This is a genomic window from Stenotrophomonas sp. EMP41 (assembly GCF_047495535.1).
GTDB lineage: Bacteria > Pseudomonadota > Gammaproteobacteria > Xanthomonadales > Xanthomonadaceae > Stenotrophomonas > Stenotrophomonas sepilia.
In genome coordinates this window covers 57672-511296 of record NZ_CP179923.1, presented here as the reverse complement: position 1 = coordinate 511296, position 453625 = coordinate 57672, and the positions used below count along the sequence as shown (strand labels likewise).

The following is a 453625-nucleotide window of genomic DNA, read 5'->3' as shown; positions in this document are numbered from 1 at the left end:
CGACAGGCCGCGCTGAGCCAGCACTTCCTTGATCTCGGTGAGCGACTTCTTGCCCAGGTTCGGGGTCTTCAGCAGCTCCACTTCGGTCTTCTGGATCAGATCGCCGATGTAGTAGATGCTTTCAGCCTTCAGGCAGTTGGCCGAACGCACGGTCAGCTCCAGATCGTCGATCGGGCGCAGCAGCACCGGATCCACGCCGTTGTTGGCCGGCTTGGCCGCACCGCGGTCGCGGTGGGTGAAGTCACCGAACACCGACAGCTGGTCGCTGAGGATGTCGGCGGCGGTGCGCACGGCTTCCTCGGCATCGATGGTGCCGTTGGTCTCGATATCGATGACCAGCTTGTCCAGGTCGGTACGCTGTTCGACGCGGGCCGCTTCCACGGCATAGGCGACGCGGCGGACCGGCGAGAACGAGGCATCCAGGACCAGGCGGCCGATGGCACGGGTTTCTTCGTCCGGACGACGACGCGCGGCAGCCGGCTGGTAGCCGAAACCACGTTCGATCTTCAGACGCATGTTGATTGCCGTGTCCTTGGTCAGGTGGCAGATCACATGGTCGCCGTTCAGGATCTCCACATTGTGGTCGACCTTGATGTCGGCAGCGGTGACAACGCCCGGGCCCTGCTTGGACAGGGACAGGGTGGCGCTGTCGCCGGAGTGCATACGGATGGCCACGTCCTTCAGGTTGAGCAGGACTTCGAGCACGTCCTCCTGCAGACCTTCGACCGTGGTGTACTCATGCAACACGCCGTCGATTTCGACTTCCGTGATGGCGAAGCCCGGGATGGACGACAGCAGCACGCGACGCAGGGCGTTGCCCAGCGTATGCCCGTAACCCCGCTCCAAAGGTTCGATAACGACCTTTGCACGGGTGTCGGTAAGGCGTTCGATCTGCGGACCGCGAGGACGCAGAACCTGGTTGGCGGTAACCGTCATGTTGCGGGTTCTCCTAGTGAACCCCCGGCCGTCGCCGGGGGCTCTCCAATGTGAATTACTTCGAATACAGCTCGACGATCAGCGCTTCGTTGATGTCCGCAGGCAGATCCGAACGATCCGGAACGGCCTTGAAGATGCCGGTGAACTTGCCGGAATCCACTTCAACCCACGACGGGCTCAGGTCATGCTGGGCGGCGACGGTCAGGGCTTCCTGGACGCGCAGCTGCTTGGCAGCCTTTTCGGACAGAGCGATGGCGTCGCCAGCCTTGACCTGGTACGAAGCCAGGTTGACCGACTTGCCATTCACGGTGACGCCGCGGTGCGACACCAGCTGACGGGCAGCCGGACGGGTCACGGCGAAGCCCATGCGGTAGACGACGTTGTCCAGGCGGGTTTCCAGCAGCTGCAGCAGGTTCTCGCCGGTGTTGCCCTTCTTGGTCGAGGCCTTCTTGTAGTAGTTGCGGAACTGACGCTCCAGCAGGCCGTAGATACGCTTGACCTTCTGCTTTTCACGCAGCTGGGTGGCGTAGTCGGACAGCTTGCCCTTGCGGGCAGTGGCGCCGTGCTGGCCGGGCTTCTGCTCCAGCTTGCACTTGGAGTCCAGCGCACGCGCCGGGCTCTTCAGGGACAGGTCGGCGCCTTCGCGGCGGGCGAGCTTACAGGTAGGACCGATATAACGAGCCATTTCTTATCGCTCCCTTTAGACGCGACGCTTCTTCGGCGGACGGCACCCGTTGTGCGGGATGGGCGTCACGTCGATGATGTTGGTGATCTTGTAGCCGACGTTGTTCAGCGAACGCACGGCCGACTCACGGCCCGGACCCGGGCCCTTGATGCGGACTTCCAGCGACTTCACGCCGTAGTCCAGCGCAGCACGACCGGCCTTTTCAGCAGCCACCTGGGCAGCGAACGGGGTCGACTTGCGCGAACCGCGGAAGCCAGCGCCACCGGAGGTCGCCCACGACAGAGCGTTGCCCTGGCGGTCGGTGATGGTGACGATGGTGTTGTTGAACGAAGCGTGGACGTGGGCGACGCCGTCGGTGACGACGCGCTTGATCTTCTTCTTGGTCTTAGCAGCGGGCTTAGCCATTTCTCAGTCCCTTACTTCTTGATCGCCTTGCGCGGACCCTTGCGGGTGCGGGCGTTGGTACGGGTGCGCTGGCCACGCAGCGGGAGGCCACGACGGTGACGCAGGCCGCGGTAGCAGCCCAGGTCCATCAGGCGCTTGATCGCGATGCCGATCTCACGGCGCAGATCGCCTTCCACGATGTACTTGCCGACTTCGGCGCGCAGGCGCTCGATTTCCGGCTCCGACAGATCGCGGATCTTGGTGGTCGAAGCAACGCCTGCGACTTCGCAGACCTTCTTCGAACGGGTACGGCCGATGCCGTAAATGCTTTGCAACCCGACCCAGACGTGCTTCTGGGCTGGCAGGTTGACGCCTGCAATACGCGCCATGACGCGGTTCTCCAGCTGAGTGATGGCCGACAGCGCGCCTCGGGCACGCCAATCCGGCAGGATGGATCAAAAAAGTGAACTAGCGATACTAACAAGGTTCCGGTTTACATGGAAGCCCGTGAAACCACTGGTTTCATGAACCCGGCCTGGGGAGTGTGCCCAGGCTCCGGCGCCGGATGGGGTTGGACCTGGGGTTTCCCCCGGGGCCGCCCGCGCTACTCCAGCGCGGGACCACCTCATCACACCCCCACCCGGAACCGCTGCGGGGGCCGCCCTTCGTTTGTGTGGCCGGAGTCCGCGAAGCGGAGGGACCATCACGTCAGGAAGACGAAAGTATAACAGGCCTATCAGCCGCGGGCAAAACCGCCGCGGTTGCCGCCCTTCAGGTTGGCCTTCTTCAGCAGGCTCTCGTACTGGTGGGACATCAGGTGTGCCTGCACCTGGGCGATGAAGTCCATCACCACCACCACCACGATCAGCAGCGACGTGCCACCGAAGTAGAACGAGGCATTCAGTTGCGTGCGCATCAGTTCGGGCAGCAGGCACACGATCACCAGGTAGGCCGAGCCGGCCGCGGTCAGGCGGGTCAGCACGCCGTCGATGTAGTCGGCAGTGGCCTTGCCCGGACGGATGCCCGGAATCAGCGCGCCCGACTTCTTCAGGTTGTCGGCGGTTTCCTGCGAGTTGAACACCAGCGCGGTATAGAAGAACGCGAAACCGGTGATCAGCGCAGCGAACACGATCATGTGCAGCGGTTCGCCCGGGCCCAGGGCATTGGCGACCTTCTGCAGGACCTGGCCAAAGCTGCTCTGGTTGGCGGCCTGGCCGGACCACATGGCCAGGGTGGCCGGGAAGGCCAACAGGCTCGAGGCAAAGATCGCCGGGATGACGCCGGCCATGTTGAGCTTCAGCGGCAGGAACGAGGTCTGGTTCATGTACGCGTTGCGACCGCCCTGGCGGCGCGCGTAATTGACCGTGATCCGGCGCTGGCCGCGCTCCACGAACACCACAAAGAAGGTGAAGGCGAGCACCACGATGGCGATCAGCAGCAGCTGGATGAACTGGATGTTGCCGTCGCGGTAGGCGTCGAAGGTGTGGATGACCGCACCCGGCAGACCGGCGACGATACCAGCGAAGATGATCAGTGACACGCCGTTGCCGATACCGCGTTCGGTGACCTGCTCACCGACCCACATCAGGAACATGGTGCCGGCAGTCAGTGCGACCACCGCGGTGAGCACGAAGCCCATGCCGGGGGCGTACACGACCGGAGCGCCCGACGGCGAAACCTGGCCCTGCAGGGCCAGCGCGATCGAACCGCCCTGCACCACTGCCAGCAGCACGGCGCCGATGCGCGAATACTGGGTGATCTTGCGGCGGCCGGACTCACCTTCCTTCTGCATCGCCTTCAGGGCGGGGAAGATATGCACGGCCAGCTGCATCACGATCGATGCCGAGATGTACGGCATCACGTTCAGCGCAAAGATGCTGAAACGGTGCAGGGCGCCGCCCGAGAACATGTTGAACATGTCCACGATGCCGCCGCCCTGCTGTTGCATCATGGCAAGCATGGCATCGGGATTGACGCCCGGCACCGGCACGTAGCAGCCGATGCGATAGACGATCAAAGCCCCGACGACGAACAGCAAACGTTGGCGAAGTTCAGTGAACTTGCCCATTCCGCCCGCGAGGTTACCGATGCCAGCTTGCGCCATGATTTTCTTACTCCGTTACGCTGCCGCCGGCAGCTTCGATCGCAGCCTTGGCACCAGCCGTGGCAGCAATACCCTTCAGGGTGAACGCCTTGGTCACTTCGCCCTTGACGACGACCTTGGCCTTCTTGGCAGTGCTCGGGACCAGCTTGGCAGCACGCAGGGCGGCGAAGTCGATCTCACCGGCCGGCAGCTTGTCCAGCGCGTACAGCAGCACTTCAGCGGTGTCCTTGGCGATCGGCGAACGGAAGCCGATCTTCGGCAGACGACGCTGCATGGGGGTCTGGCCGCCTTCGAAGCCAGCCTTGATCTTGCCGCCACCCTTACGGGCGAACGAACCCTTGTGGCCGCGGCCGGCAGTCTTGCCCAGGCCCGAGCCGATACCGCGGCCGACGCGGGTGCGCTCGGTGCGGGCGCCCGGTGCCGGGCTCAGTTCATTGAGACGCAGAGTCATGGTCGATTACTCCTCAACCTGGACGAGGTACTGAACCTTGTTGATCAGGCCACGCACCTGCGGGCTGTCCTTCAGTTCACGCACATCGTTGAGCTTGTTCAGGCCCAGGGCACGCACCGACAGGCGGTGACGCGACTGGGTGCCACGCAGGCCACGCACCAGGCGGACCTTCACAGTCTTGTTGGACTCATTAGCCATGGTTGAGTTCCTCCACCTTCTTGCCGCGCTTGGCCGCGATGCGGGCCGGCGACTGCGCAGCAGTCAGGCCCTTCACGGTGGCGCGCACCAGATTGATCGGGTTGCGCGAACCGGTGGCCTTGGCCAGCACGTTCTTCACGCCAACGGCTTCCAGCACGGCGCGCATGGCACCGCCGGCGATGACGCCAGTACCTTCCGAAGCCGGCTGCATGAACACGCGGGCTGCGCCGTGACCATCCTTGATGGTGTGCCACAGGGTGCCGTTGTTCAGGTCAACGCTGACCAGGTTCTTGCGGGCCTGTTCCATCGACTTCTGGATGGCGACCGGCACTTCGCGGGCCTTGCCATAACCGAAACCGACCTTGCCTTCGCCGTCACCGACCACGGTCAGGGCGGTGAAGGTGAACTGGCGGCCACCCTTGACGGTCTTGCTGACGCGGTTGACCGCGACCAGCTTTTCGATCATGCCGTCGTCGATCTTCTCTTCGCGGTTACGGTCGCGATCGCGACCCCGCTGCTGACGCTCTTCTGCCATGTTGATTCCTTGGTTGTTTGGGTATGTACGGCTCGGGGCCGCTTATGGTTGTGAAGTGACGCGTCTTTCCGGTAGGCCACTACAGAAGAGCGGCGCCGTCCAGCCTCACTCAGGCTGGCGAGCAGGTGGGCAGGAGGCCATCGGCCCCCTGCCCTGATCCCTTAGAACTGCAGGCCGGCTTCGCGGGCGGCTTCTGCCAGGGCCTTGATGCGGCCGTGGTAGCGGTAGCCCGAACGATCGAAGGCAACCTTCTCGATGCCGGCGGCCTTGGCGCGCTCGGCGACGATGCGGCCAACCTTGGCAGCGGCATCGGCGTTCTTGCCGTTCTTCAGGCCTTCCTTGATGTCGGTCTGGGTGGTGTTGGCGGCAGCCAGCACCTTCGAACCGTCAGCGGTGAAGACCTGGGCGTACAGGTGCTGGCCGGTGCGCAGCACCGACAGGCGGGCGACGCCGAGCTCACGGATGTGGGCGCGGGTCGACTTGGCGCGACGCAGGCGGGCGATGTTCTTGTTCATTTTGATTGTTCCTTGAAAGCTGAAGGATGGGCTTTTCCCTGAGGAGTCCGCACATGGATGTGCGGGCTCTTGCGAGGGACTCGCACTTACGCCTTCTTGGCTTCCTTACGGATGATGACTTCGTCGGAGTACTTCACGCCCTTGCCCTTGTACGGCTCCGGCTTGCGGAACGCACGGATCTTGGCGGCGACTTCACCGACGACCTGCTTGTCAGCGCCCTGGACCAGGATCTCGGTCTGGGTCGGGGTGGAGATGGTGATGCCTTCCGGCGCCACGAACACGACCGGGTGCGAGAAACCGAGCGACAGGCTCAGGTCCTTGCCCTGCATGGCAGCACGGTAACCCACGCCGACCAGCTCCAGCTTGCGCTCGAAGCCTTCGGACACGCCCTTGACCATGTTGGCCAGGATCGCACGCACGGTACCGGTCAGCGCGACCAGGTCGGCGCTCTCGGTGCTCAGGGTGGCAACGCCGCTGTCGACGTTGATGGCAATACCGGCCGGCTTGACCAGCGACAGGGTGCCCTTCGGGCCCTTGACGGTGACGCTTTCCGACTGGACGTTCAGTTCGACCTTACCCAGGGTGATGGGCTTCTTGGCTACGCGGGACATAGTTCTACTCCTTTCGCCTTAGGCCACGAAGCACAGGACTTCGCCGCCGACGCCCAGCTGGCGCGCCTGCGCATCAGTCATGATGCCCTTGGAGGTGGAAATGATGGAGATGCCCAGGCCATTCATGACCTTCGGCAGCTCGCTCTTGCCGCGGTACTGGCGCAGGCCCGAACGCGAGAAGCGCTTCAGGGTCGCGATGACCGGCTTGCCTTCGAAATACTTCAGCACGATTTCCAGCTCGGCCTTGTTGTTTTCCAGCTGGGTCACGCGCAGGTCGGTGATGTAACCCTCGTCCTTCAGGACCTGGGCGATCGCAACCTTGATCTTGGACGATGGGGCTTTCACCGTCTGCTTGCCAACCGCAGCCGCATTCTTGATGCGGACCAGCAGGTCGGCGATGGGATCAGTCATGCTCATATGAGTACCTTTGAGTGCACCGATATCCGCTTTCGCGAAAATCTGTTGTCTCCTGGAAACGGGCCAGGTCCCTTGATGCAGCGGGCCAGGGCCCACTCCTACAACCCCGTTTGCGCAGGGCAAGACGCGGGAGTATACGCCAAAAGAGCCCGACTTGCGCCGGGCTCTTCGGGTTTTTTCGCAGAAAGGAAGCTGAACGCCTCCCCTCCCCGGTTCAGAAACCCCCGAGGGGGCTCCTGATCGCAGGGCCGGCTGGGATTACCAGCTGGCCTTGCGCAGACCCGGAACGTCGCCACGCATGGTGGCTTCGCGCAGCTTGTTGCGGCCGAGGCCGAACTTGCTGTACACGCCACGCGGACGACCCGACAGCTCGCAACGGTTGCGCTGGCGGCTCGGCGACGAATCGCGCGGCAGCTTGGCCAGCTTGGTTGCGGCGTCGATCTTCTCTTCGTAGGTCGCGTCCACGGAGGACACGATCTTCTTCAGAGCCGCACGCTTTTCAGCGTACTTCTTGGCCAGCTTTTCCCGCTTGATGTCGCGGTTGACCATGGAGGTCTTTGCCATTTCGGTTTCCTCGACAGATCAGTTACGGAACGGGAACTTGAACGCTGCCAGCAGCGCCTTCGCTTCCGCATCGGTCTTCGCAGTGGTGGTGATCGCGATATCCATGCCACGGATCGCGTCGACGGCGTCGAAGTCGATTTCCGGGAAGATGATCTGTTCCTTCACACCCATGTTGAAGTTGCCGCGGCCGTCGAAGGAACGACCGGAAACACCACGGAAGTCGCGCACGCGCGGCAGCGAGATGTTGATCAGGCGGTCCAGGAACTCGTACATCTTGTGGCGACGCAGCGTGGTCTTGCAGCCGATCGGCCAACCATCACGGATCTTGAACGACGCAACCGAGATACGCGACTTGGTGACAACCGGCTTCTGGCCGGAAATCTTGGTCATGTCCGCGACGGCGTTTTCCAGGATCTTCTTGTTGGTGGCAGCCTCGCCCACACCCATGTTCAGGGTGACCTTGACGAGCTTCGGTACTTCCATCGGATTGGTGTAGCCGAACTGCTTCATCAGCGCCGGCACCACTTCTTCCTTGTAGATCTTTTCGAGACGGGAAGTCATCTTCACATTCCTCAGGCGTCGAGCGCCTCACCGCTGGAGCGGAACACACGCAGTTTGCGTCCATCCTCCAGCACCTTGAAGCCAACGCGTTCACCCTTGCCCGAAGCCGGGTTCAGAACGTTCACGTTGGAGATATGGATCGAAGCTTCGCGCTCGACCACGCCGCCGGCAACACCTGCCTGCGGGTTCGGCTTGGTGTGGCGCTTGACGATGTTCACGTTGGCGACGACCACGCGGTCGCCGTCGACGCGGACGACTTCGCCCTGCTTGCCCTTGTCCTTGCCAGCGTTGACGACAACCTGGTCGCCCTTCTTGATACGGTTAGCCATGATTATCTCCTGTCGCTCACAGCACTTCGGGAGCGAGCGAGACGATCTTCATGAACTTCTCCGAACGAAGTTCACGGGTCACCGGCCCGAAGATACGGGTACCGATCGGCTCCTGCTTGTTGTTCAGCAGGACGGCAGCGTTGCCGTCGAAGCGGATCAGCGAACCGTCGGCGCGACGCACACCCTTGCGGGTACGCACCACGACGGCGTCATACACTTCACCCTTCTTGACCTTGCCGCGCGGAATCGCATCCTTCACGGTGACCTTGATGATGTCGCCGATACCGGCGTAACGGCGCTTGGAACCACCCAGCACCTTGAAGCACATCACCTGCTTGGCACCCGAATTGTCCGCGACGTCAAGGTAGCTCTGCATCTGGATCATGATTCAGACTCCTTATTCAGCCGCACGCGTGATGACTTCCACCACGCGCCAGTTCTTGGTCTTGGACATCGGAGCAATCTCGGTCACGCGGACGACGTCGCCTTCCTTGCAGGCGTTGTCGGCATCGTGGGCGTGCAGCTTGGTCGAGCGCTTGATGTACTTGCCGTACAGCGCGTGCTTGACCTGACGCTCAACCAGGACGGTAACCGTCTTGTCCATCTTGTTGCTGACGACACGGCCTTCGACCGTGCGCAGCGTCTTCTTTTCAGTATTGTCGCTCATAGCGGCCATCCTTACTTCGTGCTGCCGAGCAGGGTCTTGACGCGAGCAATCTCGCGACGGACCCGGCGAATGTCGTGGGTCTTCGGCAGCTGGCCGGTGACCTGCTGCATACGGACAGAGAACTGTTCCTTACGCAGGTCGATCAGGTGGGCCTTGAGTTCGTCAGCCGACTTTTCACGGAGAGTTTTGATATCCATCAGCGCACCGTACGGGTCACGAAAGTGGTGGTGACCGAGAGCTTGGCGGCGGCCAGGCGGAACGCCTCGCGAGCCACTTCCTCGGAAACACCCTCGATTTCATAGATCATGCGGCCGGGCTGGATCTGGGCCACCCAGTATTCCACGTTACCCTTACCCGAACCCATTCGGACTTCGATGGGCTTCTTGGTGATGGGCTTGTCGGGGAACACGCGGATCCACATCTTGCCGCCGCGCTTGACGTAGCGGCTGATCGAGCGGCGGGCCGCTTCGATCTGGCGCGCGGTCAGCTGACCGTGTGCGGTTGCCTTCAGGCCGTATTCGCCGAAGCTGACAGCGTTGGCGCTCCAGCTCAGGCCATCGTTACGGCCCTTGTGTACCTTGCGGTACTTGGTTCGCTTGGGTTGCAACATTGTCGTTACCTCGCTTCACGGGCCGGGCGCTGACGGTCACCACGGTCGCCGCGATCGTGACGATCGTTGCGCGACGGGGTGTCGTCCTGCTTTTCCTGGCCAACCTGGGAGAAATCGAAGACCTCGCCCTTGTAGATCCAGACCTTGATGCCGATGATGCCGTAGGTCGTCTTGGCTTCAGCGAAGCCATAGTCGATGTCGGCACGCAGGGTGTGCAGCGGCACGCGGCCTTCGCGGTACCACTCCGAACGGGCGATTTCTGCACCGTTGAGGCGGCCACCGACGTTGACCTTGATGCCCAGGGCACCCAGGCGCATCGCGTTGCCGACCGAGCGCTTCATTGCACGGCGGAACATGATGCGACGCTCCAACTGCTGGGCGATCGACTCGGCAACGAGCTGCGCGTCCAGTTCCGGCTTGCGCACTTCGGTGACGTTGATGTGCGCCGGGACGCCCATCATCTCGCTCACTTCCTTGCGCAGCTTCTCGATGTCCTCACCGCGCTTGCCGATCACCACGCCCGGACGGGCGGTGTGGATCGTCACGCGAGCGGTCTTGGCCGGACGCTCGATCAGGATCTTGCTGATGCCGGCCTGAGCCAGCTTCTTGCGCAGCATTTCGCGCACTTTCAGGTCGGCTGCCAGGTAACCAGCGAACTCGGCCTTGTTGGCGTACCACTTGGAGTTCCAGTCCTTGGAAATGCCGAGGCGGATACCAATCGGATGAACTTTATGACCCATGGTCTTTTCCTTATCCGCTTACTTGGCGGCGCCCACAACCACAGTGATGTGGCTGGTGCGCTTGAGGATGCGGGTACCGCGGCCTTTCGCCCGCGCCATGAAACGCTTCAGGGTCGGACCTTCATCAACCATGATGGTCTGAACCTTCAGCTCGTCGACGTCGGCGCCCTGGTTGTTCTCGGCGTTGGCAATTGCCGACTCCACCACCTTCTTGATCAGGTGGGCAGCCTTCTTGTCCGAGAACTTCAGCAGGTTGACCGCACGTTCGGCCGGCAGACCGCGCACCTGGTCAGCGACCAGACGAGCCTTCTGCGGGGAGATGCGCGCAGTGCGCAGGATGGCTTTCGCTTCCATTGTCATCTCTCCTTACTTGCCCGACTTCTTGTCACCACCGTGACCCTTGAAGGTCCGGGTGATGGCAAATTCGCCGAGCTTGTGGCCGACCATGTTCTCGTTGACGAGAACCGGGATGTGGTTCTTGCCGTTATGCACGGCAATGGTGATGCCTACCATGTCAGGCAGGATCATCGAACGGCGCGACCAGGTCTTGATCGGCTTCTTGCTGCCCGCAGCGGCCTCCACCTTCTTGACGAGGTGGTGATCGACGAACGGGCCCTTCTTGAGTGAACGTGCCATGGTCGATTAGCCCCTACGATCGCGGACGATGAACTGCTGAGTGCGCTTGTTATGGCGCGTCTTGTAACCCTTGGTCGGGACACCCCACGGGGTGACCGGATGCGGGTTACCCTGGCCGGCCTTGGCCTCACCACCACCGTGCGGGTGGTCAACCGGGTTCATGGCAGCACCACGAACGGTCGGGCGGACGCCGCGCCAACGCTTGGCACCGGCCTTGCCCAGCTTTTCCAGGCTGTGCTCGTCGTTGCCGACTTCGCCGATGGTGGCGCAGCACTCGACCGGAACCTTGCGCATTTCACCCGAGCGCAGGCGCAGGGTGGCGTAGATGCCTTCACGAGCCACCAGCTGCACGGCCGCACCAGCGGCGCGAGCGATCTGAGCGCCCTTGCCCGGCTTCAGTTCGATGCAGTGGATGGTGGTGCCGACCGGGATGTTGCGCAGCGGCAGGGTGTTGCCGGCCTTGATCGGGGCGTCCGAACCAGCGATCACCTGATCACCAGCCTTCAGGCCCTTCGGGGCGATGATGTAGCGACGCTCACCGTCGACGTAGCACAGCAGAGCGATGTGGGCGGTGCGGTTCGGATCGTATTCGATGCGTTCCACGCGCGCCGGGATGCCCAGCTTGTTGCGCTTGAAGTCGATGATGCGGTAGTGCTGCTTGGCACCACCACCGACGTGACGCACGGTGATGCGACCGTGGTGGTTACGACCACCCGAGCGGCTCTGCGACTCGACCAGCGCGGCGTGCGGAGCACCCTTGTGCAGGTCGGGGGTGACCACGCGCACGGCCGAACGGCGGCCGGGGGAGGTGGGCTTGAATTTCATCAATGGCATGGGATGTACCTCAGGCCTTGGCCGTTACATCGATCGACTGGCCGTCGGCCAGGCGAACGTACGCCTTGCGCCAATCGCCGCGGCGGCCAGCACGGTTACGGAAGGACTTGTTCTTGCCCTTGACGTTGACCACGTTGACGGCTTCGACCTTGACGTCGAACAGCTGCTCAACCGCGGCCTTTACATCGGCCTTGGTGGCTTCGTTCGAAACTTCGAAGACATACTGATTGGAGAGTTCCTGCAGGCGCGCGGTCTTTTCCGAGACACGCGGGGCACGCAGCACGCTGAAGATTTTTTCGTTGCTGTTCATGCCAGCCACTCCTCGACCTTCTTGACCGCGTCAGCGGTGATGACGACCGTGTCGGCACCCACCAGCGAGACCGGGTCCAGACCCTGCACGTCACGCACCTGCACGTACGGCAGATTGCGGGCGGACAGGTACAGGTGCTCGGACGCTTCCTCGGTGACGATCAGCGGGCGCTTGCCCACTTCCAGGCCGGCCAGCTTGGCGATCAGACCCTTCGTGCTGGTCGCTTCGACATCGAAGGCCTCCACGATGGTCAGACGGCCCTGACGGTTCAGCTCGGACAGGATCGCGCACATGGCGGCACGGTACTGCTTGCGATTGACCTTCTGCTCGAAGCTGCGCGGCTTGGCCGCGAAGGTGACACCGCCGCCGACGAAGATCGGAGCCGTCAGTGCGCCATGACGCGCGCCGCCGCCCTTCTGCTTCTTCGACTTCTTGGTGGTACCAGCCACTTCAGAGCGAGTCTTCTGTGCCTTGGTGCCGGCGCGACCGGCGTTGCGGTAAGCAACGACGACCTGGTGGACCAGATCTTCGCTGAAATCGCGACCGAACACGGCTTCGGAGACCGAGACCTTGTTGTTGCTACCCGTGATAACGAGTTCCATCGTCATCTCTCCTTATGCCTTGCTCGCCGGACGGACGATCACGTCGCCACCCGCCGCGCCCGGAACGGCGCCGCGAACCGCGATCAGACCGCGCTCGACGTCGACCTTGACCACTTCCAGGTTCTGGGTGCTCTGCTGCACCGCGCCCATGTGGCCCGACATCTTCTTGCCCGGGAAAACGCGACCCGGGGTCTGGCGCTGACCCAGCGAACCCGGCGCGCGATGCGACAGCGAGTTACCGTGGGTTGCATCGCCCATACGGAAGTTGTGGCGCTTGATGGTGCCCTGGAAGCCCTTACCCTTGGTGACACCCTGGACGTCGACGATCTGGCCGACTTCGAAGATGTCCGCCTTGACTTCGCCGCCAACGGCGAAATCGCCGAGCTGCGCGTCTTCAACGCGGAATTCCCACAGGCCACGACCCGCTTCCACCTTCGCCTTGGCGAAGTGGCCGGCTTCCGGCTTGTTGACCAGGGCAGCGCGACGCGCGCCGACGGTCACCTGCACGGCGCTGTAGCCGTCGGTTTCGACGGTCTTGATCTGCGCGATGCGGTTCGGGGTTGCTTCGATCAGGGTCACCGGGATGGAGCGGCCATCTTCAGTGAACACACGGCTCATGCCGGCCTTGCGGCCCACGAAGCCCAACGAATACTTCTTCGTCATGGTCGTAGTCCTCAGGTCAGCTTGATCTGAACGTCGACGCCGGCAGCCAGTTCGAGCTTCATCAGCGCGTCCACGGTCTTGTCATTCGGGTCAACGATATCGAGCACGCGCTTGTGCGTGCGGGTCTCGTACTGGTCACGCGCGTCCTTGTCGACGTGCGGGGAAACGAGAACGGTGTAACGCTCGATCTTGGTCGGCAGCGGGATCGGGCCACGCACTTGCGCGCCGGTCCGCTTTGCCGTTTCAACGATCTCGCTGGCCGAACGGTCGATCAGACGATGATCGAACGCTTTCAGCCGGATCCGGATCTTTTGGTCCGCCATGGCGGTAGGTTCCTTCGTTAAAAGAGCGACAGACAAAGCCTCTGGGTTGCTTTGCCCCATGAAATTCCTGAATACGGACGGCCCGCAGTCCTGCAGGCCGCCAAGGTCAATCCATGGACCTCAAAAACGTAGGCAGACCAGTTACCCGGCCTGCCCAGACGTAGAAGCATAATGGCACGCAAGGCAGCTGTCAACAGTCGCCTGTTGACGCCGCCTGAATGGCATTGACCCTTCCTGGTCCGGGGAACACAAGGCACATCCTGTGCCTGCTTTCCCATTTGATACGCCCCGATGCCCTACCCAGGCAACATCGGGGCGCAGATACTACCAGATTACTCGATGATCTTCGAGACCACGCCGGCGCCGACGGTACGGCCGCCTTCGCGGATGGCGAAGCGCAGGCCTTCGTCCATGGCCACCGGGTTGATCAGGGTGACTTCCATCTTGACGTTGTCACCCGGCATCACCATTTCGACGCCTTCCGGCAGCTTGGCGGCGCCGGTGATGTCGGTGGTGCGGAAGTAGAACTGCGGACGGTAGCCGTTGAAGAACGGGGTGTGGCGGCCGCCCTCGTCCTTCGACAGGACGTACACTTCGCCTTCGAACTTGGTGTGCGGCTTGATCGTGCCCGGCTTGGCCAGCACCTGGCCACGCTCGACGTCGTCACGCTTGGTGCCGCGCAGCAGCAGGCCAGCGTTGTCGCCTGCCTGACCCTGGTCCAGCAGCTTGCGGAACATTTCAACGCCGGTCACGGTGGTCTTCTGCACCGGACGGATGCCGACGATTTCGATTTCGTCGCCAACCTTGATCACGCCGCGCTCGATACGACCGGTCACCACGGTGCCGCGGCCCGAGATCGAGAACACGTCTTCCACCGGCATCAGGAACGGCTTGTCGATCGCACGCTCCGGCTCCGGAATCCAGCTGTCCAGCGCGTCGACCAGCTTCAGGATGGCCGGCACGCCGATGTCGCTCTGGTCGCCTTCCAGCGCCAGACGGGCCGAACCGGCGATGATCGGGGTGTCGTCGCCCGGGAACTCGTACTTGCTCAGCAGCTCGCGCACTTCCATCTCGACCAGCTCGAGCAGCTCGGCGTCGTCCACCATGTCGGCCTTGTTCAGGAACACGACGATGTACGGCACGCCGACCTGGCGCGACAGCAGGATGTGCTCACGGGTCTGCGGCATCGGGCCGTCAGCGGCCGAGCACACCAGGATCGCGCCGTCCATCTGGGCGGCACCGGTGATCATGTTCTTGACGTAGTCAGCGTGGCCCGGGCAGTCAACGTGGGCGTAGTGACGGATCGGGGATTCGTATTCGACGTGCGCGGTCGAGATCGTGATGCCACGCGCCTTCTCTTCCGGCGCGGCGTCGATCGAGGAGTAGTCCTTGAACTCGCCACCGAAGCGCTCGGCACCGATCTTGGTCAGTGCGGCGGTCAGCGTGGTCTTGCCGTGGTCGACGTGACCGATGGTGCCGACGTTGACGTGCGGCTTGGTGCGTTCGAACTTACCCTTTGCCATTGTTCTATACCTTGATTGTTCGTAAGTGGTTTCAAGAGAGGCTGAGCGAGGCTCAGCCCTTCTTCATGACGGCTTCGGCGATGTTGGTCGGAGCCGGCTCGTAGTGATCGAATTCCATGGTGAAGGTGGCGCGGCCCTGGGTCTGCGAACGCAGCGCAGTGGCGTAGCCGAACATTTCACCCAGCGGGATCATCGCGTTGATGATGCTGGCCGAACCGTCACCGGTGGTGTCGGAACCCTGCAGCACGCCGCGACGACGGCTGACGTCGCCCATCACGTCACCCTGGTAATCCTCCGGGGTCACGATCTCGACCTTCATGATCGGCTCCAGCAGCACCGGCTTGGCCTTGGCGAAGCCCTGCTTGAAGGCCATCGACGAAGCCAGCTTGAACGCCATTTCCGAGGAGTCGACGTCGTGGTACGAACCGAACACCAGCTTCACCTTGACGTCCACGACCGGGAAGCCAGCCAGCGGGCCGCTGGTGATGGTTTCGCGCAGGCCCTTCTCGACCGACGGGATGAACTCCTTCGGGATCACGCCGCCGGTGATGTCGTTGATGAACAGGAAGTCGTCCTTGATCATCGGAGCGATCTTCGGATCGGCACGGTCGGCAGCGGTGATCGGCGACAGTTCGATCACGACGTGACCGTACTGACCCTTACCACCGGACTGCTTGGCGTGCTTGTAGTCCGACTTGACGTCGGCCAGGGTGATGGTTTCGCGGTAGGCCACCTGCGGCGCGCCGACGTTGGCTTCAACGTTGAACTCGCGCTTCAGGCGGTCAACGATGATGTCCAGGTGCAGCTCGCCCATGCCCGAGATGATGGTCTGGCCGGATTCTTCGTCGGTCTTGACGCGGAACGACGGATCTTCCTGTGCCAGGCGGCCCAGGGCCAGGCCCATCTTTTCCTGGTCCGACTTGGTCTTCGGCTCGACGGCCATCGAGATCACCGGCTCCGGGAACGTCATGCGCTCCAGGATGATCGGGGCGTCCACGGCGCACAGGGTGTCACCGGTGGTGGTGTCCTTCAGGCCCACGGCAGCAGCGATGTCACCGGCCAGAACTTCCTTGATTTCCTCGCGGTTGTTCGAGTGCATCTGCAGGATGCGGCCGATGCGCTCCTTCTTGCCCTTCACCGAGTTCAGCACGGTGTCGCCACCGTTCAGGGTGCCCGAGTAGACACGGAAGAAGGTCAGCGCGCCGACGAACGGGTCGGTGATGATCTTGAAGGCCAGCGACGAGAACGGAGCCTTGTCGTCCGACTTGCGGGTCATTTCGACGGTGTCGTCGTCAACGTCCACGCCCTTCACGTCCGGCACGTCGACCGGCGACGGCAGCAGCTGGATCACGCCGTCCAGCATGGCCTGCACGCCCTTGTTCTTGAAGGCCGAGCCGCAGTACATCGGCACGATCTCGGTAGCCAGGGTGCGGGTACGCAGGGCGTTGATGATTTCAGCCTCGGCCAGCTCTTCGCCGCCCAGGTACTTTTCCATCAGCTCTTCGCTGGCTTCGGCAGCGGTCTCGACCATGAACTGGCGAGCCTCTTCAGCCGGGCCCTGCAGTTCGGCCGGGATGTCGCTGTATTCGAACTTCATGCCCTGCGAAGCCTCATCCCAGTGGATGGCCTTCATCTTCAGCAGGTCGACAACGCCCTTGAAGTTGTCTTCAGCGCCGATCGGCAGCTGCATCGGCACGGCAACCGCACCCAGCTTGGCCTTCAGCTGGCCGACGACCTTCTGGAAGTTGGCACCGGTGCGGTCCATCTTGTTGACGAACGCGATGCGCGGCACGTGGTACTTGTTGGCCTGGCGCCACACGGTTTCCGACTGCGGCTGCACGCCACCGACGGCACACAGGACGAAGACGGCACCGTCGAGCACGCGAAGCGAACGCTCCACTTCGATGGTGAAGTCGACGTGCCCGGGGGTGTCGATGATGTTGAAGCGGTGCTCCGGCAGGGACTTGTCCATGCCCTTCCAGAACGCGGTGGTGGCAGCGGACTGGATCGTGATGCCACGCTCCTGCTCCTGCTCCATCCAGTCCATGGTGGCGGCGCCGTCGTGCACTTCACCGATCTTGTGGCTCTTGCCGGTGTAGAACAGGATGCGCTCGGACGTGGTGGTCTTGCCGGCATCGATGTGAGCCATGATGCCGAAGTTGCGGTAACGCTCGATGGGAGTGGAACGGGCCACGGGAGCCTCTCAGATTTCTTGGATTTCGGATGGCCGAACGCCGCCTTTCGGCGGCCTTCGGATTGGCGCAGTCCTTCTGGGACCGCGAGGCAGCACGCACCGAAGTGGTGCTGCCCTGCCTGTTTTACAAGGCCGTCAAACTCACCAGCGGTAGTGGGCGAATGCCTTGTTGGCTTCGGCCATGCGGTGGGTTTCTTCGCGCTTCTTGATGGCGCCGCCGCGGTTTTCCGAGGCGTCGATCAGTTCAGCAGCCAGCTTCTTCGGCATGGTGTTCTCACCACGCTTGCGCGCGGAGTCGATCAGCCAGCGCATGGCCAGGGCCATCTTGCGCGACGAACGCACTTCGACCGGCACCTGGTAGGTGGCACCACCGACGCGGCGCGACTTGACTTCGACCGCCGGAGCGACGTTGTCCAGGGCCTTCTGCACCAGTTCAATGGCGTTGGCGCTGCTGTTCTTCTCGGTGATCACGTCCATGGCGCCGTACACGATCTTTTCGGCGACGGACTTCTTGCCGCTCTGCATGACCATGTTGATGAAACGGGCGATGGTTTCGCTTCCGTGCTTCGGATCGGGCAGGACGGAACGCTGCGGAGTATTACCCTTACGCGACATTGTGCTCTCTCCTTATGCCTTCGGACGCTTGGCGCCGTACTTGGAACGGGCCTGGCGACGCTTGGCAACGCCGGCGGCGTCGAGCGAGCCACGAACGGTGTGGTAACGCACACCCGGCAGGTCCTTGACGCGACCGCCGCGGATCAGGACCACGGAGTGCTCCTGCAGGTTGTGGCCTTCACCACCGATGTAGGAAATCACTTCTTCCTGGTTGGTCAGGCGGACCTTGGCAACCTTGCGCAGAGCCGAGTTCGGCTTCTTCGGAGTGGTGGTGTAGACACGGGTGCAGACGCCACGGCGCTGCGGGCACTTGTCGAGGGCCGGCGAGGCACTCTTATAGGTGGTCGCTTGCCGCGGCTTGCGGACCAGCTGGTTGATCGTCGCCATCAGTAGGTTCTTCTGATTGGTGGCCGGAAAATCCGGCCAGAGATGCGGAAATGTTAAAGCAGGCCGAAATTTTGGCCTGCTGAGACAGACGATTGTAGCAACCTGCAAGGAAAGCAGTCAAACGCCTCCTGTCAAGCCCGTCCCTGATCCCGGGACGTTACTGGGGGGCCTCCATGTACCCCGTTCAGGTTGGCTGGGTCGATCGCGGACGATCTCCCCTGCCCTTTCCCAATCCCATCGATGGACCGATGGGTGGTCCGGCCTTGCGGCCGGACCGGATACCTCATTCCTCGCCCGAGGCCTGTTCAGCTTCGGCTTCAACCACCGGGGACTCAACCGCAGCCGGGGTGCCGGCCAGGGTCTGCATTTCCGAGTCGGTGAGACCGGAAGCGCCGCGACGGCGGTTGCTGTGGTAGGACAGGCCGGTACCGGCCGGGATCAGGCGGCCGACGATGACGTTTTCCTTCAGGCCACGCAGGTTGTCCTTGGTACCGCGGACGGCAGCCTCGGTCAGCACTCGGGTGGTCTCCTGGAAGGAGGCCGCCGAGATGAACGATTCGGTCGCCAGCGAGGCCTTGGTGATACCCAGCAGGACCGGATCGAAGCGCGCCGGCAGTTCGTTGCGGGTCGACAGGCGCGCATTCTCCTCGATAACGCGCTGGCGCTCCACCTGTTCGCCGTTCAGGAACTTGCTGCTGCCCTGGTCGGTGATCTCGACCTTGCGCAGCATCTGGCGGGTGATCACCTCGATGTGCTTGTCGTTGATCTTCACGCCCTGCAGGCGGTACACGTCCTGGATTTCCTTGACCAGGTAGGCAGCCAGCGGTTCGACACCCAGCAGGCGCAGGATGTCCTGCGGGCTCGGCTCGCCGTCCACGATGGTTTCACCCTTGGTGACATGCTCGCCTTCGAACACGATGACCTGGCGGTACTTCGGGATCAGCTCTTCGTGCTCCGAACCGTCGGTGTCCTTGATGATCAGGCGCTGCTTGCCCTTGGTGTCCTTGCCGAAGCTGATGATGCCCGAACGCTCGGCCAGCACCGCCGGATCCTTCGGCTTGCGCGCTTCGAACAGGTCGGCCACGCGCGGCAGACCACCGGTGATGTCGCGGGTCTTCGACGCTTCCTGCGGGATCTTGGCGACGACGTCGCCCACGCCCACCGGGGCGCCGTCCTGCAGGTTGACGATCGAACGCGGCGGCAGCAGGTACTGCGCCGGCAGGTCGGTGCCCGGGATCGACAGGTCGTTGCCCTTGGCGTCGACGATGCGCACGATCGGGCGCAGGTCCTTGGCCTGGGTACCACGACGCTTCGGATCGGTGATCTCGCGCGAGGCCAGGCCGGTCAGCTCGTCGGTCTTCTCGATGACGGTGATGCCGTCGACGAAGTCGATGAAGCGGATGAAGCCGGCCACTTCCGACACGATCGGGTGGTTATGCGGATCCCAGTTGGCCACGGTCTGGCCCGCCTTGATCGCATCGCCGTCCTTGGACGTGATGGTCGCACCGTACGGCAGCTTGTAACGCTCACGCTCACGGCCGTGCGCATCGAGCACCGAGATTTCGCCCGAGCGCGACACCGCCACCAGCGAGCCGTTGGCGTGCTCGACGGACTTGAGGTTGCTGAACTTGACCGAGCCGGTGGTCTTGACGGTGATGTTGTCGACCGCAGCAGCTCGCGACGCCGCACCACCGATGTGGAACGTACGCATGGTCAGCTGGGTACCCGGCTCACCGATGGACTGGGCGGCGATGACGCCGACCGCTTCACCGATGTTGACCAGGTGGCCACGGGCCAGGTCGCGGCCGTAGCAGCGCGAGCAGACACCGAAGGCCGATTCACAGGAGATGGTCGAGCGGACCTTGATGGTCTGCACGCCGGCATCTTCCAGCTTGGCAACCCAGGCTTCGTCCAGCAGGGTGTTGCGGGTGACGATCGGATCTTCGTCGTTGCCCGGCAGGAACACGTCCTCGGCAACCACGCGGCCCAGCACGCGGTCCTTCAGCGGCTCGACCACGTCGCCGCCTTCCACGATCGGGGTCATGATCAGGCCTTCGGTGGTACCGCAATCCACTTCGGTGATCACCACGTCCTGCGCGACGTCGACCAGGCGACGGGTCAGGTAACCCGAGTTCGCGGTCTTCAGCGCGGTATCGGCCAGACCCTTACGGGCACCGTGGGTGGAGTTGAAGTACTCCTGCACGTTCAGGCCTTCGCGGAAGTTCGCCTTGATGGGCGTCTCGATGATCGAGCCGTCCGGGCGGGCCATCAGGCCACGCATGCCGGCCAGCTGACGGATCTGCGCCTGCGAACCACGCGCACCGGAGTCGGCCATGATGTACAGCGAGTTCATCGACTTCTGGTCGATGGTCTCGCCCTTGGCATTGACCACCTTCTCGGTACCGATGGTGTCCATCATCGCCTTGGCGATGCGCTCGTTGGTGCGCGACCAGATGTCGACCACCTTGTTGTAACGCTCGCCGGCGGTGACCAGGCCCGACTGGTACTGCTCCTGGATTTCCAGCACTTCGGCTTCGGCCTCGGTGAGGATGCCCTTCTTCTCGTCCGGGATCAGCATGTCGTCGATGCCGATCGAGACGCCGGCGCGGGTCGCATAGGCGAAGCCGGTGTACATCAGCTTGTCGGCGAACACGACCGTGTCCTTCAGGCCGAGCTGGCGGTAGCTGGAGTTGATCAGGCGGCTGATGTTCTTCTTGGTCAGCTCGACATTGGCCAGCGCGAACGGCAGGCCTTCCGGCAGGATTTCAGCCAGCAGGGCGCGACCGATCGTGGTGTCCACGATCGAGGTCCTGTTCTGCTTGTTGCCGTCTTCATCGGTCACCACCTCGGTGATGCGGACCTTGACCTTGGCGTGCAGTTCCACCACGCGGTTGTCGTAGGCGCGCTTGACTTCGGCGATGTTGGCGAAGGCCATGCCCTCGCCCTTCTTGTTTTCCAGCGAGCGGGTCATGTAGTACAGACCCAGCACGACGTCCTGCGACGGCACGATGATCGGCTCGCCGTTGGCCGGCGACAGGATGTTGTTGGTCGACATCATCAGCGCACGCGCTTCCAGCTGGGCTTCCAGCGAGAGCGGCACGTGGACGGCCATCTGGTCACCGTCGAAGTCGGCGTTGAACGCGGTGCAGACCAGCGGGTGCAGCTGGATCGCCTTGCCCTCGATCAGCACCGGCTCGAACGCCTGGATGCCCAGGCGGTGCAGGGTCGGCGCACGGTTCAGCATCACCGGATGCTCGCGGATGACCTCTTCCAGGATGTCCCAGACTTCGGCTTCTTCGCGCTCGACCAGCTTCTTGGCGGCCTTGATGGTGGTGGCCAGGCCACGACGCTGCAGCTTGGCGAAGACGAACGGCTTGAACAGCTCCAGCGCCATCTTCTTCGGCAGGCCGCACTGGTGCAGGCGCAGGTACGGGCCGACCACGATGACCGAACGGCCCGAGTAGTCGACGCGCTTGCCGAGCAGGTTCTGGCGGAAGCGACCCTGCTTGCCCTTGATCATGTCGGCCAGCGACTTCAGCGGGCGCTTGTTGGTGCCGGTGATGGCACGACCGCGGCGGCCGTTGTCCAGCAGTGCATCGACCGATTCCTGCAGCATGCGCTTTTCATTGCGCACGATGATGTCCGGCGCGCTCAGTTCGAGCAGGCGGCGCAGGCGGTTGTTGCGGTTGATGACGCGGCGGTACAGGTCATTCAGGTCGGAGGTCGCGAAGCGGCCGCCATCCAGCGGGACCAGCGGACGCAGGTCCGGCGGCAGCACCGGCAGCACGGTCATGACCATCCATTCCGGACGGTTGCCCGATTCCAGGAAGGCTTCGATCAGCTTGATGCGCTTGGTGAGGCGCTTGAGCTTGGTTTCCGAACCGGTAGCGGCGATTTCCTCGCGCAGGCGGGTCATCTCGGACTGCAGGTCGATCGTGCGCAGCAGTTCGTACACGGCCTCGGCGCCCATGGCGGCGTCGAAGTCGTCACCGTGTTCCTGGCGGGCCTGCAGGTACTGTTCCTCGGTCAGCAGCTGGCGGCGCTCCAGGGCGGTCAGGCCCGGCTCGGTCACCACGTACGCTTCGAAGTACAGCACGCGCTCGATGTCGCGCAGGGTCATGTCCAGCATCAGGCCGATGCGCGACGGCAGCGACTTGAGGAACCAGATGTGCGCGACCGGCGAGGCCAGGTCGATGTGGCCCATGCGCTCGCGGCGCACCTTGGCCAGGGTCACTTCGGTGCCGCACTTTTCGCAGACCACGCCGCGGTGCTTCATGCGCTTGTACTTGCCGCACAGGCACTCGTAGTCCTTCACCGGGCCGAAGATGGCGGCGCAGAACAGGCCGTCGCGTTCCGGCTTGAAGGTACGGTAGTTGATGGTTTCCGGCTTCTTCACTTCGCCGAAGGACCACGAACGGATCAGGTCCGGCGAGGCCAGCGCGATCTTGATCGCGTCGAAGTCCAGCGTCTGGCGCTGCTGGTTGAAGAGGTTGAGCAGGTCTTTCATGGTGTTCTCCAGAAGGAGGAATGCTGTGTCGATGGGCTTTCAGTTCACTGCCAGCGGCGCGGCGGCGGACCGCCGCGCCGGCATGGATCAGTTGTCTTCCAGTTCCATGTTGATGGCCAGCGAGCGGATTTCCTTCACGAGCACGTTGAAGGATTCCGGCATGCCCGCGACCATCTCGTGCTCGCCGTCGACGATGTTCTTGTACATCTGGTTGCGGCCCTGCACGTCATCGGACTTCACCGTCAGCATTTCCTGCAGGGTGTAGGCCGCGCCGTAGGCTTCCAGCGCCCAGACTTCCATTTCACCGAAGCGCTGGCCGCCGAACTGCGCCTTGCCGCCCAGCGGCTGCTGGGTGACGAGCGAGTACGGGCCGGTCGAACGGGCGTGCATCTTGTCGTCGACCAGGTGGTTCAGCTTCAGGTAGTGCATGTAACCGACGGTGGTATGGCGGTCGAATGCTTCACCGGTGCGGCCGTCGTACAGCTGGGTCTGGCCACTGCTCGGCAGGTCGGCCAGTTCCAGCATGCGCTTGATTTCCGCTTCGGTGGCGCCGTCGAACACCGGGGTGGCCATCGGCACGCCGTCGGTCAGGTTGCGGGCCAGGCGCAGCAGCTCCTCGTCGCTGAACTGCGACAGGTCGACACGGTTGGCCACGTTGGTGTCGTCGTGGTTGTAGATGTCGTCCAGGAACTTGCGCAGGTCGGCGACCGCCGCCTGGGCTTCCAGCATCGCCTGGATCTTGCGACCCAGACCCTTGGCGGCCCAGCCCAGGTGCACTTCCAGGATCTGGCCGATGTTCATACGCGACGGCACGCCCAGCGGGTTCAGCACGATGTCCACGGTCTCGCCCGAGGCCATGTACGGCATGTCCTCGACCGGCACCACGTTGGACACCACACCCTTGTTGCCGTGGCGGCCTGCCATCTTGTCGCCCGGCTGGATGCGGCGCTTCACCGCCAGGAACACCTTGACCATCTTCAGCACGCCCGGGGCGAGGTCGTCGCCCGCGGTGATCTTGCCGCGCTTGTCGGCGAAGCGACGCTCGAATTCCTTCTCGTGCGCCTGGATCTGCTTCTGGGCGCGCTCGATGGCTTCCGAGGCGTCCTCGTCCTTCATGCGCAGGGCGAACCAGTCAGACTTCTTCAGGCCGTCGAGGAAGGCGTCGGTGATCACGTCACCCTTCTTCAGGCCAGCACCGCCATTGACCACCTTGCCCACGATCTGCGAACGCAGACGCATGTAGATGGCCGCTTCCAGGATGCGGAACTGGTCATCGAAGTCCTTCTTGACGCGCTTGATTTCGGACTCTTCGATCTGGCGGGCGCGCTTGTCCTTCTCGATGCCGTCGCGGGTGAAGACCTGCACGTCGATGACGGTGCCGTCCATGCCCGGCGGAACGCGCAGCGAGCTGTCCTTAACGTCCGAAGCCTTCTCGCCGAAGATCGCGCGCAGCAGCTTCTCTTCCGGGGTCAGCTGGCTTTCGCCCTTCGGGGTGACCTTGCCGACCAGGATGTCGCCGGCGCGCACTTCGGCACCGATGTACACCACGCCGCTTTCGTCCAGGCGGTTCAGCGCCTGCTCGGAGACGTTCGGGATGTCGGCGGAGATTTCCTCCGGCCCCAGCTTGGTGTCGCGCGCGACGCAGGTCAGCTCTTCGATGTGGATCGTGGTGTAGCGATCCTCTTCCACCACGCGCTCGGAGAGCAGGATGGAGTCTTCGAAGTTGTAGCCGTTCCACGGCATGAACGCGATCAGCATGTTCTGGCCCAGGGCCAGCTCGCCGATGTCGGTGGACGGACCGTCGGCCAACACGTCGCCGCGGGCGATGACGTCACCCACCTGGACCAGCGGACGCTGGTTGATGCAGGTGTTCTGGTTCGACCGGGTGTACTTGACCAGGTTGTAGATGTCCACGCCAGCGTCGGTGGCGCCAACGATCTCTTCCTCGTTGACCTTGACCACGATGCGGGCGGCGTCGATCTGCACGATCTCACCACCACGACGGGCGTTCACGGTCACACCCGAGTCACGCGCCACGGCGCGCTCGATGCCGGTGCCGACCAGCGGCTTCTGCGAACGCAGGGTCGGCACGGCCTGACGCTGCATGTTGGCGCCCATCAGTGCGCGGTTCGCGTCATCGTGCTCCAGGAACGGAACCAGCGCGGCCGCGATCGAGACGGTCTGCATCGGCGAAACGTCCATGAAGTGGACTTCCGCCGGCGGCTTCAGCAGCGATTCGCCCTGGAAGCGGCACGGAACGAACTGCTCGGTCAGGGTGCCCTTGGCGTCGGTCAGCGCGTTGGCCTGCGCAATGACGTACTCGTTCTCTTCAATGGCCGACAGGAACTCGACTTCGTCATAGACCTTGCCGTCCACGACCTTGCGGTACGGGGTCTCGAGGAAACCGTACTTGTTGGTGCGGGCGTACACGGCCAGCGAGTTGATCAGGCCGATGTTCGGGCCTTCCGGGGTTTCGATGGTGCAGACGCGGCCGTAGTGGGTCGGGTGCACGTCGCGCACTTCGAAGCCGGCGCGCTCACGGGTCAGACCGCCCGGGCCCAGGGCCGAGACGCGACGCTTGTGGGTCACTTCCGACAGCGGGTTGTTCTGGTCCATGAACTGCGACAGCTGCGAGGAGCCGAAGAACTCCTTGATGGCAGCGGCGACCGGCTTGGCGTTGATCAGTTCCTGCGGGGTCAGGCCTTCCGACTCGGCCATCGACAGGCGCTCCTTGACCGCACGCTCGACGCGGACCAGGCCGACGCGGAACACGTTCTCGGCCATTTCGCCGACCGAACGCACGCGACGGTTGCCCAGGTGATCGATGTCGTCGACCACGCCGCGACCGTTGCGGATCTCGGTCAGGACCTTGATCACGTCCAGGATGTCGGAGCTTTCGCCGTGGGCAGCGACCAGGCGCTTGGACTCTTCGTCGTTGCGCTCGCCGAAGTACTTGCTGTCGTACAGCACGGCTTCGCCGGTGGTTTCCTTGCGGCCCACGCGGCGGTTGAACTTCATGCGGCCGACCGCGGACAGGTCGTAGCGCTCGAAGGTGAAGAACAGGTTGTGGAACAGGTTCTGCGCGGCATCCTTGGTCGGCGGCTCGCCCGGACGCATCATGCGGTAGATCTCGACCAGGGCCTCCAGCTGGGTCTTGGTCGGGTCGATACGCAGGGTGTTGGACAGGTACGGGCCACGATCCAGGTCGTTCACCCACAGGGTGCCCACGGCATCCACACCGGCCTTGCGGAAGGCCTGCAGCTGCTCGTCCGTGATCTCGTCGTTGGCCTGGGCCAGCAGTTCGCCGGTCGAGGCATCGACCACGTCGTGCGACAGGATGCGGCCGACGATGTAGTCGTCCGGCACGGCCAGGGCGGCGATGCCCGAGGCTTCCAGCTGCTTGATGTGGCGCGCGGTGATGCGCTTGCCGGCTTCCACGATGACCTTGTCGCCGTCGGCGAGGTCGAAGCCCAGGGTCTCGCCACGCAGGCGCTCCGGCACCAGCTCCAGCTGGACGCCTTCATCCGGGTTGATGTGGAAGGTGTTGATCTCGAAGAACTCGGCCAGCATCTCTTCGTTGCTGTAGCCGAGCGCGCGCAGCAGGATCGACACCGGCAGCTTGCGGCGGCGGTCGATACGGGTGAACAGCGCGTCCTTCGGGTCGAACTCGAAGTCCAGCCAGGAACCGCGGTAAGGAATGATGCGGGCGCTGTACAGCAGCTTGCCCGAGCTGTGGGTCTTGCCACGGTCGTGGTCGAAGAACACGCCCGGCGAGCGGTGCAGCTGGGAGACGATGACGCGCTCGGTGCCGTTGACGATGAAGGTGCCGTTCTCGGTCATCAGCGGGATTTCGCCCAGATAGACCTCCTGCTCCTTCACGTACTTGATGGCCTTGGTCGACGACTCACGGTCGTAGATCACCAGGCGCACGGTCACGCGCAGCGGGGCGCCGTAGCTCATGCCGCGCTGGCGGCACTCACGCTCGTCGAAGACCGGTTCGCCCAGCTTGTAGCCGACGTATTCCAGGGCAGCGTTGCCGCTGTAGCTGGCGATCGGGAAGACCGACTTCAGCGCAGCGTGCAGGCCGTGGTCCGTGCGCTTGGCCGGATCGACGTTTTCCTGCAGGAATTCACGATAGGAATCCACCTGGATGGCGAGCAGGAACGGCACTTCGAGAATCGAGCGCTGCTTGCCGAAATCCTTGCGGATACGCTTTTTTTCGGTGAACGAATAGGACGTCATGAGGTCTTCCACCTTGTTGTGCGGATCGTGCGCCCACGATCCGAAGGGAACTTGAAATTGTCAGTTGGAAGTCGCTGGTATTGCCGGCACCAGCACGCCTTCTCCCGCTACTTCCAACTGCCAACTCGTCTGCTACCACTCCCCCGCTGCCGCGCTCGGCGCTGGCCTGCCGGGGTTTGACTGCAGCCCGTGTTGGGCTTTTTCCTGCTTTTGAAACGGTAGAGTCGACTGTTAGTCGACTTCCTTCACAGCAGTCGACCAACAGTCGACTCTACAACACCACTACAACGACCAAAGGCCGGGGGCTTACGCCCCCAGCCTTGGCTGCATCGCCGCGAATCGGTGACGATGCAAGGTAACTGCTTACTTGACTTCGACAGTCGCGCCAGCAGCTTCCAGGTCCTTCTTCATCTTCTCGGCTTCTTCCTTCGAAGCGTTGTCCTTCAGGACGCCGCCGGCTTCGGCCAGGTCCTTCGCTTCCTTCAGGCCCAGGCCGGTGATGGCGCGGACGGCCTTGATGACTTCGACCTTCTTCTCGCCGGCAGTCTTCAGGGTGACGACGAATTCGGTCTGCTCTTCAACAGCAGCAGCCGGGCCAGCGGCAGCAGCCACGGCAACCGGAGCAGCGGCGGAGACGCCGAACTTCTCTTCGATGGCCTTGACCAGCTCCATCACTTCCATCAGGGACTTCTCGGCGATGGCGTCGACGATCTGTTCGTTGGTAAGGGACATGATTAATACCTTTGGATGATTTTCTGGGTTGAGGTTCCGTCAGGAACCACGGTAAGTCGAAACTCAGGCGGTCTCGGCGGCCGGCTCGGCAGCGTCAGCGGCGACATCGCCACCCCCCTGCTTCTCGCCAACGGCCTTGATGGCGCGGGCAAACATCGTGACCGGCTCGGTCAGGACGCGGGCCAGCATGGCCAGGGCCTGGTCGCGGGTCGGCAGCGATGCCAGCACGTCGACGTGGCTCGCCGGGAACACTTCACCACCGATGGCGACGACCTTAGCCTTCAGCTTGTCGTTGCCCTTGGCGGCTTCCTTGATCAGGCGACCGGCAGCGCCGGGCTCCTCGAGCGAGAACGCGTACAGCAGCGGACCAACCATCTGGTCCTGGGCGACTGCGAACTCGGTGCCTTCAACGGCGCGCGAAGCCAGGGTGTTCTTGACAACCTTCAAGAAAACACCGGTTTCACGAGCCTGCTTGCGCATCGCGGTCATCTGGGCGACCGTGGTGCCAGCGTATTCGGCTGCGATCAAGGAGTGGGCCTTGGCGGCGACGTCTGCCAGCTCGGCGACTACTTCTTGCTTCTGGGACAGATTGAGAGCCATTGCACTCCTCCTATTGAACTCCGCTTACGGCTCCTGCCGTGTGCGGTCCTGTGCGGCATCCGTCCTGGACGCCGGGAACATCGGGATGATGTTCCGGGGGTGGGCCGTTCTAGACCTGGAGTGGGCCAACCTGGGAAACCCAGACGTGCGTGAACCAGAAAAACTCCAGAAGGGCACCATCTACGCAGGGTGATTCCGGGGAATCGATTAAGCGCTCCTGACTGCTCCGGCGGCGACTCCTTGCCAGATCGAGCTTCCATGCCCGTCGCCGGTATTGCCACGACCGCGCCTGCGGTCTTTGACGGCTACCGCGGGCGATGCACTGCCAGCGATGCCTTCAAATGTCACGGTCACGGCACCCGGGGCACCGTGACCGCTTGAAACAATTACTTCAGGGTCAGCGACGACTGGTCGACGGTGACGCCCGGGCCCATCGTCGAGCTGACCGAAACCTTCTGCAGGTAGGTGCCCTTCGAGGTGGCCGGCTTGGCCTTGATCAGGTCCAGCAGCAGCGCGGTCAGGTTCGACTTCAGCGCGTCTTCGGCGAAGTCGGCCTTGCCGATGGTGCAGTGGATGATGCCGGCCTTGTCGGTGCGGTAACGAACCTGACCCGACTTGGCGTTCTTCACGGCTTCACCCGGGTTCGGGGAAACGGTGCCGACCTTCGGGTTCGGCATCAGGCCGCGCGGGCCCAGCACGGTGCCCAGCTTACCGACGACGCGCATGGCGTCCGGGGTCGCGATGACGACGTCGTAGTTCAGATCGCCGGCCTGCATCTTCTCGGCCAGGTCATCCATACCGACGGCGTCGGCGCCAGCAGCCAGGGCTTCGTCAGCCTTGGCACCGGCCGGAGCGAACACGGCGACGCGGACCGACTTGCCGGTACCGGCCGGCAGCACGGTGGAGCCACGGACCTGCTGGTCGGACTTCTTCGCATCGACGCCCAGGCGCACGGCAACGTCGATCGACTCGACGAACTTGGCCTTGGTGGCGGTCTTCAGGATGTTGATCGCGTCCTCGAAGGCGTATGCCTTGCCCGGAACGACGGCGGCCTTGATGGCCTTCTCACGCTTGGTCTGTGCCATCTTATTAACCCTCCACCACGAGGCCCATGGAACGGGCAGAGCCAGCGATGGTACGCACGGCGGCGTCCAGGTCGGCGGCAGTCAGATCCGGTTCCTTCGCCTTGGCGATCTCTTCCAGCTGCTTACGGGTGACCTTGCCGACCTTCTCGGTGTTCGGGCGCTTGGAGCCCGACGAGATGCCAGCGGCCTTCTTCAGCAGGGTGGTAGCCGGAGTGCTCTTGGTGATGAAGGTGAACGTACGGTCCGAGTAGGCCGTGATGATCACCGGAACCGGCAGACCCGGCTCGAGCTTCTGCGTGGCAGCGTTGAACGCCTTGCAGAATTCCATGATGTTCAGGCCACGCTGACCCAGCGCAGGACCGACCGGCGGCGAGGGGTTGGCCTGACCGGCCTTCACCTGCAGCTTGATGTAACCGACAACTTTCTTTGCCATGTGAGTGCTCTCCGGGTGCTAGCGCCTTTCGACAACAGGCTCCCCATCGGACCGGGAATCACGCGTCCCGGCATCGCGTTTTGAAATCATGCTGAAGGCCACCTTGCGGCGGCCTCGTCCTGCTGGCTTTCCGAGCAGGAAGCCGCGCACTATAACAGGTTTTTTCTTCACATGCCTGAAGCGGCACGTAAACGAACGGAACCGGGCCAGGCCCGGTTCCCTTTGTCGAGTCGAGCCATGCTCGACTACCGCACCATCCAGACCCCGGAGTCGAGCGTGGCTCGACTCTACAGGACAGGTCAGACGGCCTTTTCGACCTGGCCGAACTCGAGCTCGACCGGAGTGGCACGACCGAAGATCAGCACCGAGACGCGCAGGCGGCTCTTCTCGTAGTTGACTTCTTCGACGACGCCATTGAAATCGTTGAACGGACCGTCGGTGACGCGGACCATCTGGCCCGGCTCGAACAGCACCTTCGGACGCGGCTTCTCGACACCTTCCTGAACGCGGTTCAGGATGGCCTCGGCCTCGGAATCGGCGATCGGCAGCGGACGATCGGCGGTGCCGCCGATGAAGCCCATGACGCGCGGGGTTTCCTTGACCAGATGCCAGCTTTCGTTGTCGATGCGCGGAATACCGGCTTCCTCGTGGGTCTCGATCTGGACCAGCACGTAACCCGGGAAGAACTTGCGCTCGGAACGGCGCTTCTGGCCGGCGCGCATCTCGACCACTTCCTCGGTCGGGACCAGGACGTCGCCGAAGCGCTCTTCCATGCCGTCACGGACGATGCGATCGCGCAGAGCCTGCGCCACCGACTTCTCGAAGCCCGAATAGGCGTGAACGACGTACCAACGCTTCATGCAATTCTCCTTAGCGGCTCAGGAACCACTGAGTCAGTTTCTGGATCAGGAAGTCGAAGCCACCCAGCAGAAGACTGAGGATGAGCACCACGACGATCACGACCCAGGTCATGCGGACGGCTTCCTGGCGCGTCGGCCAGACCACCTTGCGCAGTTCGAAGCGCGACTCGGAGAGGAATTCGCGGGTGTCGCGCCCCTTGCCGGTCAGCATGAACACGCCGATACCGCCAACCAGACCGACCACGACCGCCAATGCACGCAGCTGACCCGCCCACGCACCCAGCTGGGCGGCGCGACCGGAGTCGGCGGAGAACCAGAACCAGACGAACAGACCGGCCAGCACCAGCAGCGATGCGGCGACATACTTGACGATATCTCCACCGTTGGCGGAGTTGTCCTTGGAGTGTTCGATCTTGCTATTCATCCGGCTGTGTCTGCTTTAGCGGCCCAGGCCGCTGGATAAGGTGGGCAGATGGCACGCCAGGAGGGACTCGAACCCCCAACCTGCGGTTTTGGAGACCGCTGCTCTGCCAATTGAGCTACTGGCGTACGTTGAAAACTTGCCTTCCCTTAGACGGCGAAGGCGGACCGAGGTTCCCGGCCCGCCATTCGCGTAACCGGCGGCGCTATGCAACCACCGGTACTGCAGGCTTACTCGATGATCTTCGAGACCACGCCGGCGCCGACGGTACGGCCGCCTTCGCGGATGGCGAAGCGCAGGCCTTCGTCCATGGCCACCGGATTGATCAGGGTGACTTCCATCTTGACGTTGTCACCCGGCATCACCATTTCGACGCCTTCCGGCAGCTTGGCGGCGCCGGTGATGTCGGTGGTGCGGAAGTAGAACTGCGGACGGTAGCCGTTGAAGAACGGGGTGTGGCGGCCGCCCTCGTCCTTCGACAGGACGTACACTTCGCCTTCGAACTTGGTGTGCGGCTTGATCGTGCCCGGCTTGGCCAGCACCTGGCCACGCTCGACGTCGTCACGCTTGGTGCCGCGCAGCAGCAGGCCAGCGTTGTCGCCTGCCTGACCCTGGTCCAGCAGCTTGCGGAACATTTCAACGCCGGTCACGGTGGTCTTCTGCACCGGACGGATGCCGACGATTTCGATTTCGTCGCCAACCTTGATCACGCCGCGCTCGATACGACCGGTCACCACGGTGCCGCGGCCCGAGATCGAGAACACGTCTTCCACCGGCATCAGGAACGGCTTGTCGATCGCACGCTCCGGCTCCGGAATCCAGCTATCCAGCGCGTCGACCAGCTTCAGGATGGCCGGCACGCCGATGTCGCTCTGGTCGCCTTCCAGCGCCAGACGGGCCGAACCGGCGATGATCGGGGTGTCGTCGCCCGGGAACTCGTACTTGCTCAGCAGCTCGCGCACTTCCATCTCGACCAGCTCGAGCAGCTCGGCGTCGTCCACCATGTCGGCCTTGTTCAGGAACACGACGATGTACGGCACGCCGACCTGGCGCGACAGCAGGATGTGCTCACGGGTCTGCGGCATCGGGCCGTCAGCGGCCGAGCACACCAGGATCGCGCCGTCCATCTGGGCGGCACCGGTGATCATGTTCTTGACGTAGTCAGCGTGGCCCGGGCAGTCAACGTGGGCGTAGTGACGGATCGGGGATTCGTATTCGACGTGCGCGGTCGAGATCGTGATGCCACGCGCCTTCTCTTCCGGCGCGGCGTCGATCGAGGAGTAGTCCTTGAACTCGCCACCGAAGCGCTCGGCACCGATCTTGGTCAGTGCGGCGGTCAGCGTGGTCTTGCCGTGGTCGACGTGACCGATGGTGCCGACGTTGACGTGCGGCTTGGTGCGCTCGAACTTACCCTTGGCCATGGCTGCTTATCTCGAATTCGTCTGAGAGGTGATGCTTAAGATGGTGCTCACGAAAGGAATCGAACCTTCGACCTCTTCCTTACCAAGGAAGTGCTCTACCGACTGAGCTACGTGAGCCGAGTTTTGCATTATGACATGAACTCGATAATATTCAAAGTTCATTCAATGGAGCGGGAGACGGGAATCGAACCCGCACCATCAGCTTGGAAGGCTGAGGTTCTACCATTGAACTACTCCCGCGCCGGGAATGTCACAACGTGAAACTGGTGGAGGGAGGTGGATTCGAACCACCGAAGGCGTAAGCCAGCAGATTTACAGTCTGCCCCCGTTGGCCGCTTGGGTATCCCTCCTTACCACCCCAACCCGTTGCCGCCGAAGCGTTGCGGTGTGTGGTGGTGAGCCGCTTATTCTGCTGATCGGGCGGGGGGCTGTCAACGCTTTTTTCCATCTTTTTCACACGTTGTCGCAAACCCATTGATACGCAAGGTTATTGCCCAGGGACCGGCAGGGTCTCGCTGGCGAAAATTGCGACATGGGGGACGCCATCGGCGCCGATCCAGCCCCGATACATGCCCTGGGTGTTGAACGGCATGGCCATTTTTCCGTCTGCGGCAAGCACGATCGCGCCGCCGTCGCCGCCCATCTTCGGAATCATCTCGTTGATCACGCCCCTGCCGGCCTGCTCCGGCGTCTGCCGCTGGTAGCGGATGCGCGCACAGATCTCGTGCGCGGCCGCAGTCCGGATGTAGTACTCGCCCCAACCGGTGCCCGATACCGCGCAGCCCGCGTCGGCCCAGGTACCGGCGCCGACGATCGGCGAATCACCCACACGGCCATAGCGCTTGTTGGTCATGCCACCGGTGGAGGTGCCGGCGGCAAGCTGCCCCTGCGCATCCAGCGCAACGGCGCCCACCGTGCCGAAGTGCCTTGCGGTCTCCAGGTCGGCGTGCGCCTGGCCACTGGCTTCTTCCTTCAATGCGCGCTGCAGTTGCTGCCAGCGCTTGTCGGTACGGAAGTAGGATGGATCGACCAGGGTGATGCCCTGCTCCACCGCGAACGCCTCGGCACCCTGCCCGACCATCATGACGTGCCTGGACTTCTGCATCACGGTCTGGGCCAGCAGGATCGGGTTGCGCACCCGCTGCACGCCGGCCACCGCACCTGCAGCCTGGGTGGCGCCGTCCATCACCGCGGCATCCAGTTCGTTGTGGCCGTCATGGGTGAACACCGCGCCCTTGCCGGCGTTGAAGGTCGGATCGTCCTCCAGCACGGTGATTGCCGCAGTGACGGCTGCAAGCGCCTGGCGACCGGCCGCCAGTTCGGCATGGCCCTTCAGCAGCGCCGCGCGCAGCGCGTCGCGCGCAGCCTTCTCCTCAGCCGGCGACAGGTCCTTGCGCTCGACGCCCGCACCGCCGTGGATGACCAGCAACGGCGAGGCGGCCGGGGCGGCCTGGGCAAGCAACGGCAGGGACAGCAGCGCGGACAGCACCAGGCGCAGTTTCATCAGGGACGTCTCCAGAAGGTGTAGTGAGAGGATTGCACCGGTAGTGCCGGCCGCTGGCCGGCACCGGTCGCATCAGGACAGACGGGTTGCCGGCCAGCGGCCGGCACTACCGCGAGGGAAGATCACTGGCGGACGACTTCAATCTCGCCGTCACTGACGTCGGCCACGGCCTGGTAATCGGCCTCGGCCTGGAAACCATCCAGCCGCATGCGGCTGCCGCTGGCCACCACCGTCACCGGCACCGCATGGAAGCGCAGTGGCTCGCCCTCCACCAGGCGGTCGGCACCGCGGCCGGGGCTGACGACCCACACCTTGCCTTCGCCATCCGCGCTGTAGACCCGGGCCCGGCCATCGGGCTCAACGCACAGGGCGGTGTCCTCATCGACGCCGATGCCGACGATGTCAGGGTCGCCGCTGTCCTGGGCGGCACGTGCCACGAACACGATCAGGCGACCGAGCCGGTCACGCTTGTCGAAATGGGTGTCGGTGACCACGCGCTGCAGGTAGGGCATCTGCAGGAAGCCGCTGTCCAGGGTCACGGCACTGCCCATCGGGTCGGCCAGCGCACCGGCCGAGGTGATGCTGCCGCCATCCATGGCGCCATAGGCATAGCCGCCGAGGATGGCCAGGCCAGCGCTGGTACCGGCAATCGGCTTGCCGGCGCGCACATGGGCGTTGAGTGCGCGGTTGAGTGCGGTGCCCTTCCAGAAGCGGATGTAGCGGGACTGGTCGCCGCCGGCAATGAAGATGGCATCGGCCGCGGCGACCACGCGCAGCACCGCCGGATCATCGGCACCGCGGCGGCTGTCGAAGACCAGGGTCTGCACTGCGGTGGTGCCGCCGATCTCGCGGTACAGGCGGTCCTGCAGTTCGTCGCCGCCGGAGGCGCGCAGAATCAACACACGGCCATTGCCGGCCTGCTTCAGCCACCACTGGAACGCCTCCGGCACCCACTCGCCACCGCCCATCAGCATCATGGCGGGCGCGCGCGGACCGGGACGCGGGGATTCCAGATCGCCGACTTGGTAATAGGCGAAGCCGGGGCCCTGCAGGTCCTGCGCGGGCGTGGCCAATGGCCAGCCCAGCACCAGCAGCGCCAGCCAGGCGAAGGGGCCAGGCAGGGTGCGGTCGAGGCGTCGCATCTTGATCTCCCTGAACAAAATCGACTTGCAAGCGTTTTCACTCTTTGCCAGATAGGGGCCCAGTAGTCAAGGACATGAAAAAGGCGTTAAATGCGCGCGCCCATTCCGGAAGTCTGAATGGGGGACAGGGCCCCTCCTCTGCGGGCCGGCTTCTTTTCCGAGAATTCCTCATGCGTAGACAGGCGATGGCGTGGTCGATCCAGCTGGCGTTGATGGGCGTGGCTGCTTCCGCGGCGGCCCAGGCACCGGCTTCCTCTTCGGTGCAGCAACTGGACGCGGTGCAGGTCACCGGCTCGCGCATTCCGCGCGCCCAGGTGGAAGGCCCCGCTCCGATCACGGTGATCAACGCCGAGCAGATCCGCTCCAGTGGCTTCACCAGCGTGCCGGACGTGCTGCGTGCGATGACCCAGAACGGCGGTGAGACGCAGAGCCAGCAGTCTTCCAGTGGCGCCGACTTCTCGCCGGGCGCCCAGCAGGTGGACCTGCGCGGCCTGGGCCCGAACCACACGCTGGTGCTGGTCAATGGTCGGCGCATTGCCGATTTCCCGATGCCGTTCAAGGGCCGCAGCAACTTCACCGATGTCTCCAACATCCCGCTGGGCATGATCGAGCGCATCGAAGTGCTGACCGGCAGCGCCTCGGCCATCTACGGCTCGGACGCGATCGCCGGCGTGGTCAACTTCATCCTGAAGAAGAAGGCCGACGGCACCACGATCGACATGCGCATGGGCACCACCAGCGAAGGCGGTGGCGAGTCGTTCGACATGAGCCTGGCCAGCGGCTTCAGCCGCGGCAACTTCAACGCCGTGTACAGCGTCGAGCTGCAGTCGCAGACCCCGCTGTGGGCCTATGAGCGCGACATCCAGGACTCGACCCAGGATGGCCCCACCGAGGGTTCGCGCATCGCGCGCCGCGCCTATCTGCGCACCGACTACAACGATGACTACCTGGACCCGGGCGCCGCCACCTGCGAAGCGCTGTCCGGCCAGAACCAGGGCAGCACCTATCGCGCCTACCGCCCGAAGTACGGCTACTACTGCGGCAGCGACAGCTCGATCGGCTACGGCACCATCCTCAGCAAGCGCCGCGGTGCCAACGGCTACGCGTCGCTGAGCCATGACTTCGACAATGGCCAGCAGTGGTTCGCCGACGTGCAGCTGGGCTACCACACGATGTCGCTGATGCGCGACGTCACCCAGTGGGGCCGCATGGATGCCAACGGTGATGAGTCGGGTTACTTCAACAACGAAGCCACTGGCGAGATCGAGTTCTGGCAGCGCCAGTTCTCGCCCGAGGAAATGGGCGGCCTGCGCAACGCCATGGTGCGCAGCACGCAGAAGACCTTCAGCGTGACCACCGGCTTCAAGGGCAAGCTGATTGGCAGCTGGGATTACGAAGCGGCGTTGAGCCATTCGCAGTACCAGTCGCGCATCAGCTGGGCACAGATCATTGCCGCCAAGGCCAACGACCTGTTCCTGGGCCCGCAGCTGGGCGTGGATGACGACGGTTTCCCGGTCTACAACGCCGATCCGTCACGCCTGTACCGGCCGCTGACCCGCGCCGAGTACGACTCGATCGCCGCGCGTACCACCTACACGCCGAAGTCGCGCACCGAGACGGCGGCATTCACCCTGACCAACTCGGCCCTGTTCGCCCTGCCGGGGGGCGACGCCGGGTTTGCCGCGACCGTAGAAGTGGGCCAGCAGGCCTACTCGCTGAACCCCGATCCGCTGGCGACCGGGTACTACTACTACAGCTGGAAGGATTCGGACGGCAAGGGCTCGCGCAACCGCTGGGCGACGGCTGCGGAGCTGCGCATGCCGCTGCACGACACGGTCAACCTGAGCGTGGCGGGCCGCTACGACCAGTACCGCTATTCCGGACACACCATCGGCAAGGCGACCTGGAGCGGCGGCCTGGAATGGCGCCCGATCGATACCCTGCTGGTGCGCGGCTCCTACGGCACCGCATTCCGTGCACCGGACCTACACTATGTGTTTGCCGGACCGGGCAACGACGAGACCAGCGCCGAGGATCTGTACACCTGCCGCCTCGAGGAAGCCAGCGACTGTTCCGATTACGAGCGCAACCTGATCCGCAGCCGCACAGGCAACCGCCAGCTCGACCCGGAAACCAGCACGTCGTGGAGTGCCGGCTTCGTCTGGTCGCCGGCGATCGGCCTGGACCTGTCGGTGGACTGGTTTGACATCGACATGCGCAACCAGGTGCAGGACATGGACGTGCGCACGCTCCTGGCCAACGAAGCAAACTGCCGCCTGGGCAGCGCCGACATCAATGCGCCGACCTGCGTGGACGCGCTCGCCCGCATCACCCGCAGCAACGACGGACGCCTGTATGGCGTGCGCGTGGAGCCGATCAACGTCGCCCGCGAATCCACCTCCGGCATCGACGTCGGCCTGCGCTATCGCCTGCAGACGGGCATCGGCGATTTCATCTTCAACGGCACGCACACCTGGGTGAAGAAGCATGATTTCCAGCGCTACCCCGGCGACCGCACCGAAGACCAGTTCGCGGTCAACAGTGGCTTCGACATTCCGCGCACCAAGACCAGCCTGAGCGTGACCTGGGAGAAGGATGCGTGGTCGGCAACGGTGTACGGCTCGCGCCTGGGCAAGCTGCCGACCTCGGACAGCTACGACCAGGTGTTCGACTGGGACAGCGGCGACAGCCCGTACGTGAAGGCGACCTATCGCTACAACGCCTCGCTGCAGTACCGCTTCGACGACCACTCGCGCCTGTCGCTGTCGGTGGTCAACGTGTTCAACAAGATGCCGCCGAAGGACCGTACCTACACCGCTTACCCGTACTACGACGTGTCCTGGTTCGACAGCGTCGGCCGCACGATCAACCTGCAGTACACCCACAAGTTCGGTGGCAGCGCTCTGTAAGTGCCTGGCCAGCGCCGATACAGGAGACCCCCGCTTCGGCGGGGGTTCTCTTTTCCGCCGCCTGAACGGTACCCACGCGCAGGCTCCGGCCTGACCGGCCAGCGGGGGATTTTAGGAAACAGCTGATTCCGCGCTGTCAGCGCCGCTCCCTAGCATCGTTGCATGTTCCGCTTTCCCCGCCCTTCGCTGCAGCAGGCCGTGCCATCGACCACCGCGTCGGTGTTGCTGCGCTGCCTGACCGTCTGCGTCTTCATCTGCCTGGCCGCCGCAGCCGGGTTCTACCTGCTCACGGCATTCACCGAGGACATCTCGACCCATCGCCGCGAGATGAATGCAGCGGCCTACAAGGCACAGATCTATTTCGACCAGCGCGAAGCCCTGCTGCGCTACCTGGGTGATTCGGTGCTGGCCGGCAACCCGGATGCACCGGCCGCAGACAGCGAGGGCGTGCGCCAGGTGCCGCTGGATGGTCCCGGTGGCCAGCCGGGCCTACGGCTGCTGCTGTCAGCACGCGCCGAGCACACGCTGCGGGCACTGCAGACGCACCTGCTGCTGATCGATGCACACGGCGCGCATTGGCTGACCGGGGGCGAGGTTGACGTCGACCTGGTGCACCTGCCATCGCTGCGTGCGCTGCAGGCACGCAGCGGCAGCCTCGAGGGTGCAGACCCGGTGTACTGGCTGCGGCCGGGTGACAGTGGCGTTGCGCTGGCGCAGCCGGTACAGGCGGGCCCCCAACCGGCGCAGTGGCTGGTGCTGCTGCTCGATGGCGCGGCGGCGGCGAGCATGATCGACGGCCAGGGCATTGGCGGTTATGCGCTGCTCGACCGTGCGGGGCAGCCTGCATTGTCCAGCCAGGCGCCGCGGCTGGATGGTGCGGGCTGGAAGACCCTGCGGGAGCGCCAGGACGACAGCTTCGGCACGTTGTGGAGCGGCGGCCTGCCGCGCGGCGTAGCGCTGGTGAAAAGTGTCGGCAATGACGGCTGGCGGTTGGTCTACCACCTGCCGCCGCAGCTGCTGCTGGGCGACCTGGCCGTGCCCCTGCTGGTCTGCGTGCTGTTGCTGCTGCTGGCCGGTGTTGCGCTGCGCCTGCTACGGCATCGCGTGGACCTCCAGCTGATCCAGCCAGCCCTGCAGCAGCACCGCCGCCTGCTGGAGAACCTGGACTTCAGTTCGACGGTGATCGACATGGCGCCGGTCGGCATCTGCGTCCTGCGCCGCAGCGACCGCGCGTTGCTGCTCTCCAACCAGCTGCTGCGCGACTGGCTCGGCGACGAAGGCGAACACAGCGACTGGCAGGCACCATGGCGCGGACATGCCGGCGAACGCGGGCGTGGACTTGAATTCACCGCCCGCGACGGGCGCCAGCTGCAGGTGCTGCACGCGGCCTGCCGCTACCAGGGCGATGACGTGCTGCTGTGCGTCTTCCATGATATTTCCCGGCACCGCCAGGCCCAGGCCGCGTTGTCGTCGGCACGCCAGGCCGCCGATGCGGCCAACCAGGCCAAGAGCGCGTTCCTGGCCACCATGAGCCATGAGATCCGCACCCCGCTGTATGGCGTGCTGGGCACGCTGGAGCTGCTGGGGCACACCTCGCTGGACGCCCGGCAGTCGCAGTACCTGCGCACCATCGAGAGTTCCTCGTCGGTGCTGCTGCAGTTGATCAGCGATGTGCTGGATGTTTCCAAGATCGAGTCAGGACAGCTCAGCCTGGAGCCGACGGCGTTCTCGCCGCGCGAGCTGACCGAGAGCGTGCTGCGCAGCTTCGCCGCGTCGGCCACCTGCAAGGGCCTGCAGATCCTGGTCTGTACCGATCCGCGCCTGCCGACACGGGTGCTCGGTGATGCCGACCGCATCCGCCAGGTGCTGGGCAACCTGCTCAGCAACGCGATCAAGTTCACCGAGCATGGCCGGGTGGTACTGCGCGTGCGCCAGGTGCAGCGCGAAGGTGAATCGAGCGTGCTGGCCTGGCAGGTGACCGATACCGGCGTGGGCATCGCTGCGGAGGAACAGGCGCGGTTGTTCGAACCGTTCCGCCAGGTCCGCGGCGCGGCCAGCGCGCAGGGCACCGGCCTGGGCCTGTCCATCAGCGACCGCCTGGTACGCCTGATGAGCGGTGAGCTGCAGGTGGTGAGCGAGCCCGGGCTGGGCAGCAGCTTCAGCGTCCGCCTGCCGTTGCCGGTGCTGGCCGTTGCCGAGGATGGCCCCACACTTCTGCCGGAACCACCGATCCTGGTGCGCGGCCGCGACCGCGAGCTGGTCGACAGTGCCTGTGGCTGGCTGTGTCGCTGGGGCGCCAACGCGCAGCCCCTGCTTGGCGACCCGGCGTTGCTGGACCATGACGGCGCGATCCTGATGGATGGCGAAGCCGGGATGCCGCTGGCCTGGTCGGGCCCGCGCGTGGTGGCATCGATCGAGGGCGGTGACCAGCCGATCACTGCCGCCGATGGCAGCCTGGTGGTGACCCTGCACGGCATGACCGCGATCGGCAAAGCGCTCGCCAGCGTGCAGCAGCAGCGTGCGGCGCAGCCGGAGGCCACGCGCACGGCACCACCGATGCCTCTGGGCCTGCGCGTGCTGGCCGTCGAGGACAACCCGATCAACCGGGTGATCCTGGCCGAGCAGCTGCGCACCCTCGGCTGCGACGTGGAGCTGGCACAGGATGGCATGGAGGCGCTGCAGCGGTGCCGCGAGCAGTGCTTCGATCTGGTGGTGACCGATATCAACATGCCGCGCATGGACGGCCACGCGCTGGCCCGCCAGCTGCGCGATGACGGCGACCCGGTACCGGTGATCGGCGCCACCGCCAATGCCACCGCCGAAGAGCGCGAGCGCTGCCTGGCCAGTGGCATGCAGGGCTACCTCAGCAAACCCATCGACATCGCCCGCCTGCGCAAGGCGCTCACCGCCCTGCGCCAAGGAGACCCCGCATGACCCAGCGCGTCCTGATCCTGGAAGACCAGCCCTTCCAGCGTGGTTTCCTGGCAAACCTGTTCGGCAGCCGCGCCGGTGTCCAGGTCGATGCCTGCGAAGACGTGGATGCCGCCATCGCACTGTGTGCCTGCCAGCCCTACGACCTGGTGGTCAGTGACCTGCTGATGCCCGGGCAGGACGGCATCCAGTTCATCCAGGCACTGGCGGCGCAACCACGCCCGCCGCGCCTTGCCGTGGTCAGCGCGGCCCCGCGGCGGATGATGACCTCGGCACGGCTGATGGCCGAATCGCTGGGGCTGGATGTGATCGGCCTGCTGCCCAAGCCGGTGGCGGCCGCCGACGTGGACGCCCTGTTCGAGGCGCTGGCGCAGGTGCGCCCGGCCACTGGCAAGGCCCCCTCACTCGCGGCAGCGGCAGTTCCCGAACCGGATGCGTCGCAGCTGCGCCAGGCGATGGCCGATGGCAGCCTGACGGCGTGGTTCCAACCCAAGAAGTCACTGCACTCCGGACGGGTGGTGGCGGCCGAAGCACTGGTGCGCTGGCGCCACCCGCAGCTGGGCACGCTGGCTGCCGGCAGCTTCCTGCCGGCGATCTGCCGCTACGGGCTGGAGGGCGACCTGCTGCGGATGATGCTCAAGGCCAGCATCAGCGCACAGGCGCGTTGGCGCAAGCAAGGCTTCCGGGTACCGGTGTCGATCAACCTGCCGCCTCATCTGCTGGAGCAGTCGGACCTGCCCGATGAGCTGCTGGCGCTGACCCTGGCCCACGGCGGCTCGCCCGGCGAGTTGTGTTTCGAACTGATGGAGAACAGCACCACGCGGCACGTCAGCGACTTCTATGCCGGTGCCTGCCGGCTGCGCATGAAGGGCTTCGGCCTGGCCCAGGATGATTTCGGGCAGGGCCTGAGTTCGGTCCACAACCTGGTCAATACCCCCTTCACCGAGGTCAAGATCGACCGCGCGCTGGTCAGTGGCTGCGCCCGTGACCCGGCCCTGCACCTGACCCTGTCGACGGTGATCGCACTGGCCAACCAGCTGGGCCTGACCATCGTGGCTGAGGGCGTGGAAAGTGATGCCGACCTCGCCGCACTGCGGCAGTTGGGGTGCAGCCAGGTGCAGGGGTTCCTGATCTCGCAGGCGCTGCCGTCGGACGAATTCAACCGCTTGCTGGACGAGGAAGCACCGCAACTGGACGAAAGGCCGCAGGCTGCCCTGCGCTGACGTGGATTCCACGACGGCTTCACAAAAACATCAAGCGGCATTGACGATCCTGTCTGTGCAGTAGCGGCGGACTTCGCGCCGCCACCGGTGCCAATGTCCGCCCCCTGCCCTGAGACCTGCCATGCCGGCCGAGGCCGCTCCTGTACGCCGACTCGCGCGCCGCTCGCTCCGCGTCCATGCCCTGTTGATCGGCGTGGTGGTGCTGGCGACCCTGCAGGCCGGACTGCTGCTGTCGGCCGGCTCGCAGCTGTTGAACGAAGAGCGCAGCAAGATCGAGTACCACTTCCGCCGCCTGGACGGCACGTTGCGCGAGCAGGAGCGCTTCCTGCGCCAGTGGCGGCTGCATGATGTCGGCGTACGAGGCCAGCCGGTTGCCGATGCCAGCGTGGAACTGCAACGCGGTCCGCTGTACGCCAACTTCGCGGTGATCGGGACCGAGGGGGCCGGTCGTTCGCCACCGACCGAGCTGGGCGACCGGTTCCTGCGCTTCTACGGCACGTTCTGGTCCGCTTCGCGCTACCCACCACCGCAATGCCTGCTGGTCGATGGCCAGGGCACACGCGGGCTGCTGGCACCGGTACAGATCGTCGGTACCGATGCGAGCCAGAACAGCCCGCATCACCTGCGCCCGGCGATCGCCGACATCCACCGCGCACTGGGTACGCGGCCCACGCTGCAGCGCGGCGGCATCGTCTGGGTAAGCGTGCCGTGGCGCGACCGGCAGACCTGGCTGCTCGCCATCGCCCACGCCCCGCAGGATGCGCGCCTGTGGGGTGAGGACGGCAAGGATTCGCAGGCCGCGCTGGCGTGCCTGCTCGATCCGGCACGCGTCGATGACTACCGGCAGGTGCTGGGTGTTCCGGTGTTCCAACGGCTGTCGCTGTTCGATGCCGATGGCCAGCGCCTGCTGGGCGATGCTGCAGATGCCAGCAACGCTGGCACCTCCTGGCAGGCAGGCCTGGGAGGCCTGCAGTTCCGCATGCGCAGCGAGCGCGGCTGGCTGGCGGTCTACCACGTCAGCTGGCGGCAGGTATTCCAGCACCCGCAGGGGCCGCTGCTCGGTGCGACGGTGGTGGCCCTGCTGCTGGCACTGGGTGGCACGCTGGTGCTGCGCGCGTATCGGCGCTCGGTCATCGAGCCGCTGCGCAGCAACCACGCGCGGCTGCTGGAAAGCGAAGCCTTCAGCCGCACGATCCTGGACAACGCGCCGATCGGGCTGTGCCTGCTGCGCCGTTCCGATGGCAATGTGCTGCTGGACAACACCCTCGCCCGCCGCTGGCTGGGTGAAGACCATCATACCGGAGGCTGGCACGGCCCCTGGCGGCGCAGCGTGCTCGCCGCTGGAGGCACCACGCTCGGCGATGGGTTGGCCTACACCACGCCCGAAGGCCGCCACCTGCTGGTGACGGCGACGCCGGCGCGCTACCGCGGCGAGCCGGCGGTGCTGTGCCTGTTCATCGATCTCAGCAGCCAGCACGAAGCCGAGCAGGTGCTGCAGCAGGCGCGCCGTGCCGCCGACCAGGCCAACCGGGCCAAGAGCCAGTTCCTGGCCACCATGAGCCATGAGATCCGCACGCCGCTATACGGCGTGCTCGGCACCCTCGAACTGCTCGGACTGACGCCACTGGATGCGCGTCAGCGGGACTACCTGGGGACGATCCAGCGTTCGTCCTCGACGCTGATGCAACTGATCAGCGACATCCTCGATGTCAGCAAGGCCGAGGCCGGGCAACTGAGCCTGGAACCCAGCCCGTTCGATCCAGTGCATCTGACCGAGGATGCGCTCGACTCGTATGCTGCCGCGGCCGCCGGCAAGGGGCTGCAGTTCTACGCCTGCATCGATGCCGATGTGCCACCCGTGGTGTGCGGTGATGCGGCTCGGATCCGCCAGATACTCAACAACCTGATCAGCAACGCGCTGAAGTTCACCGACAGCGGACGCGTGGTGGTGCGCGTTTCGGCACGCTGGCAAGAGCAGCGCTGCTGGCTGCAGTGGCAGGTCGCCGATACCGGCATCGGCATTGCCAGCGAGCACCAGGCACACCTGTTCGAGCCGTTCTACCAGGCCAACCCGGGCACCGATGCGATGCGCGGCACCGGCCTGGGCCTTTCCATCTGCGCGCATCTTGTGGCGTTGATGGAAGGCCGGCTGCGCGTGGTCAGCGAGAGCGGCCTGGGCAGCAGCTTCAGCGTCGAACTGCCGCTGCCCCCGGCGCCGGCCGATCCGCAGCAATCTCCTGCGCCGCAGTTGCCTGCGGGCCTGCAGGTACAGGTGCGGGGCGGTGTGCGCGAGCTGGTCCAATCACTGTGCGACCGCCTGCAGCAGCGCGGTGCACTGGCCAGCGTGTACCGCGATGAAAGCCCGGCGGGCTTGCCGTCGTCCACCGTGCTGCTCGACCTGGTCCTGGACGACGCGTTGCCCGGGTGGGTGGATGGACCGCGCGTGGTTGCCTGCCGCGAAGGCGGCGTGCGGCCACGGCAGATCGATGGCGCCTGGCAGGTTGGCCTGCACCGGTTCGACGCGATCGTGCTCGCATTGGCCGCCGCCAGTGGCCAGCCGCTGGCGGCCAGCACCGAAGGGCGCCTGCCGGCGACGCGCCGTTTCGGCCTGCAGGTGCTGGTGGCCGAGGACAACCCGATCAACCAGGCGATCCTGCGCGACCAGCTGGAACAGCTCGGCTGCCGCGCCGTGGTCGCCAGCGACGGCAATGAAGCGCTGGGCTACTGGCAGCAGGACGAGTTCGCGCTGGTGCTGACCGACCTGAACATGCCGGGGCTGGATGGTTATGGCCTGGCCCGTGCCTTGCGGGCACGTGGTGCCCGCGTGCCGATCCACGGGGCCACTGCCAACGCCGACCCGGCCGAACGCCAACGCTGCCAGGAATCGGGGATGCAGGGCGTGCTGGTCAAGCCGATCACGCTGGAAGCGCTGCAACGCCTGCTGATCGGGATCACCCGGGGCGATGCAACGGTTCCCGCGCCATCGCAAGGACCGGAATCCACCGATACGCTCGATGATGATCTCCCGCTGCAGGTTCCCGCGAAGATGCAGGCGTTGTTCGTGCGGACAATGCAGGCCGACCTGGACAGCCTGCGCCAGTCGATTGCCAGCGCCGATCCCGCGCGCGTGGTGCAGGTACTGCATCGCATCCGTGGCGCACTGGTCATCGTGGGCGCACCCGCGCTGGTGGACAGCGGCCTGCAGATCGAGCACAGCCTTGCGGGCGGCGATGACCTGGCCACCCAGGCGGCGTCGCTTGCCCGCTTCCAGCGACGCCTCGAACAGCTGTTGCATCCGCTGCTTGATGCGGCCTCCCCTTCCCCACCTGACGACCCGACCCCGCCATGACCACACGGATCCTCATCGCCGACGACCACCCGATCGTGCTTGCCGGCATCCGCGACGTATTGGCCGGGGAACTTGACCTGGACGTGGTGGGCGAAGCGGCCGACCCGGCGACGCTGATCGAACTGATGACCCGGACCCGGCCACAGGTCGTGATCACCGACTACAGCATGCCGGGGGGCGACCGCTTCGGGGACGGCATCAAGCTGATCTCGTTCCTGCGCCGCAGCTTCCCGGAGACGCGCCTGCTGGTGCTGACGATGGTGTCCAATCCGTCGTTGGTTGCAGCGATGTATGCCGCCGGTGCCGGCGGCGTCGTGCTCAAGAGCCATGGATTGGGCAGCCTGGTACAGGCCCTGCGCGTGGTGCTGGCCGACCGCGTCTACCGGCCACCGGGCCTGCTGCCGGTCGCGGCGAGCGAACCAGCCGATGCCGATGCGGTCCGTGCACGCCTGTCGCCGCGCGAGCTGGAAGTGATCCGGCTGTTTACCGGCGGCATGAGCGTGGGCGACATCGCACGCCAGCTGCAGCGCAGCGCCAAGACGGTCAGCACGCAGAAGATCAGTGCGATGCGCAAGCTCGGCGTGGACAGTGACCAGGCACTGATCGAGTACTGCCTGCAGGCCTCGTTGTTCGCCTGAGGCCCACTCCAGGCTGAATCCTGCGGGCCCCGTACGAGGGCCTGCGACGGCTTTAGGAAACGCCTGATTCCATAGGACAGTGCCGATTTCTAGGCTGGACGCATCCCGCCATGGTGCGCCTGCCGGCAGCAACCGCGTCGCCGTGGGGGACGGAAGCCCGATGGCGCCTGCAGCTGCCATCGCGTGTGGCTTCCGCAGCGACGCGGCCCTGCCGCGCCAGTCCGCGCAGCCCTGCTGCGCCCTGCCACAGGAAGTCCAACAGCATGTACGCCTCCCCCACTCGGCGCCGCCGTGCGTCCGGGCGCGCGCGCCTCGCGCCTGCTCCCCTCCTTCCCAGCCTGCTGGCAACCGCCCTGTGGGCGGCACTGCCGGTCCACGCCGCCGATCTGACCGGGCCCCTGCAGGTCAGCGATGGCAACAGCCTGCAGCTGGGTACCGATGATGTCCTCACCCATGGCGCGGGCAGCTTCGCACTGGCCGTCACCGGCGCTGGCAGCAGCGCACTGATCGACGGCAGCCGCATCAACGTGACCGGTAATGGCAGCGCCGTGTCTGCCGCCAACGGCGGCCAGGTGCAGCTGCGCGGTGCCACCCTGTCGATCGCACCCGCTACCGGCGCGGGCTTCTACGCGCTGTATGCCAATGGAGCCGGCAGTGTGATCGATGCGCGCGATGTCGACATCGATGCCACGCGCAATGGCAGCGGATTCGGCAGCGTGCAGGCCTACAACGGTGGCGTGATCCGTTACACCGGGGGCCGCCTTTCAGCGACAGGTACCGGTGCGGTGCTGGCCGGTGCGTCCGGCAAGGGCAGTGAACTGCACCTGGCCGATCTGCAGATGAGCGCCGACGGTGGTGCCCGCCTGCGCGCCGACAGCGCAGGCCTGCTGACGATCCGCAACAGCCGCATCACCCTCGCTCCCGGTGGCATCCTTGCAGGCGTGGCGGTCAACGGCGTGGGCAGCCGCGCCGAGTTGTACGACACCTACCTGCAGAACGGCTGGTTCGATATCGACAGCGGTGGCAGCGTGCTGCTGGAGAACGTGGAAGCCCATTCGGTGGGCGGCAGCATGCGCCTGCTCGGCAGCAGCATCAGCAAGACCTATTCCAGTGCAGTGATCAACGGCGGCAGCTTCTCCACCGTCGGCGGCTATGGCGTGAACATCAACAGCTGGGGCCAGCTGACCGCGCGCGACGCCGCGTTCGATGTGCGTGATGGCTACTCCGGATTCTGGCTGGCCAGCGATGCGTCGCGCCTGCAGCTGACCGACAGCACCATCGACACCTGGACCGACACCTACGGCTACGGTGTCGAGATCGCCGGCGGGGTCGCCACCGTGCAGGGTGGCCGGATCACCACGCACGGCGATGCGACCTATGGCGTACGCGTGACCGGTTCCACCGGCAGCACCGCCAGCCGCATTGAAGCCAGCGGCAACGTGATCGACGTGCGCGGCAACGGGGGTGGCGGCGTGTTCATCGGTGGCTCCACCGCCACCGCGCTGCTCGACACCGTTGCGATCCGCGGCGACGGCGAGAACGTGTTCGGCATCGTGCACATGAACACCGCGCGGCTGACCCAGGCCGATCGCCTGGACATCCGCATGACTGGCAGCAACAGTGGTGGCTACCGCTCCTACCTGACCGCGTTCGGCCCGTACTGGAACCGTGCCACCTTCAATGACAGCCACATCGAGACCGCCAGCGGCGCCGCGTTCTGGCTGCAGGGCAGCAACCATGCGTTGACCGTCAATGGCAGCGATGTGACCGCAGGCGACGGCAGCGGGCGCCTGCTGCGGGTCAGCGACACGGTGTTCACCGATGGCAGCAGCGTGGCGACCAGCCGCATCGACTTCAGCGCCGACGCCAGCACGCTGCGCGGTGACGTGGTAGTCGACAGTGCAACGGCTGACGTACGCATGGTGCTGGGCAACGGCACCACGTTCAGCGGTGCTCTGCGCAACGATTCCGGCTACCAGGTCGCACAGCTTGCGCTGGATGGCAGCAGCCAATGGAACGTGCGTGGCAGCTCCAGCGTCGGCGCGCTCGAACATGCCGGCACCATCGCCTTTGATGCCCCGGGGGCAAGCGGCTTCAAGACCGTCACTGTCAGCGGCGACTATGTGGGCAACGGTGGCCAGTGGATTTTCAACCGTGCACTGGGTGACGACACTTCGCTTGGCGACCAGCTGGTCATCAATGGCAACAGCAGCGGCACTGCCAGCGTGAGCGTGCGCAATGCCGGCGGTGCCGGTGCACTGACGCAGGAGGGCATCCGCCTGATCACCGTTGGCGGCCAGTCCGATGCACAGTTCAGCCTGCAGGGGCGCGCGGTTGCCGGTGCCTACGACTACTTCCTGTTCAAGGGCGGCGTGTCGACCCCGGATGATGGCAACTGGTACCTGCGTTCGGAATACGTGCCACCCGTCGATCCGCCGGAGCCGCCGGAACCGCCGATTGATCCGCCGCAGCCGCCGCAGCCGCCGGAGCCGCCGGTCGATCCGCCGTCACCGCCGGAACCGCCGGTGGATCCACCGTTGCCGCCGGAGCCGCCGATCGATCCGCCGCGCCCACAGGTGGAACGCCCGGAACCGGCGGCCTACCTGGCCAACCGCAGCGCCGCGCTGGGCATGTTCCGGCACAGCCTGTACGACCGCGCCGGTGATCCCGCCGCCGAGGCCGGCGCCAGCAGCGATGCCGTGGCCTGGATGCACCTTCGCAGCGCGCAGCCCGACAGCCACGACCGCAGCCGCCAGGTCCAGGTCGATGGGCAGATCAGCAGCGTGCTGGTCGGCGTCGGCCGTCGCTTCGAGGTGGGCGGCGCGGGCGAACTGCAGGCAGGTGCGATGCTGGGCCACGGCCGCGCGCGCAATGACAGCCGCTCGCAGGTGACCGGCTACACCGCGCGTGGCGTGGTCACCGGCACCAGTGTGGGTGCCTATGCCACCTGGCTGCAGGATGCGCGCATGCAGGGCGGCGCCTATGTGGATGGTTGGCTGCAGTACGGCCGCTTCCGCAACAGCGTGCAGGGCGATGGCCTGCAGAAGGAACGTTATGACGCCCGCAACTGGAGTGCATCGGCCGAAGCCGGCTATGTGCTGCCCCTGCGGCGCACCGCGCAGCGCGGCATCTACCTGCAACCGCAGCTGCAGGTGGTGCACAGCCGCTATGACAGCGATCGCGTGGTCGAGGCCAACGGCACGGTGGTCGAAGGCCGCGGTGATGACGAGACCAGCACCCGCCTCGGTCTGCGCCTTTACAGCCGCGGGTTGAGCCCGGCGCAGGGCCAGGTGCATCCGTACGTGGCAGTGAACTGGTGGTCCGGCGGCAACGGCGCGGGCATGGCGATGGACGGCGAGCGGCTGCAGCGGCAGCTGCCGCGCGACATCTACGAGGCCAAGGCCGGTGTGCAGGTGAATCTGTCCGGTGGTTGGCGCGGCTGGGGAGAACTGAGCCGGCAGAGCGGCGGCATGGGCTTCCGCGATGTCGGGGCCCAGCTGGGCGTGTCGTACACCTGGTGATGCGGCAAGTGCCCGGCAAGGGAGTGCCGGGCGCTTTTTCCACATGCTGCGTGGAAAGCGATGGGAGTTTGCTGTGGACAAGTGGCGGTGAGCTCCACGCATCAAGCGTTTCAGGCATTGGCGTTTTTTTGTCCACGCCCATGCGCGGTTTTCCACATCCGCCGTGGAGAGTGATTGGGATTTGGTGTGGACAAGTGGGTGCGAGCATTGCACCGCAGGCGTTTCGAAGCGTGGTGAAAATTTGTCCACGCTGCACAGGCAAGCCTGGCAGAGCCGAGCCCACGCTCGGCTGATGCCCCCCTGAGCCGAGCGTGGGCTCGGCGCTACAGGGAGCTGCGCGTTTTTCCACATGCGGCGTGGAAAGCGATGGGAGTTTGCTGTGGACAAGTGCCGGCGAACGTCACGCCGCAAGCGTTTCGCAGCGTGGTGATTTTTTGTCCATCGCCGGAAACGCGAACGCCCCGCACAGGGCGGGGCGTCCGGGGCCGATCCGTTGCTGCCGGATCAGACGTTGAAGCGGAAGTGCAGGATATCGCCTTCCTGCACGCGGTATTCCTTGCCTTCCAGGCGCAGGCGACCGGCTTCCTTGGCGCCGGCTTCGCCCTTGTACTTGATGAAGTCGTCATACGCGATGGTTTCGGCGCGGATGAAGCCCTTCTCGAAGTCGGTGTGGATGACCGCGGCGGCCTGCGGGGCAGTGGCGCCCTTGCGCACGGTCCACGCACGGACTTCCTTCACGCCAGCGGTGAAGTAGGTCTGCAGGCCGAGCAGGCTGTAGGCCGCGTTGATCACGCGGTTCAAGCCCGGCTCGCTCAGGCCCAGGTCGGCCAGGAAGGTATCGCGGTCCTCGTCGTCGAGCTGGGACAGTTCTTCTTCGATCGCGGCCGACACCGGCACCACCTGCGCGCCTTCTGCGGCGGCATGCGCGCGCACGGCTTCCAGGTGCGGGTTGTTCTCGAAACCGTCTTCCAGCACGTTGGCGATGTACATCACCGGCTTCAGGGTGAGCAGGAACAGGTCGCGCACCAGCGCCTTCTCTTCCTCGTCCAGGCCGGCCGAGCGGCCGGCCTTGCCCTCCGACAGCGCCGCCTGCAGCTTGGCCAGCACCGGCTTGCGCGCCGCTGCATCCTTGTCGCCGCCCTTGGCCGCACGCTCGGCACGGTTCAGTGCCTTCTCGACGCTGTCCAGGTCGGCCAGCGCCAGCTCGGTATCGATGGTTTCGATGTCCGAGATCGGATCGACCTTGCCGGCCACGTGCACGATGTCGCCGTGCTCGAAGCAGCGCACCACGTGAGTGATCGCGTCGACTTCGCGGATGTGCGCCAGGAACTTGTTGCCCAGGCCTTCACCGCTGGCGGCGCCGGCGACCAGGCCGGCGATGTCGACGAACTCGACCGCGGTCGGGATGACCTTCTGCGGGTTGATGATGCCCGCCAGCTCGTTCAGGCGCGGATCCGGCACCGGCACGATGCCGACGTTCGGCTCGATGGTGCAGAACGGGAAGTTCGCCGCGGCGATACCCGCCTTGGTCAGCGCATTGAACAGGGTCGACTTGCCGACGTTGGGCAGGCCGACGATGCCGCATTTGATACCCATGGGTTGAATCCGGGTTTGAGTGTAAGTGGATGATTCGGGATTCAAGGCTCGCCTGCGGGCATGCCCTCAATCCCCAATCGTCCTTCCAGTAGCCCAAGCTAGAACGCAGCGTACAGCTTGTGCTTCTCAGCGTAGGCCTGCAGTGCAGCAGAAAGCTCTAGCCTCTCCTCAGTCTCACGAAATCTCTGGCTGAAGCGGTCCAGCAGAACTTCGACACCGTCCGGCAACTCATTATGCTGACCGTACATTTTCTCCCACCGGACACCTTCGTCCTTGGGCACGGCGTCGTCACCGAACAGCACCATCTTGGCTTCTTTGAGCACGTCGCCCAATTCGACCAGCCCCATTTCTTCAAGACCTGCGAGCGTCTCTTCGTAATAGGCACCCGAGTAACTGTCGAAGTACGTACCAATGCCGCCACGCCAGACTTCGCTACTTGTCACCGAAACCGCGAAGTAGCGCTGATCTGGCGTCAGGAGCCCTGAAAATCCACAGCCCGAGCCGCCTTCCTGTTCCACCAGCCAGTTCCAGTGGCGCCCTGCAGCGGAATTCTCGTATCGGTCCAGCTCTTCGCGCATCTCCTTGTTTCGCACCTTCGCCTCTTCCATGCTTTGCCGCGTGCCATTCCGGCACGGCATGCAGAGCCCATCGTTCCGGGCCGCCGTCGCCAGCAGGATCATGGCGCCACACACGGTGCAGGGAGTACGCGGGTCGGTCATGGTCAGCGCGGGGTATGCAGCCGCTTCATCGCTTCGTTGAAATCGCCCTGCACCGCCAGCGGCAGCACGTCGATCGCATCGTCGATGGCGCGTGCGATCAGCACGTCATCCTCCTTGGACGGGCGCCCCAGCACCCAACCCACCACGCGGTCCTTGTGGCCGGGATGGCCGATGCCCACGCGCAGGCGGTGGAATTTGCCATGACCCAGCAGGCGGATGGTATCGCGCAGGCCGTTCTGGCCGCCGTGGCCACCGTCGAACTTCAGTCGCGCCGCACCGGGCGGCAGGTCCAGCTCGTCGTGGGCCAGCAGGGTTTCCTCCGGCTCGATCTTCCAGAACCGCTGCGCGGCGGTGACCGACTTGCCGCTGAGGTTCATGAAGGTGGCGGGCTTGAGCAGCCACACCGTCTGCCCGGCGATCTCGACCTTGGCGGTCTCACCGAACAGCTTGCTGTCCACATTCCATCGCGCACCGGCCTTTTCTGCCAGGGCCTCAACGAAATGAAACCCGGCATTGTGCCGGGTCCGGGCGTGTTCGGATCCGGGATTGCCCAGACCGACGATCAGTCGCAGTCCTGCCATGGTTCCTTCCAGTACGGTGCCTGCCCGGAGGCAGGCACCGCAGCGGTATTACTCGGCGGCAGCCGCTTCTTCGTCAGCCGCGTCGGCCTTGCCGGCCTTGGCGGTGACGATGGCGTCGTCGTGGTCCTTGCCCAGCGCCAGAGCCGGGATTTCCACGCCCTTCGGCAGCTTGATGTCGGACAGGTACACCACGTCACCAGCCTTCAGCTCGCCCAGGTCGACTTCGATCGACTCCGGCAGGTCCTTCGGCAGGCAGGTGATGGTGACTTCCTTCAGTTCGTGGGTGACCACGACATCGGCAGCCTTGCCGGCCGGCGAGGTGTCTTCGTTGACGAAGTGCAGCGGGACCGAAGCGGTCAGGGCTTCGTTCTCGTTCACGCGCTGGAAGTCCAGGTGCATGATCAGCTGCTTGTACGGGTGGCGCTGCATGTCACGCAGCAGGACCTTCTGCACCTGGCCGTCCAGGTTCAGGTCCAGGATCGAGGCATAGAACCACTCGTTCTGCTGGGCCAGCCAGATTTCGTTGTGGTCCAGGCTGATGGCGACCGGCTCGGCGTTGCCGCCGTACACGATGGCCGGGATCACACCAGCGTGACGCAGGCGGCGGCTCGCACCCTTACGCTGCAGTTCACGCTTGGTGACCTTGATTTCATGGGTCTTCGACATTTTCGACTACTCAGGTTGTTGCCTCGCCTTTCGGCATGGCGGTTGAAGATGCTTCCGCGACCAGAAGCATCCGGGTATGCCCCCGCCGTTGCCGGCAGGGGCGAAAAACTCAGTCGACGTACAGCGAGCTGACCGATTCGCCGAAGGCGATGCGGCGCATCGTTTCGGCCAGCATTTCCGCCACGCTCAGCTGGCGGATCTTGCTGCACACCCGCGCCGCGTCCTTCAGCGGGATGGTGTCGGTCACCACCAGCTCGTCGAGCTGGGAATTGGTGATGTTGTCCACCGCCGGGCCCGACAGCACCGCGTGGGTGCAGTAGGCGGCGACCTTGAGCGCACCGCGCGCCTTCAGGGCAGCGGCAGCGGCGCACAGGGTGCCGGCGGTATCGACGATGTCATCGACCATCACGCAGGTCTTGCCTTCGACGTCACCGATGATGTTCATCACGGTGGAGACGTTGGCGCGCGGGCGGCGCTTGTCGATGATCGCCAGATCGGCGTCATCCAGGCGCTTGGCCACTGCACGGGCGCGGACCACGCCACCCACGTCCGGCGAGACGACGATCAGGTTCTCGGTGCCGTAGGCGCGCCAGATGTCGGCCAGCAGCAGCGGGGACGCATACACGTTGTCCACCGGAATATCGAAGAAGCCCTGGATCTGGTCGGCGTGCAGGTCGACGGTCAGCACGCGATCAGCGCCCGCGGTGCTGAACATCTTCGCCGCCAGCTTGGCAGTGATCGGCACGCGCGAGGAGCGCATGCGGCGATCCTGGCGCGAGTAGCCGAAGTAAGGCACCACGGCGGTCACGCTGGCCACCGATGCGCGCTTGAGCGCGTCGATCAGCACCAGCAGTTCCATCAGGTTTTCCGCGCTCGGCGCGCAGGTCGGCTGGATCACGAACACGTCCTGCTTGCGGACGTTCTCTTCGATCTCCACCTGCACTTCGCCATCGGAGAAGTGCGAGACCAGCGCCTTGCCCGGGCGAACCCCCAGTTCCTTGCAGATGTTCTGCGCCAGACGTTTGTTGGCGTTGCCGGAAAAGACCAGCAGGTTCGGGGACTCTTGCATCATGATTGTCTCGGGCGGGGACGAGTGGCGGGGATCCGGGGGCGGCAAGGACCCGGATGGACCCTTGCTGCTGACAACACCGCGGTTGTTTCCACGCCCCGCGCGGGCGATGCGCTGGAAGGCGCGGACACAGCCGCTATTGGCAGGGGCGGTAGGATTCGAACCTACGAATGCCAGGATCAAAACCTGGTGCCTTGGGCCTCTTGGCGACGCCCCTGCATTGATAAATCAGTGTTGCTCGAGTGCATCCAGCAGTGGCGAACGCGCAACGCCCGCTGCCACCCTTGCCCGCAACTCCTTCGGCAATTTCGACCGTCCCTGCTCTGCAGCAGACTGCGACGCGAATTCGACGAAACAACCACTTCCCGAACCGGTCAGCCGCGCCGGGCCGATGTCGCTCAACGCGGCAAGCGCTGCCTCGACGGCAGGCTCACGGCGGCGCAGCACCGGTTCGAACGCGTTCCCGACCAGGGTCCCGGAAGCGAAGTCCTCTATTTTCGCCACTGGGCTGTCGCGCGTCAAATCCGGGTCTGCAAACAGGGCCGGCGTGGGAACATGAACGCCCGGTTCGACCACCACATACCAGGCCGGCGCCAGCGTGATCGGCTGCAGGCGCTCGCCCACCCCTTCGGCCCAGGCGTTGCGGCCGCGTACGAACACCGGCACGTCGGCGCCCAGGCGCAGGCCCAGCGCGGCCAGCGCCTCTTCGTCCAGCCCGGCCTGCCAGAGCCGGTTCAGCACCACCAGGACCGTGGCTGCATCGGACGAGCCGCCACCGAAGCCGCCGCCGGCGGAAACATGCTTTTCAACGATGATGTCCGCACCTTGCGCGACATTAGTCGACTCTCTCAGCAGCTTCGCGGCACGCACCGCCAGGTCATCGGCCTCGGCCACGCCCGCCAGGCCCTCGCCGTGCCGGCGCACCTGGCCGTCTTCACGCAGGCGCAGGCCGATGCGGTCGCCCCAGTCCAGCAGGCGGAACACGGTCTGCAGCTCGTGATAGCCGTCGGCGCGGCGGCCGGTGATGTGCAGGAACAGGTTCAGCTTGGCCGGGGCCGGCCACCAGGACCAGCCCGCGTCATCGCGCCCGACACTCATGGGGCGCCCTGCCCCCACTGATCCACCAGCAGGCGCACCTTGGCGTCACCATTGCTGGCTTCGATCCGGCGCGGCAGCGCCGGACGCCCGGCCTCGGCCGGGTACCAGTCCAGGTACTGCACCTGCCAGCCCATCTGCTGCATGCGGCGCGGCCGGCCGTCAGCGTCGCGTTCGACCGTCTCGGGGCCGGCGGCGTCGCCGGCGACCAGCCCGCGGATCCACTCCGGCAACTGGTTGACCGGAATGTCCCAGCCGGTCGCCTCCAGCAACAGCTGCTGGGCGTCCTCGCCGTCGCGCGGGCCGCCTGCCAGTCCTTCCAGACGGCCAGCTTCGGAATGGGTATCGCCGGTCAGCTTCCAGCTCTGCCGGGTCACCGGCGCGCTCAACTCCACCACGTAGCGGCGGCCTTCCTGCTTCCAGTCGATGCGACCGCTGCCGCCGTCCTTGCCCTTGCTGACCGCGACCCGGCCCTGGAAGGCCCAGTCCGGCTGTGCATGCAGGGCGGCCACGCGCGCGGCTTCGGCCTGCGCCGCTTCGGCCGAGACCGTCTCGACCACCGCCGGTGGCGGGGTCTTCTGCGTGCCCACGCTGGTACAGGCGGTCACCGCCAGGGTCGCAGCCGCCAACAGCAGCGGCCGGATCAGGGAAACACTCATGGATTGAATTTCTCGCGGGCGCGCAGCAGCGCGCGGTTTTCAGGGTCGAGCTTGGCCGCTTCGTCGAAGAAGTGGCGGGCCTCGTCATGCTTGCCCAGCACCCACAGCACTTCGCCGACATGGGCGGCGATCTCCGGGTCCTTGGCCAGGGTCCAGGCCCGGCGCAGCTGCACCAGCGCTTCGTCCTTGCGGCCCAGGCGATACAGCACCCAGCCATAGCTGTCGACGATGGCGGCGTTGTCCGGCTCGGCGACGCGGGCGCGGTCGATCAGCTCCAGCGCCTCCTGCAGGCGCCCGGTACGGTCAGCCAGGGTATAGCCCAGCGCGTTCAGCGCCGGCACGTTTTCCGGGTCGGTCACCAGGATCTTGCGCAGGTCGGCCTCGGCGCGCGGAATATCGTCACGACGCTCCCAGGTGAGCGCGCGGGCGTACAGCAGGCCATTGTCATCCGGGTAGGCGGCCAGGCCGCGGGCCAGCGCATCCAGTTCGCCAGCACTGTCATCGCCGCGCTGGCGCAGCTCGGCCTCCAGCAGATACGCGTCACGGCGCACATCATCATCGACCACCGCGTCGGACTGGATCGCGTGCACCTCATCCAATGCCTGCGGCAGCCGTCCGGCCAGGGCCTGGGCGTTGGCCGCACGCAGGCGCGCCTCGCTCAGCTCATCACCGCCGGGCACACTGTGGTACCACTGCACCGCCTCGGGATAGCGCTTCAGGTATTCGGCGATCTTGCCCAGCAACAGGCGCTGCGCGGGGTCCGGCTTGGCCGCCTGCCGCGACAGTTCGTTGTAGAGGTTGGACAGCGCCGCCTTGTCGCCCTGCTTGGCCAACAGTGAAGCGCGCATGCCCCAGGTCTGCACATCCTGCGGGCCGAATGCCAGTACGCGCTCGGCCGCAGCCGGTTGCCCCAGGCTGTCGTAGGCGATGGCCACCGCATTGCGCAGCTCGGGGTCCTGCCGGGTCTTCGGCTCGACGTCGTGCAGCAGCGACAAGGCCTTGTCGGTCTCGCCCGCCTGCTGCAGCTGGCTGGCACGCAGCAAGGCAACGCGCGGTTCTTCGGGGAAGCGTCTGACCACCTCATCGATCATGCGCCGCGCCAGGTCGGGCTTGTCCATGCGCAGGGCGAGGCGGCCGAACTCCTGCCAGGCCTCGATCTTCGGTGGAATGGCATTGGCATCGACCAGCTCGCCGAGCACCTGCGCAGGCACCGCGGGGTCGCGGCCACCGCCGATCAGCGCGGCCAGGGCGAACTTCCAGCCGCGCTCGTCGGGGTCGGCCAGCAGCGCCTGCAGTTCAGTGCGGGCGGCCTTCACATCGCCCTGGCGCATGGCCAGCGCACCGGCGGCGCTGCGCATGGTCAACGAACGTGGGGCGCGCTGCTGCCACAGGGCCAGGCCCTTGGCGGCGCTGGCGTCATCGTTGGCAAGCATGGAGATACGGGTCGCGCGCTCGGCCAGGCCGGCATCGCCGTCGGTCTGCTGCGCCGCCTGCAGGTACCAGCGCGCGGCCTCCGCCAGCTTGCCGGCCTGCAGGGCGAACTCACCGGCCATCACCGGCTCCAGCGCCAGTTCCTCGGTGGCCGCGGCCCGCACGGGGGCCCTGGCCGGCACCGCCGCCAGAGCCTGGGCGCAGGCCAGGGACAGCAGCAGAACACTGGGGATGCGAATCAATGCGGGCATCGTCGGCATCGGGGCCTTAAAATGTCGTCCAATGGCCAGCAGCTTATCGCAAGCAACTGAACAATGACCCTGTGGGTGCTCGGACTGAATCACCAGACCGCACCGGTGGAGCTGCGCGAGCGCGCGGCCTTCGCCGGTGAGGCGTTGCCGCGTGCGCTGGGCTCGCTGCGCGATACCCCGCAGATCGCCGAGGCGGTCCTGCTGTCCACCTGCAACCGCACCGAGCTGTACGCCGTGGCCGACTCGGCACAGGCGCTGGACCAGTGGCTGCGCAGCCAGGCCGGCGACCTGCAGGGCTATCTGTACCAGCATGCCGATGCCGAGGCTGTGCGCCACCTGTTCCGGGTCGCCACCGGGCTGGACTCGATGGTGCTGGGCGAACCGCAGATCCTCGGCCAGGTGAAGGACGCCTGGTCGACCGCGCGCGACCATGGACTGCTCGGACAGCGTCTGGACCGCCTGTTCCAGCAGACCTTCTCGGTGGCCAAGCGTGCGCGCACCGATACCCAGATCGGCACCAACCCGGTGTCGGTGGCCTCGGCGGCCGTGCGCCTGGCGCAGAACGCGTTCGCCCGGCTGGACGACTCCACCGTGCTGCTGGTCGGTGCCGGCGAGACCATCGAGCTGGCTGCACGGCACCTGAGCGAAGGCAAGGTGCGGCGGCTGCTGATCGCCAACCGCACCCTCGCCCACGCGCAGGAACTGGCCAGCCGCCATGGCGGCGTGGCCCTGCCGCTGACCGAACTGGACCGCCACCTGGGCGAGGCCGACGTGGTGTTCTCGGCCACCGCCGCGCGCGAGCCGGTGATCCATCGCGAGATGGTCGCCAAGGCCCTGCGTGCACGCCGGCACAAGCCGATGCTGCTGTTCGACCTGGCCGTTCCGCGCGACATCGAAGCCGAGGTCGGCACGCTCAATGATGCCTTCCTCTACACCGTCGATGACCTGGAACGCGCGGTGGAAGACAACCGCCGTGGCCGCCGCGAGGCCGCCGCCGAAGCCGAGGCGATCATCGACCTGCAGGTATCGCGTTACGTCGAGACCCAGCAGGCCAGTGCCCATCAGGCGCCTTTGCGGCAGCTGCGTGCGTTCGGCGAGGCCACCCGCGCCGAGTTGCTGGAGCGCGCACGCCAGCAGCTGGCCAACGGCAAGCCCGCCGACGAAGTGCTGGAGCTGCTGGCCCACGGCCTGACCAATCGCCTGCTGCATCCGCCGACCGCCGCACTGCGCGCCGCCGCGCTGAGTGGCGATGCCGACCTGACCCGCGCCGCCGAGCGCCTGTTCCCGGCCACGCCGGGCTACCACCACCCACCCGTGAGACCCGATGACGCCGACCCTGCGCCGTAAGCTGGAAGCGCTGGCCGAGCGCCGCGAAGAACTGGAACGCCTGCTCGCCGAACCCGATGTGGTCGCCGACAACACCCGTTTCCGCGACCTTTCGCGCGAATTCGCCCAACTGGAGCCGGTCGCTGCCGCGCTCGCCGATGAAGCCCGTGCCAAGGCAGACCTGGCCGCCGCCGAAGGCATGCGTGCCGACCCCGATCTGCGCGAGCTGGCCGACGAGGAAATCGCCGCCGCCCAGGCGCGCCTGCAGGAGCTGGAACAGGAACTGGCCCTGTTGCTGGTGCCGCGCGATCCGCGCGACGAAGGCAACCTGTTCCTTGAAGTACGCGCCGGCACCGGCGGCGACGAAGCCGCGATCTTCGCCGGCGACCTGTTCCGCATGTACGCCCGCTATGCCGAGCGCCAGGGCTGGAAGGTCGAGATCGAATCGGACAACCCCGGCGAGCATGGCGGCTACAAGGAAGTGGTGGCGCGTGTGGTCGGCCGTGGTGCGTTCTCGCGCCTGAAGTTCGAATCGGGCACGCACCGCGTGCAGCGCGTGCCGGCCACCGAATCTCAGGGCCGCATCCATACCTCGGCCGCGACCGTGGCGATCATTCCCGAGGCCGACGAAGTCGATGACATCGTCATCAATCCGGCCGACCTGAAGGTGGATACGTTCCGCTCGTCCGGCGCCGGCGGCCAGCACGTCAACAAGACCGAGTCCGCGATCCGCATCACCCACGTGCCGACCGGCGTGGTGGTGGAGTGCCAGACCGAGCGCAGCCAGCACGCCAACCGCGAAAAGGCGATGAAGCGCCTGAAGGCGCAGCTGCTCGATGCCGAGCGCCAGCGCCAGGACGCGGCACAGGCCGAATCGCGGCGCCTGCAGGTCGGCAGCGGCGACCGCAGCCAGCGCATCCGCACCTACAACTTCCCGCAGGGCCGGATCACCGACCACCGCGTGGAAGGCCTGACGTTGTACGACCTGCCCAACATCCTGGCCGGTGACCTCGACCCGCTGCTGCAGCGGCTCAGCCACGAACACCAGGTCGACGCCCTGGCCCAGCTGTCGGCGGGCTGAGCACGATGACGGCCTGGCAGCAGCGGCAGCACCTGCAGCAGGCGATCGCACGCCAGCCCGGCGACTTCGTCGCCTGGGTGATGCTGGCCGACCTGGAACTGGAAGCCGGCGACATCGCTGCCGGCGAGCAGGCCGCACGACGCGCCCTGCAGCTGCGCCCCAACCACCCCGAAGCGCTGGCGCGGCTGGGCCGCGTGGCGTGGATGGCCGGCGCGCACGCCGACGCGGCGAAGCTGCTCGGCCAGGCCTCGGCATTGGCCCCGCAGCACCCGGGCATCGCGCTGTGGCTGGGCCATGCGCTGGAAGATGCCGATGATGCCGAAGGCGCGGCAGCGGCCTATCGCCGCGCGCACGCGCTGATGCCGGGCGAACCCTACATCGCCGCGCAGCGCCTGGCCTGGCAGCGCCGCCTGTGCGACTGGCAGGACGTGGACACGTTGGCTGCGCAGGTGCGCAACGCGCTCGCCGCCGGCCAGGGTGCGGTGGAGCCCTTCGCCTTCCTCAGCGAAGACGCCAGCGCTGCCGAGCAGTTGGCCTGTGCGCGCGCACGCGCCGCGGTCGTTGCGTCGGCGGTGCGCCCCCTTCCTGCAGTGAAGGTTCGCGAGCACGGCGCGTTGCGCGTCGGCTTCCTCTCCAATGGCTTCGGCGCCCATCCCACCGGGCTGCTGACCGCGGCCCTGCTCGAACACCTGCGTCATGACCGGGCGTTGCAGCTGCACCTGTTCGCGCTGAACCACGCCGATGGCAGCCGCATCCGCGAACGCCTGCAGGCCGCCACCCGGCTGCATGAGGTGGCCGCACTGCGGCATGCCGATATCGCGGCCCGCATACGTGCACAGGGCATCGACCTGCTGTTCGACCTGCGCGGCTGGGGGGGCGGCGGCACGCCCGAAGTGCTGGCCATGCGCCCGGCCCCGTTGCAGCTGAACTGGCTGGCCTACCCCGGCACATCAGGTGCGCGCTGGCTGGATGCCGTGGTCGCCGACGAATTCGTGCTGCCGGCATCGCTGGAACCTCACTTCAGCGAACGCGTCCTGCGCCTGCCACGTGCCTTCCAGCCCTCGGACAACACCCGCGTACTGGAGCCGGCACCGTCCCGCGCGGAGTGCAGCCTGCCCGAACGCGGCGTGGTGTTCTGCTGCTTCAACAACAGCTACAAGCTCAACCCGCGCAGCATGGGCCGCGCCTTCGCGGTGCTGCAGGCCGTGCCCGGCAGCGTGCTGTGGCTGCTGTCCGGGCCCGGCAAGGCCGATGCGCGCCTGCGTGCGGCCGCGCAGTCCGCAGGCCTGGATCCAACGCGGCTGGTGTTCATGGCCAAACTGCCGCATCCGCAGTATCTGGCCCGCTATCAGCTGGCCGACCTGTTCCTGGACACGCATCCGTACAACGCGCATACCACCGCGTCCGACGCGCTTTGGGCCGGCTGCCCGGTATTGACCTGCCCGGGCGATACCTTCGCCGCGCGCGTGGCCGGCAGCCTCAACCATCATCTGGGTCTCTCGCGGATGAACGTTGCCGACGATGCGGCGTTCATCGCCACCGCCAGCGCGCTGGGCAACGACCCGGTGGCGCTGGCAGCGTTGCGTGCCGAACTGGCACAGGCACGCGAAGACAGCGGTGTGTTCGACATGGCCGGTTTCGCCCATGACCTTTCCGCCCTGCTGCAGACGCTGGCGGGCGAGCAGGGCTGGCAGGGCGTCGACACCCCCTGAGCAACCCCTGCGTTACGCTCCGGCTTCCTCCCCGCGTGGTGTGACGATGGCCAAGCTCAAGCGCAAGGACTACGACGAACTGCTGCTGCCGCTGCAGCTGGAACTGACCGCAATGGCGCGCTGGGTGCAGTACAGCGGGCAACGCCTGCTGGTGCTGTTCGAAGGCCGCGATACAGCTGGCAAGGGCGGCGCGATCCAGGCCATCAGCCAGCATCTCAACCCGCGCCAATGCCGGGTGGTGGCGCTGCCCAAGCCAACCGACCGTGAAGCCACGCAGTGGTACTTCCAGCGTTACGCCGCGCATCTTCCCGCCGCCGGCGAGATCGTGCTGATGGACCGCAGCTGGTACAACCGTGCCGGTGTTGAACGGGTGATGGGTTATTGCAGCGAAACCGAATACCAGCAGTTCCTGCGCCAGGCACCGGTGTTCGAACAGCTGCTGGTGGACGACGGCATCCTGCTGTTCAAGTACTGGTTGTGCGTGGACCAGGAGCAGCAGGAAAAGCGCTTCGCCGAACGCCATCTCGATCCGCTGAAGGGCTGGAAGCTTTCTCCGGTGGACCTGAAATCACGCAGCAAGTACAGCGCGTACACCGAGGCCCGCGAGGCGATGCTGCGTGCGACGCATCGCGAGGCGGCGCCGTGGACACTGGTGGACTTCAACGACCAGCGGCTGGGCCGGCTGACCCTGGTGCGCAACCTGCTGGACCGGTTGCCGGACACACGGGTGGATGCGCCGTTGCCGGAGCTGCCGAAGCTGAAGGGCAAGCTGCATCGCGAGCACTACGATGTGCTGAAGCCGATCGAGGACTTCCCGGTCGAGGGATAGGGTTGGTCGGCAGGGCCTGCGGCCCTGCACCTGCCGAAGCCAGAGCAACGGCAACAGCCGGCTCTGGGAGTTTTGCTTGTTGGCTGAGGTGGTGTGGGTTGGCAGGACACGCCGTAAACCCATCCATGGGGGCTCGATGGCGCCATCCATGGCGCCAACGGTCCTGCCAACCCACACCACCCCATCCCCGAGGAATTTCCGGTGACGGAAGTAGATCCACGCCATGCGTGGATGAATCTCCATTGAAATCGAATATTTCGACAATTGAACGAAGAGCATCCACGCATGGCGTGGATCTACGTGTCGACCAGGGTCGACACCCACCAACAGCAGCGTGGTCGACACCCACCAAGAGCAGGCCATGCATTCCGACAGATCGCGGCGAACTGTCGAAGGCGGGGTGGGTCCGGTTGCGGGGGCGTGAGCCGCATGGATGCGGCGACCGAGCCTACAGGGACGTATTTACGGCGTCCCCCGCAACCGGACCCACCCCGCCTCCCCACAGGAAACCCGCTTGGGCTGTTGCTGTTGCTGTTGCTTTTGCTGGGGTTGCCGGCCAGCGGCCGGCACTACCGCAGGTGCAGGGCGCAGCCCTGCCGATACCCAACCTACTTGGCGGCCGCGATCTGCTTTTCGATGTCGGCGGCGGTCACCGGGCCGAGGAAGGTATGCGCCAGCTTGCCCTGCGGGTCCAGCAGATGCGTCAGCGGCAGGCCACGCGGCGTGGCGAAGTCGGCCGGCGGATCGAACGGGTCCACGATCACGATCGGATAGGTCACCGGATGCTTGGTCAGGAACGACTGCATCTCCGGCACTTCGATGTCCTCGTAGGCCAAGCCGACCACCTCGATGTTGCTGCGCATCGCATGCAGGGCCGACAGCTCGGGCATCTCCTTGCGGCACGGCGCGCACCAGGTGGCCCAGAAGTTCACCACCACCCACTTGCCGCGATGCGCGGCCAGGTCGTAGTCGCTGCCATCCACCGCCTTCATCTTCAGTGTCGGGAACTCGGCGGTGGTGCGCTCGACCGGGGTTTCCTCGACCGGTGCCGGCGTGCTCGGCGTCGGCGCCTGCGCCGGTGGCTGGCTGCTGGCCGGTGCCGGCTCCTGGGCCGGTTTGCAGGCCGCCAGGGCCAGCAGCAGGGTCAACGGGAGCAGCAGCGGCAACGACGTCTTGCGGGTCATGGGGTGTCTCCAGAGTCGATATAGATATCACTGACCTTGCGCTTCAGGCGTTCGCGCAGGGGCAGTCGCAGGTCATCCAGCGCCGCCAAGGCGGCACGGCCCAGGCTGTCGTCGCGGTACGGCAGGTGCTGCTCGGCTACCGGGATGCGCAGCTGGGTGCATTCGTAAAGATCGGCCAGGCTGACCTGGTCCAGGTCGCGCGACAGCAGCCACTCGCCGCGCTCATCGCGGCGCAGCAGGTCGATCTCCTGCAGGTTGCAGATCAGGTCCTGCAGCAGTGAATCGGTCAGCATCGGCTCCAGCCGCAGGATCTCGTCATCGGCCAGGCCCTTGCCCTTGGCCCGTGCATGCTGGAAGCGGCCAAGCAGGCGCAGCAGTCCATAGAACTCATACCCCTGCGGCAGGCGCAGTTCCACCGGCTGGTAGCGGAAGGCGGCCATCGAGGAGGCCAGCGACGCACCCAGCAGCACCGCCACCCAGCACAGGTAGATCCACAGCAGCAGGATCGGCACGAAGGCGACCGTGCCATACAGCTTCTGGTAGGACTGGAAGCTGCCCAGATAGGCGCCGATGCCCCACTTCACCAGCTCCAGGATCACCGCCGCCAGGATCGCGCCGGGTATCGCGTGCCGCCATTTCACGGTGTGGTGCGGCACCACCCGGAACATCAGCGTGATGCAGACGAACTCGATCAGGATCGGCGCCAGCCGCAGGGCCAGTTCGGCCAGCCAACGGCCCTCCTGGGTACCGAACAATGGCAACGCGAACACCCGCGCCGACACCGCCAGCGACGCAGCGGCGAGCATCGCGCCCAGGGTCAGCACGGTCCAGTAGACCAGGAAGCGGGTCAGCTTGGGCCGGGTCGAGCCGACCCGCCAGATCTGGTTGAAGGTCTCTTCCACGCTGTTGAGCGTGATCAGCAGCGATACCACCAGCGCGATGAAGCCGGCGGCGGTGAGCTGGCCAGCACTGGCCGAGAACTGCCGCAGGTAGCCCTCGGCCGCGCGCGCGGCGTTGGGCACGAAGTTGGAGAAGACGTAGTCGCTGAGCTGATCGCTCCAGCGGTCGAAAACGGGAAAGGCCGAGAGCACGCCGAATACCACGATGGCCAGCGGCACCAGCGCGAACACCGTGGTGTACGCCAGCGCCGCCGCTGCCTGGAACAGGCGGTCGTCGAGGAAGCGATGCCACAGGAAGCGACCGAAACTGATGGCCCGTGCGCGATCCCGCGCGCGCTCCATCCACAGGTTGAGCGTATCCAAAGGTTCCATCGGTGGAAGGGTACCCGATGCGGAATGCTCGCAGGATAGCCATACTGGTGGCCACACGACGAGGAGAAGCGGGCACGATGGGCGAGATTCTGGTGCTGTATTACAGCCGGGGCGGTTCAGTGGCACGGCTGGCGCGCCAGATCGCGCGGGGCATCGGCGAAGTGCCGGGCATGACCGCGCGCCTGCGCACGGTGCCGCCGGTGGCCGCAGTGACCCAGACCGCGCAGCCGCCGGTGCCCGACGATGGCGCCCCCTATGTAAGCGTGCAGGACCTGGTCGAATGCCAGGGCCTGCTGCTCGGCAGCCCGACCCGCTTCGGCAACATGGCCGCGCCGGTCAAGCATTTCCTGGATGGGCTGGGCGCCGAATGGGTCAATGGCACCCTGTCCGGCAAGCCGGCCGGCGTGTTCACCTCCACCGCATCCATGCATGGCGGGCAGGAATCGACCCTGCTGTCGATGCAGGTGCCGCTGCTGCACCATGGCTGCGTGATCGTCGGCATCCCGTTCACCGAACCGGCGCTGAGCCATACCACCAGTGGCGGCACACCCTATGGCGCCAGCCACGTCGCCGGTGCCGCCGACGACCCGCAGCCGACCGACGACGAAGCCGTGCTGGCGCGCGCCTTGGGGCGCCGGGTGGCCGGCATCGCGCAGCGGCTGGCCCGATGACCGCCACACCGCGCACGGTCCTGCTGCTGGCCCTGACGGGGCTGGCCGCGCTGTTCGCCGGCTGGTTCATCAATGACAAGCACTGGCTGGCGACCCAGCTGGTGTTCACCGCGCCGCCGCTGGCGCTGGCCATCGCCGTGCACCTGGGCTGGCGCAAGGCCGGATTCTGGGCCTCGGTCCTGGCGCTGGGCTGGTTCAGCCACGGCGTGATGAGCGCCTGGAGCCATCCGGAAACGCGCTGGCTGGCGCTGATCGAGATCGCGCTGGCCCTGCTGGTGATCTTCAGCGCCAGCCTGCCCGGCCTGCGCGCCCGCTTCGGCAAGCAACGCTGACGCTGCGCCCGCTGGGCCGTATCATCTGCATTCCTGGCCCCGCGCCGCAGTACCTGTCCTGGTTTCGCGCATGCACATGATGGAAGAGCTCCTGGTCGTCACCACCGGTGGCACGATCGACAAGATCTACTTCGACGACAAGTCGGACTACCAGATCGGCGATCCGCAGATCGGCATGATCCTGCGCGAGCTGGGCGTGACGTTCCGCTTCAACGTGATTCCGATCCTGCGCAAGGATTCGCTGCACATCAACGATGAGGACCGCGAGCTGATCCGCGCCACCATCGCCGCGCAGCCGACCCGGCACGTGCTGGTGACCCACGGCACCGACTCGATGGTGCAGACCGGCAAGGTGCTGGCGACGATCCCGGACAAGACCATCGTGATGACCGGTGCACTGAGCCCGGCACGCTTCCGCGGCTCGGATGCGGAGTTCAACATCGGCTGTGCGATCGGTGCGGTGCAGTCGCTGCCGAGCGGCGTGTACATCGCGATGAACGGGCGGATCTTCGATCCGCAGCACGTGCGCAAGAACGTGGCTGCGAACCGCTTCGAGTCGGTCTGAGGAACCGCGGTCGACCAAGGTCGGCACCTGCCAGAGCGCTGCCCTTGTAGTGCCGAGCCATGCTCGGCAACCGCATGCCAGCGCGGCAGAACGGTCCGCAGCCGGAGCAGCCGAGCATGGGCTTGGCTACAGAAGCAAGAACGCCCCGGCCGGAGCCAGGGCGTGCCCATGGAGAGGGTCTTGGGCTCAGTACTGGGCGTTGAGGGTCAGGCCCGAGAAGGTGCTGTACGCCTTCACCCGCACATACCACGTGCCGGCGGCAGGGCTGTTGATCGTGCAGGTCTCGCTGTTGCCGCTCAGGTACGGACGGCAGGTGTAGCTGGTATCGGTCGGGGCACTGCCCTGGCGCACGTACAGGTCGGCATCGCCGCTGCCGCCACTGATCGTCACGCGCAGCTGGCTGCTACCGGCCGGAACGGCGACGGTGTAGTTCAGCTCGGCACCGGTTGCAGCGCCCAGGCCGGTCACCGGCACGTTGTTCTGCAGCACGTTGCCACCCGGGTTCGGGTTGCCACCGCCGTTGATCGCCGCAGCCACGGCCGCGTTGGCGTCGACGATGCCGGCGCCGCAGCCACCCGAGCAGGCGCCCGGCAGCGGGCGTGCAGTGCTCTTGATGATGCTCTCGACCTGCGCCGGGCTCAGCGGGCTTGGCGCGACCGACTGCATCAGCGCAACCACGCCGGCCACGTGCGGCGCCGCCATCGAGGTGCCGTTGTACGACGCGTAGCTGGCGCTGCCCGGCGTGGTGGTGCCGGTGTTGAGCGTGGACAGGATGCTCTGGCCCGGTGCCGAGATGTCGATGCCGGTGCCGTAGTTGGAGAAGCTGGCACGCGCACCGGCCGAGGTTGTGGCCGCCACGGCAATCACGTTCGGGCAGTTGGCCGGCACCGACGAGGACACGTTGGTGTTGCTGTTGCCGGCGGCGACCACCACGGTGGTGCCACGGCTGACCGCGCCGTTGATGGCGTTCTGGTAGGTGGTGGAGCAGCTGCCGCCACCACCCAGCGACATGTTGATGACTTCGGCCGGATTGGCGTTGGCCGGCACGCCACTGACGGTGCCGCCAGAGGCCCACACGATCGCGTCGGCGATGTCGGAGGTGTAACCGCCGCACTTGCCCAGCACGCGCACCGGGACGACCTTGGCATTGAACGCAGTACCGGCCACGCCGGTGCTGTTGTTGGTCACCGCCGCCACGGTGCCGGCGACGTGGGTACCGTGCCAGCTGGAGTTGGAGGCCGGGATGCCCGAGCCGCACTCGTTGGCGCCGTACCAGTCGCCCTCGTCATTCGGGTTGTTGTCGCGGCCGCCGCCATCGCGCGCCATCGCGGCATCGCTGATGAAGTCATAGCCAGGCAGGATGTTGGCGTTGAGATCGGGATGGTTGGTGATGCCGGTATCGATCACGGCCACCACCACGCCGGTGCCGGTGGCCTTGTCCCAGGCCGGCCGCACGTTGATCGACGCGTTGGAGGTACCGAAGCCCCACTGTTCGCTGAAGCGGGTGTCATTCGGGGTCAGCGTCGCACGCATGATCTGGTCGACTTCGACGTATTCCACGTTCGGGTCGGCGGCGAGCTTGCGCATCAGCAGCTCGGATTCGGCCTGGTCAAGCGGCCGATCGGTCCTGACCAGGGTCGGGCCAACGGCCAGCTTGCGGACCTCCTGCAGGCCCAGCGCGCGGCCCTGGCTGCTGGCCAGGCCGGCGGCGGCACTCTTCAGCGAAGAGGCCAGTGCGGTGGTGTTGGCCACCGGCGCACTACCGTCGCGGTACTTCACGATGAAGCGCTGGTGCGTCGGCGCGGACTGCAGGCCGCTGAGCTGGACGTCACCGGCCAGCGCAGGCGTGGCCAGCAGCAGCGATGACAGAACGGACGCACCAAGGACCACCCACACTCGACGCACACGCGGTTGCGTTACCTGGGACATCGTATTTCCCTTTCTTGTGGTGTGAATGCCGGAATCGGCAGAAGCACCGGCCCGAACCCTGGGCTGGCTTGCGTTGGCGAGGTTCGAAGTCCGGTGAGTCAGCGGATCCCCCTAACGATCCGCCGTGCATATGACGCTAATGGCCAGAACCGGACACCACAAGATTTTCAGCGTCTTTTCAGCAAGATGAAATGTTCGTTCTGAGACTTTTCGGGTCGAGGGTTTGTGAAGGTGAAGGAACTTTCTCGTGTCCTGCACAGACCTGACTGGGGCGTCACGTGTCCTGGAATGACTTTGCCGACATCGGCGTTCGGCCCCGGCCCACAACGCAGAAAACCCGTCACGGGGACGGGCTTTCCGGAAGAGCAGCCGAGCGTCGGCTCGGCTCTACAGTTCAGCGTTGGGCGATCAGCCCAGCTTGACCAGCCAGTTGTGGCGGTCCGGCAGGCGGCCGTACTGGATATCGGTCAGCTCCTTGCGCAGCGACATGGTCACTTCGCCGGCCGGCGCGTTGATGTCGCCCACCGAGAAGCCGTCGCCCTTCAGCTGGCCGATCGGGGTGACCACCGCGGCGGTGCCACAGGCAAACACTTCGCTGATCGCGCCGGAGGCGACGCCGTCCTTCCACTCGTCGATGCTGACCTTGCGCTCTTCGACCTTCATGCCACGGTCGCGGGCCAGCTGCAGGATGCTCTCGCGGGTGATGCCCTCGAGGATGCTGCCTGACAGTTCCGGGGTGACCAGCGTGCCGTCCTTGTAGACCAGGAACACGTTCATGCCGCCCAGTTCTTCCAGGTACTTGCCTTCGACCGGGTCGAGGAACAGCACCTGCGAGCAGCCCTGCGCCTGCGCCTTCTGCTGCGGGAGCAGCGAGGCGGCGTAGTTGCCACCGCACTTGGCGGCACCGGTGCCGCCCTTGGCCGCACGCGCGTACTCGGTGGACAGCCAGATCGACACCGGGGCAACGCCCTTGGCGAAGTACGGGCCGGCAGGGCTGGCGATGACGTAGTAGCCGGCCTTGTGCGCGCCGCGCACGCCGAGGAAGGCCTCGTCGCCGATCATGAACGGGCGGAAATACAGGCTCGACTCATCGGCCGAAGGCACCCAGTCACTGTCGACGGCGATCAGCTGCTTCAGCGATTCGACGAAGATCTCCACCGGCAGTTCCGGCAACGCCAGGCGCTGCGCCGAACGCTGCAGGCGACGGCCGTTGGCATCCGGGCGGAAGGTCCAGATCGAACCGTCGGCGTGGCGGTAGGCCTTGATGCCTTCGAAGATTTCCTGGCCGTAATGCAGCACGGCGGCGGCCGGGTCCAGCTGCAGCGGGCCGTAGGCGCGCACGTTGGCATTGTGCCAGCCGGCATCCTTGTCCCAGCGCACTTCCACCATGTGATCGGTGAAGTGCAGGCCGAAGCCCGGCTTCTCCAGGATCTTGGCGCGCTCTTCAGCGCTGCGCGGGTGGTCCGAACGGGTGACGGCGAAGCTGGGGATGGACTGGGACACCGGAGGATTCCTGTTCTGGTTGCGGGTAGTGCCGGGCCCGCGTCACTGCGGGCCCTGGGTCAAAGCATGCCGGTCTCTAGCCGGGCCGCCTCGGACATCATGTGCTGGTTCCACGGCGGGTCGAACACCAGGTCGACGTCGGCCTCGGCCACCGTCGGGATCATTTCAAGCTTGCTGCGCACATCGTCGACCAGGATCTCGCCCATGCCGCAGCCCGGGGCGGTCAGGGTCATCTTCACGTCGATCTCGCGCTTGCCCTCATCCAGATGCTTGATCTCGACTTCATAGACCAGGCCCAGTTCCACGATGTTGACCGGAATTTCCGGGTCGAAGCAGGTGCGCAGCTGCTGCCACACCAGCTGCTCCACCTGTTCATCGGTGGCGTCGGCCGGCAGTTCCAGCGGTGCCGGTGCCTCCTTGCCGATGGCATCGCCGTCCTTGCCGGCGATGCGGAACAGGTTGCCCTCGACGAACACCGAATAACTGCCGCCCAGCGCCTGGGTGATGTACCCATAGCTGCCGGCGGGCAGGGTCACGGTGTCGCCCTGCGGGACCATCACGGCCTCGCAATCGCGTTCGAAGTGGACAGGTTCGCTGCTACGGGAATACATGGGGACCGATATGGGGCCGTGGCCGAAGCCACGCAAGACGGCATTCTAGCCCAGCCGCCCCCGCACCGCCGGTGCACTGCGGCAAACCACAGTATCCTGTGGGTGATCTTCTGGGAGCTTCGATGTCCTCCAATGCCGCGCGTGCCAGGACCGTGACCTGGCTCTGGCCCCTCATGCTGCTGCTGGGCCTGTTTGTCGCTCCCCTCGCCTGGATGGTCCTGGCGCTGATGACCGGCCGGCAGGTCGGCTGGATGGCGGTGCTGGCCGCCCTGGAACTGGTGTTCATGCTGCGCCTGGGCACGCTGGGCCCAGGCCGGCTGCGCGTCGCCCTGGTCGTGCTCGGCACCCTGCTGGTGGCCGCCGTGGCCAACTGGGCCATCGCCAGCGCCTGGATGGGCGGCTCGATCGGCCTGGACCTGTGGGATGCCACCACGCGGATGGGCCCGCACCTGGCCTGGACCCTGATCAGCCTGGCCAACGGCGCGGTGGAATGGCTGTGGCTGGCCGTGGCCGTGGCCGTAGGTGCCTGGCTGGCGCGCTGAGCGCGTAGAGATTCATGGATTCGGCAGTGCGGGCCGCTGGCCGGCAAAAGCGTGCGGACCAAGGTCCGCACCTACCAGCTGCAGCCGCCACGCACGGATGGGGGTAGTGCCGGCCGCTGGCCGGCAAAAGCGTGCGGACCAAGGTCCGCACCTACCGGCTGCAGCCACCACGCACGGATGGGGGTAGTGCCGGCCGCTGGCCGGCAAAAGCGTGCGGACCAAGGTCCGCACCTACCAGCTGCAGCCGCCACGCACGGATGGGGGTAGTGCCGGCCGCTGGCCGGCAAAAGCGTGCGGACCAAGGTCCGCACCTACCAGCTGCAGCCGCCACGCACGGATGGGGGTAGTGCCGGCCGCTGGCCGGCAAGGGGGTCAGAGCCCTTTCCTGCGGAAAGGGATCCGACCCCGGTCCTCAACTCAATGCCCGCCGTCGAGCGCCTTCAGCTCGCTCACCAGCGAGGCCGCCGCTTCGGCGCCGTCGCCATAGAGCATGCGGGTGTTGTCGGCGTAGAACAGCGCATTCTCGATGCCGGCAAAACCGGTGCCCTTGCCACGCTTGATCACCACCACGTTGCGCGCGTTGACCACGTCCAGCACCGGCATGCCGTAGATCGGGCTGGCCGGGTCGGTGCGTGCCACCGGATTGACCACGTCGTTGGCACCGATCACCAGCACCACGTCGGTATTGGCGAATTCGGGGTTGATGTCGTCCATGTCGGCGATCAGGTCGTAGGGCACGCCGGCCTCGGCCAGCAGCACGTTCATGTGCCCGGGCATGCGCCCGGCCACCGGGTGGATCGCGAACTTCACTTTCACGCCACGCTGGCCCAGCCGCTGCGCCAGTTCCCAGATCTTGTGCTGGGCCTGCGCCACCGCCATGCCGTAGCCGGGCACGATCACCACGCGCTCGGCAAAGGCCATCATCGCCGCGACGTCCGACGCTTCGATGGGCTTCTGCGAGCCGGTGATCGCCTGCGCCTCGCCTCCGGCACCGCCGCCGAAGTTGGAGAACAGCACATTGCGGATCGGCCGGTTCATCGCCTTCGCCATCAACCGGGTCAGCAGGATGCCCGCCGCGCCGACCATCATGCCGGCGATGATCAGCGCCTCGTTGCCGAGCACATAACCTTCAAACGACACCGCCAGGCCGGTGAACGCGTTGTACAGCGAGATCACCACCGGCATGTCGGCGCCACCGATCGGCAGCGTCATCAGCACGCCCAGTGCCAGCGCCAGCACGAAGAAGGCGACGATCGCCCAGGTGCTGAGCGTGCTGGCCGCGATGATCGCCAGTACCACCACCGCCAGCGCCACCAGCAGGTTCATCACCTGCTGGCCCGGCCAGGTCACCCGCTTGTCCAGGCGTCCATCCAGCTTGGCCCAGGCGATCACCGAACCGGACAGCGAGACCGCACCGATCGCCGCGCCGACCACCGCCAGCAGCAGCACCGTGCCCGACGGCTGGCGCGCGGCCAGGTCGGCCAGCGCCTGCTCGCTCCAATGGCTGGTATCGCGGTGGGCCAGGAAGGCATAGCGCAGCAGTTCCACCGCACCGATCGCCGCCGCCGAGCCACCGCCCATGCCGTTGTACAGCGCCACCATCTGCGGCATGTCGGTGATGGCCACCTTGCCGGCCGACCACCAGGCCAGGCCCGCGCCCAGCAGCAGCGCCACCAGGATCAGCGGAACGTTGTGAAGTTCGGGAAGGAAGAAGGTCGCCACCGTGGCCAGCAGCATGCCCAGCCCGGCCCAGCGGATGCCGCTGCGCGCGGTCAGCGGCGAAGCCATGCGCTGCAGGCCCAGCAGGAACAGCGTAGCGGCGACGAGGTAGCTGGCCTTGACCAGCCAGTCGAGCAGTTCGACGGTGCTGATGTTCAAGCCTGTGGCTCCTTCGGTTCGTCCCTGCCGCCCTTGGGCGCGCTCGGCTTGAACATCTCCAGCATGCGCGCGGTGACCACGTAGCCACCGGCGGCGTTGCCGGCGCCGAGCACCACGGCCAGGAAGCCCAGCGCCTTTTCCAGCGGCGTCTGCGCATGCCCCAGCACCACCATCGCACCGATCAGCACGATGCCGTGGATGAAGTTGGAGCCCGACATCAGCGGGGTATGCAGTATCACCGGCACCCGCGAAATGATCACGTGGCCGGCGATGGCCGCCAGCATGAAGATGTACAGCGCTACGAACCCGTCACTCACTGGCAACGCTCCCGCTCTGTCTTCGTCGGCCCATCATAACCACGGGCTGAACCCGGCGCGCACCCGGCGTCAACCGCGGCGACGCTCACGCGTTGTCGATGGTGACCCCGAGCGAGGAACCGTACCCTGTGCTGGTGAGCAGCCCCGCCCCCCCGAGCGCCGACACCGATGCCCCGCCGGCATCGCTGGAGGTGTTCCTGGCCAGCGTCGGCCCGCGCGCGTTCCGTTTCGCCGAGGCCGGCCTGCGCCAGCGCGAAGACGCGATGGACGCGGTGCAGGACGCGCTGATGCGCATGCTGGACTACGCCGACAAGCCGGCGGCCGAATGGGCGCCCCTGTTCTGGAGCATCCTGCGCCGCCGCGTGATCGACCTGCAGCGCCGGCGCCGTTTCCGCCTGCCGTTCTGGCGCGACAACCAGGACGCCGACGGAGGCGGGATCGACTGGGCCGACCCCGGCCCGGACCCGGCGCAGGCGCACGAACAGCGCCAGCAGTACCAGCAACTGGTACAGGCGCTGCGTACCCTGCCCGCACGCCAGCGCGAGGCCTTCACCCTGCGCGTGCTGCAGGACCTGGACGGGGCCACCACGGCCCGCGCCATGGGCTGTAGCGAAGGCGCGGTAAAAACCCATCTGGCACGCGCCCGGCAGGCGCTGCAGGACTACCTGGAGACCCACCCGTGAACCGCTCCCTGCCCTCCGATGACATGCTGCGCAACCTGCACGCGCAGTCGCTGCAGGCGCTGTCGCCGGCCACGCTGGCACGGTTGCGCCAGGCCCGCCACGGCGCCAGCGCAGCCCGTCACGGGCGCTGGCGCTGGTGGCTGGCCAGCGCCTGTTCCCTGGTGGTGGCGCTGGGGATCGGCCTGCAGTTCAGCGGCCACAGCCCACTGTCGCCCGCCGCGCCGGCACCGGTGCTGGCCTCGGTGGAAGACAACAGCGTGCTGTACGACGAAAATCCCGATCTGTACCTGTGGCTGGGCGATACCGACCTGGCGATGGAGTGAACCATGTCCCGACTGCATACCCTGCCGCTGCTGTTGACCCTGTTGCTGCTGCCAGCCCTCCCGGCGCTGGCGCAGAGCGCCGCGCCCGCCCCTGCCGCACGCCCCGCGCCAGCCCCACCACTGCCGGCCTGGGAACAGTTGAGTGAAGCGCAGCGGGAATCGCTGCTGGCGCCGCTGCGCGACCGCTGGAACAGCGCCGATGCCGGCCAGCGCCAGCGGATGCTCTCGCATGGCCAGCGCTGGCAATCGATGAGCCCGGAGGAACGCGACAAGGCCCGCCGCGGCCTGCGCCGCTTCGAGCACATGAGCCCGGAACAGCGTGAGCAGGCCCGCGCCCTGTTCGGCCAGATGCGGGATCTGCCGCCCGCGCAGCGCGACGCACTGCGCGAGCGCTGGTCGCAGATGACGCCGGAGCAACGCAAGGACTGGGTGCGCGACAACCCGCCGCCGGCGAAGCCGCGGTAAAGGCAGCGTTCAACCCTTTGCAGAGCCGAGCCCACGCTCGGCTGCTTTATCGCGCCTGCGCAAGCCGAGCACGGGCTCGGCTCTACAGGAGGCACATGAGGTTCACGCCTGCCAGCGCGTCTTCGCCAGCAGTTCGTCGTCCCAATCGAAACCGAGCTGCCCGTCGCGCACGAACAGCGCAACGAAGTTGAGCAGGTTCCGTGCATACATCTCGCTGGCCTGGGTCGCGCCGCGGCTGGCCAGGCCCAGCGGACCGTCGATGGTCACGCCCTGGTGTTCGATGCACTGCCCCGGCAGGGTCAGTGCGCAGTTGCCGCCACTTTCCGCCGCCAGATCAACAATGACGCTGCCGGTGGCCATGCCTTCCACCATCGCGGCGGTCACGATGGTCGGTGCCGGGCGGCCCGGTACCGCAGCCGTGCAGATCACCACGTCCACACTGCGCAGGTGGTCGGCCAGCCGACGCTGCTGCTCGGCGCGCTCGTCATCGGTCAGCGCCCGCGCATAGCCTCCCTCGCCCGCCGCGCTGACCCCGAGGTCGAGGAAGCGTGCGCCCAGTGACTGGATCTGCTCGCGGGTTTCCGGGCGCACGTCGAAGCCTTCCACCTGTGCACCGAGGCGGCGCGCGGTGGCGATGGCCTGCAGGCCCGCCACGCCGGCACCGATCACCAGCACCTTGGCCGGCCGCACGGTGCCGGCAGCAGTGGTCAGCATCGGGAAGAAGCGCGGCGCGCGTTCGGCGGCGATCAGCGCTGCCTTGTAGCCGGCCATGCCGGCCTGCGAACTGAGTACATCCATCGCCTGCGCACGGGTGGTGCGCGGCAGCTGCTGCAGCGGGAACAGCTGCAGGCGACCATCGGCCGCCAGCGCGGCCAGCGCCGGATCGCTGGCCGGGGCCAGCAGGCCGACCACGCTGGCGCCGGGCTTGAGCTGTTCCAGCACCGCCGCAGGGGGGGCCTGCACGCACAGCAGGATATCGATCTCGGCCCAGCGGCCCGCGTCGAAGACGCGTGCACCGGCATCGTCATAGGCGGCGTCGGTGAAACCAGCCGCCAAACCCGCGCCCGCCTCATACCAGACGGCAATGCCCAAGGCCCCGAGCCTGCGCGCGGTCTCCGGCGTCAGTGCCACGCGCCGTTCGCCCGGCGCGGTCTCCTTGATCCCCAGCAACGCCACGGCCATGCAGGTCCCCGCTGATCGGTGAGTTTCCCGATCCTAGCAGGCGGCACCCGCTCAGTGCAGCGTGGCGCTGCCCGGGTCGAGGCGATCGATCACGCCCTGCATGGCGCTGTCGAAGGCGCCATCATCAACGTGGGCACGCAGGCGGCCCAGCCGCATCATCACCGCCAGTTCTTCCGGCGAGGCCACGCAGAAGCGCACGCCGCGACGGTTGACGAACAGCAGGCGCGAGGAAATCGGGCTGACCCAGGACAGCTTGCCCGCCTGCACCTTGCCATCCTTGTCGACGAAGTCCAGCCAGTTGCCGATTTCCATGCGGCGGAAGCGGTCGGCATCGGCGTTGTCGAAATCGTCGGCGTCGATCTGCCCGCCAAGCTCAACCGCCGGCGATTCAGCCACTGGCGGGGCCGGCAAGGCAACCTGCGGCAGCTCCGGCAGCGCACGCTGCAGTTCCGGCCGCGACTCGGCGATGCCCTGCAGGGTGTCATGCAGGGCATCGATGGCGGCGGTTGCCGCATCGCCGTGCACGCCGACGCTGGCAAACACCTTGGCCAGCACCGGCTGCCAGGCCTGCAGCCACGGCTTGCCGACGATCTGGCGGCGGGCCTCGGCCACTTCCTCCAGCAGGCCGTCGCCCAGGCTCAATGCCTCGGCCACCGAGGCGCCTTCTTCGCCCTCGCGCAGCAGCGCCAGGGTCAGGTGGTGCTGCCACGGCTGGCGCAGGAATTCGGCAATGGCCGGCGGCAGCGTGGCGTCACCGATGCGGCGGTCCAGTTCCGCACCGGCCCGGCTGCGGGCCATTTCCAGCTTTTCCTGGCCGCGCTGCGTTTCTGCGGCACGACGCTCGGCGATTTCCACGCGGCGGCGATGCTGCACCAGGAACTCGCGGAATTCCTCTTCCAGGGTCAGGAAGATCGCCAGGTTCTCGTTGAACTCGGCCACCAGGCGCTCGATGATCTCTTCGACCTTGGCCATCAGCATGCGCTCGGCCTGGCTCTCGCCGGTGTTGCCCTCGCAGGCCTCGGCCAGCGAGTTGAGCAGCTTGCGCGCCGGGTGGGTCTTCTGCACGAACATGCGGCGGTCGAGCATGGCGACCTTGACGAAAGGCACCACCAGGCGGCCGATCAGTTCGCGCGAGCGGCCTTCCAGTTCACGCTCGTCCAGCATCACGTCGAACAGCATGCCGACCAGATCGATGGCATCCTCATCCTGCGGGTCCAGCCGGGTCTGGCCCGGATCGACGCCAAGCTGGGTGGCGCTGGACAGCACTTCGCTCTTCAGGCGCTGCGCCAGCGATTCGCCGTCCTCGCCGATGGCCGCGCGCAGGGTGGCGCTGGGCGTGGCCTGCAGCAGCGACAGCACCGACATCATTTCGCGCTGGCTGAGCGGGCGCTGCTGGCCAACCGCCACCTGTGCCGCAGACGTGGCGTCCTCACGCACATGGCGGGTCTGCTGCAGCAGTTCGTGCAGCGCTTCCAGCAGCATGCCCTGCTGGCCAGCGTAGGCCTCGCCGGTGGCGCCGTCATCGCCGCCCAGGTGCTGCTGCATATGCCCGCGGCGCTCGGACCAGCGGGCGGCAAAGCGCTGCGCCCAGGCCGGTGCGGCCTGCTCTTCATCGCTGAACCCCGGATCGACGCCCGCGCCGTGGCGATGCTCGACCAGGTCATCCAGCATCCCGGCCATGCGCGGATCCGGTGCCGGCGGTTGTGGGCGCTGCGGAGCCCCCATCTGCGACATCACGCCGGCTGCGGCCAGCTGCTCGTCCAGCTTCTCGTAGATGCGACCGACCGGTGCACGCAGGTCGCGCTCGCACAGCTTGATCAGCACCAGATGCACTTCCGGGGCCAGTTCACAGCCGGCAAAGGCTTCGTGGATGGCCACGCCCAGGTGTTCGGGGCTGATCGGATTGTGGTCGGCATCCAGTTCCGCGCCGCCGATCAACCGGCCCAGGCGGCGATCCAGCCGCGCCAGCACCGGCTTGAAGTCACGCAGCAATACAGTGGCGAAATTGCGCACCGCCAACCGTGATTCCAGCACATGCTCGGCCAGCAGGCTGAGCCCATCCTCGGCCGGCCCGGACAGGGTCGCCTCGGCTGACAGCGGCTCACCAGCCTCCAATGCGGCCCAGGCCTGCTGCAGGTGGCCGGCGAAAGCGGCCGCGATGTCCTCACGGCGCCGGCGCAGTTCGCGCATCGCGTCCAGGAACAGCAACTGCGACGAGCCGGCATTGCCGGCGCGGTCGAACAGGGCATCGTCGAAACGCGCCAGTGCCGCCCCGAAGGCCTGGCACAGCGCGGGCAGGACCATGTCCCGGGCACGCTGGAGCTGGGCCGGGTCACGGCCCGGCGATCCCATCGGTGTGGGCACGCTCATCATTCGGGAAGGCTCCCCACCTTCTCTGGTACGACAGACAGCATGGACATCGCGGCTTCCGGCACACCCCATGTACCGGAACGTCGATGGTAGGCCGGCCAGCCCGTCACGGACAGTGAAACAGTCCTCACTTCAAACCTCATGACCGGCGGCCCGGCAAGACAGATATCGTAAGCCGTGCAAGGCCCACGAGGCGAGGGGAAGCGGCTGTCCGTTTCCCGCCAGTGGCATGATGTTCATCACAGTTTGGTATTCAGGGGCCGGACGCGACACAGACGGCGTCATTGACCACCCCGACTATAATCAAACGCCCGTGATGACCGGTTCAGACTCCATGCCCGACCCTGCTGCCCTGCTCGCCCTGGATGCCCGCCGCTCGGTGCCCTCGCGGCAACTGGGCGAGCCCGGGCCGGACCCGGCCACCCTGCAGCGGATGCTGGCCTCGGCGGTGCGCGTGCCCGACCACGGCAAGCGCGTGCCGTTCCGCTTCCTGAAAATCGCAGGCGATGCACGTCACACTCTGGGCGACTTCCTGGCTGAACGCAGCCGCCAGCGCGACCCACATGCGGGCGAGGCCGTGTTCGAGAAGGACCGCCAGCGTTTCAGCCACGCACCGCTGGTGATCGTGGTGGTGGCCAGCCCGCGGCCGGACCCGAAGGTGCCCGAGCAGGAACAGCTGATGACCGCCGGCTGCGTCTGTTTCGCCCTGCTGCAGGCCGCGCAGGCGCTGGGTTTCGGCGCGCAGTGGCTGACCGCCTGGATGGCCTTCGATCCGGCCGTGCAGGCCCACCTGGGCCTGGTCGACGGCGAACGCATCGCCGGCTTCATCCACATCGGTACGCCCAAGGCCGACGTACCCGAGCGCGAGCGCCCCGACCCGGCAACCCTGCTGCGGGACTGGACGCCGCCGGCATGACCCTGCCGGCACCGCCGCCGTCGCTGTACCTGGTCGATGCCAGCATCTACGTGTTCCGCGCCTGGCACTCGCTGCCGGACCAGTTCCAGGACGCGCAGGGCTGGCCGACCAATGCCGTTCACGGCTTCGCCCGCTTCCTGCTGGACCTGCTGGAACGCGAGCGCCCGCAGCACATCGCCATCGCCTTCGACGAAGCGCTCGACAGCGGTTTCCGCCACCGCCTGTATCCGGCCTACAAGGCCAACCGTGATCCGGCACCGGAGGCGCTCAAGCGCCAGTTCGTGCACTGCAAGGCGCTGTGCGCGGCGTTGGGCCTGGCGGTCCTGGCCCATCACGACTACGAGGCCGACGACCTGATCGGCAGTGCCCTGCACGTCCACCGCAGCAGCCATCGCGGGGTGATCATCTCCGCCGACAAGGACCTGTCGCAGCTGCTGGCCGACCATGACGAGCAGTGGGACTACGCCCGCAACCAGCGCTGGAACGTGGCCGGGGTGAAGGCCCGGCACGGCGTGCATGCGCACCAGATCGCCGACTACCTGGCGCTGTGCGGTGATGCGGTGGACAACATTCCCGGGGTCAGTGGTGTCGGCAGCAAGTCCGCCGCCGTGCTGCTGGCCCATTTCGGCAGCATGGATGCGCTGTTCGAACGCCTGGACGAGGTACCGTTCCTGCGCCTGCGTGGCGCTGCACAGATGGCGGTGCGCCTGCGCGAGCAGCGCGAGCACGCCCAGCTCTGGCGCCAGCTGACCACCATCGCGCTGGACGCGCCGTTGGAGGGCAGCGAGCCCGGCCTGCTGCGCCAACCGGCCGACCCGGAACTGCTCGATGGCCTGTGCCAGACCCTGCGCTTCGGCCCGATGACCCGCCGCCGGCTGTTCGGTGCCGCCGGCGTGGCCGACCCCGTTCCCACTCCTTCCTTTTCCAATTCCAGCGAGCCCGCATGAGCCAGCGCAACACCGAAGCCCCGCGTGTCGTCTATGAAGGCAAGTACCAGCGCATGGTGGTGCGCGGCACCTGGGAATACAGCGAACGCACCCATGCCGGTGGCCTGGCCGCGATCATCATCGCCGTCACCCCGGAGGACAAGGTGCTGTTCGTCGAACAGTTCCGTGTACCGCTGCAGGCGCCCACCATCGAGATGCCGGCCGGCCTGGTCGGCGACATCCACGCCGGCGAATCGATCGAAGTCTCGGCCGTGCGCGAGCTGGAAGAAGAAACCGGCTGGACCGCCGACCATGCCGAAGTGCTGATGATCGGCCCGACATCTTCCGGCGCCAGCAGCGAGAAGATCGCCTTCGTGCGCGCTACCGGCCTGCGCCGCATCGGCGAAGGTGGCGGCGATGACAGCGAGGACATCACCGTGCACGAGATTCCGCGCAATGAGGCTGCAGCGTGGCTGGTGCAGAAGATGGGCGAAGGCTACGAGCTGGACGCCAAGCTCTGGGCTGGGCTGTGGATGATCGAGCACCACCTGGACGGGCGCCCGCGTGGCTGACGCTGACCTGCACAGGCTGCCTGCGTTGCTCGGCGCCGACGACCCGGCGATCTACGCGATCCACCGGGCGCAGGGCGCCTCGCCATACCTGCTGCTGGCCGACCACGCCGGCCAGCAGGTGCCGCGTGCGCTGACCGCGCTCGGCCTGCCCCAGGCCGAGCTGGACCGCCATATCGGCTGGGACATCGGCATCGCCGGCACCACCCGTGCACTGGCTAAACGGCTCGATGCCTGGGCGATCGAACAGACCTACTCGCGGCTGCTGATCGACTGCAACCGTCCACTGGCCTCACCGACGCTGATTCCGGAGGTGAGCGACCACACCGTGATCCCGGGCAATGCAGGGCTATCGGCGGCGCAGCGCCAGCAGCGCATCGATGCGATCCACGCGCCCTACCATGCACGCATCGAGACCGAGCTTGATGCGCGCCGTGATGCCGGCCAGCCGACCCTGCTGGTGATGATGCACAGCTTCACTCCCGTGATGAACGGCACGCAGCGACCGTGGCATGCCGGCGTGCTGTATCACCAGGACACACGTTTTGCCCATGCCCTGCTGCAGGCACTGCGCGAGGAAGGCGATCTGGTGGTGGGTGACAACGAACCGTATTCGGTCAGCAGCACCAGCGACTACGCGGTCCCGGTGCATGGCGAAGGCCGCGGCCTGGTGCATGTGGAACTGGAGATCCGCCAGGATCTGATCGCCGATGTGGCTGGGCAGCTGGCGTGGGCGGAGCGGCTGGCGCGGATCTTCGGCGCGCTACAACCGGAGTTGCTGGCGCTGGGTTGAACGAGCGTGGTTCCATCCCGTATCGGTAGTGCCGGCCGCTGGCCGGCAACCCCAATGATCCAACCACCCCGAGGTTGCCGGCCAGCGGCCGGCACTACCACAGGCGAGGCACATCCGCCACGGCAGCGCCCTCAATCATGCCTCGTTGGCCGGGCAGACGGTGGCGGCCGATTCGGCCGGCGCCGGGCGCAGGCCCAACGCGATCACCACGCCGAACAATGAAAACAAGGCGGCACCGTACTCGGCGCGCACCAGCCCGGCCAGTGCACTCGGCGAACCGGCTGCACCCGCATCGGCATTGGCCACCATCACCAGCACCGCCAGGCCCAGCGCACCACCGATCTGCTGCGCGGTCGCCGCCATGCCAGATGCAACGCCCTGCTGTGCGGACGGCACGCCCTGCCCGGCCACGATCCACATCGAGGTCCAGGTCATGCCCTGGCCGATGCTCAGCACTACCACGCCGGGCAGCAGCGGCCAGAAGTTCGCGCCGTGCGGCAGCGTCGCGGCCACCCAGGCGATGCCGACGGCGCCGGCCAGCTGGCCGAGCACAAGCACCTTGCGTGCACTCCAGCGCTTCAGCGCCCACTCGGCCAGCTGGATGCCGACCGTGCACACCGCCGTCGCCGGCAGGAACGCCAGGCCGGCCTGCAGCGGGCTCCAGCCGTAGCCATCCTGGAAATACAGCGCCATGAAGTAGTACTGCACGCCGTAGCTGCTCATGAAGGCGAAGGTCAGGCCGAGTGCCGCGCGCAGGCCGGGCAGGCGCAGCAGCGCGAACTGCATCAGCGGATCGCGGCTGCGTTGTTCGATCTGCACGAACGCCACCAGCAGCAGCGCCGACAGCAGCAGGCAGCCCAGCGTGGCCGGCGCCGTCCAGCCCCACTCCGGCCCTTGCACGAGGGTAGTGACCAGCAGGCTGCCGCCGGCAGTGACGGTGATGCAGCCGGCCAGGTCGAACGAGCGGCCCTGCGCACGCGGGCCATCGGCCGGCAACCACGCGCCCGCAGCGACCGCGCAGGTGGTGGCCAGCGGCACGATCACCGCCAGCACCGCCGGCCAGCCGAACGCCTGGGTCAGCACGCCACCGAGCAGCGTGCCCAGCGCCAGGCCGACCGCACTGGCCATGCTCCAGATCGCAAGTGCGCGGTTGCGCACCGGACCTTCCGCATACAACGTGTTGATCAGCGCCAGCGTGGCCGGGAACAGCAGTGCCGCGCCGATGCCCTGCGCCGCACGCGCGATGATCAGCAGGGTGGCGTTCGGCGCCAGCGCGCCGAGCAGCGACGCCAGTGCAAACAGCAGCATGCCCAGCCGGTAGAAGCGGCGACGGCCGATCAGGTCGGCGGCGCGGCCCCCCAGCAGCAGGCTGCCACCGAAGGCCACGGTGTAGGCACTGACCACCCACTGCAGCTGCTGCGCGTTGATCTGCAGCGCGCGGCCCATGTCATGCAGGGCGACGAAGATGATGGTGGCGTCCAGGGCGATGATCAGTTGGGCGGTGGCCAGCAGGGCCAGCGCCCAGCGCGGGTACTTGAGGGGAGGCATCGACGGTCCGGTGCTGTGGGGAGCGCAGTCTCATTGATGCAGAGCTATCAATAAACCCCTTTCCAGCCATATCTGTCATGATTTTCAGCATGAATGGAACCTCGATGGACCTCAATGCCGTGCGCATGCTGGTGCAGGTGGCCGAAGCACGCAGTTTCACCGTCGCCGCCGGGCAGCTGGGCCTGAGCCAGTCAGGCCTGTCGCGCGCGATCAGTCGGCTGGAGGCCATGCTGGGGGTGAAGCTGCTGCAGCGGAACACCCGCAACGTGGCACTGACCCCGGATGGTCGCCAGTTCGTCGATCAGGTCGCTCCTCTGCTGTGCGGTCTCGAGGACGCCGAACGCCAGTTGGCCGACCGTCCGTGCACACCCTCGGGCACTCTGAAGATCAGTGCGCCCTCGATGTTCGGGCGCAAGGTGCTGGTACCGCTGCTGGGGCCGATGCTGCAGCAGCACCCACAACTGCAGGTGGAAGCCGTGCTCAACGACCGCCTGGTCGATCTGGTCGAGGAAGGCTTCGATGCCGCGCTGCGCACCGGCGTCATCGCCGACCAGCGCATCGTCGCGCGGCCACTGCGGCCGCTGCGCTGGGTGACGGTGGCCAGCCCCGGCTACCTGGCCCGCTGTGGCGCACCGGACGATGTGGCGGCGTTGCAGGGCCACGCGTGCCTGGCCGTGCGCAACCTGCGCAGTGGCCGGCTGGTGGATTGGCAGTTCCTGCAGGACGGCCAGCTTCATGATTTCACGCCACCGGCGCGGATGGTGTTCGACAGCGGCGATCCGCTGGTGGAAGCGGCGATCGCCGGCATCGGCATCGTGCAGGTGATGGATTTCGCGGTGGCCGATGCGTTGGCTGACGGCCGCCTGCAGTGCGTGCTGCAGCCGTTCGAAGGGCGCAGCCGCGCGTTGTCGCTGATCTACCCACCGTCGCGCCAGCATTCGCCGAAACTGCAGGTGCTGGCCGACGCATTGCTGGCCGGGGATTGGTAGCGCCGGCCGCTGGCCGGCGTCTGCACGGTTCCAATGGATTCCGGTCTGCCGGCCAGCGGCCGGCACTACCAAGCTGCGGTAGATCCACACCATGCGTGGATGTGGACTTCGGTGCAGAGCCAGCGCGCGACGCACCAAAAAACTGATTCAGCCCAATTGGAGAAAGAACGCCCCGGCGCGTCCTTCCGGAGAAAAATCATGCTTATTCCGGAGGAACAGATACGCCATGCCATCGGACAGTACACCTTTGTGCGAAGGCAGAATGCCGTCGATGTCCGCGCCGTAGAGCATCAAGCGACGGCGACCGCCATTCCACGTCAAAGTTGATTGCAGCCATGCATCGACTCCATCCAGCTTGGAATCCAGGTTCTCATCATCGTCAGGTTCCAAACACTCCACCCGCTCGATACGGCCGCGCTCAAGCGAGTCGCTCATGCATCGGCTTCTGGATGCGGCGCCACGCCTGTATGCGAGCACAACTGCGTCGCTGGCTCCCTGCACCGCGCGCAGCCGACGGAAGTGGGAATGATCCCGGGTATCGGTGGGGATGAAGACTGAGAACCAGAAATCCTCAGCAACGCCCTGCGGATAGAACCAATGTGCAGGGAGTGCCATCAGGTGAAAGAGCGCACGGCCTTCAACACAGGCTGGCCAACGTATGTTCTCTGGAAGAAACGCACCGCCGCCAACGTATGCATCGGTTGCAGAGGCCTTTTCCTTGGTCAACAGCAGGCGAGTGTACATGCTGGGGTTGCCGAAAATTGCACGGACGTCCACGGTGCCAGCCCGCCTCGCCCCGGTTCAAGGCCAATAGCGACAGCCTTGAACAAGGGAGAGAATCGCCGCCGGGCATGGCCCGGCGCTACCGGTAGAGCGTTGCCGGCCAGCGGCCGGCACTACCGGGTGCAGTAGATCCACGCCATGCGTGGATGGGTTCCACACCGGGGTCAGAGCCCTTTCCGTGGGAAAGGGATCTGACCCCTCGCCGGCCAGCGGCCGGCACTACCGATCAGGCGAAGCTATCGGTGGCGCGCACCAGCGCGTCCACGTTCTCGGCCTCGAACGCCGAGTGGCCCGAGGCCGGGGTGATTTCCAGCTTCGCCTTCGGCCACACCTTGGTCAGGTCCCAGGCGTTGGCCAGCGGGCAGACCACGTCGTAGCGGCCGTGCACGATCACGCCCGGGATGTCGGCGATGCGGTGCGCGTCGCGCAGCAGCTGGTCTTCCACCTCGAAGAAGCCGCCGTTGACGAAGTAGTGGTTCTCGATGCGGGCGAAGGCCAGCGCGAAGTGCGGGTCTTCGTGGCTGTTGATGAAGTCATCATCGACATGCAGGAAGCTGGTCGCGCCTTCCCACACCGCCCACGCCTTGGCCGCTTCCAGGCGGGTTGTTTCGTTTTCACTGGTCAGGCGGCGGTGGAAGGCCGAGATCAGGTCATGACGCTCCACCGGCGGAATCGGCTTGAGGTAATGCTCCCACGCATCCGGGAACAGGCGGTTGGCGCCTTCCTGGTAGAACCATTCCAGCTCCCAGCGACGCAGCATGAAGATGCCGCGCAGGACCAGTTCGGTCACGCGCTGCGGATGGGTTTCGGCATAGGCCAGGGCCAGGGTCGAACCCCAGCTGCCGCCGAACACCTGCCAGCGATCGACCTTCAGGTGCTCGCGCAGCTTCTCGATATCGGCAACGAGGTCCCAGGTGGTGTTGTCCACCAGGTCGGCGTGCGGGGTGGAACGGCCAGCACCGCGCTGGTCGAACAGGATGATGCGGTACTTGGAGGGGTCGTGGAACTGGCGCATCTTGTCGCTGCAGCCGCCGCCCGGGCCACCATGCAGCATCACCACCGGCTTGCCTTCCGGGTTACCGCACTGTTCGAAGTACAGCGTGTGGCGGTCGTCGACCTTCAGGGTGCCGACGTCGTAGGGGGTGATGGCGGGGTACAGCGTACGCATGCTTGCAGCTCCAGGGTGATGCCCTGCCGGGGCAGGAGAACCTCCATTCTAGGCCGGACGCCGGCCCAGGGTGATGCGGTCGCGCTGCTCCAGGTCCTGCACGGTCTGCACCTCGACAAATCCCGTCGCCTCGAACAGTGCCCGGATCGCGGCGCCCTGCTCCCAACCGTGCTCGATCAGCAACCAGCCGCCGGGCCGCAGGTGGGCCTGGCCGCCATCGACGATGCGGCGGATGTCATCCAGGCCGTCCATGCCCGAGGCCAGCGCGGTAGACGGTTCGAAGCGCAGGTCGCCCTGTTCCAGGTGCGGGTCGTCGCTGGCGATGTACGGCGGATTGCTGGCGATCAGGTCGAAGCGCACGCCCTGCAGCGGCGCATACCAGTCGTGCCCGCCCTCGGCGAAACGGACGTTGCCCAGTTCATGGCGGGCGGCATTGCGTGCGGCCACGGCCAGCGCGCCCGTGCTGGCATCGGTGGCCAGCACCTGTGCCCGGGGCCGTTCGCTGGCCAGCGCCAGTGCGATCGCACCGCTGCCGGTACCGAGGTCGGCCAGCTGCAACGCCTGGTCCGGCGGCAGTCGCTCCAGCGCCAACTCGACCAGCAACTCGGTTTCCGGGCGCGGGATCAGTGTTGCCGGGTCGACCTCCAGATCCAGCGTCCAGAAACCGCGACGCCCGATCAGGTAGGCAACCGGCTCACCGGCCACACGGCGGGCCAGCAAGGCTTCGAAGGTGGCCTGGTCGGCGGCGGCCAGCGGATCGGTGGCATGGGCGAACAGCCAGCTGCGCGGGCGGTCCAGTACATGCAGCAGCAGCAGTTCGGCTTCGTGGCGGGCGTCGATGCCGCCAAGGCGGGCGCTGGCTTCAGCCACCAGCTGGCGCAGGGAGGGTTCTGTTTTGAAGGGCATGCTGCAATTGTAGAGCCGAGCCCACGCTCGGCTGCTTCTGGAGCAACCGAGCGTGGGCTCGGCTCTACAAGACCGGGATCCGTTCAGGTTCTGGCCAACGGGATAAGGAGGGGCTATCGGCCGGGTTCCCCTGCTGCGGAGGATTTTCCTTGTCACACAATCAGTTGCAGGATGGCGATGGCAAGGTTCAGTGCCTGCTCATGGCTATTTGATAGGCTGCATCTATCAAATAGATGCAATCAATGGATTGTTCTTATCGCGAGCGAATGGGTAACCTAGCTCCTGTCGATTCACCCACTCCCCTTCACCAAGAGGAAAAATGATGTCCCTCATCAACACCCAGATCCAGCCGTTCGAAGCCAACGCCTACCACAACGGCGAGTTCATCAAGGTTTCCGACGCCAGCCTGAAGGGCCAGTGGTCCGTTCTGATCTTCATGCCGGCCGCCTTCACCTTCAACTGCCCGACCGAGATCGAAGACGCCGCTGACCACTACGCCGAGTTCAAGAAGGCCGGCGCCGAGGTCTACATCGTCACCACCGACACCCACTTCTCGCACAAGGTGTGGCACGAAACCTCGCCGGCCGTCGGCAAGGCCCAGTTCCCGCTGGTCGGCGACCCGACCCACCAGCTGACCAACGCCTTCGGCGTGCACATTCCGGAAGAAGGCCTGGCCCTGCGCGGCACCTTCATCATCAACCCGGAAGGCGTGATCAAGACCCTGGAGATCCACTCCAACGAGATCGCCCGTGACGTGTCCGAGACCCTGCGCAAGCTCAAGGCTGCCCAGTTCACCGCCGCCAATCCGAACCAGGTCTGCCCGGCCAAGTGGAAGGAAGGCGAGAAGACCCTGACCCCGTCGCTGGACCTGGTCGGCAAGATCTAACGCAGTACCGGCCTGCCGTGGCCCCACGCCACGACGCGCCCTTCATCCCCGTGCCGGTCCCCCCGCCGGCGTGGGGGTGAACCCAAGACAGCCAACGCGCGCCAGCTTTGGCCAGCCAGCCCCTTCCACGGTCGCTGTCTTGGGTTCACCCCTACCCCCAGCTGGTCCGCTACCTTGTATAGCGGTGCCACGCCCCCTGTTTGCCTGAAGCCAGGAGATGACCCGATGTTGGACGCCAACCTGCAGTCGCAGCTGAAGACCTATCTGGAGCGCGTGACCCGCCCGATCCAGATCACCGCGCACGCCGACGACGGCGCCAAGTCGCAGGAAATGCTGGACCTGCTGCAGACCCTGGAAAGCCTGTCGGACAAGATCACGCTGCGGGTCCTGCGCGATGGCCAGGGCCGCGTGCCGTCCTTCGACCTGGGCACGCCGGGCCAGGACATCCACCTGACCTTCGCCGGCCTGCCGATGGGCCACGAGTTCACCTCGCTGGTGCTGGCGCTGCTGCAGGTCGGCGGTCACCCGTCCAAGGCCACCGCCGAGCTGATCGAGCAGGTGCAGAACCTGGAAGGTGAGTACAGGTTCGAAACCTACTTCTCGCTGTCGTGCCAGAACTGCCCGGACGTGGTGCAGGCGCTGAACCTGGCCGCGGTGCTCAACCCGCGCATCCAGCACGTGGCCATCGACGGCGCGCTGTTCCAGGACGAAGTCGAGAAGCGCGAGATCATGTCGGTGCCGACCGTGTACCTCAACGGTGAAGTGTTCGACCAGGGCCGCATGACCCTGGAGCAGATCGTGGCCAAGCTGGACACCAATGCCGGCAGGCGCGATGCCGAGAAGATCGCCGCCAAGGACGCCTTCGACGTGCTGGTGGTCGGCGGTGGCCCGGCCGGTGCAGCAGCGGCGATCTACGCCGCGCGCAAGGGCATCCGTACCGGCATCGCCGCCGAGCGTTTCGGTGGCCAGGTGCTGGACACCATGGCCATCGAGAACTTCATCTCGGTGAAGGAGACCGAGGGCCCGAAGCTGGCCACGGCACTGGAACAGCACGTGCGCGAGTACGACGTGGACATCATGAACCTGCAGCGCGCAAGTGCGCTGGTGCCGGCCGGCGAAGACGGCCTGGTGCAGGTGCAGCTGGAGAACGGCGCGGTGCTGAAGTCGCGTTCGGTGATCCTGTCCACCGGCGCGCGCTGGCGGCAGATGAACGTGCCGGGTGAAGACCAGTACCGCAACAAGGGTGTGGCCTACTGCCCGCACTGCGATGGCCCGCTGTTCAAGGGCAAGCGCGTGGCGGTGATCGGCGGCGGCAACTCCGGTGTGGAAGCGGCCATCGACCTGGCCGGCATCGTGTCGCATGTAACCCTGCTGGAGTTCGATTCCAGCCTGCGTGCCGACGAAGTGCTGCAGAAGAAGCTGCGCAGCCTGGGCAACGTCACCGTGCTGACCAGCGCACAGACCACCGAAGTGCTCGGCGACGGCAGCAAGGTCACCGGCCTGGTCTACAAGGACCGCATCGGCGGCGATGCCCACCGCGTCGAGCTGGAAGGCATCTTCGTGCAGATCGGACTGCTGCCCAACACCGAGTGGCTGAAGGATGTGGTGGCGCTGTCGCCGCGTGGCGAGATCGTCATCGACGATCGCGGCCAGACCAACCTGCCGGGTGTATTTGCTGCTGGCGATTGCACGACGGTGCCCTACAAGCAGATCATCATCGCCATGGGCGCCGGTTCCACTGCCGCACTGAGCGCGTTCGACCACCTGATCCGCTCGTCGGTGAGCAACAGCAGCGGTGCCGTTGCTGAAGCGGCCTGATCCACCGTTCCCAGATCACCGGGAACATTGTCTGCCTGTCGGGTAACCACGCCGTCAGCCGGTCCGTTACCCCTGGGGTGTAAGGATGAACCTACGTGATCTGAAGTACCTGGTAGCCCTGGCCGACCACAAGCATTTCGGCCGGGCTGCCGCTTCCTGCTTTGTCAGCCAGCCGACGTTGTCCACGCAGATCCGCAAGCTGGAGGAAGAGCTCGGCCTGCCGCTGGTGGAACGCGCACCGCGCAAGGTGATGCTGACCCCCGCTGGCCAGGAAGCAGCAGCACGGGCACGGGTGATCGTGTCCGAAGTGGAACAGCTGAAGGAAGCGGCGCGACGCAGCCGCGATCCGGAAGCCGGCACGGTGCGCCTGGGGATCTTCCCGACCCTCGGCCCATACCTGCTGCCGCATGTGATCCCGCGCATCCGCGAGCGCTTCCCGGAGCTGGAACTGCTGCTGGTCGAGGAGAAGAGCGACGTGCTGCTGGACCGCCTGCGCGAAGGCAAGCTCGATGCTGCATTGCTGGCGCTGCCGGTGATCGACGACCAGCTGCATGCCGAGTTCCTGTTCGAGGAACCGTTCCTGCTGGCCGTCTCCGGTCGCCACCCGCTGGCCCGTCGCGAGCACCTGGACGTGCAGGAACTGGCCACGCAGAAGCTGCTGCTGCTGGAGGACGGCCATTGCCTGCGCGACCAGGCGCTGGAAGTCTGTCGCCTGTTCGGCGCCAACGAGAAGTCCGAGTTCCGCGCCACCAGTCTGGAAACGCTGCGGCAGATGGTCGCCGCCGACGTCGGCATCACCCTGCTGCCGAGCCTGTCGGTGCAGCCGCCAGTGCCGCGCTCGAACAACATCCGCCTGCTCGACTTCACCGGCGAAGGCCGTCCCAGCCGCCGCATCGCCATGATCTGGCGCCGCAGCTCGGCCATGAACGACTTCCTGATGGACCTGGCCGACCAGTTCAAGCGTCTGCCGCAGGCGCTGTTCACGCTGGAAGCGCTCGATGCCGGCAGCGATGCACCGGCCCTGCCCGGCCCCGCGCTGAACGGCTGAGCCCCCGCAGTACCGGCCTGGAATCGGCAGGAGTCGATTCCGGCCGCATTTGTCCCCACAATACAGACAGGCGGCGCCAGCAGGTGCCGCCTTTTGCATGGCTTTCAACCAAGGAGCTTCACCATGAACACCGCCAGCGGCCTGCCGCCGTCGATCACCGTTTCTACCTTCGACATGGACCGCCTGGACGCCATGCTCGAATCTCCCGCGCTGAGCCAGACGCCTGCCGCGCTCGCGCTTGCTGAAGAACTCAACCGGGCCACCGTGCTGGCACCGGACCAGATTCCCGAAGGCATCGTCATGATGCATTCGCGCGTGGAGTGCGAAGATGAGGTGTCGGGCGAGAAGCACGTCCTGACCCTGGTCTTCCCCCGCGAAGCCAACGTCGATGAAGGCAAGGTTTCCGTGCTGGCCCCGGTCGGCAGTGCCCTGCTCGGCCTTTCGATCGGCCAGAGCATCGACTGGACCGCGCCCGGCGGCCGCAAGCTGCGCCTGCGCGTGACCGCGGTCCACAACGACCGCCCCTGATTACCGCTGCGCACCGCGCGCGATTCGATCCCCCTGCCCCAGGAGCCGTAATGAGTACCCCGTCCAAACTGTCCCAGCTGCGCGAACTGTCCGTGGTCGTTGCCGATACCGGTGACTACGAGGCGATCAAGCGCCTGCAGCCGGTGGACTGCACCACCAACCCGACCCTGGTGAAGAAGGCGCTGGACCTGCCGGTCTACGCCGAGCTGATCGAACGCGAACTGGCCTGGGGCCGCCAGCAGACGGGCGACCGCGAAGCCGTGGTGCACGCCGTGGCCGACCGCCTGACCATCGGCGTCGGCGCGCTGCTGAGCACGCTGGTACCGGGCCGGGTGTCCACCGAGGTGGATGCCGACCAGGCGCACGACACCGCCGCCACCGTGGCCAAGGCCCGCCAGTTCATCCAGATGTACGCCGACGCCGGCGTGCCGCGCGAGAAGATCCTGATCAAGATCGCCGCGACCTGGGAAGGCGTGGAAGCCGCGCGCATCCTGCAGGCCGAGGGGATCGACTGCAACCTGACCCTGATCTTCAACCCGACCCAGGCGCTGGCCTGCAGCGAAGCCGGCGCGTTCCTGATCTCGCCGTTCGTCGGCCGCATCCTGGACTGGTACGTGGCCAACGGCCAGACCCCGGCCAGCATCGACGAAGACCCGGGCGTGAAGTTCGTGCGTGGCGTGTACGCCGAATTCAAGCGTCGCGGTTCGCCGACGGTGGTGATGGGCGCCTCGTTCCGTTCTACCGCGCAGATCGAAGCGCTGGCCGGCTGCGACCGCCTGACCATTTCGCCGGACCTGCTGGAGAAGCTGGACGCCGACCACGGCGCGCTGCCGCGCAAGCTGGTGGCCGGTGCAGCGGACGGCGCGGCGGTGACCCCGATCGACGCGGCGAAGTTCGCAGCAGACCTGGCAGCCGATCCGATGGCCACCGAGAAGCTGGCGACCGGTATCGATGCGTTTGCCAAGGATCTGGAAGCACTGCGCGAGCGGATCCGCGCGGCACTGTGATTCCGGCCAACGGCTGAGCCCCTCGTGGCGGGTCGGTTGGTCGCGAAAGGCATGAAGCAACAGCCGTGCTGGGTCGGGCGGGTTGGGTTCGCGGGGGACGCCGTGAACCCGTCCATGGGGGCTTGGCCGCGGCATCCATGCCGCGGACACCCCCGCGAACCCAACCCGCCCGCCCTCTGACAGTTTCCGGTGGCCATCCGCCACGGAAGAAAGAAAGAAGAGCAACAGCGGGTCGCGCGCTTCGCTTGCTCGCAGCCGAGCATGGCTCCGCTCTACAGAAAGCACTGCAGGACCAAACAAAAAGGACGCGGCGAACGCCGCGTCCTTTTTCTTTTCCATCAGTTCGTCACCAACCAATGCTCTTGCCCACCGTCACCGGGAAACTGTCGAAGGTGGGACGGGGGCGGCTGGCAGGACCGTTGGAGCCTTGGGCCCGAGGCATGCCTCGGGCGGGTTGGGCAGGACGCCCAACCCCGGTCTTGCCGTGTGCGCAGGACAGCGCACACGAGCAAGGCGCCATCGAGCCCCCAGGGACGGGTTCACGGCGTGTCCTGCCAACCCACACCGCCCCACCCAACAATCAGCAACCCAGAGCCGCTTTGGCTTTGGCTTTGGCTTTCAGCCGTTGACGTTGCCCGCCGCAGGCGGACCACCGCGCGTCAGCGCGGCCCCTCCACATCCAACCCGATCGGGCAGCTCACGCCGGTGCCGCCGATGCCGCAGTAGCCGTTCGGGTTCTTCGCCAGGTACTGCTGGTGGTAGTCCTCGGCGTAGTAGTACGCCGGTGCCGGGTACACGATCTCGGTGGTGATCGGGCCGTAGCCGGCCGCGGCCAGCTGCGCCTGGTAGGCCTCGCGGCTGGCCAGCGCGGCCTTGTACTGGGCCTCGTCGGTGGCATGGATCGCCGAACGGTACTGGGTGCCGGTGTCGTTGCCCTGACGCATGCCCTGGGTCGGGTCGTGGCTTTCCCAGAACAGCTGCAGCAGCCGCTCCAGGCTCACCACCGCCGGGTCGAACACCACCTGCACCACTTCGGTGTGGCCGGTCAGGCCCGAGCAGACCTCTTCATAGGTCGGGTTCGGCGTGATGCCACCTGCATAGCCGACCGAGGTGCTGTACACGCCCGGCTCGGTCCAGAACTTGCGCTCGGCGCCCCAGAAACAGCCCAGCGCAAAGCGGATCTGCTGCAGGCCGGCGAAACGGTCCTTCAACGGATGGCTGTTCACGAAGTGCTGGTTGCTGTGCAGCGGCAGCGGCTGGTCACGCCCCGGTAGCGCCTCTTCCGGACGGGGCAGGCGCTGCTTGAAGGCGCCGATGCCGAGGATGCCCTGGCCAATTCCCAACATGATGCGCTCCTACGCCGGAAGGCCGGCAATGTCGTCTGCATCGGAAATGGGGTCGGACGGGGCCTGGCCCAAGTCCAGCGCCGCCACGATGTCCTCGGCCTGCGGCCGCGCCGCATCGGGGATGCCGACCCGCAACACGCCAAACAGCGGCAGCTCTCCCATCCCGCCCAGCAGCTGCTCGCCGAACACGAAGGCCGGGATGCCGGCGTCTTCCAGCGCGTGCTTGACCAGATGGGCGTCGAACAGGTTGTCGGCCTTGTACACGATGTGCATGTGGCGGCTCCTCGGGGCAAGGGTCCAGCATACGCCTGGGGGCTGAATGGTGGCGGTGACAGCCGGATGCCGGCCATGCAGGTAGTGCCGGCCGCTGGCCGGCATACCATACCCCGCCGGGCAACCCCGCCCGGTACGCGCTAGACTGTTGGTCTTTCTGCCTTTCTTTTCGCCGACTCATGTCCGAGCACACCCCCGCCAGCCCCGAGACCCCCGCCGACAGCCACGAGAAGCGCGATTTCATCCGCCAGATCGTGCGCGAGGACCTGGCCAGCGGAAAGCACCAGGCGATCAAGACCCGCTTCCCGCCCGAGCCGAACGGCTACCTGCACATCGGCCATGCCAAGTCGATCTGCCTGAACTTCGGCATCGCCGGTGAATTCAGCGGCGTCTGCAACCTGCGCTTCGATGACACCAACCCGGCCAAGGAAGATCCGGAATACGTAGCCGCGATCCAGGACGACGTGCGCTGGCTGGGCTTCAGCTGGAACGAGCTGCGCCACGCCTCGGACTACTTCCAGGCCTACTACCTGGCCGCCGAGAAGCTGATCGAACAGGGCAAGGCCTATGTCTGCGACCTGTCGGCCGAAGAAGTGCGCGCCTACCGCGGCACCCTGACCGAACCGGGCCGCCCGTCGCCGTGGCGCGACCGCAGCATCGAGGAGAACCTCGACCTGTTCCGCCGCATGCGCGCCGGTGAATTCCCCGATGGCGCGCGCACCCTGCGCGCGAAGATCGACATGGCCAGCGGCAACATCAACCTGCGCGATCCGGCGCTGTACCGCATCAAGCACGTCGAGCACCAGAACACCGGCAACGCGTGGCCGATCTACCCGATGTACGACTTCGCGCATGCACTGGGCGATTCGATCGAGGGCATCACCCACTCGCTGTGCACGCTGGAATTCGAAGACCACCGACCGCTGTACGACTGGTGCGTGGACAACGTCGATTTCGCCCATGACGACGCGCTGACCCAGCCGCTGGTCGATGCCGGGCTGCCACGCGAAGCGGCCAAGCCGCGGCAGATCGAGTTCTCGCGCCTGAACATCAACTACACGGTGATGAGCAAGCGCAAGCTGATGGCGCTGGTCACCGAACAGCTGGTGGACGGCTGGGAAGACCCGCGCATGCCGACCCTGCAGGGCCTGCGCCGCCGTGGCTACACCCCGGCCGCGATGCGCCTGTTCGCCGAGCGTGTGGGCATCAGCAAGCAGAATTCGCTGATCGACTTCAGCGTGCTGGAAGGCGCACTGCGCGAGGACCTGGACAGCGCCGCGCCGCGCCGCATGGCGGTGGTCGATCCGGTCAAGCTGGTGCTGACCAACCTGCCGGAAGGCCACGAAGAACTGCTGACCTTCAGCAACCACCCGAAGGACGAGAGCTTCGGCAGCCGCGAAGTTCCGTTCGCCCGCGAAGTGTGGATCGATCGCGAGGACTTCGCTGAAGTGCCGCCGAAGGGCTGGAAGCGCCTGGTCCCGGGCGGCGAAGTGCGCCTGCGCGGCGCCGGCATCATCCGCTGCGACGAAGTGATCAAGGATGCCGACGGCACCATCACCGAACTGCGCGGCTGGCTCGATCCGGAATCGCGTCCGGGCATGGAAGGCGCCAACCGCAAGGTCAAGGGCACCATCCACTGGGTCAGCGCCGTGCACGGCGTGCCGGCCGAGATCCGCCTGTACGACCGCCTGTTCTCGGTGCCGAACCCGGACGACGAATCGGAAGGCAAGACCTACCGCGACTACCTGAACCCGGAATCGCGCCGTACTGTCACCGGCTATGTCGAGCCGGCCGCAGCCAGCGCCGCTCCGGAACAGTCGTTCCAGTTCGAGCGCACCGGCTATTTCGTTGCCGATCGCCGCGACCACACCGAAGCCAAGCCGGTGTTCAACCGCAGCGTGACCCTGCGCGACACCTGGTCGGCCTGAGGACCTGCGCGGGCGCCGGGATGGCGCCCGCACGACCGCGACGATGATCACCGCCCTGTCCGCCCTGCTCTGGTTCATCTCGCAGCATCCGCTGCTGACGTTCTTTTCGGCAATGGTGCTGGCCGGGCTGGTCTCGTGGTGGCGGCGCTTTCCGGGCTACGCCATCGTGGTGTTCCCGCTGGCGATGCTCAACATGTTCCTCGGCCACTTCCTCAATGCCGCCTTCCTCAACGTGGTGGGCGAGCGTGGTGAAGCGGTTATCGTCAAGGCCGAGCGAACCAGCTCGACGCTCAACGAACAGTACATCTGGCGCTACGAAGGGGTGCTGCGTACCGCCGAGGGCCGCGATGTGGAAGTGGTGTTCCACACCAACACCGCCTCGCTGTGGCCGCTGGAAAACGCCATCCGCATCCCGGCGCGCGACCAGCCGTTCGTGGTCAAGTACACGCCGGGTTTCCCGCGCAACTTCGTCATCCTCACCAACGAATCACCCCACGGCATTGCCCAGGCCCAGGCCAGTGCGCGCGAGCGCGTGGAGGTAGCGGCGCGCAAGCTGCACTTCAGCCCGGGCAATGCCGAGTTCCGCGCGGACTATCGCCGCGAACTCGAAAGCTGGCTGCGCGACCACGGCAACGACCCGCAGCAGCAGTCTGACGCGCAGCGGTATCGCGCCGAACTTGACGCGCTCGACCGCTAGCACCAGGCCCGGCCTGGATGCTCCACCCGATCCATCCAAAGGCCTGACATGACCACGACGTCCATCGCCCTCCTCCCACTGCTGCAGCAGGCCCTGCAGGACGCCGGCACCGCCAGCCGCGTCGACGGCAACGCGCTGCTGCTGGACAGCGGACTGCGCCTGACCCCGCATGCGATGGCCGCACACGCGCGCGACAACGGCGGCTGGCAGACCTCCACCGTCGTCGAAAGCCAGCATCCGCGGCTGTTCGCCGATGGCCTGTTCGAGTACCAGCACGCCAACGGTACCGATGAGCAGGCATCGCTGCTGTCCGGCTTCCAGGCCTGGGTACGGGTAGACCTTGCGACCCTGCAGACCGCGATCGGCGCCGAAGACGCGCAGGGGCTGCCGATGATGGGCCTGACCTATCCGGCCGGCGATGACGGCCAGGAACACGAACGCACCGTGGTGCTGGGTCCGCTGGCGCATTACCGCGAGCACGAGGTGGACGCCAGCAGCTGCAGCGAGGACGACCATGGGTCCTGTCCGTGCTGCCTGTTCACCAGGAGCATGGACGCCTTCGACGAGCTGCTGAAGGCGCGCCCGTTCCTGGCCATCCGCCTGTTCGCCTCGCGCGATGCCGATGGCCTGTGCGAGGCCGACTGCCGGGTCAACGGCCACGACTTCCCTGCGGCCCTGCCCCTGCTGCGTGCCTATGCTGCGCGCTGGCCGCAGGCCGGGCTGGAATTCCGCAAGCAGTACGTCGTCGTCTGCAACGACATTGAAGACTGAGCAGACACCTCAGGTGCACCCCTGTGCCGCTACACTGCGCTCCGGTTTCCCAAGCAACCGCACTTTTCCCATCCCACACGAGGCACCCCCGCGATGCTGTACGCGCAAGTCCACCTGACCCTTCCCGCCTGGATCCACGACCAGATCGACCTGGATCGTCGATATCCGGGCGATGAGGCCAAGGTCGCGCTGGCGATCGAGCTGTCGCGGCTGAACGTCGAGCACGCCAGTGGCGGCCCGTTCGGCGCCGTGGTGTTCGGCCCGGATGACAAGGTGATCGCCGCCGGCGTGAACCGGGTGATGCCGCACGCCACTTCGCTGGCGCATGCCGAGAACATGGCCTACATGCTGGCCCAGCAACGCCTGCAGACCCCGCGCCTGAACGCGGTGCTGTCGCCGGTCACCCTGGCCACCAGCTCGCAGCCGTGCTGCCAGTGCTACGGCGCCACCGTGTGGGCCGGCATCGACCGCCTGCTGATCGGTGCCAGTGCAGCCGATGTCGAAGAACTGACTCCGTTCGACGAAGGCCCGCTGCCGGCCGACTGGGTCGGCGAGCTCAACAAGCGTGGCATCGAAGTGGTGCAGGGCCTGAACCGCGACGCCGCGCGCAGCGTGCTGCGTGCCTATGGGGAAAGCGATGGCGCCCGTTACTGAAACCGGCATCGGCCTGCTGTGCCTGTGCCGGCAGGGTTTCGAGCCCGAGCTGGCCGGCGAACTGCAGTTCCGTGCCGGCGAAGCCGGTTTCGCCGGTTATGCCCGCACCCAGCGCAATGACGGCTACGTGCTTTTCATGTGCGACGAGGCCGCGGCGCTGGCACCGCGCCTGCGCTGGCGCGAACTGATCTTCGCGCGCCAGAAGCTGGTGGTGCTGGCCGAGCTGCCACAGCTGGATCCGGCCGACCGCATCACGCCGATGCTGGAGGTGCTGGCCGATGCGCCGCGCTTCGGCGACCTGTGGGTGGAGCATCCCGATTCCGACGCTGGCAAGCCGTTGTCCGGGCTGGCGCGTGCCTTTGGCAATGCACTGCGCCCGGCGCTGCGCAAGGCCGGCAAGCTCAGCGACAAGCCGAACACCCGCCTGCCGCGCCTGCATGTGGTGTTCGTCGACGGTACCCATGCCTTCGTCTGCGTGGCCGACCCGGCCGACAGCGCGCCGTGGGCACTGGGCATTCCGCGCCTGAAGCTGCTGCCCGAAGCGCCTTCGCGTTCGGCGCTGAAGCTGGACGAAGCGCTGCTGACCCTGCTGACGCCGGAAGAACGCGAGACGCTGGCCAAGCCCGGCATGCGTGCGGCCGACCTGGGCGCCGCCCCCGGCGGCTGGACCTGGGTGCTGACCCGCCAGCACATGCACGTGCTGAGCATCGACAATGGCCCGCTGCGCCAGCACGTGCTGGACACCGGCCTGGTCGAGCACCTGCGCGCCGATGGCTTCCACTGGCATCCGGAACAGCCGCTGGACTGGATGGTCTGCGACATGGTCGAGCAGCCGCGCCGCGTCGCCGAACGCATGGCCACCTGGTTCCGCGAAGGCTGGTGCAGGCATGCGATCTTCAATCTGAAGCTGCCGATGAAGAAGCGCTGGGACGAGACCCGGCTGTGCCTGGACCTGTTCCAGGACCAGGCCGGGAAGGCGCTGGTGGTGCGTGCCAAGCAGCTGTATCACGATCGGGAAGAAATCACGGTGCTGGCCTCGCCGCTGCGCTGATCCGTCATCGGCGGCACAGGTTGCCGGGAGTACGCTCCCGGTACCCTCTGGCAAGGAGCCTGTCATGAACATTCCCCGTTCCGCCGTGCTGGCGGCCACCCTGCTGGCCTCGGTACCGGCGATGGCCCAGCATGGCCCGTCCACCCCCGCGCAGAGCCAGCCGCTGGGCCCGACCGGCGGCGCGATCCGTCAGCAGCCGCTGGATGCCGGCCGGGTCACCGGCAGCGTCGACATTCCGCAGCCGGTCGGCGAGGCACAGGTGACCGTGCGCTCGCTGGAACCCAGCAGCGTGGTTGGCCAGTACCGCATCCGCTTCAGCGACCTCGACGTGAATGGCGACGGTTTCATCAGCCGCGAGGAAGCACAGGCCAATCCGGCGCTGGCCGACGAATTCAATTCGCTGGACCGCAGGCACCGCGGCAAGCTGGACCGCACCGACCTGGCCGGCTGGCTGGTGGATTGAAAAAGGGGACGGAGGGGATTAAGTCGTATGTGCACAAACGACTTAATCCCCTCCGTCCCCTTTTTGCTTCAGACGCCGGCGGCGCGCTTCCAGAACGCCTGCACCAGCGGCGGCCATCGGCCGACGCAGCCCAGCGCACGGCCCCGGGCCAGGGTCAGGTGCATTTCGTCGTTGGAGAACAGGCGGTTGATCGCATCGAAGCTGTAGGCGGCGATGTGGTTGTCGCTGCGCCGTTCGCGTGCCCAGCGCTGCAGGCGCTGCGGCGACAGCCGCGGTTGGCCGCGGCGCTCTGCCGAGGGCGCCAGCCACTGCTGCAGGGCGGCGACATCACGCAGCCCCAGGTTCACGCCCTGCCCGGCCAGCGGATGCACCACATGCGCCGCGTCACCCAACGCCAGCACACGACCGGCCACGTAGTGACGGGCCAGCTGGCGGCGCAGCGGGAATGCCGCACGCGGTGAGGCCAGCCGCAGCTCACCCAGGCGTGCCGCGAAGGCGCGGGTCAGTTCGCGGTTGAAGCTGTCCTCGTCCAGTGCCAGGACACGCGCCGCCTCGTCCTCGGGCAGGGTCCAGACGATCGAGCTGCGGCGCTCGGCCACCGGCAGCAACGCCAGCGGCCCGCTCGGCAGGAAGCGCTGCCAGGCCGTGGCCTGGTTGGGAAGATCGCTGTCGACGTAGGCCACCACGCCACGCTGGTGGTAGTCATGGCGTTCCACCTCGATCCCGGCCAGCTGGCGCAGGGTCGATTCGGCGCCGTCGGCGGCCACCGCCAACGCCGCTTCCAGGCGACGCCCGTCGTCCAGGCGCAGGCGCACGCCATCCTCATCCTGCTCCAGCGCGTCCACCCGTGCCGGGCAGTGCAGCTGCACACCCGCCGCCGGCAGCGCCGACCACAGGCGGTCCTGCAGCAGCCCGTTCTCGACGATGTAGCCCAGTTCGCGACGGCCGAAGCGATCGGCGTCGAACAGCAGATCCTCGCCACCGGCCGCGTCCCACACCTGCATGCGCCGGTAGGGCCATGCACGGGCCTGCGCGATCACCGGCCACACGCCCAGGCGGTTCAGCAGCTGTACGTTGTCGGCAGCGAAGGCGAACACGCGCAGGTCCGGCTGTGCGGCCTGCCACGGCGCCGGTTCGCGACCTTCCACCAGCGCGACCGACAGGCCAGCATCAGCCAACGCAAGCGCACAGGCGGCACCGACCACGCCACCGCCAACGATGGCCACATCAAGACGCGCACGCCGGCTCATGCCGCTTCTCCACGGCACAGCCGCGGCACCTCGCCGCGGAAGCCCATCGCGCCACCGACCAGCATCGACTGCACCGAGGCGCGCTGCGCGGCCACCAGGCCGAGGCTGCGCAGCGGCCGCATCAGCGGCGCCGGATTGCTGGTCAGGCGCGCCAGCCCGCCGGAGAATGCCACCGTCTGCCGGCGGTCCTCCTCGCGGCGCGCGACATAGGCCTGCAGCAGTGCATCGCTGCCGGCATCCTCACGCGCATCCTCCAGCAGTTCGGCCAGGGTCAGCGCATCGCGCAGGCCAAGGTTGAAGCCCTGCGCACCCAGCGGATGGATGGTCTGCGCGGCATTGCCGAGCAGCACCGCACGCTCTCCGGCCAGCGCGCGCGCCAGCACCTGGATGAGCGGATACGCACTGCGCGGGCCGGATTCGAGCAGCCGGCCTGCGCGCCAGCCGATCGCGTTCTGCAGGCGTTGCAGCCAAGCCGCATCGTCCAGCGCCATCACCGCATCGGCCTGGTCGCGCGCAACACCGTGCACGGTGCCGAAGTGGCGATCGCCACGCGGCAGCAGGGCGGTCGGGCCGGTATCGGTGAAGCGCTCCCAGGCGGTGCCGTCCGGCGCACGCTGGCTGCGCACGCGGGCCACGAACAGGGTCTGCCGGAAATCATGGCGGTCGACCTCGATGCCCAGCGCGCCGCGCACGCCACTGGTCGTGCCATCGGCCCCCACCACCAGCCGGGCCAGCAGCACGCGCTCGCCGGTCTCGTCGGCCACCCGCACCTGGCGGTAGCCGTCGACCACCTCGCCCAGGCCCAGGAAGCGCATCGGCCGGTAGCGCCGCAGCCGCGGCAGCTCCTGCAGGCGCGCTTCCAGCGCCTGGCCGAAGTCCCGCGCCACCACTACCTGGCCGAACCACGGCCGGTCGTAGTCGGAAGCCTCCAGCTGCACGCGGCCGAAGTCGCCGGCGCGGCTGACGTGGATGCGGCGGATCGGGCCCGGCGCCATCGCCAGCTTCTGCATGACCCCCAACGCGGTCAGCGCATTGACCGTGGCAGCGGCAAAACTGAGGTTGCGCTGGTCGAACACCGCTGGCAGCTCGCCGGCCGGGCTGGCCTCGAGCAGGCCCACATCGCGGCCCAGGCGGTCCAGGGCGATGGCCAGGCTGGCACCGACCAGGCCACCACCGACGATCAGCACGTCATGTCGTTCACTCATGATGTTCATGATACGCGCTCGCCCTGCCCGAACACCCAACACCACCCGACCTGCGCCAACCGGCGCGGCGGGCTAGAATGAAACCTGAATCCGCTCCGGGCCCGCTGCCATGTCCGCCACCGCCAACCGCGCCTTCGTCCTGTCCGTCCTCGTGCTGTTGCTGGCGGCGACCCGGGTCAACCACTTCGCGGCGATCCCCGATGCCTCCTGGGCGGTGTTCTTCATCGGTGGCTTCTACCTGGCCACGTGGACACGCTGGGCGTTTCCGCTGCTGATGGTGTTCGCCGTGCTGGTGGACTGGATCGTGATCCGCAGCAGCGGCCTGGATTTCTGGCAGCACTACTGCGTGTCGCCGGGTTACTGGCTGCTGCTGCCGGCGTACTTCTCGCTGTGGGCCGGCGGCATGCTGCTGGGCCGCAACTACCAGGGCGCGCGCTGGCCGGTGCTGGCCAAGGGTGCGCTGCTGCTGGTGGCGTCGGTGGCGGTCTGCCACCTGCTGGCGCAGGGCGGCTTCTACTGGACCACCCGCAACGTCGCCGAGCCGACGCTGGCCGGCTGGGCGCAGAACTACGCACAATGGTTCGGCCCCTACCTGCGCACCACCGCGATCTACGTGGCGCTGGCGGCGGCATTGCAGCTGGCGGTGGAGCAGGTACTGAAGCTCCAGCAGGCCCGCCGCGACATCCGGCACTGAGCCGCGCCATGGGTCATCGCCTCTCGCGCATCTACACCCGCACCGGCGACGACGGCAGTACCGGCCTCGGCGACGGCCAGCGCGTCGCCAAGGACGACGCCCGGGTGGCGTCCTACGGCACCGTCGATGAAGCCAACGCTGCGCTCGGCCTGCTGCTTGCCACCGCGCTGCCCGAGGATGTCCGCGCGCTGGTGGTGCATCTGCAGCACCAGCTGTTCGACCTGGGCGCCGAGCTCTGCATCCCGGGCCACGCCGCCATCCACGCCGCCGATGTCTCGGCACTGGAACAGCAGCTGGACCACTACAACGCCCACCTGCCGATGTTGAAGGAGTTCATCCTGCCGGCCGGGGGCGAGGCCGCCGCACGCTGCCACCTGGCCCGCACCATCGTCCGCCGCGCCGAGCGCGAGACGGTCACCCTGGCCCGCCACGAAGCCGTGCGCAGCGAGGCGTTGCAGTACCTCAACCGGCTGTCGGACCTGTTGTTCGTGCTGGCCCGCGTACTGGCCCGCGCCGACGGCCATGGCGAAGCGCTGTGGCAGCCACAGCAGCGCCAGCGCTGAGTCGGCACGATGCTGGTCTTCACCCATCCGTCCTGCCTGCTGCATGACCCCGGCCCTGGCCATCCGGAGTGCCCGCAACGCCTGCAGCATGTGCTCGATGCCCTGCACACCGCGTTCCCCGGCCAGCTGGACTGGCGCGAGGCGCCGCCGGCCAAGTTCGGCGAACTGACCCGGGTCCACGACAGCGCCCTGCTCGACTTCGTGCTGCAGCCGCAGACCGCGCCGCTGCGCCAGCTGGACATGGACACCTGGACCTCGCCGGGCTCGGCCAGTGCCGCCGTGCACGCCGCCGGCGCCGGGGTGGCGGCGGTCGATGCGGTGATGCTGGGCGAGGACCCGCTGGCCTTCTGCGCGGTGCGGCCCCCGGGCCACCACGCTACCAGCAGCACGGCGATGGGCTTCTGCCTGCTCAACAACATCGCCATCGCCGCCGCCTATGCCCGTGACCGCCATGGGCTGGAGCGGATCGCAGTGGTCGATTTCGATGTCCACCATGGCAACGGCACCCAGGACATCTTCCAGCACGACGCCCGGGTCTCCTACTACAGCACCCACCAGGCCGGGCTGTTCCCCAATTCGGGCCTGCGCCGCGACCGCGGTGCCGGCAACCTGATGAACATCCTGCTGCCCCCCGGCAGTGGCGGTTTCCGCTTCCGCAACGTGTGGGCCGACGAGATGCTGCCGGCCATCGACGACTTCCGCCCGCAGCTGCTGCTGATCTCGGCCGGCTTCGATGCCCACCTGCGCGACCCGCAGGCCGACCTGATGCTGGAAACCGATGATTTCGCCTGGATCACCCGGGAACTGCATGCGCTGGCGCGCCGCCATGCGGCCGGCCGGGTGGTCTCGATGCTGGAAGGCGGCTATGACCTGCAGGCGCTTGCCGAGTGCAGCGTGGCCCATGTCCGGGCCCTGCTGCCGCCCCCTCCCGGCAGCGTCTCCGGATGAACCCGAACCGGCAGGCTCCGGCGTCCTTCATTGCCCCTATGCAAGGGATGGGGCAAGCTACCGTCCGTTTTCGCCCGAATCCGAACCGCGTGCGCCGAGCCCTCCGCCTGCTTCCCCTGCCTCTGAGCATCGCCATCTGCCTGCCGGCAATGGCCGATGAAAAGCCGCTCAACTGGGGCCTGTGCCCGGCTACCGACGTGATTCCCGCGTTCACCGATGCCCCCACCCCGGTCCCGGGGCAGGACAAGGCGGCCGCCAGCGCTGCGCGCGAGCAGCAGCCGACCGACATCGAGGGTGACCAGCTGCTGGGCACGACCACCGTGCCGCAGTACGAAGGCAACGTGGCCCTGCGCCGCGGCGACCAGTTCGTCGGCACCGACAAGCTCAGCTTCGATACCGAGAGCGGCAACTACATCGCCGACGGCAATGTCCGCTACCAGGACTCCTCGATCCGCATGGTCGCCAAGCGCGCCGAGGGCAACCAGGAAAGCGACACCCACAAGATCACCGACATCAAGTACCAGCTGGTGTCGCGCCGCGGCAACGGCGATGCCGAGTCGGTTGACCTGCAGGGCGCGGTCGGCCAGATGCACCGCTCCACCTACACCACCTGCGACCCGTCACAGCCGGTGTGGAAGCTGTCGGCGCCGCAGATCGAAGTGGACAACGACGAGGGCTTCGGTACCGCCCGCAACGCCGTGCTGCGGATCGGCAAGGTGCCGGTGCTGTGGGCGCCGTACTTCAAGTTCCCGATCGATGACCGGCGCAAGACCGGCCTGCTGTTCCCGCAGCTGGGCATGTCCGGACGCAACGGTTTCGACTACGCACAGCCGATCTACTTCAACCTGGCGCCGAACTACGACGACACGTTGACCCCGCGCTACATGAGCCGGCGCGGCCTGATGCTCGACAACGAGTTCCGCTATCTCTACAACGGCGGCCGCGGCGAACTGCTGACCGCGTTCATGCCCAATGACAAGCTGCGCGACCGCGACCGCGGCCGGGTGATGTTCAGCGGTTACCACAACGTGGACAGCCACTGGCAGGCCCGCGCCAACCTGGCCTGGGTCAGTGACGAGCGCTATGTCGAGGACTTCGCCAACCGCCTGGTCGGGGTGACTGCCTCGAACCTGCAGAGCACCGTGGGCCTGTACGGCACCGGCAGGAACTGGACGGCCGGCATCATGGCCGACCGCTGGCAGCTGACCGACTACACGCTCAATGAAAGCGCGCTGCCGTACAACCGCCAGCCGCGCCTGTACCTCAACTGGGACAAGCCGGTCCTGCCGTGGCTGGAAACCGGCATCTATGCCGAAGCCGTGCGCTTCACCCACGACGACATCAACTTCAAGTACGGCGCCGATGCGGGGCCCGACCTGCAGTACACGCGCAACGGCCAGACCCAGCGCATGTACGGCGGCTCGCGCCTGGACGTGAAGCCGTACGTGTCGTTCCCGATCAGTGGCGCGGCCTGGTACGTCACCCCGACCCTGGCCTACCGCTACACCGGCTACGACCTGGACCAGGGCCTCGCTGACAGCGTCCGCCGCAACGTGCTGGCCTCGCAGGGCATCGACCCGAACACCGCCACGCCGGAGCAGCTGCGCGGCAACAAATCGCCCAGCCGCAGCCTCCCGATCGGGAGCATCGACGCCGGCCTGTTCTTCGATCGCGAGACCACCATCGGCGGCAAGTCATTCCTGCACACGCTGGAACCGCGCCTGTTCTACCTGCGCACGCCGTACCGCAACCAGGACGAGCTGCCGATCTTCGATACCCGTGACTTCACCTTCAGCTGGGGCCAGCTGTTCCGCGACTCGCGCTACACCGGCGCCGACCGCCAGAACGATGCCAACCAGCTGACCCTGGCACTGGGCACCCGCTTCATCGACCAGACCACCGGCAAGGAACGCTTCTCGGCTGCCATCGGCCAGATCCAGTACTTCGACGAGTCGCGGGTGACCGTCACCCCGGGCGGCGCGCCGGTGGAAAAGGGCAAGTCGGCGTGGATCGCCGACGGCAACTACATGATCAACGACCGCTGGACCCTGGGTGCCACCTACCAGTGGGACCCGAAGTACAAGCGCGAGGATCTGGCCAGCGTCCGTGCCCGCTACCTGATGCCCAACGATGGCGTGATCAACCTCAGCTACCGCTACCGCATCAACTCGGGCGCCCCGGCCACCGCCAACAAGCACGACCGTACCCTGCTGGAACAGGCCGACCTGTCGTTCCTGTACCCGCTGAATGCGCGCTGGAGCCTGGTCGGCCGCTACTACTACTCGCTGCAGGACAAGGAACCGCTGGAAATCATCGCCGGCGTCCAGTGGGACAGCTGCTGCCTGGCCGTGCGTGCGGTCGCCCGCCGTTACGTCCGCAACCGCGAAGGCGAGATGAACAACGCCATCCAGCTGGAGTTCGTACTCAAGGGCCTGAGCTCCCTGGGGCAGGACACGGACCGTACCCTGCGCCGTGCTATCCTCGGCTACAACCGCGACGACCTCTATCTCGTGCCGCCGAGCAACACCGGGGCGACCCGGGATGACTACGATCCGAACCTGATCCCATGACCAAGCGCTTCCCCGTTCTTCTCGCCTCGCTGCTGGCGGTGTCCAGCGTGTCCGCCCCCCTGCAGGTGCTTGCCCAGGAGGCGCAGCCGCTTGACCGCATCGCTGCCGTCGTCGATGAGGACGTGATCCTGCAGAGCGAGCTCCAGCGCGCGATCGCCAACATCAAGGCGCAGTACGCCGGCCGTGAAAACCAGCTGCCGCCGGAAGACGTGCTCAGCCGCCAGGTGCTCGAACGCCTGGTGCTGGTCAAGCTGCAGGTGGCCCGCGCCCAGGGCAGTGGCATCCGTGTCAGCGACCAGGAGCTGAACCAGGCGATGAACGCCATCGCCCAGCAGAACGGTTCGAACCTGGATGCCCTGCGCCAGCGCCTGGCCCAGGACGGTATCGATTTCAACGATTTCCGCGCGTCGGTGCGTGACGAGATCACCGTGCAGCGCCTGCGCCAGAGCTTCGCGCAGAGCCGCATCAGCGTCAGCGAGGGTGAAGTCGACGCCGCGCTGAAGCAGCAGGCCACGGTAGGCAACCAGTACCACCTGGCGCACATCCTGATCGCCCTGCCCGACGGTGCCAACGCCGACCAGATCGCCACCGGCCAGAAGAAGGCCGATGGCGTGAAGGCCCTGCTGGACAAGGGCGAGCTGGACTTCAACGCGGCGGCCGTGCGCTATTCGGACAGCCCGAACGCACTGGAAGGCGGCGATCTGGGCTGGCGCAGCCTGGATGAAATCCCGCAGGCCTTTGCCCAGTTGATGGAAAAGATGAAGCCGGGCGAAGTGGTCGGCCCGATCCGCGGCCCGAGCGGCTTCCAGCTGCTGAAGCTGGTGGAAGTGCGTGACAGCAGTTCCGCCGCCGGTGAGCAGACGGTCACCGAGTTCCACGGCCGCCACATCCTGGTCCGCGTGGACGACCACCAGACCGATGCCGCTGCCAAGGCCAAGATCGACACCCTGCGTGCCCGCATTGCCGGCGGCGCCGACTTCCAGACCGTTGCCAGGGAGTCCTCCGAGGACAACAACAGCAAGGGCCAGGGCGGTGATCTCGGCTGGTTCCCGGCTGACGCGTTCGGCCCGGCCTTCGGCCAGCAGGTGAGTGGCCTGCAGGATGGTGGCGTCAGCCAGCCGTTCCGCACCGACGCCGGTTGGCACATCGTGCAGCGCGTGGCGACCCGCCAGACCGACGTGACCACCGACAACCAGCGTGCCCAGGTCCGCGAAACCATCGGCCGTCGCAAGCTGGAAGACGAGTACAACCGCTTCCTGCAGGAACTGCGTGGCGAAGCCTACGTCAGTTTCCGCAGCGGCGACCGCGCGGAAAACACCGCCACTCCGCCGCAGTCCTGACCGATGCGCCCCGAGCTCGCTCTGGTACCGGGCGAGCCCGCCGGGATCGGCCCGGAGCTGTGTGTCCGCCTCGTCCAGCAGCCGCGTGAAGATTGCCGGCTGCTGGCCTTCGCCGACCCGGACACCCTGCGCGCGGCCGCAGCCGCGCTGAACCTGCCCCTGCAACTGCTGCCCGAGGACGCCGAAGCACGCGCCCCGGGCGATCTGCGCCTGCGCGCCGTCCGCAACGCGGCGCCCAGCCACTTCGGCCAGGCCGATCCGGCCAATGCCAGCGCGGTCATCGGTGCCCTGCTCGGCGCCGGCCAGGCCTGCCTGTCCGGTGAGCTGCACGGTGTGGTGACCGGCCCGGTACACAAGGCGGTCATCAACGAAGGCGGCATTGCCTACAGTGGTACCACTGAACTGCTGGCCGACCAGGCCGGAGTGAAGGTGGTGATGATGCTGGCCAATCACATTGTCCGCGTGGCGCTGGCCACCACCCACCTGCCGCTGCGCGAGGTGGCCGATGCGATCACCGCGCCCAGCCTGGAACACACCCTGCGCACGGTGCATGCCGCGCTGCGCCGCGAGTTCGGCCTGCCTGCGCCGCGCATCGCGGTGCTCGGGCTGAACCCGCATGCCGGCGAAGACGGCCACCTGGGCCGCGAAGAACTGGACCTGGTCATCCCGCTGCTGCAGCGCCTGCGTGCGGAGGGCATGGACCTGGTCGGGCCGCTGCCGGCCGACACCGCCTTCCTGCCGGCCAAGCTGGCCGGTTTCGACACCGTGCTGGCGATGTACCACGACCAGGGCCTGCCGGTGCTGAAGTATTCCGGCTTCGAGCAGGCGGTGAACCTGACCCTGGGCCTGCCCTACCCGCGCGTGGCGGTCGACCATGGCACCGCGCTGGACCTGGCCGGCCGCGGCATCGCCGATCCTTCCAGCCTGCAGGCGGCAACGACGCTGTGTGCGCAGCTGGCGCGGCAACGTACACTGAGCGCATGAATTCCCCGCATTCCCCCTCCGGCCCGGTGTTCACCGCACCGGCCAAGAAGCAGCTTGGCCAGCATTTCCTGGCCGATCGCCACTACATCGACAAGATCGTGATGGCGGTCAATCCGAAAGATGGTGACCGCCTGGTCGAGATCGGACCCGGCCAGGGCGCCATCACCCTGCCGCTGCTGCGCGTGCACCCGAAGCTGACGGTGATCGAGTTCGACCGCGACCTGATCGCGCCACTGACCGCTGCCGCCGAGCCGCTGGGCGAGCTGACCATCGTCCATCGCGACGTGCTGCGCGTGGACCTCACCGAACTGGCCGACGGCCAGCCGATCCGCCTGGTCGGCAACCTGCCCTACAACATCTCCTCGCCCATCCTGTTCCACGCGCTGGAGCATGCCGCGGTGATCCGCGACATGCACTTCATGCTGCAGAAGGAAGTGGTCGACCGCATGGCCGCCGGCCCCGGCAGCAAGGTGTATGGCCGCCTCAGCGTGATGCTGCAGGCCTACTGCCAGGTGACCTCGCTGTTCGTGGTGCCGCCGGGCGCGTTCCGGCCGCCGCCGAAGGTCGATTCGGCCGTGGTGCGGCTGGTGCCGCGTGATCCGGCCTCGATCAACATCAACGACCACACGCGCTTCGCCGAGGTGGTCAAGGCCGCCTTCGGGCAGCGCCGCAAGACCCTGCGCAATGCCCTGAACAACGTGGTGTCCGCCGAGCAGTTCATCGCCGCCGGCGTGCGTCCCGATGCCCGCGCCGAACAGCTGGACGTGGCCGAATTCATCGCTTTGGCCAATGCCTCCTGATTACACTGCCGGTATGGAAGACGCTGACGTATATGCCATCTCCGTCGAAGTCGCGCCGCGCTTCCTCGACGATCAATCCGCGCCGGAAGACGGTCGCTTTGCGTTCGCCTACACGATCCGCATCCACAACCAGGGGCGGGTCGCCGCACGCCTGGTCGCACGCCACTGGCGCATCACCGATGCCAACGGCCGTGTCGAGCATGTCGATGGCGACGGGGTGATCGGCGAGCAGCCGCGGCTGCGCCCCGGTGAAGACTTCCGTTACACGTCCGGTGTCATGCTGGGGACCGATCACGGGACGATGCAGGGGCACTACGACATGGTCGCCGACGATGGCACCGAATTTGCCGCGCCGGTCGCACCGTTCGTGCTGGCCGTCCCGCGTACCCTGCACTGACACGGAGGCCGAACGATGAGTGTGTGGGCGATCGGCGACCTGCAGGGCTGCTACGACGTTACCCAGCGGTTGCTGGAGAAGATCCGCTTCGACCCGGCCCAGGACACCCTGTGGTTCTGCGGCGACCTGGTCAACCGTGGCGGCCAGTCGCTGGAAACGCTGCGGCTGGTGCATTCGCTGCGCGAGCACAGCGTGGTGGTGCTGGGCAACCATGATCTTTCGCTGCTGGCCGTCGGTGCACGCACCGAAGAGGAGCAGCGCAAGGTCAACCCGGACCTGCTGCGCATCGTGCAGGCCGAGGACCGCGACGAACTGCTGGACTGGCTGCGCCTGCAGAAGCTGGTGCATGTGGATCGCGAGCTGGGCTGGATGATGGTGCACGCGGGCCTGGCGCCGAAGTGGACCACGCAGATGGCAGAGAAGCACGCCGCCGAAGTCGAGGTGCAGCTGCACGGCGCCGGCTACCGCAAGCTGTTCCGCAACATGTACGGCGACAAGCCAAGCTGGGCGCCGAACCTGTCCGGCTACGACCGTTCGCGCGCGATCATCAACGTGCTCACCCGCATGCGCTACTGCACCCCGCGCGGGCGCATCGGCATCGAGGACAAGGGCACCCCCGGCACGCAGGAACAGGGACTCTACCCCTGGTTCGAAGTACCGGGCCGGGTCGAGCGCGACCTCAAGATCGTCTGCGGCCACTGGTCGGCGCTGGGCCTGACCATCACCCAGGGCGTGCACGCCATCGACACCGGCGCAGTCTGGGGCGGCAAGCTGACCGCGATCCAGCTCGATACCGACGAGCTGCGCGTGGTGCAGGTGCCGGGCCGCGATGTACCGGCACCCGTACCCCACGCCCGCCCGCCGGCGCGACCGGCGCACGAGCGCCCCTCCGCTGCGGTGCAGGGCAAGGAACAGGGCGGCGGCAACGCCGCTGCTGCCAGCCCGGGCAACCGTGGTCCGCGCCGTCGTCGCCGTCGAGGTGGTGGTGGTGGAGGCTCCGGTGGACCCAACAACAACGGCGCCGCGCCGCAGGCATGACGCGGCGCGGCTGGGCACCAAGGAGGGTGCTGCTGCTGACGCTGGCCCTGGTCAGCGGCTGCCAGCCTGCTTCGGCCCCGGCTCCCACCGGCGGCGGAAATGCCGCCCCCACGCCATCGCAGCCACAGGCGCCTTCGCCGCCACTGGTGGCTGCAGCGCGTGCGCAGATCGGCGTCACCACCCGTTACGATCCCGCCTACCAGGTCCTGTCCTATCCCGGCGGCGACGTCCCGCTTGATCGCGGCGTGTGCACCGACGTGGTGGTGCGCGCCCTGCGCAGCCAGGGCCTGGACCTGCAGGCGCGCGTGCACGAAGACATGCGCGGCAACTTCAGCGCCTATCCGGCGATCTGGGGCCTGTCACGACCGGACCGCAACATTGATCATCGCCGCGTACCGAACCTGATGCGCTGGTTCGAACGGCAGGGCTGGCAGCAACCGATCACCGCCCTCGCCACCGACTATGCGGCCGGTGACATCGTGGCCTGGAAGCTCAACGGCAACGGTCTGCTGCATGTCGGCATCGTCTCCGACCGGAGGCTGGCCAATGGCACACCGCTGGTGCTGCACAACATCGCACGCGGCACGCGTGAAGAGAACCTGCTGTTCCAGCACGCGATCATCGGGCACTACCGGAGGCCGTAGGCAGGGCCACGCTCACCTACGGGAGGGGTCAGGCAACAGCAGCCGAGCATGGCTCGGCTCTACAGGAAACCATCCTCAGCGGCGCACGTAGTGCACGAAACGGAACGCGTAGGCATGGCGTTCATCGGCCGGGTGCGGCTCGCTGCTCACTTCCCGCCAGTCCTGCACGTCCACCTCGGGGAAATGGGTATCCGCGGGGACTTCGGCATCGACCCAGGTCAGGTACAGGTCGCTGGCCTGGTCGAGCAGCTGACGGAAAATCTCACCGCCGCCGATGATGCACAGCTCGCTGGCGCCCTCGCCTTCGGCAATCGCCTTCGCCTCGTCCAGCGACGCCACCGCGCGCATGCCCGCGAACGGCACCTGGCCGCTGCGGGTCAGCACCAGGTTGGTCCGCCCCGGCAGTACGCGGCCGATCGACTCGGCCGTCCTGCGCCCCATCAGGATCGGCTTGCCCAGGGTGAGCGCCTTGAAGTGCTTGAAATCATCCGGCAGGTGCCAGGGCATGGCATTGCCCTGGCCGATGCCCCGGTTGCGGTCCAGCGCCACGATCATCGAGAGCTTCATGGCACTCACACCGCCACCGGCGCCTTGATCGCCGGGTGCGGGTCATAGCCGTCGATGCGGATGTCGTCGAACCGGAAGCCGAACAGGTCGGTCACCTCCGGGTTCAACCACAGCCTCGGCAGCGCGCGCGGTTCACGCGAAAGCTGCTCGCGCGCCTGCTCGAAGTGGTTCGAATACAGGTGCGCGTCGCCCAGCGTATGCACGAAGTCGCCCACGCCCAGGCCGGTGGCCTGCGCCACCATGTGGGTCAGCAGCGCATAGCTGGCGATGTTGAACGGCACGCCGAGGAAGATGTCGCCGCTGCGCTGGTACAGCTGGCAGCTGAGCTTGCCGTCCACCACGTAGAACTGGAACAGGTTGTGGCACGGCATCAGCGCCATCTGCGAAAGCTCGCCCACGTTCCAGGCGCTGACCACCAGCCGGCGCGAATCGGGGTTGCGCTTGATCTCGTCCACCAGCCACTGCATCTGGTCGATCTCGCGGCCATCGGCGGTGGCCCAGCTGCGCCACTGCTTGCCGTAGACCGGACCGAGGTCGCCGTTCTCGTCGGCCCACTCGTCCCAGATGCGTACCTGGTTGTCCTTCAGGTAGCCGATGTTGGTATCGCCCTTCAGGAACCACAGCAGCTCGTGGATGATCGAGCGCAGGTGCAGCTTCTTGGTGGTGACCAGCGGGAAACCTTCATTGAGGTCGAAGCGCATCTGCCAGCCGAACACGCTGCGGGTGCCGGTGCCGGTGCGGTCGCTCTTCTGCGCGCCATGTTCCAGCACATGCGCGAGCAGGTCCAGGTAGGCCTTCATGCCTTGCCCTCCGCTGCCATCACCGGTTGCGGCTGCAGCACCGGCGCGCGGCGCGACATCGCCAGCAGCACCAGGCCGAAGGCGATGAGCGGCAGGCTGAGGATCTGACCACGGGTCAGCCAGTCGAAGGCCACGTAGACGCCGTTGTCGGGCATGCGTACGAATTCGACGGCGAAGCGGAACAGGCCGTACATCAGCGCGAACAGGCCGCCGACCAGGTAGCGGTGGCGCGGCTTGGCCGACACCGTCCACAGCACCACGAACATCACCAGGCCTTCCAGGAACGCTTCATACAGCTGCGAGGGATGGCGGGCGAACTGGTTCAGCGCGCCGGTGGCGAACTGCGCCTGCAGGGTCGCGTGGTCGAGCTGGTTTAGCGGCGCCGGCAGGCCGGACGGGAACACCACGCCCCACGTGCCGTCGGTGTACTTGCCCCACAGCTCGGCACCGATGAAGTTGCCGATGCGGCCAAAACCCAAGCCCAGCGGTACCAGCGGCGCCATGAAATCCATGGTGTCGAAGAAGTGCAGCGCGTGCTTGCGCGACCACCACCAGCAGGCACCCAGCACGCCCAGCAGGCCGCCATGGAAGCTCATGCCACCGTCCCACACCTTGAACAGCAGCAGCGGGTTGTGCAGGAAATCGCCCAGCGCGTAGAACAGCATGTAGCCGATGCGGCCGCCCAGCACCACGCCGAGCATGGCGTAGAACAACAGGTCGGAGAAGCCGTTGGCATCGACGCCCGGCAGGCGCCCGGCCGCGATGCGCGTGCGGCCCAGCAGCCAGGCCGCAGTGAAGCCCAGCAGGTACATGATGCCGTACCAATGCACCTTGATCGGCCCCAGCGAGAGGGCGATGGGGTCGATGTCGTGGAAATAGATCATGGAAGGTGCCTTGCGGTTGAACGCCTATTCTCGGGCCAGTGCCGCCCCGGCTCAACCAAGAAGCTGGGGCGAGTTCGGCAACGCGTCATCGTTCGACCGCGTCGAGGCCGGAAAGTGCCCTTCGATCAGGCTGGAGACCTCGTCGATGGCATCCTGCAGCGCTTCCACCGGATGGGAACCACGCAGGCCCTCGCGCAGATGGGTGCAGACCCGCTGCCACTGCGCCGGGCTGACCCGGCCATGCAGGCCTCGGTCGGCGACGATCTCGATGGCATGGTCGGCCAGCAGCAGGTAGATCAGCACGCCGTTGTTGTGGGCGGTATCCCAGGTGCGCAGGCGTGCGAAGGCATGCTCGGCGGCCTGCCTCGGGGTGACCTTGTGCCACAACGCGGCCAGCGGCAGATCGGCCTCCACAGCGAACATCACCTGACCGCCGTGGCACTGCTCACCGGCGGCGATGGCCTCGGTGATCGCCTGCAGCGTGGCTGGCGGGAAGGCACGCCGTACCGAGGGCGAGAATACATGGCGGAACAGACGTTGGATCATCACCAGCCTCCCGAAGCGCCACCGCCACCGGAACGGCCACCGCCGCCGCCCCAGCCGCCACCACCGCCGAATCCACCACCACCGCCGAAGCCGCCTCCCCCGCCCCAGCTGCCGCCGCCCCAGCCACCACCGCCGGCAAAGCGCCCCGGATGGCCGGACAGCATCGCCACGATCAGGCCAACCACGCCGGCCAGGCCACTGGCCAGCAGGGTGGAGGTGAACAGGAACGCCGCCACGGCTGCGCCAGCGCCGCCGAGCAGGCCACGCAGCGGGCGCGGCACGCGCGCGAACACGCCGCGCAGGATGCTGCCGGCGAACACACCGATGAACAGCGCCAGAAACCAGGTATCGCCGCCGGCACCCGGCTCGCGCCCACGATGGCCACTGACCGGTGCCGGCAGCGTTTCGCCATCGATCAGCTTGACCAGCACGGCGGTGGCATCGGTGATGCCCCCGGCGTAGTCGCCGGCGCGGAAGCGCGGCACCAGGTACTCCTGGATGACCCGGTTGGCGATGGCATCGGGAATCGCGCCTTCCAGGCCGTAGCCCGGCTCGATCCGCACGCGCCGGTCGTCCTTGGCCACCACCAGCAGCACGCCGTCATCCACGCCCTTGCGGCCGATCTGCCACTGGTCGAAGACCCGCGTGGTGTACTGGGCGATGTCTTCCGGCTGGGTGGTGGGTACCACCAGCACCTGCAGCTGGCTGCCCTTGCGCTGCTGAAGGTCAAGCGCCTGCTGTACCAGCACCTGCTTCTGCGCGGCATCCAGCGTGCCGGTGGTGTCGACCACCGGCGAATCCAGCGTCGGAACCGGCGCCAGCTGCTGGGCGTGCGATGCCAGCGGCAGCCACAGCAGCAGGGCCAGCAGCGCAGTGGTCAGGCGCATCGGTCAGTGGCCCGGCTGCGGTGCCGGCTGCTGCTGCGGCGCGTTGCCGAAATCCACCGCCGGTGCGTTGGAGATCTGCGCTTCGTTGTCCACGGTGAAGTTCGGCTTGGTCTTGTAGCCGAAGATCTTGGCGGTGATCACCTGCGGGAACGAACGGATGTAGGTGTTGTAGTCCTGCACCTGCTGGATGTAACGACCACGCGCAACCGTGATCCGGTTTTCGGTGCCTTCCAGCTGGGCCTGCAGGTCGCGGAAGTTCTGGTCGGACTTCAGCACCGGGTAGTTCTCGGTCACCACCAGCAGCCGCGACAGCGCGCTACCCAGTTCGCCCTGGGCCTGCTGGAACTGCTTGAGCGAGGCTTCGTCGTCGGCGTTGACGTTGATCTGGCCGACGCGCGAACGGGCGTTGGTGACTTCGGTCAGCACGCGCTCTTCCTGGCTGGCAAAGCCCTTCACCGTCTGCACCAGGTTGGGCACCAGATCGGCGCGGCGCTTGTACTGGTTGAGCACTTCTGACCAGCTGGCCTTGACCGCCTCATCCTTCTGCTGGATGGCGTTGTAGCCGCAGCCGGACAGCAGGGAGGCCAGCAGCATCAGGGGCAGGACACGGGTGAACAGGCGCATGGCGGAGGTTCCGGGTGGGCTTGGCGCCGAGCATGCCATGGTCGGTGTTAATGAGCGTGTGGAGATGAACAGGAATCCTGCAGGGCCAATGGGTCCAGGCCAGCAGGGCGCTGATGCCAACGGTCTGGCGCATTGCCTGGGCTGGCTCAGAGCGCCCGCGCCGGGCCCGCGAGCGGCCCTGCCTTTGGCTTCCACCTCCCGCCGGCAAGGTCCCCCGAGCGGTCGATTGCGAGCCCATTTCGTACTTGTTGCATGGCCCAGCACAAATTCCGCATCAGATAGTACAGGGATCCCGCACGTGAACCGCCTGCTCCGCTCAGAGGCAGCAGCCATCGGTCGGGAAATGGACATCGACCTCGATCATGCACAAGATTCTTCCAACAGCAGCGATCATCGCTCTGCTCATGCCAACGGCTTGCGCCCAGCCAGCCCCGGATCCCACGCGGGGCGCTCCGACGTCCACGCCCGTCCTCATTGCGCCAGACGATACCCAAGCCCGGGACATGCTGCTTCACGTGGGGCGTGACAGCTACATGGGCAGGGCCTATATCGTGTCAGCGTCGACGCAGGAGGTCAGTACCACGCTCCGCGCGCGAAGCTATTTTTCCAGCGCATTCCGCCTGAGGGATGACACTCAACCTATCCTGGGAGACATGGAGCGGGAGTGGATGAAGGTCTACGGACACTTCCACCCTGGGAAGAGTGCAGTCGCGTTTGCGCAGAACCTTGCTGCAATTGATGTGGCGGCATCGACGGGGGTCATTGCGCCCGAAGAGAAATCGCGCTGGCGCACTCACATGGAACAGCTGTCTCCATCCGACCTCGATCCCACGGGCGCCGAATTCACTGATCTGACTGTGGATCGGCGGACATTCTCCAGTTCTTACACTGACACCTCGCGACGCAGGTCAGGCGATAAGCACGTTGTCCTGATCGATCTCACGGATCTGGCAGGCACTCCTTCGCAGACGCTGGTCTGGTATGCAGAGAGGCGCCATGAGCAGCGACGCCTCAAATGGAAAGCCTTCGCCTCCATTCCCGGGGTCACCGCTGTCCCCTACCCTCACTGGGAAACCCAGCTGATCACCGAAAATGACGCCAGCCAGGAGTTTGCAGCCCAGGTGCGGGCGCTGGTGTCGACCTTCCCGGCGGGCCCCGAAGCTTCATTGGATGTCCTCTCGGATCTGCTCAGTTCAAACGACGAGCCACCGGTGCAGCACATCGCCCCGCGCGCGCCCGTGGATGGCGCGACGATGATGCTGCGATGGCTTCCGATCCAGGGAATTCAACCAGGCAGCAGCTCTGGCCAGATTCGTTCGCTGGCCAAGGATCAGTTCCATGTGACGTCAGGCACCGACAGTTCATACGGTTACATCGTCGCGAAGAAGGATGAGGGCATCGACGCCTGGCAGATGGATGAAAGCCAGCGGGTCATCCAGACGAAGGTCGACCAGAAGGGACGCTTATGGGTGCTGACAACAATCGAACCGCGCCTGACGCGACAGATTCTCACGGTCTGTCCTGTACGGATCAACGGCAATGCGAATGGGTCGATCCGAAGCGACCGTTGCATGCAGAGCACCATGGATCAGCGGTGGCACCTCGATCGCGACGGCAACTCCTATCTTTACTCGGAGTCTCATATGGCGACGGAGGAGCGCTTCCCCGAGCGGATCATGGACACAGGATCAGGAGACGCCATCGAGATGAAGGCGCTCTGGAAAGACAGAACCAACTTGAGGCGGCGCGTCTTTGGCTGCATGCAATCCTGCTCCTCAGGTCCGGCACCGGATCTGGGTGACGGACTGTTCTGGTTCACGAGTTGCGGTCTGGTTGGTGTTGCACCTGCGTCAGGCGATGTGGCCAACAGCTTTCCACTGAGGTCGGCAGGCACTGAACGCTTGGTGTTTGGGAGCGCTGCGGGCGACTGGGTCGCCGAAGAGGTTCGTGATCCACCAGAGCAGAGGGACGTTCTTCGCATTCATCGTCTTTCCACCGGGGAAGCGGCATTTGAGGTGGAACGAAAAACCGGTACTCAGGCACTGGCACGCACGGCTCACGGCAGGCTGCTCGCGATGACGGTTACAGGCGCTTCGCCGGGCCGTTACGTCGATGTCTGGCGCATGGATTCCGGCAGGCACGTCTCACGTCTCGGCGTTCCTGAGGGAATCGCATTGAAATCCCTTGCATTCAATCGAGCCGGGACGGAGCTGTGGGTTCATGCGCATCGACTCGCCGGCGAGGACGCCGGCGTACTTATCTGGCCGGTGCCGGAATCGCTGCAGGACCCTGCTGACGGAAACTGGAGCCCTGATGAGGCCGTATTGGAATAGCACCAGGCAGTCAGTTCCATCCACGCAGTCGTCCCGGCAGAAGCCCATGCTCCAGGCATTCGTGCCGACCAACGGTCGGCACCCACCATCAGCAGCAGGTTCCAACAACTCGCAGAAAACTGTCGAAGGCTGGGTGGGTCCGGTGGCGGGGGTGTCCGCGGCATGGATGCCGCGGCCAAGCCCCCAGGGACGGGTTTACGGCGCCCCCCGCCACCGGACCCACCCCGCCATCCCACGGATAGCCAGCTTTTGACGTTGACGTTGATTGCAGCGGGTGCAGGGCTGCAAGCCCTGCCGGAAACCCTCTCCCCTCAGCAGGCCTCGGCCACCGCAGTGCGGGGACGCCCCAGCCACGCCAGCAGCAGGCCCGATGCCGCCAGCAGGCCACCGGCCACCGGAATCGCGGCGTAGCCCAGGCCCGAGCTGATCACCGCACCGCCCAGCGCCGCACCCACCGCATTGCCCAGGTTGAACGCCCCCACGTTGATCGACGACGCCAGGCCCGGCGCCTCGCTGGCCACCTGCATCACCCGGATCTGCAGCGGCGGCACGAGGGCGAAGGTCGCCGCACCGAACAGCAGTACGCCCAGCGCCGCAGTGGCGTGGCTCATGAAGGCCAGCGGCAGCACGAACATCAGCACCGCCAGGGCAGCCAGCAGGATGCGGGTGGCGCCATCGAGCGACCAGTCAGCCATGCGCCCGCCGATGCCGTTGCCGAGGGTGAAGCCGATGCCGATCAGGGCCAGCGACATCGCGATGAAGGCATTGGACGCACCGGTCAGCTCGGTCAGCACCGGTGCGACGTAGGTGTACAGCGTGAACATCGCGCCCGCGCCCAGCACGGTGGTGGCCATCGCCAGCAGCACCTGCGGCTGCAGGATCGCCTTCAGTTCGCGGCGCACGTCCGGGCGCGGCCCCGGTGCGGACGCCGGCAGCGCCAGGCCCAGCGCAGTGATCGCGACCAGGCCCAGCGCCGCAGTACCGGCGAAGGACAGGCGCCAGCCCAGCTGCTGGCCGACCCAGGTCGCCAGCGGCACGCCGCCGATGTTGGCGATGGTCAGGCCCATGAACATGGTGGCCACGGCCGCAGCCTGCTTTTCCTTCGGCACCAGGCTGGCGGCGACCACCGCACCAATGCCGAAGAAGGCACCATGGTTGAGGCTGGTGACCAGCCGCGACAGCAGCAGCAGTCCGTAGTTCGGGGCCAGCGCGGACAGCAGGTTGCCGACCACGAAGATCGACATCAGCAGCATCAGCGCGGTGCGCTTGCCGAAACGGCCCATCAGCAGGGTCATCACCGGCGCGCCCAGCATCACGCCCACGGCATAGGCGGTGATCAGCATGCCCGCAGTGGGGATGCCAACGCCGACGCCGTCGGCGATGACCGGCAACAGGCCCATCGGGGCAAACTCGGTGGTTCCGATGGCGAAGGCGCCAACGGCAAGCGCCAGCAAGGCGGCTCTGGAATTCATGGGGGCAGTCCTGGGGGGCGGGAATCGGGAGTGCGTAGCCTGCGCGCTTTGCTGCGCCGGATTAAGCCTCGCCCCGGGAAAACACTGTTGATCCTGGTTCACAAGTGGAGGCCGGAACGCAGCCACAAGTGCAAAAACCGCAGTGCCGCTGCAGAGCCAAACCTCCCCCACAACGCAGAACCCCCGGCATTGCCGGGGGTTCTGAGGGACGCACACGCCTGTGGCGCGCTTACCAGTTACCGGCGCCCGGAACGTTGTGCTCGCGGGCGCGGCGGCGCATCAGCAGGTTCAGCCACTCCACCAGCACCGAGAAGCCCATCGCGGCGTAGATGTAGGGCTTGGGCACGTGTACGTCCAGGCCATCGAGGATCAGCACCGCGCCGATCATCAGGATGAAGGCGAGCGCCAGCATCTTCACGGTCGGGTTGGCATCGATGAAGCGGCCCAGCGGGTTGGCGGCCAGCAGCATCACCATCACCGACAGCAGGATCGCGGCGACCATCACCGGAATGTGGTCGGCGATGCCGACGGCGGTGATCACCGAGTCCAGCGAAAACACGATGTCGATCACCGCGATCTGCGCGATCACGTAGCCGAACACGGCCGAGGCCTTGGTGGTGCTGGGATCTTCATCCTCGCCACCGCTGATCAGTTCCTTGATCTCCATGCAGCCCTTGATGATCAGGAACAGGCCGCCGACGATCAGCACCAGGTCACGGATGGAGATGCCCATGCCGGCCACGGTGAACAGGTTGGCCGCCATGTGCGCCAGGTAGGCCAGCGAGACCAGCAGGCCGATGCGGGTAATGCAGGCCACCGCGATGCCGAGCTTGCGGGCGAACGGGCGGCGCTCTTCCGGCAGCTTGCTGACGGCAATGGAAATGAACACCAGGTTGTCGATGCCGAGCACGATTTCCAGCGCGCTGAGCGTGAACAGGGTCACCCAGGCATTGGGGTCGGCGAGGAACTCAAAGGACATGGAAACTCTTCAAGGCAGTGGGGGAATGGGGTTTCAGCCGTAGGTGCCGGCCAGTGCGTGCGGAACCACGACCAGCGCCCAGCACAGCAGCACGTTCATCATCAGCACGAACACCGCCGCCGAGCCCATGTCCTTGGCGCGGCCGGCCAGTTCGTGAATCTCGCTGCCGTAGCGTTCGATCACCGCTTCGATGGCCGAGTTGGCCAGCTCCATCGCCAGCACCAGCAGCATCGAGCCGATCAGCAGCGCGCGTTCGACCGGCGTCTGGCCCAGCCAGACCGCGATCGGCGTCAGCAGGATCAGCAGGTAGACCTCAAGCCGGAACGAGGACTCGTGCAGCCAGGCAGCGCGGAGGCCCTGCCAGGACCAGCGGGCGGCCTGGAAGATGCGGCGCGGGCCGCGCGGCAGGTGGCCGAACTGATCAGCCACGGGTGGGATATCCAGCAACGGGGGCGCGGCGCAGCGACCGCTCAGACGCACGGCAGGGAATCATGGGTGCACAGGAATAGGCAGATGGCGGCCATTTTGCCACAAGGCCGCCAACCGCAGCCCGCGCCGGCCCGCTGAAAGGCCTGCCAGGGGCAAGCACCGGCCCGGGCATGCTCCTATGATGGGTGCCCCCTTGCCTGCTGGAGCGCCTGATGTCCCGTCGCCGTACCTGCCTGCTGATGCTGGGCCTGCTGACTGCCGCACCGCTGGCCCAGGCGCTGAGCCCGGCCAAGTCGCCCCGGGTGCCCGAACAGGTCTCCAACGTGGCCTGGGCCGGTGACATGGCCCGCTTCGTCGGCGCCGACCAGTCCAACCCGCCGCCGCGCGGTGGCATCGAGTTCATCGGCAGCTCCTCGATCCGCTTCTGGGAGAGCCTGGCCACCGACTTCCCTGGCCAGCCAGTGTTCAACCGCGGCTTCGGCGGCTCGGAAGTACGCGACAGCACCTGGTACGCCGACCGCATCGTGGTGCCGTATGCGCCCTGCAAGGTGTTCTTCTACGCGGGCGACAACGACCTCAACAGTGGCCGCAGCCCCGTGCAGGTGCGCGACGACGTGGTTGCCTTCGTGCAACGCGTGCATCGCGACCTGCCGAAGACCAAAGTGGAGTACCTGTCGATCAAGCCGAGCCCGTCGCGCGCGCACCTGCTGCCGGCGATCAACGAAGCCAACACGCTGATCAAGGCTGCACTGGCGAGGCTGCCCAATACCGGCTTCACCGACATCTACACGCCGATGCTCGGCGCCGATGGCCAGCCGGATGCGACGCTGTTCCGCGAGGACATGCTGCACATGACCCCGGCCGGTTACGCAATCTGGACCAAGGCGCTGGCGCCGAAGGTCAACTGCAACTGAGGGACTGCGGACGCCGCAACGCGCCCGCGCACGCCTTCCGGTCGATGCCAACCTTGGTTGGCATCGGGCACCGGCGTGAATCCTGTTGAAAGCGCCGACCAAGGTCGGCATCTACCGAGGCAGCAGGTGCCGCGTCAGCGGAATACCACCGTGGCCTCGGTGCCCTTGCCCGGCTCGCTGGCCAGGCTGACCTTCCAGCCAAAGCGGTCGCACAGCCGGCGCACGATCGACAGGCCCAGGCCGGTGCCCTGCGGACGGCTCGGCTCGGCGCGGTAGAACGGTTCAAACGCGCGCGACAGCGCCTCGGCGGACATGCCGATGCCGGTATCGCGCACCACCACCCGGTCATTGAGCACGTGCACGTCGATACGCCCTTCGTCGGTGTAGCTGCAGGCATTGCGCACCAGGTTGCTGACCACCACCTGCAGCACCCGCGGCGGTGCGTGCAGCTGTACCGGGCCTTCACCGTGCAGGTGCACCGATACGGGCCGGTTGCCCAGCAGCTCGTTGGCATTGTCCACCTCGTGGCGGACGATGTCGTTGACGTCGAACAGCTCGATCTGCGGTTCGACATCGGCCTCGCGGGCCAGGATCAGGAACGCGTCGATCACCGCTTCCATGTCACGGCCGGCGCGCTGGATGCGCTGCAGGCTGCGGCGCAGGCGCGGCTGCAGGGTTTCATCGCCCAGGGCCATGTCGCTGGCCACGCGGATGACGGTCAACGGCGTGCGCAGCTCATGGCTGGCATCGCGGGTGAAGTTGCGCTCGCGCGCGACGTGCGCGCTGACCCGGTTGGCCAGCGAATGCAGCGCAGCGGCCAGCTGCCGGGTCTCGCCCTGCATGTCCGCCGGCAGCTTGTTCGGCTCCAGATCGGCCGCTTCGGGGTGGCCCGGGTCCCAGCGCGAGACGCGCCGCGCCAGCCAGTTCACCGGCGACACCAGTCGCTTGGAGGCACGGTAGGTGACCCAGCTGGCGCCATACACCGCCAACAGGGTCAGCAGCACCGGCACGATGCCGAACCAGAACGCCAGCATCTCCGCGCGCGAGCGCAGGAACACCAGGTACAGGCGACCGGCAGGGCGCACGTCGACCAGCACCAGCTGGTCGTCCTGGGGCAGCTCGTGGAAGCCAGGCTCCAGGGTGCGCAGGTTGGCCGGCAATGACAGTGCCGACTGCCCGCTTTCCAGCAGGTAGCCGCGGATGTTGTGGGTGTTCGGCGGCGGCTGCACCGGCGACGCCTCGTGCAGCGTCCAGTAATAGGCCGCTTCCTCGCGCAGGGCGGCACCGACCAGGCTGTGCTTGATCACCAGCGAGACCAGCCAGGCACCGAGCAGGATGCCCAGGCTGGCCAGAACTGCCTGCAGGATGAAGGCGATACGGATCTTGCGCGGCAGGCCGTGCGGCATTGCGGGGTCCCGGTCAGAGCGCTGCGATTATAGGCAGCGCGCTGCGCCGTAGTCGTGCACGGAGGATGACCGGCGGCAACGCCGGCCGGTCACCCGTGCCCGGTGCGGGGTCGTTGCCCGGCCGGGCCTGATGCTGCACAGGCCGGGCCCCGATCAGGCCATCGGCTGGGCAATATCGGCAATGCGGTAGCCGGCGCTCTGCACGGTGTGCAGCAGCGGACGGTCGAACGGCTTGTCGATGATCTTGCGCAGGTTGTACAGATGGCTGCGCAGGGTGTCCGAATCCGGCAGGCCATTGCCCCAGATCTCGCGTTCGATCTCCTGGCGGGTGACCACGCGCGGCGATTCGCGCATCAGGATGGTCAGCAGGCGCAGGCCGATCGGCGACAGCTGCAGCTCGGTGCCGGCACGGGTAGCCCGCATGCTGACCGGATCGAGCACCAGGTCGGCGACCTTGAGCACCTCCGAACCGACCTGGCGGCGTTCGCGACGGATCAGCGCGCGCAGGCGGGCTTCCAGCTCCTGGATCGCGAACGGCTTGGTCAGGTAGTCATCGGCGCCGAACCCGAGGCCGGTGAGCTTGTCGTCCAGCGTGTCGCGTGCGGTGAGCATCAGCACCGGCGTGGACTTGCGCGCGTCGTTGCGCAGGCGACGGCACACTTCGATGCCATCCAGGCGCGGCAACATGAGATCGAGCACCACGACGTCATAGCTGTTTTCCGCCGCGAGGCGGTAGCCATCCAGGCCGTCCTGTGCATAGTCGACTTCGAAGCCGCGACCTTCCAGGTATTCGCCGATCATCTCGGAGATGTTGCGGTTGTCTTCGACCACCAGCACCAAGCCGGAGGTCTCCTTCGTCTGACGCATGTGATTCCCTCTAACTTCAGCTTTGTGAAACATGCCGGATCGACGGTGGACGCGATGTGAAGTTCCGTCAAGAGGTACACAAACGGTTCAGAGCAGCGGCCTGAGCAGCGGCCAGACATTGTCCAGCAGCTTCGGCTGCGCCTGCGCCGTGGGGTGCAGGCCGTCGGCCTGCATCATGCCCGGCTGCAGGGCCACGCCCTCCAGCAGGAACGGCAGCAGCGGCACCTTGTACTGCGTGGCCAGCGCCTTGTAGGCCGCGGCCAGGCGCTGGCGGTAGGCCGGTCCGTAGTTGGGGGGCACGTCGATGCCCAGCAGCAGCACCTTGGCACCGGCCTTCTGGCTGGCCTGCACCATTTTTCCCAGGTTGCCCTGCACCTGCGCCGGGGTCAGCCCGCGCAGCGCGTCATTGCCGCCCAGCGCGATCACCACCACGGTCGGCTTCTCCCTGGCCAGCAGGCCCGGCAGGCGGGTCAGCGCGCCGGCGGTGGTTTCCCCGCTCATGCTGGCGTTGACGATGCGCGCCGGGGTTTTCGACTGCTGCCTGACCCGCTGTTGCAGCAAGCTGACCCAGCCGGCGTCGGCAGGGATATTGTGGGCGGCACTGAGGCTGTCGCCGAGCACCAGCACGGTCCCGGCCGGACCTTTGGCACAGGCCAGCCCCGGCAACAGCAGCAACCCTAGCAGCAGCACCATCATCGCGCCGGCTCGCCGGCTCCATCCCGTCTTGCGCATTGGAGTCTCCTCATCGACAGCCTGTCCCCCCGCAGCGCGCCCGTCGCCATCGCCGTCGACCAGGTCGGCAAATCCGTGCAGGGCCCGGAGGGTGAAGTCCACATACTGGACAACATCACCCTGACCGTCCATGAAGGCACCAGCGCGGCCATCGTCGGCGCCTCCGGTTCGGGCAAGACCACCCTGCTCGGCCTGCTGGCCGGGCTGGACCTGCCCAGCCGCGGCCGCATTGCGCTGTCGGGCCAGGACCTGGGCGACCTCGATGAAGAAGCGCGGGCCCAGCTGCGCGCGCGCGAGGTTGGCTTCGTGTTCCAGAGCTTCCACCTGCTGCCGGCGCTGACCGCCGCCGAGAACGTCGCGCTGCCACTGGAGCTGGCCGGACGCGAGGACCGCGCGCGGGTGGACGAGGTGCTGGCGCAGGTGGGCCTGGCCCATCGTGCCCGCCACTACCCGCGCCAGCTGTCCGGCGGCGAGCAGCAGCGCGTGGCACTGGCACGTGCCTTCGTCACCCGCCCGCGCATCCTGTTCGCCGACGAACCGACGGGATCGCTGGACCATGCCACCGGCCAGCACATCAGCGACCTGCTGTTCGAACTCAACGCCGGCAGCGGCACCACCCTGGTCCTGGTCACCCACGACATGCGCCTGGCGCAGCGTTGCCAGTACATCCATCGTATCGACGACGGCCGCCTGCTGCCGGTCGAGCGCGGAGCCCAGGCATGAACCTGCTGCGGCACGCGTGGCGCGCGCTGCGTCGCGAGGCCCTGGCCGGTGACCTGCTGACCGTGTTCGCCGCACTGGTGCTGGGCGTGGCGGTGATGACCGCGGTGGGCACGCTGGTGAACCGGGTCAACCTGGCACTGACCGGCAGCGCGGCGGAAATGCTCGGTGGCGATCTCGGCATCGCCGGGCGTGATGACCCGCCGCAGGCATTCGCCGACGAGGCACAACGGCGTGGACTGGCGCATACCCGCATCGCCAGCTTCGGCAGCGTGCTGTTCAACGGCGATGCCAGCCAGATGGCCAGCATCAAGGCGGTGCAGGCGGGTTATCCGCTGCGCGGCACGCTGCGGGTTCGGGCCACGCCCGGCGGGGCGCTGATCGCCGATGCCGGCATGCCGCCCAAGGGCCAGGCCTATGCCGACCCGCGCCTGCTGCAGGGGCTGGGCCTGAAGGCCGGCGATGACCTCGAATTCGGCGCCGGCACGCTGCGCATCGCCGGCATCATCGAGGCCGAGCCGGACACCGGCGGCGATCTGCTGGCGCTCTCGCCCACCCTGCTGGTCAACCGCGCCGATGTGGAAGGCACGGGACTGCTCGGCCCGGGCAGCCGCATCAATTACCGGCTGATGTTCGCTGGACCGGCCGATCAGATTGCCGCGCTGCGCCAGTGGCTGCTGCCGCAGGTCAAGGGCCTGCGCCTGCTGAGCGTGGACGACACCCAGCGCGGCGTGCGCCAGGCCTTCGATCTGGCCGGGCGCTTCCTCGGCCTGAGCGCGCTGCTGGCGGTGCTGCTGGCCGGCGTGGCCACGGCACTGGCGGCCAACCGCTTCGCCCTGCGCCGCATCGACCAGGTCGCGATCCTGCGCTGCCTGGGCGCGCGCCAGCGCGACATCCTGCTGGGCCTGGCGCTGCAGCTGCTGATGCTGGCGGTGCCGGCCTGTGCGCTCGGCATCGGCCTGGGCATGGCCGCGCAGGAAGGCCTGGTGCAGGTACTGGGCAGCCTGGTGCCGCAGCGCCTGCCGCTGCCCGAGGCGATGCCTGCGCTGACCGGCGCCGGCATCGGCCTGCTGTTGCTGTTCGGCTTCGGCCTGCCGCCACTGCTGCGCCTGCGTGGGGTGCCGCCGATGCGGGTGCTCAACCGTTCCTTCGCTGCCCTGCCGCCGGCGTCACTGCTGGCCTATGTGGCAGCGCTGGCAGCCAGCCTGCTGCTGGCCGTACAAGTCACCGGCGACCTGAAGCTGGCGCTGTGGGTGCTCGGCGGCCTGGCCGCGCTGGCACTGGCCGCCGGCGTGGTCGGCTTCGTGCTGCTGCAGCTGCTGCGCGGCCTGCAGCACCGCCTGCACGGCCACTGGCGGCTCGGCCTGGCCGCGCTGACCCGGCGCCGGATGCTGGCAGTGATGCAGCTGGTCGGGCTGTCGCTGTCGTTGTGCGCGCTGCTGTTGCTGGCGGTGACCGGCCCCGGCCTGCTGCAGCAATGGCGCGAGCGCCTGCCTGCGGATACGCCCAACTACTTCCTGATCAACATCCAGCCCGAACAGCGCGACAGCGTGCTGGCCGCGCTGCGCGGACTGGGCGCCGACGACGCCAGCATCGAACCGATGGCCACCGGACGGCTGATCGCGATCAATGGCAAGCCGCCGCTGCGCGTCGATCGTACGCCTTCGCAGGACGGGCAGCCGTCGCAAGGCGAAGGCCAGCGTGAGGATGATGATGAAAACCGGCCGTTGAACTTCAGCTGGCGCAGCACCTTCCCCCCCGCCAACACGCTGGTCAACGGCACCTTCTGGATGCCTGACAGCACTGCGGCGGAGGCGTCGGTGGAGATCGGCTGGGCCAAGCGTTACGGCGTGTACCCGGGCGATCGCATCACCATTGCAGTGGGCGAGCAGGAACGCGAGTTCACTGTCACCAGCGTACGCAAGGCGGACTGGAACACCTTCCGGCCGAACTTCTTCGTATTGCTGAACCCGAATGCAGTGGGCGACACCCCGCACAACCTGCTGTCGGCCTTCCATCTGCCGGCCGGCAAGGCGGCGGGCCTGGGCGAGCTGGTGCGCGCACAGCCCAACCTGTCGCTGCTGGACGTGGACGCGGTGATCTCGCAGGTGCGCGATGTGATGGAGCGGGTGGCACAGGCGGTGCAGCTGGTGATGGTGTTCAGCCTGCTGGCCGGCGTGCTGGTGCTGCTGGCCGCGCTGCAGGCCACCGCCGGCGAGCGCCGCTACGACAGCGCGGTGCTACGCACGCTGGGCGCGACCCGGCGCCAGTTGCGCGGCGCGGTACTGGTGGAGTTCGGCGCGCTGGGCACGCTGGCGGCGATGCTGGCGGTGGGCGCAGCGGCTGCCATCGGCGTGGCGGTCTCGCAGAAGGTGTTCGAACTGCCCTTGCTGCCGCCGTGGCCGGGGCTGCTGATCGGCGGCGTGGTCGGCATCGGCTTGAGCCTGCTGGCGGGCTGGTGGGGTACGCGGGCGATCCTGCATACGCCGCCGGCGTTGGCGCTGCGCGAAGCCTGAGGCGGTTGCGCCTCCGGATGGCGTGCCGAGCAAGCCCGGCCCCCACCGGCAGCCGGTGGATGCGGTGCCGGGTACGCCCGGCACCCATCTCCATCGCGGCGATCAGCCTTCCTTCGGCGCCTTTTCCACGTACTTGGCGAACACCTCGTCGATCTGCGCGTCCTTCACCTTCTTGCCGGACTGGATCGCTTCGGCCTGGGTGAACAGCGGAATGATCATCGCCATGCCGTCGAGCTTGGTCTTCAGGTGCACGCCCGGGGCCTGGCCGAGGAAACCGTCCCAGCGCTGGCGCACCTTGGCCCAGTAACCGGCAGTGGCCTTCCAGTAATTGCGGGCCGGGGTGAAGTTGATCTCGGTGGTTCTCACGTAATCGTTGAAGCCGAACTCGCGTGCGATCTCCACCTGGCTGCCATCGGCGTTGCGCTGCACCTTGGTGTTGAACTGCTCGTGGGTCCAGCCATTGGGCGTGAGCGTGTGGCGGTTGACCACGGCCAGCGCGTTGTAGTCGCTGCGCTTGGTGTACTCACGACGCGGCAACGGCCGCCAGCTCAGGTCGCTGGTCCAGCTCGGCACGTTGTTGGTGTACGTCCATTTACCGGTGCCACAGTAGCGCGGTGCATCGCTCACTTCATACACGCACTGGGTCCAGGCGCCCTGGTTCACCGCCGACGGAATACTGCGCACCTGCCAGGTCTGGTCGGCGCTGAACTCGAAACGGTTCGGTGCTTCGTAGACCCAGTCCTGGCGCCAGTGCTTGGTGATGTGGCCGCTCTTCTCGTCCAGCAGCAGGTGCTGCAGCACAATGCGCTGCGGGGTGTCCTCGACCACGATGACCACTTCGCTGCCGCCGCTGCGCATCGCCGGCGCACGCTCGTAGCCGGGCTTGAGCAGCACGGTCTCGTCGAACGCGAAGTCGACGGTGTACTCGCCCTGCATGGCGAGGATGCTGTCGTGGTCGCGGGCGATGTCGGAGGGCTGCGCGCTGGCCACGCCGCTGGCAGCGAGCAGCAGCATGACGCTGGCTGTCTGGAACTTCATCGGGGTCTTCCTTCGGGGTTGCAGGTTCGTTGAGAGGCCTTCCAGGGCCGTCGGGCGTTCCATCAGGAAAGGATCACAGGCGGATCAGCGGCAGGTCGCCGGGAATACGCGGTGTCGGCCGGCGCGCGGCGTCGGCGCAGCAGCAATCGTCGATCGCCAGCTCGCCTTCGGCACCCTCCAGCCGCGCGATGCGACGCGCGGTGGCTGCGCCCAGCGAGGACAACGTCGACAGGCTGGCCGCCAGCGTGCGGCCCTCGTCCGCGGCATGCAGGCGCAGCGGGCACAGGCGCCAGCGCTGGCCACCGAGGTGCCCGGCCAGGCGCCGCCAGAGGCGTTCGCCGACACTGCCATCGCTGTCGTGCTTCGGGCCCGGCGGCAGCGCCGCGACCAGCCGGTCCCAGGCCAGGAAATCGCTGTCGGGCAGCAGGTACAGGCGCCACACGCAGCGGCCGCGGGCATCAAGGAAACACAGGCTTTCGCGTATGCCCTCGCTGTCCACGCCCTGGCAGGCGTGCACGCGCACCGCCTGGCGCCAGCCACCCAACTCGTTGCCGTCGGCGTGGTACAGGCACAACACGGTGCCGAGCGTGGCCAGCTGTGCCGGGGTCGGCCAGGCCGCGCTGCCCTGCACGGCGATGGCGTCGTTCCTGCGTGCGGACAAGGCTCGGCTCATGAGGTCACCAGGAAACGGCAAGGCTGGCGGAAAGGGTGCGGCCCGGGCTGGTGTAGCGATCCAGCACGCGGCTGGTCGGCGACAGCGTCGAACCCACGTTGGACCAATCGATGTAGCGCTTGTCGCCCAGGTTGAACACGCCGACGTTGAAGGTCGCGCCCGGGGCGAAGTTCCAGTGCGCCATCAGGTCGGCCACGCCGTAGCCGGCCGGGCGGTACACCGTCGCTGCGGTGACGCGGTCCTTGCGCTTGACGAAGGTGCCGGCCAGTTCGACGCCCCAGGTGTCGGTGTCGTACATCAGGCCGACGGTGCCGTGCAGCGGGTCGACCGAATCCAGCGGCGTGTCCTCGGTCCTGTTGTCGCCGCGCGACCAGGCCACCGAGCTGCGCAGCGCCCAACCCTGCAGCGCCGGGTTGATCTGGCCGAAGTCAACGCCAGCCTTCAGTTCGGCGCCGTAGATGCGCGCATCGGCGATGTTGCGCGACTGGAACACCATCAGGCCCTGCGCGTTTGTACCGACCAGCGACTGCGACTCGATGAAGTCCTTGTACTCGTTGTAGTAGCCGCTGACGCTGACGTAGGCGGCCGGTGACAGGAAGCGCAGGCCCAGCTCCATGCCATCACTGGTTTCCGGTTTCAGGTCCGGATTGGGAATGGCGGTGTAACCGAAGGCGAAGTTGGTGAAGCCCAGGTTGACGTCGTTGTACGGCGGCGAGCGGAAGCCATGCGAATAGCCGGCAAACAGCGACCATTCGTCGCTGAAGCGATAGACCATGCCCAGCTTCGGCGAGACGCTGGTCTTGGTCAGCCTGGCCACCGCAACGCCGGGATTGTCGTCGGCGAAGATGCTGTCCACTTCCGGCTTCAGCTCGTAACGATCCACACGCACGCCCGGCACCAGCGACAGCCTGCCGTCGGCCATGCGCATTTCATCCTGCGCGTACAGGCCCAGCTCGGTGGTCTTGCTGATCGGGAAATCACGTACCGGGAAGGCATCGGGCAGGATGGTGGTGCTGGCCTGTCCATTGGCCAGGACCTGGTAGCCGTCGCGCTTCTGGCGGATCTCGGTATGCGCACCTTCGAAGCCGTAGGTGAGCGCATGTTCGACACTGCCGGTGCTGAACGCCTTGTTGAACTGTGCCTGCAGGCCGTACACGCGCTGATCGAAGTTGAACTCGCGGTGGCGGCGGCTGCGGTTGGCGCGGTCCTCGTCGGTGATCTGGGTGGTTTCGCTGTGCTGGGTATACAGCTGCCAATGCAGGCTGTCGGCGAAGCCCTTGTCCAGCGCATCCATTTCATGGGCGAACGACACGCGGGTGCGGTTCTGCGTGTCGCGCGCCTTCATGCCGGTGGTGGTGGTACGGTCGATCGAAGACAGCACGTTGGTATCGGTGTTGTCTTCGTTGCCTTCCACGGTCAGGCGGAAGCGCTGGTCCTCGCTCGGTGCATAGACCAGCTTGGCCAGGCCACTGCGACCGTCGCGGTCCTGCGGGTTGGGCGCGGTACGGGTGTTGTCGAGGCTGCGAACATCGCCCTTGTTGCCGGTTTCCTGGCCCTGGCGATGGTTGATGTTGACCATGCCGCTCCAGTGTTCGCCGCCGAACGCGCCGGTCACGCCGCCGAGCAGGCCCTTCCACTCACCGTCGTAGCCGAACTTCAGGCCGACGTAGCTGTCCTTGCCATCCTTCAGGTAATCGGCCGGATCCTTGGTGACGAAGGCCACCACACCCCCGAGCGCGTCGGAACCGTACAGCGAGCTGGCCGGGCCGCGCACGATCTCCACGCGCTTGAGCGTGTCCAGATCGGTGAAGTTGCGGTTGGCGTTGGAGAACGAGCCGATGTTGAAGCTGGTGGGCATGGCGATGCCATCGGTCTGCACGCGCACGCGGTTGCCGTCCAGGCCACGGATGCGGATGCTGCCAAGGCCGAAGCGCGCGGCGCTGCGGCTCACCGACAGGCCCGGCTCGTAGCGCAGCAGATCCTTGATGTCCTGCACCAGGTGCCGGTCCATCTGCTCGCGGTCGATGACATCGACGGTGGCCGCCACGTCACTCACTGCCCGCTCGGTGCGGGTGGCGGTGACCTGCACGCGGTCGAAGTCGCGCGCCTCGGGGGTGGCAGTGGCCGCGGCGGCAGCGTGGGCGGACAGCGGCAGGGCCATCCAGACGGCGAGGCAAAGGGCGGTAGGGCGGGTCATCGGGTTCGTTCGGTCAGGCAGGGGAACCCCCGGTTACCGGCACACCCGGGAGGTGCACGCGGTAGACCGAGGGGGAGAGAGCGGGCGCGGACGGGTCGCCCACCCTGCCGGCGCTGCCGGCAGGAGGGAGGGAGGCGGGCGACCAGGCCGCGATTACTTGGTCAGGATCAGCTTGTCGTTGCTGGTGTGCCGCAGGCGGTAGAAGCGGTCGCCGTGCTGGATCAGGATTTCACGACGGCCCTTGAGCAGGGCTTCGCTGTCGATCACCTCTTCCGGCGGAACGACGCGGACCGGTCGATCGCGGAGGGTCAGCGTTTCGGGGCGCAGCAGTACAGGTTGAGCATTCATGAGCATCTGGACTCGTGCGAGGGACGAGTTAAATGATAATGATTCTCAGTTGACAATCAACAACCATTCTCAATTTGATTGATGAGATTAATGATCGAATTCTGAAATTCGATAGATCATGTCAATCAAATGGCGACACAGCCGTGTAGAGTCGACTGTTGGTCGACTGCTGATGCTCGAAGCAGTCGACTAATCAGTCGACTCTACCGAGGCCCGAGCCCGAGCCGGCCCGACCGAGGCCCCCAAGGCCCGGTCGGCCCCGGGGTTCAGGCAAAGGCGGCTTCGACCTGCGCCCAGCCAGCCGCATCGACCTGCTCCAGCACCTCCAGCGCCTGCAGGTTCTGCAGCAGCTGGCTGACCCGGCTGGCGCCGAGGATCACGCTGGAGACGTTCGGATTGCGCAGGCACCAGGCAATCGCCAGCGTGGCCGGGGCGTGGCCCAGCTCGCGCGCTGCTTCGCTGAAGCGGCGCACCTGGGCCAGGCGGGCCTCGGCGTCGTCACCCAGCACCAGCGCCTGCAGCCATTCCATGCCTTCCCGGCCCAGCCGCGCGTCGGCCGGAATGCCCTGGTCGTACTTGCCGGTCAGCAGGCCCGAGGCCAGCGGCGAGAAGATGGTGGTGCCCAGGCCGGCACCGGCATACAGCGGCGCATACTCGACCTCGACGCGTTCGCGGTGCAGCAGGTTGTACTGCGGCTGCTCCATCGATGGGCCCTGCAGGTTGCGTGCTCCGGCGATGTCCAGCGCCTGCTGGATCTGCACCGCCGACCACTCCGAGGTGCCCCAGTAGAGGATCTTGCCCTGCCGCACCAGGGTATCCATGGCATGCACGGTCTCGGCAATCGGTGCATCCGGATCCGGGCGATGGCAGTAATAAAGGTCCAGGTAGTCCACCCGCAGGCGCTTGAGCGCGGCATGGCAGGCGTCGGTCACATGCTTGCGCGACAGGCCGCGCTGGGTCGGCCGTGGGTCCCTGGCGCTGCCGAAGAACACCTTGCTGGAGACGCAGATGCCGTCGCGCGGCAGGCGCAGGTCGGCGATCACATCGCCCATCACCTGTTCGGCGCGGCCGTTGGCATAGCCCTCGGCGTTGTCGAAGAAGTTGACGCCGTGGTCCCAGGCGGCAGCCACCAGGTTGCGGGCCTCGTCGCGCGGGATCTGGTCACCGAAGGTCACCCAGGCGCCGAAGGACAGGGCGGAAATCGGCAGGCCGGTGGAGCCCAGGCGACGGTATTGCATGCGAATCTCCTGCTGCGGGCCCGCATCCGGGCCGGGATCGAGCCCCATTCTACCTGCCGCCGCCGGCCGCAAGCCCTTGCCGTTGCTGGCCTGATCGGTACCGATGGGCGCGCGCACGCTGCTTTTTCTTGCCCCGGCCCCTGCCCTGCACTAGGCTTCCCGTTTTTCGCGACGCCCCAGGGGAGTCACTCACATGGTCGAAGGTTTGGGCAGGATCGGCTTCGGCCTGTTCGGGTTGGCGGTGCTGATCGGCATCACCTGGTTGTTTTCCAACAACAAGCGTGCGGTTGACTGGAAGCTGGTTGCCACCGGTATCGCCCTGCAGATCGCGTTCGCGGCGCTGGTGATCCTGGTGCCGGGCGGGCGCGACGTGTTCGATGCGCTGGGCAAGGGCTTCGTCAAGGTCCTGAGCTTCGTCAACGAGGGTTCGGGCTTCATCTTCGGCTCGTTGATGGACACCAAGAACTACGGCTTCATCTTCGCCTTCCAGGTGCTGCCGACCATCATCTTCTTCTCGGCGCTGATGGGGGTGATGTACCACCTCAACGTCATGCAGGCGATCGTGCGCGTGATGGCCTGGTCGATCACCAAGGTGATGCGCGTGTCCGGCGCGGAAACCACCAGCGTCTGCGCCAGCGTCTTCATCGGCCAGACCGAGGCGCCGCTGACCGTGCGCCCGTACATCGCCAGGATGACCCAGTCCGAGCTGCTGACCATGATGATCGGCGGCATGGCGCACATCGCCGGCGGCGTGCTGGCGGCCTACGTGGGCATGCTCGGCGGTGGCGACCCGGTGCAGCAGGCCTTCTATGCCAAGCACCTGCTGGCGGCGAGCATCATGGCCGCACCGGCCACCCTGGTCGTGGCCAAGCTGCTGATTCCGGAAACCGGCACCCCGCTGACCCGCGGCACGGTGAAGATGGAAGTCGAGAAGACCTCCAGCAACATCATCGACGCGGCCGCTGCCGGTGCCGGTGACGGCCTGAAGCTGGCGCTGAACATCGGCGCGATGCTGCTGGCCTTCATCGCCCTGATCGCACTGCTGAACGCCCCGCTGACCTGGATCGGCGATGTGACCGGCCTGGCCGCTGCCATCGGCAAGCCGACCAACCTGTCGACCATCTTCGGCTACGTGCTGGCCCCGATCGCCTGGGTGATCGGTACCCCGTGGGCTGATGCCACCACCGTCGGTTCGCTGATCGGCCAGAAGGTCGTGATCAACGAGTTCGTGGCCTACACCGAGCTGTCGCAGATCGTGAACGGCCAGGTGGCGGGCGTGAGCCTGTCCGACGAAGGTCGCCTGATCGCCACCTACGCGCTGTGCGGCTTTGCCAACTTCAGCTCGATCGCGATCCAGATCGGCGGCATCGGCGGCCTGGCGCCGGAACGTCGCCACGATCTGGCCAAGTTCGGCCTGCGCGCGGTGTTGGGCGGTACCATTGCCACCTTCATGACGGCGACCATCGCCGGCGTGCTGACGCACTTCAGTTGAACCCCTGGTTGAGAAAAGATTTCCTATGAGCAGCAGTGTCGTTGTCGTCGGTTCCTTCAATGTCGATCACGTGTGGCGGTGCGAGTCGCTGCCGGCACCGGGTGCGACCATTGCCGGCCGCTACAGCACCGGCCCCGGTGGCAAGGGCTTCAACCAGGCGGTCGCGGCCTGCCGCGCCGGCGCCGACACGCACTTCGTGTGCGCGCTGGGCGATGACGCTGGTGGCGCCACCGCGCGCGAGCTGGCTGCGCAGGACGGCTTCGGGCTGATCGCCGAAGCCAGCAGCGAGCCGACCGGCACTGCGGGCATCTACGTGGACGCGCGTGGCCGCAACACCATCGTGATCGGCCCGGGCGCCAACGCCGCGCTGAGCACTGATTTCCTGCAACAGCAGCAGGCCCTGCTGACCAGCGCCAAGGTGGTGCTGGTACAGCTGGAATCGCCGGTGCAGACCATCGAAGCGGCGCTGGCCACGGCCCGCGAGGCCGGTGTCACCACCGTGCTCAACACCGCACCGGCCGACGCGCCCTCGACCATTGGCCTGCTCAAGCTGGCCGATGTGATCACCCCGAACGAGACCGAGTTCGCCGCGCTGCTCGGCCGCCATGTCGGTGAGCGCGTGGATGCCAACGATGTCGCCGCACTGGATGGCGCCAGCCTGCACGCGCTGTGCCGCAAGCTGGTCGGCAACGGTACCGTGGTGGTGACCCTGGGTTCGGTGGGCGTGTTCGTGTCGCATGCCGACGAGAACCTGCGCGGCGATACCCAGCCGTACTACCGCGTGGGTGCCGAACAGGTGCAGGCGATCGACACCACCGGTGCCGGTGACGCCTTCAACGGTGCGCTGGCCGCGTCGCTGGCGCAGGTGGCCGACGCCCCGTTCGCCCGCCACGTGCGCTTCGCCAACCAGTTCGCCGGTCGTTCAACCGAGAAGGAAGGCGCTGCAGCGGCGATGCCGCGCTTCACCCCGGCCGACGCCGAAGCCAAGTAATTCCACGCCACGCGTGGATGACAAGGCCCGGGTGCACAGGCACCTGGGCCTCTCTTTTGCCCATTGCCCGGCCCCTGCGACCGCCTGTCGCATTGCCCACATCCTGCCCCTGGCCCACCATCCGCGCAGCTTCCTTGCACGGGCAGGACATGGACGGATTCCCCTGGTTGCTGTTCGCGGCCGCCGGCAGTGCCATTGCAGCCCTGCTGCATATCGGCTGCATCGCCTTCGGCGCCCCTTGGTACAGGTACTTCGGTGCTGGCCAGCGTATGGTCCGGCTGGCACAGGCCGGGCATTGGTGGCCGCCGCTGATGACCGCCGGCATCACTGCCGTGCTGGTGGCCTGGGCGCTGTACGCACTGGCCGCCGCGGGCTGGCATTCGCCGCTGCCGGCAAGCCGCCTGGTCCTGACGGGCATCGCCCTGCTGTTGCTGCTGCGCGCGGCGATGGGCTTCGGCCTGGCGCTGCTGCGACCCGGCTACAACGGCCGGCGCTTCTGGGTGGTCAGTTCGCTGGTCTGCCTGGGCCTGGGGCTGGCCTTCGCGCTGGGGACCCGGCAGGCCTGGCAGAGCCTGGGCTAGCCGCCTACCATGGCCCGCCCCTGGGGGCGACGGAAGCAACCGTCAAGCATCTGCTGATGCCGGTACGGCATGAGGTCGGTGCCGATCGGCCTGAACCGGACCGTACCCGACACGGCCGTACCGCCGCCCGCGCCCTACAATGGGCGCATGCAGATCGGCCCGTACACCATTGCCCCCAACGTCGTGCTGGCCCCCATGGCCGGCGTCACCGACAAGCCCTTCCGCCTGCTGTGCAAACGGCTGGGTGCGGGACTGGCCGCCTCGGAAATGACCATCAGCGACCCGCGCTTCTGGAACACGCGCAAGTCGATCCACCGCATGGACCATGAGGGCGAACCGGCACCGATCAGCGTACAGATCGCCGGCACCGAGCCGCAGCAGCTGGCCGAGGCCGCGCGCTACAACGTCGACCACGGCGCGCAGATCATCGACATCAACATGGGCTGCCCGGCCAAGAAGGTGTGCAACGCCTGGGCCGGCTCGGCGCTGATGCGCGACGAGCAGTTGGTGGCGCGCATCCTCGAAGCCGTGGTCAACGCGGTGGACGTGCCGGTCACGCTGAAGATCCGCACCGGTTGGGACTGTGACCACCGCAATGGGCCGGTGATCGCGCGCATCGCCGAGGACAGCGGTATCGCTGCACTGGCCGTGCACGGCCGCACCCGCGACCAGCATTACACCGGCCAGGCCGAGTACGCCACCATCGGCGAGATCAAGGCCGCACTGCGCATTCCGGTCATCGCCAACGGCGATATCGATTCGCCGCAGAAGGCCGCCTACGTGCTGCAGCAGACCGGCGTGGACGCAGTGATGATCGGCCGCTCCGCGCAGGGCCGGCCGTGGATCTTCCGCGAAGTGGCGCACTACCTGGCCACCGGCGAGGAACTGCCACCGCCATCGCTGGCGGAAGTGCGCGACATCCTGCTCGGCCACCTGCACGCGCTGCATGCCTTCTATGGTGAACCGCAGGGCGTGCGCATCGCGCGCAAGCACCTGGGCTGGTATGCCAAGGATCGTCCGGAGAACGCCGCGTTCCGCGCGGTGGTCAACCGTGCCGAAGACCCGCAGAGCCAGATCGCGCTGACCACCGAGTACTTCGACCGCCTGATCGCCGGGGAACCGGCGCTGTCTTCGGCGGCCTGAGCAGCCAGCCCCGCGTTTCCGAACAGTCGAGCCAGCTCGACGCTACAAGAGCCCGCCGTCATGACCCCGCCGATCTCCTCTCCGACCTACCTGCACGGGTTTTCCGGCACCGAACAGCAGCGCCTGATGACCCAGGCACGGCTGCTGGAATCGAGCATCTTCGGCCAGATCGACTACAGCGGCGCGCGGCGTCTGCTGGAAGTCGGCAGCGGCGTCGGTGCGCAGACCGAGATCCTGCTGCGCCGCTTCCCCGAGCTGCACGTGACCGGCGTGGACCTGAGCGAAACGCAGCTCGCCACAGCGCGCGAGAACCTGGCGCGCACGCCGTGGTGCAGCGACCGCTACACCCTGCAGCAGGCCGACGCCGGCGAGCTGCCGTTCGAGGCACGCAGCTTCGACTCGGCGTTCCTGTGCTGGGTGCTGGAACACGTGCCTTCACCAGCGCGGGTGCTGAGCGAAGTGCGCCGCGTGCTGGCACCGGGTTCGCCGGTCTACATCACCGAAGTGATGAATGCCTCGTTCCTGCTCGACCCGTACTCGCCGCACATCTGGCGCTACTGGATGGCCTTCAACGACTTCCAGTACGACCACGGCGGTGACCCGTTCGTCGGTGCAAAGCTGGGCAACCTGCTGCTGGCCGGCGGCTTCCGCGACGTGCACACCGAGATCAAGACCATCCACCTGGACAACCGCGAACCGGCGCGTCGCAAGACGATGATCGCGTTCTGGGAACAGCTGCTGCTGTCGGCCGCCGACCAGCTGCTGCAGGCCGGCTCGGTGGACGAGGACACCGTGGAAGGCATGCGCCGCGAGTTCCGCCTGGTGCAGAACGACCCGAACGCCGTGTTCTTCTACTCGTTCGTCCAGGGCCGCGCGACGGTGTATTGAGCCGACGCGGCGCTGCCGATGGTCCCGCCATCCACGCATGGCGTGGATCTACGGGTGCGCCGCACCAGTCGCGGAGGCCGCCGGCTCCTGCCAGATCCGCTGCCACATCGCCGCCAGGCGGCGACCGGCGTCGGCACGCGCGGCGGGACTGCTGTAGTCCACCCGCACCTGCTCGGGAACGATAGCCCGCCACTGCCCGTCGGCCTGCCCGGCGACGACGAAATTGAAGGTGTAGTCCGGCTCCAGCCCCATGCGCAGGTCGCTCAGCACCAGCCTTCCGTCCACGACCTGCGCACGCATGAAGCCACGGTTGAACCATTGCAGCTGCTGCACCGCCGGGATGGCCTGCGCTTCGCGCAAGGCCTGTACGTTGGACGCATGGCCTTCGAACCGCATCGGCCCGTGGTCGGCCACCAGCGAGCGGTCGCCCACCACGTAGCCGCTGGGCGTCATCGCCACCACCCGCCACAGCAGGGTGTTGAACGGCATCGGCACCGAGAAGCGCGGCGCATCGCCCAGGCCCATCGCGGCCAGGCTCTGCTGCGCGGCCCGATCGACCTGCGCCTTGGCGATCAGCCCCCAGCCCAGGTAGGCACTGCTGACCAGCAACGCCACACCCAGCACCTTGCCAGCCCAGGGGCGGGCGCGGCCAAACCAGGCCAGCACGCAACCCAGCAGCAGCCATACCGTGTAGCCAGGATCAATGATGAAGACACTGGAACCCATGGTCGGCTGTGGCCGCAGCGGCCACCACAGCTGGGTGCCGTAGACGGTGAACGCATCCAGCACGGGATGGGTGACCAGCGCCAGCTGGATCGCCCAGAACCAGCGCAGCGGTGACTGCGCGACCCGGCCGTTGCCGAAGCGCTTGAACAACCACCAGATCAGTGCAGCCACCCAGGGCAGCACCAGCAACGAATGGCTGAAGCTGCGGTGCTCGATCATGTTCGCCACCGGGTCGGCCGCAGTGAAGCCAAGCCACAGGGCGTCGAGGTCCGGCAGGGTGCCGAGCGCGGCACCGGCCAGTAGGGCCGCGCGGCGATGGCCGGGCGGAGCGATGGCAGCAGCGACGGCGCCACCGAGCACGATCTGGGTCAATGAATCCATGGGCCGATGCTAGCGGCTTGCGCGCGGTGTATGTAGAGCCGAGCCCATGCTCGGCTGCTCTTCGTTGCGCGTAACGGCAGCCGAGCGTGGACTCGGCTCTACAGCGGGACAGACGCGGGCTATGCCGCCTGCGACAACCGCGCGCCGGGCAGTTCCAGCAGGGTCTGGCCGCTGTGGTCGAGCAGGCGCAGCGCGCCATCGTGGTCTTCGGCCAGTGCGGTCAGGCTCTCCACCCAGTCGCCGTCATTGGCATAGACCAGGCCATCGCGTTCAATCAGCGCCGCGCGGTGGATATGGCCGCAGACGATGCCGTCCAGGCCACGCCGGCGCACGTCGTCCAGCCCGGCCTGCACGAAACGCTCGATGTAGCGTTCAGCGGCGCCACTGCGCTTCTTCAGGAACTCCGACAGCGACCAGTAGCGCATGCCCAGCCGCCGCCGCACTGCATTCAAGGCTTGGTTGCCGGTGAGGATGCGGTAGTACAGCCAGTCGCCGAACTTTTCCTGCAGGCCGCCGAAATGGGTCACGCCGTCATACTCGTCGCCATGCGCGACCAGCAGCCGGCGGCCATCGGCGGTCACGTGGATGGCACGGCGGCGCACCTGCATGGCCGGCAACATCAGCCCGCACACCTGGCGCAGCGAGGCATCGTGGTTGCCGGGAATGTAGATGATCTCGGTGCCGGCACGGCGCAGCGCGTGCAGCGCCTGGATGACCTCGCTGTGCGACTGCCGCCAGGTCGCACGGCGGTGCGCCATCCACCACAGGTCGATGATGTCGCCCACCAGGTACAACCGCTCGCAGCGCAGCTGCGAGAGGAATCGCGCCAGCTCGGTGGCATGGCAATGGCGCGAGCCCAGGTGCACATCGGAGACGAACACCGCGCGCCGGTTCGGCGACAGGTTCGCCAGCATGCTCATGCCGGCGTCCCCGTGCCGCGCAGGTAGCGTTTGCGCTTGTTCGGCCGGACCGCGCACAGGTCCACCTCGATCAGGCCGTCGATCGAATCGCTGAAGTCCGGGTCCACACCGAAGGCGAGGAAGCGCGCGCCGCCGGGTTCGCACAGATCGGTGTACTGGCGGTACAGCGTCGGCACGCCGGTGCCGAGTGCGGCCAGGTTGGCCTTGAGCACATCGAATGCGGCACCCGCATCCAGCTCGCCGAAACTCGGCGGCGCAGCGAAGTACTGGAAGGGGCGGTTCGATTCGGCCAGGCCCGCGCTACCGCTGTAGTAGCGCTGGTAGTACGCCACCAGCTGCTCGCGTGCGTCGCGTGGCAGGGCCGCGCTGATCGACACCGCGCCGAACAGGTAGCGGATCCCCGGCCGGCACTGCAGGTAGGCACCAATGCCCTGCCACAGGTAGTCCAGGCTGCGGCTGCCCCAGTAATCGGGCACCACGAAGCTGCGGCCCAGTTCCAGGCCCTCCGCGATGTGGGTGATGGCATCGTCGGAATAGCGGAACAGCGACGCGCTGTAGAGCCCGGACAGGCCGTGCCGGGCCAACGCGTGGGCACCACGCATGATCCGGTACGCGCCAGCGATGCGCTGCGCGGCGGCGTCCCAGATCACGATGTGCTCGTACTGCGGGTCGTAGTTGTCGAGGTCACGGCTGCGGCCGGTGCCCTCACCCACCTGGCGGAAGGTCAGTTCGCGCAGGCGGCCCAGTTCCAGCAGCAGTGGCGAATCGGCAGTGCAGGTGGCCAGCAGGATCTGCTTGCCGTCGGCGGTCTGGCCCAGCTGGGTGGCGGCAGCGATTCCAGCGGCGACCTGCGAAGGTGGCACCGGGGCGGCCAGCGGCTCAGGGCCTGCGCACGCAGCGGCATTGCCGGCCGCGCCGTTGCGGCCCAGCGCGTACAGCGCGCGGCGCACCGCCAGCAGCTGTGCGCCCGGGTCACCGCCCTTGCCCAGCTGCATCGGCTCGCCGATGCTCAGCCGCAGCGGGCGGCCACGACGGGTGAACATCTCGCGCGCCAGCAGCGCGGTACCGGCCGGCTTGAACAGGGTTGATGCGCCGTAGAACAGCGCTGAGTTGCGCGCTTCCACCCGCACCGGCAGCACCGGCGCACCGGCCGCGCGGGCAAAGCGGACGAATCCCCGCTGCCAACGGCCATCGCGGATGCCGCGCAGCGACAGGCGCGAGACCTCGCCGGCCGGGAACACGATCACGCACTGCTCGGCGGCCAATGCTTCCTCCACCGCATGCAGGCTGCCGCGCTGCGCCTTGCCACCCAGGATGCGCACCGGCAACAGCAGATCCTGCAGCGGCGCGATCGCGCCCAGCAGGTCGTTGGCCACGATCCGCACATCGCGGCGGATACGGCCGACCGCGTCCAGCAGGGCCAGTGCATCCAGCGCTCCGGAGGGGTGGTTGGCGACGATCAGCAGGCGACCGGTGGCCGGGATCTTCGCCAGCGCGGCCGGATCCACCTGGTACTGGCCGCCGATGAACTCCAGGCCGGCGGCGACGAAGCCGAATCCGCGCAATCCTGCACTGCGCTGCAGGAAGGCCTCGATCTGGTCCAGGCGCGACCAGCGGCCGACGCTGCGCAGCAGCGGCCGTGCCAGCTGGCCACGGCGGCCATGGAACCAATCGGGGAAACGTTGCTGGAGACGCTGTTCGAGTTCCTGCATGGCGGATCCACGGATGCCCGGCGGCCGGATTGGCCGACAGCCTGCGCCCGGCAGGCGGCAGCCAGATGGCGGTTTCGGGGCAGAACGATGACGGCCGGGTCGCGGCCTGCGCGGTCGGGGGTTGGCCAGCCCCCGTCTGTTGTCACGCTGGTGGAACACTGGGCCTCGAGGCTGGCCCCCAATCCCGTCATGACGGCCGCTGCCGGGCCTACGCGGGCTTAACCACCGGCAACCGGTACGGGTTCACAATGCACAGGCGGCGCACCCCGTGTATCATGCGCGCCCATCTTTCCATCCGAATCAAGGGATATTACGCCTGATGTCCAGCTATCTCTTCACCTCCGAGTCGGTCTCCGAAGGCCATCCGGACAAGGTTGCCGACCAGATCTCCGATGCGGTGCTGGACGCGATCCTGACCCAGGACCAGCGCGCCCGCGTGGCCTGCGAGACCATGGTCAAGACCGGCGTTGCCATCGTGGCCGGTGAAATCACCACCAGCGCCTGGATCGACCTGGAAGCGCTGACCCGCAAGGTCATCACGGACATCGGCTACGACAGCTCCGACGTCGGCTTCGACGGCGCCACCTGCGGCGTGCTGAACCTGATCGGCAAGCAGTCGCCGCACATCGCCCAGGGCGTGGACCGCAAGAAGCCGGAAGAAATGGGCGCTGGCGACCAGGGCCTGATGTTCGGCTATGCCACCAACGAGACCGACAGCTACATGCCGGCCGCGATCCACCTGTCGCACCGCCTGGTCGAGCAGCAGGCCAAGATCCGCAAGAAGAAGAACTCGCCGCTGTCGTGGCTGCGCCCGGACGCCAAGAGCCAGGTCACCCTGCGCTATGAAAACGGCGTGGTCTCGGCCATCGACGCCGTGGTCCTGTCGACCCAGCACGCCCCGGGCATCAAGCAGAAGGACCTCATCGAGGCCGTCCGCGAAGAGATCATCAAGCCGGTGCTGCCGGCCAAGTGGCTGCACAAGGGCACCAAGTTCCACATCAACCCGACCGGCAAGTTCGAGATCGGCGGCCCGGTGGGCGACTGCGGCCTGACCGGCCGCAAGATCATCGTCGACACCTACGGCGGCTGGGCCCGTCACGGTGGTGGCGCGTTCTCCGGCAAGGACCCGTCCAAGGTCGACCGTTCGGCCGCCTACGCCGCCCGCTACGTCGCCAAGAACGTGGTTGCCGCCGGCCTGGCCGACCGTTGCGAAGTGCAGGTCTCCTACGCCATCGGCGTGGCTGAGCCGACCTCGATCTCGGTCACCACCTTCGGCACCGGCAAGATCAGCGACGACAAGATCGAGAAGCTGATCCGCAAGCACTTCGACCTGCGCCCGTACGGCATCATCAAGATGCTGGACCTGATCCACCCGATGTACCAGCAGACCGCGGCCTATGGCCACTTCGGCCGCAAGCCGAAGGAGTTCAGCTACCTCAACGGCGAAGGCGAGACCGTCAACGCCACGGCCTTCTCCTGGGAGAAGACCGACCGCGCCGCCGCCCTGCGCGCCGATGCGAAGCTGAAGTAAGCAACACGAAGGGCCGCTCACGCGGCCCTTCTGCTTCTGGTAGAGCCGGCCGCTGGCCGGCTTTTTCATGGCCTCCGGAAACAACCGCGTGGTTGCCGGCCAGCGGCCGGCACTACCGGTTGCCGATACAATCGCCGCATGTCGACCGAACTGAAAACCCACCAGCTGTCCATGACCGTGCTGATGTCGCCGGAGATGGCCAATTTCTCCGGCAAGGTCCATGGCGGCGCCATCCTGCGCCTGCTTGACCAGGTGGCCTACGCCTGCGCCAGCCGCTATGCCGGCAGCTACGTGGTCACCCTGTCGGTGGACCAGGTGATGTTCCGCCAGCCCATCGCGGTGGGCGAGCTGGTCACCTTCCTGGCCTCGGTGAACTACACCGGCACCTCATCGATGGAGATCGGTATCAAGGTGGTGGCCGAGGACATCCTCAAGCGCAGCGTGCGTCACGCCAACAGCTGCTTCTTCACGATGGTCGCAGTGGATGAAGAAGGCCGACCGACGCCTGTCCCGCCCTTGCAGCCCGCAACGTCCGACGAAAAGCGCCGCCAGGCCGCAGCACAGATCCGCCGCCAGCTGCGCCAGGAAATGGAACAGCGCCACCTGGAACTGCTGGCATCGAACCCGCCGTCGCCGGAGGAATGAGGTAGTGCCGGCCGCTGGCCGGCAACCTCGCGCGTGCTGCCGGAGATCATGAGGTTGCCGGCCAGCGGCCGGCACTACCCTTTCGAATTCGCCGGGCCATGCCCGGCGGATGCGGATCAACCGGTGTTCTGCACACCCTGCGAAACGCCGTTCACGCACGCCACCAGTGCGCGCAGCAGATCGTCATCCTCGCGCCCGCTGGCCCGCCAGCGCTGCAGCAGATCCACCTGCAGCACGCTGATCGGATCGACGTAGGGATTGCGCAGGCGGATCGACAGCGCCAGCCGTGCGTCGTGGTCCAGCAGCGTCTTCTGGTCCATCAACGCCAGCAGCCAGCGCCGGGTGAGCTCCAGTTCGCGCTGCACCTGCGGGAAGAACCGGCCGTGCAGGTCGCCCGACAACCGCGAGAACTGCTCGGCGATGGTGATATCGCCCTTGGACAGCACCATCGCGATGTCGTCCAGGAAGGTGCGGAAAAACGGCCAGTCTCGCGCCATGTCGCGCAGGGTCTGTTCGTGGCCGGCATCGACCGCGGCCTGCAGGCCGCTGCCCACGCCGTACCAGCCGGGAATGACGGCACGCGCCTGGCTCCAGGCGAACACCCACGGAATCGCACGCAGGTTGCCCAGTGCGGCGTCCTGGCCGAGACGACGCGACGGCCGTGAGCCCAGCGTCATCCGCTCGATCACGTCGATCGGCGTAGCGGTGCGGAAGTAGTCCATGAAACCGGGCTGGCCGACGAACGCGCGATACACCTCGCTGCTGGCCGCAGCCACCGCATCCATCACCGGCCGCCAGCCGTCCTCGCGCGGCTCGGCGGCGCGCGGGCGCAGGCTGGCGCGCAGCACCGCGCCGGTGGCCTGCTCCAGTGAACGCAGTGCCAGCGCCCGGATGCCGTACTTTCGATGGATCACCTCGCCCTGCTCGGTCACCCGCAGGCGGCCATCGATGCTGCCGCGCGGCGACGCATCGACCGCATGCGTGGTCTTGCCGCCACCGCGGCTGATCGAACCGCCCCGGCCATGGAAGAAGGTCAATCGGATGCCCGCCTCTGCCGCCACCTCCAGCAGTTCCACCTGTGCACGCTGCAGGCCCCAGCGCGAAGCGGCGATGCCGCCGTCCTTGCTGCTGTCCGAATAACCCAGCATCACCATCTGCACGTCATCGCGCGCGCGCAGGTGAGCGCGGTACACCGGGTCGGCCAGCAGGTCTTGCAGGGTCGCCGTACCGCGCTTGAGGTCATCCACCGTCTCGAACAGCGGCGCGATATCCAGCGGCACTGATCCGTTCTCTTCCACCAGGCCACCACGACGCGCCAGCGCCAGCACCGCCAGCACGTCGCTGCGGTCGTGTGCCATCGAGATGATGTAGCTGCCCAGCGCGTCGCCGCCGTGGCGCGCGCGGGCATCGGCCAGTGCAGCGAACACGGCGTCCAGCCGCCGGTTGCCTTCGTCGTCGCCCTTCGGCAACGGCACCTCACCACTGGCATGCGGTGCCAGCAGGCGCGCGCGGCCCAAGGCATCCAGACCGTCCCAGGCCGCGTCGCCGCCCAGCACCGTGGCCAGCGCGCGTGCATGCACGCTCGACTCCTGGCGTACGTCCAACCGTGCCAGGTGGAAGCCAAACGTCTTCACCCGCCACAGCAGGCGTTGCACCGCAAAGCCACCGGCATGTTCGCCGCGGTTCGCGCGCAGGCTGTCGAGGATCAGCTGCAGGTCGTCGATCAGTTCGTCCGGACCGGCGTAGGCGCCTTCGCCGTCATCCAGCGTGGCCTGCAGGCGCGCGCGCATGCGGTCGTTGAGCAGGCGGTAGGGCATGTCGGCATGGCGCGGGCGCGACTGCACCTGCGGCAGCAGCAGCTGGTAGTGCGCCACCCGCGCCTGCAGCGCCTCGCTCACGCCCACCCGCTCGGTGGACTGGCTGAGCAGGCTGGCCAGCTGCAGCAGTTCCTTCTGGTAGCGACCCAGCACGGCCTGCCGCTGCGCGTCCAGCGTCGTGCGGATGGTGTGGGCATCCACGTTCGGGTTGCCGTCCATGTCCCCGCCCACCCACGTGCCGAAGCGCAGCAGGCGCGGCAGCGGCAGTTCTTCGCCATAGGTGTCGCGCAGCGCCTGCTGCAGCGACTCGTACAGCACCGGAATCACCCGGTACAGCACCTGCACCAGATAGAAGCCGACGTGCTCGCGCTCGTCATCGACGGTGGGCCGCACCGGCGAGGAATCAGTGGTCTGCCACGACGCGGTCAGCGCCATGCGGAAGCGCGCAGCATCGGCGGCCGCTTCCCCCGGCGTGCGCTGGCCGTCGAGGTTGTCGACCAGGCTGGCCACCATCAGCTGCTCCTTCTCCAGCAGCGCACGGCGCACGGCTTCGGTGGGATGCGCGGTGAACACCGGCTCGATGTCGATGCGCGGCAGCCACTGCGCCAGTTCGTCCAGCGTCACGCCCTGCGCCTTCAGGTGCTGCAGCGCATCCTGCAGGCCATCGGGCTGCGCGCCTGCGGTACCGGCACGCTGGTAGTTACGGCGGCGGCGGATGCGATGCACGCGCTCGGCAATGTTGACCACCTGGAAGTAGGTGCTGAAGGCCCGCACCATGGTCTCGGCCTGCTGCGGCGTGCGCCCGGCCAGCCCTTCGGCCAGCTCCGACAGCGGCGCCTGGTTCTCGCGACGGGCGATGGCGCGGGTGCGCACGTCTTCGACATCGTCGAGGAAGGCCGCCGATACCTGCTCGACCAACAGGTCACCGACCAGTGCGCCGAGCCGGCGCACGTCATCGCGAAGCGGAAGATCGGGGGAAGCGAACTCGATGCTGCTGCGGTACTCGTTCATCGGCGACGCACAGGCCTCGGTCAACGGATCCAGACCCCAAGCCTAAACCAGAACGGGCAGCGTGCTGCGATGCAAAAATGGTTTCATCTGGTAGTGCCGGCCACTGGCCGGCAACCTCAGGCTGCGTGGGTCCATGAGGTTGCCGGCCAGCGGCCGGCACTACCCGGTCCGGTCAGCGCTTCTTCTTCGCGGTGCCCTGCCCGGCCGGGCCAATGGTCTGCTCCAGCCAGCGCTCGCTCTCGGCCAGCATGGTCATGATCGATTCGCGTGCGCGGTAGGCATGCGATTCGTTCGGCAGCATCACCAGCCGTGCGGTGCCACCCAAGCCCTTCACCGCGGCGAACATGCGCTCGCTCTGGATCGGGAACGTACCGGAGTTGTTGTCGTCCACGCCGTGGATGAACAGGATCGGATCCTTGATCCTGTCGGCGTAGTTGAACGGCGCCATCTTCTGGTAGACGTCCTGCGCCTGCCAGTAGTTGCGCTCCTCGGCCTGGAAGCCGAACGGGGTCAGCGTGCGGTTGTAGGCGCCGCTGCGCGCGATGCCGGCCTTGAACAGGCGCGTATGCGCCAGCAGGTTGGCGGTCATGAACGCACCGTAGGAATGGCCACCGATGGCGATGTGGTCGCGATCGGTCACGCCACGCCGCACCACTTCATCCACGGCTGCCTGCGCGTTGGCCACCAGCTGTTCGATGTAGGTGTCGTTGGGCTCCTTGTCACCCTCGCCGATGATCGGCATCGACGGGCTGGCCAGCACTACGTATCCTTTGGCCAGGAACGCCTGCGGGCCCCAGTAGCTGACCGCGTTGAAGCGGTACGGCGAATCGGTCACCTGGCTGGCCGCGGCCGCGCTCTTGAACTCGCCCGGGTAGGCCCACATCAGCAGCGGGCGCGGGCCGTCGCGCTTGGGGTCGTAGCCCGGCGGCAGCAGCAGGGTCGCGGTCAGGTCGACGCCATCCTTGCGCTTGTAGCGGATCTGCTCCTTCTGCACGCCCTTCAGCTGCGGCAGCGGATGAGCGAAGTGGGTCAGCGCGCGCGGTGCGGCGCTGGCATCGGCCAGCGACTGCACGTAGAAGTTGGCCGGCTCATCCGGGCTCTCACGGCTCAGCAGCAGCGAGCTGCCCTGGTTGTCCAGCAATGCCACCGGCAGCGAATAGCTCGGCGCCTGCGAATGGAACAGGCGCGTCGCCTTGCCCGTGGCGATGTCGAAACGGTCCACGAACGGACGGTCACCTTCCGGCGAAGCACCGGCACCGGCCAGGTACAGGCTGCCACCATCGGGGCTGGTCTGCAGCAGCGAGCGACCACGTTCATCGCTGGCCAGCAGCGGCCGCCCCGGATCGGCATAACGGTCCTGCGCGTCACGATCCCACAGCAGGCGCGGCTCGGCACCGGCATCATCCGGGGCGATCAGCCAGGTCCTGGTCTTGCGTGTCTTCCACCACGACTCGGTCAGCAGGGCCAGGTCGCCACGGCCCCAGTTGATGCCGCTCAGGCGGCTGCCAAGCTGGGCCAGGGTCACCGGCGGCTTGTCGAACGGCGCGGCCTGCATCAGCACCGCATCGCGCACCCTGGCTTCCCGGTTCGGGTCGCCGCCGTCCTGCGCTTCGGCCCAGACCAGGGTGGCGTCGGCATCACCGCGCCAGCTGATGTCGCGCACGCCGGTCACTTCGGCATCGTTGCCGGTCGGCAGGCCTTCCACCAGCGGGCGCACCGCCACGGTATGCACCAGCTTGCCGCTGGCACGGTCGATCACTTCGATGCGGCGCGGGAAACTACTCACCGGCACCACGTAGGAGTACGGGCGCTGCACCGGCTGGCGCAGCACGAAGCGGCCGTCGGGCGACACCGAGAAGCCCATGAAGATGCCGGCTGCACCGATCGCGCGGGTACTGCCATCCAGGCCGACTTCCATCGGCTGGGTAGTAGCGTAGTAATCGAACTGGCGGGCGTCGGCCTCGTTCTTCAGCAGGTCCTGGTAGGTGCGGATCGACACCACGCCGCCGCCCTGGCTGGTCTGCTGCACGGCCGGGCCGGTCGGAACGCCGTCGGCGGCCGGGGCTGGCCCCGGGTTGGCCGGGCGGGTGAACACCACCAGCCCGCGGCTGTCCGGCAGCCACTGGTAGCCGCTGCCGATCACCGTGTTCAGGCCGGCAACCAGGCGACGGGCACTGCCACCGGCCACATCCACCAGCCACAGTTCATTGGCGCCACTGGCAGCGTCGACCTGGTTGAAGGCCAGCCACTTCTGGTCCGGCGACCACATCACGCTGGCGATCGACAGCGTGGCCGGCAGGCCGGTGATCGGCCGCTCCTTGCCGTCGGCCACGTTCATCAGCCACAGCTTCTCGCCGAAGCTGAAGCGGCTGTCGGAGAACGTGCGCGGGTTGATGCGCAGGCCGGCCAGCTTCAGTTCCGGCTGCGCCACCACCTGGATCGACGGCAGCGACGGCATCTGCATCATCGCGGCCACGTCGCGGCGCGGCGACAAAAACAGCGACGGCGCGCGCGGGGCATCGACCACTGCCTGCAGCGCGGCCGACGGCAGTTCGTAGCCGTTGACGCCCTGCGCCTGCGCGGCAACGGGCTGCGGCGCTGCCGCCCAGGCCAGCGGGGCCACCGCCAGCAGTCCCATCGACAGGACCAGGCCGGTCCACCGCCGCGTACGGCGCGCGTGCATGCTCATCGTTCCACCTGTTTGATGCGTGAAAACACCGACCTTAACAGGCCATGCACGCGGCCCCACCTGCCGATGGTTGGGTCATGCCGATGTCACGCTGGGGCCGCGATATAATGGGGGTTCTCCCCTGCCGAGGGGCGCTGCGACCGGATCCGACGAGGCCCGGCCAGGCTCGGTAAGGTGGCTTTGTAACAACGGCGCCCGGCTAGATGCGAGCACCCGCTCGCCCACAACCGGAGCACACGAATGAACGCTGTTGCCAAGACCTTCTCCACCGAAGGTGATTACAAGATCCGCGATATCACGCTGGCCGACTGGGGCCGCAAGGAACTGGACATCGCCGAGCACGAAATGCCGGGCCTGATGTCGATCCGCCGCAAGTACCAAGCCGAGCTGCCGCTGAAGGGCGTGCGCGTGACCGGCTCGCTGCACATGACCATCCAGACCGCGGTGCTGATCGAGACCCTGAAGGACATCGGCGCCGATGTGCGCTGGGCCTCGTGCAACATCTTCTCGACCCAGGACCACGCGGCCGCCGCCATCGCCGCCACCGGCACCCCGGTGTTCGCCTGGAAGGGCGAGACCCTGGAAGAGTACTGGGACTGCACCCTGGACGCGCTGACCTTCACCCTGGCCGACGGCACCCTGACCGGCCCGGAACTGGTGGTCGACGACGGCGGTGACGTGACCCTGCTGATCCACAAGGGCTACGAACTGGAAAACGGCAGCGACTGGGTCAACACCCCCTCTGCCTCGCACGAAGAACAGGTCATCAAGAACCTGCTCAAGCGCGTGGCCAAGGAGCGCCCGGGTTACTGGGGCCGCGTGGTGAAGGACTGGAAGGGCGTCTCCGAAGAGACCACCACCGGCGTGCACCGCCTGTACCAGCTGGCCCAGGCCGGCACCCTGCTGATCCCGGCGATCAACGTCAACGACTCGGTCACCAAGAGCAAGTTCGACAACCTGTACGGCTGCCGCGAGTCGCTGGCCGACGGCCTGAAGCGCGCGATGGACGTGATGCTGGCCGGCAAGGTGGCCGTGGTCTGCGGCTACGGCGACGTCGGCAAGGGCTGCGCGGCCTCGCTGCGTGCCTACGGCGCGCGCGTGATCGTCACCGAGATCGACCCGATCTGCGCGCTGCAGGCGGCGATGGAAGGCTATGAAGTCAACACCATCGAGTCGACCCTGGGCCGTGCCGACCTGTATGTCACCACCACCGGCAACCGCGACATCATCCGCATCGAGCACCTGAGCGCGATGAAGGACCAGGCCATCGTCTGCAACATCGGCCACTTCGACAACGAGATCCAGGTCGACGCACTGGTGTCGTACCCGGGCATCAAGCACGTCAACATCAAGCCGCAGGTGGACAAGTACATCTTCCCGAACGGCAACGCGATCTTCCTGCTGGCCGAAGGCCGCCTGGTGAACCTGGGCTGCGCCACCGGCCACCCGAGCTTCGTGATGTCCAACAGCTTCGCCAACCAGACTTTGGCCCAGATCGACCTGTGGGCGAACAAGGACAGCTACGAGAAGAAGGTCTACCTGCTGCCGAAGAAGCTGGACGAAGAAGTGGCCCGCCTGCACCTGGAAAAGATCGGCGTGAAGCTGACCACCCTGACCCAGGACCAGGCCGACTACATCGGCGTGCCGGTGGAAGGCCCGTTCAAGCCGGACCACTACCGCTACTGATGCCGTGCGCGGTGCCGGCCAGCGGCCGGCACTACCGGTGCATGCAAAGAACGGAACGGGCGCCTTCGGGCGCCCGTTCTGCATTTGCGTGTGGCCGTACACCCCGCATCCAGTCCCCACTGGTAGATCCACGCCATGCATGGATGCTCTCCGGCAGTAGCCTCGGTCAAGGCAACGCGACCAGCGCGCGCTACGATGCCTACATGACCCCGGCCATCAACCTGCTCAAGCGCGAGAAGATCGCCCACACCGTGCGCAGCTACGTGCACGACGCCCACGCCGAATCCTATGGCGGCGAAGCCGTGGACAAGCTCGGCCTCGATCCAACCCAGGTGTTCAAGACCCTGCTGGCCAGCACCGAGACACACGAACTGCTGGTGGCGATCGTGCCGGTGGCCGGCCAGCTGGACCTGAAGGCACTGGCCGAAGCGGCCGGCTGCAAGAAGTGCGAGATGGCTGCTGCTGACGCCGCGCAGCGCGCGACCGGTTACCTGGTCGGTGGCATCAGCCCGCTCGGGCAGAAGAAGCGCCTGCGCACCTTCCTGGACGCCAGCGCCGAAGCGCTGCCCAGCCTGCATGTCAGCGCCGGTCGCCGTGGCCTGGAAGTGGAACTGGCGCCGGCCGATCTGCTGCGCCTGACAACCGGCAACTACGCTGGCATCGGCAAGTCACGCTGATGCGCTGGCCGTGGTCTGCAGCGCCGATGCCCAGGCTCGACGATGCACAGGCCGATGTGCTGCTGCAGGACCTCGTGTCGCGCGATGCAACGCGCATTACCGATGCCGCACGTACGGTCGCACGACTGTTCAGCGCCTCATCGTTGGACGCGTTGAGCGCACATGTGGATCTGATCGAACAACGCTGCCAGGGCATCGCGCTTGGCGGCATGCTGATCAGCAACCAGGCCCACCTCAAGGCGGCCCTGCAACGGCTGCGCTACTGGCAGGCGCGCGAAGGTTGCCTGTGTGCACTCAACCCCCGCTACCCGTTCTTCGATCCGCGTCGCCTGATCGAACAAGGGCAGATGCAACTGCTCTCGTTGCAGGAGGCCGAGGAGGGTTGGGGCGATGGCCACACCGTTGCCTGCACGCAATGCGGCCAGCATTGGCAGGCCATCGACCGCGAGTACCATTACCCGTGGTGGGAATGGAAAGCTGCCTGAAGGCCAAGCGGCCACGCATGGCGTGGCTCTACTGCGGTCCGCGCATTCACGCGATGCGTGGATGACAAATGACGCTCACGGCCGCCAGTTCGCGTTGTTCTCCCAGAACTCGACGGAACGCCGGTAGGCTTCGCGGTCCAGCGGCACGCCGGATCCGCCCTCCTCCACGCCCAGCGCATTGCGCATCATCGTGATCGGTGCCATCGGTACCTCTTCCGGTTCGGCGGTGTAGATGCAGCCGACAATGCCCCAGTCGGCCTCGATCGGCGAGCCTTCCTTGGCCAGCTGCTCGGCGCTGTACAGGATCACCACCAGGTAGTTCGCGCGCGGCGATTCCACGCCCTCGAACCAACGCACCAGCACCGGCAGTTCCTCGCGGTTGCGCGCTTCGTAGCCGCTGCGCAGCAGGTGGCGGTTGGCCTCGGTGACCGGCACGGTCAGGCAGCGCGTGCTGGTCCAGTTCTCGTAGACGAACAGCTTGCAGAACGGGGCGTAGCCGTCGAGTACCTTCAGTGGCGCATGCGCATTGAGATGTGCCTCGAACTGCTCGGCGGTGCAGTCCTGGATGGTGTTGCCACGCGGCACGCGCGGGAACAGGCGGGGACGGGCGAAATCGGTGAGGACGATGGACATGGCGCAGGTGTGATCGGGAGTTCTGCTGCACAGGGTAACCGCCCCGGAGGGAGACAGGGCCGGATGCCGATGGTCACTGGCGCCAGCGTCCCGCTTGCAGCACCCTGCGGGCGACCCACTACAAGGACCGCCGGCTCATGGATGCAGCATGCGCATTGCCCCGTTCCGCCCACCGTCGGCAGTGGCCGATCGTACTGGTCATCCTCATGCTGGCGCCGCCATTGCTGTTCGCCGCCGCTCTGCTCTGGCCGCTGTCGGCTCCGCCGTTGCCCGAACCGGGCAACAGCCGCGTGATCGTCAACGCGCGGGTGGTGGACGTGGCGCGCGGCCAGGTCAGCGAACCCACCACCGTGACAGTGCGCCACGGCACCATCACTGCCATTGGGGAAGATCCGCAGGACGCGCGGCTTCCCGTGCTCGACGCCGGCGGCCGCTGGCTGCTGCCCGGTTTCTGGGACATGCACACCCATGCACTGCAATTGTCGCCGCAGCTGCAGTTCCCGCTGATGCTGGCCAGCGGCATCACCGGCACCCGCGACATGATGGACTGCCCGCAGACCACCGATCCGCTGATCGCCTGCGTGGCCGACAAGCGCCGCTGGACCGCGCAGGCCATTGCCGGGCAGCAGGTTGCACCGCGCTTCGTACAGATCGCCAGTTTCTACTTCGAAGATCCGTCACTCACGCCGGAGGCCGCCGCTGCGCGTGCACGGACGTACAGCGCGCGCGGGGTCGACGCGTTGAAGGTCTACAACCGGCTGCGTGCGGACACCTATCAGCGGCTGGCCACCGAGGCGCAGCAGCTGCGCCGTCCGTTGGTCGGCCACCTGCCCAAGGCGGTGCCTCTGGACGACGCGGTGCAGGCGGGCCAGCGCAGCTTCGAGCACGCCCATCTGTTCGTGCGCCACTGCTTCGACAACGCGGCGGCATGGCGCGGTGGCACGCTCGACGGCGAAGACCCGATCGTACTGGCCGAACGCATGGTTGCCAGCTATCAGCCCACGCTCTGCAACAAGGCGTTCGCTTTGATGCAGGCCAGCGGTGCCGCGTTCGTACCGACCCATGTCACCCGCGAAGAAGATGCACGCGCAAGCGACCCCGCCTTCGTCGACGATCCGCGCCTGGCCTATCTGGACCCGCTTTCACGCTGGGCGTGGCGTGATGACCTGCAGGCCACCGCAGCGCGCTATCCCGGCCGACGCGGCCAAGACGCACTGAAGACCTACTTCGAGCATGGCCTGGCGCTCACCGGTGCGGCCCATCGTGCCGGCGTCACCGTGCTGGTCGGCACCGATACCGGATTGGGCGGCTTTCGCTACCACGATGAACTGCAGTGGCTGCGACGGGCCGGCCTGAGCCAAGCCGACGTGCTGCGCGCAGCTACGCTGCAGGCCGCACGTCATCTGCAACGGCAGGCATCGCATGGAAGCGTCGAGGTCGGCAAAGCCGCAGACCTGGTGCTGCTTGATGGCAACCCGCTGCACGACATCGCCAATACCCGCCGCGTGCATGCCGTGCTGCTGGCCGGCCACCTCTATGACCGTCCGCGGCTGGATGCGCTACAGACTTATGCGCGCAGGCAGGCACGCTCGCCCGCAGTGATGGCACGCCTGCTGTGGGGATTCATCACCAGCCCGGTCAGTGCCGAGCTGTAGCGGCAGCTACAACGCCATCCGCTCGCGCAGTTCACGTGCCTGCCGCCGCGATACCTCCACCTCGCTGCCGTCGTCCAGCGCCAGATCGTAGCCATCTGCAATGCTGGGCGTCACGCCACGAATGCGGCGCAGGTTGACCAGCGTGTTGCGGTTGGCGCGGAAGAACAACTCCGGCGGCAGGCGTGCTTCCAGCGCGCTCAGGCTGCGGGGCAGCAGGGCGTTCTGGTCGCGGAACCATAGCCGTGTGTAGTTGCCATCCACCACCAGCCGACGGATCTCCGAGACCGCGACGAACCAGCAGCGTTCGCCCTCGCGCACGAACACCTGGTCCTGCGCGCCCAGCGTGCTGCGCGGCTCCGGCGTTTCGCCCGCCACCACCTCGCGCTGGCGCGCCCGCTGCAACGCTTCCAGCAAGCGCGGCGCCTCGACCGGCTTCACCAGATAGTCCAGCGCATTGGCCTGGAAGGCGCGCACCGCGTAGGTGTCGTAGGCGGTAACGAACACCACCGCCGGCACCGCCTCCAACCCATCCAGCACATCGAAGCCGCTGCCGGAGGGCATCTGTACATCCAGCAGCACCAGGTCCGGGGCCAGTGTGGCGATCGCCTCGCGTGCAGCGGGCACATCGTCGGCCTCGCCCACGCACTGCACCCACGGCAGCGCCGACAACAGCGTGCGCAGCTCCTGGCGCGCCAGCCGTGCGTCATCAACGATCAACACACGCAGCACGCCACTCATTGCGGAATCTCCAGCAGGGCCTGCATGCGGTCGCCGACCGGCTGCAGGGTGAAACGACCCTGCGTGCCAAGCTGCGCACGCAGGTAGGCAAGGCCAACGCCATGGCCATGGGTGGGCTCGTTGGCGCTGCCCAGCGGATTGTCCACCTGCAGACGCAGCACGTCATTGTCCAGCGTGGCACGGATCTGCACCTCACCGCCGCCCGGGCGGCTGGCGATGCCATGCTTGATCGCATTCTCCACCAGCAGCTGCAGCGCCATCGCCGGCAGCTGTACCTGCAGGGCGTCGGCATCGATCTGCCGGTTCACCTGCAGGCGCTGTTCGAAGTGGACTGCCTCGATGGCCAGGTAGTCGTCCACGACCACCAGTTCCTCGGCCAGGGTGACCTGCTCGCTGCGGTTGTGTGCCAGCGCCTGGCGCAGCGTGCGCGACAGCCGGGTGACCATGTCGCGCGCTCGCTCCGGGTCTTCCAGGATCAGCGCGCGCAGGTTGTTCAGCGCATTGAACATGAAATGCGGGTTGAGCCGTGCACGCAGTGCATCGCGCTCCAGCGCGCTGCGCTCGGCCTCGGCACGCAGGCGCGCCAGTTCCGCACTGCGTATCCGGCGCAGGCTGTGCAGGCCTGCCCAGAGCGCTGCCCACAGGGCCAGCATCACCGCAGTGGTGTACCAGTAGAGCAGCAGCGCCTTGGGGCTGAAGTCGGCCGTCTGCCGCCCCAGGCTCACCCAGTTCCAGGCCAGCGCCGAGTGCAGCGCGATGTTCACCAGCAGCTGCGCCACTGCCGCGCCCAATGCCACCGACAGCGCCAGCCGCAGCAACAGCCCGGCCGTGCCGCGCGCCCACCAGTCGGCACGCAGCGCCAGCGCACGGATGGCACCGCTGCACCCGAACAGGGCCAACGCCAGACCCAGCGTGATCAACACGCCTGCGCTTCCGGCATCGCTGAAATAGGCCTGGCGCAGGCCGATTCCGGCAACGCCATAGAGCGCCCACACCAGCGCATTGAGCAGCCAGAAGCGTACCGTCGAGGAGGAATCCGGCATGTCCATTTCGAGGCGTGTTGAAACTCAGTGGTGGTGGTCGAGGAAGGCCTGCACCTGACCGCGCAGCCAGCGCGGATCATCCCACATCAGGAAATGGAAACCCTGCGCGCTCATCGCGATCTGCACGCCCTGCAGTTTCGCGTACTGCGCCTGGAACACCGCGTGCGTGCTGTCCTCGGTGCCGCCCATCGGCTGGTAGCCGGCCCAGCTGCCCAGCACCAGCGTCGGTGCGGTGATCGAGGCGATGCTGTCACGCAGGTCGGTGGTCATCACCGCATGCATGGCGTCAGCGGTGGTCTGGCGGTCGCTGGCTTCGCCCCAGCGCCCCAGCTCGGCCTGCCGCTGCGGATCGCGGGTCATGCCCGGCAGGCCGGCCTTCAGCTGCGCCTGCCACTGCGCGGCATCGGCGGCGAGCATGCCCTTGCGCAGCTGGTCGGCCATCGGCCGCACGCTATCTGCGGTGGCGTTCGGGTCACGCGCCGCCGGCAGGAACGGCAATGCATCGACCACCACCAGCGCGCTGACTGCCTTCGGCTCGGCCTGCGCCATCTGCAGCCCCAGCAGGCCGCCAAGACTGTGGCCGATCACCACCACCGGGCCCAGCTGTTGGTCATGCAGGTAGGCCAGCAGCTGCCCGCGCATGGCCGGCAGGAATTCGGCCGGGCGCGGGTCGGCGGGCGCAGCGCCGGCAAAGCCCGGCAGCTGCACCAGATGGCACTGCACGTCCTTCAGCGCCAGGCAGGTCTCGCGCCAGACCTCGGCGCTGCTGTTCAGGCCGGGGATCATCAGCAGCGGACGGCCCTTGTCGACCACCTCGACCTGCACCTTGCCGGTGCCGGTGGCGGCCGCCGCATGCGCCGAGCCGGAACCGAGCACGGCCATCGCCATGCCGATCATCGCCAGCCGGGCCAGGGCCTTCATTGCGTACCAGAGTGCCAGGAAGATCTTCATCGTCTGCTCCTTCATTGGGTGGGTGGTGCCGGGATGGGAGCAGCGTGGGCCTGGCGGAGGCACCCCGGTTGCGATTTCGGAGCAGCGGCCGCACGGCGGGGCGAACGGTCGCGGGCCGGGGACGGCGGGCTCTCACGCAATCTTCAAGCATCCATCTTGATGAAGAGATATACTGCTTCGCACCGACCGCCGCCATCCGCGCCATGACTGCCATCAGCTTCGAGTTCTATCCGCCCAAGACCGACGAACAGCGCAGCCAGCTGGACCGTGCTGCGGCCAAGCTGAAGGACTACGCCCCCGAATACGTGTCGTGTACCTTCGGCGCCGGTGGCTCGACCCTGAGCTATACCTCCGAGACCGTGCGCCATCTCAACCAGCACCATGGCTTCGAGGCGGCGCCGCATCTGTCCTGCGTCGGCGGCACCCGCCAGGAGATCCGCGAACTGCTCAAGCTGTACCGCGCCATCGGTTGCCATCGCCTGGTCGCGCTGCGTGGCGACCTGCCCTCCGGTATGGGCTTCCCCGGCGACATGCGCTATGCCGCCGAGCTGATCGAGTTCATCCGCGCCGAACACGGCGATGCGTTCCGCATCGAAGTGGGCGCCTACCCGGAGACCCACCCACAGGCCTCCGATGCACTGGCCGACCTCAAGCACTTCAAGGCCAAGATCGATGCCGGCGCCGACGCGGCGATCACCCAGTATTTCTACAACCCGGATGCGTACTTCCACTTTGTCGATGCCGTGCGCCGGCTCGGCGTGCAGGTACCGATCACGCCCGGCATCATGCCGATCGCCAACTTCAGCCAGCTACGCCGCTTCTCCGAGCAGTGCGGTGCGGAAATCCCGCGCTGGATCAGCCGCAAGATGCAGGCCTATGGCGATGACGCCGAATCGGTGCGGGCATTCGGTACGGAAGTGGTGGCCAAGCTGTGCCAGCGGCTGGTCGAGGGCGGCGCGCCGGGCCTGCACTTCTACACCCTGAACCTGGCCAGGCCGACCACGTCGGTGCTGAAGCTGCTGCACGGCTGAAAGCACGCCATGCCACCGCGATCGGCGCTACCCTGCGTCGATGAACCGGCTTTCCTTCCTGCTGTTGCTGCTGTCATTGTGCTCGGCGTCGAGCGTGGTCCATGCGCAGTCCCCACGCTTGAACCGCTGCACTGATGCGCGGGGGCAGAGCGTGTACACCGACCGCCCCTGCGACAGTGTCGGCGCCCGATCGCGACTGCCACCGCCCGCGCCCACCGGCAGCACCCTGCCGCGCGACACCCTGGGGGCGCGCTGCCCACGGCGCCTGAGCGAGCTGGTGGACGCACTGCGCGTCGGCATCCTCAGCAACGATGTGAACCGGTTGTCGTCGCTGTACCTGTGGGGCGCAGTCTCCGATGCCGGTGCGCAGCGCATCCTCGGCCAGCTGGAATCATTGGTCCGTCGGCCGCTGGTAGACGTGGTACCGGTGTATCCCTCGCAGGCGCTGCCGCAATCGCAGGATGAGGATCAGAGCGCTGCGGCGCAGGGATCCGACCCGGAGCCGTCGGCCGTGCGGCATCCGGTCGGCCTGCGCCTGGAACAGACGCTGCCCGGCAGCGTGTCGCGCGCTTCGACGGTGCTGGGGTTGCGGCGGCAGTATGGGTGCTTCTGGATCACGTTGTGACCGGGAGGGCTCACGCCGGCCACAACCCGCCGATCGCAGCGATACCCTGCCCGCCATGGCGGCGGGCTTCGGCGATATGGCCGGCGGCCATCCCACCCAACGCGTAGATCGGCAGCGACACCTGCGCGCGCAGCGCGGCGAAGGCCTCCCAGCCCAGCGGCTCGGCATCGGGATGGCTGGCCGTGGCCTGCACCGGGCCAAGCACCGCGAAGTCGCAGCCCAGCCGCTGCGCCGCCTGCAGCTGCTCCAGGTCGTGGCAGGACGCGGCGACAAGCTGCCCTTCCGGCAACGGCCGTTCCTGCAGGTCCTGCAGCTGCTCGCTGCCCAGGTGCACACCCACGCCCAGTGCGCGTGCCAGCGCCACATCGCGGTTGAGCAGCCATTGCACGCCGCGACGATGCGCGCGCACGGCCTGTTCGATCATGGCCTGCCGTTGCGGGTGTTCCGGTGGCAGGCGCAGCTGGATGCGCTGCTGCCCCGCGGCTACTGCCCGCTGCAGTTGCTCGTGCCACTGCTGCACGCCTCCGATGCCGTCAGCCGGCGCCGGGGTGATCAGGTAGCGGTCCGGTTGGCGCAGTGCGGCCACCACCGGCAGGTCGGCCGGCGGCATCGAATAGCGGCCCAGCTTGTCCTGCGCCACCCAGGTGATCGCCTGGCCTTCGCGGCCGCGCGGGGTGCCCTTCCAGCTGCGCACATGGCGCACTTCCAGGGTCAGGTGCTTGTCCGGATAGCGCTGCGGCACATCCATCAGCCAGGGCCCGACATCGGCCTCGATGCCCAGCTCTTCGCGCAGTTCACGCGCCAGCGCCTGTTCGGAGGTCTCGCCGGATTCGCGCTTGCCGCCGGGGAATTCCCACAGGCCGGCCATGTCGCGGTTCTCGGTACGGCGGTTGAGCAGCACGCGGCCCCGGGCGTCGGTGATGACGGCGGCCACGACGTGGATCGATCGGGTGGGGGAATGCATGGGGGCAGCATGCCCAGAACAGGGCGACCAGCGCAATCACGGATCCGGGCCGGACGCCGGCTGCAAAGCAGAAGGCCCCGCTTGCGCGGGGCCCTCCGGGGTCAGCTCAGCTGGCCGTGGCAGTGCTTGTACTTCTTGCCACTGCCGCACGGGCATGGATCATTGCGGCCGATCTTCGGCTCGTCGCGCTGCAGCGTGGCCACACCCTGCTGGGCGGCTTCCACCTGCGCGGCTTCCTCGTCGGCACTGTAGCCGCCCGCATCCTGGTGCTGGAACTGCGACTGGCTCAGGCGCGCCTGCGCCTGCTGGCGCTCGGCGGCCTCCAGGGCCTGCACTTCCTCGTCGCTGCGGATACGCACGCGGGCCAGCAGGGTCACCACTTCGCGCTTGACGTTCTCCAGCATGTCCGAGAACAGCTCGAAGGCTTCCTTCTTGTATTCCTGCTTGGGCTGCTTCTGCGCGTAACCACGCAGGTAGATGCCCTGGCGCAGGTAATCCATGCGCGCCAGGTGCTCCTTCCAGCTCTGGTCCAGCACGGTCAGCATCACGTGCTTCTCCAGCGCGCGCATGGTCTCTTCGCCCAGGCTGGCTTCCTTCTCGGCGAAGTGCTGGTTGACGCGCTCCTGGACCTTGCTGGCGATGGCCTCGGCGTCCAGTTCCTCATGCTGCTTGACCAGGTCGGTCAGCGACATCTGCAGGCCGAAGTCCGACTCCAGGGTCGCTTCCAGGCCACGCAGGTCCCACTGCTCGTCGATCGAGTTCGGCGGCACGAAGCGCGCCACGGTGTCGAAGATCACGTCGTCACGGATGCCGTCGACGTTGGCCTTCACCGATTCGGCGTCCAGCAGCTCATCGCGCTGGGCGTAGATCACCTTGCGCTGGTCGTTGTTGACGTCGTCGAAGTCCAGCAGGTTCTTGCGGATGTCGAAGTTGTGGGCCTCGACCTTGCGCTGCGCCTTTTCGATCTGGCGGCTGACCAGGCGGTCCTCGATGACGTCGTCTTCCTTCATGCCCATCATGCGCATGGCCTTCTGCACCCAGTCGGAGGCGAAGATGCGCATCAGGTTGTCTTCCAGCGACAGGTAGAAACGGGACGAACCCGGGTCACCCTGGCGGCCCGAACGGCCACGCAGCTGGTTGTCGATACGACGCGATTCGTGGCGTTCGGTACCGACGATGTGCAGGCCGCCGGCGGCCTTCACTGCATCGTGGCGCTTCTGCCATTCGGCCTTGACCGCCGCCTTCTGCTCGTCGGTCGCGTCCTCGCCCAGGGCGTGGATCTCGGCTTCCAGCGAGCCGCCCAGCACGATGTCGGTACCACGGCCGGCCATGTTGGTGGCGATGGTCACCGCCGCCGGGCGGCCCGCGTTGGCGACGATGGTCGCTTCGCGGTCATGCTGCTTGGCGTTGAGCACTTCGTGCTTCACGCCGGCCTTGCTCAGGTGCTCGGACAGCATTTCCGAGGTCTCGATCGAAGTGGTACCGACCAGCACCGGCTGGCCGCGCTTGGCGCACTCTTCGATGTCGGCCAGCACCGCATTGAACTTGCCCTTGCGGTTGAGGAACACCTGGTCCGGGCTGTCCTTGCGGATGGTCGGGCGGTTGGTCGGGATCACCACCACTTCCAGGCCATAGATGCTCTGGAACTCGAACGCTTCGGTATCGGCCGTACCGGTCATGCCGGACAGCTTCTTGTACATGCGGAACAGGTTCTGGAAGGTGATGCTCGCCAGCGTCTGGTTCTCGCGCTGCACCGGCACGCCTTCCTTCGCTTCCACCGCCTGGTGCAGGCCATCGGACCAGCGGCGGCCGGCCAGGGTACGGCCGGTGAACTCGTCGACGATGACCACTTCGCCGTCGCGCACGATGTAGTCAACGTCGCGCTGGTAGATCGCGTGCGCGCGCAGGGCGGCGTTGAGATGGTGGACCACGGTCAGGTTCTGCGCCGCGTACAGGCCTTCGGTTTCGCCGTTGAGGATGCCGGCTTCCACCAGCAGCTGCTCGGCGTGCTCCATGCCCGCTTCGGACAGGTGCACCTGCTTGCCCTTCTCGTCGACCCAGAAATCGCCTTCGCCGTCTTCCGCTTCCTGCTTGACCAGATGCGGCACGACGCGGTTGACGCGGATGTACAGCTCCGGGGAATCATCGGCCGGACCGGAGATGATCAGCGGGGTACGCGCTTCGTCGATCAGGATGGAGTCGACTTCGTCGACGATGGCGTAGTGCAGGCCGCGCTGGTAGCGGTCGGCCTTGGACAGCGCCATGTTGTCGCGCAGGTAGTCGAAACCGAATTCGTTGTTGGTGCCGTAGGTGATGTCGGCGGCGTAGGCTTCGCGCTTGTCGCTGTGCGGCATGCCCGGGTACACCACGCCCACGCTCAGGCCCAGCCAGTTGTACAGCTTGCCCATCTGCGCGGCGTCGCGGCGGGCCAGGTAGTCGTTCACGGTGACCACGTGCACGCCCTTGCCTTCCAGCGCGTTGAGGTACACCGGCAGGGTCGCCACCAGGGTCTTGCCTTCACCGGTGCGCATTTCTGCGATCTTGCCCAGGTGAAGCACCATGCCGCCGATCAGCTGCACGTCGTAGTGGCGCATGCCCAGCACGCGGCGACCGGCTTCGCGGCAGACCGCGAACGCTTCCGGCAGCACCTTGTCCAGGGCTTCACCGTCAGCGATGCGCTGCTTGAACTCCGGCGTCTTGGCCTGAAGCTGCTCGTCGGACAGCTTCTCGATCTCCGGCTCCAGCGCATTGATCTTGGCGACGATGCGGTTGAGCTGGCGCAGCTGTCGTTCGTTACGACTGCCAAATACGCGGGTAAGCAGGCTGTTGATCATTGAAGGAACCGGGTTGGATGGACACGACGCCCGGCCTCCCCCTGGGGATCCGTCCGCCGCAAACGAAACAGGGCGCCTGGCGCCCTGTCGATGGCAACACCCATTGTAGCTTGGGACGGGCGGCTGAGGTTTCAACCCCGAGGGGGTAGTGCCGGCCGCTGGCCGGTGATCCGCGATGCTGCCGAAGATCATGAGGTTGCCGGCCAGCGGCCGGCACTACCAGATCAACCGCATCGGGTCAGAGCCCTCCCGCGGCGCGGAAGGGATCCGACCCGGGATCAGCCGCGGCTGACCCGGCCGACCGGCGTGTTGCCGCCGTCGCCGAGGAACTTGCGCGGGTTGACCACGTTGCCGTTCTCCCACACCTCGAAGTGCACGTGGGCGCCGGTCGAACGACCGGTGGAACCGGCCTTGGCCACTTCCTGGCCGGCACGGACCAGGTCACCGGCCTTCACCACCAGGCGCGAATTGTGCGCGTAGCGGGTGACATAGCCATTGCCGTGGTCGACATCGACGACATTGCCGTAGCCGCCCTTCACGCCGGCGAAGCTGACCACGCCCTCGGCCACGGCCATCACCGGGTCACCGACCTTTGCGTGGAAGTCCATGCCCTTGTGGGTGGCGGCACCGCGGCCGAACGGGTCGGCACGGGTGCCGAAACCGGACGTCACGTAGCTGTTGCGGATCGGCATGCGCGACGGCACGGCGTTCTGCTGCAGCTGGTGGTCGAACATCAGCGATTCCATCACCGACAACTGGCGGCCTGAAGCAGCGAAGCGCTGCTCCAGCACCTGTAAGTCGGCGTTGACGTCCTTGACCGGGATGTCGCTGGTCGGGCCGCCTGCGTCACCGTCACCGAGGCCGGGGGTCTCGTTGAAGTCGAACTCGCCGTCCTCCAGCTTGCCCATCTGGGTCAGCCGTTCGCCGAGGGCGTTGAGGCGGGTCGCCTGGGCCTGCAGCTCGCCGAGGCGAGCCGCCAGCGCGTTGACCTGGGTCTGCGCATCACGCTTGACCTTGGCCAGTTCCGCATCCTGGCGCTCGACCTTGGCCTGCAGCCGGGAATCATTCAGCGCGCTGGCGCCAATGCCGCCAGCAAGGCCGATAATGCAGCCTACCCCGAGCACGCTGCCCAGCAGGGCACGGGGGCGGTCCTCGAAATAGAACCGCAAACGCGCGATCGGCGACGACTTGGCCTGTCCTTCACGCGTTTTGATTACGATCTTTTTGAATGCCATCAGTGAGTTTTCATGTCTGAGCCGAAATCCAGCGTTCGCCCCGCGTCGGCACCGAAACCGGCGCTGGATGCGGTAATGGCGGACAAAAGCGGCAACCCGCTGCGGCGTGCCTTGTGGCTCGACGCGCTGGACCGTCAGTTGCGCCCCCAGTTGCCGCCACCTCTGCGCAGCCGTTGCCGGCTGGCCAATGTGGACGGGGAACACCTCGTTTTTCTCGTCGAGTCCCCGGTCTGGCATGCCAAGTTGCGGCTTGCCGAAGCCCAGCTGCTCGACGCGGCCCGTTCCATCGGGCTGAAGGCCACCAGGGTGACCATCAAGACTGCGTCTCCCACTCCCACGCGCTCCCCAGCGCTCGACAACCGGAATGGACCCCACGCAGTTTCAGCCGCCACGCACAAAGGGCTACGCGACGCCTTGGCTTGCCTGCAGGACGTTCCTTCGAAGCCGAAGAAACGATCCTGATGGCAACGGAGCATCCGGCTCCGCTCCCCGTCGCGCGTGTCACCACGGCGTGAAACATTTCGGGGGCCGGGTCGCATCCTAGCGGCCATCCGGGGGCCTGTCGTTAGATTGCTGTTAAAACGGCGTTAAATTCAGGCTTCTGATCCAACAGGTTCACAAAACCGTGACCTTGAACCAGCCTTGACGTCTTTCAAGCACGCTGAATGCGTCGCCGACGCCGGAAACAAGAACGCCGCCCGGGAAGGCGGCGTTTTTATATTTAAATTCAATAGCCTACGGAATCAGGCGTACGCCGGGGTAGCGTATTCCACCGGATCCGGCGTGGCCGGCGAGTCGAAGCTGACCCATTCCCAGGCGCTGGCGTCGGCCATCAGGGCCCGTACCAGCTTGTTGTTGAGCGCGTGGCCGGACTTGAAGCCCTCGTAGGCACCCAACACCTGGCCACCGGCCAGATAGAGGTCGCCGATGGCGTCAAGGATCTTGTGGCGCACGAATTCGTCGGCGTAGCGCAGGCCGTCTTCGTTGAGCACGCGGAACTCGTCCAGCACGATGGCGTTGTCCATCGAACCGCCCAGGCCCAGGTTGCGCTCGCGCATGTACTCCAGGTCGCGCATGAAACCAAAGGTGCGCGCGCGGGAGATTTCCTTGGTGTAGGCCAGCGTCGAGAACTCGATTTCCTGGCGCGACTGCTTGGCCGGAATCATCGGGTGGTCGAACTGGATGGTGAAGCCCAGCTTGTAACCCTCGTACGGGGTGAAGCGGGCCACCTTGTCGCCCTCGGTCACTTCCACGGTCTTCAGCACGCGGATGAAGCGCTTGGGCGCATCCTGTTCCACGATGCCGGCCGACTGCAGCAGGAACACGAACGGGCCCGCCGAACCGTCCATGATCGGCAACTCGGCCGAGGACAGCTCGACGATGATGTTGTCCACACCCAGGCCGGCCAGCGCCGACATCAGGTGTTCGACGGTCTGGATCTTGGCGTCGTTGCAGGTCAGGCCGGTGCACAGGGTCACTTCGGTGACCAGTTCGGCCTTGGCCGGCACTTCCACCACCGGGTCCAGGTCCACGCGGCGGAACACGATGCCATGGTTGACCGGTGCCGGGCGCAGGGTCATGTAGACCTTGTCACCACTGTGCAGGCCAACGCCGGTGGCGCGGATCGTGTTCTTGAGGGTGCGTTGCTGGATCATGGGGATGGACCGGAAGTGACACATTAGATTAACACGCGCACTCCCCTACCCTGGCTGAAAAGCCAGTGACAGCCACCGGCAGGACACACCGGCACGCCGCTGGGAAAGCGCGTAAAGCAGGGCGGCCGGGCCCATCCTGGCCCGGCGCCCGCATTTTCAGGACATGGTGGCGCAACCCGGGGAGGACAACCCCGGGCCGCCCCGCTTAGTCCGCCTGGCGGCGCAGGAAGGCCGGGATGTCCAGGTAGTCGTTCGGCAGTTCCGCCGCTGCCGGGGCCGAAGCCGCCGGGGCCGACGTGGCGGACGCCGCCGCGGTATCGCTGCTGGCACGGCGCAGGCCCAGGCCCATGCCGCCCACGGCCTTGGACACGGCGTCGCCACCGTTGTCGAACTCGCCGAACTCCGGCTGGCCGGTGGTGGCGTTGCGGACCAGCTTGATCGGTGCACGCTCGCCCGGACGCTGGGTCTTGCTGGCCGAGACGCGGTTCAGGCCGGTGGCCACCACGGTCACGCGCACTTCGTCCTGCATGTCCGGGTCCAGCACGGTGCCGACCACGACGGTGGCGTCTTCCGAAGCGAAGCCGTCGATGGTGCGGCCGATCTCGTCGAACTCGGCCATGGTGAAGTCGGCGCCGGCGGTGATGTTGACCAGGATGCCGTTGGCACCGGCCAGGTTCACATCGTCCAGCAGCGGGTTCTGGATCGCCGATTCGGCAGCGGCCTGGGCGCGGTCATCGCCCCGTGCGGTGCCGGTACCCATCATCGCCAGGCCCATTTCGGACATGACGGTGCGCACGTCGGCGAAGTCGACGTTGATCAGGCCCGGACGCACGATCAGGTCGGCGATGCCCTGCACGGCGCCCTGCAGCACGTCGTTGGCGGCGCGGAAGGCCTGGATCATGGTCGCGTTGCGACCCAGCACGGTAATCAGCTTCTCGTTCGGGATCGTGATCAGCGAGTCGCAGTGCTGGCTCAGTTCCTCGATGCCCTTCAGCGCCACCTGCATGCGGCGACGGCCTTCGAACGGGAACGGCTTGGTGACCACGGCCACGGTCAGGATGCCCATTTCCTTGGCCAGCTGCGCCACCACCGGCGCAGCGCCGGTGCCGGTGCCGCCGCCCATGCCGGCGGTGATGAACACCATGTCCGCGCCCTGCAGCGCGTCCATGATGCGCTCACGGTCTTCCAGCGCGGCCTGGCGGCCGACTTCCGGGTTCGCGCCTGCGCCCAGGCCCTTGGTCACGTTGGTACCCAGCTGCAGCTGCAGCTTGGCACCACAATTCTTGATGGCCTGCGAGTCGGTGTTGGCGGTGATGAACTCCACGCCGTCCACCGCCGAGTTGACCATGTGCGCCACGGCATTGCCGCCGCCGCCGCCCACGCCAACCACCTTGATCACCGCATTGGGTGCCATCTTTTCGATCAGTTCAAAATGCGCCATGTCCGTGTCCTCGTTGTATCCGCTTGTCGGTGGCATGGACGGTCGGGCCTCCTGCCTTCGCGTGTCATGTTGCCGTTGCGGCTGTGTGGGTTGTGTAGTGCGTTGTTGCGTTGTGATGCGGGTACTGCGGGTGTTGCGCCGGGCCGGGCCCGGAGTTACGGGTTCCGCGTCAGAACTCGCCGCGGAACCAGGTCTTGAGTTTCTTGAACATGCTTCCAGCGCGCCCGGTCGGCAACGACGGCCGCCGCGGGTGCTCGATCTGGCTGCCCATCAGCAGCAGGCCCACGCCGGTGGCGTGCACCGGGTTGCCGACCACTTCGCCCAGGCCGGTGACGTGCTGCGGGATGCCCACGCGCACCGGCATCTGCAGCATTTCCTCGGCCAGTTCGACCACGCCTTCCATCTTCGAAGCGCCACCGGTCAGCACCATGCCGGCGCGCACCAGTTCCTCGAAACCGGAGCGGCGCAGTTCGGCCTGCACCATCTCGAAGATTTCCTCGTAGCGGCCCTGCACGGCCTGCGCCAGCGAGTGGCGCGGCATGCGGCGCGGCGGGCGGTCGCCGACCGACGGCACCTGGATGCTCTCCTCGGCCGTGGCCAGCTGGGCCAGGGCGCAGGCATAGCGCACCTTGATCTGCTCGGCTTCCGGGGTCGGCGTGCGCAGCATGTGCGCGATGTCGTTGGTCACGTGGTCGCCGGCGATCGGCAGCGAGGCGGTGTGGCAGATCGCGCCCTGCACGAACACCGCGATGTCGGTGGTACCGGCGCCCATGTCGACCAGCACCACGCCCAGCTCGCGCTCGTCGGCGGTCAACACCGCCACGCTGGAGGCCAGCGAGGACAGCACCAGGTCGTCCACCTGCAGGCCGCAGCGCTGCACGCACTTGCTGATGTTGGCCGCCGCCGACTGCGCGCACACCACCAGGTGCGCATGCACTTCCAGGCGCACGCCGGTCATGCCGACCGGGTTGCGGATGCCTTCCTGCGAATCGTCCAGCACGTACTCGCGCGGAATCGCGTGCAGGATCTTCTGGTCGGCCGGGATCGCCACCGCCTTGGCTGCGTCGAGCACGCGATCCAGGTCGCCCCAGGTCACTTCACCGTCGCGGATCGGCACGATGCCCGGCGAGTTCTTGCACTGCACGTGGTTGCCGGAGATCGAGGCGTACACCGAACGGATCTCGCAGCCGGCCATCAGCTCGGCTTCTTCCACCGCGCGCTGGATCGACTGCACGGTCGATTCGATGTCCACCACCACGCCACGCTTCAACCCGCGCGATTCGTGCGAGCCGATGCCGATCACTTCGATCGGGTTGCCCGGCGAATACTCGCCCACCAGCGCCACCACCTTGGAGGTGCCGATGTCCAGGCCAACGATCAGCGATTTGTCACCCTTGCGATTCATGTCCTTTCCTGCGTGCTTCTGGCCGTGGTCGCCGGCGTTTTCGCCGGCGTGGCCGGGGTACCCCAGCTCAGCGTGAAACCATTGGTGTAACGGAGGTCGGCGCGCTCGATCGGCGCGTCCTGGCGGTTGAGCTGCGGCAGCACCTTGACGAAGCGCTGCATGCGCGAGCGCGCGTCGTCACGACCGACCACCACTTCGGTGCCGTTGCTCAGCACCAGCGACCAGCTGCCGCGTGCATCCATCGTCACCCGGCGCACGTCGACGCCGGCCGGTGCGAACAATGCACGCGAGTCGCTGTACAGCTTCATCACTTCCTGGGTCTGGCTGTCCGGGCCATCCAGCTCCGGCAGTTCCAGGTCGGACAGTTTCTTCGGCGTGGGGAACAGCTTGCCCTGCTCGGAGACCAGGCGGTCGTTGCCCCAGCGTGCGAACGGCTTGTGCTCGACCAGGGTCACTTCCAGCACATCCGGCCACTGCTTGCGTACCTGCGCGCTTTCCACCCACGGCAGCTTTTCCAGCGCGTCCTGCGCATCCTGCAGCTTGACTGCGAAGAAGCCGGCGCGCGCGTACGGCAGCAGCACCTGCTGCAGCTGTTCGGCCGGCACCCGCTTGAACTCACCATGCACGCGCAGCTTCGCCAGCGGCCAGCGCTCGGCGCCGACCCAGCCATTGACCACGGCCACCACCGGCAGTGCAACCACCGACAGTGCCAACAGCCAGACGAAGATGCGCAGCAGCGCGTTCATGCGTGCGCGGCCTCCAGGGTCTGTTCCAGCACGCGCCACACCAGTTCCTCGAAACCGATGCCGGCCTGGCCGGCCGCCTTGGGCACCAGCGAATGGCTGGTCATGCCCGGCGCGGTGTTCACTTCCAGCAGGAAGAAACGGCCGCTGGCCCGGTCACGCATCACGTCCACGCGGCCCCAGCCACGGCAGCCGGCGGCGCGGAATGCGGCCAGCGCGATGCGGCGGATCTCGTCTTCGTCGCCACCGTCCAGGCCCGGGCACAGGTACTGGGTGTCCTCGGCGATGTACTTGGCGTTGTAGTCGTACCACTGGCCCTTGGGCACGATGCGGATCGACGGCAGGGCGACGTCGCCAAGGATGGCCACGGTCAGCTCATCGCCCACCACCATCTGTTCCATCAGCAGCTGGCCGTCGTAGCGCGCGGCCAGGGCCACGGCCTCATCCAGGCCCGCCTCGTCGGTGACCCGGCTGATGCCCACGCTGGAGCCTTCGTTGGCCGGCTTCACCACCACCGGCAGGCCCAGCTCGGCGGCCAGCGCATGCACGTTCGACGCGTCGACCTTGCGGTACTGCGGGGTCGGCAGGCCCAGCGACAGCCACACCTGCTTGGTGCGGATCTTGTCCATGCTCAGCGCCGAGCCCAGCACGTCCGAGCCGGTGTACGGCACGCCGAAGGCGTCCATCAGGCCCTGCACGACGCCGTCCTCACCGCCACCGTTGTGGCCATGGAGAATGTTGAACACGCGGTCGATGCCACCGGCGGCGAGCGCGCTGGCCAGCGCCGGAATGCCATCGACGGCGAAGGCATCGACGCCGCGCGACTGCAGGGCTTCGAGCACGTTGCGGCCCGAATCCAGCGACACCTCGCGTTCACTGGAACTGCCGCCGAGCAGCACGGCGACGCGGCCGAACACGGCCGGGTCGGTCACGCGCAGCGGCGGGAAGGTCAGCGCGCTCACGCCTGGCCCTCCCCCTGGAAGCCTTCCACGGCGATGTGGGTAGCCACGGCACCGATGTCGCCGGCCCCCATCATCAGCAGCAGGTCACCGTCCTGCAGTACATCCGGCAGCACGCTGGCCAGCTCGGCGGCCTTGCCCACCACCACCGGCTCGCTGCGGCCGCGTGCGCGGATGGCGCGGGCCAGCGCATGTGAGTCGGCACCGGCAATGGGTTCCTCACCGGCCGGATAGACCTCGCTCAGTACCAGCGCGTCGACGCTGGACAGCACCGCGGCGAACTTGTCGAACTGGTCGCGGGTACGGCTGTAGCGGTGCGGCTGGAAGGCCACTACCAGGCGCTTGTCAGCCCAGCCGCCGCGGGCGGCGGCGAATACCGCCTCCAGCTCGCTCGGGTGATGGCCGTAGTCGTCGATGATGCGCACCTTGGCACCGCTGGCGGTGGTCACTTCGCCCAGATCATTGAAGCGGCGACCGACACCGGCGAAGCCTTCCAGCGCGCGCGCGATCGCGTCCGGTGCCACGCCCAGCTGCCAGCCCACCGCGGCGGCAGCCAGCGCGTTGAGTACGTTGTGCCTGCCCGGCAGCGCCAGCACCACTTCCTGGCTGGTGCCCTGCGGCAGGCGCAGGGTGAAGCGCATGCGCGAGCCTTCCTGCACCACGTTCTCGGCGCGCACGTCGGCCTGCGGGCTCATGCCGTAGCTCATCACGTGGCGCGGGGTCTTGGCGGCCAGCGCGGCCACTTCCGGATCGTCGATGCACAGCACCGCCAGGCCGTAGAACGGCAGGCGCTGCAGGAATTCGGCGAACGCCGCCTGCACGCGGGCAAAGTCGTTGCCGTAGTTTTCCAGATGATCCGCATCAATGTTCGTGATGATCGACATCAGCGGGTTCAGGCGCAGGAAGCTGCCATCGCTTTCGTCGGCCTCGGCCACCAGCCACTGCCCACCGCCCAGCTTGGCGTTGGCACCGGCAGCCAGCAGCTGGCCACCGATCACGAAGGTCGGGTCCAGGCCACCTTCGCTCAGCACCGCCGCGGTCAGGCTGGTGGTGGTCGTCTTGCCATGGGTACCGGCCACGGCGATGCCGCGGCGGAAGCGCATCAGCTCGGCCAGCATCGCCGCGCGCGGCATGATCGGAATGCGCTGGCTGCGCGCTTCCATCAGTTCCGGGTTGTCTTCGCGGATGGCACTGGAGACCACCACGCAGTCGGTGCCCAGCACGTTGGCTGCAGAGTGGCCGCGCATGATGCGCGCCCCCAGGCTGGCCAGGCGGCGGGTTGCCACGTTGTCGGCGTTGTCCGAACCGGACACTTCATAGCCCAGCGTCAGCATCACTTCGGCGATACCGCTCATGCCGGTGCCGCCGATGCCGACGAAATGCACGCGCGGGAACGCGCGCACCAGGTCGTTGGTGTCGTGCAGGCGACGGATCATGCGCGGCCTCGCGCAGGGCAGGCGCGGTGGCATGCCTTCTTCATACAGCTTCCTCGAGAATGATATCGGCGATGCGCTCGGCGGCATCGACCTTGGCCAGGGCACGCGCGGCTTGCGCCATCTGCATGCGGCGGGCGGGATTTTCGGACAGATCGCGCAGCAGTGCGGCAATGCCGTCGGCCAGCGTTCCGTCCTGCTTCAGCAACACCGCCGCGCCGCGCTCGACCAGGTACTCCGCGTTGCGGGTCTGGTGATCGTCGACGGCAGCGGGGAATGGCACCAGCACGCTGCCGACACCGGCCGCGCACAGCTCGGCCAGGGTCGACGCGCCGGCGCGGCAGACAACCAGGTCAGCCCAGGCGAAAGCCTCGGCCATGTCGGCGATGAACGGGGTGATTTCCGCCTGCACGCCGGCCTTGGCATATGCCTCGACCGCTTCGGCATGCATCTTCTCGCCGCTCTGGTGGCGCACCTGCACCGGCACGCCGGCACCCAGCGCGGCGATCGCCTGTGGCACGCCGGTGTTGAGTGCACGCGCGCCCTGGCTGCCCCCGACCACCAGCACGCGCAGCGGGCCGTGACGGTCGGCGAAGCGCTGGTCCGGCGGCGCAATGGCGGCGATTTCCGCACGCACCGGGTTGCCGACGAATTCCTCGCGCTGGGCGAAGGTACCCGGGAAGCCGGTCAGCAGCCGGCGCGCATAGCGCGACAGGATGCGGTTGGTCAGGCCGGGCGCACGGTTCTGCTCATGCACGATCAGCGGCATCCGGTGCAGGCGCGTGGCCATGCCACCAGGGCCGGAGGCGAAGCCACCGAAGGCCACCACGGCACGCGGCTGGCGCTTGCGGATGATCATGCCGGCCGCGCGCAGCGCGCGCATCAGCCGCCATGGCGCCGCCAGCAGCGCCAGCTTGCCCTTGCCGCGCAGGCCGGTGATCGCCAGCGTGTCGATGGCGATGTCGTGCTGCGGCACCAGGCGGGTTTCCATCGCGCCTTCGGCGCCCATCCAGGTGACCGGCACGCCGCGCTCGCGCAGCACGCGGGCCACGGCCAGGCCGGGGAAGATGTGACCGCCGGTGCCACCGGCCAGGATCATCACCGGGCGCCCCTTCTCGTCGGCTGCACTCATGACAGCCTCCCGAAGGTCGGTTCGATGCGCGACTGCAGGCGGCTGGTGCCGCGCGCGGCGTTCGCCGCCGCGGCAGCCGTCGGCTCGGCGCTCACCGGCACGCTGGCGGCTGCCGGCGTGGCGGCGGCGTCCATCGGCTCGGCAGTGGCTTCTTCGGCGCCACCGATGCGCACGGCCTGGCGACGCTCGGCGCGCTTGAGCTCGTAGGACACGCGCAGCAGCAGGCCCATCGCCACGCAGGTCATCAGCACCGACGAGCCGCCGGAGGAGATCAGCGGCAGGGTCAGCCCCTTGGTCGGCAGGATGCCCAGGTTCACGCCGATGGAAACGAAGGTCTGCATGCTGATCCACAGGCCAATGCCGAAGGCGATGTAACCGGAGAAGTGGCGCTTCATTTCCACGCAGCGCATGCCCAGCCAGAAGGTACGGCCGACCAGCAGCGCGTACAGCGCCACGATCACACAGGTACCCAGGAAACCGAATTCCTCGGCGGTGACCGAGAAGATGAAGTCGGTGTGCGCTTCGGGCAGGTAGTACAGCTTCTGCACCGAATTGCCCAGGCCGACGCCGGTCCACTCGCCACGGCCCACCGCCATCAGCGCGTTGGACAGCTGGTAGCCGTCGCCCTGCTGGTCGGCCCACGGGTCCAGGAACGAGGTGATGCGGCGCATGCGGTACGGCTCGATGATCGCCAGTGCGCTCATGCCGACCAGGCCGATGACCACCGGCATCGACATGCGCGGCATGTTCACCCCGCCCAGCACCAGCATGCCGGCGGTGATCGCCAGCAGCAGGGTCGAAGAACCGAAGTCCGGCTGCAGCAGCAGCAGCACCACCAGCGCACCGGCCACGCCCAGCGGCTTGAGCATCGCCGGCCAGGTTGCATTGACCTCGTCGCGGAAGCGCACCAGGTAGCTGGACAGCCAGACGATGTACAGCACCTTCACCGCCTCGACCGTCTGGAACTTGGAGATGCCCAGGTTGATCCAGCGGCGTGCGCCGTTGACCGTGCTGCCCAGGCCCGGCGCGAACACCGCCAGCAGCAGCACGAAGCAGCCCAGCAGCAGCATCTGGTTGTACTGCTCGATGGACTTCAGCTCGGTGCGGGCGGCGATGACCGCCAGCACGATACCCACCGCCAGGAAGATCAGGTGGCGGTTGAGGTAGTAGAACGGGCTGCTCATCAAGGCGATCGAGCTGGACGCCACCATCACCACGCCCACACCGGTGAGCGCGATGATCGCGCCCAGCAGCCACTTGTCGTAGCTGCCTTCGATGGCTTCAAGGCGTGTTGCCTGGCGGGACAGGTCGTTCATCTCAGCGCACCTTCAACGTGGCCAGGCCGATCAGCACGAGCACGACGGAGATGATCCAGAAGCGCACGATCACGCGCGGCTCCGGCCAGCCCTTCAGTTCGAAATGGTGGTGGATCGGCGCCATGCGGAACACGCGCTTGCCGGTCAGCTTGAACGAAGCGACCTGGATCATCACCGACAGCGTTTCGATGACGAACACGCCGCCCATGATCACCAGCACCAGTTCCTGGCGGGTGATCACCGCGATCGTGCCCAGCACCGCGCCCAGCGCCAGCGCACCGATGTCGCCCATGAAGACCATGGCCGGATAGGTGTTGAACCACAGGAAACCCAGGCCGGCACCGGCGATGGCCGCGCAGATGATGACCAGTTCGCCGGCGCCCGGGATCTGCGGGATCTGCAGGTAGTTGGCGAACACCACGTTGCCCGAGGCGTAGGCGAACACGCCCAGCGCGCAGGCTACCAGCACGGTCGGCATGATCGCCAGGCCGTCCAGGCCGTCGGTCAGGTTCACCGCGTTGGAGAAGCCGACGATCCAGAAGTAGGCGATGGCCACGAAGCCGATGCCGGCCAGCGGCAGCGCGACCGACTTGAACATCGGGATGTAGAAGGTCAGCGCTGCCGGCACGTCGGCCGTGTAGAACAGGAACAGGCCCGCAGCCAGGCCGAAGATCGACTGCAGCAGGTACTTCCAGCGCGACTTCAGGCCGTTCGGGTCACGGCGGACGATCTTGATCCAGTCGTCATACCAGCCGATGGCGCCGAAGCACAGCATCACCGCCAGTACCAGCCACACGTAGCGGTTGCGCAGGTCCGCCCACATCAGCACCGACAGGGTGATGGTGAGCAGGATCAGCGAACCGCCCATGGTCGGCGTGCCGGCCTTGGAGAAATGGGTCTGCGGACCGTCCTGGCGAATCGGCTGGCCGCCCTTGAACTGGGCGAGCTTGCGGATCATCGCCGGGCCGAGCCACAGCGACAGGAACAGGGCCGTCAGCGCGGCAAGGATGGCGCGGAACGTCTGGTAGTTGAACAGCCCGAACAGGCTCTCCAACTGCTGCAACCATCGAGCCAGTTCATACAACATGCGGGGATTCCTCTCCTTGCGCCAGCAGCGCTTTGACGATCAGGTCCATGGCACTGCCACGGGAACCCTTGACCAGGCAGCGCACACCAGCGTGCAACTCGTCCTGCAGCGCCTGTGACAGCGCACCATGGGTAGCGAAATGGCGTCCGCCTTCACCGAAGGCGGCCGCAGCGGCGGCACTGAGCGGACCCAGTGCATACAGCCGCGTCAGGCCGGCGGCGCGTGCACGGATGCCGGCCTGCGCATGCAGCGCCTCGCCGTCCGGGCCCAGCTCGCGCATGTCGCCCAGCACCAGCCAGCCCTCTTCCGGGGCGGCGGCCAGGGCGTCGATGGCCGCAGCCAGCGAGCCGGGATTGGCGTTGTAGCTGTCGTCCACCAGCACCGCGCCGTTGCGCAGCTGATGGGCGATCTGGCGTCCCGGTACCGGCTGCGCCTCGGCCAATCCGGCCGCAATCAGCGCCAGATCGACACCGGCCGCCAGCGCCAGGCTGGCGGCGGCCAGCGCATTGCTGACGTTGTGGCGACCCGGCAGGCCCAGCACCACGCGGGCCTCGCCGGTCGGCGCGACCAGGGTGAACTGGCTGCCCTGCGCACCGGCGCGGATGTCGCGCGCGGTCACGTCCGCCGAGTGTTCCAGGCCATAGCGCAGCACGCGGCAACGCGCCGGAGTGCCGACGAAGTGCTGTTCGAACCAGCGGCCGTAGGCATCGTCGGCGTTGATCACCGCCACGCCATCGGCCGGCAGCGCGGCATAGATCGCGCCCTTGGTCACCGCCACGCCGAGCAGGCTGCCCATCCGCTCCAGGTGGGCGGGGGCGATGTTGTTGACCAGCGCATAGCGCGGGCGGGCGATATCGGTCAGGTAGGCGATGTCGCCCGGCTTGCCGGCGCCCATCTCGTAGACGGCGTAGTCGGCGTCTTCCGGGGCATCGATCACCGCCAGCGGCAGGCCGATCTCGTTGTTGCGGTTGCCCGGGTTGGCGTAGACCACCTTGTGCGCGTGCTGGGCCACCTGCTGCAGGATCGACAGCAGCAGGCTCTTCACGCTGGTCTTGCCATTGCTGCCGGTGATCGCGAACACCTCGGTGCTACGGTCACGCTGCATGCCGGTAGCGATCTTCGCCAGCGCCAGTTCGCTGTCGGCCACCAGCACCTGCGGCAGTTCGACCGGCAGCAGGCGCTCGACCAGCAGCGCACTGGCACCGCGCGCCTGCGCGTCGGCCGCGAAGTCATGGCCGTCGAAACGCTCGCCGCGCAGCGCCACATACAGGCTGCCCGGGCCCAGGTTGCGGGTGTCATTGCTGACCGCATCGATGGCCACGTCGTCGCCGTGGATCTCGCCACCGGCCCAGTGTGCGATCAGCGAAAGCAGGGTGCGCTTCATGCGGCGCCCTCCCCGGCCTGTGCCTGCAGGACACCGGCCTTGGCCGCCAGTGCAGCGGCAGCCACTTCGGTGTCGTCGAAGTCATGGCGCACGCCATTCACTTCCTGGTACGGCTCATGGCCCTTGCCGGCAATCAGGATGATGTCGCCGGCGCCGGCACGCTTCACCGCCAGGCCGATCGCACGCGCGCGGCTGCGCTGCACGGTCACGGCATCAGCGCGCTGGAAGCCGGCCAGGATGTCGGCCACGATCACGTCGCCGTCTTCGCCACGCGGGTTGTCGTCGGTGACGATGACCTGGTTGGCCAGGCGCTCGGCAATCGCCGCCATCTGCGGACGCTTGCCGGTATCGCGCTCGCCACCACAGCCGAACACGCAGAACAGCGTGCCCTGCAGATGGCCGTGCAGGCTGTCCAGCGCCTGTTCCAGCGCGTCCGGGGTATGCGCGTAGTCGACCACCACGGTCGGCAGGCCGTCTTCGCCGCCGAGGCGGTTCATGCGGCCACGGATCGGCTGCAGCGCCGACAGCACCTCGGCGATGCGCGGCAGCGGCTGGCCCTGCGCGTGCAGGGTGCCGGCCACGGCCAGCAGGTTGTCCACGTTGAAGCGGCCCAGCAGCGGCGACTGCACCGCGGCACGCTGGCCGTCGACGACCAGCTCGAAGGCAATACCGCGCCCATCCAGCTGCAGCGCTTCGGCGCGCACGCTGGCGTCAGTGGCACCGCGCGAGCTCAGGCCGATCGGTTGCACGCCGGCAGGCAGGCCGGCGAACAGCTGGCGACCGAAGGCGTCGTCCAGGTTCACCACCGCCGCCTTCAGGCCCGGGCGATGGAACAGCCGCGCCTTGGCCGCGCCGTAGCTGGCCATGTCACCGTGGTAGTCCAGATGGTCGCGGGTGAGGTTGGTGAACACCGCCACGTCGTAGTGCACGGCATCCACGCGGCCCTGGTCCAGCGCGTGCGAACTGACTTCCATCGCCACCGCGCGCGCACCGGCGTCGCGCAGCTGGGCCAGCAACGCATGCATCTGCAGCACCAGCGGCGTGGTGAAGCCGGTCGGCTCGACCGCACCATAAAGTCCGGCGCCCAACGTGCCGATACTGCCACTGGGCGTTCCGAGCAGGTGCCAGGCCTGGGCCAGCAGCTGCACGGTGGAGGTCTTGCCGTTGGTACCGGTCACCCCGACCATCGCCATCGCCCGCGACGGCGCGCCGTGGAACTGGTCGGCCATCGCCCCCATGCGCGCCCGCAGGCCCGGCACGGCGATCGCATCGGCCGGCGCCGGGAGCTCGGCCGGTGCCGGTGGCTCGAACAGGATGGCGCTGGCACCGGCCGCACGGGCCTGCTCGACAAAGCCCAGGCCATGCGCGCCGAAACCGGCGATGGCGACGAAGGCATTGCCGGGGCGCACGGCGCGGCTGTCCAGCACCAGGCCGGTCAGAACGGGATCATGGCCCGCCAGGGCCACATCCGGAAGCAACTGCGAAAGCAACATCGAAGGACTCATTGCGTGCCTCCCGTAGCGGGCGGCGTCTGGGCTTGCGCGCTCGGCAGCGCGGCATCGAATTCAGCGGCGGCATCGACCGGCAGCGCGGTCTCGGCCGGCGGTGCGGGCAGGATCGAGGCCGAATGGCCGACCTTGCCCGACTGCTGTGCGGCCAGCCACGACTGCAGGTCATCCAGCGGCACGTCCATCAAGCGCAGGGTGCCTTCCATCACGTTGTGATAGACCGGCGCCGACACCAGGCCACCGTAGAACTTGCCGGCCTGCGGATCGTTGATGACGATGACGGTGGCGAAGCGCGGGTTGGTGGCCGGCACCACGCCGGCGAACAGCGCGTTGTAATGGCCGCGCTCGTAACCGCCCGGACCGGCCTTGCGTGCGGTGCCGGTCTTGCCGGCCACGCGGTAGCCCAGCACCGCCGCCTGCTTGGCGCCGCCCTGGGTGACCACCGTTTCCATCATCGCCACCACCTGCCTGGCGACGTTCTCGTCGATGATCTGCTGGCCTTCGTTGCGCTGGCCCTTGACGAAAGTCGGCGCGATCAGGCGCCCGCCGTTGGCCAGCGCCGAGTACGCGGTGGCAATCTGCAGTGGCGTGACCGACAGGCCGTAGCCGTAGGACATGGTGGTCTTGGTGGTCCCCGACCAGCGCGCCGGACGCATCACCACACCGGCCGATTCACCCGGGAAACCGCTGTGCGGCGCCGAACCATAGCCGAAGCGGCGCACGCCGTCATAGAAGGTCTGGTCCGGCATCTTCGCCGCAACCTTGGCTGCACCCACGTTCGAACTGCGGGTGATCACGCCGGTCACGTTCAGCACGCCGTTGTTGCGTGGCACGTCGTGGATGGTGAAGCGACCCAGCGTCATGTAGCCCGGGTTGGTGTCGATGATGGTGTCCTTGGTCACCGCACCGGCCTGCAGCGCGGTGGCGATGGTCAGCGGCTTCATCGTCGAACCCGGCTCGACCAGGTCGGTCACCGCGCGGTTGCGGCGCGTATCAGGGATCGCGCCGGTCAACGAATTCGGGTTGTAGGTCGGCAGGTTGACCATGGCCAGGATCTCGCCGGTGGTCACGTCCATGATCACCATCGAACCGCCGGCCGCCTTGTTGGCCACCAGCGCGTTGCGCAGTTCCTTGAAGGCCAGGTACTGGATGCGGCGGTCGATGCTGAGGGTCAGGTCCTTGCCCGGCTCGGCGGCGCGCAGCAGATCGCTTTCGACGGTCTCGCCCTTGCGGTTGCGGATCACCCGCTTGGCACCCGGCTTGCCGCGCAGCCATTCGTCGAACGCCAGCTCCAGGCCTTCCTGGCCGCGGTCGTCGATGTTGGTGAAGCCCAGCACGTGCGCCATCGCCTCACCCTGCGGGTAGAAGCGGCGGAACTCGCGCTGTGCGGCCACGCCCGGAATCTTCAGCGCCACCACCTTCTCTGCCTCGTCCGGGTTGATCCGGCGGCGCAGGTACATGAATTCCTTGTCCGACTTCTGCGACAGGCGGCTGCTCAGCTCATCCACCGACATGCCGACCGCCTGGGCCAGCTCGGGGATGCGCTCGGGCGAACGCAGCAGGTCCTGCGGGTTGACCCAGATCGAGGCAACCGGCGTGGACACCGCCAGCGGCTCGCCGTTGCGGTCCGTGATCATGCCGCGCGAGGTCTTGATCGGCAGCTCGCGCAGGTAGCGGGCCTCGCCCTGGCGCTGGTAGAAGTCGCTGTTGATGATCTGCACGTAGGCCGCGCGGCCGACCAGCGACACCGAGCACAGGCCAAGCGCCAACGCGACCCAGCGCAGGCGCTGGCGCAGGTTGAAGGCGTTGCGCGGGCGGTTGCGGCCGGTCTTGCTCATGGGCGCACCACCACGATGTCGGCGGCCTCGGGGAACTTCATGCCGAGCTTCTCGCGGGCGATGCGGTCCACGCGGTTGGCTTCGGCCAGGGTGGCCTGTTCCAGCTGCAGGCGGCCGAACTCAAGATTGATGTCATCGCGCTTGCGCTCGGCACGCGACAGCTCGATGAAGGTCTGCCGGTGGCGGTGGCGCACGAACACCACGCCGATCGCCGAGGCGACGGTGCAGGCCAGCAGGATGATCAGCAGCAGCCGGCTCATGCGTCGGCCTCCCGCTTCTGGGCCACGCGCAGCACAGCGCTGCGGGCGCGCGGGTTGGCGGCCAGCTCTTCGTCGGTGGCCTTGATGGCGCCGCCGATCAGGTCCAGCGTCGGCACGAACGCAACGGCCTCGGGCAGGCGGCGGTTGGCCGGCGGCGCCTTGGCCAGGCGGTTCATGTACTGCTTGACGATGCGGTCTTCCAACGAGTGGAAGCTGATCACCGCCAGGCGGCCGCCGGGCTTGAGCCGTTCCACGGCCGCATCGAGACCGGCTTCCAGATCGGCCAGCTCGCGGTTGATGTGGATGCGGATGGCCTGGAAGCTGCGCGTGGCCGGGTGGATCTTGTCTTTCCCACGCGGCATCACCGAGGCGATCAGCTCGGCCAGTTCGGCGGTGCGGGTGAACGGCTGCTTCTCGCGGCGGGCCACGATGGCGCGGGCGATGCGCCGGCTCTGCCGCTCTTCGCCGTAGGTCCACAGCACATCAGCGATCTCGCGCTCTTCCACGCGGTTGATCCACTGCGCGGCGCTTTCACCGCTGTCCGGGTCCATGCGCATGTCCAGCGGGCCGTCCTTGCCGAAGCTGAAGCCACGTTCGGCCACGTCCAGCTGCGGCGACGACACGCCCAGGTCGAACAGCACGCCGTCCAGGCCTTCGGCCGTCGCATCCCACTGCAGCAGCTGGGCGAAGCTGCCACGGAAGATGGACACGCGCGGGTCCGGCGCGAAATCGCGCTCGGCAACGGCGATGGCTTCCGGATCCTTGTCCATGACCAGCAGGCGCCCCTCGGGACCGAGCTGGGTGAGCACGCCACGTGCATGACCGCCACGACCGAACGTGCCATCCAGATAACGTCCGTTTTCGATCACCCTCAGGCCTTCAAGGACCTGGGTGTACAGGACCGGCAGGTGCACCGCCGGCGACTGCGACACCGGAAGGTGACCGGCCTGCGCTTCTGGGCGCATCCGGGCACCCCGGCTCACAACTTCAGGTCGAGCAACCCATCACCCAGATCCTCGTCAGACAACGTCTGCTGGATCAGGGCCCGATGCGCCTGCTCGCTCCACAATTCGAACTTGTCGCCCATGCCGAGCAATACCGCCTTCTTCTCAATGCCCACCGCACCGCGGTGGCTGGCGGGGATGCTGATGCGACCGTTGCCGTCCAGTTCCAGATGGGCGGCCGAGCCGACCAGCTTCTGCTGCAACAGGCGCACGACGCGCTGGGTGTTGGGCTTGGACATCACATCGTCGCGGACCCGCTCCCATTCCGACTCTGCGTACAGCCACAGGCAGCCGGCTTCGAACGGGTTGTAGGTCAGCACGAGACGGTTGTTGCTAGCGCGCGCGACGAGGTCGCGGTAAGCGGTGGGAACCGCCATGCGCCCCTTGTCGTCAACTGTGATGGCCGTCTCGCCCTGGAACACGACGCCTGCACCTTGTCCTTCGCCCGGTGAAACATTGAACCACGAAAACCCACAAAACACCCGGATTTCCCTCTGATGCCCACCTTAGCAGCGGGCGGAGGGTTGTCAACAACTTTTCAGCAGGGAAATCGCCAGCCGCATCAATGGCTTGCAACAACCTTTAGAGAATTGTTCAAGGCTTATCCACAAGTTGCTGATCCGTCTCAATTTTTGAGATTGAACGGAAGTTCAGGGGCGTGGACAGGGCGTGAAACATCAGCCGCGCATTCATCCGGAGCGCGCCGGAAACGGCGCCAGACTGCGCAAACCGTGCACAATGAAGCCATGTGCCTGCTCGCTCTTGGCTGGATGCACCACCCGCGCTGGCGGCTGGTGATGGCCGGCAACCGTGATGAGTTCCACGCCCGTCCGACGGCGGCGCTGGCCCCCTGGCAGGATGAGACGTCTGTCATCGGCGGTCGCGACCTGCGCTCCGGCGGAGGCTGGGCCGGGGTTGGCGCCTCGGGCCGGATGGCGGTGGTCACCAACGTCCGCGACCCGCTGGCGGCCCAGACCGGCCCATCGCGGGGCGCGCTGGTGGCCGACTTCCTGCGCGGCCGCGACCCGGCGGCCGTGCATATCGACCGCTTGGCGACCGTGGCTGGCGCCTACGCCCCGTTCAATCTCCTGCTGGCCGATAGCGACAGCCTGGAGTACCTGGGCAACCATCCCGCCGAACGGCAGACGCTTGGCCCGGGCGTTCACGGCATGTCCAACGGCGCGCTGGACGCCCCCTGGCCGAAGACCCGGCGGCTGATGGCGGCACTTGAAGCCTGGCTGCAGAAAGACGGGGGCAGATCCCTTTCGCAACGCGAGAGGGATCTGACCCCAGACCTGACCCCGCTCTGGAATGCCCTGGCCGATGAACACCGCCCCGCCGACAGCGACCTGCCCGACACCGGCATCGGCCTGGAACGCGAGCGCTGGCTGAGCCCGGCCTTCATCCGCGGCGACGACTACGGCACCCGCGCCAGCACCGTGCTGCTGATCGACGCCGACGGCCACGGCGAGATCCACGAACGCCGCTTCGGCCCGCAGGGCGTCCCCAGCGGACAAAGCCACGTCATTTTCTGACCCGGTCATGACGGCCCCTGGCCGGCATCTCTTTCCAGCAGGGTAGTGCCGGCCGCTGGCCGGCAACCTCCGGATCTTCAGGCAGGCCACACAGCTGCGGGCCAGCGGCCGGCACTACCCGCTCCAGGACTGCCAACGGCGTCATTCAGCTTCCCGGCGCAGCGCCTTCTCGCCCGCACCACAGGGCCTGCGCCACCGCGGCCATCCCACTGTGCCCTTTTTGCGTCTGCCACTGTGTCTATAAATGCCGCCCGCAACCTCCCAGGGTGGTCGCGCCCGGCAGCACGCCGCGCGATCGACCGCAACCACAAGGAGGCCCCATGCGCCGCATCCTCATTCTGCTCGCCACCCACCTGCTCACCCTCGGCCTGGGCTTCGGCCTGGGCGTCTACTTCCTGCCGCTCCTGATCGCCCCCGATGACCCGCCGACCACCCAGGTACAGGCCGCGATGAAGGACGCCACCTACCGCACCACCTTCCGCCGCGACCTCAAAGGCAGCGATGCGGTTCACTGGGCCGAAGGCGACCTGGGTCAGCGTCAGCGCCACCCAGGTCGCCTTCGACGGGAAGATGGGACCGGGCCCGGATTACAAGGTGTACCTGGTGCGCGACTTCGTCGACAACAAGGCCGACTTCCTGAAGATCAAGGCGCAGGCCCAGCGCATCGGCGAAGTGAAGACCTTCAACCGCTTCCTGGTCGAGGTGCCCGCGAACGTGGACGTGGACGACTACACCACCGTCGTGGTGTGGTGCGAGCGCTTCTCGCAGTTCATTTCCGCCGGGCAGTACCGTACGCCGGGCTGAGGACCGCGCGACGTCGAGGTAGTGCCGGCCGCTGGCCGGCGGCACTCTGTCCGCCGCTGCGGGCATCGTGAAGCTGCCGGCCAGAGGCCGGCACTACCGATGCGCGGTCCATGCCTATGGAAGAAAGAGGCGGAGCCGGCCGATAAGCCGGGTTCTGTCGTGGACAGTCATTCCTCTAGGCGTTACGTCACCGCAACGCTCAAGCAACCTACCCGGATCCAACGCGGGCCGCGCCAAAGGATCCCTATTTGGTCTTGCTCCAGGTGGGGTTTGCCGTGCCGGTCTGTTGCCAGACTCGCGGTGCGCTCTTACCGCACCATTTCACCCTTACCGGCCTTCCGAAGAAGACGTAGGCGGTATCTTTCTGTTGCACTTTCCGTCGGCTTGCGCCGCCCAGGCGTTACCTGGCACCTTGCCCTATGGAGCCCGGACTTTCCTCGGCACCCCCGAAGGGATGACGCGACTGTCTGGCCGGCTCCGCCAGCGCACATTCTAGCCTACGCACGCCCGTCCTGCCGTGCCGATCGCGGCATCCGGTTCATCCACGCGTGGCGTGGCTCTAGCGGCCCTTCGCCCTCGCCATCACCGCCGCCCGCGACTCCAGCACCACACCTACGATCAATTCCCGCACCTGCGGTTGCGAACCGTCCCATTCAATGCGGCGAACGCGCACGTCCACGCGATCGCCAGGCGCGTGGGCTTTCAACGCTTGGCCGACACCGAAGACGGTCTTCACTCGGGTACCCGCCACGGCCAGCACCTCATCCCCCTTGCGCAGGCCGGCGCGATGGGCCGGACCCTCGTCAGGCTCGGATTCGATCACGGTCGCGCCCCCCATTTGAACGCCGAGGACCGGGCGCAGCGCATCGCTACGCGAATCCCCTTCCCCGGCCTGCTCGCGCGCCAATTCGGTGGCGCCCAGCAGTGCATCGTCCAACCCCGCATCGAAATAGGGCGCGTTGTCCACGAATGCGGCGCATTGCCACGACGCGCGCTCGGGCACCGGCTCGCGCCCCGCACGCAGGGCCTGCCGCAGGTCGTGCCATTGCGCCGCGCTGACGTACCGCTGCTGGCTGTTCACCAACTGCTGGTAGGCCGCCTCGATCTGTGCGTGGTTGTCGGCCCCCACTTGCAGACATGCCTCGTAGCTCTCCAACGCGTCACGTGCCGCGCGGTAGGTCAGGTAATTGCCGTAATCGCGAACCGACTGCAGCCGATTGAATTCGACCAACCCCGGATCGAACAGCAGGTAGCCGACATAGTCCGGGCCCAGGTCGGCTTCGGTAATGGCTGCGGGCGGCGGCGCTGCAGCTGCAGGAGCTGGCGCATCGGCCAGAGCGAACAGCAGGAACAGAGCCTTTTCAAGCATTTGTCTTTCCTCCCTGGAGGAAATCTGAGAGCTTCGCCCCTTCGCCCCCCGGAATTCGGCCGCTGCCGTGTTCCAGCGTCCCAGTCTGTGAATGAGCCATGCAGGTCTGCACGCCTTTCAGGACTTTTCGCCCAGCTCCCGGCGAAGATCGTCGACCAGTCGCTTTCTGCTGCTACGGTCATACTCGGCCGGCGAAAACGGCATCGACGCACGCGCATAATCGTCGATCAATGCCAGCAGCGCCTGCCTGTCGACACGCGCGTCGAGAGGCGTGTGGGTGTCACTGGCGAGTGCGACCAGTTGTTCCTGGAGCAGCTCCTTTGTTGCGATGCCTGCGCCGGTGGACGGATCTGCGATACACAGACCGAAGGTCCCGTTGAAGAAGTGCGGGAGCAGCAGTTGCGCCTTGTCGTGCGCAGCGTTGGCATCCCCAAGCACGCCTGCCATGTAGCCCTCGAGCTCCTGCAGCAGAACGTCGACCACAGCCGCCCGTTCACTGCCCGGTGGTGCATGATCGGCGATGCGTGTCCAGCGTGCGCAATCGGTACGGAAGTACTCCCCCACAAGGTCTTCGCTGATGGGAATGGAGCCAAACACTGCAGATCGGATGGTGCCTTCCTCGCAGGTGTAGGTGGGCTGGGGCACCGCGCCCACTGCAATCAGGCGACTGAGTCTTTCTTCTGACACATTGCAGAATGCGGCGAACGCATCCTTTGGCAGGAAATGAGCTTGAAGGTAGGCTGTCAATGCCATCTCGAACAATTACTCCCAAGTGGGGGATGAAGAGGCGTGTGCCGGAGCGTCTTCGCCCAAGCCAGGCGTTTGAAGACCTCCCGAGCACCGGTCCTCACGCGTCAGAGGCCTCGGAAATGGGGTCACACTACGGACACCCTTCCGCATCGGGAGTATCCGCACGGGCTCGACTGATCTCAATGTCGCTCTGCAGGACGTCCCGTCATGCCAAAGGCTGCTGGGTTCGTACGATCATCAGTGGGTCGATCATTTGATGCTCATCACGACATTCCCTAGCCCCTGATTCGCCCCTCAGCTGCGCACGTGAGCACATTCACTCGCCAGAGATCGGCGACCCTCCGGCGGATCTGAACCGTTTCGCATTTCGCGCCGCGCGCTGCCCAGGCATGGCCCGGAGCGAGCGATCAACTCCCGTACAGCGCCTTGCGCGGTGCGCCGGTCAACTCAGCAGCCAGCTTGGCAGCGGTCGACGGCGGCAGGTGCTCGCTCAGCTTCGCGTAGACACGGCGACCATGCGCCAGCTGCGCTTCCTCGTCGTCACCAGCACCCTGCACCATCACCACGAACTCCCCCTTGCGCTGGTTGTCGTCGGCCTCGACCTGGGCCAGCAGCCCCGCCAGGTCACCATCGAGCACGGTCTCGAACAGCTTGGTCAGCTCGCGGGCCAGCACCGCCGGGCGCTCGCCGCCGAAGATCGCCGCCATGTCGGCCAGCGACTCGGCGATGCGGTGCGAGGATTCGTAGAACACCATCGTGCGCACTTCGCCAGCCAGCGCCTGCAGGCGGTCGCGGCGGCCGCTGGCCTTGGCCGGCAGGAAGCCCTCGAAGCTGAAACGGTCGCTGGGCAGGCCGGCCACGCTCAGGGCAGCGATGGCGGCGCAGGCGCCGGGCACCGGGCTGACCTTGATACCCGCCGCGCGCGCGGCACGCACCAGGCGGAAACCGGGGTCACTGACCAGCGGGGTACCCGCATCGCTGACCAGCGCCAGCGACTCGCCGGCCTGCAGACGCGAGACCAGGCGCTGCGCCAGGGCCTCTTCATTGTGTTCGTGCAGGGCCACCAGCGGTTGCTGGATGCCAAAATGGGACAGCAGCTGGCCGCTGCGGCGGGTGTCCTCGGCACAGATGGCCGCCACCGAACGCAGCACCTCCTGCGCGCGCGGGCTCAGATCGGCCAGGTTGCCGATCGGGGTGGCGACGACGTACAGGGTTGGCACACTCATTTCAGCGGTACTCACGGGGCAAGGGTAGAATCGTAGCGTGTACCCGGCCAAGGCCGCTGCCCTCATCGCATGGACCCGATCATGAACAAGCCCGCCGCACGGATCTCCGCCCTGTCGTTGTCGCTGATGCTGTTGGCCGGTTGTGCCACCACCAGCCTGACCAGCACGCCCGATTCGCCGGCCCAGAGCCAGGCGCTGGCGCTGATCGAACAGGGCAAGCCGCGCGATGCCGCGCTGCAGCTGGAAGGCCTGGCCTCCACCCTGCGCGGCGGTGCCCGCAGCAACGCACTGGCCGATGCGGCCTGGGCCTGGCACCTCGCCGGTGACAGTGCCCGCGCGCGCAGCCTGCTCGGCCAGCTCACCGCACGCCAGCTGTCCGGCGCCAGCCTGCAGCGCTACCAGCTGACCAGTGCCGAGCTGGCCCTGACCGACAAGCAGCCGGCGCAGGCGCTGACCCTGCTGAAGGACCACGGCGACAACGTGCTTCCGGCCCTGCGCACGCGCTGGTACCTGGTCCGTGCCAGTGCCCTGCAGGGCACCGGCGATGCCTTCGGTGCCGCCACCGAGCGCGCCCGCGCCCATTCCAGCCTGACCGGCAGCGCGCGCAGCGAGAACCAGGCCGCCATTGCCGGCCTGCTCGGTACCCTCGACGATGCCACCCTGCGCAGCCGTGCCGCCGCCCTGCCGGCCAACGACCCGCTCTACAACTTCGCCGGCCGTGCACTGATCGCGCGCGGCCTGCCGCTGCCGCGCCCGTTCGACCGCGATGGCGCGGCCCAGTTCGACACCAGCAAGCGCCCGCCGGCAATGAGCGACGGTTACCGCCCGCCGGCCAAGCTGGCCGTGCTGCTGCCGCTCAGCGGCCGCCTGGCCACCGCCGCACAGCCGGTGCGCGATGGCCTGTTGAGCGCTTATTACGGTGAAAGCCGCCGCCGCCCGGACATCAACTTCTTCGACACCGCCGGCACCCCGGCCGGTGCCCTGGCCGCCTATGACAAGGCCGTCGCCTCCGGTGCCGACTTCGTGGTCGGTCCGCTGGGCCGCGACGAAGTGGACGCCGTGTACGGCCGCCAGCAGCTGCAGGTGCCGGTGCTGGCCCTGAACCGCGGCAAGGACGCACCGCCGGCCGGCAGTGCCGGCTTTTCGCTGGCACCGGAAGACGACGGCATCGTCGCCGCCGAGTACCTGCGTGGCCGCGAGCGCAGCAAGGCGCTGGTGATCAACAGCGCTGACGACACCGGCCGCCGTGCCGCCGCCGCCTTCGCCCAGCGCTTCGCGCAGCGCGGTGGCCAGGTGGTGGCCACGATCGGCGTCACCGATGCCGTCGGCGATGTCGGCGCGCAGGTGCGCAACGCCGGCCAGGTCGATGCCGTGTTCCTCGCCGTGCGCGCGCCGCAGGCGCGCCTGCTGGCGCCGCAGCTGGCGCTGGCCGGTGCAGGCGGCGCGACCCGCGTCGGCACCTCGCAGCTGACCGTTGGCAGCGGCAAGGTGGAAGAAGACGTGGCGCTGGACGGCATCGTCTATCCGAACGAAGCCTGGAACGTGCGCAGCGTGTCCGGCCTGCCGTCGGCCAGCCAGGTGGCCAGCACCCTGCCGAGCGCACGCGGTGCGGCCGGCCGCCTGTTCGCCTTCGGTGCCGACGCCTGGAAGATCACCGCCTACCTGGACAAACTGTCCAACGAAGGCGGCCTGGACGGTGCCACCGGCACCCTGTTCCTGGACAGCAACGGCAACATCCTGCGCCAGCCGGCCTGGTCGACCTTCAATGGCGGCCGGCCGATGCCGATCGTCGGTGGTCGCTGAGCGCAGCCAACGTGGCTCGGCGGTGGAAGCGGCCGCCGAGCAGCATCTGCAACTGGCCGGACTGCAGCCGCGTGCACGCAACGTGCGCTATCGCGGCGGCGAACTGGACCTGGTGATGGACGATGCCGGCACCGTGGTGTTCGTGGAAGTGCGCTACCGCGCGCGATCCGATTTCGGCGGTGGCGCGGCTTCGGTCGATGCGCGCAAATGCCGGCGCCTGGCCCACGCCGCGCAGCTGTATCTGCAGGACAACCCGGTGCTGGCCAATGCGCCCTGCCGCTTCGATGTGGTCGAAGCCACCGGCGAACCGCCGCAGCTGCACTGGCTGCGGGATGCGTTCCGATTGGATGACTGCTGATGGCTACTCTTTGCCGGCCAGCGGCCGGCACTACCCGTCGGACCTGCAGCCGGCCAGTGGCCGGCACGACCCGTCGGGCCTGCAGCCGGCCCGCGGCCGGTACGACCATGGTGCGTGACTGATGCCGTCGATCATCACCCATGCCGCTGTACCGCTGGCGCTGTGGTGCGCCGCTGATCGTGGCCGCATCCCACCGCGCCTGCTGGCCGCCGGCGTGATCGCAGCGATGCTGCCCGATGCCGATGTACTGGCCTTTGCGCTGCACATTCCCTATGCCGATGCCTTCGGCCATCGCGGCGCCAGCCACTCACTGCTGTTTGCCGGCGTGCTGGCAGCATTGGCCGCGGCGTTGGCGTTCTTGGGTAGTCGCCGACCTTGGTCGCCGGGTGTGTGCCAACCAAGGTTGGCATCTACCGTACAAGCGGCTGTATTCGTGTTCATCTGTGCCGCCAGCCATCCGCTGCTCGATGCGATGACCTCCGGTGGCCTCGGCGTCGCGCTGGCCTGGCCGTGGAGCGAACACCGCTTCTTCGCGCCGTGGCGACCGATCCGCGTTTCACCCTTCGCCCCACAGTTCTTCAGCGCACGCGGCGTGGCTACCCTGCTCTCCGAACTGCGCTGGGTGTGGCTGCCACTGGCCGGCGCCGTTGTCGCCTGGAAACTGATCCAACCCGCTCCTGCTGCCCCACGAGACCTGTCATGAGTCCTGCCCTGCCCACCGATTTGGTTACCGAACTGTCCACCCTGCTGGGCACGGAGGGCTGGCGCATGGATGACGGCGCGCTGGAGGCGAATGCGCAGGACAACTCATGGCGCCATCAGCGGCCGGCTGCAGTGGCGTTTCCGGCGGACATCGAGCAGGTGCAGGCGCTGGTGCGTGCCTGTCGCGCGCATGGCGTGGCGCTGGTCGCGCGCGGAGCTGGCACCGGCACTACCGGTGCAGCGGTCCCGCAGCCGGGCAGCATCGTACTCTCGTTCACCCGCATGGACCGCATCGTCGAGATCCGCGCCGGTGATCGCTGCGCGGTCGTGCAGCCGGGCGTGTTGAACGGCACGCTGCAGCAGGCGCTGGCGCCGCACGGCCTGTTCTGGGCGCCGGACCCGTCCAGCGCCGAGATCTGCAGCATCGGCGGCAACCTGGCCTGCAATGCGGGCGGCCCGCGCGCGGTGAAGTACGGCACCAGCCGCGACAACGTACTGGGCCTGGTGGCGGTGACCGGCACCGGTGAGGTGATCCGCTGCGGTGGTGCCTACACCAAGGACGCCACCGGCTACGACCTCACCCATCTGCTGGTGGGCAGCGAAGGCACGCTGGCACTGATCGTGGAAGCCACGCTGAAACTGACCCCGCTGCCGGTCAGCCAGGCCGGCCTGCGCGTGCTGTACCGCGATGCCGATGCTGCGGCGGCCGGCGTGTCGCGGTTGATGTCGCAGCCGGTGGTACCCACCCGCCTGGAATTCATGGATGCGCGCAGCCTGGAGCTGCTGCGGATGAATGGTGCCGATGTGCCGGAGGCAGGCGCGATGCTGCTGGTCGAGGCCGATGGTGACCACGACACGCTGCCCTATCTGTTGCAGGCATTGGCCAGCGCCGCCGAAGGCGACGGCATGATCGAGCTGGACGTGGCGATGGAAGGCCGTGCACGCGACCAGCTGTGGGCGGCGCGCAGGGCGCTGTCGCCTGCGCTGCGCAGCGTCGCGCCGGGCAAGATCAATGAAGACGTGGTGGTTCCGGTGTCGCGCATTCCCGAACTGGTGGCCGGCGTGCAGGCCCTGGCACGTGACTACGCGCTCACCATCGTCACCTTCGGCCACGCCGGCAACGGCAACCTGCACGTCAACATCCTCTATCACCCGGAGGATGCCGACGAAAACGCGCGCGCGCATGCCGCGCTGCCGAAGATCTTCGAGCTGACACTGGCACTGGGCGGCACGTTGTCGGGCGAACACGGCATCGGCCTGGCCAAGCGCGATTTCATGCCGCAGGCGTTTACACCGGCTACGCTGGCGACGATGCGCGCGATCAAAGCCGCGCTTGACCCGGACGGTATTCTCAACCCGGGCAAAGTGCTGCCACCGGCGTGACAGAGGCGGGGCAACGGTCCTGCCGGGGGCAACCGGGAGGCTCTGGAACCGGGCGACCGTCCACATCTGGCTGTCGGCGCCCAGGTGCTAACCTCACATCAGCCCCGATTTCATCTGCAACGTGTTGTAGTGACATCGCATGGTCATCGTGTTTCCCTTGGGGAAACCAGAATCGAGGATCATCATGGAATTCAGGCAACTGCCGGCAGATGCGCCGGAACGGATGCAGCTGGCGCGGTGGTACAACGCACAGTGGGGTGGAAACGCCGGAATGTCGCTGGAACAGGAAATCCAGTGGCTGAACCGGGAGCAGGACGCTGAAGGATTTCCGCACTTGATTGCAGCGTTCGACGGCGACCAACTGGTCGGCGCCGTCCAGCTGAAGCGCCGGGAACTGGCGTCATTCCCACAGTACGAGCACTGGCTGGGCAGTGTTTTCGTTGCCGATACGCATCGGGGCCAAGGGCTGGCGGGCAAGCTGGTCGAGCAGGCGGCGGCGCAGGCAATGCGCATGGGCGTCTGCCATCTCTACCTGCAGACCGAAGCGCTGGACGGCGGCCTGTACGCCAGGCTGGGCTGGACACCGTTGCAGGAGACCGATAACAAGAATTATCGCGTGCTGGTGATGGTCCGGAATCTGTAAGCCGTAGTCACGCCTGCATGCGCTCCTGCCTGGGATACCGGCGGAGCATTCGCGTTGTCGCCGGAAGCCCTTGCATGCCAGGTGCGGCACCACGCCTGGCCGCCAGCCTTGCCCGCTTCGGCACCTGACGCTGGCGTCAGATGGCGCGCTATCCGGCGAAAAACGAAGTGGCCTGGCCAAGCGCGATTTCATGGTGCAGGCGTTCAGTGCTGCCACGCTGGCGACGATGCGCGCGATCAAGGCCGCGCTAGACCCGGACGGCATCCTCAACCCGGGCAAAGTGCTGCCACCGGCGTAGGCCGCGCGCTCCCGTAGAGCTGAGCCGGTGCTCGGCTGCTCTCCATTCCGTTCGCGAAACTCCCACGCTGCGCGCGAAAGCCGAGCGTGGGCTCGGCTCTACACCGGCGTGTCGCCTGCAATATCGATCAGGGTCTGCCGGAAACTGGGCAGCAGCACGCGGTTGCCATGCCCGCTCAGGTGATCGTTGTCGAAGAACAGCGGTTCGCCCTCTTCCACCGCCGAACAGGTCTGCGGCCCGCACAGCAGCGGCAGCGGATCCCACACCGTCAGTGACGGGTAACGTGCCGCCAGGTCATCCAGCAGCTCCATCTGCGGCACGCGCAGCATTTCCAGATCCGCACGCGGCATGCTCAGACCGCCGGCACACGCCGGATTGCGGCGGTTGAACCAGTCCGAACAGCGGTACGCACCGGCCTTGAACAGCGGCAGCGGCGCGTCGATCACCACGTGCACGCCCAGCTTCTGCAAACGCCCCAGCACGCGATCGGCTTCGTCGCGTGCAGCCTGTGCATGCGCCGGCGTGCGCTCGGCCAGCAGCTGTTGATAGATCTGCTGTGCATCCTGCCGCTGCCAGTCGAACCCGCGCAGCTCCGGCATGCGCAGGGCCGCCAGCAGCACGAAGTCACCCGGGCGCGCCTCGCGTTCGATGGTCGACAGCGTGTCTTCAATGAAGTCCTGGCAGTCGGCCGGGCTGGCGCGCAGCAGGTTGACGAAACTGCAGCCGCCGCGGTCCTGCTGGCGCACCTCCATGCCGGTCTGCCGCGCGACCATGCTGGTCATCGTGCGGTAGGCCGCCGCATGCGAATCGCCGGCCACGAACAGGCGCCGCCCTTCAAGCGCGGGCGCACTCACCGGTTCCAGCGGGCGCCACGCCGGGTAGCGGCGCGCCTGCCATGCATAACCGTCACGGGTAACGCTCAGCGAGACCTGCTCGTGGTACTCCACCGTGGCCCAGGCGCCGGCACCGCACAGCGCCACCAGCGGCAACGCCATCGCCAGTACCTTCGCCGGTGCCAGCCGCAGCAGCGGCGCCGCACTGCGCAGCGGGCGCTCGATGAAGTGATACGACACGGCGGATACCGCCAGCAGCAGTACCGGATACAGCCACAACGCGGCACCGTGCAGGCCATACGTCCAGCGCAGCAGCACCAGCAGCGGCCAATGCCACAGGTACAGTGAATACGACAACCGGCCCAGGTAGGCCAATGGTGCGCAGCCCAGCGCACGGGCGATGCGCGATGTCCCCGCTGTCGACACGCTCGCCAACAGCAGCAGGGTTCCGGCCACGGTGGCCAGTACACCCGGCACCGGCATCGCCAGCTGCGGGGCAATCAACACGCCTGCGGCCAGCAGCGCCAGCCCGGCCGCTGCAACCGCGTCACCGTTCCGGCCCGGTGTGCGCGTACGCATCCACTGGTACAGCAGCGCACCTGCGGCCAGCTCCCAGAACCGTGCGGGCAGCAGATAGAACGCTGCCGCCGGTGCCGTTTGCGCCTGCCAGCCTGCCCACGCCAGCGACAGCACGGTGAGCACCGGCAACAACCAGCGCGTCCACGGCCAGCGCTCACGCCCACGCAGCCACACAAAGAACAGCAGCGGGAAGACCAGGTAGAACTGCTCCTCTACCCCCAGCGTCCACGTGTGCAGGAACGGGTTGAGTTCGGTGCCGGGTGAGAAGTAATCGTCCTGCTGGCCGGCCAGCACGATGTTGCTGAAGCCGACCAGCGCGGCCCAGCCGGTCTGGTCGAACTGATCATTGCGCCACGCGCGTGGAATGAACAGCGCCGACAGCACGAAGGTGGCCATCAGCATCACCAGCAGCGCCGGCAACAGGCGCAGCACGCGGCGACGGTAGAAGTCGAGCAGCAGTGCGCCAAGTGATGCGTTGGCACGCGAGGCCAGTGACTGGCTGATCACGAAGCCGGACACCACGAAGAACAGGTCCACTCCGGTGAAGCCGCCGGGCAGCCACGTCGCATTGGCGTGGAAGACCACCACGGCCAACACCGCCAATGCACGCAGGCCATCGATGGCGGCGTTGTGGGAGCGTTCGGGAGGGGACATGCAGGCAGCCGGCAGAAGACAGGGCGGCAGCATCGCCACCGTTTGCGCAGTCATTCAATGGACAATCGCGACAGGCCAGCTATGTATTTAGGTTCGATGCAGCCTGTCAGCCACTGTAGAGCCGAGCCATGCTCGGCTGCCCTTCGTCCAGATCGCAGTGAGCCGAGCATAGGCTCGGCTCTACAGCAGCCGTCGGGTCGGATCCCATTGCCGTGGCTATGGGATCCGACCCCGCTGCGCACCCGCTTACCAGGCCATGCGCAGGCCCACTTGGCCACCCACGTTGCGATAGCCGCCGTCACCACGCTGCACGCTCACGCCACCCCACGCGCCCCAGCGCTGGCCCAGCTTCAGCTCGGCACCGGCCTGCATCTCATAACGGTTGCGCGGTACGTCCGCGCCCAGCCTGTCACCGTTGAACTGCAACGTGCTGGTGCCGCTGCCACGCAGCCAGTTCACGCCCAGGTACGGCTGCACGGTGTTGCCGGCTTCCGTGCCGTGGCCGAACACGCGCACGCCCAGGCGCCCGCTCAGGCCACCGGCGTCGGCATGGTCGATCACCGTGCCATTGCTCTCCACGTGGCGATCGGAGCGGAAATCGACATGGCTCAGCTGCAGCTGCGGCTGCACATACAGTGCGCTGGTGCTGCCCTGCCATACGTTGAAGGTGTAGCCGGTCTCCAGCGACGCACTGGCCGCGCGCGAATCGTAGTGCTCCGGCTCCAGGCCGATGCCCTGCACCCGGTTATCGAAACGGCCGTACTGCAGGTTCGCATCCATGTACGCACCCTGCGTGCCGTCAGCCGCCTGCAACCAGATGCCGTACACGCCCACCGCGCGGCCACGCACCCGCCCCTTGGCACTGTAGCCGGTCAGATCGGACACTGCGCTGCTGTCAGCACGCCCCGTGCCCAACATCACGCCGAACGCTGCATTGCCTCGGCGGAGCAGATCACTGCCGATCTGCAGCACCGAGGTGTTGCCATCAATCGACAGCTGGCCACCGACCGCGCTGAAGTCCGCCTGCTGCCGGCCCACGCGCGCCCACGCGGCACGGCCTTCATCCAGCGAGACGGCCCCGATACGGTCGTTCATACGATGGGAGAACATGTTGATGGCTGCCGACTGGTTTGCCAGGTAGGCACCGGCTTCCGGGCGCAGTACCGGCGGCGGCAGGATCGGATTGATCGGATCCACCGGATCGACGGGATCCGTCGGGTCGATCGGATCCGGGCCCGGATCGACCGCGCATCCCGGCGCAGCCGGGTTGTCCTGGCAGACATCGAACCACTGCGAACGCAGGTACCAGTTGCCATCGGAAGGATCGGCCAGGCCGCCCTGGAACAGGAAGTACTCGTACGATCCGCCCACCGCGCGGCCGCTCAGCGCGTAGCTCGCCAGCGATGCACCGTCGATCTCGATCAGCGGGATGCCATCGACCGTCGGCGCGCCCACGCCACCGATGTTCTTCACCGCAATCAGCGCATCGCCGGAGGTGTCGCCGCGCACGTGCAGGCGGTCCATGGCGCTGTCATCGCCGGCCAGCGCGCCCTGGAACAGGAATGTCGCGCCCTCGCTGTGCAGATCGCCGTCCACGGTGAGCGTATTGAAGCGCCCACTGCCGTCGGACAACGCCACGCCACTGTTGAGCACCTGCAGTTCGCCCACCGTGGCATCACCGGTCAACGTCCACTGGCTGCCACTTTCAATCGCCATCGTCTGCACCAGATCCGACGAACCCTGCCACAGCGATCCATCCGCCAGTCGCACATGCACGTCCGACTGTGGTGGCAGGCCTGCGTCCTCGTCTTCCGGGGTAATGACGATGTCGCCCTCCATCTGCGAACCGCCCTCCAGCACCACGTCGAAGCGTCCGGCCACTGCGGCATCCAGTGCCAGCGCGATGCCGTTGCCGCCCGATACCAACGCGCCATTGGACAGAGTCAGGCCCGCATCGCGGCTGCTACGCAGCCACACACCGCCATGCTGCGCGCTCACCAGCGAGCCACCGTCGATGCGCATCCGACCGTTGTCATTGATCACCGCCGCCCACGCGCCCTCGCCTTCGGTGCGCACGTGGGTGTTGTTCAGCGTCATTTCACCCGTGCCGCCAGACAGCACACCGTGTGAGTTGACGCCCGTGGTGCGCACCACGCTGTCGGCCAGATGCACGGTGCCACCCAGGCGCGCGATCGCACCGATGGCGCCCGGGCCCTCGGTCAGGATGTCGATCACGCTGGCAGTTGCGACCGGACGAACACCCGCCGCGCCTTCTGCATACAGGCCATGGCCGTTCTGGCCAAGAGTGCGCAAGCGGCTGGAGGTGACGTGAGCGGTGCCACCCAGGACTGAGATCGCCTGCCAATAGGTGCCGTCAGAAGTAATGGTCGAACCCTCGACCATCAGGTCTCCGTTTTCCACCAGAATGCCGACACCGTTCTGGGTGGTGATCGACGAGCCGGTCACCTTCGCCACGACATCGCGCTGGTTCATGTTGATGCCCGTTGAAACACTGTCGAGTTGACTGTTCTGGAGGGTCAGGTCAGCGCCTTCGGTCATATGGATGCCGTAGTGACCGGACACCTCCACTCCCATCAGACGCAGCACACCGCCACCACCGGTCGCGAAGCTGACAGCACTGGCGTTGTCGCCACGCGCATGGACGCTGCCGCCACGCATCTCAAGCTCTCCCCCTACGAACAAGCCCATGCCCGAGCGTTCGTGGGTGAGATTGATGTCCACATCTTCCAGCAACACCTTGCTGCCCAGGCCTACCAACACGCCCGAGGCACCTGCACCACTGCCGTCGATCTGGACCGAACGCAGCGTCACATCGCTGCTGCCCTCTGCCCACAGTCCCTGCCCGCTGCTGCCTACTTCGATGCGAACGCGTTCTGCCTGAAGCGTTCCGCCAACAGCCTCCAGACCATGGGACTGGCTGCCGTGGACGGTGATGGTGCTGTCATGGATCTGCGCCTCGCCCCCGCGGACTGTCACACCGTGTGACAGTCCGCCACGGGTGACGATATCCACACCCTCCAGTTGGATGCGCCCGGCGAGCGACTCGGCGCCGTGCGAGGTGGTGCCCAACGTCTCGATGCGCGTACCAACGGCCTGAACGTGCCCCCCGGCGGATGCCGATAGACCCGCGGCGCCATGGCCGGTGGTCATGACCTGCCCGCCGGTGAGCTGGATGCTGCTGCCCACGCCCTCAGCCCGTGCGGCGGCGGCACGCAGGCCGTCGGTGCGCAGATTGACCTCGCCGGCAGGAATGATGGTGCCGCCGTTTACGGCAAGGAACGCATGACCCGCCGGATTGCCGGGCTCGACCGGCTCGGTCGTGGCGTAGTCGCCGGCCGCCGGGTTCTGCTCATCGCCATCGGCAATGACCTGCTGCGCCATCGCTGGCGAAACGATGGCCAGTGCGAGGGCCAGTGCCGAGTACAGGCGGCAACGCGAATGCGGTAGGTGCATGATAGCTCTCCGTGAAAAGAGGGCCATGCTCGGCAACTGCGGGGCAATCGAACATCGAATGCGTTGCAATGCCGGTGCGGCGCATTGCCGCAGCTGAAGTGCTGTCTGAACGGCCGCCACCCAGAGCAAGGGATGCAAGCACGCTTTGCAACTAATTGCATGGGAACAGAGACGACAGCAGCCGAAACTGCGCCCCGTTCGAGACACGCATTGTCGCCATCGACCCATCACTAAGCCTTCACGCGGTCGAAGCGTATACGTCACCCGCCTGAACAGGGGCCGGCAACCGCAGTGGCAGTGCAGTGTCCCATCCGTTTCCCTTGTAGAGGACCAGACCATGCGTCTAGATCGGCCCCGCACTTCTCTTCCCTGCCTGCGCCCGCTGGCACGCGGCCTGCTGCTTGCATTGGCGGTAGTGCCTGCAGCTGCTGTATTTGCAGGTGACCTGGACAATCAGCATGCCGATGTCGGTCCCGGCGATCCGATCGAAGCCTGGACGCTGCGTAATGACTCATGGCTGAGGGTGCTCGGCGGTGAGACGCAACGCATCCAGGCCACGGATTCCACCCTGTACATGGAGCGCGCGGTGATCAACCAGAGCGGCGCTGATGCGCTCTCGGTCCAGTTGCTGGGCGCGTCATTGCTGCAGGCGCAAGGCACTACCTTCCGCGGCGGCATCAGTGTCGGTGATTCGTCCCAGGTACATCTGGTGGACAACCATATCGTTCTGGACTCCGCCGACATTCCGGTGGGCGCGGCCAGTTCGATTGGTGTCGATCTCGACAGATCGCTGTCCGGCACAGGCAGCGGCTCGCCGCAGGCGATTCTCGATAGCACCCGAATCCAAGTGGCCGAAGCACCCGGTGCAGCCGAGTACAACAGTGGATTGGGAGTGCGCCTGCAGGGAGGGCAAGCGGACATCGTCAATGGCTCGCAGATTCTCGCGGCCAATGTCGGTGTCATGCTTTGGTCGCTGGTTCCCGGCGCCACGGCCCCCATTCGCCTCAATATCAATGATTCCAGTCTGCAGTCCGGGCGCGGCGCGGCGATACGGGTCATGCCGGGCCTGGAGGGTACTTACGAAATCAATGTGGCCAACGATTCAAAGCTGATCGGTGGCGATGGCAACCTGCTGCTGGTGCAGGCCCCCACCGTCGCGAGCACCGCACGTACCAACGTCATCTTTACCGTTGATGACTCACGTTTGGCGGGCAACGTGACCTTTGATCCCACAACCGTATCCAACGGTACGCTGGACGCGATCCTGCGCAACAAGGCCCAGATCGACGGCCGCTTCCTCAACGTCACTGCGGCCAGCATCGACAGCGACAGCACCTGGCTGATGACCGGCGACAGCACTGTCGGCCACCTCGCGCTGGGCAACACCGGCACCGTGGCACTCGGCAATGGCAGCACCTTCAACACCCTCACTGTGGATACCTTCGATGGCGCCGGCGGCACCCTGCTGTTCAACACCCAGCTGGGGGACGACAGCTCGGCCACCGACACGCTGATCATCAAGGGCGATTCGACCGGCCAAGCGAACGTGCGCGTGCTCAATGCCGGTGGCGCAGGCGCGAAGACCGACAAGGGCATCGAGCTGATCCGCGTGGGCGGTGCGTCCAATGCGCAGTTCGACCTGCAGGGCCGCGCCGTGGGCGGGCAGTACGAGTACTTCCTGTTCAAGGACGCGACCAACGGCGGCTGGTACCTGCGCTCGGAACTTGCCGGCACGCCGGACCCGTGCCTGGTGGATCCCACGCTGCCGGAGTGCACGCCGGTCGATCCGGTGGACCCGGTCGATCCGGTCGACCCCACGCCGGTGCTGCGCCCGGAAGCCGGCGCGTACCTGGCCAACCAGTTCGCGATGGACCAGCTGCTGCGCCATGGCTGGCGCGACCGTCAGGGCGGCAACACCTCCGCCATTGATGGCGTGCGTGGGTGGGCTCGCGTGGATGCCACGCAGAGCACGCTGTCGGCGGTGGAAGACCAGCTGGACCTGCGTGTGGACCGCTCGCGCCTGCAGCTGGGTGCAGACATCGGCTTGTTCGACAACGGCCAGGGCCGCGTCGGCGTGATGGGTACGCTGGCCAAGTCCGATGCTGCTTCGCGTTCGCAGCTGACCGGCTACAGCGCACGCGGCAAGGTCAACGGTGGTGCGCTGGGCGTGTACGGCAACTGGAGCAACGATGCACTGTATGTGGATGCCAGCGCGCAGCGCGGCAAGTTCCGCAACCGCGTGCAGGGCGAAGGCCTGGCCGAAGAGCGCTACGACTCGGACATCTGGCAGTCGTCGCTGGAAGCCGGCTATCGCTTCGGCATCGGCCAGATCGGCAGCACCGCGCTGAGCCTGCAGCCGGAACTGCAGCTGGTCTACACCGACGCCAACACCGATCGCCACGAAGAAACCAATGGCACCGTGGTGCGCAGCCTGGGCGACAGCGGCCTGTCCGGCCGCGTGGGCCTGCGCCTGCAGGGTGAAGGGCGCAGCGCCGCCGGTGCGTCGGTCAGCCCGTATGTGGTGGCCAACTGGTACCGCGACGGTGCCAGCAACGGCATGGCGTTCGATGATGAAGCGCTGAAGGCCGGCGTGCCGCGCAACCGCTACGAGTTGAATGCAGGTGCGCGCGTGGACTTCCGCTCCGGGTTGAGTGCCTGGGGTGGCTTCGGCGTGATGCGCGGTGACCATGGGTACCGCGAGGCGACGGCCAATCTGAGCATGTCGTACAAGTGGTGAGGTAATTGAAAGAACGGCGCCGGATGTTTCCGGCGCCATTCTCTTTTGCCCGGCGCGACGTCTTTGTAGAGTCGAGCCATGCTCGACTGCATCGATCAGATCGCGATGAGCCGCCGGCTGGATCCGGCCTTAGTGGAGACGATCATGCATCGTCCCGGATCGGGGAAATACCGTGCTATTTCATGGTCGCAGTGATAATTGCCTCGCCCACGATGTCACCCGCACTCAAGGCATCACCGGTCCGGATATAACGGGCGGACAGCCCCTGGTCAGTCCAGGTGGCCCCATCGGTGAACATCCACCGGCTTCCCATCGGCAAAGGCACACCGTTGCGCAGAATCTGCAGACCCACGCCCGTTGCACTGGTACCCGCAGCCGGTGTCAGGACGCTGCTGGTGTTGCCCATATCCAGTGCATCGTCAATGCCGACCTCGGCCACTACGCCATCCCGCGAACAGCGCACGCGCGCCGGAAGGGGTTCTTCCCCGGCCGTATCGCCCGGGCGCTGGAGTTCCGGTTGCCGGGCCGGATCCAACATCACCCCTGCGCCATCCGCGCGCACCCGGCATGAATCGACAGCTGGATTCACTTCGACGCTTCCGCTGTTGGAAACCACGGCAGACGGATTGTTCAGCAATGAGGTTTCCACCACACCGAGTGCTTCGGTTTCCTTGATGATGGTACCGCCGCGCGCCACCAGCCCGACTCGAAGTGTCACCGCGAACTCGCCAGTAGGCCCTGCCAGGATTCCCTGTTGTGACGTCTTGTCGATCTTGAGCGGGAAGCGCCAGATTCCCAAGCCGGAGCCGGAGTAAACCTGAAATCCAAAAATCACCAACGATGATGTTGCATTCCAGCCATAGGCGGGATAGGTGAGTCCATCGATGACCACGTCCCTCACATAGGTAAGGCCCGGCATCATCGGCTTTATCTGCAGCTGGAGTGGCTCCCCCGGCTTGCAGTTCCTGAAACGGGTTGCTCCACCTGGCCAGGGACCATGCAGAACCGTACCCGCTGACGCCTCGTTTTCAGTATTCACCACCAGATCCGTGGAGGAACTCGCCGTCTGCACGGCGCAGGTAGACTGCGCGGCGACACCGCCGACGAAGCAGAGCGTCAGCCCTACTGCCCAGCCCAGCCCGGTGCAGCGCTTGACCATGGCACTCACTGGTAGTCCGCCGTCACCACGATCTCGGTGGATACTTCCCCCGCGTTCGGCGTTTCGCCGGTGGGCAGGAAGTAGGCCGCCCGCAGGTCGTATCGCGCGGTGGCGCCAGTCACCGGCACATCGATGCCGGTGTCGCCATCCTTCAAATAGGTGCTGCCGGTGGTACCGGACAGCAGCGAGATCGACACGCCTTCGGCCGCATCGCTCGCAGCGGTGTTCTTCCAGCGCGTAGCATCGCCGTCGGCGGCGGTACCGGCGAAGGACAGCACGGCCTTGCTCACGCCAACGCAGCCCGCGAACTGCAGGGCACCCGCCTTGATCTGCGCATCGGCGCCGGGCGTCAGGTCGCTGGCCTTCACCGGGTCAAGGGTGATCGGCGCTGCGGTGAGCGTGCAGGTGCCGGCCAGCACCTTGCCGCTGATGGTGAGGGTAGCAGTGTCAGCCAGAGCCAGCGGTGCGACAGCCAGCAGTGCGGTGCACAGGGTGATGCGGTTGAACGGGTTCATGAAGGAACTCCTTGGGTTGTAAAAATGAAATCAGGACATCAGAACGAAGTGGCTTCGACCGCATCCAAGGCGGCCTGTAGCCCGGCGCTCGGGACCGGCAACGGCATGCACACCGCTTGGCTCCACGACAGGCCGTAGGCATCGGGGGCATCTGGCGTGGCGTACTCCAGTCGGCACCGATGCGCGCCATCCGGATCGACAATCAGCTGGCCCTGTTCGGGCGCGCCGCGCAGCTGGATCACGCCGCCCTGACCCACCGCTCCCCAGCCGCGTCCGGCGTCATCTTCGATGCGCGCGGCAAACGGCAGCGGCTGGCCCAAGGCATCGGTGGCGTCAATGAACAATGTGCGTTCGCGCTTGGCATTGAACGCAACCCGCACGATGCTGCCTGCTGTTGGCGCAATGCGTTGTGAGGTCTGCAGCAGTTCCACATCCATCGGCAGGCCCGACGGGTCCAGTTCGATCTGGTTCCAGCGGTAGGGGCTGACGTGCGGCAGCAGCGCATAGCCGTTACGACCGATGCGCACGTCGCTGCCGTAGCCGATGCGGGCGCCCTGCGCGCCATCGGCCTGTACCAGCACGAAGCCATCGCCCACCGGCGCACCGAAGTTGATGCCACCGCGATGCAGCGCCACGATCCCGGCAGCGCTGGCATTGAAGGCGTTGTAATCACCCGAGCGGCTGTAGCCAGCGGTTATCGTGCCATGCCCACCACGATAGGACGCGTAGGCATCGGCGCTGCCCGCCCCCTCACGGGTCTCGCTGGTAGACAGGCTGTAACTCAGCTGCTGATCAGTGCCCAGCGTTCCGTTCAGACCCAGCTGACCCACTTCACCACGAGCCGAATGGGCCAACTGCGTGCTCAAACGCGGCGCGCGCGGGGCTGATCCCAACGGAATGCTGAGGGTTGCCGCATAGCGGCTGTCCTGACGGCCATCGCCCATCTGCAGACGCATGGCAGACAGGCTCAGATTGGCGCGGCCAATGCTGGTCTGGAAGCGCAATTGCAGATCGTTGTGCTGCTGCGCGCTGTCCCAATAGCGCACCTGACCGCCATTGAGCGAGAGCGTGCTGCGCTCGCCGATGCGCTGCGAGAAATTCACCTGAAAGCGCTGGCGCGCACGGCCACTGACGCCCCAATCATCGTTGTACGCCTGCGCGAGATCATTCAGCGAGAGATAGCCGCGCGTGCTGTAACGCAGCGCTGCCAAGCCGAAGTTGGTACCCGTTGCGGTGATATATAGCGCTGGTAGTTCAGCCGGAAGCTGTTGCCGGTTACCTGTTCGTCATTGGCCAGGCGTGCGCGCGAATGGGTAACGTCGGCACCGAACGCACCAAGCGGCGTATTGATTGCTCCGCCGAACAGCGCGGACTGGAAGCCTTCGGCAATCTGCATCCCGCCCAGCGCGGTGAAATGGTTGCTGATGCCACGTGCGTAGGTGCCTTCTGCAAAGCGCAGTGCTTCATACACACCGCGTGCGTCGCGAAGTTCGCCTGCGGTGGCGCTGAAACGGCTGGCGCCGGGGCGCAGCGCCTGCGGCACTGCGGAGAAGCTGACAGTGAACTGCTGCTGGCGGCCATCGGCTTCGGTGACGGTGACGTCCAGGTCGCCACCGAAGTTGGTCGGGTAGAGGTCTTCGATGGAGAACGGCCCCGGCGCCACGCTTACTTCGTGGATGACGTAGCCATTCTGGCGGATGCTGACCAACGCGTTGGTTTCGGCGACGCCTTGCACCACCGGCGCGAAGCCGCGCAGCGAGTCCGACAGCATGCGCTCATCGCTGGCCACCCGCACACCGGCAAATGACAGCGACTCGAACAGTTCGCCACCGGTCGTACCCTGCCCAAACAGCAGCTGGGCATTCCATGCCGGAAGATCGCGCTGCAGCGTGCTGCTGATCACATCGTGACGCGAGCCATGGCTGCCCTGGCTGAAGGACGAACGATGACGCAGCCGCCACGCGCCCAGGTTCACGCCCGTGTTCAGCCCCAGATAGGTCGCCTGCTGGTCCTGGTTGCGGTTGTGGTTGATGTTGTAATCGAAGAAGGCGGCCGTGACGCCATGGTCGCGCTGTGCAGGTGCCACGTAGCCGCGCGCATCGCGCGCCTGTGCTGCCTGCGGCACGTTCACCAGAAGCTGCAGGTTGCTTTCGTCGAACTCGACGGTGGCACCGACGATCAGGCTGGGAAGCGCGACGCAGCTTTCATCCTCCTGGTCCAGCTCGGCCAGGAAAATTTCCTTCAGCGGCAACTGGCGTACCAGCCCGGCGGGCAAGCACGGGGTCGCACCCAGAGGCGCCGGTGCCGCCACGAAGGTGATGTCGCGCTTGTCGTGGAACCGGCCATTGACCACCACCTCCAAGGGATACACGCCAGGCTCCGTGGGATTGCCCAGCGCATAGCGCTGCATGTCGATGGCCCGGCCACCCATCAGGACGCCTTCACTGAACTGCAGGGACTCATCACCCTGCGCATGGGCATGACCGGCAATGGCCAGTGCCACCGCGACGGAAATCGAAAGGCCCAGCACATGAACGGCAGGACGGCGTGATGTCCAACGAGGAAAGGGACAGTTGTTCATGGCTGGCGTCATTCGATGAGGTCGCGGGCGACATCGCTCGTGGTCGATGGGGGCCGCAGCGTAGGCAGCACTCCCCTGCCCTCCCATTGAATTTGTTGCAAAGCGAAGACACCGGACGGAGCGACGCGTTCAACGCAAGCGTCAGCCAACACGCTTGCAACTAATTGGATGTCGGCCCGGTGCCGGCCCGGGAAAACTGTGCGCATCCGCTGGCGCATTCACTGCGGATTCCCTGATTCCCAACCAAGGACAACTCCATGTCGAACCGACTGAACCTGATCGCTGCTGGTGCGCTTGCGCTGGCCCCGTCCCCCACGGCCTTCGCCGAGACCCTGGAAATCACCGGCGAGCTGATGACCAGCACGTGCTCGGTCGATGCTACCGGCGGCACCATCACCGTGCCGATGGGCAAGGTGGATGTGGCCTCGGTCAATGCGTCCGAGCGTGCCGGCATGAAGAACTTCAGCATCCTGCTCGACTGCACTGGCGCTGGTGCCGCCCAGGATGTCGGTGTGCGCTTCGGCGGCACCCCGGACGGCAGCACCGGCAATCTGGCATTGACTGCGGCGTCCACGGCCACCAACGTGGGCGTGGCGCTGTATGACGCTGCGGGCAACCACCAGAAGCTGGGCGAGGACCCGCTGCAGTGGGTGAACATTCCGGCGGCCGGCAAGGGCCAGCTGGACTACAGCGCCTGGTATTCCTCGGCAGGCCAGAACGCCACTGCCGGAACCGCCAACGCCTCTGGCGATTTCGTGGTGCTTTACAAGTAACCCGCGCCCGTGTGCGCCGCCTCGCGGTGGGGTGGCGTACGCTTTCGGAGGATGAGCTGATGAAAATCCGAGCAACGCCGTGGATGGTCGCACTGTTGGCTGGCGTCGTGGCGCTGCCGGTGTCGGCAGCGGTCACGCTGCAGGGCACGCGTATCGTGCATGACGCGGCGCAGGGCCGCGATGTAACGGTGAAGGCGACGAACGCAGGCAACCAGGTGGCCATGGTGCAGGTCTGGATTGACGATGGTGACAGCCGTGCGCGTCCTGAAAACGTGCGCACGCCCTTCCGCCTGACGCCGGCCGACCCTCGCCTGCTGCAGGCCCACCAGGGGCAGGCGTACCGCATTACTTACGCGCCGCGCCCGTCGGAGACACCGCTGCCAACGGATCGTGAATCGCTGTTCTACTTCAACCTGCTGGACATTCCGCCCAAACCCACCGATGCCGCCAGCAAGAACCTGCTGCAGTTCGCGGTGCGTACCCGGGTGAAGCTGTTCCATCGCCCGGCCGGCCTGCCCGGCAAGCCGCGCGATGCCGCCGGGCAACTGCAATGGCGTGCGCGGGCCGGCGCCCTGCAGGTAAGTAACCCCAGCGCCTACCACGTGACCCTGAGCACGTTGACACTGCCCGACGGCCGCACGGTGGAAGCAGAGATGATCGCACCGGGCGCGCAGGTACGTCTGCCGCTTCCGAGTGGTGCGGCGATGCCCACGTCGGTGACGTTCCAGTGGCTGGACGATTACGGCACGCCGCGTGATGCCGAGGCGAAGATCTCCCCTTGAGCGCAGCCTGACGCGCGAGCCGTCTTCTGTAGAGCCGAGCCCATGCTCGGCTGCTTTGCGGCCAGATCGGGCTGAACCCCGTGCATTGCGCTATGAGCCGAGCATGGGCTCGGCTCTACATGCTTTGTCGTAATTGACGCGCTCCCGTGCGAGCGGAACATTTGCAACGCTTTCGAACTTTCCAACAATTCTCATTGGCAGCATTGGCGCTCCATGCAAATCATGTAGCGCCACCGACAACGGGTGGCACGGGCTTGCAATCCCGTTTGATCGATGTTGTTTACGCTTGCCTGCCGGCGTCGCCTCCTTCCCCTTGCCTGGGCGGCGTCGGCAGGCATTCCGTCTCTGCCTACATGGCGGACGGTGCGCGGGGGCCTCGTGCCCGCCGGCGTTTCTACATCGGTCACCGGTATTGCAACCACGCACCGTCCGCCACCCTTGCTGTTAAGCAGGGTGGCCCCTTGCCGCTTGCACAAGGACGCCGCCATGACCGCTTCCGCCTACCCACACCTGTTCGCCACCCTGGGCGAGGCCGCCACGCGCCTGCCCGATGACCTGGCCCGCACGCTGGAAGACACCTTCGTTGCGCTGCAGACCGGTAACAGCCCTGGCGCCATCACCCTGCAGGCCTGCCTGCAGTACATCCGCCAGGGCGATGCCGCCGATGGCCAGCCGTGGCCCGGCACCAACCGTACACCCGGGCAGCGCCTGGCCTTGGCGCGCATCGACCGCGCCAATGCGGGACTGGGTTTCCTGCTGGAACTGCTGCACGCCAGCGAACGCGTCCGCGTGGACGGGGATATCGACCAGCACATGGATGACGGCGCGCGCGAAGGGCTGTTGCTGGCCTGCCGTGGGCTGGCCGAGTATGTGGATGTGCAGTTGCGGGCGGTGTAATGGCATCTGTAGAGCCCAGCCCACGCTCGGCTGCAATCCGATTGGATCGTGATGAGCCGGGCGCGGGCTCGGCTCTACAGATGCCGCGTCAACCCAGGCCCGACGGAGGACGGTCGCCCTCCGCCAGGACCGTGAGTGCCCCTACCAATAGTCGACATTCAGCACGGCCTCGCCCTTGATGACGCCAGGCTTCAGTGCTTCGTTGGTGCGGATATAGCGCGCAGTGTAGGTAAATTCATGCACGCCACCACCGCCAGGATTGAAGAACCATGGCGTACCAAACTGCACTTCGCCGGCCCCGCTCAGCAACTGCACACGCACACCTTCCGCAGTCGAGTCCACACTGGGCGTCAGCATGCTTCCCGTATTGGCAAAGTCTCCCGCATCGTTCAGCACGATGTCGGCGCGTGGCTTCACAATGCCGCAGTCCATCAGCAGCGAAACCTGCTTCTCCATCGCCGTATCACCCGCATTGGCCAGCTGCGCGAGTGATACATCCTGCAACACCTCCGATACGTCCTGCATGCGGCACGTGGTAGGCGGAAATCGCATGTTGATACTGATGGGCACAGTATCCCCAAATGCCGGATGTGCGGGCGCGCTCAACTGCATGGCCACCTGGGTCTGGAAGTCCGCCATCCTGCTGCCGCGACTGAGCACGAACAACAAGGGAACCACACCGCCGTCACCGGGAACCTGTACCGCGTTGGAACCCTGGCGAAAGGGGTGCACAGCGCCGCCAATCATGAGTCCAAATCCCATTAGCGCCGAGTCCGGGCCGCTTTCATAGACAGGCAGTTTTCCCAGAACAGGATACGCATCAAAGTCGATATCGCCAACCCAGCGCAGATCGGCACCTTGCAGATCCACCTGCAACTCCAGCGGTGCACTGCTGGGACAGCCGCTGATCGAGACGTTGGTGCCATCGTCCCAGATCATCCGCACCGCCTCCGTGTAGCCCGGCCTGTCCCGATCGACGACGATCGGCGCCTGCACTTTTACCTGACACGCCTGCGCCGCACCGCTCGCCACCATCATTGCCATGAAGGGCAACGCCAGGATTGATGTCGGACGGCGGCGTGTACGCTGGTCCCTGCGGGCAAGCCACCCACTCATCGGGCAGGCCACGCGGCCGTGGGATTGACCTGGGTACGGTTGTGCTGTTGGCCGCTTGCATCCCTCAAGGCGCACTTCATCTTTACGGGACCTACTCATAGTCGGCCGTCACCACGATCTCCGTGGAGACCTCACCCGCGCTTGGCGCCGAACCACTGGGCTGGAAGTAGGCCGCGCGCAGGTCGTAGCGTGCCACCGCGCCGGTAACCGGCACATCAATGCCAGTGTCACCGTCCTTCAGATAGGTGTTACCGCTTGTGCCGGCCAGCAACGAAATGGACACACCGCTGGCAGGATCGCTGGCCGCCGTGTTCTTCCAGCGCTCGGCGTCGCCATCTGCAGCGGTACCGGAGAAGGACAGCACCGCCTTGTTGACACCCATGCAACCGGTGAACTCCAACGCGCCTGCCTTGATCTCACTGTCCGCTCCCGGGGTCAGATCACTGGCCTTGACCGGGTCCAGCGCTATCGGTGCGGCGTAAAGGGTGCAGGTGCCGGGCAGCACCTTGCCACTGATGGTGAGGGTGGCACTGTCGGCCAGAGCCAGTGGCGTGGCCGCCAGAAGTGCAATGCACAGCGCAGCACGGTGGAACCTGTTCATGCGGGTGTTCCTTGGAGTGGTAAGCGGGTGGGAGGAATCAGAGCTGCGTGGCATCGGTCGTACTCAATGCGGCCTGCAATCAAGGGCTGGGCAGTGGCAGCGGCATGCACACCGCTTGGCTCCACGAAAGGCCGTAGGCATCGGGGGCATCCGGCGTGGTGTACTCCAGTCGGCACCGATGCGGGCCATCCGGATCGACAATCAGCTGGCCCTGTTCGGGCGCGCCGCGCAGCTGGATCACGCCGCCCTGACCCACCGCTCCCCAGCTGCGTCCGGCGTCATCTTCGATGCGCGCCGCAAACGGCAGCGGCTGGCCCAAGGCATCGGTGGCATCGATCAACAACGTACGTTCGCGCGTCGCATTGAATGCCACGCGCACGACGCTGCCGGCGGTCGGCGCAACGCGTTGCGAGGTCAGCAGCAGGTCCACATCCATCGGCAGCCCGGCTGGATCCAGCTCGACCTGGTTCCAGCGGTAGGGGCTAGTGTGCGGCAGCAGCGCGTAGCCATTGCGTCCGATGCGCACCTCATTGCCGTAGCCGACACGGGCGCCCTCTGCGCCGTAGGCCTGAACCAGTGCGAAGCCATCACCCACCGGCCCACCAAGATTGATGCCATCGCGGTGCACCACCACGCTGCCTGCGGCGCTGGCGTTGAAGGCTCTGTGGTCACCCGACCGGCTGTAGCCAGCGGTGATCGTGCCATGCCCACCGCGATAGGACGCATGGGCGTTGGCACTGCCAGTCCGATCACTGGCGGCGCTGGCAGACAGGCTGTAGCTCAGCTGTTGCTCGGCACCCAGCGCGCCGTTCAGGCCCAATTGCCCTTGTTCACCCCGTGTCGAATGGGTCAGCTGGGAACTCACGCGCGGTGCCTTGGGCATTGCGCCCAAGGGAATGCTGAGGGTGGCCGCATAGCGGGTGTCCTGGCGCCCATCGCCCACCTGCAGGCGCAGCGCAGACAGGCTCAGATTGGCACGGCCCATGCTGGTCTGGAATCGCAGTTGCAGGTCGTTCTGCCGCTGTGCGCTGTCCCAATAGCGCACCTGCCCACCATTGAGCGAGAGCGTGCTTCGCCCACCGAGACGTTGCGAGAGATTGATCTGGAACCGTTGCCGCGCGCGGCGGCTGAACCCCCAATCGTCGTGGTATGCCTGCGCGTAATCATCCAGGGCAAGATAGCCATGCGTGCTGTAGCGGAGTGCGGCCAGGCCAACATGCGTGTCCGTTGCCGTGATGTAGCGCTGGTAGTTCAGGCGGACGCTGTTGCCGGCCACCTGTCCTCCCTTGGCCAGGCGCGCACGCGAATGCGTGATGTCAGCACCCAGCGCGCCGACAGGTGTGTTGATGGCACCGCCGGACAGCACGGACTGGAAGCCCTCGGCAATCTGCACTCCGCCCAGCGCCGTGAAATGATTGCTGACGCCACGGGCATAGGTGGCCTCGGCGAAGCGCACGGCTTCACGCGTACCGCGCGCATCCCGCAGTTCACCTGCAGTGGCACTGAAACGGCTTGCACCGGGGCGCAGGGCCTGCGGCACCGCAGAAAAATTGACCGTGAACCGTTGCTGGCGGCCGTCGGCTTCAGTCACGGTGACCTCCAGGTCACCACCGAAGCTGGTCGGGTACAGATCCTCGATCGAGAACGGACCCGGTGCAACGCTCACTTCATGGATGACATGGCCGTTCTGGCGAAGGGTCACCACGGCGTTGGTTTCGGCAATGCCCTCAACGACCGGCGCGAAGCCGCGCAGCGAGTCGGGCAGCATGCGTTCATCGCTGGCCACCCGTACGCCCGTGAACGACAGCGCCTCGAACAGTTCGCCACCCGTGGTGCCCTGGCCGAGCAGCAGTTGCGCATTCCAGGCTGGCACGTCGCGCTGCAGGCTGCTGCTGATCACATCGCGATGCGAGCTGTGGATTCCCTGGCTGAAGGATGCACGATGGCGCAGCCGCCACGCGCCCAGATTGACGCCGGTGTTCAACCCCAAGTAGGTGGCCTGCTGGGCCTGGTTGCGGCTGTGGTTGATGTTGTAATCGAAGAAGGCCGCCGTGACGCCATGATCGCGCTGCGCCGGTGCCACATACCCACGTGCATTGCGCGCCTGTGCAGCCTGCGGCACGTTCACCAGAAGCTGAAGGTTGCTGTCATCGAAATCGACCGTTGCACCTTCCACCAGTGCGGGAAGCACGACGCAGCTTTCATCGTCCGGAGCCAGCTCAGCCAGGTACATCGCCTTCAGCGGCAACTGGCGCACCAGGCCAGCGGGCAGGCATGGCGTTGCACCCCGCGCGGCAGGTGCCTCTATGAAAGCGATGTCGCGCTTCTCGTGGAAGTGGCCATTGATCACCACCTCCAGCGGGTACACGCCGGGCTCGATCGGATTGCCCTGCGCATAGCGCTGTAGGTCGATGGCCTGGCCGCCGATCAGGAAGCCCTCACTGAACTGAGGTGGTGCATCGCCACCCGCACTTGCGCGGCCGGCAATCGTCATTGCGATCGTCGCAGCGATCGCCAAGCCCAGCGCGCGAACGGCAGGACGGCGCGATGTCCGTGGTGGGAAGGGGCGGTTGTTCATGGCTGGCGTCATTGGATGAGATCGCAAGCGAGATCGCTCGATGAGGGGCCGCAGCGTAGGCAGCACCTCCCCGCCCTCCCATTGAATTTGTTGCAAAGCGAAGACACCGGGCGGAGCGACGCGTTCAACGCAAGCGTCAGCCAACACGCTTGCAACTAATTGGATGTCGGCCCGGTGCCGGCCCGGGAAAACTGTGCGCATCCGCTGGCGCATTCACTGCGGATTCCCTGATTCCCAACCAAGGACAACTCCATGTCGAACCGACTGAACCTGATCGCTGCTGGTGCGCTTGCGCTGGCCCTGTCCCCCACGGCCTTCGCCGAGACCCTGGAAATCACCGGCGAGCTGATGACCAGCACGTGCTCGGTCGATGCTACCGGCGGCACCATCACCGTGCCGATGGGCAAGGTGGATGTGGCCTCGGTCAATGCGTCCGAGCGTGCCGGCATGAAGAACTTCAGCATCCTGCTCGACTGCACTGGCGCTGGTGCCGCCCAGGATGTCGGTGTGCGCTTCGGCGGCACCCCGGACGGCAGCACCGGCAATCTGGCATTGACTGCGGCGTCCACGGCCACCAACGTGGGCGTGGCGCTGTATGACGCTGCGGGCAACCACCAGAAGCTGGGCGAGGACCCGCTGCAGTGGGTGAACATTCCGGCGGCCGGCAAGGGCCAGCTGGACTACAGCGCCTGGTATTCCTCGGCAGGCCAGAACGCCACTGCCGGAACCGCCAACGCCTCTGGCGATTTCGTGGTGCTTTACAAGTAACCCGCGCCCGTGTGCGCCGCCTCGCGGTGGGGTGGCGTACGCTTTCGGAGGATGAGCTGATGAAAATCCGAGCAACGATGTGGACGACCGCGGTGTTGGCTGGGGCGGTGGCGTTGCCGGTGTCGGCAGCGGTCACGCTGCAGGGCACACGTATCGTGCATGACGCGGCGCAGGGCCGCGATGTAACGGTGAAGACGACGAACGCAGGCAACCAGGTGGCCATGGTGCAGGTCTGGATTGACGATGGTGACAGCCGTGCGCGTCCTGAGAACGTGCGCACGCCATTCCGCCTGACGCCGGCCGACCCTCGCCTGATGCAGCCGCACCAGGGACAGGCCTACCGGATCACTTACGCTCCACGTCCCTCGGAGGCCCGGCTTCCGAGCGATCGCGAGTCGGTGTTCTACTTCAATCTTCTGGACATTCCGCCCAGACCTGCCGATGGCGCCGGCAGGAACCTGCTGCAGTTCGCCGTGCGCACGCGGGTGAAGCTGTTCCACCGCCCGGTCGGCCTGCCCGGCAAGCCGCGTGATGCGGCCGGGCAACTGCAATGGCGTGCGCAGACCGGTGCCCTGATGGTGAGCAATCCCAGCGCCTACCACGTGACCGTGAGCACGCTGACTCTGCCTGACGGCCGCAAGGTGGACGCGGACATGATCGCGCCGGGCGCCGAGTTGCGGCTGCCGCTACCTGGCGGCGCAGCGGTGCCTGCGTCGGTAAAATTCCAATGGCTGGACGATTACGGCACGCCCCGTGATGCCGAGGCCGTCGTCGCTCGTTGAATACAGCCGAGCGTGGGCTCGGCTCTACAGGGTTTGTAGCAAGCGGCACGCTCACTTGCGCGCGGGCCATCTGCAACGCTTTCGAACTTCCCAACAATTCTCATTGGCGGCACTGGCGCTTCATGCAAATGGCGGGCGGTGCGTGGGGCCCCGTGCCCGCCGGCGCTTCTACATCGACCTCCGGTATTGCAACCACGCACCGTCCGCCACCCTCGCTGTTAAGCAGGGTGGCCCCTTGCCGCTTGCACAAGGACGCCGCCATGACCGCTTCCTACGTGGATGTGCAGTTGCGGGCAGTATGACAACCCGCAACCGCAGCCCGCTCAATCGTAGAGCGCGGTAACCGTAATGGCCGTCTGAATCGCACCCGCGTTGACGCCGCTGGTCGTGGGCAGGTAATAGCCCGCACGCAGCGTGTAGCTGGCAGTGGCGCCGGTCACGGGCACTTCAATGCCGGTGTCGCCCTTCTTCAGATAGACGTTGCCCGTGGCCCCGGCCAACAGGGCGACCGAAACGCCTCGCGCCGGGTCGGTGCTGGCCGTGTTCTTCCAACGCTGCGCGTCGCCATCGGCAGCCGTTCCATCGAAGGACAGCGTGGCCTTGGCAACGCCAATGCAGCCCGTGAAGTTCAACGTGCTTTGCTTCAGCAGGTTGTCGCCCACCTTCAGCTCATCGGCCTTCACGTTGTCCAATGTGATGGCCGGTGCCGTCAACGTACAGGTGCCGGGCAATACGCGGCCGGAAATGGTGAGCGTGGCGGCCGCTGCACTGCCGATGGGCAGTGACAGCGCCAGAAGGGTGAATGAAGGTAACAGCAAGCGTTTCATCGGGCACTCCAGAAGATCAGTGGATAGATGGGCTGGCGCCAGCCAGCTCGGGTGAGTCAGCAAAGGGTTGGCAGGTGGCCTGGGCCCACGAAAGGCCGTAGGCATCGGGCGCATCAGGCAGTTGATAGGCCAGGCGACAGCGTTGCGGCCCATCCGGGTCAACGATCAGCGCGCCTTCGGGCGGCGCGCCACGCAACTGGATGACACCGCCCTGCCCCACCGCGCCTGCAGGCGTGCCATCCTCGCGCTGCACGCGTGCGGCGAACGGCAGTGGCTGGCCCAATGCATCGGTGGCATCGATGAACAAGGTGCGCTCGCGGCGCACTTCGAACGGTACGCGCACGATGCCACCGGCGGTGGGCGCAACACGCTGCGAGGTCTGCAGCATTTCCACCTCCAGTGGCAGCCCTGAAGGGTCCAGATCGATACGGTTCCAGCGATAGGGGCTGACGTGCGGCAACAACGCGTAACCGTTGCGTGCCACGCGGATATCCACACCCGTACCCACCTGTGCGCCTTCTGCGCCCGGTGCATGCACCAGCGCGAAACCGTCGCCTGCCGGCGGCCCCATGTTCAGGCCGCCGGCGTGTAGCACCAGCGCGCCGGAAGCACTCAGGGTCTGGCTGCTGTGCCCGGTCGCGCGGCTGTAGGCGGCGTTGACGTTGGCGTAGTGGCCCTGGTAATCCAGATAGGCACTGCTGCTGTTGCCACCCTCGCCTTGGGTGCTGGACACCGAATAGTTCATCGCGCGCCGCTCGCCCAGGTAGCCGCTCACCCCCGCCTGCACCTGCTGCCCGCCACTGGCGTGACTGATCTGGGTGCTCGCCCTCGGCGCATTCTCGCTACGGCCCAGCGGCACTGCGAAGGTGAAGGTATAGCGTGTGTCAGGGCGGCCATTGCCCAGCCGGTAGCGGAACACCGAAACACCGTAGTTCGCGCGCCCCACGGTGCTGCTGAAGCCGAACTGGAAATCGGTCTGGCGCTGCGCGGTATCCCAGAAAGCCACGTGACCACCATTGAGGAACAGCTGGCTTGCCGCCCCCAGGCGCTGGGAGAGATTGGCCTGGTAGCGCTGTCGGGCGCGGCCGGCGTAGCCCCAATCGTCGGAAGCAGCGCGGGCCACGTCGTTCAGGGTAAGAAATCCGCGCGTACTGTAGCGGTACGCCGCCAGACCCACGTTGGTTCCGGTACTGGCCACGTAGCGCTGGTAGTTCAGCCGCAGGCTGTTGCCGGCAACGCTGGGGCGTCCGGGCAGCTCTGCCTGCGAGTGGGTGATGTCGATGCCGACGGCACCCACTGGCGTGTTGACAGCGGCACCGGCAATCGCAGCGCGATAGCCCTGCGCGATCTGAATACCCCCCAACGCGGTGAGGTGATTGCTGAGACCGCGTGCGTAGGTCCCTTCGGCGAAACGGAGATGGGCCAGACGGCCTCCGGCGTCGCGCAGCGTTCCCGCACTCGCGCTGAACCTGGACGTACCTGCGCGCAACGCCTGTGGCACGGCGGAAAAGCTCACGTTGAACCGCTGGCTGCGCCCGTCCGCCTCGGTAACCACCACTTCCAGATCACCCCCGGAGTTGGTCGGGTACAGATCGTCGATGACGAACGGCCCGGGCGCGACGCTGACTTCATGGATGACGATGCCGTTCTGGCGGATGCTGACCACCGCGTTGCCCTCGGCGATGCCGCGCACGGCCGGTGCATAGCCACGCAGCGAGTCGGGCAGCATACGTTCGTCGGTGTACAAACGAGCCCCCATAAACGGGACACTGTCGAACAGCTCGCCAGCGGTATTGCCCTCGCCCAGCAACAGCTGGCTGTTCAGCGCTGGCAGATCCCTTTGCAGATGGCTGCTGATGGTTCGATAGCGGGAGCCCTGGCTGCTGTGATTGAACGAAGCGCGATGGCGCAGGCGCCAGTCGCCCATATTGAAGCCCGCACTCACGCCTACGTAGCTGCTGTCGCGATGGGTGCTGCGGTAGTGATTGGCGGTGTAGTTGACGAATCCGGCCGTGATTCCGGAGTCGCGCTGTTCAGCCGGCACATGGCCACGCGCACGCCGTGCCTGCATCGCCTGCGGAACGGTCAGCTGCAACTGCAGCGCACTGTCGTCGAAGGTTGCGGTGGCGCCCTCGATGGCGGTTGGCAGATCGATACAGCCGACGTCGGCCACCTGTGCGTGAAGGGCCTGGCGGTGATCCTCACGCAACTGCAGTGCATCCAGCAGGTCTGCAGGCAGGCACGGGCGCGCATGGGCTTCGCCCTCTGACGCCTTGAACGTGACGTCGCGGGTCTGGTGGAACTGTCCATTGATCCACACATCCACCCGGTGCTGGCCTTCCTCGACCGGATTGCCCTGCGCGTAGCGGCGCATATCGATGGACTGCCCGCCGATCAGGAATCCTTCGCTGAACTCGATGGCTGGTGCGGCAGCGGCTGCAAACGGAAGCGAGATGGAGAGCACCCCTGCAATCGCGCACGGCAGATGGGAGAGGGCGAGTGCGCGGAAACGCGCGCAGGAGCGAACGGTGGTCATGACAGGGGACGCATGAAGGCGCGCAGCGAGATGCGGCGCGATGGCAGGAAAAGGAAGGCGTGCGCAGGCATCAGTAGTAGTCCGCCAGCAGCGAGACCTCGCCAAGGATGCTCCCGGTGCGAAGTTCCGCAGGCGTGCGCAGATAGCGGGCGCTGAACGGCACGGACATGACCGTGCCGGTGGTGGTGCCGTAGCTCCAGGGCTGCTGCATGCGCACCGGCGTACCGCCCTGCAGGACCTGCAGCGCCACGCCGGTTGTGGTGGAGCCCGGCGCGGGCGACAGGACATCGCCGGTGTTGGCCAGGTCGTGCACGTCGCTCATTTCCAGCACCAGCGGGCGACCGCTGGCACCGCAGTTGACCGCGACATTGAAGGACTTCTCGCCTGCACTCTGTTGCTGATCCAGCGTGCGGGCGTCGATCGGGTCGAGCGTTACAGACTGGGGAGTGACCGCGCAGGTCTGGGCCTTGAAGCGCACCCCGATGTTCAGATGGTGGCGCCCCACGTTGCCCGACTGCATCGTTGCCGTCGATCCGATCGAACGCTTGGGCGTGGACACCATCTGGCCACCCCGCGAATAGACATCCACCCAGACCAGAACCTCTCCCTCGCGCCCGTTGCCCATGCGGTCCAACGGCTCCCCCCTGCCGTCGCGCAGGGAGTAGCCGCCTGCCTGACCCTCATCAATGGGACAGTCATCTCCCGGGAGACAATCCATGTATGACAGCGACTCGAATCGGAACATCAGCAATGCGGATTCCGGCCCCATCGCGTACGCCGCTGTCATCGCCGTATTTGCTTCGTTGTAGACGTCGCCGACATAGGACAGCCCCAGCAGACTGGGCACGATGGTGCCCTGCGTCTCACCTGCGGAGTCGCAGGCGAACTTCAGGGTTCCCTGCACCGAGGCCAGTGGGCGATGAAGGTCGGGCACGAAGGCCACATCGAACTCGTGGTCGATGAACGTATCTCCGCCCAGGAGGCGGCAAGCGGCCTGAGCGTCGAGCGCGGCACATGACAGGAGCAGTGCGGGAAGCACCAGCGGTCGTGGCAGAGGGGATTTCATGCGGAACTCCTGCAGGGCGCCGCGTCAAATGCGCGTGCGCCGCTAGGGGTTGGAGGGCTTTCAAGGGCATGCACGATAGTTCGCCCTCTCCTCCGGCCCCATACAAAAAGTTGTATCCGCCGCCAAGAAGAAACCGTTTACAACAAGTTGCATGGTGATGCGGCTGCGCGACATCGACACTGCGCATCGTTCGGCGGCCCTCGGCTGCCGGCGCATCCCATTCCGCAACGAGAAGAACGTCGATGTCGATCAAACTGAACCTGCTGGCGCTGTCTGCGCTGGCGATCATGGCCGCGCCTGCGGCCCACGCCGAACAGCTGGAAATCACCGGCGAACTGATGACCTCCACCTGCAGTGTCGGCTCCGCAGGCGGCACCCTCACCGTGCCGATGGGCAAGGTGGACCTGGCATCGGTCAATGCCGGTACCCGTGCCGGCCAGAAGAATTTCAGCATTGCCCTGGACTGCACCGGCTCGGGTGCGGCGCAGGAAGTCGGGGTGCGCTTCGGTGGCACGCCGGATGGCAGCACCGGAAATCTGGCTCTGACTGCTGCTTCGGGCGCGAGCAATGTGGGCGTAGCGCTGTATGACGCCGCGGGCAATCACCAGAAGATCGGTGATGACCCGACCCAGTGGGTGACCATCGCCGCCGGTGGCACTGGCCAGCTGGACTACAGCGCGTGGTATGCCTCGCCGGCCCAGAACGCTACGGCCGGCACCGCCAACGCGTCGGGCGACTTCGTGGTGCTCTACAAGTAAACGGTATCCGGCACGCGCGCACGGATGCGCGCGTGCACCTACTGCATGAGGTATTCCATGAAACTCCGCCCATCGTTGTGGCTGCCGGCTTTGCTGGCCATCGCGCTTGTGCTGCCGGCGCAGGCTGCGGTAACCCTGCAAGGCACGCGCATCGTGCACGACGCCAGCAAAGGCCGCGATGTCACGGTCAAGGCCAGCAATGTGGGTGAACAACCCGCGATGACGCAGGTCTGGATCGACGCTGGCGACAGCCATGCGCGTCCGGAGAGCGTGCGCACGCCGTTCCGGCTGACGCCGTCCGAGCCGCGTCTGCTGCAGGCCAAGCAGGGACAGGCCTACCGGATCACCTATGCGCCGCGGCCTTCGGAAGCGCCGCTGCCGACTGATCGCGAGTCGGTGTTCTACTTCAACCTGCTGGATATCCCGCCCAAGCCGGCCAATGCCGGCGACCGCAACCTGCTGCAGTTCGCGGTGCGCACGCGGGTGAAGCTGTTCCATCGCCCCGCCGGCCTGCCGGGCCAGGCGCGCGATGCGCCGGGCCAGCTGCAGTGGCGCATGGCGGCAGGGGCATTGCAGGTAAGCAATCCTACTGCCTATCACGTGACACTGACTTCGTTGACCTTGCCCGATGGCAGCAGGGTGCCGGCGGACATGATCGCGCCCGGTGCACAGGTACGGCTGCCGCTGCCAGCCGGTGCTTCGGTGCCGAACAGCCTGACATTCCAGTGGCTGGACGACTACGGCACCACGCGCGATGCCCACGCAAAGGTCATTCACTGATTGACGCCGGGCAACGGCTCGGCGCTACCTGGAGAGAGAAACACACAACATGAAAAAGATGATGATTCCGCTTACCCGCTATGCCCAGTTCAGCGGGCGCGCCAGCCGCAGTGAGTTCTGGTGGTTCCAGTTGTTCGTCGTGATCGCGTTGATACCGTCGAATGTGCTGGGCTTCGTTGCCGGCTACACCGGTTCGAGCACGCTGGCACTGATATCGACGGGCGTGGGCGCGTTGGTGTGGCTGGCGATCATCGTGCCGATGATTGCAGTGACCGTGCGCCGCCTGCATGACACCGACCGTTCCGGCTGGTGGTACCTGCTGATGCTGGTGCCGATTGTGGGCCTGGTGGTGCTGGTGTTCATGCTGCTGCCGAGCACCCCGGGCGACAACCGCTTCGGTGCACCCGTTCCGCACGTGTAATCGCCCCGCGTTGGCAGGTGTCGACCTTGGTCGACACGGTGCTGCCACGGGCGGCTGACACATCCGTGCCAACCCAGGTTGGCACCTGCCCGAGCGATGCCGAGGTGCTTCACTCGGGGTCAGAGCCCTTTGCGGCGCAAAGGGATCTGACCCCACCCCGAAGCTTGGCACCCCAGTGCAGTCCCGCTGCTACGCGAAGTGCTGGTATCCGCCGTCGGCGGCTTCGCCATCCACGTGTACGCCCTGCCCTTCGGCGATGCGGCCGATGCGGGTGAGCGGCACGTCCAGCGATTCGGCCAGGTAGTGCAGCGCGTCGCGCTGGTCGGCAGCCGCGGTGAAACACAGTTCGTAGTCGTCGCCCCCGCGCAGTGCGCAGTCGCGCGCAGCGTCGCGGCCGAGCAGTTCACGCAGCGCGTGCGAGATCGGCAGCGAATCGGCATCCACATGCGCGGCCACGTTGCTGCGCGTGGCGATATGACCGAGGTCGGCCAGCAGGCCGTCGGACACATCCACCGCCGCGTGCGCGAAGGCCCGCAGGCGCAGGCCCAGGGTCACGCGCGGCGTCGGCCGCAGCAGGCGCAGGCGCAGGCTTTCGTAGTCGGCCAGCAGCGTGGCGGTGGCGATGCTCAACGCCCCTTGTTGCCACAGGCGCAGCGCGCCGGCGGCATCGCCCAGCGTGCCACTGACCCAGACATCATCACCCACCTGCGCGCGGTCGCGCCGCAGGGCCTGGCCACGCCCGACCTGGCCCATCGCGGTCACCGACAGCGACAGCGGACCGCGCGTGGTGTCGCCACCGACCAGCGCGATGTCGTGCTGGTCGGCCAGGGCGAAGAAGCCATCGGCAAAGGCCTCGATCCAGTCTTCAGATGCTTCCGGCAGCGACAACGCCAGCGTGCACCAGGCCGGGCGCGCGCCCATCGCGGCCAGGTCCGACAGGTTGACCGCCAAGGTCTTCCAGCCGATGTCGAAGGCCGGGGTTTCCACCGGGAAGTGCACGCCGCTGTTGAGTGTATCGGCGGTGACCACCAGCTGTTCGTTGGCACGCGGCTGCAGCAGCGCGGCGTCGTCACCGATGCCGAGCAGGATGTCGTCGCGCTCGAGGGTGCGGGCGCGGATGCGGTCGATGAGGGCGAATTCGGCCAGGGACATGGGGCGTTCCCGCTGTTGTACGTGCCGCGCAAGGCGCGGTGGGCGGTAGTGCCGGCCGCTGGCCGGCAACCTCAGGATCCCTGCAGCTGCCGGCCAGCGGCCGGCACTACCACAGGTGGGTCAGTGACCCGATTCGACCTTGCGCCATTCCACGGCGGCACGATCCAGCACGCCGTTGACGTAGGTGTGGCCGTGCTCGGAACCGAAGCGCTTGGCCGATTCGATGGCTTCGTTGATCACCACGCGGTACGGCACGTCCAGGCGGTAGCGCAGCTCGTAGGCGGCCAGGCGCAGCACCGCGCGTTCGATCGCATCCACTTCCTCGATGCCACGGTCCAGGTACGGGCCGAGCGCTTCGTCGATGTCGCGACGGTTGTCGAGCACGCCGTGCACCAGCGCCTCGAAGTACGCCAGGTCGGCAATTTCGCGGGCCTGCTCGTGGGCAAACTGGGCGATCAGCGACTGGGCGTTGCCGCCGGAGATCTGCCAGGCGTAGATGGCCTGCACGGCACGGCGACGGGCGCGTGAGCGCAGCACCGGATCGACGCCATCGCGGCGGACGGGTTTACCGGAGGGCTTGCCCTGGGTGTTCTTGTTCATGGCAGTTGCTCCAGCAGATTGACCATTTCCAGTGCGGCGAGTGCGACTTCCTCGCCCTTGTTGCCGTGGCTGCCGCCTGCGCGGGCCTCGGCGTCTTCCACGCGTTCCACCGCCAGCACGCCGTTCAGTACCGGCACGCCGAAATCCAGCTGCACGCGCATCAGGCCTTCGGCGCAGCGGTCGGCCACGTGTTCGTAGTGGCGGGTGTCGCCACGGATCACGCAGCCCAGGGTGAGGATGGCGGCGTGTTCATGGGCGGCGGCCAGGCGTGCGGCCACCAGCGGCAGTTCCCAGGCACCCGGCACGCGGATCACGTCGATGTTGGCTTCGGTGATGCCGTTGCCGGCCAGGCTCTGGCGGGCGCCAGCGACCAGCGTGTCGGTGATGCGGGCGTTCCAGCGGCTGGCCAGGATGGCGAAGCGCGCCGACTCGGGAGTGCGAAGATCGCCTTCGTAGTGGCTCATATGCGGCTTGGGGGACTCGATAAGGGAGTAATTCTAGCGTGGATGGGCCCCGGCCGTGGCTGGCGGGGGCCCGCAGGGTGTGCCGACCAACGGTCGGCACCCGCCGGTGGCATGGGGTCGGCACCCACCGGTGGCATGGGGCCGGCACCCACCGGTAGTGCCGGCCGCTGGCCGGCAATCCCCATTACAGGGTGACCGTCTCCACCACTTCCAGGCCGTACCCGGCCAGGCCGACCTGGCGGCGGGGAGTGCCCAGCACGCGCAGCTTGCCCAGGCCCAGGTCGGACAGGATCTGCGCGCCGGCACCGTTGCGGCGCCACTGGCCCACATCCTTGTCCTTGCCCGGCACCACCGGCGCCGGCTGCTGGCGCAGGCGGGCCAGCAGGGCTTCGCCATCGCGCGGGGCCGACAGCACCACCATCACGCCGGCGCCTTCGGCATCAATCGCACGCAAGGCATCGGTGGCGGCGACGCCGAAGTCGTCGCGGCGCCAGTGCAGCAGGTCGGCCAGCGGGTTTTCCACCTGCACGCGCACCAGGGTCGGTGTTTCCGCATCCGGCGTGCCGCGCACCAGGGCGAAATGCAGGTCGTGGGCGATGCGGTCGCGGTAGGTCACCAGCTTGAACGGGCCGAATTCGGTGTCGATCTCGCGCTCGTCCACGCGCTCGACGGTCTTTTCAGTGGCCAGGCGGTAGGCGATCAGGTCGGCGATGGAGCCCATCTTCAGGCCGTGCTCGCGGGCGAACACTTCCAGCTCCGGGCGGCGCGCCATGCTGCCATCCGGGTTCAGGATCTCCACCAGCACGCCGGCCGGCTCCAGCCCGGCCAGCATGGCCAGGTCGACGCCGGCTTCGGTATGGCCGGCGCGGGTCAGCACGCCGCCCGGCTGGGCGATCAGCGGGAAGATGTGGCCCGGCTGGTGCAGGTCCGACGGCTTGGCGTTGGGCTTGACCGCGGTGCGGATGGTATGCGCGCGGTCGTGGGCCGAGATGCCGGTGGTAACGCCCTCGGCGGCCTCGATGCTGACCGTGAAGTTGGTCTGGAACTGCGCGGTGTTGGCCTGCACCATCGGCGCCAGGCCGAGGTCGGCGGCGCGGCTGCGGGTCAGCGGCAGGCACACCAGGCCACGGCCGTGGGTGACCATGAAGTTGATGTCCGACGGCTTGACCAGCTCGGCGGCCATGATCAGGTCGCCTTCATTCTCGCGGTCTTCGTCATCGACGATGACCACCATGCGGCCCAGGCGGATGTCTTCCAGGATTTCCGGAATCGGGGCGAAGTTCATGCTGCGTCTCCCTGTGGGTGCTGACCGTTGGTCGGCACACCCATCAATCGCTCGACGTAACGGGCCACCAGATCGATTTCAAGATTGACCGCGCTGCCCACGCCGGTGGCGGAGAACGCGGTGTTGGCCACGGTGTGCGGGATCAGGGCGACTTCAAAACCTTCGTCGTCCACTTCGTTGACGGTGAGGCTGACGCCGTCCACGCAGATCGAGCCCTTCTTGGCGATGTAGCGGCGCAGCGAGGCCGGCGCGGCGAAACGCCAGCGCTGGGCCCGCGCGTCGTCGTGGATGGACAGCACCTGGCCGAGGCCGTCGACGTGGCCGCTGACCAGATGGCCGCCGAGGCGGTCGGTCGGGCGCATGGCGCGCTCCAGGTTGATGACCGCACCGTCGCCCAGCTGGCCCAGCGTGGTCAGGCCCAGGGTCTCGGTGGAGGCATCGGCCTGGAAGCTGCTGGCGTCGAATGCGATGACGGTGAGGCAGACACCGTTGATGGCAATGCTCTCGCCCATCTGCACGTGGTCGAACGGCAGATTCCCGACGTTGAAGGTGAAGCGGACATCGCCGCCGATGGATTCGCGTGCGGCCAGACGGCCGACGCCTTCGATGATTCCAGTAAACAAGAAACGTTCTCCGCGGAAAGTGAGCGAAAAACGCCGCAAGGCAAACAGGCGGGCGCAGGGCCGCGAAGGCCCTGTGGCACCGTCTTCTTTCATCCGGACTATACCGTCGGCTCCGGCATTGGACCGGATCTGCTGACCCCCGGCCGTGGGCCGGGGCGCTCGCGGGCTCGTGCTTGCGCACCTACCGCCGGTGGGGAATTGCACCCCGCCCTGAAGACGTTTGTGTACCGGCGAACCGGCGTGGCTAGTGTACCAGCCCGGGCTGAACGGGGTGGGTTGCCCGGGTCGGATCCCTTTCCGCAGGAAAGGGCTCTGAGCCCGACCACGTCTGGCCAGCCTGTGACGGCGGTCTCTCGCATTTTGTAAAACTTTCATTAAAATCCGCAGCGGACGACATGAGGTCGCCACGGGCAGCCGCGAGGGCAGGCCCGCCAATGGACTGAAATTCACAGGAATTCCCATGCGCAAGATCCTGATCGTGGCCGCCCTGCTGGCCGCCGCTCCGTTCTCGGCTTCGGCCGACGCCCTGAGCTACACCTACGTTGAAGGCGGCTGGACCCAGGTCCAGGTTGACGACAACGTGCTGGACGACCCGAAGGTCGACGGTGGCTACCTGCGCGGTTCGGTCGCGCTGGCCGAGCAGGTCTACGTGTTCGGTGGCTGGTCGCGCACCAGCAAGACCCGCCACTACGGCGAAGATTCGCTGAAGCTGGAACTGAACCAGCCGGAGCTGGGTATCGGCTACCACATGCCGTGGACCGACCGCGTCGACTTCACCGCCGATGCCGCCTGGGTGCGCCAGAACGCCGAATCGACCCTGCGTTATGACGGTGTGCGTTACCACGGCAAGGACCACACCAACCTGGGCCGCGTCACCATGGGCATCCGCGGCAAGCCGTCGCGCATGACCGAAGCCTGGGCCAAGGCCGGCTACATGGATGGCGGCAACAACTACAAGGGCACCTGGGTCGGCACCGTCGGCGGCCAGATCAACTTCACCAGGACCTGGGGCCTGGTGGGCGAGATCTCCGGCTACCGCGACGTCACCCAGTACTCGGTCGGCGTCCGCGCCAGCTTCTGATTTACCGATCGCTCCTCGTCGTGCGATCGAACGGGCCCCGCAAGGGGCCCGTTTTTTGTCCGCTGCACACCGTCACCTGGCTGCATCGCGCCATCGAAAGTGTGGGCAGATGCGCTAGGCTTGCGCGCGTCTGGAACAGGAAAACACCGTCATGAAGACCCCCACCCCTACCCTTCTGGCCAGCGTGCTGCTGTGCGCCCCGCTGATTGCCAGCGCGGCACCGGCCCAACTGACGCCGGAGCAGGCCTTCGACCTGTATGCACGCGTGCTGCTGGAAGACGACGCGGCCGCCACGCGCATGCTCAACGACGCACTGAAGCCGGCGTTCGAGGGCCAGGACGCCGTGACCCCCAACCCGGGTGCGCTGGCCAAGGCCTTGGCCGAACCCTGGCAGACCGTACTGGCCAGCTCCGGCGCCAAGGCCGACGCGGCCGCCACCGAAGCGATGTATGCCAAGGCGCTGCGTGATTCGAAGTGCCGCGCGACCAAGAGCGTGATCGAAGACAACGAGTACGTGGAAGACCAGAAGCTGGCGCGGATCACCTACAGCTGCCAGCTGCCCGACCTGGGCAAGGTGCGCCCGCTGTTCGCCGCCAGCCTGGCCGACGATGCCAGCCCGGCCTCGCGCAAGCAGTTCACCGATGCCTATGCCCAGGCACTGCAGAGTGGCGCACGCATGCCGGTCAGCGGCACCTTTACCCTGTACCCGGCCAAGGACAACGGCTACTGGTACAGCGGCAACTTCGATGACCTGGTGGGCACCGTAGCCGGTGCGCTGGCACCGTTCGAGGACTGGATGCAGGACGCGCAGGCGGCCAACGCGCCGAAAGTGACCGGCGTACCCGGCTGCGACCTGCTGCTGCAGCAGCACCGCGCCTGCGTGGCGAAGATCGCACCCGACCAGATCAACGGCGTGGACGCGATGGCCGAGGAACTGAAGGCCAAGGCGCAGGTGAAGTCGGCCGATGAGATGACGCAGGAGTGCAAGGCGCTGCGCCCGATCGCCGAGATGATGTGGACCGACGAATGCGCATGAGCGGGTAGTCGGTAGCGCCGGGCCATGCCCGGCGACACCACGCTGCCGTCATTCATCGTCATCGTCGTCCGGATGCTCACCAAACTCCGGACGATTCTGCTGGTACTCGCAGCCGTGCAGGGTCTTGCCGGGCGCCCACGCACGTACGATGCGCGCGCGATCTTCCAGCCAGCCATCGGCCGCCGTGTCGGTATCGTAAAAATCTACGAAAGCCGCGTCGCTCCAGCCATCGTAGGGTGGCAGAAGCCATTCTTCGGCCAACGTTTCGGCGATATCCCCGTCCAGCTCTGCGTACAAGGTCTGACCCACCTTGACCAAGCGTGAAGCGGGCCTGCCGGCGATCATGATAGGTGCCGGCGGCACCCACCAGCGATTGCCCTCTTCATCTTCTCCATCCTTCCAGCCTTTGAAACGCGCATCAGTGGTGTGTGCCGACATGGTCACCGCCCAATCGGCCGTGTAATTGCGCAGTGCGTCGGCGTTGCAGGTCAGCACGTCATCCAGCTCCTTCACGACATCGACGCTTGGCGCCAGATAGGTATCCGGCTCCTTTCCGCGCCTGCGCAGCTGCTCCATCCGCGTGTCGTAGCGCTCCTCGCACCCCACCAGTACAGAGTCGGGGTGGGTGGAGACGCGCGACGCCGTAAGTGAACGAACCGAAAAGCCGATTTCGCTGACATTGCGCAAGGACAGGTTCCGCACATGGATGTGAGGCACGGCCGTTGCATGCAGCGGCCTCATATCCAGCTGCTTGGATATCGTCTCAAAGGAGACATCATCCAGGATGGCCATCGTCCCTTCCGAAAGCACTGCAATGCGTTGGGTCCGGTGGCCGAATACAGTGATCGGATCAGGCAGCTCGACCTCATGCAGATAGGAATTTGGCTGTTTGACAACGGTCCACGCATCGAATGGCGGCTTGGCACGCTTGCCATCACCCAGCACGACATCCCACACATTTCGCGACAGCGGCTCGCGCACCGAGGTGGGGGCCCGACACTCGATGACGGCGGCCAGATCATGCAGGGCCTGCGCGCTTGTGATGGCACGCACGGCAGCGGGATCATCGCCATCTGCGAAGGCGGCAGGCGAAACAACCATCCCAAGCGCGAGGAGAGCTGGAAGCATACGGTTCCGGAAAGACTGCGCCACGATGATCACCGCTCTGGGAAACCAAGCACTGTGCACTCGCGTCACGAAGGCGGCTATGAAGAAAGTTTCAATTTTTCCGAGGTTGTTGCCACGAGAGCAATCCATAACTTTCAGACAAGTTGCATGGACCAATGCATGGAGCGCCCTTGATCCTCAGGGACTTCCCCCGCTTCCGTCCACGCCATGTTGAGACTTCTTTTCGCCCTGCTGCTCTGCGTACCGCTGGCCGCAGATGCTGCAGCGCTTTCAATGGAAGACACCTTCGCTGCCTATGCGCGCGTCATCACTCAGAATGACGAGGACGCCAGAACTGCGCTGCGAAACAGCCTGCGCACGGCAGACCCGGACAACTATCCCGACATCGGAGACGTCGTTGACGCACTCTACGCATTCGAGAGTCTTGCCACTGGTTTCGAAGAGCCCGCGGCCAGTGCGGTCAACGCGCGCCAGAAGACCATTCACTGCCGTGCGGTCAGGATCGAGGAGGACAGCTCCTCCCATCGCGGCGTTGTGGACTACCAGTGCGCGCTTCCCGATGTTTCTGGCGCCTTTGACGCTTATCGGGAGAATCTGGCGCGCTCACGTGCCGGGGACCCTGATGGCGATGCTCTCAGAACGTTCCTTGGCATCTATGCGGCAACCCTGCGTGATGCGCCCGACACTACGTACACAGCGAGGGCGGAGTTCTCGCGTGTTGGCGACAATGGTCCATGGAGCAGTGCAGACATGCTGTTCCTCGGCTTGAATCTACTGAAGGAGCTGATGCCGTTTTCCGCTTGGGACGAGCGCATTGAAGCAGAGTCGGTCACTGCCTATTCCGGCATCCCCGCCTGTGACCTGATGTTGGATGCACAGCTGAAGTTCGCCGAGCGCTATGACCCAGATGGCCCGCTGCAGCGGGGCACGACCTTGCAGGACATCGTGGCCGAGAAAGTACGATCACTGGGACCCAGCCTGGCCGAAGCGTACTGCAGGGGCACCCACGATCGGAACCGTGCGGTGTGGGAAGGCCCGATCCGCCAGGAAGACTCTCATCGAGTCCGGACAGAATAAGAGGCTTTCCAGATGCTCACCCACTTCCGCAGTCTCGTACGCGCGGCTCTGCTTCTCCTGCAGGCCTTGCTGCTCGCTGGTTGCTCACAGGCGTCACAGCCGTCAATGGCCGTGCCCGGCTCCGTCGTCAGCCTGTCGCCGCCTCCCGGGTTCGCCCCCGCCCCCAACTTCTCCGGGTTTGTCAGTGATGACGGCCGTGCCAGCATCCTGGTCGCCGAGCTGCCCGCCGAGGCCAGCAGCACAGTCGGCGGACTATTCGTGGATGAGCCCGCCGCGCGTCGCCGCTTCGCCAGCCAGGGCGTGCAGGTCGATCGCCTGGAATCGCTCGGCGTCGAGGGGCGGACGATCCCGGTGGTCATCGGCAGCCAGGTCGCGCACGGTTACACCTTCAAAAAATGGATGGCGCTTTTCAGCGGCTCCCCCACCGTCATGATCACGGTTCAAGCCCCGCGTGACCATGCACTGACGCACAGGCAGGCGATGCGGGCCTTGGCGACCGTAACACTGCGTCCGCAGGCCACGCTTGAGCAGAAGATCGCCGCGATGCCTTTCAGCGTTGAGCCGGCGTCCCCTTTTCGCCTCCTGAACACCCTGTCCGGGTCAGCCGTGGCACTTACGGCCGGTGAACTGGACACTGCTCCAGATGGTCTGCAGCCCCTGGTAATTGTCGCGTCGCAGCTTTCTCTCCCATTTGCCTCTGACGATCCAGAGAAGGTGTCCGATCAGTTGATTGCGGGGACCGTCAGGATTCAGGGCGGAACGATTGTCTCAAGAGAGAACCTGCCGTTCGGCGGTATCACCGGGCACCGGGTTGACGGGGTAACGCCTGACGGACGCCACTACCGCCACTATCTCGCCCTATGGCCAGGTGAGCGTTTCGTTCGTTTGGTTGCCATTCTGCCGGCAGACAGTTCCAAAGAAGTGGAAGACGCGGTTGAGACCATGGCCAAATCGGTCCGATTCCGCGGGTCATGACATGGATGATGTGGACCGACGAATGCGCGTAAGCGCGATGTAACGCCGAGCCTAGGCGCTGCTCAGCGTCGCCGACGGCAAGGGCAACTGCATTTTCAGAACCGTTGCATGGCCCTGCGCGACCTGCATGGTCAATGCTGTTGCCCTCTTCCATCGGGGGCAACCGCATGAAACACCGTATGACGTCGACCGCGATCATGGTGCTGGCGCTGATGGCATCCTGGCAGGCCGAGGCCTCCAGGTTCAAAGCCACGAAGATCATCGTCGTCCAACCCTCAGTCGCCTTCGAGTCGACCCAGCTGAGCGACAGGCATCTGGATGCGTGGATGAGCGAAGACGACGACTGCCACGCGTTCCTGATGTATCACGACCAGTGTGCCGTGCTGGTACTGCCCCATGAGTATGACGACGGTTTCACCCGGCACCAGCTGCGGTTGAAGGCGAGGCAGCTGCCGGGCGAGGCATTGGGCGCGTACTGCCGCAACCTGCATGTGCTGTGGAAGCAGCAGTGGAAAGGCCAATGCCCCGTTGACGAAGAGGACGACGAAGCGACCTGACGCCGATGGCATAGCGCCGGCTCTGCGTTAGTCCCTCACGGGCGCAGCAGCAGCCGGGTGTCCTCGCCCACCTGCCGCTGGTCGACCACGCGCAGGCGACGCTGCTGGTCCATCGCCTCGATGCCGAGGCCAGCCAGCAGCGGGCGTCCGTCGTCGCCCAGCAGCGTGGGCGCCTGATACAGCAGCAGTTCGTCCACCCAGCCAGCACGCAGCAGCGCACCGGCCAGTGTCGCGCCGGCTTCGGTATGCACCTCGTTGATGCCCCGCTCGGCCAGCAGCGCCAGCACTGCCCCCAGATCCAACCGCCCATCAACGCTTGGCACACTGGCGAATTCGGCATCGGCCGCATCCGGTGCGCTCACCGCCGCAGCGTGCAGGTACAGCGTCGGTGCCCCGCCCTCGCGCACGCGGCTGCATTCGAGCGAACGCAGGCGCGAATCGAGCACCACCCGCAGCGGTGGCATCACCTCGGTATCGGCCAGGCGCACGGTCAGCATCGGGTCGTCGGCCAGCACGGTGTCGGCGCCAGTCAGGATCGCACCGGCGCGAGCGCGCCAGTGCTGCACGTCCTCGCGCGCGGCCGGCCCGGTGATCCACTTGGAACTGCCGTCGGCCATCGCGGTGCGCCCATCGAGGCTGGCGGCCAGCTTCACCCGCAGCCACGGGCGGTTGCGCTCCACGCGTGACAGGAAGCCCTTGTTGAGCTCGCGCGCCTGCGCAGCCATCAGCCCTTCGGCGACCTCGATGCCGGCATTGCGCAGCAGATCAAAGCCACCGCCATCGACCTTCGGAAACGGATCGCGCATTGCGGCAACCACGCGCGACACGCCGGCTTCGATCAGTGCCAGTGCACACGGCGGCGTGCGCCCGTAGTGGGCGCAGGGCTCCAGGGTGACGTAGGCAGTGGCACCGCGCGCCTCGCTGCCGGCCTCGCGCAGCGCGAACACTTCCGCATGCGGGCCACCGGCGCGCTGGTGCCAGCCCTGCCCGACCACGCGTTCGCCGTGGGCGATCACGCAGCCGACCATCGGGTTGGGCCGGGTGGTATAGGCAGCGCGCTCGGCCAGGCGCAGCGCGTTGGCCATGTGCAGGTGGTCGAGGACGGAGAACGAAGGGGTCATGCGACCATGGTAACGCTGCCGGCGTTGATCCATGCAGTCGGTGCCAACCCAGGTTGGCACCCACCCGGGCAGAGGCGGTCAGCCCTTCTTCTTCTTGGTCAGGGCGATCACATCGCCCAGCAGCTGCAGCTGTTCGGTACTGGACGGCAGATCGCGCTCGAGCTTCTCGATCTCTTCGCGGAAATCGGCCACGTCCTCGAAGCTACGGTACACCGAAGCAAAACGCACATAGCCGACGTGGTCGAGCTTGCGCAGTTCGTTCATGACGAACTCGCCGACCTTGATCGAGGGCACTTCGCGCTCGCCGCTGATACGCAGCTGGTGCACCACCGCACGTACCGCCGCCTCGATCTTGTCTTCGGGCACCGCGCGCTTCTGCAGCGCGCGGTCGAACCCCGCGCGGACCTTGCGCTGGTCGAACGCTTCGCGGGTGCCATCGCTCTTGACGATGGCCGGCAGCTTCAGCTCGACCGTTTCCAGGGTGCTGAAGCGCTCGCCGCAGGCTTCGCATTCCCGCCGACGGCGAATCGTCGCGCCGTCTTCAGAGACGCGCGAGTCGATGACCCGGGTATCGGCATGTTGGCAGAAGGGGCAATGCATGGAACGCCTGGCTCAGGGAAGTACCTATTGCCACGGTCATGGCAGCGTCGCAAAGGTACCTGAGAAGGGGCGCAGCAGCAAATGCTGCCTGCACGGAAGCGCCTGCAATTCAGCCCGCTAGCGTGCCCGGCGAAGTCGCGACGCGCCGCTCAACCGGGTGCGGGTGCGGGTGGCGGCGATGCGGCCCGTGCCCAGCGCAGCCACGCCAGGTGCCCGGCCATCACCAGCAGCGGCGGGCCAAAGCCGAGGAAGGCCAATGTAGAAATTTCCCCGTGCTTGAAGGTGAAGTACAACGCGGCAGCGACCACGCTCAACGCGGCCAGCACCCCCACCCCCAGCCCTACCCAGGCAACAACCGGTGATTGGCGCAGGCCGGCAACACCGCGCCACAGGAACAGTCCGCTCAGCCACAACCACGACAGCAGGCCGATGATTCCAGCCGACGACCACAGCAGCAACAGCGTGTGCTCGCCGCCCGTCAGGTACTTGCCGTCCCATACGACCATCAGCCCCAGCACGGCCCCCGTGCCGCCTGCTGCCACGGTGGGCAGGCCCACCAGCAGGCCGGTGATCGCCATCCAGCGCTTGTGCAGGCGCTCATCCATGCGTTCGATGTCCTTCCATGGGCCGCGTCATGCGCGGCGCTTGATCCACACCAGCATCGCCGCCGGCACCAGCATCGACGGGCCCAACAGCAGCAGGGCGATGCCTTCGGCGTGGACGGTGATGCCCCACCACAGCGCCAGCCCCAGCGGGGGCACGGCGGCAAGACTGCCGGCCAGCAGCATCCACCACCAGAGGCGATGCACCTGCAGCCCGGCACGTCCCTGCAGCAGATACCCGGCGCTGAGCCACAACCAGGCCAGGCAGCCGGCAATGCCGGCCAGGCCCCACAGCGGCATCAGGGTCACCGCGGCCAGCGTTCCATGGCCGAACTGGCCCAGCCCCGTCAGCAGCAGCATCGTCGCCGCGGCACCACCCGCCACCAGGCTGGGCAGGCCGAAGATCACCGCCAGGACGGCATACAGATACTTGAGGCGGCGCTCATCCATGCGCGGGGTTCCTGGCGACGGGGTCAGAGCCCTTCCGTGCGGGAAGGGATCCGACCCCTGCTTCGATCAGCCGTAGACCGGGTACTTGCGGCACTGCGCGCTGACCGCGTCGCGCACGCGGGCGATGACCGCGTCATCGTTCGGCGCGTCGAGCACGTCGGCGATCCAGTTGGCCAGGTCCACGCAGTCCTGTTCGACGTAACCACGGGTGGTCACCGCCGGGGTGCCCAGGCGCAGGCCCGAGGTCACGAACGGCGAACGCGGGTCGTTCGGTACCGAGTTCTTGTTGACGGTGATGTGGGCCTTGCCCAGCGCGGCTTCCGCGTCCTTGCCGGACACGTCCTTGCCGATCATGTCGACCAGCATGAGGTGGTTCTGGGTGCCGCCGGAGACGATCTTGTAGCCGCGCGCGATGAGCGTGTTGGCCATCGCCTGGGCGTTCTTCACCACCTGCTGCTGGTAGGTCTTGAAGGCCGGTTCCAGCGCTTCCTTGAAGGCCACGGCCTTGCCGGCGATGACGTGCATCAGCGGACCGCCCTGGATGCCCGGGAACACGATCGACTGCAGCTTCTTGACCAGGTCCTCATCGGCACCCTTGGCGATGATGATGCCGCCGCGCGGGCCGCGCAGGGTCTTGTGGGTGGTGGAGGTGACGACGTGGGCGTGGTCCAGCGGGCTCGGGTAGACGCCGGCGGCGACCAGGCCGGCGACATGGGCCATGTCCACGAACAGGTAGGCACCGACCTTGTCGGCGATGGCGCGGAAGCGCGCCCAGTCGATCACCTGCGAGTAGGCGGAGAAGCCGGCCACGACCATCTTCGGCTTGTGCTCCAGGGCCAGGCGCTCGACCTCGTCGTAATCGATCAGGCCCTGGTCGTTGACGCCGTACTGCACGGCGTTGAACAGCTTGCCCGAGGCATTGACCTTGGCACCGTGGGTGAGGTGGCCGCCGTGGGCCAGGCTCATGCCGAGGATGGTGTCACCCGGCTGCAGCAGGGCGAAGTACACGGCCTGGTTGGCCTGTGAGCCGCTGTGCGGCTGCACGTTGGCGTAGTCGGCGCCGAACAGCTGCTTGAGGCGGTCGATCGCCAGCTGCTCGGCGATGTCCACGTATTCGCAGCCGCCGTAGTAGCGCTTGCCCGGGTAACCTTCGGCGTACTTGTTGGTCAGCTGGCTGCCCTGGGCTTCCATCACCGCCGGGCTGGTGTAGTTCTCGCTGGCGATCAGCTCGACGTGGTCTTCCTGGCGCTGGGTCTCAGCGGCGATGGCCTTGGCCAGTTCGGGATCGTAGGTTTCGATGCGGACGTCACGCGGGAACATCGGGTACTCCAGCAGGCAGGGAAAGGGGTACGGCTCAGCCCCTGATTGTAGCCCCGCACCGGCCTGCCGGGGCCGAAAAGGCCGGGGCCGGCACTCCCGAAGGAATCCGGCCCCGTATGGTTTCGAGGGATGTTGTGGGGTCGGAGCCCTTTCCGTTGGAAAGGGATCCGACCCCGGCCGCGATCCTCAGCGACTGTTGATGATGTAGTCGGCGATGATGCCGGTCGCCACCGCCACCAGCAGCATGTTGCCGCGGTCGTCGCGGATCCAGTGGTGCCCATACGGCGGGCGGCGCAGGTGGTAGCGCGGGTAGTCGTTCACCACATAGATCGGGCCGCGGTAGTAATCGCGGTAGCGGTGGCCGACCTTCCAGCCGTAGCCCGGGCCGTAGGCCGGGCGGTAGACCACGCGCGGCGGCGGCGGGGCCGGACGGTAGTAGCGGTCGTGGTCGCGGTGCCAGTCGCGGCGGTCGCGCTCCCAGTCGCGCCGGGCCTCGCGGCGATCGCGTTCCCAGTCACGGCGGTCCTGTCGCCATTCGCGGCGGTCCTCGCGCCACTCGCGGCGGTCATGGCCGCGACGGTGGTCGTTGTCGGCGAAGGCGGGGGCCACCGCGCCGAGCGCCAGCACAGAGGCCACGGCGCTGGCCATTACTCGATTGATGCGCATGTCAGACCTCTGCTTGGGTGGTGGTGAGCCCATATTGCGCACCCGATCTGAACCGTTTCCGGCTGGAAACGCTTCCCGCTGCAGGACTGTGACGCAGTATTCAGCCCACGGCCAGCCGACGGCGCCTGCCCGGCGCGGCCCGGAACCGGTTCCGGCTATAATTGGCGGCATTCCTTTCCAGTCTGTGCCCGCTGCCACAACGGGATGTTCCCGTGATGGGCCGGGCGCAGGGCCGCGCCTACGGAGACCTCATGTCCTCGCAATACATCTACACCATGAACCGCGTGTCCAAGGTGGTCCCGCCCAAGCGGCAGATCATCAAGGACATCTCGCTGTCCTTCTTCCCGGGCGCCAAGATCGGCCTGCTGGGCCTGAACGGCGCCGGCAAGTCCACCGTGCTGAAGATCATGGCCGGCGTGGACACCGATTTCGAGGGCGAAGCCCGCCCGCAGCCGGGCATCAAGGTCGGCTACCTGGCACAGGAACCGGAACTGGACCCGAACAAGACCGTGCGCGAGTCGGTCGAGGAAGGCGTGGGCGAAGTGCTGCAGGCCCAGGCCGCGCTGGAAGCGGTGTACGCCGCCTACGCCGAAGAAGGTGCCGACTTCGACGCATTGGCCAAGGAGCAGGAGCGCCTGGAGGCGATCCTGGCCGCCGGTGATGCGCACACCCTGGAAAACCAGCTGGACGTGGCTGCCGATGCGCTGCGCCTGCCGCCGTGGGATGCCAAGATCGCCAACCTGTCCGGCGGTGAAAAGCGCCGCGTGGCACTGTGCCGCCTGCTGCTGCAGAAGCCGGACATGCTGCTGCTGGACGAACCGACCAACCACCTCGACGCCGAGTCGGTGGAATGGCTGGAGCAGTTCCTGGCGCGCTATACCGGCACCGTGGTGGCCGTCACCCACGATCGCTACTTCCTGGACAACGCCGCCGAGTGGATCCTGGAACTGGACCGCGGCCGCGGCATTCCGTGGAAGGGCAACTACACCGAATGGCTGGTGCAGAAGGATGAACGCCTGAAGCAGGAAGAAAACCAGGAAAAGGCCCGCCAGAAGGCGATCCAGAAGGAACTGGAATGGTCGCGCCAGAACGCCAAGGGCGGCCGTTCCAAGGGCAAGGCCCGTCTGGCCCGCCTGGAAGAGCTGCAGTCGCAGGACTACCAGAAGCGCAACGAGACCAACGAGATCTTCATCCCGCCGGGCGAGCGCCTGGGCAACATGGTGATGGAGTTCAAGAACGTCTCCAAGAAGTTCGGCGACCGCCTGCTGATCGACAACCTGTCGATGCTGATTCCGCCGGGCGCGATCGTCGGCATCATCGGCCCGAACGGCGCCGGCAAGTCGACCCTGTTCAAGATGATCACCGGCCAGGAAAAGCCGGATTCGGGCGAGATCGTGATCGGCCCGACCGTGCAGCTGTCCTACGTGGACCAGAGCCGCGACAAGCTGGAAGGCAACCACAACGTCTTCCAGGAAATCGCCGGTGGCCTGGACATCCTCAACATCAACGGCATCGAGATCCAGTCGCGCGCCTACATCGGCCGCTTCAACTTCAAGGGCCAGGACCAGCAGAAGATGGTCGGCTCGCTGTCCGGTGGTGAGCGTGGCCGCCTGCACATGGCCAAGACCCTGCTGCAGGGTGGCAACGTGCTGCTGCTCGACGAACCGTCCAACGACCTGGACATCGAAACCCTGCGTGCGCTGGAAGACGCGCTGCTGGAGTTCCCGGGCAACACCTTCGTGATCTCGCACGACCGCTGGTTCCTGGACCGCATCGCCACGCACATCATCGCTTTCGAAGGCGACTCGCACGTGGAATTCTTCCAGGGCAACTACCGCGAGTACGAGGAAGACAAGAAGCGCCGCATGGGCGACGACGCTGCGCCGAAGCGCCTGCGCTTCAAGGCGCTGAAGTAAGGCAACCGGAAAGGCCGCGCTCGCGCGGCCTTTCTCCTTCTGGTGGGTCACGACCGTTGGTCGTGACTCGAAATGTACCGACCAGGGGTCGGTACCCATCACACCCGGTCCATGCATGCCGGCCAGCGGCCGGCATCTACCAATGAGCGCCCCCATGTCCCTGTTCGAGCGCATGTTCCAGCTGCAGCAGCACGGCACCACCGTGCGTACCGAGCTGCTGGCCGGTGTCACCACCTTCCTGACGATGTCCTACATCGTCTTCGTCAACCCGGAAATCCTCGGCACCACCGGCATGGATGCGGGTGCGGTGTTCGTGGCCACCTGCCTGGCCGCTGCGCTGGGTTCGGCGGTGATGGCGCTGGCGGCCAACTTCCCGGTGGGCATGGCACCGGGGATGGGCCTGAACGCGTTCTTCGCGTTCACCGTGGTCGGCGCTGCCGGTCTGCCGTGGCAGCAGGCGCTAGGGGCGGTGTTCATCTCCGGCCTGGTGTTCCTGGTGCTGTCGCTGTCCGGTGTGCGGGCATGGCTGGTGTCGGGCATTCCTTCGTCGCTGCGCTCGGCGATCGTGGCCGGCATCGGCCTGTTCCTGGCGATCATCGCGCTGCAGAAATCCGGCGTGATCGTCGGCAACGAAGACACGCTGGTGGCGCTGGGCCCCTTGAACACGGCGCCGCCACTGCTGGCGCTGGCCGGTTTCCTGTTGATCGCAGTGCTGGAAGCACGCCGGATCCGCGGCGCGATCCTGATCGGCATCCTGGCGGTGACCGGTGCGGGCTGGGCATTGGGCGACGTGCAGTACCAGGGCCTGGTCTCGCTGCCGCCGAGCCTGGCACCGACTTTCCTGCAGCTGGACCTGCCGGGCCTGCTGCACCATGACGGCGGCGCACCGATCGCGGTGCTGCTGCAGGTGGTGCTGGTGTTCGTGCTGGTGGAAGTGTTCGATGCCACCGGCACCCTGTACGGCGTGGTCGGCCGCGCCGGCCTGTTGAAGCTGCCGGGCGCGCAGAAGCGCTTCGGCCGCGCGTTGCTGGCCGACAGCACGGCGATCGTCGCCGGTTCGCTGCTGGGCACCAGCAGCACCACGGCCTTCGCCGAGAGCGCTTCGGGCGTGCAGGTGGGCGGGCGTACCGGCCTGACTGCTCTGGTGGTGTCGGCACTGTTCCTGGCCGCGTTGCTGTTCTCGCCACTGGCGGCAATGGTGCCCGGCTATGCCACCGCACCCGCCTTGCTGTTCGTGGCCGGCCTGATGCTGCGCGAACTGGTGGAAGTGGACTGGAGCGACCTGACTGAATCGGTGCCGGCCGCGCTGTGTGCACTGGCGATGCCGTTCACCTATTCGATCGCCAACGGCCTGGCATTCGGTTTCATCGCGTATGCGGCGCTGAAGGCAGGCACCGGGCGCTGGCGCGAGGTGCATCCGGCGGTGTGGCTGGTGGCGGTGTTGTTCGCGCTGCGCTACGCGTTGGAATAATCGGGGGGCGATGCCGGCCAGCGGCCGGCACTACCAGGTGGTGATTCACCTGCCACCCGGGGCGCGATGCCGGCCAGCGGCCGGCACTACCCGTTGCTGGGTTCACCTGCTGCGCACGGTGCTCTGGGATGATGCGGGCATGGTTGCGCCCGTCCTTCCCGCAGATCCGTCTTCGCCGTTGCGCCGCCGCCTGTTGCGCGCGGCAGTGCTGGCGCCGTTGGCCGCTACGCTCGCCACCCTGCCCGGTTGTTCGCCGCCGGTGCAGGTCGACGGCACCTTCCTGCAACCGTGGCGCAGCCATCTGCTATGGGGCCTGGTCGACTGGCAACGCTCGTTGAAGCTGGCCCATGCGTTGGGCTGCCGGCAGCTGGTGCTGCAATGGACCGGCATCGTCGGTGGCAGTGATGGCGACTGGTCGCTGCCCGACGGCAGCCTGCAGCAGCTGTTCACTGCGGCCCGCGAGAACGACATCCGCATCCGCGTTGGCCTGCCCTTCCAGCAACGCTGGTGGCAGGCCATCGGCGCCGACGACGCCACGCTGCAGGCGTTCCTGGCCGACAGCCTGGCGCACGCGCGCAGCTGGTTGGCACAGGCGCCGTGGGCCGAGCAGCCGGCCTTCGGGGGCTGGTATCTGCCCTACGAACTGGAGCAGTACCACTGGGCCGATCCGGCCCGCCAGCAATGGCTGGCGCAATGGTTGCACGGGCTGGCAGACGCCACCGGCGCGCGCGGCGGTGACTGCGCGATCTCCTGTTACTTCAGCCGCCTGCAGTCCGATGGCGACCTGGTCACGCTATGGCAGGCGATATTGGCCAACGCCACGCTGCGACCGATGGTGCAGGACGGCGTGGGCGTTGCCGGCGCCGGCAACGTGCAGCAGCTTCAGCCGTTGCTCGATCATTTCCACGCGCACGACATCGGCTTCGATGCCATCGTCGAGCTGTTCCGCGAACTGCCCGGCAACGCCGCTGATGGCAGCGGGTTCAAGGGCGAGACTGCCGATGCCGCGCGCATCCAGCGGCAGCTGGCGTGGGCACGCGACAGCGGCGCACAGCGCGTGCTGGTCTATGCGCTGGAGCCGTGGCTGACCCAGGACACGCCGCAGGCGGCGGCGCTGCGGCGGCGGTGGGGGCTGCCTCAGTAATAGAGGATGGCGGTGGCGAACAGGCCCTTGGCGCGCTGTGTATCTCCGCCGCCGATCGCGAAGCGGTACTGCACGGTCAGGTCCAGGTAGGAACGCGGGGTGTTGTAGTGGTCCTCGCGGAACCAGTAGCGCACGCCCACGCCCGGTCCTGCGCCGAGTGACCAGCTGCGCTGCGTATCGTTGAGCGCGAACGACTGCGCCGGGAACAGCGGGTAACGGATGTCGCGAACGCGCGAGCGCTGGTCCAGCCAGTCCGCCCCCACCACCACATACGGCGTGGCCACCCAGTGGGTCTGCCCGGCGCCAAAGCGGAAGCTGCGCCCGGCACGCAGTTCAGCGGCAGCGAACCACTGCTCGCGATGCAACCGCCCGTGGGCATCGCCGATCCGCCGCACCGGCGTGCCGTTGGCATCCAGCGCATCGAGCGTGAAGTGGGCGCTGTTGTCGTCCCAGGTGTAACCGCCCTGGGCGTAGCCGCTGACCATCCACCACTGGTTGACGTCGGTGCGCAGGTCGGTGCCGTGGTAATAGCCATAGGTCAGGTAGGACATCCAGCCGCCAGAACCGCTGGCCAGGCGGTAGCGGGCCAGCGTGCTGGCTTCCAGTGGCGGGTTCAGGGCCAGCTGCAGGCGGCACTGCACGGCCGCCGATGCCGGATAGACATCACCCGAACGGGTGGCACTGCCGAGGAACTGGCGGCGCTCGATGCCGGCGCTCAGGCCGGTCTGGCCGAAGGCATAGCGCAGGCCGAACGAGGCGATGGTGGACGGCCAGCCGGTGGTGGAACGCGAACGGCTGAGACGGTCGGCGCGTGCACGTGCGTCGGGTGTCGATTCGCCGGTGCACGGGTCCACCGCGCGGATCGATTCGTAGGTGCCGCCCTCGTCGTACAGGGTGTTGAGCAGCCGGGTGTAGAGCTCCAGCGTGCCATGCTGGTCGTTGAACGCCGGGGGTCGCCAGAACGCCTCCAGCGTGCTGAACACCGAATCGCCCGGCGTACTGATCGCAGCGCCGCCGACATTGGTCGCGGCCTGACGCGCGCCGCGGAAGCCGGCCGAGGCGATCACGCCCCACTCGCGCGAATAGTTGGCGATGGCATTGCGCACGTTGTAGCGCTGATGCGCATCCAGAGGCAGCTCACCGGCGTCGGCGCGATCAATGGCGCTACGCAGCAGCGTCACCGCCTGCGGATGATCGCCGTTGGCCGCACTCGCATACGCCTGGTCGATCACCACGCTCCTGGGTGCCCTGCCGGTGGCCTCGGCGGCACGGAAGTCGGCCAGTGCGCGCGCCGGTTCACGGGCCTTCTGGTTGAGGTAGCCGCGTTGCATCAGCGCCACCGCGTCATCAGGGTGCTGTGCCAGCGTCGCCTCCAGGCGCAGCCGCGCTTCGTCCTGCTGGCTGCGGTTGCCTGCCGCCAGCGTGGTGGTCAGCAACCCCTGCAGGCTCGCGTCCTCCGGTGCGAGCTGCGCGGCCTGCCGCGCCTCGCCGATCGCCTCGGCGTAGTCCTGCCGCGCGTAGACCGCATACGCACGCTGTGCGGCACCACCGTCGCCCTGCAGGTCGACCGGCATCAGCGTGCAGGCACCACCGGTGTCAGCAGGCTGGCAGTGCTGGAATGGCGCCGGATAGGTCTGCGCACTCATGCGCGGAAGCTCGCGACTGGACCCGGTCGCCCTGGCGCGCTGCTCGATGCCCTGCTGCAGAAGCTGCTGCGCGCGTGCATCGCCCACATCCGTGGGCAACGCCGCCTGCAGCGGCGCCAGCAGTGCAGCCGCACGTGTGCGGTCCCCAGCAGCCAGGGCCGCATCCACGGCCAGCAGGCGCACGTTGCGCTGCTGCATGGTTGACCCCGGCGCGGCCAGTGCGAAGTCGAAGTCTTCATTGGCCAGCAGGGTCTTGCCCTGGCGCTGGCGCAGATAACCACGCATCAGCCGGGCATTGAGATCCCCGCCGTCGGCCTGCAGCGCCTGGTCGGCGCTGCGCTCGGCGTCGGCCAGCTGCCCCTGCTGCAGCTGCGCGGTGATCAACAGCAACCGGTACGAAGCAACATCCGGCGCCAGTTCGACGGCGGCCCGCGCCTGCGCGACGGCCGCCGCATCGTTCTGCGTGGACAGCGACTGGTAGGCCTGCTGGGCCTGCAGCAGCGCGCGCTGGCGGGCCAGCGCCACGCGCCGCGCGCGCAGCTCCTCGACGTTCAGTGCGCCCAGCTGCAGCGCCGTGCCGATGGCCGCGTCGGCCCGTTCGGCCTGTTGCTGTGCTTCCAGCGCCGCCACCCACAGCATCGCCCAGGCGCCCTGCTTCGGCTGCTGGCGGAAGGCCTGCTCGGCCTTGCTGGCCGCTTCCCCCATGCGCCCGGCGTCATAGGCAGCATAGGCCTCGGTGGCCAGCGCGTAGGCCTGCTGCCTGGCGCGGTCTGCGCCGCTGCCGGCCGCGCGCGGTGGGGTGGGTGCGCGCCCGCCCCTGGCATCCGGGGGCGTGCTGCGCGCAGCGGTGGCAGCGGCCAATGCCGGCAAGGCCGGATCCTTCATCCCGGCATCCAGTGCACGGCGCGCCTGCTGCTGCGCCTCCGCCGGCCGGCCCAGTTTCTGCAGCGCGTAGATCTGCAGCAGGCGCAGCCGCACCACGTCCGGGCGCAACCGGATCGCTTCGCTGGACTGCTGGTAAGCCGCTTGATAGTCGCCGCGCTCGTAAGCGGCGAAGGCCTGCTCTGCGACGCGGTAGGCCGCACCGGACAGCGGCAGCGGCGCATCGGCCTGCGCCAGCGCCTGTGCCGGCGCGGCGGCCGTGGCCAGTGCCACGGCAATGACGGTGGACAGCAGCGTGGTCTTCATGCCGGCAAGGCTCCGGGAGGCGGCGACTGCAGCGCGGCCGCACGCCGGCGCTGCTCCTGCATGGCCTGGGCCACGGCCTCCTCGGTGGTGATGCCCTGCTTGACCAGGTAATCGCCAATGCGGCCATCGCGCTGCGGCTTGTACGCATCCAGTGCAATCTCGAAGCGCGCGTGGTCGATCAGGCGCATCTCCACCAGCAGGTCGCCCAGCAAAGGCACGTCGTCCAGCTGCCAGTGCTGGTCGCCGCCGATCAGGCGCAGGCCTGCGTTGATTTCGCTTTCGCGGGCGATGCTCTGTTCGATGTGCGCGCTGTGGGTTTCCTGCTTCAGCAACGCCAGCGCGTCTTCGGGCAATGGACTGGCCACGGCCAGCCGCAGTGTCTCCTGCTGCCGCGGCGGTAGCGGCAGCATGCGCCACTGCACGCAGGCATCGGCGCTGACCGGGAATGAGCCCGCGCGCAGGTAATCGACGTCGATGACCGCACGCGGCAGATCGCCCTGGAAGGCGATGGCTTCAGCCAGGGTTTCATCATCCAGCCAGCCCTGGGTCAGCAGGATGCGGCCCAGCGGCTGCCGCCGGCCGGCATGCTGCTGCGCCAGCGCCTGCTGCAGCCGCTCCGGTTCCACCGCCTGCCAGGTGGTCAACAGTTCACCGAGCTGCTTGCGGGTCTGCACCAGCTGTGCCGCATCGGGGAAGTCGTGCATGGTCTTGTCCCAGACCATGCGCTTGCCGAACAGCAGGTAGGCCAGGAACACCTTCCATGCACGGGCGGTGGCCATGAAGTTGATCATGTTGCCGACCACCATGCGCGGGATCGACATCAGCGCATGCTCCCAGCCGTACAAGCGGTTGACGAAGTAGAAGCGCTGCACGACGCGGGTCGCCAGCGCCGCCGTGGTCAGCAGCGCGACATTCATCTGCCAGGTGCCGGCCTGGAACACGCTGGGGAACTGCATCGTCCAGACCCCGGTCATCTTCAACAGCCAGAACAGCAGCAGCTGCAGGAAGATGAGGTAAGCAATGATGCTGACGAACGAGGTGATGATGCCCTTGCGATCGCGCGCCAGCAGGTACTTGGTGGCCAGCGAGCCTCGCCAGCCCAGCGACTCCCAGCTCTGCAGGCCGATGCCCAGCACCCAGCGCGCCTTCTGCCGGTACGAGGCGCGGAAGTTGTCGGGGAAGTACTCACGCACGCACAGCGCCATCTGCTGGGTGCGCTCGCGCACCGGTCCCCAGCCGAACCATGACGGCCGACGCACGCGGAACTGCACCGGGAAGCGGGCGAAGATCGACTGCATGCCCATGGCTGCCAGCCGCGCACCGACGTCGTAATCTTCGGTGAGGCTGTCGGTGTTGAAGGGCTGGTTGTCGGTCTGCGCGCTCAGCGCCAGCAGCGCTCGCCGCGAGAAACAGGTACCAACACCGGCCGACGGCACCATCCCGGACACGCTCTCGCGCACCACCAGATCCTTGGCGTGCCATTCGGCGAATTCGTCCATGTAGACGCCGGCCACCAGTTCGTACCACTCACGGTCCAGCGAGGTGACCGGCAGCTGGATCATGTCCTTGCGCGGCAGCAGGTAGTTGTAGAAGCGCAGTTCCATCGGGTGCAGCACGTCCTCGCTGTCGTGCAGGACCACCCCGGCGAACTCGATGTCGTGGCGCTTCTCGTAGTCGAAGATCGCCAGGATCAACCAGTTCAGGCAGTCGGCCTTGCTGGTCGGTCCGTCATGCGGCACCTCCACGCGGCGCAGGCGCTTGTAGCGTCGGCGCATGCGCTCGACTTCGTCGATGGTCTGCTGGTCGTTGGGATAGGTGCCGACGAACACGACGTACTCGCGGTAGTCGAGCACGTTGATCATGTTCTCGACCATCTGCGCGATGACGTCGTACTCCATCCACGCCGGCACCATGATTGCCAGCGGCTGTTCCGGCCGCTGCAGCAGGTCTTCCTGGGTCAGTGGCCGGTACGCGTCGCGGCGCTTGATGGTCAGCGCGCGCCAGCTCTCGCGCACCCAGTACCAGACATCAATGAACAGGTCATCGAGGCTGGAGATCAGGATCAGCACGGCCACCGCCGCCGCCGTGGTTTCCAGAGCGGCGTAGTAGTTGGCCAGCTGGATGTTCCAGAACAGACCGTCCACGGCGGATCAGTGCCCTGTGTTGGCGGACTTGCGGCGGCGCACCTGGGTGACGCGGGCGGCCAGCAGCGCGAACACGATCACGCCGACCAGCAGCAGCAACCAGACCATGTGCCGTTCCCACTTCGATTGCGGATTGCCGTCGTGCGCGAGGCGCGTGCCATAGGGATCCTGGCGGTCGAATTCGCGCACGACATCAGTACCGTCAAGCACGGCCAGATCGCCGCGCAGCAACCGGAACGGCACGCCGAACGACGGTGCCTGTGCGCCGAGGTCGCTGTAGAGAACGCCCAACTGGCCGCCGGACGATCCCACCTGCACTACCGCGGCGCGATCCAGGCCGCTGACATCCAGCAGCGGTTGCGACATGCCACCGATCCGCAGGTGGCCGTCCTTCAGGCCGGCCACATCGACACCGGCCGGTGCCACGCCGAAGGCCAGCCATGGCGCGCCCGGGCTGACCGCGGCACCGGCGTCGACCACCTTCAGTTCCGACGCCTCCGGCGAAGCGCCCACTGCACTGGCCACCGCGATGACCTTGCCCAGCGAGGCCGGCGCGTCCTGCAGCCACGCGCCGGGCACGAACACCTGGTTACCGCGCGACAGCTGGCTGCTGGCACCGACGAAATCATTGCCCAGCGATCGCTTGGCCAGGGTCAGATGGCTGCTGGGCAGGATCGAGACCGGGTAGCCGGTGGCTGGATCGTGGCAGTAGGGGCGTGCCGGTTGGCGCAGGAAGCTGACGCGGATCTCGTTGCGTGCGGACAGCGCGTAGGCCGGCACCTTGGCCACCAGGCGTTGCGGCTGGCCGTTGGCCGACAGCACCTTGCCGCCCAGCAGGTAGTCGTTGAGGTAGATCGTGGCCACTGCGCCCTGACCCGCCGCGTTGGGGGCCGCCGAGACATCGATCACCACTTGCTCGGGCAGGCGGCCATCGGCCGACAGCGCACCCAGATCGAAGCTGGCACTGCGGTCGGCACGGGTCACCACATCCATGGTTCCGGCGATGTTTCCGAGCCGGCTCAGAAGTACCTGGTCACCGTCAAGTTTGGGCGTACCTGCTGCGTTGACCTGCAGGCTGCGGCCCAGCGCATAGCTGCGCCACTGTTCGGCGAACAACCCGGCGACCTTGCCCGCCGCTGCCGGGTCAACCACCAGCGTCGGACGCCCGGCCACGGCCACCACGCTGACCGACGTGTTGGCGGCGGGCTTCTCCAGGCCGCCCATGCCGGTGCCGCGCCACGCGGCGAACGCCGTGCCCGCATCAGCGCCCGCCGCACCGACCTGTGCGGCCAGCGCATCCAGCGCCGCGCGTACGCCGGCGCGCAATGCATCGCTGCCGATCATCACATCGGCGGCAAGCGGTCCGCTGTCACGCAACGACAGCAGCGCGCCGACTTCAGCCAGGTCCTTGATCGCATGCGCGCGCTCGCCCGTGGCCAGTGCGGCGTAGGCCGGCACGCCCTGCAGGCTGGCCGGGATGCTGATGCCGGCCAGGTCGACGCTGTCGCCGACCTTGGGCAGCGCCACCACCTGCACCTGCTTGCCGCCGGCCTGCAACGCGGTACCGATGCGCCAGGCCGCATCGTAGGCCGGTGCCTGCAGCGCCTTGCCATCCACCAGCAGGCGCACCCGCGGTGGCAGTGCCCCCCAGGCCTTGGCCACGGTATCCACGGCGCGGCCGTCGAAGCGGTAGCTGAAACGCGAGTCCGGCGACAGCCGCAGCACGTTGGCCGGCGCGCTCTGGTCAGCGCACTGGTAATCGGACACGATCGACCACCAGCCGACGCCGACGCGCACGAAGCCGCTCTGGCGGGGTTCGCCGTCGATGGCCAGCAACTGGCTGGCATCGCCCTGTGCATCGGTGATCGAACGCGCCGCGATCGGGTCGCCATCGACCGACCACAACCCCGAGGTACGCCCGGCGTGGCCGCGTACATAGCGCCCATCGAGCTGCAGCTGCGCATCGCGGGTGGCAACACCGGCCGGCACCGGCAGGTAGACCTCGCGCTGGCTCTCCTGCCCACTGAGTACCAGCGGTTGGCGGAAGCCGAGTTCGCGCAGGGTCATCTGCCGGTTCACCGTGCTGTCGCCGCTCCATTCTGCGAACTGGCCGGCGACGCTGTCGGCGGCGTGGGCACTGCCAACCGCGCACGACAGGACGAACGCGGCGGCGGAAACAAACAGGGGACAGCGGCCGGTGTGGCTCATGGCGTCACTTCATGGAGAGGGTGATGGGCGGCACCGCCGCTGCGGAGACCGGGCGAGAATTCGGGAAGGGGGGTGCCACGCAGGGCGGCGACGATGCGGGCGCTGGCGCGGCCGTCGCCATAGGGACTGGCATCGGGGTCGAAACGGGTCGGCTGCGGTGGCTGTGCCAGAGCCGCATTGACCCCCTCGACGATGCGCCACGGCGTGGTTCCGACCAGCGTCACCACACCGGCCTCGACCGCCTCCGGGCGCTCGGTGACGTCGCGCATCACCAGCACCGGCTTGGCCAGGGCCGGCGCTTCCTCCTGCACGCCACCGGAGTCGGTGAGGATGACGTCGGCGCGCTGCATCAGGCGCACGAAGCGCAGGTAGTCCTGCGGCGGCACCAGGTGCACGTTGTCGAGGTTGCCCAGGTGTGCGTTGACCGGGCCCTGCACGTTCGGATTGAGGTGTACCGGGTACAGCACCTGCAGGTCCGGCCGTCGGGCCAGCTCGGCCAGCGCACGGCAGATATCCTCGAAGCCCTGGCCGAAGCTCTCGCGGCGATGGCCGGTGACCAGCAGCAGGCGGCGCCCGGGGTCGAGCATGTGGAAGGGCTCGTCAGCCTGGGCACGCAGTGCCGGATCGGCATCCAGGCGCTGCACGGTCTGCTGCAGGGCATCGATGACGGTGTTGCCGGTGACCAGGATCTGCCCGCCCAGATGCTCACGGGCCAGGTTGGCGCGCGAGCCGGGAGTGGGTGCGTACAGCTGATGACCGACCACGTCGATCACCCGCCGGTTCATTTCCTCCGGCCATGGCCGGTCGATGTCGCCGGTGCGCAGGCCGGCCTCGACATGGCCGATCGGAATGCGGTGGTGGAACGCGGCCAGAGCGGCGGTCATCGCGGTGGTGGTATCGCCGTGCACCAGCACGCGATCCGGGCGGACCTGCGTGTAGAGCGCGTCAAGCCGCTCGAACAGCCTGGAACACAGGCCATTGAGGGTCTGGTTGGGCACCATGACATCAAGGTCATGGTCGGCGGTGATCTCGAACAGCGACATCACCTGGTCGAGCATCGCCCGGTGCTGGCCGGTGATGCAGACCACCGATTCGATGTCCGCGGCCTGGGCCAGGGCGCGCACCAGCGGCCCCATCTTGATTGCTTCCGGTCGGGTGCCGAACACCGACAGGACCTTCACCGGGGTGCTCCGGAAGGACGGTGCTGGAGAATGCCAGGAGCGGTAGCCACGTCTGGATCCTTTCGGCGTTACCGTCCAATGCCCGCAGGCAGGAGACGGTCACCTCATGAGGAAACTCCAAATTCGCGACGTCCATCACATTCGATTGATGGTACGTGCGTCGTGGCACTGATCTTCATCGTTGGGAGATCAAGACGCAGTCAACGCCGCCCGTGGGACGGGCGACGTTGCGGCGGAACCCCGCAGGGGCAGCCGCCCGGGCGGCCTTACTCGTACTGGATGGTGAAGGTGGCCTGGCCGTTCGCGACACCCGCGCCCACCGTGCCGGCCTGGGTCTGCACGTAGCGCGCGCGCAGCGGCAGCGCCATGACGCTGGTCCCCGGCGCCGTGGTGCCGACGTTGATGGTCTGGCCGAAGCGCACTTCGCGCTCGGTGGTGCCATCGCGCTGGACCATCTGGATGCCGATGCGGGTGGCGCTGTTGGCAGCCGCGCTGAGCTTCAGCACGCCCGGCATGTTCGAGCTGTCCTGGTCGGCATCGAGGCGGATGCCGATCTTGCTCTGGTAGGCGGCGACGTTGCTGCCCTGGCAGTTCAGGCGGATCTCGAAATCGCGGTCGACCGCGCGCGAACCGACACCGGTGAAGGTGGTGTTGGGCACGCTGCCGAAGTCGACGGCGATGTTGCGGCTGCCGGCCTGCACTTCGCAGGTCGGGCTGACCACGGTGGTGCCCGAGCCCTTGAAGGTGGAGGTCAGCACCGGGCGACCGGCGCCATCACCGTCGAAGTAGTACGTGGTGAAGCGACCGTTCGGTGCGATCACGCCCGAGCCGGTCTGTGCCGCTGTCTTGATCAGCTGGATGCGGAACGTGCCTCCGACCAGCGAGATGGTGGCGTTGCTGGCGAAGTTGATGGTGTGCGGATAGTAGGTCTGGATCGCGCCGGAGTCGCGGTACAGGCGGATGCCCACGCCCGCCACATCGGTTTCATAGACGTTCGAGAAGCCGGCCACCGGACGCTTCTGCGCGGCGTTGACGTACTCGCCGATGGAACGGCCACCGGACCAGTCGCAGCGCGCCACGCTGTTCTGCTGGTTGATCGGCTCGCTGATCTCCTTGATCACGCCGCCGACCGGTGTGCTGGGCAGGATCACGATCTGGCCCATGTCCATGGTCACGTCCTGCGCGGTGAACCAGCTGGACTGGATGCGGCACGACGCGCTGGCCTGCTGTGCCAGCAACGCGCCGCCCAGCAGTGCAAGGGCCGTGAGAGCCTTGCGGCCACGGGAAGAAATCATCGGCATGCTGCCTCCAGCGGGATGAAGCCGGTCTTGGACGCATCGGCGCCCGCCGGAACCTGGTAATCGATGGTGCAGCGCTGGTCGGCACCGGCGCCCCACTCGACCAGCAGGCGGCCCTGGTTCTTTTCACTGCGCACGTACAGGCGGCCGCCCTGGCTGACCATGCCGACCGGCTGGCCCTGCTCATCCTTGACCTGTGCACCGAACGGCATGCTGCGGCCATCCGGGTTGCGTACCTGGATCAGCAACGCGTTGCCCTTGCGGGTATCGAAGCGCAGGTAGCTGATGGCACCGGCGAACGGTGCGATCGACTGGCTGGTGCTTTCCAGCTCGACGTCGTGGGCCATGCCCTGCGGATCGAGGGTGACGGTGTTGAGGCGGTACGGCGACACGTACGGCACCACGGCGTAGCCGCGGCCATCGACGCGCAGGCCAGGGGCGTTGCTGACGATCGCATCGCGCGCGCCCGGTGCCTCGACCAGCACCATGGTGTCGCCACGCTGCGGGGTGAAAGTGAAGCCACCCGGATGCACCACCACGCTGCCGTTGGCACCGACCGAGGCCTGGCGGAAATCACGCGAGTGGCTGTAGGTGGCGTTCAACGCGGAGTAGCGGCTGCGGTACTCGGCATTGCCGACCGCCGTGGTGCCGCCCTCGCGGGAATCGGACAGGGCCACGCCGTAGCTGAAGTTGTTGTCGACGCCGGCCGAACCGGTGATGCCGACGCGGCTGTTGTCGTAGCCACCGCGGTCGCGCACGCCGAGATCGGCACTGAACGACACCGGGTGGGTACCCCGGCCCAGCGGCACGCTCATCGACAGCAGGTACTGGGTGTCGGAACGGCCGAGCACGCCTTCTTCGGTGCGCAGCGCCGAGAAGCCGTAGTTCACCGAACGCCAGGCGTTGTTGTAGCCCACCTGGTACTGCTTGGAGGTGCCGGAGCGGTCATAGAAGTCACGCACCGAACCGGTCACGTACAGCGCACCGCCGCGACGGCCCAGCGGCTGGTTCAGCGTTACCTGGAACTGGCTGCGCTGGCGACCACGGGTGGTCGGATCGATGCCGCGCTTGTCCGAGTCACGGCCATACAGCGCATCCTGCAGGCTGTAGAAACCTTCGGTCGAGTAGCGGTAGGCAGCCAGGGTCAGGTTGGTGCCGGTCTCGCCGATCATGTTGCTGTAGCTCAAGCGCACGCTGGCGCCAGTGTGGTTGCCGTAGTGGTCGAACGAGGTGCGTGCATGGGTGACGTCTGCCGCGAAGGCACCGACCCGCGTGGACAGGCCGACACCGTACAGCAGCGACAGGTAGCCATCGCTCAGCGCGCTGCCGCCGTACAGGGTCAGCTGGTTGCCGATGCCGCGCTGGTAGGTGCCCTGCACCAGCCAGGGTTCGTCGGCCAGCAGCTTGTTGCGCACCTGGCCGGCGGTCAGCGAGTAACGCGACACGCCTTCGCGCAGCATCTGCGGCACCGAGCCGAACGGCACCTTGAATTCGCGGCGGCGGCCATCGGCCTCGATCACGCTCACTTCCAGGTCGCCGCCGTAGCCGGTCGGGTACAGGTCGTCGATGACGAAGTTGCCCGGCGAAACGGTGGAGGAGTAGATCAGCTGCTGGTTCTGGCGCACTTCGATGCGTGCGTTGGTCTCGGCGATGCCGCGCACGACCGGCGCGTAACCACGCAGCGAATCGGGCAGCATGCGGTCGTCACTGGCCAGGCTGGCACCGCGGTAGCCGATCGAGTCGAACAGTTCGCCGGTGGTGTAGGCCTCACCGATGGTGAGCATGCCGCGCACCTGCGGGATGCCGCGCTGTGCGTAGGTGGCGATGCTCTGCCAATGGCGGCCGTCACCCTCGGACCAGGTCAGGTTGGAGTCGTGGCGCAACTGCCAGCCGCCCAGGTTGAGGCCGGCATTGAGGCCGAGATAGGCACTGCGGTTGCGCTGGCCACCTTCGACACGGCTGTTGCTGTCGATGGCATTGAAGCTGTAGCCGACGAAGCCGGCATTGATGCCACGGTCCCACAGCGCCGGGTTGACGTAGCCGCGCGCCTCGCGGCGCAGGAACACCTGCGGGATGCTGAGGTCGTAGCGCAGGTTGCCGCTGTCGTAGACACCATAGGCATTGGCCATGCGCTGCTGCACCGGCACGCAGCTGGTGGTGTCGGTCGGCAGCGTCGGGTCCTGCTGCAGCAGCACGGCCTCGCTGTCCACGCCCATTTCCTCCAGCATCGGCAGCGGCAGGCAAGCGTCGACACGGCCCTGTGCATCGGCCTTGAACTGCAGGTCACGACGGCCCTGCCAGGCACCGTTGACGTAGACGTCGACACGGTAGTTGCCGGCGACCATCGGGTTGCCGTTGCTGAAGGCCGCCAGGTCGACCTGCTTGGCCTGGCCCGACAGGAAGCTGGAATTGAACTGGGCCGATTCCGGTGCGCGCGCGTTGGCCGCACCACTCTGCGCCATCAGCGCCTGTTCGCCGAGATTGGCCGGTGCCGCCAGCGCCCATCCTGGGCAGGCCGCGCCAACAACCAGCAGGCAAAGCGCCTGATGGATCGACAATGTCAATCTGTTTCCGATCACACTGACATTCCTTCAATTCGCCGCACGGCGGCGGTGGCGGGATGCGCAGGCCCATGGCCGGCGCGGCGCGTTCAGCCCCCGGTGCTGTCGAGGCGGACGGTGTGCTCGACCCGGCCGCCGTAATCATTGATGGTGATGAAGCGCACCTGCTGCGTGCCCGCCGGTGCGGCGAACTCCAGGCTCTGCTTCGGCGCGACCATCGCGCCCTTGTCTTCGACGGCCTTTTCACTGCTGCCGGTCACGGCATGCACTTCGGCCAGGGTGACGTGGAAGGGGCTCGGGTTTTCCACCCGCAGGCGGTCGCCATTGCGGGTCCAGCGCAGCGCTGCCGGTGCGTCGTTGGCGACGCCCTTCAGGCCCTGCGGCCGGTAGAAAAGCTTCAGGCGCGAACGGAACGCGACCTGCAGGTAATTCTGTTCGCCGCTGTCGGCGTTGTCCGGCGACGGTGGTACATCCAGCACGTTGAGCCAGAACACCGTCTCGCGATCGGTCGGCAGCTGTGCGCCGGAGAAGATCAGGCGCAGCGCCTGGCTGCGGCCCGGCTCGACGCGCGCGATCGGCGGCGTCAGCACGAACGGAGCATCACTGGTATCGGCGGTCTGGTTGGCGTCGCCACTGTCGATCCAGGCCTGGACCAGTGCGGGCGAGTCGCCCACGTTGTCCACCTGCACGGTGACTTCGCGCGCCTGTGCCGGGTAGATCACCCGCGTGCCATTGACCACCACGCCGGCCAGTGCGTTCTGGCAGAGGGGCAGCGTGAACGCTGCCAGCAGCAGCGCCCGGGGAAAGAGTGCTTTCATCGGAAGTACTACGCTCGAGGGGTGTGGCCAGGGGCCGCGGAGCACTGGCCGGCGCGTACGCCGGCCAATGCGGGTACGGCTACGATCAGTTGTAGATGATCGTGTACTTGACGCTGCTGGTGACGTCGCCCGGGGTGGCGGCGGCAGTGGCGTAGTACTCAGCGTAGTAGTTCAGGTCGGCCGAGCCGTCGGTGCCGACGGTGACCCACTGCGAGTTGGTCTGGGCCAGGCCAGCGCCGGCAGCCTTGATCGGCAGGAACTGGTTGTTCGAGCCCAGCAGCTGCAGCTGCACGTTGGTGGCAGCGTTGGCCGAGGCCTGGTTGACCAGGCGGCCGCTGTTGAAGTCGACGGTCGAACCCGGCTCGAAGTAGGTGGCGACGTTGCCGGCGCTGCACTTGGTCAGGTTGATGGCGAACGGGGTGCGGCCCGCAACGGCACCGGCGGTAGCCAGGGTGTTCTTCGACACGGTCGGCAGGGTCACGGCGAAGTCCTTGCCGCCCGGGGTCGAGATGGTGCAGGTCTTGTCGGTCACCTTGCCATTGAAGGTGATGGTGCCGTCGGCGGCGTTGGCGGCCAGCGGAGCGGCGGCCAGCATCAGAGCGGCAATGAGGTTGATCTTGTGCATTCGCTTTTACCTAACCCTACTGAAGAGATGAGAAGTAGAGGAGGAAGCAAGGAGCACTGCCGGGCTAACAAGACCCATCCTTGCGTCTCACCTGTGGCCGGACTCGGACGTACCTCTCCCTGAATCCGTGACGCAAGTATATGCACAACTGTGATGAAAGTCTCATTATTTTTCTGAACGCCAATTCATTGACGCCCCAAATGTGACGTGATAGGCGAAATCGCGCCCCTGGGCGCGCGGGAGAATTGACGCAGCCATGGGCGGGTCACAAGCGACCGTAAATGACGCAATGGCTGACGCGTTCGGCGTGCGCGAAAACAGGCTTTTTTCAGGCGGAAATCGCTTTGTTTGATGCGCATCACTCTTTCTCGGTGATGGCCCTAGCAGATTCGGAATCGTCCTATTAAAGGCTGATCGAACCTGTCGCTAACTAGGACACACCGAACCAGAGAACGTGTCATGAGGAACTCCATTCTGCTGTGCGTGGCCCTGATGTCCGTCAGTGCGCTGGCCCAGGCCAGCAGCGGCAGCATCCGTTTCAGCGGCCGCATCGCCGAGCCGGGCTGCACGACGAACCTGTCCCAGGGTGAGCTGAGCCTGGCGGCCTGCCCGCCGTCGGCCAAGGGCTCGACGGTGGAAGTGACGGCACTGGCCGATGGCCAGGCCGCGACGCTGCGCGATGGCAAGCGCCAGGGCCAGAAGCTGTCGGTGTCGGCCAGCGCGATGCGCGCCGGCGATATCGCCTTCTCCGAGCGCTACAGCGTGCAGGCTTCGAAGCAGCAGCCGCTGCAGGGCGCCTACCTGGTGGTGGTCGACTACCTGTAAGCGCCGTTGAGGGCCGGCGGGGTTACGCCGGCGGCAGCTCGAAGACCTGGCGCAGGTAGGCCAGGTAGCCCGGGTCGTCGCACATGCTCTTGCCCGGCGAATCGCTGAGCTTGGCCACCGGCTGGCCGTTGCAGCGGACCATCTTGATGACGATGTTGAGCGGCGTCGGGCCCAGGTCATTGGTCAGGTGGGTGCCGACGCCGAACGCGACCTGGCAGCGGCCACGGAAGTAGTCGTACAGGCGCATCACCTTGGCGATGTCGAGCCCATCGCTGAACACCAGCACCTTGCTGCGCGGATCGACCCGGCGCTGCTGGAAATGCGCCAGCATGCGGTCGCCCCAGTCGAACGGATCGCCGGAATCATGGCGCACACCGTCGAACAGCTTGCAGAAATACATGTCGAAGTCGCGCAGGAACGCGTCCAGGCCGACCACGTCGGACAACGCGATGCCGAGGTCGCCGCGGTACTCGCGCGCCCACGATTCCAGTGCCGCCACCTGCGAATCACGCAGGCGCGGGCCGAGCGCCTGGAACGCCTGCAGGTACTCGTGGGCCATGGTGCCGTGCGGGGTCATGCCGTACAGGCGCGCGAAGTGGACGTTGCTGGTGCCGACCAGCTGCGGGCCGAGTGCATCGCGCAGCAGCGGCAGCAGCCGCGCGTGCCAGTCACGCGAGTAGCGGCGACGGCTGCCATAGTCGGCAATGCGGCATTGCTCGAAGCCGGGGGTATCGCGCAGCAGCGCGGCCTTGGCCTGCAGCCGGCGCTCGCCTTCGGCGAAGTCGGCCGTGGTGGTGTTGCGGAACCAGACTTCGTTGATGATCGCCAGCAGCGGCACTTCGAACAGGATGGTGTGCAGCCACGGGCCGGTGATGTCCAGTTCGATCTCGCCGGGCACGGTCTTCGACGCGCGCAGCTGGATGTACTTGCGGTCGAGGTGGAACAGGCCGAGGAAATCGGCGAAATCCGGCTTCACGAAGCGCAGGCCACGCATGTAGTCCAGCTCCGCGTCGCTGAAGCGCAGGCTGCACAGGTGGTCGATTTCTTCGTCGATCTGGTCGATGTAACGGGCCAGGTCGATGCCGGGCGTACGGCACTTGAACCGGTACTGCACCTGGGCACCGGGGTGCTGGTGCAGCACTGCCTGCATCATGGTGAACTTGTACAGGTCGGTGTCGAGCAGGGACTGGATGATAGGCATGGGGCGGATTATGCGCCCGGCGGCGTGAACCGTGGGCCCGGCTCTACAACGACCTGCGCAGCAGGCGCGGCACCAGCATCGCCGCATGCGCCCAGATCGCGGCCCACACCGCAACGCGTACCGGCAGCGACCGCTGCTTCGCCTCGAACTTCTGGAAGTAGCGCCACAGGCCCTTGTGCTTGTGCCATTCCACGAAGAATGGCCGCGAGCGGCTGGAAACGCCGCGCACGTGGGTGACATGCAGATCGTTGGCGATCGCCACCACCGCGCCGGCCTCGCGTGCGCGGCGGCACAGATCCAGGTCCTCGGCATGCAGGCGGTAACCCGCATCCCAGCCACCGATGCGCTCGAACAGGGCACGCGGCATCATCAGCAGCGCACCGGACAGCGCCGGCACCCGCTGCAGCACCTGCTGCGGGTCACGCGGCACCGCCAGCTTCGAGCCCTTGCCCGGCGAGCGCAGCATCAGCAGGAAATCCGGATCGCGACGGCGCACCGCTTCATCGGCGTGGCCGTGCTCGTCCACCTGCTCGACGCCGAGCAGGCAATCGCCCAGCACCTCGCCACGGCTGCGCAGTTCGGTCAGGGTGTCCGGCTCGACCATCAGGTCCGGGTTGATGAAGGCCAGCCACGGGCTGTGCGAGTCGGCCACGCCCTGGTTGTTGGCGGCGGCAAAGCCGGGATTGTCCGGATTGCCGACGAAGCGCACGCGCGGGTCATGGCTGGCGTGCCGCTGCACGATGTCCAGCGTGCCATCCATCGAACCATTGTCGATCACCCGGATCTCGGCGATATCCTGCGCCTGGCGCAGGCGCGACAGGCAGGCATCGATGGTGCTGCCACTCTGGTAGGTGACGACGATGGCGGCAATGGCTGCTTTCAAACGGGAGGCTCCGGCGCGGGCGGGACAAACAGGTCGCCCTGTTCCTTCGGCATTATCGCCTGCCGCATGCGCTGCTGCAGGTCGGCACGCAGGCCGTGCAGTGGATCGTGCATCAGGAAATCGGCCAGCCGCGGCACCCAGGCCGGCCAGCGTGCCGCCAGGGCCTCCAGGTCGCCATCGCGGCTGACCGCCTCCCCTGCCCGGCTGACGAACGCGGTCTCGCACAACACGTTGCGCCACCCCAGGCCCGCCATGCGCAGGCTGAGGTCGACCAGCGCGGCATTCCAGCCGGCATAGCTGTCCACGTCCAGGCCACCGGCACGGCGGCGCGCGTTGCCACGTACCAGCACCGCGTGGGTGACCGCCGATGGCAGCTCCGGGTGCAGCGTCGGCAACGTGGCGCAGGTATGCGCCAGCAAGGCCGGGTCATGGGGTTCGGGATTGATCTCGCCCAGCCGTGGCCACGCCGCGGTCTCGCCGGCATTGCACCAGGGGGTCGCAGTGGCGATGGCGGCATCGCGGGCGAAGGCATCCTGCAACTGCTGCAACCAACCGGGCGACGGCACGCTGTCCGGCGCCAGCACGGCCACGTCCAGGCCGTCGCAGGCGCGGAGCATCTCGTCCAGATGGGCAACCTCGCCCAGTGGGCGCGCGCGCCGGGTGTACTCGGCCTGCAGCGGCGTATGCGCCAACCAGTGCTCGACCACGGCCTGCGCACGCGGCCCTGCCTGCGCGTCGTCGGCCAGCCAGACCGCAGTGCCCGGCGCGGTGCCGGCATCCAGTGCGGCCAGGCAGCGGTCCAGCGCGGCATCGTCCACGCACAGCGGCAACAACACGATCGCCCCCATCCCGCCTCCGTGGTTGTCGGTGGTCACAGCGTAGCACCGGGAGGGTATCGGCCGGGTTGCACCCGGCACCCGCTTCAGGCCAGGGCAACAGCAACAGCCGAAGCAAGAGCTGGGTTCCTGGGGTTGGCGGGGTGGGTCCGGTTGCGGGGGACGCTGCAAGTACGTCCATGTAAGCTCGGTCGCCGCATCCATGCGGCTCACGCCCCCACAACCGGACCCACCCCGCCTTCGACAGTTTTCCGCGATCTGTCGAGCATTGCCTTCTGTAGAGCCGAGCCATGCTCGGCTCAGATCTCACAGATATCAAAATATTCGATTTCGATGGAGAGTCATCCACGCATGGCGTGGATCGTGTCGACCAAGGTCGACACCTACCAACAGCAGCAGGAAACTGTCAAAGGCGGGGCACTGTGGGTTGGCGGGGTGTGAGCCGCATGGATGCGGCGACCAAGCCTTATCTGATCGGAATCTGGCAGCGTAGGTGTCGAGAGCCGGCGTGGGCCGCCGTGTAAGCCTGGATCTCGACGATCGCCATGTAGCTTGGCGCCCACGCCGGAATCTCCCTTGATCCGCCCGAACAGTTGCTGGAGCTGACACTCGCAGTGATAAGACTGGGCAAGCGGGGGAGCTCTCGACCCTTCCAGACTATACGGAGTCCGGTGATGAACGGGATCGGGATTGATGTCAGCAAGCGCCAACTGGATGTCGGTACGACGGATGGAGAGACCCTGCAGGTCTGGAACAACCGCTCCGGCTTTTCTGAATTGGATGTTTGGCTGAAGAAGCGTCCGGTCAGCCAGATCGTGCTGGAAGCCACCGGCGGTTACGAGCGGCCGGTGCTGGATTTTCTGCACGCAGCGGGCCATCCGGTGGTCCGCGCCAATGCCCTGCGGGCCCGCAGGCTGGCCCAGGGGATGGGCCAGATGGCCAAGACCGACCGGTTGGATGCCTATGCATTGGCGCAGATGGCGGCCTTGGTGAAACTTCCCGCCTACCAGCCGCTGGAGCCTTGGCAGCAGAAAATGCGGGAATTCGTGCGGGCACGTCGACAGGCGATGCACGCGCTGACCATCGCGCGGCAGCAGCAGGAAATGGTCGGTGATCGTGAATTGCGCCGGCTACTGCAGGCCAACATCACCCGCTTGCAGACGCTGGTTGAACGTCTGGGAAAGCAAATTGCCGAGCAGGTTGCCCAGCAGCCTCAACTGGCTGTCCTGAAGTCGATGAAGGGCGTTGGCCCTGGCCTGCAGGCGGTATTGGCAAGCTATCTTCCCGAACTGGGGAGGATCAGTGGTAAGGCCATCGCCAGCCTGGTCGGTGTGGCCCCCATGTCCCACGACAGCGGAACCATGCGCGGCAAACGAAGCATCCATGGCGGCAGGGCCGAGATCCGCCAGGTGCTTTACATGGCCAGCATGTCGGCCATGCGGCATGAACCTCGACTGCGCGATTTCTACCAGTCGCTGCGAGCCCGGGGCAAAGAAGGAAAAGTAGCCATCGTGGCGGTGATGCGGAAAATGCTGGTGATTCTCAACGCCCGGGTGCGCGACGCTGAAAACGGGCTGGTCCCTGCCTAAGGCCAGCCAGGGCGCAGACCAAAGGCTGCCGGCCAGCGGCCGGCACTACCGTGCCCGTCTCCTGGAGGGGCCAAGCCCCTCCATCAACACAGTTGCTACATGGACGTATTCACGGCGTCCCCGCAAACCCACAGTGCCCCACCATCCCTCAGTAAACCCGCTGTTGCTGTTGCTGTTGCTGTTGCCCCAGCTCCGGCCTCTGCGGGTGCCGGGCGCAGCCCGGCCGCAAACCCCTTACTTCTTCGCGCGCGGCTGGTTCAGCGGCTCCATCGCGCGGAAGCGCTTGCTGTACTCATCGGTCAGGTTGCGCGATTCCTGGCTGTTGCGGACGATGGTCGGGGTCAGCAGCACGATCACTTCCGAACGACGGCTGGTGCGGGTCTTCTGCCCGAACAGCGCGCCAACCACCGGAATCCGGCTCAGGCCGGGAATGCCGCTGCTGCCATCGGTGCCCGAATCGGTGATCAGGCCGGCCAGCATGATGGTGTCGCCGCTCTGCACCGCCGCTTCGGTCGATAGCTTCTTTGTGGAAATGCGCGGGTTGCAGTTGCGCTCGTTCGGGTTGCAGGCGTCCGGCACGTCGGAGGCGCTGCTGACCTCCTGCACGATATCCAGGAACACCGTGCCATCGCGGGTCACGCGCGGGCGTACCTTGAGGATCACGCCCGTGTCGATGTACTGCACCGAGCTGTAGGTGCTGGTGCCCACGCCGGTATTCACCGTGGTGGTGTTGATCGGCACCTTGTCGCCAACGTTGAGCGTGGCCTCGGCGTTGTTGCGCACGAACACCGACGGTGTCTGCAGCAGGCGCAGGTCGGTGACCTTGTCCAGCGCGCTGACCACGGCGGCCGCGTTGTGGCCGGTGAACGCCCAGCCCACGCCATCGTTGCCGGTGACACCGCCGGCAAAGGTATTCCACGAACCGCCCGCTGCCGGCGGCAGGGTCAGGCCCGCCAGTGCGCCGGTCAGCGCGCGACCGGCCACGGCGTTGTCGAAGAACCAGTTCACGCCGTACTTCAGGTCACCGGTCAGCGCGACTTCGGCCACCTGTGCCTCGATGTGCACCTGCAGCGGCATCACGTCCAGCTTCTCGATCACCTCGCGGATCGAGCGCCAGGCCTGCGGGGTCGAGCGCACCAGCAGGGTGTTGGTCTCCTCCACCGCCGACACGCCGACGCGGTCGCCCTCCACTTCCAGGCTGACACTGACGTTGCCGGGCTGGCGCTGCGGCAGGTTCAGGCTGCCGTTGCTGCTGCCACTGCCACTGCTCCCGCCCAGCGTCGAGCCAAGGGTGCTGCTGTTGTTGTCCATGCCACGATCGCCGTCACTGCCCAGCTGCGACGGGATGGCGCCCGGCGCCAGCGAGGCCGGGCTGGAGCCGCCGCGGTTGCCACTGCTGGCGAAGGCCTCGCTGAGGCGCTCGGCCAGATCGCGCGCCTTGATGTAGCGCAGCTCGTAGGAGAACAGGCGGGCGCTGCCACCTGCGGTGTCGATGCGATCCAGCCACTGCTGGATCTGGTCCAGGTAGCGTACCTGTGGCGTGATCACCAGCACGGCGTTGGCGTTCTCCAGCGGCAGGAAACGGAACATGCCAGCGCTGGGCGTCTTGCTCTCTTCGCCGAACACCTTTTCCAGGTCGGCCGCGACCTGCTCAGCCTTGCCCGACTGGATCGGGAACACGCCCACCGACATGCCCGACAACCAGTCGACGTCGAAGATCTCGACGGTACGCAGGTAGTTTTCCAGTTCTGCGCGTGTACCACCGAGGGTGATCACGTTGCGGCCGCTGTCCACATTGACGATGGCGTTGGGACGCGCATACGGCTCCAGCACCTTCTTCATCTCGGTGGCGGAGATGAACTGCAGCGGGACCACGCGGACCTCGAAGCCGCGTGCGCTGGCCGCCGGCGCGGTGCTCGGCGCGACCGTGCCGGCCAGCGCCTGGTCGGCGGCGACAATGTTGTAGCGGCCGCCGCTGTAGACCATGCGCGCGTTGTTCCAGCCCAGCACCATCTCCAGCAGGTTCAGCGCCTGCGCCGGCGAGACCGGCTTGGGCGTGGCCAGGGTGACCGTACCCTGCACGCCCGGTGCGATCACGTAGTTCTGGCCAAGCATGTCGCCAAGGATGGCCTTGACCACCGCATGCAGTGATTCGCCTTCGAAGTTGAAGGTGGCCTCGCCGGTGCTGGCGCCATGCAGCGCAGGTGCCGGTGCGCGCGCGGCCTCACGGTTGATCATGGTGCCGGTGCCGCGACGGATCACCGCCTGCGGTGCGCCCTGGCTCTCGCGGGCGGCATCAGCGGCGACGTCGGCCGCTTGTCCGGCAGCGGCACTTGGCGACAGGTTGCCGTTGCGCTGCACGTGCGGCGCGGACACCGTACTGCAGCCGACCAGCAGCGCGAGGGCAAAGGACCAGGGAAGAAAACGCAGGTTCATGCATTCACTCTATCGGTTGGTGCCATCGCCCGGGGGCGGCGACGGTTGTTGCTGCTGTTGCTGCAGCTGGCGGCGGCGGGCCTGGATGCGTTCGCGGATGGCCTGCATCTGCGCCTCGCTGGGACCGTTGTTGTTGGCCGGTGGTGTTTTTGCAGCTGACGCCGCAGGTGTGGGGGCATTGCCGGCGGGCGGCGTCGGTGGGGTTGCCGCGACCGGAGGCGGTGCCGGCGGAGCACCCGCCGAAGGCGGCACAACGATCGCACCTGCAGGCGGTACACCGTTGGCACCGCGCAGCACCGTCGGCGGCTCACCGCCCTGGCCGTTGAACACCGCCAGTTCCAGGACCTGGTTGCCACCGGGGCCGATCACCGTCGCCTGGCGCGGCTGCAGCGCCACCAGCTGCCAGCCATCCACGGCTTCGCCATTGAGACGCAGGCGCAGCGAGCGGTTCTGTTCGGTGGTGAAGGTGGCCATGCCGAAATCGCCGGTCAGCAGCACGCCGGTCAGGCGCAACGCGGCACTGGCCGCCGGTTCGCTGCCACCCAGCAGATAGGGCCTCGGCCTGCGGTCTTCGGCAAACAGCGGGCGCTCTCCGATCGCGCTGTAGCTGTCGGCGCTGGCCATGCGCTCGGCAGCCAGCGGCGGCAGCGATGGCAGCGATGGCGCGGCGTCGGCATCACCGTCGGCGCCCGGCAGCTGGCTGCCCAGCCCGAAGACGGTTGCCAGCCAGACCGCCGCCGCCCAGCCGGCCAGTGCCAGCAGGAAACCGGTACGCAGGCTGATCTGCTCACGCTTCATCGGCCACCTCCTGCCCTTCGGACGGGGGCGCCGGCTGGGGCGCAGGCGTGGCCTCGGCCGGCGACGTGGACGATGCCGGTGCCGCAGCGGGTGCCGGTACCGTGCCATCGGCGGCGGCGCCTGGCAGCAGATAGCCGGCCAGCTCGAAGGACACATCCAGGCCCAGCCCCGATTCGTTCGGCGATTGCTGGAAGCGCTGCGCGATCAGGTTGAGGTTGTCGACGAACAGGCGGGGGCTGCCGGTTTCGAGGCTGTGCAGCACGGTGGCCAGTTCGGCCACGCCGCAGCGCAGGCGCACCTGCATGGCCACGCGCACGAACTCGGCATCGCGCCGGTTGTCGGCCAGTGGCGTGCGGTTGCTGATGGTGCAGCTGCGGTTGCCCGGGCTGGCCATCGCCACCGCATCCTGCAGCCGGGCGCCCAATGCAGCGGCGGCAGCTTCGGCAGTGGCTTCGCGCAGGAAGCCTGGCCGCTGCTGCAGTGCCTCGCGGGTAGCGCGAAGGCGCTGTTCGATCTGCGGCTGCTGCTGCAGCTGCGCCTGCACGCGCGACTCGCGTTCGCGCAGGGCGGCGACATCGGCATCGATCGCACGCAGCGGCTGGGTGAACCAGGGGTGCACCAGCAGCAGATAGGCCAGGCCCAGCACTGCCAGCAGCAGTGCCAGCGCCAACCAGCGATCACGGCGTGCGCTTGGCATCGGCATCGGCCGCCTCCGGGGTCGGTGCTGCGGCCGGCAACGGCTGCAGTTCGGCGGTCATGGTGAAGCGGTCGCGGCCACTGGCCGCGCCATCGGCCTGCAGCACCCCGGTCAGGTTGACCTTGCGCCACTGCGGTGCGTCCTGCAGCAGCTGCACCAGCTGCGATGCCTCGCGGCTCAGGCCGATCAGCTGCAGGTTGTTGTTCTCGATCGCCAGCTTTTCCAGGTAGGTGCCTTCCGGCAGGCGCCGGGTCAGTTCGTTCCAGATCTCCACCGTACCGGCGCGCTGGCTGCGCTGCTTCTCAAGGAATGCAGCGCCATCGATCAGCGCCTGCAGCTGCGCGCGTTCGCTGGCCACGCCACGCGCGCTGCGCGCGCTGCGCTCGACCTGCGCACGCAGTTCGTCGGCGGCGGCCTGGCGGTTGTCCAGCAGCTGCACCGCGGCCAGTACCAGCATCACGACGGATGCCACTGCCAGCAGCAGGTTCCAGCGCCGCATCGGGTCTGGCCGCAATTGGCGCTGCGCGGGCGGCAGCAGGTTCACCTGCAACACGTTACCCTGCGCATCGATGGCATCGACGCCGGCCAGCGCATCGGCCCATTGGCCCACCCGCGTGCGCCATGCCTCCAGCTGCCGCAGTGGCCACGCCACCAGTTCGACCTGCAACTGCCCTTCGCCGCCCGCGCCGAGTTCACGCACGTCATAGCTGACCTGGGACGCTTCGAACGGGGTCTGCCGGTCGATTTCGAAACCGACCACGGCACGCAGGCGGTCGGCCGCCGCGGCGGGCAGGCGCAGCGTGCGCCGCAGCACATCCGCCGCGGGCAGCAGCCACACCCGGGGCAGGCTGCGCAGGCGCGGCTCGAGTACCCGGTCCAGTTCCACCGGAGACAGCGGCCACGGCAGGCGCGCCACCACTTCGCGGCGTTCACCGGCCTCACGCCAGACCTGCAGCTGGTCGCTCTCAGGCTGCAGCAACAGGCGGGCCTGGCCCCAGCCCAACGCCCATTGCCAGCGCACCGGTACCCAGGCCAGCAGCGACTGCCGCCACCAGCGCAGGAAACGGCCAGCGCCCGGGCCGATCCGGCCCTGCACCTGCCGCAGACTGTCCTGCCACGCCGTCATCTTGCTGTCATTCCCTGCTCCCAGCGAAGCACTGTGTAGGTCCGCCCGGGAACCCCGCCCGAGCCACTGCGTACCACTGCCTGCAACACCGACCTGCGTCCACTGCTGTCGATGGCAGCGGACTCGATACTATAGGTGCCGCTGCTGCTGGCAAGCGTTGTCGTACCACCAGCGGAATCTGCATCACGCTCCTGCTGGGCGCGCTGCGCCAGCACAGTATCCGCATCCAGGCCCAGTGCGGTCAGTACCGGTGCGCTGGCGAACTGGGGATCCGGGCGCGCCTGGCGGCTGTACAGGGTCAGGTGCGGCAACATCGCCCGGTACAGCGTGCCGCGCATGCCCAGCACGCGCTGCAGCTCGCCCAGGGTCTCGAACCGCTTGTTGCGTGGGCCATAGGGCAACCCGGCTGCGGCGTAGTCCTGCGCTTCGGCACCACCGCCCGGCTGCAGCAGGCTGTCCTCGTCACGCCAGTCGATGATGGCCCCGGCCAGCTGCCGGGCCTGTGCATCGTCTTCACCCAGTGCCTTGAGGAAAGCGGCCAGCAGCGCGGCATCGGCCAGGTTCAGGTTGATCTTGCCGTTCTCGTCCAGCACCTTGATCTCGATGCTGGCGTCGTCGAACTGCCAGCGATAGGTCCGACCGTCGGCACGCCACGGCGCGCGCTGCGGATCGGCCGACAGGCGCAGCAGTGCATATTCGAGGCCGGCACGCGCACGTTCCTGCCCGCGTGCATCGTCATCCAGCACGCGCTGCTGCAGGTGTTCGACCCGTGCGCTCAGCGCGAATGCGCCGACCAGCGCGGTCATCAACGCGATCAGCCACAGCACCAGCACCAATGCCGCCCCACCCTGACGACTCATCGCGCGCCTCCGCTGCCACCGGCGCGCAGCGCCACCACCAGCGGTGGCCACGGCGCGCCCCGGGCCGGCACGATCTGGATCTCCACCAGCATCGGCAGGCGGCGGGTGTCGTCCCAGCGCGGCATCCAGTCGGTCACCTGCCCGGTGCTGGCATCGATACCCCGATAGCGCAGCTGCACCGACTTCAGGTTTTCCACCAGCACCTCGGGCGGGCGCGGCGGGTTCTCGGCGATGCGCTCGCCTTCCTGCAACAGCACCAGCTCCAGCAGCAGGCGCTGTCGGCCATCGCGTCCGTCGACCTGCAGCGCGTGCAGGTAGGGTCCGCCACGGCCGAGGTAGCCGGGCAGATCGGCGGCGAACAGCATGCGCTGTTCCTCGCCCTGGAAGAAGACCGGCTCGCGGGTGGGATCCGGAACTTCCAGTGGAGTGCGCAGCGCGCCCGCCAGCTGCCTGCGCAGCAACGATTCCACCGCGCGCATGCGTTCGCTTTCGGCGGCGATCTGCTCGCCGCGCTGGCTGACCGCCATCGCCGAGCGCACGCTGGCAAAGGCCAGCGCCAGGCCGCCGGCCAGCAGCACGGTGGCCAGCATCACTTCGACCAGGGTGAACCCTGCGGCGCGGCCCCTCACCGGGCATTCTCCAGGTCGGGCGGCAACAGGCGCAGGCTGCGCCAGCGCAGTTGTTCGCGTTCGCTGTCGCCCCAGCGCACCCGCAGCTGCAGCTCGGCCAGCCATGGGGTGCCCGCTGACGTGGCCTGCACGACGTTGCCGGCGCGTGGCTCCACCCACGGCTGAACCTGCAGTTCCCAGTGATAGCGCCCCTGTTCCCAGTCACCCTGTTGGCTGCCCACCTGCAGCGGTGTGTCGACGCCGGCTTCGGCCAGCAACGACTGGGCGTGCAGCACCGCGCGCGTGCGCAGCTCGGCATCGCGCACCTGTTTTGCGCCGCCGGACAGGCTGCCCAGCAGCAGGGTCAACGCCAGGCCCAGCAGGGCGAAGGCGATGATCACTTCGAGCAGGGTGAAGCCACGCGCGCGCCGCTTCATTGCGCCCGCCAGGGGCCGGAGCGGACCTCGCCGGTGAGCCAGCCGACGTCGACGCGCCATTCGGCGCCGTCGCGCTGCAACCGGATGCGGCCACCGCTGGAGCCACCGTCGGGATGGAATTCGATCACGCCCTGCCCGGGCGCGGTGGCCAGCTGTGCGGCACCTTCGAACTGCACCTGCAGCTGTGCGGGCACCTCACCGTGGCGCTGGTTGGCGCCCTCCCAGCGCCGCCGCGCCGGCTCGATGACGAAGCGCTGCGGTTCACCGCGGGCGATCGCCTGCGCGCGCACCATGCGCAGCTGGCTGGCGATGTCCTTGCCTGCGCTGCGCAACTGCATGCCGGCGAAGCCGCGCGACAGGCCGGCGGCGGTGATCAGGCCGATCGCCGCGATCAGTGCGATCACCAGCAGCATTTCCAGCAGCGACAAGCCCGCCGCGCGCCTGCCATGCAGGCGCGGGTGGGGCAACCGGCGCGGCAGGAAATACGTCATGCGCGGTTACGGCTGGTAGCGGATGTCAGCGTCGACGCTGCTGCCGCCGGCCTTGCCATCCTTGCCCAGGCTGACCAGCTCATAGGGCTGGCCTTCGCCCGGTGCGCGGTATTCCAGGGCGTGGCCCCACGGATCGTTCAGGTCGGCCGGCTTGGCGTACGGGCCGAGCCAGCCGCCAACACCGGCCGGTGCGGTCACCAGGTCATTGAGCGAGCCGGGCAGCTTGCCGGTGTCGATCTGGTAGTTGTCGATCTTGGACGCCACGGTCTGCACCTGCGCCTTGGCGATGTTGGCCTTGCCACGGTCGGCACCGCCCAGTACGCGGCTGGCGACCAGGGTCAGCACCGCGCCGATCAGCACGATGACGATGATGATTTCCAGCAGGCTCATGCCCGACTGGTTGCGCGCGGCAGTGAAGGAAAGGCGGATCGGTCGGCGACGGGCAATCATGGACGGTCCTTTCAGTTGCGGAGTGTCGGGGTTGCAGGGAGTGCCATCGTCAACCGATGGCATTGGTCAGGTCGTACAGCGGCACCAGCACGGCGACGATCACCGCGCCCACCACCGAGGCCAGCACCAGGGTGATTGCCGGCACCATCGCCGCCAGCATGCGGTCGATGCGCCGGGCACTATCCTGTTCGAAGGTGTCGGCGGCCTTCAGCAGCATGGTATCGAGGGCGCCGGATTCCTCGCCGACCTGGATCATCTGCAGGGCCAGGCGCGGGAAGCGCTTGCCGCGCGACAGTGCCAGCGACAGGCCGGCGCCGTTCTTCACCTCATCGGCGGCCGTTTCCACGTCGGCGGCCAGCGCGCGGTTGCCCAGTACGTTGCGGGCGATGCCCAGTGCACCCAGCAGGGGCACGCCGTTGCGCAGCAGGGTGCCCAGCGTGCGCGCCAGGCGCGCGGTTTCCAGTTCACCGACGAGACGACCGATGCCGCGGCGCCGCAGCAGCCAGCCATCCAGCGCCAGCCGGAACGCGGGTTGCCGCGCCTTGCGCTCGAAGAACAGCGCCAGCAGCGCCGGCACCACCAGCAGCAGCACCCACCAGTCGCGCACGAACAGGCCCAGCTGCAGCACTGCATTGGTGAACCACGGCAGCGCCACGTCCAGGCTCTCGTACATCTGCGCGAACTGCGGCACCACGTAGCCAAGCAGGAACAGCAGCGCACCGCCCACCACCACCAGCAGGATCGCCGGGTAGACCAGCGCGTTGATGACCTTGCCCTGCAGCGCGCGGCTGCGCTCGAGGTAGTCGGCCAGGCGTTGCAGGGTTTCATGCAGGCTGCCACCGGCTTCGCCGGCGCGCACCATGTTCACGTAAAGGCGCGAGAACAGCCCATGCTGGCGTTCCAGCGCGGTGGACAGCGGTGCACCGCCACGCACCACGTCGCGGATGTCGGTGATTGCGCGGCGTGATCGTTCGTCCTCGGGCAACCCCAGCAGGATCGACAGCGCGCGGTCCAGCGGCTGGCCGGCACCGAGCAGGGTCGCCAGCTGCTGGGTGAACTGCAGCAATGCAGCGCCCTGCAACGGGCGCTGCTGCAGCAGGTTGCGCCAGCTGCTGCCGCCGATCGCGCCGGCGTCGGCCAGCTGCGTCTCCATCGGCAGGTGGCCCTGGTCCTGCAGGCGCGCGATCAGCTCGGCCTCGCTGGCCGCTTCCATCTGCCCGTCGAAGACCTCACCGTGCGGATTGAGCGCCTTGTAGCGGTAGTTCGGCATGTCAGCCCCGGCGTCCTGCGCGCATCAGCTTTCCTCGGTCACGCGCAGCACTTCCTCGATGGTGGTCTGTCCGCTCAACGCCTTGGACAGGCCATCCTCGTACATGGTGCGCATGCCGGCTTCGCGGGCGATGCGCTCGATCTCGCCCATGCCATCGCGACGCATCACCGCACGCCGCAGCGCATCGTTCATCACCAGGAACTCCATGATGGTGGTACGCCCCAGGTAGCCGGTCGGCGCCAGCGCCGAGGGCTTCGGGCGGTAAAGGTGGATCGGTCCCTCCGGCTGCAGGCGGCGCAGCTCGAAGCGTTCGATCTCCTCTGGCGACGCTTCGTAGCGTTCGGCATGGGTCGGCTCCAGCCGGCGCACCAGGCGCTGGGCCAGGATTCCGTTGATGGTCGAGGTGAGCAGGTAATCCTCCACGCCCATGTCGAGCAGGCGGGTGATGCCACCGGCCGCATTGTTGGTGTGCAGGGTGGACAGCACCAGGTGGCCGGTCAGCGCCGACTGGATGGCGATGCGCGCGGTTTCCAGGTCGCGCATTTCACCGATCATGATGATGTCCGGATCCTGGCGGACGATGCTGCGCAGCGCGTTGGCGAAATCCAGGCCGATCTGCGGCTTGGCCTGGATCTGGTTGATGCCCTCGATCTGGTATTCGACCGGATCTTCCACCGTGATGATCTTGACGTCGGCGGTGTTGAGCTGGCTCAGCGCGGTGTACAGCGTGGTGGTCTTGCCCGAGCCGGTCGGGCCGGTCACCAGCAGGATGCCGTGCGGCTGTTCCAGTACCTTGCGGAACTGCGGCAGGAAGGCGTCGGTGAAGCCGAGCCGGTGGAAATCGAAGACCACCGTTTCACGGTCCAGCAGGCGCATCACCACGCTCTCGCCGTGCGCGGTGGGCACGGTACTCACGCGCAGGTCCAGCTCCTTGCCCTGCACGCGCAGCATGATGCGGCCGTCCTGCGGCAGGCGGCGCTCGGCGATGTTGAGCCGGGCCATGATCTTGATGCGGCTGATCACCGCTGCGGTGAGGTTGGCCGGCGGGCTTTCGCCCTCCACCAGCACGCCATCGACCCGGTAGCGGACTTTCAACCGGCTCTCGAACGGTTCGACATGGATATCCGAAGCGCGTAGTTCCACCGCACGCTGGATCACCAGGTTGACCAGACGGATCACCGGCGCTTCCGAAGCGAGGTCGCGCAGGTGCTCGATATCGTCGACAGCGCCGCCCTCGCCATCGGCGGTTTCCACGATCGCGCCCATCGCGCTGCGGCCCTGGCCGAACCAGCGCTCGACCAGGTCATCGATCTCCGCGCGCATGCCCAGCACCGGTGTCACCGGAACCCCCAGCGCCAACTGCACGGCCTGCTGCGGATAGGCATCGTGGGCATCGGCCAGCCACAGACGCACCCCGTGTTCATCCAACTCCAGCGGGCACACATGGAACTGCTTCAGGAAGCGCAGCGACAGCGGTAGTCCCTCGGCCAGCGCCTGCGGCGGGGCCTCCGGCACCTGCTTGCCCTCCAGCAGCGGCAGGCCCAGCACCTCGGCGCTGGCCTGTGCCTGGTCGCGTTCAGACACCAGGCCCAGGCGCACCAGCAGGCCCAGCAGGCTGCCGCCGGCCTCGGCGTGCAGCGGCCGCGCGCGCGCCAGGTCTCCTTCCTTGAGCCGGCCGCGTGCCAGCAGCGCATCCAGGATGCGGCCTTCGGCATCGTCGGTAACGGTTGCAGCGAGCGCGTTCACGTGACTCTCCTGTCAATCGGACCGACTTTAGCAGTTAAGCCATGATTTCCGCCGCCCTGCGGCCAGCTTTCATAAAAAGACGAAGCCCGTCACACAGGATGACGGGCCTCGGCCGTTCAACTACGACACGTCAGGCTTACTGCGTGGCGAGGATGCTCACGCCGTTGTAGGCCGCTTCGCCCACTACCTTGATGTAGTAGGTGCCTGCCACCGGCTTGTTCACCCGTACCGTTTCGGACGTGCCGGGACGGGTCGACTTGCCATCGTTGTCGCTGGCGCTCGGCTCGCGTCCCTGGGCGATGTAGACCGACACGTTGCCGGTGCCACCGTAGGTGATCACGCTGAGCTGCTTTCCGGCGGCTGCCTCGAAGCTGTACAGGCGGCTGCTGCCGGCCGTACCGTTCAGCCCCCCCACGGCGGTCTTGTTGGTCAGCGGCGTCGCCACCGGCCCGCAGTTCTCGGTGCACGGCTCTTCCAGTGCCTTGGCCAGCGCCGCCTTGGCATCGACGATGCCGGTGCCGATCGGAGTGGCGGTCGGGATGCTGACCGGGAACGGACGCGCGGTTTCCTTCAGCAGCGTGCGCATCGCCGCGGGGGCCAGCGGATCCTTGCCCTTGGCGATCAGCGCGCTCTGCACCAGTGCCGCGACGGCAGCCACGTGCGGCGAGGCCATCGACGTGCCACCCATGCCCATGTAGCTGTAGCTGCCCGACTCCGGCGTGGTGGCCGCATCGGAACCGGACTGCCAGACGTAGCCGCCGGGATTGCCATCGACGCTGCCGCCACCCCCCGGACCGGACAGGTCCACGCGGGTGCCGTAGTTGGAGTAATAGGTGATGCCGCCGGTGATGCGGGTGGCACCGACGGTCACCACGCCGTCGCAACTGGCCGGACGGTACTTGGAGGCGTTGTCGGTCTCGTTGCCTGCGGCCACGACCACGGTGGTGCCCCGCGAGATCGCGCCGTTGATCGCATCCTGGTAGGTCCCGTCGCAGCTGCCGCTGCCGCCGAGGCTCATGTTGATGACCTCGGCCGGGTTGGCATTGGCGGGCACGCCCGCCACCGTGCCGCCGGAGGCCCAGGTGATGGCGTCGGCGATATCGGAAAGGTAGCCACCGCACTTGCCGAGCACGCGCACCGGCAGCACCTTGGCCTTGTGCGCGACACCGGCCATGCCGACGCCGTTGTTGGTCTGCTCGGCCACGGTGCCGGCCACGTGGGTACCGTGCCAGGAGCTGTCCTCCGCGACGGAGCCGGTGTAGCACTCGTTGTCGTTCTCGACCCAGTCACCATAGTCCTGCGCGCCTGGCACGCGATCGTTGGTGGCACGGCGCGACGTCTCGGCATCACTGATGAAGTCGTAGCCTTCCAGCAGGTTGCCGACCAGGTCCGGATGCTGCGGCAGGATGCCGGTATCGAGTACCGCCACCACCACGCCTTCACCCTGCGACACGTCCCACGCCGACGGTGCATTGATGCCGCCGGTGGCGTTGTGCAGGTGCCACTGGTACTGCTGGTAGTACGGATCATTCGGCGCCAGCGCAGGCTGCACGTCACCGGCGCGCAGTTCGCTGCGGCGCAGCTTCACGTCGGCCTCGGCGTACTGCACCGCAGGGTCGGCCTTCAGTTCCTTCAGCACGCGCTGCAGTTCGGCCGGTGCCAGGCGGCCCTGCAGGCGGATCACATCCGCGCCCACGCCCAGCCGGCGTACCACCTGCGGGCCCAGCGTACTGGCGCGCGCGGTACCGCCGGCCAGGCTGGCGCGGGTCAGCGCCGACTGCACGGTGGACAGCTTGGCCGAACGGTCACCGGCTGCAGCGCTACCGGCACGATACTTGACGATGATGCGGTCGGTGCCCGGCTGGGCAGCACTGGCCTGGCGCACCGGTTCGCGGGTCGGCAGTCCAGCGGCGTGGACGGCACCCACCGCGGTCATCGACAGCACGGCGGCGGCAAGCACATTGATGCGAAGGTTCTGCTTCTTGATCACGTCGAATTCCTCTTCTGGGTCATGGATCGAACCAACACTGCGGCCATCATTCCTTGACGACTCCCGGCCGGCCCAGCCGGGATTGCCGTGACCTCCCCCCAGGCCCTGTTTGCAGGTTTGGCGCCGGCGTGGGTGGCCGCCGGCGCGGTGGTTTGGCTTACCAGCCGAAGCCGGCACCGACGCCAACCGAGCTGTCGTCACTGCTGAAGGCACCGCCGAAGGTAACCGTGGCGCGATCGCTGATCGCACGCTGGTAGCCCAGCGACAACGCCGACTCGCCGCCCTGGAAACCGATGCCGACGCCGACCCGGTTCTGGGTGCGGATACCGGCGGCACTGGTAGCCATGTTGAGCATCGCCGCACTCATCGCACCCTGGCGGTCGATGCGACGATCCATGTGGCGCAGGCGCCCGTCGATCTCGCCCTTGAACACATCGAAGCTGTCGGCAACGGCCTGGACGCGGCTGTCGGTGTAGCTGTTGGCGGTGGCCATGCCACGATCCAGCTGGCCCTTGTTGACGGCGTCGGTGGCGGTGGTGCCCGCGGCGACGTTGGTGACCTGGCGCTCGTTGCCTTCGCTGCCCACCGACACCGTATTGGCACGGTCGGCAACCGAGCCCTGGCCCAAAGCCACCGCGTTGGCAGCAGTGGCACTGGCGCCCTGGCCGATGGCGGTGGACGAGGCGCCACTGGCCACTGCGCCTTCACCCATGGCGACGGCATTGAAGCCCGTGGCCGGGGTGCCAACCGGAATCCCGGCGCCGGCGGCAGCGGCAGTCGGAGTGCCCTGCACGCGTGCGGCGCTGGCCGGTGCCGCATCGGCGGTCACCGCTGCGTCGGCGACGCTGGCCAGCGGGCTTTCATCCAGCGACGCACTCATTGCGCGCAGGCTGGAAGCACCTGCGCGCGTGCCACCGGCGGTGCGGCGATCGATCTCGCTGACCTTGCGGTCCAGCGCACCGAGCGCATCGCCGACGTTGCTGTACGTCGCGCCCTGGATCACGTAGTTCGGCGCCACGAACACACCCTGCATGCCGACGCTGGCGCCACCGCCGAGGAAGCTGGCGGCATCACTGAGCGACTGGAACAACTGCCCGCCATTGATCGCCTGGCGGCTGCCGGCGGCGATGCTGCCGGCACCGACGTTGTCGATGGTGGTGCCCTGGAAGCCGGACAGGGTCAGGCGATCACGGCTGGCGTCGTCATAGCCGACCGCACTGGCCGCCGTGGTCTCGACCGTGGCGATGCGCGCATCGAAATCACCCACGCGGGTTTCCACTGCGCCCACGCGCTGGTTGGTGACGTTGAGCTGTGACCCGGTGACCGCATCGGTGCTGCCGGCAGCAATGCGGCCGTCGGCAACATTGACGATCCGCCGCGTGGCCGGACCGGCGGTGCCGTTGCCACCGCCGACCGAGACCACGTTGGCCTCCAGCGCCCGCGAACCGGCACCCAATGCCACTGAGTTGTTGCCGCTGGCGCCGCTGTTGGCGCCCAGTGCCAGCGCCGCGTTGCCGATGGCCGTGGCACCACTGCCCAGCGCATTGCTGCGGCTTCCACTGGCGTTGGCGTTGCCGCCGATGGCGACGGCATCCGTGCCGGTGGCACTGGCGGTACCCGAACCGTTGGCCTTGAAGCGTTGGCCGACCGCATCGGCGGTGGCGGCCACTGCATCCAGCTGGCCCTTGTTCACCGCATCGGTGGCCTGCGTACCGGCCGCGACATTGGTGAGCTGGCGGTTGATCGCGCTGTGGGTGACGCCGGCAGCATCGACCCACTCCTGTGCGGCACCCACCGACACCGTATCGGCGCGGTCGGCCAGCGAGCCCGCACCCAACGCGACGCTGTTGCCGGCGTCCTTGGTGGTCCAGGTATTGCTGCCGAGCACCGTCGCGTTGCTGGCCTGCGCGTAACTGTTGTAACCGACCACGGTGGCACCGTCTTCGGTAGCCCACGCCTCACTGCCGATGGCGGTGGTGAACCGGCCTGCACTGACGCTGGCGGCATCCTGTCCGGCCAGTGCATTGAAGCCGACCGCCACGCCGTTCAATCCGGTCGCGGCGTTGTTGCCCAGAGCGGTGCCGTACTCGCCCGCCTTGGCCTGCACGCCGAAGCCGGCGCCGGCGATCTGCGCAATGGTGCCCTGGCCCACCGCCGTGGACACGTCGGCGGCCTGCGCGGCACTGCCGATCGCGGTGCCGAAGAAGCCGGCGCTGGCGCCTGCACCAAACGCCGTGGCGCGCCAGCCATTGGCCTGTGCGAAGTTGCCGACTGCCGTGGTTTCGCGACCATCGGCGATCGCGCCGTAGCCCACGGCGGTGGCCGCCAGGCCGGCGGCCTCGGCCATGCCGCCGACAGCGGTCGCCCCGATGCCCTGCGACTGCGACTGCGCGCCGATCGCAATGCTGGCGGCGCCGCCGCTGCTGCTCTGTGCACCCAGCGCGACGGCACCGCCTGCGGTGCTGCTGGCACCGCTGCCGATCGCCACACCCTGCTCGGCCGTGGCCAGTGCGTCGACGCCGACCGCCGTGGCATTGGCCGCGACCACCGTTGCGCCGCTGCCCACTGCGGTGGCGCCGTTGCCAATCGCATTGGCCGCATTGCCAGCGGCGAGCGCGTCGTCGCCCTCCACCCGTGCACCGGCTTCGCCATCGGCGTTGCCGCTGGCCTGGAACTGCCGGCCAGTCCTGTCGGCAACGCTGGCAACCGCGTCCAGCTGGCCCTTGTTCACCGCGTCGGTGGCCTCGGTGCCCGCCGCCACATGCGTCACCTGGCGCTCACCGCCCGCGGTGCCCACGGCCACGGTATTGTCGCGCTCGGCCTTGGAGCCGGCGCCCAGCGCCACGCTGTTCAACCCGCTGGCGGTGGCACTGGCGCCCAGTGCCGTGGCATCTGCCGCATCCGCCCACGAATTCCAGCCGATCGCGGTGGCGTAATCTTCGGTCGCCCAGGCGCCGGCACCGAAGGCCGCCGCGCCGGTGCCGCTGGCGCGCGACGGGATCAGGCCGAAGAAGGTGCTGCCACCGATGGCCACGCTCTCGGCGCCACTGGCTTCGCTGGACTGGCCGACCGCAACGGCACCGCTACCGGCCGCGGCGGCGCCGAAGCCCACTGCCGTGGTGTTGGCACCGCTGGCCGCCGAGCCGTAGCCCAACGCGGTGCCGAGGCGACCGCTGGCTTCGGCATAGCCACCGACCGCGGTGGTGCCATCGGCGGAGGCGGCACTGCGGAAGCCACTGGCCAGTGCCTGCGTGCCGCTGGCGTTGGATTCGGTGCCGGTCGCGTTGCTGTACGCACCACTGGCCTGTGCACGCGCACCCACGGCGCTGGCGCCGAGTTCGCTGGCGCTGGCGCCGGTACCGAGCGCAAGGCTGTCTTCGCCGGTGGCCTGTGCGGTACTGCCCAGTGCTGCGGCGTTGTTGCCGGTGGCCAGCGCATCGATGCCGACCGCCGTGGCGTTGGCCGCCAGTGCATTGGCGCCGCTGCCGAGTGCGGTGGCACCGTTGCCGATGGCGTTGGCCGCGTCACCGGCCGCCAACGCGTTGTCGCCCTCGACCAGGGCGCCGGTTTCACCCTCGGCGTTGCCACTGGCCTGGAACTGCCTGCTGGTCTTCTCCGCTGCTGCGGCGACGGCGTCTAGCTGGTTCTTGTTGACCGCATCGGTGCCCTGCGTGGCATCGGCCACGTTGGTGATCTGGCGGGTATTGCCAGCACCGCCAACCGACACGGTGTTGTCGCGGTCCGCAATCGAATCGGCGCCCAGCGCCACGCTGTTGGCCGCGCGCGATTCGGCGGCGTTGCCCAGTGCGGTGCTGTTGATGCCGCCGGACCAGGCGCCGCCACCGACGGCGGTGGAGTAATTGCCCGATGCTTCGGTGGCCAGCACGCCGAACAGCGAGCCGCCGACGGCGACGCTGTTGGTGCCGGTGGCCAGGCTGCCCTGGCCGGTGGCCGTGCTGTAGGCACCGGAGGCTTCCGCATCGCCACCCACTGCCACACTGTTGGAACCGGAGGCATTGGCGAAGTTGCCGAAGGCGGTGGCGTTGAACGCCGATGCCTGCGCATAGCCACCGATGGCGGTGCTGTAGCCACCGGTCGCTTCGGCGCCGATGCCGAACGCGGCCGACGCGGTGCCGCTGGCGATGCTCTCGCTGCCGACCGCGGTGGAGCCGCTGCCGCTGGCGTTGCTGAAGTAGCCCACCGCCACGGCTTCCTCGCCGGAGGCTTCGGACAACACACCGTTGGCGGTGCTGCCGGCGCCGCTGGCGATGCTGGCGGCACCGAACGCCGCGCTCTGCTCGCCGCTGGCTTCGCTTTCCGCGCCCTGTGCGGTGGCGTACTCACCGGTCGCCTGGGCGTTGGCACCGACGGCGCTGGCGTTGGCGGCGCTGGCCAGCGCGTTGAAACCGATCGCCTGCGCGTTGTTGGCCAGCGCGTTGGCACCACTGCCGAGCGCGGTGGCGCCGTTGCCGATGGCGTTGGCCGCATCACCGGCGGCCAGCGCGTTGTCACCCTCCACCAGCGCACCGGCGACGTCGTCACCGCTGCCACTGGCCTGGAAGAAGCGGCTGGTGGTCGTGGCGGTACTCGCGACCGCATCCAGCTGTGCCTTGTTCACCGCGTCCGTGGCTTGGGTACCGGCAGCGACGTTGGTGATCTGCCGCTCGTTGCCGCTGCTGCCCACCGACACCGTGCGTGCACGACTGGCAACCGAACCGGCACCGAGCGCGACAGCATTGCTGGCGCTGGCGTTGCTGCCGGCGCCCAACGCGATCGCGCTTTCACCGCCGGCCACCGTGTTGGTGCCGATGGCAATGCTGTTGAGGCTGTTGCCCAGCGCCTGGAAGCCCAGCGCCACGCTGTTGTCGCCATAGCCGAAGGCACCACGGCCGACCGCGGTGGAGCTGGCACCATTGGCCCAGCTGTTGTAGCCGATGGAGGTTGCGCCACTGCCGCTGGCCCAGGCCGCGTTGCCGAACGCCGAGGCATTGGTGGCGGTGGCCCATGCACCGGATCCGAAGGCGCTCGCACCACTGGCCGTGGCCCAGCTGTAGCCACCGACAGCGGTGCTGTCATCGCTGCTGGCGAAGGCGCTGTCACCGACCGCAACGGCATAGCTGCCGGTCGCACGCGACTTGCCGCCGGCCGCGAAGCTGTTGTCGCCGCTGGCCTTGGCGGCATTGCCGAACGCGCTGCTGGCAGCCCCGGTGGCCTGTGCACCGCTGCCGACCGCCGTGGCATCGGCAACCGCCGTGGTGCCCACCTGCTGCGCCTTGCCGTCGGCGCCGATGATCGGCTGGTTGTACTCATCGTAGGCCTGTCCGAGGCCACCGATGGCAACACCGCCGTTGCCGGTGGCGCTGGTGTTGCGACCCACTGCCACGCTGTCATCACCGATCGCCGACGCGGCTGCGCCATGTGCAACCGCGCCAGCACCGATCGCGTTGCTCGAGGAGCCGGCCGCGACCGCGCCCTCGCCCTCGGCGAACGCACCGACATCACTGCCCGCTTCGGGCTGTGCCTGGAAGAAGCGCGCGGTGCCGTCGGCGGTGCTGGCCACGGCGTCCAGCTGCGCCTTGTTCACTGCATCCGTCGCTTGCGTACCCGCGGCCACGCTGACGATCTGGCGTTCATTGCCATTGGTGCCCACGGCCACCGTATTGGCCCGGTTGGAGCCCGAATAGGCGCCCAGCGCGACACTGTTTTCGGCGCCAGCGGTGGCGTAGTAACCGATGGCCGTGCTGTCCTTGCCGATGGCCCAGGTCTGCGCGCCCAGTGCGCTGGCGTTGTCGCCTGCGGCATAAGCGAAGTAACCCAGCGCGGTGGACTCCGCGCCCACCGCTTCGGTGAAGCTGCCGTTGGCCAACGAGCGGTCACCACTGGCGACCGCACCGCCACCTACCGCGGTGGAGGACACGCCGCTGGCCCGCGTCTGCACATACAGGCCCATGCCCGGCACGATGTCGGCCGGGCCACCGATGGCGACGCTGCCGGCGCCAGTGGCGCTGCTCTGCGTTCCCAGGGCGGTGGCGTTGCTGCCACTGGCGGTGGCCGCCGCGCCGAAGGCCGCGCTGCCCTGCCCCGAAGCCAGCGCATTGCTGCCGACAGCAGTGGCGCTCTGCGCGATGGCAACGGCGCCCGCTCCCAGTGCACTGCTGCCATTGCCGATCGCGTTGGCCGCCTCGCCGGCGGCCAGCGCATCTTCGCCTTCGGCCAGCGCACCGGCATCGCTGTTGCTGCTGCCGGTGGCCTGGAAGTGCTTGGCGGTGGCATCGGCCACGGCAGAGACGTCCTTCAACTGGGCCAGATTGACCGCATCGGTGGCTTCACTGCCCGCGGCAACGCTGGTGATCTGCCGTTCGTTGCCGGCGCTGCCGACCGCCACGCTGTTGGCGCGCACCGCTTCGGAGTTCGCGCCCAGTGCAACGCTGTTGGCACCGCGTGCGGTGGCGTAATAACCGACGGCGGTGCTCTGCGCGCCGCTGGCCCAGGTCTGCGCGCCGAGCGCGCTGGCATTCTCACCCGGGGCGTAAGCGAAGTAGCCGACGGCGGTGGATTCCGCACCGGACGCTTCGGTCAGGCTGCCGTTGGCCACCGCACGATCGCCGCTGGCGATGGCACCGGCGCCGACCGCGGTGGCGGCTTCGCCGCTGGCCTGGGTCTGCACGAAGAAGCCCAGGCCCGGAATCAGGTCGGCCGGGCCACCGATGGCGACGCTGCTGGTACCGGTGGCGGTGCTCTGCGTACCCAGTGCGGTGGAGTAGTCACCGATGGCGTTGGCGACCGCACCGAACGCGGACGACTGCGCACCGGCGGCATACGCGCCAACGCCGTAGGACGACGCCGCAAATCCACTGGCTTCGGCACTGGCACCGACTGCAGTGCCACCGACGCCTGCGCTGGTGGCGCCGGTTTCGACCGGCACGCCACCACTGGTGATCAGTGGATTGCCATCGGCATCCACCGCAGCACCACCGACGGCGACGCTGCCCGGGCCGTTGGCCTGTGCGTTGTTGCCGAACGCGGCGCTGTTCTGGCCTGAGGCGAGTGCGTTGTTGCCCACCGCGGTCGCGTTCTGTGCGACGGCATTGGCGCCCGCGCCCACGGCGGTGGTGCCGTTGCCGATGGCGTTGGCCGCCTCGCCGGCCGCCAGTGCCTCGTCACCTTCGGCCAGCGCGCCCGCATCGCTGTTGCGGCTGCCCGTGGCCTGGAAGTGCCTGGCGGTGGCATCGGCCACGGCGGCCACGTCCTTCAGCTGGCCGACATTGACCGCGTCGGTGTCTTCGGTGCCCGCCGCGACGCTGGTGATCTGCCGGGTCAGGCCGTATTCGGCGGCGCCGACCGACACGGTGTCGACACGGTCGGCCAGCGAGCCGGCGCCCAGCGCCACGCTGCCGGTGGCGACCGCCGCCGAGTTGGACCCCAGCGCGGTGCTGTACTCACCCACGGCGGTGCTGAACGCCCCCACCGCGATCGATGCTTCATTGGCGGCAGTGGCGCCACGGCCCAGTGCGGTACTGCCCGGGCCCATCGCCACGGCACCGCCACCGACGGCAGTGGCGCCATCGGCGGTGGCTTCGGACAACGCACCCAGTGCGGTGGCCGCGCCGTTCTCGCTGGCGGCATAGGCGCTGGCGCCGACGGCGGTGTCACCAAGACCGAACGCTGCGGCGCTCTGCCCGACCACCACGCTGGCGTCGCCGATTGCCAGAGCGCCCTGGCCGAACGCGCTGGCGCCCAGGCCGGCGGCAATCGCCTGGGTGCCGATGGCAGTCGTGGCATTGGCCAACGCCTGTGCACCGGCACCGGCGGCAACCGCGCCCTGCCCGTCGATCTTCGCCGCGTCGCTGTCATCACCGGCGCCATCGGCCTTGAAATAGCGCTCGCCATCGGCGGCCACGTCCGCCAGCGCGACCTGCGTGGCGCGCGCCTGCGCATCCAGCTGTGACTTGTTCACCGCATCGGTGGCCTGGGTGCCGGCGGCCACGTTGGTGATCTGCCGTTCCTTGCCGGCATCGCCAACGGACACCGTGTTGGCGCGGGTGGCCCTGGAGCCTGCGCCCAGCGCCACGCTGTTGGCGGCAGTGGCGCTGCTGTTGCTGCCAATCGCCACCGCGTTGCTGCCCTTGGCACTGGCGGAGCCTTCGACCAGGCATTTTTCCAGCAGCTTGCCGCTGAATGCCACACAGGTGGCGCTGCCGCCGATCTGCACCGACTGTGCGGCGGCGGAACTGCTCATGCCCAATCCCAATACCAGGCCCAGTGCCACCGCCAACAGCGCGGGCGTGGCCGCTGTCGTATCGCGGCGCTGGTCGACAACACCGCCGCTGCTGTCGGAGGAGGCCAGTTCCGAGGCCACCACCAACTGACCCAGTGCTTTGTTCCAGACCTTGCGATAAATCCGATTCATCGGTACGGCTCCTGATTGGACTGGTTTTGGGCAAAGCAACGCCACCGCCGGGCCTTCTGGCCCAACGTCCCCTGGGGGCGTTTATTCGCGTGATTTACTGCGGGGTATTGCCGAACGGCGCGCAGCGACAGAAAACCGAGCGCGTGCGCCGAGCGGTTACTGCGGAATGAATGGTTCTGAAACGGGGTTCAAGTGTTAACGGCAACTTTGCAGATCGTCAAGACTTTGACACGACAAATGCTATTGCCGTGAAGCAGTTCACCATTTCACGTGTTTATAAAAGTATTTTGTTAGGTACACGTGACGGACCGCTGGCGCATGAAAACCGATGTAACTAGCGGGCGCGACAAGGGTTTCACGCGTGCAAAGAAAAACCCGCCGACGAAGCGGCGGATTCTTCCATACGCGGTGGCATTGCAGCCTGCGCGGGACGATGCGATCAGCCGCACCACACCCGCGCGTTGCGGAACATGCGCATCCACGGCGAATCACCCTGCCATTCCGCCGGTGCCCAGCTCAGGTTGAGCGCGCGCGGGGTGCGTTCCGGGTGCGGCATCATGATGGTGACGCGGCCGTCGCTGCTGGTAAGGCCGGTGATGCCGTCCGGCGAACCGTTCGGGTTCAGCGGGTACTGGCTGGCCACCTTGCCATTGCCATCGATGTAGCGCAGCGAGACACGTGCAGCAGCCTGGTCGACGGCATTGTCGAACACGGCCTGGCCTTCGCCATGCGCCACCGCCACCTGCAGGCGCGAACCGGCCATGCCACGCAGCAGGATCGACGGCGATTCCACCACTTCCAGCAGCGCGGTGCGGGCTTCGAACTGCTCGCTGGCGTTGCGGCGGAACTGCGGCCAGTGCTCGGCACCCGGAATGATGTTCTTCAGCTGGCTCATCATCTGGCAGCCGTTGCATACGCCCAGCGCGAAGCTGTCTTCGCGCGCGAAGAACGCAGCGAAGGCATCACGCAGTGCACTGCGCTCCAGGATCGAGGTGGCCCAGCCACGGCCGGCACCGAGCACGTCGCCATAGCTGAAACCACCACAGGCGACCAGGCCGGTGAAGTCCTGCAGGGCCACGCGGCCTTCGATCAGGTCGCTCATGTGCACGTCGAAAGCACGGAAGCCGGCACGTTCGAAGGCGTTGGCCATTTCGATCTGGCCGTTGACGCCCTGCTCGCGCAGCACCGCCACGCGCGGGCGCGCACCGGTGCTGATGAACGGTGCGGCCACGTCTTCGTTGAGGTCGAAGCTGAGCTTCGGCTTCAGGCCCGGTGCGTTGAACGCACGCGCGACCTCGCGCTCAGCATCGGCGTTGGCCGGGTTGTCGCGGCGCTTCTGCATCGCGTGGGTGACCGACCACCAGGCATCGAACAACGCTTCCCAGCGCCACTCGGCCAGGTTCTCGCCGCCCAGCGACACGCGCACCACCGGTGCGGTGGTCGGCTTGGCGATGCGCTGCGCGCATTCGGTCAATGCATGGCGTTCAACCAGGTCGGCAAACGCTGCACGGTCTTCGCGCGCGATCTGCACCACTGCGCCCAGTTCCTCGTTGAACAGGCTGCGGAACGGATCGTCACCCCAGGCATCGAGGGCGATGTCCAGGCCCAGGCGCGAGGTGAAGGCCATTTCGCACAGCGCGGCGAAAGCACCGCCGTCGCTGCGGTCGTGATAGGCCAGCAGCAGGCCGGACTGGCGTGCATCGCGGATCAGTTCGAAGAAACCCCGCAGGCGCTGCGGATCGTCCAGGTCCGGGGCGGCACCGGCGAAGGCCGGCAGGTCGCCGTGGTCGGCATGCACCTGGGCCAGGATCGAACCACCCAGGCGCTGCTTGCCGGCACCGAGGCCTATCAGCCACAGCTCGCTGTCCACCTCCCGGTCGAGCAGCGGGGTCAACTGCTGGCGCACGTCGGCCACCGGCGCGAACGCCGAGATCACCAGCGACACCGGCGACACGCTCTTGTGCGCTTCGCCCTGGTCGTGCCACTGCGCCTGCATCGACAGCGAGTCCTTGCCCACCGGGATGCTGATGTCCAGCTGCGGGCAGAGTTCCATGCCCACCGCCTTCACCGCGTCGTACAGCAGCGCGTCTTCGCCCGGGTGACCGGCCGCGGCCATCCAGTTCGCCGACAGCTTGATCTCATCCAGCGCATCGACCGGGGCCGCGCACAGGTTGGTCAGCGCTTCGCCCACCGCCATGCGTGCCGAAGCAGCAGCATCGAGCAGGGCCAGCGGGGTGCGCTCGCCGATCGACATCGCCTCACCGGCCACGCCGTCGAAATCGGCCAGGGTAATTGCCACATCGGCCACCGGCAGCTGCCACGGGCCGACCATCTGCTCGCGCGCGGTCAGGCCGCCGACGCTGCGGTCACCGATGGTGACCAGGAAGTTCTTCGAGGCCACGGTCGGGTGCGCGAGCACGCGCAGGCCGGCTTCCTGCAGGTCCAGGCCACCGGTCTTCAGCGCCGGCCAGCGCGGTGCCGGCGGGTGCGCGGTATCGCGGTGCATCTTCGGCGGCTTGCCGAACAGCACGTCCATCGGCAGGTCGATCGGTGCATCGGCCGGAGTGTGGCCCGGCACGGCACCGTAGGCCACCACCAGATGTTCCTCGGCGGTGGCCACGCCGACCGCAGCGAACGGGCAGCGCTCGCGGGCGCACAGCGCGGCGAACTCGGCCAGGCGCTCCTGGGCCACGCCCAGCACGTAGCGCTCCTGCGACTCGTTGCACCACAGCTGCATCGGTGACAGCGACGGATCATCGGTGGGCACCTTGCCCAGGTCGATGACACCACCGACGTTCGAGTCGTGCAGCAGTTCGGGGATGGCGTTGGACAGGCCACCGGCGCCGACATCGTGGAAGAACTTGATCGGGTTGTTGGCGCCCATCGCCACGCAGCGGTCGATGACCTCCTGGCAGCGGCGCTCCATTTCCGGGTTGTCGCGCTGCACGCTGGCGAAGTCCAGGTCCTCGGCGCTTTCACCGGAGGCCACCGAACTGGCCGCACCGCCGCCCAGGCCGATCAGCATCGCCGGGCCACCCAGCACGATCACCGCATCACCGGCCTGCAGCGGGATCTTGTCGACCTGCACGCGGTCGATCGCGCCGAGGCCACCGGCCAGCATGATCGGCTTGTCGTAGGCGCGCACCAGGTCGGCGCCTTCCGGCAGCTCGAAGCTGCGGAAGTAGCCGAGCAGGTTCGGGCGGCCGAACTCGTTGTTGAACGCGGCGCCACCGAGCGGGCCGTCGGTCATGATTTCCAGCGCCGGTGCCATGCGCGGATTCAGCGCGCGCGGCGCCTCCCACGGCTGCGGCAATTCCGGAATGCGCAGGTGCGAGACCGAGAAGCCGGTCAGGCCCGCCTTCGGCTTGCCACCGCGGCCGGTCGCGCCTTCGTCGCGGATCTCGCCACCCGCGCCGGTCGAGGCGCCCGGGAACGGTGCGATCGCGGTCGGGTGGTTGTGGGTTTCCACCTTGATCTGGAAGGCACTGGGCACCTGCGCTTCGCGGCGGTACTCGCCACTGGCCGGATCGGGGCGATAGCGCGACGCCGGATGGCCTTCGATCACTGCGGCGTTGTCGCTGTACGCGCTGAGCGTGTGCTGCGGGGTCTGCTGGTGGGTGTTCTTGATCATCCGGAACAGCGAGCGGTCCTGCTCCTGGCCGTCGATGGTCCAGCTGGCATTGAAGATCTTGTGGCGGCAGTGCTCGGAATTGGCCTGCGCGAACATCATCAGTTCCACGTCCGACGGCGAGCGGCCCAGCGCGGTGAAGCGTTCGCGCAGGTAGTCGATCTCGTCCGGGGCCATGGCCAGGCCGAGGCGCTGGTTGGCGGCCTCCAGCTGGTCCACCGGCACGCGCTCCAGTTCACCCCGGGCCGGTGCCGAGAACAGCGCCTGGCCCTGTTCCACGGTCTCCAGCACGGACTGCGTCATCGGGTCGTGCAGCGCCTTGACCAGCGCCTGCTGGGCGGCGGCATCGGCCGGCCAGCCCTGCACGTCGATGCGCAGGCCACGCTCGACCCGGCTGACCGGCTGGCCGGCACCGCGGACCAGTTCGGTGGCCTTGCTCGACCACGGCGACAGCGTGCCCAGGCGCGGCACCACGATGCGGCTGACTGCGCCTTCGGCCACGGCTTCGGCCTGCGGCGCCGCTTCGAGGATGCGGCACAGCGTGGTCAGGTCGGGGGCGGCGCTGCCTTCGGGCTGCACGAAGTAGACGTGCCAGGCACCGCTGATGCGCAGGGAGGGAGCGATGGACTGCAGGCGGGATTCAAGACGTTCGCGGCGGAACGGCGACAGGGCGGGCGCGCCCTCGAGGACCATCATGTCCGGGGAACCGTAGTTGGGAAACGGGCCCGACATTGTACCGGAAGCAGGGGGATGGCTTTGGCCGGGCGGCGCCCGGCACCCCGCCGAGGCCAGGGCAACGGCAACAGCAGCTGCCAAAGCAAAAGCGGGATTTCCGTGGGATGGCGGGGTGGGTCCGGTGGCGGGGGACGCCGTAAACCCATCCCTGGGGGCTTGGCCGCGGCATCCATGCCGCGGACACCCCCGCCACCGGACCCACCCCGCCTTCGACAGATTTCCGCGATCTGCGGTAGATCCACGCCATGCGTGGATGCTCCGCGGTAGTGCCGGCCGCTGGCCGGCAACCAGGAAAATGTCAGAAATCAGGCATTGAAGAGCGAAGCGACCGGCTTTTGCTTTTGATTTCTTGTTCTGTCTTTCGTGGCTGGCCACGCAGGAACCTGTCCGTGGCCGGGCGGGTGGGCTGCGCAGGGGCGTAAGCGCCATGGATGGCGCGCCCGAGCCTACAGGGACGTATTCACGGCGTCCCCTGCGCAGCCCACCCGCCCGGCCAACCCCAGAAATCTGCTGTTCGCGGAAAGCCCCCAGCCACGAGGGGCACCGCCGCTGGCCGCCGACCGCGCGCCAGCGCCGCCCTCCGCCCAAATCCCCGAACCATGCGCTTGCTCACGGATTGACCACGCAATTGATGACAACGTTGTCCCCACCTGGTGCCGGACTCTCTCCCCGGCCTCCCAGGTGCCTCCGTCCGGCCCCTCCGTCGCCTTCCCGGGCGATGCCCGGACCTGCGTCACGCGCGGCGCCATCGGGGCCCGCGCGCCCTTTGATCGGAGACTCACCCATGTACGACCCGATTGTGCGCAGTGCCGAACGTTCGACCCGAAGCTGTCGTCCCCGCCACCTGGCCTGGCTGCTTGCCCTGGCCGCCGGCAGCGCCGCCCTGCCCGGCCTGGCCCAGGCCGCCAGCTGTGCCGGCGTGGCCCAGTGGGACCAGGCCAAGATCTACCGGGCCGGCGATACCCTGCAGAAAGGAGGCGTCCTCTATCGGGCGAACCAGGACATCTGGAACGCGCCGCCGGACCATCCGGCCGGTGCGCCCTACTACACCAACCTCGGTGCCTGCGATGGCAGCGGCACCAACCAGCCGCCGGTGGTCAGCCTGACCTCGCCGGCCAACGGTGCCACCTTCAGTGCCGGCAGCACGGTGAACGTGACCGCCACCGCCAGCGATCCGGACGGCAGCGTCGCCAAGGTCGAATTCTTCCGCGACGGCAGCACGCTCGGCGTGGCCACCAGTGCGCCGTATGCAGCCAGCTGGGCCAACGCCAGCGCCGGCAGCCACACCCTGCGTGCGGTGGCCACCGACAACAACAATGCCACTGCCAGCACGGCGACCATCACCATCACTGTCAACGCCGCCAGCGGCGATACCACCGCACCGAGCGTACCCGGCGGGTTGGCGGCCGGTACGCGCACCGCCAACAGCATCGCGCTCAGCTGGAGCCCTTCCACCGACAACACCGGCGGCAGCGGCATGGCCGGCTACGACGTGTACCGCAACGGCAGCCTGGTCGGTTCGCCGTCCAGTGCCAGCTATGTCGATGGCGGGCTGACTGCGTCGACCACCTACCGCTACCGCGTACGCGCCCGCGACAACGCCGGCAATGCGTCGGCACAGGGCACCGAGATCAGCGCCACCACGCTGGCCGGTGACGGTGGCACCACGGGCAAGCGGGTCATCGGCTACTTCACCCAGTGGGGCATCTACGGCCGCAACTACCGGGTCAAGAACATCGACAGCAGCGGTTCGGCGGCGCGCCTGACCCACATCAACTACGCGTTCGGCAACGTGCGCAACAACCGCTGCGAAGTGGGCATCACCCAGCCGTCGGACCCGAACAGTGGTGCCGGTGGCGATGCCTTCGCCGACTACACCAAGGCCTTCAGTGCCGCCGAAAGTGTCAGCGGCAGCGCCGATACCTGGGACCAGCCGCTGCGCGGAAACTGGAACCAGCTCAAGCAGCTCAAGGCCAAGTATCCGAACCTGAAGGTACTGATCTCGCTGGGTGGCTGGACCTGGTCGCGCGGCTTCTCCAGCGCGGCGCGACCGGAGAACCGCCAGGCCTTCGTTGCCTCGTGCATCGACGCCTACATCAAGGGCAACCTGCCGGTGACCGACGGTGCCGGCGGCGCCGGTGCGGCGCTGGGCGTGTTCGACGGCATCGACATCGACTGGGAATACCCGGTGGCGTGCGGCATCGAATGCGGCAAGCCGGAAGACAACGCCAACTTCACCGCGCTGATGGCCGAGTTCCGCCGCCAGCTCGATGCGGTGCGTCCGGGCCTGTTGCTGACGGTGGCGGTGGGTGCCGGCATCGACAAGATCCGCGTCACCGATCCGGCGGCGTACCACCCGTACCTGGACTACATCAACGTGATGACCTACGACTTCCACGGCGCGTGGGATGCGAAGACCAATCACCAGTCGGCGCTGTTCGATTCGCCGAATGATCCGTCCACCGGCGACCAGAAGCTGTACAACAGCAACGACGCCATCGAGGCCTTCATCAGCCGTGGCGTGCCCGCCGCCAAGCTCAACCTGGGCATCGGCTACTACGGGCGTGGCTGGACCGGCGTGGCCAATGCCAACAACGGCCTGTACCAGACCGCCAGCGGTGCCGCCCCGGGCACGTATGAAGCCGGCATCGAGGACTGGAAGGTGCTGAAGAACCTGGCGTGGCCGGGCTACACCGACAACACCGCCGGCGCCACCTGGATCTACAACGGCAGCACGCTGTGGAGCTTCGACACCCCGGCCAACATCACCCGCAAGATGGGTTACGTGAAGACCCAGGGCCTGGGCGGCGCGTTCGTCTGGGAGTTCAGCGGTGACGATGCGCAGGGCACGCTGACCAAGGCGGTCAGTGATGGCCTGAAGTGAGGAAAAAGCCGGGGATGCGACACGCATCCCCGGCTTCCTGCCTGTAGAGCCGAGCCCATGCTCGGCTGATGGTTGCGCAGCCGAGCATGGGCTCGGCTCTACAGAAAAGGTCGGCGGCGATCAGCGCTTGGCCGACAGCTTTTCCAACGCCGCACGCAGCTGTGCCGGCGGCAGGTACCCCCCCAGCTGGGTGCCGTCCGGCGCGAAGATCGCCGGCGTACCATTCACGCCCAGCTGCTGGCCCAGCGCGTACTGCATCGCCACCGGGTTGGTGCAGTTCCTGGCGGGAACGCTGCCGCCGCGCTTGGCGTTGGTCAGCGCCTGGCGACGATCCGCTGCACACCAGACCGAAATCATGTCGGTGTAGTCCTTGCTGCCCAGGCCCATGCGCGGGAACGCCAGGTATTCGACGGTGATGCCGTTGCGGTTGAGCTCGGCGATGTCCTGGTGCAGCTTGCGGCAGTAGCCGCACTCGATGTCGGTGAACACGCTGATGGTGTACTTGGCGTTCGGCGCGGCGAACACGATGCGATCGCCATGGTTGGCCTTGGCCAGCAGGCCGCGACGGTAGCCGAGCAGGCCTTCGCTGTTGGCCGGGCCCTTGGCACGTGTGTCGTAGGGCTGAGACTGGAACAGATAGCGGCCGTCATCGGACACATACAGAAGCTGGCCTGAAACGACGACCTCGCGGAAGCCGGGGAACGGCGCGGCGCCAATGTAGTCCACCTGGAAACCGGGGTTCAACGCGGTCAGTGCGGCGCGTACCGCCTGGTCGGCGGGCGCATTCGCGGCCGGACTGGCCTTGGCCGCAGCGGCGGCGGGTGCCTTGGCGGCCGGTGGAGCCGGCTGGGCGCAGGCGGTCAGGCTGAGCGCACCGAACACGGCGGCGATGGCAAATCGGAGCATGGAGCGGTCCGCGACAGAAGAAGACCCCGGATTCTGACACAGCCGCCGGTACCGGGCGGCGACGCCCGGCACGGCCCCGGGCAGCGATTCAGCCCGGCGGTCAGCCGCGCGGATGGTGGCGGGCGTGCAGCTTCTGCAGGTGCTCGCGCGCGACCAGGGTGTAGATCTGGGTGGTCGACAAGGAACTGTGGCCAAGCAGCATCTGCAGCGCGCGCAGGTCGGCACCGCGGTTGAGCAGATGGGTGGCGAAGCTGTGCCGCAGGCCATGCGGGCTGATCCGCGCCGGGTCGATGCCGGCCACCTGTGCGTGGCGCTTGACCAGATGCCAGAACGCCTGCCGGGTCAGCGCATGCAGCGTCGGTTCGATGAACAACGGGGTCTGCCCATCCGCCAGGGCATGCACCTTGCCCTTGCCGACCAGCTGCGGGCGCGACTGCTGCAGGTAACGCTCCAGCCAGTGCTGGGATTCCTCGCCCAGCGGCACCAGCCGTTCCTTGCTGCCCTTGCCGGTGACCCGCAGCACGCCCTGGCGCAGGTTGACTGCCGTGGCCGGCAGCAACACCAGCTCGCTCACGCGCAGGCCGGCGGCATACATCAGTTCCAGCATGGCGCGATCGCGCAGGCCCAGTGGGCTGTCGATGTCCGGGGCCGCCAGCAGCGCATCGACCTGGCTCTCGGCCAGGGCCTTGGGCAACAACCGTGGCAGCTTCGGCGGATCCAGCAGCGCACTCGGGTCCTCGCTGCGTTCGCCACGGCGGACCGCATCGGCGAAGAACGCCCGCAACGCCGACAGCAGGCGCGCATTGCTGCGCGGCGACCAGCCATGCCGGGTGCGCCAGGCCAGATACTCGAACAGTCCGGGACGCTCGATGCCGGCCAGGCCACCGTCGCGTCCATCCATCCAGCGCGCCAACCCTTCGAGGTCACGCCGGTAGCTGTCGAGCGTGGCACGGGCCAGGCCGTTCTCGGCCCAGATCGCATCGAGGAAGCGCTGGATGCGCACGCTGTCGTCGGCGCGAAGCTCGGGCAGTTGCTGGACCAGCTGGCGGCGTTCGGCGGGGGTGGAGACAAGGGCCATGCATGCAGGATACGAGGGCCACTGCGGGCACGGCCAGCTTTGCGTATGCTCGGCGCATGTCCCGCCCTGCCACCGACACGGCCCCTGCGGCCGCTACCGAAATGCTCCATCCGCGCGCATTGCTGCTGTGGCGCGTGCTGGCGATGGTCTACGACGCACTGCCGGTGCTGGCACTGTGGATGCTGGCCGGCACGCTGTTCACCCTCGCCTACACCTTCAGCGGCCACGCACAGCGCGAGAACATCGCGCCGTTCAGTGCCTGGCAGTGGCTGCTGTGGGCGGTGTGCTGGGCGGTCACGGGGTGGTACGCCACGGCCAGCTGGCGCCGTGGCGGACAGACCCTGGGCATGCGACCGTGGCGGCTGAAAGTGCAATCAATCGATGGCGCGCCGTTGCGGCGCAGCCAGCTGTGGCTGCGCTTTGCGGTAGGCACGCTGTCACTGCTGCTGGGCGGGCTGGGATTCTGGTGGGCCTGGATCGACCGCCAACGGCTGACCTGGCACGACCGCGCCAGCGGCACCCGCCTGGTGCGCATGCCGAAACGGTAAGGCGCTGTCTGTAGAGCCGAGCCCGTGCTCGGCTGCTTTCCGCACTGTACGTGACAGCCGAGCACAGGCTCGGCTCTACAACACTCAGGATCAGCCCGACTTGCGCCGGAACAGCAGTCCGGACACCGCCAGCATCACGATCGGCGGCAACGCGTAGGCAATGCGGTAATCGAACTTCAGCGCGCCGGCCATGCGGCCGAAGAACAGCTGCAGCAGCCAGAAGCCCAATGCGAACAGGATGCCCAGGAACAGGCGCTTGCCCATGCCGCCGCTGCGCAGCGATCCGAACGCGAACGGCACCGCCGCCAGGCACAGGGCCAGCACGTTCACCGGATAGAACCAGCGGCTCCAGTACACATCCTCGAAATCGCGCGCGTCCAGCCCGTTGCGTTCGCGGTAGGCAATGCTGGTGCTGAGCTCGGACACGCTGAGGTTGCGCGGCTTGGCGATGCCGGTCGCCAGCGCGGCCGGGTCCAACTTCGAGTTCCAGGGCTCACGTGCCACTTCCTGACGGGTTGCCGAGCGCTCGCCAAAGGTGTCGCGGCGCACGCCGGTCAACACCCAGCCGTCCTTGTCGTGCTCGGCGGTGGCGGCGTGGGTCAACGAGGCGATCTTGCCGTCTTCGGCGACCCGGTACAGGCGCACATCGCGCAGGATCAGCCGCGTGCCCTTGTCGCCCACCAGCTGCTCCTCGCCGCTCTGCGCATTGAGGAAGGTGTCGCCTTCGCGCGCCCACAGCCCCGAGTAACGGGTAGTGGCAATATCCCGCCCCCACTTGGCGCTGGACTTCAGCGCATCGGCGCGGTCCTGGCCCCAGGGGCCCAGCGTCTCGGCGCTGAGCACCATCACCGCGGTCAGCAGCGACAGCGCAATCGCCACCGAAACGCTCAGGCGCTTGCGCGACAGGCCCAGTGCACGCAATGCGGTCAGCTCCGAGGTCGCGGCCAGCTGGCCCAGGCCCATCAGTGCGCCGATCACCGCGGCCGTCGGGAACATGGTGTAGGCGCGGCGCGGCACCGTGTACAGCACCCACGCGGCGGCATGCCCCAGGGTGTAGCCGTTCTTGCCGATGTCCTTGAACTCGCCGGAGAAGGCCATCACCACGTCCAGGCCCACCAGCACCGCCCAGGTCAGCAGCACGGTGGTGAACACCGACCGGCCCAGGTACAGGTCGAAACGCATCGGGCGCAGCCTCATGCGCGGGCTCCCTTCGGACGGCCCAGGCGGCCATCACGTACATACATCCAGATCGACAGCGCCAGCAGCGGCAGGGTCAACCACCACAGGCCGAGCGCGGGCGGAATCTTGCCGTTGGCAATCCAGCCGCTGCCGATGAACATCAGGTTGGTGCCCACCATGTAGGCCAGCAGGGCCAGCATCATGCGGCCGTAGCGCTGCTGGCGCGGTGAGCTGCGGCCCAGCGGCACGGTCAGCAGGGCGAACGCCAGCGCGATCAGCGGCGGTGCCAGCCGGCGATGCAGCTGCGCCTGCGCCTGCGGCCGTGCATCGCCGATCAGCTGCAGGGTCGGCATCAGTTCCGGGTCGTCCTCGGTGCGGGTCTGTGCGCCATCGGGCAGGGCCACGTCGTTGCGGGCGAAGGTCGCCAGCCGGTAATCCAGCCCAGCGGCCACCGGGCCTTCCACCTGGTGGCCATCATCCAGCTCCAGGAAACGCTGGCGGGTGCCCTCGAAGTACATGCGGCCACTGTTGGCCGACACCACTTCCAGGCGATCGTCCTTCTGCCGCTGCAGGAACACCTTGCCGAGCTCGGTGCCGTCAGGCGAGATCGAGGACAGGTAGACCACGCCGCCATTGGGCAGCGGCGTGAACCGGCCCGGCTCCAGGCCGGCCATCAGCACGCTGCGGTTGGCCTCGATGATCATCTGCTCGGCCACCCGGCCCGCCCACGGGCCCAGCCACAGCGAGCAGGCGCCGACCAGCAGCACCACCGGCACCACCAGCATCAGCAGCGGCCGCAGCAGTCGCTTGGGGCCGACACCAATGGCGGTGATGACCGCCATTTCCGAGTCGCGGTACAGCCGCGCCACGGCCAGCAGCAGGCCCAGCATCAGTGCCAGCGGCAGGATCAGCGGCAGGTAGGCGATGAACTGCAGGCCCAGCTGGGAGAACAGCAGCTTGGCCGGCAGCCGCCCGTCGGCGATGTTGCCGAGGATGTCCACCAGCACGCCGCCCACGCTGACCACCAGCAGGACGATCAGGGTAGCCAGGAAACTCTGGACGAAATCGCCCAGCAGGTATCGGTCGAGCTTCAGCATGGGGCGGTGGTTTAAACTCTGGGGTTCGTTCGCGGTGCCGCCCAGTCTACTGTCTGGGCGTAAACGGCCTGCGATTGTACGGACTCGCCAATGGAATCTGCTCAATGGCCCTCGAATTCACCCTGAACCACGTTGCTCCGGCCGCCGCCACCGTTGATTGCCTGGTGGTCGGCGCGTATGCCGACCATACCCTGACCCCGGCCGCGCAGGCCCTGGATGCCGCCAGCGGTGGTCGCCTGGCCGCCCTGGCCCAGCGTGGCGACCTGTCCGGCAAGACCGGCGCGACCACCCTGCTGCACGACCTGCCGGGCGTGACCGCCCCGCGCGTGCTGGTGGTCGGCCTCGGTGAAGCCGCCCGTTTCGGCGTGCCGCAGTACCTGAAGGCCGTGGGCGACGCCGTGCGCGCGCTGAAGGCCGGCGCCACCCGCAGCGCGCTGTTCACCCTGTCCGAAGTGGCGGTGAAGGACCGCGACGCGGCCTGGGCGATCCGCCAGGCGGTGATCGCCGCCGATCACGCCGCCTACCGCTACACCGCCACCCTGGGCAAGAAGAAGGCCGACGACGCGGGCCTGGCCCAGCTGGCCATCGCCGGTGACGACGCGCAGGCGCTGGCCCAGGGCCAGGCCATCGCCGCCGGTGTCGAGTTCGCCCGCGAGCTGGGCAACCTGCCGCCGAACTACTGCACCCCGGCCTATCTGGCCGACGTGGGCGTGAAGTTCGCCGGCGAGCACGACGGTGCCGAAGCCGAGATCCTCGACGAGCACCAGATGGAAGCCCTGGGCATGGGCTCGCTGCTGGCCGTGGCCCGTGGCTCGGCCAACCGCCCGCGCCTGGTCGTGCTGAAGTGGACCGGTGCAGGCGACGCCAAGCCCTATGTGCTGGTCGGCAAGGGCATCACCTTCGATACCGGTGGCGTCAACCTGAAGACCCAGGGCGGCATCGAGGAAATGAAGTACGACATGTGCGGTGGCGCCAACGTCATCGGCACCTTCGTCGCGGCGGTCAAGGCCAAGCTGCCGCTGAACCTCGTCGTGGTGGTCCCGGCGGTGGAAAACGCCATCGATGGCAACGCCTATCGTCCGTCGGACGTGATCACCTCGATGTCGGGCAAGACCATCGAAGTGGGCAACACCGACGCCGAAGGCCGCCTGATCCTGTGCGACGCGCTGACCTACGCGCAGCGCTTCGAGCCGGCCGCGCTGGTCGACGTCGCCACCCTGACCGGTGCCTGCATGGTCGCCCTCGGCCACCAGACCGCCGGCCTGATGAGCAAGCACGATGACCTGGCCAACGAGCTGCTGGCCGCCGGCGAGCACGTGTTCGACCGCGCCTGGCGCCTGCCGCTGTGGGACGAGTACCAGCCGATGCTGGATTCGACCTTCGCCGACGTCTACAACATCGGTGGCCGCTGGGCTGGTGCGATCACCGCCGGCTGCTTCCTGTCGCGCTTCGCCGAAGGCCAGCGCTGGGCCCACCTGGACATCGCCGGCGTGGCCAGCGATGAAGGCAAGCGTGGCATGGCCACCGGCCGCCCGGTCGGCCTGCTGAGCCAGTGGCTGCTGGACCAGGCCGCCCGCGCCTGATGCCGTACCCGACCCTGGCCGGCAGATGCCGGCCGGGGCCTCGCCCGGCACTGCCGGGCCCCTGCCTGACCCGGACCCTGCCATGCCCCGCGCCGACTTCTACCTGATCGCCAAGCCCCGCTTCCTGACCGAGCCGCTGCGCCTGGTCTGTGAGCTGGCGCGCAAGGCCAACGACGCCGGGTTGTTCACCCTGGTGCTGGCCCGTGACCAGGCCCAGGCCGAGGAGCTGGACGAGCTGCTGTGGGCGTTCGACAACGACGCCTACATCCCGCACCAGATCGCCGGCGAAGACATGGACGAGGAAGAGGCCTTGGTACTGATCGCGGTACCCGGCACCGAGGCACCGGCGCGTCCGCTGGTGATCAACCTGCGCGACGAGCCCTGGCTGGGCCAGTGCGAGCGCGTGCTGGAAGTGGTGCCGGCCGATCCGGAAGCGCGCGAACCGCTGCGCGAGCGCTGGCGCCAGTACAAGGCCGCCGGTTACGCCCTGAACAAGCACGACATGTGAGCGCGCCGCGGCCCCCTTGATGGGCCGCCGCCGCGCCCTGATCCTTCAACGATTACCTCCTGGTTCCCCCGCATGACCCAACTCGCCTCCAGCTACGACCCGAAGTCCTTCGAGACCGACCTCTACGAGGCCTGGGAGAAGGCCGGCCACTTCAAGCCGTCCGGCACGGGCGAGCCGTACACCATCCTGCTGCCGCCGCCGAACGTGACCGGCACCCTGCACATGGGCCACGCCTTCCAGCAGACCCTGATGGACGCGCTGGTGCGCTACCACCGCATGCGCGGCTACGACACGCTGTGGCAGGTCGGTACCGACCACGCCGGCATCGCCACCGAAATGGTGGTCAGCCGCAACCTGGCGCTGGAAGGCAAGGGCGAGACCCGCGATTCGCTGGGCCGCGAAGGCTTCATCGGCAAGGTCTGGGAGTGGAAGCAGCAGTCCGGCGACACCATCGAACGCCAGATGCGCCGCCTTGGCACTTCCGCCGACTGGTCGCGCAGCACCTTCACCATGGACCCGCAGCCGTCGGCGGCGGTCAATGAAGCCTTCGTGCGCTGGTACGAGCAGGGCCTGATCTACCGCGGCCAGCGCCTGGTGAACTGGGACCCGGTGCTGAAGACCGCCATTTCCGACCTGGAAGTGGAGAGCGCCGAGGAAGACGGCTTCCTGTGGTCGATCGCCTACACGCTGGACGAAGGCCTGAGCTACGAGCACGTCGAGCGCGATGCCGACGGCGTGGAAACCCTGCGCGAAACCCGCGACTACCTGGTCGTCGCCACCACCCGCCCGGAAACGCTGCTGGGCGATACCGCGGTGATGGTGCATCCGGAAGATGAGCGCTATGCGCACCTGATCGGCAAGAGCGTGGTGCTGCCGCTGACCGGCCGCCGCGTGCCGGTGATCGCCGACGACTACGTGGACCGCGCGTTCGGCACCGGCGTGGTCAAGGTCACCCCGGCGCATGATTTCAACGACTACGAAGTGGGCGTGCGCCACAGCCTGCCGATGATCAACCTGTTCACCCCGGTGGCAGCGCTGAACGAAAACGCGCCGGAGCGCTTCCAGGGCCTGGACCGCTACGCCGCGCGCAAGGCGGTGCTGGCCGAACTGGAAGACCTGGGCATCCTGGTCGAGACCAAGGCACACAAACTGCAGGTGCCGCGCGGTGACCGTACCGGCCAGGTGATCGAGCCGTACCTGACCGACCAGTGGTTCGTGAAGATGGACGACCTGGCCAGGCGTGGCCTGGAACTGGTCGAGGACGGAAGCATTTCCTTCGTGCCGCCGAACTGGATCAACACCTACCGCCACTGGATGAACAACATCCAGGACTGGTGCATCAGCCGCCAGCTGTGGTGGGGCCACCGCATCCCGGCGTGGTTCGATGCCGCCACCGGCAGCTGCTACGTCGGTCGCAGCGAAGCGGAAGTGCGCGCGAAGCACAACCTGGGCAGCGACGTGGTGCTGAACCAGGAAAGCGACGTGCTGGAGACCTGGTTCTCCTCGCAGCTGTGGCCGTTCTCCACCCTGGGCTGGCCGAACGAGCAGGCCATGGCCGAGCGCGGCTTCGACCGCTATCTGCCATCGTCGGTGCTGATCACCGGCTTCGACATCATCTTCTTCTGGGTGGCGCGCATGATCATGGCCACCGACAACCTGGTCGGGAAGATCCCGTTCAAGGATGTCTACTTCACCGGCCTGATCCGCGACGGCCAGGGCCAGAAGATGTCCAAGAGCAAGGGCAACGTGCTCGACCCGCTGGACATCATCGACGGCATCACCATCGACGACCTGGTCGCCAAGCGTACCGGCGGCCTGATGCAGCCGAAGATGGTCGAGAAGATCGAGAAGGCCACCCGCAAGGAATTCCCGGACGGCATTGCTGCCCACGGTGCCGATGCGCTGCGCTTCACCATCGCCGCGCTGGCCACCCACGGCCGCGACATCAAGTTCGACATGAACCGCGCCGAGGGCTACAAGAACTTCTGCAACAAGCTCTGGAACGCCAGCCGCTTCGCCCTGATGAACACCGAGGGCGCTGCGTTCACCGGCGTGCCCAAGCCGCGCACCGATGCCGAGCGCTGGATCCTCGCCCGCCTGGCCGCCACCACCGCCGAGGCACAGGGGCATTTCGCCGCCTACCGCTTCGACCTGCTGGCGCAGTGTCTGTACGAATTCGCCTGGAACGCGTTCTGCGACTGGTTCCTGGAACTGAGCAAGCCGGCACTGAACGGCGCCGACGCCGCAGACGCCGAAAGCACCCGCCACACCCTGCTGTACGTGCTGGAAGCGCTGCTGCGCCTGCTGCACCCGCTGACGCCGTTCATCACCGAACAGCTGTGGCAGCAGCTGGCCCCCCGCCTGGGCCTGGCCGAAACCACGCTGTCGCTGCGCCCCTACCCGACCGCCGCCGAATTCGCCGGTGATTTCGCCCAGGCCGAGGCCGACGTGGAATGGCTGAAGGCGGTGATCAGCGCGGTGCGTCGCGTGCGCAGCGAACTGAACGTCGCACCGTCCAAGCAGGTGCCGCTGCGCCTGCAGGCCGGCCTGGCGCAGGACCGCGTGCGCATCGAACGCTTCAGCACCTCGCTGTCGTTCCTGCTGAAGCTGGACAGTATCCAGTGGCTGGCCGAAGGCGAAAGCGCACCGCCGGCGGCCGCCGCGATCGTGGGCGAGCTGAAGCTGCTGGTGCCGCTGGAAGGCCTGGTCGATCTTGATGCCGAGCGCGTGCGCCTGGACAAGGAAATCGCCCGCGTCGAAGCCGAAAAGGCGAAGAGCGAGACCAAGCTGGCCAAGTTCACCGACAAGGTGCCGCCGGCCGTGGTCGAGCAGGAACGCGTGCGCCTGGCCGACTGGAACACCCAGCTGGCCGGCCTGCGCGAACAGCGCGCGAAGCTGTAACGCCGCGCTGCGGTGCGTGCCAACCAAGGTTGGCACCTGCCACGGCGGGAGAGGTTGGCACCCACCCAAGCGGAATGGGAAACGCCGGGCGATGCCCGGCGTTTCCATTTCCCCCGCATGGCATCATCGCCGGATGCCTCTTTCGATCTTCCTGCTGGTTCTCGCCGCTGCGGCACTGCATGCCAGCTGGAATGCGATCGTCAAGCGCGGGCCGGACAAGTTCCTCGGCACCGTGCTGGTCACCGGCAGCGCCGCGCTGCTGTCGGCCGCCGCCCTGCCCTTCCTGCCTTTCCCCGCCGCGCACAGCTGGCCCTGGCTGGGCGCGTCGGTGCTGTTGCAGGTGACCTATTACGGGCTGGTCGCACGCTGTTACCAGCAGGTCGACATGAGCCTGGCCTACCCGCTGATGCGTGGCAGCGCGCCGATCCTGGTCGCACTGGCGGGCACCCTGCTCGGTGAGCCGTTGCCCGCTGCAGCGTGGCTGGGTGTGGTGCTGGTGAGCACCGGCATCCTGTGCATGGCAGTGGGTGCGCGTGGCGGCCAACTGCGCCTGCCGCTGCTGACCGCAGCGATGATCGCCACCTACACGCTGGTCGATGCGCAGGGTGCGCGCCAGTCCGGCAGCGCGCTCAGCTACACGTTGTGGTTGTTCCTGCTGTCGGGCATTCCGCTGCCGCTGTGGGCGTTGTACACGCGCGGCGGCGCGGTGCTGGACTATGCGCGGCGGCATTGGCCGCTGGGACTGGCCGGTGGCGTCGGCACCACCGCCTCCTATGCAATGGCGTTGTGGGCCATGACCCAGGCGCCGGTGGCAATGATTTCGGCGCTGCGCGAATCCTCGATCCTGTTCGCGCTGCTGATCTCGGTGTTCCTGCTGCGCGAGCGGATTCCGCGCGCGCGCTGGCTGGCGGCATCGCTCATCGTCGGTGGCGTGCTGGCGTTGCGGCTGGCGTGAGCAGAGCGTGCCAACCAAGGTTGGCGGCTAGCGGTAGTGCCGGCCGCTGGCCGGCACCCTTCTCCGTCACAGCGGCGGCATCACCTGCAGGTCACCGTCGACCAGCTCGATCGCCATCACCACCGCGTCCTCGCGGCCCTGTGCGGCCGGGTAGTAGCGCGGGCGGCGGCCGATCTCGTTGAAGCCTTCGCTGTGGTACAGCGCCAGCGCCGGCGTATTGGACGGACGCACCTCCAGGAAGACGCGCTGGGCGCCACGGTCGGCGGCCAATTGCACCAGCGCGCGCAGCAGCTGGCGGCCCAGCCCGCGCGACTGTGCCAGCGGGTCGATGCAGATGTTGAGCACGTGCGCTTCATCGGCGGCGATGCTGAGCACGCCATAGCCAATCAGCAGGCCATCGCGCTCCATCGCCAGGCCGGGATAACCGGCGCGCAGGCAGTCGATGAAGATGCCGCGGGTCCAGGGAAAAGGATAGCCGCGCAGTTCGATCGCCATCACCGCATTGAGGTCGCTCTCGCGCAGCGCACGCAGGCTGACCGGGCCGGGCCGGGTCACCGCGCTCACGGCGTGCCCCGCTTGCGCAGGGCACGCAGCTGCGGCCACAGCGCACGCTTGGCGGCCGGGTCGCGGCGCAGCTGGTCCAGCGGCCAGCTGTCCATCAGTACCTGGGTGGCCGGGTCGTTCGGGTTGCAGCCGGAGGCGCGCAGCAGTGCGATCTGCAGGCGATCGGGCAGGCGCACCACCGGCTGGCGTGCGTTGCCGCTGGGCAGCGGGCGCTCAGCCGCCGGCACGGTATCCGGGGCACTGACCGGCGTTTCGCGGCGCGGCGGTGCCGGGCGTTCCGCGCGTACTGCGGTTGCGGGGGCGGCGTGGGCATCGCGCGGCGGCACAGCGGCCCGCACCGGCTCCGGCGGGGCAACACTGGCCTCGGCTTCGGCCACGCTCAACTGCAATGCGGCATCCAGCCCGGCGGCCAGCTGGCCGTCGTGATAGACGGTATAGCCCATGGCCTGCAGCCAGGCCTGCTGGGCCGGTGACCACAGCACGGGCAGGTCCTGGCTCACGCGGCCTCGGGCTTCTTGCGCAGGCGCTGCGCGGCCCACATCACCGGGCCGGACAAGGCGTACAGGATGCCAACCGCGAACAGCACGCGCGGCAGGTCGATCACCGCGATGGCGATGGCCACCGGCACCAGGGCGAGTACCAGGAACGGCACGCGATCCGAACGGGTGCCCTTGGCAGCGCCGCCCTTGAAGCTCCAGAAACGGATACGGCTGACCATCAGCAGCGCAGCGATGATCGTCACCGCCAGCGCCACGTAGCGCAGCTGGTTGCCGTCCCAGCCCAGATTGCCGTCGGCAAACGCCCAGACAAAGGACATCATCAGGCCTGCCGCGGCCGGGCTGGCCAGGCCGACGAACCAGCGCTTGTCGACCACCGCCACCTGCGTATTGAAGCGGGCCAGGCGCAGCGCCGCGCAGGCCGCATACAGGAAGGCCACGGCCCAGCCCACACGGCCCAGCAGCGGATCGTCGAACTTCAGCCACGACAGCGACCAGTGGTACATCACCAGCGCCGGGGCCATGCCGAAGCTGACCAGGTCGGCCAGCGAGTCGTACTGCACGCCGAATTCGCTGCTGGTGCCGGTCAGCCGTGCCACGCGCCCGTCCAGGCCATCCATCACCGCCGCCACGAACACGGCGATGCTGGCGTTGACGAAATCCCCGTTGGCCGCGGCGATGATCGCGTAGAAACCGGAGAACAGGCCGGCGGTGGTGAACAGGTTGGGCAACAGGTAAATCGTGCGCGAGCGCGGCGGCGGTGTGATCGGGTCCATGGAATCCAGTTTAATCGACTTGCCAGCGGTCGGCGCCAATGCTGCAATCGGCGTTCTGCGCCCATTCCGTGGAGTTTGCCATGCGTGCCCTGTCCTGCCTTGGATGCCTGCTGCTGTTGGCCAGTGCCAACGCCGTGGCCGGTCCCGTGTACAAATGGAAGGACGCCCATGGCGTGACCCAGTACTCGGAGACCCCACCGGCGGGCAAGAAGTACGAGACCCGCGAGCAGACCCGCACCCCGCAGGCCGCGGCCAGCACCGAGACCCCGGCCGCGCCGGTTCCCGAGCAGTGCAGCACGGCCCGGGCCAACCTGGCCCTGCTGGACGGCGGTGGCCAGGTGATGCAGGACACCGATGGTGATGGCAAGGCCGATACCCCGTTGACCCCGGAGCAGCACACCGCGCAGAAGGGATTGGCCGAAGCCGCCATCAAGGCGTACTGCCCACCGGCCGGTTAAGGGTATCGGCAGGGCTGCGCCCTGCACCTGCAGAGGCTGCAAGCAACGGCAACGTCAAAAGCGGGCATTCCGTGGAATGGCGGGGCGGTGTCGGATTGCGGGGACGCCGCAAGTACGTCCATGTCGGCTTGGCAGCCGCATCCATGCGGCTGACACCCCGCAATCCGACACCGCACCCCCCCCGACAGATCCCCGGTGGCCAGTAGATCCACGCCATGCGTGGATGAAATCTGTCGGATCTCGAATTGAATCCGGGGTCAGATCCGTTTTCCTGCGGAAAACGGATCTGACCCCAGGAGCCATTCCGACAGCTCGCAGGAAGCTGTCGAAGGCGGGGTGGGTCCGGTTGCGGGGGCGTGAGCGCCATGGATGGCGCGACCGAGCCTCCATGGACGGATTTACGGCGTCCCCCGTAACCGGACCCACCCCGCCATCCCACGGGAAACCCGCTGTTGCTTCGGCTGTTGCTTCTGAGGTTGCCGGCCAGCGGCCGGCACTACCCGCAGGTGCAGGGCGCAGCCCTGCCGATACCCCTCCCCCCGGCCGGGCTGGCAGAATAGACGTCTCTGCCGTTATCCGAAGCCGACGATGCGCCTCTCCCAGTTCCACCTGCACACCACCAAGGAAACCCCCAGCGACGCCGAGCTGACCAGCCATCGGCTGATGCTGCGCGCGGGCATGATCCGCAAGCTTGCATCGGGCCTGTACACCTGGTCGCCGCTGGGCCTGCGCGTGCTGCGCAAGGTCGAGCGCATCGTTCGCGAGGAAATGGACCGGGCCGGCGCGGTGGAATTCCAGATCCCGACCATCCAGCCGAAGGAACTGTGGGAGCAGACCGGCCGCTGGCAGAAGTTCGGCCCGCAGCTGCTGAAGATCAAGGACCGCAAGGACCAGGTGTTCTGCTACAGCCCGACCGCCGAAGAAGCCGCCTGCGACTTCGCGCGCAGCGAGCTGTCCAGCTACAAGCAGCTGCCGGTGAACTTCTACCAGATTCAGACCAAGTTCCGCGACGAGATCCGCCCGCGCTTCGGCGTGATGCGCGCGCGCGAGTTCCTGATGAAGGACGCCTATTCGTTCCACCTGCACGATGAGTGCCTGGTGCGCGAGTACGAGAACATGAAGTCGGCCTACAGCCGCATCTTCACCCGCCTCGGCCTGGACTTCCGCATGGTGCAGGCGGACTCCGGCGCGATCGGTGGCGATGCCTCGCAGGAGTTCCACGTGATCGCCGACTCCGGCGAAGACGCACTGGTGTTCTCCACCGGTTCGGACTACGCGGCCAACATGGAGGCGGCGATCGCCGCCGATCCGGCACCGCGTGCGGCCGCCACCGAAACGATGCGCAAGGTGGATACCCCCACCCAGAAGACCTGCGAGGACGTCGCGGCCCTGCTCGGCATCGACCTGCAGCGCACGGTGAAGTCGGTGGCACTGATCGCCGGCGAAGGCGAGGCACAGCAGTTCGTGCTGGTGCTGGTGCGTGGCGACCATGAGGTCAACGAGATCAAGCTGGCCAAGGTGGCCGGGCTGGACGAGCAGCGCTTCGCCAGCGAGGCGGAAATCGCCGAGTACCTGGGCAGCGTGCCGGGCTTCCTCGGCCCGGTCGCCCCGGCCAAGGCCATCCGCGTGGTCGCCGATCGCGAAGTGGCGGCAATGGCCGACTTCGTCGTCGGCGCCAACGAGGCCGGTTTCCACCTGGCCGGCGTCAACTGGGGCCGCGACCTGCCGGAACCGGAAGTGGCCGACATCCGCAACGTGCGTGCCGGTGATCGTGCCGTGGACGGCGGTGAACTGAAGATCGCCCGTGGCATCGAAGTCGGCCACGTGTTCCAGCTGGGCCGCAAGTACGCCGAAGCGCTGGATGCCACCGTGCTGGATGAAAACGGCAAGGCGGCGGTGATGGCGATGGGCTGCTACGGCATCGGCATCTCGCGCGTGGTGGCTGCCGCGATCGAACAGAACCATGACGAGGCCGGCATCATCTGGCCGGACGCGATGGCGCCGTGGCAGGTCGTGGTGTGCGTGATCAACCCGAAGGGCGATGCCGCCGTGGCCGATGCCGCGGCCAGCCTGCTGCAGGAGCTGCGCGACGCGGGCCTGGACGCCGCGCTCGACGATCGCGGCCTGCGCCCGGGCGCGATGTTCGCCGACATGGAACTGATCGGCATCCCGCACCGCGTGGTGGTCAGCGAACGCGGCCTGGCCGCCGGTACCTACGAGTACCGCGCGCGCCGCGCCAGCGAGGCGGAGAGCCTGGACAAGGCCACCCTGCTGCAGCGACTGCAGGGCTGATCAGCAAAAACGACCGGGGCCTGCCCCGGTCTTTTTTTTGCCGCGGCCTTCCCCGATATTGCAGCGGACATAATCCGGTCAAAATCACCGCGACGGCGTCTGCATGCCGCCACGCCATGACCCGCCTGCATTTGTGCTGTGATTAATTCATCTCTATTCTGTCCGCCGACGCCATGGACTGGCTTGTCCCGTCCACACATTAGTTTCCGGAGTAACCGTAAATGAGCATTGACCTGACCGGCCTGTCAGCACGCGAGCTGGGCGCCCTGATCCGTACCGCGAAGAAGCAGCAGACCATCGTCGCCAAGCGCCGGCCGATCACCAAGGTCCGGGCCCAGCTGACCAAGCTGGCCAAGACCGAGGGTTACACCATCGAAGAACTGTTCGGCAGCGCCCCGGCCACGCGTGCCCGCAAGGCCGCCCCGGCCGCCAAGGCGCCGTCGAAGACCGCCGGCCGCAAGCTGGGCAAGGTTGCCCCGAAGTACCGCAACCCGGCCAACCCCAAGGAAACCTGGACCGGCCGTGGCAAGCAGCCGCGCTGGATGGCTGAACTGACCGCCAAGGGCAACAAGAAGCCGGAAGATTTCCTGATCAAGAAGGCCTGAGGCCGGATCGGGGAGCAATGAAAAACGCCGGCGATAGCCGGCGTTTTTTGTTTGTAGAGCCGAGCCCACGCTCGGCTATCCATATCCGAAGCCGAGCGTGAGCTCGGCTCTACAGGGTCTTGCGCGCCGGCATCAGCAGGTTGCCGAACAGCAGGCCCGCCACCAGCGCCATCACCACGTTGAGCACGGTGAGGAACACGCTCTGGCCGGCGCCCACGTCCTGCTGCTGGACCAGGGTCAGCACGCCACGCAGGCTGGTGCTGCCGGGCACCATCATGATGATGCCCGGCAGGCGGATGATCGCGCCCGGACGCCCGACCAGGCGTCCGAACAGGTTGCCGCCGGCGGTCAGCAGCATTGCCGACAGGAAGATACCGGCCGGTGCACCCCAGGCGTGGCCGCCGAACTTGGAGATCGCATAACCGGCCACCGAGGCGGCAATCACCCACGGATAATCGCGGCGATTGGCCTTGAACAGCATCGCGAAGGCAAACGCGGCGGTCAGCAGCGAGCCCCACTCCACCCACGGCCCCTGCGGCCGCGCGGCCCGGATCACCGGATCCAGGCCGAGCACATCGGCCAGGGTCACCGCGATCATCGCGCCGACGCTGAGCTTCATGATGGTGGTCAGCGCGCCGGCAAAGCGCGCGGTACCCGATACCCAGTGCTGGCTGGCCAGCTCATTGACCGCATTGGTCAGCGACATGCCGGGCAGCAGCACCACCAGCGAGGCGATGATCACCGTATTGAGGTTGAGCGCGCCGATGAAGGACGCCACCAGGGTGGCAACCATGCCGGCCAACAGCGCGGCCAGTGCCTCGGCGGCTTCGCGGGTGGCCGGGCGGCGATCGGTGACCATGCCGAGCAGGCCGATCATCAGGCCGATGACACCGGCGGTGGCGATGTCCAGCCACGGCAGCTTCCACATGCCGGCCACGCCCGCCGCGCCGAGGGTGAACGACAGGATGGTGCGCAGCTTGCCGCGCCGGCCCGGATCCTTGTCCAGCTGGCGCAGCGCAGTGTGGCCCTGGGCGATGCTCATCCGCCCGTTGGACACCTCTTCGGCGATGTGGTCGGCAACGCTGAGCTTGTGCAGGTCGTTCTCACCCGGTGCCAGGCGGATCACGCGGGTGATGTCGCTGGAGCCGATCGCCTGGGCCGGATCGCTGAAGCTGAGAATGATACCGGTGGGATTCGACCACGGTTCACAATCCAGATCGAGCTGGCGGGCCAGTGCAACCACCGCCGTTTCCAGGCGCTGGGCCGTGGTGCCATAGCTGTGCAGGCGTCCGGCGATCTCGGAAACGAAGGCCACGCGCTGTGCGTAGGTGGCCTGGGGCGTGGGGATCGTGTGAGCATCTGCGGACATGCGCCGTAGTATTACCTACGCTGGGGCCCACCGGAGAAATTCATCCAAGTTCGACGCGAAGCCCGATACAGACCGGTTATGCTGCGACCCGAATGGCCCACGTCACCCCGAACCTCGCCCCCCAGCTCGAACAGGATGCCCACGACCCGGGCCTGATCCGCCTGTCCGGCACCTGGACCTTGAAGACCGCGCTGGCCGCGGCCGAAGTCCTGCGCGGCGTTCCCGACGCGCTGACCGGCATCGATGCCACCGGCATCGAGCAGCTCGATTCGGCCGGCGTGCTGCAGGTGCTGCGCGTGGCCCATCGCGCCGATCTCCACGAAGACGCGCTGCAGTTCCGCCCGGACCACCAGGCGCTGGTGTGCACCATCGAGGAAGTGGCCGATGACCGGCCCAAGGCCAAGCGCGATTTCGGCGTGATGGCCGCGCTGGAGCGGCTGGGCGTCAGCGTCCACGCCACCGGCCACAACATCAAGGCCCTGTGCAGTTTCCTCGGCGAGAACCTGGTCAAGGCGGCGCGGCTGATCAAGGAACCCCGCCGCTTCCGGCTGACCGCCACCGTGCATCAGATGGAGCAGGTCGGGCTGGATGCGGTGCCGCTGGTGGCGTTGCTGTCCTACCTGGTGGGCGCGGTCATCGCGTTCCTCGGCTCGACCATCCTGCGCGACTTCGGCGCCGAGATCTACGTGGTCGAGCTGGTCAACATCGCCTTCCTGCGCGAGTTCGCCGTGCTGCTGACCGCGATCGTGCTGGCCGGCCGTACCGCCAGCGCGTTCACCGCGCAGATCGGTGCGATGAAGGCACGCGAGGAGATCGATGCGATGCGTACGCTGGGCCTGGACCCGGTCGACCTGCTGGTGCTGCCACGCTTGCTGGCGCTGCTGGTCACCCTGCCCTTGCTGACCTTCATCGCGATGATCGCCGGCCTGGCCGGCGGCATCACCGTCGGTGCGTTCGACCTCGACATCCCGCCGCAGATGTACATCGCGCGCATGCACGAGACGATGGAAGTGCGGCACCTGCTGGTGGGCCTGTCGAAGGCGCCGGTATTCGCCCTGGTGATCGGCCTGATCGGCTGCCTGGAGGGCCTGAAGGTCGAGGGCACCGCGCAGTCGGTCGGCGAGCGCACCACCTCCAGCGTGGTGCAGACGATCTCGCTGGTGATCATCATCGACGCCTTCGCGGCGTTGTGGTTCATGCACATGGACTGGTGACATGAGCACATCCGCCCTCCCCGAATCCATCGACATGCGCGACGACCAGGGCCACGAACTGGCCATCCGCGTGCGCGGCCTGGTCAACCGCTTCGGCAGCCAGACCGTGCACGAAGACCTGGACCTGGACGTACGCCGCGGCGAGATCCTGGGCGTGGTCGGCGGCTCCGGCACCGGCAAGTCGGTGCTGATGCGCTCGATCCTGGGCCTGCGTGTGCCGGATGCTGGGCAGATCGAAGTCCTCGGCCGCGATGCGCGTGCCGACGACGCCGAGAGCCGCCTGCACATCGAACGCAACACCGGCGTGCTGTTCCAGGACGGCGCCCTGTTCTCGTCGCTGACCGTGGGCGAGAACGTGCAGGTGCCGCTGAAGGAACACCACCGCGAACTGCCCGAGCGCTGGCACTACGAACTGGCGCTGCTGAAAGTGAAACTGGCCGGCCTGCCCGCCGACGCGATCAACAAGCTGCCCTCGCAGCTGTCCGGCGGCATGCGCAAGCGCGCCGGCCTGGCCCGGGCGCTGGCGTTGGATCCGCCGCTGCTGTTCCTGGACGAACCCACCGCCGGCCTCGACCCGATCGGCGCGGCGGCGTTCGACCGCCTGATCAAGACGCTGCAGGAAGCGCTGGGGCTGACCGTGTTCCTGATCACCCACGACCTGGACACGCTGTATGCGATCTGCGACCGGGTCGCGGTGATCGCCGACCGCAGGGTGGTGGCCAACGCCGCCTTGCCCGACATCGAGAAACTGGATCATCCGTGGATCCAGGAATACTTCCACGGACCCCGCGCGCGCGCCGCGCGTGGCGAACAGATCGAGAGTGCCTGAGCCATGGAAACCAAAGCCAACTACGTGCTGATCGGCGCGTTCACCCTGATCACCGGCCTGGCCCTGCTGGCCTTCGGCCTGTGGGCGGCCAAGTACTCCTCCGACCGCACCTGGCAGGAGTACCGCGTGGTGTTTCGCGAAGCGGTGACCGGCCTGTCGGTGGGCAGCCCGGTGCAGTACAACGGCATCGCGGTGGGCTCGATCACCGAACTGAACCTGGTGCCGGACGACCCGCGCCAGGTGGTTGCGCGCATCCGCCTGAACTCCAACACGCCGGTCAAGACCGATACCCGCGCCAAGCTGGCGATCACCAGCCTGACCGGCCCGTCGATCATCCAGCTCAGCGGCGGCACGCCGCAGTCGCCGGCGCTGACCACGGTCAACAAGGATCCGGCACCGATCATCCCGACCACGCCCTCGGCGCTGCAGAACATCACCGACGTCGCCAACCGCATCGTCGAGCGCATGGACCAGATCCTCAGCGACCGCAACGTGGCCTCGATCAACGCGACGCTCGCCAACCTGGAGACGATCAGCGGCGGCCTGGCCGACCGTGACCAGGGCACGCAGGCGCTGCTGCTCAGCGCGCGCGATGCCGCCCGCAGCCTGGACACCACGCTGAAGACCACCAACGGCACCATCGAGCGCCTGGACAAGAATCTTGTGCAGCAGCTGCCCGGCATCATCGACAAGCTCGACGCGACCCTGGCCAAGCTCGATTCGGCCGCCGGCAACGCCGATTCGATCCTTGGCGAGAACCGCGCCGCGATCAACAGCTTCGCCAACGATGGCCTCGGCCAGCTGGGCCCGACGCTGACCGAACTGCGTGGCCTGATCCGCGACCTGCGCCGGGTCAGCGACCGCCTCGAGAACAACCCCGCGCGCTACCTGCTGGGCCGCGACGCACCGAAGGAGTTCGAACCCAAATGAGCCCGACCACCCTTCCGCGCCTGCTGCTGGCCGCTTCGATGGTCACCCTGCTGGGTGGCTGCTCCATCCTCGGCAGCAGCGAGAAAACCGCGGTGACGCTGTACTCGCCGTCCGTGCAGGTCAAGGCGGACCCGGCGTGGCCGCAGGCCAGCTGGCAGCTGGTGCTGGCCAAGCCCAGCGCCGCGCGCATGGTCGACAGCCCGCGCATCAATGTGCGCCCGACACCATCCCAGCTTGAGATCTACAAGGGGGCCAGCTGGGCGCAGCCGGCCACCGACATGATCGAGGACACTTTGCTGCGTGGCTTCGAGGATTCCGGCCGCATCCGCGGCGTGGCCCGCAGCACTGCCGGCATCCGCGCCGACTACAAGCTGTCCACCGACGTGCGCCGCTTCGAATCAGATTACCAGGGGCAGGCCACGCCGACCGTGGTGATCGAGGTCAACGCCAAGCTGATCCACGTCGCCGACCAGCGCGTGGTGGCCGACCGTACCTTCCGCCAGGCGCAGCCGGTCGGCAGCACCGATGTGCCGGCGGTGACCGCGGCGTTCGAGCGCGGCCTGCAGCAGCTGGCACAGGATGTGGTGGGCTGGACGCTGGTGAGCGGGCAGAACGACGCCACGGCGGCCAAGCGCTGACGCGTCGCAGGGGTCAGAGCCCTTCCCCGACGGGAAAGGGATCTGACCCCTTCTTCGTCACCGCGGCGTAATCCAGCGGAACGTCAGGTTGATCCGTTCACCCTGCACCCGTGCCATCTTCGGAAGCGCGTGCTGGTAGAACCTCTGCGTCTGCCCCGCCATTACCAGCAGATCGCCATGGCCGAGCAGGTACTCGGCCTTGCGCGCCGTATCGTCGCGTCGGCGCAGCAGGAAACGCCGCGCGGCGCCCAGGCTCAGCGACGCGATCACCGGGGCCGGTCCCAGCTCCGGCTCGTCATCGCTGTGCCAGCCCATGGAGTCACCCCCGCTGCGATAGCGGTTCAGCAGCACGCTGTTGAAGCGGCCGTGGCCTTCGGCCTGCAGGCGCTCGCGCACGGCCTGCAACACGGGCGGCCACGGATGCGGCACGAACTCGGCACCGGAATAGCGGTAGCGGGCCTGCGGATCGCCGATCCAGCAGCTCAGTCGCGGCGAATCCACCCAGTTGCCGAACATCCGGATGCGGTGGACCTCCCACGGCACGTCGGCCTGCAGCGCCCCCATGAGCCGGTCGGCGTCGGCAGCGGCCAGCCAGCCCGGCAGGTGCTGGACGTCGGCGTCGGGCAGGTCGTGGGGGAACAGCATGGAGCCGCCGGACTGGAAGGGGACAGAGGGGAGCATGCCTGATTTGCCCCGTTCAGGTGCACGCGGGAGAATGGCCCAATGCCCCTGCCACACCAATCCATGCACCTGATGCCTCGCTGTCCACTTCTGCCCCGCCGCTACGGGAGCCTGCCATGAATCCGGCACGCTATCTCGAAGCCGCACGGCGATCGGTACAACGCCATGGCGGCGGCATCGCAGGGCTGGGATTGGTGCTGTTGCGGGCTCTGAAAGTCATTCGTGCCATGGGCGTGCGCGGCTTCATCGCGCGCCTGCGCTCGGCCGGTGCAGTCCGCACCCGTGCCTGCGAGCCTTTCGATGCGCCTCCCCTGCCAGCACCAGTGCCCCTGGAGCAGCTGCAGCTGCGTACAGGCGTGATGGCCCACGTGTTCTACCCCGACCTGATCGACGAGTTTGCCGCCACACTCGGGCGCATGCCGCTGCGCTTCACCCTGCTGGTCTCGGTCATGGATGACAGGGCCGCGGTCAGCGCACGCGAAGCATTCGGCCGCCTCCACAACGTGGAGGATCTGGTCATCCGCCAGGTTGAGAACCGTGGCCGCGACATTGCACCACTCGTGGTGACCTTCCGGGAGGAAATCCTCGCACTCGACCTTGTGTGCCACATCCACACCAAGAAGTCGCTCTACACCGGCAGTGAGCAGGAGCAGTGGCGTCGCTACCTGCTGGACAGCCTGCTCGGCTCGCCTGAGCGCATCGCTTGGCTCGTGGGCATTTTCCAGGCCGACCAGAGGTTGGGCCTGGTCTATCCGGAAAGTTACCCGGGTGTACCGCTGTGGGCGCACACATGGTTGAGCAATGGGGCCGCCTGCGAAGCCCTTGCACAGCAGCTGGGGATCTCCCTGGATGCGCAGCGCTACATTGATTTTCCCGCCGGCTCGATGTTCTGGGCGCGGGTGGATGCATTGCGACCGCTATACGAGCTGAACCTTCCACTGAGCGCGTTCCCGCCCGAGCGGGGACAGGTGGATGGCACCCTGCAGCACGCCGTTGAACGACTATTCGGCGTCATCACCCGCCACCAGGGATTTCGCCTCGGCATCCTGCCGCCCGATGGCACCCTGGCATTGGCTGCCGAAGGCGAGCGCAACGTCGGCGAGGCACTGCAGACCCGCTTGGCCGACCGCGTGACGCTGGCGTCACTCGAAGCGCGCCTGGTTACGGTCGATATCTTCGATACGCTGGTCACCCGCGCCTTCCTGACACCGTCCGCCGCGCGCGACCATCTGGCCTGGCGACTCCATCGGCAGTGGGGCATCAGCGATTTCGCCCGGCATCGCGCCGATGCGGAAAGCAGCCTGCGAGAGCGCTTGCAGCGCGATCCCACCCTGACGGAAATCCATACCGAGCTGGCTGCGCGCCTGTCGCTGCCGGGCGTGGACGCGGACATGCTGGCCGATGCCGAACGGGCGCATGAGCGTGCCGTGCTCAGCCCGCGGCAAGGCGTGCTGGCAGCGCTTGCGCACGCCCAGCTGACGCCACTCACCGCGTTCTCCGACATGTACCTGTCCGGCGATGACATGCGCCAGGTCCTGCCCGACGAGGTGCAGCAGCGTATCTCGCGCTGGTGGATTTCGTGCGAGACCGGCCTGCGCAAGGACGCCACGGGCAGCTGGAAGCAGCTGGCACAGCGGGAGGGCCGTGATGACGGTCTCTGGCTGCATATCGGCGACAACGAACACGCCGACGTCCAGATGCCACAACTGGCCGGGCTGCTCACGCCCGTGCACGTCCTGCGCCCGTCAGCACTGCTGGACGTGGTGCCCGGCCTGCGCCCGCTTCGCCACCCATCGGGCGCGCAGGCACCGTGGCCGGAGCAGCTCTGGCGCGGCCTGCTGGCCAATGGTTTCGCCACCCTCGCCGACACCTCACCACAACGCCTGCTCGGCCGTCCCCAGCTCGATGGGCGCATGCTCGGCCATGCCGTACTCGGACCGCTCGTGCTGGATTTCCTGCTGCATGCCGTCAGCGTCGCCCACGCTCATGACGTTGACCACCTGTTGTTCCTGAGCCGCGAGGGCTATCTGCTGGAGCAGGCATTCACCCGTCTGCAACGCGCACATCCGGCCGCAGCCACGTTGAAGGGCAGCTATTTCCTGGCTTCGCGCCGGGGCACGCTGCTGCCTGCATTGTTCACCACTGCCGATCTGCCACTCATCGTGCAGGGCACGTTCAATGGGTCGCTGCGTGGCCTGCTGCAGGCCCGGCTGGGTGATGAGGCCGCGACCCGGATCGCAACGCTGCAGCCTGGTCTGATAGAGCGCGACGTGTTCTTGCCGGAGATGGCAGGCGACGTGCTGCACTGGCTGGAACCAGCAGCCGATGCGCTGCTGGCGCTGGCTGACCAGCAACGGCAGAGCTACCGCGCCTACTGCGCACGAATGATAGGAACCTCTACACCGATGGTGGTGGATGTCGGCTACTCCGGCAGCATCCAGCGCAATCTGGCACGCCTGCTCGACAGACCCTTGGGGGGGGTCTACATGGCGCTTCGCGCCGGCGCCAGTGCGCTGGCAGACCATGGCTGGGCCGAAGCGCGGTATTTCGATGGCCGTAGCGGCAGCAGCGAGGACGACTCGATCATCCTTGCCAATGATCTGCTGCTGGAATCACTGCTGGCGGCGCCTCAGGGACAGTTCAACGGCTTCGCAGGAAGTCCCGACGAGCCTGCTTTCGGACCGATGGAACTGACTGCACAGGCCGTATCCACACTCGCTGACGTCCACGCCGGGGCCTTGGCCTTCATCGACGAGGCCTGCACCGCGATCGGCCAGGACATCGCCGGGTTGAACCTGGACGCCGAAGGCGTCCAAGTGCCACTGCATTGCCTGGGAAGTGGCCGCTGGAATGCCGATCAGGCGCTTGCCCAGCTGGCCACCGAGGACGCATTCACCGGCCGAGGCACGGTCAGCGCAGCAACGCCGGGTTAACGGCGGAACGCGACGCCGGTCTTTTCCTCCAGTTCTTGATCGCTGACACCCGGCGCGGCCTCCACCAGCAGCAGGCCCTTGTCAGTCACGTCGAACACGGCCAGATCTGTGATGATCCGGTCGACCACGCCCACGCCAGTCAACGGCAGCGTGCATTCGGCCAGGATCTTGTGCTCGCCGTTCTTGGCGGTGTGCTCCATCAGTACCACCACGCGCTGCACGCCGGCGACCAGGTCCATCGCGCCGCCCATGCCCTTGACCATCTTGCCGGGCACCATCCAGTTGGCCAGATCGCCCTTGTCGGTGACCTGCATGGCGCCGAGGATGGCCAGATTGACGTGACCACCGCGGATCATCGCGAAGCTGTCGTGGCTGCCGAAGTAGCTGGCACCCGCACGTGCGGTGACCGTCTGCTTGCCGGCGTTGATCAGGTCGGCGTCGACCTCGGCGTCGGTCGGGAACGGGCCAATGCCGAGCAGGCCGTTCTCCGACTGCAGCCACACATCCACGCCGTCGGGAATGTGGTTGGCGACCAGGGTCGGCAGGCCGATGCCAAGGTTCACGTAGGCGCCATCGGTCAGTTCCTGGGCGGCACGGGCCGCCATTTCATCGCGGGTCCACGCCATGTCAGTTGCCCTCCGCGCGGATGGTGCGCTGTTCGATTCGCTTCTCAGGATGCGCGTTGTGCACGATGCGGTGCACATAGATGCCCGGCAGGTGAACCTGGTCCGGATCAATCGCACCGACCGGCACCACGTCCTCCACTTCCACGATGCAGACCTTGCCGGCCATCGCGCAGGCCGGGTTGAAGTTGCGCGCGGTCTTGCGGAACACCAGGTTGCCAGCCTCGTCGGCCTTCCAGGCCTTGACCAGCGCCACGTCGGCGCGCAGCGCGGTCTCCATCACGTAGTGCTTGCCGTCGAACTCGCGGGTTTCCTTGCCCTCGGCCACCACCGTGCCGTAGCCGGTGGCGGTGAAGAACGCCGGAATACCCGCGCCACCGGCACGCAAGCGCTCGGCCAGCGTGCCCTGCGGGTTGAACTCCAGTTCCAGCTCGCCGGCCAGGAACTGCCGCTCGAATTCCTTGTTCTCGCCCACGTAGGACGAAATCATCTTCTTGATCTGCCGCGTTTCCAGCAGCTGGCCCAGCCCGAAGCCATCGACGCCGGCATTGTTGGAGATCACGGTCAGGCCCTTGACGCCACTGTCGCGCAGCGCAGCGATCAGCGCCTCGGGAATGCCGCACAGGCCAAAGCCGCCCACGGCCAGGGTCTGCCCATCGGCGACCACCCCCTGCAGGGCCTCCGCCGCACTGGCGAAGCGCTTGCCGCGCTTTCCGCCGGAAGTCGATTGCTGCATTGCTGTAGTACCCTGCGAATGGATAAGCGCATTCTAGCCGCAGGCCTGCATCCGGCGGGTTTGCGGCGCAGCAAACCGCGCGGATGCAGCGGCCCGGGGCCGGGATGCCGCTTTCTGGCCCACGACCCAACGCGGATACAATGGTCGATCCCGCCGCGTCAGCCCGCGAACGATGCCCCCAGCGCCTCCTGCCCCCTCCCCTGCAGCCCACGACCGCGCCCTGTGCGTGGACCTGGATGGCACGCTGCTGGACACGGACCTCCTGTATGAGTCACTGCTGGTGCTGTTGGCGCGCAATCCGTTGTACCTGTTCCTGCTGCCGTTCTGGCTGCTGCAGGGCAAGGCCGCACTGAAGCGGCAGATCGCTACACGCGCCACCGTCGATCCATGCCACCTGCCGTACAACCCAAAGGTACTGCAACTGCTGCGCGACACGCCGCAGCGCCCGCGGGTGCTGTGTACCGCCTCGGACCAGCTGCTGGTCGCGCCGATCGCCGCACATCTGGGCCTGTTTGAACAGGTCATCGCCAGCGACGGCCAGCGCAACCTGTCCGGCCCCAACAAGGCGCAGGCCCTGGTGGATGCGTTTGGCGAGCGCGGTTTCGACTACGCCGGCAATGGCACGGTCGACCTGGCAGTCTGGGCACGCGCCGCAGGCGCCTGGGTGGTCAACAACGGCAGCGCACTGGCGGGCGCCGCAGCGCAACGCACGCAGGTACTGGGGCACTGGCCTGCACCGTCCAGGCGGCAGGCGTGGTTGAAGGCGCTGCGTCCGCACCAGTGGCTGAAGAACCTGCTGGTGTTCGTTCCGCTGTTGACCGCCCACCGCTTCCTGGAAGCACCGGCAGTGACCGATGCGCTGCTGGCCTTTGCGGCCTTCAGCCTGTGCGCCTCCGGCGTCTATGTCCTCAACGACCTGCTCGACCTTGATGCAGATCGCCGGCATCCGCGCAAGCGCCATCGCCCTTTTGCTGCCGGTCGCTTGCCGCTGCTGCACGGCCTGGTTGCGGGCCCGCTGCTGACGCTGTGCGGGCTGGCCGTTGCGCTGGCCTGCAGCCCGGCATTCGCCGCAGTGCTGGCGGGCTACTACGCGCTGACCGTCGCCTACTCGTTGCGCCTGAAGCGCATCGTCATGCTCGACGTGGTGCTGCTGGCCAGCCTCTACACCCTGCGCATCATCGGCGGAACCGTGGCCATCGGTGCGGAACTGTCGTTCTGGCTGCTGGCCTTCAGCATGTTCATTTTCCTCTCGCTGGCACTGCTCAAGCGCTATACCGAACTGCACGCGGTGCTGGCACGTGGCAAGACCCGCGCCAACGGCCGTGGCTACGGCGTGGAAGACCTGCCGCTGCTGCAGTCGCTGGGCTCGGCCGCCGGCTACTGCGCCGTCCTGGTGATGGCGCTGTACATCAACAGCCCCGATAGCGTGGAGCTGTACCGCAACCCGAAGCTGCTGTGGTTCATCTGCCCGGTCCTGCTGTACTGGGTCAGCCGCGCCTGGGTGATCGCGCATCGCGGCAACATGCACGATGACCCGATCGTGTTTGCCGCCACGGATCGGCCCAGCCAGGTGGTGGCCGTGCTGTGCGCCGGGTTTGCCCTGGTGGCGATCTGATGCGGGCCGACGCGCATTCCTGGGGGCGATATCCGCGCGCGCCACAGTCGCTGGTCAGGGTGCACGATCGGCTCGCCACGCTGCCAACCTTCGAGGGCACTGCGTTGCCGCATGGTAACGGACGCAGCTATGGCGACAGCTGCCAGAATCCGGGGGCCACCCTGCTGGACTGTCGCGGTCTGGACCGCTTCATCGCCTTTGACCCGACCAGCGGACGGCTGCACTGCGAAGCTGGCGTCACCCTGGGTGAGATCATCGCGCTCGTTCTGCCGCAAGGCTGGTTCCTGCCGGTTACCCCAGGCACGCGTCACGTCACCGTGGGCGGTGCGATCGGCAATGATGTGCATGGCAAGAATCATCATCTGGCCGGCAGCTTCGGTCACCACGTGCTGTCCTTGGAGCTGCTGCGCAGCGACGGCGAACGCCGCGTGTGCCGGCCTGGCGATGGCGACGGTTGGTTCGAAGCAACCGTCGGTGGGCTTGGCCTGACCGGACTGGTCACCCATGCCGAGTTGCAGCTGCGCCGCGTGCCGGGCAGCAGCCTTGAGGTGGAGAACATCCGTTTCTCCAGCCTGGCCGACTTCTTCGCATTGTCACAGGACAGCAGCGAAAGCCATGAGTACAGTGTGGCGTGGATCGACTGCCTGGCACGTGGCCGCGCCCTCGGCCGCGGGCATTTCACCCGTGCCAACCATGCCGTGCAACCGGTCGACGAACGCCCGGCCACGCCCCGCCGGCAGTGGAAGATGCCGCTGACGCCCCCGATATCACTGGTCAACCGGCTCACCCTGCGCCCGTTCAATACGCTCTATTACCGGCGCCAGCCGGCGCAACGCCGACGCCAGGTCTCTCACCTGCTGCCCTTTTTCTATCCGCTCGATGGCATCAGCCAGTGGAACCGGATGTATGGTCCGGCCGGCTTCGTGCAGTACCAGTGCGTGCTGCCACCGCACGCGGCCGCAGATGGAGCTCCCGCCCTGTTGCAGGAAATCGCCCGCAGTGGCCAGGGTTCGTTCCTGGCGGTGCTCAAGCAGTTCGGCACGCGGCCATCGCTTGGCATGTTGTCCTTCCCGCGCCCGGGTACCACCCTGGCCCTGGATTTCCCCAACACCGGCGAGGCGTTGTGGGCACTGCTGCAGCGCCTGGACCAGATCGTCGATGCCGCGGGCGGTGCCCAGTACCCGGCCAAGGATGCGCGGATGACCGCCGCCTCGTTCCAGCAGGCGTACCCGCGCTGGCGGGACTTCAGCCGATTCATCGATCCACGTTTCTCGTCCGGCTTCTGGCGCCGGGTCACGGAGTAAGCATGCAGAACGTCCTCATCATCGGCGCCACCTCCGCGATCGCCGAAGCCGTCGCACGGCGTTACGCCGCACGCGGCGCGGCGCTGTTCCTGGTCGCTCGCCGTTCCGAACGGCTCGCCGCCATCGCCGACGACCTGCGCGTGCGCGGTGCACGCGCCACGCACGCTTCTTCGATGGACATCAACGATCTGGCCGCCCACGCCGAGCTGCTGGCGCAGGCCTGGCAGGCGCTGGGACGGGTGGATGTGGTGCTGGTTGCACATGGCACGCTGCCCGACCAGGCAGCGTGTGAGGCCTCGGTGGAAGCCTGCATGGCCGAGTTCGCCACCAATGGCACCTCCACCCTGGCCCTGCTGGGGCCTGTGGCCAATCGGCTGGCCGACGCCGGCAGCGGCGCGCTGGCGGTGATCACTTCGGTGGCCGGTGACCGCGGCCGCCAGAGCAACTACGTCTACGGCGCCGCCAAGGCTGCGGTCAGCACCTACCTCAGTGGCCTGCGCCAACGCCTGGCCAAGCAGGGTGTGGCGGTGGTCGACATCCGCCCCGGCTTCGTCGACACGCCGATGACGGCCCACCTGCGCAAGGGCCCATTGTGGGCAACGCCGGACCAGGTCGCACGCCGCATCGTCGCCGGCATCGGCCGCGGTACCCCGGTGCTGTATGCCCCGGGCTTCTGGCGGTTGATCATGACGGTGATCCGCCTGCTGCCGCAGGCCCTCTTCAACAGGATCTCGCTGTGAGCACTGCAATGGACTCCGTGCTGGAGCAGAAGATCATCATTCCCGGTGGTGCCGGCCTGGTCGGCCAGAACCTGGTCGCCATCCTCAGGCGCCAGGGCTATCGCCGGCTGGTGGTGATCGACAAGCACGCTGCCAATCTCGGGGTGCTCGCGCGTCTGCATCCGGATGTGGTGACCGAACACGCCGACCTCGCCGAACCTGGCGCCTGGGAGCGCCATTTCGCCGGTGCCGACGCCGTGGTGATGCTGCAGGCGCAGATCGGCGGCACCGATCCGCTGCCATTCGTGCGCAACAACATCACTGCCACCGACCTCATCCTGGATGCCATCGAGCGCCACGCCGTGCCCTACACGGTGCACGTCAGCTCCTCGGTGGTCTGTTCGGTGGCCGATGACGACTACACCCGCACCAAGCGTGAGCAGGAGCAACGGGTCGCCGCGCGCGGCATTCCATCGGTCATCCTGCGCCCGACCCTGATGTTCGGCTGGTTCGACCGAAAGCACCTGGGATGGCTGTCGCGCTTCATGCGCAGGGTTCCGGTATTCCCGATTCCCGGCGATGGCCGCTACATGCGCCAGCCACTGTATGCCGGCGATTTCGCCACCATCATCGCCAGCTGCCTGCGTTCGCGCATTGCGGGTCAGCGCTACAACATCACCGGCCTGGAGAAGGTCGACTACATCGACATCATCCGCCAGATCAAGCGCAGCACGCGTGCCCGCACCCTGCTGCTGCACATCCCCTACCGCCTGTTCCGCCTGCTGCTGAGGACCTGGGCGCTGTTCGACCGCGACCCACCATTCACCGCAGCGCAGCTGCAGGCGCTGGTGGCCCATGATGAGTTCGAAGTCATCGACTGGCCTTCGATCTTCAACGTAAGGCCGACGCCCTTCGCGCAGGCCATCGACGCCACCTTCAACGACCCTGAGTACGGCGACATCGCCCTGGAGTTCTGATCATGAGCGAGCGCATCGCCGTTCTCGGCGCCGGCCCCATGGGTCTTGCTGTGGCTTACCAGCTGGCCCGCGACGGCCATCAGCCCGTGGTGTTCGAAGCCGATGACCGCGTTGGCGGAATGACCGCGAGCTTCGACTTCGGCGGCATGCCGATCGAGCGCTACTACCACTTCCATTGCACCTCCGATCACGATTTCCTGGCCGTACTCGACGAGTTGGGGCTGGGCGAACGCATGCGCTGGACCGAGACCCGCATGGGCTACTGGTTCGGCAAGCGCCTGCAGCCGTGGGGCAACCCGATCGCCCTGCTGCGCTTCAGGGGCCTGGGGCTGATGGCCAAGATCCGTTACGGCCTGCATGCTTTCGTGTGCACGCGCCGCAACGACTGGCGCCCGCTGGACCACGTTGAAGCCTCGTCCTGGATCCGCCGCTGGGTTGGCGCCGAAGCCTATGAAACGCTGTGGCGCCGGTTGTTCGACTACAAGTTCTACGACTATGCCGGCAACCTGTCCGCGGCCTGGATCTGGAGCCGGATCCGGCGCATCGGGCGCTCCCGTTACAGCCTGATGCGCGAAAAGCTCGGGTATCTGGAAGGCGGTTCATCCACCCTGCTCGATGCCCTGCACGCGGACATCCAGCGCCATGGTGGCGAGGTGCGGCTGTCCAGCCCGGTGCAACGCATCGTGATCGAGGAAGGCCGCGTGCGGGGCGTCCAGGTCGGCGGCGAGCATCTGCCCTTCGACAAGGTCATTTCCACGGTACCGCTGCCGTTCGTGCCACGCCTGGCGCCGGACCTGCCGGAGGCGATCCTGGCGACGTTCCGCGCACTGAACAACATCGCCGTGGTCTGCGTGATCGCCAAGCTGCGCAGGCCGGTCTCGGCCAATTTCTGGGTCAACACCAACGACCCGGACATGGACATCCCCGGCATCGTCGAATACACCAACCTGCGCCCTATGGATGCGCATATCGTCTACGTGCCGTTCTACATGCCCGGCGAGCACGAGCGTTATGGCGACAGCGACGACGTGTTCGCCGACAAGGTCCGCCGCTACCTGTGCATGATCAATCCGCAGTTGGGCGCGGATGACTTCATCGACGTGCGGGTCAGCCGCTACCGCCACGCGCAGCCGATCTGCGAGCCGGGCTTCCTGGACCGGCTGCCGCCGCGCCGGCTGCCGGTGGAAGGACTGTGGGTGGCCGATACCTCGCACTACTACCCCGAAGACCGCGGCATCTCCGAGAGTATCGGCTTCGGGCGTGCCATGGCCCGCGAGGCGGTGGCGTGACCCTGTCCCGCCCGTTCCTGCTGTTCCTGCTGGCCGGCGGCATCGCTGCGCTGGCCAACATCCTGTCGCGCATGCTGTACAGCCACTGGATGCCGTTCACACCGGCGATCATGGCCGCCTACCTCACCGGCATGGTCACCGCCTTCGTGCTGACCCGCTGGTTGGTGTTTTCCGGCAGCACCCGGCCCCTGCACCACTCGGCGTTCTACTTCGTGCTGGTCAACCTGTTCGCGGTGGCCCAGACCTGGCTGGTTTCCACCGTGCTGGCCTACCACCTGCTGCCATGGCTGGGCGTGGACGTGCTGCGCCTGGAGATCGCCCACGTGGTGGGCGTGGCGGTGCCGGTGGTGTCCAGCTACTTCGGCCACAAGTACCTGTCGTTCCGATGACTGCTCCCGGGGTGCCGTTTGCGGAAAACGCTTCCCACACATCCATGGCCGTAAACTAAGGCGCTGACCTCACCCAGGATCCCGATCAATGCCCCTGCCCGCCTTCAAGGCCTATGACATCCGCGGCCGCGTGCCGGAAGAACTGAACGAAGATCTGGCCCGCCGCATCGGTGTGGCGCTGGCGGCGCAGCTTGCGCCGGGCCCGGTGGTACTGGGCCATGACGTGCGCCTGACCAGCCCCGCGCTGCAGGATGCACTGGCCGCAGGCCTGCGCGGTACAGGGCGCGAGGTGATCGACATCGGCCTGTGTGGCACGGAAGAAGTCTATTTCCAGACCGACCACCTGGGCGCGGCCGGCGGCGTGATGGTCACCGCCAGCCACAACCCGATGGACTACAACGGCATGAAGCTGGTCAAGGAGAACGCACGCCCGATCAGCTCCGATACTGGCCTGTTCGCGATTTCCGATGCGGCTGCCGCCGATACGTCCGCGGCGCAACCGCCGCGTGCCGCGCAGAGCGTCCAGCACGACAAGAGCGCGTACATCCAGCACCTGCTGAGCTATGTCGACACCGGCAAGCTGCGACCGCTGAAGCTGGTGGTCAACGCCGGCAACGGCGGCGCCGGTGCCATCGTCGATCTGCTGGCACCACACCTGCCGTTCGAGTTCATCCGCATCTGCCACGAGCCGGACGGCAGTTTCCCCAACGGCATTCCCAACCCGCTGCTACCGGAGAACCGCGCCGCCACCGCCGACGCCGTGCGCGATCACGGTGCCGATTTCGGCATTGCCTGGGACGGTGACTTCGACCGTTGCTTCTTCTTCGACCACACCGGCCGCTTCATCGAGGGCTACTACCTGGTCGGCCTGCTGGCCAAGGCGATCCTGGCGCGCAAGCCGGGCGGCAAGGTCGTGCATGACCCGCGCCTGGTCTGGAACACCGTGGACATGGTCGAGCAGGCCGGCGGTGTACCGGTGCAGTGCAAGAGCGGCCACGCTTTCATCAAGGAAAAGATGCGCGCCGAAGACGCGGTGTACGGCGGCGAGATGAGCGCCCACCACTACTTCCGCGAGTTCGCCTATGCAGACTCCGGCATGATCCCGTGGTTGCTGATCGCCCAGCTGGTTTCCGAAAGCGGGCGCTCGCTGGCCGACTGGGTCGAAGACCGCATGTCCGCCTATCCGTGCAGTGGCGAGATCAACTTCAAGGTGGCCGATGCCAAGGCCGCCGTCGCGCGCGTGATGGAGCATTTCGCGGCGCAGTCGCCCACCCTGGACCACACCGATGGCATCAGTGCCGACTTCGGCGACTGGCGCTTCAACCTGCGCAGCTCCAACACCGAGCCACTGCTGCGCCTGAATGTCGAAGCCCGGGGTGATGCCGCGCTGATGCAGGCGCGCACCGACGACATCTCCCGCCTCATCCAGCAGTAACCGAGGAACGCATGAGCAGCATCCAGCCCGTCATCCTGTCCGGTGGATCCGGTACCCGCCTGTGGCCGCTTTCGCGCGAGGCGTATCCGAAGCAGTTCCTGCCCTTGGCGGGTGAACTGACGATGCTGCAGGCCACCTGGAAGCGCGTGGCGCCGATCGCCGCGCGGGGGCCGCTGGTGATCGCCAACGAAGAGCACCGTTTCGTCGCCGCCGAGCAGCTGCAGCAGGTTGGCGCCGAGCCGGCCGCGATCATCCTCGAGCCGGTCGGCCGCAACACGGCCCCGGCGATCGCGGTGGCCGCGCTGGAGGCCACCCGCGACGGTGCCGACGCCCTGCTGCTGGTGCTGCCGTCTGATCACGTGATCACCAACGAGGCCGCCTTCCGCAGTGCGGTGCAGGCCGCAGCCGGTGCCGCCGAGGCCGGCAAGCTGGTGACCTTCGGTATCGTGCCGACCGGACCGGAAACCGGCTATGGCTACATCAAGGCCGCCGAGGGCCAGGGCCTGCGCGCCGTCGAGCGCTTCGTCGAGAAGCCCGACCTGGACACCGCGACCGGCTACGTCAGCAGCGGCCAGTATTACTGGAACAGTGGCATGTTCCTGTTCAAGGCCTCGCGCTACCTGCAGGAACTTGAACGCTTCCAGCCCGCGATGCTGGCTGGCAGCCGCCAGGCCTGGCAGCAGGCGCGCCGCGATGCCGACTTCACCCGCCTGGACAAGGACGCCTTCACTGCCGTTCCGTCCGATTCGATCGACTATGCAGTGATGGAGAAGACCGCCGATGCGGTGGTGATTCCACTGGATGCGGGCTGGAACGATGTCGGTTCGTGGACTGCGCTGCGCGATGTCTCGCAGCAGGACGGCGATGGCAACGCCCACCAGGGCGACGTGATCGCCATCGACTGCCGCAATACCTATGCCTACGGCCAGCGCCTGGTGGCCATGGTCGGCCTCGATGACGTGATCGTGGTCGAGACCGACGATGCGGTGCTGGTGGGCAAGGCCGACCGCATGCAGGAGGTCAAGACCGTGGTGGCACAGCTGAAGGCCGAAGGCCGCAGCGAGGCCACCTGGCATCGCAAGGTCTATCGCCCGTGGGGCGCCTACGATTCGATCGACAACGGCGAGCGCTTCCAGGTCAAGCGGATCACGGTCAAGCCCGGTGGCACGCTGAGCCTGCAGATGCACCACCATCGCGCCGAGCACTGGATCGTGGTCAGCGGCACCGCCGAAGTGACCCGTGGCGATGAAGTGATCCTGCTCAGCGAGAACCAGAGCACCTACATTCCGCTGGGCGTGACCCACCGCCTGCGCAATCCGGGCAAGCTGCCGCTGGAACTGATCGAAGTGCAGTCCGGCAGCTACCTCGGCGAGGATGACATCGTGCGCTTCGAGGATACCTACGGGCGCAGCTGAGGTTTGCCGGGGTCGGATCCGGTTGCTGCGCAGCGGGCTGTGACCCGTTCCTGATCGGCCCGGCCGCGCTGCGTCGCCGGGCATGGCCCGGCGCTACGGCCATCAGGCCAGCTCCGCCATCACCCGCTTCAGGCCGTCCTGCCAGGTTGGCAGCACGATGCCGAAATCCTGCTGCAGCTTGCGGTTGTCCAGCACCGACCAGGCCGGACGCTTGGCCGGGGTCGGATACTCGGAGCTGGGAATCGCCTCGACCGTCGGCACCTTGGCCAACACGCCGGTGGCCAACGCTTCGGCGAAGATCGCCTCGGCAAACCCATGCCAGCTGGTCTGGCCGCTGGCGGTCAGGTGCCAGGTCCCGGACAGCTGCCCTGGATGCTGCAACGCCTGCAAGGTGACATCGGCGATCAGCGCGGCCGGCGTCGGCGTACCGACCTGGTCGGCCACCACCCGCAACGCATCGCGCTCGGCGCCCACGCGCAGCATGGTGCGCAGGAAGTTCGCGCCATGCGATGCATACACCCATGCCGTGCGGAAGATCAAGTGGCGCCCGCCTGCGGCACGCACGGCATCCTCGCCGTCGCGCTTGCTGATGCCATACACGCCCAGCGGTGCAGTCGGCTCGTCCTCGCGATAGGGCGCGCTGCCCTGACCATCGAATACGTAGTCGGTGGAGTAATGCACGAACGGCACGCCGTGGGCCGCGCACCAGCGCGCGATCATGCCCGGCGCCTGCGCGTTGGCAGCGAAGGCCGCATCAGCGTCCTGCTCTGCGCGGTCAACGGCGGTGTAAGCGGCCGCATTGACCACCAGCGACGGCTGCACGCGGTCCAGCAGTGCCGGCAGGCTGTCGGGCTGGCCGAAATCGGCGGTTTCGCAGGCGCTGCCGTCGGGCAGCTGGCCGCTACGGGTGGTGGCAACCACTGCCCCCAGCGGGGCCAGCGCGCGCAGCAGCTCCTGGCCGACCTGGCCGTTGCCACCGAACACCAGCACGGTCATGGCACGTAGACCGGCAGGCGGTCTTCAGCAACGTCCTTCAGGAACGGCGCGTTCTCGTCCTTGGCCGACAACGTCGGGGCACTGATCGGCCAGTCCACGGCGATGTCAGCGTCGTTCCAGCGGATACCCGCATCGGCTTCCTTGACGTAGACATCCGTGCACAGATAGCTGAACAGAGCGCGCTCGGACAGCACGGCGAATCCGTGGGCGAAGCCTTCCGGAATCCAGAACTGCCGCCTGTTCTCAGCGCTCAGTACCACCGCTTCCCAACGCCCGAAGGTCGGCGAGCCGCGGCGGATATCCACGGCGACGTCGTAGACCTCGCCCTCCAGCACGGTCACCAGCTTGCCCTGCGGATGCGGCCACTGGTAATGCAGCCCGCGTAGTACGCCGCGCGCGGAGGATGAGACATTGCTCTGTACGAAATTGCCTGGCAATCCCTGTTCCTGGAAGCGCTCCGCATTCCAGGTTTCAAAGAAAAAACCGCGTTCATCGCCGAACACCGCCGGCTCGATGACCCGGCACCCCGGCAGTGACGTCTCGATCACTCTCACGGAACCACTCCGCGCTGGGCCAGCGTGTGCAGGTATTGGCCATAGGCGTTCTTGATCAGCGGCGCCGCCAATGCCTCCAGCTGCTCGGCACTGATCCAGCCCTTGCCGAACGCGATTTCTTCCGGGCAGCAGACCTGCAGGCCCTGGCGGGTCTGGATGGTCTCGATGAAGTTGGACGCCTCCAGCAGCGACTGATGGGTACCGGTGTCGAGCCAGGCGTAGCCACGGCCCAGGGCTTCCAGATGCAGGTTGCCTTCGGCCAGGTAGCGCTTGTTGAGATCGGTGATTTCCAGCTCACCACGCGGCGACGGCTTGAGTTCGGCCGCATGCGCGCTGGCATTGCCATCGTAGAAGTACAGGCCGGTCACTGCGTAATTCGAGCGCGGTTTCTCCGGCTTCTCGACCAGGTCGATGACCTTGCCACTCTTGTCGAACTCGGCCACGCCATAGCGCTCCGGGTCATTGACCCAGTAACCGAACACCGTGGAGCCTTCCACGCGCTCATCGGCGCGATTGAGCACGTCGCGCAGGCCGTGGCCGTGGAAGATGTTGTCGCCCAGCACGAGGCAGCTCGGCTTGCCGGCGACGAAATCACGGCCGATCAGGTAGGCCTGGGCCAGGCCGTCCGGACTCGGCTGCACCGCGTACTGGATGTCCATGCCCCACTGCGAGCCGTCGCCCAGCAGCTGCTGGAAAAGCGTCTGCTCGTGCGGAGTGTTGATGATCAGCACTTCGCGGATGCCCGCCAGCATCAGCACGCTGAGCGGGTAGTAGATCATCGGCTTGTCGTACACCGGCAGCAGCTGCTTGCTGACGCCCTTGGTGATCGGATACAGCCGGGTGCCGGAGCCACCAGCCAGAATGATGCCTTTACGCTGCGTCATGTCGTCTCCAGGATTCAGGCTGCGGTGCCGATGCGCTGCAGACGGTAGCTGCCGTCCAGCACGCCGTTGACCCAGTCCTGGTTGTCCAGGTACCAGTCGACGGTGAAGGCGATGCCCTGCTCGAACGTGTAGGCCGGTTCCCAGCCCAGATCGTTCTTCAGCTTGGACGCATCGATCGCATAGCGGCGGTCATGGCCGGGGCGGTCGGTGACATAGGTGATCTGGCTGCTGCGCGGCTGGCCGTCCGCGCGCGGGCGGCGCTGGTCCAGCAACGCGCAGATGGCCTGCACTACTTCGATGTTCTGCTTTTCCGAATTGCCGCCGACGTTGTAGGTCTCGCCGACCTGGCCCTTGGCCAGCACGGTGCGGATCGCTTCGCAGTGATCGGACACGAACAGCCAGTCGCGCACCTGCTTGCCATCGCCGTACACCGGCAGCGGCTCGCCGGCCAGCGCCTTGGCGATCACCAGCGGGATCAGCTTCTCGGGGAAGTGGTACGGGCCGTAGTTGTTGGAGCAATTGGTGGTCAGTACCGGCAGCCCGTAGGTGTGGTGGAAGGCACGCACCAGGTGGTCCGAAGCGGCCTTCGACGCCGAATACGGGGAATTCGGGGCGTATGGCGTGGTTTCGCTGAACTTGCCGGTCTCGCCCAGGGTGCCATACACCTCATCGGTGGACACGTGCAGGAAGCGGAAGGCCGCGCCCTGCTCGGCCGGCAGCGCCTTCCAGTAATCACGCACGGCTTCCAGCAGGCCCAGGGTGCCCACCACGTTGGTCTGGATGAAGGCACCCGGGCCATCGATGGAGCGATCGACGTGGCTCTCGGCGGCAAAATTCAGCACCGCGTCCGGCCGGTGTTCGGCCAGCAGGCGGGTCACCAGAGCGCTGTCGCCGATGTCACCCTGCACGAATACGTGGTTCGGGTTGCCGTCCAGGCTGGACAGGGTCTTCAGGTTGCCGGCGTAGGTCAGCGCGTCGAGGTTGATGACCTTGACGCCGCGTGCGACGGCCTCGAGAACGAAGTTACCGCCAATGAATCCGGCACCGCCGGTGACAAGCCATGTGGGCACTACCTGTTCTCCTGATCTAAATTCATCCAAGGGGGCGCTACCAAGCACCCAGCACAGCAGCACAGGATACATGTGGTTCGTCTTCACGACTGCCTGCGCGACGTGAACGGCGCCTCGAATCGGACAAGCCATGCCGCATCGCAACATAACCATACGCATTCGCATGGTCGTCTCAAGCCAGCTAGAATCGGGATCCCACCCCCGAACCGGTCGCTGTGCCAGGACCGGACGTTCTCCCCGTTATTGAAGGACCCCGTACCAGATGAAAATCCTCGTCGCGTACAAGCGCGTGGTGGACTACAACGTCCGCATTCAGGTCAAGCCGGACGGTTCCGGCGTGGTCACCGACGGCGTCAAGCTGTCCCCCAATCCCTTCGATGAAATCGCCCTGGAAGAAGCCCTGCGCCTGCGCGACAAGGGCATCGCCAGCGAGGTCGTGGTCGCCACCATTGCTCCGGCCGACGCCCAGGCGCACCTGCGCAACGGCCTGGCCATGGGTGCAAACCGTGCCATCCACGTCATCACCGACCAGGCCATCCAGCCGCTGACCGCCGCACGCACCCTGCTCAAGCTGATCGAGAAGGAACAGCCGGACCTGGTGATCCTGGGCAAGCAGGCCATCGACGACGACGCGAACCAGACCGGCCAGATGCTGGCCACGCTGTGGGGCCGTCCGCAGGCGACCTTCGCCAGCAAGCTGGACATTGCCGACGGCAAGGCCACGGTGACCCGCGAAGTCGACGCCGGCCTGGAAACGCTGGAAGTGGACCTGCCGGCCGTGGTCACCACCGACCTGCGCCTGAACGAGCCGCGCTTCATCAAGCTGCCGGACATCATGAAGGCCAAGGCCAAGCCGCTGGAGACCCTGCAGCTGGCCGACCTCGGCGTTGAAGCCGCCGATACCTTCAAGACCACCCAATACGCCGCACCGTCCAAGCGCAGCAAGGGTGTGATGGTCAAGGACGCGGCCGAACTGGTGGCCGCACTCAAGCAGAAGGGGCTGCTGTAATGAGCAAGATTCTCGTCATCGCCGAACACCACGACGGCAAGCTCAACGCCGCCACCGCCAAGACTGTCAGCGCCGCCGCCGCCATCAGCGGTGCCAGCGTCGATGTAGTGGTGCTGGCCTCCGATCCGGCCGCCGTCGCCGCCGAGGCCGCGAAGATCAGTGGCGTCGCCAAGGTCCTGACCGTGGCCAACGCTGCCAACGCGCAGGCCATCGCCCAGGTGCTGGCGCCGCAGATCGCGCAGCTGGCCGAGGGCTACACCCACGTGTTCGGCCCGTCGACCACCTTCGGCAAGGACCTGATTCCGTGCGTGGCCGCGCTGCTGGGCGTCAACCAGGTCTCCGACCTGATGACCGTTGAAGGCAGCCATACCTTCAAGCGCCCGATCTACGCCGGCAACGCGATCATCACCGTGGAAGTCCCGGCCGACCAGATCGTGGTCGCCACCGTGCGTGCTGCCTCGTGGCCGGAAGCCGCCCAGGGCGGCAGCGCCGCCATCGAAGCAGCCAGCGTCGATGCTGTCCTGCCGACCCACACCCGCTTCGTCGGCCTCGCCGCAGGTGCCAGCGACCGCCCGGACCTGCAGAGCGCCAAGCGCGTGGTCTCCGGTGGCCGCGGCGTCGGTTCTGAAGAGAACTTCAAGGTGATCTTCCAGCTGGCCGACAAGCTCGGTGCCGCCGTCGGTGCCTCGCGTGCCGCGGTCGATGCCGGCTACGTGCCCAGCGACCTGCAGGTGGGCCAGACCGGCAAGATCATCGCCCCGGAGCTGTATGTGGCGGTGGGCATCAGCGGTGCGATCCAGCATCTGACCGGCATCAAGGACGCCGGTACGATCGTCGCGATCAACAAGGATCCGGATTCGCCGATCTTTGAGATTGCCGATATTGGGTTGGTGGGGGATCTGTTTGCGATCCTGCCGGAGCTGGAAGCGGCGCTTTAATATCCTACAAAGACTCAACTGATATGGCCCGGTGCAACATGTACCGGGCCTTTTTCTTGGGCGACGTGTGAATCAGTATCCATTGTCACGCTGCGGTGCAAGCACCCATACCAGATGCCTGTCGATGATGAGCCATTCTGGAATCTGGTTACGGCCCGAGAGCTCCGCCTCGACCCGATCACAGAGGGCTGGCTGGCATGGAGTGGTGTAGATACCAAATTCCTTGAATAGATAGTTACGCAACGCCCTGTTTCCATGCAGCCACCTCATGGAAGCATTCGAACGGACGTCTCCAAACATGATGACGTCGTCGTACTTCCCTGCATTGGCGGCCTGCACCCGTGCCAAGGTGTTGCCCAACGCATTCATCGCTGGATACACGGTGCGCGTGTTCGCGTATATGGCGTTCCAGCTGGACATGCCGACCATGACCAATGGTATCGCCAGCAACAGACCATAGACATTGGTGCGCCTTTCATGGACAAGAAACACCACAGGAAGACACAGAAGCAACCACAACCAGAGCGTTGAGCGAAGCGGGATCCCTACGCCGGAAAGGATCGATAGGGAAGCATCAATGCCCAGCAGGATCACTCCGTAAAAGAGAGCGGCCATGCACTGGCGAACATGGATGCGGCACAACAGGCAGAGCGCCATACCGATGCCGCCTGCCAGTAGCGCCGGCCAGATCCCCCTAAGCAGCGTGAAATACTGTACATAGCGGCTCACATTCACCGACAACGCCCCTCCGTGCAGCAGTGGAGTCGCGTCACGCCAGGCAGCGGGCCTGATGCCGAAGTTGCCGTGGAAAATGTAGTTCAAGCAGAAAACCAGCAGAACCGCGCAAACGAAAGCCAGCGCATATACAACTGCGCCCATCAGAATGCTCCTGCGCGTACCTGTACAGGCCGCGGCATACATCAACAGGAACAAAGGTCCGAATGATGGATAGAAGAAAAACCCGGCGACCACCGAAACCGCCATTACCAATCGGCGCCGCCCGTCCTCGCGCGCCCGCAGCATGGCGATGCAGCCCAGCAGCGTCACCGCTACACCAGTGACTTGGGTGACGGGCCACTTGGCCGTATCGGCAGTCATCGGAGCAATGAAGAACAGCAGCGCGGCAAAGATGCCCGCCCGAGCTGACACAACACGTGTCATCACCAGGCACATGGCCGAAAACAGCACCAGGTAGATTCCAAATGCCGAGTAAGTGTTGAGGTGGTGACTCACCTGCGACCAGATAAAGTTCCCCCAACGCCCTTCCGAACCAGCCTTGCTCAGCGGAGTTTCAAAACCCTGGTCGAAACCCTTCAAAAGCCAATCGTATTCATCATGCGCAACAAAAGGTGCCGTTAGCTGACCTAGACTGTACATTCCCAGCAGGATCAGTGCGGCGTAGAGCAGGTAGTTCCTGTCCCAGCGCGCAAATGCCACTTCGCAGTAGTGCTTCAGCGAATTCAATCAACACCTCTTGTCCGCGCTCGCGGCCACCAACCCCATGCCCGGGCATGCCATTTGACATGCCGCCTGATCATTCGTGCGCTGCCGTGCAGGGCACAGTCTTCAGCCCTATACTACCCGACTGAGTGAATCCAGCTCTATATCGGAATGGCCATGGCCACCAACACAGCGACTGACGACCCGGCGGGCCAGATCGATCTTTCCATCGTCGTCCCGGCCTACCGCAGCGAGAAGACCCTGGCCGCGCTCGTTGCGGCTATCGACGCCGCCATCGGTGGGCGCTATTCGCTGGAGTTGATCCTTGTCAACGACAGAAGCCCGGACGACTCCTGGAAGGTGGCAAGCGAGTTGGCAACCACCCATAGCTGGGTGCGGGCGGTGAACCTGCGCAAGAACGTGGGCCAGCACATGGCGATCTTCGCCGGGCTGCGTGAATGCCGGGGCCGAGTGATCGTTACCATGGATGATGACCTGCAGCACGCCCCGTCTGACATTCCGACGTTGGTCGAGGCACTTGATGCCGAACATGACGTCTGCTACGGCACCTTCAAGGGCCGCAAGCACGCGGCATGGAAGATCCTCGGGAGCCGCTTCAATGACCGCGTTGCGACCTGGCTGCTGCAGAAGCCTAAGGGCCTGTATCTTTCTCCGTTCAAGGCAATGAAGCGCGGGGTGCGCAACGAAATCATCCAGTTCCGGGGGCCAGCTATTTATCTGGATGGCTTGATCCTGTCGGCAACCTCACGGATCACCACGCGAATGGTCGGGCACCACGCCCGTGAAGACGGTACTTCCGGTTACAGCCTGAAGAAGTCGATCTCGCTGTGGCTGAAGATGGCGACCAGTTTTTCAGTGGCCCCGCTGCGAATGGCATCCCTCACCGGCATGGCGATGTCCGCAGCGGGCTTCCTGTCCGCAGCCTTCATCGTGGTGCATAAGTTATTGGATCCCGGTGTTGCCGTTGGCTGGTCATCGCTTATCGTCGCCATTCTGATCATGGGCGGCGTGCAATTATTGGCATTGGGTGCCATCGGCGAGTACGTGGGCCGCATCCTCCTCAACTTCACCACCCCCACTCAGTACTCAGTGGCGGAACGGGTCAATCCGGGCACGGATCCAGCCCCATGAACATGCTTCAAGCCAAGGAACTGGCCGGCAAGCTGATCAGGTTTGGAGCGGTGGGCGGAACCAGTACCGTGTTGTTTGCTGTGCTGACCTGGCTCCTGGTGGACAAGACCGGCATGCATCCGGTGCTCGCAACGGTGGTCGCGTACCTGCTCCTGCTAGCGCCCAATTTTGCGGCCCACAAGTACTTTACCTTTGGATCCAAAGGCGAAGTCGCCAGTGAGTCGCGAAAGTTCCTGGTTGTCCACGGTCTGAACATCGGCCTGTCAGCGGGAGGCATGGCCGCCATTTCCCACGCCCAACTGGATTACCGCTGGGGCATCCTCTTCTCTGCGGTTGCGGTTCCGGTGATAGTGTTCATCGTGATGAACTTCTGGGTATTCCGGGTTCCGCCGAAGCACTGACGGCTTCGGCAGGACCTCAGGTTTTGGCAGTGGGAATGGCCTGCTGCCAGCGCCACGCATCGGCGCAGATGTCTGCAAGCGACTTCTCAGCCCGCCAGTTCAATACCTTGTTGGCCAACGAAGGGTCTGCCCAGCACTGACCGATGTCACCTGCACGGCGCCCCTGCCGCTGGTAGGGGATCGGGCGCCCCACCACCGCAGAGAACGTATCGATCAGTTCGAGAACGGAGTATCCGCGCCCGGTGCCAAGATTCAGGATCAACTCACGGTCCGATCCCTCCGCCAATGCGTACAGCGCCGCAACATGAGCCTTGGCCAGGTCCACCACGTGAATGTAATCACGGACGCCGGTGCCATCCGGCGTATCGTAGTCGTCGCCGAAGACACGGATGTAGTCGCGTTGTCCGGCTGCGGTCTGGGTGATGTACGGAGCTAGATTGTTGGGCACGCCGCGCGGCAGCTCGCCAATCAGGCCGCTCGGGTGTGCGCCCACGGGATTGAAGTAGCGGAGAATCGCAGCGCCCAGCGTTGATCCCGGCGTCGCCACGCAGTCTCGGATCAGCCACTCACCGATGAGCTTGGTCCGTCCATAGGGATTGCCGGGCTCCACTGCTGCGCTTTCTGGCACCGGGCAGGTCTCGGGTTGGCCGTACACCGTGGCAGAAGAGCTGAAGACAATACGCCTGCAGCCCACCTGCTGCATTGCATCAAGCAGCGTTGCGGTGCCTCCCACGTTTACATCGTAGTAGCGAGCCGGCAGCTCGGTGCTTTCAGATACCGACTTCAGCGCCGCGAAGTGAATCACTGCGTCGGGCATGAAATCCCGCAAGACCTCCAGCAATGCATCACGATCACGGATGTCCAGCTCATCCAGGGCGAGCGCCTTGCCTGTGATGCGCTCGATACGCTCCACAATCCAGCGTTCGCTGTTGCAGAAATTCTCCACCACGTGCACATCATGGCCCGCAGCGACCAGCTCTACCACGGTATGCGAACCCACAAAGCCGGCACCGCCGGTAACCAGCACCTTCATTTCACTTCCTTGCTGTCTGTCATGCTTTGCTTACCTCAGTCGCTGGCTGAATCACGCGCTCAAGGCCGACGTAGTCGTCAAGCTGCCGCAGGCGCGCACTGAACGCCGGCCATTGGCGCTGACGGTCCAGCGACTCGCGCTGGCGCTCCACTCGCTGTTGCCGCGCTTGCGCAGAGTCCCGCAGTGCTTCCAGCTCTCGGACGAAGCCGGCAATGTCCTCCGGATTCGGGACCAGATCTGATTCGGGAAGGAAATCGACAATACCGCCCACCGCTGGCGCGCAGATCGGCAGGCGGGCCGCCGCGACGTCGAACAGAATGGTAGGGGTGCCCTCCCACGCGGTGGTATGCAGGTAGGCGAAGTGCTGCGAAGTAACGACTTCTTCGAGGCGCTTGAACTCGCCGTGCAGGGTCACGTTCTGCAGGGACCTCAGCAAGTCCAAGCCCTGGGCTGCTACCCCGGACATCACCGGGGCACCATACACATCGAAATGCACGGAGGGCATCGCCGCCGCGATCGCCGCCAGCAGATCCGGGCGCTTCTGCCTGTCCAGACGGCCAGCCCACAAAACCCTTCCGGCGTCAGGCGCGGATATCGGCGTGATGGGAAGCGTGGGAATGAGGCCGTCATAAGGGAATGGAATCACCGTGAACAGCGACGCAGGTACGCCAAGTTCACGTGACCATATCTGCGGATAACGTGAGTTGTCGCAGATGACCGTGGCAAGGTAGGGGTAGCAGTAGCGCAGATAGTCGCGAGCATAGCCGACTGGATTCATGCGTTCATCATAGTCATCGCAATAGATCGATGCGAGAAGGCGCGAATGCTGCTTAAGTGCCAGACCATGTCGCTGGACCACCTCCCAGCCCACGCGTGAGTTGATGATGTGAATGACCGGCGCACGCAATTGAACGAGTACGCGCACCATCACCGCAACCTGCAGGTTGAACTCCAGCGTCGCGGCAAGCCGGCCGAATTCGACCAACGTTGCTTGGCTTGGCAGGCGCGATGCCCATGGTGAAGGTGAGTCTTCGGTGGCCAGCACCAGGATGCGCGCCGCGGGATCGGCCTCTGCGATTGCCCGCGCGTGGTAGAGAATGCCTCGATCGGCCCCACCAGTCTTTAACCACGGCACGAGCAGGGCATGAGTGTAGGCCTGCGCACCGATCTGGTCGGACAGCGCTGAATACAGATCGCCCGGCCGGACATCCATCGGTACCGTGTAGAAGGCGTAGCGATTCAGATCGGTTCCGGGTGGCAGCAATTCCGGCTCCATCGCGGCAAGCTTGAGCATTTCTTCCTGGAGCCACAGCGGCATGGGAGGTACGCCGTCCTGCGCGGGGGCGGCGGCTTGCGGAGCAACCGGATCCGGTCCGAACAGCAATCTGTAGGCGCGGCGGGCCCAGTTTGCCAAGCGGCGCGTGTATCGGTTACGCACCCAACGATTATGCGTCCAGCGCTCAAGCATGTCCCTGCCCCTTGTCGGAGCGACGGCCCAGTGCGAACAGGGAGGTGCGGGGAATGACCGTCTTCATTGTGTGACTGGCCTCATTGAGTGAGCCGTACCACTTGCGTCGATAAAAGTAAGCCGTCCCCCAAGCCAGACGATGCATCACTCCACGCGCAATGGTTTCAGAGTTCCAGTACCAGTCCTCGTAGCCGAATCCAGTTTGTTTTGGATAACACGCCACGTAGGGAATGGCCTCGTAGAGCTCACGCGTCGAGAACGATGCACTGATCCATGGATTCACTGCCAGCAGTGCACGTTCGTCGTAGTAACCGCCGGCCTGATCGACCTGCCAGTTGTAGGCGCTGTACATACCGAAGCTCAGCACCATTTCCGGGTGCAGGATGAATCGTCCCTCCAGTTGCCCTGCTTCCTTTAGATGCTTGAGGAAGTAACCGGTTGAAATCAGATCATCGCCGTCCAAGGTACAGATGTACTTGCCCCGGCAAGCGGCAACGCCAGCATTGCGGGCAAGTGCGAGGTCGCCGACCTGGGTTTCGACCACTGTCTCCGAGCCATCAAGGTCGGGATGGTTCAATACAAACGCGCGCGTCTGCTCGTCGGCACGATCAAGTACGAGCACCAACTGGACTTCGATGCCTTCCCCGCGGGCGATGTTTCGCGAAAGTGCATAGGACCGCAGCGACGTATGCGCCAGGATACCCTCACCGTGGAAGGTCACGATGGCACTTAGTACCGGCAGGCTCATGCCCTGCTCCCGCGGCATGACGCGGCTGCATCCTGTCGCTTGCTCTTCGCATTCATTCTGCGCCACCAATTCTCATGGAATACTGACATTATCTGGACCGCGATGGGCGGACAGCCAAGGATGATACGGATGTTCCAGCGGTCCGTATGAACGACTGAACACAGCCGGACGATGTCGGTCACGCCCTGCTTGCCGCTACGTAATACCGGCCCAGGAGCCGCAGCAGGTATCCCTCACCCAGCGGCACGCCGCAGGCCGCTGCCGCACGCTCGCAGTCGCATGTGTCGATGGGGAAGGCCACCCCCTGTTCAAGCACCCGGTAATTGCCCTGGCGCTCAAGCACCGACTCCATCGCGCGGACGATCTCGAGCATGTTGGTTGAACGAACGTCGGCAAGAGGCATCATCCGCGGGTAGTCATCAGGATGACGCAGTACGTGCGTACCCAGCGTTGCAACATCCCGGATGTCGATCAGATTGCGCTCGGCCCGTGCCCACACATCGAACGGCTCGCCCGATTCAATCCGGGCACGCAGGAAGTTGGTAAGGGTGTGCGGGTTGCCGCCCTCGCCCACGACCTGCGGCAGGCGGAAAACACGCCCGCGCGGATCGGCGAGCACGCGCGCCTCCATGCGTGCCTTGTGCTGAAGGTAGGGCGTCTGTCGCTCAGCCGGATTACCAACGGCGCAGCTGCCAAAATAGACGATCCGCTGGATCGACGGCATCCCTTTTATCTCGTCCAGCAATCGTTCCTCGCGCGCGAACGCTGCAGACTCGGTCTCACTCGAGTCTGATACGCCTGCAGCAACGATCACCGTTTCCGGGTCGTCCTGCCAATCCGGAGCAAACGCTGTGGCGACCAGTCCCCTTCCGATAATCACGTTGCGTTTCCTTGGTGTTGGTTGGGAACAATCCCATCGGGTCCACTCAGATAGTATTCAACGGCCTTCACCGCGGCGGTGAACGCCTGCCAGTCCCTTCCCTTCAGAGCGTGGTACTGGTTGCGCCGGCGCGCTTCGCGCAACTCGGGGTCGGCCAACAGTTGGCGCAGCCGCTCTGTGAAGGCGTCCACGTTCTCAGGGTCCTGCACCAGCCAATCGGGATCGATCAAGTCTGGAATGCCGCCGACCGCTGGTGCCACGATCGGAACACCCGCGGCCGACGCATCCAGAAGCAAGGTCGGCAGACCCTCCCATGCGGTGGTAAACAGCAGCGCCACATGGGCGTCGGACACAATGTCCTCAAAGTTCGAGAAGGCCGGCCGGAATGTCACGTTGGGCAGGCTGCGGAGTTGCCCTACTGCCGGATGAGGGCTCCCGACATCCATGACGCCATGAACGTCGAATGCCACATTGGGCAACCGACGTGCAACCGCAAGCAGGATGTCCGGTCGCTTCTGGCCATCAAAGCGGCCGGCCCATAGCACTCGTCCCGACTCTGACAGCACGAACGGTCCGCGCTTTTCATCGATGTAGCGCTCGTAGGGGAACTTCACCACCTCGAAGAGATGGCGATCAACGCCGAGGTCCCGCGCCCAGATTTCGGGATAGACGGTGTTGTCGCAGAAGACGCGTGTCAGATGTGCGTGGCAGCTCCGCAGGTAGCGCCTGGCGTGTCCCACAGGCACGCCGTTGGGATCATGGTCGTCGCAGAACAATGACGCGAACAGACGAGAATGCTGGCGCAAGGCCAACCCGAAGCCTTCAATCGCCTCCCATCCAACAGGCGAGTTGATGTTGTGAACGACCGCTGGCTGCATCTGGATCAGAAGGCGGGTCAACAGCCTGACCTTATCTTCTGACGCGAGCTCCGCGGCAATCTCACCAAACCGGGCGATGCGCACACCTGCCGGCACCCTGTCCAGCCAAGTGGATTGCGCCGGCTCGGTCAGCAACAGCACAACGCGTTCAGCAGACACTGCCTCTACCCACGCCCGCAGATGCAGCAGGGCGCCGCGGTCCGCCCCACCGCGTACCAGCCAGGGCACGATCATCACATGACTACAAGGGGCGAGGCCAACGGCTTCGACCACGCGGCGGTACACCTCGCCCGGCTTCACCAGAAAAGGCACCCTGTAGTAGGCGAAGCGATCCGGCGTGCCGTGGTCACCAAGCAAATCAGGCTCGAGCATCGCCTGTGCCAGCATTTCCTCACGCAACCAGAGCGGGAGTGCCGGATCAGCTCCCTGCGCGGCTGTCCGCGCAGCACGCTGAAGCCGTCGCCCCATCCAGTCCAGCACGCGGCTGAGCTCGCTGCGCGGATTACGCACCAGTTCGCGCAGACTGAGTTTTCTTGCCAGGCGTAAGACGCGCGCGATCATGCTTTACCCCAGGTTCCGAACAAGCGGGTCGGTGGTACGACCGCGCGCAGCGCTGCGGAATTCTGGTTCATCGAACCGGATGATTTGACCCGATAGAAATAGGCGGTTTCAGGCACGACGCGGTGTTCGAGCCCAGCCGAGAGAGTCTGACAGGCCCAATGCCAGTCCTCGAATCCATATCCGGTCAGGCGCGGGAAACAGGCCACATACGGAATCCGCTGAAGCACCTCGCGTCGCGCGAAGATCGCACTGATCCACGGATTGACCACCATCAACAAGTCGTTGGAGAACGGCATGGTGACCGGATTGAGCTGGTGGCTGTAATGCTCGGTGCCACCGAAACTGACGACCAGCTCGGCGTGCAGGATCGTGGAGTCTGGCACGCTACGCGCGTACTCGACATGCCGCTGGAAATAATCGCGGCTGATCAGGTCGTCGCCATCGAGTGTGCAGACATAGGTGCCCGACGAGTGGCTGACACCAATGTTGCGGGCCAACCCGCAATCACCTGCCGATGTATCCAGGATCAGCTCATCGCCGGCAAGGTCGGGATGGTTGCGGACTACTTCGGCAGTCTCGTGATCTGCGTTGTCGAGCAGGAGCAGCATCTGCACGTCAATGCCCCGTTCGCGGGCACGATTACGCGCAAGCAGATAGCTCCTCAACGTCGCGTGAGCCAGCAGGCCTTCGCGGTGGAACGTCACGATCGCGGTGAGGTCGGTGTTCATGCCCGCTTTCTGCCTCCCAACAACACGACAAGGACGTGCAGCGCAGACCGAACAGCCGATTTCCATGGAATCCGATTCAATGCGTCGGAAAGCCGGAACAGTTCTTCCGCGATCGATTCACCAGGCAAACGCGGCTGCGGAACGCGGTCCATGATGCCAGAGGTGGCCGAGGTGAGTTCCTGCGCTGCATCAAGCAAGCGCGCATGTTCGCCTGCGAGGCGAGCGTGTTCGTCCGCAAGGCGCGCGTACTGCGCCCGTTGATGCTCCAGTCGGACGCGCAGACCCGCCTTGTCTGTCTCCGCATGCTGATGCGCTAGACGAAACGCCGCTGCGGAACCCGCGTTGTCCCTTGCCAATGCCGCATTTTCCGCCTGCAACGTTTGAAGGCTCGCTGAGCTGCGGTCAAGCTCCGCGTTCAAGTGATGATACTGCCCGTCCAACCAGTCCTTGGCGTCCTGGAGTTGTTCCTGCCAGGCGAGAAGACGTTGCTGTTCGCCAAGTGTCCGCGACAGCATGGCGTGAACGGACTGGTTGCCCCACTGCCAGGCCAGACCAGGCCGAAGCGGCACTTCCGCCGTTACCCTGAGTGCAGAGGCAAGGCGTCCGGCCTCGTCCATGACAGCGGCAAACTCGGGCATGCCGAAGGTTTCGGGAAATTCGATGTCGCCTACTACCTCGGTCCAGTCGGCATGCGAAGCCAGCCGTCTTGCCTCTCTGAGTCCCTGCAGCCAGGCTTGGCGCGCCGCCGGGAGGTCACCACGCCCGAACAGAATCCAGCCGAGGCGCACGGCGGCTGCGGTGGTTTTTGTACCCAACAACGGGCTGAAGGCAAGTACATCGAATGCGAGCACCTGGGCGTAAAGATCCGCGGCCCGCCCCAGATTACCCGCCGCGTGGTGCAGGGCTGCAGTGGCATAAGTCAACGAAACCTGCCAGCGTAGGACGGTCGGATTGCTGGCCGTCAGCTCAACGTAACGCTGAGCCGCTTCAAGCAACGCGGCGCGGCGCTCACCCTCCAGTGCTGCCGGGTCGTACAACAGGACGCACAGGGCGGCGCCGTGGTCAGCAGAGTCGATCGGCGACGTGGCAAGGAGTTGTTCGGCCAGATGGCGTCGCAACGGGGCCGATTCCAGCCTCAAACCCATTGCGACAATCAGCCTGACCACGCTCGCATCGAGGTAGTCGCGCTGGAACGCGATGATGTTGGGGACGTGAAGTTCCGGATTGCGGGGAACGCCATCGCCACCGGTTTTCACCGCCATGAGCACCAGTGCATCGGCCTGCGCCTTAGCGTCAGGGTCTATCCGTAGACGTCCGGCGCCGTCACGCGAGGCTTCGATGAACTGACCTGCACCGACCGGACGTGAAAGGCTCTGCCACCAGGCCCGATCAACCACCAATCCCAGCGGTTCAAGCGCAAGCAGAAGATCGCGCTCGTCAACATTACGCCCGTCTGTCAGCGGTAAAGCGACAACCAGTCGACCGCTACGCACCAGCGCGGCGGTCGCAATCTCCAGCTCCCGCACCCAGTCCGTGCCATCGTGGCCTATCCGGGTGACCAGCACATCCGCCGAAGGCTCATCCGGCCGCCAAGCACCAGGAGCCCGCCAGATGATTCCGGCCTCTAGAGCCGCAGGGGCCGGCGCGTTGCTCAAAACCTGCAGAGAGCGACAGCGGGTCTGCTGCTGCAGAATCCGCCACAGACCGAGATCTGCAGCGTCAGCCGCCACCACCGCGTCGCCTGGCCGCACGAGCGCGGCTGCCAGGCCGTGATACCCCGCACGCAACATGCCCTGCGGGTCAGGCACAGAGACACCGGCACGCGCAAGCAGCTGGATACGGATTCCATCCCGGCTGGCCGGCAACACGAACGTGGCGGGATGCTGCTGCCAGTTCGCAGCAGCTGCCTGCTCACTGATTGCATGAGCCTCGTCCGCTGGTGTCGACGCTGCGACCAGAACCAGAACATTGGCACCAAGCTCAAACAACGATCGGCATTGCGAACACGACTCCGCCCAAGCGATGACCGTCCCGGTGGCAGCGATGTCGGCAGGAATTTCTTCATGCACGACTACATCACAGCCCGCCGCTCGGAGCGGACCGAGTAGAGGCGCCAACGCCGCCCCCACGAGCAAGACCTGGGTCGGACCCAGTGCCTGGAGGCAGTAGCCGGCAACCTCGTCAGCCTGCAACAAGGATAGTTTGGGCGATGCAGCGTTCGAATCAGGGGCGGTCATCACTACTTCACACAGAATCATCAGGAGCCGGTTGGCGGGCCTGATTCAACCGTTGGATCTCTGCGTTCAGCGCGTGATACTGCCCGTCCAGCCAATGGCGGGCCAGTTCCAACTCTGCCGTATGACTCTCCAGCTCGCTGATGCGTTGCATGTGCTCGTGGTACTTGCCGTCCAGCCATGCCTTCGCATCGATCAGCTGACGTACCTCGCGCGCGCCCATGTTGATCTGCTCGGCACCATCAGCAGGTCCAGACACGACCGCGCGATCCTCGCCGTCGCCCAGCATCGTATCGCCTGCGCCCAGCAGGTCGGATAGCACGCTGGCATGTTGGCGCAGCACCAGGTAGGCATGACCAGGCCGGTCACCTCGGCTTCCATCACACTGAGTAGCGGCCAGATGAAGCAATCCCGCTGCCGCCGCCTCCGACCCGGCACACGATAGCGCCTGACGGGCGGCAGCCTGCACGCGTTGCCAGCGCTGCTGGGCACCGTCGCGCTGGCCCTGCAGCATCAGGATGACAGCAGCAAGCGCCTGCTTTCGCGCATCGCGCAGGGAGTCCGATCCATCCAAGTCGGCATCGAGCTGTGCCAGGGCCGCTTCAGGGTGGCCGTCGGCCAGCAATGTCCTGGCCTGCGCAAGCGGATCCTTTGAGGGCTGGTCGGCGGCGCTGGCCTTTCGCGCCAGCACCAGCAGCCACTCGCCGTCGCCGGTCGGCCCCACTGCCGGATCAATCTCCAGCATGGAGCGCGCCGAAAGATGCCGCTTCTGGCCACCGCCTGCATCCTGCAGCCAGGCTTTCTCGATTACAAATCCGTTGCGTTGAAACTGGGCGATCAGACGCGGCCAATCGTAGACATGGAAATGGAACGGATTGGGGTCTTCGCCGGTTTCGTCCGACCAGTCGTTGGGAACGCTTGCGTAGACTCGTCCGTGTGGCGACAGCACGCGGTGCAGTTCGGCCAGCAGGCGGTCGGGTTCGGGAAGATGTTCCAACGTCTCAACAGACACGGCGAAATCAGCTGATGCGTCGGCCATGCCTGACAGGTTCTGCGCATCACCGACGACGAACGTCATCGGCGTCGGTGACACCGGCGCAAAATTCAGATTGGCATACTCCACCGCGTAGTCGCTGGCATCGAGACCCGTAAACGAGGCAGCGTCGCTGTTGTGGGCCAACTGATAGGAACCGTAGCCAAGGCCGCAGGCCACGTCGATGACACGATCACCCGGTCTGATGAACTGGGCCGCCTGTGCGTAGCGGGTCATGTGGGCATCCGATCGCCGGCCCGGCTCGCGCGTCATATCGGTGTGCAGGTCGCGTTCTTCCTCAAGCGCTTTCAGCGGATACACAGCCAGTGCCGGTGCCGGAACACGCTCGAACGACACCATCAACAGTCCGGTAACGCGGTCGAGTTCGCCGTAAGGCGCGACGCGCTCGTTGAGCGGGTGCTTGCGCCACTCCGCCTTGATGAGCGCGTGCTCCCAGGTCGCGCGATCAATCTGGGCAGCTGCGTCACCCAGCACTACCAGACAAACCGGTCCGGCAACGCCTGTGAGCAACCGTTGCACCTCCGTAGCCGGGGAAGCGCTTGCGTGCGCCATCACAAGCACAGTGGCGGCTGCGGCGCTGCCGTCGCCGTCCGTAGTGACGTTGACTCCCGCCCGCCGCAGTGCGCGTGCGAGAGCCGGCACTTCATCCCCCAGCAGCGACACGGGCCGTGACGGCAGCCAGTTGAGCAGACGGGCGACTGTCACGCGCAGGATTGCGGGCGTCATCGCCGCTTGACGCAGGGGGGTGTTCGTTTCCATCACAGGCGCCTCGATCATTGTGCACCCACAACTTCCGCATGCATGCGGAGGTCGCAGACGCCGCCAAAGGTGTATTCCTTCTGACGCATTCCAACTTGGAAGAAAGCAGCTTCGTCGCGCCAATGCAGCATGCGTTGTGCTCCACCAAAGCGCTCAAGCTCTTCCGACACTGAGACCTGCACTTCGTAGAAGTTCACGCCCAGCGAGCAATCGAACTCAAAGCGCACGGTAAACGGCGTATCGGCCCGGAAGGTGGTGCCCCAAACCCCCGGATCCTGCCGACCTTCCTCCGTCCACAGGCGCACGTCTTGGTTGAGTGTTCCCCACGAGTAGAGCTTGACGCCTTCCTTGTTGCGCAAGCGGACATTCACATTGAGCTTGTCCATGTCACGCACCGGGCGTGCGGTCACCTCGATGACCAGCCTCTCGCGCGGCAGGAAGTAGGCGCATTCTTCGCCCTGACCATCCAGCACCCGAACCCGCTCGACCACGCAATCGTAGTCACCGAAAGAAAGCTTGTCGCTGCGCGCCCCCAGAACGGGGGATCCTTCATGCGGCCCTCCCTCGACAGGCGCATCAGCAGCGGCCTGCGCCTCCACGATCTTCTGCGCGTGCTGCAGATGCTGCGCACTGATGGACGCATAGTAATCACGCTCGTCCTCGTGCAACTGCTTGCGATACTCCAGCACGACGTCGGAAGACGGACCAGCGGCGCGCGCGACGCCGTCTCGCAGAAGAATCGCATGATCGGTCAGAGTACGAATGGACTCCTGGTCGTGCGACACCAGCAGTAGCGTGCAGCCATTGGCTCGCAGGGCTTCCATCTGCTGGAAGCAGCGCTTCTGGAACAGTGCGTCACCGACCGCCAGAGCCTCATCGACAATGAGAATGTCCGGCTCGACCTGCGTCTGCACGGCAAAGGCCAGACGCAACATCATGCCGCTGGAGTAGGTCCGCACGGGCTGGTCGATGAAGTCTCCGATGTCGGCAAACGCCGCAATGGCATCGAAACGCTGTAGCACCTCGCGCTCGGTCAGGCCCAGGATCATGCCGTTCAGCAGCACATTTTCGCGCCCGGTGAAATCTGGATTGAAACCGCTACCGAGCTCCAGAAGGGCAGCAATGCGTCCGTTGACCTGTGCCCGGCCGGTCGTCGGCGCGAGTGTTCCGGCAATGATCTGCAGCAGGGTCGACTTGCCGGAACCGTTACGCCCGATGATGCCCACGGCGTCACCCCGCTTCACCCTCAGGCTGACATCGCGCAGGGCCCAGAATTCACGTCCGCGCTGCCGCGACGACCATTCGCCCGCGCCAGGCACGATCCGCCCCAACCTGGGCAGCAACATCTGCAGCAACCGATCAGATGGCTTCTCGAAAATGTTGAAGACTTTGCTGACATTTTCGATATCAATGACGAGATCATCAGACGACATCGGCGAAGGCCCTCCGAGTACGCTGGAACCACCAGTATCCAAAGAACAGGATGGCCAGCGACCAGCCCAGGGCCCATGCGTAGCGCCCCCAGTCCGGCAAGGTACCGCTGACGATGAGCGCGCGGATCTGCTCCACGTACACCGCAAGAGGGCTCAGCCGCATCCAGGTGCCGATCTTCTCCGGGAAAATGATCGACGGGTACAGCACTGGCGTAAGGTACTGGAGCACACGAGCCAGCAGACCTGCAATCTGGTCCACGTCGCGGAAGAACACTCCCAGCGAAGCAAACAGATAGGACACTCCGAGGGTCAGAGCCAGCAGCGGCAGCACGAGCAGCGGCAACAGCACAATCTGCCAGTGCAGGCCAAAACTACTGAAGATCAGGAACCCGACCAATGCAACACTGGCGACGCCCGCATTGTAAAGCGAGGACAGAACGACCACGGGAGGCAGGACTTCCAGTGGGAATACCACCTTCTTTACCAGATTCGGATTGCTGAGCACCGCACTAGGTGCACGCGTCAACGACTCGGCAAAGAAGTTGTAGACGATCAGTCCGATGAACAGCAGAACGGCATAGTCCACCCTGCTGTGCGTTTCGATGCCTTTCCATTTCGCACTGAAGATGGTGGCAAAGATGATCGTGTAAATGGCCAGCATGATCAGGGGCACAAGCACGCCCCACAGCGCACCCAGCAGTGAATCCTTGTACTTCTTCTTGATGTCGCGCCCGGTCAGGCTGAGCATCAACTCGACGCGCTGCCCCATCATGCCCCGGCGGCCTCCAGCGCCCTTTCCAGATCCACCTGCAGATCCCCCAGCTCCTCAACACCCACGCTCAGCCGCACCAGCGCATCGCTGATCCCCAGCTGCTCCCGGCGCGCGACCGGGATCGAGGCATGCGTCATCACCGCCGGATGGTTGACCAGGCTTTCCACGCCGCCCAGCGACTCGGCCAGGGTGAACAGTTCGGTCTTCTCGCAGAAGCGCTTGGCGGCTTCGAAACCGCCCTTCAGCACGATCGAGACGATGCCGCCGTAGCCCGCCATCTGCTTGCCGGCCAGCTCATGCTGCGGGTGCGAGGGCAGGCCCGGGTAGATCACTTTCTCCACCGCTGGATGCTTGTCCAACCACTGCGCCAGCGCCATCGCATTGGCACAATGCGCCTTCATGCGCAGCGGCAGGGTCTTCAGGCCGCGCAGGGCCAGGAAGCTGTCGAACGGGCCCTGCACGCCACCCACCGAGTTCTGCAGGAACGCCATCTGCTCGGCCAGCGGCGCATTGTCGCCGACCACGACCATGCCACCGACCATGTCCGAGTGGCCATTGAGGTACTTGGTGGCCGAGTGCAGCACAAGATCGGCGCCCAGCAGCAGCGGGCGCTGCAGCATCGGCGAGGCGAAGGTGTTGTCCACCACCACGATCAGGCCATGGCGCTTGGCGATGGCAGCGACCGCGGCGATGTCCACGATCTTCAGCATCGGGTTGGTCGGGGTTTCAATCCAGACCATCTTCGTCTTCGGGGTGATCGAGGCTTCAAAGGCCGCCAGATCGGTCAGGTCGACGAAGCTGAAGTCCAGCCCGGCGGTACGGCGGCGCACGCGCTCGAACAGGCGGAAGCTGCCGCCGTAGATGTCATCCATCGCCACCACGTGGCTGCCGGCGTCCAGCAGCTCGATCACGGTCGAGCTGGCCGCCATGCCCGAGGCGAAGGCGAAGCCGCGGGTACCGCCTTCCAGCGAGGCCACGCAGCGCTCATAGGCGAAGCGGGTCGGGTTGTGGGTACGCGAGTACTCGAAGCCCTGGTGCTCGCCCGGGCTGGACTGGGCATAGGTCGAGGTGGCGTAGATCGGCGGCATCACCGCACCGGTGCTGGGATCGGGCGACTGGCCACCGTGGATGGCCAGCGTGGCCAGGGCCAGCGCGCGGTCGGGCGAAGAGGAGTTGGACATGTCGTTTCCTGAATGGCGCCGACGTGCGGCGCCGTCAAAGGATCGGGAGTCTATCAGCGCAGCCTTAACGAGCTTTGACGCGAATAAACCGGAATTCAGCGGTGAACGGCAGCGATCAGCGGCTTACTGCACGCGACGGCGCAGATAGTTCAGCAGGTCGATGCGGGTGATCAGGCCGAGGAAGGCGTCACCGTCCATCACGATCGCCACCTGCCCGCGGTCGAACACCGGCAGCAGGGCCTCGATCGGCGACTTCACGTCCAACCGGTCCAGCTTGCTGACCATCGCAGTGGCGACGGTATCGCGGAAGCGCGCTTCGTCGCCGTAGACATGCAGCAGCACGTCACTTTCATCGACGATGCCGACCAGCTGGTCGCCGTCCATCACCGGCAGCTGCGACACGTCGTACAGCTTCATGCGCTGGTAGGCGGTGGTCAGCAGGTCGTTCGGGCCGATCACCACCGTGTCGCGCTGGCCGTACGGGCGCAGGATCAGGTCGCGCAGGTCGCCATGCTGCGGGCGCTGCAGGAAGCCGTTGTCCAGCATCCAGTAGTCGTTGTACATCTTCGACAGGTACTTGTTGCCGGTATCGCAGACCAGCACCAGCACCTTCTTCGGCGTGGTCTGCTCCTTGCAGTACTTCAGTGCCGCGGCCAGAAGGGTGCCGGTGGACGAACCGCCGAGGATGCCTTCCTTGCCCAGCAGCTCGCGCGCGGTGTGGAAGCTCTCGGCATCGCTGATGGCGTAAGCCTTCTTGACACGGCTGAAGTCGGAGATCGAGGGCAGGAAGTCCTCGCCGATGCCTTCCACCAGCCAGCTGCCCGACTTGTCGTTGAGCACGCCGTCGTTGATGTACTCGGCCAGGATCGAGCCGACCGGATCGGCCAGCACCAGCTCGGTCTTCGGCGACAGCCTGGCGAACGCACGCGACAGGCCGGTCATGGTGCCGGAGCTGCCGCAGCCGAACACGATGGCGTCGAGGTCGCCGCCCATCTGCTCGAGGATCTCCGGGCCGGTGCCGAACTCATGCGCGGCCGGGTTGTCCGGGTTGCCGAACTGGTTGATGAAATAGGCGCCCGGGGTCTGCTCGGCGATGGTCTTGGCCAGGTCCTGGTAATACTCGGGATGGCCCTTGGCGACGTCCGAACGGGTCAGGCGCACTTCGGCGCCCATCGCCTTCAGGTTGAAAATCTTTTCGCGGCTCATCTTGTCGGGAACGACCAGGATGAGCTTGTAGCCCTTCTGCTGGGCCACCAGTGCCAGGCCCAGGCCGGTATTGCCAGCGGTACCCTCGACCAGGGTCGCCCCCGGCTTCAGGTCACCCCGCTGCTCCGCTGCCTCGATCATCGACAGGCCGATGCGATCCTTGATCGATCCGCCCGGGTTGGCGCTCTCGAGCTTCAGGTAAAGCTCGCAGACGCCGGTGTCCAGGCGCTGGGCCTTGACGATCGGGGTCTGGCCGATGAGTTCGAGGACGGAAGAATGGATGGGCATTCGGAGGACTTTCGATTCGCGCCACGCAGGGCCGGACCGATGATTATCCGACGGATGGCGCTGAATGTCAGGTCGGCGCGGAGATGCCGCCGGCCGGCCCCGTAGAGGGATGCGGACGGCCCCGGATCGACGAGGAGACCGGTACCGCCCGCATCGGTGAGTGGTGCCTGCAGGCCAAGGCACCACCGCCTGTGGTGCCTTGGCGCGGCCGCCTCATCGGCGGTGCCGCGATGCCGGGGCAGGAGCGCCCGGCGGGGCCATCGATGGCCGGGTCACGCCATTCCGGGCGTGACGAAGTGCGTCAAAGCGTGGGGGACGTCGTTGGGAGCGGTGTTTCGTACATTCGCAGAAGACGTTGCTTGGCCAGCAGCTTCTCACGCTTCATGCGACCCAGGGTGACATCATCGATCGGGAGTACACCCAACTCCGCGTCCATGCACTTCTTGTTCAACTTGCGGTGCTGGTCATGGAGTGCCCTGAACTCCGGATCACGCGCGCGACGGGCGTCGATCTCGCTCTGGGGCTGATCTTCAAACATGATGGACCTCCTTCGACAGATACACGAACGCCCCGGCCGCAAGGCACGGGGCGTTGTTCATGGAGGAGTGCCGGTCGATGGCCACCTGGACGCCTGCAACGACCTGCGGCACTGGCCTGCGCACGTCGATCTGCTGCGGTTCGCGCCCTGCTTGCATCGGCCCGGCCCTCCCATCGTCCGGTCCGCGGCATTGCGTCCCGGACGATTGACCCTACGCCTGCTCAGGGCGGGGTACAAGACCCCTGCGACAAAAAGACCGAACCCCGCCGGGGCGGGGTTCAGGCTGAATGCTCATTGCAACGAAAAACAAACGATATCAATGCATTACGGCGCGATGATGACCTCGGCCGAGCGCGCCCGGGTGGACGCAGCCTTCTTGCCACTGACCTGGATCCGGTTGCTGGCGACACCACCCGCGACCAGGGCGTCGCGCAGCGCTTCGGCACGCTTCTGGCCCACGCCGTTGGCACTGTCGTAGGCCTCGATGCGCAGGCGCCCCTTCTTGCCGATGTTCAAGTACTCGGCGAGCGCTTTGGCCTGGTTACGGGCGCCGCCAGACAGGCTGGACGCACCTGCAGCGAACGCGTCGCCCCCGAAGGTGAAGACCTCACCGCGCGCATCGAACCTCGAACCCGGCAGCTTCTGCCCAGACACCAGCTCGGCCTCCTCACGGGCCAGCCTGGCGGCGTTCTGCTGGGCAGCGCTCAGACGCTGCTGCTGCTTGCCGGCCACGCTGGTCAGGGCGTTCTCGGCGTCCTGGCGGGCAAGGGTCTCGGCCTCGGCGGCCTGGCGCAGGCGTTCGGCCTCCTCGGCCTGCATCTGCGCCTGCATGCGCAGCTGCTCGGCTTCCTGGCGGGCACGGGCGGCATCGCGGCGGCTGGCCTCGATCAGCAGGTCGCTGCGGGTACGCTCCAGGCGGTCGACCTCGCGCGCGGCCAGCGCGGTGCGCACGGCGGTCTCGGCAATCTCCACCCGGCGCTCGGCCAGGTACGTGGCCAGCTCCTGGTCGCGGCGCTTGGCCTTGTCCAGGGTGGCGATCGCCTGCTGCGCCTGCATGCGCTCGAAGGCGCCCAGCTCAGCGGTATCGGGGTTGGCCTGGATGGCCATCAGGCGCTGGCTCAGCTGCGCCACCATCGGGTTGTCGGCGGCAGTGGCCAGGGTCGGCAACGCCAGCAGCGCGGCCAGGGTTGCGGCGGTCATCGGCTTCACCGGCGGTCCTCCCCGGTCGACAGCTGGCGCTGCAGCTGGTTGACCTCGTTGCGGCGCAGCTGCAGCTGCGCGGTGACGGTGGCTTCCTCACTGCGGACGCGGGCCAGGTCGGCATCGGCGGCGGCGCGCAGGGCCATCGCCGGGGCGTTCTTGCGCTCGCGGCGGTCGCCGGCGGCGCGCTGGGCCTGCTCCAGCCCCTGCCGGGCCAGCCCGATCAGGTCCGGGGCGTACTGGTCGGCATCGGCCTGGGTGGCCTTGTCGACCGCCTGCCGGGCCTGCGCCAGTTCCAGGGCGGCGTCCTGCGCCCAGGCGGGGGCAGACAGTGCGAATGCAAACGCCATCACATACAGGCCATGGCGCATTCGTGCGAAGCTAAGTCGTTTCATTGGGGAGGCCGTACCGGTTGTCGGTTCACGGCCATTGTCGTCAAGCCGACACCGTGCTGGCAACGGGCGTCGGCCGTTTCGTTGGGGAAAATTCGCAATGGATATCGGCTACTTCCTGAAGCTGATGACCGAAAAGAACGCTTCGGACATGTTTCTGACCACCGGGGCACCGGTCTACATCAAGATCGAGGGGAAGCTCTATCCGCTGGGCAACACCGGCCTGCCGCCGGGCATGGTCAAGAAGATCGCCTACTCGCTGATGGATGAGGGCCAGGTGCCGCAGTTCGAGCGCGAGCTCGAGCTCAACATGGCCATCGCCCTGCCCGATGCCGGGCGCTTCCGCGTCAACGTGTTCAAGCAGCGGGGCGAGGTCGGCATGGTCATCCGCGCCATCCGCAGCCGCATCCCGAGCATCGAGGAGCTGAACCTGCCGCAGGTGCTGAAGGACGTCATCATGACCCCGCGCGGGCTGGTGCTGGTGGTGGGGTCCACCGGCTCCGGCAAGTCGACCTCGCTGGCGTCGATGATCGACCACCGCAACAGCACCACCACCGGTCACATCCTCACCATCGAGGATCCGATCGAGTACCTGCACAAGCACAAGATGTCGATCGTCAACCAGCGCGAGGTCGGCCTGGACACCCATGCCTTCCACAACGCGCTGAAGAACGCGATGCGTGAAGCGCCGGACGTGATCCTGATCGGCGAGATCCTGGATGCGGAGACGATGGAGGCGGCGATCGCCTTCGCCGAGACCGGCCACCTGTGCCTGGCCACCCTGCACTCCAACAACGCCGACCAGACCATCGAGCGCATCCTCAACTTCTTCCCGGAAAGCGCGCACAAGAACGTGCTGATGAACCTGGCGCTGAACCTGCGCGCGGTGATCAGCCAGCGCCTGGTGAAGAACAAGGAGGGCCGACGCCTGCCGGCCACCGAGGTGCTGATCAACACGCCGATGATCCGCGACCTGCTGCGTCGCGGCCAGGTGCACGAGATCAAGGCGGCGATGGAAGCCTCGCTGGAGGAAGGCATGGAGAGCTTTGACCAGTGCCTGTTCCGGCTGGCCAAGGCGGGCATCATCGAGCAGGAGGAAGCGCTGCGCGCAGCCGACTCGCGCGATGGCCTGGCCCTGAAGTTCCGCCTTTCCGAGGGCAGCAGCGGCGAGCACGACCCGTACGCCGATTTCTCGGCGGGCGCGCCCAGCATCACCCACGGCTTCTGATCCCACGAAAAAGGGGACGGAGGGGATTAAGTCGTTTGTGCACTTGCGACTTGATCCCCTCCAATCCCCATTTTCTGAAGAGTTCAGGGGCGGTCTCATCCAATGAGACCCCTCATCCGTAGGTTTCCTCAATGGAAACCATCCGCAAGCTGGCCATTCTGGCTGATGCCGCCAAGTACGATGCCTCCTGCGCCTCAAGCGGCTCGGGAAAGCGCGATTCGCGCGCCAGTGGCGGTATCGGCAGCACCGAGGGCATGGGCATCTGCCACAGCTACACGCCCGATGGCCGCTGTGTTTCGTTGCTGAAGATCCTGCTGACCAACTTCTGCATTTACGACTGCGCCTACTGCGTGAACCGGGTCTCCAGCAACGTGCCCCGTGCGCGTTTCAGCGTGGATGAGGTGGTCACGCTCACCCTGGACTTCTACAAGCGCAACTACATCGAGGGCCTGTTCCTGTCCAGCGGCATCATCCGCAATGCGGACTACACCATGGAACAGATGGTGGAAGTAGCCCGGCAACTGCGCGAAGAGCACCGCTACGCCGGCTACATCCACCTCAAGACCATTCCCGAGGCCTCGCCGGACCTGCTGGCCAGCGCCGGGCGCTATGCCGACCGTCTGTCCATCAACGTGGAACTGCCGACCGAAGCCGGCCTGAGCGCCTTGGCGCCGGAGAAGACGGTTCATTCCATCCGTGGCGCGATGGGGGAACTGCGCTGGCGCATCGAGGAAGCCAAGGAAGCTCGCAAGGCCCCCGCAGCGGTGGCACCGACGGCCAGCCGCAGCACGCGGGCGCGCCCTCCCCGTTTCGCACCGGCCGGGCAGAGCACCCAGATGATCGTCGGCGCGGACGGGGCAAACGACCAGCAGATCCTGGCGAGCGCCGACAGCCTGTACGGCAACTACCGCATGCGCCGGGTCTATTACTCCGCGTTCAGCCCGATTCCGGACGCCAGCCGGCAGCTGCCACTGCAGCCGCCACCGCTGCAGCGCGAACATCGCCTTTACCAGGCTGACTGGCTGCTGCGCTTCTACGGCTACGGCGTGGATGAGATTACCGATACCACCCAGGACGGCATGCTCGACCTGGATATCGACCCGAAGATGGCCTGGGCGATCCGCCACCCCGAGCGCTTTCCGGTCGATCTGAACCGGGCACCGAAGGAAATGCTGCTGCGCGTGCCCGGCCTTGGCGTGCGCAACGTCAAGCGCGTGCTGATGGCGCGCCGCCACGGGCGGCTGCGCGTGGCCGACATCGCGCGCCTGAAGGCACCGATGAGCAAGCTGCTGCCGTTCGTGCTGCTGGCCGACCATCACCCGCGCAAAGCACTGGATGATCCGGCGGCGCTGCGCGCGCAGCTGGCCCCGCCGCCGCGCCAGGGTTCGCTGTTCGATGCCCCGTCCGCGGCCTGACGCGCAGCGCTGGTCGCTGCGGGTGGATCCGCCATGGTCGCTGGATGCCTGGCGCAGCGGTGCGCGCGAAGCCCTGCTGCGCGGCGTCGCGCCGGAGCAGCTGGACTGGCTCGAGGGTAGCGACGCATCACTGCTGGACGCGCCAGCGGTTACCTCGGCGCCCGCACAGGCCGATGCTGGCGCACCGACGGTACCGCGCGACTTCCTGGAGCTGGCGGCCACCTGCCTGTGCCATCGCGACGGACAGCGCATGGCCCTCCTGTACCGGTTGCTGTGGCGCATCACCCATGGCGAACGCTCGGTGCTGTCAAACCCCGCCGATGCCGACGTACTGCGGGCGATGGCCATGGCACAGGCGGTCCGCCGCGACACGCACAAGATGAAGGCATTCGTGCGCTTCCGCGAAGTGCCTGGCCAGCCTGATGCGTTCATCGCCTGGTTCGAGCCACAGCACCACATCGTCGACCGGGTCGCGCCGTTCTTTGCGCGCCGCTTCACCGGCATGCGCTGGGCGATCCTGACCCCTTCGCGCAGCGTCGCCTGGGATGGGCAGGCGCTTGCGTTCGGCCCCGGTGCACGGCGCGAGGATGCCCCGGCCGAGGATGCACGCGAGTCGCTGTGGCAGACCTACTACGCCAGCATCTTCAATCCGGCCCGGCTCAACACGCGGATGATGATGCAGGAAATGCCGGCCAAGTACTGGCGCCACCTGCCTGAAGCACAGTTGCTGCCACGCCTGGTGCGCGATGCGGCCGACCGCGTGCAGGAGATGCACGACCGGCCGGCGCAGGCGCCGCAACGCAGGATTCGCCCACGTGCGAACGCTGCGGCGCCGTCAACCGATGCCAGCAGTCTGGACAATCTGCGCCGACAGGCCAGCGCCTGCCGCCAGTGCCCGTTGTGGGAGCAGGCCACGCAGACCGTGTTCGGCCAGGGGCCGGCAGGGGCCGAGGTGATGCTGGTCGGAGAACAACCCGGCGACACCGAGGATCTGCGCGGGCAGCCGTTCGCAGGACCCGCCGGCCAGGTGCTGGACCGCGCACTGGCGGAGCTGGGAATCGATCGCGCCCAGCTGTACCTCACCAACGCGGTGAAGCACTTCCACCATGAGCGGCGCGGCAAGGTGCGGCTGCACAAGCGACCGGAAAGCCGCCACATCCAGGCCTGCCGCCCCTGGCTGATGGGCGAGATCGCGCGTGTGCGGCCCAGGGTGATCGTGTGCCTGGGCGCGACAGCGGCAGCTTCAGTGTTCGGTCGTGACTTCGACCTCTCGCGCGACCGCGGACGCTGGCACACCCTCGAAGACGGCACCCGCGGCTACGCCACCGTGCACCCGGCGTGGGTGTTGCGGCAGGCCGACGATGCGCGCCGCGAGGACGCCTACCGGGTGTTCCGCGATGACCTGGCCCGTTTGCGGCAGAAAGGGGACGGAGGGGATTAAGTCGTAAGTGCATATACGACTTAATCCCCTCCGTCCCCTTTTTTCAGGCGGCGTCGAGCTGGTGTTCCGGGCGGGCGCGGTCGAAGGCATCCAGTGCCTGGCAGGCCGCTTCGATGCGGCGCAGGGTCGGGTACGGTGCCAGGTCCAGGCCGAAGCGGTGGGCGTTGTACAGCTGCGGCAACAGGCAGATGTCGGCCAGGCCAGGACGGTCGCCGTGGCAGAAGGTGCCGGTGTCGCGGCTGTTGGCCAGTATCGCTTCCATCGCGTCAAAGCCTTCGGCGATCCAGTGCAGGGTCCACTGCGTGCGGGCGTCGGCAGGCAGCTGCAGGTCGCGTTCCAGGTACTGCATCACCCGCAGGTTGTTGATCGGGTGGATGTCGCAGGCTACCAGCTGGGCCAGCGCCCGCACCCGTGCGCGGCCGGCGGCGTCGGCCGGCAGCAGCGGCACCTGTGGGAAGCGCTCTTCCAGGTACTCGATGATCGCCAGCGACTGGGTCAGCGTGTGCCCATCATGCAGCAGGGTCGGCACCAGCTGCTGCGGATTGAGCGCGCGATAAGCCTCATGGTGCTGCTCGCCACCGTCGCGCACCAGATGCACCGGCCGCGCCTCCCAGGCCAGGCCCTTCAGCTCCAGCCCGATGCGCACGCGGTAGGCGGCGCTGGATCGCCAGTAGGTGTACAGCACGATGCCGTCGTCGACCGGAATCTCCATCGCCGCCTCCATGCTCAGGGCTTGGCCGCCTGTTCGATGCGCTGCTCGATCGCACCGAAGATGCTGTTGCCGGCAGCGTCGAGCATCTCGATGCGGACCACGTCGCCGAAGGACATGAATGGCGTGCTCGGCTTGCCGTCACGCAGGGTCTCGACCACGCGCTGCTCGGCGAAGCATGAGGCACCCTTGCTGGTGTCTTCGTTGGCGATGGTGCCCGAGCCGACGATGGTGCCGGCACCCAGCGGGCGGGTCTTGGCCGCATGCGAAACCAGCTGGGCGAAATTGAACTGCATGTCCACGCCCGCTTCCGGCGCGCCGAACCACTGGCCGTTGATGTGGGTCAGCAGCGGCAGGTGCACCTTGCTGTCCTGCCACGCAGCGCCCAGCTCGTCAGGGGTGACGAACACCGGCGACAGCGCCGAGCGCGGCTTGGACTGCAGGAAGCCGAAGCCCTTGGCCAGCTCGCCCGGGATCAGGTTGCGCAGCGAGACATCGTTGACCAGGCCGACCAGCTGGATGTGGCCGGCGGCCTGTTCCGGGGTGGCCGCCATCGGCACATCGTCGGTGATCACCACGATCTCCGCTTCCAGGTCGATGCCGTAGTCCTCGCTGACCACCCTGACCGCATCGCGCGGGCCGTAGAAACCGGCGCTGGTGGCCTGGTACATCAGCGGGTCGGTGTAGAAGCTCTCCGGCACCTCCGCACCACGGGCGCGGCGCACGCGCTCGACATGCGGCAGGTAGGCGCTGCCATCGACGAACTCATAGGCACGCGGCATCGGCGCTGCCAGTGCCTGCGGATCGAGATCGAACACGCCATCGGCGTCGCCGGCGTTGAGCGATTCGTACAGGGCGTTCAGGCGCGGTGCGATGTGGCTCCAGTCCTCCAGGGCCTGCTGCAGGGTGGCGGCAATGCCGGTGGCGCGCACGCCGTGGCGCAGGTCGCGCGAGACAACGATCAGGGTGCCGTCGCGGCCGCCTTCCTTCAAGGAACCAAGCTTCATGGGTGGGTGTCCGGAGTCGTGGGCAAACAAGTTTCAAGTGTAATCAAATCTGCGGCGGCGCCAAGCTGCAGCGCGGCATCGGCCCACCCTACCGTAGTGGGGGGTTCGGCAGGGCTTGCAGCCCTGCACCTGCTTCAAGCCAAGGCAACAGCCGACGCAACAGCAACAGCGGGCATTCCGTGGGATGGCGAGGCACTGTGGGTTTGCGGGGACGCCGTAAACCCATCCATGGGGGCTTGGTCGCGGCATCCATGCCGCTCACACCCCGCAAACCCACAGTACCCCGCCTTCGACAGTAGGCCGGTGGCCAGTAGATCCACGCCCTGCATGGATGAAATCTGTCAGATATCGAATGAAATTCCGGGGTCAGATCCGTTTTCCTGCGGAAAACGGATCTGACCCCATGCCATTCCGACAGATCGCAGGAAACTGTCGAAGGGGGGGTGGGTCCGGTGGCGGGAGTGTCCGCGGCATGGATGCCGCGGCCAAGCCCCCAGGGACGGGTTTACGGCGTCTCCCGCCACCGGACCCACCCCGCCTACCCACAGGAACCCGGCTTTTGACGCTGCTCTGGCCTTGGCTCCGGCCTCTGCGGGTGCAGGGCGCAGCCCTGCAGAGAACCCCTACCTGAACAGGCCTTTTTGCGTGAAGTCTCAAACATCGTTTAGACTTGCGCGGTCTGCAGCGGCCGTCCGTTTCCCTTCGGGATCGCCGGCGACCAGGGTCCGCCCTCTTCGCCCGCCCCCACTCCGACGCCGTTCGTCACGCATTCCAGCCTGCGCTTCGTGCCGGCTGCACCCAATTCTCGCAGCGCGGTTCACGGGAACGCTCCGAGTCAGCCGATCAGTTTGATCTGCCCCCGTCTGTCCGTTCGGACAGGCGTTTCTTGTACCTGGAGCAATCTCAATGTCTTTTGAATCGCTGGGCCTGGCGCCCTTCCTGCTGCGTGCGCTTGCCGAGCAGGGCTACGAAAACCCGACCCCGATCCAGCAGCAGGCGATCCCGCTGGCGCTGGCCGGTCGCGACCTGCTGGCCGGCGCACAGACCGGTACCGGCAAGACCGCCGCGTTCGGCCTGCCGCTGCTGCAGCACCTGGGCACCGCCTCGCAGGAAGTGCGTGCCGGCCCGCGCAAGCCGCGTGCGCTGATCCTGGCCCCGACCCGCGAACTGGCCACCCAGGTGCATGACAGCCTGCGCGGCTACAGCAAGTACCTGCGCATTCCCAGCGCCTGCATCTACGGCGGCGTCGGCATGGGCAACCAGCTGGACATCCTGCGCCGTGGCGTCGACCTGCTGGTGGCCTGCCCGGGCCGCCTGATCGACCACCTGGAGCGTCGCAGCGTCGACCTGTCCGGCATTGAACTGCTGGTGCTGGACGAAGCCGACCGCATGCTCGACATGGGCTTCCTGCCGTCGATCAAGCGCATCCTGGCCAAGCTGCCGAAGCAGAACCGCCAGACCCTGCTGTTCTCGGCAACCTTCGAGGACAACATCCGCCAGCTGGCGCTGGAGTTCATGCGCAACCCGGAACAGATCCAGGTGACGCCGAAGAACACCGTGGCCGAAACCATCACCCATCGCGTGCATCCGGTCGATGCCGGCCGCAAGCGCGACCTGCTGCTGCACCTGCTGGCGCAGGACAGCCGCGAGCAGACCCTGGTGTTCGCCCGTACCAAGCATGGCAGCGACAAGCTGGCCACGTTCCTGGAAAAGTCGGGCATCAAGACTGCGGCGATCCATGGCAACAAGAGCCAGGGCCAGCGCCTGCGTGCGCTGGGCGACTTCAAGGCCGGCCGCGTGACCGTGCTGGTGGCCACCGACATCGCCGCGCGCGGCATCGACATCAACGAGCTGCCGAAGGTGATCAACTTCGACCTGCCGATGGTGGCCGAGGACTACGTGCACCGCATCGGCCGTACCGGCCGCAACGGCGCGACCGGCCAGGCGATTTCGCTGGTGGCGCAGGATGAAGTGAAGCTGCTGCGCGCGATCGTGCGCCTGCTGGGCCGCGACATGGACATCCGCGATGTGCCGGGCTTCGAGCTGCAGACGCCGATCCGCTGGGGCAATAGTGCGCCGGGCAAGGCCGAGCACGATACCGGCGAGCGCGCACCGCGCAAGAGCCACGCACGCCGTCCGCACGGTGATGCGCCGCGGCATGCGCATGCCGGCCCGAAGAAGGCCGGTGGCGGCCGCCGCGAGGGTGGTGGCAACGGCCAGCAGCGTGCGGGTGCAGGCGCCGGTCAGGGCCAGCGTCGTGGCGGTGGCGGTAATGGTGGCGGCCGTGGCCGCGGCCAGGGAGGCAACGGCGGCGGTCGCGCCGGCTGATCACAGCTGACAGCTGTTGTGCTTCCCGTTGCGCGGGAGGCTATCGAGGGACGGCGCTGACGCGCCGTCCTTTTTTGTTGCTGGCTACCGGGTGATGAAGCACGCGGTGGCGGTACCGAGGGCGGATAGGCATGGGGCAGCGCAGAACACGCTGTAAATACGTCCATGTAAGCTCGATGGCGCCATCCATGGCGCCAACGGTTCTGCGCTGCCCCATGCCCATCCGCTTCAAGCATTGCCTGCGCCTTCTTCTCCCGCCGGGTAGCCGGGAGAAGAAAGATCAAATTCAAATTCAAATTCAAATTCAAAGGCAAAAGCCGAAGTCGCGATTCCTGGCTGTGCTTTTGCTTTTGCCCTTGCTCCCGTCTTGGGGTCTGATGCGTCCGCGCCCGCAGGAAACCGTCGAGGGGCGGCCGGGCGGGCTGCGCAGGACCGTTGGCGCCATGGATGGCGCCATCGAGCCCCCAAGGACGGGTTTACGGCGTGTCCTGCGCAGCCCGCCCGGCCGCCCCCACACGCATCAGTCAAGGCGCCAAACGCCTCAACCCCGCGCCTTGCTCGGATTCACCAGATTCCCGAAGAAGATCGCGTTGATCAGCAACCGGTCCGTGCCATGCCAGTACTTGCGATGCGCCGGATCATCGGCAAACAGCACCACGTTGCCCTGCCCCTGCGCCGACACCAGCAGCCACGCGCTGCCGGCCACCCGCGCACGGTTGCGCTCGGAAAGATAGCCATTCACCCGCGGCGGCGTGTCGATGCGTACCACCGTCGAGAATGGGTTCGCACTCGGCTGCAGGGTCACTGTGTTCTCCTTGTTGATCGCCAGTTGCCGGCGCGGCACGCCGAACGCCAGCGGATGACTGGTGTCCACATCGGCGCTGAGGATGTTGCCGCTGACCCGCTCGATCGCGGCGATGTCGCGCTGGTCGCCGAACGCACGGCGGCTCTCGTCGACAGTCTCTTCTTCCTTGCCGAGCTTCTCGCCGTCGGCGAGTTTCTGTTCGATCGCCCACTTCGAAGCACTGCCGTAGGTCACCAGCGAGCCACCGGCCTGCACCCAGCGCTTCAGCGCAGCCACCGCCGTGGTATCGACGCCGGTGTAGGTCCCCCCGGACAGCACGATCGTGGTGTAGCGGTCCAGGGACACTTTGCCCAGCTGCTGCGGGTCCAGCTTGCTGGCTGGCAAGTGCAACTGCTGGTCGAGCAGGAACCAGGCCGAGCCGATCTCGGTGGCGGCCACGCCCTCACCCATCACCAGCGCAACCGCGGGCTTGCGCAGCGCCTTGACGCCGTCACTGCCCAGATCGATGCCTTCGCGGCTGCGGCCACTGGACAGTGCGTGCACCTGCACACCTGCCTCGCGCGCGGCGGATGTCACCGCCTCAAGCAATGCCGCGCCCTGCAGTGTCTGCCCGGAAACCGGAATCACCAGGCTGCCGGCGGCGAAGCTGACGTCTCCCTGCGCGGTCGCCGTGGTGAACGGCTGGAACGCCGCACGTGCGTTCACACCCTTGCCCTGCAGCGCGGCCAGCGCGCGCCCGGCGTTGTAGTCGCGCCAGTCGATCGCGTACGCGAATCCGGCCTGGCCACCCAGCACCGCACCCTGCTCCGCCGGCAGCGCGGTCACGCGTGCGCCACCGTCGACGCGGCTGCGGCTGCCGGCGAACGCCACGCCGTAGGCCGGTGCGATCGCATAGCTGGTGCTGCCGTAGAACACATCCCCCTTGATCGGCGGCGTCTCGGCAAAGATCGAATGCACCAGGCGGAACTGCGCCTGCTGCACCGGCACCACGTAGGCGCTGCCGGCATCGAAGCGCTGCCCATCGACAGTGACTGCACGCTCCAGTGCGCGCACCTCGATGCGATGCAGCAGCAACAGTTCCAGCAGGCGACGGGTCAGTGCCGGATCGTGCGCGTCGCCGAACACGAAGCTCTTCACCGGCTGCTGTGCGGCCTGCTTCAACGCGCTCTGGAAGAACTGCTTCTGCAGGTCGAACAGGCCGCTGCGCTCAGCTACCGCACCACGCACCGTGCCCAGCCCGGTGGCGACCTGGTTGCGGATGGTGAACGGGAAGGTCAGCAGGCCATTCACCGATTCCTGCACGCGGCCACGCGAACTGGCCTGCTCGACGGTGACGCCGACCGCGCCGTGGAAGTCCGGATAGGTCGAGCCATACACCGGCGAGAAGTTGTCGAAATTCTCGCCGGTGTAGTACAGCGAACCCAAGGCATCCAGCGCCTGCGCGTGGTACCTGGCCAGGGTCTTGTTGAACTCGTACGACGGCGCCGGAATCAACGGGCTGTGCATGCTCTTCGGCGAGGGCTCGAAGTAGTACGTGCTGTCCTTGCCCATTTCGTGGAAATCGATCTGCACGTTCGGGTACCACTGGTGGAACACCTCTACCTTCGGCCGTGAGTCCTGCTGGGTCAGGGCAAGCCAGTCGCGGTTGAGATCGGTGAAATAGTGGTTGGTGCGCCCTTGCGGGAACGGCTCGACATGTTCCTTGTCGGCGGGGTCGGCCGAAGCCGGATCGGAGGCCCAGGCATTGTGCCAGTTGGCGGCACGGTCACGGCCGTCCGGATTCTGCGCCGGGTCGAACAGCACTACCGCCTGCTGCAGCCACTGCTGGGTTTCGGCACTGCGGTTGGCCACCAGGTAGTACGCCGTCAGCATCGCCGCCTCGGCACTGGAGGTCTCATTGCCATGCACGCTGTAACCCAGCCACACCACCACCGGGCTGTCGCCGGCCGCTCTGCGTGGTTGCGCCGGATCGGCCAGGGTCGCGTGCTGTTGACGCAGCTGTTCCAGCCGCGCGTGGTTGCCGGCGGCGGTGACGGTGGCGATCAGCAGCGGGCGGCCCTCGTAGCTGCGGCCGATCTCGCGCACGCTGATCTTGTCCGAGCGTCTGGCCAGTTCCTGGAAGTACGCCACCAGCTGGTCGTGCCGGGTGTAGCGGCTGCCGATCGGGTAGCCGAGGAACTGCTCCGGTGTCGGCACCGCTGCATCGAACGCTGCCGCATCCGTGGCCTGCGGGAAGAAATAGGCACTCTGTGCCTGCGCCGGCTGCGGGCAGGACAGTACAGTGGCGGCGGCAAGCAGCAACGGAAGAACGGCACGGCGATGCAAGGACACGGTGACTCCCCTGGAACACAACGGCAGACAGTTGCGCGGCCGGCCCCTTCAGGTGGCCGGCCGCGGCGGATGGATCAGAAGCGGTAATCGAAGCCCAGCGTGAAGTAGCGGCCGCGCAGGTCGTATTGGCTGAAGTCGTACGGCGCGCGGATGCCCGGGAACGAGGCGTCGTACGGCGGCGTCTTGTCGGCGAGGTTCTGCACCTTGGCGTACACGGTCAGCTTGTCGATGCCGGTATAGGCCAGGTACAGGTCGTACTGGCTGTAGCTGCCGACGCGCTGCTGCACGGCCCTGGCCGCGGCGCTCGCTTCCTGGCGGTAGCCGCTGGTGTAGTACCAGGTCACGGCTGCGTTGAAATCGCCGTACTTCCAGTCCAGCGTGGTGGTGGCCTTGTCCTTGGGCAGGGTCGCGCCCAGGTTGCTGCCGGCGTAATCGACCAGCGGGCCGCCGACCACGGTCGGGCGACGATAGTCGCGCACGTGGGTGTAGGCCGAGGACACGGTGAAGTCACCGAGTGCAGCGGTCGGGATGCGCTGGCGCAGCTCGACATCGATGCCCGAGGTCTTCAGCTCGCTCAGGTTCTGGTAGCGGTTGTAGACCGCCTGCAGCTTGCCGCGCTCGTCGCGCTGCACGGCACCGGCCACGTTGTCGTTGACCAGGGTCTGGGTGTTGTTGGTACCGACCAGGTTGTCCAGCTGGATGCGGTAGTAGTCCACGCTCAGGTTGGTGTTGGCCCACGGCGACAGCACCACGCCGAAGTTCACGCTCCTGGTACGCTCGGGCTTCAATGCGTTGTTGCCGACGGTGAAGAAGGTCGGGTTCTGCCGCGAGCCCGGCACGTCCGGATCACGCGGATCGACCACGCTGCCATAGGCGATGCTGGTGCTGTTGGAGTTTTCCGACAGCGACGGTGCACGGAAGCCCTTCGACGCCGAGGCACGCACCAGCAGGAAATCGAGCGGCTGCCAGCGCAGGCCGATCTTCGGCGAGAACGCATCGCCGAAATCGTCGTAGTGATCGGCACGCGCGGCGGCGGACAGTTCCAGGGTCGAGGCCAGCGGCACGTTCACTTCGGCGTAGGCGGCACTGACCTGGCGCTGGCCGTGCACTTCGGCGATCGCCGGGCGCACCTGCAGGCCGGCATCGATCTGCCACGGGTTGTTGGAATCGAGCTTTTCGCGGCGCCACTCGGCACCGGCGGCGAAGCCGATCTCGCCGGCCCAGGTGCGGCCCAGGCTGCCGGAAATCTTGGCGTCGACGCCCTGCAGCTTCGACTCGGCCGGGCGCAGCGTGGCGATGTTGATCGAATCACGTACCGACTGCGGCGTGGCCGCCGGATTCAGCAGGTTGTAGCTGCCGGTGGCCAGCGCGTCGGCCAGCGCCCAGCGGTTGGCGAAGCCGCCGGACACGCTCTCGCGCTCGCTGCTGCGTGCGCCGAATGCGGCCACTTCCCAGTCCCAGTTCGCAGTGGTGCCACGCAGGCCGAACACGCCGCGATAGGCGGTGGAACGGTTGGTCTTGATGGTGCCGCCGAGGTCGAAGAAGGTGTACTCGATCGGGATCGCGCGGCCGTACGGGTTGTACGGATTGTTGGCCGGCAGCAGCGACGACACCGGTTCGGCCAGGCCACTGTTCGCGTTCAATGCGAAGCGGCCGCTCTCCAGGGTGAAGAACGGGCTGCTGCCGAACCAGGCGGCGCTCTTGATCTGGCTGTACAGCACTTCGCCGAAGGCTTCGACATTGTCGTTCAGGCGGAAGGTGCCGTTGGCATAGGCCTGGTAACGCTTGGTCGAGGGGATCAGCGTGGTGAACGGTGCCTGGTTGAAGCCGCAGGTATCGCCGGCCAGACCGTCGATCGGCGCGCTGGCGACGCGGGTGGTGCCGGCCGGGCAGTTACCGTTGGCGTCGAGCATCGGCACCGACACGCCGTTGACCAGGTAGCGCGCGCCCTTGGCCGACCAACCGTTCCAGCGGCCACCGGGCTTGTCGGTGTAGATGCCACTGCGGGTCAGGTTGCGCTCGTCCTGGTCCAGGCGCTCGCGGTTGTAACCCTGCAGGCTGAAGAGGATGTTGTAGCCGTCGGTGTCGAGATCACCGAGGCCGCCGACGAACTTCAGGTTCTGCTCGTGCAGGCCGCCCTGGTCGGCACCGCCGAAGCTGCCGCCGATCTCGGCGCCTTCGAAGTTCTGCCGGGTGATGATGTTGACCACGCCGGCCACGGCGTCGGAGCCGTACACCGCCGAGGCGCCGTCCTTGAGCACTTCGATGCGCTCGACCGCGACCAGCGGCAACGCGTTGAGATCGACGAAGGTGTCGGACAGGCCACCGGCCGGGAAACCGTAGTTGGCCAGGCGGCGGCCGTTGAGCAGCACCAGCGTGTTCTTCTGCGACAGGCCACGCAGGCCGATGCCGGCCGAGCCGGAGGCCCAGCCGTTGTTGGTGGTTTCGTTGGCAGCGTTGCCGGTGTTGGCCGAGATCGAGCGCAGCACGTCGGCCACGGTGGCCTTGCCGGTCTGTTCCAGCTGCTGGCGGCCGATCACCTGCACCGGGTTGGAGGCCTCGGTATCGGTGCGCCTGATGTTGGAACCGGTGACGCGCACGGCGGCCAGGGTATTGGCGTCGCCAACGGCGTCGGTGGAGGTTTCGGCGGCGGCGGACAAAGGCGCGGCCAGAGCGACGGCCAGGGCCGCCACGAGCAGGGTGTGCTTGGGCATGACGATGTGGGGGAGGTGGTGAGGACGACGAAGTTCCGCAGTAGTCCATGCCTGGCCGGCGCCCGGCCAATAACATCTCTTCATACGGATATAAGAGAAACTATCATCTCTTCATCCGGATGGAAAGAGTCACTTCACGGAAGACCAACGTCCGCTCAGGCTGCCGGGCCGCCTGCGGCGTACAATTGCGCCATGGAAATCTTCAAAGTCTTCATGCTCGAGGCGGCGCACCGCCTTCCCAACGTGCCGCCGGGGCACAAGTGCGCGCGCCTGCACGGCCACTCGTTCCGGGTGGAACTGAAGGTCGAGGGCGAGCCCGGCGCGCAGACTGGCTGGATCATGGACTTCGGCGACGTGAAGGCGGCTTTCCAGCCGATCTATGACCGCCTGGACCATCACTACCTCAACGACATCCCCGGCCTGGAGAACCCGACCAGCGAGAACCTGGCGGTGTGGATCTGGAATGAACTCAAGCCCAGCCTGCCGGCGCTGAGCGAGATCACCGTGCACGAAACCTGCACCTCCGGCTGCCGCTACCGCGGTCCGACGTCCTGATCAACCCATTGATCTTAAAGCTTTTTCAAAGGCGCCCTGAGCGCCTTTGTTATTTTTGTTGCATTGCCGCATCAAGGGCGTATGCTGCATTGCATCAAGCCACTCCCTGATGCCCCCATGGCCGCCGCCTTCAGCGATCGCTTCAGTGATGCCACCCGCCAGCTCGCCGCCGCGGCAACGCGTGCGAACCGGTTGGCGTTGGAGAACGCGGAAAGCATGTTCGGCGTGCAGTTGAAGGCGATGGAGCGCAACCTGACCGCGACCGGCGGCTGGCTGGGTGAACTGGCCCGCAGCGACGACGCGGCCGGGATGCTCAACAAGGGCGCACAGCTGTGGCAGGACAACCTGCAGCGGCTGGGCCGGGCCCAGCAGGATGTGGTCGGTCTTGGCCTGCAGGCCAGCAAAGCGTGGTCCGAACTGGTGCAGGGCTACAACGAATCAACGGCGGACGCGAGCAACCACTGACGCGACGCAACGCTCATTGCGTGGGTCCCTCCCCCCACGCAATCCGGACCCGGCAGATCCCTCCCTCTGCCGGGTCTTTTTTTGCCTGGCGTTTGGGTATCGAAGTGCGTCTTCGCCCGACGTCTCGGCCGGCTGAAGGGCCCCGCCGGGGCTCGGCGTGCGGTGAGGAGAGCGCAGCACGCGCGGCCGCCTTTCAAGGAAGCGCCGACGAACTCCGAACGCAGGGCGGAGGCCCTTGCGTACGAAGTAAAGGGGGAGGTGACGGCCAACGGCCGGCGCCGGAGGACATTCGTACGCAAGGGCATCCGCCCGGCGCCGCGCTGAATGAATCCGCGACACGCGTGTCTTCATCCGACGTCTCTGCGGCTGAAGGGCCCCGACGAGGCTCGGTGTGCGGTGAGGAGAGCGCAGCACGCGCAGCCGCCTTTCAAGGAAGCGCCGACGAACTCCGAACGCAGGGCGGATGCCCTTGCGTACGAAGTAAAGGGGGAGGTGACGGCCAACGGCCGGCGCCGGAGGACATTCGTACGCAAGGGCATCCGCCCGGCGCCGCGCTGAATGAATCCGCGACACGCGTGTCTTCATCCGACGTCTCTGCGGCTGAAGGGCCCCGACGAGGCTCGGTGTGCGGTGAGGAGAGCGCAGCACGCGCAGCCGCCTTTCAAGGAAGCGCCGACGAACTCCGAACGCAGGGCGGAGGCCCTTGCGTACGAAGTAAAGGGGGAGGTGACGGCCAACGGCCGGCGCCGGAGGACATTCGTGCGCAAGGGCCTCCGCCCTGCGCCACGCTGAATGAATCCGCGACACGCGTGTCTTCATCCGACGTCTCTGCGGCTGAAGGGCCCCGACGAGGCTCGGTGTGCGGTGAGGAGAGCGCAGCACGCGCAGCCGCCTTTCAAGGAAGCGCCGACGAACTCCGAACGCAGGGCGGAGGCCCTTGCGTACGAAGTAAAGGGGGAGGTGACGGCCAACGGCCGGCGCCGGAGGACATTCGTACGCAAGGGCCTCCGCCCTGCGCCACGCAGAACACGCCACGCAGAACACGCCGCGAAGTAACCTCAGCGCCCGCGATTACCGTGCCAGTGCTGGTGCCACGCCTGGAACATCAACACGTTCCACAGGTGCGTGTGCCACTTGCGCTCGCCGCGCACGAACGCTTCCCAGATGCCGCGCACCCGTGCCGCGTCGAAGCAGCCCTGGTTGCGCAGCAGCTGCGGGTCCAGCAGCGCCTCCGCCCAATCGCGCAACGGCCCCGCCAGCCAGCGCGCCATCGGCGGGCCAAAGCCGCGCTTCGGGCGGTACACCAGCGGTTCCGGCAGGTAGCGCGCCAGCAGGTGCTTGAGGATCCGCTTGTGTTCGCCATCGTGGTACTTCAGGTGCTGCGGCAGGCGCCACGCCAGGCGCACCACCTCCATGTCCAGCAGCGGCGCACGGGTCTCGACACCCGCCGCCATGCCCGCACGGTCGACCTTGGCCAGGATGCCCTCGGCCAGGTCCATGCGGAAATCCAGCAGCTGGATGCGCGCCTCGGCCGGCAGCGCCGTGTCCTGCTGCTGGAAGATCGTCAGCGGCTCACGCGCACCCAGCACGACCTGGGCCGGCTGTCGCCAGCGGGTCACCCGCTGCAGGTAATGCCCCTCCACATCGTTGGCAGCGACCTCGGCCACCAGCGCACGCCAGCCACCGAGGCGACCGCGCTCGGCGTTCAAGCGATTGCCGCTGCGCCGCGCCAGGTCGCGTACCCAGTCCGGCAAGCCACCGCACAGGCGCGCATTGCGCAGCGCGCGGCCATAGCTGGGGTGGCCGAAGAACAGTTCATCGCCACCGTCACCGGTCAGTGCCACCGGCTTGCGCGCCCCCAGCAGTTCACTGGCCAGCAGCGTCGGCAGCTGCGAGGCGTCGGCGAACGGTTCGCACCAGACCTGCGGCAGGCGCTGCAGCAGGTCCAGGCCCTGGCGCGCGTCCATGCGGTGCAGGTGGTGCTGCACACCCAGATGGCGCGCGACCTGCGACGCCCAGTCGCTCTCGTCATGTCCCGGATCGTCGAAGCCGACCGTCCATGCTTCGATTGGCAGGGTGGATTGGGCCTGCATCATCGCCGTCACCAGCGAGGAGTCGGTGCCACCGGACAGGAACGCGCCACAGGCCAGCGGCGAGTGCATGCGTGAAGCGATGGCTTTCTGAAGTACCGCCTCAAGCTGGTCGGTGGCCTGTTCCAGGCTCGGCGCCGGTTGCAGCGGCTCCTGCAGTGCACTCTGCATCGCTTCGCGTGCGCACCAGTAACGCGCCCCCCCCTGCGCGGCCTGGCTGGAGCAACCCGCGGCATGGTCGCTGAGATCGATGCGCAGCATCGCGCCCGCCATCAGCTTGTGGATGCCGCGGTAGATGGTGTGCGGCGCCGGCACATAGTCGTGGCGCAGCAGCAGGCTCAGCGCATCCTGGTCGATGCTCGGTGCGAACCCGGCGAAGGCCTGCAGCGCCTTCAACTCCGAGGCGAACAGGAACTGGCCCTGGTACCAGCCGTAATACAGCGGCCGCTCGCCCACCGGGTCGCGGGCCAGCCACAGCACGCGCGACTCGCGGTCCCAGACGCTGAAGCCAAAGGCGCCCTCGATACGCGCCAGCGCCCGCTGCACGCCCCATTCGACGATCGCCTGCAGCAGCAGCCGTGCATCGCTGCAGCTGCGTGGCAGATCGCGCAACTGCGCCTGCAGGTCAGCGCGGTTGTACAGGCGGCCGTCCAGGCACAGCACGTAGCGACCGCAGCCCGAGCTCAGCGGCTGCAACGGCGTATCGGTCGGCGCCCGGCAGTGGCCCAGCGCGAGGCCGGCCTCGGCGTCGGTCCAGTAGCCGATGCGGCCACGCCCACGCTGCTGCAGCGCCCGCAGCATCGGTGCCAGCTGCTGCAGCAGCTGCTCGTCCTCGGCGGGCGGCAACCAGGCCCCGACCACGCCGCTCATCGGGAGCCTCCGCACTGGCGGCGGCGGGACGGGTTCAGCAGGCAAGAGGCGGCGGGCGACATGGGGACGGCACGCGGAGCGGAGGAGACTCCATGCTCGGCGCCGGGCCGCGCGGCGTCAGTCGCTTTGCTGTCAGCGATCGTCACCCGCCGTATCACGAAGGTAACGCTTTGTAACAGCCTCGGGCTATGCTCAACGCCAAGCTGTTGCCAGGCCTGAAGCGCGGCCCCAGCGCCAGCAACCCCGGCTGAATGGCGCCCACCCGCTGCACCCGGTCGGCCCGCAGGCTGGGATAGCATCGCCGCGCTCGTGCCGTGGCGGTACGTTTGCGTCCACGGAGGCCTTGGAAATGCTGGATATCGTACTGGTCGAAGACGATGCCCGCCTGGGAACGATGGTCAGTGACTACCTGCAACGGCATGGCTACCAGGTGGCCCACGAGCGTAGCGGCGAGCGCGCAGTGGCCCGCATCCTGGCCGAGAAGCCAGCCCTGGTGCTGCTCGATGTCGGCCTGCCCGACCAGGATGGTTTCGAAGTGTGTCGGCAGATCCGGCCCCACTATGACGGCATCATCTGCGTGCTGACCGCCCGCACCGACAACATCGACCAGGTTCTGGGACTTGAGCTGGGGGCCGACGACTACATCGGCAAACCGATCGAACCGCGGGTGCTGCTGGCGCGGCTGCGCGCCCACCTGCGCCGCCACCGCCGGGTCGAACCGCGCGACGGCAGCCTGCGCTTCGGCGAGCTGAACATCGACCCGTCCACCCGCAACGTGCACCTGCAGGGCGGCCTGCTGGAGCTGACCACGGCCGAGTTCGACCTGCTGTTCCTGCTGGCCAGCAACGCCGGCCAGATCCTGGACCGCGACGCGCTGCTGCGCGGCCTGCGCGGGATCGCCTTCGACGGCCTGGACCGTTCGATCGATGCCCGCATCTCGCGCCTGCGCCGCAAACTGGGCGACAACCCCGAGCAGCCGGAACGGATCAAGACCGTGCGTGGCCGCGGCTACCTGTTCAGCCGCTCGGCATGGGGATGAAGCGCACGCCCTCGGCGATGCGCGGCCACGCCTTCCACTTCCTGCGCTACGGGATCGGCTTCCTGGTCGCCCACCTGTTGTTGATCGTGCTGGGCCTGTGGGCCTGGGACGCCCTGCTGGAAGACCGCACCGAAGCCGGACTGCAGGCCGAGATGCGCGGCACGCACGCGCTGCTGCAGCATCGCTTCGCCGAAACCCCGCGCGAGCAGTGGCCGGCACTGGCGCGCGAACTCGACGCCGATTTCGCCTACGCGCTGCGCATGGTGCCGCTGGCCGAGGCGGTGAAGGCGCTGCCGGCCAGCCAGCGCCCGCCGTTCAACAACGGCCGCGTACAGATCGACCTGGAGCACATGCGCAGCCTGCAGCGCATCGGCGACAGCGACTACGCGGTGATGCTGGGGCCGCTGGACGAAGCGCTGCCGGACGAGGGCTGGCAGGACAGCGAAGTGTCCGGCGTGGCGATCCTGCTGCTGATCCTGATGGTGGCGGTGGCTCTGCCGATGTACGTGATGGTCTATCGGTTGTGGCGCGACGTCTCGCAGCTGGCCCAGGCGGCGCGGCGCATGCGCGACGGCCAGCTGGACACGCGTGCGCCGCGCGCCGGCACCGCACTGGTGCGGCCGCTGGCCAATGCCTTCAACCACATGGCCGAGCAGCTGCAGCAGCTGCTGGAAAGCCAGCGTGTGCTGGCGCAGGCGGTGGCGCACGAAGTGCGCACGCCATTGGCGCGGATGCGTTTCGGCCTGGCCGACCTGGAGGACACCGCGCTCGATGATGGGCAGCGCGATGCACTGGGCGGGCTGCGCACCGACGTCGATCGGCTGCAGCACCTGACCGATGCAGGCGTCGAGTACGCCGCACTGGGCCGCTGCCATCAGCTGACCCGGCAGCGCCTGCAGCTGGCGGCACTGGTGCGCGGCGTGGTCGCCCAGTTCGCACCGCTGCCGATGCCGGTGCAGCAGGCGCTGTCGCCGGTGGGCCTGGTCAACGTCAACCGGCACATGCTGGAGCTGGCACTGCGCAACCTGCTCGGCAATGCACTGCGTTACGCGCGCCGGCAGATCCGCATCGCCAGCACGGTCAATGACGGCTGGCTGTGCCTGCAGGTGGAGGACGACGGCCCCGGCATCGCACCCGAACTGCGCGGCCAGGTACTGCAGCCCTACGTCCGGCTGGACCCGGGCAGTCCCGGCTTCGGCCTCGGCCTGGCGCTGGTGCAGGTGGTGGCCGACAAGCATGGCGGCCACGTCGAAGTGACCGATTCGGCGCTGGGCGGTGCCTGCATCCGCCTGCACCTGCCGCTGGAAAACGGCGGCATCGTCGAATGCGAAGCGGCCTGCTAGGCCGCCGGTTCCGCACGCGGCAAGGCAAACACGAACAGCGCACCACGCTCGCTGTCGCGCAGTTCGATGCGGCGGCCATGCAGCTGCACGATGCGCTGCACGATCAACAGGCCCAATCCGCCGTTCTCGCCGCGCCGCGCGCCCAGCGCGGCCGGTGCCTGGAACAGCTGGGTGCGCAACGCCGGCGCCACCCCGGGGCCGTCATCGGCCACGCTGACCTCCACGCTGTCGGAGGTCGCGCGCAGGCGCACCTCGATCTGTCCACCGTCGGGTGCATGCCGCAGCGCGTTGTCGAGCAGGTTGGTCAACACCCGTTCGACCAGGCCCAGGTCGGCGCGGACCAGCGGCAGGCCGGGGGGGAAGGCCGCGTGCAGCTGCTGGCCACGCGCCTGTGCCGCCAGTTCGAACTTCTGCAGCACGTCCTGCAGCAGCTCCGGTAGTGCGAACACCTCCCACTCCAACCGCACTTCGCCATGCTCCAGCCGCGCCAGTTCGAACAGCGCGCGCGCCAGCCGGCCGACCTTGGCGCTCTGTGCCAGCGCAATACCGAGATAGCGGCGGCGCTCGTCCGGTGACAGCGTAGCGTCCTTCAACGCCAGCGTTTCCAGGTAGCCATGCAGCGACGACAGCGGCGTGCGCAGGTCGTGCGAGATGTTGGCGACCAGTTCGCGGCGCTGCAGGTCCTGCTGGCGCAGCTGCTGCCACTGCTCGCCCAGCCGCTGCGCCATCTGCGCGTGCGCGTGTTCGAGGATCACCAGCTCGTCGCGCTCACCGGGGCGCAGCGGCGCCGGCGGCGGCAACGGCGTGGGTGCGTCGATGTCGAAGGCCTGGATGCGCCGGGTCAGCCGCCGCAGCGGACGGGTCACCCAGTAGAACGCCACCAGCCCGGCCAGCAGGCCGAGGCCACCGACCAGCACCACCGACCACAGCGTGGTGTTCCACTGGCTGCCGGCGGCAAGATCGTCGGCCAGCATTTGCCGGTGCTCGCCGACCAGCACCACGTACACATAGCCCGCCGGCCGGCCCTGCACGATCAATGGTGCCGCGCTGAACACCTTGCGGCCATTCGCGCTGCGCGGGTCATCGCCGAGGATCGGCAACGGCGCACCGGCCAGCAGGCGGCGCAGCGGCGCCACGTCCACCCGGTTTCGCACCAGGTGTCCACTGGGTGCATCGTGGCCGAGGATGCGGCCCTGGTCGTCCAGCAGGTAGACCTCGACGCTGGGGTTGACCGCCATCAACTGGCCGAACAGCGCGCGCACCGCGGCATCGCGCATGCCGCTGGTGTCCATCAGTTCGCTGCGCTGGGCGATGTGTTCGGCCAGGCCCAGCGACAGCCGCTGCACGACTTCCTGCTCGTGGCGGGTGTTGGCACGCATCTGCAGTGCCAGCAGCGCCATGCAGCACATCAGCATCAGCGCGGCGGTCACCACCGCCAGCTTCTGCCACAGGTTCGGCTTGATCATGCCGCCGCCCCGGCCGGGTCGACCAGCTTGTAGCCGCGGCCCCACACCGTCAGCAACCGCCGTGGGTTGGCCGGGTCGGGTTCGATCTTGCTGCGCAGGCGGTTGATGTGGGTGTTGACCGTGTGCTCGTAGCCATCGTGCTGGTAGCCCCAGACCTGGTTGAGCAGTTCCATGCGTGCGAACACCTGGTCCGGGTGACGGGCGAAGAACAGCAGCAGGTCGAACTCGCGCGGGGTCAGCTCCAATGGCTTGCCATCCACCGAGGCGGTGCGCGCGACCGGGTCCAGCTGTAACCCGCCCAGCTCGATCGCACCGGCATCGATGCGCGCGCTCTGTGCCATCGCCTCGGCGCGGCGCAGCAGCGCGCGCACGCGTGCCACCAGTTCCGGCATCGAAAAGGGTTTTGCCAGGTAATCGTCCGCGCCCAGCTCCAGGCCGACGATGCGCTGCGTTTCGCTGCCCCGCGCACTGATGATGATGATCGGCACGTAACGCGCCATCGCGCGTGCACGCTGGCAGACCTGCAGGCCATCCACGCCGGGCAGCATCACGTCCAGCACCAGCGCATCCCAGGGACCTTCCTGCTCGAGCAGGCGCAGGCCGGCATCGCCGCTGGCGGCATGGGCGACCTCGTAGCCCTCATCGCCCAGATGCATGCGCAGCAGGTCGGCGATGTGGGCATCGTCTTCAACGATCAGCACGCGTTTGGTCGACATCGGCAACTCGGGGCCAGCGGGGAGGCTGGCTGCATTGTGGCGCGGGACGGCCGCCGATACCTCACGAAAAATTGAATCCTGCGTGAGGATTCGTTGACCCGGGCGGGCGCAGCATGGCCCCGTCGCCCCTTCCCGGAGTCCGCCATGTCCCTCTCCCGCCGCCATCTGCTGGGCCTGGGCGGTGTTGCCACCGCCGCCGGCCTGCTCGGCCTGGGGGCCTGCAGCCGCGCCGCCCCGGCCGCCGCCGAAGCGCGTCCGTCGCGACAGTTCGAGGTCATGCACAGCGATGCCGAGTGGCGCCAACGCCTGACCCCGGCGCAGTACGCGGTGCTGCGCCAGCAGGCGACCGAGCGCCCCTACAGCAGCGCGCTCAACAAGGAACACCGGCAGGGCACCTTCGCCTGCGCCGGCTGCGCGCTGCCGCTGTTCTCCTCGTCCACCAAATTCGAGAGCGGCACCGGCTGGCCCAGCTTCTGGGCACCGCTGCACAACGCCATCGGCGAAGACCGCGACGTGACCTTCGGGATGCTGAGGGTGGAGGTGCACTGCCGCCGCTGCGGTGGCCACCTCGGCCACGTGTTCAACGACGGCCCGCGCCCGACAGGGCTGCGCTACTGCATGAACGGTGCGGCGATGGTGTTCGTTCCCGGCGCCACGGATGGCACCGCCGACGGCTGGCGGGTGCCGGTCGGTTCTTCTTCTGTTTCCGGAGCCTGACCATGCTGCTGTTGCTGCTTGCCTACCTGGGGGGCGCGCTGACCCTGCTCAGCCCGTGCATCCTGCCGGTGCTGCCGTTCGTGTTCGCGCGTGCCGACCGTCCGTTCCTGCGCAGCACGCTGCCGCTGCTGCTGGGCATGGCGCTCACCTTCACCGTGGTTGCCAGCCTGGCCGCGGTGGGCAGCCAGTGGGTGGCGCAGGCCAACCAGGTCGGACGCTGGATCGCCCTGCTGCTGATGGCGCTGTTCGCGGTCGCCCTGCTGTGGCCGCGACTGGCCGACCATCTGCTGGCGCCGTTCCAGCGCGTGGGTGCCCGTCTGAGCGCGCGCGCCGATGCCGCTGATGCCGCTGGGCGCGGCGGCGCGTGGACCTCGCTGCTGATCGGCATCGCCACCGGCCTGCTGTGGGCACCGTGTGCAGGTCCGATCCTCGGCCTGGTGTTGACCGGTGCCGCCCTGCATGGTGCCAGCGTGGGGACCAGCACCCTGCTGCTGGCGTATGCGCTGGGCGCGGTCACTGCGCTGGCGCTGGCGGTGTGGGTGGGTGGCCGCGTGTTCCGTGCGCTGCAGGCGCGGCTTGGCCTCGGCGATGTGCTGCGCAAGGGGCTGGGCGTGGCCGCCCTGCTGGCGGTGGTGGCGATCGGCCTGGGCTGGGATACCGGCCTGCTGACCCGTCTTTCCACGGTCAGCACCGCGCGTATCGAGCAGGGCCTGCTGGACGCGGTACCCGGCGCGCAGCCGTCGGCACCGCCGATGATGATGATGGCCGGTGCCGCTGCCGATGCACCGCTGCCGGTGGAAGGCACGCTGCCCGCGCTGGACGGGGCCACCGGCTGGCTCAACAGCCCCCCGCTGGCAGCCCAGCAGCTGCGCGGCAAGGTCGTGCTGATCGATTTCTGGACCTACTCCTGCATCAACTGCCTGCGCGCGATGCCGTTCGTGCACGAATGGGAGCGCCGCTACCGCGACCACGGCCTGGTGGTGGTCGGCGTGCACACACCGGAGTTCGCCTTCGAGCGTGACCCGCGCAACGTGATGAAGGCGGTGCAACAGCTGAAGGTCGAGTACCCGGTGGCGCTCGACAACCAGTACACGATCTGGCGCGCGTTCAACAACCGCTACTGGCCGGCGCAGTACTTCGTTGATGCGCAGGGCAACATCCGCGGCCACCAGTTCGGCGAGGGCAATTATGCGCGCTCGGAACAGATGATCCGTCGCCTGCTGACCGAAGCCGGCCAGACGAATCTGCCGCCGCCGGCCGATCCCGCTGCCGCCGAGCTGAAGGGCGTGGCCGTGCAGGCCGACATGGGCAACCTGCGTTCGCCGGAAACCTATCTGGGCCACGCCCGCGCCGAGCAGTTCGCCTCGCCCGGCGGACAGCGCAGTGATGCCGCGTTCGACTACTCCTTGCCGGCGACTCTGGCGCTGAACCAATGGGGACTGTCGGGGCGCTGGACCGTCACCGATGAAGCCGCACAGCTGCAGCAGGCCGGTGGCCGCATTGCGTTCCAGTTCCATGCGCGCGACCTGCACCTGGTGCTGGCGCCCACCCGCGACGGCTCGCCGGTGCGCTTCCGCGTCTGGTTGGACGGCAAGCCACTTCCCGCCACCGATGCCGGCAGTGATGTCGGCGCCGATGGCAGTGGCGTGGTCGACGAGCATCGCCTGTACCAGCTGGTACGCCAGCGCGGCACGGTCAGCCCGCATCGCTTCGAGATCGAATTCCTCGATGCAGGCGTGCAGGCCTATGCCTTCACCTTCGGTTGAACCGGGAGCACATGATGAAACTCTCCTTTGAACAGGGCATCGCCGCCGGTGTTGCCGGCCTGGTGGCCATGGCATTGATTGCCGGGGTGCTGCTGGTCGATCACGGCGCGGCTGCGGCGCCGGTCGAAGCCAGCGCGCAGATCCAGGCACTGCCGGCCCCCACCGGCGACGCGGCGTTCCGCGATGACGCCACCCACGCCAGCGTGGTGTTTGCCGGCGGTTGCTTCTGGGGCGTGCAGGGCGTGTTCCAGCACGTCAAGGGCGTGAGCAATGCGGTGTCCGGCTACATCGGTGGCAGTGCGGCCAATGCGCGTTATGAGCGCGTCAGCGGTGGCCAGACCGGCCATGCCGAAGCGGTGAAGATCGACTACGACCCGCGCCAGGTCAGCTATGGGCAGCTGATGCAGGTGTTCTTCTCGGTCGCGCACGACCCGACCCAGCTCAACCGCCAGGGTCCGGACCACGGCAGCCAGTATCGCTCGGCGATCTTCAGTGATGACGCCCGCCAGCAGGCCGCCAGCCGTGCCTACATCGCCCAGCTCGGCCAGGCCGGCAGCTACCGCGCACCGATCGTCACCCAGCTGGTCAGCGGCCAGCGCTTCTACCCGGCCGAGAGCTACCACCAGAACTACATGACCAACTACCCGCAGGCCGCCTACATCCGCTACTACGACGCACCGAAGCTGGCGGCCCTGGCCAAGCAGTTCCCAGCGCTGTACCGGCGCGAGGCGGTGCTGGTGCCGATGCGCTGACGACCTGGGTAGTGCCGGCCGCTGGCCGGCAACCGCGCCGTTCCGGATCCAGGGATTGCTGGCCAGCGGCCGGCACTACCCAAAAAAGACGCACGGCCATCCAGCCGTGCGTTTGGGAAGTATCGGCCACGCCCCGATCAGGCCCGGCCGACGACGACATGGTAGGCTCGCCATCATCATGGGTACAGCACCAGATGGCGGGATGTTCGATGGATACAGATGACCAGGCCACGATGATCCCTCCGCGCTACCAGCGGCTCTCCGACGAACTGGCCGAGGCCATCCACGGCGGTCGCCTTCCGGTCGGCAGCCGCCTGCCTTCGCTGCGGCAGATGGCGGCGCAGCGCAGGCTCAGCCTCAACACGGTGATCGCGGCCTATCGCCAGCTGGAAGATGCCGGGCTGGTGATTCCGCGGCCGAAGGCGGGCTTCGAAGTCGCGCCGCGGCTGTCGGTGCCGGAGCGTTCGCTGCGCGACACCCCGTCCGCGCCCACCGCGCCGCTGCAGCAGGTGCTGATGGCCCGGGTACTGGAAGCACAGCGCCGCCCGGGTGTGGTCGATCTGGCCTTCGCCGGCCCACGTGGTCGCCAGTTCTATCCCGGCGCGCAGCTGGCCCGGCATACCGCGCAGGTGCTGCGCCACGGCCAGCAGACGGTGGAGACCTATGCGAGACCCAACGGCTCCCCCCGGCTGCTGACGCAGATCGTGCGCCGCGGCCCGCGCATGGGCCTGCATACCCACAGCGAACGCCTGCTGCTGACCCACGGTGCGATGGAAGGGCTGCAGCTGGCGCTACGCGCGGTCACCCAGCCCGGTGACGCGGTGGGCATCGAGGCGCCGTCCTACTTCAACCTGTATCCGTTGCTGGCCAACCTCGGCCTGCAGGCCATCGAGTTGCCCACCCACCCGCAGCACGGACTGGATGTGGATGCACTGGATGCGCTGCTGGAGCACACGCCGCTGGCCGCACTAGTGGTGATGCCGACCGTGCACAACCCGCTCGGCTGCACCATGCCGACCGCCGCCAAGCAACGCCTGGCCGAGCTGGTCAACGCACGGCAGCTGCCCCTGATCGAGGATGCGGTGTACGCCGAGCTGCAGTTCTGCGAACCGCCGGCACCCTTGCTGAAAGCCTTCGATCGCGATGGCTGGGTGATGGTGGTCGGTGGCTTCTCAAAGACACTGGCGCCGGATTACCGCATCGGCTGGCTGGATGGCGGCCGCTTCGCAGAGCGCATCGCACTGCTGAAGTTCCAGTCCACCGGCGGCGAGCCGCAGCTGCTCGGTGACGCGGTCGCCGCGTATCTGGAAGCCGGCAGCTACGAGCACCATCTGCATCGCATGCGCCGCCTGTACCGCGAACAGGTGGGACGGCTGCGCCAGCTGGTAGCCGAGCATTTCCCGGCAGGCACCCGCGCCACCGAACCACAGGGCGGATTCCTGCTGTGGCTGGAACTGCCGGGCGTGGACACGCGCGAGCTGTTCGAGCGAGCGCTGCAGGAGGGCATCGTGTTCATGCCCGGCCAGGTCTATTCGCGTGGCGCGCGCTATCGCCACTGCCTGCGGCTGTCGTGCTGCCAGACCCTGGATGCGCGCTTCATCGGCGCGGTGGAACGGCTGGGTGCGATCGCGCGGGAGCTGGCGGCTGCAGCACGGTAGTGCCGGCCGCTGGCCGGCAACTGCACGGACGTGATTCATCGAGGTTGCCGGCCAGCGGCCGGCACTACCCCAGGTCGTCGAGCAGGTGCGCGCTCAGCGCTTCGCCATCCGCTCCCGGCAGATGCGGCAGCCGCCCCCAGCACGGCATCGGCAGGCGCTGCTGCAGCGTGGCGATGTTCTCGTCCTGGCGTTGCATCGCCGGGTCGATGTGGTTGCCGATCCAGCCCAGGCAGTCCACGCCGCTGGCCTGCAGCGACTGCGCAGTCAGCCGCGCATGGTTGACGCAGCCCAGCCGCATGCCCACCACCAGCAGCACCGGCAACTGCAGTGCTCGCACCAGGTCGAGCTGGTCCAGCGTGGCCGAGACCGGCGCCAGCCAACCGCCAACACCCTCCACCACGACGATATCGGCGTTCGCGCGCAGGCGTTCGAACGCGGCCACGATCGGCGCCAGCTCCACCTGCACGCCGTCCTCGGCAGCGGCCAGCTCCGGTGCCAGCGGCTGCCGCAGCGCATAGGGATTCAGGTCGGCATAGTCCGGCACCGGCCAGCTGGCCGACTGCAGCGCCAGCGCGTCCTCGTTGCGCAGGCCCTGCCCCAGATCCTCGCTGCCGCTGGCCACCGGCTTCATGCCCACCGCGCGCAGGCCACGCTGGCGCAGCGCATGCAGCAGCGCGGTGCTGGCCGCGGTCTTGCCGATTCCGGTATCGGTGCCGGTAACGAACAGGGCGGGCGGCAGCGTAGCGGGCAACGGCATCGATGGGCTCCAACAGGGCAACAGTGCGTGCATTATCGCCGGCCCGGTGCACTTGCTAGACTGCAGGCATGTTCGCCAATGCCTCGCTCACCGGCAGCAAGCCGGAACAATACGCCCAGCTGCTGGAACAGGCCCGTGGCCTGGTCTACGCCGAGTCCGACCGCATCGCCAACGCGGCCAACCTCTCCGCACTGGTCTACCACGCCCTGCCCGACCTGAACTGGGTGGGTTTCTACCTGTACGACGGCAAGGAACTGGTGGTCGGCCCGTTCCAGGGCCTGCCGGCCTGCGTGCGCATCCCGCTGGACAAGGGTGTGTGCGGTGCCGCCGCCAGCCAGCGTGTGACCCAGCGCGTGGACGACGTCGATGCCTTCCCCGGCCACATCGCCTGCGATTCGGCCTCGCGTTCGGAGCTGGTGGTGCCGCTGCTGCGCGGCGATGAACTGATCGGCGTGTTCGATATCGACAGTCCGAAGGTCGGCCGCTTCGACGCCGACGATCAGGCCGGCCTGGAAGCCATCGCCCGCGTGTTCGTCGAGGCGCTGGGATGAGCGCACCGAAGCTGCGCAACATCGGCCCGAAGAGTGCAGCGTGGCTGCGCCAGGTCGGGCTGCGCAGCCGCGAGGACCTGGTCGCGACCGGCGCGGTCGGCGCCTTCGTCAAGGTCAAGCGCGCCGGCTTCAAGCCCAGCCTGAACCTGCTGTACTCGCTGGAAGGCGCATTGCTGGACTGCCACTGGCAGGAACTGAGCGAGCCGCAGCGTGAGGCGCTGGTGCAGGATTACGAAGCACGCATCGCCGCGCACCCGCTGAAGGCGGCCGGCCCGGCGTCGGGTCCGGTGCATGAGCGACGCTTCGATGCCGACGATGACGCGGAAGACAGCGTGACCGAGGATGCGGACGAGGATTGACTGCACCGGTAGTGCCGGCCGCTGGCCGGCAACTGCGTGATCCTGGCAACGTTCCTGAGGCTGCCGGCCAGCGGCCGGCACTACCGGTGGGTTACGGCTGCTGCAGTTCCAGCAGCTCGCCCACCAGCCCGACCTCACCCCGCTCCAGCCACACCCGCAGGCGCGTGCCGTGGTCGATGCGCAGGGCCCAGCACAGCGACATCGGCAGGCCGCAGACCTGCGACAACACCATGCGCAGCGGGCCACCATGGCTGACCACCAGCGTCGGCACCGGGTCCTCATCATCGAGCAGTCGATCCAGCGCGCGCGCGATGCGCCGCTCGAAATGACCCCAGCTCTCGCCGTTCGGCGGCGGGAACGCATGCGGATCGGCGTGGAAGGCCGCCAGTGCATCCTCCGGCAGCTCGAACAGCGACTGCCCGTCCCAATCGCCGAAATCCAGTTCTTCCCATTCCTCGTCCGCTTCCACGTCCAGCCCGCGTGGGGTGGCCAGCGCCATCGCCGTGTGCAGCGCGCGCAACCGCGGTGAGCTGATCACCCGCTCCCAGCGTTGCTCGGCATAGGCCTCGACCAGCTCCTGCGGCAGGCCGGCCAGCTGCGGTGGGTCGCTGCGGCCATCGAGGAACTCATCGCGACCGTTGCCGGCATGGCGGACCAGGTCGAGGATCATGCGTACGTCCCGGACGGGCGACGCAGGTACAGCGGAGAACGGGCGGACATCGGCAACGGCACCACGGGATCGAGCAACCATTCTAAAGGCACAGCAAAGGCAGCCGCGCAGGCGCGACGCAACGGACCAGCCTGCGATGCCGTAGACTGCGCGCACTTCTAGGTGACCTGCGGCCACGGCCGGCAGGTTGAAACGGGAAGCCGGTGACGCGTGATTCCACGCCAGGCCGGCGCTGCCCCCGCAACGGTAAGCACGTCAGTTCCAGGCAACACCGCCACTGTGCCGCAGGCATGGGAAGGCGCCTGGACGGTGGCCTCGCGCCACCCGGCGGCAAGCCCGGAGACCGGCCCGGAAGCCTCAGGTCGCGATGCGGTGGGCATGGCGCTGGATGACCGCAGCGTGCGCTGCGGCATCGGCGCGTGCCTGCCTTCGCGGCTCCTCCCCTTCGCCACGCGGGCGTGCGTGGCACCTGGAGTCCCCCATGAAGCTGCAGTCCCGAATCTTGTCCCTGGCCGTGCTGGCGGCCCTGCCCGCGCTTGCCCAGGCCGCCGAAGACACCACCGCGCTCGACCAGATCCTGGTCACCGCCACCCGCACCCCTATCGCCCTGCAGGACAGCATCGCACCAGCCCAGGTGATCGACCGCGCGCAGATAGAATCCAGCCAAGCCACCTCGCTGCAGGAACTGCTGCGCGGCCGCGCCGGCATCAACCTGACCAATGCCGGCGGGCTCGGCAAGCAGAGCTCGCTGTTCCTGCGCGGCACCAACTCAGGCCACACCGTGGTGCTGGTCGATGGCGTGCGCATCAACAGTGCCGACCTCGGCCTGGCCATGTACCAGGACCTGCCGCTGGCGCAGATCGAACGCGTGGAGATCGTGCGCGGCCCGCAGTCCAGCCTGTACGGCGCCGACGCCATCGGTGGCGTGATCCAGATCTTCACCCGCCGCAACCAGGGCGATTTTGCTCCGCACTTCCAGCTCGGTGGTGGCAGCAACGGCCTGCGCGAAGCCAGCGGCGGGATCGGCGGCGGGACCGAACGCGGCTGGTTCGGCGCCGACATCGCCTACCAGCATTCCGATGGCATCGATGCCTGCCGCGGCTCGGCAACGCTGTTCACCGGCTGCTTCGCCGACGAACCCGACCGCGACGGCTACCGCAACCTGTCCAAGAGCCTGCGTGGCGGCTACACCTTCAACGACCAGTGGAACGTGGAAGGCAGTGCGCTGCGCGCCGACGGCAAGAACCACTACGACGGCTATTACAACTATTCGGAAACCCGCCAGCAGGTGCTGGCCGGCAAGGTGCGCTACACCCCGTCCGAACGCCTGGCGTTCACCGCCAATGTCGGGCGCAGTGACAACGAGTCGGACAACTTCGGTGACTTCGGTGCCCGTGGCAGCGCTCAGACCCACCGCGACAGTGCCTCGCTGCAGGGTGACTTCGCCTTGGCCGAAGGCCAGCTGCTTAGCACCGGCGTGGACTGGAGCGAAGACAACCTGGATGGCAGCAGCGCGGGCTACCTCGTCGACAGCCGTCGCAACACCGGCGTGTTCGTGCAGTACCAGGGACGCTTCGGCCGCCACCAGCTGCAGGCCAGCGCGCGCAACGACGACAACCAGCAGTTCGGCAACCACGCCACCGGCAGCCTCGGCTGGGCGATGGAGCTCGGCCACGGCCTGCGTGTCAATGCCAGCTACGGCACCGCGTTCAAGGCGCCGACCTTCAGCGACCTGTACGACCCGTGGAGCGGCGTGCCGACGTTGAAGCCGGAGAAGTCCAAGAGTGCCAACCTCGGTGTGTCGCAGCAGGGCCAGGGCTGGCACTGGGGCCTGGACGTCTATGAAACCCGCATCGATGATCTGATCACCTACGATGCGGCGACCTTCCAGATGCAGCAGGTGGAGAAGGCGCGCATCCGCGGGGCCGAACTGACCGGTGGCGTGCTGCTGGCCGGCTTCGACATCAACGCCCAGCTGAGCTACACCGACCCACGCAACCGCACCGGCGGCAGCACCCAGTTCGACAACTGGCTGCCGCGTCGTGCACAGCAGACCGCGCGGCTGGACATCGATCGGCGTTTCGGGGACTTCCGCGCAGGCCTGACCGTGCAGGGCGCGGGCAAGCGCTATGACGATGCCGCCAACGCGGTGAAGGTGGGGGGGTACGGCACGCTGGATCTGCGCGCCGAATACGCGCTGACGCCGTCGTGGTCGCTGCTGGCGCGTGCCGCCAACGTGTTCGACCGCAGGTATGAGACGGTGGCGTGGTTCAACCAGCCCGGCCGCGAGTACCAGCTGAGCGTGCGTTACCAGCCGAAATGACCGCGACGGTCATGGTAGTGCCGGCCGCTGGCCGGCAACATCATGACCCTCGGCAACGTCCTCGGGGTTGCCGGCCAGCGGCCGGCACTACCTGTTGCGTCGGCCGGGTTACCGGCCCGCGGCCAACCCCGGCAACTCACGCAGGTCGTCAATCACCGCCACCGCATGCGCGGTGGCCAGGTCCAGGCCGCGCGGATAGCCGTAGCGCACCAGCGCGATCGGCATGCCCGCATCTTCGGCGGCGCGGTAGTCGGTCAACGAATCACCCACCATCAGGCAGGCATCCACCGCCAGCCCGAAGTGCGCAGCGATGTGCCGCAGCGGCTCACCGCTGGGCTTGCGCTGCGGCAGTGAATCGCCGCCCAGTACCAGCGCGAACGCATCACCAATGCCCAGGTGCTGCAGCAGCGGCGGCACCAGTGCTTCGGGCTTGTTGGTGCAGATCGCCAGCGGAACAGCGCGTGCACGCAGCTGCATCAGCGCTTCGGCCACGCCATCGAACAGGCGCGGGCTGCGCAGCAGGCACTCACGGTAGTGCACCATGAACACCGGCATCACCTCGGCCAGGTCGACTTCACGACCGGCGGCGTGCACCGCCTGTTCGACCAGGCGGCGCACACCGTCGCCGATCCAGCCGAGCACGGTGGCTTCCGGCACGCGCGCCATGCCGGTGTCTTCCAGCGTACGGTTCAGCGCCTCGGCGATGTCAGCTGCGCTGTCGACCAGCGTGCCATCGAGATCGAATACGACCAGCGGATAGGGATACGACAAGGGACGACGCCTGTACAACGTGGAGCCGTCCATTGTACGCCGCGCTTTTGCCCCGGGATCCGCCTCAGCCGATCCTGCGTGCGCGGGTGGCCAGGAACGTGGGCAGGTAACGGTCGATCAGGAAGCGTGGCTTCGGCTGCCAGTCTTCCATGAACCGATCAATCACGAAGCCTGCATCCAGCTGCCCGCCGATCAGTTCGGTCAGGCTGTGGCCAAAGGTCAGCGCATCGCCGCGGGCGAGTTTCGCCTCACGCTCTGCGGCGGGCAGGTCTTCCAGGTCCGAATAGGGAATGGCGTACTGCGGTCGGATCAGGCCCTGCGCATCAAGCTGCGGATCGCGCGCACCGACGAACAGCACCGGATTGTAGAAGCTGGCCATCAACATGCCATCGCGCGCCAGCACGCGGCGGCATTCGGTCCACACCGGGCGCACGTCGGGTACGTACAGGTTGGAGATCGGATGGAACACCACATCGAAGCTGTCATTGGCGAATACGTGCAGGTCGCGCATGTCGCCCTGCACCGTGCGCAGCCGCAGGCCGTCGCGCGCAGCGACCCTGCGGTCCTGTTCCAGCTGCCCGTCGGACAGGTCGAATACGGTGACGTCGGCCCCGGCCGCCGCCAGCACCGGTGCCTGCTGGCCACCGCCCGAGGCCAGGCACAGCACCCGGCGGCCGCGCACATCGCCCAGCCAGTCCAGCGGCAGGGCGCGGGGCGTCAGGTGCACCTGCCAACGCCCTTCGCGCGCGGCGGCAATCGTTGAACTCTCCACCGGGCGCGACCATTCGCGCACTTCGCTGGCCTGGCGGTCCCAGGCAGCACGGTTGTGGTCGATCAAGGCCTGTCCATGGTTCATGTGTTCTCCTTGCCCGGTGGGCGCCAATCCAGATCCTGGAAGGCCGGGCTGGCGAAACACTCGGCCAGGTAATCCAGGAATCGCCGCATGATAGCGGGCTGCTGGCGCCGTGACGCGTACACGGCATGAATGCCGAGCTCGTCCAAACTGAATCCGGGCAGCACTTCGATCAGCTCGCCGCTGCGCAGCAGTGGCGCCACCTGGTAGGTCGGCAGCATGGCGATCCCGGCACCGGCGCGTACCGCCTCCAGCAGCAGCGAGGCCTCGTTGGCGCTGATGTTGCCGCCCACCGCCACCGACAGCGAACGGCCATCGCGGTGCAGCTGCCACAGGCTCTTGCCGACGTAGTGGTGGGTCAGGCAGTTGTGCGCGGCCAGGTGCTCCGGTGCGGTCGGCGTGCCACGCGCCTGCAGGTACGACGGCGTCGCGCACAGCACCGAGCGGCAGGTGGCCAGCCGCCGCGCGATCAGACTGGGGTCGATCTGGCGCGCGATGCGCACGGCCAGGTCCACGCGCTCCTCGATCAGGTTCACCGTGCGGTCGACCAGCAGCAGCTCGATGCGCGCCGCCGGATGGCGCGCGACGAAACCGGCCACCGCCCGTGCCAGGTGGCTCTGCCCGAACGACACGCTGGCGGTCACCCGCAGCGTACCGTGCGGCTCAGGATCATCACTGGCCAGCTCGCCCTGCAGTTCTTCGCCGATCGCCAGCATCTGCCGGAAGCGCGCCAGCGCCGCCTCGCCCGGGCCGGTCAGGCTGACCCGGCGTGTGGTCCGGTGCAGCAGGCGTGCACCCAGCCAGCCCTCGACCTCGGCCAGGTAGCGGCTGACCATCGCCCGCGACATGTCCAGCACTTCCGCAGCGGCGGTGAGGCTGCCGCGCTCGGCCACCTCGACAAACACGGTCATGGCGGTCAATCGGTCCATATGCTCGATCCACGCAACAAACAAGCGCGTTATACGCTGTTTTTCGAGCGACTGCAGCGGCCTAGAGTGGCGCCATTCCCAGCCCACACCGCCCCACGGAGTCCTGCCATGAAGATCGCCCTCGTTGGTTCCACCGGCAACATCGGCCGCCAGATCGCCCGCCACGCGCTGGCCCACGGCCACGAACTCACCCTCATCGTGCGCAGCGCGCAGGACCTCCCGGCCGAGCTGGCCGGTGCCCATCCGGTGATCGCCTCGCTGGATGACCAGGACGCGCTGGTTGCCGCCATCGCCGGCCACGACGTGCTCGCCAGTGCCTACGGCCCGCGCCCGGGCGATGACATCGGCCGCGTCGGCGAGGTCGCCGCGCAGCTGGCGGCCGCCGCACGCAAGGCCGGTGTACCGCGCCTGGTAGTGGTCGGCGGTGCCGGTAGCCTGGAAGTCGCACCCGGCGTGCAGCTGGTCGATACCCCCACCTTCCCGGAGGCCTACAAGCCGTACGCGCTGGCCCATCGTGAAGCCTTCAATCGCCTGCAGGCAGTGGACGACCTGGACTGGACCTTCTTCTCGCCAGCCGCCGAAATCGGCCCGGGCGAAGAGCGTGGCCGGTACCGCGTGCAGCCCAAGGCGTTCCTGGCCGATACCAGCGGCCACAGCCGCATCAGCTACGCCGACTATGGCGCGGCGTTCGTCGCCGAGCTGGAAGCGCACGCGTATCCGAAGCAGATCATCACCGCAGCGTATTGATCCACGCACGTCCCATGTAGAGCCAAGCCCGCGCTCGGCTCTACGCGAACATGCAGCCGGGCATTGGCCCGGCTCTAGACAAGGAATTCCCATGCGTACCGCTGCCCTGCTGCTTCCCCTCGCCCTGGCCGCCACTTTCACCAGTGCGCCGCTGCTGGCCGCACCGGCCACCGCGGCGCCGACCACCGCGACGAAATCACAACTGCACCTGCAGACCTTCCATCCCGGCCCGCAGGCGATGTTCTCGGTGTCCTCGGTGCTGATCGAAGGCCGCCATGACGCGATCCTGGTCAACGCGCAGTTCGGCGCCAGCGACGCACGCAAGCTGGTCGAACTGATCCGCGCCAGTGGCAAGCAGCTGACCACGATCTACATCAGCCACGGCGATCCGGACTACTACTTCGGCCTGGCCACCCTGCAGGATGCCTTCCCGCAGGCACGCATCGTCGCCACTGCGCAGACCGTCGCCCACATCCAGCAGACCCAGGCCGGCAAGCTGGCCTACTGGGGACCGAAGATGGGTGCCGACGTGCCCGCGCGCGTCGTGGTGCCGCAGGTGCTGGATGGCGATGCCCTGCAGCTGGAAGGCCAGCGCCTGCCGTTGATCGGCCTGGATGGCCCGACCCCGGACCGCACGGTGCTGTGGGTACCGTCGCTGCGCGCGATCGTCGGCGGCATTCCGGTGGTGGCCGGTGAGCACGTGTGGATGGCCGACACGCAGACGCCGAAGTCGCACACTGACTGGCTGCAGACCCTGCAGCGGTTGCAGGCACTGAAGCCGAAGGTGGTGGTGCCCGGGCACTACGCGCCGGGTGCCGCACTGGATGCCAGTGCGCTGCGCTTTACTGCGGACTACATCCGCGCGTTCGATGCCGAGGCGGCCAAGGCCAAGGACAGTGCGGCACTGGTGAAAGCAATGCAGTCGCGCTACCCGAAGCTGGATGGCGTCGCATCGCTGGAGCTGAGTGCGAAGGTGGCCAAGGGCGAGATGCAGTGGCCATGAGGTAGGGAGTTTTCTTTTGCAGGGCTGCGCCCTGCACCTGTGGTAGTGCCGGCCGCTGGCCGGCACCCTCAACATCCAAAGCTGGCCTGAACGTCAACAGCTGTACGATGGATTGCGTAGTTGAGTAAACCGATGGAACGGAGAATTCGCGATGAAGATCAAGAGTGTGTTGGTCAAACTGCTGCTGTCCACCGCCGCACTGACCGCGCCCCCGCGTTCTCTCAACAAGTGACGCCCTCCACCGACCCCGTTGTTCAAGCCTTTGCGCAGCATGAGGGGTTGACCACGCAAGAAGCCGACAGGCGGCTCAGACTTCGAATTGCAGCAGGTGAAGAGCTTGCGCGCATTCTGGATGGAATGCCTGATCGCTTCGCTGGCAAGAGCTTCACTGAGAACCCGATGATCGTGACGGTCCGTTTGACCGGGACCGAGCCAGTGCCATCGCGAACTGTGAGCACTGTCCATGGCACCATCACCTACCGCTTCACGGTCGGGGCAACCCACTCTCTGACGCAACTGAAGCAGATAGTGAAGTCAGGAAAGGTGGCAGAACTTTTCCCGGAGCATCAGGGAATCATGATCGACGGACAGCGCGGGGTGATTGTTGTGGAGCTGCCCGGCACAGATTTCGAAAGAACCCATGTCGATGAGGAGCAGGAAGCGCGACGCATTCTTTCCGCCCCCATTGAACTGAAGAAGTCCTAGGGGCGCTCCAAGCTGCTGTCAGCGCCACAGGTTCGTGCGGGTGGGAGAGCTGTTTGGCGAACGATCAATTGCCTGCAGAATCGTTCGGTCCGTGCTCGAACAATTCCCCCTGCACCACCGCCTCCTTTTCGCGGAACCCGCCCAGCCCGACACCCACCAGCCGATAGCGCGTCTCCGCCGGCAGGTCGACGCGGGCGCGCAGGGCCAGTGCTATGTCGCGCAGTTCTTCCATCGACTCCGGCGGACGTTCCGGGGTGAAGCTGCGGGTGAGGATGCGGAACTGCGCGGTCTTCAACTTCAGCACCACGGTATGGCCGACACGTTCGGTCTTGCGCGTGGCCTTCCAGGTCTTCTCCGCCAGTTGCACGATCGCCTCGCCCAGGTCTTCCAGCAGCAGGTCCTCGGCGAAGGTATCCTCCGAGGAAATCGACTGCACCTGCTGGTCCGGTTCCACCGGCCGCTCGTCGATGCCGCGCGCCCGGTTGTACAGGCTGCGCCCGAAACTGCCGAACGCCTCTTCCAGATCGGTCAATGCCCATTGCCGCAGATCGCCGCAGGTGACGATGCCGCGCGCGGCCAGCTTGCCCTCCATCACCTTGCCGACGCCGGGCACCCGGTTCACTGGCAACGGCTGCAGGAACGCGTCCACCCGCTGCGGCGGAATCACGAACTGGCCATCCGGCTTGCGCCAGTCCGAGGCGATCTTGGCCAGGAACTTGTTCGGCGCGATCCCGGCTGAAGCAGTCAGGTTCGTTTCCTCGCGGATCTGCATGCGGATGGTACGGGCGATGTCGGTAGCCAGTTCGATGCCGCTCTTCGGCTCGGTCACGTCCAGGTAGGCTTCGTCCAGCGACAACGGTTCAACCAGGTCGGTGTGGCGCAGGAAGATCTCGCGCACCTGGCGTGACACCGCCTTGTAACGTGCGAAGTCGGGCGGTACGAAAATCGCGTCCGGGCACAGGCGCTCGGCGCGCACCGCGGGCATCGCCGAACGCACGCCGAACACGCGTGCCTCGTACGATGCCGCGCACACCACCGAGCGTGCGCCGCGCCATGCCACAACCACCGGCTTGCCGCGCAGTGACGGATCGTCGCGTTGCTCCACCGACGCGTAGAACGCGTCCATGTCAACGTGGATGATCTTGCGCAGTCGGGTCATGTCAGGCGGGAAAGGCGGGGGCGGGGCGGGCAGGCCACACGCCGAAGTATGGTCGTTGCACATCAACAGGATGCGCGTATTCCCTTGAAAACACTACGGTTGCGTACGGTTGAAATGTTTGATCGGGACAGTTTCCACGGGCATCCTCGAGAACTTGTTTTCCCGTTTCCCCGCTTCCAGGATTGTGTTTCATGACCCGTCTCCACGCGTTCAACCGCGATCAGCTGCTGGCCAGCGCACGCGGTGAACTGTTCGGCACCGCCGCCGGCCGTTTGCCCAACGATCCGATGCTGATGTTCGACCGCATCACCGATATCCACGAGGATGGCGGGCCGCACGGCAAGGGCATGGTACGCGCCGAACTGGATATCCGCCCGGACCTGTGGTTCTTCGGCTGCCACTTCATCGGCGACCCGGTGATGCCCGGCTGCCTCGGCCTGGATGCCATGTGGCAGCTGACCGGCTTCTTCCTGACCTGGCTGGGCGCTCCCGGCAAGGGCCGTGCACTGGGCTGCGGCGAGGTGAAGTTCACCGGCCAGGTACTGCCGGACGCCAAGCTCGTACGCTACGAGATCGACATCAGCCGGGTCATCAACCGCAAGCTGGTGATGGCGCAGTCGGACGCCCGCATGTACGTGGATGACCGCGAAATCTACAGCGCGCGCGACCTGCGCGTCGGCCTGTTCACTGAAACCGGGAGCTTCTGATGCGTCGTGTTGTCATCACCGGCATGGGCATCACCTCCTGCCTCGGCAATGATCTGGATACCGTTTCGGCCGCGCTGCGCGAAGGGCGCTCGGGCATCACCGCCCTGGCCGACCACGCCGAAGCGGGCCTGCGCAGCCAGGTCGGCGGCCGCGTCGACCTCGACCTGGACGCCCTGATCGACCGCAAGCAGAAGCGCTTCATGAGCGACGCGGCGGCCTTCGCCTACCTGGCCATGCGCGATGCCATCGCCGATGCCGGGCTCAGCCCCGAGCAGGTCAGCAGCCTGCGTACCGGCCTGATCGCCGGTTCCGGTGGCGGCTCCAGCGAATGGCAGATCGGTGCCGTCGACCTGCTGCGCGAACGTGGCGTGCGCAAGGTCGGCCCGTACATGGTGCCGCGCACGATGTGCTCGACGGTCTCGGCCTGCCTGGCCACGGCCTACCAGATCAAGGGCGTCAGCTACTCGCTGTCGGCTGCCTGCGCGACCTCGGCGCATTGCATCGGCGCCGCTGCGGACATGATCCGGCACGGTGCGCAGGACATCATGTTCGCCGGCGGTGGCGAAGACCTGCACTGGTCGATGAGTGTGATGTTCGACGCGATGGGTGCCCTGTCGACCAGCTTCAACGAAACCCCGGCCAGCGCCTCGCGCCCGTACGACAAGGACCGCGACGGCTTCGTCATCGCCGGTGGTGGCGGCATGCTGGTGCTGGAGGATTACGACCACGCCGTCGCACGCGGTGCTCACATCCATGCCGAACTGATCGGCTATGGCGTCACCTCCGACGGCGCCGACATGGTCGCGCCATCCGGTGAAGGTGCGGTGCGCTGCATGAAGATGGCGCTGCAGGGTGTCGATCGCCCGCTGGACTACCTGAACACCCACGGCACCTCGACCCCGCTGGGCGACGTCACCGAGCTCAACGCGATCCGCGAAGTGTTCGGCGATGCGGTGCCGCCGCTGTCTTCGACCAAGGCGTTGTCCGGGCACTCGCTTGGTGCAGCCAGCGTGCACGAGGCGATCTACTGCCTGCTGATGATGCGCGATGGCTTCGTTGCCGGTTCGGCCAACATCGGCGAGCTGGACCCGAAGGTGGAGAGCTTCCCGATCCTGCGCGAGAGCCGCGAGCAGAAACTGGATACGGTGATGTCCAACAGCTTCGGCTTCGGTGGCACCAACGCTGCGCTGGTGTTCGGGCGGGTGTGAGGGGACAGGTATGCCGACCAACAGTCGGCACCCACCCACGGATGTAGAGCCGAGCCATGCTCGGCTCAGTGCCAACCAAGGTTGACACCCACCTTACCTCGGCAGCAACGGCAGCAGCAGCGCGTGCGCGTCCACCAGGGATCCAACGATGCGGTGCCCCAGGGCACGCAGCTCTTCATCCGGATGCACCAGGTCAGGCACCTGGATCACGGTCATGCCGGCCGCCAGTGCCGCGCGCGTACCGGCCGGTGAATCCTCCAGCGCCAGGCAACGCCCGGGCACCTGCCCCAGCCGCTGCGCGGCCAGCAGGTAGATATCCGGCGCCGGCTTCGGCCGCGCCACGTCGCCACTGGTGATCACCACATCGAAATACGGCAGCAGGCCGGCAGCGGCCAGCTTGCGGTTGGCCCGCGGCTGCCGCGTGGTGGTGGCCACCGCCCGCGGTACCGCGTGCGCCTTCAGCAGCTCCAGCAGCTCCAGGATGCCCGGACGCAACGGCAGACCGGTCTGTGTGCGCGCTTCGTACAGTTCGTGGCAGCGTGCAGCGACCGCCTCGATCACGCTGTCCTCGATGCCCTGCGCGCGCAGCAACGCATGCGTATCGTGGTCGCCGAGGCCGACCATGCGCAGGAATACCGCTTCCTCCAGGCCCAGCCCGAATTCGTCGGCGGCCTCGCTCCAGCAGGCCAGCGAGACCCGCTCGCTGTCGATCATCAGGCCGTCCATGTCGAAGATGACGGCGTCGGGAAGGAACGGCAGCGCAGCGAAGGGGGTCATGGAGCGAACAACGTATCCAGGTCGGTGGAGGTGAGCTGCCGCCATTGCCCTTCGTCCAGCCCCTGCAGGTCCAGCCCGCCGACGCGGCTGCGGTGCAGGGCCTGCACGTGGTTGCCGGTGGCGGCGAACATGCGGCGTACCTGATGGTAGCGGCCTTCGTGCAGCACCAGCCGCGCACGGCGCGCATCCAGCACCTCCAGTTCAGCCGGCAGCAGGGGCGTCTTCTCGGACTCAAGCATCAGCGTGCCGCTGGCGAACAGCGCTGCCTCGTCGCCGCGCAGGTCCTCGCTCAACTCGACCTCATAGACTTTCGGCAGCTTCGACTTCGGCGAGATGATCCGGTGCAGCAGGCCACCATCGTCGGTCAGCAACAGCAGGCCACTGGTCTCGCGGTCGAGGCGGCCGACCGTGGACAGCACCGGATCACGGTCGCGGAAGCGCGGCGGCAGCAGGTCGTAGATCAGGCGGCCGATGTCCTTGGTCGAGCAGGTGTAGCCGGCCGGCTTGTGCAGCGCGATCGACAGGCCCACCGGCGGGTCCAGCGGCTCGCCATCAACCCGGATCGCCTCATGCGGCACCTGGTCGTCGGCATACAGCACCTCGCCGTCGGCGTCGGTGATGCGGCCTTCGCGGAACATCCACTGCACCTGCTTGCGGCTGCCATAGCCCAGGTTGGCGATGTGCTTGACCAGCTTCACTTGCCCTTCCCCTTCACTGCTTCAACCAGCTTGAAGCCGTCGCGCTCGGCGACCACGCGCACCGCGCCGAAGCTCTCGTTGAGCGTGTACTCATACGGCAGGTGGCGATTGGCCACCACGTACAGGCGTCCGCCCGGGCGCAGCGCCTGCGCGGCCACGGCGATGAAGCGCTGGCCGATGTCCGGGCGATCGGCGCGCGACGGCGTGTGGAACGGCGGGTTGCTGATGATGACGTCGTAGCCCGGCTCGATGCCGGCGGTGACGTCGCGCCACAGGAAGCGCAGCGGCAGCGGGCGCGGCGGCGGCGCCAGGTTCAGCTCGGCCAGCGCCAGTGCGCGTTGCTCGGCTTCGTACAGGTCCAGCGCGGTGATCTTCGGGCAGCGTTCCAGAAGTTCGCGCGACAGATAGCCGTAGCCGGCGCCGAGGTCGGCGGCGCGTCCGGCCAGGTCGGCCGGCAGGTGCTCGGCCAGCAGCGCCGACGCCGGATCGATGCGATCCCAGGCGAACACGCCCGGGCGGCTGAGGTAGCGACCGCCCACGATCGGGCGCACCGCATCCAGCGCCGACCAGCGCTTGGCCAGGTCAGCGTCGTGCTGGCCCTGCAGCGGGGCGGTCCAGTACACGCGGCAGTGGTTCTTGGTCAGGCAGCCACCGAGGCCGGCCAACTGCTTGAGGTCGCCCTCGCCCGAACGCGCACCTTCGTTGTTGGACTGGCAGGCAACGATGCGGCCGCCATCGGCGACCAGCGCCAGCGCACGGGCGAACAGCGCACGGGCTTCTTCGCGCTGGCGCGGCGGCAGCACCAGTACCAGCGGATAGCGGCCCTTGCCGGCCGCGTCATCCAGCTGGCCGCTGACGGTCCAGCCGGCAGCCTGCTGCAGCGGTTGCGCGAACGGGGCGAAGCTCTGTTCGCAGTGCACCTCGCGGTTGCCGGCCGCTTCGCGCAATGGCCAGCCATCGCGGGCACGCAGGAAGGCCACCGGGCCCTCCGGCCAGCGCAGGGCGCCTTGGGAGAACGGCAGGAGCAGGGTCTGCAGGGGGGCGTCGTCGCTGGAGGCCATCGGCGCGGGTACTTCAAGCGTGAGGGCCGTCCATTGTACCGGCTTGGCCGGGCCGACCCCGGCGGCCCGCTTTGCGAAACCCGAACGGGGCCTTGATCCGCCAGAAACATTGAAACGTTCAGGGTAGAGGTTCCCCCCGGAAACCCAGGAGAACCTGCATGCGAGCCTTGTTCGTCGGTGGCGTGGTCGACAACAGTGAAATGGACCTGGAAGGCAGCCATCCGCCCGTGCACTACCCCGAGGACACCGGCGGCGGCCACTCGCGCTACCGGCTGCACCAGGTCGGTCATGGCGCCGACGGCAGCGTTGCCTACGCCGTCTATGGGGCACCGGACCTGGCCGATGACGAGGTGGCGAGGGTTGCAGAGGAGCGGGCGTACGCACGCCGATTCGAGGCGACGCCGACCCTGTTCGAGCATTGACACACCGGTAGCGCCCGAGCCCACGCTCGGGCGACGGCGCAGCCGAGCGTGGGCTCGGCTCTACATCCGATCAAGGCGCCTTGGGTGGCAGGCGGTTGATGCTGGCGATTTCATCCAGCCACACGTGGTGCTGCTGCACCGGCGTGTCGTAGTCATCCAGGCGCAACTGGCCGTTGCTGCCCTCGTCGCCGGCCTCGTTGCGGTATTGCTGCACGGTTGGCCTCACCGCCACCGTGCCGAGCAGGCGGCGGCCATCGTGCAGAATCAGTTCCACCTGCGTTTCGCCATCCAGCTGCGGCAGCAGGGCTTCCAGGCGCGCGATCTGCGCCGGATCGGTGTGGATACGTGGAGCTATACGGGACATCGGCGACCTCCTGACTGCAGGGTCGCCGATCGGCCGTGAATGTTCAGTGCAGCGCGCTGTCCGCGCGCGGCACCTGCACCTTGCGCACGGCAGCCACCAGCTGCGCCACCGAGTACGGCTTGGCGACGTGCTCCTGGAAGCCCGAGGCCAGCGCGCGGCGACGGTCGTCGGCACGCGCCAGTGCAGTCACCGCCACCGCAGGCAAGGTCGCCGCGTCCACGCCCATGTCCTCGCGCAAGGTGCGCACCAGGCCATAGCCATCCATGCCCGGCATGCCGATGTCGGTCAGCAGCACGTGGTACTGCAGGTGGCCGGTGTCGGCCAGCAATGCCAGCGCTTCGCCGGCCGAACTGGCCGCCGACACGCTGGCGCCCTGCTCTTCCAGCATGCGCCGCAGGTACTCCAGCACTTCCGGCTGGTCTTCCACCGCCAGCACATGCATGCCGCGCAGCGGATACGGCTCGACGATCACCGGCTCCAGGATCGGCCCGCTGATCACTTCACGCAACGGCCGCCGCTCGGCATCGGGAACATGCTGGGGCAGGCGCACGGTGAAGGTCGCGCCGTGGCCGTGGCCCTCGCTGGCGGCAGTGACCGTGCCACCATGCAGTTCGACCAGCTGCTGCACGATCGCAAGGCCCAGGCCCAGGCCGCCATGGCGACGGGTGGTGGTGCCGTCGGCCTGGCGGAAGCGGCTGAACAGATGATTGAGGAATTCGGGTGCGATGCCATCACCGCTGTCACGCACGGTGATCTCCCAGTAGTTGCCGTCGGCCCGCAGCTGCAGGTCGATGCGGCCTTCAGCCGGGGTGAACTTGATGGCGTTGGACAGCAGGTTCCAGAACACCTGCTGCAGGCGCGTGGCGTCGCCCAGCACCAGGCTGGGTTGCGCGGGCAGCTGCAGGTGCACGTCCAGCGCCTTGCCTTCGGCCACCAGTTCCTGCGCGCCGATCGCCTCACCCAGCACCGCGCACAGGTCCAGCACTTCCACCTCCAGCTGCACCTTGCCCAGCAGCATGCTGCTGAGGTCGAGCATGTCCGAGATCAGCCGCTTCTGCGCACCGGCGCTGTTGGCGATCACGTTCAGGCCCTTGTACAGCGGGCTGGTGTTGTCCACGCGCTGCAGCAGCAGTTCGCTCCAGCCGAGGATGGTGGTCAACGGCGTACGCAGCTCATGCGACAGCGTGGCCAGGAATTCATCCTTCAGCCGCGCCATGTTTTCCGCAGCACTGCGCGCGGCGCGCTCGGACTGCAGCAGTTCCTCGCGGGCCAGCTCGATCTCGCGGCGTTCGGTCACGTCCGGGCTGCTGCCGGCCAGGCCGATGAAACGGCCCATGCGCGAGAAGCGCGGGCGCGCGTTCATCTCCAGCCAGCGCCACTGGCCATCGGCGCGGCGTGCGCGCACCAGCGCATGCATCGAGCGCTGCGCTTTCAGTGCTTCCTGCAGTTCGTACTCGAAGACCGACGCGTCGTCCGGATGCACCAGGCCACGCCAGACGTCCTCCGGCACGCGCGTCTCGTCGCCACCGAAGAACTCGCTGAAGGCACTGTTGACGAAACGGGCATGGCCGCGCTCGTCCAGCACCCACACCGGCATCGGCAGGCCGTCGGCCAGCGCGCTGAAGCGGGCTTCGCTTTCGCCCAGCTCCACTTCCATCTGCTTGCGTGCGGTGATGTCGAAGAACAGGATGCCGACCTTGTCCTCGCCCGGCCGGCCCACGCGCACCGCATCCACCGCGAACGAGCGGCCCAGCGCACGCGCTTCCATCTCGAACTGGGCGGGGCGGCCGCTGCGTGCGACCTCGCCATAGATGCGGAACCAGTCCTGCTCATGGCCGGGCTCCAGCGCCGTCATGCGCTTTCCACGCGCATCCTTCAGCCCGGTGTGGCGCTCGAAGGCATCGTTGACCTCGATGAAGCGGTAGTCGACCGCGCGATCACCCTCGAACAGCACCTGGATCACGCAGAAACCCGCGTTGATGCGCTCAAGCACGCCACGATGCAGGTCAGGTTCGGGCGCCGGCACCATCATCGGTGGGCGCTCCACGAGGGGCGGCAGTGTGGACAAGGGTGTCTGTGCAGGCCAGGTTGGAGGCACAGCATCTTCCAAAGGGCGTATTCACAGCGTCAAGCGCCGTCAGTCATGGTTGACGTCGATGAATTGGCGGCAACCGCTCCTGCACACGAGGCACCCGGCCATTGCCGATACCGGGAAGCAGGATCACACTCGATCCGAGATCAACATCGCCCCCATCGAGGGGACGCAGGAGACCGTGATGAAACGCTCACTCGCGATTGCCCTGTTGGCAGGCGCCCTGGCGGCGGGCGGCGCCAGCGCGGCACCGCGCACCGTGACCGACCCGGAAGCTCCCCGCGCATTGCAGGCCGATGGCCCGGTCAGCGTGAAGTGGGACGATCCGGCCAAGTTCACCGAGATCCGCCAGAGTACCAACCGCTTCGAAGCCGAGCGTGGCGACTGGGTGCAGCAGCTGGCACGCTACCTGCAGACCGCTGCCGCGAAACCGCTGCAACCGGGACAGACGCTTGATGTGACCCTGGTCGACATCAAGCGCGCCGGTGACTACGAGCCGTGGCACGGCCCGCGCGGCCGCGACATCCGGATCATGCGCGACATCTACCCGCCGCGGATCAGCCTGCAGTACACGCTGAAGGACGCCAGCGGCCGCATCGTCAGCGAGGGCGACGCGCGCCTGAGCGATACCGGCTACCTGCACAACATCGGCCTGAAGAGCGACAGCGATCCACTGCGCTACGAGAAGCGCCTGATCGACGACTGGGTGAAGCGGCAGCTGACAGCGCAGGCCACCGCAGCACGGTAGGTCCATCGGTAAGTGTCGACCTTGGTCGACACGCATTCACAGCGCCAACCAAGATAGGCTGCTGCTGAAGCCGAGCATGGGCTGGGCTCTACACGTACACCTTCGCCACGCGCTTGACCGCGCACGGCAGCTGGTAGGCACTCACGCCACAGCGCGGCGCCAGCTCCGACAGCGTCGGCGCGGAGCCCCACAGCTCCACCACGCTGCCGATGCCGGCCTGCGGATGCGCGGTCAGGTCCACCGTCAGCATGTCCATCGACACGCGCCCGATCAGCGCACCGGGCTGGCCGTCGATCAGCACCGGGGTCCCATTCGGTGCAAACTGCGGATAACCGTCGGCATAGCCGAGTGCAACCACGCCTACGCGGGTGCGCGCCTTGGCCACGAAGCGCGCGCCATACCCCACCGGTTCACCGGCTTCGATCCAGCGCTCGGCGATCACCTTGGACTGCATCGTCATCACCGGGCGCAGTCGCTCGGTCAACACGGTGTTGTCCGGCAGCGGGTTGGCGCCGTACAGCATCAGGCCCGGGCGCACCCAATCGCTGCGCACCTCCGGCCAGCCCAGCAGTGCGGGCGAGTTGCACACGCTGGTCTCGCCCTCCAACCCGCCAATGGCGCGCGCGAAGGTCGCCGCCTGTTCGCGGGTGCGTTCGCTGTCCAGCTCATCGGCGCGCGCAAGGTGGGTCATCAGCACGATGCGCTCGACCTGCGGCAGCGCCGACAGGCGCGCGTGCGCCGCGCGGAAGCTGTCCGCGTCCAGGCCGAGGCGATGCATGCCGCTGTCCAGCTTCAGCCACACCGTCAACGGGCACGGGCTGTCGAACGCCGCCAATGCCTCCACTTGCCACGGCGAACCGACGGCGAACCAGAAGTCATGCTCGGCCACCAGCGCCATGTCGCTGGGCTCGAAGATGCCTTCCAGCAGCAGGATCGGCGCACGGATGCCGGCCTGGCGCAGCTCCAGTGCCTCTTCGATGGTGGCCACGCCGAATCCATCGGCCTCGCCTTCCAGCGCCTGCGCACAGCGCACCGCGCCATGCCCATAGGCATCGGCCTTGATGATCGCCAGCGCCTTGCCCCCGCCCAGTTCACGGGCGAGGCGGTAGTTGCTGCGCAGGGCGCCCAGATCGATCAGCGCGCGGGCAGGACGCATGTGCGGTTCTCGTGTTGCGGCGCGTGACCGTACTGGCCGTAGCGGAAAATATCCAGGCCTTCGGTGCTGATCTGCGGCTGTCGCGCGCTCATCAGGTCGGCAAGGTAGCGGCCTGAGCCGCAGGCCATGGTCCAGCCCAGCGTGCCGTGTCCGGTGTTGAGGTACAGGTTGCGGAACGGCGTGGCGCCGATCACCGGCGTACCGTCCGGCGTAGCCGGACGCAGGCCGGTCCAGAACTGCGCGCGCGACAGGTCGCCGCCCTTCGGATAGAGATCCCTGACCACCAGTTCCAGGGTCTCGCGGCGGCGCTGCGACAGCGACAGGTCGAAGCCGGCCACTTCGGCCATGCCACCGACACGGATGCGGTCGTCGAAGCGGGTCACCGCCACCTTGTAGCTCTCATCGAGGATGGTCGAGGTCGGCGCCATCGCCGGGTCGGTGATCGGCAGGGTCAGCGAATAGCCCTTCAGCGGGTACACCGGCAGGCGCATGCCCAGCGGTGCGACCAGCGCTGGCGAGTAGCTGCCAAGCGCGACCACGAAGCGGTCGGCGGTTTCCAGCTTGCCGTCGATGCGCACGCCGGTGATGCGGTCGCCATCGAATTCCAGGCCGGTGATGTCCTGGTCGAAGCGGAATTCAACGCCGGCATCCACGCACATCTGCGCCAGGCGGCGGGTGAACAGCTGGCAGTCGCCGGTCTGGTCACGCGGCAGGCGCAGCGCGCCGACCAGGCCATCGACGTGGGCCAGGGCCGGTTCGGCCTGGACGATGCCGGCGCGGTCCAGCACCTCGTACGGCACGCCGTACTGGGCCAGGATCTCGATGTCCTGCGCCGAGGCATCCAGCTGCTGCTGGGTGCGGAACAACTGGGTGGTGCCCAGGTCGCGGCCTTCGAATTCGATGCCGATCTGCGCGCGCAGCTCGTTCAGGCAGTCGCGGCTGTACTCGGACATGCGCACCATGCGCGCCTTGTTGATCGCATAACGCTCGTGGGTACAGTTGCGCAGCATCTGCCACAGCCAGCGGTACTGGGCCAGGTCCATGCCCGGCCTGATCGCCAGCGGCGCGTGCTTCTCGAACAGCCAGCCGATCGCCTTCTTCGGCACGCCCGGCGCCGCCCACGGCGAGGTATAGCCAAATGACAGCTGGCCGGCATTGGCGAAGCTGGTCTCCAGCGCCGGGCCGGGCTGGCGGTCGATGACCGTGACTTCAAACCCGGCCTGTCGCAGGTACCAGGCACTGGTAGTGCCGATCACGCCGCTGCCGAGAACTAGGACTCGCATGGGACTTCTCCAACCCGATCATTCCCTGCACTGGAGCGTGCCGGGGCCATAATTGGGGAAGTATAGACAGGCAATACCAGTTGATTTGCCTGAATTGAAATCCACCGGCAGGATGTTCTCCTGCAATTCATTCCCCGAGGTTGACGGCCATGGCCACCCGTACCCGCGAACTGGACAAGATCGACCGCAAGATCCTGCGCATCCTGCAGGCCGAAGGCCGCATTTCCTTCACCGAGCTGGGCGAGCGGGTCGGCCTGTCGACCACCCCGTGCACCGAGCGCGTGCGCCGGCTCGAGCGCGAAGGGGTGATCACCGGCTATCACGCCCACCTCGACCCGGCCGCAGTGAAGGCCAGCCTGCTGGTATTCGTGGAGATCAGCCTGGCCTACAAGTCCGGCGACATCTTCGAGGAATTCCGCCGCGCCGCGCTGAAGCTGCCCAACGTGCTGGAGTGCCACCTGGTGTCGGGCGACTTCGATTACCTGCTGAAAGCACGGATCAGTGAAATGGCCTCCTACCGCAAGCTGCTCGGCAGCACGTTGCTGACACTGCCGCATGTACGTGAGTCGAAGAGCTACATCGTGATGGAAGAGGTGAAGGAGACGCTGAGCCTGCCGATTCCGGATTGAGGCCGCCTGTGGGTTGGGGTCAGATCCCGCAACGCGGGCTCTGACCCCGGATCCGTCAGCGCTGCTGCGGATGCTTCTGCGAGCGCTGTTCCTGCTGCTTGCCGCCCTTGTGCGGCGGCTGCGGCTCCATCTGCTGTTGCTGTTGCTGCTGCGGGTTACGGCCCTGCGGTTCCTTGCCGGGATGACGGTTCTGCTGGTTTTTCATGGTCGCGATCCAGTGGAAGGACATGCGGCGGCGGAATGCCGGCGCAGGACCACGGTGGTCCCGCAACGGTTAATCGCAGGCGAAAAAGCAGTGATCGGCTGGATGCTGTTTTCGTGCGTTCAGCCCGCTCAACGTCAGCTAGCAGCCAACCTTGGTGGCACCCGGACTCAGCGCTTGATCTGCTGCCCATCGCCGGCCGGCACGCTGTCGTAATAGCGGCCGGTGCGCGAATCGAACACGCGGTTCGGGCCAGCCGGGCGCACGCCAGGAACGATGCGGCCATTGCGGTCATAGACCTTGTCGGCCGGCTTCGGCACCGGCGCCGGCGCGACCCTGGCCGGACCGGTGGACTTGATCGGCTGCGCCGGTTGCGGCGACGGCAGCACCTGCGGTTGCGGGCGAGCGGCCTGTGCCGGTGGTGCCACGGGCTGCGGCGCCACGGTGGTCGCGCTGCGGGTCGCAGTCGGGTCGGCGGTCGGTACCTGCGCCAGCGCCACGAGGGGCAACAGGGCCAGCAGCAGGGGAAGGATCGGTTTCATGGCACGCTCCGGCGTGGATCGCGTTCACCTTGCGCCTTCGCCTGTGTGCCGCCCATGAACGGCCATCACACTTGCAAGGTTGCGCTTTCACCCCCACGTTTTCCGCCATCCCCAGGCCATCGACCCCACGGAGCGCCGCCATGACCGCCTTCGACCTGACGCCCCCCACTGCCACCCAGACCGAGGCGCTGATCGCCGGCCTCAGCAGCGAAGAACGCCGCGTGCTGTTGCAGCATGGCACCGAGGCACCGTTCTGCGGCGTGTTCCTCGACAACAAGCGCGAGGGCGTCTACTGCTGCCGGCTGTGTGCGCTGCCGCTGTTCCGCTCCAGCACCAAGTTCGACTCCGGCACCGGCTGGCCCAGCTTCTTCGCCCCGTTCGACCCGGCGCACGTGCGCGAGATCCGCGACACGAGCCACGGCATGGTGCGCACCGAGATCACCTGCGCGCGCTGCGGCAGCCACCTGGGCCACGTGTTCCCGGACGGTCCGCCGCCCACCTACGAGCGCCACTGCCTGAACTCCGTCTCACTTTCGTTCACCGCCAACGGCGAGCCCTGGCCCGATCCCTTGCAGCGCGGCGGTGCAGAAAGCGGCGTGGCGGGCTGAAACACCCCGCCGACCGATTTCACAGAATTCCCTCTTCAGAAAACCAGGCGACGGGCCGACAAGGAGATATCCCCTCTCCTTGCGTCGCCCCATGCTCATCATCGTTGGATTCCTGGTCGTCATCATCAGCGTGATCGGGGGCTACCTCGGTGCCCACGGCCGCCTGGGTGCCCTCTGGCAGCCCTATGAGCTGGTCATCATCGGCGGCGCCGCGCTCGGCGCCTTCCTGGTCGGTACCCCGGCCAAGACGGTCAAGCAGACCCTGCAGGCCATGGTGGGTGTGTTCAAGGGCCCGCGCTACAAGCAGCAGGACTACATCGATGTGCTCAGCCTGCTCTATGAACTGCTCAACAAGGCCCGCCGCGAAGGCTTCATGGCGTTGGAAGACCATGTCGAGCGCCCGGCCGAAAGCGCGCTGTTCGGCAACTACCCCAAGGTGCAGGCCGACCACCACCTGATCGACTTCATCACCGACTGCCTGCGCCTGATGATCGGCAGCAACATCGAGCCGCACGAGCTGGAGCCGCTGCTGGAACTGGAACTGGAAAAGCACCACGCCGAGGCCATGGCACCGTCGCAGGTGCTGACCAAGGTCGCTGACGGACTGCCCGGTTTCGGCATCGTCGCGGCGGTGCTGGGCATCGTCATCACCATGGGCTCGATCGGCGGCGACATCGTCGAGGTCGGTGGCCACGTGGCCGGTGCACTGGTCGGTACCTTCCTGGGCATCCTGCTCGGCTACGGCTTCGTCGGCCCGATGGCCGCCGCGATGGAGGCCCGCGCCGAGCAGGACAGCCGCATCTACGAATCGGTCAAGACTGCCCTGCTGGCCTGCCTGCGCGGTTACAACCCGAAGATCGCGCTGGAATTCGCCCGCAAGACGCTGCCGTCGAACGTGCGCCCGGCCTTCTCCGATTTCGAGCAGCACCTGAAGACGGTCAAGTAAGCCATGGCCGAGAACAAGCCCACAGTCATCGTCCGCCGGGTCAGGAAGGCCGGCCACGCCGCCCATCACGGAGGCTCGTGGAAGGTGGCCTATGCCGACTTCGTGACCGCGATGATGGCGTTCTTCCTGGTGCTGTGGCTGATGGCCACCACCAACAAGAACGACCGTGCGGCCATTTCCGAGTACTTCCGCAACCCCAGCCCGCTGAGCGGGCAGAACGCCACGCCGGCGCCCGGCATGGCCGGCCCGGGCGGCGCCAGCACCTCGATGATCAAGCTGGGCGGTGCCACCGACATCTCGCGCGGCAGCAGCAACGATCCCTTCCAGAACCAGAAGGAAGCGGTGCCGCAGCCGGTGGACCAGCAGCAGCGCGACAAGCAGCAGCTGGAAGCGCTGATGAAGGAACTGCAGGAAGCGATCAGCAGGAGCCAGGCCCTGGAACCGTTCAAGGACCAGCTGCTGCTGGACCTGACCCCGGAAGGCCTGCGCATCCAGATCGTGGACAAGCAGAACCGGCCGATGTTCGACCTCGGCAGCGCCACGCTGAAACCGTACACGCAGCAGATCCTGCACGAGCTGGCCGAGTACCTGAACCACGTGCCGAACCGGATCAGCCTGACCGGCCACACCGACATCACCGCCTATTCGGCTGCGCGTGGCTACGGCAACTGGGAACTGAGCGCCGATCGTGCCAATGCCGCCCGCCGCGCGCTGGTGGACGGCGGCCTGGAGGACAGCAAGATCACCCGCGTGGTCGGCCTGTCTTCATCGGTGCTGTTCGACAAGGCCGACCCGCAGAACCCGATCAACCGCCGCATCAGCATCGTGGTGATGACCCGGGCCGCCGAAGCGGCCGCCCTGGCCGGCGCCGGTCCGCAGATCGGGTTGTCGGCACCTACCGCTGACCCCGACGTGCAGGCCGCGCAGGGTGAGGCGCACTGAACCGGGATCAGATCCCTTTCCCCTGGAAAGGGATCTGACCCCACCTGCGTGCGGCCGCTACAATGGTGGTCTTTCCGTTTCCAGGTGACCCCACCCCATGTCCCAGTCCTCCAAGGCCAAGCGTGACAAGCGCAAGAAGCAGCAGGGCAAGCGCCCGTTCCTGCGCCTGAATGCCCAGCAGCAGGTGCAGAACCATGCCGTGCTGACCAACGAAGACGGCCAGGTGGTCGCCGCCATCGGCCTGCAGGGCCGCGAATGGCTGCTGGCCATCGGTGGCCAGACCATGGGCAACGCCGAGAACCCGGTGCCGATGCTGGCCATGCTCAAGCACCTGTCCAACGTGCAGGAAAAGGAAGGCCGCAAGGTCAACCTGGAGTATTCCGAGCTGCTGCAGAAGCTGCTGGACACCCTGGCCGCCGAATCCGGCCAGACCGCTGACGAGTACCTGGACAAGCTGGTGTCCGAGTTCGAGACCGTGGAAGCCGAAGAAGGCGAAGAAGCCGCTGAGGCCGCCGAAGGCGATGTGGTTGAAGCTGCTGCCGACGCCGAGGCTACCCCGGCCGCCGACAGCGACAGCAAGCCGCAGGCCTGAACCGGCCGCGGCGGTGACGGTCTACGTCGATGACGCGGTGCATCCCTGGCGCGGACAGCGCTGGGCGCACCTGATGGCCGACACCCTGGCCGAGCTGCACGCGATGGCGGCGCAGCTCGGCATCCCCCCGCGGGCCTTCCAGAACAAGGCCAGCGGTGCCCACTACGATGTCACGGCCGAGCTGCGCGCGCAGGCGATCGCGCTTGGCGCCCGGGCAATTTCCCGGCACACCGAGCGCGAGCTGGTCAAGGCGGTGATCGCCAACGCCCGGGCGCAGTACCGGCCGTAGGCTCGGCTGCCGTTTGCCTCCTGTAGAGCCGAGCCGATGCTCGGCTGCTCTTCGTGAAATGCCGCCGTGGCGGGTGCGGACCTTGGTCCGCACATCTGGCGCAGGGCATGCCAACCAAGGTTGGCATCCACTTGTAGGCGGGCTCCGCCCCCACCTGCCCGCTCAGAACGGGTCGCTGCCCAGCCGGATTTCCACGTTCAGCAGCGAGCACAGCGCCAGCATCGCGTCATCGTCGCGGGTCAGCGCCATCACCCCGGCAAAGCCATCACTGCCGGCATCCACGCTCCACAGCGTGTAGTTGTGCTCGCGCAGGCGGTCGAAGGCGGTGGCCATCAGCTGCACGCCGTCCAGGCCTTCGGCAAAGTCCTCGTCGTCCAGGTCGCCACCCCAGTCCAGCTGCAGATTGAAGCGCGCCGACAGCTCGTTGACCGCCGACTGCAGCGATTCCAGGTCGTCGCGCTCCACATCGAAACCGGACTGCCAGGCGATGGCGGTGAACAGCGCCGGCAGCCAATCACTGTCCGCTTCCAGCGGCTGCCCGTCCTCGGACAGGTGCTCGCGCCAGCGGTTGAACTGCTGCAGGGCCAATTCTTCGTCGCCCGGGTTGATCAGCACCAGCAGGTTCCAGACCCGCGCCTCGAATCCGTCCTCGTCGAAGTCGTGGATGTCTTCCTCGAAGTCAAAATAGTCGCTGTTGTCGGGCATGGCGGAACGTCCTCTGGGGCAGGCCGGCATTCTACGGTTTATCCTGTGCCGCTGAAGCCGGCCTTGGTGGCCGTCACTGTGAATGAAGATGAGCGATACCCCTCCCGACCACCTGGCGATCAACCCGGCCAGCCCCTTCCATGATGCACAGGCGCTGGAGCGCGGCGTCGGCGTGCGTTTCAACGACGTCGAGCGCGACAACGTCGAGGAATACTCGGTCAGCGAAGGCTGGATCCGCGTGCAGGCCGGCAAGGCCCGCGACCGCCGCGGCAACCCGATGACCATCAAGGTCAAGGGCAAGGTCGAGGTGTATTTCCTGGACCAGAAGCCGGAATAACCGGCACCGGCATGTAGAGCCGAGCCTGTGCTCGGCTGCTTTTCGTTCCGGGTTCATGACGCCTGAAGCAAGCGCAGCCGAGCACGGGCTCGGCTCTGCATGGCAGGGTGGAATCCGCGTCAGCGTCAGCAACGCCCGGTCCCAGGCGTCATTCGCGCTTGCGCGATTCCAGCAGGTCCAGGTTGCGGATCAGGCGCCGCGAGATCTCGTCGGAGATCACCCCGCGCCGGGTCAGCCGGAACAGTTCCTCGCGTTCGGCATTGAGGCCGGCGCTGCGCAGCTGGCGGTACCCCAGCTCCATCCGCCGCACCTTCTCCGGGTCCACGTCGGGCCCGTCGTTGTCCTTCTCCAGGTGCCGCTGGTACAGCAGGCTCACCCGCGAGGCAGCGTCGTTGTACAGCTGCACGTTCTCGGTATTCTGGTTCATCACCAGCTGCTGGCGCATGCGTTCGACCCCAGCCAGCGCGGCCTTGGACGACAGCCGGCGTGCCAGGTCCTCTTCCTTGCGCTCGCCCGAATCGGCTGGCAGCTGCAGGCCCTTCAGCAGCTGCGGCAGCGCCACGCTGGCGCCGACCAGCGAGAACAGGATCACCGCCGCGGCCAGGAAGATCACCAGGTCGCGCGCCGGGAACGCGCTGCCATCGGGCAGGAACAACGGCAGGGTCAGCACGCCGGCCAGGGTGATCGCGCCGCGCACGCCGGCCACCGAGGTCGCCACCACGATGCGCCAGTTCGGTGCCTCGCCGCGCTCCAGGCCTCGACGGCGTGCACGCAGCAGGTTCCAGCGCAGCGACAGCCATACCCACAGCAGGCGCAACAGGATCAGCGCCAGGTTGATCACCACCACGTACACCAGCAGCCACCATGCACTCTGGTGGCCGGACTCGTTCATGGTGGTGGTGGCGCGTTCGACGATGCCGGGCAGCTGCTCGCCCAGCAGCACGAACATGATGCCGTTGAAGCTGAACTGCAGCATGTTCCAGACGCCCGCGCGCTGTACGCGCATGCTGCCGGAGACACGGCCGGTCAGCTCGACGTAGCTCATCGCGATGCCGGCCGCCACGGCAGCGAGGATGCCCGAGGCATGGATTTCTTCGGCCAGCAGGTAGGCCGCGAACGGGATCAGCAGGTTGACCAGCATTGCCGCACCCGGTTCCTCGCCGAAGCGGCGCCACAGCCAGCGCTGGAACGTGGACACGCCGAGGGTAACCGCTACGCCCACCGCCAGGCCGGCCACCGCCACCCACAGGAAGGTCAGCGAGGCCGTGGCCAGCGAGAAGGAGCCGGTCATCACCGCCGCCACCGCGAAGCGGAAGCAGACCAGGCCGGACGCATCGTTGAGCAGCGACTCGCCTTCCAGGATGTGCATCAGTCGCTTGGGAATCGGTGCCTTGGAGGCGATCGCGCCGACCGCCACCGGGTCGGTCGGCGAGACGATGGCCGCCAGCGCAAAGCACACCGCCAGCGGCATCACCGGAATCATCCAGTGGATCAGCAGGCCGGCACCGATGACGGTGAACACCACCAGGCCGAACGCCAGTTCGAGGATCGCGCCCTTGTCGCGGAACAGGCCCTGCTTGGGAATGCGCCAGCCATCCAGGAACAGCAGCGGCGGCAGGAACAGCAGGAAGAACACTTCCGGCTCCAGCGCGTGGCCGCGGTTGAACACCCCGGCGATGACCGCGCCCAGGCCGATCTGCACCAGCGGCAGCGGCAACGAGAACGGGAGGACGCGAACCAGGTAGCCGCTGGCGACAACGGCCACCAGCATCGCCAGGACGACTTCAATGGTATGCATGCTTCTTCCAGGAAGCGGCGCGCGGGGAGGCTCGAAGGCCAGCGCCGGAAACCCGGAAAAAACTACCACATGCGGCCATGAGCGCGACGGCCGGGGCGGTCGCGCGTCAGCCCCGGCTCATGCCCCGTCGAAGCGGTACAGGTCCATGGCGAGGAAGCCGGCGTCGATGCCGGCATCGATGCGGCGTGCACCGAAGCCGTCCTCGCCGGCTGCGCCCATCGCGAAGAACAGCGGCAGCAGGTGCTCGTCGGTCGGGTGCGCGCGTTCGGCGAATGGCGCCCGCCGGCGGTAGTCGAACAGGGCCTGGCGATCATCGGCGGCCAGGCGCTGTTCCATCCATTCGATGAAGGGCCGCACGTACGGCGCTTCCTTGCCGTCCTGGTAGTCGCCCCAGTCGTGCAGGTTGTGGGTGATGCTGCCCGAGCCGACCAGCAGCACGCCCTGCTCTCGCAGTGGCGCCAGTGCGCGGCCCAGCGCGAACTGGTGCTCGGGGCCGAGCAGCGGCTGGATCGACAGCGGCACCACCGGGATGTCGGCCTGCGGGCGCAGCAGCCGCAGCGGCACCCACGCGCCATGGTCGAGGCCACGCTGCGGGTCGAGCGCCACCGGCAGGCCGGCGGCGGCGATGCGGCCGGCCACTTCTTCGGCCAGCGCCGGATCGCCCGGCGCCGGGTACTGCAGTTCGAACAGCGCGCGCGGGAAGCCGCCGAAGTCATGGATCGTCGGCGGCTGCGGATGCGCGCCGACCAGCGGCTGCCGACCCAGCCAGTGCGCCGAGGCCATCACGATGGCGCGCGGCGTCGGCAGGTCGCGCGCCAGCTCGGCCAGTCGCACGCCGACCTGGCCCGGATGCAGGGCGGTCATCGGCGAGCCGTGGGAGATGTACAACGAAGGCAGGCGGGACATGGAATGCTCCAGTTGCAGGATCAGGCGGCGATCAGCGCGAACGCAGGGTCCACTTGCCGTCGCCGACCAGGAACAGCACCACCAGCGCCAGCGACCAGAACGCCGGGTATTCCCAGCCGCCGCCGGCATTGGCGAAACCGAAGCCGTTGGCGCCGTGCACGGTGACGATGGTGCCCAGCAGCAGCGGCACGCCGGCCAGGCCCACCCAGCGCGCGTAGACGCCCAGCAGCAGCGCGACGGCGATCACCAGCTCGACGCCGATGGTGAGATAGCCGAGCACGCCGGGCAGCCCCAGCGACTCGAAGAACGCCGCCGTGCCCGCCGGCGTGAACAGCAGCAGCTTGGTCAGCGCGTGGACCAGGAACAGCACGCCCAGGGCCAGGCGCAGCAGGGCGGCCCCGTACGGGGCCAGCGGCGAGACAGGAGCGGTCGTGGTGTGCATGGCAAAGCACCTTGAAGGGAGTGGAGACAGGTTATTGCGCCTTCAGGGGCCGATAAATACGATCGCTTGACCGTATTTGTTTCAGAAGGCGCAACAATGGACACCCTCGAGGCGATGCGCGTGTTCGTGGCGGTGGTCGAGCGCAACGGCTTCAGTGCCGCAGCCCAGGCCCTGGACATGTCGACCGCCGGCGTCACCCGCCAGGTCGCGGCACTGGAAAAGCGCCTGTCCACCCGCCTGCTCCACCGCACTACGCGGCGGGTCAGCCCCACCAGCACCGGCGCCGCCTATTACGCCCAGTGCGTGCGCCTGCTGGCCGAGTTCGACGCACTGGAAGCCAGCATCGGCGCGCAGGCGCTGGAACCCTCGGGCACGCTGCGCATCAACGCACCGGTCAGCTGGGGCATCGCCCGCCTTGGCCCGTTGCTGGCCAGCTACCGCGAGCGCTTCCCGCAGGTGGAACTGGACCTGGCCCTGTCCGACCGCCTGGTGGACATGGTCGAGGAAGGCTACGACGTGGCCATCCGCATCACCCGCGAGCCGAGCCCGGCGCTGATCGCGCGCCGGCTGGGCGAAGCGCGGGTGAGCCTGTGCGCGGCGCCGTCCTACCTGGCTGCACGCGGCACCCCGCAGAGCCCGCAGGACCTGCAGGATCACGCGTGCCTGAGCTACAGCTACTGGGCCGCTGGCGACCAGTGGCCGCTGCAGGGACCCGGCGGTGAAGTGAGGGTGGCGGTGAACAGCCTGCTGCACGCGAACAACGGCGACGTGCTGCGCGAAGCGGCGATCGCCGGCATGGGTGTGATCCTGCAGCCGGATTTCCTGCTGGAAGACGCGCTGGCCGATGGCCGCCTGGTGCGCGTGCTACCGGAATGGGAGGCCTCGCCGATCGGCATCTTCGCGGTGTATGCCAGCCGTAGCCACCTGGCGCCGAAGGTGCGCAGCTTCATCGACCACCTGGTGGAAACCGGGGTGTAGCCGAATCGGGTGCCTGCCGGCCAGCGGCCGGCACTACCGTCATGCTTCGGCCGGGCGCCTGCCGGCCAGCGGCCGGCACTACCGTCATGCTTCGGTCGGGTGCTTGCCGGCCAGCGCCCGGCACTACCGTCATGCTTCGGCCGGGTGCCTGCCGGCCAGCGGCCGGCACTACCGTCATGCTTCGGTCGGGCGCCTGCCGGCCAGCGGCCGGCACTACCGTCATGCTTTGGTCGGGTGCCTGCCGGCCAGCGGCCGGCACTACCGTCATGCTTCGGCCGGGTAGTGCCGGCCGCTGGCCGGCAAATACGAAGCCCCGATCAGGCAGGGACTTCATCCAGCGCGTCGATGATCCGCTCCAGCGGCGCCGGCCGCCCCAGCAGGTAGCCCTGCACCTGGTCGCAGCCATGCGCAGCCAACCAGTCCAGCTGCCCCGGCGTTTCAACGCCCTCGGCGATGATGGTCAGGCCCATGCTGTGGCCGAGCGACAGCAATGCGCGGCAGATCGAAGCGTTGCGCGGATTGGTTTCCACGTCGGCGACGAAACTGCGATCGATCTTCAGGATGTCCAGCGGCAGGTGCTGCAGGTAGGACATGCTGGAATAGCCGGTGCCGAAATCGTCCAGCGACACGCTGATGCCCTGCTCGTGCAGGCGTTGCATGGTCTGCATCGCCTGCGCCGGCTTGCGCATCAGGCTGCTCTCGGTCAGCTCCACGTGCAGTGCGCCGCGGGCCAGTCCGAACTCCTGCTGGACGCGGGTGAATTCGGCCACCAGGTCGCTGTTGAAGAACTGCACTGCCGACACGTTGACTGCGATCGGCAGCTCGCCCCAACCGGCCTCGACCAACCGCCGCTGTGCCTTCGCCGCGGCGCGGATCACCCAGCGGCCCAGTGCCAGGATCAACCCGGTGTCCTCGCACAGCTGGATGAACTCGTTGGGCGGGATGAAGCTGCCATCGGCCTGCGGCCAGCGCAGCAGGGCCTCCAGCGCGGCCGGGCTGCCATCGCTGGCGTGCCGGATCGGCTGGAAGTACAGCTGGAACTCGTTGTCTATGGCGGCGTGGATGCGCCCGGCCAGGCGCAGGCGGTCGGCCAGCCGCGTGGTCACTGCCGCATCGAACCAGACCACCACGTTGCCCTCGGCACGCGCCGCGTGCGCGGCCTGCGCGGCCATGCCGATCACCTGCTCGGCGCTGTGGCCGTCACCGGCAGTGTGCACGGCCACACCGATGCGCGGTTCGAACTGGTGCAGTGAATCCTTGCCACGCATCGGCGCTGACACGATCTGCAGCAGGTCATCCAGCACGCGCTGGGTATCGTGCTCGGCCCCAATGGCCAAGACGAAATCTTCGGCCGGCTGGAACGCCAGCGTGCCATAGCGCGCGCCCAGGCCCCCGAGCCGGGTCGCCATCGACTGCAGCACCGCATCGCCGATCTCACGGCCCAGCGTATCGGCCACAAGCTGCAGGCCACGCAACTGCACGAAGGCGATGGTGTAGCCCTGCTGCTGCTCGTCCAGCTGTTCGGTCAGGGCGCGCACGTTGAGCAGGCCAGTGGCCGGGTTGTGCCGTGCCCGATAGGCCAGGTCACGCTCGTAGGCCAGCCGTTCGCTGACATCCTCGGCCAGCACGAGGCACGCGGGTTGTCCGTCGAAATCGAGCTTGGACAGGTGTGCGCGCACCTCGAACACACTACCGTCCTTGCGCCGGTGCAGGCGCACGGTCGCGTCGGGTGGATCGCCCACCTGTGCCCGCTGGATGGCACCACGCACTTCGTCCCAGCCTTCGCGCGGGCGGATGTCGAGGATGCTCATCGACAGAAACTCGTCGCGGCTGTAGCCGTACTGGCGCACCGCAGCGTCGTTGACCTCGATGAAGCGCAGCGTATCCGGGTCGAACACCCAGAACGGTGCAGGATTGCGGTCGAACAGCAGCCGGAAGCGGCGTTCGACCTCGCTCACCTGCTCGCGCGCCTGGTAACGCTCGCTCAGGTCGGTCAGCGCGCCGATCATGCGCCGCTCGCTGTCGGCCACTTCCACCCGCTGCCCACGTGCGCCCACCCAGCGCACCTCGCCCCCGGGCAGTACCAGGCGGAACACCTGGTCGAGCACCGCGCTGCCGGCGAATGCCTGGTCAAAGGCATGCTGCAGGCGCGCGGCATCGTCGCGGTGCACGCGTGCGAAGAAATCGGCCACCGGCAGCGCATCGGTCTGCACGCCAAAAATCTCGCGCGCCAGCGGCGACCAGCGCAGCAGTGCGGCGTCCTCATCCACGTACCAGGTACAGACACGACCGACCTGGTGCGCAAGACGCAGCTCGGCGTGGCCTGTTTTCAGCTCCTCGGCCATCGCCTGCTGGCTGCGGGTGCTGCGCCGCACGGCATACAGCAGCACCAGCAACACCGCGATGTAAGCCAGTACGATCGCCACCGACGCCTGCAGGTACGGCCACCACGGCGCCAGTACGTCTTCGTCGGCCAGGCCGACCTGCACCGCCAGCGGGCTGTGTTCCAGCGTGCTGATGGTGATGATGCGCGGTACGCCGTCGACCGCACCCGGCACGCTGCCCAGCTCGACCACCGCCTGCGTGCCGAGCAGGTCACGGCGCGGCAGGTCGTAGCGGCGGCCCACCGTGCCGTGCGGATCAGGCACGCGGGCCAGCATGTAACCCTCGGCATCGCTGATCGAGACCAGTCCGTTGGGGCCGACATCGAGGCCGCCGACGATGCGTTGCAGTTCGCCACAGCGCAGCCGCGCCAGCAGCCAGCGCCCGTCGGCCATCGCCAGCGCCAGCGGGACCACCCAGCCGTCATCGCTGGCCCGCTGCGGCGGGCCGATGTACAGCGCGCTGCTCAGGCCACGGCGCTGCGGATCGGTCCACAGCGGCAGCTGCAGGTCGCCCGTGCCGGCCGTCAGTGGTCGGCCATGGCTGTCGAGCACGACGATGCTGTGCAGCTCTGCATGCCGGCGCAGCACGCCGCCGATGGAGGCATCCATCAAGGCCGGCGCCTGTACCGGCACACTGCGGAACACCTCGGCGGCGTCGGCGGCGATGCCGGACATGGCGCGTTCCAGGTTGCGCAGCTCGAGCGCCAGCAGGCGCTCGCTGCCCACCGCCAGCGCGCGGCTCTGGCGCTGTGCCGCTTCCAGGCGGCGGTGGTAGTCATTGACCAGCATGAGGGTCAGGCCGGTCACCAGCAGAACGCCCAGCAGCACACCGCCCCAGGTGATGGCGCGCAGCGGCCGGGCCAACGCGCGTTTCAGCGCGGGCATCGGCGGGTGTTCCTTGTGCAGTCGGCTGGCTTCATGCGCGAACGAATCCTCCACGTCCCCGACCTCAACGGCCGGTGGACGCCATTCTTGACGCCTGATCCGCCCCCGCATGGCCACCTCCCCGTGTCCGCGCAGGGCTCCAGGGTCCAGCATGCACCACCCCGGTGACGGCGTGAAGATCGCGTCTGCGCGTTCAGCCAGATCCTGCACAGGACGGGCGGCGCAAGGACGCGGCCAGTGGCGCCGCAGCGGATTAGACTTGGGGTTTTCCGCTGCAAGAGAAGTCCATGTCCAAGCTGCGCCGTCCCACCCTGGCGCTGGCCATCGTTGCCAGCCTGTCCCTGGCCGCCTGTGACCGGCCGGCCGAACCGGCCGCCGGTGCCACTGCGCCGGCCGATGCCGCCCCCGCTGCGGCCAAGCCGATGCTGGGCAGTTTCGGCTTCGATGCCAGCGGCATGGACCGCAGCATCGCCGCTGGCGACGACTTCTTCGGCTTCGCCAATGGCACCTGGGTGAAGAACACCGAGATTCCGGCCGATCGCTCGCGCTTCGGCAGCTTCAACGTCATTGCCGAGAAGACCCTGGCCGACACCCGCGCCATCCTGGAAGGTGCCGCCGGCAACACACAGGCCAGCGGTGACGACAAGCTGATCGGCGATTACTACGCCGCTTACATGGACGAGGCCGGCATCGAGCAGCGCGGCGTTGCACCCGTGGAGCCGCAGCTGAAGGCGATCGATGAGATCGCCGACAAGGCCGGCCTGGCGCGTGCCCTCGGCGGCGACCTGCGCGCCGACGTCGACCTGCTCAATGCCACCAACTTCTACACCGACCGCCTGTTCGGCCTGTGGGTGTCGGTGGACCTGCTCCAGCCCGACCGCAATGCGCCCTACCTGGTGCAGGGCGGCCTGGGCATGCCCGACCGCGATTTCTACCTGGGCGGCGGCCGCATGGCCGAACTGCGCAAGCAGTACCAGGCCTACATCGCACAGATGCTGCAGCTGGCCGGCGTCGCCGATCCGGCCGGCAAGGCACAACGCATTCTCGCGCTGGAGACCAAGATCGCGCAGGCGCATGCCACCCAGGAAGAAACCAATGATGTGACCAAGGGTGCCAATCCGTGGACCCAGGCCGACTTCAATGCCAAGGCGCCCGGCATGGACTGGAACGCCTTCCTCGATGCGGCCGCGCTGGGCAAGCAGCAGGACTTCATCGTCTGGCAGCCCAAGGCCGTGGCCGGCCTGTCCAGGCTGGTCGCCACCGAGCCACTGGAGGTGTGGAAGGACTACCTGGCCTTCCACGCGCTGGACCGTGCCGCCGCCTACCTGCCGAAGAAATTCGCCGATGCTCGCTTCGCCTTCCACGGCACCGCGCTGAGCGGCACGCCGCAGCAGAGCGACCGCTGGAAGCGCGCGGTGGACGACGCCAACCACGCAGTGGGCGAAGCGATCGGCAAGCGTTACGTCGAAAAGCACTTCGACGCGAAGACCAAGGAACGCGCGGACGAGATGGCCAGGAACATCATTGCCGCCTTCGCCAAGCGCATCGACGCGCTGGCGTGGATGTCGCCGCAGACCAAGGCGAGCGCCAAGGCGAAGGTGGCCGGCCTGACCGTGGGCATGGGCTATCCGGAAAAGTGGCGCGACTACACCGGCCTTGAGATCCGCCGTGATGACCCGCTGGGCAATGCGCAGCGCGCCGAGCTGTTCGAGTACCAGCGCAACATCGCCAAGCTGGGCAAGCCGGTCGACCACAGCGAGTGGGCGATGCTGCCGCAGACCATCAACGCGATGAACGTACCGCTGGAGAACCGCCTGGTGTTCCCGGCCGCGATCCTGCAGCCGCCGTTCTTCGACGGCGCCGCCGACGACGCGGTGAACTACGGTGCGATCGGCGCGGTGATCGGTCACGAGATCAGCCACGGCTTCGACAACGCCGGTGCGCTGTTCGATGAAACCGGCAAGCTGCACAACTGGTGGACCGCCGAGGACCTGAAGCAGTTCAACGCCGCCGGTGACGCGCTGGCCGCGCAGTTCAGCAGCTACGAGCCGTTCCCGGGCGTGCATGTGAACGGCAAGCTGACCCTGGGCGAGAACATCGCCGACGTGGCCGGCCTGGGCACCGCCTACGATGCCTACCAGCTGTCGCTGCAGGGCAAGCCGGGACAGACCCTGGAAGGTTTCACCCCGGACCAGCGCTTCTTCCTTGGCTTCGCCCAGGCCTGGCGCAGCAAGAGCCGCGAGCAGGCGCTGCGCAACTCGCTGCTGACCGATGTGCATGCACCGGGCCAGTTCCGCGCACTGACCGTGCGCAACATCGACGCCTGGTACCCGGCGTTCGAGGTGAAGGAAGGCCAGAAGCTGTACCTGGCCCCGGACAAGCGGGTCAAGGTGTGGTGATGTAACCGGAACGGGCGCCGCAAGGCGCCCGTTTCATTTCAGGTGGCGGCCAACCTTGGTCGGCACAGGGTGGGAATCCACGCATGGCGTGGCTCTACCTGCGGGTGGTGGCAACCATCAGCAGGGCACTCCCAGCCAACACCGCTGCAGCCCACAGATTCGCATGCAGGCCCACGCCATCCAGCAGGCGGCCACCACTCCAGGCGCCCATTGCGATGCCGATGTTGAATACCGCCACATACAGCGCGGTGGCGATCTCCACGGCCTGCGGCACCGCCTTCATCATCCAGCTCATCAGGCCCACCGATACACCGCCATAGGCCAGACCCCACAGCAGCAGCACCGCAATACCTGCGGAGGGCGTATTTCCCACCCACAGGAACAGCAGAGGCGTCAGCAGCAGGCCCAAGGCTATCGCCAGCAGCATGCCCCGTGGATGGCGCGCAGCCAGAGGCCCGGCGATGAAGTTGCCGGCGATGCCAGCCAGGCCGTACCCAAACAGCAGTGCACCTATCCACGACGCATCCACGCCCGATACGGACGTCAGCAGCGGCCGCACGTACGTGAAGGCGATGAAGTGCCCGGACACCAGCAGCCCGGTCAGCCACAGGCCACGCCGCAGGTTGCGCTGGCCAAGCTGCTGCACGAACTGCCGCGGCCGCACCGATGTGCTGACCGGCAACGCGGGAACCACCCGCAGATGCAGCAGCATCACCGCCGCACTGAACAACGTCATCGCCACGAACGCACTGCGCCAGCCCCAGGCATCCCCGATCAGCACGCCCAACGGAACACCCAGCACCGAAGCTGCGGCCACGCCTCCGAAGATGATCGAAGTGGCCAGGCCAATGCGCTGCGCAGGTACCAGGCGCGCTGCCAGCCCACCGGCGATGGCCCAGATGCCACCCATGCAGAACCCCACCAGTACGCGCGCGGCCAGCAGCGAGCCGATGTCCGGTGCCAGTGCCGACGCAAGGTTGGCGACCAGCAGCAGGCCCAGCAGCGCGCACAGGATGCGGCGACGATCGATGCCACCGGCTGCAATCACCACCAGCGGTGCGAACACCGCCGCCAGCACGGCCGGCAGCGAGATCATCAGGCCGGCCGTACCGGTGGACGCGCCGAGATCTTCAGCGACCGGGGTCAGCAGGCCGACCGGCAGCATTTCGGTGGTGACCACCGAAAACGTGGCAAGGCCCACGGCGGACACCGCCCACCACGGATGGCGGGCCACGGGCGCGGGATGCGCAGGCGATGACGCGCTCACGGGATGACTCCTTCGGGGGATCTGGACGCGGCAGACGGGCGCAGCGCACGCTGCGCGAGCACGGCGAACAGCAGCACGCCGCCGCCTGCCGCCAGCGCCACCACAAAACCGCTGCGCACGCCCCCCGCATCGACGCTCTGCCCGGACAGCGCTGCGCCCAGCGCCACGCCGATGTTCAATCCGGCCAGCAGCCAGGTCATGCCCTCGGTCAGGCGCGATTCGGGCACGTGTTGTTCGACCAGCGACATCGCCACGATCATCGTCGGTGCGAAGAACACCCCGGCCAGCAGCACCGCAAGGGCCAGCACCGGCAGGCTGCCGACCCACAGCAGCGGCACCGTGGCCAGTGCGGTGGCCGCTGCGCCGGTCAGCAACAGGCGCGGTAGCGGTATCTGCAGCGTCCGTGCACCGAACAGCAGGCCCGCCGCGCAGCTGCCCAACGCATAGGCCGACAGCACCGCGCTGGCAGCAAGCGGCTGCCCCCGCTGTTCGGCGAAGGCGACGCTGGTGATGTCGACCGTGCCGACGATCATCCCCATCGCCAGCATCAACAGCGCAAGCAGGCGGATTTCCGGCCGCCGCAGCAGTGATCGCACGGGGGTGACGCTCTCGCGGGGCTGCAGCGGCGGTTCGGTGCCGCGCTGCAGGACCAGTGCGATCACCCCGAGCACCAGCAGCAGAGCCGCCGCCAGAACGCCCGCCTGTGGCCATACGGCCACCGACAGTCCCACCGACAACGGTGGTCCGGCAATGAAGGTCACCTCGTCGAACACCGTCTCCAGCGAGTACGCGGTCTGCAGCAGCGGACGGCCGCGATGGATCGCGGTCCAGCGCGCACGCACCATCGCCGACACGCTGGGCATGCAGCCGCACAGCATCGCCGCAATGAACAGCATCCAGTCCGGCGCAGCCAGCAGCGTGCATGCGGGCAGCAACAGCAGACCGGCCGCGCTGGCCGCAGTGGCCCACGGCAGCACCTTGTTTTGCCCACGCCGGTCGACCCAGCGCGACACCTGTGGCGACAGCAGCGCGTAGGTCAGTACGAAGGTGGCCGACACCGCACCGGCCAGCGCATAGCTGCCACGCAGCTGGGACAGCAGGGTGATGATGCCGATCCCGGTCATCGGCAGCGGCAGGCGCGCCACCAGCCCGGCCAGGGCAAGGCCGGCAGTGCCGGGGGCAGTGAACAGGTCGCGGTAGGGGGTAGCCATCAGTTCTCCAAGGCAGCGACTTGCCTGGCGCACAGCGCGCCACGACAATACATACACAGCGTATGAATAAGAGGCTACATTCATACGCGTCGTATGTAAATAATCATGCACTCCGTATGTAAGGAGCTCCGAATGGTTCGTCGCACCCGCGCCGAGATGGAAGAAACCCGCGCCACCCTCCTGGACACCGCCCGCCGGGTGTTCAGCGAGCATGGCTATGCCGCCACCTCGATGGACGACCTGACCGCCCAGGCCGGGCTGACCCGCGGCGCGCTGTACCACCACTTCGGCGACAAGAAGGGGCTGCTGGCGGCTGTCGTCGCCCAGCTCGATGCCGAGACCGACCAGCGCCTGCAGGCGATCAGTGATGCCGCCGACGATGCCTGGGAGGGCTTCGTGCAGCGTTGCCGCGCCTATCTTGAGATGGCGCTGGAGCCGGAGATCCAGCGCATCGTGCTGCGCGATGCGCGCGCGGTGCTCGGTGGCGCCTCACCGGACTCGCAGCGCCACTGCGTGCACTCGATGCAGCACCTGATCGAACATCTGGTTGCCCAGGGCGCGGTGGCGCCGGTGAATGCGCAGGCGCTGGCGTCGCTGATCTATGGCAGCCTGGCCGAGGCCGCGTTCTGGATCGCCGAGGGCGAGGATGGCGACGTGCGCCTGCGGCAGGCGACGGCGGCGCTGGAGATGCTGTTGCGCGGGTTGAAGTCGGCGGGGTAAGGCCCATCCACGCATGGCGTGGATACTGCGGAATCCGCGCTGGTAGATGCCAACCTTGGTTGGCGCTCCTGCGGCACCACGCGCAACGCGTGCCAACCAAGGTTGGCACCTACCGGGGAACGGTGGGCCACTCGCGCAGGATCTCCACCGGCGCGCCCATGCGCGCACAGGCGCGACTGGCCAGGCCATCGGGCAGCGCGCGGCGGAACAGCGGCGCCATGCCCTGCATCAGCTTCGCAGACGCCGCCGCCTGGGCGCGCTGACGGCCACTGCGTTCAAGCATGCCTTCGGCCCAGTCCGGCAGCAGCGCCGCGCCCGCACCGAGGAACACCTCGCGCGACAGCCCCGGCACCGGTACCGGCAGGCGCACGCCGGACAGCACCTCCAGCACCTCGCGCGAGCGCTCATCCACACGCAGCTCCGGCTGACGTGCACAGAAGTACGCCGCCACTTCCGCTTCGCTGCGCGGCACATCCACCGCGCCCAGTGCCTCGGCCACGCAACGGTACTCGTCGTAATAGCGATCGGCGATGTTCGCCGGCACCTCGCGCCCGTAGCGTCGGAAACCCTGCAGGAAACCGAAGGCTTCGGTCACGTGTACCCAGGTCAGCAGCTGCGGATCGTCCGCGGCGTAGGGCTCGCCCTGCGCGGTCTGGCCGCGGATCTGCGCATGGATGCGGCGCACCTTGGCCAGCAGCGCCTCCACCTCGCCGCTGGGCGCGTAGCTGGTGCCGGCAACGAAGGCCGTGGTACGACGCAGGCGTCCCACCAGGTCCTGGCGGAAATTGGAGTGGTCATAGACCCCGGCCAGCGCGCGTGGGTGCAGGGTCTGCAGCATCAGCGCGCACAGGCCGCCGGCGAGCATCGAGGGGAACTCGGCGTGCAGGCGCCAGGTCACGCTGTCGGGTCCAAACCAACCCGGGTCACCCAGCGGCTGGTCGTAATCGATGCCGCTCTGGCCACGGGGGAAGGCCTCCAGCACCCAGCGCCGGATCGGCGCCGTGACGGGGCGGGAGAGTCGCTGCAGCAAAGCCGGCATCACAGGTCCAGGAGAGGCGGAAGAACAGTCGCGTCTTGCGCGGTTGGCTCCGATTCTCGGCGATCACGCCTCCGGCGGCGAGCCTCCCCGCTCAGCGACGGTTTCATGTGCGGCCGCAGCACGTTTCACCCTGCGACATCCTGTCGCAGGCTGCGACTACGCTGCTGCAGCGCATCAATTTTCACTCCCACCGGTCAAACCCTTGCGCCGCTTGGCATTGCCCCCGTTGCACGGCCCGCTGGAAGTGCTAGAACTGGACCTGCCACACCGTCCAATGCTGATCGACGCACGTTCCACAAGGAGCCAGCCATGATTGCTTTGTTCAAGGGTTTGGGAATTCTGCTTCGCGACAACGAGCTCTACAGCAGCCCGTTCGACAAACAGGTGGCGCACTGGCGCAACCTGAGCGAGCAGCAGATCCGCGATGAAGTGGCGGTGCTGGCCCAGGCCAAGTGCCAGTGGCTGATCGCGTCGATCGTTGGCTGGCAGGCGGCCTCGCTGCTGATCCTCGGCCTGATTGCCAACTACCTGTGGCGCGACGATTTCCATATCACCTTCACCCGCGTGGTGATCGTCTTCGGCTCCTGGGTCTCGATCCTGTTCGTGATCTGGTTCATGGCCAACATGTTCGATCAGCAGGCCGGCTTCGAGCGCTGGATGAAGGCCTTCAACAGCCGCGCCCGCATCAGTTCCAAGGCCGACAGCGTCGAGCACGTGGCCGAGGCGCTGGACCTGGCCGAGCACTACCCGGAAGTGCTGGACTACAAGCAGGCGGTCACCGCCAGGCGCGAACTGCGCCACGAGGACATCCGCATCATGACCGAGATCGGCCGGATGAAGCAGCACTCCGAACTGGTCGGCCGCCTCAACCATGTGGGCGAGACCGAGCACCATCACGACCTGACACTGCAACCTGCCTACTGAGCCTTCAGGGAAGCGGGGGGACCCACACTGCCACCGTGATCACTCACGGTGGCAGTGTTCTATCGGGTCCTGGCTGACGCACTGGCGGAAGCCGTTGGGTAGACCACGCATGGCCTCGGTCTTGCCTGCTGCAACTGCGAACCGGCGCAGCGGCGGTGTGGCACACGCCGCATCGGGGCTGCAGCCCGGATCGAGCACCAGGTAGTGGCAGGCGCCACTGCTGCTGGCGATGCACTGGAAACGCGCCTCGCCATCGACGACGGTAGCCTTGCTGTACAGCGTGTCCACGCCGTTGGCGTGGGTGCGCGTGATCGAGGTGTTGCGGGATTTTTCGCAGCCGGCCAGTGCCAGCACGGCAACGCACGCAATCAGTAGACGGGACATGTTTGCTCCTCGGTGCAGGGGCAGTGACGGTGCGGCTACATGCCGCGGAACAGGCTCATGAACGGCTGGCTGACCACCAGCGTCTCCGTGCGCCCGCGCAGGCGCAGCACGCCGCGCCCGGTATCGTCGCGGCTGACCGCCGCCACCGCCTTCATGTTGACGATGGTCGAACGGTGGATCTGGCGGAAATGCTGCGCATCGAGCACTTCCAGCAGCTCGCGCAACGGCGTGCGCAACAGGCTTTCGCCGGTGGCGGTGACCACGGTGGTGTACTTGTTGTCCGCGCGGAAGTAGGCCACGTCTTCCAGCATGATCAGCTGCGTCTCGCGGCCGTTGCTGGCGGTGATCCAGGCCAGTGGTGGGCGCTCGGCCGCGCCCTGCGACGGGCCCAACCGCTGCAGCAGGCGCTCGAGCACGGCATCGTCCTGCCGCGTCGACGGCAGCCGCGACAGGATGCGCTCGCGGGTCGCCAACAGGCGTTCGTCGCTGACCGGCTTCAGCAGGTAATCCATCGCGCCCTGCTCGAACGCGTCAATGGCGTACTGGTCGTACGCGGTGACAAACACCACCTGGGTGCGCGGGCTCAGCTCGGACAGCGAACGTGCCACCTCGATGCCACTGATGCCGGGCATGCGGATATCGAGGAAGGCGATGTCCGGCTGTTTCTCGGCCAGCTGCTCCAGCGCGCTGGCGCCGTCCTCGCACTCGGCCACCAGCTTCAGTTCCGGCCACAGCCGGCCCAGCTGCTCCACCAGTGACTGCCGCAGCAGCTCTTCGTCTTCGGCGATCAGGGCTTCAAGCGGCATGGCTGCGCTCCTTGGGCGACTGCGGCAGGGTCATGGTCGCCGCCACGCCGCTGGGGAAGTTGGCGACGATCGCCACCCCGGCCTGCTCACCGCAGGTCAGGCGCAGGCGCTCGCGCAGGTTCTTCAGGCCGATGCCGGTGCCGCTGGTACCGTGGCCGAAGCCGAGGCCATCGTCGGCCACGGTCACGGTCACGTGGTCGTCGAAGCCGCGCGCCAGGATCCAGATCGTACCGCCGCCGGGCTTGGGTTCCAGGCCGTGCTTGATCGCGTTCTCCACCAGTGTCTGCAGCGCCATCGCCGGCAGGTGGACGCTGTGCAGTTCGTTGGGCACCTGCACTTCCACCGCCAGCCGTGCGCCCATGCGGATGCGCAGGATCTCCAGGTAGGCGCGGGTGCGTTCCAGCTCCACGCCCAGCGTGGACACCGATTCGTCCACCTGTGGCAACGAGCTGCGCAGGTACTGGATCAGGTGGCCGAGCATCTGCTCGGCCCGTGCCGGGTCGGTGCGGGTCAGCACCTGCGCATTGGCCAGCGTGTTGTAGAGGAAGTGCGGTTCCACCTGCGCATGCAGCAGGTTCAGCCGCGCCACCGACAGTTCCTTTTCCACCTGGGTCTGTTCGGCCGCAGCCTGTTCGTCGCGGCGCTGGTCGGCGACGCGGCGACTGATCGCGCGGGTGACCGCTTCGGCATTCTCGAAGTTGCTGCCCTCGTCCAGCGCCAGCAGGTCGGCCCACCAGCCGGCATCGGGTTCGAACAGCAGGGTAACGGTGCTGGTGCCCTGCCCCGGCGTGACCGTTGCCAGCACGCTGTTGCGCTTGATCGCCAGCCGCGCCGGCAGGTTCCAACGCGAGGGCTGGCGACCGTTCCAGAGGTCGACCCGGCGAACATAGGCACGCACCTGCAGGCTGCCGGCCGAACTTTCCACGTCTTCCACGCGGGGCAGTTCGGAGATCGCCGCCTCCACCACCGAGAAGGCGTGGCCGGCGTCCATCGGCAGTTCGATCTGGCGGCGTTGGCGGCCGGACAGGGTGGTGGCATCCAGGCGACCGGCCACCAGCCAGACCCGGCGGATGTGGGTGATGGCACTGCCGAGCGCGGAAATGATCAGGAACATCGCCAGCAGCCCGAAGATCCAGCCCGGGCCATCGTTCATGCCACTGAAGATGCCGCTCCAGACCATGCCAGCGACGAACAGCGCCGCAGCCCAGGCCAGCAGGTGACGGAACAGGAGAGAGAGGCTGGCGAACACGGCGGCGCCTTGAGGAAGGGGGTGAGCCGAGCATAGGGCGGCCCGCCGGGCAAGCAAGCAGGCTGCGACGAAGGCCGGGAAAGTGGGGATGGAAGGCCTTCTGGTAGTGCCGGCCGCTGGCCGGCTCCCCATGACCTCCGCAAGCATCACAAGGTTGCCGGCCAGCGGCCGGCACTACCCGGGAGGCGCCGGGCGAACCCGGCGCATTCCCTTACCTGCGCTGGTCGGCGCTGGCGTCACGCACGGCGCGGAACGACTCGTCCTTGCTCCAGTTCGGCCAGCTGCGCGCGTTGGCCAGCTGGTTGCCCAGCGTGTACAGCACTTCCAGGTCGCGGGCGGCACCGGCGAACACCCAGTCCGGCTGCCATTCGTCGCCCTGCTGGTGGTAACGCTTGGCGGTGTAGTCCTCGGAGGCCTTCTTGCCTGCGGCGACGCCACCGTCCACCCAGTCCTGGCCGGCCGACCAGGACAGCGCCGGCACGCCACGCTTGGCGAACGGGAAGTGGTCGGAGCGGAAGAACAGGCCCGCTTCCGGCTTCGGGTCCGGCGTGTAGCGGATGTCCCAGCCCTTGGCCACGTCCTTCAGCTGGTCCAGCAGCTCGAAACGCGCGGCACCGTAGATGCCGAAGTCACGCGACGGGCCGAACGGCGCCATGCCGTCCATGTTGATCACCGCCACGGTCTTTTCCAGCGGGTACAGCGGATGGGTGGCGTAGTACTCCGAACCCAGCAGGCCCTTTTCCTCGGCGGTGACCGCCAGGAACAGCAGCGAGCGCTGCGGGCGCTTTTCCTTGGCGAAGCCACGGGCAAGCTCGATCAGCGAGGCGGTACCGCTGGCGTTGTCCAGTGCGCCGTTGAAGATGCGGTCGCCGCGCGCGTCCGGCTCGCCCACGCCGATGTGGTCCCAGTGCGCGCTGTAGATGATCGTCTCGTCCGGGTGGCGGCTGCCTTCCAGGCGTGCGGCCACGTTGTGCGAGGTGATCACTTCGGTCTTCACCGCGTACTTGGCGTCCAGGCTGGCGCCGGTCAGCGGCACCGGGGTGAAGTCGCGCTGCTGCGCCTTCTTCTTCAGCGCCTCGAAGTCCTGCCCGGCCGAGCGGAACAGCTCCACCGCCAGGTCGCGCTGGATCCAGCCTTCCAGCAGCGGGTGGCTTTCGGCCGGGTTGTCGCGCACCACGTCGAACATGGTGTTGGTGTTGGAACCGGCCACGGTGGCCCAGCCATAGGAGGCCGGTGCGGTCTCGTGCACGATCAGCACGCCCAGTGCCCCCTGGCGCGCGCCTTCCTCGTACTTGTAGGTCCAGCGGCCGTAATAGGTCATGCCCTTGCCGTCGAAATCACCCTGGCCGGTCTCGAAATCCGGATCGTTGATCAGTACGACGGCGATCTTGCCCTTCAGGTCCACGCCCTTGAAGTCGTCCCAGTTGCGCTCCGGCGCTTTCACGCCATAGCCGAGGAACACCAGCGGGGCCTTGCTGATGTCGACGTTGCTGGCGCCGTTCATGGCGGCGCGCACGGCGATCTGCTTGCCCTGCTCCAGCGGCACGGTCTTGCCGCCCTGGTGCAGCGCCAGCTGCGGTGTGCCGACGATGTCGCCCTTGCGCAGCGGCACGGCCTGGGTCCACAGACGCTTGCCGTCCTTGAGGTCGCCGCCCGGCTGCAGGCCGGCGTCGGCAAACTGCTTGCTGAGGTAGGCGATGGTCTTCTCTTCGCCGGCGGTGGCCGGCGAGCGGCCTTCGTAGGCATCGGAGGCCAGTTCCTTGACGTCGGCGGAGATCCGCGCGCCATCGAATTTCGGGGTGGCTGCCATCAGTGCGCTCGACACCGACAGGGCCAGCACGCCCAGTACCACTCGTTTCATTGCTCTCTCCAGCAGGGAAATCCTTCTGGAGTGTAAGGGGTAAGGGGTTCGGCAGGGCTGCGCCCTGCACCTGCGGTAGTGCCGGCCGCTGGCCGGCAACGTCGGGGGCAACAGCCGAAGCAACAGTGGCATTCCGTGGGATGGCGGGTCGGTCCCGCTGCTGTTGCTGGCTGTCGACCCGGGTCGACACGGACGAAAACACGAAGGGGCCAGATCCCTTTCCCGGCGGGAAAGGGCTCTGACCCCATCTGTGTGTTGCTTGGGCGTGTTACCAGTTCGGGTCTTCGGCCGGGGCCGCGGCGGGCTTGGGCTTCGGCTTGGCCGCCGGGCGTGCGGCCGCTGCAGCCGGGCCAGTCCCGCCCGCAGCAGCGGCGGCAGCCGGCTTGCTGCCCAGCTTCTGGCGCAGTTCGATCTGGCCCGGACGGAAGCCACCGCGCATCGCGTCGACGCCATCTTCGATGGTGCCGTACGAGGTCTGTGCAGCCACGCGGTCGATGCGGATGGTGCAGCACGGGTGTTCGCTGCGGCCCAGCGAGCGGCCGGTCTGCGGGTCCTTCAGTTCCTCGCCCAGGCGCACGGCCTGCCAGCGCTGGCCGGCCTGCAGGGTCTCGCCGCCCTGGCTCAGCACCACCTGATCACCGTCCACCGATACCACCGATACCGGGAACAGCGTGGTGACGATGCTGGTACCGATCTGGCCGGACAGCGATTCCATCATCGCCGCAGCCATGTTGCGGCCGTTGACCACGCGCGGCAGGGTGCTGGGGCCGGTCGAGGCCAGCTGGTGGTCGAAGCTGTCGGACATCACCACCTGGCCGGTGGTGGCGTTGACCAGGCGCAGGGTGATGCGGCCGCCCCCAGAGTACGAGGTCACCTGGCGATCGGACATGCGCAGGTTGCGCACGCTGCGCGGGTACTCGAAGCGTTCGATGGTCGGGATCAGGATCAGGTCGGTCGCCAGCTGCTGGCCGACGCGGGCAGTGTCCTGCAGACGCACGTTGCCGCTGTTGATGTGGTCGATCTCGGCCTGCAGTTCGTCGCCGAACTCGCGATCCAGCACGATGAAGCGCTGGGTCTGGGTCAGCGTGTCGGACAGGCGTGCGCGGATCGCGTCGGCCACTTCATCGGCGCTCACGCGGCCATCGCCCACGGCATAGCTGCCGGCCTTGGTACGCGGCAGCGCGACCACGATCTTCGGCTTGCCCTGCTCGTCCGGTGCGCGGTACTGGGCGATCTGGGCACGCACGCGTACCTTCCAGTAGCTGCGCATGCTGCGGTGGGTCACGTCGGAATCGAACGAGCTTGCGCCACGCTTGGCATCGACACTGACCTTCTCGTCGTAGCGCTCCTTGACACTGGCCGAGGCACCGCCGCCCTTTGCCGTGGCTTCGCCAGAGGCGCTGGCAGAGGCCGAGCCCTTGAAGCTCCAGCCTTCATCGCTGGCGCGCACGCGGGCGATGGTTTCCTCGTCCAGCTGCCGCACTTCGTCCTGCGACAGGATTTCATAGCCCAGCACCGCGCCCTGCGAGCCGGCGATCATCTGCTGGGTGAACGCGTCGGCGCGGATATCGCCGACGTGTTCGTCATCCACGTCCACATGCAGGCCTGCGCGCAGGCTCTGCATCTGGCTGGCCACGCGTACGCCGTTGACCTGCGCCACCGCCGACTGCAGCGCCGCCAGCACCGCCAGTTCCGGGGTGCTGCCGATGCCATCGGCCTCGCGCGCGACCTGGGTGGTGCCGCCGAAATCCGGCGTGCCACGCAGGGGCGCGGCTTCCACTGGCGCATTGCTGGCCAGTGCACTGGTTGCCTTGTCCTTGGCGGGTGTGGGCGCATCGGCGGCCGGGGCGTCCTGCTTGCCGCAGGCTGCAAGCAGCACGGCAGCCAGGCCCAGGCCGATCAAACGGGAGGTCGTACGCATGGGGTTGATCCTCGGATCAGATCGAGTCGAGCATCGAATCGGCGTTCGACGGCACCTTCACCTTGCTCTTCTTGGCGAAGGTCACGGCCGACTTGGTCGAGCCGTACAGGCCCTGGATGAAGCCCGGCGATTCCTTGGCCACCCATGCACCGGCAGCCAGCTTGCGGCCGACGGTGGCCATCTGGGTGGCGCCCAGGTTCTTCATGCCGGCGGTGAAGTTGCTGGCTTCGCCGCCCAGCTTCTGCGCTTCGGCAGCCGAAGCCAGCAGCGAGACCAGGCCTTCGGCATAGTGCTGCTTGGATTCAGCGTTCAGCTCCGGCTGCGCGGCCTGGCGCTCGTCGATCGCGGCCTGAGCGGCTTCGCTGACCGACACCGACTTCTTCATCGCATCGACGCTGACCGAACCCGACGACAGCGCCTGGCGCTCGGCTTCCAGCAGCTGCACCTGCTCGGCCAGGCCGAAGGCACGGGCGAACGAGGTCTGGGCCTGCAGCGAGTGCGACTGCGAGCTGACGAAACGACGCACCAGTGCTTCCTGCGCGGCTTCATCCGGTGCGGCGGCGCTGGAGGCGCTGCTGCTGGAGGTACCGGTGGCGGCGCCGGCCAGGTCCTTCAGCTTGCCCAGGCCAGCGTGCGCCGGCATCGACAGGGTGGCGGCAGCGATGGCCAGGACAAGAGCGGTATTGCGGATCATGTGAGAGTCCTTTGGGAGAGACGGCCGCGGTGCGGCACGTGGGGAATCGGTAAGCCCCGGGGCGATGCCGAGCGCGCTCGGCACCCACCGGGGCGGCGGATCAGCGCACTGCCTTGACGTTCAGCTCGTTGATCATCTGCTGGGCAGCCTTTTCGGCAGCCAGCTGCAGTGCGTTGGTACGGGCCACGGTTTCATTCGGGCCGGTACCGGAGAACTGCACCGGGCCGACCGACGACACGGTGCGTGGGAAACGACCGGTCACATCCAGTACCTTGCCGGTAACGGTGACGAACACGCGGGTGTTGCCACTGGCCGGATCACGGTCGCGCATGCCGATGTCGAGGGTGCCGACGGCGATGTACGGAATGTTGGCTGCACGGATGCCGTTGGCGGTGTCACGCAGGGTGGCCGGGGCCAGGTCGTTGCCGGTGCTGAAGTCCTTGCGGATGCGCTCGATGCTGAGCAGGCCACGCGACTCGCCTTCCACGTATTCGGCTTCAACCACTTCGTAGCCGGCGGCGCTGAAGGCACCGGTCATCGCGGTGTTGACCTCGGCGGCGTTGGCCACCTTCCAGGTGATGTTGTCGGCGCGCGCGGTGGTGCTGCCGCCGCTGGTGACCGACACCGAACCATTCTGGTTGATGCTGCCGTTGGTGCTGACCGAGTTGCCGCGGAAGCTGTCGCCCTCACGGGTGTTCTCGCTGTAGCTGCTGCTGGCGTCGACGCGGCGGTATTCCTTGTCCTGGAACGACTGCACGGTGTCCTGCGAGCGCGCCATGAACAGGAAGGTCAGCAGCGAGCGCTGCGCGGCGGTGGCACCGGCAACGGCCGAACCCGCATCCAGCTTGGTCTGCAGCAGGGTGGTGTTGATCTCGGCGCGGACGGTGACGGTGTAGGTCTTGGCTTTCTTGTCTTCGGTGTCCGACAGCTGCACGGCGCTGAGCACGTAGCGGTCGATCTCGCCGATGAACTCGGCGCGACGCGCTTCGAACAGGCGCAGCTTGGCCGCACCGGTTTCGGCGATGTACGCCTCCAGGGCATTGACCTTGGCCTTGTTCAGGGCCTGGGCACGGGTATCGGCACTCAGGCGCAGGCCGTAGCTGGCCGAGCCGGTGCCGCGCGAACTCGCGGTCTGCGCAGCGACCGGCGAGGCCACCACCAGCGCGATGAGGATGAGCAGGATGGTACGCATCAACGACATGACTTGATCAACTCCTGGAGGGCTTGGGTCTGCTGCTGCAACGGGCGGCCGCCCGGCTTCTGTTCGTCCAGCCAGGCACGCGAATCGGCACGCTTGGCGGCGGCGCCGGCGAAGGCGTCGAGCCCGGCCAGCAGGGTTTCGTAGCTGGCCGACCACTGGTCGACCTGCCACTGCGTGGCCGGAACCACCTTGGTGGCCCCCTTGCGCAGCGGCTGTTCGAAATAGACCTTCCCCGAGAACGGCTCGGTCACCTTGGCGGTGAAGAAGGCGCCGAACAGCATCGTCTTCATCGCCGGGGTTTCATTGATGACGCCGTTCTTCAGCGCATCGACCTGCACGGTGATGACATAGTCCGGCTCGGGAATCTTCAGCTGGTAGACCTTGCCGTCGGCAAAGCGCGCCGCCATCGCACCGCCGATCGCCTGGCCCGAGGCCGGCGGCAGCAGCCCGACGCCGGTGTTGGACGACAGCGTCTTGGACAGTTCATGGGCCAGGGTGGCGCGCAGCGGCGCTTCCCACTTCAGGTCGGGCAGCTTGGCGCGGACCGCGTCGGACAGGGTTACACCACCGACCTGCAGACGGCGCACCGCCGCGTCGGGCAACCTGGCCTGGGCAAGGCTGGCCGCCAGCACCTGCGACAGGCTGGTATCGGCGCCGCCATACAGCAGATCGGCGACGATCGCGTCGATATCGTCGTTGTCCGGTCGGTAATCCTGCACGTCGATGCGCTGCAGCGTGAGCGGATAGGACGCGATCACCTGGCGCTCGCGGAAGTCGAAGAACAACGCCTGCAGCGCCACTTCCACCAGCACCTTGTACTGGTCACCGATCGGCTCGACCGAGACCAGTTCGCGGTCCAGCGCGGCCGCCAGCACGGTGGCACTGGTGGTGCCGTCGAGCATCGCCACCGGCTGGTCGATCAGTTCCAGGTTGGCCGGCGGGCGACGCTTGAGCCCCTGCGCCAGGGTCTGGTTCAGCGGGACCAGGCCACGCCGTTCCAGCACCGCATGCGCATGAGGGGTGGTCGCCTGCACGGCGGCGGCGTCAGCGGTATAGGCAAAACCGGCCCAATAGGCCTGCTGCGATTTGTCCGCGGCCTGCACGGCCGTCGGCCATACGGCCAGGCACAGGGCACAGGCAAGCAGGCGCGCAAAAGCGCGCGATGCGCTCTTCGTCCTTGAATACATCCAACCGCTCCTCGGTCAATACGCACGGAATGCGGACGCTGATGCGTCCGCTGGGCGCGAAACATAGCCGCTCAGGCGCGCGGCGACAAGTGCTGTCCTTGTCGGCTCAGTCCGTGGGCGGCAGGCCGGCCCGTTGCCGCAGCAGTCCGCGCTCGGCCTGGTTCTGGCTGAGCCGGGCGGCCTGGCCAAAAGCGTCACGCGCGTCCTGCTCACGTCCCAGTGCCTGCAGCAGCTCGCCGCGCACCACCTGCAGCGGCGCGTAGTCACGCAGGCGCGCGTCGACCAGCAGGGGCTGCAGCTGCGCCCACGCGGCGAAGGGACCGTCGCTGCGCAGGATCGCCACCACCCGGTTCAATGCCACCACCGGCGAAGGTTGCACCTGCAGCAGCTGTGCATAGAGCGCCGCAATGCGCGGCCAGTCGGTATCCTCGGGGCGGCGCGCCGCTGCGTGGCAGGCCGCAATGCGCGCCTGCAGCACGTAGGGATCGTCGCCACCACCTGCCGCCAGCGCACGCGCCAGAACCTGCTGCCCGCGTTCGATCTGCAGCCAATCCCAGCGCGCGCGGTTCTGCTGGTCCAGCAGCACCGGCACGCCCTGCGCATCGGTCCTTGCTGCGGCACGCGAGGCCTGCAGCTCCATCAGCGCCAGCAGGCCAAGCACCGGCGGCACCGGCAGCCGGTGCGCCAGGATGCGTGCAAGCCGCAGCGCTTCCTCGCATAGCGCCGGACGCATCCAGTCGTCACCGGCACTGGCCGCATAGCCTTCGTTGAACACCAGGTAGATCGCCTCCAGCACCGAGGCCAGGCGCTCGGGCATCGCCTCCGCGCGCGGCACTTCATAAGGCACCTGCTTCTGCGCCAAGGTGCGCTTGGCGCGCACGATGCGCTGGGCGATGGTCGGCTCGGGCTGCAGGAACGCGCGCGCGATCTCCACGGTGGTCAGGCCACCGAGCAGGCGCAGGGTGAGTGCCACGCGCGCATCGGCCGGCAGCACCGGATGGCAGGCCACGAACATCAGGCGAAGCAGGTCGTCACCCAGGTCATCCTCCAGCGCCTGGCTGTCATCGGGTGCCGGCAGCGCCGCCGGATGCAGTTCCTCGCCCCATTGCGCGTGCTGCTGGGCCACGCGCTGGTGCTGGCGCAGCACATCGATGGCACGGTTGCGCGCGGTGGTCATCAGCCAGGCTCCGGGATTGTCCGGGATGCCCTGCTCCGGCCAACGCTCCAGCGCGGCCAGCCAGGTGTCCTGGGCCAGTTCCTCGGCACGGCCGACATCGCCACCGAGCAGCCGCGCCAGGCGCGCGATCAACACTGGCGACTCCATCCGCCAGAGGGTTTCCAGACGCTGCGTCAGTGCGGGCTCGAGCATGCGCCGATCACAGCACGCACGCCCGGCCCACACAAGCGCCGCAGCTCACGCTTCAACAATCGGCTTGAAGCCGCCCCAGAACATGCGCTTCGTATCGAACGGCATGTCCTTCGGGCCCAGCGACGCCAGTCGCGGGTCGGCCATCACCCGGGCATTGATGCGGTCGCGTGCCGCGCGCGAGCGGAACACCACGAAGGCGACGATCACCATCTCGCCCGGTTTCGCCTTGACCGCGCGCGGGAACGAGGTGCTCTTGCCCGGCTCCACATCGTCGGCCACGCATTCCATGTACTGCAGCGCGCCATGGTCCTTCCACACCGCGCCGGCCTTGCGGGCAAGGCGGCGGTAGGCCGCCACCTTGTCCTGCGGGCACGGCAGCACGTAAGCGTCCACGTAAGCCATGCGGATTCTCCTGCGGCGGCCGTCAGCCCGGCTCGCCGTCCATGTGTGCGATCTCCCAGAGATGGCCGTCCAGGTCCTGGAAGCCACGCTGGTACATGAAGCCGTAGTCGCGCGCCGGCTGCGGTTCGCTGGCGCCGGCGGCCAGGGCCTTGTCCACCAACTCGTCAACGGCCTTGCGACTGGGTGCCGAGAGTGCGTTGATCACTTCGGTGTGGGTGTGCGCGTCGGCAATCGGCTTGTTGGTGAACTGCTGGAAAAAGGGCTGGGTCAGCAGCATCACGTAGATGCTTTCGCTGATGACCATGCCGGCCGCGTCGTCGTTGGTGTAGGTCGGATTGAAGCTGTAGCCCAGCGCGGTGAAGAACGCCTTCGACTTCTCCAGGTCCTGCACGGGCAGGTTGACGAAGATCATCTGCGGTTGTGGTGCACTCATCGTTGAAGCTCCTTGTGGATGACAGAGGCGGGATCAGGGCTGCTTCATGCAGTTGACCATCCACGGCTTGCCGTAACGGTCGATCAGCATGCCCCAGCGATGTGCCCAGAACGTTTCGGCGATCGGCATCTGCACCTGGCCACCTTCGGCCAGTGCAGCGAACACGCGTTCTGCTTCTTCGATGCTGTCCACATCGACATTGATGGTGGTCGAGCCGCCCTCGCCGCCGCCGGGGCCGTCGGCTGCCATCAGGATGGCGTTGCCGATCTCGAGCTGGCTGTGCGCGACGTGGTCGAGGGTTTCCGGCGGCATCTCGTTGCAGCCCGGCGAGCCATCGGAGGGCGGCATGTCGCGGTACTTCATTTCCGAGGTGACCTGGCCACCGAGTGCCTTGGCATAGAACGCCATTGCCTCGTGGGCCTGGCCGCTGAAGCCGAGGAAGGGAATCAGTCTCATGGCAATACTCCGTTGTGCGATTCAGGGTGGTAGTGCCGGGGCGTGCCCGGCTGGGAGAGGAATCGGGTCAGCCTTCCAGCTGTGCACGCAGACGCTGTTCCTGCTGCTGTAATTCGGGGGTGAAGGCTTCACCAAAGTCTTCTGCGGAGATCAGGGGACGCAGTTCCAGCGTGCCGCCCCCGCCGAACGGCGCACGGCTGGCCCATTCAACGGCCTCGTCCAGCGACCGCACCTCCCACAGCCAGAAGCCGGCGATCTGTTCGCCGGCGGGACCGAACGGACCGGCCTCGACCTTGGGTGCCCCGCCGCCGAAATGAATGCGACGGCCGCGCTGGGTGGCGTGCAGGCCTTCACCGGCGAGCATGATGCCGGCGGCCACCAGTTGTTCGTTGAAGGCGCCCATTTCGGACAGTTCCTGTTCGCTGGGCATGCGGCCGGCTTCGGAGTCGGCGTTGGCCTTCACGATCACCATCACTTTCATTGCGGTCTCCTGTGGGACGCGTGGTGCGTGCCCTTCATTGGGTACAACGAACCAGGAGGCTGGGAATCGACACGTCTGTTGGAAATTCTTTCTTGCGCGGAAAGCGCGCCTTCGGCGGGGTCGGCGAACGGCGGAGCCCCTCCGTGGTGGGGTGGGTTGGTCGCTGAAAGCTCGGGTTCATGGGTTTGGCCGGGTGGGTAGGCGGGTCGGGGGACGCCGTAAACCCGTCCATGGGGGCTTGGCCGCGGCATCCATGCCGCGGACACCCCCGCCCCGCCTACCCACCCGGCCCTGGACAGTTTCCTGCCTCCGGTACCCACCACGGGAAGATCAAGAGAAAAGGCAACAGCAACAGCAAAGGCAACGGCGGTTGGCTGGCGGGGTCGGCTTTGCGAGCGAAGCGACCCGCTTTTTGCTCTTGTTGTTGATTTCCCGTGGTGGGTCAGCCGCAGAGATCTGTCCAAGGCCGGGCGGGGAGGCAGGGCAGGGGCGTGAGCCGCATGGATGCGGCGACCGAGCTTACATGGACGTACTTGCAGCGCCCCCTGCCCTGCCTCCCCGCCCGGCCCACCCTCAGGAAACCCGCTTTCAGCGACCAACCCCACCCCACCACGGAGGGGCTCCGCCGTTCGCCGATCCCCGCCGAAGGCGCCGCTTCCCGCGCTGCAACATGCCCGTGCGCAATCCTGCGCGATCATGGGCACCCGCCCCCGCCAGGACCGTGCCATGCAGCAGTACCTGCTTCTGATCTACATCGAGCCTGCCCTGCTGCAGGCGCTGCCCACCGAAGAATTCAACGCGCTGATGCGCGACTGCCTGGCCCACGCCGACAAACTGCAGGCCGAAGGCACGCTGCTGGCCGCACAGAAGCTGCAGCCGGTCGACACCGCACAGACCCTGCGCGTGCGTGATGGCCACAGCCGCGTACTGGACGGCCCCTTCGCCGAGACCCGCGAACTGCTGGCCGGCTTCAACCTGATCGTCGCCCGCGACCGCGACGACGCCATGCGCATCGCCCGCGACTTCCCGTGGGCACGCTTCGGCAGCATCGAAGTGCGGCCGCTGGAAGACATGGACGCCGAGCGCGAACGCTGCGGCGCCCCGGCTGCGGCTATGGCAGCAGCCGTACCCTGATCTCGCGCGGGCCGACGCCTTCGTTGCCGCTGTAGTCGCGCACGCTGGCGCGCACGATGTACTCGCCCGGCGGCAGCGCCGCCGGCTGCCAGCGCCCGGTTTCCATCAGGCCGTCGCGCACGGTGTTGGTGGCCAGGTAGCGGAACCGGGTGACCGCGCTGCCATGCACGGTGATGCCGCTGTCCGGTGCGTAGGCCACGCGCACCGCTTCCCGCTGCGGCGGCATGCGGTTGAACACGATGTTCCAGCGCGGCTGCTCGTAGCCCTGCAGCGGTTGTCCGGTAGCATCGAGGATCTGGTAACCCACCTGGTACATGCCCAGGCGGCGCCGCGGCAGGTTGTTGTCGACCTGGTCCCAGGCCTCCACCACGATCTGCACGCCACGCCCCTGCCGCGCGACCATTACCACGCCATCGCTGCCTGCGGCCATCGGCCGGTCGTTGTCGTCCAGCAGTGCGACATCAGTGATGCGCGGTGCGAAGTGATCGGCGTAGTTATGGAAGCCAAGCGCCACCGCATTGGTCTCGAAACCACCGGTACCCACCGCCAGGTGCACGTGCGCCTGGTTGTTGATGCTGCCCAGGCGGTCACCCACATGGATGCGCATGCCACGGCGCACGCGCATCCGCTGCAGCTTGCCCTGCTCGTCGTACAACGCCTGCCAGCGCGCGTCGAACGGTACATCGCGCGGGGTGCGGCCGACGCGCATGTGGATGTACTTGAGGCGGTCCACCGCCAGGCCCTCGGCCTGCTCGCCCAGGTTCCAGGCTGCCACCGGACTGCTGATCTTGCCTTCGGCAATCGCCAGCACGGTCTGGCCCACATCACCGCGCACGTCGAAGCCGCCATGCAGGTGGTGGCGGCTCTCGCCGCTGAAGTTGCCGCGCACTTCGCCGAGGGTGCCGACCACTTCATGCCAACCGTCCTGCGGTGCCAGCGGCCAGCGGCCGTCCGTCTTCGGCAGCGCCGCATCGGCCGCCGGGCCAACCAGTGCCGGTGCCGGCAGGTCGCCTACCGGCAGCGGGCGCAGGCGATGCAGACGGTAGCTGGCGGCGTCGGCCACCAGCACGCTGCCATCTGCATCCATCGCCAGTCCGCTGGGGCGGGCCAGCCGCGGCAGGCGACCATTGCCAACCAGCGCGATCTGGTGGCCCTGCGGCGTCACCTGCACGATGCGGCCATCCATATCCCCCACGTACAGCACGCCGTCGTGGGTGGTGGCCAGCGACAGCGGCCCATTGATCACGCCGCCGGCGGCGACCACGGTGCTGACCGTGCCATCGGCCCCCACCCGGCGCACCGCGTTGTTGAACAGGTCGGCCACCAGCAGCGCGCCCTGCGCATCAAAGGCCAACGCCACCGGCGTATCGAAGCGCGCAGCGGCGCCGGTGCCATCGGCCAGGCCCGGCCGATCACCGCCTGCCAGGGTGCGCACCATGCCGTCGGTGCCGATCACCCGGATGCGGTCATTGAAGGTATCGGCCACGTAGACCTGGCCCTGTGCGTCCACCGCAACGCCCATCGGTGCATCGAAGCGGGCCTGCGTGGCCGGGCCATCGGCGTGGCCCTGTTCACCACCGGCCAGCGTGGTCACCTGGCCATCGGTGCCGATGCGGCGGATCGCATGATTGCCGGTGTCGGCCACGTACAGGTTGCCCTGCGCATCGCCGGCAATGCCCGAAGGCGTGTTGAAGCTGGCCTGCAGCGCAGGGCCATCGACACGGCCCTCGCCCTGCCCGGCCACGGTTTCAACGCGGCCATCGGGCAAGCGGCGGCGGATCCGGTTGTTGTCACCGGCATCGGTGAAATAGACGCTGCCATCGGCACTGCGCAGCAATGCATACGGATCGGCGAAGCGCGCCTGCGCGGACGCACCGTCGCGGTCGCCGGGGTGGCCATCACCCGCCAGCGGCTCGATCTGCGCGGTCCAGGCCAGCGGCGTGGGCACCGGGCCTGCAGGGCCGGCCAGCGTTTTCAGCGGGGTGTCCCACCAGGTTGCAGCCAAGCCCACCGCCGTTGCCAACGCCACCCCTGCCGCCATCCATTGCCACCGTGCCATCGTGTTGCGCTGCCTCTGCCTGCCGCTTGAAGAGGCACCGACAATAGACGCTGCGCGTGCGATCCGCCACGGCCGATCATGCGGCAGAAGGCCAGGATTCGCTTCGTCGTGCTTGTCCTCGCTGGCCGTAGCAGGTTCAATGCGGTTCCCACGGATGGAGATTCTCCATGCCCCACGTTCTCCCTCTCACCGCACTGCTGCTGGCCGCATTGGTCAGCGCGCCCGCCTCCGCCTCGATCACGGTGGCCCCGCAGAAGCCATCGGCCACCGCCGATGCAGTACACGCGGCGTACGCCACGCGCTGGGATGAAGCCATCCAGCAGGCACGCGGCGGCAACACGCTGGGTGCGCTGATCAGCATGGAGCGGCTGATGGAGGATCCGTTGCTGGACGACTTCGATGCCGAGCGTCGCGGCCGCGCCTCGCAGGTCGCCGGCTGGACCGCGCTGATGCAGAAGAAGCCCGACCAGGCCCGCCGCTACCTGCAACGGGCGCAGGAGGCCCTGCCGGAGGATCCACAGATCCTGCTCACCCAGGTGTCGGTGGAACTGTCGGACAACCAGCCGGCCGCAGCCACCACCTTCCTGGTGAAGGCACTGCAGCACGCCGACGCACCGCTGCAGATCGATCACCACGCCATCAACTACCTGCAGTACCGCCTGCGTGACCAGCCGCAGAAGCGCATGGACCTGCTGCAGGCGCTGTTTGACAACGGCTGGAAGAGTGGCGGCCTGGAACCCACCGGGCTGTGGCTGGCGCTGGCCACGCTGCAGGCCGACAACGGCCGTGGCGACAGCATTCCGGCCACGCTGGCGCGCATCGACAGCCCGGCCGAGATCATCCGCCTGCGCAGCGACAAGCGCTTTGATCGCTATGTCGATCGCGGTGACGCGCGTTTCGATCCGGTGCAGGCGGCACAGCGCCACCTCGATGAACTGCGTGTTTCCGGCCTGCTCGACCGCGCACTGGACGCGCGCATGGCCGAGTTCAGCACCACCTTGCTGATGCTGGACCGCAACGAGGAAGTGCTGTCGTTGACCGAGGGCATGGCCGGTGCCGCAAGCAACGGCGAATCGCCTGCCGCCGCGGAAGCGGAATGGGTGGCCTGGCTGCTCAACAGCCGGCTCACCGCACTGCGCCGGCTGGGCCGCACCGATGAGGCACTGGCCACGGCCAAACAGGCCGCCCGCATCGGCGCGCTCGGCCCGGATGGTGTCGAGCACCAGATGAATGTCGGCTTCGTGTTCAGTTCGCTGGGGCGCATGCAGGACGCTGCGCAGGCAGTGAATGACATGCCGGGCCTCGCCGGGTACGGCAAGGCCGCACAGGCGCTGCTGCAGTTCGCCGCCGCCGGCGAGCGCGGTGATGCCAAGGCGCGCGATGCAGCACGCGCGGTGATCCTGGCCCAGCGCGACGATGCCCGCCTGTTCCATCGCGAAATGCTGCTGGAGGAAGGCGACCTGGACGGTGCCGCCGCCGTGCTGATCGAACAGCTGCGCTCGCCGGTTGAACGCGGTGAAACCCTGGCCAGCCTGCAGAACATGCGCACCTATCCGTCATTGCCGGGCGATGTGCGCATCGATGCCGCGTGGCGTGCACTCAAGCAGCGTGCCGACGTGCAGGCCGAGGTGGCACGCGTCGGCCGCATCGAGCGCTACGACCTGGTCAGCAGCTCTACCTCGCGCTGAGCGGCTCGGCTCTACAACGCCACGTGCAGGCAGCACCGTCCGCTAGCGGGCTGGCACTTCAGTGCGGATGCCCATCGCTTCGCGGTAGCGCGCGTACAGCGCCATCACCTTGTCCACATAGGCCAGGGTTTCGGCGTAGGGCGGCACGCCCTTGTAGCGGGTGACCGCACCGATGCCCGCGTTGTACGCAGCCGCCGCCAACGGACGATCGCCGTTGTAACGGCGCAGCAGCGCGCGCATGTAGCGCGCGCCGCCCTCGATCGACTGCTGCGGCGAGAACGGATCGCGCACGCCATACTCCTGTGCGGTCTCCGGCATCAACTGCATCACGCCCTGTGCGCCCTTGGTCGAGACCGCCAGCGGATCGAAATTGCTTTCGGCATGGGCGATCGCGCGCAGCCAGGCATCGTCGACGCCGGTGGCTTTGGCCGCGGCCTTGAACTGCCTGGCGTGCTGCGCGAGCTGCGGCTTGCCGACCTTGCCCAGGCCCTCGTGCGCCGGCTCGCCCGGCGGCGTGGCCACGGTGAACTTCAGGAATACCCGCGAGCCGGGCAGGTTGCGGGTGGAATAGACCAGCACGCCGTCCTGCTCGCGCTCGTACAGCACACCACTGAACACGCCCATGTTGCCCCACAGGTTCGGGGCCTGGATGGCATTGTCGTCGATCTCCTTCGGCGTGCACCGCGATCCCGGCTCCGGTGCGGTGGCCAGGCTGACGGTGTTGCCCTGCACGCAGCGATAGACCGTGCGCGCGGCAGCCATCCCGGGCCACAGGATGGGCAGCAGCACCAGTGCAAGCAGGAGAGGTCGATGGGACATGGCGGCCGGATGATCCGGCCGTGCCCGCTAATGTTGGGTGAATGGGGGCCGGCAGGGCTGCGTCCTGCACCCGTGGTAGTGCCGGCCGCTGGCCGGCCACCTCAACGGCAACAGCCGTTTTCACGCGAGGAGGCGGGGTGGGTCCCGCGACCTGCCGGGGTCAGGTCCCGTTGCTGAGCAACGGGATCTGACCCCACTTCGGATCACTTCGCGGCCCTCCGGCGCACCCAGTACCCCGCGCCCAGCAGCACGAACCACACCGGGCTGGCGATCAGCGCCTGGCGGGTGTCGCCCTGCAGGCTCAGCAGCACCAGCACGGCGGCGAAGAACACCAGGCAGGCCCAGCACATGGCGACGCCCCCAGGCATCTTGAAGATCGATGCAGCGTGGCGCTCCGGGTAGCGACGGCGATAGGCCATGTAGGCCACCAGGATCAGCGACCAGACGAAGATGAACAGCACCGTCGCCAGCGTCGTCACCAGGGTGAAGGCGGTTACCAGGTTGGGAATCAGGTAGATCAGCAGCGTGCCGCCCAGCAGGCACAGGCACGAGAACAGCAGGCCACGGGCCGGCACCGCAGCGCGCGACAGTTTCGACAGCCCGCGCGGAGCGTGGCCCTCTTCGGCCAGGCCGTACAGCATGCGGCTGGTGGAGAAGATGCCACTGTTGGCCGAGGACGTGGCCGAGGTCAGCACCACGAAATTGATCAGGCTGGCCGCGGCGGGAATGCCGGCCAGCACGAACAGCTGCACGAACGGGCTCTTGTCCGGCACCACCTGGCGCCACGGGGTGACGGCCATGATCGCGATCAGCGCCAGCACGTAGAAGATGATGATGCGCACCGGAATCGAGTTGATCGCCTTGGGCAGGTTGCGCTCGGGGTCGGCGGTTTCGGCGGCGGTGGTGCCGACCAGCTCGATGCCGACGAAGGCGAACACCGCAATCTGGAATCCAGCGAAGAAACCGACCAGGCCCATCGGGAACATACCGCCGTCATTCCACAGGTTCGACAACGACGCGGTGTGGCCGCTCGGCGAGGTGAAGCCCCACGCCACCAGACCGGCGCCGGTGATGATCAGCGCACAGATCGCCACGATCTTGATCAGCGCGAACCAGAATTCCATTTCACCGAACAGCTTCACCGTCACCAGGTTCAACGCCAGCAGCAGCATCACGCAGGCCAGCGCCGGTTTCCAGGCTTCAAGCCCCGGGAACCAGAACTGCGCATAGGCGGCGATCGCGATCACGTCGGCAATGGCGGTGACGATCCAGCAGAACCAGTAGGTCCATCCACAGAAGAACCCGGCCCACGGGCCGAGCAGGTCGGTGGAGAAATCGATGAAGGACTTGTACTGCAGGTTGGACAGCAGCAGCTCGCCCATCGCGCGCATCACGAAGAACAGCATCGCGCCGATGATCAGGTAGACGAAGACGATGGACGGGCCGGCCAGGCTGATGGTCTTGCCCGAGCCCATGAACAGGCCGGTGCCGATGGCACCGCCGATGGCGATCAGTTGCAGGTGGCGGTTGGACAGGCTGCGGCGCAGGTGCTCGGGGGGCGTGGCGGGCTCGGTCATGGGCGCGGGAAGGGGCGGGCGAAGCGTTCGACGGTAGTCCTCCGCGGCGCCGAGCGCCAGCGCCAGACGGCCCCATTGCGTCAAAGCAGGCCGCTTTCACCACAATGTGACCGAATACCGTATTGATCCCATTCCGCCCGGCCCGGCGCCATGCTCAGATAGCCGCACCTGCCCAAGGACCGGCCCGACCATGCGCCCTGCCCCGCCCGCCCTGCTGGAGCCCCGGCCATGAGCCGCCTGCGCGTCATCATCGGCGGTACCGCACTGGCCCTGCTGGCCGCTGCGGTGCCGATCGCGGTCATGGCCTACGCCACCTGGGACCGCGCGGTCAGCGTCGAACAGCAGCGCCTGCGCGACATCGCCGATCGCACCCTGCGCCGCTCCGACCTGTCCTACCAGGAGGCGCTGGCGGCGCTGAAATCCGCCGAAGCCGGTGCCTACGTGTCCTGCAGCCCCGAGCACATCCGGCGCATGCAGACCCTGGTGATGACCACCCCATCGATTGACCAGATGGGCTACTTCGAAGGAGGCAAGCTGCGCTGCACCTCCTGGGGGCCGTTCCTGTCGGATGTGGATCAGCCCAGGCCGGACCACGTCACCAGCGACGGCGCCGGCATCGCGGTGGACGTGCGCCCGGAAATCAGCGGGCGACGCCAGGTGCTGGCGATCCTGTATGGGTCCTACGACGCACTGGTGGACCCACGCCGCTTCGTCGATGTCATCGCCGACCCGAATGTGCGGCTGGCACTGGCCAGCCCCGATGGACGCCTGCTGGCCAAACAGCCCGGCCTGGATCCGGACCTGCTGCAGGCGCTGCTGCGCGACCCGGGCGAAGGCCTGGACCAGACCACGCTGTTCGCTACCGCGCGCAACGAGGAATGGCTGGCCGTCGCCACTACACCGCGCACCGCGCTCGCTGCGGCCTTCCGCCAACAGGCCTGGCTGTACGTGCCGGTGGGCCTGCTGCTGGCCGCCGCCGGCGCCGGGCTGGTGATCTGGCTGTCGCGGCGCCGCCTTTCCCTGCGCGGCGAACTGGCCACCGCCATCCGCCGCCGCGAGCTGTACCTGCATTACCAGCCAATCATCGAACTGGACACCGGCATCTGCGTCGGCGCCGAGGCGCTGGTGCGCTGGCAACGCCCGGATGGCACCCAGGTGCGCCCTGACCTGTTCATTCCGCTGGCCGAAGAGGCCGGCATGATCGCCGACGTCACCGACCTGGTGATCGAGAACGTGGTGCGCGACATGCGCGAGCTGCTGGTCGCCGACCGCAGCGCGCACATCGCGATCAACCTCGCCGCCGAAGACATCAGCAGCGGTCGCGCCCTGAAGATGATCTCCCGGCACATGGCCGGCAGCGGCATCCTGCCGCAGCAGATCTGGATGGAGGCCACCGAACGTGGCTTCCTCGATCTGGACCGTGCGCGCACCATGCTCGCCGCCGCCCGCCGCGCCGGCCACAGCGTGGCCATCGATGATTTCGGCGTCGGCTTCTCCAGCCTGCAATACCTGCAGCAACTGCCACTGGATGCGCTGAAGATCGACAAATCATTCATCGATGCGATCGGCACCGAAAGCGCCACCAGCCCGGTCACGCCGCACATCATCGACATGGCCAAGGAGCTGGGCCTGTGGGTGGTGGCCGAGGGCGTGGAAACCGAAGCGCAGCTGGCCTACCTGCACAGCCGGCATGTGGAATTCGGGCAGGGCTGGCTGTTCTCGCGGCCGCTGCCGCGCGATGAGTTCGTCGCCTTCCATCAGAAGCGGCAGCAGCAGTACGGCGCTGCACGCGAACACATGCAGAACCCGCGCAGCGTGCCGATCGAGCGTGAGGGAGTGGAGTAGGACGGCGAACGGCGGAGCCCCTCGTGGCGGATCGCGCCCAGTGGATCCATCAGGTGAGGCCGGGTGGGTAGGTCGCGCAGGGGGCGCTGCAAGTACCCCTCCGGGGCCCGGCCCAGCCGCTGGCGGCTGTGCGTTCGGGCGCTTGCGAAGCAGTGCTTCGCAAGCAAAGCGCCCTCACCCATGTAAGCTCGGTCGCCGCCTGCTCGTGTGCGCTGTCCTGCGCACACGGCAAGACCGGGGTTGGGCGTCCTGCGCAACCCACCCACCCGGCCACGGACACATTGCGGCGGCGTCCCGCCACGGAATCAACGGAAGAAAGCGAAAGCAAAGGCAAACGCGGGTCGCTGCGCTCGGTAGATCCACGCCATGCGGGATGGCGTGGACCACGGTAGTGCCGGCCGCTGGCCGGCACCTCCGTAACGTTTGGCCCGCACCTACGCCCAGGCCTTCGGCCGTGCCATCAGCCACGCGGCGGTCACCGCCAGCAGCAGCAACGGCAGCCATCCCAGCTGGCGTGGGCCGCTGGCCTGCAGCAGCACGCCACCTGCCACGCTGCCGGCCGCAATGGCCAGGTTCCAGCCGGTCACCAGCATCGATTGCGCCAGGTCCGCAGCGGCCCCGGCGCGCCGTGCCAAGGCGGTCTGGAACAGGGTCGGCACGGCGCCGAACGCCACGCCCCACAGGATCGTCGCCAGCAGCAGTGCGCTCGCCACGCCAGGCCACACCAGCAAGGCCAGCACCGGCACGATGAAGCCGATCACCGCCGCCCACACCAGCGCATGCAGGTGGCGATCCACGCCCCAGCCGGCAATCGCGATGCCGGCAATGGCCGCCATGCCGAATGCAAGCAGCAGCCGGTCCAGCCAAGCACCGGCACCCGCGTCGACCGCCAGCGGCTCGATATAGGTGTACAGCACGTTGTGCGCCAGCACGTACAGCGCCATCACCAGCAGCGCACTGCGTACACCGGGCAGGCGCCACACGGTCGCCAGCGAAGTGCGTTGCCCGGCCCCAGCGGCCGGCAGCGCAGGCAACGCCCAGCGCGCGTAGGCCAGCAGCAGCAGACCCAGCACGCTCATCAGCGCGAACGCCCAGCGCCAGCCGATCTGCTGCCCCAGCAGCGTCCCTGCCGGCACCCCCAGCGACAGCGCCAGAGGCGAACCGACCATTGCCACTGCGATGGCCCGTCCCTGCAGCGACGGCACCACCATGCGCGCGGCATAACCGGCCACCAGCGACCACAGCAGTCCACCGCTCACACCGGCCAGGAAGCGCGCAGCCAGGATCAGCGCGTAGCTGCTGCTCAACGCCGTCAGCGTATTGACCACCACGAAGCCGGCGATGGCCGCCAGCAGCAGCGGACGCCGTGGCAGGCGCTGGGTCAGCGCGGTCATCGGCAGTGCGGCCATCACCGAACCCAGCGCATACACGCTCACCAGCTGGCCGACCGCCGCATCACTCACGCCCAGGCTTTCGCCCATCGGCCGCAGCACACCCGCCGGCAGGGTCTCGGTCAACAGGGTGATGAAGCCGCCACCGGCCAAGGCAAGCAGGCCCGCCCACGGCAGGCGCGTGGCCTCGCCGGCCGGACTGGCGGCATCGATGGCATGGCCGCTCATCGCGTTGCCCCCAGGTCGGCATAAATCGCATCGCGCAGTTCATCGACAAAGGCGCCATCCATGCCTTCGTACAGCGTGTTGGTCAGCGCCACCACGCTCAGCCCGCGCGCCGGATCGACGAACCAGCTGTGCCCGTACGCGCCGCCCCAGCGCCAGCTGCCCACGCCCTGCGGGGTACCGCTGGCGGCGGCATCACGCAGCACCGCAAAGCCCAGCCCGAAGCCCCAGCCGGCCGGTTCCGGCGGCCCCTGTTCGCCCACCTGCCCGGTGGCCATCTCCTCCGCCAGCGCGGGTGGCAACAGACCAGAGCGCTGTACGTCGCGCAAGGCCTCGAGCACCGCCATCACCTCGTCGGCGGTGCCGACCAGGCCCGCACCGGCCGAGGCGAAGCGGCTGGCATCGGTGGCGCGCGCAAGGCTGTACTCGATGCCGACCGTGCCCTCGAACGGCGCGACCATCTCGCCTTCCTGCAGGCGATGCGGCTGCGGCGTGTCGCTCACATAGGGCGTTGCCAGGCGCTCGGCAGCGCGCGTGGCGAACGCCGTATCGCGCAGGCCCAACGGGGCAGCCAGCAGACGCTCGAACAGCGCCTGCAACGTTTCACCGGTCGCCACTTCGGCCACCGCACCGGCCACGTCCACGCCCAGCGAGTACAGCCACTGGCTGCCCGGCTCGAACAGCAGTGGCGCCTGCGCGATCCGGCGTACGTTCTCGGCCAGGGACACCGGGCTGGCGTCCATGCCATCGCTGACGCCGGCCCGGGCGTACGGTCCGTGCGCATCGGCCTCCAGGAAGCGGTAGCCCAGCCCGCTGCTGTGGCTGAGCAGCTGGCGCAGGCTGATCGGCGGCCTGCGGCCATCGGCCATTGCCGGCCGGAAGTCCGGCAGCCAGCGCTGCACCGGCGCATCGAGGTCGAGCACGCCTTCGGCCACCAGGCGCAGAATCACCGTGGCCAGCAACGGCTTGCTGACCGATGCCAGCCGGAACAGCTGATCGCGCTGCATCGGCCTGGCCGACTCGCGATCGGCCAGCCCGGTCGCGCTGGCATGGCGCAGCACGCCGTGCTCGCGCACCAGCACCACCGCACCGACCAGGCGCAGCGGGTGGACCTGCTGCAGCAGCCGCTGCACCGAAGGCAGCGTCGGTGCAGGTTCAAGGGAAAGAGCGGCATTCATCGCGGTGATCCGTGGGGAGAGGCCCGCCACGTTAGGCAGCACGGCGCGGCGCAAAAAGCCGGTTGCCGCTCCGGGCATCATGGACCGTGCAGTCCGCAATCGGCATCATGCCCGGAGCTGTAACGCCGCAAGGGCTGCGCGAGGCCCCGCACCACAGTGTTGCGATGGCCGCGCCGCGTGCCGCGATCACCCGCCCCTACCCTGCCGTTTTCATTGCCGGTACGCCCATGTCAGTCCTGGACAACCTCGCCAACCTGCAGACCTTCGTGCACGCCGCCGACACCCGCAGCTTCGTCGAGACCGGTCGCCTGCAGGGCATCTCGGCATCGGCCGCCGGCAAATGCGTTGCGCGGCTGGAGCACGCACTGGGCGTGCGCCTGTTCCACCGCAGCACGCGCAGCATCACGCTCACCGCCGAGGGCCAGCTGTTCCTGGCACGCTGCCGGCGCATCCTTGACGAGCGCGATGCCGCGCGCACCGAACTGGCGCAACCGCACGCCGCACCGAGCGGCACGCTGCGCATCAGCCTGCCGCTGGTCGGCGATCTCACCCTGCCGTTGATGGCCGAGTTCATGGCCGCGTATCCGGACATCCGCCTCGACCTGGATTTCAGCGACCGCTTGGTCGATGTCGTCGAGGAAGGCTTCGATGCAGTGCTGCGCGTCGGTGAACCCAGCGACTCGCGGATGAACGCACGCCGGCTGGGGGTGTTCCCGCGCCGTGTAATCGCCTCGCCGGGCTACCTGCAGCGCCGCGGCGTTCCGCGCACGCCGGCGGAACTGATGCAGCACACGCTGCTGCACTATCGCTTCCCCACCACTGGCAAGCTGGAGCCGTGGCCGATCCACTGGCCCGATGACGAAGCACCGCAGGAACTTCCGGTGCACATGGTGGCCAACACCATCGAGGCGCGGGTGGCGCTGGCACTGCGTGATGTCGGCCTGGCCTTCGTGCCGGTGCACTCGGTACGCGAAGCGCTGGCCGACGGCCGCCTGGTCACCGTGCTGGAGGATCATGTGCACTCCTGCGGCACCTTCCACCTGCTGTGGCCGTCGGGCCGACACGTACTGCCGAAGCTGCGGGTGTTCATCGACTTCGTCGGCGCCCGCCTGGACACCGTGCCGTAGATCCACGCCACATGGATGCTTCTTGTGGAGTCGAGCCATGCTCGACTCACCGGCACCCCAAGCGAAGATCAGCCGAGCGTGGCTCCGCGCTACAGCTGCACGCAGCCATTCAGCCAACCCCGCTATACTGCCCGCTCATTCCTCCCAGAGGCTCGCGACCAATGCGCCATTGATGCCGCCGTCTTCCCAGCAGACGGCCTGACTCTTCCCGCCCCTGCGCGCAGGGGGAGAACCCGGCATCCATGGAGGTCGCATGACCACACATTCCCTCACGCTCGATCGCGTGTCGTATCGGCTGGCCGACGGCCGCCCGCTGTTTTCCGATCTGTCGTTTTCCTTCGATCCGGTCGCCACCGGCCTGGTCGGTGCCAATGGCACCGGCAAGAGCGTGCTCGCACGCCTGCTGGCCGGCCGGGTGCGGCCAGAGAACGGGCAGGTGCGCAGCAGCGGCCGCGTATTCCTGTTGCCGACGCCTGGCTATCCACCCGCCGGCACGGTCGCTGAACTGGCCGGCGTCGGCGCGGAACTGGCCGCGCTGCAACGCATCGAAGCCGGCAGCGTGGATGAGGCCGACTTCGCCTGCGTCGGCGACCATTGGGATCTGCGCGAGCGCCTGCAGCAGCAATGGCAGGCGCTCCGCCTGCCCGACGATCTCGATCCCGCCCAACCCGCCGCGCGTCTCAGTGGCGGCCAGGCCATGCAGGTGGCGCTGTCCGGCGCCTGGGCCAGCGGCGCCGATTGGCTGATCCTGGACGAACCCAGCAACCACCTCGATGCCCGCCATCGCCAACGGCTGTACGAACGGTTGCGGCAGTGGCGCGGCGGCCTGCTGGTGATCAGCCATGATCGCGAGCTGCTGGCGCAGATGCAGCAGATCGTCGAGCTCGATGCGCGCGGGCTGCATCGCTATGGCGGGCCGTGGCAGCACTACGCCGACGCGCGGGCCGCCGAACGCGCAGCGGCCGCCGCACAGCTCGACCACGCCCGCGCCCAGCACCGGCAGCAACAGCGCAGCGCGCGCGAGCAGCACGAACGCCAGCAGCAGCGCCAGGCACGTGGCAATCGCGATGCGAAGCAGGCCAACCAGGCACCGATCCTGCTTGGCCGGCAGAAACAGCGTGCAGAGGCCAGCCACGGGCGCGCGCAACAGGTCCAGGCCGATCGTCTGCAGGCCAGCAGCGACCAACTGCGCGCAGCGGCTTCGGCAGTTCACGCCGCGCCAGAGCTGGCGCTGTTCGCCGGTGACGGTGAACGCGGCAGCGCACGTCTGCTGCAGGCGGAGTCGCTGGTGCTGCCGCATGGTTGCAGTGCACCGTTGCAACTGGAGGTCCGCCGCGGCCAGCGCATCGCCGTGGTCGGTGACAACGGCAGTGGCAAGTCCACGCTCCTGCGCGTGCTGGCCGGCCAGCTGCCTGCACGCAGTGGCATCGTGCAGCGTCATGCACCACTGGCGCTGCTCGACCAGCAGCTGCTGGGGCTCTCCGGCGAACGCAGCATCCTTGACACCGTGCAGGCTGCCAACCCGGCGGCCGATGCCGGTGAACTGCGCACACGGCTGGCCCTGCTCGGGCTGGACGCGCAGCGCATCCAGCGTGCAGCCCATCGCCTCAGCGATGGCGAACGGGTAAAAGGCGCGCTGGCCAGCGTGCTGTATGCCGATCCCGCACCGCAGCTGTTGCTGCTGGACGAGCCTGGCAATGCACTGGATCTTGATGCCCTGCAGGCGCTGGAAGAACTGCTGGCGGCATGGCCGGGCGCGCTGCTGATGGTCAGCCACGACCGGCACCTGCTGCAGGCGTTGCGGCCGACCCACGTGCTGCAGGTGGGCACCGGGGGTTGGCAGTGGCGTGACGCCTTGTAGATCCACGCCATGCGTGGGTCCACTGCAGCAGCCGAGCATGGGCTCGGCTCTACAGGATTGGCCGCGACGGATCACATTGTAGAGTCGAGCCATGCTCGACTCCGCCATGCATCCATCCACGCATGGCGTATCGACCAGGGGTAGTGCCGCCCGCTGGCCGGCAACCCATGGATCCTCAGTGCACCGTCACCGCTTCCACACCGGGAACGCCTGCGGCAGCTGCCGCCACAGCAGCGGCCCCGCACGCAGTTCCTGATCGTTGAGCAGGCACGCGTCCAGCTCCGCACGCACCGCACGCTCATCCATGTGCACGCCGATCACCACCAGCTCCTGGCGGCGGTCGCCCCACAACGGGTGCCACACGCGCTGCATCGCCGAATGCGCGGCCGCATCCGGGAAGTCTTCCGGTCCCGGCAACGGTGCGCTCCAGCAGTCGGCCTGCTGCCGCGCCCAGCCCAGATCGCTGTACGGCAGCGGCGTGGGCGGCAGCAACGGCGGCGTGTCCTCCAGCCCGGCACGCACGCGATCGCGTGCGGCGTACCAGAACCCCGCCGCCTGCGTCCGCGTCGCGGCGCCCACGGTGTTCAGCTCGCCCACCCAGTCCATGCGGTTGGCCAGCCAGAACCAGCCCTTGCTGCGGATCACGCCGGGCATGCCCGACTGCAGCGCACGGGCGAAGCGCGCGGGATGGAACGGTCGCCGCGAGCGGTAGACGAAACTGGCGATGCCATACTCTTCGGTCTCCGGCGTATGCTCGCCACGCAGTTCCTTCACCCAGCCCGGCGCACGTTGCGCACGCTCGTAGTCGAAGCGGCCGGTGTCCAGCAGCTCGGCCAGTGGCACGTCACCGAAGCGGGACAGCAGCAGCTTCGCGTCGCGGTTCAGGCCACGCAGCACGGCCAGCGTGTCCTGCAGCACTTCGTCATCTGTCTGGTCGACCTTGCTGACCACGATCACGTCGGCGAACTCGACCTGCTCGCACAGCAGGTCGACCACGCCGCGATCGTCATCCGGCCCGGCCTGCTGGCCGCGCTCGGCCAGGCGCAACGTCGAGCCGAAGTCGGCGAGGAATGCGCTGCCATCCACCACCGTCACCATCGTGTCCAGGCGCGCGATGTCACTCAGGCTGAAGCCCTGCTCGTCGCGCACCGCGAACGTGGCCGCCACCGGCATCGGCTCACCGATGCCGGTCGACTCGATCAACAGGTAGTCATAGCGACCGGCGTCGGCCAGGCGCCGCACTTCCTGCAGCAGGTCATCGCGCAGCGTGCAGCAGATGCAGCCATTGCTGAATTCCACCAGCGTCTCTTCGGTGCGGCGCAGCTCGGCGCCGCCCTCGCGCACCAGCTGCGCATCGATGTTGACCTCGCTCATGTCGTTGACGATGACCGCCACGCGCAACCCCTCGCGGTTGCGCAGGATCTGGTTGAGCAGGGTGGTCTTGCCGGCTCCGAGGAAGCCGGACAGCACGGTGACCGGAAGGCGACGGTCGGCGCGGGAAACAGTGTTCATGTCGGAGCGGGTTGGCTGCGGAACGGAAATGTTACTGTATAACAATTGCTGCGCAAGGAACCTCCCCCGATGAAGTCGCCTTCTGCCGCCCTGCTTGATGCCGGCGCGGTCGCCCTGTCCAGCCTGTGCCTGCTGCACTGCCTGGCGCTGCCCCTGCTGGCCGCCGCGCTGCCGCTGTTCGGCACGTGGGCCGAAGCGGAATGGGTGCATCTGCTGTTCGTGGCCATCGCCCTGCCGCTGACCGGGTATGCACTATGGCGGGCCGAGCGCCGCCATCCGTTGCCGGTGCTGGCCTGGGCCACCGCCGGCGCCGGGCTCGGCCTGCTGCTGGCCGGCGCGCTGGCGTTGCCCTCGCACGACTGGGAAACACCGATGACCGTCACCGGCAGCCTGTTGCTGGCCGCCACGCACATCTGGAACGCGCGGCACCGGCACGGGTAATGCCGGTCGCTGGCCGGCAACCTCACGAACGGGGAAGGCAACCTGCGGTTGCCGGCCAGCGGCCGGCACTACCCGGTCATTTGCCGTAGCGGCGCAGCAGTTCGACCAGCACTTCGGCCTCGGCCGCCCGCTGCTGCGGGTCTTCGGCGCCGACCACATGTTCCTGCAGATGCTCGTGCAGCAGCTCCATCAGCAGGCTGTGGGCGGCGCCGCGCACCGCAGCAACCTGCACCAGCACGTCCGCACAGTCGCCGGCCTCACCCTCCGGCCTGTCCAGCGCCTGCTCCAACGCCGCCACCTGGCCGCCGATCCGGCGCACCCGGGTCAGCAGCTGCTTTCGATTCCTGTGTACATGGGCCATGGGCGCATCGTATACCCTATGGGGGTATCCTTCCACCCTCTGGTCTTCCCATGCACCTGGACGCCCTCGCCGCCGCCCGTCGCCACGAACACCGCTTCGACGACGGCAACCCGCTGGCCGAACGCAATACCCGCCGCGCCCTGTGGCTCACCGTCAGCATGATGCTGGTGGAAATTGTCGGCGGCTGGTGGTTCAACTCCATGGCCGTGCTCGCCGACGGCTGGCACATGAGTTCGCACGCACTCGCGTTGGGCCTGGCAGTGTTCGCCTACCGCTGCGCGCGCCGCTACGCGCACGACCCGCGCTTCGCCTTCGGCACCTGGAAGATCGAGATCCTGGCCGGCTATACCAGCGCCATCGCCCTGCTTGGCGTCGCCGCGCTGATGGCGGTGCAATCGCTGGAGCGGCTGTGGGTACCAGCGCCGATCCACTACAACGAAGCCATCGCCATCGCCGCGGTCGGGCTGGGCGTGAACCTGCTGTGCGCCTGGTGGCTGCACGACAGCCCGGGCCACGCGCATCATCATCACGGGCATGACCATGGCCATCATCACGGCCATGACCACGATCACGGGCATGCGCACGGTCACGACCTCAACCTGCGCTCGGCCTACGTCCACGTGCTGGCCGACGCCGCCACCTCGGTGCTGGCCATCGTCGCCCTGCTCGGCGGCAAGCTGCTTGGCCTGACCTGGCTGGACCCGGTGATGGGCCTGGTCGGCGCCGTGCTGGTCACGGTCTGGGCGGTCGGTCTGCTGCGCGACAGCGGCCGCATCCTGCTCGACGCGCAGATGGACGCGCCGGTGGTGGCCGAAGTGCGCGAAGTGATCGAACAGGGCCCGTGGCCGGCACGCCTGGCCGACCTGCACGTCTGGCAGGTGGGTCGCGGCAAGTACGCGGTCAGCGCCAGCGTGGTCACCAGCGACGCCACGCTGGATGCCGATACCGTGCGCAGCGCGCTGGCGATCCATGAAGAGCTGGTGCACGTAACGGTGGAGATCCACCGCAGCGAGTGAGACATCCGGTAGTGCCGGCCGCTGGCCGGCAACCCCATGAACACCGCACGCGATCTGCAGTTGCCGGCCAGCGGCCGGCACTACCGCTAGAGCTTCAGCATCATCCGCAGCAGGTACATCAGCAGCGGCAGCGCACTCAGCACTGCACCGCCGATGCCGATCCACGGCCAGCGCTCACCGCGCACGCGCGAGGCCACGGCCAGGCCGCCCCCCACCAGCGCCGCACCCAGCACGCCCACGCCCAGCCCTGCGGCCATGCCATTGCCACCCGCGGCGACCGCCGCCTGTGCCGCCACGGTGCCTGCCCCCCACCCCACTGCAATACCCAGCCAACTGGCCACGCCACACCACGGTGCCTTGCCCTGCGCCATCCGAAAACCCCTGTGTCCTTGCCGAATTTCTGTACGGGCCACGCCCGCGTGCTGCCTACACTAGCCGCACCTGCCCTGTAGGGACATCCCATGCGCGCGCTCCGCCTGCTGCTGCCCGGTGCCCTCCTGCTGCTGACTGCCTGCGGCGACGATGCACGGCTTCCCTTCTCCGCCGACCCATTACAGGGCTGCTTCGCCACCGGCGCGCGCAAGCCCGCCGACTTCCGCATCGACAAGGAAGGCGGCCAGTACTTCGTTTCCTTCAGCCGTGGCGAGCAGTGGCAGCGCGAACCCAATGCCCTGCACAAGGCCACCCGCAGCGAGATCGGCCGCTACTTCCGCGACGACGCCGAGCAGATCGACAGTGCCCTGATCCGCATGTCCGGCGGCTTCGGCATCTTCCACTTCAACAAGGGCGCGACGCTGAAGGGCAAGGCCAGCGACAGCGACTACATGGCGCTGATGCTGATCGGGGCCGGGCCGGTGTATGCGGTGAAGTGCCCGTAATCCGCAACGATTCTGATGGCTGCATGGACCGGCGTCGGCACATCCTGTCTTTTTTGAGGATCGATGCGGATGCTGCTGTTCCTGCTGCTTGCGGTGAGCGCCCCGAAGACCCAGGGCGCCTATGACGAAGTCCGGGAACTGCCCGATGGCCAGATCCTGATAATGCGCACCCTGGATTGGGACCTCGGCGACGGCACGAAGGAGCGCGTCACCGTGCACTGGCTGCTGCGGGAGGACGGCCGCATGCGCTACGACTTCGATCGACAGCCACCGGAAACCCAGGAGGCCCATCGCCGATCGTGCGCGCGGCAGGGCATGCAACCGTCGCGTGGCGTCGGCATGATCGCGGGGGAAGGGACCACGCACGGCTACAGCTGTTCCAGCGGTAGCGTCGGACCCGCGCTCGACTCCTCCCTGCCTGCATCCGCGCATGGCGTGGATCCACTTTGACATCGGCTCGGCTCTACAACAGCTGCGGTACCATGCCCTCCCCCGAACCGCCCCGGTACCCGCCGTGCCCCATTACACCGGCCCCCTGCTGACCCGCGACAGCGCCGACACCCTGCGCCGTGCCCATGACAAGGGCGCTGCCGAATGGCAAGGCTCGCTCGACCTCGGGCGCAGCCAGGACAGCGTGGTGCTGGATGCCGACGGCTTCCACTTCCGTGGCCAGCCCTACCCGTGGCCGGGCAAGCTGAAGGACCGCACGCTGTACTACTGGGATGGCGAGGACTTCGCGCCGATCTCGCGCTACAGCGGCTCGCTGATCAAGCTGGTGCCCACCGAATGGGGCGCACCGACCTTCGAGATCGACGGCATCAAGATGCTGCCGACCTCGAAGCTGTCGCCGTTCGAGGATGCGCGCCGCAAGGTCGAGCTGGTCGCCCCGGCCGGCAAGGTCATCCTCGATACCTGCGGTGGCCTGGGCTACTTCGCCGCCTGTGCGCTGGAAGCCGGCGTCAGCCACATCCGTTCGTTCGAGAAGAACGCCGATGTGATGTGGCTGCGCACGCTCAACCCGTGGTCGCCGGATCCAGACTCGGCTGCCGCCGGCGGCCGCCTGCAGTTCAGCCACGGTGACGTCTCGCAGCAGATCGAACAGGTGGCCAGCAACAGTGTCGACGCGATCCTGCACGACCCACCGCGCTTCGGCATCGCCGGCGAGCTGTACTCGCAGGTGTTCTACGACCACCTCGCCCGCGTCATCCGCAAGGGCGGTCGCCTGTTCCATTACACCGGCGCGCCGAACAAGCTGACCAGCGGCCGCGACGTGCCGCGTGAAGTGGCCAAGCGCCTGGAAAAGGCCGGTTTCAAGGCCGAACTGGCGCTGGACGGCGTGCTGGCCGTCAAGCGCTGAGCCTTACTCCGAATCGACCTTGGCCAGCTTCATCACCCACGCCGGCACCTCGGGCTCGCCGGCGTAGAAGTCCTTCGGCTTGTTCTCCGCCATCGCCCAGCGGTGCAGCCAGCTCGGGCCATAGCGGCCGTTGTAGCCCTCGGCACCCCGCGCGTAGGCCGGGTCACGCATCGCCTCGTCCAGCGAAATGAAGCGATAGCCGCGGCGCTTCGTGGCCGCGACCAGTTCGGCGAAGGTGGCCGCGTTGAGCTCATTGGCGTGCATCAGCCACACCTGCGGCAGCGCGTACCCCAGCAGCGCCTGCGACTGTTTCTCGTAATAGTCCAGCTTGTTCAGCATGTACGGCACGTAGCCCTTGCGCAGCTGCGCCAGCGTCGCTTCGCGTGCAGGCGAATCCGCCTGCTCGTTCATCACGTTGGCATAGGCGAACGCCCACACCCACTCGCCGTTGTCCACCGTCACCGGCGCCACGCGGTAGCCATGCTGCCTGAAGAACGCATCCATCTGCACGCGCTCATCCGCGGTGCGCCCGGCGCGCAGATAGGGGTGGCGCATCCACCGCGGCGCCTGCCCCTGCTCAGCCAGCAGCGGCCGCAGCACCGTCTCGCCGCGCAGGAAATCCTGCTGGAACGCCGCCACGCCCTTCGCATTGAGATCCATGTGCGAGTAGGTGTGGTTGCCCAGCACATAGCCCGCATCGCGCCAGTCGCGCAGCATCTGCACCCGCGCCGGCTGCACCTGTCCATCCACCTCAAGCTTGTTCTCATTGACGAAGCCGACCACCGGCACGCCTGCCTGGTGCAGCTGGGCCATCAACGCCTCATGCCGCGCCTGCAGGTCCGGCGGCGCAATCTGGTCAAGTCGTGCCCATGGCAGGTCATCGATGGTCACCGCGATACGGCGGTCCACCTCGGCGGCATGTACCGCCAGCGAACACAGCAACAACGGCAACGCACGCAGCAACAAGCGCATCGGGTCTTCCCTGGAGTGGCGAGGCATCGACTGTAGCGCGATTGCCGCGCGCCGCCGAGCGTGCTCAGCCCGCCCGGGCCCGCGCGATCGCACGCCACAGGGCAACGCCGCCGGCCATCGCGGCCAACAACAGCACCGTCAACACCAGCGCCAGATCATCCGGATTGCGCAGCAGTGGCGCGTTCACCCGCGTCAGGATGTGGAACACCACGCGCTGCGCCTGCTCCAGCGGTACATCGCCCTCCGACACCAGCTCCACCAGGCACGCCGTGGGTGACAGCCGCGCCACATTGCTCCACGCATTCTCGTACAGGTGCAGCACCCATCCGGCCAAAGCCAGTGCGCCACCGTGCAGCACCATAAGCGCCACGTTCGCCGTGCGCAGCCGATCGCGCAGCCACAGGGCACGGCTTGCGCATACCGCCATGGCCCCCAGCAACGCCAGCACCACGCCTACCCATGGAATCCAGCCCAGGGGCTGCCAGTCATCCAGTGCGCCCGCACGCGCCATCACTTGTTCGGCAACCTGCAATCGCGCTTGGGCGTCCGGGCCCCCACAGGCCGCCGTCACCGGCTCCAGCAACAGCTCCACGCGGTAATGGAAGAAGCCGGCAGCCAGTACCACAGACAGCAGCGCGACCCACTGGAGCATCAACAGGATCGGCCCCTGCCCACAGATGCGGCGGATTCGGGAAGTGGCGGCGCTCATCGGTCCATCCATGACAGCAAAGAGCCATCCTAACCAAGCCCCCCGTGCCTGTCGGCTGGCGGATGCGACAACGATGCCTATCGCAGCGTAGCAGCGCCGACCGTAAGCGATGCTACGGAGGGCGCGGAACGCTTCTTCACGGACGATGCCATGACCCTTCCGCTAAAGATGCCCTGCTTTGGGCCGATGTTTCGGTGGAGCTGCAAGCGCGGCAGCAGGTACCCACGGCATCAATACCGAAAAGGACTTCCCGATGAGCACGTCGGAATCACCCGCAAAGACCATTGGATTCATACTCAAGCTCATCAGGAAGCACGGCTGGGTCGTAGGCATAGGCAGCCTTTTGCTTCTCATCCTTCAGTTCGTGAGAATGAACTACGTGCCGCAACTAGCGATTACCGACCTCGGTGTCGTCGGTGCCTCCATGCTGGCCGTCAGCGTGATCGGTGCGGTTTATTTCTTGGTCCCGCTATTCCTCCCGGGCTATGCATTCCATCTGCTGAGCCAGGCCAGGGTCATCCGTAGACCTCAGCGTCCCGAGCTCCGGCGTCAGTACGCAACACGCCGGATAGCCGTAATGAGCGAGTGCGGTTGCTGCGGCTCGTCACTACCAGTTCAGTCGTTGACCAAACGCAGGAGGTACGTCTGGGCGCTCTCGCTGCTGGCCATCTGTGCAGGCTTCCTGCTCGCGTTCCTGACCCACGCAGTGCTTCTGTTCGGCCTGTCGGACCATCTGGTATTCGAAGTTGTCTACGTCGTGGTCGCGCTGGTGCTGGCGGCGGTTCTGCTGGCAAGTGCCCAGACCCTGAAGGGGCGACGCTTCCTCAGCCACTGCGGGCTCTCATGGACAATGATTCTCACCATTGCCGCGTGGTCCATCTACGCGGTCGTGATTCCGACCGCAACGTTGCTCTACGAATTTCTGGCTCCGCCGGAGGCGCAGATCAAGCCACTGGGCATTTCAGCACTGCTTCTGCTGGTGCCCATCATCAACTGGGTGATCTATCAGGCAGGCCGAAAGAAGACGTGGAACCGCGTCGGAGGCCTCACCGTAGTCGCGATCAGCCTGCTCTTGGGGCTGGGTGCCTTC

401 protein-coding genes, 5 tRNA genes, 1 other RNA gene, 3 pseudogenes and 3 riboswitches (2 of these 413 only partly in view) are annotated in these 453625 nt (G+C 67.0%); of the genes and pseudogenes, 158 read left to right on the top strand and 252 right to left on the bottom strand.

The features are described from left to right. The 45 genes from ACMGRF_RS02310 to ACMGRF_RS02090 all read right to left on the bottom strand — a co-directional run. A protein-coding gene (locus ACMGRF_RS02310) for a DNA-directed RNA polymerase subunit alpha (protein ID WP_005408216.1) crosses the window boundary here: on the bottom strand, positions 1 to 936 show its 5' portion. The gene continues 63 nt to the left of window position 1, outside the view; 936 of the gene's 999 nt are visible here — the first part of the coding sequence; the start codon lies at positions 934 to 936; its stop codon lies off the left edge, out of view. A gap of 55 nt (positions 937 to 991) precedes the next feature. After that, complete coding sequence (rpsD, locus tag ACMGRF_RS02305; RefSeq protein WP_004145446.1) at positions 992 to 1621, bottom strand: 30S ribosomal protein S4; 630 nt, start codon at positions 1619 to 1621, stop codon at positions 992 to 994. A 15-nt stretch (positions 1622 to 1636) separates the two neighbouring features. After that, positions 1637 to 2026 carry a 30S ribosomal protein S11 gene (gene rpsK / locus ACMGRF_RS02300; protein WP_004145443.1) on the bottom strand — a complete coding sequence of 130 codons (390 nt, stop codon included), beginning with the start codon at positions 2024 to 2026 and terminating at the stop codon, positions 1637 to 1639. Positions 2027 to 2037: 11 nt separating this feature from the next. After that, on the bottom strand, positions 2038 to 2394 hold the full coding sequence (gene rpsM / locus ACMGRF_RS02295; RefSeq protein ID WP_004154500.1) for a 30S ribosomal protein S13: 357 nt from the start codon (positions 2392 to 2394) through the stop codon (positions 2038 to 2040). Between the two features lie 347 nt (positions 2395 to 2741). Further along, positions 2742 to 4109 (bottom strand): preprotein translocase subunit SecY, encoded by a 1368-nt coding sequence (gene secY, locus ACMGRF_RS02290; protein WP_005415420.1) that lies wholly within the window; start codon positions 4107 to 4109, stop codon positions 2742 to 2744. Positions 4110 to 4116: 7 nt separating this feature from the next. Next, the gene (gene rplO / locus ACMGRF_RS02285) at positions 4117 to 4560 is read right to left on the bottom strand and encodes a 50S ribosomal protein L15 (RefSeq protein ID WP_004154498.1); all 444 of its coding nucleotides are present in this window, start codon (positions 4558 to 4560) and stop codon (positions 4117 to 4119) included. Positions 4561 to 4566: 6 nt separating this feature from the next. After that, positions 4567 to 4758, bottom strand: a complete 192-nt coding sequence (gene rpmD, locus ACMGRF_RS02280) for a 50S ribosomal protein L30 (RefSeq protein WP_005408214.1) — start codon at positions 4756 to 4758, stop codon at positions 4567 to 4569. Then, positions 4751 to 5293: a 30S ribosomal protein S5 gene (gene rpsE, locus ACMGRF_RS02275; RefSeq protein WP_005415419.1), complete on the bottom strand. Its 543-nt coding sequence runs from the start codon at positions 5291 to 5293 to the stop codon at positions 4751 to 4753. Before rpsE ends, rpmD begins: the two co-directional genes overlap by 8 nt. A 161-nt stretch (positions 5294 to 5454) precedes the next feature. Then, positions 5455 to 5814, bottom strand: coding sequence for a 50S ribosomal protein L18 (gene rplR, locus ACMGRF_RS02270; RefSeq protein WP_180880072.1), 360 nt, complete (start codon positions 5812 to 5814; stop codon positions 5455 to 5457). Positions 5815 to 5894: 80 nt separating this feature from the next. Continuing rightward, positions 5895 to 6419, bottom strand: coding sequence for a 50S ribosomal protein L6 (rplF, locus tag ACMGRF_RS02265; RefSeq protein WP_111191692.1), 525 nt, complete (start codon positions 6417 to 6419; stop codon positions 5895 to 5897). 18 nt (positions 6420 to 6437) lie between these two features. Further along, positions 6438 to 6836 carry a 30S ribosomal protein S8 gene (rpsH, locus tag ACMGRF_RS02260; RefSeq protein ID WP_005415417.1) on the bottom strand — a complete coding sequence of 133 codons (399 nt, stop codon included), beginning with the start codon at positions 6834 to 6836 and terminating at the stop codon, positions 6438 to 6440. A 258-nt stretch (positions 6837 to 7094) separates the two neighbouring features. Then, positions 7095 to 7400 carry a 30S ribosomal protein S14 gene (rpsN, locus tag ACMGRF_RS02255; protein WP_005408209.1) on the bottom strand — a complete coding sequence of 102 codons (306 nt, stop codon included), beginning with the start codon at positions 7398 to 7400 and terminating at the stop codon, positions 7095 to 7097. A gap of 18 nt (positions 7401 to 7418) precedes the next feature. Continuing rightward, complete coding sequence (gene rplE / locus ACMGRF_RS02250; RefSeq protein WP_005415416.1) at positions 7419 to 7961, bottom strand: 50S ribosomal protein L5; 543 nt, start codon at positions 7959 to 7961, stop codon at positions 7419 to 7421. Positions 7962 to 7972: 11 nt separating this feature from the next. Next, the gene (gene rplX, locus ACMGRF_RS02245) at positions 7973 to 8290 is read right to left on the bottom strand and encodes a 50S ribosomal protein L24 (protein ID WP_004154490.1); all 318 of its coding nucleotides are present in this window, start codon (positions 8288 to 8290) and stop codon (positions 7973 to 7975) included. A 16-nt stretch (positions 8291 to 8306) separates the two neighbouring features. After that, positions 8307 to 8675, bottom strand: a complete 369-nt coding sequence (rplN, locus tag ACMGRF_RS02240; RefSeq protein ID WP_010483978.1) for a 50S ribosomal protein L14 — start codon at positions 8673 to 8675, stop codon at positions 8307 to 8309. Positions 8676 to 8687: 12 nt separating this feature from the next. Next, a complete protein-coding gene (gene rpsQ / locus ACMGRF_RS02235) occupies positions 8688 to 8957 on the bottom strand; it encodes a 30S ribosomal protein S17 (protein WP_004154489.1) in 270 nt (89 codons plus the stop codon). Positions 8958 to 8968: 11 nt separating this feature from the next. Next, a complete protein-coding gene (gene rpmC, locus ACMGRF_RS02230) occupies positions 8969 to 9154 on the bottom strand; it encodes a 50S ribosomal protein L29 (protein ID WP_004154487.1) in 186 nt (61 codons plus the stop codon). After that, positions 9154 to 9567, bottom strand: coding sequence for a 50S ribosomal protein L16 (rplP, locus tag ACMGRF_RS02225; protein ID WP_004154486.1), 414 nt, complete (start codon positions 9565 to 9567; stop codon positions 9154 to 9156). The genes rpmC and rplP overlap by 1 nt, the downstream gene beginning before the upstream one ends. 5 nt (positions 9568 to 9572) lie before the next feature. Further along, the gene (rpsC, locus tag ACMGRF_RS02220; RefSeq protein WP_004145350.1) at positions 9573 to 10307 is read right to left on the bottom strand and encodes a 30S ribosomal protein S3; all 735 of its coding nucleotides are present in this window, start codon (positions 10305 to 10307) and stop codon (positions 9573 to 9575) included. 18 nt (positions 10308 to 10325) lie between these two features. Next, positions 10326 to 10661: a 50S ribosomal protein L22 gene (gene rplV, locus ACMGRF_RS02215; RefSeq protein WP_004145348.1), complete on the bottom strand. Its 336-nt coding sequence runs from the start codon at positions 10659 to 10661 to the stop codon at positions 10326 to 10328. 12 nt (positions 10662 to 10673) lie between these two features. Then, positions 10674 to 10943 (bottom strand): 30S ribosomal protein S19, encoded by a 270-nt coding sequence (gene rpsS / locus ACMGRF_RS02210; protein ID WP_005415413.1) that lies wholly within the window; start codon positions 10941 to 10943, stop codon positions 10674 to 10676. Between the two features lie 6 nt (positions 10944 to 10949). Beyond that, entirely contained in the window at positions 10950 to 11777 is an 828-nt protein-coding gene (gene rplB, locus ACMGRF_RS02205) for a 50S ribosomal protein L2 (RefSeq protein ID WP_004145339.1), read from the bottom strand. A 10-nt stretch (positions 11778 to 11787) separates the two neighbouring features. Beyond that, entirely contained in the window at positions 11788 to 12087 is a 300-nt protein-coding gene (rplW, locus tag ACMGRF_RS02200; protein ID WP_004145338.1) for a 50S ribosomal protein L23, read from the bottom strand. Then, a complete protein-coding gene (gene rplD / locus ACMGRF_RS02195) occupies positions 12084 to 12689 on the bottom strand; it encodes a 50S ribosomal protein L4 (RefSeq protein WP_005415412.1) in 606 nt (201 codons plus the stop codon). Before rplD ends, rplW begins: the two co-directional genes overlap by 4 nt. Before the next feature lie 12 nt (positions 12690 to 12701). Then, positions 12702 to 13352, bottom strand: a complete 651-nt coding sequence (gene rplC / locus ACMGRF_RS02190) for a 50S ribosomal protein L3 (RefSeq protein WP_004145336.1) — start codon at positions 13350 to 13352, stop codon at positions 12702 to 12704. An 11-nt stretch (positions 13353 to 13363) separates the two neighbouring features. Then, complete coding sequence (rpsJ, locus tag ACMGRF_RS02185) at positions 13364 to 13675, bottom strand: 30S ribosomal protein S10 (RefSeq protein ID WP_005408208.1); 312 nt, start codon at positions 13673 to 13675, stop codon at positions 13364 to 13366. Positions 13676 to 14007: 332 nt separating this feature from the next. After that, positions 14008 to 15198, bottom strand: coding sequence for an elongation factor Tu (gene tuf, locus ACMGRF_RS02180; RefSeq protein ID WP_049416993.1), 1191 nt, complete (start codon positions 15196 to 15198; stop codon positions 14008 to 14010). A gap of 52 nt (positions 15199 to 15250) precedes the next feature. Then, positions 15251 to 17392, bottom strand: a complete 2142-nt coding sequence (fusA, locus tag ACMGRF_RS02175; protein WP_049414677.1) for an elongation factor G — start codon at positions 17390 to 17392, stop codon at positions 15251 to 15253. 141 nt (positions 17393 to 17533) lie between these two features. Then, positions 17534 to 18007 carry a 30S ribosomal protein S7 gene (rpsG, locus tag ACMGRF_RS02170; RefSeq protein ID WP_004145321.1) on the bottom strand — a complete coding sequence of 158 codons (474 nt, stop codon included), beginning with the start codon at positions 18005 to 18007 and terminating at the stop codon, positions 17534 to 17536. Positions 18008 to 18019: 12 nt separating this feature from the next. Further along, a complete protein-coding gene (gene rpsL / locus ACMGRF_RS02165) occupies positions 18020 to 18394 on the bottom strand; it encodes a 30S ribosomal protein S12 (protein WP_004145320.1) in 375 nt (124 codons plus the stop codon). A gap of 283 nt (positions 18395 to 18677) precedes the next feature. Continuing rightward, the gene (gene rpoC / locus ACMGRF_RS02160; protein WP_049435708.1) at positions 18678 to 22901 is read right to left on the bottom strand and encodes a DNA-directed RNA polymerase subunit beta'; all 4224 of its coding nucleotides are present in this window, start codon (positions 22899 to 22901) and stop codon (positions 18678 to 18680) included. Between the two features lie 87 nt (positions 22902 to 22988). After that, a complete protein-coding gene (gene rpoB, locus ACMGRF_RS02155) occupies positions 22989 to 27143 on the bottom strand; it encodes a DNA-directed RNA polymerase subunit beta (protein ID WP_005415409.1) in 4155 nt (1384 codons plus the stop codon). Between the two features lie 363 nt (positions 27144 to 27506). Continuing rightward, positions 27507 to 27875: a 50S ribosomal protein L7/L12 gene (rplL, locus tag ACMGRF_RS02150; RefSeq protein WP_005415408.1), complete on the bottom strand. Its 369-nt coding sequence runs from the start codon at positions 27873 to 27875 to the stop codon at positions 27507 to 27509. A gap of 63 nt (positions 27876 to 27938) precedes the next feature. Continuing rightward, a complete protein-coding gene (gene rplJ, locus ACMGRF_RS02145; RefSeq protein ID WP_005408203.1) occupies positions 27939 to 28475 on the bottom strand; it encodes a 50S ribosomal protein L10 in 537 nt (178 codons plus the stop codon). A 386-nt stretch (positions 28476 to 28861) separates the two neighbouring features. Continuing rightward, entirely contained in the window at positions 28862 to 29560 is a 699-nt protein-coding gene (rplA, locus tag ACMGRF_RS02140; RefSeq protein ID WP_005415407.1) for a 50S ribosomal protein L1, read from the bottom strand. 4 nt (positions 29561 to 29564) lie between these two features. Continuing rightward, positions 29565 to 29993: a 50S ribosomal protein L11 gene (rplK, locus tag ACMGRF_RS02135; RefSeq protein ID WP_004145248.1), complete on the bottom strand. Its 429-nt coding sequence runs from the start codon at positions 29991 to 29993 to the stop codon at positions 29565 to 29567. Positions 29994 to 30292: 299 nt separating this feature from the next. After that, entirely contained in the window at positions 30293 to 30853 is a 561-nt protein-coding gene (gene nusG / locus ACMGRF_RS02130; protein ID WP_004154362.1) for a transcription termination/antitermination protein NusG, read from the bottom strand. 10 nt (positions 30854 to 30863) lie between these two features. Next, positions 30864 to 31277, bottom strand: a complete 414-nt coding sequence (gene secE, locus ACMGRF_RS02125) for a preprotein translocase subunit SecE (RefSeq protein WP_004145202.1) — start codon at positions 31275 to 31277, stop codon at positions 30864 to 30866. Between the two features lie 49 nt (positions 31278 to 31326). Next, positions 31327 to 31402: transfer RNA gene (locus ACMGRF_RS02120), tRNA-Trp, on the bottom strand. A gap of 102 nt (positions 31403 to 31504) precedes the next feature. After that, positions 31505 to 32695, bottom strand: coding sequence for an elongation factor Tu (gene tuf, locus ACMGRF_RS02115; protein ID WP_049416993.1), 1191 nt, complete (start codon positions 32693 to 32695; stop codon positions 31505 to 31507). Positions 32696 to 32736: 41 nt separating this feature from the next. Next, a tRNA-Thr gene (locus tag ACMGRF_RS02110) sits at positions 32737 to 32812 on the bottom strand. Positions 32813 to 32861: 49 nt separating this feature from the next. Beyond that, positions 32862 to 32935, bottom strand: a tRNA-Gly gene (locus ACMGRF_RS02105). Positions 32936 to 32959: 24 nt separating this feature from the next. Then, a tRNA-Tyr gene (locus ACMGRF_RS02100) sits at positions 32960 to 33045 on the bottom strand. A 137-nt stretch (positions 33046 to 33182) separates the two neighbouring features. After that, a complete protein-coding gene (locus ACMGRF_RS02095; protein ID WP_049439741.1) occupies positions 33183 to 34199 on the bottom strand; it encodes an isoaspartyl peptidase/L-asparaginase family protein in 1017 nt (338 codons plus the stop codon). Positions 34200 to 34321: 122 nt separating this feature from the next. Then, positions 34322 to 35341: a cyanophycinase gene (locus tag ACMGRF_RS02090; RefSeq protein WP_414485603.1), complete on the bottom strand. Its 1020-nt coding sequence runs from the start codon at positions 35339 to 35341 to the stop codon at positions 34322 to 34324. A gap of 170 nt (positions 35342 to 35511) precedes the next feature. On the opposite strand from ACMGRF_RS02090, the gene ACMGRF_RS02085 reads away from it, so the two are divergent. The 6 genes from ACMGRF_RS02085 to ACMGRF_RS02060 all read left to right on the top strand — a co-directional run bounded on the left by ACMGRF_RS02085 (position 35512) and on the right by ACMGRF_RS02060 (position 49912). Next, positions 35512 to 38250 carry a TonB-dependent receptor plug domain-containing protein gene (locus ACMGRF_RS02085; RefSeq protein ID WP_164284287.1) on the top strand — a complete coding sequence of 913 codons (2739 nt, stop codon included), beginning with the start codon at positions 35512 to 35514 and terminating at the stop codon, positions 38248 to 38250. A 162-nt stretch (positions 38251 to 38412) separates the two neighbouring features. Further along, positions 38413 to 41184, top strand: a complete 2772-nt coding sequence (locus ACMGRF_RS02080; RefSeq protein WP_262222882.1) for a response regulator — start codon at positions 38413 to 38415, stop codon at positions 41182 to 41184. Further along, complete coding sequence (locus ACMGRF_RS02075; RefSeq protein WP_262222881.1) at positions 41181 to 42404, top strand: EAL domain-containing response regulator; 1224 nt, start codon at positions 41181 to 41183, stop codon at positions 42402 to 42404. Before ACMGRF_RS02080 ends, ACMGRF_RS02075 begins: the two co-directional genes overlap by 4 nt. Before the next feature lie 121 nt (positions 42405 to 42525). Beyond that, positions 42526 to 45753 carry a hybrid sensor histidine kinase/response regulator gene (locus ACMGRF_RS02070; RefSeq protein WP_099494650.1) on the top strand — a complete coding sequence of 1076 codons (3228 nt, stop codon included), beginning with the start codon at positions 42526 to 42528 and terminating at the stop codon, positions 45751 to 45753. After that, positions 45750 to 46391, top strand: a complete 642-nt coding sequence (locus ACMGRF_RS02065; protein ID WP_049416983.1) for a response regulator — start codon at positions 45750 to 45752, stop codon at positions 46389 to 46391. Before ACMGRF_RS02070 ends, ACMGRF_RS02065 begins: the two co-directional genes overlap by 4 nt. A gap of 263 nt (positions 46392 to 46654) precedes the next feature. Continuing rightward, the gene (locus tag ACMGRF_RS02060) at positions 46655 to 49912 is read left to right on the top strand and encodes an autotransporter outer membrane beta-barrel domain-containing protein (protein ID WP_262222880.1); all 3258 of its coding nucleotides are present in this window, start codon (positions 46655 to 46657) and stop codon (positions 49910 to 49912) included. Positions 49913 to 50416: 504 nt separating this feature from the next. Here ACMGRF_RS02060 and ychF read toward each other — a convergent pair. From ychF to ACMGRF_RS02015, 9 genes are all read right to left on the bottom strand, one after another. Continuing rightward, on the bottom strand, positions 50417 to 51508 hold the full coding sequence (ychF, locus tag ACMGRF_RS02055; protein WP_005415403.1) for a redox-regulated ATPase YchF: 1092 nt from the start codon (positions 51506 to 51508) through the stop codon (positions 50417 to 50419). A gap of 98 nt (positions 51509 to 51606) precedes the next feature. Further along, positions 51607 to 52188: a DMP19 family protein gene (locus ACMGRF_RS02050; protein WP_262222879.1), complete on the bottom strand. Its 582-nt coding sequence runs from the start codon at positions 52186 to 52188 to the stop codon at positions 51607 to 51609. Between the two features lie 41 nt (positions 52189 to 52229). After that, positions 52230 to 52808 (bottom strand): aminoacyl-tRNA hydrolase, encoded by a 579-nt coding sequence (gene pth / locus ACMGRF_RS02045; protein ID WP_032956928.1) that lies wholly within the window; start codon positions 52806 to 52808, stop codon positions 52230 to 52232. Positions 52809 to 52856: 48 nt separating this feature from the next. After that, positions 52857 to 53474 carry a 50S ribosomal protein L25/general stress protein Ctc gene (locus ACMGRF_RS02040; RefSeq protein WP_005415401.1) on the bottom strand — a complete coding sequence of 206 codons (618 nt, stop codon included), beginning with the start codon at positions 53472 to 53474 and terminating at the stop codon, positions 52857 to 52859. A 109-nt stretch (positions 53475 to 53583) separates the two neighbouring features. Next, on the bottom strand, positions 53584 to 54543 hold the full coding sequence (locus ACMGRF_RS02035; protein WP_005415400.1) for a ribose-phosphate diphosphokinase: 960 nt from the start codon (positions 54541 to 54543) through the stop codon (positions 53584 to 53586). A 140-nt stretch (positions 54544 to 54683) separates the two neighbouring features. After that, a tRNA-Gln gene (locus ACMGRF_RS02030) sits at positions 54684 to 54760 on the bottom strand. Between the two features lie 11 nt (positions 54761 to 54771). Further along, a complete protein-coding gene (gene ispE / locus ACMGRF_RS02025) occupies positions 54772 to 55641 on the bottom strand; it encodes a 4-(cytidine 5'-diphospho)-2-C-methyl-D-erythritol kinase (RefSeq protein ID WP_099485616.1) in 870 nt (289 codons plus the stop codon). Next, on the bottom strand, positions 55638 to 56297 hold the full coding sequence (gene lolB, locus ACMGRF_RS02020) for a lipoprotein insertase outer membrane protein LolB (protein ID WP_049416975.1): 660 nt from the start codon (positions 56295 to 56297) through the stop codon (positions 55638 to 55640). The genes ispE and lolB overlap by 4 nt, the downstream gene beginning before the upstream one ends. Beyond that, entirely contained in the window at positions 56294 to 57979 is a 1686-nt protein-coding gene (locus ACMGRF_RS02015; protein ID WP_176746374.1) for a tetratricopeptide repeat protein, read from the bottom strand. The genes lolB and ACMGRF_RS02015 overlap by 4 nt, the downstream gene beginning before the upstream one ends. 63 nt (positions 57980 to 58042) lie before the next feature. Here ACMGRF_RS02015 and hemA point away from each other — a divergent pair, with 63 nt between their 5' ends. Genes hemA through ppk2 form a run of 4 tightly spaced genes read left to right on the top strand, consistent with a single transcriptional unit; the run spans position 58043 to position 62927 of the window. Then, positions 58043 to 59326: a glutamyl-tRNA reductase gene (hemA, locus tag ACMGRF_RS02010; RefSeq protein WP_099494655.1), complete on the top strand. Its 1284-nt coding sequence runs from the start codon at positions 58043 to 58045 to the stop codon at positions 59324 to 59326. After that, positions 59304 to 60386, top strand: a complete 1083-nt coding sequence (prfA, locus tag ACMGRF_RS02005; RefSeq protein ID WP_262222878.1) for a peptide chain release factor 1 — start codon at positions 59304 to 59306, stop codon at positions 60384 to 60386. Before hemA ends, prfA begins: the two co-directional genes overlap by 23 nt. 5 nt (positions 60387 to 60391) lie before the next feature. After that, a complete protein-coding gene (locus tag ACMGRF_RS02000) occupies positions 60392 to 62098 on the top strand; it encodes a tetratricopeptide repeat protein (RefSeq protein ID WP_049416968.1) in 1707 nt (568 codons plus the stop codon). A 46-nt stretch (positions 62099 to 62144) separates the two neighbouring features. Continuing rightward, positions 62145 to 62927 carry a polyphosphate kinase 2 gene (gene ppk2 / locus ACMGRF_RS01995; RefSeq protein ID WP_049439764.1) on the top strand — a complete coding sequence of 261 codons (783 nt, stop codon included), beginning with the start codon at positions 62145 to 62147 and terminating at the stop codon, positions 62925 to 62927. A 608-nt stretch (positions 62928 to 63535) separates the two neighbouring features. Here the strand turns inward: ppk2 and ACMGRF_RS01990 are convergent. After that, on the bottom strand, positions 63536 to 64111 hold the full coding sequence (locus ACMGRF_RS01990) for a TlpA family protein disulfide reductase (protein ID WP_049414929.1): 576 nt from the start codon (positions 64109 to 64111) through the stop codon (positions 63536 to 63538). Continuing rightward, positions 64108 to 65382 carry a YihY family inner membrane protein gene (locus tag ACMGRF_RS01985; RefSeq protein ID WP_049414931.1) on the bottom strand — a complete coding sequence of 425 codons (1275 nt, stop codon included), beginning with the start codon at positions 65380 to 65382 and terminating at the stop codon, positions 64108 to 64110. Before ACMGRF_RS01985 ends, ACMGRF_RS01990 begins: the two co-directional genes overlap by 4 nt. A gap of 77 nt (positions 65383 to 65459) precedes the next feature. Here ACMGRF_RS01985 and wrbA point away from each other — a divergent pair, with 77 nt between their 5' ends. The 3 genes from wrbA (at position 65460) to ACMGRF_RS01970 (ending at position 66950) form a co-directional block, all read left to right on the top strand. After that, the gene (gene wrbA / locus ACMGRF_RS01980; protein ID WP_049438254.1) at positions 65460 to 66053 is read left to right on the top strand and encodes an NAD(P)H:quinone oxidoreductase; all 594 of its coding nucleotides are present in this window, start codon (positions 65460 to 65462) and stop codon (positions 66051 to 66053) included. Beyond that, a complete protein-coding gene (locus ACMGRF_RS01975) occupies positions 66050 to 66385 on the top strand; it encodes a DUF2069 domain-containing protein (protein WP_049414938.1) in 336 nt (111 codons plus the stop codon). Before wrbA ends, ACMGRF_RS01975 begins: the two co-directional genes overlap by 4 nt. A gap of 79 nt (positions 66386 to 66464) precedes the next feature. Continuing rightward, positions 66465 to 66950: an asparaginase domain-containing protein gene (locus tag ACMGRF_RS01970; RefSeq protein ID WP_010481766.1), complete on the top strand. Its 486-nt coding sequence runs from the start codon at positions 66465 to 66467 to the stop codon at positions 66948 to 66950. Between the two features lie 186 nt (positions 66951 to 67136). Here the strand turns inward: ACMGRF_RS01970 and ACMGRF_RS01965 are convergent, their stop codons facing one another. From ACMGRF_RS01965 to sufT, 3 genes are all read right to left on the bottom strand, one after another. Next, positions 67137 to 68879, bottom strand: coding sequence for a S8 family peptidase (locus tag ACMGRF_RS01965; protein WP_049414943.1), 1743 nt, complete (start codon positions 68877 to 68879; stop codon positions 67137 to 67139). 408 nt (positions 68880 to 69287) lie between these two features. Further along, the gene (locus ACMGRF_RS01960) at positions 69288 to 70382 is read right to left on the bottom strand and encodes a branched-chain amino acid aminotransferase (protein ID WP_049414944.1); all 1095 of its coding nucleotides are present in this window, start codon (positions 70380 to 70382) and stop codon (positions 69288 to 69290) included. A 59-nt stretch (positions 70383 to 70441) separates the two neighbouring features. Continuing rightward, positions 70442 to 70993 (bottom strand): putative Fe-S cluster assembly protein SufT, encoded by a 552-nt coding sequence (sufT, locus tag ACMGRF_RS01955; RefSeq protein ID WP_005415385.1) that lies wholly within the window; start codon positions 70991 to 70993, stop codon positions 70442 to 70444. A 122-nt stretch (positions 70994 to 71115) separates the two neighbouring features. Here sufT and ACMGRF_RS01950 point away from each other — a divergent pair, with 122 nt between their 5' ends. Beyond that, positions 71116 to 71535 (top strand): membrane protein, encoded by a 420-nt coding sequence (locus tag ACMGRF_RS01950; protein ID WP_032953950.1) that lies wholly within the window; start codon positions 71116 to 71118, stop codon positions 71533 to 71535. Between the two features lie 417 nt (positions 71536 to 71952). On the opposite strand, the gene ACMGRF_RS01945 is transcribed toward ACMGRF_RS01950, so the two are convergent. Both ACMGRF_RS01945 and ACMGRF_RS01940 read right to left on the bottom strand, forming a co-directional pair. Then, positions 71953 to 73413, bottom strand: coding sequence for an NAD(P)(+) transhydrogenase (Re/Si-specific) subunit beta (locus ACMGRF_RS01945; RefSeq protein ID WP_099485628.1), 1461 nt, complete (start codon positions 73411 to 73413; stop codon positions 71953 to 71955). Beyond that, positions 73410 to 73730: an NAD(P) transhydrogenase subunit alpha gene (locus ACMGRF_RS01940; RefSeq protein ID WP_005415382.1), complete on the bottom strand. Its 321-nt coding sequence runs from the start codon at positions 73728 to 73730 to the stop codon at positions 73410 to 73412. The genes ACMGRF_RS01945 and ACMGRF_RS01940 overlap by 4 nt, the downstream gene beginning before the upstream one ends. Positions 73731 to 73828: 98 nt before the next feature. Between ACMGRF_RS01940 and ACMGRF_RS01935 the strand changes: the two genes are divergently transcribed. Genes ACMGRF_RS01935 through ACMGRF_RS01925 form a run of 3 tightly spaced genes read left to right on the top strand, consistent with a single transcriptional unit; the run spans position 73829 to position 75201 of the window. After that, positions 73829 to 74413, top strand: a complete 585-nt coding sequence (locus ACMGRF_RS01935) for an RNA polymerase sigma factor (protein ID WP_262222875.1) — start codon at positions 73829 to 73831, stop codon at positions 74411 to 74413. Then, the gene (locus ACMGRF_RS01930) at positions 74410 to 74736 is read left to right on the top strand and encodes a DUF3379 domain-containing protein (RefSeq protein ID WP_263468003.1); all 327 of its coding nucleotides are present in this window, start codon (positions 74410 to 74412) and stop codon (positions 74734 to 74736) included. The genes ACMGRF_RS01935 and ACMGRF_RS01930 overlap by 4 nt, the downstream gene beginning before the upstream one ends. A 3-nt stretch (positions 74737 to 74739) precedes the next feature. Further along, positions 74740 to 75201: a DUF3106 domain-containing protein gene (locus ACMGRF_RS01925; protein WP_414485602.1), complete on the top strand. Its 462-nt coding sequence runs from the start codon at positions 74740 to 74742 to the stop codon at positions 75199 to 75201. Between the two features lie 102 nt (positions 75202 to 75303). On the opposite strand, the gene ACMGRF_RS01920 is transcribed toward ACMGRF_RS01925, so the two are convergent. Further along, the gene (locus ACMGRF_RS01920; protein ID WP_005415378.1) at positions 75304 to 76383 is read right to left on the bottom strand and encodes an NAD(P) transhydrogenase subunit alpha; all 1080 of its coding nucleotides are present in this window, start codon (positions 76381 to 76383) and stop codon (positions 75304 to 75306) included. 51 nt (positions 76384 to 76434) lie between these two features. Next, complete coding sequence (locus ACMGRF_RS01915; protein ID WP_414485601.1) at positions 76435 to 78756, bottom strand: DUF1631 domain-containing protein; 2322 nt, start codon at positions 78754 to 78756, stop codon at positions 76435 to 76437. 331 nt (positions 78757 to 79087) lie between these two features. Here ACMGRF_RS01915 and ACMGRF_RS01910 point away from each other — a divergent pair, with 331 nt between their 5' ends. From ACMGRF_RS01910 to ACMGRF_RS01895, 4 genes are read left to right on the top strand one after another with little or no spacing between them, the layout of a single operon-like run. Continuing rightward, entirely contained in the window at positions 79088 to 79669 is a 582-nt protein-coding gene (locus ACMGRF_RS01910) for a nitroreductase (protein WP_049414519.1), read from the top strand. Beyond that, complete coding sequence (locus ACMGRF_RS01905) at positions 79666 to 80616, top strand: 5'-3' exonuclease (protein ID WP_049414515.1); 951 nt, start codon at positions 79666 to 79668, stop codon at positions 80614 to 80616. The genes ACMGRF_RS01910 and ACMGRF_RS01905 overlap by 4 nt, the downstream gene beginning before the upstream one ends. Further along, positions 80613 to 81167, top strand: a complete 555-nt coding sequence (locus ACMGRF_RS01900) for an NUDIX hydrolase (protein WP_049414514.1) — start codon at positions 80613 to 80615, stop codon at positions 81165 to 81167. The genes ACMGRF_RS01905 and ACMGRF_RS01900 overlap by 4 nt, the downstream gene beginning before the upstream one ends. Further along, positions 81160 to 81957: an N-formylglutamate amidohydrolase gene (locus ACMGRF_RS01895; RefSeq protein ID WP_049414513.1), complete on the top strand. Its 798-nt coding sequence runs from the start codon at positions 81160 to 81162 to the stop codon at positions 81955 to 81957. The genes ACMGRF_RS01900 and ACMGRF_RS01895 overlap by 8 nt, the downstream gene beginning before the upstream one ends. Before the next feature lie 135 nt (positions 81958 to 82092). Here the strand turns inward: ACMGRF_RS01895 and ACMGRF_RS01890 are convergent, their stop codons facing one another. Next, positions 82093 to 83505 (bottom strand): MFS transporter, encoded by a 1413-nt coding sequence (locus tag ACMGRF_RS01890; RefSeq protein WP_414485600.1) that lies wholly within the window; start codon positions 83503 to 83505, stop codon positions 82093 to 82095. A gap of 104 nt (positions 83506 to 83609) precedes the next feature. On the opposite strand from ACMGRF_RS01890, the gene ACMGRF_RS01885 reads away from it, so the two are divergent. Beyond that, positions 83610 to 84494, top strand: a complete 885-nt coding sequence (locus ACMGRF_RS01885; RefSeq protein WP_049414511.1) for a LysR family transcriptional regulator — start codon at positions 83610 to 83612, stop codon at positions 84492 to 84494. Between the two features lie 147 nt (positions 84495 to 84641). On the opposite strand, the gene ACMGRF_RS01880 is transcribed toward ACMGRF_RS01885, so the two are convergent. From ACMGRF_RS01880 to prmC, 3 genes are all read right to left on the bottom strand, one after another. Beyond that, positions 84642 to 85238 (bottom strand): hypothetical protein, encoded by a 597-nt coding sequence (locus ACMGRF_RS01880; RefSeq protein ID WP_180881160.1) that lies wholly within the window; start codon positions 85236 to 85238, stop codon positions 84642 to 84644. Positions 85239 to 85503: 265 nt separating this feature from the next. Continuing rightward, on the bottom strand, positions 85504 to 86445 hold the full coding sequence (gene pip / locus ACMGRF_RS01875; protein WP_049414509.1) for a prolyl aminopeptidase: 942 nt from the start codon (positions 86443 to 86445) through the stop codon (positions 85504 to 85506). A 48-nt stretch (positions 86446 to 86493) separates the two neighbouring features. Further along, a complete protein-coding gene (gene prmC / locus ACMGRF_RS01870; RefSeq protein ID WP_414485599.1) occupies positions 86494 to 87351 on the bottom strand; it encodes a peptide chain release factor N(5)-glutamine methyltransferase in 858 nt (285 codons plus the stop codon). Positions 87352 to 87673: 322 nt separating this feature from the next. Between prmC and ahpC the strand changes: the two genes are divergently transcribed. From ahpC to ACMGRF_RS01845, 5 genes are all read left to right on the top strand, one after another. Then, complete coding sequence (ahpC, locus tag ACMGRF_RS01865; RefSeq protein ID WP_005408159.1) at positions 87674 to 88237, top strand: alkyl hydroperoxide reductase subunit C; 564 nt, start codon at positions 87674 to 87676, stop codon at positions 88235 to 88237. A gap of 225 nt (positions 88238 to 88462) precedes the next feature. Further along, complete coding sequence (ahpF, locus tag ACMGRF_RS01860; protein WP_049414507.1) at positions 88463 to 90055, top strand: alkyl hydroperoxide reductase subunit F; 1593 nt, start codon at positions 88463 to 88465, stop codon at positions 90053 to 90055. An 85-nt stretch (positions 90056 to 90140) separates the two neighbouring features. Then, the gene (locus tag ACMGRF_RS01855; protein WP_049414506.1) at positions 90141 to 91103 is read left to right on the top strand and encodes a LysR substrate-binding domain-containing protein; all 963 of its coding nucleotides are present in this window, start codon (positions 90141 to 90143) and stop codon (positions 91101 to 91103) included. A 123-nt stretch (positions 91104 to 91226) separates the two neighbouring features. Further along, positions 91227 to 91631, top strand: coding sequence for a nucleoside diphosphate kinase regulator (gene rnk / locus ACMGRF_RS01850; RefSeq protein ID WP_049414505.1), 405 nt, complete (start codon positions 91227 to 91229; stop codon positions 91629 to 91631). 50 nt (positions 91632 to 91681) lie between these two features. Then, the gene (locus tag ACMGRF_RS01845; protein ID WP_414485598.1) at positions 91682 to 92638 is read left to right on the top strand and encodes a transaldolase; all 957 of its coding nucleotides are present in this window, start codon (positions 91682 to 91684) and stop codon (positions 92636 to 92638) included. Between the two features lie 659 nt (positions 92639 to 93297). Here ACMGRF_RS01845 and msrA (ACMGRF_RS01840) read toward each other — a convergent pair. Then, positions 93298 to 93963 (bottom strand): peptide-methionine (S)-S-oxide reductase MsrA, encoded by a 666-nt coding sequence (gene msrA / locus ACMGRF_RS01840; protein WP_049414503.1) that lies wholly within the window; start codon positions 93961 to 93963, stop codon positions 93298 to 93300. Between the two features lie 30 nt (positions 93964 to 93993). Further along, positions 93994 to 94257: a DUF2007 domain-containing protein gene (locus tag ACMGRF_RS01835; protein WP_005415362.1), complete on the bottom strand. Its 264-nt coding sequence runs from the start codon at positions 94255 to 94257 to the stop codon at positions 93994 to 93996. A 179-nt stretch (positions 94258 to 94436) separates the two neighbouring features. Between ACMGRF_RS01835 and ACMGRF_RS01830 the strand changes: the two genes are divergently transcribed. The 6 genes from ACMGRF_RS01830 (at position 94437) to ACMGRF_RS01805 (ending at position 99821) form a co-directional block, all read left to right on the top strand. Continuing rightward, the gene (locus ACMGRF_RS01830; protein ID WP_049414482.1) at positions 94437 to 96185 is read left to right on the top strand and encodes a glutamine--tRNA ligase/YqeY domain fusion protein; all 1749 of its coding nucleotides are present in this window, start codon (positions 94437 to 94439) and stop codon (positions 96183 to 96185) included. A 43-nt stretch (positions 96186 to 96228) separates the two neighbouring features. Next, positions 96229 to 96882: a hypothetical protein gene (locus tag ACMGRF_RS01825; protein ID WP_061478339.1), complete on the top strand. Its 654-nt coding sequence runs from the start codon at positions 96229 to 96231 to the stop codon at positions 96880 to 96882. Between the two features lie 48 nt (positions 96883 to 96930). Continuing rightward, on the top strand, positions 96931 to 97653 hold the full coding sequence (locus tag ACMGRF_RS01820) for a DUF6348 family protein (protein ID WP_414485597.1): 723 nt from the start codon (positions 96931 to 96933) through the stop codon (positions 97651 to 97653). 93 nt (positions 97654 to 97746) lie between these two features. Further along, a complete protein-coding gene (locus ACMGRF_RS01815) occupies positions 97747 to 98307 on the top strand; it encodes a nucleoside deaminase (protein ID WP_005415358.1) in 561 nt (186 codons plus the stop codon). Continuing rightward, complete coding sequence (gene rlmM / locus ACMGRF_RS01810) at positions 98291 to 99358, top strand: 23S rRNA (cytidine(2498)-2'-O)-methyltransferase RlmM (protein WP_049414485.1); 1068 nt, start codon at positions 98291 to 98293, stop codon at positions 99356 to 99358. Before ACMGRF_RS01815 ends, rlmM begins: the two co-directional genes overlap by 17 nt. Positions 99359 to 99422: 64 nt before the next feature. Next, positions 99423 to 99821 (top strand): hypothetical protein, encoded by a 399-nt coding sequence (locus ACMGRF_RS01805; RefSeq protein WP_049440161.1) that lies wholly within the window; start codon positions 99423 to 99425, stop codon positions 99819 to 99821. A gap of 68 nt (positions 99822 to 99889) precedes the next feature. Here the strand turns inward: ACMGRF_RS01805 and ACMGRF_RS01800 are convergent, their stop codons facing one another. After that, positions 99890 to 101071, bottom strand: a complete 1182-nt coding sequence (locus tag ACMGRF_RS01800) for a UbiH/UbiF family hydroxylase (protein ID WP_414485596.1) — start codon at positions 101069 to 101071, stop codon at positions 99890 to 99892. Beyond that, the gene (gene ubiH / locus ACMGRF_RS01795) at positions 101068 to 102276 is read right to left on the bottom strand and encodes a 2-octaprenyl-6-methoxyphenyl hydroxylase (RefSeq protein ID WP_414485595.1); all 1209 of its coding nucleotides are present in this window, start codon (positions 102274 to 102276) and stop codon (positions 101068 to 101070) included. The genes ACMGRF_RS01800 and ubiH overlap by 4 nt, the downstream gene beginning before the upstream one ends. Positions 102277 to 102385: 109 nt before the next feature. On the opposite strand from ubiH, the gene ACMGRF_RS01790 reads away from it, so the two are divergent. The 10 genes from ACMGRF_RS01790 to ACMGRF_RS01745 all read left to right on the top strand — a co-directional run bounded on the left by ACMGRF_RS01790 (position 102386) and on the right by ACMGRF_RS01745 (position 112254). Then, positions 102386 to 102970 carry a hypothetical protein gene (locus tag ACMGRF_RS01790; RefSeq protein WP_005415353.1) on the top strand — a complete coding sequence of 195 codons (585 nt, stop codon included), beginning with the start codon at positions 102386 to 102388 and terminating at the stop codon, positions 102968 to 102970. 8 nt (positions 102971 to 102978) lie between these two features. After that, positions 102979 to 103533 carry a cob(I)yrinic acid a,c-diamide adenosyltransferase gene (locus ACMGRF_RS01785; RefSeq protein ID WP_049414489.1) on the top strand — a complete coding sequence of 185 codons (555 nt, stop codon included), beginning with the start codon at positions 102979 to 102981 and terminating at the stop codon, positions 103531 to 103533. Between the two features lie 9 nt (positions 103534 to 103542). Next, positions 103543 to 104481, top strand: a complete 939-nt coding sequence (locus ACMGRF_RS01780; RefSeq protein WP_099487841.1) for a histone deacetylase family protein — start codon at positions 103543 to 103545, stop codon at positions 104479 to 104481. Between the two features lie 89 nt (positions 104482 to 104570). Then, positions 104571 to 107051, top strand: coding sequence for an LPS-assembly protein LptD (lptD, locus tag ACMGRF_RS01775; protein ID WP_080352929.1), 2481 nt, complete (start codon positions 104571 to 104573; stop codon positions 107049 to 107051). Then, entirely contained in the window at positions 107048 to 108391 is a 1344-nt protein-coding gene (locus ACMGRF_RS01770; protein ID WP_049414492.1) for a peptidylprolyl isomerase, read from the top strand. Before lptD ends, ACMGRF_RS01770 begins: the two co-directional genes overlap by 4 nt. A 3-nt stretch (positions 108392 to 108394) precedes the next feature. Next, positions 108395 to 109375 carry a 4-hydroxythreonine-4-phosphate dehydrogenase PdxA gene (gene pdxA / locus ACMGRF_RS01765; protein WP_099487843.1) on the top strand — a complete coding sequence of 327 codons (981 nt, stop codon included), beginning with the start codon at positions 108395 to 108397 and terminating at the stop codon, positions 109373 to 109375. Further along, complete coding sequence (gene rsmA / locus ACMGRF_RS01760; protein WP_049414494.1) at positions 109372 to 110175, top strand: 16S rRNA (adenine(1518)-N(6)/adenine(1519)-N(6))-dimethyltransferase RsmA; 804 nt, start codon at positions 109372 to 109374, stop codon at positions 110173 to 110175. Before pdxA ends, rsmA begins: the two co-directional genes overlap by 4 nt. A 13-nt stretch (positions 110176 to 110188) precedes the next feature. Beyond that, a complete protein-coding gene (apaG, locus tag ACMGRF_RS01755; RefSeq protein ID WP_008268668.1) occupies positions 110189 to 110572 on the top strand; it encodes a Co2+/Mg2+ efflux protein ApaG in 384 nt (127 codons plus the stop codon). Positions 110573 to 110587: 15 nt separating this feature from the next. After that, positions 110588 to 111610, top strand: coding sequence for a symmetrical bis(5'-nucleosyl)-tetraphosphatase (locus ACMGRF_RS01750; protein ID WP_049440145.1), 1023 nt, complete (start codon positions 110588 to 110590; stop codon positions 111608 to 111610). After that, positions 111607 to 112254, top strand: coding sequence for a DUF1287 domain-containing protein (locus tag ACMGRF_RS01745; protein WP_414485593.1), 648 nt, complete (start codon positions 111607 to 111609; stop codon positions 112252 to 112254). Before ACMGRF_RS01750 ends, ACMGRF_RS01745 begins: the two co-directional genes overlap by 4 nt. 75 nt (positions 112255 to 112329) lie before the next feature. Here the strand turns inward: ACMGRF_RS01745 and ACMGRF_RS01740 are convergent, their stop codons facing one another. From ACMGRF_RS01740 to ACMGRF_RS01715, 6 genes are read right to left on the bottom strand one after another with little or no spacing between them, the layout of a single operon-like run. Next, positions 112330 to 112821 carry a dihydrofolate reductase gene (locus tag ACMGRF_RS01740; protein WP_049414497.1) on the bottom strand — a complete coding sequence of 164 codons (492 nt, stop codon included), beginning with the start codon at positions 112819 to 112821 and terminating at the stop codon, positions 112330 to 112332. 5 nt (positions 112822 to 112826) lie between these two features. Next, complete coding sequence (locus ACMGRF_RS01735; protein ID WP_099494711.1) at positions 112827 to 113621, bottom strand: thymidylate synthase; 795 nt, start codon at positions 113619 to 113621, stop codon at positions 112827 to 112829. Beyond that, complete coding sequence (gene lgt / locus ACMGRF_RS01730; protein ID WP_005415341.1) at positions 113618 to 114505, bottom strand: prolipoprotein diacylglyceryl transferase; 888 nt, start codon at positions 114503 to 114505, stop codon at positions 113618 to 113620. Before lgt ends, ACMGRF_RS01735 begins: the two co-directional genes overlap by 4 nt. A 51-nt stretch (positions 114506 to 114556) precedes the next feature. After that, positions 114557 to 115051, bottom strand: coding sequence for a TPM domain-containing protein (locus ACMGRF_RS01725; RefSeq protein WP_414485592.1), 495 nt, complete (start codon positions 115049 to 115051; stop codon positions 114557 to 114559). Then, positions 115051 to 115938 carry a TPM domain-containing protein gene (locus ACMGRF_RS01720; protein WP_414485591.1) on the bottom strand — a complete coding sequence of 296 codons (888 nt, stop codon included), beginning with the start codon at positions 115936 to 115938 and terminating at the stop codon, positions 115051 to 115053. The genes ACMGRF_RS01725 and ACMGRF_RS01720 overlap by 1 nt, the downstream gene beginning before the upstream one ends. A gap of 3 nt (positions 115939 to 115941) precedes the next feature. After that, positions 115942 to 116562: a LemA family protein gene (locus ACMGRF_RS01715; RefSeq protein ID WP_005415338.1), complete on the bottom strand. Its 621-nt coding sequence runs from the start codon at positions 116560 to 116562 to the stop codon at positions 115942 to 115944. Positions 116563 to 116924: 362 nt separating this feature from the next. Here ACMGRF_RS01715 and ACMGRF_RS01710 point away from each other — a divergent pair, with 362 nt between their 5' ends. Beyond that, positions 116925 to 118895, top strand: coding sequence for a hypothetical protein (locus ACMGRF_RS01710; RefSeq protein ID WP_414485590.1), 1971 nt, complete (start codon positions 116925 to 116927; stop codon positions 118893 to 118895). A 311-nt stretch (positions 118896 to 119206) separates the two neighbouring features. Here the strand turns inward: ACMGRF_RS01710 and ACMGRF_RS01705 are convergent, their stop codons facing one another. The 3 genes from ACMGRF_RS01705 to ACMGRF_RS01695 all read right to left on the bottom strand — a co-directional run bounded on the left by ACMGRF_RS01705 (position 119207) and on the right by ACMGRF_RS01695 (position 121775). Beyond that, positions 119207 to 120367 (bottom strand): MFS transporter, encoded by a 1161-nt coding sequence (locus tag ACMGRF_RS01705; RefSeq protein ID WP_049416670.1) that lies wholly within the window; start codon positions 120365 to 120367, stop codon positions 119207 to 119209. 229 nt (positions 120368 to 120596) lie between these two features. Further along, complete coding sequence (locus ACMGRF_RS01700; protein ID WP_005415336.1) at positions 120597 to 121346, bottom strand: TerC family protein; 750 nt, start codon at positions 121344 to 121346, stop codon at positions 120597 to 120599. Positions 121347 to 121379: 33 nt separating this feature from the next. Beyond that, positions 121380 to 121775 (bottom strand): diacylglycerol kinase, encoded by a 396-nt coding sequence (locus ACMGRF_RS01695; protein WP_134709401.1) that lies wholly within the window; start codon positions 121773 to 121775, stop codon positions 121380 to 121382. A gap of 212 nt (positions 121776 to 121987) precedes the next feature. Between ACMGRF_RS01695 and ACMGRF_RS01690 the strand changes: the two genes are divergently transcribed. Next, on the top strand, positions 121988 to 122689 hold the full coding sequence (locus ACMGRF_RS01690) for an SGNH/GDSL hydrolase family protein (protein ID WP_414485589.1): 702 nt from the start codon (positions 121988 to 121990) through the stop codon (positions 122687 to 122689). 134 nt (positions 122690 to 122823) lie between these two features. On the opposite strand, the gene ACMGRF_RS01685 is transcribed toward ACMGRF_RS01690, so the two are convergent. The 3 genes from ACMGRF_RS01685 to ACMGRF_RS01675 all read right to left on the bottom strand — a co-directional run bounded on the left by ACMGRF_RS01685 (position 122824) and on the right by ACMGRF_RS01675 (position 125694). Continuing rightward, complete coding sequence (locus tag ACMGRF_RS01685) at positions 122824 to 124095, bottom strand: sensor histidine kinase (protein WP_049414037.1); 1272 nt, start codon at positions 124093 to 124095, stop codon at positions 122824 to 122826. A gap of 153 nt (positions 124096 to 124248) precedes the next feature. Further along, positions 124249 to 124962 (bottom strand): response regulator transcription factor, encoded by a 714-nt coding sequence (locus ACMGRF_RS01680; protein ID WP_002811889.1) that lies wholly within the window; start codon positions 124960 to 124962, stop codon positions 124249 to 124251. Positions 124963 to 125049: 87 nt separating this feature from the next. Further along, entirely contained in the window at positions 125050 to 125694 is a 645-nt protein-coding gene (locus ACMGRF_RS01675) for an arylesterase (protein ID WP_099485346.1), read from the bottom strand. A 75-nt stretch (positions 125695 to 125769) separates the two neighbouring features. Here ACMGRF_RS01675 and ACMGRF_RS01670 point away from each other — a divergent pair, with 75 nt between their 5' ends. Together ACMGRF_RS01670 and ACMGRF_RS01665 are read left to right on the top strand one after the other, a co-directional pair. Beyond that, the gene (locus ACMGRF_RS01670) at positions 125770 to 126417 is read left to right on the top strand and encodes an ABC transporter ATP-binding protein (protein ID WP_049441344.1); all 648 of its coding nucleotides are present in this window, start codon (positions 125770 to 125772) and stop codon (positions 126415 to 126417) included. Next, entirely contained in the window at positions 126414 to 128930 is a 2517-nt protein-coding gene (locus ACMGRF_RS01665) for an ABC transporter permease (protein ID WP_414485588.1), read from the top strand. The genes ACMGRF_RS01670 and ACMGRF_RS01665 overlap by 4 nt, the downstream gene beginning before the upstream one ends. A 102-nt stretch (positions 128931 to 129032) precedes the next feature. Here ACMGRF_RS01665 and ACMGRF_RS01660 read toward each other — a convergent pair whose 3' ends face one another. From ACMGRF_RS01660 to ACMGRF_RS01640, 5 genes are all read right to left on the bottom strand, one after another. Continuing rightward, on the bottom strand, positions 129033 to 129968 hold the full coding sequence (locus ACMGRF_RS01660; protein ID WP_414485587.1) for a DUF6607 family protein: 936 nt from the start codon (positions 129966 to 129968) through the stop codon (positions 129033 to 129035). A 73-nt stretch (positions 129969 to 130041) separates the two neighbouring features. Beyond that, positions 130042 to 130641, bottom strand: coding sequence for a Hemin transport protein (locus ACMGRF_RS01655; protein WP_049414045.1), 600 nt, complete (start codon positions 130639 to 130641; stop codon positions 130042 to 130044). A 4-nt stretch (positions 130642 to 130645) separates the two neighbouring features. Beyond that, positions 130646 to 132838: a TonB-dependent hemoglobin/transferrin/lactoferrin family receptor gene (locus tag ACMGRF_RS01650; RefSeq protein ID WP_349675237.1), complete on the bottom strand. Its 2193-nt coding sequence runs from the start codon at positions 132836 to 132838 to the stop codon at positions 130646 to 130648. 153 nt (positions 132839 to 132991) lie between these two features. Further along, a complete protein-coding gene (gene hemP, locus ACMGRF_RS01645) occupies positions 132992 to 133186 on the bottom strand; it encodes a hemin uptake protein HemP (RefSeq protein WP_005412278.1) in 195 nt (64 codons plus the stop codon). 266 nt (positions 133187 to 133452) lie between these two features. Further along, complete coding sequence (locus tag ACMGRF_RS01640; protein ID WP_049414073.1) at positions 133453 to 134424, bottom strand: aldo/keto reductase; 972 nt, start codon at positions 134422 to 134424, stop codon at positions 133453 to 133455. A 193-nt stretch (positions 134425 to 134617) separates the two neighbouring features. On the opposite strand from ACMGRF_RS01640, the gene ACMGRF_RS01635 reads away from it, so the two are divergent. The 5 genes from ACMGRF_RS01635 to ACMGRF_RS01615 all read left to right on the top strand — a co-directional run bounded on the left by ACMGRF_RS01635 (position 134618) and on the right by ACMGRF_RS01615 (position 139519). Beyond that, complete coding sequence (locus ACMGRF_RS01635) at positions 134618 to 135916, top strand: NupC/NupG family nucleoside CNT transporter (RefSeq protein WP_049414048.1); 1299 nt, start codon at positions 134618 to 134620, stop codon at positions 135914 to 135916. Between the two features lie 25 nt (positions 135917 to 135941). Further along, a complete protein-coding gene (locus ACMGRF_RS01630) occupies positions 135942 to 136907 on the top strand; it encodes a ribokinase (RefSeq protein ID WP_049414049.1) in 966 nt (321 codons plus the stop codon). Positions 136908 to 137056: 149 nt separating this feature from the next. Continuing rightward, positions 137057 to 137488, top strand: coding sequence for a hypothetical protein (locus tag ACMGRF_RS01625; protein ID WP_049441332.1), 432 nt, complete (start codon positions 137057 to 137059; stop codon positions 137486 to 137488). Positions 137489 to 137635: 147 nt separating this feature from the next. Beyond that, complete coding sequence (gene dusB / locus ACMGRF_RS01620; protein ID WP_180880501.1) at positions 137636 to 138631, top strand: tRNA dihydrouridine synthase DusB; 996 nt, start codon at positions 137636 to 137638, stop codon at positions 138629 to 138631. A 60-nt stretch (positions 138632 to 138691) separates the two neighbouring features. After that, complete coding sequence (locus ACMGRF_RS01615) at positions 138692 to 139519, top strand: methyltransferase domain-containing protein (RefSeq protein WP_049414053.1); 828 nt, start codon at positions 138692 to 138694, stop codon at positions 139517 to 139519. A 48-nt stretch (positions 139520 to 139567) separates the two neighbouring features. On the opposite strand, the gene ACMGRF_RS01610 is transcribed toward ACMGRF_RS01615, so the two are convergent. The 3 genes from ACMGRF_RS01610 to ACMGRF_RS01600 form a co-directional block, all read right to left on the bottom strand. Then, on the bottom strand, positions 139568 to 140626 hold the full coding sequence (locus ACMGRF_RS01610; RefSeq protein WP_099488390.1) for a metal-dependent hydrolase: 1059 nt from the start codon (positions 140624 to 140626) through the stop codon (positions 139568 to 139570). 119 nt (positions 140627 to 140745) lie between these two features. Then, on the bottom strand, positions 140746 to 141546 hold the full coding sequence (locus tag ACMGRF_RS01605) for a UDP-2,3-diacylglucosamine diphosphatase (RefSeq protein WP_049414057.1): 801 nt from the start codon (positions 141544 to 141546) through the stop codon (positions 140746 to 140748). After that, a complete protein-coding gene (locus ACMGRF_RS01600) occupies positions 141543 to 143258 on the bottom strand; it encodes a lysophospholipid acyltransferase family protein (protein WP_099488392.1) in 1716 nt (571 codons plus the stop codon). The genes ACMGRF_RS01605 and ACMGRF_RS01600 overlap by 4 nt, the downstream gene beginning before the upstream one ends. Positions 143259 to 143577: 319 nt before the next feature. Between ACMGRF_RS01600 and metK the strand changes: the two genes are divergently transcribed. Together metK and ACMGRF_RS01590 are read left to right on the top strand one after the other, a co-directional pair. Continuing rightward, positions 143578 to 144789: a methionine adenosyltransferase gene (gene metK / locus ACMGRF_RS01595; RefSeq protein WP_005408103.1), complete on the top strand. Its 1212-nt coding sequence runs from the start codon at positions 143578 to 143580 to the stop codon at positions 144787 to 144789. Positions 144790 to 144927: 138 nt separating this feature from the next. Beyond that, the gene (locus tag ACMGRF_RS01590) at positions 144928 to 145434 is read left to right on the top strand and encodes an acyl-CoA thioesterase (protein ID WP_005415314.1); all 507 of its coding nucleotides are present in this window, start codon (positions 144928 to 144930) and stop codon (positions 145432 to 145434) included. A 116-nt stretch (positions 145435 to 145550) separates the two neighbouring features. Here ACMGRF_RS01590 and ppc read toward each other — a convergent pair whose 3' ends face one another. Together ppc and ACMGRF_RS01580 are read right to left on the bottom strand one after the other, a co-directional pair. After that, entirely contained in the window at positions 145551 to 148262 is a 2712-nt protein-coding gene (gene ppc / locus ACMGRF_RS01585) for a phosphoenolpyruvate carboxylase (protein WP_414485586.1), read from the bottom strand. Positions 148263 to 148434: 172 nt separating this feature from the next. Next, the gene (locus tag ACMGRF_RS01580; RefSeq protein WP_049414065.1) at positions 148435 to 150951 is read right to left on the bottom strand and encodes a S9 family peptidase; all 2517 of its coding nucleotides are present in this window, start codon (positions 150949 to 150951) and stop codon (positions 148435 to 148437) included. Between the two features lie 120 nt (positions 150952 to 151071). Beyond that, positions 151072 to 151155, top strand: a riboswitch (S-adenosyl-L-homocysteine riboswitch). A gap of 36 nt (positions 151156 to 151191) precedes the next feature. Between ACMGRF_RS01580 and ahcY the strand changes: the two genes are divergently transcribed. From ahcY to ACMGRF_RS01565, 3 genes are all read left to right on the top strand, one after another. After that, entirely contained in the window at positions 151192 to 152637 is a 1446-nt protein-coding gene (gene ahcY, locus ACMGRF_RS01575; RefSeq protein ID WP_049414067.1) for an adenosylhomocysteinase, read from the top strand. A gap of 203 nt (positions 152638 to 152840) precedes the next feature. Beyond that, entirely contained in the window at positions 152841 to 153314 is a 474-nt protein-coding gene (gene ybaK, locus ACMGRF_RS01570; RefSeq protein WP_180880556.1) for a Cys-tRNA(Pro) deacylase, read from the top strand. Beyond that, a complete protein-coding gene (locus ACMGRF_RS01565) occupies positions 153314 to 153799 on the top strand; it encodes a hypothetical protein (RefSeq protein ID WP_099488396.1) in 486 nt (161 codons plus the stop codon). Before ybaK ends, ACMGRF_RS01565 begins: the two co-directional genes overlap by 1 nt. Positions 153800 to 153874: 75 nt before the next feature. On the opposite strand, the gene ACMGRF_RS01560 is transcribed toward ACMGRF_RS01565, so the two are convergent. Beyond that, positions 153875 to 154432: a DUF3228 family protein gene (locus tag ACMGRF_RS01560; RefSeq protein WP_049414070.1), complete on the bottom strand. Its 558-nt coding sequence runs from the start codon at positions 154430 to 154432 to the stop codon at positions 153875 to 153877. 137 nt (positions 154433 to 154569) lie between these two features. Between ACMGRF_RS01560 and ACMGRF_RS01555 the strand changes: the two genes are divergently transcribed. After that, the gene (locus ACMGRF_RS01555; protein ID WP_414485585.1) at positions 154570 to 156087 is read left to right on the top strand and encodes an amidohydrolase family protein; all 1518 of its coding nucleotides are present in this window, start codon (positions 154570 to 154572) and stop codon (positions 156085 to 156087) included. Positions 156088 to 156093: 6 nt separating this feature from the next. On the opposite strand, the gene ACMGRF_RS01550 is transcribed toward ACMGRF_RS01555, so the two are convergent. The 3 genes from ACMGRF_RS01550 to ACMGRF_RS01540 are packed head-to-tail and all read right to left on the bottom strand — an operon-like array spanning position 156094 to position 158819. Next, a complete protein-coding gene (locus ACMGRF_RS01550; RefSeq protein ID WP_049435677.1) occupies positions 156094 to 156825 on the bottom strand; it encodes a LytR/AlgR family response regulator transcription factor in 732 nt (243 codons plus the stop codon). Continuing rightward, positions 156822 to 157868 carry a sensor histidine kinase gene (locus ACMGRF_RS01545; RefSeq protein ID WP_180880528.1) on the bottom strand — a complete coding sequence of 349 codons (1047 nt, stop codon included), beginning with the start codon at positions 157866 to 157868 and terminating at the stop codon, positions 156822 to 156824. Before ACMGRF_RS01545 ends, ACMGRF_RS01550 begins: the two co-directional genes overlap by 4 nt. 24 nt (positions 157869 to 157892) lie before the next feature. Beyond that, positions 157893 to 158819, bottom strand: coding sequence for an alpha/beta fold hydrolase (locus ACMGRF_RS01540; RefSeq protein WP_414485584.1), 927 nt, complete (start codon positions 158817 to 158819; stop codon positions 157893 to 157895). A 203-nt stretch (positions 158820 to 159022) separates the two neighbouring features. On the opposite strand from ACMGRF_RS01540, the gene metF reads away from it, so the two are divergent. Both metF and ACMGRF_RS01530 read left to right on the top strand, forming a co-directional pair. Then, entirely contained in the window at positions 159023 to 159850 is an 828-nt protein-coding gene (gene metF / locus ACMGRF_RS01535; protein WP_049439325.1) for a methylenetetrahydrofolate reductase [NAD(P)H], read from the top strand. Positions 159851 to 159890: 40 nt separating this feature from the next. Then, positions 159891 to 160475, top strand: coding sequence for a DUF4124 domain-containing protein (locus tag ACMGRF_RS01530; protein WP_049439323.1), 585 nt, complete (start codon positions 159891 to 159893; stop codon positions 160473 to 160475). 10 nt (positions 160476 to 160485) lie between these two features. Here the strand turns inward: ACMGRF_RS01530 and ACMGRF_RS01525 are convergent, their stop codons facing one another. From ACMGRF_RS01525 to ACMGRF_RS01515, 3 genes are all read right to left on the bottom strand, one after another. Further along, positions 160486 to 161439, bottom strand: coding sequence for a Nudix family hydrolase (locus ACMGRF_RS01525; RefSeq protein WP_099495692.1), 954 nt, complete (start codon positions 161437 to 161439; stop codon positions 160486 to 160488). 101 nt (positions 161440 to 161540) lie between these two features. Beyond that, a complete protein-coding gene (secA, locus tag ACMGRF_RS01520) occupies positions 161541 to 164273 on the bottom strand; it encodes a preprotein translocase subunit SecA (RefSeq protein ID WP_180880536.1) in 2733 nt (910 codons plus the stop codon). A gap of 278 nt (positions 164274 to 164551) precedes the next feature. Beyond that, positions 164552 to 165508: a M23 family metallopeptidase gene (locus tag ACMGRF_RS01515; protein WP_033834438.1), complete on the bottom strand. Its 957-nt coding sequence runs from the start codon at positions 165506 to 165508 to the stop codon at positions 164552 to 164554. Between the two features lie 12 nt (positions 165509 to 165520). Here ACMGRF_RS01515 and ACMGRF_RS01510 point away from each other — a divergent pair, with 12 nt between their 5' ends. After that, a complete protein-coding gene (locus ACMGRF_RS01510) occupies positions 165521 to 165970 on the top strand; it encodes a DUF721 domain-containing protein (RefSeq protein WP_049413132.1) in 450 nt (149 codons plus the stop codon). A gap of 281 nt (positions 165971 to 166251) precedes the next feature. Here the strand turns inward: ACMGRF_RS01510 and lpxC are convergent, their stop codons facing one another. The 15 genes and pseudogenes from lpxC to ACMGRF_RS01435 all read right to left on the bottom strand — a co-directional run bounded on the left by lpxC (position 166252) and on the right by ACMGRF_RS01435 (position 183050). Next, positions 166252 to 167163 (bottom strand): UDP-3-O-acyl-N-acetylglucosamine deacetylase, encoded by a 912-nt coding sequence (lpxC, locus tag ACMGRF_RS01505; protein ID WP_008267619.1) that lies wholly within the window; start codon positions 167161 to 167163, stop codon positions 166252 to 166254. Between the two features lie 205 nt (positions 167164 to 167368). Beyond that, entirely contained in the window at positions 167369 to 168604 is a 1236-nt protein-coding gene (gene ftsZ / locus ACMGRF_RS01500; protein WP_049413130.1) for a cell division protein FtsZ, read from the bottom strand. A gap of 169 nt (positions 168605 to 168773) precedes the next feature. Then, on the bottom strand, positions 168774 to 170009 hold the full coding sequence (gene ftsA / locus ACMGRF_RS01495) for a cell division protein FtsA (RefSeq protein ID WP_005408083.1): 1236 nt from the start codon (positions 170007 to 170009) through the stop codon (positions 168774 to 168776). A gap of 68 nt (positions 170010 to 170077) precedes the next feature. Continuing rightward, positions 170078 to 170755, bottom strand: a pseudogene (locus tag ACMGRF_RS01490) (cell division protein FtsQ/DivIB); the annotation flags it as partial. Beyond that, positions 170752 to 171714: a D-alanine--D-alanine ligase gene (locus ACMGRF_RS01485; RefSeq protein WP_414485583.1), complete on the bottom strand. Its 963-nt coding sequence runs from the start codon at positions 171712 to 171714 to the stop codon at positions 170752 to 170754. The pseudogene ACMGRF_RS01490 and the gene ACMGRF_RS01485, both read right to left, overlap by 4 nt. Beyond that, positions 171711 to 173147, bottom strand: a complete 1437-nt coding sequence (gene murC, locus ACMGRF_RS01480) for a UDP-N-acetylmuramate--L-alanine ligase (protein ID WP_049439314.1) — start codon at positions 173145 to 173147, stop codon at positions 171711 to 171713. Before murC ends, ACMGRF_RS01485 begins: the two co-directional genes overlap by 4 nt. A 40-nt stretch (positions 173148 to 173187) precedes the next feature. Continuing rightward, positions 173188 to 174276, bottom strand: coding sequence for an undecaprenyldiphospho-muramoylpentapeptide beta-N-acetylglucosaminyltransferase (gene murG, locus ACMGRF_RS01475; protein WP_049413124.1), 1089 nt, complete (start codon positions 174274 to 174276; stop codon positions 173188 to 173190). Then, a complete protein-coding gene (gene ftsW, locus ACMGRF_RS01470; RefSeq protein WP_049413122.1) occupies positions 174273 to 175592 on the bottom strand; it encodes a putative lipid II flippase FtsW in 1320 nt (439 codons plus the stop codon). The genes murG and ftsW overlap by 4 nt, the downstream gene beginning before the upstream one ends. Before the next feature lies 1 nt (position 175593). Beyond that, positions 175594 to 176679 (bottom strand): phospho-N-acetylmuramoyl-pentapeptide-transferase, encoded by a 1086-nt coding sequence (mraY, locus tag ACMGRF_RS01465; protein ID WP_005415291.1) that lies wholly within the window; start codon positions 176677 to 176679, stop codon positions 175594 to 175596. After that, positions 176669 to 178063 carry a UDP-N-acetylmuramoyl-tripeptide--D-alanyl-D-alanine ligase gene (locus ACMGRF_RS01460; protein WP_049413120.1) on the bottom strand — a complete coding sequence of 465 codons (1395 nt, stop codon included), beginning with the start codon at positions 178061 to 178063 and terminating at the stop codon, positions 176669 to 176671. Before ACMGRF_RS01460 ends, mraY begins: the two co-directional genes overlap by 11 nt. Beyond that, positions 178060 to 179568: a UDP-N-acetylmuramoyl-L-alanyl-D-glutamate--2,6-diaminopimelate ligase gene (locus tag ACMGRF_RS01455; protein WP_134709411.1), complete on the bottom strand. Its 1509-nt coding sequence runs from the start codon at positions 179566 to 179568 to the stop codon at positions 178060 to 178062. The genes ACMGRF_RS01460 and ACMGRF_RS01455 overlap by 4 nt, the downstream gene beginning before the upstream one ends. Further along, the gene (locus ACMGRF_RS01450) at positions 179565 to 181409 is read right to left on the bottom strand and encodes a peptidoglycan D,D-transpeptidase FtsI family protein (protein ID WP_049439309.1); all 1845 of its coding nucleotides are present in this window, start codon (positions 181407 to 181409) and stop codon (positions 179565 to 179567) included. Before ACMGRF_RS01450 ends, ACMGRF_RS01455 begins: the two co-directional genes overlap by 4 nt. Then, positions 181406 to 181669, bottom strand: a complete 264-nt coding sequence (gene ftsL / locus ACMGRF_RS01445; RefSeq protein ID WP_005415286.1) for a cell division protein FtsL — start codon at positions 181667 to 181669, stop codon at positions 181406 to 181408. Before ftsL ends, ACMGRF_RS01450 begins: the two co-directional genes overlap by 4 nt. Beyond that, the gene (gene rsmH / locus ACMGRF_RS01440; RefSeq protein WP_049413117.1) at positions 181666 to 182634 is read right to left on the bottom strand and encodes a 16S rRNA (cytosine(1402)-N(4))-methyltransferase RsmH; all 969 of its coding nucleotides are present in this window, start codon (positions 182632 to 182634) and stop codon (positions 181666 to 181668) included. Before rsmH ends, ftsL begins: the two co-directional genes overlap by 4 nt. Before the next feature lie 14 nt (positions 182635 to 182648). Beyond that, entirely contained in the window at positions 182649 to 183050 is a 402-nt protein-coding gene (locus ACMGRF_RS01435) for a division/cell wall cluster transcriptional repressor MraZ (protein ID WP_008266948.1), read from the bottom strand. Between the two features lie 369 nt (positions 183051 to 183419). On the opposite strand from ACMGRF_RS01435, the gene ACMGRF_RS01430 reads away from it, so the two are divergent. Both ACMGRF_RS01430 and ACMGRF_RS01425 read left to right on the top strand, forming a co-directional pair. Next, on the top strand, positions 183420 to 184208 hold the full coding sequence (locus ACMGRF_RS01430) for an NRDE family protein (protein ID WP_049413116.1): 789 nt from the start codon (positions 183420 to 183422) through the stop codon (positions 184206 to 184208). A gap of 320 nt (positions 184209 to 184528) precedes the next feature. Next, positions 184529 to 185012, top strand: a pseudogene (locus ACMGRF_RS01425) (DM13 domain-containing protein). Between the two features lie 127 nt (positions 185013 to 185139). Here ACMGRF_RS01425 and rnpB read toward each other — a convergent pair. From rnpB to rsmI, 4 genes are all read right to left on the bottom strand, one after another. Next, positions 185140 to 185491, bottom strand: an RNA gene (rnpB, locus tag ACMGRF_RS01420) — RNase P RNA component class A. Positions 185492 to 185571: 80 nt separating this feature from the next. Continuing rightward, positions 185572 to 186381, bottom strand: a complete 810-nt coding sequence (locus tag ACMGRF_RS01415) for a PDZ domain-containing protein (protein WP_414485582.1) — start codon at positions 186379 to 186381, stop codon at positions 185572 to 185574. 117 nt (positions 186382 to 186498) lie between these two features. Beyond that, a complete protein-coding gene (locus ACMGRF_RS01410; protein WP_152904754.1) occupies positions 186499 to 187134 on the bottom strand; it encodes a DUF6058 family natural product biosynthesis protein in 636 nt (211 codons plus the stop codon). A gap of 404 nt (positions 187135 to 187538) precedes the next feature. Further along, on the bottom strand, positions 187539 to 188357 hold the full coding sequence (gene rsmI / locus ACMGRF_RS01405) for a 16S rRNA (cytidine(1402)-2'-O)-methyltransferase (protein WP_065178763.1): 819 nt from the start codon (positions 188355 to 188357) through the stop codon (positions 187539 to 187541). Between the two features lie 81 nt (positions 188358 to 188438). On the opposite strand from rsmI, the gene ACMGRF_RS01400 reads away from it, so the two are divergent. The 6 genes and pseudogenes from ACMGRF_RS01400 to ACMGRF_RS01375 all read left to right on the top strand — a co-directional run. Then, positions 188439 to 190160: a penicillin-binding protein activator gene (locus tag ACMGRF_RS01400; protein WP_414485581.1), complete on the top strand. Its 1722-nt coding sequence runs from the start codon at positions 188439 to 188441 to the stop codon at positions 190158 to 190160. Continuing rightward, positions 190150 to 190518 (top strand): YraN family protein, encoded by a 369-nt coding sequence (locus ACMGRF_RS01395; RefSeq protein ID WP_180880543.1) that lies wholly within the window; start codon positions 190150 to 190152, stop codon positions 190516 to 190518. Before ACMGRF_RS01400 ends, ACMGRF_RS01395 begins: the two co-directional genes overlap by 11 nt. 121 nt (positions 190519 to 190639) lie before the next feature. Beyond that, positions 190640 to 191221: a metal-dependent hydrolase gene (locus ACMGRF_RS01390; RefSeq protein WP_049439299.1), complete on the top strand. Its 582-nt coding sequence runs from the start codon at positions 190640 to 190642 to the stop codon at positions 191219 to 191221. Next, positions 191218 to 192603: an FAD-binding oxidoreductase gene (locus ACMGRF_RS01385; RefSeq protein ID WP_180880544.1), complete on the top strand. Its 1386-nt coding sequence runs from the start codon at positions 191218 to 191220 to the stop codon at positions 192601 to 192603. The genes ACMGRF_RS01390 and ACMGRF_RS01385 overlap by 4 nt, the downstream gene beginning before the upstream one ends. A gap of 184 nt (positions 192604 to 192787) precedes the next feature. Beyond that, a complete protein-coding gene (locus ACMGRF_RS01380; protein ID WP_180880557.1) occupies positions 192788 to 193246 on the top strand; it encodes a GNAT family N-acetyltransferase in 459 nt (152 codons plus the stop codon). A gap of 124 nt (positions 193247 to 193370) precedes the next feature. Continuing rightward, positions 193371 to 193544, top strand: a pseudogene (locus ACMGRF_RS01375) (FAD-binding oxidoreductase); the annotation flags it as partial. Between the two features lie 98 nt (positions 193545 to 193642). Here the strand turns inward: ACMGRF_RS01375 and ACMGRF_RS01370 are convergent. Then, positions 193643 to 195664, bottom strand: coding sequence for an acyltransferase family protein (locus ACMGRF_RS01370; RefSeq protein ID WP_180880545.1), 2022 nt, complete (start codon positions 195662 to 195664; stop codon positions 193643 to 193645). 192 nt (positions 195665 to 195856) lie between these two features. Then, entirely contained in the window at positions 195857 to 199084 is a 3228-nt protein-coding gene (locus ACMGRF_RS01365) for an autotransporter outer membrane beta-barrel domain-containing protein (RefSeq protein ID WP_180880547.1), read from the bottom strand. A 337-nt stretch (positions 199085 to 199421) separates the two neighbouring features. Here ACMGRF_RS01365 and ACMGRF_RS01360 point away from each other — a divergent pair, with 337 nt between their 5' ends. Continuing rightward, positions 199422 to 201821, top strand: a complete 2400-nt coding sequence (locus tag ACMGRF_RS01360) for an autotransporter outer membrane beta-barrel domain-containing protein (protein ID WP_414485580.1) — start codon at positions 199422 to 199424, stop codon at positions 201819 to 201821. Between the two features lie 175 nt (positions 201822 to 201996). On the opposite strand, the gene ACMGRF_RS01355 is transcribed toward ACMGRF_RS01360, so the two are convergent. Genes ACMGRF_RS01355 through ACMGRF_RS01340 form a run of 4 tightly spaced genes read right to left on the bottom strand, consistent with a single transcriptional unit; the run spans position 201997 to position 206025 of the window. Then, entirely contained in the window at positions 201997 to 202980 is a 984-nt protein-coding gene (locus tag ACMGRF_RS01355) for a fimbrial protein (RefSeq protein WP_152904769.1), read from the bottom strand. Positions 202981 to 202985: 5 nt separating this feature from the next. Then, complete coding sequence (locus ACMGRF_RS01350; RefSeq protein WP_049415671.1) at positions 202986 to 203495, bottom strand: fimbrial protein; 510 nt, start codon at positions 203493 to 203495, stop codon at positions 202986 to 202988. Between the two features lie 38 nt (positions 203496 to 203533). Further along, positions 203534 to 204706: a fimbria/pilus outer membrane usher protein gene (locus ACMGRF_RS01345; protein WP_239666647.1), complete on the bottom strand. Its 1173-nt coding sequence runs from the start codon at positions 204704 to 204706 to the stop codon at positions 203534 to 203536. Further along, positions 204664 to 206025: a fimbria/pilus outer membrane usher protein gene (locus ACMGRF_RS01340; protein ID WP_414485579.1), complete on the bottom strand. Its 1362-nt coding sequence runs from the start codon at positions 206023 to 206025 to the stop codon at positions 204664 to 204666. The genes ACMGRF_RS01345 and ACMGRF_RS01340 overlap by 43 nt, the downstream gene beginning before the upstream one ends. A 308-nt stretch (positions 206026 to 206333) precedes the next feature. Between ACMGRF_RS01340 and ACMGRF_RS01335 the strand changes: the two genes are divergently transcribed. From ACMGRF_RS01335 to ACMGRF_RS01325, 3 genes are all read left to right on the top strand, one after another. Beyond that, the gene (locus ACMGRF_RS01335; RefSeq protein ID WP_414485578.1) at positions 206334 to 206849 is read left to right on the top strand and encodes a fimbrial protein; all 516 of its coding nucleotides are present in this window, start codon (positions 206334 to 206336) and stop codon (positions 206847 to 206849) included. 59 nt (positions 206850 to 206908) lie between these two features. Then, positions 206909 to 207631, top strand: a complete 723-nt coding sequence (locus ACMGRF_RS01330) for a molecular chaperone (RefSeq protein ID WP_414485577.1) — start codon at positions 206909 to 206911, stop codon at positions 207629 to 207631. Positions 207632 to 208117: 486 nt separating this feature from the next. Then, the gene (locus ACMGRF_RS01325; protein ID WP_414485576.1) at positions 208118 to 208528 is read left to right on the top strand and encodes a hypothetical protein; all 411 of its coding nucleotides are present in this window, start codon (positions 208118 to 208120) and stop codon (positions 208526 to 208528) included. Between the two features lie 141 nt (positions 208529 to 208669). Here ACMGRF_RS01325 and ACMGRF_RS01320 read toward each other — a convergent pair whose 3' ends face one another. From ACMGRF_RS01320 to ACMGRF_RS01310, 3 genes are all read right to left on the bottom strand, one after another. After that, positions 208670 to 209572 carry a fimbrial protein gene (locus ACMGRF_RS01320; protein ID WP_262223691.1) on the bottom strand — a complete coding sequence of 301 codons (903 nt, stop codon included), beginning with the start codon at positions 209570 to 209572 and terminating at the stop codon, positions 208670 to 208672. A 163-nt stretch (positions 209573 to 209735) separates the two neighbouring features. Beyond that, positions 209736 to 210245 (bottom strand): fimbrial protein, encoded by a 510-nt coding sequence (locus ACMGRF_RS01315; protein WP_099488446.1) that lies wholly within the window; start codon positions 210243 to 210245, stop codon positions 209736 to 209738. Positions 210246 to 210324: 79 nt separating this feature from the next. Continuing rightward, positions 210325 to 213036, bottom strand: a complete 2712-nt coding sequence (locus ACMGRF_RS01310) for a fimbria/pilus outer membrane usher protein (RefSeq protein ID WP_414485575.1) — start codon at positions 213034 to 213036, stop codon at positions 210325 to 210327. 39 nt (positions 213037 to 213075) lie between these two features. On the opposite strand from ACMGRF_RS01310, the gene ACMGRF_RS01305 reads away from it, so the two are divergent. Beyond that, the gene (locus tag ACMGRF_RS01305) at positions 213076 to 213591 is read left to right on the top strand and encodes a fimbrial protein (RefSeq protein ID WP_049415673.1); all 516 of its coding nucleotides are present in this window, start codon (positions 213076 to 213078) and stop codon (positions 213589 to 213591) included. Between the two features lie 59 nt (positions 213592 to 213650). Next, on the top strand, positions 213651 to 214373 hold the full coding sequence (locus ACMGRF_RS01300; protein WP_099488450.1) for a molecular chaperone: 723 nt from the start codon (positions 213651 to 213653) through the stop codon (positions 214371 to 214373). A gap of 323 nt (positions 214374 to 214696) precedes the next feature. On the opposite strand, the gene ACMGRF_RS01295 is transcribed toward ACMGRF_RS01300, so the two are convergent. The 3 genes from ACMGRF_RS01295 to ACMGRF_RS01285 form a co-directional block, all read right to left on the bottom strand. Then, positions 214697 to 215200: a fimbrial protein gene (locus ACMGRF_RS01295; protein ID WP_099591097.1), complete on the bottom strand. Its 504-nt coding sequence runs from the start codon at positions 215198 to 215200 to the stop codon at positions 214697 to 214699. Positions 215201 to 215216: 16 nt separating this feature from the next. Next, positions 215217 to 217736, bottom strand: coding sequence for a fimbria/pilus outer membrane usher protein (locus ACMGRF_RS01290; RefSeq protein WP_414485574.1), 2520 nt, complete (start codon positions 217734 to 217736; stop codon positions 215217 to 215219). A 70-nt stretch (positions 217737 to 217806) separates the two neighbouring features. Further along, positions 217807 to 218802, bottom strand: a complete 996-nt coding sequence (locus ACMGRF_RS01285; protein WP_099488452.1) for a fimbrial protein — start codon at positions 218800 to 218802, stop codon at positions 217807 to 217809. A 242-nt stretch (positions 218803 to 219044) separates the two neighbouring features. Here ACMGRF_RS01285 and ACMGRF_RS01280 point away from each other — a divergent pair, with 242 nt between their 5' ends. From ACMGRF_RS01280 to ACMGRF_RS01270, 3 genes are read left to right on the top strand one after another with little or no spacing between them, the layout of a single operon-like run. Beyond that, positions 219045 to 219560 (top strand): fimbrial protein, encoded by a 516-nt coding sequence (locus ACMGRF_RS01280; RefSeq protein ID WP_049415684.1) that lies wholly within the window; start codon positions 219045 to 219047, stop codon positions 219558 to 219560. A 57-nt stretch (positions 219561 to 219617) separates the two neighbouring features. Then, positions 219618 to 220340, top strand: coding sequence for a molecular chaperone (locus ACMGRF_RS01275; RefSeq protein WP_049415685.1), 723 nt, complete (start codon positions 219618 to 219620; stop codon positions 220338 to 220340). Between the two features lie 49 nt (positions 220341 to 220389). Next, positions 220390 to 220761 (top strand): DUF805 domain-containing protein, encoded by a 372-nt coding sequence (locus ACMGRF_RS01270; protein ID WP_049415690.1) that lies wholly within the window; start codon positions 220390 to 220392, stop codon positions 220759 to 220761. 189 nt (positions 220762 to 220950) lie between these two features. On the opposite strand, the gene thiL is transcribed toward ACMGRF_RS01270, so the two are convergent. The 5 genes from thiL to ACMGRF_RS01245 form a co-directional block, all read right to left on the bottom strand. After that, positions 220951 to 221913 (bottom strand): thiamine-phosphate kinase, encoded by a 963-nt coding sequence (gene thiL, locus ACMGRF_RS01265; protein ID WP_049415692.1) that lies wholly within the window; start codon positions 221911 to 221913, stop codon positions 220951 to 220953. Positions 221914 to 222033: 120 nt separating this feature from the next. Continuing rightward, positions 222034 to 222513, bottom strand: coding sequence for a transcription antitermination factor NusB (nusB, locus tag ACMGRF_RS01260; RefSeq protein ID WP_005415268.1), 480 nt, complete (start codon positions 222511 to 222513; stop codon positions 222034 to 222036). Further along, positions 222510 to 222977, bottom strand: coding sequence for a 6,7-dimethyl-8-ribityllumazine synthase (ribH, locus tag ACMGRF_RS01255; protein WP_010481977.1), 468 nt, complete (start codon positions 222975 to 222977; stop codon positions 222510 to 222512). The genes nusB and ribH overlap by 4 nt, the downstream gene beginning before the upstream one ends. A 184-nt stretch (positions 222978 to 223161) precedes the next feature. After that, the gene (ribB, locus tag ACMGRF_RS01250; RefSeq protein WP_111190940.1) at positions 223162 to 224262 is read right to left on the bottom strand and encodes a 3,4-dihydroxy-2-butanone-4-phosphate synthase; all 1101 of its coding nucleotides are present in this window, start codon (positions 224260 to 224262) and stop codon (positions 223162 to 223164) included. Beyond that, positions 224259 to 224885 carry a riboflavin synthase gene (locus tag ACMGRF_RS01245; RefSeq protein WP_111190941.1) on the bottom strand — a complete coding sequence of 209 codons (627 nt, stop codon included), beginning with the start codon at positions 224883 to 224885 and terminating at the stop codon, positions 224259 to 224261. The genes ribB and ACMGRF_RS01245 overlap by 4 nt, the downstream gene beginning before the upstream one ends. Before the next feature lie 77 nt (positions 224886 to 224962). After that, a riboswitch (FMN riboswitch) is annotated at positions 224963 to 225107 on the bottom strand. 238 nt (positions 225108 to 225345) lie between these two features. Here ACMGRF_RS01245 and ACMGRF_RS01240 point away from each other — a divergent pair. Together ACMGRF_RS01240 and ACMGRF_RS01235 are read left to right on the top strand one after the other, a co-directional pair. Next, entirely contained in the window at positions 225346 to 225966 is a 621-nt protein-coding gene (locus tag ACMGRF_RS01240) for a hypothetical protein (RefSeq protein ID WP_414485573.1), read from the top strand. A gap of 151 nt (positions 225967 to 226117) precedes the next feature. After that, the gene (locus tag ACMGRF_RS01235; protein ID WP_049415705.1) at positions 226118 to 227002 is read left to right on the top strand and encodes a hypothetical protein; all 885 of its coding nucleotides are present in this window, start codon (positions 226118 to 226120) and stop codon (positions 227000 to 227002) included. 48 nt (positions 227003 to 227050) lie between these two features. On the opposite strand, the gene ACMGRF_RS01230 is transcribed toward ACMGRF_RS01235, so the two are convergent. Further along, complete coding sequence (locus ACMGRF_RS01230; protein WP_239666649.1) at positions 227051 to 228259, bottom strand: hypothetical protein; 1209 nt, start codon at positions 228257 to 228259, stop codon at positions 227051 to 227053. A 144-nt stretch (positions 228260 to 228403) separates the two neighbouring features. Here ACMGRF_RS01230 and ACMGRF_RS01225 point away from each other — a divergent pair, with 144 nt between their 5' ends. The 3 genes from ACMGRF_RS01225 to ACMGRF_RS01215 all read left to right on the top strand — a co-directional run bounded on the left by ACMGRF_RS01225 (position 228404) and on the right by ACMGRF_RS01215 (position 230739). Beyond that, a complete protein-coding gene (locus ACMGRF_RS01225) occupies positions 228404 to 229207 on the top strand; it encodes a hypothetical protein (RefSeq protein ID WP_134709419.1) in 804 nt (267 codons plus the stop codon). A 12-nt stretch (positions 229208 to 229219) separates the two neighbouring features. Beyond that, positions 229220 to 230182: a hypothetical protein gene (locus ACMGRF_RS01220; protein WP_414485572.1), complete on the top strand. Its 963-nt coding sequence runs from the start codon at positions 229220 to 229222 to the stop codon at positions 230180 to 230182. 167 nt (positions 230183 to 230349) lie between these two features. After that, positions 230350 to 230739 (top strand): hypothetical protein, encoded by a 390-nt coding sequence (locus ACMGRF_RS01215; RefSeq protein ID WP_049414556.1) that lies wholly within the window; start codon positions 230350 to 230352, stop codon positions 230737 to 230739. A 35-nt stretch (positions 230740 to 230774) separates the two neighbouring features. Here ACMGRF_RS01215 and ribD read toward each other — a convergent pair whose 3' ends face one another. The 6 genes from ribD to ACMGRF_RS01185 form a co-directional block, all read right to left on the bottom strand. Further along, positions 230775 to 231860, bottom strand: coding sequence for a bifunctional diaminohydroxyphosphoribosylaminopyrimidine deaminase/5-amino-6-(5-phosphoribosylamino)uracil reductase RibD (gene ribD / locus ACMGRF_RS01210; RefSeq protein ID WP_262257609.1), 1086 nt, complete (start codon positions 231858 to 231860; stop codon positions 230775 to 230777). Between the two features lie 78 nt (positions 231861 to 231938). Beyond that, the gene (gene nrdR, locus ACMGRF_RS01205) at positions 231939 to 232460 is read right to left on the bottom strand and encodes a transcriptional regulator NrdR (protein WP_005415256.1); all 522 of its coding nucleotides are present in this window, start codon (positions 232458 to 232460) and stop codon (positions 231939 to 231941) included. 149 nt (positions 232461 to 232609) lie between these two features. Then, complete coding sequence (locus tag ACMGRF_RS01200) at positions 232610 to 233065, bottom strand: hypothetical protein (protein WP_414485571.1); 456 nt, start codon at positions 233063 to 233065, stop codon at positions 232610 to 232612. 27 nt (positions 233066 to 233092) lie between these two features. Continuing rightward, on the bottom strand, positions 233093 to 233512 hold the full coding sequence (locus ACMGRF_RS01195) for a hypothetical protein (protein WP_049414550.1): 420 nt from the start codon (positions 233510 to 233512) through the stop codon (positions 233093 to 233095). Positions 233513 to 233578: 66 nt separating this feature from the next. After that, positions 233579 to 234832: a serine hydroxymethyltransferase gene (gene glyA, locus ACMGRF_RS01190; protein ID WP_049439806.1), complete on the bottom strand. Its 1254-nt coding sequence runs from the start codon at positions 234830 to 234832 to the stop codon at positions 233579 to 233581. Between the two features lie 186 nt (positions 234833 to 235018). After that, positions 235019 to 235498, bottom strand: a complete 480-nt coding sequence (locus ACMGRF_RS01185) for an RcnB family protein (protein WP_049414548.1) — start codon at positions 235496 to 235498, stop codon at positions 235019 to 235021. 251 nt (positions 235499 to 235749) lie between these two features. On the opposite strand from ACMGRF_RS01185, the gene ettA reads away from it, so the two are divergent. The 3 genes from ettA to ACMGRF_RS01170 all read left to right on the top strand — a co-directional run bounded on the left by ettA (position 235750) and on the right by ACMGRF_RS01170 (position 240029). Further along, positions 235750 to 237414: an energy-dependent translational throttle protein EttA gene (gene ettA / locus ACMGRF_RS01180; RefSeq protein WP_005415249.1), complete on the top strand. Its 1665-nt coding sequence runs from the start codon at positions 235750 to 235752 to the stop codon at positions 237412 to 237414. A gap of 154 nt (positions 237415 to 237568) precedes the next feature. Next, entirely contained in the window at positions 237569 to 238885 is a 1317-nt protein-coding gene (locus ACMGRF_RS01175; protein ID WP_049414547.1) for an NCS2 family permease, read from the top strand. 139 nt (positions 238886 to 239024) lie between these two features. Further along, positions 239025 to 240029, top strand: a complete 1005-nt coding sequence (locus ACMGRF_RS01170; RefSeq protein WP_414485569.1) for a DUF4434 domain-containing protein — start codon at positions 239025 to 239027, stop codon at positions 240027 to 240029. Here ACMGRF_RS01170 and ACMGRF_RS01165 read toward each other — a convergent pair. The 8 genes from ACMGRF_RS01165 to ACMGRF_RS01130 form a co-directional block, all read right to left on the bottom strand. Next, entirely contained in the window at positions 240023 to 242863 is a 2841-nt protein-coding gene (locus ACMGRF_RS01165) for an NfrA family protein (protein ID WP_414485567.1), read from the bottom strand. The two genes, ACMGRF_RS01170 and ACMGRF_RS01165, sit on opposite strands and share 7 nt — an antisense overlap. Next, entirely contained in the window at positions 242860 to 245007 is a 2148-nt protein-coding gene (locus ACMGRF_RS01160) for a glycosyl transferase family protein (protein ID WP_099495960.1), read from the bottom strand. The genes ACMGRF_RS01165 and ACMGRF_RS01160 overlap by 4 nt, the downstream gene beginning before the upstream one ends. 6 nt (positions 245008 to 245013) lie before the next feature. Next, a complete protein-coding gene (locus ACMGRF_RS01155; protein ID WP_414485565.1) occupies positions 245014 to 247215 on the bottom strand; it encodes a hypothetical protein in 2202 nt (733 codons plus the stop codon). Beyond that, positions 247212 to 248396: a non-hydrolyzing UDP-N-acetylglucosamine 2-epimerase gene (gene wecB, locus ACMGRF_RS01150; RefSeq protein ID WP_262223697.1), complete on the bottom strand. Its 1185-nt coding sequence runs from the start codon at positions 248394 to 248396 to the stop codon at positions 247212 to 247214. Before wecB ends, ACMGRF_RS01155 begins: the two co-directional genes overlap by 4 nt. A gap of 266 nt (positions 248397 to 248662) precedes the next feature. Then, on the bottom strand, positions 248663 to 249697 hold the full coding sequence (locus ACMGRF_RS01145) for a fimbrial protein (protein WP_049414541.1): 1035 nt from the start codon (positions 249695 to 249697) through the stop codon (positions 248663 to 248665). Continuing rightward, positions 249688 to 252252 (bottom strand): fimbria/pilus outer membrane usher protein, encoded by a 2565-nt coding sequence (locus ACMGRF_RS01140; protein WP_414485903.1) that lies wholly within the window; start codon positions 252250 to 252252, stop codon positions 249688 to 249690. Before ACMGRF_RS01140 ends, ACMGRF_RS01145 begins: the two co-directional genes overlap by 10 nt. Positions 252253 to 252344: 92 nt before the next feature. After that, positions 252345 to 253073, bottom strand: coding sequence for a molecular chaperone (locus ACMGRF_RS01135; protein WP_049414539.1), 729 nt, complete (start codon positions 253071 to 253073; stop codon positions 252345 to 252347). Positions 253074 to 253158: 85 nt separating this feature from the next. Beyond that, on the bottom strand, positions 253159 to 253698 hold the full coding sequence (locus ACMGRF_RS01130; protein WP_005415238.1) for a fimbrial protein: 540 nt from the start codon (positions 253696 to 253698) through the stop codon (positions 253159 to 253161). Between the two features lie 459 nt (positions 253699 to 254157). Between ACMGRF_RS01130 and ACMGRF_RS01125 the strand changes: the two genes are divergently transcribed. Then, positions 254158 to 254523 (top strand): hypothetical protein, encoded by a 366-nt coding sequence (locus ACMGRF_RS01125; RefSeq protein ID WP_049414538.1) that lies wholly within the window; start codon positions 254158 to 254160, stop codon positions 254521 to 254523. A gap of 22 nt (positions 254524 to 254545) precedes the next feature. Here ACMGRF_RS01125 and pncB read toward each other — a convergent pair whose 3' ends face one another. The 3 genes from pncB to ACMGRF_RS01110 are packed head-to-tail and all read right to left on the bottom strand — an operon-like array spanning position 254546 to position 257455. After that, the gene (gene pncB / locus ACMGRF_RS01120; RefSeq protein ID WP_049414537.1) at positions 254546 to 255724 is read right to left on the bottom strand and encodes a nicotinate phosphoribosyltransferase; all 1179 of its coding nucleotides are present in this window, start codon (positions 255722 to 255724) and stop codon (positions 254546 to 254548) included. A 43-nt stretch (positions 255725 to 255767) separates the two neighbouring features. Next, on the bottom strand, positions 255768 to 256607 hold the full coding sequence (locus ACMGRF_RS01115) for a glycosyltransferase family 2 protein (protein ID WP_080352879.1): 840 nt from the start codon (positions 256605 to 256607) through the stop codon (positions 255768 to 255770). Continuing rightward, positions 256604 to 257455, bottom strand: coding sequence for a glycosyltransferase family 2 protein (locus ACMGRF_RS01110; RefSeq protein ID WP_049439791.1), 852 nt, complete (start codon positions 257453 to 257455; stop codon positions 256604 to 256606). Before ACMGRF_RS01110 ends, ACMGRF_RS01115 begins: the two co-directional genes overlap by 4 nt. A 662-nt stretch (positions 257456 to 258117) precedes the next feature. On the opposite strand from ACMGRF_RS01110, the gene ACMGRF_RS01105 reads away from it, so the two are divergent. After that, entirely contained in the window at positions 258118 to 259032 is a 915-nt protein-coding gene (locus ACMGRF_RS01105) for an IS110 family transposase (protein ID WP_049417105.1), read from the top strand. A gap of 234 nt (positions 259033 to 259266) precedes the next feature. On the opposite strand, the gene gspD is transcribed toward ACMGRF_RS01105, so the two are convergent. From gspD to purL, 14 genes are all read right to left on the bottom strand, one after another. After that, entirely contained in the window at positions 259267 to 261468 is a 2202-nt protein-coding gene (gene gspD / locus ACMGRF_RS01100; RefSeq protein WP_099486224.1) for a type II secretion system secretin GspD, read from the bottom strand. Positions 261469 to 261477: 9 nt separating this feature from the next. Beyond that, positions 261478 to 262266 carry a hypothetical protein gene (locus ACMGRF_RS01095; protein ID WP_049417194.1) on the bottom strand — a complete coding sequence of 263 codons (789 nt, stop codon included), beginning with the start codon at positions 262264 to 262266 and terminating at the stop codon, positions 261478 to 261480. Beyond that, on the bottom strand, positions 262256 to 262963 hold the full coding sequence (gene gspM / locus ACMGRF_RS01090; RefSeq protein ID WP_239668821.1) for a type II secretion system protein GspM: 708 nt from the start codon (positions 262961 to 262963) through the stop codon (positions 262256 to 262258). Before gspM ends, ACMGRF_RS01095 begins: the two co-directional genes overlap by 11 nt. After that, positions 262944 to 264089: a PilN domain-containing protein gene (locus tag ACMGRF_RS01085; protein WP_049438311.1), complete on the bottom strand. Its 1146-nt coding sequence runs from the start codon at positions 264087 to 264089 to the stop codon at positions 262944 to 262946. The genes gspM and ACMGRF_RS01085 overlap by 20 nt, the downstream gene beginning before the upstream one ends. Beyond that, positions 264086 to 264949, bottom strand: a complete 864-nt coding sequence (locus ACMGRF_RS01080) for a general secretion pathway protein GspK (RefSeq protein WP_262257599.1) — start codon at positions 264947 to 264949, stop codon at positions 264086 to 264088. The genes ACMGRF_RS01085 and ACMGRF_RS01080 overlap by 4 nt, the downstream gene beginning before the upstream one ends. After that, entirely contained in the window at positions 264946 to 265578 is a 633-nt protein-coding gene (locus tag ACMGRF_RS01075; protein ID WP_080352973.1) for a type II secretion system protein J, read from the bottom strand. Before ACMGRF_RS01075 ends, ACMGRF_RS01080 begins: the two co-directional genes overlap by 4 nt. Beyond that, positions 265575 to 265994: a type II secretion system protein XpsI gene (gene xpsI, locus ACMGRF_RS01070; protein ID WP_049417200.1), complete on the bottom strand. Its 420-nt coding sequence runs from the start codon at positions 265992 to 265994 to the stop codon at positions 265575 to 265577. The genes ACMGRF_RS01075 and xpsI overlap by 4 nt, the downstream gene beginning before the upstream one ends. After that, positions 265991 to 266485: a type II secretion system protein XpsH gene (gene xpsH, locus ACMGRF_RS01065; RefSeq protein ID WP_049417201.1), complete on the bottom strand. Its 495-nt coding sequence runs from the start codon at positions 266483 to 266485 to the stop codon at positions 265991 to 265993. Before xpsH ends, xpsI begins: the two co-directional genes overlap by 4 nt. A 6-nt stretch (positions 266486 to 266491) precedes the next feature. Continuing rightward, positions 266492 to 266935 carry a type II secretion system major pseudopilin GspG gene (gene gspG, locus ACMGRF_RS01060; protein WP_005415225.1) on the bottom strand — a complete coding sequence of 148 codons (444 nt, stop codon included), beginning with the start codon at positions 266933 to 266935 and terminating at the stop codon, positions 266492 to 266494. A gap of 49 nt (positions 266936 to 266984) precedes the next feature. Beyond that, on the bottom strand, positions 266985 to 268205 hold the full coding sequence (gene xpsF / locus ACMGRF_RS01055) for a type II secretion system protein XpsF (RefSeq protein ID WP_049438314.1): 1221 nt from the start codon (positions 268203 to 268205) through the stop codon (positions 266985 to 266987). Between the two features lie 24 nt (positions 268206 to 268229). Further along, complete coding sequence (gene gspE / locus ACMGRF_RS01050) at positions 268230 to 269951, bottom strand: type II secretion system ATPase GspE (RefSeq protein ID WP_014035931.1); 1722 nt, start codon at positions 269949 to 269951, stop codon at positions 268230 to 268232. A 136-nt stretch (positions 269952 to 270087) separates the two neighbouring features. Continuing rightward, complete coding sequence (locus ACMGRF_RS01045) at positions 270088 to 271941, bottom strand: S8 family peptidase (protein WP_100477542.1); 1854 nt, start codon at positions 271939 to 271941, stop codon at positions 270088 to 270090. A 157-nt stretch (positions 271942 to 272098) separates the two neighbouring features. After that, positions 272099 to 280351 carry an ESPR-type extended signal peptide-containing protein gene (locus tag ACMGRF_RS01040; protein ID WP_414485564.1) on the bottom strand — a complete coding sequence of 2751 codons (8253 nt, stop codon included), beginning with the start codon at positions 280349 to 280351 and terminating at the stop codon, positions 272099 to 272101. Positions 280352 to 280790: 439 nt separating this feature from the next. Then, positions 280791 to 284675 (bottom strand): phosphoribosylformylglycinamidine synthase, encoded by a 3885-nt coding sequence (gene purL, locus ACMGRF_RS01035; RefSeq protein ID WP_414485563.1) that lies wholly within the window; start codon positions 284673 to 284675, stop codon positions 280791 to 280793. 823 nt (positions 284676 to 285498) lie between these two features. Here purL and ACMGRF_RS01030 point away from each other — a divergent pair. Next, positions 285499 to 287598: a glycosyl hydrolase family 18 protein gene (locus ACMGRF_RS01030; RefSeq protein ID WP_180880650.1), complete on the top strand. Its 2100-nt coding sequence runs from the start codon at positions 285499 to 285501 to the stop codon at positions 287596 to 287598. Between the two features lie 120 nt (positions 287599 to 287718). On the opposite strand, the gene ACMGRF_RS01025 is transcribed toward ACMGRF_RS01030, so the two are convergent. Together ACMGRF_RS01025 and xerD are read right to left on the bottom strand one after the other, a co-directional pair. Further along, positions 287719 to 288504, bottom strand: coding sequence for a thioredoxin fold domain-containing protein (locus ACMGRF_RS01025; protein WP_014645882.1), 786 nt, complete (start codon positions 288502 to 288504; stop codon positions 287719 to 287721). Positions 288505 to 288604: 100 nt separating this feature from the next. Further along, positions 288605 to 289582, bottom strand: coding sequence for a site-specific tyrosine recombinase XerD (gene xerD / locus ACMGRF_RS01020; protein WP_049414329.1), 978 nt, complete (start codon positions 289580 to 289582; stop codon positions 288605 to 288607). Between the two features lie 56 nt (positions 289583 to 289638). Here xerD and ACMGRF_RS01015 point away from each other — a divergent pair, with 56 nt between their 5' ends. Further along, positions 289639 to 290130, top strand: a complete 492-nt coding sequence (locus tag ACMGRF_RS01015; RefSeq protein WP_049439199.1) for an RDD family protein — start codon at positions 289639 to 289641, stop codon at positions 290128 to 290130. A gap of 90 nt (positions 290131 to 290220) precedes the next feature. Here the strand turns inward: ACMGRF_RS01015 and lptG are convergent, their stop codons facing one another. Both lptG and lptF read right to left on the bottom strand, forming a co-directional pair. Further along, positions 290221 to 291327 (bottom strand): LPS export ABC transporter permease LptG, encoded by a 1107-nt coding sequence (gene lptG, locus ACMGRF_RS01010; RefSeq protein ID WP_049414332.1) that lies wholly within the window; start codon positions 291325 to 291327, stop codon positions 290221 to 290223. Further along, positions 291324 to 292406 (bottom strand): LPS export ABC transporter permease LptF, encoded by a 1083-nt coding sequence (gene lptF / locus ACMGRF_RS01005; RefSeq protein WP_061480611.1) that lies wholly within the window; start codon positions 292404 to 292406, stop codon positions 291324 to 291326. Before lptF ends, lptG begins: the two co-directional genes overlap by 4 nt. Before the next feature lie 104 nt (positions 292407 to 292510). Here lptF and ACMGRF_RS01000 point away from each other — a divergent pair, with 104 nt between their 5' ends. From ACMGRF_RS01000 to ACMGRF_RS00985, 4 genes are all read left to right on the top strand, one after another. Continuing rightward, positions 292511 to 293989 (top strand): leucyl aminopeptidase, encoded by a 1479-nt coding sequence (locus tag ACMGRF_RS01000; RefSeq protein WP_134709455.1) that lies wholly within the window; start codon positions 292511 to 292513, stop codon positions 293987 to 293989. An 82-nt stretch (positions 293990 to 294071) separates the two neighbouring features. Continuing rightward, positions 294072 to 294497 (top strand): DNA polymerase III subunit chi, encoded by a 426-nt coding sequence (locus tag ACMGRF_RS00995; RefSeq protein ID WP_049414335.1) that lies wholly within the window; start codon positions 294072 to 294074, stop codon positions 294495 to 294497. Positions 294498 to 294569: 72 nt separating this feature from the next. Then, positions 294570 to 297398 (top strand): valine--tRNA ligase, encoded by a 2829-nt coding sequence (locus ACMGRF_RS00990; RefSeq protein ID WP_414485562.1) that lies wholly within the window; start codon positions 294570 to 294572, stop codon positions 297396 to 297398. Positions 297399 to 297531: 133 nt separating this feature from the next. Then, on the top strand, positions 297532 to 298353 hold the full coding sequence (locus ACMGRF_RS00985; protein ID WP_134709453.1) for an EamA family transporter: 822 nt from the start codon (positions 297532 to 297534) through the stop codon (positions 298351 to 298353). Between the two features lie 66 nt (positions 298354 to 298419). Here the strand turns inward: ACMGRF_RS00985 and rimI are convergent, their stop codons facing one another. Genes rimI through pssA form a run of 3 tightly spaced genes read right to left on the bottom strand, consistent with a single transcriptional unit; the run spans position 298420 to position 300190 of the window. After that, complete coding sequence (gene rimI / locus ACMGRF_RS00980) at positions 298420 to 298917, bottom strand: ribosomal protein S18-alanine N-acetyltransferase (RefSeq protein WP_049414339.1); 498 nt, start codon at positions 298915 to 298917, stop codon at positions 298420 to 298422. After that, entirely contained in the window at positions 298914 to 299417 is a 504-nt protein-coding gene (locus tag ACMGRF_RS00975) for a hypothetical protein (protein ID WP_049414340.1), read from the bottom strand. The genes rimI and ACMGRF_RS00975 overlap by 4 nt, the downstream gene beginning before the upstream one ends. Then, positions 299414 to 300190, bottom strand: a complete 777-nt coding sequence (gene pssA / locus ACMGRF_RS00970) for a CDP-diacylglycerol--serine O-phosphatidyltransferase (RefSeq protein WP_180880661.1) — start codon at positions 300188 to 300190, stop codon at positions 299414 to 299416. The genes ACMGRF_RS00975 and pssA overlap by 4 nt, the downstream gene beginning before the upstream one ends. An 80-nt stretch (positions 300191 to 300270) precedes the next feature. Between pssA and ACMGRF_RS00965 the strand changes: the two genes are divergently transcribed. The 3 genes from ACMGRF_RS00965 (at position 300271) to ACMGRF_RS00955 (ending at position 303545) form a co-directional block, all read left to right on the top strand. Continuing rightward, complete coding sequence (locus ACMGRF_RS00965) at positions 300271 to 300648, top strand: DUF4124 domain-containing protein (protein WP_049414343.1); 378 nt, start codon at positions 300271 to 300273, stop codon at positions 300646 to 300648. 588 nt (positions 300649 to 301236) lie between these two features. Then, complete coding sequence (locus ACMGRF_RS00960) at positions 301237 to 302940, top strand: proline--tRNA ligase (RefSeq protein ID WP_049416826.1); 1704 nt, start codon at positions 301237 to 301239, stop codon at positions 302938 to 302940. A 221-nt stretch (positions 302941 to 303161) separates the two neighbouring features. Next, positions 303162 to 303545: an H-NS family nucleoid-associated regulatory protein gene (locus ACMGRF_RS00955; protein WP_010480700.1), complete on the top strand. Its 384-nt coding sequence runs from the start codon at positions 303162 to 303164 to the stop codon at positions 303543 to 303545. 109 nt (positions 303546 to 303654) lie between these two features. Here ACMGRF_RS00955 and ACMGRF_RS00950 read toward each other — a convergent pair whose 3' ends face one another. Beyond that, complete coding sequence (locus tag ACMGRF_RS00950; protein WP_046428410.1) at positions 303655 to 304914, bottom strand: threonine/serine ThrE exporter family protein; 1260 nt, start codon at positions 304912 to 304914, stop codon at positions 303655 to 303657. Between the two features lie 92 nt (positions 304915 to 305006). Here ACMGRF_RS00950 and ACMGRF_RS00945 point away from each other — a divergent pair, with 92 nt between their 5' ends. The 4 genes from ACMGRF_RS00945 to ACMGRF_RS00930 are packed head-to-tail and all read left to right on the top strand — an operon-like array spanning position 305007 to position 308525. Next, positions 305007 to 306128: an ABC transporter permease gene (locus ACMGRF_RS00945; protein WP_134709452.1), complete on the top strand. Its 1122-nt coding sequence runs from the start codon at positions 305007 to 305009 to the stop codon at positions 306126 to 306128. Between the two features lies 1 nt (position 306129). Continuing rightward, positions 306130 to 306957: an ABC transporter ATP-binding protein gene (locus ACMGRF_RS00940; protein WP_049440683.1), complete on the top strand. Its 828-nt coding sequence runs from the start codon at positions 306130 to 306132 to the stop codon at positions 306955 to 306957. A 3-nt stretch (positions 306958 to 306960) separates the two neighbouring features. Beyond that, entirely contained in the window at positions 306961 to 307887 is a 927-nt protein-coding gene (locus ACMGRF_RS00935) for an MlaD family protein (RefSeq protein WP_049416832.1), read from the top strand. After that, on the top strand, positions 307884 to 308525 hold the full coding sequence (locus ACMGRF_RS00930) for an ABC-type transport auxiliary lipoprotein family protein (protein WP_049416834.1): 642 nt from the start codon (positions 307884 to 307886) through the stop codon (positions 308523 to 308525). The genes ACMGRF_RS00935 and ACMGRF_RS00930 overlap by 4 nt, the downstream gene beginning before the upstream one ends. 57 nt (positions 308526 to 308582) lie before the next feature. Here ACMGRF_RS00930 and ACMGRF_RS00925 read toward each other — a convergent pair whose 3' ends face one another. Next, a complete protein-coding gene (locus tag ACMGRF_RS00925; RefSeq protein WP_100477523.1) occupies positions 308583 to 309170 on the bottom strand; it encodes an alpha-ketoglutarate-dependent dioxygenase AlkB family protein in 588 nt (195 codons plus the stop codon). Positions 309171 to 309322: 152 nt separating this feature from the next. Here ACMGRF_RS00925 and ACMGRF_RS00920 point away from each other — a divergent pair, with 152 nt between their 5' ends. Continuing rightward, entirely contained in the window at positions 309323 to 312139 is a 2817-nt protein-coding gene (locus ACMGRF_RS00920) for a rhamnan synthesis F family protein (RefSeq protein ID WP_414485561.1), read from the top strand. On the opposite strand, the gene ACMGRF_RS00915 is transcribed toward ACMGRF_RS00920, so the two are convergent. Then, positions 312136 to 312765, bottom strand: coding sequence for a CoA transferase subunit B (locus ACMGRF_RS00915; RefSeq protein WP_100477521.1), 630 nt, complete (start codon positions 312763 to 312765; stop codon positions 312136 to 312138). The two genes, ACMGRF_RS00920 and ACMGRF_RS00915, sit on opposite strands and share 4 nt — an antisense overlap. Before the next feature lies 1 nt (position 312766). Further along, positions 312767 to 313498: a CoA transferase subunit A gene (locus ACMGRF_RS00910; RefSeq protein WP_049416840.1), complete on the bottom strand. Its 732-nt coding sequence runs from the start codon at positions 313496 to 313498 to the stop codon at positions 312767 to 312769. 226 nt (positions 313499 to 313724) lie between these two features. Here ACMGRF_RS00910 and ACMGRF_RS00905 point away from each other — a divergent pair, with 226 nt between their 5' ends. From ACMGRF_RS00905 to ACMGRF_RS00870, 8 genes are all read left to right on the top strand, one after another. Beyond that, positions 313725 to 315113, top strand: coding sequence for a UbiA family prenyltransferase (locus tag ACMGRF_RS00905; RefSeq protein WP_414485902.1), 1389 nt, complete (start codon positions 313725 to 313727; stop codon positions 315111 to 315113). Next, a complete protein-coding gene (locus ACMGRF_RS00900; RefSeq protein ID WP_414485560.1) occupies positions 315113 to 316417 on the top strand; it encodes an FAD-binding oxidoreductase in 1305 nt (434 codons plus the stop codon). Before ACMGRF_RS00905 ends, ACMGRF_RS00900 begins: the two co-directional genes overlap by 1 nt. Before the next feature lie 2 nt (positions 316418 to 316419). Continuing rightward, complete coding sequence (locus tag ACMGRF_RS00895; protein WP_049440700.1) at positions 316420 to 317157, top strand: SDR family oxidoreductase; 738 nt, start codon at positions 316420 to 316422, stop codon at positions 317155 to 317157. Positions 317158 to 317165: 8 nt separating this feature from the next. After that, complete coding sequence (locus tag ACMGRF_RS00890) at positions 317166 to 318113, top strand: NAD-dependent epimerase/dehydratase family protein (RefSeq protein ID WP_198994656.1); 948 nt, start codon at positions 317166 to 317168, stop codon at positions 318111 to 318113. A gap of 2 nt (positions 318114 to 318115) precedes the next feature. Then, the gene (locus ACMGRF_RS00885; RefSeq protein WP_099495418.1) at positions 318116 to 319402 is read left to right on the top strand and encodes an NAD(P)/FAD-dependent oxidoreductase; all 1287 of its coding nucleotides are present in this window, start codon (positions 318116 to 318118) and stop codon (positions 319400 to 319402) included. Next, a complete protein-coding gene (locus ACMGRF_RS00880) occupies positions 319399 to 319791 on the top strand; it encodes a GtrA family protein (protein ID WP_099495417.1) in 393 nt (130 codons plus the stop codon). Before ACMGRF_RS00885 ends, ACMGRF_RS00880 begins: the two co-directional genes overlap by 4 nt. 88 nt (positions 319792 to 319879) lie before the next feature. Beyond that, positions 319880 to 321226 carry a phosphomannomutase gene (locus tag ACMGRF_RS00875; protein ID WP_414485559.1) on the top strand — a complete coding sequence of 449 codons (1347 nt, stop codon included), beginning with the start codon at positions 319880 to 319882 and terminating at the stop codon, positions 321224 to 321226. 11 nt (positions 321227 to 321237) lie between these two features. Then, on the top strand, positions 321238 to 322641 hold the full coding sequence (locus tag ACMGRF_RS00870; RefSeq protein WP_414485558.1) for a mannose-1-phosphate guanylyltransferase/mannose-6-phosphate isomerase: 1404 nt from the start codon (positions 321238 to 321240) through the stop codon (positions 322639 to 322641). Positions 322642 to 322743: 102 nt separating this feature from the next. On the opposite strand, the gene rfbD is transcribed toward ACMGRF_RS00870, so the two are convergent. Genes rfbD through rfbB form a run of 4 tightly spaced genes read right to left on the bottom strand, consistent with a single transcriptional unit; the run spans position 322744 to position 326145 of the window. After that, on the bottom strand, positions 322744 to 323637 hold the full coding sequence (gene rfbD, locus ACMGRF_RS00865; RefSeq protein WP_414485557.1) for a dTDP-4-dehydrorhamnose reductase: 894 nt from the start codon (positions 323635 to 323637) through the stop codon (positions 322744 to 322746). Then, on the bottom strand, positions 323634 to 324191 hold the full coding sequence (rfbC, locus tag ACMGRF_RS00860) for a dTDP-4-dehydrorhamnose 3,5-epimerase (RefSeq protein ID WP_262223530.1): 558 nt from the start codon (positions 324189 to 324191) through the stop codon (positions 323634 to 323636). Before rfbC ends, rfbD begins: the two co-directional genes overlap by 4 nt. Next, on the bottom strand, positions 324188 to 325075 hold the full coding sequence (gene rfbA, locus ACMGRF_RS00855; RefSeq protein WP_099495416.1) for a glucose-1-phosphate thymidylyltransferase RfbA: 888 nt from the start codon (positions 325073 to 325075) through the stop codon (positions 324188 to 324190). The genes rfbC and rfbA overlap by 4 nt, the downstream gene beginning before the upstream one ends. Positions 325076 to 325089: 14 nt before the next feature. Then, positions 325090 to 326145 (bottom strand): dTDP-glucose 4,6-dehydratase, encoded by a 1056-nt coding sequence (gene rfbB / locus ACMGRF_RS00850; protein ID WP_099486273.1) that lies wholly within the window; start codon positions 326143 to 326145, stop codon positions 325090 to 325092. A gap of 262 nt (positions 326146 to 326407) precedes the next feature. Here rfbB and ACMGRF_RS00845 point away from each other — a divergent pair, with 262 nt between their 5' ends. Together ACMGRF_RS00845 and ACMGRF_RS00840 are read left to right on the top strand one after the other, a co-directional pair. Continuing rightward, on the top strand, positions 326408 to 327154 hold the full coding sequence (locus ACMGRF_RS00845) for an electron transfer flavoprotein subunit beta/FixA family protein (RefSeq protein WP_099486275.1): 747 nt from the start codon (positions 326408 to 326410) through the stop codon (positions 327152 to 327154). After that, on the top strand, positions 327154 to 328092 hold the full coding sequence (locus tag ACMGRF_RS00840; protein WP_414485556.1) for an electron transfer flavoprotein subunit alpha/FixB family protein: 939 nt from the start codon (positions 327154 to 327156) through the stop codon (positions 328090 to 328092). Before ACMGRF_RS00845 ends, ACMGRF_RS00840 begins: the two co-directional genes overlap by 1 nt. Positions 328093 to 328164: 72 nt before the next feature. Here the strand turns inward: ACMGRF_RS00840 and ACMGRF_RS00835 are convergent, their stop codons facing one another. Next, positions 328165 to 329556 carry a hypothetical protein gene (locus ACMGRF_RS00835; RefSeq protein ID WP_414485555.1) on the bottom strand — a complete coding sequence of 464 codons (1392 nt, stop codon included), beginning with the start codon at positions 329554 to 329556 and terminating at the stop codon, positions 328165 to 328167. 153 nt (positions 329557 to 329709) lie between these two features. Here ACMGRF_RS00835 and ACMGRF_RS00830 point away from each other — a divergent pair, with 153 nt between their 5' ends. Together ACMGRF_RS00830 and ACMGRF_RS00825 are read left to right on the top strand one after the other, a co-directional pair. Continuing rightward, positions 329710 to 330684, top strand: coding sequence for a glycosyltransferase family 2 protein (locus ACMGRF_RS00830; RefSeq protein ID WP_111191294.1), 975 nt, complete (start codon positions 329710 to 329712; stop codon positions 330682 to 330684). Further along, positions 330681 to 331085 (top strand): GtrA family protein, encoded by a 405-nt coding sequence (locus ACMGRF_RS00825; RefSeq protein ID WP_099486288.1) that lies wholly within the window; start codon positions 330681 to 330683, stop codon positions 331083 to 331085. Before ACMGRF_RS00830 ends, ACMGRF_RS00825 begins: the two co-directional genes overlap by 4 nt. 16 nt (positions 331086 to 331101) lie before the next feature. Here the strand turns inward: ACMGRF_RS00825 and galE are convergent, their stop codons facing one another. The 15 genes from galE to ACMGRF_RS00750 form a co-directional block, all read right to left on the bottom strand. Beyond that, positions 331102 to 332118 carry a UDP-glucose 4-epimerase GalE gene (galE, locus tag ACMGRF_RS00820; protein ID WP_099486291.1) on the bottom strand — a complete coding sequence of 339 codons (1017 nt, stop codon included), beginning with the start codon at positions 332116 to 332118 and terminating at the stop codon, positions 331102 to 331104. Positions 332119 to 332137: 19 nt separating this feature from the next. Continuing rightward, positions 332138 to 333586 carry a glycosyltransferase gene (locus tag ACMGRF_RS00815; protein WP_111191269.1) on the bottom strand — a complete coding sequence of 483 codons (1449 nt, stop codon included), beginning with the start codon at positions 333584 to 333586 and terminating at the stop codon, positions 332138 to 332140. Continuing rightward, positions 333579 to 334334, bottom strand: a complete 756-nt coding sequence (locus ACMGRF_RS00810) for a glycosyltransferase family A protein (protein WP_167692856.1) — start codon at positions 334332 to 334334, stop codon at positions 333579 to 333581. The genes ACMGRF_RS00815 and ACMGRF_RS00810 overlap by 8 nt, the downstream gene beginning before the upstream one ends. 178 nt (positions 334335 to 334512) lie before the next feature. Next, positions 334513 to 335214, bottom strand: a complete 702-nt coding sequence (locus ACMGRF_RS00805) for an NAD-dependent epimerase/dehydratase family protein (protein WP_414485554.1) — start codon at positions 335212 to 335214, stop codon at positions 334513 to 334515. Next, complete coding sequence (locus tag ACMGRF_RS00800) at positions 335211 to 336653, bottom strand: glycosyltransferase family 4 protein (protein WP_111191272.1); 1443 nt, start codon at positions 336651 to 336653, stop codon at positions 335211 to 335213. The genes ACMGRF_RS00805 and ACMGRF_RS00800 overlap by 4 nt, the downstream gene beginning before the upstream one ends. Further along, positions 336650 to 337381 (bottom strand): glycosyltransferase, encoded by a 732-nt coding sequence (locus tag ACMGRF_RS00795; protein WP_069139429.1) that lies wholly within the window; start codon positions 337379 to 337381, stop codon positions 336650 to 336652. Before ACMGRF_RS00795 ends, ACMGRF_RS00800 begins: the two co-directional genes overlap by 4 nt. Continuing rightward, entirely contained in the window at positions 337378 to 339450 is a 2073-nt protein-coding gene (locus ACMGRF_RS00790; protein WP_143566343.1) for a hypothetical protein, read from the bottom strand. The genes ACMGRF_RS00795 and ACMGRF_RS00790 overlap by 4 nt, the downstream gene beginning before the upstream one ends. A gap of 175 nt (positions 339451 to 339625) precedes the next feature. Beyond that, a complete protein-coding gene (locus ACMGRF_RS00785) occupies positions 339626 to 341428 on the bottom strand; it encodes a methyltransferase domain-containing protein (RefSeq protein ID WP_414485553.1) in 1803 nt (600 codons plus the stop codon). Between the two features lie 14 nt (positions 341429 to 341442). After that, positions 341443 to 342861: an ABC transporter ATP-binding protein gene (locus ACMGRF_RS00780; RefSeq protein ID WP_099486306.1), complete on the bottom strand. Its 1419-nt coding sequence runs from the start codon at positions 342859 to 342861 to the stop codon at positions 341443 to 341445. Next, entirely contained in the window at positions 342851 to 343633 is a 783-nt protein-coding gene (locus ACMGRF_RS00775) for an ABC transporter permease (RefSeq protein WP_099486308.1), read from the bottom strand. The genes ACMGRF_RS00780 and ACMGRF_RS00775 overlap by 11 nt, the downstream gene beginning before the upstream one ends. Then, positions 343630 to 344814, bottom strand: a complete 1185-nt coding sequence (locus ACMGRF_RS00770) for a cystathionine gamma-synthase (protein ID WP_099486310.1) — start codon at positions 344812 to 344814, stop codon at positions 343630 to 343632. The genes ACMGRF_RS00775 and ACMGRF_RS00770 overlap by 4 nt, the downstream gene beginning before the upstream one ends. Before the next feature lie 123 nt (positions 344815 to 344937). Then, positions 344938 to 346308: a pyridoxal-phosphate dependent enzyme gene (locus tag ACMGRF_RS00765; protein ID WP_049416902.1), complete on the bottom strand. Its 1371-nt coding sequence runs from the start codon at positions 346306 to 346308 to the stop codon at positions 344938 to 344940. 301 nt (positions 346309 to 346609) lie between these two features. Then, the gene (locus ACMGRF_RS00760) at positions 346610 to 346846 is read right to left on the bottom strand and encodes a YdcH family protein (protein WP_005407964.1); all 237 of its coding nucleotides are present in this window, start codon (positions 346844 to 346846) and stop codon (positions 346610 to 346612) included. Positions 346847 to 347170: 324 nt separating this feature from the next. Beyond that, entirely contained in the window at positions 347171 to 348055 is an 885-nt protein-coding gene (locus tag ACMGRF_RS00755; RefSeq protein WP_414485552.1) for a hypothetical protein, read from the bottom strand. Further along, on the bottom strand, positions 348052 to 348417 hold the full coding sequence (locus ACMGRF_RS00750) for a DUF4398 domain-containing protein (protein WP_005415160.1): 366 nt from the start codon (positions 348415 to 348417) through the stop codon (positions 348052 to 348054). The genes ACMGRF_RS00755 and ACMGRF_RS00750 overlap by 4 nt, the downstream gene beginning before the upstream one ends. Before the next feature lie 121 nt (positions 348418 to 348538). Here ACMGRF_RS00750 and ACMGRF_RS00745 point away from each other — a divergent pair, with 121 nt between their 5' ends. From ACMGRF_RS00745 to ACMGRF_RS00735, 3 genes are all read left to right on the top strand, one after another. Beyond that, entirely contained in the window at positions 348539 to 349666 is a 1128-nt protein-coding gene (locus ACMGRF_RS00745) for a PilT/PilU family type 4a pilus ATPase (protein WP_014035879.1), read from the top strand. Between the two features lie 131 nt (positions 349667 to 349797). Further along, the gene (locus ACMGRF_RS00740; RefSeq protein ID WP_049414453.1) at positions 349798 to 351081 is read left to right on the top strand and encodes a putative DNA modification/repair radical SAM protein; all 1284 of its coding nucleotides are present in this window, start codon (positions 349798 to 349800) and stop codon (positions 351079 to 351081) included. Beyond that, positions 351062 to 352522 (top strand): UdgX family uracil-DNA binding protein, encoded by a 1461-nt coding sequence (locus ACMGRF_RS00735; protein ID WP_414485551.1) that lies wholly within the window; start codon positions 351062 to 351064, stop codon positions 352520 to 352522. The genes ACMGRF_RS00740 and ACMGRF_RS00735 overlap by 20 nt, the downstream gene beginning before the upstream one ends. A gap of 43 nt (positions 352523 to 352565) precedes the next feature. Here the strand turns inward: ACMGRF_RS00735 and maiA are convergent, their stop codons facing one another. After that, complete coding sequence (gene maiA, locus ACMGRF_RS00730) at positions 352566 to 353234, bottom strand: maleylacetoacetate isomerase (protein WP_049414451.1); 669 nt, start codon at positions 353232 to 353234, stop codon at positions 352566 to 352568. 14 nt (positions 353235 to 353248) lie between these two features. Further along, positions 353249 to 354238: a fumarylacetoacetate hydrolase family protein gene (locus ACMGRF_RS00725; protein ID WP_099486317.1), complete on the bottom strand. Its 990-nt coding sequence runs from the start codon at positions 354236 to 354238 to the stop codon at positions 353249 to 353251. A 906-nt stretch (positions 354239 to 355144) separates the two neighbouring features. Between ACMGRF_RS00725 and ACMGRF_RS00720 the strand changes: the two genes are divergently transcribed. Beyond that, positions 355145 to 356566, top strand: coding sequence for a DEAD/DEAH box helicase (locus ACMGRF_RS00720; RefSeq protein WP_049414254.1), 1422 nt, complete (start codon positions 355145 to 355147; stop codon positions 356564 to 356566). A gap of 541 nt (positions 356567 to 357107) precedes the next feature. Here the strand turns inward: ACMGRF_RS00720 and ACMGRF_RS00715 are convergent. Together ACMGRF_RS00715 and ACMGRF_RS00710 are read right to left on the bottom strand one after the other, a co-directional pair. After that, positions 357108 to 359702, bottom strand: a complete 2595-nt coding sequence (locus tag ACMGRF_RS00715; protein ID WP_414485550.1) for a M14 family zinc carboxypeptidase — start codon at positions 359700 to 359702, stop codon at positions 357108 to 357110. Between the two features lie 74 nt (positions 359703 to 359776). Beyond that, positions 359777 to 362416 (bottom strand): TonB-dependent receptor, encoded by a 2640-nt coding sequence (locus ACMGRF_RS00710; RefSeq protein ID WP_414485549.1) that lies wholly within the window; start codon positions 362414 to 362416, stop codon positions 359777 to 359779. Between the two features lie 192 nt (positions 362417 to 362608). On the opposite strand from ACMGRF_RS00710, the gene queD reads away from it, so the two are divergent. Next, positions 362609 to 362971, top strand: a complete 363-nt coding sequence (queD, locus tag ACMGRF_RS00705; RefSeq protein WP_049414818.1) for a 6-carboxytetrahydropterin synthase QueD — start codon at positions 362609 to 362611, stop codon at positions 362969 to 362971. A gap of 117 nt (positions 362972 to 363088) precedes the next feature. Beyond that, a complete protein-coding gene (locus ACMGRF_RS00700; RefSeq protein WP_049440089.1) occupies positions 363089 to 363436 on the top strand; it encodes a phasin family protein in 348 nt (115 codons plus the stop codon). A gap of 1058 nt (positions 363437 to 364494) precedes the next feature. On the opposite strand, the gene asnB is transcribed toward ACMGRF_RS00700, so the two are convergent. Then, positions 364495 to 366396, bottom strand: coding sequence for an asparagine synthase (glutamine-hydrolyzing) (asnB, locus tag ACMGRF_RS00695; protein WP_414485548.1), 1902 nt, complete (start codon positions 366394 to 366396; stop codon positions 364495 to 364497). A gap of 349 nt (positions 366397 to 366745) precedes the next feature. Here asnB and ACMGRF_RS00690 point away from each other — a divergent pair, with 349 nt between their 5' ends. Both ACMGRF_RS00690 and ACMGRF_RS00685 read left to right on the top strand, forming a co-directional pair. After that, entirely contained in the window at positions 366746 to 367435 is a 690-nt protein-coding gene (locus ACMGRF_RS00690; RefSeq protein WP_010484092.1) for a winged helix-turn-helix domain-containing protein, read from the top strand. Further along, positions 367432 to 368778, top strand: coding sequence for an ATP-binding protein (locus ACMGRF_RS00685; RefSeq protein ID WP_049440093.1), 1347 nt, complete (start codon positions 367432 to 367434; stop codon positions 368776 to 368778). The genes ACMGRF_RS00690 and ACMGRF_RS00685 overlap by 4 nt, the downstream gene beginning before the upstream one ends. On the opposite strand, the gene ACMGRF_RS00680 is transcribed toward ACMGRF_RS00685, so the two are convergent. Both ACMGRF_RS00680 and ACMGRF_RS00675 read right to left on the bottom strand, forming a co-directional pair. Continuing rightward, the gene (locus tag ACMGRF_RS00680) at positions 368775 to 370244 is read right to left on the bottom strand and encodes a sensor histidine kinase (protein ID WP_049414822.1); all 1470 of its coding nucleotides are present in this window, start codon (positions 370242 to 370244) and stop codon (positions 368775 to 368777) included. The two genes, ACMGRF_RS00685 and ACMGRF_RS00680, sit on opposite strands and share 4 nt — an antisense overlap. Beyond that, the gene (locus tag ACMGRF_RS00675) at positions 370241 to 370960 is read right to left on the bottom strand and encodes a response regulator transcription factor (protein ID WP_049414825.1); all 720 of its coding nucleotides are present in this window, start codon (positions 370958 to 370960) and stop codon (positions 370241 to 370243) included. The genes ACMGRF_RS00680 and ACMGRF_RS00675 overlap by 4 nt, the downstream gene beginning before the upstream one ends. Before the next feature lie 144 nt (positions 370961 to 371104). Between ACMGRF_RS00675 and msrB (ACMGRF_RS00670) the strand changes: the two genes are divergently transcribed. From msrB (ACMGRF_RS00670) to ACMGRF_RS00655, 4 genes are all read left to right on the top strand, one after another. Continuing rightward, positions 371105 to 371677, top strand: a complete 573-nt coding sequence (msrB, locus tag ACMGRF_RS00670; protein WP_414485547.1) for a peptide-methionine (R)-S-oxide reductase MsrB — start codon at positions 371105 to 371107, stop codon at positions 371675 to 371677. A gap of 2 nt (positions 371678 to 371679) precedes the next feature. Continuing rightward, positions 371680 to 373443, top strand: coding sequence for a cytochrome c biogenesis protein DipZ (locus ACMGRF_RS00665; protein WP_414485546.1), 1764 nt, complete (start codon positions 371680 to 371682; stop codon positions 373441 to 373443). 14 nt (positions 373444 to 373457) lie between these two features. Beyond that, entirely contained in the window at positions 373458 to 374195 is a 738-nt protein-coding gene (gene msrA, locus ACMGRF_RS00660) for a peptide-methionine (S)-S-oxide reductase MsrA (protein WP_049414846.1), read from the top strand. Between the two features lie 209 nt (positions 374196 to 374404). Then, complete coding sequence (locus ACMGRF_RS00655; protein ID WP_414485545.1) at positions 374405 to 375853, top strand: PLP-dependent aminotransferase family protein; 1449 nt, start codon at positions 374405 to 374407, stop codon at positions 375851 to 375853. Positions 375854 to 375917: 64 nt separating this feature from the next. Here ACMGRF_RS00655 and bioD read toward each other — a convergent pair whose 3' ends face one another. Further along, a complete protein-coding gene (gene bioD, locus ACMGRF_RS00650) occupies positions 375918 to 376610 on the bottom strand; it encodes a dethiobiotin synthase (RefSeq protein WP_049440097.1) in 693 nt (230 codons plus the stop codon). Positions 376611 to 376678: 68 nt separating this feature from the next. On the opposite strand from bioD, the gene ACMGRF_RS00645 reads away from it, so the two are divergent. Further along, the gene (locus ACMGRF_RS00645) at positions 376679 to 377161 is read left to right on the top strand and encodes a GAF domain-containing protein (protein WP_004140850.1); all 483 of its coding nucleotides are present in this window, start codon (positions 376679 to 376681) and stop codon (positions 377159 to 377161) included. Beyond that, positions 377158 to 377520 (top strand): TfoX/Sxy family protein, encoded by a 363-nt coding sequence (locus tag ACMGRF_RS00640; protein WP_049414831.1) that lies wholly within the window; start codon positions 377158 to 377160, stop codon positions 377518 to 377520. The genes ACMGRF_RS00645 and ACMGRF_RS00640 overlap by 4 nt, the downstream gene beginning before the upstream one ends. A 91-nt stretch (positions 377521 to 377611) precedes the next feature. Here the strand turns inward: ACMGRF_RS00640 and ACMGRF_RS00635 are convergent, their stop codons facing one another. Continuing rightward, positions 377612 to 378190, bottom strand: coding sequence for a histidine phosphatase family protein (locus ACMGRF_RS00635; RefSeq protein ID WP_049414832.1), 579 nt, complete (start codon positions 378188 to 378190; stop codon positions 377612 to 377614). A gap of 143 nt (positions 378191 to 378333) precedes the next feature. Beyond that, positions 378334 to 378557, top strand: a riboswitch (cobalamin riboswitch). A 114-nt stretch (positions 378558 to 378671) separates the two neighbouring features. Between ACMGRF_RS00635 and btuB the strand changes: the two genes are divergently transcribed. Continuing rightward, entirely contained in the window at positions 378672 to 380513 is a 1842-nt protein-coding gene (gene btuB, locus ACMGRF_RS00630; protein ID WP_049414833.1) for a TonB-dependent vitamin B12 receptor, read from the top strand. A 108-nt stretch (positions 380514 to 380621) separates the two neighbouring features. Here the strand turns inward: btuB and gph are convergent, their stop codons facing one another. The 3 genes from gph to ACMGRF_RS00615 all read right to left on the bottom strand — a co-directional run bounded on the left by gph (position 380622) and on the right by ACMGRF_RS00615 (position 383066). Further along, positions 380622 to 381284, bottom strand: a complete 663-nt coding sequence (gph, locus tag ACMGRF_RS00625) for a phosphoglycolate phosphatase (RefSeq protein WP_049414835.1) — start codon at positions 381282 to 381284, stop codon at positions 380622 to 380624. A gap of 64 nt (positions 381285 to 381348) precedes the next feature. Continuing rightward, positions 381349 to 382140, bottom strand: coding sequence for a class I SAM-dependent methyltransferase (locus ACMGRF_RS00620; RefSeq protein WP_049414837.1), 792 nt, complete (start codon positions 382138 to 382140; stop codon positions 381349 to 381351). Then, positions 382137 to 383066, bottom strand: a complete 930-nt coding sequence (locus ACMGRF_RS00615; RefSeq protein WP_049414839.1) for a LysR family transcriptional regulator — start codon at positions 383064 to 383066, stop codon at positions 382137 to 382139. The genes ACMGRF_RS00620 and ACMGRF_RS00615 overlap by 4 nt, the downstream gene beginning before the upstream one ends. 108 nt (positions 383067 to 383174) lie before the next feature. Here ACMGRF_RS00615 and ACMGRF_RS00610 point away from each other — a divergent pair, with 108 nt between their 5' ends. From ACMGRF_RS00610 to ACMGRF_RS00600, 3 genes are all read left to right on the top strand, one after another. Further along, positions 383175 to 383813 (top strand): NAD(P)-dependent oxidoreductase, encoded by a 639-nt coding sequence (locus tag ACMGRF_RS00610; protein ID WP_414485544.1) that lies wholly within the window; start codon positions 383175 to 383177, stop codon positions 383811 to 383813. A gap of 91 nt (positions 383814 to 383904) precedes the next feature. Beyond that, positions 383905 to 384816, top strand: coding sequence for an MBL fold metallo-hydrolase (locus ACMGRF_RS00605; RefSeq protein WP_414485543.1), 912 nt, complete (start codon positions 383905 to 383907; stop codon positions 384814 to 384816). 120 nt (positions 384817 to 384936) lie between these two features. Then, the gene (locus ACMGRF_RS00600; protein WP_414485542.1) at positions 384937 to 385521 is read left to right on the top strand and encodes a hypothetical protein; all 585 of its coding nucleotides are present in this window, start codon (positions 384937 to 384939) and stop codon (positions 385519 to 385521) included. A 64-nt stretch (positions 385522 to 385585) separates the two neighbouring features. On the opposite strand, the gene dinB is transcribed toward ACMGRF_RS00600, so the two are convergent. Further along, positions 385586 to 386680, bottom strand: coding sequence for a DNA polymerase IV (gene dinB / locus ACMGRF_RS00595; protein WP_049440107.1), 1095 nt, complete (start codon positions 386678 to 386680; stop codon positions 385586 to 385588). 191 nt (positions 386681 to 386871) lie between these two features. On the opposite strand from dinB, the gene fabA reads away from it, so the two are divergent. Both fabA and fabB read left to right on the top strand, forming a co-directional pair. Next, positions 386872 to 387387, top strand: coding sequence for a 3-hydroxyacyl-[acyl-carrier-protein] dehydratase FabA (gene fabA / locus ACMGRF_RS00590; RefSeq protein ID WP_049412752.1), 516 nt, complete (start codon positions 386872 to 386874; stop codon positions 387385 to 387387). After that, positions 387387 to 388595, top strand: coding sequence for a beta-ketoacyl-ACP synthase I (fabB, locus tag ACMGRF_RS00585; RefSeq protein WP_005415129.1), 1209 nt, complete (start codon positions 387387 to 387389; stop codon positions 388593 to 388595). The genes fabA and fabB overlap by 1 nt, the downstream gene beginning before the upstream one ends. 93 nt (positions 388596 to 388688) lie before the next feature. On the opposite strand, the gene ACMGRF_RS00580 is transcribed toward fabB, so the two are convergent. From ACMGRF_RS00580 to ACMGRF_RS00570, 3 genes are read right to left on the bottom strand one after another with little or no spacing between them, the layout of a single operon-like run. Continuing rightward, entirely contained in the window at positions 388689 to 389372 is a 684-nt protein-coding gene (locus tag ACMGRF_RS00580; protein WP_134709430.1) for an HAD family hydrolase, read from the bottom strand. Continuing rightward, positions 389369 to 390070: a pseudouridine synthase gene (locus tag ACMGRF_RS00575; RefSeq protein ID WP_262223511.1), complete on the bottom strand. Its 702-nt coding sequence runs from the start codon at positions 390068 to 390070 to the stop codon at positions 389369 to 389371. The genes ACMGRF_RS00580 and ACMGRF_RS00575 overlap by 4 nt, the downstream gene beginning before the upstream one ends. Next, a complete protein-coding gene (locus ACMGRF_RS00570; RefSeq protein WP_099486345.1) occupies positions 390067 to 391131 on the bottom strand; it encodes a class I SAM-dependent methyltransferase in 1065 nt (354 codons plus the stop codon). Before ACMGRF_RS00570 ends, ACMGRF_RS00575 begins: the two co-directional genes overlap by 4 nt. A 158-nt stretch (positions 391132 to 391289) precedes the next feature. Here ACMGRF_RS00570 and ACMGRF_RS00565 point away from each other — a divergent pair, with 158 nt between their 5' ends. Continuing rightward, positions 391290 to 391553, top strand: a complete 264-nt coding sequence (locus tag ACMGRF_RS00565; RefSeq protein WP_005407925.1) for a hypothetical protein — start codon at positions 391290 to 391292, stop codon at positions 391551 to 391553. A 70-nt stretch (positions 391554 to 391623) separates the two neighbouring features. Here the strand turns inward: ACMGRF_RS00565 and ACMGRF_RS00560 are convergent, their stop codons facing one another. Both ACMGRF_RS00560 and ACMGRF_RS00555 read right to left on the bottom strand, forming a co-directional pair. After that, positions 391624 to 391917, bottom strand: coding sequence for a DUF3247 family protein (locus ACMGRF_RS00560; protein WP_005415124.1), 294 nt, complete (start codon positions 391915 to 391917; stop codon positions 391624 to 391626). A gap of 43 nt (positions 391918 to 391960) precedes the next feature. Beyond that, positions 391961 to 393949: an ATP-binding protein gene (locus ACMGRF_RS00555; RefSeq protein WP_049412744.1), complete on the bottom strand. Its 1989-nt coding sequence runs from the start codon at positions 393947 to 393949 to the stop codon at positions 391961 to 391963. 244 nt (positions 393950 to 394193) lie between these two features. Between ACMGRF_RS00555 and ACMGRF_RS00550 the strand changes: the two genes are divergently transcribed. After that, the gene (locus ACMGRF_RS00550) at positions 394194 to 394757 is read left to right on the top strand and encodes a DUF3016 domain-containing protein (protein WP_049412742.1); all 564 of its coding nucleotides are present in this window, start codon (positions 394194 to 394196) and stop codon (positions 394755 to 394757) included. Positions 394758 to 394845: 88 nt separating this feature from the next. Here the strand turns inward: ACMGRF_RS00550 and alr are convergent, their stop codons facing one another. Both alr and ACMGRF_RS00540 read right to left on the bottom strand, forming a co-directional pair. Beyond that, complete coding sequence (gene alr, locus ACMGRF_RS00545; protein WP_134709429.1) at positions 394846 to 395913, bottom strand: alanine racemase; 1068 nt, start codon at positions 395911 to 395913, stop codon at positions 394846 to 394848. Beyond that, positions 395892 to 397196: a D-amino acid dehydrogenase gene (locus ACMGRF_RS00540; RefSeq protein ID WP_049412738.1), complete on the bottom strand. Its 1305-nt coding sequence runs from the start codon at positions 397194 to 397196 to the stop codon at positions 395892 to 395894. Before ACMGRF_RS00540 ends, alr begins: the two co-directional genes overlap by 22 nt. A gap of 149 nt (positions 397197 to 397345) precedes the next feature. Between ACMGRF_RS00540 and ACMGRF_RS00535 the strand changes: the two genes are divergently transcribed. Then, a complete protein-coding gene (locus ACMGRF_RS00535) occupies positions 397346 to 397825 on the top strand; it encodes a winged helix-turn-helix transcriptional regulator (RefSeq protein ID WP_005407919.1) in 480 nt (159 codons plus the stop codon). A gap of 55 nt (positions 397826 to 397880) precedes the next feature. Here ACMGRF_RS00535 and ACMGRF_RS00530 read toward each other — a convergent pair whose 3' ends face one another. Both ACMGRF_RS00530 and ACMGRF_RS00525 read right to left on the bottom strand, forming a co-directional pair. Then, positions 397881 to 398054: a hypothetical protein gene (locus ACMGRF_RS00530; protein ID WP_049440114.1), complete on the bottom strand. Its 174-nt coding sequence runs from the start codon at positions 398052 to 398054 to the stop codon at positions 397881 to 397883. A gap of 143 nt (positions 398055 to 398197) precedes the next feature. After that, positions 398198 to 398569, bottom strand: coding sequence for a classical arabinogalactan protein 4 (locus ACMGRF_RS00525; protein WP_414485541.1), 372 nt, complete (start codon positions 398567 to 398569; stop codon positions 398198 to 398200). A 140-nt stretch (positions 398570 to 398709) separates the two neighbouring features. Between ACMGRF_RS00525 and msrB (ACMGRF_RS00520) the strand changes: the two genes are divergently transcribed. From msrB (ACMGRF_RS00520) to ACMGRF_RS00500, 5 genes are all read left to right on the top strand, one after another. Continuing rightward, on the top strand, positions 398710 to 399177 hold the full coding sequence (msrB, locus tag ACMGRF_RS00520; protein WP_049440116.1) for a peptide-methionine (R)-S-oxide reductase MsrB: 468 nt from the start codon (positions 398710 to 398712) through the stop codon (positions 399175 to 399177). A gap of 91 nt (positions 399178 to 399268) precedes the next feature. Next, positions 399269 to 400123, top strand: a complete 855-nt coding sequence (gene motA / locus ACMGRF_RS00515) for a flagellar motor stator protein MotA (protein ID WP_005407915.1) — start codon at positions 399269 to 399271, stop codon at positions 400121 to 400123. Between the two features lie 3 nt (positions 400124 to 400126). Continuing rightward, positions 400127 to 401065 carry a flagellar motor protein MotB gene (gene motB, locus ACMGRF_RS00510; protein ID WP_414485540.1) on the top strand — a complete coding sequence of 313 codons (939 nt, stop codon included), beginning with the start codon at positions 400127 to 400129 and terminating at the stop codon, positions 401063 to 401065. A 97-nt stretch (positions 401066 to 401162) separates the two neighbouring features. Further along, positions 401163 to 401657 (top strand): hypothetical protein, encoded by a 495-nt coding sequence (locus tag ACMGRF_RS00505; RefSeq protein ID WP_049440119.1) that lies wholly within the window; start codon positions 401163 to 401165, stop codon positions 401655 to 401657. 13 nt (positions 401658 to 401670) lie between these two features. Beyond that, positions 401671 to 401946: a DUF4031 domain-containing protein gene (locus ACMGRF_RS00500; RefSeq protein WP_049412728.1), complete on the top strand. Its 276-nt coding sequence runs from the start codon at positions 401671 to 401673 to the stop codon at positions 401944 to 401946. A 162-nt stretch (positions 401947 to 402108) separates the two neighbouring features. Here ACMGRF_RS00500 and ACMGRF_RS00495 read toward each other — a convergent pair whose 3' ends face one another. Next, entirely contained in the window at positions 402109 to 402651 is a 543-nt protein-coding gene (locus tag ACMGRF_RS00495; RefSeq protein ID WP_049412726.1) for a hypothetical protein, read from the bottom strand. Positions 402652 to 402739: 88 nt separating this feature from the next. Between ACMGRF_RS00495 and ACMGRF_RS00490 the strand changes: the two genes are divergently transcribed. Next, positions 402740 to 402988 (top strand): DUF3297 family protein, encoded by a 249-nt coding sequence (locus tag ACMGRF_RS00490; protein ID WP_005415112.1) that lies wholly within the window; start codon positions 402740 to 402742, stop codon positions 402986 to 402988. A gap of 148 nt (positions 402989 to 403136) precedes the next feature. Here the strand turns inward: ACMGRF_RS00490 and ACMGRF_RS00485 are convergent, their stop codons facing one another. The 3 genes from ACMGRF_RS00485 to ACMGRF_RS00475 form a co-directional block, all read right to left on the bottom strand. Beyond that, positions 403137 to 404786, bottom strand: a complete 1650-nt coding sequence (locus ACMGRF_RS00485; RefSeq protein WP_005415111.1) for a Na+/H+ antiporter — start codon at positions 404784 to 404786, stop codon at positions 403137 to 403139. Positions 404787 to 404903: 117 nt separating this feature from the next. Beyond that, positions 404904 to 405692, bottom strand: a complete 789-nt coding sequence (locus ACMGRF_RS00480) for a dioxygenase (RefSeq protein WP_049412723.1) — start codon at positions 405690 to 405692, stop codon at positions 404904 to 404906. Between the two features lie 31 nt (positions 405693 to 405723). Continuing rightward, positions 405724 to 406134 (bottom strand): DoxX family protein, encoded by a 411-nt coding sequence (locus ACMGRF_RS00475; protein WP_049412721.1) that lies wholly within the window; start codon positions 406132 to 406134, stop codon positions 405724 to 405726. Positions 406135 to 406230: 96 nt separating this feature from the next. On the opposite strand from ACMGRF_RS00475, the gene ACMGRF_RS00470 reads away from it, so the two are divergent. Further along, on the top strand, positions 406231 to 407112 hold the full coding sequence (locus tag ACMGRF_RS00470; RefSeq protein ID WP_262223506.1) for a LysR family transcriptional regulator: 882 nt from the start codon (positions 406231 to 406233) through the stop codon (positions 407110 to 407112). A gap of 317 nt (positions 407113 to 407429) precedes the next feature. Here ACMGRF_RS00470 and ACMGRF_RS00465 read toward each other — a convergent pair whose 3' ends face one another. Continuing rightward, entirely contained in the window at positions 407430 to 410492 is a 3063-nt protein-coding gene (locus ACMGRF_RS00465; RefSeq protein ID WP_049411420.1) for an EAL domain-containing protein, read from the bottom strand. Positions 410493 to 410668: 176 nt separating this feature from the next. Here ACMGRF_RS00465 and ACMGRF_RS00460 point away from each other — a divergent pair, with 176 nt between their 5' ends. Next, positions 410669 to 412780, top strand: coding sequence for a M13 family metallopeptidase (locus tag ACMGRF_RS00460; RefSeq protein ID WP_111097031.1), 2112 nt, complete (start codon positions 410669 to 410671; stop codon positions 412778 to 412780). Positions 412781 to 412874: 94 nt separating this feature from the next. Here the strand turns inward: ACMGRF_RS00460 and ACMGRF_RS00455 are convergent, their stop codons facing one another. After that, positions 412875 to 414047, bottom strand: a complete 1173-nt coding sequence (locus ACMGRF_RS00455) for an MFS transporter (protein WP_414485539.1) — start codon at positions 414045 to 414047, stop codon at positions 412875 to 412877. Next, positions 414044 to 415258 carry an MFS transporter gene (locus ACMGRF_RS00450; protein ID WP_414485538.1) on the bottom strand — a complete coding sequence of 405 codons (1215 nt, stop codon included), beginning with the start codon at positions 415256 to 415258 and terminating at the stop codon, positions 414044 to 414046. Before ACMGRF_RS00450 ends, ACMGRF_RS00455 begins: the two co-directional genes overlap by 4 nt. Before the next feature lie 132 nt (positions 415259 to 415390). Here ACMGRF_RS00450 and ACMGRF_RS00445 point away from each other — a divergent pair, with 132 nt between their 5' ends. After that, positions 415391 to 415978 carry a TetR/AcrR family transcriptional regulator gene (locus ACMGRF_RS00445; protein ID WP_049411431.1) on the top strand — a complete coding sequence of 196 codons (588 nt, stop codon included), beginning with the start codon at positions 415391 to 415393 and terminating at the stop codon, positions 415976 to 415978. A gap of 109 nt (positions 415979 to 416087) precedes the next feature. Here ACMGRF_RS00445 and ACMGRF_RS00440 read toward each other — a convergent pair whose 3' ends face one another. Then, on the bottom strand, positions 416088 to 417017 hold the full coding sequence (locus ACMGRF_RS00440; RefSeq protein WP_180880933.1) for an oxygenase MpaB family protein: 930 nt from the start codon (positions 417015 to 417017) through the stop codon (positions 416088 to 416090). Between the two features lie 309 nt (positions 417018 to 417326). Between ACMGRF_RS00440 and ACMGRF_RS00435 the strand changes: the two genes are divergently transcribed. Then, positions 417327 to 417941, top strand: a complete 615-nt coding sequence (locus tag ACMGRF_RS00435) for a hypothetical protein (protein ID WP_049411437.1) — start codon at positions 417327 to 417329, stop codon at positions 417939 to 417941. A gap of 39 nt (positions 417942 to 417980) precedes the next feature. Here the strand turns inward: ACMGRF_RS00435 and ACMGRF_RS00430 are convergent, their stop codons facing one another. The 13 genes from ACMGRF_RS00430 to ACMGRF_RS00370 all read right to left on the bottom strand — a co-directional run bounded on the left by ACMGRF_RS00430 (position 417981) and on the right by ACMGRF_RS00370 (position 430385). After that, the gene (locus ACMGRF_RS00430) at positions 417981 to 418325 is read right to left on the bottom strand and encodes a hypothetical protein (protein ID WP_049411441.1); all 345 of its coding nucleotides are present in this window, start codon (positions 418323 to 418325) and stop codon (positions 417981 to 417983) included. A gap of 35 nt (positions 418326 to 418360) precedes the next feature. Next, on the bottom strand, positions 418361 to 419131 hold the full coding sequence (locus ACMGRF_RS00425; RefSeq protein WP_095379173.1) for a LytR/AlgR family response regulator transcription factor: 771 nt from the start codon (positions 419129 to 419131) through the stop codon (positions 418361 to 418363). Next, complete coding sequence (locus ACMGRF_RS00420) at positions 419121 to 420380, bottom strand: sensor histidine kinase (protein WP_099486372.1); 1260 nt, start codon at positions 420378 to 420380, stop codon at positions 419121 to 419123. Before ACMGRF_RS00420 ends, ACMGRF_RS00425 begins: the two co-directional genes overlap by 11 nt. 211 nt (positions 420381 to 420591) lie before the next feature. Next, complete coding sequence (locus ACMGRF_RS00415; protein ID WP_049411451.1) at positions 420592 to 422241, bottom strand: M28 family metallopeptidase; 1650 nt, start codon at positions 422239 to 422241, stop codon at positions 420592 to 420594. A 268-nt stretch (positions 422242 to 422509) separates the two neighbouring features. After that, a complete protein-coding gene (locus ACMGRF_RS00410) occupies positions 422510 to 424162 on the bottom strand; it encodes a CsgG/HfaB family protein (RefSeq protein WP_414485537.1) in 1653 nt (550 codons plus the stop codon). Between the two features lie 16 nt (positions 424163 to 424178). Next, positions 424179 to 424856: a hypothetical protein gene (locus ACMGRF_RS00405; RefSeq protein ID WP_005415096.1), complete on the bottom strand. Its 678-nt coding sequence runs from the start codon at positions 424854 to 424856 to the stop codon at positions 424179 to 424181. Positions 424857 to 424956: 100 nt separating this feature from the next. After that, entirely contained in the window at positions 424957 to 426057 is a 1101-nt protein-coding gene (locus ACMGRF_RS00400) for a hypothetical protein (RefSeq protein WP_032953880.1), read from the bottom strand. Continuing rightward, positions 426048 to 427244, bottom strand: a complete 1197-nt coding sequence (locus ACMGRF_RS00395) for a hypothetical protein (RefSeq protein ID WP_180880929.1) — start codon at positions 427242 to 427244, stop codon at positions 426048 to 426050. The genes ACMGRF_RS00400 and ACMGRF_RS00395 overlap by 10 nt, the downstream gene beginning before the upstream one ends. 106 nt (positions 427245 to 427350) lie before the next feature. After that, complete coding sequence (locus tag ACMGRF_RS00390) at positions 427351 to 428613, bottom strand: RNA polymerase sigma factor (RefSeq protein WP_049414474.1); 1263 nt, start codon at positions 428611 to 428613, stop codon at positions 427351 to 427353. Positions 428614 to 428658: 45 nt separating this feature from the next. Next, entirely contained in the window at positions 428659 to 429015 is a 357-nt protein-coding gene (locus ACMGRF_RS00385) for a DUF1428 domain-containing protein (protein WP_262256657.1), read from the bottom strand. A 22-nt stretch (positions 429016 to 429037) separates the two neighbouring features. After that, entirely contained in the window at positions 429038 to 429448 is a 411-nt protein-coding gene (locus ACMGRF_RS00380; protein WP_005415091.1) for a VOC family protein, read from the bottom strand. Between the two features lie 33 nt (positions 429449 to 429481). After that, on the bottom strand, positions 429482 to 429904 hold the full coding sequence (locus ACMGRF_RS00375) for a VOC family protein (RefSeq protein WP_049414475.1): 423 nt from the start codon (positions 429902 to 429904) through the stop codon (positions 429482 to 429484). A gap of 67 nt (positions 429905 to 429971) precedes the next feature. Next, entirely contained in the window at positions 429972 to 430385 is a 414-nt protein-coding gene (locus ACMGRF_RS00370; protein ID WP_049438308.1) for a YciI family protein, read from the bottom strand. Between the two features lie 726 nt (positions 430386 to 431111). On the opposite strand from ACMGRF_RS00370, the gene ACMGRF_RS00365 reads away from it, so the two are divergent. Next, on the top strand, positions 431112 to 431519 hold the full coding sequence (locus ACMGRF_RS00365; protein WP_049413606.1) for a YciI family protein: 408 nt from the start codon (positions 431112 to 431114) through the stop codon (positions 431517 to 431519). Here the strand turns inward: ACMGRF_RS00365 and ACMGRF_RS00360 are convergent. Further along, complete coding sequence (locus tag ACMGRF_RS00360) at positions 431497 to 433578, bottom strand: gluconolaconase (RefSeq protein WP_099495194.1); 2082 nt, start codon at positions 433576 to 433578, stop codon at positions 431497 to 431499. The two genes, ACMGRF_RS00365 and ACMGRF_RS00360, sit on opposite strands and share 23 nt — an antisense overlap. A 167-nt stretch (positions 433579 to 433745) precedes the next feature. Here ACMGRF_RS00360 and ACMGRF_RS00355 point away from each other — a divergent pair, with 167 nt between their 5' ends. Next, positions 433746 to 435266: a hypothetical protein gene (locus ACMGRF_RS00355; protein WP_414485536.1), complete on the top strand. Its 1521-nt coding sequence runs from the start codon at positions 433746 to 433748 to the stop codon at positions 435264 to 435266. Between the two features lie 42 nt (positions 435267 to 435308). On the opposite strand, the gene ACMGRF_RS00350 is transcribed toward ACMGRF_RS00355, so the two are convergent. Both ACMGRF_RS00350 and cycA read right to left on the bottom strand, forming a co-directional pair. Then, positions 435309 to 436085, bottom strand: a complete 777-nt coding sequence (locus ACMGRF_RS00350; RefSeq protein WP_005415084.1) for a lytic transglycosylase domain-containing protein — start codon at positions 436083 to 436085, stop codon at positions 435309 to 435311. A 203-nt stretch (positions 436086 to 436288) separates the two neighbouring features. After that, entirely contained in the window at positions 436289 to 437662 is a 1374-nt protein-coding gene (gene cycA / locus ACMGRF_RS00345; RefSeq protein ID WP_005415083.1) for a D-serine/D-alanine/glycine transporter, read from the bottom strand. Positions 437663 to 437890: 228 nt separating this feature from the next. Between cycA and ACMGRF_RS00340 the strand changes: the two genes are divergently transcribed. Further along, the gene (locus ACMGRF_RS00340) at positions 437891 to 439507 is read left to right on the top strand and encodes an EAL domain-containing protein (protein ID WP_049413610.1); all 1617 of its coding nucleotides are present in this window, start codon (positions 437891 to 437893) and stop codon (positions 439505 to 439507) included. Between the two features lie 434 nt (positions 439508 to 439941). On the opposite strand, the gene ACMGRF_RS00335 is transcribed toward ACMGRF_RS00340, so the two are convergent. Together ACMGRF_RS00335 and ACMGRF_RS00330 are read right to left on the bottom strand one after the other, a co-directional pair. After that, a complete protein-coding gene (locus ACMGRF_RS00335) occupies positions 439942 to 441126 on the bottom strand; it encodes an MFS transporter (protein WP_414485535.1) in 1185 nt (394 codons plus the stop codon). Further along, complete coding sequence (locus ACMGRF_RS00330) at positions 441123 to 442301, bottom strand: serine hydrolase domain-containing protein (RefSeq protein ID WP_180880421.1); 1179 nt, start codon at positions 442299 to 442301, stop codon at positions 441123 to 441125. Before ACMGRF_RS00330 ends, ACMGRF_RS00335 begins: the two co-directional genes overlap by 4 nt. Before the next feature lie 227 nt (positions 442302 to 442528). On the opposite strand from ACMGRF_RS00330, the gene ACMGRF_RS00325 reads away from it, so the two are divergent. Together ACMGRF_RS00325 and ACMGRF_RS00320 are read left to right on the top strand one after the other, a co-directional pair. Then, complete coding sequence (locus ACMGRF_RS00325; protein WP_180880418.1) at positions 442529 to 443428, top strand: LysR family transcriptional regulator; 900 nt, start codon at positions 442529 to 442531, stop codon at positions 443426 to 443428. Between the two features lie 253 nt (positions 443429 to 443681). Beyond that, positions 443682 to 445289 (top strand): ATP-binding cassette domain-containing protein, encoded by a 1608-nt coding sequence (locus tag ACMGRF_RS00320; RefSeq protein ID WP_100477465.1) that lies wholly within the window; start codon positions 443682 to 443684, stop codon positions 445287 to 445289. A 186-nt stretch (positions 445290 to 445475) separates the two neighbouring features. Here ACMGRF_RS00320 and ACMGRF_RS00315 read toward each other — a convergent pair whose 3' ends face one another. Further along, a complete protein-coding gene (locus tag ACMGRF_RS00315) occupies positions 445476 to 446801 on the bottom strand; it encodes a GTP-binding protein (RefSeq protein WP_180880412.1) in 1326 nt (441 codons plus the stop codon). Positions 446802 to 446870: 69 nt separating this feature from the next. On the opposite strand from ACMGRF_RS00315, the gene ACMGRF_RS00310 reads away from it, so the two are divergent. Further along, a complete protein-coding gene (locus ACMGRF_RS00310) occupies positions 446871 to 447242 on the top strand; it encodes a MerC domain-containing protein (protein WP_014645760.1) in 372 nt (123 codons plus the stop codon). 76 nt (positions 447243 to 447318) lie between these two features. Here the strand turns inward: ACMGRF_RS00310 and ACMGRF_RS00305 are convergent, their stop codons facing one another. Further along, a complete protein-coding gene (locus tag ACMGRF_RS00305) occupies positions 447319 to 447603 on the bottom strand; it encodes a metal-sensing transcriptional repressor (RefSeq protein ID WP_049417302.1) in 285 nt (94 codons plus the stop codon). Positions 447604 to 447653: 50 nt separating this feature from the next. Here ACMGRF_RS00305 and dmeF point away from each other — a divergent pair, with 50 nt between their 5' ends. Continuing rightward, the gene (gene dmeF, locus ACMGRF_RS00300; protein WP_180880409.1) at positions 447654 to 448619 is read left to right on the top strand and encodes a CDF family Co(II)/Ni(II) efflux transporter DmeF; all 966 of its coding nucleotides are present in this window, start codon (positions 447654 to 447656) and stop codon (positions 448617 to 448619) included. Between the two features lie 86 nt (positions 448620 to 448705). Here the strand turns inward: dmeF and ACMGRF_RS00295 are convergent, their stop codons facing one another. Beyond that, complete coding sequence (locus ACMGRF_RS00295; RefSeq protein WP_005415073.1) at positions 448706 to 448990, bottom strand: hypothetical protein; 285 nt, start codon at positions 448988 to 448990, stop codon at positions 448706 to 448708. A gap of 90 nt (positions 448991 to 449080) precedes the next feature. Between ACMGRF_RS00295 and ACMGRF_RS00290 the strand changes: the two genes are divergently transcribed. The 3 genes from ACMGRF_RS00290 (at position 449081) to ACMGRF_RS00280 (ending at position 450854) form a co-directional block, all read left to right on the top strand. Then, positions 449081 to 449497: a hypothetical protein gene (locus ACMGRF_RS00290; RefSeq protein WP_180880394.1), complete on the top strand. Its 417-nt coding sequence runs from the start codon at positions 449081 to 449083 to the stop codon at positions 449495 to 449497. Between the two features lie 69 nt (positions 449498 to 449566). Continuing rightward, positions 449567 to 449947, top strand: a complete 381-nt coding sequence (locus tag ACMGRF_RS00285; protein WP_164284013.1) for a hypothetical protein — start codon at positions 449567 to 449569, stop codon at positions 449945 to 449947. Further along, a complete protein-coding gene (locus ACMGRF_RS00280) occupies positions 449928 to 450854 on the top strand; it encodes an MnmC family methyltransferase (RefSeq protein WP_258014975.1) in 927 nt (308 codons plus the stop codon). Before ACMGRF_RS00285 ends, ACMGRF_RS00280 begins: the two co-directional genes overlap by 20 nt. Before the next feature lie 3 nt (positions 450855 to 450857). Here the strand turns inward: ACMGRF_RS00280 and ACMGRF_RS00275 are convergent, their stop codons facing one another. Together ACMGRF_RS00275 and ACMGRF_RS00270 are read right to left on the bottom strand one after the other, a co-directional pair. Continuing rightward, on the bottom strand, positions 450858 to 451826 hold the full coding sequence (locus tag ACMGRF_RS00275) for a polysaccharide deacetylase family protein (RefSeq protein WP_414485534.1): 969 nt from the start codon (positions 451824 to 451826) through the stop codon (positions 450858 to 450860). 64 nt (positions 451827 to 451890) lie between these two features. Then, entirely contained in the window at positions 451891 to 452535 is a 645-nt protein-coding gene (locus ACMGRF_RS00270) for a hypothetical protein (RefSeq protein ID WP_099486404.1), read from the bottom strand. Positions 452536 to 452788: 253 nt separating this feature from the next. On the opposite strand from ACMGRF_RS00270, the gene ACMGRF_RS00265 reads away from it, so the two are divergent. After that, positions 452789 to 453625 carry the 5' portion of a hypothetical protein gene (locus tag ACMGRF_RS00265; protein ID WP_180880389.1) on the top strand. It continues 426 nt past the right edge of the window, so 837 of the gene's 1263 nt are visible here — the first part of the coding sequence; the start codon lies at positions 452789 to 452791; its stop codon lies beyond the right edge, outside the window.

Excerpts from the sequence above, each read along its gene's own strand:
- ACMGRF_RS01845 (WP_414485598.1), top strand. The coding sequence starts at position 91,682 with ATGAGTACCCCGTCCAAACTGTCCCAGCTGCGCGAACTGTCCGTGGTC.
- lolB (WP_049416975.1), bottom strand. The coding sequence starts at position 56,297 with ATGAGTGTTTCCCTGATCCGGCCGCTGCTGTTGGCGGCTGCGACCCTG.
- ACMGRF_RS00845 (WP_099486275.1), top strand. The coding sequence starts at position 326,408 with ATGAAAATCCTCGTCGCGTACAAGCGCGTGGTGGACTACAACGTCCGC.
- ACMGRF_RS01925 (WP_414485602.1), top strand. The coding sequence starts at position 74,740 with ATGTCCCGACTGCATACCCTGCCGCTGCTGTTGACCCTGTTGCTGCTG.
- ACMGRF_RS00950 (WP_046428410.1), bottom strand. The coding sequence starts at position 304,914 with ATGTCCGCAGATGCTCACACGATCCCCACGCCCCAGGCCACCTACGCA.
- ACMGRF_RS00480 (WP_049412723.1), bottom strand. The coding sequence starts at position 405,692 with ATGTCCCGCCTGCCTTCGTTGTACATCTCCCACGGCTCGCCGATGACC.
- ettA (WP_005415249.1), top strand. The coding sequence starts at position 235,750 with ATGTCCTCGCAATACATCTACACCATGAACCGCGTGTCCAAGGTGGTC.
- ahpC (WP_005408159.1), top strand. The coding sequence starts at position 87,674 with ATGTCCCTCATCAACACCCAGATCCAGCCGTTCGAAGCCAACGCCTAC.
- rplO (WP_004154498.1), bottom strand. The coding sequence starts at position 4,560 with ATGACTCTGCGTCTCAATGAACTGAGCCCGGCACCGGGCGCCCGCACC.
- prfA (WP_262222878.1), top strand. The coding sequence starts at position 59,304 with ATGACGCCGACCCTGCGCCGTAAGCTGGAAGCGCTGGCCGAGCGCCGC.
- ACMGRF_RS01145 (WP_049414541.1), bottom strand. The coding sequence starts at position 249,697 with ATGCCGATGATTTCTTCCCGTGGCCGCAAGGCTCTCACGGCCCTTGCA.
- ychF (WP_005415403.1), bottom strand. The coding sequence starts at position 51,508 with ATGGGTATCAAATGCGGCATCGTCGGCCTGCCCAACGTCGGCAAGTCG.
- rpsE (WP_005415419.1), bottom strand. The coding sequence starts at position 5,293 with ATGGCAGAAGAGCGTCAGCAGCGGGGTCGCGATCGCGACCGTAACCGC.
- ACMGRF_RS01300 (WP_099488450.1), top strand. The coding sequence starts at position 213,651 with ATGAAAATCCGAGCAACGATGTGGACGACCGCGGTGTTGGCTGGGGCG.
- ACMGRF_RS01625 (WP_049441332.1), top strand. The coding sequence starts at position 137,057 with ATGGACGGATTCCCCTGGTTGCTGTTCGCGGCCGCCGGCAGTGCCATT.
- ACMGRF_RS01155 (WP_414485565.1), bottom strand. The coding sequence starts at position 247,215 with ATGAGCCACACCGGCCGCTGTCCCCTGTTTGTTTCCGCCGCCGCGTTC.
- ACMGRF_RS01640 (WP_049414073.1), bottom strand. The coding sequence starts at position 134,424 with ATGCAATACCGTCGCCTGGGCTCCACCGGCCTGCCGATTTCCGCCCTG.
- rpsH (WP_005415417.1), bottom strand. The coding sequence starts at position 6,836 with ATGAGCATGACTGATCCCATCGCCGACCTGCTGGTCCGCATCAAGAAT.
- ACMGRF_RS01855 (WP_049414506.1), top strand. The coding sequence starts at position 90,141 with ATGAACCTACGTGATCTGAAGTACCTGGTAGCCCTGGCCGACCACAAG.
- ACMGRF_RS01285 (WP_099488452.1), bottom strand. The coding sequence starts at position 218,802 with ATGAAATCCCCTCTGCCACGACCGCTGGTGCTTCCCGCACTGCTCCTG.
- ACMGRF_RS00295 (WP_005415073.1), bottom strand. The coding sequence starts at position 448,990 with ATGGCGCAGGGCAAGGCACCGTGGTGTGGCGTGGCCAGTTGGCTGGGT.
- ACMGRF_RS01890 (WP_414485600.1), bottom strand. The coding sequence starts at position 83,505 with ATGCCTCCCCTCAAGTACCCGCGCTGGGCGCTGGCCCTGCTGGCCACC.
- ACMGRF_RS01805 (WP_049440161.1), top strand. The coding sequence starts at position 99,423 with ATGAACATTCCCCGTTCCGCCGTGCTGGCGGCCACCCTGCTGGCCTCG.
- ahpF (WP_049414507.1), top strand. The coding sequence starts at position 88,463 with ATGTTGGACGCCAACCTGCAGTCGCAGCTGAAGACCTATCTGGAGCGC.
- ACMGRF_RS00330 (WP_180880421.1), bottom strand. The coding sequence starts at position 442,301 with ATGAATGCCGCTCTTTCCCTTGAACCTGCACCGACGCTGCCTTCGGTG.
- ACMGRF_RS00550 (WP_049412742.1), top strand. The coding sequence starts at position 394,194 with ATGAAACGCTCACTCGCGATTGCCCTGTTGGCAGGCGCCCTGGCGGCG.
- ACMGRF_RS01280 (WP_049415684.1), top strand. The coding sequence starts at position 219,045 with ATGTCGATCAAACTGAACCTGCTGGCGCTGTCTGCGCTGGCGATCATG.
- ACMGRF_RS00750 (WP_005415160.1), bottom strand. The coding sequence starts at position 348,417 with ATGCGCCATGGCCTGTATGTGATGGCGTTTGCATTCGCACTGTCTGCC.
- ACMGRF_RS00960 (WP_049416826.1), top strand. The coding sequence starts at position 301,237 with ATGCGCCTCTCCCAGTTCCACCTGCACACCACCAAGGAAACCCCCAGC.
- xerD (WP_049414329.1), bottom strand. The coding sequence starts at position 289,582 with ATGGCCCTTGTCTCCACCCCCGCCGAACGCCGCCAGCTGGTCCAGCAA.
- ACMGRF_RS01770 (WP_049414492.1), top strand. The coding sequence starts at position 107,048 with ATGACCAAGCGCTTCCCCGTTCTTCTCGCCTCGCTGCTGGCGGTGTCC.
- ACMGRF_RS01125 (WP_049414538.1), top strand. The coding sequence starts at position 254,158 with ATGAGGAACTCCATTCTGCTGTGCGTGGCCCTGATGTCCGTCAGTGCG.
- hemA (WP_099494655.1), top strand. The coding sequence starts at position 58,043 with ATGACCCTGTGGGTGCTCGGACTGAATCACCAGACCGCACCGGTGGAG.
- ACMGRF_RS00540 (WP_049412738.1), bottom strand. The coding sequence starts at position 397,196 with ATGCGAGTCCTAGTTCTCGGCAGCGGCGTGATCGGCACTACCAGTGCC.
- cycA (WP_005415083.1), bottom strand. The coding sequence starts at position 437,662 with ATGACCGAGCCCGCCACGCCCCCCGAGCACCTGCGCCGCAGCCTGTCC.
- ACMGRF_RS00370 (WP_049438308.1), bottom strand. The coding sequence starts at position 430,385 with ATGAAAGTGATGGTGATCGTGAAGGCCAACGCCGACTCCGAAGCCGGC.
- ACMGRF_RS00315 (WP_180880412.1), bottom strand. The coding sequence starts at position 446,801 with ATGAACACTGTTTCCCGCGCCGACCGTCGCCTTCCGGTCACCGTGCTG.
- ACMGRF_RS01315 (WP_099488446.1), bottom strand. The coding sequence starts at position 210,245 with ATGAACAGGTTCCACCGTGCTGCGCTGTGCATTGCACTTCTGGCGGCC.
- mraY (WP_005415291.1), bottom strand. The coding sequence starts at position 176,679 with ATGTTGTATGAACTGGCTCGATGGTTGCAGCAGTTGGAGAGCCTGTTC.
- ACMGRF_RS01175 (WP_049414547.1), top strand. The coding sequence starts at position 237,569 with ATGTCCCTGTTCGAGCGCATGTTCCAGCTGCAGCAGCACGGCACCACC.
- ACMGRF_RS00985 (WP_134709453.1), top strand. The coding sequence starts at position 297,532 with ATGCCTCTTTCGATCTTCCTGCTGGTTCTCGCCGCTGCGGCACTGCAT.
- ACMGRF_RS01135 (WP_049414539.1), bottom strand. The coding sequence starts at position 253,073 with ATGAAAGCACTCTTTCCCCGGGCGCTGCTGCTGGCAGCGTTCACGCTG.
- ACMGRF_RS01335 (WP_414485578.1), top strand. The coding sequence starts at position 206,334 with ATGTCGAACCGACTGAACCTGATCGCTGCTGGTGCGCTTGCGCTGGCC.
- wrbA (WP_049438254.1), top strand. The coding sequence starts at position 65,460 with ATGGGCGAGATTCTGGTGCTGTATTACAGCCGGGGCGGTTCAGTGGCA.
- motA (WP_005407915.1), top strand. The coding sequence starts at position 399,269 with ATGCTCATCATCGTTGGATTCCTGGTCGTCATCATCAGCGTGATCGGG.
- ACMGRF_RS01745 (WP_414485593.1), top strand. The coding sequence starts at position 111,607 with ATGACGCGGCGCGGCTGGGCACCAAGGAGGGTGCTGCTGCTGACGCTG.
- ACMGRF_RS00390 (WP_049414474.1), bottom strand. The coding sequence starts at position 428,613 with ATGCTCGAGCCCGCACTGACGCAGCGTCTGGAAACCCTCTGGCGGATG.
- ACMGRF_RS01685 (WP_049414037.1), bottom strand. The coding sequence starts at position 124,095 with ATGCCGCACGGCCTGCCGCGCAAGATCCGTATCGCCTTCATCCTGCAG.
- ACMGRF_RS00530 (WP_049440114.1), bottom strand. The coding sequence starts at position 398,054 with ATGTCCTTCCACTGGATCGCGACCATGAAAAACCAGCAGAACCGTCAT.
- ACMGRF_RS02040 (WP_005415401.1), bottom strand. The coding sequence starts at position 53,474 with ATGTCGAAGACCCATGAAATCAAGGTCACCAAGCGTGAACTGCAGCGT.
- ACMGRF_RS01920 (WP_005415378.1), bottom strand. The coding sequence starts at position 76,383 with ATGGCCGTGGCGTTGCTGGGGATCAAGGAGACCGCGCCGGGCGAACGG.
- rplN (WP_010483978.1), bottom strand. The coding sequence starts at position 8,675 with ATGATCCAGATGCAGAGCTACCTTGACGTCGCGGACAATTCGGGTGCC.
- ACMGRF_RS01370 (WP_180880545.1), bottom strand. The coding sequence starts at position 195,664 with ATGACTGCGCAAACGGTGGCGATGCTGCCGCCCTGTCTTCTGCCGGCT.
- secA (WP_180880536.1), bottom strand. The coding sequence starts at position 164,273 with ATGATCAACAGCCTGCTTACCCGCGTATTTGGCAGTCGTAACGAACGA.
- ACMGRF_RS00320 (WP_100477465.1), top strand. The coding sequence starts at position 443,682 with ATGACCACACATTCCCTCACGCTCGATCGCGTGTCGTATCGGCTGGCC.
- rplK (WP_004145248.1), bottom strand. The coding sequence starts at position 29,993 with ATGGCAAAGAAAGTTGTCGGTTACATCAAGCTGCAGGTGAAGGCCGGT.
- ACMGRF_RS00900 (WP_414485560.1), top strand. The coding sequence starts at position 315,113 with ATGCGGGCCGACGCGCATTCCTGGGGGCGATATCCGCGCGCGCCACAG.
- ACMGRF_RS00675 (WP_049414825.1), bottom strand. The coding sequence starts at position 370,960 with ATGTCGACCAAACGCGTGCTGATCGTTGAAGACGATGCCCACATCGCC.
- ACMGRF_RS00495 (WP_049412726.1), bottom strand. The coding sequence starts at position 402,651 with ATGCCCGACAACAGCGACTATTTTGACTTCGAGGAAGACATCCACGAC.
- ACMGRF_RS00775 (WP_099486308.1), bottom strand. The coding sequence starts at position 343,633 with ATGATGGGGCAGCGCGTCGAGTTGATGCTCAGCCTGACCGGGCGCGAC.
- ACMGRF_RS01275 (WP_049415685.1), top strand. The coding sequence starts at position 219,618 with ATGAAACTCCGCCCATCGTTGTGGCTGCCGGCTTTGCTGGCCATCGCG.
- ACMGRF_RS00655 (WP_414485545.1), top strand. The coding sequence starts at position 374,405 with ATGGATACAGATGACCAGGCCACGATGATCCCTCCGCGCTACCAGCGG.
- ACMGRF_RS00765 (WP_049416902.1), bottom strand. The coding sequence starts at position 346,308 with ATGCCCATCCATTCTTCCGTCCTCGAACTCATCGGCCAGACCCCGATC.
- ACMGRF_RS00795 (WP_069139429.1), bottom strand. The coding sequence starts at position 337,381 with ATGAACACCGACCTCACCGCGATCGTGACGTTCCACCGCGAAGGCCTG.
- rfbA (WP_099495416.1), bottom strand. The coding sequence starts at position 325,075 with ATGACGCAGCGTAAAGGCATCATTCTGGCTGGTGGCTCCGGCACCCGG.
- rpsL (WP_004145320.1), bottom strand. The coding sequence starts at position 18,394 with ATGGCGACGATCAACCAGCTGGTCCGCAAGCCGCGGCAAGCGACCACC.
- murC (WP_049439314.1), bottom strand. The coding sequence starts at position 173,147 with ATGATCCGTCGCCTGCACGACACCAACGACCTGGTGCGCGCGTTCCCG.
- ACMGRF_RS02060 (WP_262222880.1), top strand. The coding sequence starts at position 46,655 with ATGTACGCCTCCCCCACTCGGCGCCGCCGTGCGTCCGGGCGCGCGCGC.
- rsmH (WP_049413117.1), bottom strand. The coding sequence starts at position 182,634 with ATGCGCCCAGAAGCGCAGGCCGGTCACCTTCCGGTGTCGCAGTCGCCG.
- rnk (WP_049414505.1), top strand. The coding sequence starts at position 91,227 with ATGAACACCGCCAGCGGCCTGCCGCCGTCGATCACCGTTTCTACCTTC.
- queD (WP_049414818.1), top strand. The coding sequence starts at position 362,609 with ATGGAAATCTTCAAAGTCTTCATGCTCGAGGCGGCGCACCGCCTTCCC.
- ACMGRF_RS01310 (WP_414485575.1), bottom strand. The coding sequence starts at position 213,036 with ATGCGCCAGCGGATGCGCACAGTTTTCCCGGGCCGGCACCGGGCCGAC.
- ACMGRF_RS02065 (WP_049416983.1), top strand. The coding sequence starts at position 45,750 with ATGACCACACGGATCCTCATCGCCGACGACCACCCGATCGTGCTTGCC.
- rpmD (WP_005408214.1), bottom strand. The coding sequence starts at position 4,758 with ATGGCTAATGAGTCCAACAAGACTGTGAAGGTCCGCCTGGTGCGTGGC.
- ACMGRF_RS00910 (WP_049416840.1), bottom strand. The coding sequence starts at position 313,498 with ATGCAGCAATCGACTTCCGGCGGAAAGCGCGGCAAGCGCTTCGCCAGT.
- ACMGRF_RS00725 (WP_099486317.1), bottom strand. The coding sequence starts at position 354,238 with ATGAAGCTTGGTTCCTTGAAGGAAGGCGGCCGCGACGGCACCCTGATC.
- ACMGRF_RS00425 (WP_095379173.1), bottom strand. The coding sequence starts at position 419,131 with ATGCCGCTTGAAGCCCTGATCGCCGAAGACGAAGAGCTGCTGCGGCAG.
- ACMGRF_RS01080 (WP_262257599.1), bottom strand. The coding sequence starts at position 264,949 with ATGAGTCGTCAGGGTGGGGCGGCATTGGTGCTGGTGCTGTGGCTGATC.
- rpoB (WP_005415409.1), bottom strand. The coding sequence starts at position 27,143 with ATGACGTCCTATTCGTTCACCGAAAAAAAGCGTATCCGCAAGGATTTC.
- ACMGRF_RS00465 (WP_049411420.1), bottom strand. The coding sequence starts at position 410,492 with ATGCGGGGGCGGATCAGGCGTCAAGAATGGCGTCCACCGGCCGTTGAG.
- ACMGRF_RS01630 (WP_049414049.1), top strand. The coding sequence starts at position 135,942 with ATGAGCAGCAGTGTCGTTGTCGTCGGTTCCTTCAATGTCGATCACGTG.
- rpsM (WP_004154500.1), bottom strand. The coding sequence starts at position 2,394 with ATGGCGCGTATTGCAGGCGTCAACCTGCCAGCCCAGAAGCACGTCTGG.
- fabA (WP_049412752.1), top strand. The coding sequence starts at position 386,872 with ATGACCCGTCTCCACGCGTTCAACCGCGATCAGCTGCTGGCCAGCGCA.
- ACMGRF_RS00365 (WP_049413606.1), top strand. The coding sequence starts at position 431,112 with ATGCAGCAGTACCTGCTTCTGATCTACATCGAGCCTGCCCTGCTGCAG.
- ACMGRF_RS01785 (WP_049414489.1), top strand. The coding sequence starts at position 102,979 with ATGGGTCATCGCCTCTCGCGCATCTACACCCGCACCGGCGACGACGGC.
- ACMGRF_RS01950 (WP_032953950.1), top strand. The coding sequence starts at position 71,116 with ATGTCCTCCAATGCCGCGCGTGCCAGGACCGTGACCTGGCTCTGGCCC.
- ACMGRF_RS00565 (WP_005407925.1), top strand. The coding sequence starts at position 391,290 with ATGCGAGCCTTGTTCGTCGGTGGCGTGGTCGACAACAGTGAAATGGAC.
- ACMGRF_RS01385 (WP_180880544.1), top strand. The coding sequence starts at position 191,218 with ATGAGTCCTGCCCTGCCCACCGATTTGGTTACCGAACTGTCCACCCTG.
- ACMGRF_RS01515 (WP_033834438.1), bottom strand. The coding sequence starts at position 165,508 with ATGGCATTCAAAAAGATCGTAATCAAAACGCGTGAAGGACAGGCCAAG.
- ACMGRF_RS00785 (WP_414485553.1), bottom strand. The coding sequence starts at position 341,428 with ATGGAAACGAACACCCCCCTGCGTCAAGCGGCGATGACGCCCGCAATC.
- ACMGRF_RS01350 (WP_049415671.1), bottom strand. The coding sequence starts at position 203,495 with ATGAACCCGTTCAACCGCATCACCCTGTGCACCGCACTGCTGGCTGTC.
- ACMGRF_RS00920 (WP_414485561.1), top strand. The coding sequence starts at position 309,323 with ATGAATCCGGCACGCTATCTCGAAGCCGCACGGCGATCGGTACAACGC.
- tuf (WP_049416993.1), bottom strand. The coding sequence starts at position 32,695 with ATGGCCAAGGGTAAGTTCGAGCGCACCAAGCCGCACGTCAACGTCGGC.
- rplB (WP_004145339.1), bottom strand. The coding sequence starts at position 11,777 with ATGCCATTGATGAAATTCAAGCCCACCTCCCCCGGCCGCCGTTCGGCC.
- ACMGRF_RS00290 (WP_180880394.1), top strand. The coding sequence starts at position 449,081 with ATGCGCGCGCTCCGCCTGCTGCTGCCCGGTGCCCTCCTGCTGCTGACT.
- ACMGRF_RS01590 (WP_005415314.1), top strand. The coding sequence starts at position 144,928 with ATGTCGACCGAACTGAAAACCCACCAGCTGTCCATGACCGTGCTGATG.
- ACMGRF_RS00485 (WP_005415111.1), bottom strand. The coding sequence starts at position 404,786 with ATGCATACCATTGAAGTCGTCCTGGCGATGCTGGTGGCCGTTGTCGCC.
- nrdR (WP_005415256.1), bottom strand. The coding sequence starts at position 232,460 with ATGCATTGCCCCTTCTGCCAACATGCCGATACCCGGGTCATCGACTCG.
- rplL (WP_005415408.1), bottom strand. The coding sequence starts at position 27,875 with ATGTCCCTTACCAACGAACAGATCGTCGACGCCATCGCCGAGAAGTCC.
- ACMGRF_RS00665 (WP_414485546.1), top strand. The coding sequence starts at position 371,680 with ATGCTGCTGTTGCTGCTTGCCTACCTGGGGGGCGCGCTGACCCTGCTC.
- rplC (WP_004145336.1), bottom strand. The coding sequence starts at position 13,352 with ATGACGAAGAAGTATTCGTTGGGCTTCGTGGGCCGCAAGGCCGGCATG.
- ACMGRF_RS00440 (WP_180880933.1), bottom strand. The coding sequence starts at position 417,017 with ATGCCGGCTTTGCTGCAGCGACTCTCCCGCCCCGTCACGGCGCCGATC.
- ACMGRF_RS01970 (WP_010481766.1), top strand. The coding sequence starts at position 66,465 with ATGGAAGAGCTCCTGGTCGTCACCACCGGTGGCACGATCGACAAGATC.
- ACMGRF_RS01550 (WP_049435677.1), bottom strand. The coding sequence starts at position 156,825 with ATGAGTGGCGTGCTGCGTGTGTTGATCGTTGATGACGCACGGCTGGCG.
- ACMGRF_RS00875 (WP_414485559.1), top strand. The coding sequence starts at position 319,880 with ATGCCCCTGCCCGCCTTCAAGGCCTATGACATCCGCGGCCGCGTGCCG.
- ACMGRF_RS00690 (WP_010484092.1), top strand. The coding sequence starts at position 366,746 with ATGCTGGATATCGTACTGGTCGAAGACGATGCCCGCCTGGGAACGATG.
- ACMGRF_RS01200 (WP_414485571.1), bottom strand. The coding sequence starts at position 233,065 with ATGGATGAGCGCCTGCACAAGCGCTGGATGGCGATCACCGGCCTGCTG.
- ACMGRF_RS01015 (WP_049439199.1), top strand. The coding sequence starts at position 289,639 with ATGTCCCGCCCTGCCACCGACACGGCCCCTGCGGCCGCTACCGAAATG.
- ACMGRF_RS02095 (WP_049439741.1), bottom strand. The coding sequence starts at position 34,199 with ATGAAACTGCGCCTGGTGCTGTCCGCGCTGCTGTCCCTGCCGTTGCTT.
- ACMGRF_RS02070 (WP_099494650.1), top strand. The coding sequence starts at position 42,526 with ATGCCGGCCGAGGCCGCTCCTGTACGCCGACTCGCGCGCCGCTCGCTC.
- ACMGRF_RS00700 (WP_049440089.1), top strand. The coding sequence starts at position 363,089 with ATGGCCGCCGCCTTCAGCGATCGCTTCAGTGATGCCACCCGCCAGCTC.
- pth (WP_032956928.1), bottom strand. The coding sequence starts at position 52,808 with ATGGCAGGACTGCGACTGATCGTCGGTCTGGGCAATCCCGGATCCGAA.
- purL (WP_414485563.1), bottom strand. The coding sequence starts at position 284,675 with ATGATGGTCCTCGAGGGCGCGCCCGCCCTGTCGCCGTTCCGCCGCGAA.
- xpsF (WP_049438314.1), bottom strand. The coding sequence starts at position 268,205 with ATGCCGAACTACCGCTACAAGGCGCTCAATCCGCACGGTGAGGTCTTC.
- msrA (WP_049414846.1), top strand. The coding sequence starts at position 373,458 with ATGAAACTCTCCTTTGAACAGGGCATCGCCGCCGGTGTTGCCGGCCTG.
- ACMGRF_RS00350 (WP_005415084.1), bottom strand. The coding sequence starts at position 436,085 with ATGTCCCATCGACCTCTCCTGCTTGCACTGGTGCTGCTGCCCATCCTG.
- ACMGRF_RS01910 (WP_049414519.1), top strand. The coding sequence starts at position 79,088 with ATGCCCGACCCTGCTGCCCTGCTCGCCCTGGATGCCCGCCGCTCGGTG.
- ACMGRF_RS01985 (WP_049414931.1), bottom strand. The coding sequence starts at position 65,382 with ATGGAACCTTTGGATACGCTCAACCTGTGGATGGAGCGCGCGCGGGAT.
- ACMGRF_RS00645 (WP_004140850.1), top strand. The coding sequence starts at position 376,679 with ATGTTCGCCAATGCCTCGCTCACCGGCAGCAAGCCGGAACAATACGCC.
- ftsL (WP_005415286.1), bottom strand. The coding sequence starts at position 181,669 with ATGAGCCGGCTGCTGCTGATCATCCTGCTGGCCTGCACCGTCGCCTCG.
- ACMGRF_RS00610 (WP_414485544.1), top strand. The coding sequence starts at position 383,175 with ATGAAGATCGCCCTCGTTGGTTCCACCGGCAACATCGGCCGCCAGATC.
- ACMGRF_RS01390 (WP_049439299.1), top strand. The coding sequence starts at position 190,640 with ATGCCGTCGATCATCACCCATGCCGCTGTACCGCTGGCGCTGTGGTGC.
- ACMGRF_RS00745 (WP_014035879.1), top strand. The coding sequence starts at position 348,539 with ATGGATATCGGCTACTTCCTGAAGCTGATGACCGAAAAGAACGCTTCG.
- ACMGRF_RS01185 (WP_049414548.1), bottom strand. The coding sequence starts at position 235,498 with ATGCGCATCAATCGAGTAATGGCCAGCGCCGTGGCCTCTGTGCTGGCG.
- ACMGRF_RS01235 (WP_049415705.1), top strand. The coding sequence starts at position 226,118 with ATGAAGACCCCCACCCCTACCCTTCTGGCCAGCGTGCTGCTGTGCGCC.
- pdxA (WP_099487843.1), top strand. The coding sequence starts at position 108,395 with ATGCGCCCCGAGCTCGCTCTGGTACCGGGCGAGCCCGCCGGGATCGGC.
- ACMGRF_RS01880 (WP_180881160.1), bottom strand. The coding sequence starts at position 85,238 with ATGTACACTCGCCTGCTGTTGACCAAGGAAAAGGCCTCTGCAACCGAT.
- rsmA (WP_049414494.1), top strand. The coding sequence starts at position 109,372 with ATGAATTCCCCGCATTCCCCCTCCGGCCCGGTGTTCACCGCACCGGCC.
- ACMGRF_RS01195 (WP_049414550.1), bottom strand. The coding sequence starts at position 233,512 with ATGGATGAGCGCCGCCTCAAGTATCTGTATGCCGTCCTGGCGGTGATC.
- rpsQ (WP_004154489.1), bottom strand. The coding sequence starts at position 8,957 with ATGAGCGACAATACTGAAAAGAAGACGCTGCGCACGGTCGAAGGCCGT.
- ACMGRF_RS01900 (WP_049414514.1), top strand. The coding sequence starts at position 80,613 with ATGAGCCAGCGCAACACCGAAGCCCCGCGTGTCGTCTATGAAGGCAAG.
- ACMGRF_RS01935 (WP_262222875.1), top strand. The coding sequence starts at position 73,829 with ATGGTGACCCCGAGCGAGGAACCGTACCCTGTGCTGGTGAGCAGCCCC.
- ACMGRF_RS00385 (WP_262256657.1), bottom strand. The coding sequence starts at position 429,015 with ATGGCTTACGTGGACGCTTACGTGCTGCCGTGCCCGCAGGACAAGGTG.
- ACMGRF_RS01530 (WP_049439323.1), top strand. The coding sequence starts at position 159,891 with ATGAACCGGCTTTCCTTCCTGCTGTTGCTGCTGTCATTGTGCTCGGCG.
- ACMGRF_RS00915 (WP_100477521.1), bottom strand. The coding sequence starts at position 312,765 with ATGGCGTGGACCCGCGATGAAATGGCGGCCCGTGCCGCCCAGGAACTG.
- ACMGRF_RS01660 (WP_414485587.1), bottom strand. The coding sequence starts at position 129,968 with ATGAAGTTCCAGACAGCCAGCGTCATGCTGCTGCTCGCTGCCAGCGGC.
- ACMGRF_RS01220 (WP_414485572.1), top strand. The coding sequence starts at position 229,220 with ATGCTCACCCACTTCCGCAGTCTCGTACGCGCGGCTCTGCTTCTCCTG.
- ACMGRF_RS00930 (WP_049416834.1), top strand. The coding sequence starts at position 307,884 with ATGAGCCCGACCACCCTTCCGCGCCTGCTGCTGGCCGCTTCGATGGTC.
- rsmI (WP_065178763.1), bottom strand. The coding sequence starts at position 188,357 with ATGAGTGTGCCAACCCTGTACGTCGTCGCCACCCCGATCGGCAACCTG.
- ACMGRF_RS01290 (WP_414485574.1), bottom strand. The coding sequence starts at position 217,736 with ATGACCACCGTTCGCTCCTGCGCGCGTTTCCGCGCACTCGCCCTCTCC.
- ACMGRF_RS01085 (WP_049438311.1), bottom strand. The coding sequence starts at position 264,089 with ATGACGGCGTGGCAGGACAGTCTGCGGCAGGTGCAGGGCCGGATCGGC.
- ACMGRF_RS00450 (WP_414485538.1), bottom strand. The coding sequence starts at position 415,258 with ATGGCTACCCCCTACCGCGACCTGTTCACTGCCCCCGGCACTGCCGGC.
- ACMGRF_RS00885 (WP_099495418.1), top strand. The coding sequence starts at position 318,116 with ATGAGCGAGCGCATCGCCGTTCTCGGCGCCGGCCCCATGGGTCTTGCT.
- gspD (WP_099486224.1), bottom strand. The coding sequence starts at position 261,468 with ATGAACCTGCGTTTTCTTCCCTGGTCCTTTGCCCTCGCGCTGCTGGTC.
- prmC (WP_414485599.1), bottom strand. The coding sequence starts at position 87,351 with ATGCCCTTCAAAACAGAACCCTCCCTGCGCCAGCTGGTGGCTGAAGCC.
- ACMGRF_RS01915 (WP_414485601.1), bottom strand. The coding sequence starts at position 78,756 with ATGATGAGCGTGCCCACACCGATGGGATCGCCGGGCCGTGACCCGGCC.
- bioD (WP_049440097.1), bottom strand. The coding sequence starts at position 376,610 with ATGCCGTTGCCCGCTACGCTGCCGCCCGCCCTGTTCGTTACCGGCACC.
- ACMGRF_RS00535 (WP_005407919.1), top strand. The coding sequence starts at position 397,346 with ATGGCCACCCGTACCCGCGAACTGGACAAGATCGACCGCAAGATCCTG.
- ACMGRF_RS01380 (WP_180880557.1), top strand. The coding sequence starts at position 192,788 with ATGGAATTCAGGCAACTGCCGGCAGATGCGCCGGAACGGATGCAGCTG.
- ACMGRF_RS02000 (WP_049416968.1), top strand. The coding sequence starts at position 60,392 with ATGACGGCCTGGCAGCAGCGGCAGCACCTGCAGCAGGCGATCGCACGC.
- apaG (WP_008268668.1), top strand. The coding sequence starts at position 110,189 with ATGGAAGACGCTGACGTATATGCCATCTCCGTCGAAGTCGCGCCGCGC.
- gspM (WP_239668821.1), bottom strand. The coding sequence starts at position 262,963 with ATGCCAAGCGCACGCCGTGATCGCTGGTTGGCGCTGGCACTGCTGCTG.
- rpsD (WP_004145446.1), bottom strand. The coding sequence starts at position 1,621 with ATGGCTCGTTATATCGGTCCTACCTGTAAGCTCGCCCGCCGCGAAGGC.
- ACMGRF_RS01720 (WP_414485591.1), bottom strand. The coding sequence starts at position 115,938 with ATGCGCCTGACCACTGCGCTGCTGGCCCTGCTGCTGTGGCTGCCGCTG.
- msrB (WP_049440116.1), top strand. The coding sequence starts at position 398,710 with ATGACCGCCTTCGACCTGACGCCCCCCACTGCCACCCAGACCGAGGCG.
- metF (WP_049439325.1), top strand. The coding sequence starts at position 159,023 with ATGACTGCCATCAGCTTCGAGTTCTATCCGCCCAAGACCGACGAACAG.
- maiA (WP_049414451.1), bottom strand. The coding sequence starts at position 353,234 with ATGGAGATTCCGGTCGACGACGGCATCGTGCTGTACACCTACTGGCGA.
- ACMGRF_RS00925 (WP_100477523.1), bottom strand. The coding sequence starts at position 309,170 with ATGCTGTTCCCCCACGACCTGCCCGACGCCGACGTCCAGCACCTGCCG.
- ACMGRF_RS01165 (WP_414485567.1), bottom strand. The coding sequence starts at position 242,863 with ATGAAGACCACGCTGCTGTCCACCGTCATTGCCGTGGCACTGGCCACG.
- ACMGRF_RS01830 (WP_049414482.1), top strand. The coding sequence starts at position 94,437 with ATGTCCGAGCACACCCCCGCCAGCCCCGAGACCCCCGCCGACAGCCAC.
- ACMGRF_RS01555 (WP_414485585.1), top strand. The coding sequence starts at position 154,570 with ATGGATGCAGCATGCGCATTGCCCCGTTCCGCCCACCGTCGGCAGTGG.
- lpxC (WP_008267619.1), bottom strand. The coding sequence starts at position 167,163 with ATGATCCAGCAACGCACCCTCAAGAACACGATCCGCGCCACCGGCGTT.
- ACMGRF_RS00525 (WP_414485541.1), bottom strand. The coding sequence starts at position 398,569 with ATGAAACCGATCCTTCCCCTGCTGCTGGCCCTGTTGCCCCTCGTGGCG.
- glyA (WP_049439806.1), bottom strand. The coding sequence starts at position 234,832 with ATGTTCCCGCGTGACGTCCGCATCGAAACCTACGATCCCGAACTGGCC.
- ACMGRF_RS00580 (WP_134709430.1), bottom strand. The coding sequence starts at position 389,372 with ATGACCCCCTTCGCTGCGCTGCCGTTCCTTCCCGACGCCGTCATCTTC.
- rplJ (WP_005408203.1), bottom strand. The coding sequence starts at position 28,475 with ATGGCTCTCAATCTGTCCCAGAAGCAAGAAGTAGTCGCCGAGCTGGCA.
- ACMGRF_RS00895 (WP_049440700.1), top strand. The coding sequence starts at position 316,420 with ATGCAGAACGTCCTCATCATCGGCGCCACCTCCGCGATCGCCGAAGCC.
- ACMGRF_RS01240 (WP_414485573.1), top strand. The coding sequence starts at position 225,346 with ATGCGCAAGATCCTGATCGTGGCCGCCCTGCTGGCCGCCGCTCCGTTC.
- gspG (WP_005415225.1), bottom strand. The coding sequence starts at position 266,935 with ATGATTGCCCGTCGCCGACCGATCCGCCTTTCCTTCACTGCCGCGCGC.
- ACMGRF_RS01835 (WP_005415362.1), bottom strand. The coding sequence starts at position 94,257 with ATGCACATCGTGTACAAGGCCGACAACCTGTTCGACGCCCATCTGGTC.
- ACMGRF_RS00505 (WP_049440119.1), top strand. The coding sequence starts at position 401,163 with ATGTCCCAGTCCTCCAAGGCCAAGCGTGACAAGCGCAAGAAGCAGCAG.
- ACMGRF_RS01365 (WP_180880547.1), bottom strand. The coding sequence starts at position 199,084 with ATGCACCTACCGCATTCGCGTTGCCGCCTGTACTCGGCACTGGCCCTC.
- ACMGRF_RS00735 (WP_414485551.1), top strand. The coding sequence starts at position 351,062 with ATGCCCCGTCCGCGGCCTGACGCGCAGCGCTGGTCGCTGCGGGTGGAT.
- ACMGRF_RS01295 (WP_099591097.1), bottom strand. The coding sequence starts at position 215,200 with ATGAAACGCTTGCTGTTACCTTCATTCACCCTTCTGGCGCTGTCACTG.
- ACMGRF_RS00995 (WP_049414335.1), top strand. The coding sequence starts at position 294,072 with ATGCCCCGCGCCGACTTCTACCTGATCGCCAAGCCCCGCTTCCTGACC.
- ACMGRF_RS00935 (WP_049416832.1), top strand. The coding sequence starts at position 306,961 with ATGGAAACCAAAGCCAACTACGTGCTGATCGGCGCGTTCACCCTGATC.
- ACMGRF_RS01735 (WP_099494711.1), bottom strand. The coding sequence starts at position 113,621 with ATGAAGGCCTACCTGGACCTGCTCGCGCATGTGCTGGAACATGGCGCG.
- ACMGRF_RS01680 (WP_002811889.1), bottom strand. The coding sequence starts at position 124,962 with ATGCGTCAGACGAAGGAGACCTCCGGCTTGGTGCTGGTGGTCGAAGAC.
- ACMGRF_RS00945 (WP_134709452.1), top strand. The coding sequence starts at position 305,007 with ATGGCCCACGTCACCCCGAACCTCGCCCCCCAGCTCGAACAGGATGCC.
- ACMGRF_RS01800 (WP_414485596.1), bottom strand. The coding sequence starts at position 101,071 with ATGAGCCGGCGTGCGCGTCTTGATGTGGCCATCGTTGGCGGTGGCGTG.
- ACMGRF_RS00760 (WP_005407964.1), bottom strand. The coding sequence starts at position 346,846 with ATGTTTGAAGATCAGCCCCAGAGCGAGATCGACGCCCGTCGCGCGCGT.
- thiL (WP_049415692.1), bottom strand. The coding sequence starts at position 221,913 with ATGTCCCTGGCCGAATTCGCCCTCATCGACCGCATCCGCGCCCGCACC.
- ACMGRF_RS01330 (WP_414485577.1), top strand. The coding sequence starts at position 206,909 with ATGAAAATCCGAGCAACGCCGTGGATGGTCGCACTGTTGGCTGGCGTC.
- metK (WP_005408103.1), top strand. The coding sequence starts at position 143,578 with ATGTCCAGCTATCTCTTCACCTCCGAGTCGGTCTCCGAAGGCCATCCG.
- xpsH (WP_049417201.1), bottom strand. The coding sequence starts at position 266,485 with ATGACGTATTTCCTGCCGCGCCGGTTGCCCCACCCGCGCCTGCATGGC.
- ACMGRF_RS00490 (WP_005415112.1), top strand. The coding sequence starts at position 402,740 with ATGAGCGATACCCCTCCCGACCACCTGGCGATCAACCCGGCCAGCCCC.
- ACMGRF_RS00940 (WP_049440683.1), top strand. The coding sequence starts at position 306,130 with ATGAGCACATCCGCCCTCCCCGAATCCATCGACATGCGCGACGACCAG.
- ACMGRF_RS00410 (WP_414485537.1), bottom strand. The coding sequence starts at position 424,162 with ATGCGTACGACCTCCCGTTTGATCGGCCTGGGCCTGGCTGCCGTGCTG.
- ACMGRF_RS01565 (WP_099488396.1), top strand. The coding sequence starts at position 153,314 with ATGCGCTGGCCGTGGTCTGCAGCGCCGATGCCCAGGCTCGACGATGCA.
- ACMGRF_RS00560 (WP_005415124.1), bottom strand. The coding sequence starts at position 391,917 with ATGTCCCGTATAGCTCCACGTATCCACACCGATCCGGCGCAGATCGCG.
- ACMGRF_RS01000 (WP_134709455.1), top strand. The coding sequence starts at position 292,511 with ATGGCCCTCGAATTCACCCTGAACCACGTTGCTCCGGCCGCCGCCACC.
- rplE (WP_005415416.1), bottom strand. The coding sequence starts at position 7,961 with ATGACTTCCCGTCTCGAAAAGATCTACAAGGAAGAAGTGGTGCCGGCG.
- ispE (WP_099485616.1), bottom strand. The coding sequence starts at position 55,641 with ATGAGTGTCGGGCGCGATGACGCGGGCTGGTCCTGGTGGCCGGCCCCG.
- ACMGRF_RS00685 (WP_049440093.1), top strand. The coding sequence starts at position 367,432 with ATGAAGCGCACGCCCTCGGCGATGCGCGGCCACGCCTTCCACTTCCTG.
- rplD (WP_005415412.1), bottom strand. The coding sequence starts at position 12,689 with ATGGAACTCGTTATCACGGGTAGCAACAACAAGGTCTCGGTCTCCGAA.
- alr (WP_134709429.1), bottom strand. The coding sequence starts at position 395,913 with ATGCGTCCTGCCCGCGCGCTGATCGATCTGGGCGCCCTGCGCAGCAAC.
- ACMGRF_RS00710 (WP_414485549.1), bottom strand. The coding sequence starts at position 362,416 with ATGCCCAAGCACACCCTGCTCGTGGCGGCCCTGGCCGTCGCTCTGGCC.
- ACMGRF_RS01705 (WP_049416670.1), bottom strand. The coding sequence starts at position 120,367 with ATGAATTCCAGAGCCGCCTTGCTGGCGCTTGCCGTTGGCGCCTTCGCC.
- rplP (WP_004154486.1), bottom strand. The coding sequence starts at position 9,567 with ATGTTGCAACCCAAGCGAACCAAGTACCGCAAGGTACACAAGGGCCGT.
- ACMGRF_RS01715 (WP_005415338.1), bottom strand. The coding sequence starts at position 116,562 with ATGCGCCTGTTCACCCGTGTCCTGCCCCTGATGCTGCTGGCCTCCCTG.
- ubiH (WP_414485595.1), bottom strand. The coding sequence starts at position 102,276 with ATGAGTGAACGACATGACGTGCTGATCGTCGGTGGTGGCCTGGTCGGT.
- ACMGRF_RS00620 (WP_049414837.1), bottom strand. The coding sequence starts at position 382,140 with ATGAACCATGGACAGGCCTTGATCGACCACAACCGTGCTGCCTGGGAC.
- dmeF (WP_180880409.1), top strand. The coding sequence starts at position 447,654 with ATGCACCTGGACGCCCTCGCCGCCGCCCGTCGCCACGAACACCGCTTC.
- ACMGRF_RS02075 (WP_262222881.1), top strand. The coding sequence starts at position 41,181 with ATGACCCAGCGCGTCCTGATCCTGGAAGACCAGCCCTTCCAGCGTGGT.
- ACMGRF_RS01825 (WP_061478339.1), top strand. The coding sequence starts at position 96,229 with ATGATCACCGCCCTGTCCGCCCTGCTCTGGTTCATCTCGCAGCATCCG.
- ACMGRF_RS00305 (WP_049417302.1), bottom strand. The coding sequence starts at position 447,603 with ATGGCCCATGTACACAGGAATCGAAAGCAGCTGCTGACCCGGGTGCGC.
- ACMGRF_RS01780 (WP_099487841.1), top strand. The coding sequence starts at position 103,543 with ATGCTGGTCTTCACCCATCCGTCCTGCCTGCTGCATGACCCCGGCCCT.
- rplW (WP_004145338.1), bottom strand. The coding sequence starts at position 12,087 with ATGAACAGCAACGAAAAAATCTTCAGCGTGCTGCGTGCCCCGCGTGTC.
- ACMGRF_RS01545 (WP_180880528.1), bottom strand. The coding sequence starts at position 157,868 with ATGCCGGATTCCTCCTCGACGGTACGCTTCTGGCTGCTCAATGCGCTG.
- ACMGRF_RS01450 (WP_049439309.1), bottom strand. The coding sequence starts at position 181,409 with ATGAGCAAGACCGGCCGCAACCGCCCGCGCAACGCCTTCAACCTGCGC.
- xpsI (WP_049417200.1), bottom strand. The coding sequence starts at position 265,994 with ATGAAGCGGCGCGCGCGTGGCTTCACCCTGCTCGAAGTGATCATCGCC.
- ACMGRF_RS01025 (WP_014645882.1), bottom strand. The coding sequence starts at position 288,504 with ATGCTCCGATTTGCCATCGCCGCCGTGTTCGGTGCGCTCAGCCTGACC.
- ftsZ (WP_049413130.1), bottom strand. The coding sequence starts at position 168,604 with ATGGCGCATTTTGAACTGATCGAAAAGATGGCACCCAATGCGGTGATC.
- ACMGRF_RS00280 (WP_258014975.1), top strand. The coding sequence starts at position 449,928 with ATGGCGTGGATCCACTTTGACATCGGCTCGGCTCTACAACAGCTGCGG.
- ACMGRF_RS01700 (WP_005415336.1), bottom strand. The coding sequence starts at position 121,346 with ATGTCCTTTGAGTTCCTCGCCGACCCCAATGCCTGGGTGACCCTGTTC.
- ACMGRF_RS01820 (WP_414485597.1), top strand. The coding sequence starts at position 96,931 with ATGACCACGACGTCCATCGCCCTCCTCCCACTGCTGCAGCAGGCCCTG.
- ACMGRF_RS00430 (WP_049411441.1), bottom strand. The coding sequence starts at position 418,325 with ATGTCCCGTCTACTGATTGCGTGCGTTGCCGTGCTGGCACTGGCCGGC.
- ACMGRF_RS00890 (WP_198994656.1), top strand. The coding sequence starts at position 317,166 with ATGGACTCCGTGCTGGAGCAGAAGATCATCATTCCCGGTGGTGCCGGC.
- ACMGRF_RS00470 (WP_262223506.1), top strand. The coding sequence starts at position 406,231 with ATGGACACCCTCGAGGCGATGCGCGTGTTCGTGGCGGTGGTCGAGCGC.
- ACMGRF_RS01815 (WP_005415358.1), top strand. The coding sequence starts at position 97,747 with ATGCTGTACGCGCAAGTCCACCTGACCCTTCCCGCCTGGATCCACGAC.
- ribH (WP_010481977.1), bottom strand. The coding sequence starts at position 222,977 with ATGAGCCACTACGAAGGCGATCTTCGCACTCCCGAGTCGGCGCGCTTC.
- rlmM (WP_049414485.1), top strand. The coding sequence starts at position 98,291 with ATGGCGCCCGTTACTGAAACCGGCATCGGCCTGCTGTGCCTGTGCCGG.
- ACMGRF_RS01725 (WP_414485592.1), bottom strand. The coding sequence starts at position 115,051 with ATGATCCAACGTCTGTTCCGCCATGTATTCTCGCCCTCGGTACGGCGT.
- ACMGRF_RS00380 (WP_005415091.1), bottom strand. The coding sequence starts at position 429,448 with ATGAGTGCACCACAACCGCAGATGATCTTCGTCAACCTGCCCGTGCAG.
- ACMGRF_RS00635 (WP_049414832.1), bottom strand. The coding sequence starts at position 378,190 with ATGATCCTCGACCTGGTCCGCCATGCCGGCAACGGTCGCGATGAGTTC.
- ftsA (WP_005408083.1), bottom strand. The coding sequence starts at position 170,009 with ATGAATCGCAAGGGTGACAAATCGCTGATCGTTGGCCTGGACATCGGC.
- dusB (WP_180880501.1), top strand. The coding sequence starts at position 137,636 with ATGCAGATCGGCCCGTACACCATTGCCCCCAACGTCGTGCTGGCCCCC.
- ACMGRF_RS00395 (WP_180880929.1), bottom strand. The coding sequence starts at position 427,244 with ATGTATTCAAGGACGAAGAGCGCATCGCGCGCTTTTGCGCGCCTGCTT.
- rpsS (WP_005415413.1), bottom strand. The coding sequence starts at position 10,943 with ATGGCACGTTCACTCAAGAAGGGCCCGTTCGTCGATCACCACCTCGTC.
- ACMGRF_RS01540 (WP_414485584.1), bottom strand. The coding sequence starts at position 158,819 with ATGAAGATCTTCCTGGCACTCTGGTACGCAATGAAGGCCCTGGCCCGG.
- ACMGRF_RS00825 (WP_099486288.1), top strand. The coding sequence starts at position 330,681 with ATGAACATGCTTCAAGCCAAGGAACTGGCCGGCAAGCTGATCAGGTTT.
- rplF (WP_111191692.1), bottom strand. The coding sequence starts at position 6,419 with ATGTCCCGCGTAGCCAAGAAGCCCATCACCCTGGGTAAGGTCGAACTG.
- ACMGRF_RS00740 (WP_049414453.1), top strand. The coding sequence starts at position 349,798 with ATGGAAACCATCCGCAAGCTGGCCATTCTGGCTGATGCCGCCAAGTAC.
- pip (WP_049414509.1), bottom strand. The coding sequence starts at position 86,445 with ATGCGTACGCTGTACCCCGCCATCACCCCCTACGACGTCGGCACCCTG.
- ACMGRF_RS01525 (WP_099495692.1), bottom strand. The coding sequence starts at position 161,439 with ATGCATTCCCCCACCCGATCGATCCACGTCGTGGCCGCCGTCATCACC.
- secE (WP_004145202.1), bottom strand. The coding sequence starts at position 31,277 with ATGAATAGCAAGATCGAACACTCCAAGGACAACTCCGCCAACGGTGGA.
- ACMGRF_RS00435 (WP_049411437.1), top strand. The coding sequence starts at position 417,327 with ATGATTGCTTTGTTCAAGGGTTTGGGAATTCTGCTTCGCGACAACGAG.
- murG (WP_049413124.1), bottom strand. The coding sequence starts at position 174,276 with ATGAGTGCAGCCGACGAGAAGGGGCGCCCGGTGATGATCCTGGCCGGT.
- ahcY (WP_049414067.1), top strand. The coding sequence starts at position 151,192 with ATGAACGCTGTTGCCAAGACCTTCTCCACCGAAGGTGATTACAAGATC.
- ACMGRF_RS00870 (WP_414485558.1), top strand. The coding sequence starts at position 321,238 with ATGAGCAGCATCCAGCCCGTCATCCTGTCCGGTGGATCCGGTACCCGC.
- ACMGRF_RS00800 (WP_111191272.1), bottom strand. The coding sequence starts at position 336,653 with ATGATCGCGCGCGTCTTACGCCTGGCAAGAAAACTCAGTCTGCGCGAA.
- ACMGRF_RS01410 (WP_152904754.1), bottom strand. The coding sequence starts at position 187,134 with ATGGCATTGACAGCCTACCTTCAAGCTCATTTCCTGCCAAAGGATGCG.
- ACMGRF_RS00680 (WP_049414822.1), bottom strand. The coding sequence starts at position 370,244 with ATGATCAAGCCGAACCTGTGGCAGAAGCTGGCGGTGGTGACCGCCGCG.
- ACMGRF_RS01965 (WP_049414943.1), bottom strand. The coding sequence starts at position 68,879 with ATGTCCCAGGTAACGCAACCGCGTGTGCGTCGAGTGTGGGTGGTCCTT.
- ACMGRF_RS02080 (WP_262222882.1), top strand. The coding sequence starts at position 38,413 with ATGTTCCGCTTTCCCCGCCCTTCGCTGCAGCAGGCCGTGCCATCGACC.
- ACMGRF_RS00325 (WP_180880418.1), top strand. The coding sequence starts at position 442,529 with ATGTCAGTCCTGGACAACCTCGCCAACCTGCAGACCTTCGTGCACGCC.
- ACMGRF_RS01435 (WP_008266948.1), bottom strand. The coding sequence starts at position 183,050 with ATGGCGGTTCCCACCGCTTACCGCGACCTCGTCGCGCGCGCTAGCAAC.
- ACMGRF_RS01320 (WP_262223691.1), bottom strand. The coding sequence starts at position 209,572 with ATGGCAATGATGGTGGCGAGCGGTGCGGCGCAGGCGTGTCAGGTAAAA.
- ACMGRF_RS01615 (WP_049414053.1), top strand. The coding sequence starts at position 138,692 with ATGACCCCGCCGATCTCCTCTCCGACCTACCTGCACGGGTTTTCCGGC.
- galE (WP_099486291.1), bottom strand. The coding sequence starts at position 332,118 with ATGAAGGTGCTGGTTACCGGCGGTGCCGGCTTTGTGGGTTCGCATACC.
- ACMGRF_RS01580 (WP_049414065.1), bottom strand. The coding sequence starts at position 150,951 with ATGAGCATGCACGCGCGCCGTACGCGGCGGTGGACCGGCCTGGTCCTG.
- ACMGRF_RS01460 (WP_049413120.1), bottom strand. The coding sequence starts at position 178,063 with ATGAAGCGCACCCTGCTTTCGCTGATCGCACACTGGGCCGGTGGCGAG.
- ACMGRF_RS00360 (WP_099495194.1), bottom strand. The coding sequence starts at position 433,578 with ATGGCACGGTGGCAATGGATGGCGGCAGGGGTGGCGTTGGCAACGGCG.
- ACMGRF_RS01325 (WP_414485576.1), top strand. The coding sequence starts at position 208,118 with ATGACCGCTTCCGCCTACCCACACCTGTTCGCCACCCTGGGCGAGGCC.
- ACMGRF_RS00555 (WP_049412744.1), bottom strand. The coding sequence starts at position 393,949 with ATGATGGTGCCGGCGCCCGAACCTGACCTGCATCGTGGCGTGCTTGAG.
- ACMGRF_RS00570 (WP_099486345.1), bottom strand. The coding sequence starts at position 391,131 with ATGGCCTCCAGCGACGACGCCCCCCTGCAGACCCTGCTCCTGCCGTTC.
- fabB (WP_005415129.1), top strand. The coding sequence starts at position 387,387 with ATGCGTCGTGTTGTCATCACCGGCATGGGCATCACCTCCTGCCTCGGC.
- ACMGRF_RS00720 (WP_049414254.1), top strand. The coding sequence starts at position 355,145 with ATGTCTTTTGAATCGCTGGGCCTGGCGCCCTTCCTGCTGCGTGCGCTT.
- ACMGRF_RS01040 (WP_414485564.1), bottom strand. The coding sequence starts at position 280,351 with ATGAATCGGATTTATCGCAAGGTCTGGAACAAAGCACTGGGTCAGTTG.
- ACMGRF_RS00270 (WP_099486404.1), bottom strand. The coding sequence starts at position 452,535 with ATGAGCGCCGCCACTTCCCGAATCCGCCGCATCTGTGGGCAGGGGCCG.
- ybaK (WP_180880556.1), top strand. The coding sequence starts at position 152,841 with ATGACCCCGGCCATCAACCTGCTCAAGCGCGAGAAGATCGCCCACACC.
- ACMGRF_RS00460 (WP_111097031.1), top strand. The coding sequence starts at position 410,669 with ATGTCCAAGCTGCGCCGTCCCACCCTGGCGCTGGCCATCGTTGCCAGC.
- ACMGRF_RS00830 (WP_111191294.1), top strand. The coding sequence starts at position 329,710 with ATGGCCACCAACACAGCGACTGACGACCCGGCGGGCCAGATCGATCTT.
- rfbD (WP_414485557.1), bottom strand. The coding sequence starts at position 323,637 with ATGACCGTGCTGGTGTTCGGTGGCAACGGCCAGGTCGGCCAGGAGCTG.
- ACMGRF_RS00375 (WP_049414475.1), bottom strand. The coding sequence starts at position 429,904 with ATGAGACTGATTCCCTTCCTCGGCTTCAGCGGCCAGGCCCACGAGGCA.
- ACMGRF_RS01270 (WP_049415690.1), top strand. The coding sequence starts at position 220,390 with ATGAAAAAGATGATGATTCCGCTTACCCGCTATGCCCAGTTCAGCGGG.
- ftsW (WP_049413122.1), bottom strand. The coding sequence starts at position 175,592 with ATGAACGACCTGTCCCGCCAGGCAACACGCCTTGAAGCCATCGAAGGC.
- ACMGRF_RS01230 (WP_239666649.1), bottom strand. The coding sequence starts at position 228,259 with ATGGATTGCTCTCGTGGCAACAACCTCGGAAAAATTGAAACTTTCTTC.
- pncB (WP_049414537.1), bottom strand. The coding sequence starts at position 255,724 with ATGCCTATCATCCAGTCCCTGCTCGACACCGACCTGTACAAGTTCACC.
- ACMGRF_RS00840 (WP_414485556.1), top strand. The coding sequence starts at position 327,154 with ATGAGCAAGATTCTCGTCATCGCCGAACACCACGACGGCAAGCTCAAC.
- hemP (WP_005412278.1), bottom strand. The coding sequence starts at position 133,186 with ATGAATGCTCAACCTGTACTGCTGCGCCCCGAAACGCTGACCCTCCGC.
- ACMGRF_RS01790 (WP_005415353.1), top strand. The coding sequence starts at position 102,386 with ATGTCCGCCACCGCCAACCGCGCCTTCGTCCTGTCCGTCCTCGTGCTG.
- ACMGRF_RS00340 (WP_049413610.1), top strand. The coding sequence starts at position 437,891 with ATGAGCCGCCTGCGCGTCATCATCGGCGGTACCGCACTGGCCCTGCTG.
- ACMGRF_RS01690 (WP_414485589.1), top strand. The coding sequence starts at position 121,988 with ATGTCCCGTCGCCGTACCTGCCTGCTGATGCTGGGCCTGCTGACTGCC.
- ACMGRF_RS00285 (WP_164284013.1), top strand. The coding sequence starts at position 449,567 with ATGCTGCTGTTCCTGCTGCTTGCGGTGAGCGCCCCGAAGACCCAGGGC.
- sufT (WP_005415385.1), bottom strand. The coding sequence starts at position 70,993 with ATGTATTCCCGTAGCAGCGAACCTGTCCACTTCGAACGCGATTGCGAG.
- msrB (WP_414485547.1), top strand. The coding sequence starts at position 371,105 with ATGTCCCTCTCCCGCCGCCATCTGCTGGGCCTGGGCGGTGTTGCCACC.
- ACMGRF_RS00815 (WP_111191269.1), bottom strand. The coding sequence starts at position 333,586 with ATGCTTGAGCGCTGGACGCATAATCGTTGGGTGCGTAACCGATACACG.
- ACMGRF_RS01665 (WP_414485588.1), top strand. The coding sequence starts at position 126,414 with ATGAACCTGCTGCGGCACGCGTGGCGCGCGCTGCGTCGCGAGGCCCTG.
- ACMGRF_RS00965 (WP_049414343.1), top strand. The coding sequence starts at position 300,271 with ATGCGTGCCCTGTCCTGCCTTGGATGCCTGCTGCTGTTGGCCAGTGCC.
- ACMGRF_RS00990 (WP_414485562.1), top strand. The coding sequence starts at position 294,570 with ATGACCCAACTCGCCTCCAGCTACGACCCGAAGTCCTTCGAGACCGAC.
- rpmC (WP_004154487.1), bottom strand. The coding sequence starts at position 9,154 with ATGGATATCAAAACTCTCCGTGAAAAGTCGGCTGACGAACTCAAGGCC.
- ACMGRF_RS01400 (WP_414485581.1), top strand. The coding sequence starts at position 188,439 with ATGAACAAGCCCGCCGCACGGATCTCCGCCCTGTCGTTGTCGCTGATG.
- ACMGRF_RS01415 (WP_414485582.1), bottom strand. The coding sequence starts at position 186,381 with ATGCTTGAAAAGGCTCTGTTCCTGCTGTTCGCTCTGGCCGATGCGCCA.
- lgt (WP_005415341.1), bottom strand. The coding sequence starts at position 114,505 with ATGATCTATTTCCACGACATCGACCCCATCGCCCTCTCGCTGGGGCCG.
- ACMGRF_RS01510 (WP_049413132.1), top strand. The coding sequence starts at position 165,521 with ATGTCTGAGCCGAAATCCAGCGTTCGCCCCGCGTCGGCACCGAAACCG.
- ACMGRF_RS01455 (WP_134709411.1), bottom strand. The coding sequence starts at position 179,568 with ATGAGTCCTTCGATGTTGCTTTCGCAGTTGCTTCCGGATGTGGCCCTG.
- ACMGRF_RS01105 (WP_049417105.1), top strand. The coding sequence starts at position 258,118 with ATGAACGGGATCGGGATTGATGTCAGCAAGCGCCAACTGGATGTCGGT.
- ACMGRF_RS01750 (WP_049440145.1), top strand. The coding sequence starts at position 110,588 with ATGAGTGTGTGGGCGATCGGCGACCTGCAGGGCTGCTACGACGTTACC.
- ribB (WP_111190940.1), bottom strand. The coding sequence starts at position 224,262 with ATGAACTTCGCCCCGATTCCGGAAATCCTGGAAGACATCCGCCTGGGC.
- nusB (WP_005415268.1), bottom strand. The coding sequence starts at position 222,513 with ATGAACAAGAACACCCAGGGCAAGCCCTCCGGTAAACCCGTCCGCCGC.
- ACMGRF_RS00400 (WP_032953880.1), bottom strand. The coding sequence starts at position 426,057 with ATGTCGTTGATGCGTACCATCCTGCTCATCCTCATCGCGCTGGTGGTG.
- rpoC (WP_049435708.1), bottom strand. The coding sequence starts at position 22,901 with ATGAAAGACCTGCTCAACCTCTTCAACCAGCAGCGCCAGACGCTGGAC.
- lptG (WP_049414332.1), bottom strand. The coding sequence starts at position 291,327 with ATGAGGCTGCGCCCGATGCGTTTCGACCTGTACCTGGGCCGGTCGGTG.
- ACMGRF_RS02015 (WP_176746374.1), bottom strand. The coding sequence starts at position 57,979 with ATGCCCGCATTGATTCGCATCCCCAGTGTTCTGCTGCTGTCCCTGGCC.
- rplA (WP_005415407.1), bottom strand. The coding sequence starts at position 29,560 with ATGGCACAGACCAAGCGTGAGAAGGCCATCAAGGCCGCCGTCGTTCCG.
- ACMGRF_RS01675 (WP_099485346.1), bottom strand. The coding sequence starts at position 125,694 with ATGCGCAAGACGGGATGGAGCCGGCGAGCCGGCGCGATGATGGTGCTG.
- ACMGRF_RS01710 (WP_414485590.1), top strand. The coding sequence starts at position 116,925 with ATGCACAAGATTCTTCCAACAGCAGCGATCATCGCTCTGCTCATGCCA.
- ACMGRF_RS01560 (WP_049414070.1), bottom strand. The coding sequence starts at position 154,432 with ATGTCCATCGTCCTCACCGATTTCGCCCGTCCCCGCCTGTTCCCGCGC.
- ACMGRF_RS01740 (WP_049414497.1), bottom strand. The coding sequence starts at position 112,821 with ATGAAGCTCTCGATGATCGTGGCGCTGGACCGCAACCGGGGCATCGGC.
- ACMGRF_RS01885 (WP_049414511.1), top strand. The coding sequence starts at position 83,610 with ATGGACCTCAATGCCGTGCGCATGCTGGTGCAGGTGGCCGAAGCACGC.
- ACMGRF_RS00445 (WP_049411431.1), top strand. The coding sequence starts at position 415,391 with ATGGTTCGTCGCACCCGCGCCGAGATGGAAGAAACCCGCGCCACCCTC.
- ACMGRF_RS00615 (WP_049414839.1), bottom strand. The coding sequence starts at position 383,066 with ATGGACCGATTGACCGCCATGACCGTGTTTGTCGAGGTGGCCGAGCGC.
- ppk2 (WP_049439764.1), top strand. The coding sequence starts at position 62,145 with ATGGCCAAGCTCAAGCGCAAGGACTACGACGAACTGCTGCTGCCGCTG.
- ACMGRF_RS00275 (WP_414485534.1), bottom strand. The coding sequence starts at position 451,826 with ATGCGCTTGTTGCTGCGTGCGTTGCCGTTGTTGCTGTGTTCGCTGGCG.
- ACMGRF_RS00415 (WP_049411451.1), bottom strand. The coding sequence starts at position 422,241 with ATGAAACGAGTGGTACTGGGCGTGCTGGCCCTGTCGGTGTCGAGCGCA.
- asnB (WP_414485548.1), bottom strand. The coding sequence starts at position 366,396 with ATGAGCGGCGTGGTCGGGGCCTGGTTGCCGCCCGCCGAGGACGAGCAG.
- ACMGRF_RS01655 (WP_049414045.1), bottom strand. The coding sequence starts at position 130,641 with ATGAGCCGAGCCTTGTCCGCACGCAGGAACGACGCCATCGCCGTGCAG.
- ACMGRF_RS01170 (WP_414485569.1), top strand. The coding sequence starts at position 239,025 with ATGGTTGCGCCCGTCCTTCCCGCAGATCCGTCTTCGCCGTTGCGCCGC.
- rpsG (WP_004145321.1), bottom strand. The coding sequence starts at position 18,007 with ATGTCGCGTAAGGGTAATACTCCGCAGCGTTCCGTCCTGCCCGATCCG.
- ACMGRF_RS01095 (WP_049417194.1), bottom strand. The coding sequence starts at position 262,266 with ATGAAGCGTGAGCAGATCAGCCTGCGTACCGGTTTCCTGCTGGCACTG.
- ACMGRF_RS01650 (WP_349675237.1), bottom strand. The coding sequence starts at position 132,838 with ATGACCCGCCCTACCGCCCTTTGCCTCGCCGTCTGGATGGCCCTGCCG.
- btuB (WP_049414833.1), top strand. The coding sequence starts at position 378,672 with ATGAAGCTGCAGTCCCGAATCTTGTCCCTGGCCGTGCTGGCGGCCCTG.
- ACMGRF_RS00640 (WP_049414831.1), top strand. The coding sequence starts at position 377,158 with ATGAGCGCACCGAAGCTGCGCAACATCGGCCCGAAGAGTGCAGCGTGG.
- ppc (WP_414485586.1), bottom strand. The coding sequence starts at position 148,262 with ATGAACGAGTACCGCAGCAGCATCGAGTTCGCTTCCCCCGATCTTCCG.
- rplV (WP_004145348.1), bottom strand. The coding sequence starts at position 10,661 with ATGGAAGCGAAAGCCATCCTGCGCACTGCGCGCATCTCCCCGCAGAAG.
- rpsN (WP_005408209.1), bottom strand. The coding sequence starts at position 7,400 with ATGGCAAAGACCTCCATGGTCAACCGCGACATCAAGCGGGAAAAGCTG.
- tuf (WP_049416993.1), bottom strand. The coding sequence starts at position 15,198 with ATGGCAAAGGGTAAGTTCGAACGCACCAAGCCGCACGTCAACGTCGGC.
- ACMGRF_RS01215 (WP_049414556.1), top strand. The coding sequence starts at position 230,350 with ATGAAACACCGTATGACGTCGACCGCGATCATGGTGCTGGCGCTGATG.
- rpsK (WP_004145443.1), bottom strand. The coding sequence starts at position 2,026 with ATGGCTAAGCCCGCTGCTAAGACCAAGAAGAAGATCAAGCGCGTCGTC.
- ACMGRF_RS01305 (WP_049415673.1), top strand. The coding sequence starts at position 213,076 with ATGTCGAACCGACTGAACCTGATCGCTGCTGGTGCGCTTGCGCTGGCC.
- ACMGRF_RS00310 (WP_014645760.1), top strand. The coding sequence starts at position 446,871 with ATGAAGTCGCCTTCTGCCGCCCTGCTTGATGCCGGCGCGGTCGCCCTG.
- ACMGRF_RS02090 (WP_414485603.1), bottom strand. The coding sequence starts at position 35,341 with ATGCGACGCCTCGACCGCACCCTGCCTGGCCCCTTCGCCTGGCTGGCG.
- ACMGRF_RS00355 (WP_414485536.1), top strand. The coding sequence starts at position 433,746 with ATGCCCCACGTTCTCCCTCTCACCGCACTGCTGCTGGCCGCATTGGTC.
- ACMGRF_RS00810 (WP_167692856.1), bottom strand. The coding sequence starts at position 334,334 with ATGAGCCTGCCGGTACTAAGTGCCATCGTGACCTTCCACGGTGAGGGT.
- ACMGRF_RS02085 (WP_164284287.1), top strand. The coding sequence starts at position 35,512 with ATGCGTAGACAGGCGATGGCGTGGTCGATCCAGCTGGCGTTGATGGGC.
- ACMGRF_RS01110 (WP_049439791.1), bottom strand. The coding sequence starts at position 257,455 with ATGGGGGCGATCGTGTTGTTGCCGCTGTGCGTGGACGATGCCGCGCTG.
- ACMGRF_RS00770 (WP_099486310.1), bottom strand. The coding sequence starts at position 344,814 with ATGTCCAACTCCTCTTCGCCCGACCGCGCGCTGGCCCTGGCCACGCTG.
- ACMGRF_RS01635 (WP_049414048.1), top strand. The coding sequence starts at position 134,618 with ATGGTCGAAGGTTTGGGCAGGATCGGCTTCGGCCTGTTCGGGTTGGCG.
- ACMGRF_RS01430 (WP_049413116.1), top strand. The coding sequence starts at position 183,420 with ATGTGCCTGCTCGCTCTTGGCTGGATGCACCACCCGCGCTGGCGGCTG.
- ACMGRF_RS01600 (WP_099488392.1), bottom strand. The coding sequence starts at position 143,258 with ATGCAGGAACTCGAACAGCGTCTCCAGCAACGTTTCCCCGATTGGTTC.
- rpsC (WP_004145350.1), bottom strand. The coding sequence starts at position 10,307 with ATGGGTCATAAAGTTCATCCGATTGGTATCCGCCTCGGCATTTCCAAG.
- ACMGRF_RS01605 (WP_049414057.1), bottom strand. The coding sequence starts at position 141,546 with ATGAGCATGCTGGCGAACCTGTCGCCGAACCGGCGCGCGGTGTTCGTC.
- ACMGRF_RS01990 (WP_049414929.1), bottom strand. The coding sequence starts at position 64,111 with ATGACCCGCAAGACGTCGTTGCCGCTGCTGCTCCCGTTGACCCTGCTG.
- pssA (WP_180880661.1), bottom strand. The coding sequence starts at position 300,190 with ATGGACCCGATCACACCGCCGCCGCGCTCGCGCACGATTTACCTGTTG.
- ACMGRF_RS01975 (WP_049414938.1), top strand. The coding sequence starts at position 66,050 with ATGACCGCCACACCGCGCACGGTCCTGCTGCTGGCCCTGACGGGGCTG.
- ACMGRF_RS01360 (WP_414485580.1), top strand. The coding sequence starts at position 199,422 with ATGCGTCTAGATCGGCCCCGCACTTCTCTTCCCTGCCTGCGCCCGCTG.
- ACMGRF_RS01030 (WP_180880650.1), top strand. The coding sequence starts at position 285,499 with ATGTACGACCCGATTGTGCGCAGTGCCGAACGTTCGACCCGAAGCTGT.
- secY (WP_005415420.1), bottom strand. The coding sequence starts at position 4,109 with ATGGCGCAAGCTGGCATCGGTAACCTCGCGGGCGGAATGGGCAAGTTC.
- rpsJ (WP_005408208.1), bottom strand. The coding sequence starts at position 13,675 with ATGGCGGACCAAAAGATCCGGATCCGGCTGAAAGCGTTCGATCATCGT.
- ACMGRF_RS02050 (WP_262222879.1), bottom strand. The coding sequence starts at position 52,188 with ATGATCCTGCTGGCGACGGCGGCCCGGAACGATGGGCTCTGCATGCCG.
- ACMGRF_RS00605 (WP_414485543.1), top strand. The coding sequence starts at position 383,905 with ATGCGTACCGCTGCCCTGCTGCTTCCCCTCGCCCTGGCCGCCACTTTC.
- motB (WP_414485540.1), top strand. The coding sequence starts at position 400,127 with ATGGCCGAGAACAAGCCCACAGTCATCGTCCGCCGGGTCAGGAAGGCC.
- ACMGRF_RS00780 (WP_099486306.1), bottom strand. The coding sequence starts at position 342,861 with ATGTCGTCTGATGATCTCGTCATTGATATCGAAAATGTCAGCAAAGTC.
- ACMGRF_RS00475 (WP_049412721.1), bottom strand. The coding sequence starts at position 406,134 with ATGCACACCACGACCGCTCCTGTCTCGCCGCTGGCCCCGTACGGGGCC.
- ACMGRF_RS01130 (WP_005415238.1), bottom strand. The coding sequence starts at position 253,698 with ATGCACAAGATCAACCTCATTGCCGCTCTGATGCTGGCCGCCGCTCCG.
- lptF (WP_061480611.1), bottom strand. The coding sequence starts at position 292,406 with ATGCTGAAGCTCGACCGATACCTGCTGGGCGATTTCGTCCAGAGTTTC.
- ACMGRF_RS02035 (WP_005415400.1), bottom strand. The coding sequence starts at position 54,543 with ATGCAAGAGTCCCCGAACCTGCTGGTCTTTTCCGGCAACGCCAACAAA.
- ACMGRF_RS01610 (WP_099488390.1), bottom strand. The coding sequence starts at position 140,626 with ATGGATTCATTGACCCAGATCGTGCTCGGTGGCGCCGTCGCTGCTGCC.
- ACMGRF_RS01225 (WP_134709419.1), top strand. The coding sequence starts at position 228,404 with ATGGAAGACACCTTCGCTGCCTATGCGCGCGTCATCACTCAGAATGAC.
- ACMGRF_RS00405 (WP_005415096.1), bottom strand. The coding sequence starts at position 424,856 with ATGATCCGCAATACCGCTCTTGTCCTGGCCATCGCTGCCGCCACCCTG.
- ACMGRF_RS01355 (WP_152904769.1), bottom strand. The coding sequence starts at position 202,980 with ATGGTCAAGCGCTGCACCGGGCTGGGCTGGGCAGTAGGGCTGACGCTC.
- nusG (WP_004154362.1), bottom strand. The coding sequence starts at position 30,853 with ATGAAGCGTTGGTACGTCGTTCACGCCTATTCGGGCTTCGAGAAGTCG.
- ACMGRF_RS00955 (WP_010480700.1), top strand. The coding sequence starts at position 303,162 with ATGAGCATTGACCTGACCGGCCTGTCAGCACGCGAGCTGGGCGCCCTG.
- ribD (WP_262257609.1), bottom strand. The coding sequence starts at position 231,860 with ATGACCCCTTCGTTCTCCGTCCTCGACCACCTGCACATGGCCAACGCG.
- ACMGRF_RS00335 (WP_414485535.1), bottom strand. The coding sequence starts at position 441,126 with ATGAGCGGCCATGCCATCGATGCCGCCAGTCCGGCCGGCGAGGCCACG.
- ACMGRF_RS01905 (WP_049414515.1), top strand. The coding sequence starts at position 79,666 with ATGACCCTGCCGGCACCGCCGCCGTCGCTGTACCTGGTCGATGCCAGC.
- dinB (WP_049440107.1), bottom strand. The coding sequence starts at position 386,680 with ATGACCCGACTGCGCAAGATCATCCACGTTGACATGGACGCGTTCTAC.
- rplX (WP_004154490.1), bottom strand. The coding sequence starts at position 8,290 with ATGGCTAACCGTATCAAGAAGGGCGACCAGGTTGTCGTCAACGCTGGC.